Annotated in this window: 377 protein-coding genes, 8 tRNA genes, 3 rRNA genes, 1 other RNA gene, 4 pseudogenes and 2 riboswitches (2 of these 395 cut by a window edge); of the genes and pseudogenes, 233 read left to right on the top strand and 160 right to left on the bottom strand. The window is 72.5% G+C overall.

Annotated elements, in window-relative coordinates:
• From glp to ACFZP7_RS15050, 6 genes are all read left to right on the top strand, one after another.
• Positions 1-952, top strand: partial view of a gephyrin-like molybdotransferase Glp gene (gene glp, locus ACFZP7_RS15075; RefSeq protein WP_385634600.1) — the 3' portion only. 398 nt of this gene lie to the left of the window's left edge; 952 of the gene's 1,350 nt are visible here — the last part of the coding sequence; its start codon lies off the left edge, out of view; its stop codon occupies positions 950-952.
• 86 nt (positions 953-1,038) lie between these two features.
• Positions 1,039-1,578 (top strand): cyclic pyranopterin monophosphate synthase MoaC, encoded by a 540-nt coding sequence (moaC, locus tag ACFZP7_RS15070; RefSeq protein WP_030970969.1) that lies wholly within the window; start codon positions 1,039-1,041, stop codon positions 1,576-1,578.
• Entirely contained in the window at positions 1,575-2,114 is a 540-nt protein-coding gene (locus ACFZP7_RS15065) for a molybdenum cofactor biosynthesis protein B (protein ID WP_385634599.1), read from the top strand. The genes moaC and ACFZP7_RS15065 overlap by 4 nt, the downstream gene beginning before the upstream one ends.
• 26 nt (positions 2,115-2,140) lie before the next feature.
• A complete protein-coding gene (locus ACFZP7_RS15060; RefSeq protein ID WP_223781271.1) occupies positions 2,141-2,791 on the top strand; it encodes a GNAT family N-acetyltransferase in 651 nt (216 codons plus the stop codon).
• A 169-nt stretch (positions 2,792-2,960) separates the two neighbouring features.
• On the top strand, positions 2,961-4,142 hold the full coding sequence (gene glpR / locus ACFZP7_RS15055) for a gephyrin-like molybdotransferase receptor GlpR (protein WP_019326482.1): 1,182 nt from the start codon (positions 2,961-2,963) through the stop codon (positions 4,140-4,142).
• Positions 4,143-4,228: 86 nt separating this feature from the next.
• Positions 4,229-4,302, top strand: a tRNA-Ala gene (locus ACFZP7_RS15050).
• Between the two features lie 116 nt (positions 4,303-4,418).
• Here the strand turns inward: ACFZP7_RS15050 and ACFZP7_RS15045 are convergent.
• A complete protein-coding gene (locus tag ACFZP7_RS15045; protein WP_019326481.1) occupies positions 4,419-4,904 on the bottom strand; it encodes a GNAT family N-acetyltransferase in 486 nt (161 codons plus the stop codon).
• Positions 4,905-4,973: 69 nt separating this feature from the next.
• On the opposite strand from ACFZP7_RS15045, the gene ACFZP7_RS15040 reads away from it, so the two are divergent.
• Positions 4,974-5,777 (top strand): exodeoxyribonuclease III, encoded by an 804-nt coding sequence (locus ACFZP7_RS15040; protein ID WP_046249248.1) that lies wholly within the window; start codon positions 4,974-4,976, stop codon positions 5,775-5,777.
• On the opposite strand, the gene ACFZP7_RS15035 is transcribed toward ACFZP7_RS15040, so the two are convergent.
• The gene (locus ACFZP7_RS15035; protein WP_385634598.1) at positions 5,774-6,475 is read right to left on the bottom strand and encodes a MerR family transcriptional regulator; all 702 of its coding nucleotides are present in this window, start codon (positions 6,473-6,475) and stop codon (positions 5,774-5,776) included. The two genes, ACFZP7_RS15040 and ACFZP7_RS15035, sit on opposite strands and share 4 nt — an antisense overlap.
• A 133-nt stretch (positions 6,476-6,608) precedes the next feature.
• Between ACFZP7_RS15035 and ACFZP7_RS15030 the strand changes: the two genes are divergently transcribed.
• The 4 genes from ACFZP7_RS15030 (at position 6,609) to ACFZP7_RS15015 (ending at position 10,324) form a co-directional block, all read left to right on the top strand.
• Positions 6,609-8,165, top strand: a complete 1,557-nt coding sequence (locus ACFZP7_RS15030; RefSeq protein WP_385634597.1) for a flavin-containing monooxygenase — start codon at positions 6,609-6,611, stop codon at positions 8,163-8,165.
• Entirely contained in the window at positions 8,162-9,151 is a 990-nt protein-coding gene (locus tag ACFZP7_RS15025; RefSeq protein ID WP_385634596.1) for an alpha/beta fold hydrolase, read from the top strand. The genes ACFZP7_RS15030 and ACFZP7_RS15025 overlap by 4 nt, the downstream gene beginning before the upstream one ends.
• The gene (locus ACFZP7_RS15020; protein ID WP_031016040.1) at positions 9,148-10,041 is read left to right on the top strand and encodes an SDR family oxidoreductase; all 894 of its coding nucleotides are present in this window, start codon (positions 9,148-9,150) and stop codon (positions 10,039-10,041) included. The genes ACFZP7_RS15025 and ACFZP7_RS15020 overlap by 4 nt, the downstream gene beginning before the upstream one ends.
• 88 nt (positions 10,042-10,129) lie before the next feature.
• The gene (locus ACFZP7_RS15015) at positions 10,130-10,324 is read left to right on the top strand and encodes a hypothetical protein (protein WP_019326475.1); all 195 of its coding nucleotides are present in this window, start codon (positions 10,130-10,132) and stop codon (positions 10,322-10,324) included.
• Positions 10,325-10,394: 70 nt separating this feature from the next.
• Here ACFZP7_RS15015 and ACFZP7_RS15010 read toward each other — a convergent pair whose 3' ends face one another.
• Positions 10,395-13,745 carry a S41 family peptidase gene (locus ACFZP7_RS15010; RefSeq protein WP_385634595.1) on the bottom strand — a complete coding sequence of 1,117 codons (3,351 nt, stop codon included), beginning with the start codon at positions 13,743-13,745 and terminating at the stop codon, positions 10,395-10,397.
• A gap of 177 nt (positions 13,746-13,922) precedes the next feature.
• Between ACFZP7_RS15010 and ACFZP7_RS15005 the strand changes: the two genes are divergently transcribed.
• The 4 genes from ACFZP7_RS15005 to ACFZP7_RS14990 all read left to right on the top strand — a co-directional run bounded on the left by ACFZP7_RS15005 (position 13,923) and on the right by ACFZP7_RS14990 (position 17,948).
• Entirely contained in the window at positions 13,923-14,525 is a 603-nt protein-coding gene (locus ACFZP7_RS15005) for a TetR/AcrR family transcriptional regulator (protein WP_385638447.1), read from the top strand.
• 109 nt (positions 14,526-14,634) lie between these two features.
• Positions 14,635-16,869 (top strand): MMPL family transporter, encoded by a 2,235-nt coding sequence (locus ACFZP7_RS15000; protein WP_385634594.1) that lies wholly within the window; start codon positions 14,635-14,637, stop codon positions 16,867-16,869.
• Positions 16,870-17,059: 190 nt separating this feature from the next.
• Positions 17,060-17,572 (top strand): YbaK/EbsC family protein, encoded by a 513-nt coding sequence (locus tag ACFZP7_RS14995; RefSeq protein WP_385634593.1) that lies wholly within the window; start codon positions 17,060-17,062, stop codon positions 17,570-17,572.
• 100 nt (positions 17,573-17,672) lie between these two features.
• Positions 17,673-17,948: a DUF1876 domain-containing protein gene (locus ACFZP7_RS14990; RefSeq protein ID WP_030970987.1), complete on the top strand. Its 276-nt coding sequence runs from the start codon at positions 17,673-17,675 to the stop codon at positions 17,946-17,948.
• 33 nt (positions 17,949-17,981) lie between these two features.
• Here the strand turns inward: ACFZP7_RS14990 and ACFZP7_RS14985 are convergent, their stop codons facing one another.
• The 4 genes from ACFZP7_RS14985 to ACFZP7_RS14970 all read right to left on the bottom strand — a co-directional run bounded on the left by ACFZP7_RS14985 (position 17,982) and on the right by ACFZP7_RS14970 (position 21,836).
• On the bottom strand, positions 17,982-19,169 hold the full coding sequence (locus ACFZP7_RS14985; protein WP_385638445.1) for a serine hydrolase domain-containing protein: 1,188 nt from the start codon (positions 19,167-19,169) through the stop codon (positions 17,982-17,984).
• Positions 19,170-19,248: 79 nt separating this feature from the next.
• Entirely contained in the window at positions 19,249-20,019 is a 771-nt protein-coding gene (locus ACFZP7_RS14980) for an energy-coupling factor ABC transporter ATP-binding protein (protein ID WP_109204439.1), read from the bottom strand.
• The gene (cbiQ, locus tag ACFZP7_RS14975; protein WP_031016035.1) at positions 20,007-20,768 is read right to left on the bottom strand and encodes a cobalt ECF transporter T component CbiQ; all 762 of its coding nucleotides are present in this window, start codon (positions 20,766-20,768) and stop codon (positions 20,007-20,009) included. Before cbiQ ends, ACFZP7_RS14980 begins: the two co-directional genes overlap by 13 nt.
• Complete coding sequence (locus tag ACFZP7_RS14970; RefSeq protein WP_385634592.1) at positions 20,769-21,836, bottom strand: energy-coupling factor ABC transporter permease; 1,068 nt, start codon at positions 21,834-21,836, stop codon at positions 20,769-20,771. It abuts the gene before it with no gap.
• Positions 21,837-22,001: 165 nt separating this feature from the next.
• Here ACFZP7_RS14970 and ACFZP7_RS14965 point away from each other — a divergent pair, with 165 nt between their 5' ends.
• The gene (locus tag ACFZP7_RS14965) at positions 22,002-22,379 is read left to right on the top strand and encodes an SsgA family sporulation/cell division regulator (RefSeq protein ID WP_019326465.1); all 378 of its coding nucleotides are present in this window, start codon (positions 22,002-22,004) and stop codon (positions 22,377-22,379) included.
• Positions 22,380-22,407: 28 nt separating this feature from the next.
• Here ACFZP7_RS14965 and ACFZP7_RS14960 read toward each other — a convergent pair whose 3' ends face one another.
• From ACFZP7_RS14960 to ACFZP7_RS14950, 3 genes and pseudogenes are all read right to left on the bottom strand, one after another.
• Positions 22,408-24,069 (bottom strand): penicillin-binding transpeptidase domain-containing protein, encoded by a 1,662-nt coding sequence (locus ACFZP7_RS14960; protein WP_185912083.1) that lies wholly within the window; start codon positions 24,067-24,069, stop codon positions 22,408-22,410.
• Positions 24,070-24,203: 134 nt separating this feature from the next.
• Positions 24,204-25,835: a penicillin-binding transpeptidase domain-containing protein gene (locus ACFZP7_RS14955; protein WP_385634591.1), complete on the bottom strand. Its 1,632-nt coding sequence runs from the start codon at positions 25,833-25,835 to the stop codon at positions 24,204-24,206.
• A gap of 142 nt (positions 25,836-25,977) precedes the next feature.
• Positions 25,978-27,722, bottom strand: a pseudogene (locus ACFZP7_RS14950) (dolichyl-phosphate-mannose--protein mannosyltransferase).
• An 82-nt stretch (positions 27,723-27,804) separates the two neighbouring features.
• On the opposite strand from ACFZP7_RS14950, the gene rsmI reads away from it, so the two are divergent.
• The 10 genes from rsmI (at position 27,805) to ACFZP7_RS14900 (ending at position 40,291) form a co-directional block, all read left to right on the top strand.
• On the top strand, positions 27,805-28,650 hold the full coding sequence (gene rsmI / locus ACFZP7_RS14945; protein ID WP_029393570.1) for a 16S rRNA (cytidine(1402)-2'-O)-methyltransferase: 846 nt from the start codon (positions 27,805-27,807) through the stop codon (positions 28,648-28,650).
• A gap of 173 nt (positions 28,651-28,823) precedes the next feature.
• Positions 28,824-29,375, top strand: a complete 552-nt coding sequence (locus ACFZP7_RS14940; RefSeq protein ID WP_385634590.1) for a hypothetical protein — start codon at positions 28,824-28,826, stop codon at positions 29,373-29,375.
• A 41-nt stretch (positions 29,376-29,416) separates the two neighbouring features.
• Entirely contained in the window at positions 29,417-30,307 is an 891-nt protein-coding gene (locus ACFZP7_RS14935; RefSeq protein ID WP_175463003.1) for a TatD family hydrolase, read from the top strand.
• Positions 30,308-30,423: 116 nt separating this feature from the next.
• Entirely contained in the window at positions 30,424-31,704 is a 1,281-nt protein-coding gene (locus tag ACFZP7_RS14930) for a ubiquitin-like domain-containing protein (protein ID WP_385634589.1), read from the top strand.
• 45 nt (positions 31,705-31,749) lie between these two features.
• Positions 31,750-32,625, top strand: a complete 876-nt coding sequence (rsmA, locus tag ACFZP7_RS14925) for a 16S rRNA (adenine(1518)-N(6)/adenine(1519)-N(6))-dimethyltransferase RsmA (protein ID WP_385634588.1) — start codon at positions 31,750-31,752, stop codon at positions 32,623-32,625.
• A 7-nt stretch (positions 32,626-32,632) separates the two neighbouring features.
• Complete coding sequence (locus tag ACFZP7_RS14920) at positions 32,633-33,532, top strand: 4-(cytidine 5'-diphospho)-2-C-methyl-D-erythritol kinase (protein WP_385634587.1); 900 nt, start codon at positions 32,633-32,635, stop codon at positions 33,530-33,532.
• Between the two features lie 56 nt (positions 33,533-33,588).
• On the top strand, positions 33,589-35,403 hold the full coding sequence (locus ACFZP7_RS14915) for an ABC-F family ATP-binding cassette domain-containing protein (protein WP_019326454.1): 1,815 nt from the start codon (positions 33,589-33,591) through the stop codon (positions 35,401-35,403).
• Positions 35,404-35,641: 238 nt separating this feature from the next.
• Positions 35,642-37,456, top strand: coding sequence for a PQQ-binding-like beta-propeller repeat protein (locus ACFZP7_RS14910; protein WP_031016022.1), 1,815 nt, complete (start codon positions 35,642-35,644; stop codon positions 37,454-37,456).
• Positions 37,457-37,523: 67 nt separating this feature from the next.
• Positions 37,524-39,440, top strand: a complete 1,917-nt coding sequence (locus ACFZP7_RS14905) for a PQQ-binding-like beta-propeller repeat protein (RefSeq protein ID WP_385634586.1) — start codon at positions 37,524-37,526, stop codon at positions 39,438-39,440.
• A 173-nt stretch (positions 39,441-39,613) separates the two neighbouring features.
• A complete protein-coding gene (locus tag ACFZP7_RS14900; RefSeq protein WP_019326451.1) occupies positions 39,614-40,291 on the top strand; it encodes a response regulator transcription factor in 678 nt (225 codons plus the stop codon).
• Positions 40,292-40,857: 566 nt separating this feature from the next.
• Here ACFZP7_RS14900 and ACFZP7_RS14895 read toward each other — a convergent pair.
• Both ACFZP7_RS14895 and ACFZP7_RS14890 read right to left on the bottom strand, forming a co-directional pair.
• Positions 40,858-41,163 carry a hypothetical protein gene (locus ACFZP7_RS14895; protein WP_385634585.1) on the bottom strand — a complete coding sequence of 102 codons (306 nt, stop codon included), beginning with the start codon at positions 41,161-41,163 and terminating at the stop codon, positions 40,858-40,860.
• Between the two features lie 21 nt (positions 41,164-41,184).
• Positions 41,185-42,864 (bottom strand): sodium:solute symporter family protein, encoded by a 1,680-nt coding sequence (locus ACFZP7_RS14890; RefSeq protein ID WP_220672024.1) that lies wholly within the window; start codon positions 42,862-42,864, stop codon positions 41,185-41,187.
• A 178-nt stretch (positions 42,865-43,042) separates the two neighbouring features.
• Here ACFZP7_RS14890 and galT point away from each other — a divergent pair, with 178 nt between their 5' ends.
• The 3 genes from galT to galK are packed head-to-tail and all read left to right on the top strand — an operon-like array spanning position 43,043 to position 46,253.
• Positions 43,043-44,104 (top strand): galactose-1-phosphate uridylyltransferase, encoded by a 1,062-nt coding sequence (gene galT, locus ACFZP7_RS14885; protein ID WP_031022325.1) that lies wholly within the window; start codon positions 43,043-43,045, stop codon positions 44,102-44,104.
• Complete coding sequence (galE, locus tag ACFZP7_RS14880) at positions 44,101-45,069, top strand: UDP-glucose 4-epimerase GalE (RefSeq protein WP_019329901.1); 969 nt, start codon at positions 44,101-44,103, stop codon at positions 45,067-45,069. Before galT ends, galE (ACFZP7_RS14880) begins: the two co-directional genes overlap by 4 nt.
• Positions 45,070-45,089: 20 nt before the next feature.
• Positions 45,090-46,253 carry a galactokinase gene (gene galK, locus ACFZP7_RS14875; protein ID WP_385634584.1) on the top strand — a complete coding sequence of 388 codons (1,164 nt, stop codon included), beginning with the start codon at positions 45,090-45,092 and terminating at the stop codon, positions 46,251-46,253.
• 4 nt (positions 46,254-46,257) lie between these two features.
• On the opposite strand, the gene ACFZP7_RS14870 is transcribed toward galK, so the two are convergent.
• Complete coding sequence (locus ACFZP7_RS14870; RefSeq protein ID WP_385634583.1) at positions 46,258-46,713, bottom strand: GNAT family N-acetyltransferase; 456 nt, start codon at positions 46,711-46,713, stop codon at positions 46,258-46,260.
• A 312-nt stretch (positions 46,714-47,025) separates the two neighbouring features.
• Between ACFZP7_RS14870 and ACFZP7_RS14865 the strand changes: the two genes are divergently transcribed.
• Complete coding sequence (locus ACFZP7_RS14865) at positions 47,026-47,799, top strand: response regulator transcription factor (protein ID WP_030973727.1); 774 nt, start codon at positions 47,026-47,028, stop codon at positions 47,797-47,799.
• Between the two features lie 69 nt (positions 47,800-47,868).
• Here ACFZP7_RS14865 and tamR read toward each other — a convergent pair whose 3' ends face one another.
• A complete protein-coding gene (gene tamR, locus ACFZP7_RS14860) occupies positions 47,869-48,366 on the bottom strand; it encodes a MarR family transcriptional regulator TamR (protein ID WP_019329905.1) in 498 nt (165 codons plus the stop codon).
• Positions 48,367-48,485: 119 nt separating this feature from the next.
• On the opposite strand from tamR, the gene ACFZP7_RS14855 reads away from it, so the two are divergent.
• Positions 48,486-49,307 carry a trans-aconitate 2-methyltransferase gene (locus tag ACFZP7_RS14855; protein ID WP_385634582.1) on the top strand — a complete coding sequence of 274 codons (822 nt, stop codon included), beginning with the start codon at positions 48,486-48,488 and terminating at the stop codon, positions 49,305-49,307.
• A 26-nt stretch (positions 49,308-49,333) separates the two neighbouring features.
• Here the strand turns inward: ACFZP7_RS14855 and ACFZP7_RS14850 are convergent, their stop codons facing one another.
• Genes ACFZP7_RS14850 through ACFZP7_RS14840 form a run of 3 tightly spaced genes read right to left on the bottom strand, consistent with a single transcriptional unit; the run spans position 49,334 to position 52,218 of the window.
• Positions 49,334-50,509, bottom strand: a complete 1,176-nt coding sequence (locus tag ACFZP7_RS14850) for a CaiB/BaiF CoA-transferase family protein (protein ID WP_019329907.1) — start codon at positions 50,507-50,509, stop codon at positions 49,334-49,336.
• Positions 50,510-50,533: 24 nt separating this feature from the next.
• Positions 50,534-51,211 carry a TetR/AcrR family transcriptional regulator gene (locus ACFZP7_RS14845; protein WP_019329908.1) on the bottom strand — a complete coding sequence of 226 codons (678 nt, stop codon included), beginning with the start codon at positions 51,209-51,211 and terminating at the stop codon, positions 50,534-50,536.
• A complete protein-coding gene (locus tag ACFZP7_RS14840; RefSeq protein ID WP_385634581.1) occupies positions 51,208-52,218 on the bottom strand; it encodes an acyl-CoA desaturase in 1,011 nt (336 codons plus the stop codon). Before ACFZP7_RS14840 ends, ACFZP7_RS14845 begins: the two co-directional genes overlap by 4 nt.
• A gap of 292 nt (positions 52,219-52,510) precedes the next feature.
• On the opposite strand from ACFZP7_RS14840, the gene ppc reads away from it, so the two are divergent.
• On the top strand, positions 52,511-55,246 hold the full coding sequence (ppc, locus tag ACFZP7_RS14835) for a phosphoenolpyruvate carboxylase (RefSeq protein ID WP_019329910.1): 2,736 nt from the start codon (positions 52,511-52,513) through the stop codon (positions 55,244-55,246).
• Between the two features lie 66 nt (positions 55,247-55,312).
• On the opposite strand, the gene ACFZP7_RS14830 is transcribed toward ppc, so the two are convergent.
• The 5 genes from ACFZP7_RS14830 to glmU all read right to left on the bottom strand — a co-directional run bounded on the left by ACFZP7_RS14830 (position 55,313) and on the right by glmU (position 59,934).
• A complete protein-coding gene (locus ACFZP7_RS14830) occupies positions 55,313-55,828 on the bottom strand; it encodes a hypothetical protein (RefSeq protein WP_031022314.1) in 516 nt (171 codons plus the stop codon).
• A 52-nt stretch (positions 55,829-55,880) separates the two neighbouring features.
• Positions 55,881-56,477, bottom strand: a complete 597-nt coding sequence (pth, locus tag ACFZP7_RS14825; protein ID WP_210902760.1) for an aminoacyl-tRNA hydrolase — start codon at positions 56,475-56,477, stop codon at positions 55,881-55,883.
• A 96-nt stretch (positions 56,478-56,573) separates the two neighbouring features.
• Complete coding sequence (locus ACFZP7_RS14820; RefSeq protein ID WP_062139710.1) at positions 56,574-57,173, bottom strand: 50S ribosomal protein L25/general stress protein Ctc; 600 nt, start codon at positions 57,171-57,173, stop codon at positions 56,574-56,576.
• A gap of 206 nt (positions 57,174-57,379) precedes the next feature.
• Positions 57,380-58,354 carry a ribose-phosphate diphosphokinase gene (locus tag ACFZP7_RS14815; RefSeq protein WP_019329914.1) on the bottom strand — a complete coding sequence of 325 codons (975 nt, stop codon included), beginning with the start codon at positions 58,352-58,354 and terminating at the stop codon, positions 57,380-57,382.
• 131 nt (positions 58,355-58,485) lie between these two features.
• Positions 58,486-59,934, bottom strand: coding sequence for a bifunctional UDP-N-acetylglucosamine diphosphorylase/glucosamine-1-phosphate N-acetyltransferase GlmU (glmU, locus tag ACFZP7_RS14810; protein ID WP_031022313.1), 1,449 nt, complete (start codon positions 59,932-59,934; stop codon positions 58,486-58,488).
• A 425-nt stretch (positions 59,935-60,359) separates the two neighbouring features.
• On the opposite strand from glmU, the gene ACFZP7_RS14805 reads away from it, so the two are divergent.
• A complete protein-coding gene (locus tag ACFZP7_RS14805) occupies positions 60,360-61,685 on the top strand; it encodes a sensor histidine kinase (RefSeq protein WP_199578194.1) in 1,326 nt (441 codons plus the stop codon).
• Between the two features lie 10 nt (positions 61,686-61,695).
• On the opposite strand, the gene ACFZP7_RS14800 is transcribed toward ACFZP7_RS14805, so the two are convergent.
• On the bottom strand, positions 61,696-62,190 hold the full coding sequence (locus ACFZP7_RS14800; protein WP_031022311.1) for an SUKH-3 domain-containing protein: 495 nt from the start codon (positions 62,188-62,190) through the stop codon (positions 61,696-61,698).
• Positions 62,191-62,278: 88 nt separating this feature from the next.
• Positions 62,279-62,809 (bottom strand): YwqJ-related putative deaminase, encoded by a 531-nt coding sequence (locus ACFZP7_RS14795; protein WP_029394349.1) that lies wholly within the window; start codon positions 62,807-62,809, stop codon positions 62,279-62,281.
• A gap of 287 nt (positions 62,810-63,096) precedes the next feature.
• Between ACFZP7_RS14795 and ACFZP7_RS14790 the strand changes: the two genes are divergently transcribed.
• The 3 genes from ACFZP7_RS14790 (at position 63,097) to ACFZP7_RS14780 (ending at position 68,035) form a co-directional block, all read left to right on the top strand.
• Complete coding sequence (locus tag ACFZP7_RS14790; RefSeq protein WP_078495163.1) at positions 63,097-64,089, top strand: SMI1/KNR4 family protein; 993 nt, start codon at positions 63,097-63,099, stop codon at positions 64,087-64,089.
• Between the two features lie 7 nt (positions 64,090-64,096).
• Positions 64,097-66,883: an SUKH-4 family immunity protein gene (locus ACFZP7_RS14785; RefSeq protein WP_385634580.1), complete on the top strand. Its 2,787-nt coding sequence runs from the start codon at positions 64,097-64,099 to the stop codon at positions 66,881-66,883.
• Positions 66,884-67,144: 261 nt separating this feature from the next.
• Positions 67,145-68,035, top strand: a complete 891-nt coding sequence (locus tag ACFZP7_RS14780; RefSeq protein ID WP_385634579.1) for a cellulose-binding protein — start codon at positions 67,145-67,147, stop codon at positions 68,033-68,035.
• A 19-nt stretch (positions 68,036-68,054) separates the two neighbouring features.
• On the opposite strand, the gene ACFZP7_RS14775 is transcribed toward ACFZP7_RS14780, so the two are convergent.
• The 3 genes from ACFZP7_RS14775 to ACFZP7_RS14765 form a co-directional block, all read right to left on the bottom strand.
• Positions 68,055-69,665, bottom strand: coding sequence for a cation acetate symporter (locus tag ACFZP7_RS14775; RefSeq protein WP_031022303.1), 1,611 nt, complete (start codon positions 69,663-69,665; stop codon positions 68,055-68,057).
• Entirely contained in the window at positions 69,662-70,099 is a 438-nt protein-coding gene (locus ACFZP7_RS14770) for a DUF485 domain-containing protein (protein ID WP_385634578.1), read from the bottom strand. The genes ACFZP7_RS14775 and ACFZP7_RS14770 overlap by 4 nt, the downstream gene beginning before the upstream one ends.
• A gap of 298 nt (positions 70,100-70,397) precedes the next feature.
• Positions 70,398-71,906, bottom strand: a complete 1,509-nt coding sequence (locus tag ACFZP7_RS14765) for an MFS transporter (RefSeq protein ID WP_385638442.1) — start codon at positions 71,904-71,906, stop codon at positions 70,398-70,400.
• A gap of 506 nt (positions 71,907-72,412) precedes the next feature.
• Here ACFZP7_RS14765 and ACFZP7_RS14760 point away from each other — a divergent pair.
• The 3 genes from ACFZP7_RS14760 (at position 72,413) to mfd (ending at position 79,613) form a co-directional block, all read left to right on the top strand.
• Positions 72,413-73,201, top strand: a complete 789-nt coding sequence (locus ACFZP7_RS14760) for an ABC transporter ATP-binding protein (protein WP_029394354.1) — start codon at positions 72,413-72,415, stop codon at positions 73,199-73,201.
• Entirely contained in the window at positions 73,198-75,765 is a 2,568-nt protein-coding gene (locus tag ACFZP7_RS14755) for an ABC transporter permease (RefSeq protein WP_385634577.1), read from the top strand. The genes ACFZP7_RS14760 and ACFZP7_RS14755 overlap by 4 nt, the downstream gene beginning before the upstream one ends.
• A gap of 314 nt (positions 75,766-76,079) precedes the next feature.
• The gene (gene mfd / locus ACFZP7_RS14750; RefSeq protein WP_031021350.1) at positions 76,080-79,613 is read left to right on the top strand and encodes a transcription-repair coupling factor; all 3,534 of its coding nucleotides are present in this window, start codon (positions 76,080-76,082) and stop codon (positions 79,611-79,613) included.
• 162 nt (positions 79,614-79,775) lie between these two features.
• Here mfd and ACFZP7_RS14745 read toward each other — a convergent pair whose 3' ends face one another.
• Positions 79,776-79,976 (bottom strand): antitoxin, encoded by a 201-nt coding sequence (locus ACFZP7_RS14745; RefSeq protein ID WP_019329929.1) that lies wholly within the window; start codon positions 79,974-79,976, stop codon positions 79,776-79,778.
• Positions 79,977-80,112: 136 nt separating this feature from the next.
• Here ACFZP7_RS14745 and ACFZP7_RS14740 point away from each other — a divergent pair, with 136 nt between their 5' ends.
• Positions 80,113-80,898 carry an HNH endonuclease family protein gene (locus tag ACFZP7_RS14740; RefSeq protein ID WP_385634576.1) on the top strand — a complete coding sequence of 262 codons (786 nt, stop codon included), beginning with the start codon at positions 80,113-80,115 and terminating at the stop codon, positions 80,896-80,898.
• Between the two features lie 111 nt (positions 80,899-81,009).
• Positions 81,010-81,753, top strand: coding sequence for an N-acetyltransferase (locus tag ACFZP7_RS14735; protein ID WP_385634575.1), 744 nt, complete (start codon positions 81,010-81,012; stop codon positions 81,751-81,753).
• A 62-nt stretch (positions 81,754-81,815) separates the two neighbouring features.
• On the opposite strand, the gene ACFZP7_RS14730 is transcribed toward ACFZP7_RS14735, so the two are convergent.
• Positions 81,816-82,751: a hypothetical protein gene (locus ACFZP7_RS14730; RefSeq protein WP_385634574.1), complete on the bottom strand. Its 936-nt coding sequence runs from the start codon at positions 82,749-82,751 to the stop codon at positions 81,816-81,818.
• A gap of 226 nt (positions 82,752-82,977) precedes the next feature.
• A complete protein-coding gene (locus ACFZP7_RS14725) occupies positions 82,978-83,493 on the bottom strand; it encodes a hypothetical protein (protein ID WP_031021355.1) in 516 nt (171 codons plus the stop codon).
• Positions 83,494-83,684: 191 nt separating this feature from the next.
• Between ACFZP7_RS14725 and ACFZP7_RS14720 the strand changes: the two genes are divergently transcribed.
• The 14 genes from ACFZP7_RS14720 (at position 83,685) to ACFZP7_RS14655 (ending at position 100,965) form a co-directional block, all read left to right on the top strand.
• Positions 83,685-85,868: an N-6 DNA methylase gene (locus ACFZP7_RS14720; RefSeq protein WP_385634573.1), complete on the top strand. Its 2,184-nt coding sequence runs from the start codon at positions 83,685-83,687 to the stop codon at positions 85,866-85,868.
• Between the two features lie 132 nt (positions 85,869-86,000).
• Positions 86,001-86,690, top strand: coding sequence for a hypothetical protein (locus ACFZP7_RS14715; protein WP_031021360.1), 690 nt, complete (start codon positions 86,001-86,003; stop codon positions 86,688-86,690).
• A gap of 38 nt (positions 86,691-86,728) precedes the next feature.
• Positions 86,729-88,219, top strand: a complete 1,491-nt coding sequence (pkaE, locus tag ACFZP7_RS14710) for a serine/threonine protein kinase PkaE (RefSeq protein WP_225619896.1) — start codon at positions 86,729-86,731, stop codon at positions 88,217-88,219.
• A gap of 150 nt (positions 88,220-88,369) precedes the next feature.
• On the top strand, positions 88,370-89,017 hold the full coding sequence (locus ACFZP7_RS14705) for a SurA N-terminal domain-containing protein (protein ID WP_019329937.1): 648 nt from the start codon (positions 88,370-88,372) through the stop codon (positions 89,015-89,017).
• Between the two features lie 227 nt (positions 89,018-89,244).
• Entirely contained in the window at positions 89,245-90,231 is a 987-nt protein-coding gene (locus ACFZP7_RS14700) for a nucleoside triphosphate pyrophosphohydrolase (protein ID WP_125538016.1), read from the top strand.
• The gene (locus tag ACFZP7_RS14695; RefSeq protein ID WP_385634572.1) at positions 90,228-91,541 is read left to right on the top strand and encodes a cytochrome P450; all 1,314 of its coding nucleotides are present in this window, start codon (positions 90,228-90,230) and stop codon (positions 91,539-91,541) included. Before ACFZP7_RS14700 ends, ACFZP7_RS14695 begins: the two co-directional genes overlap by 4 nt.
• A gap of 147 nt (positions 91,542-91,688) precedes the next feature.
• A complete protein-coding gene (locus ACFZP7_RS14690; protein WP_385634571.1) occupies positions 91,689-92,753 on the top strand; it encodes a transglycosylase family protein in 1,065 nt (354 codons plus the stop codon).
• Between the two features lie 183 nt (positions 92,754-92,936).
• A riboswitch (cyclic di-AMP (ydaO/yuaA leader) is annotated at positions 92,937-93,102 on the top strand.
• 3 nt (positions 93,103-93,105) lie between these two features.
• Entirely contained in the window at positions 93,106-93,849 is a 744-nt protein-coding gene (locus ACFZP7_RS14685) for a transglycosylase family protein (RefSeq protein ID WP_125773566.1), read from the top strand.
• A 272-nt stretch (positions 93,850-94,121) separates the two neighbouring features.
• Positions 94,122-95,402 carry a phosphopyruvate hydratase gene (eno, locus tag ACFZP7_RS14680; RefSeq protein ID WP_030973781.1) on the top strand — a complete coding sequence of 427 codons (1,281 nt, stop codon included), beginning with the start codon at positions 94,122-94,124 and terminating at the stop codon, positions 95,400-95,402.
• A gap of 99 nt (positions 95,403-95,501) precedes the next feature.
• Complete coding sequence (locus ACFZP7_RS14675) at positions 95,502-95,984, top strand: septum formation initiator family protein (protein WP_031021373.1); 483 nt, start codon at positions 95,502-95,504, stop codon at positions 95,982-95,984.
• A gap of 69 nt (positions 95,985-96,053) precedes the next feature.
• Complete coding sequence (locus tag ACFZP7_RS14670) at positions 96,054-96,593, top strand: DUF501 domain-containing protein (RefSeq protein WP_030973785.1); 540 nt, start codon at positions 96,054-96,056, stop codon at positions 96,591-96,593.
• Positions 96,590-97,585, top strand: coding sequence for an exopolyphosphatase (locus tag ACFZP7_RS14665; protein ID WP_385634570.1), 996 nt, complete (start codon positions 96,590-96,592; stop codon positions 97,583-97,585). Before ACFZP7_RS14670 ends, ACFZP7_RS14665 begins: the two co-directional genes overlap by 4 nt.
• Positions 97,586-98,026: 441 nt before the next feature.
• Positions 98,027-99,436 (top strand): NAD(P)/FAD-dependent oxidoreductase, encoded by a 1,410-nt coding sequence (locus ACFZP7_RS14660; protein WP_078855401.1) that lies wholly within the window; start codon positions 98,027-98,029, stop codon positions 99,434-99,436.
• Positions 99,437-99,663: 227 nt separating this feature from the next.
• Entirely contained in the window at positions 99,664-100,965 is a 1,302-nt protein-coding gene (locus tag ACFZP7_RS14655; protein WP_385634569.1) for a class I SAM-dependent methyltransferase, read from the top strand.
• Between the two features lie 72 nt (positions 100,966-101,037).
• Here ACFZP7_RS14655 and ACFZP7_RS14650 read toward each other — a convergent pair whose 3' ends face one another.
• Positions 101,038-103,566, bottom strand: a complete 2,529-nt coding sequence (locus ACFZP7_RS14650) for an ABC transporter permease (protein WP_270883614.1) — start codon at positions 103,564-103,566, stop codon at positions 101,038-101,040.
• A 52-nt stretch (positions 103,567-103,618) separates the two neighbouring features.
• Positions 103,619-104,338 (bottom strand): ABC transporter ATP-binding protein, encoded by a 720-nt coding sequence (locus ACFZP7_RS14645; protein WP_107277922.1) that lies wholly within the window; start codon positions 104,336-104,338, stop codon positions 103,619-103,621.
• 483 nt (positions 104,339-104,821) lie between these two features.
• Between ACFZP7_RS14645 and ACFZP7_RS14640 the strand changes: the two genes are divergently transcribed.
• The 3 genes from ACFZP7_RS14640 to ACFZP7_RS14630 all read left to right on the top strand — a co-directional run bounded on the left by ACFZP7_RS14640 (position 104,822) and on the right by ACFZP7_RS14630 (position 107,513).
• Positions 104,822-104,905, top strand: a tRNA-Leu gene (locus ACFZP7_RS14640).
• Between the two features lie 352 nt (positions 104,906-105,257).
• Positions 105,258-106,433, top strand: coding sequence for a 4-hydroxybenzoate 3-monooxygenase (locus tag ACFZP7_RS14635; RefSeq protein WP_030973795.1), 1,176 nt, complete (start codon positions 105,258-105,260; stop codon positions 106,431-106,433).
• A gap of 168 nt (positions 106,434-106,601) precedes the next feature.
• Positions 106,602-107,513 (top strand): Bax inhibitor-1/YccA family protein, encoded by a 912-nt coding sequence (locus ACFZP7_RS14630; protein ID WP_019329952.1) that lies wholly within the window; start codon positions 106,602-106,604, stop codon positions 107,511-107,513.
• A 97-nt stretch (positions 107,514-107,610) separates the two neighbouring features.
• On the opposite strand, the gene ACFZP7_RS14625 is transcribed toward ACFZP7_RS14630, so the two are convergent.
• Positions 107,611-107,841 carry a DUF4287 domain-containing protein gene (locus ACFZP7_RS14625; protein WP_019329953.1) on the bottom strand — a complete coding sequence of 77 codons (231 nt, stop codon included), beginning with the start codon at positions 107,839-107,841 and terminating at the stop codon, positions 107,611-107,613.
• Positions 107,842-107,944: 103 nt separating this feature from the next.
• On the opposite strand from ACFZP7_RS14625, the gene ACFZP7_RS14620 reads away from it, so the two are divergent.
• Positions 107,945-108,256: a hypothetical protein gene (locus tag ACFZP7_RS14620; protein ID WP_175438010.1), complete on the top strand. Its 312-nt coding sequence runs from the start codon at positions 107,945-107,947 to the stop codon at positions 108,254-108,256.
• A 30-nt stretch (positions 108,257-108,286) separates the two neighbouring features.
• On the opposite strand, the gene ACFZP7_RS14615 is transcribed toward ACFZP7_RS14620, so the two are convergent.
• The 3 genes from ACFZP7_RS14615 to ACFZP7_RS14605 all read right to left on the bottom strand — a co-directional run bounded on the left by ACFZP7_RS14615 (position 108,287) and on the right by ACFZP7_RS14605 (position 111,915).
• A complete protein-coding gene (locus tag ACFZP7_RS14615; RefSeq protein ID WP_031021384.1) occupies positions 108,287-109,087 on the bottom strand; it encodes a hypothetical protein in 801 nt (266 codons plus the stop codon).
• Between the two features lie 284 nt (positions 109,088-109,371).
• On the bottom strand, positions 109,372-110,592 hold the full coding sequence (locus tag ACFZP7_RS14610; protein ID WP_019329956.1) for an acetyl-CoA C-acetyltransferase: 1,221 nt from the start codon (positions 110,590-110,592) through the stop codon (positions 109,372-109,374).
• A gap of 300 nt (positions 110,593-110,892) precedes the next feature.
• Positions 110,893-111,915: an SGNH/GDSL hydrolase family protein gene (locus tag ACFZP7_RS14605; RefSeq protein WP_385634568.1), complete on the bottom strand. Its 1,023-nt coding sequence runs from the start codon at positions 111,913-111,915 to the stop codon at positions 110,893-110,895.
• Between the two features lie 168 nt (positions 111,916-112,083).
• Here ACFZP7_RS14605 and ACFZP7_RS14600 point away from each other — a divergent pair, with 168 nt between their 5' ends.
• On the top strand, positions 112,084-113,469 hold the full coding sequence (locus tag ACFZP7_RS14600) for a cystathionine beta-synthase (RefSeq protein WP_385634567.1): 1,386 nt from the start codon (positions 112,084-112,086) through the stop codon (positions 113,467-113,469).
• A gap of 333 nt (positions 113,470-113,802) precedes the next feature.
• Here the strand turns inward: ACFZP7_RS14600 and ACFZP7_RS14595 are convergent, their stop codons facing one another.
• A complete protein-coding gene (locus ACFZP7_RS14595) occupies positions 113,803-114,228 on the bottom strand; it encodes a hypothetical protein (protein ID WP_162602220.1) in 426 nt (141 codons plus the stop codon).
• A 188-nt stretch (positions 114,229-114,416) separates the two neighbouring features.
• On the opposite strand from ACFZP7_RS14595, the gene ACFZP7_RS14590 reads away from it, so the two are divergent.
• Together ACFZP7_RS14590 and ACFZP7_RS14585 are read left to right on the top strand one after the other, a co-directional pair.
• The gene (locus ACFZP7_RS14590; RefSeq protein WP_385634566.1) at positions 114,417-115,283 is read left to right on the top strand and encodes a MurR/RpiR family transcriptional regulator; all 867 of its coding nucleotides are present in this window, start codon (positions 114,417-114,419) and stop codon (positions 115,281-115,283) included.
• Positions 115,284-115,421: 138 nt separating this feature from the next.
• Complete coding sequence (locus ACFZP7_RS14585) at positions 115,422-116,006, top strand: hypothetical protein (RefSeq protein ID WP_175462875.1); 585 nt, start codon at positions 115,422-115,424, stop codon at positions 116,004-116,006.
• Positions 116,007-116,238: 232 nt separating this feature from the next.
• Here the strand turns inward: ACFZP7_RS14585 and ACFZP7_RS14580 are convergent, their stop codons facing one another.
• On the bottom strand, positions 116,239-117,621 hold the full coding sequence (locus tag ACFZP7_RS14580; protein WP_358898177.1) for a diaminopimelate decarboxylase: 1,383 nt from the start codon (positions 117,619-117,621) through the stop codon (positions 116,239-116,241).
• 167 nt (positions 117,622-117,788) lie between these two features.
• Between ACFZP7_RS14580 and hutU the strand changes: the two genes are divergently transcribed.
• Genes hutU through hutI form a run of 4 tightly spaced genes read left to right on the top strand, consistent with a single transcriptional unit; the run spans position 117,789 to position 123,263 of the window.
• A complete protein-coding gene (gene hutU / locus ACFZP7_RS14575) occupies positions 117,789-119,471 on the top strand; it encodes a urocanate hydratase (RefSeq protein WP_031021396.1) in 1,683 nt (560 codons plus the stop codon).
• A complete protein-coding gene (locus tag ACFZP7_RS14570; protein WP_385634565.1) occupies positions 119,468-120,685 on the top strand; it encodes an allantoate amidohydrolase in 1,218 nt (405 codons plus the stop codon). Before hutU ends, ACFZP7_RS14570 begins: the two co-directional genes overlap by 4 nt.
• Positions 120,682-122,034: a formimidoylglutamate deiminase gene (locus ACFZP7_RS14565; protein ID WP_125538004.1), complete on the top strand. Its 1,353-nt coding sequence runs from the start codon at positions 120,682-120,684 to the stop codon at positions 122,032-122,034. The genes ACFZP7_RS14570 and ACFZP7_RS14565 overlap by 4 nt, the downstream gene beginning before the upstream one ends.
• A gap of 53 nt (positions 122,035-122,087) precedes the next feature.
• The gene (gene hutI, locus ACFZP7_RS14560; protein WP_385634564.1) at positions 122,088-123,263 is read left to right on the top strand and encodes an imidazolonepropionase; all 1,176 of its coding nucleotides are present in this window, start codon (positions 122,088-122,090) and stop codon (positions 123,261-123,263) included.
• A gap of 13 nt (positions 123,264-123,276) precedes the next feature.
• Here hutI and ACFZP7_RS14555 read toward each other — a convergent pair whose 3' ends face one another.
• Complete coding sequence (locus ACFZP7_RS14555; RefSeq protein WP_385634563.1) at positions 123,277-124,845, bottom strand: RICIN domain-containing protein; 1,569 nt, start codon at positions 124,843-124,845, stop codon at positions 123,277-123,279.
• Positions 124,846-125,067: 222 nt separating this feature from the next.
• Complete coding sequence (locus ACFZP7_RS14550) at positions 125,068-125,994, bottom strand: RNA polymerase sigma factor SigF (protein WP_193449257.1); 927 nt, start codon at positions 125,992-125,994, stop codon at positions 125,068-125,070.
• Positions 125,995-126,234: 240 nt separating this feature from the next.
• Between ACFZP7_RS14550 and ACFZP7_RS14545 the strand changes: the two genes are divergently transcribed.
• Entirely contained in the window at positions 126,235-126,612 is a 378-nt protein-coding gene (locus tag ACFZP7_RS14545) for an STAS domain-containing protein (RefSeq protein ID WP_019329970.1), read from the top strand.
• A 189-nt stretch (positions 126,613-126,801) separates the two neighbouring features.
• Entirely contained in the window at positions 126,802-127,461 is a 660-nt protein-coding gene (locus ACFZP7_RS14540) for an ATP-binding protein (RefSeq protein ID WP_385634562.1), read from the top strand.
• 474 nt (positions 127,462-127,935) lie between these two features.
• On the opposite strand, the gene ACFZP7_RS14535 is transcribed toward ACFZP7_RS14540, so the two are convergent.
• A complete protein-coding gene (locus ACFZP7_RS14535) occupies positions 127,936-129,432 on the bottom strand; it encodes an oligopeptide:H+ symporter (RefSeq protein ID WP_046250362.1) in 1,497 nt (498 codons plus the stop codon).
• A gap of 539 nt (positions 129,433-129,971) precedes the next feature.
• Here ACFZP7_RS14535 and ACFZP7_RS14530 point away from each other — a divergent pair.
• Together ACFZP7_RS14530 and ACFZP7_RS14525 are read left to right on the top strand one after the other, a co-directional pair.
• Positions 129,972-130,649 (top strand): response regulator transcription factor, encoded by a 678-nt coding sequence (locus ACFZP7_RS14530; protein ID WP_019329973.1) that lies wholly within the window; start codon positions 129,972-129,974, stop codon positions 130,647-130,649.
• Positions 130,650-130,701: 52 nt separating this feature from the next.
• Complete coding sequence (locus tag ACFZP7_RS14525; RefSeq protein WP_019329974.1) at positions 130,702-131,973, top strand: ATP-binding protein; 1,272 nt, start codon at positions 130,702-130,704, stop codon at positions 131,971-131,973.
• 40 nt (positions 131,974-132,013) lie between these two features.
• On the opposite strand, the gene ACFZP7_RS14520 is transcribed toward ACFZP7_RS14525, so the two are convergent.
• Complete coding sequence (locus tag ACFZP7_RS14520; RefSeq protein ID WP_030973838.1) at positions 132,014-132,586, bottom strand: GtrA family protein; 573 nt, start codon at positions 132,584-132,586, stop codon at positions 132,014-132,016.
• A gap of 166 nt (positions 132,587-132,752) precedes the next feature.
• Between ACFZP7_RS14520 and ACFZP7_RS14515 the strand changes: the two genes are divergently transcribed.
• The 3 genes from ACFZP7_RS14515 to ACFZP7_RS14505 are packed head-to-tail and all read left to right on the top strand — an operon-like array spanning position 132,753 to position 135,615.
• On the top strand, positions 132,753-133,892 hold the full coding sequence (locus tag ACFZP7_RS14515) for a 5-(carboxyamino)imidazole ribonucleotide synthase (protein WP_030973847.1): 1,140 nt from the start codon (positions 132,753-132,755) through the stop codon (positions 133,890-133,892).
• Positions 133,889-134,431 carry a 5-(carboxyamino)imidazole ribonucleotide mutase gene (purE, locus tag ACFZP7_RS14510; protein ID WP_029394366.1) on the top strand — a complete coding sequence of 181 codons (543 nt, stop codon included), beginning with the start codon at positions 133,889-133,891 and terminating at the stop codon, positions 134,429-134,431. Before ACFZP7_RS14515 ends, purE begins: the two co-directional genes overlap by 4 nt.
• 5 nt (positions 134,432-134,436) lie before the next feature.
• Entirely contained in the window at positions 134,437-135,615 is a 1,179-nt protein-coding gene (locus ACFZP7_RS14505) for a dipeptidase (RefSeq protein ID WP_019329978.1), read from the top strand.
• Positions 135,616-135,664: 49 nt separating this feature from the next.
• On the opposite strand, the gene ACFZP7_RS14500 is transcribed toward ACFZP7_RS14505, so the two are convergent.
• On the bottom strand, positions 135,665-136,975 hold the full coding sequence (locus ACFZP7_RS14500) for a PQQ-binding-like beta-propeller repeat protein (RefSeq protein ID WP_385634561.1): 1,311 nt from the start codon (positions 136,973-136,975) through the stop codon (positions 135,665-135,667).
• Positions 136,976-137,154: 179 nt separating this feature from the next.
• On the opposite strand from ACFZP7_RS14500, the gene ACFZP7_RS14495 reads away from it, so the two are divergent.
• Positions 137,155-138,285 (top strand): dipeptidase, encoded by a 1,131-nt coding sequence (locus ACFZP7_RS14495; protein WP_031021403.1) that lies wholly within the window; start codon positions 137,155-137,157, stop codon positions 138,283-138,285.
• A 13-nt stretch (positions 138,286-138,298) separates the two neighbouring features.
• Here the strand turns inward: ACFZP7_RS14495 and ACFZP7_RS14490 are convergent, their stop codons facing one another.
• Together ACFZP7_RS14490 and ACFZP7_RS14485 are read right to left on the bottom strand one after the other, a co-directional pair.
• Entirely contained in the window at positions 138,299-138,691 is a 393-nt protein-coding gene (locus ACFZP7_RS14490) for a VOC family protein (RefSeq protein WP_046250358.1), read from the bottom strand.
• 32 nt (positions 138,692-138,723) lie between these two features.
• Positions 138,724-139,095 (bottom strand): VOC family protein, encoded by a 372-nt coding sequence (locus ACFZP7_RS14485; RefSeq protein WP_019329981.1) that lies wholly within the window; start codon positions 139,093-139,095, stop codon positions 138,724-138,726.
• A gap of 109 nt (positions 139,096-139,204) precedes the next feature.
• Between ACFZP7_RS14485 and ACFZP7_RS14480 the strand changes: the two genes are divergently transcribed.
• Positions 139,205-139,711: a CGNR zinc finger domain-containing protein gene (locus ACFZP7_RS14480; RefSeq protein ID WP_385634560.1), complete on the top strand. Its 507-nt coding sequence runs from the start codon at positions 139,205-139,207 to the stop codon at positions 139,709-139,711.
• Positions 139,712-139,852: 141 nt separating this feature from the next.
• On the opposite strand, the gene ACFZP7_RS14475 is transcribed toward ACFZP7_RS14480, so the two are convergent.
• On the bottom strand, positions 139,853-141,196 hold the full coding sequence (locus tag ACFZP7_RS14475; protein WP_019329983.1) for a UDP-glucose/GDP-mannose dehydrogenase family protein: 1,344 nt from the start codon (positions 141,194-141,196) through the stop codon (positions 139,853-139,855).
• Between the two features lie 179 nt (positions 141,197-141,375).
• Between ACFZP7_RS14475 and ACFZP7_RS14470 the strand changes: the two genes are divergently transcribed.
• On the top strand, positions 141,376-142,533 hold the full coding sequence (locus tag ACFZP7_RS14470; RefSeq protein WP_019329984.1) for an acyl-CoA dehydrogenase: 1,158 nt from the start codon (positions 141,376-141,378) through the stop codon (positions 142,531-142,533).
• A gap of 34 nt (positions 142,534-142,567) precedes the next feature.
• Here ACFZP7_RS14470 and ACFZP7_RS14465 read toward each other — a convergent pair whose 3' ends face one another.
• Positions 142,568-143,134: an acyl-CoA thioesterase gene (locus tag ACFZP7_RS14465; RefSeq protein ID WP_019329985.1), complete on the bottom strand. Its 567-nt coding sequence runs from the start codon at positions 143,132-143,134 to the stop codon at positions 142,568-142,570.
• Positions 143,135-143,253: 119 nt separating this feature from the next.
• On the opposite strand from ACFZP7_RS14465, the gene ACFZP7_RS14460 reads away from it, so the two are divergent.
• The gene (locus ACFZP7_RS14460) at positions 143,254-144,531 is read left to right on the top strand and encodes an LCP family protein (protein WP_203613565.1); all 1,278 of its coding nucleotides are present in this window, start codon (positions 143,254-143,256) and stop codon (positions 144,529-144,531) included.
• 12 nt (positions 144,532-144,543) lie between these two features.
• Here the strand turns inward: ACFZP7_RS14460 and ACFZP7_RS14455 are convergent, their stop codons facing one another.
• Positions 144,544-146,046 carry an LCP family protein gene (locus ACFZP7_RS14455; RefSeq protein ID WP_246605181.1) on the bottom strand — a complete coding sequence of 501 codons (1,503 nt, stop codon included), beginning with the start codon at positions 146,044-146,046 and terminating at the stop codon, positions 144,544-144,546.
• Positions 146,047-146,184: 138 nt separating this feature from the next.
• Here ACFZP7_RS14455 and ACFZP7_RS14450 point away from each other — a divergent pair, with 138 nt between their 5' ends.
• A complete protein-coding gene (locus ACFZP7_RS14450; RefSeq protein ID WP_019329988.1) occupies positions 146,185-147,231 on the top strand; it encodes a glycosyltransferase family 2 protein in 1,047 nt (348 codons plus the stop codon).
• Between the two features lie 6 nt (positions 147,232-147,237).
• On the opposite strand, the gene ACFZP7_RS14445 is transcribed toward ACFZP7_RS14450, so the two are convergent.
• From ACFZP7_RS14445 to ACFZP7_RS14420, 6 genes are all read right to left on the bottom strand, one after another.
• Positions 147,238-148,908, bottom strand: coding sequence for an LCP family protein (locus ACFZP7_RS14445; RefSeq protein WP_385634559.1), 1,671 nt, complete (start codon positions 148,906-148,908; stop codon positions 147,238-147,240).
• Between the two features lie 77 nt (positions 148,909-148,985).
• On the bottom strand, positions 148,986-150,737 hold the full coding sequence (locus ACFZP7_RS14440) for an LCP family protein (protein WP_127440443.1): 1,752 nt from the start codon (positions 150,735-150,737) through the stop codon (positions 148,986-148,988).
• Positions 150,738-150,943: 206 nt separating this feature from the next.
• Positions 150,944-152,614, bottom strand: coding sequence for an LCP family protein (locus tag ACFZP7_RS14435; RefSeq protein ID WP_385634558.1), 1,671 nt, complete (start codon positions 152,612-152,614; stop codon positions 150,944-150,946).
• A gap of 223 nt (positions 152,615-152,837) precedes the next feature.
• Positions 152,838-154,592, bottom strand: a complete 1,755-nt coding sequence (locus ACFZP7_RS14430; RefSeq protein ID WP_282392436.1) for an LCP family protein — start codon at positions 154,590-154,592, stop codon at positions 152,838-152,840.
• 261 nt (positions 154,593-154,853) lie between these two features.
• The gene (locus tag ACFZP7_RS14425) at positions 154,854-156,083 is read right to left on the bottom strand and encodes an LCP family protein (protein ID WP_385634557.1); all 1,230 of its coding nucleotides are present in this window, start codon (positions 156,081-156,083) and stop codon (positions 154,854-154,856) included.
• 249 nt (positions 156,084-156,332) lie between these two features.
• Complete coding sequence (locus tag ACFZP7_RS14420; RefSeq protein WP_046251097.1) at positions 156,333-157,097, bottom strand: TIGR03089 family protein; 765 nt, start codon at positions 157,095-157,097, stop codon at positions 156,333-156,335.
• A gap of 139 nt (positions 157,098-157,236) precedes the next feature.
• Between ACFZP7_RS14420 and ACFZP7_RS14415 the strand changes: the two genes are divergently transcribed.
• A complete protein-coding gene (locus ACFZP7_RS14415) occupies positions 157,237-158,640 on the top strand; it encodes a peptidoglycan recognition protein (protein ID WP_385634556.1) in 1,404 nt (467 codons plus the stop codon).
• Between the two features lie 103 nt (positions 158,641-158,743).
• Positions 158,744-159,826 (top strand): NDP-sugar synthase, encoded by a 1,083-nt coding sequence (locus tag ACFZP7_RS14410; protein ID WP_019329996.1) that lies wholly within the window; start codon positions 158,744-158,746, stop codon positions 159,824-159,826.
• A 452-nt stretch (positions 159,827-160,278) separates the two neighbouring features.
• Here ACFZP7_RS14410 and ACFZP7_RS14405 read toward each other — a convergent pair whose 3' ends face one another.
• From ACFZP7_RS14405 to ACFZP7_RS14390, 4 genes are all read right to left on the bottom strand, one after another.
• A complete protein-coding gene (locus ACFZP7_RS14405) occupies positions 160,279-161,268 on the bottom strand; it encodes a DNA-3-methyladenine glycosylase family protein (protein WP_385634555.1) in 990 nt (329 codons plus the stop codon).
• Positions 161,269-161,333: 65 nt separating this feature from the next.
• Positions 161,334-162,641 carry a coenzyme F420-0:L-glutamate ligase gene (locus ACFZP7_RS14400; RefSeq protein WP_385634554.1) on the bottom strand — a complete coding sequence of 436 codons (1,308 nt, stop codon included), beginning with the start codon at positions 162,639-162,641 and terminating at the stop codon, positions 161,334-161,336.
• Entirely contained in the window at positions 162,638-163,597 is a 960-nt protein-coding gene (gene cofD, locus ACFZP7_RS14395) for a 2-phospho-L-lactate transferase (protein WP_019331067.1), read from the bottom strand. Before cofD ends, ACFZP7_RS14400 begins: the two co-directional genes overlap by 4 nt.
• 33 nt (positions 163,598-163,630) lie before the next feature.
• Positions 163,631-164,149 (bottom strand): cysteine dioxygenase, encoded by a 519-nt coding sequence (locus ACFZP7_RS14390; RefSeq protein WP_385634553.1) that lies wholly within the window; start codon positions 164,147-164,149, stop codon positions 163,631-163,633.
• A gap of 715 nt (positions 164,150-164,864) precedes the next feature.
• Between ACFZP7_RS14390 and ACFZP7_RS14385 the strand changes: the two genes are divergently transcribed.
• The 3 genes from ACFZP7_RS14385 to ACFZP7_RS14375 all read left to right on the top strand — a co-directional run bounded on the left by ACFZP7_RS14385 (position 164,865) and on the right by ACFZP7_RS14375 (position 170,669).
• Complete coding sequence (locus ACFZP7_RS14385) at positions 164,865-165,128, top strand: WhiB family transcriptional regulator (protein ID WP_003975777.1); 264 nt, start codon at positions 164,865-164,867, stop codon at positions 165,126-165,128.
• Between the two features lie 214 nt (positions 165,129-165,342).
• On the top strand, positions 165,343-169,113 hold the full coding sequence (locus ACFZP7_RS14380; RefSeq protein ID WP_385634552.1) for a glycosyltransferase: 3,771 nt from the start codon (positions 165,343-165,345) through the stop codon (positions 169,111-169,113).
• Positions 169,110-170,669, top strand: coding sequence for a DUF5719 family protein (locus tag ACFZP7_RS14375; RefSeq protein ID WP_385634551.1), 1,560 nt, complete (start codon positions 169,110-169,112; stop codon positions 170,667-170,669). The genes ACFZP7_RS14380 and ACFZP7_RS14375 overlap by 4 nt, the downstream gene beginning before the upstream one ends.
• Positions 170,670-170,713: 44 nt before the next feature.
• Here the strand turns inward: ACFZP7_RS14375 and ACFZP7_RS14370 are convergent, their stop codons facing one another.
• Positions 170,714-171,166, bottom strand: a complete 453-nt coding sequence (locus ACFZP7_RS14370) for a metallopeptidase family protein (RefSeq protein WP_086878325.1) — start codon at positions 171,164-171,166, stop codon at positions 170,714-170,716.
• A 328-nt stretch (positions 171,167-171,494) separates the two neighbouring features.
• Here ACFZP7_RS14370 and ACFZP7_RS14365 point away from each other — a divergent pair, with 328 nt between their 5' ends.
• The 9 genes from ACFZP7_RS14365 to ACFZP7_RS14325 all read left to right on the top strand — a co-directional run bounded on the left by ACFZP7_RS14365 (position 171,495) and on the right by ACFZP7_RS14325 (position 181,683).
• Positions 171,495-171,917, top strand: a complete 423-nt coding sequence (locus ACFZP7_RS14365; protein WP_019331074.1) for a DUF3499 domain-containing protein — start codon at positions 171,495-171,497, stop codon at positions 171,915-171,917.
• A 141-nt stretch (positions 171,918-172,058) separates the two neighbouring features.
• Complete coding sequence (locus tag ACFZP7_RS14360; protein WP_385638438.1) at positions 172,059-173,675, top strand: L-lactate permease; 1,617 nt, start codon at positions 172,059-172,061, stop codon at positions 173,673-173,675.
• A 79-nt stretch (positions 173,676-173,754) separates the two neighbouring features.
• A complete protein-coding gene (locus ACFZP7_RS14355; protein ID WP_385634550.1) occupies positions 173,755-175,119 on the top strand; it encodes a phosphomannomutase/phosphoglucomutase in 1,365 nt (454 codons plus the stop codon).
• A gap of 206 nt (positions 175,120-175,325) precedes the next feature.
• Positions 175,326-175,496, top strand: coding sequence for a Trm112 family protein (locus ACFZP7_RS14350; protein ID WP_019331077.1), 171 nt, complete (start codon positions 175,326-175,328; stop codon positions 175,494-175,496).
• A gap of 65 nt (positions 175,497-175,561) precedes the next feature.
• Positions 175,562-176,689: an SIS domain-containing protein gene (locus ACFZP7_RS14345; protein ID WP_125537992.1), complete on the top strand. Its 1,128-nt coding sequence runs from the start codon at positions 175,562-175,564 to the stop codon at positions 176,687-176,689.
• A 62-nt stretch (positions 176,690-176,751) separates the two neighbouring features.
• Positions 176,752-177,903 carry a mannose-6-phosphate isomerase, class I gene (gene manA / locus ACFZP7_RS14340; RefSeq protein ID WP_385634549.1) on the top strand — a complete coding sequence of 384 codons (1,152 nt, stop codon included), beginning with the start codon at positions 176,752-176,754 and terminating at the stop codon, positions 177,901-177,903.
• Positions 177,904-178,107: 204 nt separating this feature from the next.
• Entirely contained in the window at positions 178,108-179,088 is a 981-nt protein-coding gene (locus tag ACFZP7_RS14335) for a cation diffusion facilitator family transporter (protein WP_127437492.1), read from the top strand.
• A 418-nt stretch (positions 179,089-179,506) separates the two neighbouring features.
• Positions 179,507-180,964: an adenosylhomocysteinase gene (gene ahcY / locus ACFZP7_RS14330; protein ID WP_031021445.1), complete on the top strand. Its 1,458-nt coding sequence runs from the start codon at positions 179,507-179,509 to the stop codon at positions 180,962-180,964.
• A 104-nt stretch (positions 180,965-181,068) separates the two neighbouring features.
• Positions 181,069-181,683 carry a hypothetical protein gene (locus ACFZP7_RS14325; protein ID WP_019331082.1) on the top strand — a complete coding sequence of 205 codons (615 nt, stop codon included), beginning with the start codon at positions 181,069-181,071 and terminating at the stop codon, positions 181,681-181,683.
• Between the two features lie 52 nt (positions 181,684-181,735).
• Here the strand turns inward: ACFZP7_RS14325 and ACFZP7_RS14320 are convergent, their stop codons facing one another.
• Positions 181,736-182,707 carry an RDD family protein gene (locus ACFZP7_RS14320; RefSeq protein ID WP_385634548.1) on the bottom strand — a complete coding sequence of 324 codons (972 nt, stop codon included), beginning with the start codon at positions 182,705-182,707 and terminating at the stop codon, positions 181,736-181,738.
• Positions 182,708-182,833: 126 nt separating this feature from the next.
• Here ACFZP7_RS14320 and ACFZP7_RS14315 point away from each other — a divergent pair, with 126 nt between their 5' ends.
• The 4 genes from ACFZP7_RS14315 (at position 182,834) to rrf (ending at position 189,562) form a co-directional block, all read left to right on the top strand.
• Complete coding sequence (locus tag ACFZP7_RS14315; protein ID WP_019331084.1) at positions 182,834-183,841, top strand: stage II sporulation protein M; 1,008 nt, start codon at positions 182,834-182,836, stop codon at positions 183,839-183,841.
• A 555-nt stretch (positions 183,842-184,396) separates the two neighbouring features.
• Positions 184,397-185,922, top strand: a 16S ribosomal RNA gene (locus ACFZP7_RS14310).
• A 312-nt stretch (positions 185,923-186,234) separates the two neighbouring features.
• Positions 186,235-189,358 (top strand): 23S ribosomal RNA (locus ACFZP7_RS14305).
• A gap of 87 nt (positions 189,359-189,445) precedes the next feature.
• Positions 189,446-189,562: ribosomal RNA gene (rrf, locus tag ACFZP7_RS14300) — 5S ribosomal RNA — on the top strand.
• Together the 16S, 23S and 5S rRNA genes form the textbook arrangement of a ribosomal RNA operon.
• A 99-nt stretch (positions 189,563-189,661) precedes the next feature.
• Here rrf and ACFZP7_RS14295 read toward each other — a convergent pair.
• The 5 genes from ACFZP7_RS14295 to ACFZP7_RS14275 are packed head-to-tail and all read right to left on the bottom strand — an operon-like array spanning position 189,662 to position 195,320.
• Positions 189,662-190,972 carry a DUF58 domain-containing protein gene (locus ACFZP7_RS14295; protein WP_109202848.1) on the bottom strand — a complete coding sequence of 437 codons (1,311 nt, stop codon included), beginning with the start codon at positions 190,970-190,972 and terminating at the stop codon, positions 189,662-189,664.
• Entirely contained in the window at positions 190,972-191,961 is a 990-nt protein-coding gene (locus tag ACFZP7_RS14290) for a MoxR family ATPase (protein WP_031019614.1), read from the bottom strand. The genes ACFZP7_RS14295 and ACFZP7_RS14290 overlap by 1 nt, the downstream gene beginning before the upstream one ends.
• Positions 191,961-193,181, bottom strand: coding sequence for a DUF4350 domain-containing protein (locus tag ACFZP7_RS14285; protein WP_385634547.1), 1,221 nt, complete (start codon positions 193,179-193,181; stop codon positions 191,961-191,963). Before ACFZP7_RS14285 ends, ACFZP7_RS14290 begins: the two co-directional genes overlap by 1 nt.
• Positions 193,178-193,948, bottom strand: a complete 771-nt coding sequence (locus ACFZP7_RS14280) for a DUF4129 domain-containing protein (protein ID WP_385634546.1) — start codon at positions 193,946-193,948, stop codon at positions 193,178-193,180. Before ACFZP7_RS14280 ends, ACFZP7_RS14285 begins: the two co-directional genes overlap by 4 nt.
• 1 nt (position 193,949) lies before the next feature.
• Positions 193,950-195,320 (bottom strand): glycerophosphoryl diester phosphodiesterase membrane domain-containing protein, encoded by a 1,371-nt coding sequence (locus ACFZP7_RS14275; RefSeq protein ID WP_385634545.1) that lies wholly within the window; start codon positions 195,318-195,320, stop codon positions 193,950-193,952.
• Positions 195,321-195,460: 140 nt separating this feature from the next.
• On the opposite strand from ACFZP7_RS14275, the gene mtnA reads away from it, so the two are divergent.
• From mtnA to ACFZP7_RS14240, 7 genes are all read left to right on the top strand, one after another.
• On the top strand, positions 195,461-196,603 hold the full coding sequence (gene mtnA / locus ACFZP7_RS14270; protein WP_385634544.1) for an S-methyl-5-thioribose-1-phosphate isomerase: 1,143 nt from the start codon (positions 195,461-195,463) through the stop codon (positions 196,601-196,603).
• A gap of 4 nt (positions 196,604-196,607) precedes the next feature.
• Complete coding sequence (mtrA, locus tag ACFZP7_RS14265; RefSeq protein WP_191862447.1) at positions 196,608-197,297, top strand: two-component system response regulator MtrA; 690 nt, start codon at positions 196,608-196,610, stop codon at positions 197,295-197,297.
• Position 197,298: 1 nt separating this feature from the next.
• The gene (gene mtrB / locus ACFZP7_RS14260) at positions 197,299-199,374 is read left to right on the top strand and encodes an MtrAB system histidine kinase MtrB (protein ID WP_385634543.1); all 2,076 of its coding nucleotides are present in this window, start codon (positions 197,299-197,301) and stop codon (positions 199,372-199,374) included.
• Positions 199,364-201,202 (top strand): LpqB family beta-propeller domain-containing protein, encoded by a 1,839-nt coding sequence (locus tag ACFZP7_RS14255; protein WP_127445700.1) that lies wholly within the window; start codon positions 199,364-199,366, stop codon positions 201,200-201,202. Before mtrB ends, ACFZP7_RS14255 begins: the two co-directional genes overlap by 11 nt.
• A 54-nt stretch (positions 201,203-201,256) precedes the next feature.
• Positions 201,257-202,225, top strand: coding sequence for a ComF family protein (locus tag ACFZP7_RS14250; RefSeq protein ID WP_385634542.1), 969 nt, complete (start codon positions 201,257-201,259; stop codon positions 202,223-202,225).
• A 312-nt stretch (positions 202,226-202,537) separates the two neighbouring features.
• Positions 202,538-203,230 (top strand): ribosome hibernation-promoting factor, HPF/YfiA family, encoded by a 693-nt coding sequence (gene hpf, locus ACFZP7_RS14245; protein WP_019325737.1) that lies wholly within the window; start codon positions 202,538-202,540, stop codon positions 203,228-203,230.
• A 225-nt stretch (positions 203,231-203,455) separates the two neighbouring features.
• Positions 203,456-204,214: a response regulator transcription factor gene (locus tag ACFZP7_RS14240; protein WP_019325736.1), complete on the top strand. Its 759-nt coding sequence runs from the start codon at positions 203,456-203,458 to the stop codon at positions 204,212-204,214.
• 13 nt (positions 204,215-204,227) lie between these two features.
• On the opposite strand, the gene ACFZP7_RS14235 is transcribed toward ACFZP7_RS14240, so the two are convergent.
• A complete protein-coding gene (locus ACFZP7_RS14235; RefSeq protein ID WP_385634541.1) occupies positions 204,228-205,403 on the bottom strand; it encodes a winged helix-turn-helix domain-containing protein in 1,176 nt (391 codons plus the stop codon).
• A 116-nt stretch (positions 205,404-205,519) separates the two neighbouring features.
• On the bottom strand, positions 205,520-206,089 hold the full coding sequence (locus tag ACFZP7_RS14230) for a GNAT family N-acetyltransferase (RefSeq protein ID WP_019325734.1): 570 nt from the start codon (positions 206,087-206,089) through the stop codon (positions 205,520-205,522).
• A 277-nt stretch (positions 206,090-206,366) separates the two neighbouring features.
• Here ACFZP7_RS14230 and secA point away from each other — a divergent pair, with 277 nt between their 5' ends.
• The gene (secA, locus tag ACFZP7_RS14225) at positions 206,367-209,213 is read left to right on the top strand and encodes a preprotein translocase subunit SecA (protein WP_385634540.1); all 2,847 of its coding nucleotides are present in this window, start codon (positions 206,367-206,369) and stop codon (positions 209,211-209,213) included.
• Between the two features lie 111 nt (positions 209,214-209,324).
• On the opposite strand, the gene ACFZP7_RS14220 is transcribed toward secA, so the two are convergent.
• On the bottom strand, positions 209,325-210,056 hold the full coding sequence (locus ACFZP7_RS14220; protein ID WP_385634539.1) for an Rv3235 family protein: 732 nt from the start codon (positions 210,054-210,056) through the stop codon (positions 209,325-209,327).
• A gap of 317 nt (positions 210,057-210,373) precedes the next feature.
• On the opposite strand from ACFZP7_RS14220, the gene ACFZP7_RS14215 reads away from it, so the two are divergent.
• The 3 genes from ACFZP7_RS14215 (at position 210,374) to ACFZP7_RS14205 (ending at position 217,267) form a co-directional block, all read left to right on the top strand.
• Positions 210,374-210,889 carry a DUF6912 family protein gene (locus ACFZP7_RS14215; protein WP_385634538.1) on the top strand — a complete coding sequence of 172 codons (516 nt, stop codon included), beginning with the start codon at positions 210,374-210,376 and terminating at the stop codon, positions 210,887-210,889.
• A gap of 151 nt (positions 210,890-211,040) precedes the next feature.
• Positions 211,041-211,715, top strand: coding sequence for an HAD family hydrolase (locus ACFZP7_RS14210; protein WP_019325730.1), 675 nt, complete (start codon positions 211,041-211,043; stop codon positions 211,713-211,715).
• Positions 211,716-212,308: 593 nt separating this feature from the next.
• A complete protein-coding gene (locus ACFZP7_RS14205) occupies positions 212,309-217,267 on the top strand; it encodes an NAD-glutamate dehydrogenase (RefSeq protein ID WP_385634537.1) in 4,959 nt (1,652 codons plus the stop codon).
• A gap of 113 nt (positions 217,268-217,380) precedes the next feature.
• On the opposite strand, the gene ACFZP7_RS14200 is transcribed toward ACFZP7_RS14205, so the two are convergent.
• Positions 217,381-218,244 carry an ABC transporter ATP-binding protein gene (locus ACFZP7_RS14200; protein ID WP_031019595.1) on the bottom strand — a complete coding sequence of 288 codons (864 nt, stop codon included), beginning with the start codon at positions 218,242-218,244 and terminating at the stop codon, positions 217,381-217,383.
• Positions 218,237-219,163 carry an ABC transporter permease gene (locus ACFZP7_RS14195; RefSeq protein ID WP_385634536.1) on the bottom strand — a complete coding sequence of 309 codons (927 nt, stop codon included), beginning with the start codon at positions 219,161-219,163 and terminating at the stop codon, positions 218,237-218,239. Before ACFZP7_RS14195 ends, ACFZP7_RS14200 begins: the two co-directional genes overlap by 8 nt.
• A 168-nt stretch (positions 219,164-219,331) precedes the next feature.
• Here ACFZP7_RS14195 and ACFZP7_RS14190 point away from each other — a divergent pair, with 168 nt between their 5' ends.
• Complete coding sequence (locus tag ACFZP7_RS14190) at positions 219,332-219,964, top strand: TetR/AcrR family transcriptional regulator (protein ID WP_019325726.1); 633 nt, start codon at positions 219,332-219,334, stop codon at positions 219,962-219,964.
• Between the two features lie 115 nt (positions 219,965-220,079).
• Complete coding sequence (locus ACFZP7_RS14185) at positions 220,080-220,967, top strand: sigma-70 family RNA polymerase sigma factor (RefSeq protein WP_385634535.1); 888 nt, start codon at positions 220,080-220,082, stop codon at positions 220,965-220,967.
• 88 nt (positions 220,968-221,055) lie between these two features.
• Here ACFZP7_RS14185 and galE (ACFZP7_RS14180) read toward each other — a convergent pair whose 3' ends face one another.
• Both galE (ACFZP7_RS14180) and ACFZP7_RS14175 read right to left on the bottom strand, forming a co-directional pair.
• Positions 221,056-222,036, bottom strand: a complete 981-nt coding sequence (galE, locus tag ACFZP7_RS14180) for a UDP-glucose 4-epimerase GalE (protein WP_220671646.1) — start codon at positions 222,034-222,036, stop codon at positions 221,056-221,058.
• Between the two features lie 76 nt (positions 222,037-222,112).
• Entirely contained in the window at positions 222,113-222,583 is a 471-nt protein-coding gene (locus ACFZP7_RS14175) for a MarR family winged helix-turn-helix transcriptional regulator (protein ID WP_030975338.1), read from the bottom strand.
• Positions 222,584-222,712: 129 nt separating this feature from the next.
• On the opposite strand from ACFZP7_RS14175, the gene ACFZP7_RS14170 reads away from it, so the two are divergent.
• Entirely contained in the window at positions 222,713-223,126 is a 414-nt protein-coding gene (locus ACFZP7_RS14170; protein WP_019325722.1) for an organic hydroperoxide resistance protein, read from the top strand.
• Between the two features lie 24 nt (positions 223,127-223,150).
• On the opposite strand, the gene ACFZP7_RS14165 is transcribed toward ACFZP7_RS14170, so the two are convergent.
• From ACFZP7_RS14165 to ACFZP7_RS14125, 9 genes are all read right to left on the bottom strand, one after another.
• Entirely contained in the window at positions 223,151-224,713 is a 1,563-nt protein-coding gene (locus tag ACFZP7_RS14165) for a hypothetical protein (protein WP_193449007.1), read from the bottom strand.
• Positions 224,714-224,836: 123 nt separating this feature from the next.
• Entirely contained in the window at positions 224,837-226,117 is a 1,281-nt protein-coding gene (locus ACFZP7_RS14160; RefSeq protein WP_193449006.1) for a hypothetical protein, read from the bottom strand.
• A complete protein-coding gene (locus ACFZP7_RS14155) occupies positions 226,114-228,336 on the bottom strand; it encodes a CDP-glycerol glycerophosphotransferase family protein (RefSeq protein WP_385634534.1) in 2,223 nt (740 codons plus the stop codon). The genes ACFZP7_RS14160 and ACFZP7_RS14155 overlap by 4 nt, the downstream gene beginning before the upstream one ends.
• A gap of 7 nt (positions 228,337-228,343) precedes the next feature.
• Positions 228,344-230,554 (bottom strand): CDP-glycerol glycerophosphotransferase family protein, encoded by a 2,211-nt coding sequence (locus ACFZP7_RS14150; RefSeq protein ID WP_216881837.1) that lies wholly within the window; start codon positions 230,552-230,554, stop codon positions 228,344-228,346.
• Positions 230,555-230,705: 151 nt separating this feature from the next.
• Positions 230,706-232,967: a CDP-glycerol glycerophosphotransferase family protein gene (locus ACFZP7_RS14145; RefSeq protein ID WP_385634533.1), complete on the bottom strand. Its 2,262-nt coding sequence runs from the start codon at positions 232,965-232,967 to the stop codon at positions 230,706-230,708.
• Between the two features lie 163 nt (positions 232,968-233,130).
• A complete protein-coding gene (locus ACFZP7_RS14140; RefSeq protein ID WP_046250135.1) occupies positions 233,131-234,051 on the bottom strand; it encodes a carbohydrate ABC transporter permease in 921 nt (306 codons plus the stop codon).
• A complete protein-coding gene (locus ACFZP7_RS14135; protein ID WP_185906867.1) occupies positions 234,048-235,403 on the bottom strand; it encodes a carbohydrate ABC transporter permease in 1,356 nt (451 codons plus the stop codon). Before ACFZP7_RS14135 ends, ACFZP7_RS14140 begins: the two co-directional genes overlap by 4 nt.
• 4 nt (positions 235,404-235,407) lie before the next feature.
• Positions 235,408-236,826 carry an ABC transporter substrate-binding protein gene (locus tag ACFZP7_RS14130; protein ID WP_046250133.1) on the bottom strand — a complete coding sequence of 473 codons (1,419 nt, stop codon included), beginning with the start codon at positions 236,824-236,826 and terminating at the stop codon, positions 235,408-235,410.
• Positions 236,827-236,965: 139 nt separating this feature from the next.
• Entirely contained in the window at positions 236,966-240,856 is a 3,891-nt protein-coding gene (locus tag ACFZP7_RS14125; RefSeq protein ID WP_385634532.1) for an FHA domain-containing protein, read from the bottom strand.
• A 442-nt stretch (positions 240,857-241,298) separates the two neighbouring features.
• Between ACFZP7_RS14125 and ACFZP7_RS14120 the strand changes: the two genes are divergently transcribed.
• From ACFZP7_RS14120 to ACFZP7_RS14105, 4 genes are all read left to right on the top strand, one after another.
• The gene (locus ACFZP7_RS14120; protein ID WP_019325710.1) at positions 241,299-243,011 is read left to right on the top strand and encodes a serine/threonine-protein kinase; all 1,713 of its coding nucleotides are present in this window, start codon (positions 241,299-241,301) and stop codon (positions 243,009-243,011) included.
• A gap of 156 nt (positions 243,012-243,167) precedes the next feature.
• Complete coding sequence (locus ACFZP7_RS14115; RefSeq protein ID WP_385634531.1) at positions 243,168-244,421, top strand: serine/threonine-protein kinase; 1,254 nt, start codon at positions 243,168-243,170, stop codon at positions 244,419-244,421.
• 82 nt (positions 244,422-244,503) lie between these two features.
• A complete protein-coding gene (prfB, locus tag ACFZP7_RS14110) occupies positions 244,504-245,610 on the top strand; it encodes a peptide chain release factor 2 (RefSeq protein ID WP_029393340.1) in 1,107 nt (368 codons plus the stop codon).
• A 310-nt stretch (positions 245,611-245,920) separates the two neighbouring features.
• A complete protein-coding gene (locus ACFZP7_RS14105; protein WP_385634530.1) occupies positions 245,921-246,832 on the top strand; it encodes a hypothetical protein in 912 nt (303 codons plus the stop codon).
• A 125-nt stretch (positions 246,833-246,957) separates the two neighbouring features.
• Here the strand turns inward: ACFZP7_RS14105 and ACFZP7_RS14100 are convergent, their stop codons facing one another.
• Complete coding sequence (locus tag ACFZP7_RS14100) at positions 246,958-247,149, bottom strand: hypothetical protein (RefSeq protein ID WP_019325706.1); 192 nt, start codon at positions 247,147-247,149, stop codon at positions 246,958-246,960.
• 224 nt (positions 247,150-247,373) lie between these two features.
• Here ACFZP7_RS14100 and ftsE point away from each other — a divergent pair, with 224 nt between their 5' ends.
• The 5 genes from ftsE (at position 247,374) to ssrA (ending at position 251,306) form a co-directional block, all read left to right on the top strand.
• Positions 247,374-248,063 (top strand): cell division ATP-binding protein FtsE, encoded by a 690-nt coding sequence (gene ftsE, locus ACFZP7_RS14095; protein WP_019325705.1) that lies wholly within the window; start codon positions 247,374-247,376, stop codon positions 248,061-248,063.
• Between the two features lie 35 nt (positions 248,064-248,098).
• Positions 248,099-249,016 carry a permease-like cell division protein FtsX gene (gene ftsX, locus ACFZP7_RS14090; protein ID WP_019325704.1) on the top strand — a complete coding sequence of 306 codons (918 nt, stop codon included), beginning with the start codon at positions 248,099-248,101 and terminating at the stop codon, positions 249,014-249,016.
• 68 nt (positions 249,017-249,084) lie between these two features.
• Positions 249,085-250,263 (top strand): S41 family peptidase, encoded by a 1,179-nt coding sequence (locus tag ACFZP7_RS14085; protein ID WP_031019573.1) that lies wholly within the window; start codon positions 249,085-249,087, stop codon positions 250,261-250,263.
• Positions 250,264-250,309: 46 nt separating this feature from the next.
• A complete protein-coding gene (gene smpB / locus ACFZP7_RS14080; RefSeq protein ID WP_019325702.1) occupies positions 250,310-250,789 on the top strand; it encodes an SsrA-binding protein SmpB in 480 nt (159 codons plus the stop codon).
• A gap of 117 nt (positions 250,790-250,906) precedes the next feature.
• Positions 250,907-251,306, top strand: a transfer-messenger RNA (tmRNA) gene (ssrA, locus tag ACFZP7_RS14075).
• A 96-nt stretch (positions 251,307-251,402) separates the two neighbouring features.
• Here ssrA and ACFZP7_RS14070 read toward each other — a convergent pair.
• Positions 251,403-252,692 (bottom strand): MFS transporter, encoded by a 1,290-nt coding sequence (locus ACFZP7_RS14070; RefSeq protein WP_385634529.1) that lies wholly within the window; start codon positions 252,690-252,692, stop codon positions 251,403-251,405.
• An 83-nt stretch (positions 252,693-252,775) separates the two neighbouring features.
• Between ACFZP7_RS14070 and ACFZP7_RS14065 the strand changes: the two genes are divergently transcribed.
• The 12 genes from ACFZP7_RS14065 (at position 252,776) to ACFZP7_RS14010 (ending at position 269,355) form a co-directional block, all read left to right on the top strand.
• Entirely contained in the window at positions 252,776-253,747 is a 972-nt protein-coding gene (locus tag ACFZP7_RS14065) for a LysR family transcriptional regulator (protein WP_385634528.1), read from the top strand.
• 211 nt (positions 253,748-253,958) lie between these two features.
• Complete coding sequence (locus ACFZP7_RS14060) at positions 253,959-255,791, top strand: hypothetical protein (RefSeq protein WP_385634527.1); 1,833 nt, start codon at positions 253,959-253,961, stop codon at positions 255,789-255,791.
• A complete protein-coding gene (locus ACFZP7_RS14055) occupies positions 255,791-257,989 on the top strand; it encodes a polysaccharide deacetylase family protein (RefSeq protein ID WP_046251887.1) in 2,199 nt (732 codons plus the stop codon). The genes ACFZP7_RS14060 and ACFZP7_RS14055 overlap by 1 nt, the downstream gene beginning before the upstream one ends.
• Positions 257,986-259,335, top strand: coding sequence for an acyltransferase (locus ACFZP7_RS14050; RefSeq protein WP_385634526.1), 1,350 nt, complete (start codon positions 257,986-257,988; stop codon positions 259,333-259,335). Before ACFZP7_RS14055 ends, ACFZP7_RS14050 begins: the two co-directional genes overlap by 4 nt.
• A gap of 212 nt (positions 259,336-259,547) precedes the next feature.
• Positions 259,548-260,909: a NarK/NasA family nitrate transporter gene (locus ACFZP7_RS14045; protein WP_019325696.1), complete on the top strand. Its 1,362-nt coding sequence runs from the start codon at positions 259,548-259,550 to the stop codon at positions 260,907-260,909.
• Between the two features lie 95 nt (positions 260,910-261,004).
• Positions 261,005-262,156, top strand: a complete 1,152-nt coding sequence (locus ACFZP7_RS14040) for a uroporphyrinogen-III synthase (RefSeq protein WP_019325695.1) — start codon at positions 261,005-261,007, stop codon at positions 262,154-262,156.
• Positions 262,157-262,306: 150 nt separating this feature from the next.
• Positions 262,307-262,897, top strand: coding sequence for an ABATE domain-containing protein (locus ACFZP7_RS14035; protein ID WP_031019568.1), 591 nt, complete (start codon positions 262,307-262,309; stop codon positions 262,895-262,897).
• Positions 262,898-263,082: 185 nt separating this feature from the next.
• Positions 263,083-263,607, top strand: a complete 525-nt coding sequence (locus ACFZP7_RS14030; protein ID WP_007450155.1) for a sigma-70 family RNA polymerase sigma factor — start codon at positions 263,083-263,085, stop codon at positions 263,605-263,607.
• Between the two features lie 71 nt (positions 263,608-263,678).
• Positions 263,679-264,455: a zf-HC2 domain-containing protein gene (locus ACFZP7_RS14025; protein WP_046250793.1), complete on the top strand. Its 777-nt coding sequence runs from the start codon at positions 263,679-263,681 to the stop codon at positions 264,453-264,455.
• A 117-nt stretch (positions 264,456-264,572) separates the two neighbouring features.
• Positions 264,573-266,885: a UvrD-helicase domain-containing protein gene (locus tag ACFZP7_RS14020; RefSeq protein WP_175461343.1), complete on the top strand. Its 2,313-nt coding sequence runs from the start codon at positions 264,573-264,575 to the stop codon at positions 266,883-266,885.
• 417 nt (positions 266,886-267,302) lie between these two features.
• On the top strand, positions 267,303-268,718 hold the full coding sequence (locus ACFZP7_RS14015) for an NAD-dependent malic enzyme (protein ID WP_385634525.1): 1,416 nt from the start codon (positions 267,303-267,305) through the stop codon (positions 268,716-268,718).
• A gap of 355 nt (positions 268,719-269,073) precedes the next feature.
• Positions 269,074-269,355 (top strand): HU family DNA-binding protein, encoded by a 282-nt coding sequence (locus tag ACFZP7_RS14010; protein ID WP_003990598.1) that lies wholly within the window; start codon positions 269,074-269,076, stop codon positions 269,353-269,355.
• A gap of 185 nt (positions 269,356-269,540) precedes the next feature.
• Here ACFZP7_RS14010 and murA read toward each other — a convergent pair whose 3' ends face one another.
• Positions 269,541-270,887, bottom strand: a complete 1,347-nt coding sequence (gene murA / locus ACFZP7_RS14005) for a UDP-N-acetylglucosamine 1-carboxyvinyltransferase (protein ID WP_019325690.1) — start codon at positions 270,885-270,887, stop codon at positions 269,541-269,543.
• A gap of 235 nt (positions 270,888-271,122) precedes the next feature.
• Between murA and ACFZP7_RS14000 the strand changes: the two genes are divergently transcribed.
• From ACFZP7_RS14000 to ACFZP7_RS13955, 10 genes are all read left to right on the top strand, one after another.
• The gene (locus ACFZP7_RS14000; RefSeq protein WP_019325689.1) at positions 271,123-271,695 is read left to right on the top strand and encodes a YqgE/AlgH family protein; all 573 of its coding nucleotides are present in this window, start codon (positions 271,123-271,125) and stop codon (positions 271,693-271,695) included.
• Between the two features lie 30 nt (positions 271,696-271,725).
• Positions 271,726-272,010: a DUF3039 domain-containing protein gene (locus ACFZP7_RS13995; RefSeq protein WP_071528725.1), complete on the top strand. Its 285-nt coding sequence runs from the start codon at positions 271,726-271,728 to the stop codon at positions 272,008-272,010.
• A 199-nt stretch (positions 272,011-272,209) separates the two neighbouring features.
• Positions 272,210-273,508, top strand: coding sequence for an extracellular solute-binding protein (locus ACFZP7_RS13990; protein WP_282549792.1), 1,299 nt, complete (start codon positions 272,210-272,212; stop codon positions 273,506-273,508).
• Positions 273,505-274,470, top strand: coding sequence for a carbohydrate ABC transporter permease (locus tag ACFZP7_RS13985; protein WP_030975279.1), 966 nt, complete (start codon positions 273,505-273,507; stop codon positions 274,468-274,470). The genes ACFZP7_RS13990 and ACFZP7_RS13985 overlap by 4 nt, the downstream gene beginning before the upstream one ends.
• Positions 274,467-275,324, top strand: coding sequence for a carbohydrate ABC transporter permease (locus tag ACFZP7_RS13980; RefSeq protein ID WP_031019556.1), 858 nt, complete (start codon positions 274,467-274,469; stop codon positions 275,322-275,324). Before ACFZP7_RS13985 ends, ACFZP7_RS13980 begins: the two co-directional genes overlap by 4 nt.
• Position 275,325: 1 nt before the next feature.
• Positions 275,326-276,948, top strand: a complete 1,623-nt coding sequence (locus ACFZP7_RS13975; protein WP_385634524.1) for a beta-N-acetylhexosaminidase — start codon at positions 275,326-275,328, stop codon at positions 276,946-276,948.
• A gap of 224 nt (positions 276,949-277,172) precedes the next feature.
• Positions 277,173-278,066, top strand: coding sequence for a xanthine dehydrogenase family protein subunit M (locus ACFZP7_RS13970; RefSeq protein ID WP_019325683.1), 894 nt, complete (start codon positions 277,173-277,175; stop codon positions 278,064-278,066).
• On the top strand, positions 278,063-280,540 hold the full coding sequence (locus ACFZP7_RS13965; protein WP_385634523.1) for a 2Fe-2S iron-sulfur cluster-binding protein: 2,478 nt from the start codon (positions 278,063-278,065) through the stop codon (positions 280,538-280,540). Before ACFZP7_RS13970 ends, ACFZP7_RS13965 begins: the two co-directional genes overlap by 4 nt.
• Positions 280,537-282,855: a xanthine dehydrogenase family protein molybdopterin-binding subunit gene (locus tag ACFZP7_RS13960; RefSeq protein WP_125773682.1), complete on the top strand. Its 2,319-nt coding sequence runs from the start codon at positions 280,537-280,539 to the stop codon at positions 282,853-282,855. The genes ACFZP7_RS13965 and ACFZP7_RS13960 overlap by 4 nt, the downstream gene beginning before the upstream one ends.
• A 173-nt stretch (positions 282,856-283,028) precedes the next feature.
• Complete coding sequence (locus ACFZP7_RS13955; protein ID WP_385634522.1) at positions 283,029-283,589, top strand: SUKH-4 family immunity protein; 561 nt, start codon at positions 283,029-283,031, stop codon at positions 283,587-283,589.
• Here ACFZP7_RS13955 and ACFZP7_RS13950 read toward each other — a convergent pair.
• Positions 283,558-283,632 (bottom strand) — tRNA-Cys (locus ACFZP7_RS13950). The two genes, ACFZP7_RS13955 and ACFZP7_RS13950, sit on opposite strands and share 32 nt — an antisense overlap.
• A 203-nt stretch (positions 283,633-283,835) precedes the next feature.
• On the opposite strand from ACFZP7_RS13950, the gene ACFZP7_RS13945 reads away from it, so the two are divergent.
• The 4 genes from ACFZP7_RS13945 to ACFZP7_RS13930 all read left to right on the top strand — a co-directional run bounded on the left by ACFZP7_RS13945 (position 283,836) and on the right by ACFZP7_RS13930 (position 289,067).
• Positions 283,836-285,287, top strand: a complete 1,452-nt coding sequence (locus tag ACFZP7_RS13945) for an MFS transporter (protein ID WP_031019545.1) — start codon at positions 283,836-283,838, stop codon at positions 285,285-285,287.
• A gap of 153 nt (positions 285,288-285,440) precedes the next feature.
• Positions 285,441-287,237, top strand: a complete 1,797-nt coding sequence (locus ACFZP7_RS13940; protein WP_019325679.1) for a DEAD/DEAH box helicase — start codon at positions 285,441-285,443, stop codon at positions 287,235-287,237.
• A gap of 300 nt (positions 287,238-287,537) precedes the next feature.
• On the top strand, positions 287,538-288,197 hold the full coding sequence (locus tag ACFZP7_RS13935) for an IclR family transcriptional regulator (protein ID WP_019325678.1): 660 nt from the start codon (positions 287,538-287,540) through the stop codon (positions 288,195-288,197).
• Positions 288,198-288,275: 78 nt separating this feature from the next.
• Positions 288,276-289,067, top strand: a complete 792-nt coding sequence (locus ACFZP7_RS13930) for a PDZ domain-containing protein (RefSeq protein WP_031019543.1) — start codon at positions 288,276-288,278, stop codon at positions 289,065-289,067.
• 21 nt (positions 289,068-289,088) lie between these two features.
• On the opposite strand, the gene ACFZP7_RS13925 is transcribed toward ACFZP7_RS13930, so the two are convergent.
• From ACFZP7_RS13925 to ACFZP7_RS13905, 5 genes are read right to left on the bottom strand one after another with little or no spacing between them, the layout of a single operon-like run.
• Positions 289,089-290,081 (bottom strand): glycine betaine ABC transporter substrate-binding protein, encoded by a 993-nt coding sequence (locus ACFZP7_RS13925; RefSeq protein WP_031019542.1) that lies wholly within the window; start codon positions 290,079-290,081, stop codon positions 289,089-289,091.
• Positions 290,078-290,923 carry an ABC transporter permease gene (locus ACFZP7_RS13920; RefSeq protein ID WP_031019540.1) on the bottom strand — a complete coding sequence of 282 codons (846 nt, stop codon included), beginning with the start codon at positions 290,921-290,923 and terminating at the stop codon, positions 290,078-290,080. The genes ACFZP7_RS13925 and ACFZP7_RS13920 overlap by 4 nt, the downstream gene beginning before the upstream one ends.
• Positions 290,920-292,221 (bottom strand): betaine/proline/choline family ABC transporter ATP-binding protein, encoded by a 1,302-nt coding sequence (locus ACFZP7_RS13915; RefSeq protein ID WP_046250832.1) that lies wholly within the window; start codon positions 292,219-292,221, stop codon positions 290,920-290,922. The genes ACFZP7_RS13920 and ACFZP7_RS13915 overlap by 4 nt, the downstream gene beginning before the upstream one ends.
• Positions 292,214-292,861: an ABC transporter permease gene (locus ACFZP7_RS13910; protein ID WP_031019538.1), complete on the bottom strand. Its 648-nt coding sequence runs from the start codon at positions 292,859-292,861 to the stop codon at positions 292,214-292,216. Before ACFZP7_RS13910 ends, ACFZP7_RS13915 begins: the two co-directional genes overlap by 8 nt.
• A gap of 32 nt (positions 292,862-292,893) precedes the next feature.
• The gene (locus tag ACFZP7_RS13905) at positions 292,894-293,376 is read right to left on the bottom strand and encodes an Lrp/AsnC family transcriptional regulator (protein ID WP_019325672.1); all 483 of its coding nucleotides are present in this window, start codon (positions 293,374-293,376) and stop codon (positions 292,894-292,896) included.
• Positions 293,377-293,501: 125 nt separating this feature from the next.
• On the opposite strand from ACFZP7_RS13905, the gene hppD reads away from it, so the two are divergent.
• Positions 293,502-294,647, top strand: a complete 1,146-nt coding sequence (gene hppD / locus ACFZP7_RS13900; RefSeq protein ID WP_019325671.1) for a 4-hydroxyphenylpyruvate dioxygenase — start codon at positions 293,502-293,504, stop codon at positions 294,645-294,647.
• 10 nt (positions 294,648-294,657) lie between these two features.
• Here hppD and ACFZP7_RS13895 read toward each other — a convergent pair whose 3' ends face one another.
• Complete coding sequence (locus ACFZP7_RS13895; protein WP_385634521.1) at positions 294,658-296,055, bottom strand: tetratricopeptide repeat protein; 1,398 nt, start codon at positions 296,053-296,055, stop codon at positions 294,658-294,660.
• Positions 296,056-296,146: 91 nt separating this feature from the next.
• On the opposite strand from ACFZP7_RS13895, the gene ACFZP7_RS13890 reads away from it, so the two are divergent.
• Complete coding sequence (locus ACFZP7_RS13890) at positions 296,147-297,589, top strand: FAD-binding oxidoreductase (protein ID WP_385634520.1); 1,443 nt, start codon at positions 296,147-296,149, stop codon at positions 297,587-297,589.
• Between the two features lie 10 nt (positions 297,590-297,599).
• On the opposite strand, the gene ACFZP7_RS13885 is transcribed toward ACFZP7_RS13890, so the two are convergent.
• The gene (locus ACFZP7_RS13885; RefSeq protein WP_019325668.1) at positions 297,600-298,022 is read right to left on the bottom strand and encodes an SsgA family sporulation/cell division regulator; all 423 of its coding nucleotides are present in this window, start codon (positions 298,020-298,022) and stop codon (positions 297,600-297,602) included.
• Between the two features lie 259 nt (positions 298,023-298,281).
• Between ACFZP7_RS13885 and ACFZP7_RS13880 the strand changes: the two genes are divergently transcribed.
• Together ACFZP7_RS13880 and ACFZP7_RS13875 are read left to right on the top strand one after the other, a co-directional pair.
• Positions 298,282-299,982, top strand: a complete 1,701-nt coding sequence (locus ACFZP7_RS13880) for an RDD family protein (RefSeq protein WP_385634519.1) — start codon at positions 298,282-298,284, stop codon at positions 299,980-299,982.
• Between the two features lie 104 nt (positions 299,983-300,086).
• Positions 300,087-300,854, top strand: a complete 768-nt coding sequence (locus ACFZP7_RS13875; protein ID WP_125538529.1) for an RDD family protein — start codon at positions 300,087-300,089, stop codon at positions 300,852-300,854.
• Between the two features lie 36 nt (positions 300,855-300,890).
• Here the strand turns inward: ACFZP7_RS13875 and ACFZP7_RS13870 are convergent, their stop codons facing one another.
• Positions 300,891-301,178, bottom strand: coding sequence for a hypothetical protein (locus ACFZP7_RS13870; RefSeq protein WP_355514566.1), 288 nt, complete (start codon positions 301,176-301,178; stop codon positions 300,891-300,893).
• 416 nt (positions 301,179-301,594) lie between these two features.
• Here ACFZP7_RS13870 and ACFZP7_RS13865 point away from each other — a divergent pair, with 416 nt between their 5' ends.
• The 3 genes from ACFZP7_RS13865 (at position 301,595) to ACFZP7_RS13855 (ending at position 306,462) form a co-directional block, all read left to right on the top strand.
• The gene (locus ACFZP7_RS13865; protein ID WP_385634518.1) at positions 301,595-303,946 is read left to right on the top strand and encodes an immune inhibitor A domain-containing protein; all 2,352 of its coding nucleotides are present in this window, start codon (positions 301,595-301,597) and stop codon (positions 303,944-303,946) included.
• Between the two features lie 146 nt (positions 303,947-304,092).
• Positions 304,093-304,434 (top strand): hypothetical protein, encoded by a 342-nt coding sequence (locus ACFZP7_RS13860; protein ID WP_019325664.1) that lies wholly within the window; start codon positions 304,093-304,095, stop codon positions 304,432-304,434.
• Positions 304,435-304,653: 219 nt separating this feature from the next.
• Positions 304,654-306,462: a bifunctional metallophosphatase/5'-nucleotidase gene (locus tag ACFZP7_RS13855; RefSeq protein WP_385634517.1), complete on the top strand. Its 1,809-nt coding sequence runs from the start codon at positions 304,654-304,656 to the stop codon at positions 306,460-306,462.
• 54 nt (positions 306,463-306,516) lie between these two features.
• On the opposite strand, the gene ACFZP7_RS13850 is transcribed toward ACFZP7_RS13855, so the two are convergent.
• Complete coding sequence (locus tag ACFZP7_RS13850) at positions 306,517-307,104, bottom strand: nicotinamidase (protein WP_019325662.1); 588 nt, start codon at positions 307,102-307,104, stop codon at positions 306,517-306,519.
• A 126-nt stretch (positions 307,105-307,230) separates the two neighbouring features.
• Positions 307,231-308,577: a nicotinate phosphoribosyltransferase gene (locus ACFZP7_RS13845; protein WP_127434659.1), complete on the bottom strand. Its 1,347-nt coding sequence runs from the start codon at positions 308,575-308,577 to the stop codon at positions 307,231-307,233.
• Positions 308,578-308,675: 98 nt separating this feature from the next.
• On the opposite strand from ACFZP7_RS13845, the gene clpS reads away from it, so the two are divergent.
• The 7 genes from clpS (at position 308,676) to ACFZP7_RS13810 (ending at position 313,571) form a co-directional block, all read left to right on the top strand.
• Entirely contained in the window at positions 308,676-308,993 is a 318-nt protein-coding gene (clpS, locus tag ACFZP7_RS13840) for an ATP-dependent Clp protease adapter ClpS (RefSeq protein WP_029393317.1), read from the top strand.
• 41 nt (positions 308,994-309,034) lie between these two features.
• A complete protein-coding gene (locus ACFZP7_RS13835) occupies positions 309,035-309,643 on the top strand; it encodes a DUF2017 domain-containing protein (RefSeq protein WP_019325659.1) in 609 nt (202 codons plus the stop codon).
• Positions 309,644-310,045: 402 nt separating this feature from the next.
• On the top strand, positions 310,046-311,482 hold the full coding sequence (locus ACFZP7_RS13830) for an amino acid permease (RefSeq protein ID WP_019325658.1): 1,437 nt from the start codon (positions 310,046-310,048) through the stop codon (positions 311,480-311,482).
• Between the two features lie 145 nt (positions 311,483-311,627).
• Positions 311,628-312,050 (top strand): Mov34/MPN/PAD-1 family protein, encoded by a 423-nt coding sequence (locus ACFZP7_RS13825; protein WP_019325657.1) that lies wholly within the window; start codon positions 311,628-311,630, stop codon positions 312,048-312,050.
• Between the two features lie 90 nt (positions 312,051-312,140).
• Positions 312,141-312,236, top strand: a complete 96-nt coding sequence (locus ACFZP7_RS13820; RefSeq protein WP_019065921.1) for a putative leader peptide — start codon at positions 312,141-312,143, stop codon at positions 312,234-312,236.
• 100 nt (positions 312,237-312,336) lie between these two features.
• Positions 312,337-312,615 carry a MoaD/ThiS family protein gene (locus ACFZP7_RS13815; RefSeq protein WP_367836320.1) on the top strand — a complete coding sequence of 93 codons (279 nt, stop codon included), beginning with the start codon at positions 312,337-312,339 and terminating at the stop codon, positions 312,613-312,615.
• Between the two features lie 5 nt (positions 312,616-312,620).
• Positions 312,621-313,571: a PLP-dependent cysteine synthase family protein gene (locus ACFZP7_RS13810; protein WP_030975232.1), complete on the top strand. Its 951-nt coding sequence runs from the start codon at positions 312,621-312,623 to the stop codon at positions 313,569-313,571.
• Positions 313,572-313,578: 7 nt separating this feature from the next.
• On the opposite strand, the gene ACFZP7_RS13805 is transcribed toward ACFZP7_RS13810, so the two are convergent.
• Positions 313,579-314,043 carry a type II toxin-antitoxin system PemK/MazF family toxin gene (locus tag ACFZP7_RS13805; protein WP_031019526.1) on the bottom strand — a complete coding sequence of 155 codons (465 nt, stop codon included), beginning with the start codon at positions 314,041-314,043 and terminating at the stop codon, positions 313,579-313,581.
• 204 nt (positions 314,044-314,247) lie between these two features.
• Here ACFZP7_RS13805 and ACFZP7_RS13800 point away from each other — a divergent pair, with 204 nt between their 5' ends.
• Entirely contained in the window at positions 314,248-315,000 is a 753-nt protein-coding gene (locus ACFZP7_RS13800) for an MBL fold metallo-hydrolase (RefSeq protein ID WP_031019523.1), read from the top strand.
• 124 nt (positions 315,001-315,124) lie between these two features.
• Here ACFZP7_RS13800 and ACFZP7_RS13795 read toward each other — a convergent pair whose 3' ends face one another.
• The gene (locus ACFZP7_RS13795; RefSeq protein ID WP_019325652.1) at positions 315,125-316,375 is read right to left on the bottom strand and encodes a PTS transporter subunit EIIC; all 1,251 of its coding nucleotides are present in this window, start codon (positions 316,373-316,375) and stop codon (positions 315,125-315,127) included.
• Positions 316,376-316,601: 226 nt separating this feature from the next.
• Positions 316,602-317,897 (bottom strand): PTS transporter subunit EIIC, encoded by a 1,296-nt coding sequence (locus ACFZP7_RS13790; RefSeq protein WP_385634516.1) that lies wholly within the window; start codon positions 317,895-317,897, stop codon positions 316,602-316,604.
• On the opposite strand from ACFZP7_RS13790, the gene ACFZP7_RS13785 reads away from it, so the two are divergent.
• The 4 genes from ACFZP7_RS13785 to rdgB all read left to right on the top strand — a co-directional run bounded on the left by ACFZP7_RS13785 (position 317,779) and on the right by rdgB (position 320,419).
• Complete coding sequence (locus ACFZP7_RS13785; RefSeq protein WP_306426165.1) at positions 317,779-318,288, top strand: PTS glucose/sucrose transporter subunit IIB; 510 nt, start codon at positions 317,779-317,781, stop codon at positions 318,286-318,288. The genes ACFZP7_RS13790 and ACFZP7_RS13785 overlap by 119 nt on opposite strands.
• 141 nt (positions 318,289-318,429) lie before the next feature.
• Positions 318,430-319,170: a ribonuclease PH gene (gene rph, locus ACFZP7_RS13780; RefSeq protein WP_019325650.1), complete on the top strand. Its 741-nt coding sequence runs from the start codon at positions 318,430-318,432 to the stop codon at positions 319,168-319,170.
• Between the two features lie 191 nt (positions 319,171-319,361).
• On the top strand, positions 319,362-319,769 hold the full coding sequence (locus ACFZP7_RS13775) for a hypothetical protein (RefSeq protein ID WP_019325649.1): 408 nt from the start codon (positions 319,362-319,364) through the stop codon (positions 319,767-319,769).
• A gap of 47 nt (positions 319,770-319,816) precedes the next feature.
• Positions 319,817-320,419: an RdgB/HAM1 family non-canonical purine NTP pyrophosphatase gene (gene rdgB / locus ACFZP7_RS13770; RefSeq protein ID WP_031019518.1), complete on the top strand. Its 603-nt coding sequence runs from the start codon at positions 319,817-319,819 to the stop codon at positions 320,417-320,419.
• A 16-nt stretch (positions 320,420-320,435) separates the two neighbouring features.
• Here rdgB and ACFZP7_RS13765 read toward each other — a convergent pair.
• A tRNA-Leu gene (locus ACFZP7_RS13765) sits at positions 320,436-320,522 on the bottom strand.
• A 42-nt stretch (positions 320,523-320,564) separates the two neighbouring features.
• Complete coding sequence (bcp, locus tag ACFZP7_RS13760) at positions 320,565-321,032, bottom strand: thioredoxin-dependent thiol peroxidase (protein WP_019325646.1); 468 nt, start codon at positions 321,030-321,032, stop codon at positions 320,565-320,567.
• Positions 321,033-321,124: 92 nt separating this feature from the next.
• Here bcp and ACFZP7_RS13755 point away from each other — a divergent pair.
• The 3 genes and pseudogenes from ACFZP7_RS13755 to ACFZP7_RS13745 all read left to right on the top strand — a co-directional run bounded on the left by ACFZP7_RS13755 (position 321,125) and on the right by ACFZP7_RS13745 (position 322,313).
• Positions 321,125-321,455, top strand: a pseudogene (locus ACFZP7_RS13755) (DUF3618 domain-containing protein).
• 75 nt (positions 321,456-321,530) lie between these two features.
• A complete protein-coding gene (locus ACFZP7_RS13750) occupies positions 321,531-321,833 on the top strand; it encodes a co-chaperone GroES (protein WP_167307483.1) in 303 nt (100 codons plus the stop codon).
• Between the two features lie 60 nt (positions 321,834-321,893).
• Positions 321,894-321,961: riboswitch (guanidine-III (ykkC-III) riboswitch) on the top strand.
• 31 nt (positions 321,962-321,992) lie between these two features.
• Positions 321,993-322,313, top strand: coding sequence for a multidrug efflux SMR transporter (locus ACFZP7_RS13745; protein ID WP_019325643.1), 321 nt, complete (start codon positions 321,993-321,995; stop codon positions 322,311-322,313).
• 31 nt (positions 322,314-322,344) lie between these two features.
• Here ACFZP7_RS13745 and ACFZP7_RS13740 read toward each other — a convergent pair whose 3' ends face one another.
• Positions 322,345-324,768, bottom strand: coding sequence for a transglycosylase domain-containing protein (locus tag ACFZP7_RS13740; protein ID WP_385634515.1), 2,424 nt, complete (start codon positions 324,766-324,768; stop codon positions 322,345-322,347).
• Between the two features lie 271 nt (positions 324,769-325,039).
• On the opposite strand from ACFZP7_RS13740, the gene ACFZP7_RS13735 reads away from it, so the two are divergent.
• The 4 genes from ACFZP7_RS13735 to ACFZP7_RS13720 are packed head-to-tail and all read left to right on the top strand — an operon-like array spanning position 325,040 to position 328,597.
• Positions 325,040-325,846 (top strand): ABC transporter permease, encoded by an 807-nt coding sequence (locus tag ACFZP7_RS13735; RefSeq protein WP_385634514.1) that lies wholly within the window; start codon positions 325,040-325,042, stop codon positions 325,844-325,846.
• Positions 325,839-326,699 carry an ABC transporter permease gene (locus ACFZP7_RS13730; RefSeq protein WP_176603968.1) on the top strand — a complete coding sequence of 287 codons (861 nt, stop codon included), beginning with the start codon at positions 325,839-325,841 and terminating at the stop codon, positions 326,697-326,699. Before ACFZP7_RS13735 ends, ACFZP7_RS13730 begins: the two co-directional genes overlap by 8 nt.
• Before the next feature lie 14 nt (positions 326,700-326,713).
• The gene (locus ACFZP7_RS13725) at positions 326,714-327,727 is read left to right on the top strand and encodes an ATP-binding cassette domain-containing protein (RefSeq protein ID WP_031019514.1); all 1,014 of its coding nucleotides are present in this window, start codon (positions 326,714-326,716) and stop codon (positions 327,725-327,727) included.
• Positions 327,728-327,760: 33 nt separating this feature from the next.
• Entirely contained in the window at positions 327,761-328,597 is an 837-nt protein-coding gene (locus ACFZP7_RS13720; RefSeq protein ID WP_385634513.1) for a DUF1707 domain-containing protein, read from the top strand.
• A gap of 67 nt (positions 328,598-328,664) precedes the next feature.
• Here ACFZP7_RS13720 and ACFZP7_RS13715 read toward each other — a convergent pair whose 3' ends face one another.
• Positions 328,665-330,029 carry an SGNH/GDSL hydrolase family protein gene (locus tag ACFZP7_RS13715; RefSeq protein WP_046248138.1) on the bottom strand — a complete coding sequence of 455 codons (1,365 nt, stop codon included), beginning with the start codon at positions 330,027-330,029 and terminating at the stop codon, positions 328,665-328,667.
• Positions 330,030-330,226: 197 nt separating this feature from the next.
• On the opposite strand from ACFZP7_RS13715, the gene ACFZP7_RS13710 reads away from it, so the two are divergent.
• The 3 genes from ACFZP7_RS13710 to ACFZP7_RS13700 all read left to right on the top strand — a co-directional run bounded on the left by ACFZP7_RS13710 (position 330,227) and on the right by ACFZP7_RS13700 (position 333,620).
• Positions 330,227-331,594, top strand: a complete 1,368-nt coding sequence (locus tag ACFZP7_RS13710) for a DUF445 domain-containing protein (protein WP_193515842.1) — start codon at positions 330,227-330,229, stop codon at positions 331,592-331,594.
• 96 nt (positions 331,595-331,690) lie between these two features.
• A complete protein-coding gene (locus ACFZP7_RS13705) occupies positions 331,691-333,214 on the top strand; it encodes an MFS transporter (RefSeq protein WP_019325635.1) in 1,524 nt (507 codons plus the stop codon).
• A 43-nt stretch (positions 333,215-333,257) separates the two neighbouring features.
• A complete protein-coding gene (locus tag ACFZP7_RS13700) occupies positions 333,258-333,620 on the top strand; it encodes a VOC family protein (RefSeq protein ID WP_086877218.1) in 363 nt (120 codons plus the stop codon).
• 12 nt (positions 333,621-333,632) lie between these two features.
• Here the strand turns inward: ACFZP7_RS13700 and ACFZP7_RS13695 are convergent, their stop codons facing one another.
• Positions 333,633-333,935 carry a hypothetical protein gene (locus ACFZP7_RS13695; RefSeq protein ID WP_385634512.1) on the bottom strand — a complete coding sequence of 101 codons (303 nt, stop codon included), beginning with the start codon at positions 333,933-333,935 and terminating at the stop codon, positions 333,633-333,635.
• A 201-nt stretch (positions 333,936-334,136) separates the two neighbouring features.
• On the opposite strand from ACFZP7_RS13695, the gene ACFZP7_RS13690 reads away from it, so the two are divergent.
• Together ACFZP7_RS13690 and ACFZP7_RS13685 are read left to right on the top strand one after the other, a co-directional pair.
• On the top strand, positions 334,137-335,021 hold the full coding sequence (locus ACFZP7_RS13690; protein ID WP_125768588.1) for an alpha/beta fold hydrolase: 885 nt from the start codon (positions 334,137-334,139) through the stop codon (positions 335,019-335,021).
• Positions 335,022-335,041: 20 nt separating this feature from the next.
• Positions 335,042-335,512, top strand: coding sequence for a carboxymuconolactone decarboxylase family protein (locus ACFZP7_RS13685; protein WP_385634511.1), 471 nt, complete (start codon positions 335,042-335,044; stop codon positions 335,510-335,512).
• A gap of 231 nt (positions 335,513-335,743) precedes the next feature.
• Here the strand turns inward: ACFZP7_RS13685 and ACFZP7_RS13680 are convergent, their stop codons facing one another.
• The 3 genes from ACFZP7_RS13680 to ACFZP7_RS13670 all read right to left on the bottom strand — a co-directional run bounded on the left by ACFZP7_RS13680 (position 335,744) and on the right by ACFZP7_RS13670 (position 340,028).
• Positions 335,744-336,970: a cytochrome P450 gene (locus ACFZP7_RS13680; protein WP_385634510.1), complete on the bottom strand. Its 1,227-nt coding sequence runs from the start codon at positions 336,968-336,970 to the stop codon at positions 335,744-335,746.
• Positions 336,971-337,109: 139 nt separating this feature from the next.
• A complete protein-coding gene (locus ACFZP7_RS13675; protein WP_385634509.1) occupies positions 337,110-338,702 on the bottom strand; it encodes a hypothetical protein in 1,593 nt (530 codons plus the stop codon).
• A gap of 339 nt (positions 338,703-339,041) precedes the next feature.
• Positions 339,042-340,028 carry a helix-turn-helix domain-containing protein gene (locus ACFZP7_RS13670; protein WP_385634508.1) on the bottom strand — a complete coding sequence of 329 codons (987 nt, stop codon included), beginning with the start codon at positions 340,026-340,028 and terminating at the stop codon, positions 339,042-339,044.
• Positions 340,029-340,383: 355 nt separating this feature from the next.
• Between ACFZP7_RS13670 and ACFZP7_RS13665 the strand changes: the two genes are divergently transcribed.
• The 4 genes from ACFZP7_RS13665 to ACFZP7_RS13650 are packed head-to-tail and all read left to right on the top strand — an operon-like array spanning position 340,384 to position 344,805.
• Complete coding sequence (locus tag ACFZP7_RS13665) at positions 340,384-341,040, top strand: hypothetical protein (protein ID WP_223780062.1); 657 nt, start codon at positions 340,384-340,386, stop codon at positions 341,038-341,040.
• 17 nt (positions 341,041-341,057) lie between these two features.
• Positions 341,058-342,479 (top strand): hypothetical protein, encoded by a 1,422-nt coding sequence (locus tag ACFZP7_RS13660; protein ID WP_385634507.1) that lies wholly within the window; start codon positions 341,058-341,060, stop codon positions 342,477-342,479.
• Positions 342,476-344,293, top strand: coding sequence for a DEAD/DEAH box helicase (locus ACFZP7_RS13655; protein ID WP_385634506.1), 1,818 nt, complete (start codon positions 342,476-342,478; stop codon positions 344,291-344,293). The genes ACFZP7_RS13660 and ACFZP7_RS13655 overlap by 4 nt, the downstream gene beginning before the upstream one ends.
• Positions 344,294-344,337: 44 nt before the next feature.
• On the top strand, positions 344,338-344,805 hold the full coding sequence (locus tag ACFZP7_RS13650) for a very short patch repair endonuclease (RefSeq protein WP_127438006.1): 468 nt from the start codon (positions 344,338-344,340) through the stop codon (positions 344,803-344,805).
• Here the strand turns inward: ACFZP7_RS13650 and ACFZP7_RS13645 are convergent.
• The 3 genes and pseudogenes from ACFZP7_RS13645 to ACFZP7_RS13635 all read right to left on the bottom strand — a co-directional run bounded on the left by ACFZP7_RS13645 (position 344,731) and on the right by ACFZP7_RS13635 (position 347,813).
• Positions 344,731-346,080 carry a DNA cytosine methyltransferase gene (locus ACFZP7_RS13645; RefSeq protein ID WP_109202881.1) on the bottom strand — a complete coding sequence of 450 codons (1,350 nt, stop codon included), beginning with the start codon at positions 346,078-346,080 and terminating at the stop codon, positions 344,731-344,733. The genes ACFZP7_RS13650 and ACFZP7_RS13645 overlap by 75 nt on opposite strands.
• Before the next feature lie 176 nt (positions 346,081-346,256).
• Positions 346,257-346,711, bottom strand: a pseudogene (locus ACFZP7_RS13640) (SRPBCC domain-containing protein).
• A gap of 70 nt (positions 346,712-346,781) precedes the next feature.
• Positions 346,782-347,813 carry a hypothetical protein gene (locus tag ACFZP7_RS13635; protein ID WP_385634505.1) on the bottom strand — a complete coding sequence of 344 codons (1,032 nt, stop codon included), beginning with the start codon at positions 347,811-347,813 and terminating at the stop codon, positions 346,782-346,784.
• Between the two features lie 163 nt (positions 347,814-347,976).
• On the opposite strand from ACFZP7_RS13635, the gene ACFZP7_RS13630 reads away from it, so the two are divergent.
• The 3 genes from ACFZP7_RS13630 to ACFZP7_RS13620 all read left to right on the top strand — a co-directional run bounded on the left by ACFZP7_RS13630 (position 347,977) and on the right by ACFZP7_RS13620 (position 350,147).
• Entirely contained in the window at positions 347,977-348,297 is a 321-nt protein-coding gene (locus ACFZP7_RS13630) for a DUF6412 domain-containing protein (protein ID WP_030975183.1), read from the top strand.
• A 109-nt stretch (positions 348,298-348,406) separates the two neighbouring features.
• Entirely contained in the window at positions 348,407-349,120 is a 714-nt protein-coding gene (locus ACFZP7_RS13625; protein ID WP_125538538.1) for a YidC/Oxa1 family membrane protein insertase, read from the top strand.
• 169 nt (positions 349,121-349,289) lie between these two features.
• Entirely contained in the window at positions 349,290-350,147 is an 858-nt protein-coding gene (locus ACFZP7_RS13620; RefSeq protein ID WP_210952136.1) for a fumarylacetoacetate hydrolase family protein, read from the top strand.
• 172 nt (positions 350,148-350,319) lie between these two features.
• Here the strand turns inward: ACFZP7_RS13620 and ACFZP7_RS13615 are convergent, their stop codons facing one another.
• The 3 genes from ACFZP7_RS13615 to ACFZP7_RS13605 form a co-directional block, all read right to left on the bottom strand.
• Entirely contained in the window at positions 350,320-351,192 is an 873-nt protein-coding gene (locus tag ACFZP7_RS13615; RefSeq protein WP_127440696.1) for an LLM class F420-dependent oxidoreductase, read from the bottom strand.
• A 119-nt stretch (positions 351,193-351,311) separates the two neighbouring features.
• Entirely contained in the window at positions 351,312-351,794 is a 483-nt protein-coding gene (locus ACFZP7_RS13610) for a heme-degrading domain-containing protein (RefSeq protein ID WP_030975177.1), read from the bottom strand.
• Positions 351,791-352,870: a Gfo/Idh/MocA family oxidoreductase gene (locus ACFZP7_RS13605; protein WP_127440695.1), complete on the bottom strand. Its 1,080-nt coding sequence runs from the start codon at positions 352,868-352,870 to the stop codon at positions 351,791-351,793. The genes ACFZP7_RS13610 and ACFZP7_RS13605 overlap by 4 nt, the downstream gene beginning before the upstream one ends.
• Positions 352,871-353,106: 236 nt before the next feature.
• On the opposite strand from ACFZP7_RS13605, the gene ACFZP7_RS13600 reads away from it, so the two are divergent.
• On the top strand, positions 353,107-354,258 hold the full coding sequence (locus ACFZP7_RS13600; protein WP_385638435.1) for an ROK family protein: 1,152 nt from the start codon (positions 353,107-353,109) through the stop codon (positions 354,256-354,258).
• A 119-nt stretch (positions 354,259-354,377) separates the two neighbouring features.
• Here ACFZP7_RS13600 and ACFZP7_RS13595 read toward each other — a convergent pair whose 3' ends face one another.
• The gene (locus ACFZP7_RS13595; protein ID WP_385634504.1) at positions 354,378-355,919 is read right to left on the bottom strand and encodes a PQQ-dependent sugar dehydrogenase; all 1,542 of its coding nucleotides are present in this window, start codon (positions 355,917-355,919) and stop codon (positions 354,378-354,380) included.
• Between the two features lie 285 nt (positions 355,920-356,204).
• Between ACFZP7_RS13595 and ACFZP7_RS13590 the strand changes: the two genes are divergently transcribed.
• From ACFZP7_RS13590 to ACFZP7_RS13535, 12 genes are all read left to right on the top strand, one after another.
• On the top strand, positions 356,205-357,056 hold the full coding sequence (locus tag ACFZP7_RS13590; RefSeq protein ID WP_385634503.1) for a hypothetical protein: 852 nt from the start codon (positions 356,205-356,207) through the stop codon (positions 357,054-357,056).
• Positions 357,057-357,344: 288 nt separating this feature from the next.
• Positions 357,345-358,100, top strand: coding sequence for a GntR family transcriptional regulator (locus ACFZP7_RS13585; RefSeq protein WP_030979299.1), 756 nt, complete (start codon positions 357,345-357,347; stop codon positions 358,098-358,100).
• Positions 358,101-358,220: 120 nt separating this feature from the next.
• Entirely contained in the window at positions 358,221-359,366 is a 1,146-nt protein-coding gene (locus tag ACFZP7_RS13580) for a TIGR03364 family FAD-dependent oxidoreductase (RefSeq protein ID WP_385634502.1), read from the top strand.
• Positions 359,367-359,382: 16 nt separating this feature from the next.
• Positions 359,383-360,099, top strand: a complete 717-nt coding sequence (locus tag ACFZP7_RS13575; protein ID WP_385638432.1) for an HAD family hydrolase — start codon at positions 359,383-359,385, stop codon at positions 360,097-360,099.
• On the top strand, positions 360,096-361,157 hold the full coding sequence (locus ACFZP7_RS13570; protein WP_031014206.1) for an ABC transporter ATP-binding protein: 1,062 nt from the start codon (positions 360,096-360,098) through the stop codon (positions 361,155-361,157). The genes ACFZP7_RS13575 and ACFZP7_RS13570 overlap by 4 nt, the downstream gene beginning before the upstream one ends.
• 91 nt (positions 361,158-361,248) lie before the next feature.
• The gene (locus ACFZP7_RS13565) at positions 361,249-362,055 is read left to right on the top strand and encodes a 2-aminoethylphosphonate ABC transporter permease subunit (RefSeq protein ID WP_234310833.1); all 807 of its coding nucleotides are present in this window, start codon (positions 361,249-361,251) and stop codon (positions 362,053-362,055) included.
• On the top strand, positions 362,042-362,839 hold the full coding sequence (locus ACFZP7_RS13560) for an ABC transporter permease (protein WP_185908245.1): 798 nt from the start codon (positions 362,042-362,044) through the stop codon (positions 362,837-362,839). The genes ACFZP7_RS13565 and ACFZP7_RS13560 overlap by 14 nt, the downstream gene beginning before the upstream one ends.
• 42 nt (positions 362,840-362,881) lie before the next feature.
• Complete coding sequence (locus ACFZP7_RS13555) at positions 362,882-363,943, top strand: 2-aminoethylphosphonate ABC transporter substrate-binding protein (protein WP_125768570.1); 1,062 nt, start codon at positions 362,882-362,884, stop codon at positions 363,941-363,943.
• 115 nt (positions 363,944-364,058) lie between these two features.
• A complete protein-coding gene (locus tag ACFZP7_RS13550; RefSeq protein WP_019325606.1) occupies positions 364,059-364,838 on the top strand; it encodes an HAD-IIA family hydrolase in 780 nt (259 codons plus the stop codon).
• A gap of 144 nt (positions 364,839-364,982) precedes the next feature.
• On the top strand, positions 364,983-365,564 hold the full coding sequence (locus tag ACFZP7_RS13545) for a hypothetical protein (RefSeq protein ID WP_385634501.1): 582 nt from the start codon (positions 364,983-364,985) through the stop codon (positions 365,562-365,564).
• 2 nt (positions 365,565-365,566) lie between these two features.
• On the top strand, positions 365,567-366,262 hold the full coding sequence (locus ACFZP7_RS13540; RefSeq protein WP_019325604.1) for a class F sortase: 696 nt from the start codon (positions 365,567-365,569) through the stop codon (positions 366,260-366,262).
• Positions 366,263-366,340: 78 nt separating this feature from the next.
• Positions 366,341-367,366: a glycoside hydrolase family 6 protein gene (locus ACFZP7_RS13535; RefSeq protein WP_030979313.1), complete on the top strand. Its 1,026-nt coding sequence runs from the start codon at positions 366,341-366,343 to the stop codon at positions 367,364-367,366.
• Positions 367,367-367,438: 72 nt separating this feature from the next.
• Here the strand turns inward: ACFZP7_RS13535 and ACFZP7_RS13530 are convergent, their stop codons facing one another.
• From ACFZP7_RS13530 to ACFZP7_RS13520, 3 genes are all read right to left on the bottom strand, one after another.
• On the bottom strand, positions 367,439-369,376 hold the full coding sequence (locus tag ACFZP7_RS13530) for a kelch motif-containing protein (RefSeq protein ID WP_359419910.1): 1,938 nt from the start codon (positions 369,374-369,376) through the stop codon (positions 367,439-367,441).
• On the bottom strand, positions 369,373-371,388 hold the full coding sequence (locus tag ACFZP7_RS13525; RefSeq protein WP_031014220.1) for a glycosyltransferase family 2 protein: 2,016 nt from the start codon (positions 371,386-371,388) through the stop codon (positions 369,373-369,375). The genes ACFZP7_RS13530 and ACFZP7_RS13525 overlap by 4 nt, the downstream gene beginning before the upstream one ends.
• Positions 371,389-371,679: 291 nt before the next feature.
• Positions 371,680-371,753, bottom strand: a tRNA-Lys gene (locus tag ACFZP7_RS13520).
• 195 nt (positions 371,754-371,948) lie between these two features.
• On the opposite strand from ACFZP7_RS13520, the gene ACFZP7_RS13515 reads away from it, so the two are divergent.
• The 3 genes from ACFZP7_RS13515 to ACFZP7_RS13505 all read left to right on the top strand — a co-directional run bounded on the left by ACFZP7_RS13515 (position 371,949) and on the right by ACFZP7_RS13505 (position 374,937).
• The gene (locus ACFZP7_RS13515; RefSeq protein WP_031014222.1) at positions 371,949-372,992 is read left to right on the top strand and encodes a peptidoglycan-binding protein; all 1,044 of its coding nucleotides are present in this window, start codon (positions 371,949-371,951) and stop codon (positions 372,990-372,992) included.
• A 58-nt stretch (positions 372,993-373,050) separates the two neighbouring features.
• Positions 373,051-374,205: an SPFH domain-containing protein gene (locus ACFZP7_RS13510; protein ID WP_385634500.1), complete on the top strand. Its 1,155-nt coding sequence runs from the start codon at positions 373,051-373,053 to the stop codon at positions 374,203-374,205.
• A 126-nt stretch (positions 374,206-374,331) separates the two neighbouring features.
• Positions 374,332-374,937 carry a lytic polysaccharide monooxygenase gene (locus tag ACFZP7_RS13505; RefSeq protein WP_019325598.1) on the top strand — a complete coding sequence of 202 codons (606 nt, stop codon included), beginning with the start codon at positions 374,332-374,334 and terminating at the stop codon, positions 374,935-374,937.
• Between the two features lie 59 nt (positions 374,938-374,996).
• On the opposite strand, the gene ACFZP7_RS13500 is transcribed toward ACFZP7_RS13505, so the two are convergent.
• From ACFZP7_RS13500 to ACFZP7_RS13465, 8 genes are all read right to left on the bottom strand, one after another.
• Positions 374,997-375,070 (bottom strand) — tRNA-Lys (locus ACFZP7_RS13500).
• Between the two features lie 123 nt (positions 375,071-375,193).
• On the bottom strand, positions 375,194-375,952 hold the full coding sequence (locus tag ACFZP7_RS13495; protein WP_019325597.1) for an IclR family transcriptional regulator: 759 nt from the start codon (positions 375,950-375,952) through the stop codon (positions 375,194-375,196).
• A gap of 229 nt (positions 375,953-376,181) precedes the next feature.
• Entirely contained in the window at positions 376,182-376,967 is a 786-nt protein-coding gene (ehuA, locus tag ACFZP7_RS13490; RefSeq protein WP_385634499.1) for an ectoine/hydroxyectoine ABC transporter ATP-binding protein EhuA, read from the bottom strand.
• A complete protein-coding gene (gene ehuD / locus ACFZP7_RS13485; RefSeq protein WP_019325595.1) occupies positions 376,957-377,607 on the bottom strand; it encodes an ectoine/hydroxyectoine ABC transporter permease subunit EhuD in 651 nt (216 codons plus the stop codon). Before ehuD ends, ehuA begins: the two co-directional genes overlap by 11 nt.
• A complete protein-coding gene (gene ehuC / locus ACFZP7_RS13480; protein WP_127440939.1) occupies positions 377,604-378,308 on the bottom strand; it encodes an ectoine/hydroxyectoine ABC transporter permease subunit EhuC in 705 nt (234 codons plus the stop codon). Before ehuC ends, ehuD begins: the two co-directional genes overlap by 4 nt.
• Positions 378,305-379,234, bottom strand: coding sequence for an ectoine/hydroxyectoine ABC transporter substrate-binding protein EhuB (gene ehuB, locus ACFZP7_RS13475; protein ID WP_228898455.1), 930 nt, complete (start codon positions 379,232-379,234; stop codon positions 378,305-378,307). Before ehuB ends, ehuC begins: the two co-directional genes overlap by 4 nt.
• Before the next feature lie 233 nt (positions 379,235-379,467).
• Positions 379,468-380,871, bottom strand: a complete 1,404-nt coding sequence (locus ACFZP7_RS13470) for an amidase (RefSeq protein WP_385634498.1) — start codon at positions 380,869-380,871, stop codon at positions 379,468-379,470.
• A gap of 24 nt (positions 380,872-380,895) precedes the next feature.
• The gene (locus ACFZP7_RS13465) at positions 380,896-381,864 is read right to left on the bottom strand and encodes a D-2-hydroxyacid dehydrogenase (protein ID WP_030969672.1); all 969 of its coding nucleotides are present in this window, start codon (positions 381,862-381,864) and stop codon (positions 380,896-380,898) included.
• A gap of 209 nt (positions 381,865-382,073) precedes the next feature.
• Here ACFZP7_RS13465 and ACFZP7_RS13460 point away from each other — a divergent pair.
• From ACFZP7_RS13460 to ACFZP7_RS13435, 6 genes and pseudogenes are all read left to right on the top strand, one after another.
• Positions 382,074-382,322: pseudogene (locus ACFZP7_RS13460) on the top strand (decarboxylase); the annotation flags it as partial.
• On the top strand, positions 382,319-383,050 hold the full coding sequence (locus ACFZP7_RS13455; RefSeq protein WP_127440936.1) for an aspartate/glutamate racemase family protein: 732 nt from the start codon (positions 382,319-382,321) through the stop codon (positions 383,048-383,050). The pseudogene ACFZP7_RS13460 and the gene ACFZP7_RS13455, both read left to right, overlap by 4 nt.
• 425 nt (positions 383,051-383,475) lie before the next feature.
• Entirely contained in the window at positions 383,476-385,035 is a 1,560-nt protein-coding gene (locus ACFZP7_RS13450) for a polysaccharide lyase family 1 protein (RefSeq protein WP_127440935.1), read from the top strand.
• 160 nt (positions 385,036-385,195) lie between these two features.
• On the top strand, positions 385,196-385,546 hold the full coding sequence (locus ACFZP7_RS13445; RefSeq protein WP_019325587.1) for a hypothetical protein: 351 nt from the start codon (positions 385,196-385,198) through the stop codon (positions 385,544-385,546).
• A gap of 160 nt (positions 385,547-385,706) precedes the next feature.
• Positions 385,707-386,318 (top strand): bifunctional DNA primase/polymerase, encoded by a 612-nt coding sequence (locus ACFZP7_RS13440; RefSeq protein ID WP_086875669.1) that lies wholly within the window; start codon positions 385,707-385,709, stop codon positions 386,316-386,318.
• Positions 386,309-386,382, top strand: a tRNA-Lys gene (locus tag ACFZP7_RS13435). Before ACFZP7_RS13440 ends, ACFZP7_RS13435 begins: the two co-directional genes overlap by 10 nt.
• A 93-nt stretch (positions 386,383-386,475) precedes the next feature.
• Here ACFZP7_RS13435 and ACFZP7_RS13430 read toward each other — a convergent pair.
• A complete protein-coding gene (locus ACFZP7_RS13430) occupies positions 386,476-387,681 on the bottom strand; it encodes a M6 family metalloprotease domain-containing protein (RefSeq protein WP_385634497.1) in 1,206 nt (401 codons plus the stop codon).
• 456 nt (positions 387,682-388,137) lie between these two features.
• Between ACFZP7_RS13430 and ACFZP7_RS13425 the strand changes: the two genes are divergently transcribed.
• Positions 388,138-390,039 (top strand): putative bifunctional diguanylate cyclase/phosphodiesterase, encoded by a 1,902-nt coding sequence (locus ACFZP7_RS13425; protein ID WP_385634496.1) that lies wholly within the window; start codon positions 388,138-388,140, stop codon positions 390,037-390,039.
• Here ACFZP7_RS13425 and ACFZP7_RS13420 read toward each other — a convergent pair.
• Both ACFZP7_RS13420 and ACFZP7_RS13415 read right to left on the bottom strand, forming a co-directional pair.
• Positions 390,015-391,124, bottom strand: a complete 1,110-nt coding sequence (locus ACFZP7_RS13420; RefSeq protein ID WP_019325584.1) for an LLM class flavin-dependent oxidoreductase — start codon at positions 391,122-391,124, stop codon at positions 390,015-390,017. The genes ACFZP7_RS13425 and ACFZP7_RS13420 overlap by 25 nt on opposite strands.
• Before the next feature lie 274 nt (positions 391,125-391,398).
• On the bottom strand, positions 391,399-391,764 hold the full coding sequence (locus ACFZP7_RS13415; protein WP_031014245.1) for a VOC family protein: 366 nt from the start codon (positions 391,762-391,764) through the stop codon (positions 391,399-391,401).
• Between the two features lie 99 nt (positions 391,765-391,863).
• Here ACFZP7_RS13415 and ACFZP7_RS13410 point away from each other — a divergent pair, with 99 nt between their 5' ends.
• Positions 391,864-392,853 (top strand): helix-turn-helix transcriptional regulator, encoded by a 990-nt coding sequence (locus ACFZP7_RS13410; protein WP_385634495.1) that lies wholly within the window; start codon positions 391,864-391,866, stop codon positions 392,851-392,853.
• Between the two features lie 61 nt (positions 392,854-392,914).
• Here the strand turns inward: ACFZP7_RS13410 and ACFZP7_RS13405 are convergent, their stop codons facing one another.
• Positions 392,915-394,315, bottom strand: coding sequence for an MFS transporter (locus tag ACFZP7_RS13405; RefSeq protein WP_192340764.1), 1,401 nt, complete (start codon positions 394,313-394,315; stop codon positions 392,915-392,917).
• A gap of 340 nt (positions 394,316-394,655) precedes the next feature.
• Between ACFZP7_RS13405 and ACFZP7_RS13400 the strand changes: the two genes are divergently transcribed.
• From ACFZP7_RS13400 to ACFZP7_RS13350, 11 genes are read left to right on the top strand one after another with little or no spacing between them, the layout of a single operon-like run.
• A complete protein-coding gene (locus ACFZP7_RS13400; RefSeq protein ID WP_175461366.1) occupies positions 394,656-396,143 on the top strand; it encodes an aldehyde dehydrogenase family protein in 1,488 nt (495 codons plus the stop codon).
• A 23-nt stretch (positions 396,144-396,166) separates the two neighbouring features.
• Positions 396,167-397,138: a VOC family protein gene (locus ACFZP7_RS13395; RefSeq protein ID WP_030969650.1), complete on the top strand. Its 972-nt coding sequence runs from the start codon at positions 396,167-396,169 to the stop codon at positions 397,136-397,138.
• Positions 397,135-397,947, top strand: coding sequence for an aspartate dehydrogenase domain-containing protein (locus ACFZP7_RS13390; protein ID WP_385634494.1), 813 nt, complete (start codon positions 397,135-397,137; stop codon positions 397,945-397,947). Before ACFZP7_RS13395 ends, ACFZP7_RS13390 begins: the two co-directional genes overlap by 4 nt.
• Complete coding sequence (locus ACFZP7_RS13385) at positions 397,944-398,747, top strand: alpha/beta fold hydrolase (protein ID WP_385634493.1); 804 nt, start codon at positions 397,944-397,946, stop codon at positions 398,745-398,747. Before ACFZP7_RS13390 ends, ACFZP7_RS13385 begins: the two co-directional genes overlap by 4 nt.
• A 5-nt stretch (positions 398,748-398,752) precedes the next feature.
• Entirely contained in the window at positions 398,753-399,274 is a 522-nt protein-coding gene (locus ACFZP7_RS13380) for a cupin domain-containing protein (protein ID WP_109202898.1), read from the top strand.
• Complete coding sequence (locus ACFZP7_RS13375; protein WP_385634492.1) at positions 399,267-400,019, top strand: SDR family oxidoreductase; 753 nt, start codon at positions 399,267-399,269, stop codon at positions 400,017-400,019. Before ACFZP7_RS13380 ends, ACFZP7_RS13375 begins: the two co-directional genes overlap by 8 nt.
• Positions 400,020-400,048: 29 nt before the next feature.
• Positions 400,049-400,840 carry an SDR family oxidoreductase gene (locus ACFZP7_RS13370; RefSeq protein WP_019325574.1) on the top strand — a complete coding sequence of 264 codons (792 nt, stop codon included), beginning with the start codon at positions 400,049-400,051 and terminating at the stop codon, positions 400,838-400,840.
• Positions 400,841-400,849: 9 nt separating this feature from the next.
• Complete coding sequence (locus ACFZP7_RS13365; RefSeq protein ID WP_385634491.1) at positions 400,850-402,481, top strand: thiamine pyrophosphate-binding protein; 1,632 nt, start codon at positions 400,850-400,852, stop codon at positions 402,479-402,481.
• A gap of 14 nt (positions 402,482-402,495) precedes the next feature.
• On the top strand, positions 402,496-403,446 hold the full coding sequence (locus tag ACFZP7_RS13360) for a PDR/VanB family oxidoreductase (RefSeq protein ID WP_385634490.1): 951 nt from the start codon (positions 402,496-402,498) through the stop codon (positions 403,444-403,446).
• Between the two features lie 18 nt (positions 403,447-403,464).
• Entirely contained in the window at positions 403,465-403,692 is a 228-nt protein-coding gene (locus ACFZP7_RS13355; RefSeq protein WP_261699021.1) for a recombinase-like helix-turn-helix domain-containing protein, read from the top strand.
• A 1-nt stretch (position 403,693) separates the two neighbouring features.
• Positions 403,694-404,722, top strand: coding sequence for an aromatic ring-hydroxylating dioxygenase subunit alpha (locus ACFZP7_RS13350; RefSeq protein WP_030969638.1), 1,029 nt, complete (start codon positions 403,694-403,696; stop codon positions 404,720-404,722).
• Here the strand turns inward: ACFZP7_RS13350 and ACFZP7_RS13345 are convergent.
• From ACFZP7_RS13345 to ACFZP7_RS13325, 5 genes are all read right to left on the bottom strand, one after another.
• On the bottom strand, positions 404,701-405,249 hold the full coding sequence (locus tag ACFZP7_RS13345) for a MarR family winged helix-turn-helix transcriptional regulator (RefSeq protein WP_019325569.1): 549 nt from the start codon (positions 405,247-405,249) through the stop codon (positions 404,701-404,703). The two genes, ACFZP7_RS13350 and ACFZP7_RS13345, sit on opposite strands and share 22 nt — an antisense overlap.
• Positions 405,250-405,328: 79 nt before the next feature.
• On the bottom strand, positions 405,329-406,690 hold the full coding sequence (locus ACFZP7_RS13340; protein ID WP_046250194.1) for an AAA family ATPase: 1,362 nt from the start codon (positions 406,688-406,690) through the stop codon (positions 405,329-405,331).
• Positions 406,687-408,285 carry a hypothetical protein gene (locus ACFZP7_RS13335; RefSeq protein ID WP_031014265.1) on the bottom strand — a complete coding sequence of 533 codons (1,599 nt, stop codon included), beginning with the start codon at positions 408,283-408,285 and terminating at the stop codon, positions 406,687-406,689. The genes ACFZP7_RS13340 and ACFZP7_RS13335 overlap by 4 nt, the downstream gene beginning before the upstream one ends.
• A complete protein-coding gene (locus ACFZP7_RS13330) occupies positions 408,276-409,502 on the bottom strand; it encodes a hypothetical protein (protein WP_371321359.1) in 1,227 nt (408 codons plus the stop codon). The genes ACFZP7_RS13335 and ACFZP7_RS13330 overlap by 10 nt, the downstream gene beginning before the upstream one ends.
• Complete coding sequence (locus ACFZP7_RS13325) at positions 409,399-410,409, bottom strand: phosphatase PAP2 family protein (RefSeq protein ID WP_385638430.1); 1,011 nt, start codon at positions 410,407-410,409, stop codon at positions 409,399-409,401. Before ACFZP7_RS13325 ends, ACFZP7_RS13330 begins: the two co-directional genes overlap by 104 nt.
• A 197-nt stretch (positions 410,410-410,606) precedes the next feature.
• Here ACFZP7_RS13325 and ACFZP7_RS13320 point away from each other — a divergent pair, with 197 nt between their 5' ends.
• Positions 410,607-411,203, top strand: a complete 597-nt coding sequence (locus ACFZP7_RS13320; RefSeq protein ID WP_019325564.1) for a histidine phosphatase family protein — start codon at positions 410,607-410,609, stop codon at positions 411,201-411,203.
• Between the two features lie 89 nt (positions 411,204-411,292).
• Here the strand turns inward: ACFZP7_RS13320 and ACFZP7_RS13315 are convergent, their stop codons facing one another.
• On the bottom strand, positions 411,293-412,795 hold the full coding sequence (locus tag ACFZP7_RS13315; RefSeq protein WP_385634489.1) for a hypothetical protein: 1,503 nt from the start codon (positions 412,793-412,795) through the stop codon (positions 411,293-411,295).
• A 296-nt stretch (positions 412,796-413,091) separates the two neighbouring features.
• Here ACFZP7_RS13315 and ACFZP7_RS13310 point away from each other — a divergent pair, with 296 nt between their 5' ends.
• Together ACFZP7_RS13310 and ACFZP7_RS13305 are read left to right on the top strand one after the other, a co-directional pair.
• Complete coding sequence (locus ACFZP7_RS13310; protein WP_046250440.1) at positions 413,092-413,475, top strand: hypothetical protein; 384 nt, start codon at positions 413,092-413,094, stop codon at positions 413,473-413,475.
• Positions 413,476-413,677: 202 nt separating this feature from the next.
• The gene (locus tag ACFZP7_RS13305; RefSeq protein ID WP_062139507.1) at positions 413,678-414,547 is read left to right on the top strand and encodes a spermidine synthase; all 870 of its coding nucleotides are present in this window, start codon (positions 413,678-413,680) and stop codon (positions 414,545-414,547) included.
• Between the two features lie 166 nt (positions 414,548-414,713).
• Here the strand turns inward: ACFZP7_RS13305 and ACFZP7_RS13300 are convergent, their stop codons facing one another.
• Entirely contained in the window at positions 414,714-415,301 is a 588-nt protein-coding gene (locus ACFZP7_RS13300) for a hypothetical protein (RefSeq protein ID WP_385634488.1), read from the bottom strand.
• A gap of 120 nt (positions 415,302-415,421) precedes the next feature.
• On the opposite strand from ACFZP7_RS13300, the gene ACFZP7_RS13295 reads away from it, so the two are divergent.
• Both ACFZP7_RS13295 and ACFZP7_RS13290 read left to right on the top strand, forming a co-directional pair.
• The gene (locus ACFZP7_RS13295; RefSeq protein WP_031014276.1) at positions 415,422-416,141 is read left to right on the top strand and encodes a response regulator transcription factor; all 720 of its coding nucleotides are present in this window, start codon (positions 415,422-415,424) and stop codon (positions 416,139-416,141) included.
• Positions 416,138-417,541, top strand: coding sequence for a sensor histidine kinase (locus tag ACFZP7_RS13290; RefSeq protein WP_385634487.1), 1,404 nt, complete (start codon positions 416,138-416,140; stop codon positions 417,539-417,541). Before ACFZP7_RS13295 ends, ACFZP7_RS13290 begins: the two co-directional genes overlap by 4 nt.
• 173 nt (positions 417,542-417,714) lie before the next feature.
• Here ACFZP7_RS13290 and ACFZP7_RS13285 read toward each other — a convergent pair whose 3' ends face one another.
• The 4 genes from ACFZP7_RS13285 to ACFZP7_RS13270 all read right to left on the bottom strand — a co-directional run bounded on the left by ACFZP7_RS13285 (position 417,715) and on the right by ACFZP7_RS13270 (position 422,553).
• On the bottom strand, positions 417,715-419,154 hold the full coding sequence (locus ACFZP7_RS13285; RefSeq protein WP_029393290.1) for a GH1 family beta-glucosidase: 1,440 nt from the start codon (positions 419,152-419,154) through the stop codon (positions 417,715-417,717).
• 133 nt (positions 419,155-419,287) lie between these two features.
• Positions 419,288-420,199 carry a carbohydrate ABC transporter permease gene (locus tag ACFZP7_RS13280; protein WP_019325556.1) on the bottom strand — a complete coding sequence of 304 codons (912 nt, stop codon included), beginning with the start codon at positions 420,197-420,199 and terminating at the stop codon, positions 419,288-419,290.
• Between the two features lie 12 nt (positions 420,200-420,211).
• Complete coding sequence (locus ACFZP7_RS13275) at positions 420,212-421,222, bottom strand: carbohydrate ABC transporter permease (protein ID WP_019325555.1); 1,011 nt, start codon at positions 421,220-421,222, stop codon at positions 420,212-420,214.
• A gap of 5 nt (positions 421,223-421,227) precedes the next feature.
• Positions 421,228-422,553 (bottom strand): extracellular solute-binding protein, encoded by a 1,326-nt coding sequence (locus ACFZP7_RS13270; RefSeq protein WP_030969620.1) that lies wholly within the window; start codon positions 422,551-422,553, stop codon positions 421,228-421,230.
• 364 nt (positions 422,554-422,917) lie between these two features.
• Here ACFZP7_RS13270 and ACFZP7_RS13265 point away from each other — a divergent pair, with 364 nt between their 5' ends.
• Positions 422,918-423,973: a LacI family DNA-binding transcriptional regulator gene (locus tag ACFZP7_RS13265; protein ID WP_210901873.1), complete on the top strand. Its 1,056-nt coding sequence runs from the start codon at positions 422,918-422,920 to the stop codon at positions 423,971-423,973.
• A gap of 239 nt (positions 423,974-424,212) precedes the next feature.
• On the opposite strand, the gene ACFZP7_RS13260 is transcribed toward ACFZP7_RS13265, so the two are convergent.
• The 4 genes from ACFZP7_RS13260 to ACFZP7_RS13245 form a co-directional block, all read right to left on the bottom strand.
• A tRNA-His gene (locus tag ACFZP7_RS13260) sits at positions 424,213-424,285 on the bottom strand.
• Positions 424,286-424,426: 141 nt separating this feature from the next.
• On the bottom strand, positions 424,427-425,029 hold the full coding sequence (gene orn / locus ACFZP7_RS13255; RefSeq protein ID WP_031014282.1) for an oligoribonuclease: 603 nt from the start codon (positions 425,027-425,029) through the stop codon (positions 424,427-424,429).
• A 197-nt stretch (positions 425,030-425,226) separates the two neighbouring features.
• Entirely contained in the window at positions 425,227-426,414 is a 1,188-nt protein-coding gene (locus ACFZP7_RS13250; RefSeq protein ID WP_019325550.1) for a helix-turn-helix domain-containing protein, read from the bottom strand.
• A gap of 387 nt (positions 426,415-426,801) precedes the next feature.
• The gene (locus ACFZP7_RS13245) at positions 426,802-427,152 is read right to left on the bottom strand and encodes a hypothetical protein (RefSeq protein ID WP_078855302.1); all 351 of its coding nucleotides are present in this window, start codon (positions 427,150-427,152) and stop codon (positions 426,802-426,804) included.
• Positions 427,153-427,454: 302 nt separating this feature from the next.
• On the opposite strand from ACFZP7_RS13245, the gene ACFZP7_RS13240 reads away from it, so the two are divergent.
• Positions 427,455-427,982: a universal stress protein gene (locus tag ACFZP7_RS13240; RefSeq protein ID WP_019325548.1), complete on the top strand. Its 528-nt coding sequence runs from the start codon at positions 427,455-427,457 to the stop codon at positions 427,980-427,982.
• 73 nt (positions 427,983-428,055) lie between these two features.
• Here ACFZP7_RS13240 and glmS read toward each other — a convergent pair whose 3' ends face one another.
• From glmS to ACFZP7_RS13225, 3 genes are all read right to left on the bottom strand, one after another.
• The gene (glmS, locus tag ACFZP7_RS13235; RefSeq protein WP_030969611.1) at positions 428,056-429,873 is read right to left on the bottom strand and encodes a glutamine--fructose-6-phosphate transaminase (isomerizing); all 1,818 of its coding nucleotides are present in this window, start codon (positions 429,871-429,873) and stop codon (positions 428,056-428,058) included.
• A 33-nt stretch (positions 429,874-429,906) separates the two neighbouring features.
• Positions 429,907-430,164 carry a hypothetical protein gene (locus ACFZP7_RS13230; protein ID WP_029393286.1) on the bottom strand — a complete coding sequence of 86 codons (258 nt, stop codon included), beginning with the start codon at positions 430,162-430,164 and terminating at the stop codon, positions 429,907-429,909.
• A gap of 76 nt (positions 430,165-430,240) precedes the next feature.
• Positions 430,241-431,122: a DUF4429 domain-containing protein gene (locus ACFZP7_RS13225; RefSeq protein WP_046249533.1), complete on the bottom strand. Its 882-nt coding sequence runs from the start codon at positions 431,120-431,122 to the stop codon at positions 430,241-430,243.
• Positions 431,123-431,199: 77 nt separating this feature from the next.
• Between ACFZP7_RS13225 and ACFZP7_RS13220 the strand changes: the two genes are divergently transcribed.
• Positions 431,200-432,804, top strand: coding sequence for a beta-N-acetylhexosaminidase (locus ACFZP7_RS13220; RefSeq protein ID WP_385634486.1), 1,605 nt, complete (start codon positions 431,200-431,202; stop codon positions 432,802-432,804).
• A 103-nt stretch (positions 432,805-432,907) separates the two neighbouring features.
• Here the strand turns inward: ACFZP7_RS13220 and ACFZP7_RS13215 are convergent, their stop codons facing one another.
• The 10 genes from ACFZP7_RS13215 to ACFZP7_RS13170 all read right to left on the bottom strand — a co-directional run bounded on the left by ACFZP7_RS13215 (position 432,908) and on the right by ACFZP7_RS13170 (position 445,885).
• On the bottom strand, positions 432,908-434,680 hold the full coding sequence (locus ACFZP7_RS13215; RefSeq protein WP_125772897.1) for an IucA/IucC family siderophore biosynthesis protein: 1,773 nt from the start codon (positions 434,678-434,680) through the stop codon (positions 432,908-432,910).
• Positions 434,677-435,234, bottom strand: coding sequence for a GNAT family N-acetyltransferase (locus ACFZP7_RS13210; RefSeq protein WP_046249535.1), 558 nt, complete (start codon positions 435,232-435,234; stop codon positions 434,677-434,679). The genes ACFZP7_RS13215 and ACFZP7_RS13210 overlap by 4 nt, the downstream gene beginning before the upstream one ends.
• Complete coding sequence (locus ACFZP7_RS13205; protein WP_046249536.1) at positions 435,231-436,511, bottom strand: lysine N(6)-hydroxylase/L-ornithine N(5)-oxygenase family protein; 1,281 nt, start codon at positions 436,509-436,511, stop codon at positions 435,231-435,233. Before ACFZP7_RS13205 ends, ACFZP7_RS13210 begins: the two co-directional genes overlap by 4 nt.
• Positions 436,495-437,937: a lysine decarboxylase DesA gene (desA, locus tag ACFZP7_RS13200; protein WP_385634485.1), complete on the bottom strand. Its 1,443-nt coding sequence runs from the start codon at positions 437,935-437,937 to the stop codon at positions 436,495-436,497. The genes ACFZP7_RS13205 and desA overlap by 17 nt, the downstream gene beginning before the upstream one ends.
• A gap of 183 nt (positions 437,938-438,120) precedes the next feature.
• Positions 438,121-438,981, bottom strand: a complete 861-nt coding sequence (locus ACFZP7_RS13195) for a siderophore-interacting protein (RefSeq protein WP_046249537.1) — start codon at positions 438,979-438,981, stop codon at positions 438,121-438,123.
• Positions 438,982-439,007: 26 nt separating this feature from the next.
• The gene (locus ACFZP7_RS13190; protein ID WP_385634484.1) at positions 439,008-440,054 is read right to left on the bottom strand and encodes an ABC transporter substrate-binding protein; all 1,047 of its coding nucleotides are present in this window, start codon (positions 440,052-440,054) and stop codon (positions 439,008-439,010) included.
• 123 nt (positions 440,055-440,177) lie between these two features.
• A complete protein-coding gene (locus ACFZP7_RS13185; protein WP_385634483.1) occupies positions 440,178-441,338 on the bottom strand; it encodes an acyl-CoA dehydrogenase family protein in 1,161 nt (386 codons plus the stop codon).
• 5 nt (positions 441,339-441,343) lie between these two features.
• Positions 441,344-442,309 (bottom strand): hydroxymethylglutaryl-CoA lyase, encoded by a 966-nt coding sequence (locus ACFZP7_RS13180; protein WP_031014299.1) that lies wholly within the window; start codon positions 442,307-442,309, stop codon positions 441,344-441,346.
• On the bottom strand, positions 442,306-444,243 hold the full coding sequence (locus tag ACFZP7_RS13175; RefSeq protein ID WP_385638428.1) for an acetyl-CoA carboxylase biotin carboxylase subunit: 1,938 nt from the start codon (positions 444,241-444,243) through the stop codon (positions 442,306-442,308). Before ACFZP7_RS13175 ends, ACFZP7_RS13180 begins: the two co-directional genes overlap by 4 nt.
• A gap of 25 nt (positions 444,244-444,268) precedes the next feature.
• Positions 444,269-445,885, bottom strand: coding sequence for a carboxyl transferase domain-containing protein (locus tag ACFZP7_RS13170; RefSeq protein ID WP_031014305.1), 1,617 nt, complete (start codon positions 445,883-445,885; stop codon positions 444,269-444,271).
• 106 nt (positions 445,886-445,991) lie between these two features.
• Here ACFZP7_RS13170 and ACFZP7_RS13165 point away from each other — a divergent pair, with 106 nt between their 5' ends.
• The 4 genes from ACFZP7_RS13165 (at position 445,992) to ACFZP7_RS13150 (ending at position 449,747) form a co-directional block, all read left to right on the top strand.
• Positions 445,992-446,603 carry a TetR/AcrR family transcriptional regulator gene (locus ACFZP7_RS13165; RefSeq protein WP_030969577.1) on the top strand — a complete coding sequence of 204 codons (612 nt, stop codon included), beginning with the start codon at positions 445,992-445,994 and terminating at the stop codon, positions 446,601-446,603.
• Between the two features lie 125 nt (positions 446,604-446,728).
• Positions 446,729-447,886 carry an acyl-CoA dehydrogenase family protein gene (locus ACFZP7_RS13160; RefSeq protein ID WP_029393278.1) on the top strand — a complete coding sequence of 386 codons (1,158 nt, stop codon included), beginning with the start codon at positions 446,729-446,731 and terminating at the stop codon, positions 447,884-447,886.
• A 9-nt stretch (positions 447,887-447,895) separates the two neighbouring features.
• Entirely contained in the window at positions 447,896-448,768 is an 873-nt protein-coding gene (locus tag ACFZP7_RS13155) for an acyl-CoA thioesterase II (RefSeq protein WP_019325531.1), read from the top strand.
• A 4-nt stretch (positions 448,769-448,772) separates the two neighbouring features.
• Positions 448,773-449,747, top strand: coding sequence for a cation diffusion facilitator family transporter (locus ACFZP7_RS13150; protein WP_019325530.1), 975 nt, complete (start codon positions 448,773-448,775; stop codon positions 449,745-449,747).
• Positions 449,748-449,758: 11 nt separating this feature from the next.
• Here the strand turns inward: ACFZP7_RS13150 and ACFZP7_RS13145 are convergent, their stop codons facing one another.
• Together ACFZP7_RS13145 and ACFZP7_RS13140 are read right to left on the bottom strand one after the other, a co-directional pair.
• A complete protein-coding gene (locus tag ACFZP7_RS13145; RefSeq protein ID WP_019325529.1) occupies positions 449,759-450,553 on the bottom strand; it encodes a phosphatase in 795 nt (264 codons plus the stop codon).
• Positions 450,554-450,614: 61 nt separating this feature from the next.
• On the bottom strand, positions 450,615-452,285 hold the full coding sequence (locus tag ACFZP7_RS13140; RefSeq protein ID WP_385634482.1) for a helix-turn-helix domain-containing protein: 1,671 nt from the start codon (positions 452,283-452,285) through the stop codon (positions 450,615-450,617).
• Positions 452,286-452,481: 196 nt separating this feature from the next.
• On the opposite strand from ACFZP7_RS13140, the gene ACFZP7_RS13135 reads away from it, so the two are divergent.
• Genes ACFZP7_RS13135 through ACFZP7_RS13125 form a run of 3 tightly spaced genes read left to right on the top strand, consistent with a single transcriptional unit; the run spans position 452,482 to position 456,663 of the window.
• Positions 452,482-453,957 carry a sodium:solute symporter gene (locus tag ACFZP7_RS13135; protein ID WP_031014314.1) on the top strand — a complete coding sequence of 492 codons (1,476 nt, stop codon included), beginning with the start codon at positions 452,482-452,484 and terminating at the stop codon, positions 453,955-453,957.
• Positions 453,958-454,009: 52 nt separating this feature from the next.
• Entirely contained in the window at positions 454,010-454,981 is a 972-nt protein-coding gene (gene speB, locus ACFZP7_RS13130; protein WP_030969566.1) for an agmatinase, read from the top strand.
• Positions 454,978-456,663: a thiamine pyrophosphate-binding protein gene (locus tag ACFZP7_RS13125; RefSeq protein WP_385634481.1), complete on the top strand. Its 1,686-nt coding sequence runs from the start codon at positions 454,978-454,980 to the stop codon at positions 456,661-456,663. The genes speB and ACFZP7_RS13125 overlap by 4 nt, the downstream gene beginning before the upstream one ends.
• An 11-nt stretch (positions 456,664-456,674) precedes the next feature.
• On the opposite strand, the gene ACFZP7_RS13120 is transcribed toward ACFZP7_RS13125, so the two are convergent.
• Positions 456,675-457,499 (bottom strand): endonuclease I family protein, encoded by an 825-nt coding sequence (locus ACFZP7_RS13120; RefSeq protein ID WP_385634480.1) that lies wholly within the window; start codon positions 457,497-457,499, stop codon positions 456,675-456,677.
• A gap of 148 nt (positions 457,500-457,647) precedes the next feature.
• Positions 457,648-458,092: the 3' end of an ArnT family glycosyltransferase gene (locus ACFZP7_RS13115; RefSeq protein ID WP_385634479.1), read on the bottom strand. 1,709 nt of this gene lie beyond the right edge of the window; the window shows 445 of its 2,154 coding nt (coding positions 1,710-2,154); the start codon falls outside the window, past its right edge — the gene reads right to left on this strand; its stop codon occupies positions 457,648-457,650.

Here is a 458,092-nt window from a genome sequence, read left to right as displayed (position 1 = left end):
AGTGGAGTGGACCGACGGAGGACTCGGCGAAGGCGCGGTGGCCGGCATGCGCGCCCGCAGCCTGGCCCCGGAGGGCGCCGAGGGCCAGGTGCACGTGTACCGGCCGGCCGGGGCCCGCGCGCACGTCCGCGCCGAGGGCAGTGACGTGAAGGCCGGTGACCGGGCCCTGGAGGCCGGTACCGTCCTCGACCCGCCGCAGATCGCCCTGCTCGCCGCGATCGGCCGCGGCAGGGTCCGGGTGCGCCCCCGCCCGCGCGTGGTGGTGCTCTCCACCGGCAGCGAACTGGTCCAGCCCGACGAGGAGCTGGCCCCCGGTCAGATCTACGACTCCAACAGCTTCGCCCTCACCGCCGCCGCCCGGGACGCCGGTGCCATCGCCTACCGCGTGGGCGCCGTCGCCGACGACGCCGAGACCCTGCGGTCCACCATCGAGGACCAGCTGGTCCGCGCCGACCTGATGGTCACCACCGGCGGTGTGAGCGTCGGGGCGTACGACGTGGTCAAGGAGGCGCTGGCGCACGTCGCCGACGAGGACGAGCCGGGCGGCGGCGTGGAGTTCCGCAAGCTCGCCATGCAGCCCGGCAAGCCCCAGGGCTTCGGCTCCATCGGCCCCGACCACACCCCGCTGCTCGCCCTGCCGGGCAACCCGGTGTCGTCGTACGTCTCCTTCGAGCTGTTCGTCCGCCCCGTGATCCGCACCCTCATGGGGCTCGCCGACCTGCACCGCCCCACGACCACCGCGACCCTGGCCGCAGACAAGGCGCTGACCTCGCCGAAGGGCCGCCGACAGTTCCTGCGGGGGATCCACACCGACGGCACGGTCACCCCGGTCGGCGGCTCGGGCTCCCACCTGGTGGCCGCCCTCGCGCGCGCCGACGCGCTGATCGTCGTCCCCGAGGACACCGAGTCGGTGGAGCCCGGCGCCGAGGTCGAGGTGGTCCTGCTCGGCTGATCCCGGCCCGTTGGCGGTAGCGTGTCGCGCACAGCAGGCCCGCGCGCCGCACCGCGCCGGGCCCGGACCGGGAGCGCCAGACGAGCATGAGTACGCAGGACCGACCCCCGCACGACGGCCGGCACCCGCAGGACGGCCGGGACGCGCGGGGCCCGCAGGACCGGCTGACGCACATCGACGAGGCGGGCGCCGCCCGCATGGTCGACGTGTCGGCCAAGGACGTGACCGCGCGCACCGCCCGCGCCAGTGGACGCGTCCTCGTCGCGCCCCGCGTGATCGAGCTGCTGCGCGGCGAGGGAGTCCCCAAGGGCGACGCCCTCGCCACCGCCCGCATCGCGGGCATCATGGGCGCCAAACGCACGCCGGACCTGATCCCGCTGTGCCACCCGCTGTCGGTCTCCGGTGTGAAACTGGACCTGTCGGTCGCGGACGACGCCGTGGAGATCACCGCCACGGTGAGGACGACGGATCGCACGGGCGTCGAGATGGAGGCGCTCACCGCGGTCAGTGTCGCCGCGCTCACCGTGGTCGACATGGTGAAGGCGGTCGACAAGGGAGCGGTCATCACGGACGTGCGGGTCGAGGAGAAGACGGGCGGCAAGTCGGGCGACTGGAGCCGCACATGACACCGGACGCGTCGGCCGGCGGCGCCCTCCGCGCCCCGTACAGCGCCCTGGTGGTCACGGCCTCCAACCGGGCCGCCGCCGGGGTCTACGAGGACAGGGGCGGCCCGCTGATCGCCGAGGGCCTGCGCCGCTTCGGCTTCGCCGCGGACGGCCCCCGGGTCGTCCCGGACGGCGATCCGGTGGAGGCGGCCCTGCGCGCGGGCGCCGAGGCGGGCTACGACGTGATCGTCACCACCGGCGGCACCGGGATCTCGCCCACCGACCGCACCCCCGAGGCGACCCGGGCGGTGATCGACTACGAGGTCCCGGGCATCGCGGAGGCGGTCCGGGCATACGGCCGGGACAAGGTGCCGACCGCGGTGCTCTCCCGGGGCCTGGCCGGCGTGGCGGGCGGCACGCTGATCGTCAACCTGCCGGGCTCCTCCGGCGGGGTGAAGGACGGCCTCGCGGTCCTCGAACCGCTGCTGATCCACGCCGTGGACCAGCTCCGCGGCGGCGACCACCCCGGACCCGCCAGCGGTGGGGGTGCGAGCTGAACAGCCCATCCTGGCCCGTGGAGCTGGTGGACGGAGACATCGTCCTCAGGCCGATAAGGCTGCGCGACCAGCGGGCCTGGCGCGAGGTCAACCGGCGCAACCGCGACTGGCTGCGGCCCTGGGAGGCGACCATCCCGCCGCCCACGCCCGCCGGTCCGCTCACGCACCGGCCGACCTACCGTCAGATGGTGCGGCACCTGCGTTCCGAGGCCAACGCGGGCCGGATGATGCCGTTCGTCATCGAGTACCAGGGGCGACTGGTCGGGCAGCTGACGGTGGCCGGCATCACCTGGGGCTCGATGTGCTCCGGACACGTGGGTTACTGGGTGGACGAGGCGGTGGCCGGGCGCGGGGTGATGCCGACGGCCGTGGCGATGGTGGTGGACCACTGTTTCCGCACCGTCGGTCTGCATCGCGTCGAGGTCTGTATTCGCCCCGAGAACGCGCCCAGCCGCCGGGTCGTGGAGAAACTCGGATTCCGCGAGGAGGGCCTGCGACCGCGTTATCTCCACATCGACGGGGCATGGCGCGACCACCTCGTCTTCGCGCTCACCGCGGAAGAGGTCCCGGACGGCCTGCTGCGACGCTGGCACCGGTCACGGGACCGGAGTACCGGGAGCACCGGGAGCACGGGGAGTACCGGGAGTACGGGGAGTACACGGCACACCGGTAATTGAATAAACGTTCGAAATTGATCGGGTCGCGACCGTACCGAAATAAAAGCGCGACCCGGGCAGTCTGCTGATCGCATCGATCACAAGAAAAGTTCGAAATATCAGCCAGATCGTGCGACACACCGGCCCAATTGGCGGATGGCCCCACGCAAACCCCTCTACCGTGTGAGGCGTGAGCAGCAGCGGCCTCATCTACGCAGTCATTGTCGGGGCCTGGGCCGCCTACTTGGTGCCGATGTGGCTCCGTAGGCAGGACGAGCTGAACGAGGCCCGTCCGACGGAACGCTTCAGCACCGCCATCCGGCTGCTTTCCGGACGGGCGGGCATGGAGCGCCGGTACGCCAAGGACCTGCGGTCGCGCTCCGCCGACGAGGCGGGGCCCGACGCCGACGCCCCGGACGCCGTCACCGACTCGGTGGACGTCCGGGCCTTCGCCGTGTCCCGGACCCGGCGGCACACCCGCCCGGTCGCCGACGGACACGCCCCCGCGCCCAGACGCGGACAGGCCGAGGAGGCCGGTCCGTCCCCCGACGCCGCGCGCGTGCCCCAGGCCCGGCGCGCCCCCGTCACGCCCAGCGCCGCGGCCCGTGCCCGGCGCAGCAAGGTGCTCGCGCGCCGCCGGCGCACGACGGTGCTCCTCTTCCTGGCCTTCACGCTCGGTTCGGTCGTCGCGGCGGTCGGCGGACTCGCCTTCCTGTGGGCCCCCGGAGTCCCCGCGGTGCTGCTCAGCGCCTACATCGTCTACCTGCGCGCGCAGGAACGCCGCCGGTTCGCCTTCCAGATGGACCGCCGTCAGGCCGAGGCCGCCGCGCAGCGGCTGCGGGACCGCGACCGCCGTCCGCGCCGCCGCGCGCCCGCCGACGCCGCCGGCCCCCTCGGCGACACCGACGCCGAGGAGCCGGACGAAGGGCCCGAGGCGGAGCCCGACCCCGGTCTCTCTGCGCTCGCCGCCGACCGCCGCGCCCTGGTCGAGCAGACCGACCACGCCGAGTGGGTCGACCAGCAGCGCGAGCGCCGGCGCGGGCCGCAGGGGGACAGCTGGGACCCGGTGCCGGTGCCCCTGCCGACCTACGTGACCGCGCCCGTCGCCCCCCGCGCCACCTCCGACGTGGACCTCGGCTCGCCGGACACCTGGAGCTCGGCCCGCTCCAGCGCCGTCGAGCCCGGCCGCGAGGACACCGCGCCCGACCCGGCGCCGGACCGCCCGGCCGACCGCGCCGAGGAGCGCCCCGAGGCCCCGGCCCGCAGCGACGCCCGCCGCGCCGCCTCCGCCCGCCGCGCCCGCGAACGCGGCCGGACGCCGCTCTTCGACCAGTACGAGGACGGCGACCGCCCCCGCGCGGCCAACGAGTAGACCCCCGCAGCGACCGGCCCGCCCGGGTGCCGCGGAAGCGATTTTTGAGCAGGCCGGTCGGGGTGCTAAAGTTTCACTCGTTGCAAGGGCCTGTGGCGCAGTCCGGTAGCGCACCTCGTTCGCATCGAGGGGGCCAGGGGTTCAAATCCCCTCAGGTCCACGCACATTGACGAAGGTCCCGTTCGATCATCTCGATCGAACGGGACCTTCGTCGTTTCCGGGAGGGGCGGGACCTCCGCCGCCGCGCCATCGCCGCGGCGGCCGGTTGGCCCGCGTCTACGGAGTCCGGAGGGGCTTCGCGTAGCAGAGGCTCTCCTCGTGGAAGCGGTAGTAGCCGAACTTCTCGCACGGTGTGTAGCCGCTGGACGTGTACAGGGCCACGGCCTCGGGCTGCTTGGTCCCGGTCTCCAGCACCATGCGGGTCCGGCCCGCCGCGCGGGCGTCCTCCTCCAGGGCCGCCAGGATGCGGCGGGCCAGCCCGCGCCCGCGCATCTGCTCTATGACGAACATCCGCTTCAGTTCGGCGTCCCCGTCGGCGTTGCCCTCGCCGTTGGCGTCCTGGCTGCGCCAGCCGCCGGAGGCGACGGGGACGTCGTTCTCGTCGTACGCGATCAGGTACAGGCCGTTCGGCGGCGCGAAGTCCGACGCGGCCAGCTCGGTGGCGTCGCCGCCGTCGCCGTAGCGGACGTCGTACTCGGCCTGAACCTCGTCGTTGAGCTTCACGGCGTCGGGGTGGTCGAAGGGGACCCGGCGAATGTTCATGCTACCTACCGTATATCGATGCGGGATCCGGGATCGGGGCACCGTCCAGTGTGCCGGTATCGTGCCCTGGTGCTCACCGTGACCAGTGTCAACGTAAACGGACTGCGGGCCGCCGCGAAGAAGGGCTTCGTGGAATGGCTCGCGGCCACCTCCGCCGACGTGCTGTGCCTCCAGGAGGTGCGGGCCGAGCCCCAGCAGCTGCCCGAGCACGTCCGCACGCCCGACGGCTGGCACGTCACGCACGCCCCCGCCGCCGCCAAGGGCCGTGCCGGCGTCTCCCTCTACACCCGCCGCGAGCCCGACCGCGTCCGGGTGGGCTTCGGCTCGTCGGAGTTCGACACCAGCGGCCGCTACGTCGAGGCCGACCTGCCCGGTGTGACGGTCGCCTCCCTCTACCTCCCCTCCGGCGAGGTCGGCACCGAGCGCCAGGACGAGAAGATCCGCTTCATGGGCGAGTTCCTGGCCTACCTGAAGGAACTGCGCGAGCGTGCCGCCGCCGACGGCCGCGAGGTCGTGGTCTGCGGCGACTGGAACATCGCCCACCGCGAGGCCGATCTGAAGAACTGGCGGGCCAACAAGAAGAACTCCGGCTTCCTGCCGGAGGAGCGGGAGTGGCTGAGCCGGGTCCTGGACCCGGCCGAGGGCGGGTACGTGGACGTCGTGCGCGCCCTGCACCCGGACGCCGAGGGTCCGTACTCGTGGTGGTCGTACCGGGGGCGGGCCTTCGACAACGACGCGGGATGGCGGATCGACTACCACCTGGCCACCGAGGGACTGGCGGCCAAGGCGGTCAAGGGGTACGTCGAACGGGCCGCCACGCACGCCGAGCGGTGGTCGGACCACGCGCCGGTGACGGTCGTCTACGACCGCTAGCCCCCGCCCGTACCCGGGCCGTCGTTCCGCCGGTCCCCGGGGGGCCGCTCCTCCCCGGTCTGCTTCCGCATCCGCCGGTCCAGCGCGAGGGACAGTTCCGCCTCCACGACGCTGCGGGCCAGCGGGCGCAGGCGGGCGAGGTCCTGTTCGGGGGCGTGGCGCAGGACGAGGTCGGCGAAGAGGTCGGCGAGGGCGTCGGCGTGTTCGCGGACCCGGGCGCCGGCCCGCATGACCTCGCCGAGCGGGATGCCCTCGCGGACCAGGGCGGAGGAGACCTCCAGCAGGCGGTGGCTGATGTGGACGATCTCGTCGCCGTCGGTGCCGACGTAGCCGAGGTCCATGGCGGCGGCCAGGTTCTCCGGGGTGACCTCGCCGTCGAAGCGGGCGGCGAGCTCCTCGGGGGTGAGGCGGACCGGGGTCTCCTCGGTGGGCTCGCCGTAGCCGAGCAGGTCGCCGACGTCGCGGCCGTGGTCGAAGGCGTCGGCGAGTTCCGCGATGCCGCTGAGGGTGTGGCCGCGGTCCAGCAGGGCGGCGATGGTGCGCAGGCGGGCCAGGTGGTGGTCGTCGTACCAGGCGATGCGGCCCTCGCGGCGGGGCGGCGGGATCAGCTTGCGTTCTCGGTAGAAGCGCAGGGTGCGCACCGTGATGCCGGCCAGCCGGGCCAGTTCCTCCATGCGGTATTCGCGCTTCTCGGTCACGTCCCCGACCCTACGGCGTACCGTCGGTAACTTTCCTCGCGCGCCCCCTACCCATCAGTACGGCGCTGTTCTACCCTCCCCATTGCGCCAGTGTTCACTGGCAGAGTTCTAGGCGATGCGTGGAGGCTTCGGGATGGCCGAGCACGAGCAGGTTCAAGAACACGTGCGGGTGGCGGTGATCGGGTCCGGTTTCGGCGGGCTGGGGGCCGCCGTGCGGCTGCGGCGCGAGGGGATCACCGACTTCGTCGTCCTGGAGCGGGCGGGGAGCGTCGGCGGGACCTGGCGGGACAACAGTTACCCCGGGTGCGCCTGTGACGTGCCGTCCCACCTCTACTCGTTCTCCTTCGCGCCCAATCCCGACTGGCCGCGCACCTTCTCCGGGCAGGAGCACATCCGGGCCTACCTGGAGCACGTGACCGACACCTTCGGGCTGCGCCCCCACATCCGCTTCGACTCGGAGGTGAAGCGGATGGCGTGGGACGGCGAGCAGCTGCGGTGGGAGATCGAGACGGCGAGCGGGAACCTCACCGCCGACGTCGTGGTGTCCGCGAGCGGCCCGCTGTCCGATCCGAAGGTTCCCGACATCCCGGGCCTGGACTCCTTCCCCGGCAAGGTCTTCCACTCCGCCCGCTGGGACCACGAGTACGACCTCACCGGCAAGCGCGTCGCCATGATCGGCACCGGCGCCTCCGCCATCCAGATCGTGCCGTCCATCCAGCCGAAGGCCGGTCACCTCACCCTCTTCCAGCGCACCCCGGCCTGGGTGATGCCCCGCATGGACCGGGCGATCAGCGGCGCCGAGCGCGCCCTGCACCGGGCGCTGCCCGTCACCACCAAGCTGCGGCGCGGGCTGCTGTGGGGCATCCGGGAACTCCAGGTGCAGGCGTTCACCAAGCACCCCAACGAACTGGGCTTCGTCGAGCAGATCGCCAAGCGCAACATGGCCTCCGCCATCAAGGACCCGGCCCTGCGCGCCAAGCTGACCCCGGACTACCGCATCGGCTGCAAGCGCATCCTGCTGTCGAGCACGTACTATCCGGCGCTCGCCCAGCCGAACGTGGACGTGGTCGCCGGCGGGCTGAGCGAGGTGCGCGGCTCCACCCTCGTCGCCGCCGACGGCACCGAGACCGAGGCCGACGTGATCATCTTCGGTACGGGGTTCCACGTCACCGACATGCCCATCGCGGAGCGGGTCGTGGGCGCGGACGGGCGGACCCTCGCCGAGACCTGGAAGGGCGGCATGGAGGCCCTGCGCGGCGCCTCGGCGGCCGGTTTCCCCAACTGGATGACGATCATCGGGCCCAACACCGGCCTGGGGAACTCCTCGATGATCCTGATGATCGAGTCGCAGCTCAACTACATGGCGGACTACCTGCGTCAGCTGAACGTGCTCGGCGGCCGGGTCGCCCTCGACGCCCGCCCCGCCGCCGTGCGGAACTGGAACCACCGGGTGCAGGAGCGCATGAAGCGCACGGTGTGGAACACCGGCGGCTGCACCAGCTGGTACCTGGACGCGAGCGGCCGCAACACCACCGTGTGGCCCGGCACCACCGCCGAGTTCCGGCGGTTGACCCGGCGGGTGGACCTGGCGGAGTACGCGGTGCTGCGCCCGGCCGTGTCCGGCGCGGGCGCAGGCGCGGGCGCCGAGGCCGACGCGGGTGCGGACGCGGACGCGGAGGTGAACGCGTGAGCCGCCTGACGCATGTCGCCGCCGGACCCTACGCCCCGCCCGTCGCCGCCCGTGAACTGACCGTCACCGCCGCCGACGGCGCCCGTGTCCACGTCGAGGTGCACGGCCCCGAGGACGCGCCGGCGGTCGTCCTCGCCCACGGCTGGTGCTGCTCGACCGCCTTCTGGGCGGCGCAGATCCGCGCACTGGCCGCCGACCACCGGGTCATCGCCTACGACCAGCGCGGCCACGGCCGCAGCCCGGCCAACCCGGCCTGCGGCACCGAGCCGCTCGCCGACGACCTCGAAGCCGTCCTGGAGGCCACGCTCGCGCCGGGTGAACGGGCCGTGATCGCCGGGCACTCCATGGGCGGCATGACGGTGATGGCCGCGGCGACCCGGACCAAGGTGCGCGAGCACGCGGCGGCGGTCCTGCTGTGCAGCACGGGCAGTTCGCGGCTGGTGGAGTCCTCGACCGTGCTGCCGCTGCGGGCGGGCCGGGCGCGGACCTGGCTGACCCGGCGCGTCCTCGGCTCCCGGGCCCCGCTCGGACCGGTCACTCCGCTGGCCCGCCGCATCCTCAAATACGGGACGATGGGCCCCGGTTCGTCGCCGGACATGGTCGAGGCGTGCGCCCGGATCGTGCACGCCTGCCCGAGCCGGGTGCGGCACGCCTGGTCGGAGGTGCTGGACATGCTCGACCTGGACCACGGGGTGCGGGAGTTGAGGATGCCGGTGGAGATAGTCGTCGGCACCGCCGACCGGCTGACCCCGCCCGTGCACGCCCGCGCGCTGGCCGCCGCGCTGCCGAACTGCGCCGGGCTGACGGAACTCCCGGGCCTCGGCCACATGACGCCGGTGGAGGCGCCCGACCTGGTCACCGGGAAGATACGCGCCCTGGCCGCCGCCCACATACCCGCCGGCCACATACCCGCTGCCCACATACCCGCCGGCCGGACATCCGCCGACCGCACCGAACCCGCCGTACACGCCGAGGAGATCGCATGAGCAGGGTGAGTCTGGAAGGGCGCGTGGCCGTCGTCACCGGGGCCGCGCGGGGCGTCGGGGAGCTGCTGGCCCGCAAGCTGTCGGCGCGCGGGGTGAAGGTGGCGCTGGTCGGCCTGGAGCCGGACGCGCTCAAGCAGGTCTCCGCCCGGCTGCACAGCGAGAGCGACCACTGGCACGCCGACGTCACCGACCACGAGGCGATGGCCGAGGTGGCGGAGCGGGTGAAGGAACGGTTCGGCCGGATCGACATCGTCGTCGCCAACGCCGGTGTCGCCACCGGCGGTCCGTTCGTCGAGTCCGACCCGGAGTCCTGGCGGCGGGTGATCGAGGTCAATCTGATCGGCTCCGCGGTCACCGCCCGCGCCTTCCTGCCGGCGCTGCTGGAGAGCCGCGGCTACCTGCTCCAGATCGCGTCCCTGGCCGCCCTCACGCCCGCGCCGATGATGTCGGCCTACTGCGCCTCCAAGTCCGGTGTGGAGGCGTACGCGCACAGTCTGCGCGGGGAGGTCGGGCACCGGGGCGTGAAGGTCGGCGTCGGCTATCTGTCGTGGACCGACACGGACATGGTGCGCGGCGCCGACCAGGACGACGTGATGCGCGAGCTGCGGCAGCGGCTGCCCTGGCCGTCGAACAAGACCTACCCGCTGGGTCCGGCGGTGGACCGGCTGGTGGAGGGCATCGAGCGCCGTTCGGCCCACGTCTACGGGCAGTGGTGGCTGCGGGGCATGCAGGGCGTGCGCGGCTACCTGCCGGCCCTCATCGGCACCGTCGGACAGCGCGAGATGCGGCGCTTCGGGGACCGGCTGGACGGCCTGCGGGTGGGGCTGGTCGGCGCGGGCGGCGCCGCCGACGAGGAGCAGCGATCGGGGGCCGCTACGGTCCGTAAGTGATCGACATGCGCACGGTCACGGCCCATGTGAATCTGATCGAGCGCCCGGCCGAACCGGTCGGGCCCGAACACCACAGGAGTGAACCCACATGGGTATCAAGGACCAGTTCCAGGACAAGGCCGAGCGCATGCAGCAGCAGGGCAAGCAGCGGGCCGACCAGGCCAGGGAGCAGATGCCGAACCGCGACAACCGCGACCGTCGCCGCGACGAGGACGAGATGGACCCGTCCTCGCGCCGCGGCCGGGACGAGGACGAGCGCTTCGAGAGCAGCTACGACGCCTGACGCGCTGCCGCTGAGCTGAAGGGGCGCCCCCCTGCCGGGAGGGTGCCCCTTTCGCGTGGCTCTCGGCGCCTCAGGTCCTGGGCGGCAGCGGCGGACGGGACCGGTCGGGCACGGCGTCGTAACCGGGCGGCGTGGCGGGCGGGTTGGTCTCCAGCAGCTCCAGCGCCAGCCGGACCGCCTCGGTCAGCACCGGGTAGCGGCCCTCGGCCCAGTCCAGCGGGGTGCGCAGCGCCTCGACGTCGGGGTCGACGCCGTAGTTCTCCACGGACCAGCCGTAGGCGTCGAACCAGGCCGCGTTCATCGGCACCGTGATCACCGTGTCGTCGCCGAGGCGGTGCCGGCCGGTCATGCCGACGACGCCGCCCCAGGTGCGCTGCCCGACCACCGGGCCGAGCCGCAGCAGCTTGAACGCGGCCGTGATCATGTCGCCGTCGGAGGACGTCGCCTCGTCCGCGACCGCCACGACCGGCCCGCGCGGGGCGTTGGAGGTGTACGACACGGGCTGGGCGTCCCGCGTCAGGTCCCAGCCCAGGATGGTGCGGGTCAGCTTCTCGATGACCAACTCGCTGATGTGCCCGCCCGCGTTGCCGCGCACGTCCACGATGAGCGCGGGGCGGGACACCTCCATGCGCAGATCGCGGTTGAACTGCGCCCAGCCGGAACCGCCCATGTCGGGGATGTGCAGGTAGCCGCACCGCCCGCCGCTCAACTCGCGTACCACCTCGCGCCGTTTGGCCACCCAGTCCTGGTAGCGCAGGGGCCGCTCGTCGACCAGCGGGACGACGGCGACCCGCCGGGACGGGGCGGGGACGCCCTCGGCCGGTGTGAAGGTCAGTTCCACGGTGGTGGCGCCCGCGCCCGCCAGCAGCGGGTACGGGCCCGTCACCGGGTCGACCGGCCGGCCGTCCACATGGGTCAGCACCGCGCCCTCGCGGATGCCGGTGCCGGCCAGCGGGGAGCGGGCCCTGGAGTCGGAGGAGTCGCCGGGCAGGATGCGCTTGACCACCCACTGCCCGTCCCGGCACACGAAGTTGGCGCCGAGCAGGCCCTGCCGGCGCTGGTAGTGCGGCGGGCCCTCGTTGCGGCGGGCGGCGGCGACGTAGGCGTGCGAGGTGCCCAGCTCGCCGAGGACCTCGCGCAGCAGGTCGGCGAACTCGTCGGGGGAGGCGACCCGTTCGAGCAGCGGACGGTACTGGTCCAGCACCGCGTCCCAGTCGATGCCGCACATGCCGGGGTCCCAGAAGTAGGCGCGGATCAGCCGGCCGGCCTCGTCGTACGCCTGGCGCCACTCGGCGGCCGGGTCGACCTCGTGCAGGATGCGGCGCAGGTCGATCCAGGTGGTCGAGTCGCCGTCGCCCGCCTCGGTGGCCGGTACGGCGCGCAGGTCGCCCTCGTCGAGCACGACCAGGCGGGTGCCGTCGCCGCTGACCCGGAACCAGTCCAGGTGGTCGACCAGTTCGGACTTCTTCGCCTTGGCGAGGTTGAAGTGCTCCAGGGTGGGCCGCTCGCTCGGGTCGGCGGGGTTGGCGAAGGTCTCGCCGAGCGCGCCCGAGATCGGCCAGCGCAGCCAGACCAGGCCGCCGCCGGCGACCGGCTCCAGCGCCGAGTACTTGGAGGCGGTGACCGGGAACGGCGTCACCCGCGACTCCAGCCCTTCGACCTCGACGGTGACCGCGCCGCCCTCGCCGGGCTCGTCCTCCAAGGGGTCCAGGCCCCCGGCCGCGGGGCGGCCCTCCGGGTTCAGCGCGAAGGGGGAGGGGGTGGCCGACGACAGCGGTACGAGGTAGGGGCGGCAGCCCAGCGGGAAGGACAGGTCACCGGTGTGCACGTCGTACACCGGGTCGAAGCCGCGCCAGGAGAGGAAGGCGAGGTAGCGGCCGTCCCGGGTGAACACCGGGTTCTCGTCCTCGAAGCGCCCGTCGGTGACGTCGACGACGAGCGGGCCGCCGTCCTCCCCGTCCCGCTGGTCGATGCGGGCCATCTTGATCTGCCGCAGGGAGCGGCCGATGCCGGGGTGGGACCAGGTGAGCCAGCTCCCGTCCGGGGAGAAGGCGAGGTCGCGGACGGGGCCGTTGACGGAGCGGACCAGCTCGGTCACCCCGCCTCCGCGGCCGGCGGGCGCCCCGGTCTCCGTGTCCGGCGGCTCCTCCCGCGCGCCCGCGAGCGCCCCGGCGACCTCCGCGTCCTCCTCCGGCACGTCGAGGAGCAGCAGCCGTCCGTCGTGCGAGGCGATGGCCAGCCGCTCGCCCGCCGGGTCCGAGACCAGCTCCAGCACCCGGCCCAGCTCCCCGGAGGCCAGCCGCCGCAGCGCGCGGGTGCCGGTCGCCCGGGGCAGATGGCCGATCTCGACGGCGTCCTCGCCCTCCGCGTCCGTCACGTAGGCGATCCGGCCGCCGGCGCCGAGCATCTCCGGCAGCCGCACCCGTACGCCCGGGGTGTCGGCGAGGGTGCGGGCCGGGCCGTCGCGGTGGGTCAGCCAGTACAGGCTCCCGCGTACGACGACGGCGCTCGCGCGGCCCGTCTCGTCGACCGAGACGCCGCCGACGTGCTGGGCGGTGGGCACCTGGTACGTGCGCCGTCCGGCGCGCGGGCCGCTCAGCCGGACGTCGAGCCGGCGCGGCCCGGACCCCGGTGACAGGTCCTCGACGATCCACAGGTCGCCCGCGCACTGGTACACCACACGGGTGCCGTCGCTCGCCGCGTGCCGGGCGTAGAAGGCGTCGTGGTCGGTGTGGCGGCGCAGGTCGGAGCCGTCCCGGGCGACGGAGTAGAGGTTGCCGACGCCTTCGTGGTCGGAGAGGAACGCGATCCGGCCGCCGACGAACATGGGGGAGTGCAGATGCCCGCCCAGGTCGGGCAGCAGCCGCTCGCCGTGCAGCCAGAGCCTGCCCGTGGCGCCGCCCCGGTAGCGCTTCCAGGAGGCGGGCTCGTGCGGCGGGGTGCCGGTGAGCAGGAGCGTCCTGCGCTCGCCGTCGAGGTCGGCGGCCTGGATGTCGGTGACCGGGCCCCAGGGCAGCTTGCGGCCGGGATCGCCGTCGGGGGTGATCTTGTAGGCCCAGGTGAGGTGCGAGAAGGGCTCGCCGTGCGAGGCGACGGCGAGGATCGCGGTGGCGCCGTCGGCGTCCGGGGGCGACCAGCCGCAGACCCGGGTGTCCAGGCCGCCCCAGTGGGTCAGCTGCCGCCCGGGACCGCCGTCCACCGGCACGAGGTGGACCTCGGGCGCCGGACTCCGCCAGCTGGTGTACGCGATGTGGCGGCCGTCGGGGGAGAAGCGGGGATGACCGGTCTTGGCGCGGTCGACGGTGAGCCGCCAGGCGCGGCCGGGACCGTCCAGGGAAGCGAGCCAGAGGTCGTCCTCGGCCACGAAGCACAGCTGGTCGCCGCTGAGGTGGGGAAGGCGCAGATAACTCACCCACCCCATGCTTTGCCGCCGACCGTGGCCCGGCAACTTCTGGGTGACCGCTTACGGGGAGCCGACAACCGTGACCCAGACCACGTACGAAACCGTTTCGTTTCGCTAGGGGTGGGGGTACATTGGTCATGTACGAAACGGTGTCGTTCCTGAGTGGAACGATCGGAGGAGGAAGAAGTGAGCGAGATGACGGAGGTCGCCACCGCGCGCCGCAGTCGGATCACTCCCGAGCGCGAGGCCGAGCTGTACGGGGCCGTGCTCGACCTGCTCCGGGAAGTCGGCTACGACGCCCTCACCATGGACGCCGTGGCCGCCCGCACCCGGTCCAGCAAGGCGACGCTCTACCGCCAGTGGGGCGGCAAGCCCGAGCTGGTCGTCAAGGCCATCCGGCACGGCAAGCCCGGCGAGATCGGCGACGTCGACACCGGATCGCTCCGCGGTGACCTGCACGCCCTGATGGCCCGCGAGGACGACTGCACCATGGCGCAGAACTCCGCGCTGATGCGCGGTGTGGCCATGGCGCTGCACCAGAACCCCGACCTGCGCCAGGCGTTCCGGGACCAGCTCATCGATCCCGAGATGGCGGAGTTCCGGCGCGTCCTGCAACGGGCGGTCGACCGGGGCGAGATCAGACCGGACTGCCCGGCGCTGGACTTCCTCGTGCACATGATGGTCGGGGGCTTCGCCACCCGCACGCTGCTGGACGACCAGCCGCCGACCCGGGCCTTCCTCGCCTCGTACATCGACGCCGTGATCCTCCCCGCCCTCGGCGTCGACACCACGTCCTGACCCGATCCCCGTCTCGACCCATCTGAGCCCCACCTGACGTCACCGCTCACGTCGTCGGGCTGATCACCCCTGCCCTGAAGACCCACGACCTGACCGGGAGAACGCCCCCGTGGCCACGTTCCTCTACAAACTCGGCCGGCTCGCCTTCCGCCGACGGCATTTCGTCGCCCTGATCTGGGTGGCCCTGCTGACGCTCGCGGGCGTCGGCGCGGCCAGCGCCCCGCCCGCCGGCACCACCTCCTTCTCCATCCCCGGCACCGAGGCCCAGAAGGCCTTCGACCTGCTGGAGGAACGCTTCCCCGGCGCCGCCGCCGACGGAGCGACCGCACGCGTCGTCTTCAAGGCGCCGGACGGCGAGAAGATGACGGACCCCGACAACAAGGCGGCCGTCGAGAAGACCGTCGCCGACCTGGCCGACGGCTCCGAGGTCGCCTCGGTCGCCGACCCCTACCGGGGGAACGCGGTCAGCCAGGACGGGACGATCGCCTACGCCTCGGTGAAGTACGACGTCTCCGGCATGGAGCTGGAGGACTCCACCAAGGACGCCCTGGAGGACGCCGCCCAGCAGGCGCGCGACGCCGGGCTGACCGTGGAGATCGGCGGTGACGCGCTGCAGGCCGTCCCGCACACCGGTGCCACGGAGGTCATCGGCATCGCGGTCGCCGCCGTCGTCCTGGTCATCACCTTCGGCTCGCTGGTCGCCGCCGGACTGCCGCTGCTGACCGCCCTGATCGGCGTCGGTATCGGCGTCTCCTCGATCACCGCCCTGGCCAGCGCCCTGGAACTGGGCTCCACCACCTCCATCCTGGCGATGATGATCGGCCTCGCGGTCGGCATCGACTACGCCCTGTTCATCGTCTCCCGCTACCGCGCGGAACTCGCCGAGGGCCGGGAGCGCGAGGAGGCCGCCGGCCGGGCGGTCGGCACCGCGGGCTCGGCGGTGGTCTTCGCCGGCCTCACCGTCGTCATCGCCCTGGTCGGCCTCGCGGTCGTCAACATCCCGATGCTCACCAAGATGGGCATCGCGGCCGCCGGCACCGTCGCCATCGCGGTCGTGATCGCCCTGACGATGGTCCCCGCGCTGCTCGGCTACGCCGGCCGCCGGGTCAAGCCGGCCGGTGCGAAGGGCAGGCTCCTGGGCCGCGGCCGCAAGAGCGCCGACCAGGCCACGGAGCGGACCGAGGGCGCTCAGCCCAAGGCCAACCTCGGCACCCGCTGGGCGCGCTTCGTCGTCCGCCGCCCGGTCGCCGTGCTCCTGCTGGGCGTCGTCGGCCTCGGCGCGGCGGCCGTCCCCGCGGCCTCCCTGGAGCTGGGCCTGCCCGACGACGGCTCCCAGCCGACGTCCACGACCCAGCGCCGGGCCTACGACCTGCTCTCGGAGGGCTTCGGCCCCGGCTTCAACGGCCCGCTGATGGTCGTCGTGGACGCCCAGGGCAGCGACGCCCCGCAGCAGGTGTTCACCGACGTCTCCGACGAGATCAAGGGCCTCGACGACGTCATGGCGGTCACCCCGCCTCAGCCCAACAAGGGCGGCGACACCGCGACGATCACCGTCGTCCCGGACTCCAAGCCGTCCTCCGTCGCGACCGAGGACCTGGTGCACGCCATCCGCGACGCGGGCGGCGACATCCGGGCGGACACCGGCGCCGAGACCCTGGTCACCGGCTCGACGGCGATGAACATCGACGTCAGCCAGAAGCTCAACGACGCGCTGCTGCCGTATCTGGTCCTCGTCGTCGGCCTGGCCTTCCTCCTGCTGATCGTGGTCTTCCGCTCGATCCTGGTCCCGCTGAAGGCGGCCCTCGGCTTCCTGCTCTCCGTCATGGCGGCGCTCGGCGCGGTCGTCGCGGTCTTCCAGTGGGGCTGGCTGTCCGGACTGATGGGCGTCGAGGAGACCGGCCCGGTCATGTCGATGATGCCGATCTTCATGGTCGGCGTGGTCTTCGGCCTGGCGATGGACTACGAGGTCTTCCTGGTCACCCGCATGCGGGAGGCGTACGTCCACGGCGAGAAGCCCGAGGAGGCCGTCGTCACCGGTTTCAAGCACGGCGCCCGGGTCGTCACGGCCGCGGCGGTCATCATGATGGCGGTCTTCGCCGGCTTCATCGGCTCCAGCGAGTCGATGGTCAAGATGATCGGCTTCGGCCTCGCGATCGCCGTCTTCTTCGACGCGTTCGTCGTCCGCATGGCCATCGTCCCGGCGGTCCTCGCCCTGCTCGGCAAGAGGGCCTGGTGGCTGCCGAAGTGGCTGGACCGCGCACTGCCCAACGTGGACGTCGAGGGCGAGGGCCTGCGCTCCCTCGGCGACGACAAGGACGAGGACCGGGAACTGGTCCGCACCTGACGCGTCACCTGCGAACGCCCTCCGGACGCGTGCGGCCGGAGGGCGACCGACCAGCCGGTGAGGGCTCCGTGGGGACGGGGCTGCCCTCACCGGCTTCCTCGTTCCCGGGGGAGGGGGCGGGCCGCGATCCCCCCCCGGGGGGCCCGATACCCGTTCGCCCCGGCCGCCCCGCGCTCGCTAACGTGCCGCCATGACGACCACCGACGACACCTCCGGCGCGTCCGCCGCCCACCCCCGCTTCGCCGAGGCCCTGCGCGCGCTCGGCCTCGGGGAGCTGGCCGACGAGGTCCGGCGCTTCCCGGAGGCCACCCGCACCGCCACCGAGGCCGCCGCCGCGATCGGCTGCGAGCTGAGCCAGATCTGCAAGTCGCTGATCTTCGCCGCCGACGGCGTGCCCGTGCTGGTCCTCATGGACGGTGCCTCCCGCGTCGACGTGGAGCGGGTCCGCGAGGAACTGGGCGCCGGGAAGGTGACGCGGGCCAAGGCCGACGTCGTGCGCGAGACGACCGGGTACGCCATCGGCGGCGTGCCCCCCTTCGGGCACCGGGAGCGGACCCGGGTGCTCGCGGACCGCTCGCTGCTCGCCCACGACGTCGTCTGGGCCGCCGCCGGAACCCCGTACGCCGTCTTCCCGATGGAACCCAAGGACCTCGTCGCCACCGCCGGCGCCACCCTCGTGGACGTGCGCGAGCGCACCGGGTGACCCGGCCGGCCCCGGCGGTGTCCGGCCCGCCCGGCGGGCACTGATGCGCACGACGCCCGTGAGGGGCACCCTGGAAGGAGGTGTTCCGGAGGTGATCGTCATGATGCACACCGCAGTGGGATGGCATGTCGAGCTGGAGTTCATGGAGGACGACCAGCACACGCGGGCGGTCGCGATGGTGCGGCTCCCCGACGGCACCGAGGTCCGCGCGCACGGCCACGCCAGCCGGCACCGGGTGGACGCCCAGCAGCCGAGGGTCGGCGAAGAGGTCGCCGGCGCACGCGCGTTGAACGAGCTGGCGATGCGACTGCTCACCAAGGCGCACGACGAGATCGACGCCGCGTCGGGGAGGACGTCCCACCCGATCCACGTATGAACCGTGCGGCCCGGGCGGGGACGGGCCGGGCCGTCAGCCGGCCGTGCCGAGCGACGCCCGTACCGCCCGGACCAGTGCCTGCGCCCGCGGGTCCGCCGTCACGGTCTTGCGGAAGCCGTTGGTGACGTAGCCGAAGGCGACGCCGGCCTCCGGGTCGGCGAAGCCGAGGGCGCCGCCGCGGCCCGGGTGGCCGAAGGAACCGGGGGACAGGAACGGCGACGCGCTGCCGTGCAGCATGTGGCCGAGGCCGAAACGGGTGTTCACGACCAGGACCCGGTCGGGGCCGGACGACTCCTCGGTGCCGGCCAGCCGGGTCGTCGCCGGGTCGAACAGCCGCACCCGCCGGGTCACCCCGTCGACCTCGCCGATCAGCGCCGCGTAGAAGCGGGCCAGTCCCTCCGCCGTCGCGACGCCGTTGGTCGCCGGGAGGGCCGCCGCACGGTATGCGGGGTCGTTCTGGTCGGGGAACGGGGTGATCGCGGCGAAGGCACGGCGGGTGAGGGAGTCCGGGTCGGCGTACGCCTCGGTGACGGCCCGCTTGGGGCGCAGGCGCGGTCCGCCGCCCGACGGCTCGCTCTCCTCCAGGCGTCCGGCCCGGCCCGCCCGGCCCGCCGCCTCCTCCGCGGCCGGCAGCCCGATCCACAGGTCCAGACCCAGAGGCCCGGCGATCTCGTCCGCGAGCCAGGCGCCGGTGCCGCGTCCCGTCACCCTGCGGACCAGCTCGTCGAGGAGCCAGCCGTAGGTGAGCGCGTGGTAGCCGTGGTCGGTGCCCGGCTCCCAGACCGGTGCCTGCGCGGCCACCGCCGCGGGGCCCCGCAGCGGGTCCAGGGCCTCCCCGGGGGTGAGCGGACGGTCCAGGACCGGCAGCCCGGCCCGGTGGTTCAGCACGTGCCGGACCAGCACCCGCTCCTTGCCGTGCGCCTTGAACTCGGGCCAGTACTCGCCCACCGGCGCGTCCAGGTCCAACTCGCCGCGCTGGTGCAGCAGCAGCGCCACGGCCGCCGCGACGCCCTTCGTCGCCGAGCGCACCACCTGCGCGGTGCCCCGGCGCCACGGCTCGGTGCCGTCGACGTCCTTGGTGCCGCCCCACAGGTCGACGACCTTGCGCCCGTCCCGGTACACGGCGACCGCCGCGCCCCGGTCGCCGAGGGCGGTGAAGTTCCGGACGAACGCGTCCCTGACCGGCTCGAACCCCTCGGCCACCGTGCCGTACACGTCCACGTCCGCGCTCACCGCTCCACCCGTCCCTTCGGATCACCTGCGACAGTGGGTGCAACCGTCGCCGGGCGCCTGCGATTCCTCACCCGCTCGCCGGTACCGAGCGCGGGTCGAAGCCGAAGGGCAGTTCCAGACGGTGGGCCCGCATCAGCGCGTCGTCCGCCAGCAGCCCGGCCGTCGGGCCGTCCGCCGCGATCACGCCGTCGCTGAGGATCAGGGCGCGGGGGCACAGCTCCAGGGCGTAGGGCAGGTCGTGGGTGACCATCAGCACCGTGACGTCCAGGGAGCGCAGGATGTCGGCCAGCTCGCGGCGGGAGGCCGGGTCCAGGTTGGACGACGGCTCGTCCAGGACCAGGATCTCCGGCTCCATGGCGAGCACGGTCGCCACCGCCACCCGGCGCCGCTGGCCGAAGGAGAGGTGGTGCGGGGGCCGCTCCTTGAACTCGCCCATGCCGACCAGCGCGAGCGCCCGGTCCACCCGCGCCTCCAGCTCCGCGCCCTTCAGCCCGGCCGCCGCCGGCCCGAACGCCACGTCCTCGCGCACGGTCGGCATGAAGAGCTGGTCGTCGGGGTCCTGGAAGACGATGCCGACCCGGCGCCGGACCTCCGCCATGTTCCGCTTGTCCACCGGCAGCCCGGCGACCGTGACCGTGCCGGTGCCGCCGGTCAGGATGCCGTTGAGGTGGAGCACCAGGGTCGTCTTGCCCGCGCCGTTGGGCCCGAGCAGCGCGACCCGCTCGCCGCGGGCGACGGAGAAGTCCACGCCGAAGAGGGCCTGGTGCCCGTCGGGGTAGGCGAAGGCGAGGCCGGAGACCTCCAGGGAGGCCGGGGAGTCAGCAGTCACAGGGACCATCCCAGCAGACAGACGACCAGGGCCGCACCGGGGAGGGCCAGCGCGTACGACCACTGCGCCCGGGACGCGGTCACCTCGTCGATGACCGGCATGGAACCGGCGTACCCGCGGCTGACCATGGCCAGGTGGACCCGCTCGCCACGCTCGTAGGAGCGGATGAAGAGGGCGCCGGCGGACTTGGCGAGGACGCCCCAGTGCCGGACGCCGCGGGCCTCGAAGCCGCGTGACTCCCGGGCGATCCGCATCCGCCGCATCTCGTCCGTGATCACGTCCCCGTACCGGATCATGAAGGAGGCGATCTGCACCAGCAGCGGCGGCAGCCTCAGCCGCTGGAGGCCGAGCAGCAGCTCGCGCAGCTCGGTGGTGGAGGCGAGCAGCACGGAGGCGGCGACGCCCAGGGTGCCCTTGGCCAGCACGTTCCAGGCCCCCCACAGGCCGCTGACGCTCAGGGACAGGCCGAGCACGTCGATCCGTTCGCCCTCGGCCACGAACGGCATCAGCACCGCGAACGCCACGAACGGGACCTCGATCAGCAGCCGCTTGAGCAGGAAGCCGGGTGGCACCCGGGCCGCGTACGCCACCGTCGCCAGCAGCAGCGCGTAGACGCCGAAGGCCCACATCGCCTCGCGCGGCGTCGAGACGACGACGACCACGAAGGCGAAGCCGGCGGCGAGCTTGGTGTGCGGCGGCAGACCGTGCACGGGGGAGTGCCCGTGCCGGTAGAGCCGGTGCGCGTGGCCGGCGCCCATCTAGGCGGACACGTCCGTGTCGGCCGGCGAGGTGTCGTCCGTACGCCGCCTGCGCACCGCCCAGAACACGGCACTGCCCGCGACGACCGTGACGCCGACCCCGATGACGCCCGCGAGGCCGCCGGAGAGCCGGGCGTCGGTGATGTCCTCGACCCCGTAGTCGGCGAGCGGGGAGTCCGCGCTCGCGTGCTCCTCGGTCTTCCGGTCGATGCCCTGGTCGGCGGCGACCTTCTCCAGGCCGTCCGGGTCGGCGGAGGCGTAGAAGCTGACGAAGCCGGCGAGGACGAGGGAGGTGACCAGGCCCGTGATCCACAGCCCGCGGCGGGCGCGGGCGGCGGCGGGCGCGGGGACCGCCGGCTCGGAGTCGGACGTGTCGGGGGCGTCGACCAGTTCGCCGTCGACCCGCAGCTTGAGCCGCTGCCTCAGCCCCCGGGCGCCGTGCACCAGGTCCGGGCGCACGGCGATGACGGCACCGACGGTCAGCGCGGTGATCGCGGCCTCGCCGATGCCGATGAGCACGTGCACGCCGATCATCGCGGTGGCGACCTTGCCGATGGCGACGTCGGTGGTGCCGCCGATCCAGTACAGGAAGGTGAAGGCGAGGGCGGCGGCCGGGACGGAGACCAGGGCGGCGACGAAGGAGGCGACGGTGACCGAACGCCGGGTGCGCGGCAGGACCTTCACCAGCCCCCGGAAGAGGGCGTAGGCGACGACGGTGGTGACGATCGCCATGTCGGTGATGTTGACGCCGAGCGCGGTGAGGCCGCCGTCGGCGAAGAGGATGCCCTGCATCAGCAGGACGACCGACACGCACAGCACACCCGTGTACGGCCCGACGAGGATCGCGGCGAGGGCGCCGCCCAGCAGGTGCCCGCTGGTGCCGGCCGCGACCGGGAAGTTGAGCATCTGCACCGCGAAGATGAACGCCGCGACCAGCCCCGCCAGCGGCGCCGTCCGTTCGTCGAGTTCCCGGCGCGCACCACGCAGGGAGACCGCGACGGCGCCCGCGGCGACGACTCCGGCGACGGCGGAGGTCGGGGCGTCGATGAATCCGTCAGGTACGTGCACGGTCCGATGATAGGGACCAATTGCAAGACGTTTGCAAGAGCGAGGTAAAGGCTGATCTCACATGTGATATTCGGCTCGAAGGGCGTGAGCCGGGAAATGTGGGACATTGGAGTGGGGGTGGACGCACAGCTTTCGCAAAGGTCACAGAGTGCAAGGGGCGATCCGATGTCCGTGGTCGAACAGCACGCACGAGCCCACATCCTGACCGACGCGGACCTCCCGGACTGGGACGACGGCGGAGCGATACCCGTCCTCCTGCGCTACGACCCCGACCGCGACCCGCGGGCGGTGTGCGTGGCACTGCCCGCCCGCGGGCGTGCTCCCGCCTCCCGCGAATGGACCTTCCCCCGCGCCCTGCTGGAACAGGGGCTGCGCGCGCCCGCCGGGACCGGCGAGGTGCGGGTGTGGCCGTGCGGGCGGGTGCAGGCCGTCGTCGAGTTCCACTCCCCGCAGGGCTGCTCGGTGGTCCAGTTCGAGACCAAGGCCCTCATGCGGTTCCTGCGCCGCACCTACACGGCGGTGGCCCAGCCGGTGGCCCACTGAGCCACCGGCCGGCCGCCGACGGGGCCGGTCAGCCGGCCTTCGCGAGGAGCGCCGCGACGATCGGGCCCGCGCTCTCGCTGCCGTGACCGCCCTGCTGGACCACGCCCGCCGCCGCCACGTCGCCCTTGTACGCCGTGAACCAGCCGTTCGGCTTCTCCTGGCCGTCGACCTCCGCCGACCCGGTCTTGGCCCCGGAGTCGCCGCCGACCCCGGCCATCGCCTCCGCCGCGGTGCCGGCCGCCGCCGTGTAGGACATCAGCTCGCGCAGCTGCGCCAGCGTGGACGCCGACATCGTCCGCGACGCCGTGGCCAGCTCGCGCCCGTCCACCGACGGGGCGACCAGATACGGCTGGTGGAAGGCGCCCGACTTCACGGTCGCCGCCACGGACGCCATGTTCAGCGGGTTCATCCGCACCCCGCCCTGGCCGATGAGGGAGGCGGCCATCGGGGCGGCGCTCTGCACCGGCACCGCGCCGTCGAAGGTGGGCACCCCGACCGACCAGTTGTTCATGGACAGGCCGAACACCTCCTTCGCCTGCTTGGTCAGGTCGTCGTTCTCCAGCTCGGGCGCCTGGCTGATGAAGGCGGTGTTGCAGGAGCGGGCGAAGCTCGCCTTGAACGTGCCGTCCTTGATCTCGAACTCGTCGTCGTTCTGGAACTTCCAGCCGCCGTAGCTGAAGTACTTCGGGCACGGGTGCTTCTTGTCCGCCGACGCCAGGTTCTTCTCGATCAGCATCGAGGCGGTGACGACCTTCATCGTGGAGCCGGGCGCCAGGGACCCCTGGAAGGCGGTGTTGAAGCCGTGGCCGCCGTTGGCGACGGCGAGGATCTCGCCGGTGGAGGCGCGCAGCAGCACCACCGACGCCCGCGGCTTGCCGGAGACCTGCTGCTCGGCGGCGGCCTGCAGGGCCGGGTCCAGGGTGGTCCGCACGGTGCCGGGCGTGCCCTCGCTCAGCTCCAGCAGCGTCTTGTCGGAGACCTTCGCCGCCCGGGACTCCTTGCCGCGCACCACGCGCAGCTCGACGCCCGGGGTGCCCCCGGCCTTCTTGCCGTACTTCTCGCGCAGGCCGTCCAGGACGGTGCCGAGGGAGGGGTACTTCGCCGCGGTGATCTCCGCACCGTTCCGGTCCAGCGCCTTGACCGGCGGGTCCCCGGCCTCACCGGTGACCAGCCGGTCGCCGTCCTTCAGCTCCGGGTGGACGACGGCGGCGTGCCAGGAGACGCGGGGTTCGCCGTCGCCGGCCCGGCGGACGACGGTCAGCGCGCTGTCGTACGTGAACGGCTTGCCGGTCCCCCCGTGGGCGACGGTGGCCTTCACGGAGAACGGGACCTTCTCCCCGGCCGGGGTGCCCGGGACGAGGGTGACGTCCTTGACCCGGGCGTCCTTGGCGTAGCCGGTGAGCAGGGCCTTCGCGGCCTCGGCGTCGTCGGTGGCCGCGGCGGCCCCGGCGATGTCGCCCCGCTGCCAGGAGGTCAGGAACCGCTGGGCCGTCGAGGTGACCTCGGCCGCCGTCAGCGGGCCGGACTTGGCCTTCTCCCCGGCCGCCGCCGTGGTCCGGTCGCCGTCCTCGCCGCCCCCGTACATCGCGAAGGCGCCGAATCCGGCGCCGGCCACGACCACGGCGGCGACACTGCCGATCACGGCGGGTCTCGTCCTGCGCCGCCCGGCGGCGGCCCTTCTGCTGCCCACTGCGTCCCGTTCCTTCGCGCTGACCGTCGCTGTCCCCGTCGCCGCTGCCGCGCAGCGCGCCCGCGACGACGGCGACCACCCTAGGCCCTGGCGTCACACTCCCGTCTGCCTCGCCCTGTCGCCACCGGCCCGGTTCAGCCGCCGGCGCGCAGCACGTCCGCCACGATCGGGCCGGCCGCGTCTCCGCCGTGGCCGCCCTCCTCGGTCATGGCCGCCGCCGCCAGGTCGTCGCGGAAACCGGTGAACCAGCTGTTGGAGGTGGTCTGCCCGTCGACCTCCGCCGACCCGGTCTTGGCACCGATGTCGCCGCCGAGCCCGGACATGGCCGCGGCGCCGGTGCCCTGCGTGGCGGTGAGCCGCATCATCTGCCTGAGCTGGTCGGCGGTGCTCCGCGGCAGGCCCTCGGCGGTGGCCAGCCGCCGCCCGTCCAGGTCGGGGGAGACCAGATAGGGCTGGCGGAACTCGCCGGTGATCGCGGTCGCCGTCACCGACGCCATGTTCAGCGGGTTCATCTGCACCTGGCCCTGGCCGATGGCGTTGGCCGCGCGGTCCGGGCCGCTCACGGCGGGGACGCTGCCGTCGAAGGAGACGACGCCGGTCTGCCAGTCGTCCCGGCCCAGACCGAAGCGCTCCTCGGCCTCCGCCGTCAGCGAGGAGTCCGTGAGCGGGTCCTCGTCGATGAGCTTGATGAAGCCCGTGTTGCAGGAGCGCATGAAGGTGTTGGCGAGCGTGGCGCCCTCGTTGGGCTCCATGTCGGTGAGGTTCTTGAAGGTCTGGCTCTGCCACGTGGCCGTGTCCGGGCACGGTGCCGGGCCGTTCATCGAGGTCACGCCGTTGTCGATGAGCATCGCCGCGGTGATGATCTTCATGGTGGAGCCGGGGGCGACCCGTCCCTGGAAGGCCGCGTTGAAGCCGTCCGCCCGGTTGTTGGCCACGGCCAGCACCTCGCCGGTGCTCGGCTTGACCGCGACCACGGAGGACTCGCCGTACCGCTGCACGGCCTTCTCGGCCGCCGCCTGCACCGTCGCGCTCAGCGTCGTGCGCAGCTTGCCGGGCTCACCCTCGGACAGGGTCAGCAGCGGGGTGTCGGGGGCGTCGGCGGCGGTGTGCCGGACCATCAGCTCGACACCGGGGGTGCCGCCCGCCTTGTCGCCGTACTTCTCCCGGAGGGTGGCGAGGACCGGGCCGAGCGAGGGGTACTTCTCCTTCGTCAGCACGGTGCCGTTGCGGCCGACCGCCTGGATCTGCGGGGTCTGCGACTCCTCGGTGACCAGGGTGTCGCCGTCCTTCAGCCGCGGATGGACGACGGACGGCCGCCAGTCGACCAGCGCCCGCCCGGTGGTCTCACCGCGCACCACCGTCAGCTCGCTCTTGTACGTCAGCGGCTTGGTCGCGCCCTCGTACGAGACCTTCGCCTCCACCGTGAACGGCACGCGCGTGCCGGTCGCGGCGGACGGCGTGATCTTCACGCCGGTGATGTGCGCCGCCTCGCCGTAGGCCGTGAGCAGCGTCCCGGCCACCGAGGCGTTGTTCGTGTACGACGCCGCGGTGGCCGCGTCGCCCTTCTCCCAGGCCGTGAAGAACTTCTCGGTCGTCTCGGCGACCTCGTCCCCGTCCGGCGGCCCGCTTTTCTTCGCCGTACCGGCGCTCCCCGAGCCGCCCCCGCCGTCCAGCGCCGACACGATGTTGTAGGCGCCGTACCCGGCCCCGCCCACCATCACGGCGAACACGCCGCCTATGACGGCGACCTTCACCCCCCTGCCCATCGGCAGTCCCCTCCCCGTCGGACCTTCCGCACGCCTTCTTGAACGCGTTCGAAAGCAGTTGTGGTTGCACTCTAGGTGCAGGGAGTGACCGGCGGTACGGATGTTTCCGTTCAGTGGCCCAAAGGAGACCCGTGGAACCGTGTCAGACCCACGTATCCAGCCACATCCGCGACCGCCAGTCCTCCATCGGGATCGCCGTGCCGGTGTAGAGGGGCCAGAAGTAGATGAAGTTCCAGGCGATCAGCAGGACCAGCACGCCCGCGCCCGTCGCCCCCGCGACCCGCCGGGCGTCACCGCAGCCCGGCCGGCCGATGAGCGCCCCCAGCAGCATCGCCACCGCCAGGCACAGGAAGGGCAGGAAGACGACCGCGTAGAAGAGGAAGATCGTGCGCTCCTGGTACAGGAACCAGGGGAGGTAGCCGGCCGCGAGGCCGCAGGCGATGGCGCCCGCCCGCCAGTCCCGGCGGAAGGCCCAGCGCCACAGCACGTACAGCAGCGCGAAGCAGCCCACCCACCACAGCAGCGGTGTGCCCAGGGCCAGCACCTCGCGGGCGCACTTCTCGCCCGCGTCGGCCGGACAGCCGTCCGCGCCCGGCGCGGGCGACTCGTAGAAGTAGGAGACCGGGCGGCCCAGCACGATCCAGCTCCACGGATTGGACTGGTACGTGTGCGGTGACGTCAGGTGCGTGTGGAAGTCCAGCACCTGGGTCTCGTAGTGCCACAGGCTGCGCCACCAGTCGGGGAACAGCCAGGACCAGGAGCTGTCCTTGCCGTCGGTCGCCGCCCAGTCGCGGTAGTAGCCGCCGGTGCCGTCGGCGGGGGAGAGGATCCAGCCCAGCCAGGACAGCAGGTAGGTGCCGAGCGCCACCGGCACCGTCGACAGGAACGCCCAGCCCAGGTCGTACCTCAGCACCGACAGGTACGGCCGGTGCGCGCCCGCGACCGGCGGGTGCCGACGTCCCACAGCACGGCCATCACGCAGAACGCCGCCATGACGTACAGGCCGTTCCACTTGGTCGCCGCGGCCAGGCCCAGCATCAGCCCCGCCGCCAGCCGCCAGGGCCGCCACCCGAAGCGGAACGTCTCCGCGAGGTCCGCGTCCGGCCGGACCCGGCCGTCGGCGTCCACGGGCAGCGCGGCGGCGAGTCTGCCCCGGGCCCAGTCGCGGTCGGCGACCAGGCAGCCGAAGGCCGCCAGCACGAAGAACATCAGCACGCCGTCCAGCAGCGCGGTGCGGCTCATCACGAAGTGCAGCCCGTCCACCGCCATCAGGGCGCCCGCCAGGCACCCGAGGAAGGTCGAGCGGAACAGGCGCCGCCCGATCCGGCACAGCAGCAGCACCGACAGCGTGCCGAGCAGCGCCGTCATGAACCGCCAGCCGAACGGGTCGAAGCCGAACAGCAGCTCGCCCAGCCCGATGACGTACTTGCCGACCGGCGGGTGCACGACGTACGCCGCGTCCGTCGGGATCGGGACGTCGCCGCCGGAGTTCAGGATCAGGTCGTTGGCGTTCTTGTCCCAGTTGACCTCGAAACCCCGGTGGATCAGCGCCCACGCGTCCTTGGCGTAGTACGTCTCGTCGAATATCACCGCCTTGGGGCTGCCCAGGTTCCAGAACCGCAGCACGCCCGCCAGCAGCGCCACCAGCAGCGGGCCGCCCCACGCCGACCAGCGCATCAGCCGGTCGGCGCGCGCCTTCGACAGGCCGAGGAAGACCCACAGGCGCTCACCGGGGCGCGTGTACGGGGGCACCAGCCGGTCGCGGACGTCGTCGGCCGCGGACGGCGCCGCGTAGCCGAAGCGGCGCAGCCGCTGCTGCCACGTGGTCCGCTGCTCGTGCGGGGCCTGGTCCTGCCGGGTGTCCGTGGAGGACGCGGTACTGGTCACCGCGCCATCGTAGGGAACCGCGCTGTGTGCGTCCCGCGCATGCCCCGGACCGGTCGTCGCGCGTCCCTGGGAGGATGGGGAGGTGACTGGAACCCTTGTACTGGCGGGCACCCCCATCGGCGACGTGCGCGACGCGCCGCCCCGGCTCGCCGAGGAACTGGCCGGTGCCGACGTCGTCGCCGCCGAGGACACCCGTCGGCTGCGCCGGCTCACCCAGGCGCTCGGCGTCACCCCGCGCGGGCGTGTCGTGTCCTACTTCGAGGGCAACGAGTCCGCCCGCACCCCCGAGCTGGTCGAGGAGCTGGCGGGCGGCGCCCGCGTGCTGCTGGTGACCGACGCCGGGATGCCCTCCGTCTCCGACCCCGGCTACCGGCTGGTCGCCGCCGCCGTCGAACGGGACGTGCGGGTGACCGCCGTGCCCGGCCCGTCGGCGGTGCTCACCGCGCTCGCCCTGTCGGGGCTGCCCGTCGACCGGTTCTGCTTCGAGGGCTTCCTGCCCCGCAAGGCCGGCGAACGGCGCGCGCGGCTGCGCGAGGCGGCCGCCGAGCGCCGGACCCTCGTGTACTTCGAGGCGCCGCACCGGCTGGACGACACCCTCGCCGACATGGCCGAGGCGTTCGGCGCCGAGCGGCGGGCCGCCGTCTGCCGGGAGCTGACCAAGACTTACGAGGAGGTCAGGCGCGGCGGGCTGGGCGAGCTGGCCGCGTGGGCCGCCGAGGGTGTGCGCGGCGAGATCACCGTCGTCGTCGAGGGCGCCCCGGACCACGGTCCCGAGGAGGTCGACGCGGCGGAGCTGGTGCGCCGGGTGCGGGTGCGCGAGGAGGCGGGGGAGCGGCGCAAGGAGGCCATCGCGGCCGTCGCCGCGCAGGCCGGCCTGCCCAAGCGCGAGGTGTTCGACGCGGTGGTGGCGGCGAAGAACGCGGGGTGAGGCGGGGCGGCCCGATCCGGCCGCGCTTGACCCGTTCCTGACGAACCGGTGCCCTGCGCCAAGGGCGGCCCAAATCGGCTCAAACACTCGGCAGATCCCGTGCCTTCGCGGTGGTGGAGGAGTCCACTGGAGGAAGCGGGAGCGAGCCCGCCGAGCGGAGCGGAGGAGCCGGAATGGGCATCGGTGAAGGCACGGCAGGCACGGCGGCCGCGGCAGGCACGACGGGCGCGGCGGGCAGGGCGGGCACGACGGGCGCGGCGGGCAGGGCGCATCCGGCGCGGACCCGGCCGCACGCCGGGGCCATCGAGGTCGTCCACGAGTCGTACTCCTTCGCCTGCATGCGCTGCGGGCACGGCTGGGAGCAGTCGTTCGAGATCGAGCACCACCGGGACGCCGACGGCCGCGCGTTCGTGCGCTACGTCACCGACGGCCGCGTCGTGCCCTCCCCGCTGACCCGGCCGACCTGCGCCACCTGCGACGGTCACCTCGTGCGGATCATGCGGCCGGGGCGGGTCGCCTCGGCCCGCGGCCCGGCCCACGGCACGCACCGGGTGCCGCCCGCGGGGCCGCTGGAGGTGCCGCCGGTGCCCGCGGGCCGCCAGCTGGTGCCCGAGGCGCCGGGACCGGGCGCGCCGGGCCTGACCGCCGGACCCGGGCACCGGCACCTGAGCGACCTGCTGCGCTCGCTCCACCTCCCTCTCCACCTCCACCGCCGGGCGGGCTGACCCCGTCGGGGCCGGCCGGGGGCTTCCGTAGGATCGGGAGCATGCCTTCGAACGCCTCCGGCCGCCCCGACGACCACGACGCGCCGCCGCTGCCCGCCCCCCTGCGGGTGCCGGTCGCCGACTCCCACACCCACCTCGACATGCAGTCGGGCACGGTGGCGGAGGGCCTCGCCAAGGCCGCGTCGGTCGGTGTCACCACGGTCGTCCAGGTCGGCTGCGACCTCGCCGGCTCCCGCTGGGCGGCCGAGACGGCGGCGGCCCACGACGCCGTCCACGCCACCGTCGCCCTGCACCCCAACGAGGCCCCGCGCATCGTCCACGGCGACCCCGACGGCTGGTCCCGGCAGGGGGCGCGCGAGCCCGGCGGGGACGCGGCGCTCGACGAGGCGCTGGCCGAGATCGACCGCCTCGCGGCGCTTCCGCAGGTCAAGGGCGTCGGCGAGACGGGACTGGACTACTTCCGCACCGGTCCCGAGGGCAAGGACGCCCAGGAGAGGTCCTTCCGCGCCCACATCGAGATCGCCAAGCGGCACGGCAAGACCCTGGTCATCCACGACCGCGACGCCCACGCCGACGTCCTGCGCGTCCTCAAGGAGGAGGGCGCCCCCGAGCGCACCGTCTTCCACTGCTACTCCGGCGACGCCGAGATGGCCGAGGTCTGCGCGAGCGCCGGCTACTACATGTCCTTCGCCGGGAACGTCACGTTCAAGAACGCCCAGAACCTCCGCGACGCCCTCGCGGTCGCCCCGGCGGAACTGGTCCTGGTGGAGACCGACGCGCCGTTCCTGACGCCGGTGCCCTACCGGGGCCGCCCCAACGCCCCCTATCTGATCCCGGTCACGGTCCGCGCCATGGCCGCCGTGCGGGGCGTCGACGAGGACACGCTGGCGACCGCGCTGGCCGCGAACACCGCACGCGCCTTCGGGTACTGACGCGGCACCGGGGCGATCCGCCCGTTCGCCACGCTGAGTGGTCGCGCGGCTTGGGAGAGTGACGGACGCTCCGCTAGGTTCTGGGGGCCCGATCCGGACCCCTGGAGCGTGTCGGCGTGAGCGGAACACAGTTCGATACCTACGAGACCCAGGCGCCGTACGACGTCCACAGCGCGCCGACCCTGCCCTACGGCGACACCTGTCGCCCCGCGCTGCCCCGGCAGGGCGCCACGGACGCCCCCGCTCCGGGCCCGCGGCGCCGCCGCTCCGCGCACCGGCACCGGGAACACCTCCCCGGGAGCGAGGACACCTCGCTGCGCCGCCTGGTGCCGCGCGCCCTGGTCGTGGCGTTCCTCGCGGGCGGCACCACCGCCTTCGTCGCCGAGGACAAGGCGGTCGAGCTGACCGTCGACGGCACCCCGCGCACGCTGCACACCTTCGCCGACGACGTCACCGAACTGCTCGCCGAGGAAGGCGTCCAGGTCGGCGCCCACGACGTGATCACACCCGCGCCCGGCACCGCCCTGACCAGCGGCGAGGAGATCACCGTCAGCCACGGACGCCCCGTCCTGCTCACCCTCGACGGCCACCGCCGCCAGGTGTGGACGACCGCCGACACGGTCGAGGGGGCGCTGCGCGAACTCGGCGTGCGCACCCAGGGCGCGTATCTGTCGGCCCCGCTCTCCCGGCGCATCGGACGGGAGGGACTCGCGCTGGACGTGCGCACCGAACGCGTGGTCACCGTCATGGCCGACGGCCGGGCCCGCACCGTCCGCACCAACGCGGCGACGGTGCGCCGGGCGGTGGAGGAGGCCGGGGTCACCCTGCGCGGGCAGGACACGACCTCCGTGCCCGGGACCGCCTTCCCCCGCGACGGGCAGACCGTCACCGTGCTGCGGATCACCGACGGCCGGGAGGTCCGCGAGGACCCGATCCCGTTCACCGAACAGCGGACCGAGGACCCCACCCTCTACCGGGGCACCGAGGTCGTCCGGCAGGCGGGACAGCCCGGCCTCCGGCGCACCACCTACGCCCTGCGCACCGTCAACGGCGTCCGGCAGAGACCGCGCGAGCTGCGCACCGAGGTCGTGCGCGAACCCCGCCCGCAGATCGTCCGGGTCGGCACCCGCCCCCGCCCCACCTCCGTGCGGGGCGCCGACCACCTCGACTGGCAGGCCCTCGCCGCCTGCGAGTCGGGCGGCCGGCCGCACGCCGTCGACCCCTCCGGCACCTACGGGGGCCTCTACCAGTTCGACGCCGCCACCTGGCACAGCCTCGGCGGCGAAGGACGCCCCGAGGACGCGACGCCCGCCGAGCAGACGTACCGGGCCAAGAAGCTCTACGTGCGCAGCGGCACCAGCCCGTGGCCGCACTGCGGGGCCCGGCTCCAGGGCTGACCGGCACCGGCGGGCCCCGCGCCCGCCCCCGGCTACCCTTGCGGGGTGAGCAGCCCCACCCCCGACGCCCTCCTGGGTCCCGTCGACGTCCGCGAACTCGCGGCGGCCCTCGGCGTGCGCCCCACCAAGCAGCGCGGCCAGAACTTCGTCATCGACGCCAACACGGTCCGCCGTATCGTCCGCACCGCCGAGGTACGCCCCGACGACGTGGTGGTCGAGGTGGGACCGGGTCTCGGCTCGCTCACCCTGGCCCTGCTGGAGGCGGCCGACCGGGTCACCGCCGTCGAGATCGACGACGTCCTCGCCGCCGCCCTGCCCGCCACCGTCGCCGCCCGCATGCCGGAGCGCGCCGACCGGTTCGCGCTGGTCCACTCCGACGCGATGCACGTGACCGAGCTGCCGGGCCCCGCCCCGACCGCGCTGGTCGCGAACCTCCCGTACAACGTCGCCGTGCCCGTCCTGCTCCACATGCTCGACACCTTCCCGAGCATCGAGCGGACCCTCGTCATGGTCCAGGCCGAGGTCGCCGACCGCCTCGCCGCCGGGCCCGGCAACAAGGTGTACGGCGTCCCGTCCGTGAAGGCCAACTGGTACGCCGAGGTCAAGCGGGCCGGCTCCATCGGCCGCAACGTCTTCTGGCCCGCGCCCAACGTCGACAGCGGGCTCGTGTCCCTCGTCCGGCGCAGCGAACCGCTGAAGACCACCGCGTCCAAGGCGGAGGTCTTCGCCGTCGTCGACGCCGCGTTCGCCCAGCGCCGCAAGACCCTGCGGGCCGCCCTCGCGGGGTGGGCCGGGTCCGCCGCCGCCGCGGAGGCCGCGCTCGTCGCCGCGGGCGTGTCGCCGCAGGCGCGCGGAGAGGCGCTGACCGTGGAAGAGTTCGCGCGTATCGCCGAGCGTCGTAACGCCGAACACGAGGAGTGACGAGCAAGTGAGCGTGACGGTCCGCGTCCCCGCCAAGGTCAACGTCCAGCTCGCGGTGGGCGCCGCCCGCCCCGACGGCTTCCACGACCTGGCCAACGTCTTCCTCGCGGTCTCCCTGCACGACGAGGTCACCGCCACCCCCGCCGGTGAACTCCGCGTCACCTGCGAGGGCCCGGACGCCGACCAGGTCCCCCTGGACCGCACCAACCTCGCGGCCCGCGCGGCACTCGCCCTCGCCGAGCGGCACGGCCGCGCCCCCGACGTCCACCTGCACATCGCCAAGGACATCCCCGTCGCCGGCGGCATGGCGGGCGGCAGCGCGGACTGCGCCGGCGCGCTGGTCGCCTGCGACGCCCTGTGGGGCACCGGCGCCTCGCGCGAGGAGCTGCTGGAGATCTGCGCCGAGCTGGGCAGCGACGTGCCGTTCAGCCTGGTCGGCGGGGCGGCGCTCGGCACGGGGAGGGGCGAGCGGCTGACGGAGCTGGAGGTCGGCGGCGACTTCCACTGGGTGTTCGCGCTGGCCTCGCGGGGGCTGTCGACCCCGGCCGTCTTCCGCGAGTTCGACCGGCTCGGCCAGGGGCTGGACATTCCGGAGCCGGTCGCCGACCAGGCGGTCCTCGACGCCCTCGCCAAGGGCGACCCCGCCGCGCTCGCGGTGACCGTCTCCAACGACCTCCAGCCGGCCGCGCTCTCCCTCTTCCCCGAGCTGGGCGACACCCTCGCGGCGGGCCGGGCGGCCGGAGCGCTGGCGGCGCTGGTCTCCGGCTCGGGACCGACGACGGCCTTCCTGGCGACCGACGCCAAGTCGGCGTCCGACATCGCCGGGGTACTGCGGGCCTCCGGGACCTGCCGCGACGTGCGTACGGCCTCGGGGCCGGCGGCGGGGGCGACGGTGCTCGGATCGTAGGCACCCGGCGGCCGGGACTACCCTGGAGGGTCGATCGTCCCCCAGGCAGGAGAGAAATGGCCGTCAACCTGGTCAATGTCGAGAACGTCAGCAAGGTGTACGGCACCCGTGCACTCCTGGACGGCGTCTCCCTCGGCGTCTCCGAAGGGGACCGCATCGGCGTCGTCGGCCGCAACGGCGACGGCAAGACGACCATGATCCGGATGCTGGCCAGGCTGGAGGAGCCCGACACCGGGCGGGTCACCCACTCCGGCGGGCTGCGGCTCGGGGTGCTCACCCAGCACGACTCCCTCGACCCGCGGGCCACCGTCCGCCACGAGGTCATCGGCGACCTGGCCGACCACGAGTGGGCGGGCAACGCCAAGATCCGGGACGTGCTGACCGGGCTCTTCGGCGGGCTGGACATGCCGGGCTTCCCGCAGGGGCTGGACACCGTGATCGGTCCGCTCTCCGGCGGCGAGCGGCGCCGGATCGCGCTCGCCAAGCTGCTCATCGAGGAGCAGGACCTGATCGTCCTCGACGAGCCCACCAACCACCTCGACGTCGAGGGCATCGCCTGGCTCGCCCAGCACCTGCGCGAGCGGCGCTCGGCGCTCGTCTGCGTCACCCACGACCGCTGGTTCCTCGACCAGGTCTGCACCCGCATGTGGGACGTGCAGCGCGGCGACGTCTACGAGTACGAGGGCGGCTACTCCGACTACGTCTTCGCCCGCGCCGAGCGCGAGCGCATCGCCGCCACCGAGGAGACCAAGCGGCAGAACCTCGTCCGCAAGGAGCTGGCCTGGCTGCGGCGCGGGGCGCCCGCCCGCACCTCCAAGCCGCGCTTCCGCGTCGAGGCCGCCAACGAGCTGATCGCCGACGTGCCGCCGCCCCGGGACAGCAGCGAGCTGATGAAGTTCGCCTCCTCGCGGCTCGGCAAGACCGTGTTCGACCTGGAGGACGTGACCGTCCAGGCCGGGCCCAAGGTGCTCCTCAAGCACGTCACCTGGCAGCTCGGCCCCGGCGACCGCATCGGCCTGGTCGGCGTCAACGGCGCCGGCAAGACCTCCCTGCTGCGCGCCCTCGCCGAGGCGGCGCGCAGCGAGGGCGAGGTCCAGCCGGCCGGCGGACACGTGCGCGTCGGCAGGACCGTCAAGCTGGCGTACCTCTCCCAGGAGGTCGCCGAGCTGGACCCCAACTGGCGGGTCCTGGAGGCCGTGCAGCGCGTGCGCGAGCGCGTCGACCTCGGCAAGGGCCGGGAGATGACCGCCGGGCAGCTGTGCGAGACCTTCGGCTTCGGCAAGGAGAAGCAGTGGACGCCGGTCGGCGACCTCTCCGGCGGTGAGCGGCGGCGGCTGCAACTGCTGCGGCTGCTGATGGACGAGCCCAACGTCCTCTTCCTCGACGAGCCCACCAACGACCTCGACATCGAGACCCTGACCCAGCTGGAGGACCTCCTCGACGGCTGGCCCGGGTCGATGATCGTCATCTCCCACGACCGCTTCTTCGTCGAGCGGACCACCGACCGGGTCTTCGCCCTGCTCGGCGACGGGGCCCTGCGGATGCTGCCGCGCGGCATCGACGAGTACCTGGAGCGCCGCAAGCGCATGGAGGAGGCCGCCGCGGCCAGTGCCCCGGCGGCAGCGGCGAAGCCCGCCGCGGCCGTGCCCGAGAAGAGCGCCGCCGACGTGCGCGCCGCCAAGAAGGAACTCCAGAAGATCGAGCGGCAGCTGGACAAGGTCTCCGAGAAGGAGACCAAGCTCCACGCGCAGATCGCCGAGAACGCCACGGACTTCGCGAAGGTGGCCGAACTGGACGCGGAGCTGCGGGAGCTGGCCGGTCAGCGCGAGGAGCTGGAAATGCGCTGGCTGGAACTGGCCGAAGACGCCTGACGCCCCGCGCGCGGGGAGCGCGCGCGGCGTGAAGGGCGCGTGAAGGCGCGTAACAGAGGCATCACGGGCCGGTCCTCCCTTGGGAACAGGGGTGGACGCGGCCCGGTGTGCGCTTCGGCCCGGGTGATAGAAAGGCCGTCTGAGAACTGTCTGAACGACTGCCGTGAAACGACTCCGAGGCCAGCGCGTACCTCGGGACGTGGCTAAAAATCAGTGAGTCATAAGGGGGAACGCGCTGATGAGCCAGCCGCCCAACCAGCCGCCGCAGGGTGGCTTCGGAGCACCGCAGGACCCGCCGCCGGGAGGATTCGGGGCACCGACCCCGCCGCCCCCGCAGGGGCAGCCGCAGACGCCGCCGCCCCCGCAGGGCGCGCCGTCCGGTCCGCCGCCGCAGCCGGGGTACGGCTATCCGCAGCAGCCCCAGCAGCCGGGTCCGTACGGGCAGCCCGGCCAGCCGGGTCCCTACGGGCAGCCCGGACCGTACAACTCCGGCCCGTACGGCCAGCCGCAGCAGCCCGGCCCCTACGGACAGCCCGGACAGCCCGGTTACGGCTATCCGCAGGCGCAGTTCCCGGGCGCGCCCGGCACCCCGCCGCCCGGCGGACCGGGCTCCCGCAACCCGTTCAAGGGGAAGCCGGCCCTCGCGATCGGCGCGGCGGTCGCCGCGCTGCTCGTCATCGGCGGCGGCGTGTGGGCGGTCACCGCGAGCGGCGGCGACGACAAGGACAAGAAGCCCGTCGCCGGCAAGAGCGACGACCCCAAGCCCTCCGGCTCCGGCGGCGCACCGGTCAACCCCGGTGACGGCAGCGGCGACGGCGGCGAGGACCCCGAGAACCTCAACGAGGGCCGGCAGGCGGGCGAGTCCAAGGTCCTCTGGTACAAGGAGGCGCCCGACGCCCCCGGTTCCGGCGCCGACGCCGACGGCATGTGGATCACCGACAAGGCGGCGGTGAAGGCGGCCTACAAGCAGGTCTTCGCCTACAACGTCGGCGACGGCAAGCCCAGCTGGGAGCCGATCGCCTTCCCGGAGAAGATCTGCGCGGTCACCCCGGAGAAGACGGCCGACGACAAGATCGTCGTTGCCTACATGAGCGGTTCCAGCGACCGCGCCAAGTGCAACAAGCTCCAGGAGATCGACCTCGCCACCGGCCAGAAGGGCTGGTCGGAGGAGGTCGCGGACGGCGAGCTGTTCGACTCCACCCTCTCCGTGGAGCTGACCGTCAGCGGCAACACCCTGATGGTCGGCCGCTCCCAGTCCGGCACCGCGTACGACGTCACCACCGGCAAGAAGCTGTACGACAAGAAGCGGTACGGCGACGCCTGCTTCCCCGCCGGGTTCGCGGGCAGCGCGACCAAGCTCGTCCAGGTCGCCTCCTGCGGCGCCGGCGGCGACAACGCGCACGACGAGCTGCAGGGGCTCGACCCGAAGACCGGCAAGGTCCTGTGGACCTACAAGTACGAGAAGGGCTGGCGGGTCGCCCGCGCCTACTCCGTCGACCCGCTGGTCGTCTACGCCACCAACGAGGACAAGAAGGTCTGGAACATCTCCACCTTCACCTCCGGCGGCAAGGTGCAGGAACAGGTCGGCGTCGACGAGGACTTCGCCCCCGAGTGCGGCTGGGCGATCCTCGAACGCGACCTCCAGGGCTGTGCGGGCGTCGCCGTCGGCGGCGGCGCCCTCTACCTGCCGACCGAGGCCACCACCGGCGCCAACGAGATCGTCGCGATCGATCTCGCCACGGGCAAGGAGAAGTGGCGGACCAAGTCCCCCGCGGACGAGTCGATGATGCCGATGAAGGTCGAGGGCGACCAGCTCATCGCGTACGTCCAGCCCTCGTACGACGCGGGCGGCCGGGTCGTGTCCATCCCGACCGGAGGCAGCGACCACAAGCCGGTCGAGCTGCTGAAGAACCCGCAGGCCGTCGCGGACATCGAGAACAGCTTCTACTCCAAGGACATCGACTGGGTCGACGGGCGGTTCTACATCTCCAGCACCCGCCTGACCGGGAACGACGAAGCGAAGGAGAAGTTGATGCTCGCCTTCGGCAAGTGACCTTCTTCCCTCCGCCCGTTCCGTCTCCCGTGCTCTCCGTCGTCCCCGCTCACGAGGTACTCACGCCATGACCCAGCCGCCGCCCCCGCCGCCCAACCAGCCCCCGCAGGGGGGCGGTTTCGGCCCCCCGCAGAACCAGCCGCCGCAGCAGCCGCCCACCCCGCCGGCCGGTGGGGGCCCCGACTTCGGCAAGGCGCCGCAGCCGGGGTACGGCTACCCGCAGACGCCGCCTGCCGCCCCGCAGACGCCCCCGCAGGCGCCCCCGGCAGCCCCGCCGTCCGGGCCGACGCCGCAGCCGGGGTACGGGTACCCGCAGACGCCGCCGCAGCAGCCGCAGCCCGGGTACGGCTACCCGGGCCAGCCGGCGCAGCCGGGTCAGCCCGGCGCGTACGGGCATCCGACGCCTGCGTACGGGCAGCCGGGTCCCGGCCAGCCGGGGCAGCCGGGGCAGCCCGGTCAGTACGGGTACGGCTACCAGCCGCCGACCGTGCCGATGCAGCCGCAGGCCGGTGGGTCCGGCGGCGGGGGGAAGATCAACGCTCAGCTGGCGATCATCGTGTCGGCGGTCGTCGCGATCGCGCTGATCATCGGTGGCGGCGTCTGGTACGCCAACTCCTCCGGTGACGGCGACGGCAAGGACGACACCGCCAGTTCGGGCGGCACGGACGGCGGCACGGACCAGAAGGGCGGCTCCGGCGGCAAGTCCTCCGGCGGCGAGGAGAAGGTGCCCTCGGACCCGGCGTCGAAGGTGCTCTTCCAGGTCCCCATGCCCGCGGTGAGCAAGGACGACAGCACCATCGTCGTCTCCGGTTCCTGGCTCACCGACAAGGTGTACGCCAAGAGCGGCATCGCGGAGGTCGTCGGCTACGACCGCGACAAGGGCACCAAGTCCTGGACGATCGACCTGCCCGGACCGGTGTGCGAGGCCAGCCACCGCGTCACCGAGGACGGCAAGACGGCGATCATCCACAAGCCGGCCATGCCGACCAAGGCCGAGCCGCAGTCCTGCACGGAGGTCGCCGTGCTCGACCTGGCGGCGGGCAAGACCGCGTGGTCCAAGTCCGTCGAGTCGGGCGGCCGTCCGATGTCCCTGAACAACGTGACGCTCAGCGGCGGCACCGTCGCCGCGGGCAGCACCAGCGGCGGCATCGCGTGGGACATCGCCACCGGTGACGAACTCTGGTCCCCCAAGCCCACCGACACCTGCTACGACGCCGGTTACGGCGGCGGCGAGAAGCTGGTCGCGGTGCGCAAGTGCGGCACGTACGACGCACGGCAGCTCAACATCCAGACCATCGACCCGAAGAGCGGGAAGGTGATCTCGGAGTACAAGATGGCCAAGGGCATCGAGTACGCCGCCGTCGTCTCCACCGAGCCGCTCGTCGTGGCCGCCGACGTCGGTGACTCCGCCGGGGACGGAAGCGGGATCTCCGACTTCTTCTCCATCGACAACAAGACCGGCAAGCTCCTGAACCGCATCTCCGCGCCGGGTGACGAGTTCGGCGCCAGCTGCGAGTCGATCACCGAGATCGAGAACTGCCGCGGTCTCGCGGTCGGCAACAACCGGCTGTACATCGCCACCGAGGAGCACGAGGGCGGCGGCGAGTCCTACAGCCGCACCAACGAGGTCGTCGCCTTCGACCTGACCACCGGCAAGCAGACCGGCGAGCGCGCCGACGCCGGTGACGGCTACACGATCACCCCGCTGCGCATGGACGGCGGCAACGTGATCGCGTACAAGCGCCCTCCGTACGACAAGGGCGGCCAGGTCGTGAGCATCGACGGCGGGACGTTCAAGCAGACCACGCTGATGGAGAACCCGGCGACCGAGGCGGTGCGCGACGTGGAGTCCCGGATGTCGCCGGACTACTCCGAGATCCGCTACTCGCAGGGGCACCTGTACATGTCGCAGGTGTTCGCGAGCGAGCCGAGCAGCGCGGACGACAAGGAGTACCTGGCGATCGCCTTCGGCACGAGCGGCTGAGCCTCGCGGCTCCGTCGCCCCGGCCCGGTACGGCCCCGTCCCCTTCCCGGGGGCGGGGCCGTGTTGCATGGATTTTCGGTGCTCCGGGGCGGTTCTTGCCGGTAGGGGCAGCGCGCGGTGGCCCCAGCGTGTAGCTTCCGGGGGACCGGGGAGGGTGACTGGGGGGTTGCTCGATGGGCGTACGGCTCATGGTGGTCGACGATCACCGATTGCTCGCCGAGGCGTTGGCCTCGGCGTTGAAGTTGCGGGGGCATCGGGTGCTGGCCGCGGCGGCGCCGTCGGCGGGGGCGGCGGAGCTGGTGATCAGCAGGGCGCCGGAGGTGTGCCTGCTGGGGACGGCGACGCCGGCCGAGCCGGGGATCTTCGATCCCGTGGTGCGGATCAAGCGGGAGCGTCCGCAGGTGGCGGTGCTGGTCCTGGGGCCGGTGCCGAGTCCGCGCGGGATCGCGGCGGCGTTCGCGGCCGGGGCGTCGGGGTACGTGCGGCACGACGAGCGGATAGAGGGCGTCGAGCGGGCGATCATGAAGGCGCGGGCCGGGGAGGCGGCGGTGGCGCCGGCGCTGTTGCAGGGGGCGTTCGGAGAGCTGCTGAACCCCGCGGCCCAGCCGGACGACGAGGGGCAGCGGCTGCTGCGGATGCTCACGCCGAGGGAGGTCGAGGTGCTGGTCCGGGTCGCGGACGGGGAGGACACGCGGCTGATCGCGGCGGGGATGGGCATCGCGCCTTCCACGGCCCGGACGCATGTGCAGCGGGTGCTGATGAAGCTCGGGGTGGGCTCCCGACTGGAGGCGGCGGCCCTGGCCGCCCGAACGGGACTACTGGACCGCGCGACCCCGGCCTCCGGCGGTTGAACGGGGTGCCTCCGGCGGTTGGCGGGGGTACCTGCGGCGGCCTGTGCGGGTGTGTGGGTGGGGTGCCTGCGGCGGCCTGTGCGGGTTGTGGGTGGGGTGCCTGCGGCGGCCTGTGCGGGTGTGTGGTGGGGGTGCCTGCGGCGCCGGTGCGGCTTCGGTGGGGGTGCGCGTAGCGCGATCGGTTCGTGGTGGGTCGGGGCCGCGCCGGGGGGTGTCCGTCCTCGGAACGGCGCGGAATCGGTCGGCCACAGATCTGGACGGCGCGGACGCGCCAACCGCTGCGGGCGGACACCCCCCGACACGTCCCCTCCCCGCCGTACGCGGCTACCCGCCCGCGCGGGGCGCGCACGGCGCGCGGTGGCCGCCGTCCTGCCGCGCCACCCCGCCGCAGCAGCCGCGGGCAGTCATCCCACCCAGCTGCGGGCAGTCGTGCCGCTGGGGCGGCACGGGTGGGCGCAGCGGCACCCCGCTACGCCGGGCCGCGACACCCACCCCCGCGCCCACACCCACGCCGGGTGCGGAGGGAGACGCCGGTCAGCGCACCCGTGCCGGTCACGGCACCCGCGTCACTCCGGCCCCGCCCCCTCGGCAGAGGGCGGCGGCGCCGTGGGCCGCAGCTTCAGCCACGCCAGGAAGAACAGCCCCAGCACCAGCATCCCCAGCCCGGTCCACAGGTTGATGTTCACCCCCTGCGCCTTGTCGATCTCGTCGTCGGACGCCACCAGGCCCGCGATCGTCACGATGACGCCGTAGACCACGAACAGCCCGCCGATGATCCGCCGGATGTCGAAGAGCCGCGCGGCCGTGACGGACTTGGTCTCCAGCTCGGAGACCTCGTCCTGGACGTTCTTGTCGGAGTAGGAATCGGACATGCTCTCTCAATCCTCCCGCGATCAGAACGAGAACGGGATGTAGCAGGCGGCGGCCAGCACGACCGCCCCCCAGCCCAGCAGCGCCGGCTTGCGGTACCACGCGTCGTCCCCCTTGGCGGGCGCCTCGGACATGCCGGGGGAGACGGTGCCGTAGACCAGGCCCTGCAGTTCCGAGACCGGCTTCGGCGCGGTGAACAGGGACACGGCGACCATGACCACCGCGCCGGCCACGAACCCCGCGATCGCGGAGACGAAGTTGGCACCCTGGTCGGAGGGGATGTCGATGATGCCCTGCTTGTAGATGACGAAGTAGTTCACCATCGCGGCGGTCGTGCCCGCGATCAGGCCCCAGAAGCCGGACTTCATGGACGCCCGCTTCCAGAACATGCCGATGATGAAGACCACGAACATCGGCACGTTGAAGAAGGAGAAGAGCGTCTGGAGGTAGCTCATGATGTTCGAGAAGGAGGAGGCCAGGAACGCCGTGCCGATCGAGGCGAGCACGCCGATCACCGTGATCAGGCGGCCGAAGCGGACGTAGTAGTCGTCCTCCCGGTCCTTCACGACGTACCGGGCCCAGATGTCGGTGGTGAAGACCGTGTTGAAGGAGGACACGTTGGCCGCCATGCCGGCCATGAACGCGGCCAGCAGGCCGGTGACCGCGATGCCGAGGACGCCGTTGGGCAGCAGTTGCTGCATCAGGTACGGGATGGCGTCGTTGTACTGGAGGTCCGAGCCGGGGGTGCCGATCTTCGGGACCAGGACGGCCGCGACCAGGCCCGGGATCATCACGACGAAGACGATGAAGATCTTCGGGAAGGCGGCGATGAGCGGGGTGCGCTGGGCCGCCGAGAGGTTCTTCGCGGACAGCGCGCGCTGCACCTCGGCGAAGTTCGTCGTCCAGTAGCCGAAGGAGAGCACGAAGCCGAGGCCGAGGACGATGGTCAGCCAGTTGGCGCCCAGCGGGTTGTCGCTGCCGATGCCCGTGCCGCCCCAGGCGGTCATGAAGTCGCCGCCGCGGGTCTGGGTGAGGGAGTCGGACAGACCGTCCCAGCCGCCGACCTTCTTCAGGCCCAGCACCGTGATCGGGATGAGGCCGGCCAGGATCACGAAGAACTGGAGGACCTCGTTGTAGATCGCCGAGGAGAGACCGCCGAGGGTGATGTAGGCGAGGACGAAGAAGCCGGCGACCACGATGGCCACCCACTGCGGCCAGCCGAGCAGGGCCTCGACCACGATCGCGAGGGCGTAGAGGTTCACGCCGGCGATCAGGATGGCCGCGACGGCGAACAGGACCGAACTCAGGAGGTGGGAGGACCTGTCGAAGCGCAGGAGCAGGAACTCCGGTACCGAGCGGACCTTGGAGCCGTAGTAGAACGGCATCATCACCAGGCCCAGGAAGACCATCGCCGGAATGGCGCCGATCCAGTACCAGTGGGTCGTGTAGACGCCGTACTGGGCGCTGTTGGCGGCCATGCCGAGGATCTCGGTGGCGCCCAGGTTGGCCGCGACGAAGGCGAGGCCGGTGACCCAGGCGGGCAGCGAGCGGCCGGACAGGAAGAAGTCCAGGCTGGTCTTGACGGAGCGGCGGGCTGCGAAGCCGATGCCGAGGACGACGACGAAGTAGATCCCGAGGATCGAATAGTCGAGCCAGTTGGTGGGGAGTCGAAGCTCCGCGGCTAGATGTGTGGGGGTATGCATACGAACTCGCTTCGTTGCGCGAACTGATCCGCAGCGGAACCTACGCCTCCGCGTTCAGTAATTGAACACTTCTGGTGATGTTCTTTGTTTGATTGTGATGATCGGCAGGCTGGTGAGTTGTGATGTGTTATGTTTGATTGTGTTGAGTGATTGGGTGTGGGTGCAGAGGAGAGCGGCTGTGAAGAAGACGTCGACCCGGCTGGCCGACGGTCGCGAGCTCGTCTACTACGACCTGCACGACGACGCCGTGCGCGACGCCGTGGACCGGCGTCCGCTGGAGCGGACCGTCACCACCTCCGAGGTCCGCCGCGATCCGCTGCGCGGCGACTCGGTCGCCATCGCCTCGCACCGCCAGGGCCGCACCTATCACCCGCCCGCCGACCAGTGCCCGCTGTGCCCGTCGCAGGGGGAGCGGCTGAGCGAGATCCCGGACTCCTCGTACGACGTGGTGGTCTTCGAGAACCGTTTCCCCTCGCTGGCCGGCGACTCCGGCCGCTGCGAGGTCGTCTGCTTCACCTCCGACCACCACGCCTCCTTCGCCGACCTGGACGTGGAGCAGGCCCGGCTCGTGCTCGACGCCTGGACCGACCGCACGTCGGAGCTGTCGCATCTGGCCTCCGTGGAGCAGGTCTTCTGCTTCGAGAACAGGGGTGCCGAGATCGGGGTGACGCTGGGTCACCCGCACGGGCAGATCTACGCCTACCCCTTCACCACGCCCCGCACCGCCGAGATGCTCCGTTCGCTCGCCGCCCACAAGGACGCGACCGGCGGCGAGAACCTCTTCGACGCCGTGCTGGAGGAGGAGCTGGCCGGGGAGCGGGTCGTCCTGGAGGGTGAGCACTGGGCGGCCTTCGTGCCGTACGCCGCGCACTGGCCGTACGAGGTGCACCTGTACCCCAAGCGGCGGGTGCCGGACCTGCTCGGCCTCGACGAGGCGGCCCGCACAGAGTTCCCCCAGGTCTATCTGGAACTCTTGAGGCGCTTCGACCGGATCTTCGGGGAGGGCGAGCCTCCGACGCCGTACATCGCGGCCTGGCACCAGGCCCCGTTCGGGCAGCTGGAGGACTTCGAGGGTGTGACGCGGGACGACTTCGCGCTCCACCTGGAACTTTTCACGATCCGCCGTACGTCCGGCAAGCTGAAGTTCCTCGCGGGCTCCGAGTCCGGCATGGACGTGTTCATCAACGACGTGCCCCCGGAGCGCGCGGCCGAGCGACTGCGAGAGGTAGCGAGTTCATGAGCGGGAAGTACCTGGTGACGGGCGGGGCCGGCTATGTCGGCAGCGTGGTCGCCCAGCATCTGCTGGAGGCGGGCCACGAGGTCGTCGTCCTCGACAACCTGTCGACGGGCTTCCGGGAGGGCGTCCCGGCGGGCGCCACGTTCATCGAGGGGGACATCCGCGACGCCGCGAAGTGGCTGGACGCCTCGTACGACGGCGTGCTGCACTTCGCCGCCTTCTCGCAGGTCGGCGAGTCCGTCGTGAAGCCCGAGAAGTACTGGGACAACAACGTCGGCGGCACCATGGCCCTGCTGGACGCGATGCGCTCGGCGGGCGTGCGGCGGCTGGTCTTCTCCTCCACGGCCGCGACGTACGGCGAGCCGGAGCAGGTCCCGATCGTCGAGACCGCGCCCACCAGGCCCACGAATCCGTACGGCGCCTCGAAGCTCGCCGTCGACCACATGATCAGCGGTGAGGCGGCGGCCCACGGCCTGGGCGCGGTGTCCCTGCGCTACTTCAACGTCGCGGGCGCCTACGGCGAGTACGGCGAGCGCCACGACCCCGAGTCGCACCTCATCCCCCTGGTCCTCCAGGTGGCGCAGGGCCGCCGCGACGCCATCTCCGTCTTCGGCGACGACTACCCGACGCCGGACGGCACCTGTGTGCGCGACTACATCCACGTCGCCGACCTGGCCGAGGCGCACCTGCTGGCGGTGAAGGCCGCCGTCCCCGGCGAACACCTCATCTGCAACCTGGGCAACGGCAACGGCTTCTCGGTCCGCGAGGTCGTCGAGACGGTCCGCCGGGTGACGGGCCACCCGATCCCGGAGGTCGTGGCCCCGCGCCGGGGCGGCGACCCGGCGGTCCTGGTCGCGTCGGCGGACACCGCCCGCGAGAAACTGGGCTGGAACCCGTCGCGCGCGGACCTCGCGGGGATCGTGACGGACGCGTGGGAGTTCGCGCGGCGGCGCGCGGGCCAGGACTGAGGAAGAGCGAGGGGCAGGGCATGGGCGAGGCTGTGGCGGAGGCCGTCGGCGAGCGGTTCCGGGAGCTGTACGGCGCGGAGCCGGAGGGGGTGTGGGCGGCGCCCGGCCGGGTCAACCTCATCGGCGAGCACACCGACTACAACGACGGCTTCGTCATGCCGTTCGCCCTGCCGCACACCGCGGTCGCGGCCGTCTCCCGCCGGGACGACGGCCTCCTGCGCCTGCACTCGGCCGACATCGACGCCGGCGTGGTCGAGCTGCGCGTCGCCGACCTGACCCCCGGGTCGGACCGGTCCTGGACCGCGTACCCCTCCGGCGTGGTCTGGGCGCTGCGCGAGGCCGGCCACGAGCTGACCGGCGCCGACATCCATCTGGCCTCGACGGTCCCCTCCGGCGCGGGCCTGTCCTCCTCGGCGGCCCTGGAAGTCGTGGTCGCCCTGGCCCTGAACGACCTGTACTCCCTCGGGCTGCGCGGCTGGCAGCTGGCCCGCCTGTGCCAGCGCGCGGAGAACGTCTACGTCGGCGCCCCGGTCGGCATCATGGACCAGACCGCGTCGGCGTGCTGCGAGGCGGGCCACGCCCTCTTCCTCGACACCCGCGACCTGTCCCAGCGTCAGATCCCCTTCGATCTCGCGGCCGAGGGCATGCGCCTGCTCGTCGTCGACACGCAGGTCAAGCACTCCCACAGCGAGGGCGAGTACGGCAAGCGCCGCGCCGGCTGCGAGAAGGGCGCCGCCCTGCTGGGCGTCGACGCCCTGCGGGACGTGCCGTACGCCGAACTCGACGCGGCGCTGGAGCGCCTGGCCGACGACGAGGAGGTCGGCCGCCTGGTCCGGCACGTGGTCACCGAGGACGAGCGCGTCGAACGGGTCGTGTCGCTCCTGGAGGCCGGCGACACCCGCGCGATCGGCCCCGTCCTGGTCGAGGGCCACGCCTCGCTGCGCGACGACTTCCGCATCTCCTGCCCGGAGCTGGACCTCGTCGTCGACACGGCCCTGGCCTCCGGCGCCCTCGGCGCCCGCATGACGGGCGGGGGCTTCGGCGGCTCGGCGATCGTCCTGGCGGACGTGTCCGAGGTCGACACCATCACCAAGGCGGTGAAGGAGGCCTTCGCGGCGGCCGGCTTCACCGCGCCGCGGGTCTTCGAGGCGATTCCCTCGGCGGGCGCGCGGCGGTTGGTCTGAGCGCTCAGACCAACCGCTTCACCAGCGTGTACTCCGTGATCCCCGGCGGGTAGTCGGGGATCACGCACACCACCTCGTAGCCCTGCATGCGGTAGAAGTCCGGGGCCTGGAAGTCCCAGGTCTCCACGCGGGACGCGGCGCAGGACCGTTCGGTGCGGGCCGTTCGCTCCGTCTCGGTGAGCAGGGCGGAGCCCAGGCCGAGGCCGCGGTGGCGGTCGTCCACCCACAGATAGGTCACGTGCAGCCAGGTCGCCCAGGTGTGGCCGACGAGGCCGCCGGCCAGGTCGCCGGACTCGTCGAGGGCCCAGACGTGCAGGGGGGATTCGCGTTCGTGAGGGGTTTGGCGCAGGGACCGCAGGACGGAGGAGGCGGCCGTGTTCGTGTCCCGCAGGCGGGTGCGCAGCAAGTCGCGCCGAGTCCTGTCCACTTCTGTCACGAGACGAAACATGCGGCTCACCATAAACGTGCCGGGCTGTCAGTTCTGCAAATAACCTTCCGCTCCCGGCGCCCGCCCGTACTCTGATGAACAGCACCGGTGGGGGCCGGTGCCGTTCAGGGGGCGAGACAGCAGGGTACGGCGCCCGGGGCGGGGGTAGCGGTTACTGCGCGGCGGCGGCCGTGCGGCCGCGGCGCCCCGTCCCGGAGTACCGAACGCACAGGTGGATACGGGGCTTCGGGCGCCGTACCCGTGCCGTGTCGTCTTCCGTGTTCCCTGGGTGGACAGACGATGGGTGGCCCTTCGCTCCGCCAGGAGCCTGGGGGAGGGGGTTTCGTGGTGCGTGTCCGAGTCCTGGTCGTCGACGACCATCGCATCTTCGCCGAGTCGCTCGCCGCCGCCCTGGCGGCCGAGCCCGACGTGGAGGTCTCCGCGGCCGGCAGCGGTCCGGCCGCGCTGCGCTGTCTGGAGCGGGCCGCTTCCGAGGGGCGGCGGTACGACGTGCTGCTCGTCGACGCCGACCTCGGCGGGCACGTGCCCGGCGCGCGGCCCGCCGTCCCGGTGCGGGAGGGCGACGAGGACGGGCTCGTCGACGGCATCTCCCTGGTCGCGGGGGTGCGGACGGCGCAGCCGGGGGTGCGGGTCGTGGTCCTCGCCGAGAAGGACGATCCCCGGCGGGCGGCCCTCGCGCTCGGGGCCGGGGCCTGCGGCTGGGTGGCGAAGGACTGCTCGCTGTCGCGGCTGCTCAGCGTGATCCGGGGGGTCCTGCGGGACGAGACGCATCTGCCGCCCGCGCTGCTGACCGGCGTGCTGCGCGAACTGACCGCCGCCCGCAAGCACCGCACCGAGAGCGAGCGGCTGGTGGAGTCGCTGACCCCGCGGGAGCGCGAGGTGCTGCGCTGCATGGTGGCCGGCCTCGGGCGCAAGGCCGTCGCCGAGCGGCTGTACCTGTCCCCGCACACCGTGCGCACGCACATGCAGAACGTACTGGGGAAGCTGGGCGTGCACTCCACCCTCGCCGCCGTCGCGCTGGCGCGCAGGGCCGGGGTGGGGCCGGCCGACCTGGGGCCGCCCGGACGGATCGGGCCGCAGCAGAGCAACAGCGCCTGAGCGACGCCGGGGGGCGGGGCCGAGGTGGGTGCCGGGCCCGTGTCCGAGGCGCGGCGCCCCCGGCGGTCCTCAGCCGGGGATGTTGTCGAACGGGGCGGTCAGCCGGCGCAGCAGCGCCGCCAGGTCGCCGCGCTGGGCGCGGGACAGCTCGGCCAGGATCGCGCGCTCCTGCGCCAGCAGGCCGGCCAGCGACTGGTCGGCCCGGTCCCGGCCCTCGTCCGTGAGGCGGACCAGCACGCCCCGCCGGTCGCTGGGGTCGGGCAGGCGCTCCACCAGGCCCTTCTTGGCGAGGCGGTCGATGCGGTTGGTCATCGTGCCGGAGGTGACCAGGGTCTGGGTGAGGAGCTGCCCCGGGGAGAGCTGGTACGGGGTGCCCGCGCGGCGCAGCGCCGTCAGGACGTCGAATTCCCAGGGCTCCAGATTGTGCTCGGAGAAGGCGAGGCGGCGTGCGCGGTCCAGGTGCCGGGCCAGCCTGCTGACCCGGCTCAGGACCTCGAGCGGTTCCACGTCGAGGTCCGGGCGCTCCCGGCGCCACGCTGCGACCAGCCGATCGACCTCGTCCTCCATGACGATCAGTGTAGTGGTTGTGTCGACATGAAGTCTCTTGATGTCGATTCTCTTGACGTCGAGATAGTGGTGGGGTGACGCTGGGTACCCGGCCCGGACAGCCCATCCCTGGAGGCTCCATGCCCGCCACCGCCCCCACCTGGGACCCCGCCCAGTACCTGCGCCACGCCGACCACCGCGCCCGCCCCTTCGCGGACCTCCTGGCCCGGGTACCCGACCTCCCCGCGCGGGCACCCCGCATCGCCGACCTCGGCTGCGGCCCCGGCAACGTCACCGCCCTGCTCGCCGAGCGCTGGCCCACCGCCCGCATCACCGGCTACGACAACTCGCCCCGGATGCTCGAGCAGGCCGACCGGTACGCCGGCCCCACCCCCGGCGGCGGCCACCTCGACTTCGCCGCCGCCGACGCCCGCACCTGGACCCCCGCCGAGCCCCACGACCTCGTCATCAGCAACGCCACCCTCCAGTGGGTCCCCGACCACACCGAGCGCTTCCCCGACTGGATCGCCGGCCTCGCCCCCGGCGGCACCCTCGCCTTCCAGGTCCCCGGCAACTTCGCCGCCCCGAGCCACCGCCTGATGCGCGAACTCGCCGACTCCCCGCGCTGGCGCGGCCGCCTCGCCGGCACCCTCCGCCACGACGACGCCGTCCTCGGCCCCGAGGACTACCTCGCCCACCTGACCGCCGCGGGCTGCGCCGCCGACGTGTGGGAGACCACCTACATACACCTGCTGGCCGGCGAGGACGCCGTACTGGACTGGGTGAAGGGCACCGGACTGCGACCCGTGCTCACCGCGCTCGACGACGACCCCGAGGCCCGCGACGCCTTCGTCGAGGAGTACCGCACCGTCCTGCGCGCCGCCTACCCGGCGGGTCCGCACGGCACGCCCTTCCCCTTCCGCCGGATCTTCGCCGTCGCCCGGAAGAGGACCGGCGCCTAGTCCGGCCGGACCGCGGCGGACGGGGCTCACGCCACCCCGGCCGCCACCAGCGCGTCGATCTCCTCCCCGGACAGCCCCAGCTCGCCGAGCACGGCCCGGGTGTGCTCGCCCAGCGCCGGCACCGCCTCCATGCGGGGAGCCGCCCCCGTCGGACCCGGCGGCGCGAACGCCGGGACCGGGCCGGCCGGCGTGGGCACCTCGTGCCGGCGTCCGCGCGCGGCCAGCTGCGGGTGGTCCCACACCTCGGCGAGCGTGCTCACCCGCGCGTTGGCGACCGGCACCGCGCCGAGCAGTTCGAGCGCCTGGTCCCCGGTCAGCTCCGCGAACCGGGCCGCGATCAGCGCGCCCAGCTCCTCCCGGTGCGCGTTGCGGTCCGCGTTGGTGGCGTAGTGGGGGTGCGCGGCCAGCTCCGGGCGCTCCAGGAACCGCGCGCAGAAGCCCCGCCACTCACGCTCGTTCTGGATCGCCATCATGACCACCTTCCCGTCCCCGGCCGTGTAGGGGCCGTACGGGTGGATCGTCGCGTGCGCCGCCCCGGCACGCGGTGGCGGCTCCGCGCCGTCGAAGGCGTAGTACAGGGGGAAGCCCATCCACTCCACGGTGGACTCCAGCATCGACACGTCCAGGTGCGCGCCCCGCCCGGTGCGCCCGCGCTCCAGCAGCGCGGCGAGGACCGAGCTGTACGCGTACATCCCGGCGGCGATGTCCGACACCGAGACACCCACCTTCGCCATCTCCTCGGGCGTGCCCGTCACGGACAGCAGCCCGGCCTCGGCCTGCACCATCAGGTCGTACGCCTTGCGTCCCTCGTAGGGGCCGGGAGAGCCGTAGCCGGAGATCTCGCACACGATCAGCGCGGGATGGCGCCGCAGCAGCTCCTCGGCGCCGAGCCCCGCGCGGGCCGCCGCCCCCGGCGCCAGGTTCTGCAGGAACACGTCGGCACCCGCGATCAGGCGGCGCAGCACTTCCCTGCCGCGCGGGTCCTTGAAGTCGAGGGTGACGGACTCCTTGTTGCGGTTGACCCACACGAAGTGCGAGCTGAGACCCCGCACCCGGGAGTCGTAGGCGCGGGCGAAGTCGCCCGTCCCCGGGCGCTCCACCTTGATCACCCGGGCGCCGAGGTCGGCGAGCTGCCGGCTGGCGTAGGGGGCGGCGACCGCCTGTTCGAGCGAGACGACGGTGATTCCGCGCAGCGGCTGCATGAAGAAGCGACTCCCGGTACGGCGCTAGCTCTTGCGGTGCCCTATCAGGCGGGGCTTCGGCTCCAGGCCGTCCAGGCCGTGCCACGCCAGGTTCACCAGGTGCGCCGCCACCTCCGCCTTCTTCGGCTTGCGCACGTCCAGCCACCACTGACCGGTCAGCGCCACCATGCCGACCAGCGCCTGCGCGTACAGCGGGGCCAGCTTGGCGTCGAAGCCGCGGCTCTTGAACTCGCGGCCCAGGATGTCCTCCACCTGGGTGGCGATGTCCGAGATCAGCGAGGCGAAGGAACCCGTCGACTGGGGGATGGGGGAGTCGCGGACCAGGATGCGGAAGCCGTCCGTGTACTCCTCGATGTAGTCCAGGAGGGCGAAGGCGGCCTGCTCGCACAGCTCACGCGGATGGCCGGCGGTCAGGGAGCTGGTCACCATGTCCAGCAGCCGCCGCATCTCGCGGTCCACCACCACCGCGTACAGCCCCTCCTTGCCGCCGAAATGCTCGTACACCACCGGCTTGGAGACCCCGGCTCTCGCCGCGATCTCCTCCACCGACGTGCCCTCGAAACCCTTCGCCGCGAAGAGGGTGCGACCGATCTCCAGCAGCTGCTGGCGGCGCTCGGCACCGGTCATCCGGGTGCGGCGTGCGCGCCGGGGCTTCTCATTGCTCGGGGTGCTGCTGGAGTCGGTCGCCACAGCGACCATCATGCCGCCTCGACGGTTTCCTTCCGGCGCCGGGAGGAACCTTGGTCCGTGTTCCGGCGGGAATCGATACGCGAGCGTGACGGCCAGCGCACGTCGTACGCCCACCCCAGCTGCTCGAACCAGCGGATCAGCCGGGCCGAGGAGTCCAGCTGGCCGCGCATCACCCCGTGCCGCGCCGACGTCGGGTCGGCGTGGTGCAGGTTGTGCCAGGACTCACCGCAGGACAGGATCGCCAGCCACCACACGTTGCCCGAACGGTCCCGCGACTTGAACGGGCGCTTGCCGACCGCGTGGCAGATCGAGTTGATCGACCACGTCACGTGGTGCAGTAGAGCCACCCGGACGAGTGAACCCCAGAAGAAGCCGGTGAACGCCCCCCACCACGACATCGTGACCAGCCCGCCGATCAGGGCCGGAAGGGCCAGGGACACCACGGTCCACAGCACGAACTGGCGGGAGATCGCGCGCAGCGTCGGGTCCTTGATCAGATCCGGGGCGTACTTGTCCTGCGGCGTCTGCTCCTCGTCGAACATCCATGCGATGTGCGCCCACCACAGGCCCTTGATCAGCGCCGGCACCGTCTCGCCGTACCGCCACGGCGAGTGCGGGTCGCCCTCGTCGTCGGAGAACTTGTGGTGCTTGCGGTGGTCCGCCACCCAGCGCACCAGCGGGCCTTCCACGGCCATCGACCCGGCGATCGCCAGCGCGATCTTCAACGGTCGCTTCGCCTTGAAGGAGCCGTGGGTGAAGTGCCGGTGGAAGCCGATGGTGATGCCGTGGCAGCCCAGGAAGTAGAAGAAGACCAGCAGGCCCAGGTCCAGCCAGCTCACGCCCCATCCCCACGCCAGCGGCACCGCCGCCACCAGCGCCAGGAACGGAACGGTGATGAACAGCAACAGCGTGATCTGCTCGATGGACCGCTTCTGCTCACCCCCCAGCGTCGCGGAAGGGGCGGAGCCGTCGTCGGGGGGCTTCGGGGAACCTGCGATCACGTCGGAACTCGTGGTCATGCGCGTCCTCTGGGGGTCGAGGGTCCTGTCAGTTGCCGAGCGGTGCGGGAACCGCGCCACACTTCCTACGGTTCCGTAACCTACGGCGACGTAAGTATTGCAGCGCGTCGCCCCGCGGCAAGAGCCCGCGAGCCTGCGCGTCCTCGCCGACACCTATCCTGGGAGTCGGTCGGACAGCGCGGTCCGCTCGGAATACTTCCCGGACGTCCGGCCCCGTAAGCGGCGCCCGCCGCGCGAGACGCCGTCCGGGTTCCCTCCCAGACGAGCTTCAACACTGCAAGGAGCCGCACCTGTGAGCAGTGCCGACGACCAGACCACCACGACGACCAGCACCGAGCTGCGTGCCGACATCCGCCGGCTGGGCGACCTCCTCGGAGAGACCCTCGTGCGGCAGGAAGGCCCCGAGCTGCTGGAACTCGTCGAAAAGGTTCGCCGCCTCACCCGAGAGGACGGCGAGGCCGCCGCCGAGCTGCTGCGCGGCACCGAACTGGAGACCGCAGCCAAGCTGGTGCGCGCCTTCTCCACCTACTTCCACCTCGCCAACGTCACCGAGCAGGTCCACCGCGGCCGCGAACTGGGCGCCAAGCGCGCCGCCGAGGGCGGCCTGCTCGCCCGGACGGCCGACCGCCTCAAGGACGCCGACCCCGAGCACCTGCGCGAGACGGTCCGCAACCTCAACGTGCGCCCCGTCTTCACCGCGCACCCCACCGAGGCCGCCCGCCGCTCCGTCCTCAACAAGCTGCGCCGCATCGCGGCCCTCCTCGACACCCCGGTCAACGAGTCCGACCGCCGCCGCCTCGACACCCGCCTGGCCGAGAACATCGACCTGGTGTGGCAGACGGACGAACTGCGCGTGGTCCGCCCCGAGCCGGCCGACGAGGCCCGCAACGCCATCTACTACCTGGACGAACTGCACCTGGGCGCCGTCGGCGACGTCCTGGAGGACCTGACGGCGGAGCTGGAGCGGGCCGGCGTCAAGCTCCCCGACGACACCCGCCCGCTCACCTTCGGCACCTGGATCGGCGGCGACCGCGACGGCAACCCCAACGTCACCCCCCAGGTCACCTGGGACGTCCTCATCCTCCAGCACGAACACGGCATCAACGACGCCCTGGAGATGATCGACGAGCTGCGCGGCTTCCTCTCCAACTCCATCCGCTACACGGGCGCCACCGAAGAACTCCTCACCTCCCTCCAGACCGACCTGGAGCGGCTGCCCGAGATCAGCCCCCGCTACAAGCGCCTCAACGCCGAGGAGCCCTACCGGCTCAAGGCCACCTGCATCCGGCAGAAGCTGGAGAACACCAAGCAGCGCCTCGCCAAGGGCACCCCCCACGAGGACGGCCACGACTACCTCGGCACCGCCGAACTCCTCGCCGACCTGCGCATCGTCCAGACCTCGCTGCGCGAGCACCGCGGCGGCCTGTTCGCCGACGGCCGCCTGGCCCGCACCATCCGCACCCTGGCCGCCTTCGGCCTCCAGCTCGCCACCATGGACGTCCGCGAACACGCCGACGCCCACCACCACGCCCTCGGCCAGCTCTTCGACCGGCTCGGCGAGGAGTCCTGGCGCTACGCGGACATGCCCCGCGAGTACCGCGCCAAGCTGCTCGCGAAGGAGCTGCGGTCCCGGCGTCCGCTGGCGCCCACCCCGGCACCCGTGGACGCGGCCGGCGAGAAGACCCTCGGCGTCTTCCAGACCGTCAAGCGGGCCCTGGAGGTCTTCGGACCCGAGGTCATCGAGTCCTACATCATCTCCATGTGCCAGGGCGCCGACGACGTCTTCGCCGCCGCCGTCCTCGCCCGCGAGGCCGGCCTCATCGACCTGCACGCCGGCTGGGCCAAGATCGGCATCGTCCCGCTGCTGGAGACCACGGACGAGCTGAAGGCCGCCGACACCATCCTCGAGGACCTCCTCGCCGACCCCTCCTACCGGCGCCTGGTCGCCCTGCGCGGCGACGTGCAGGAGGTCATGCTCGGCTACTCCGACTCCTCCAAGTTCGGCGGCATCACCACCAGCCAGTGGGAGATCCACCGCGCCCAGCGCCGCCTGCGCGACGTCGCCCACCGCTACGGGGTGCGCCTGCGCCTCTTCCACGGCCGCGGCGGCACCGTCGGCCGGGGCGGCGGCCCCACCCACGACGCGATCCTCGCCCAGCCCTGGGGCACCCTGGAGGGCGAGATCAAGGTCACCGAGCAGGGTGAGGTCATCTCCGACAAGTACCTCATCCCGACCCTCGCCCGGGAGAACCTCGAACTGACCGTCGCGGCCACCCTGCAGGCATCCGCCCTGCACACCGCGCCCCGCCAGTCCGACGAGGCACTGGCCCGCTGGGACGCCGCCATGGACGTCGTCTCCGACGCCGCCCACTCGGCCTACCGCAGGCTGGTCGAGGACCCCGACCTGCCCGCCTACTTCTTCGCCTCCACCCCCGTCGACCTGCTCGGCAGCCTCCACCTCGGCTCCCGGCCCTCCCGCCGTCCCGACTCCAACGCCGGACTCGACGGCCTGCGCGCCATCCCGTGGGTGTTCGGCTGGACCCAGTCACGGCAGATCGTCCCCGGCTGGTTCGGCGTCGGCTCCGGCCTCAAGGCCCTGCGCGAGACCGGTCTGGACACGGTCCTCGACGAGATGCACCAGCAGTGGCACTTCTTCCGCAACTTCATCTCCAACGTCGAGATGACCCTCGCCAAGACCGACCTGCGCATCGCCCAGCACTACGTCGACACCCTCGTCCCCGACGAGCTGAAGCACGTCTTCGACACCATCAAGGCCGAGCACGAACTCACCGTCGCCGAGGTCCTGCGCGTCACCGGCGAGAGCGAACTGCTCGACGCCGACCCCGTCCTCAAGCAGACGTTCACCATCCGCGACGCCTACCTGGACCCCATCTCCTACCTCCAGGTCGCCCTCCTCGGCCGCCAGCGCGAGGCCGCCGCAGCGGGCCAGGAACCCGACCCGCTGCTCGACCGCGCCCTGCTCCTCACCGTCAACGGAGTCGCCGCCGGCCTGCGCAACACCGGCTGACCCCCGACGCGCACATGACGGTGCCCCCGTGCTCACCAGGAGCACGGGGGCACCGCCACGAGCACGTCACACGGCCAGGAACACCGCCGTCAGCAGCGCCACCCCGGACCCGGCCATCACCCACGCCACCCGGGTCCGCCGCAACCCCCCGGCCACCACCACCGACGCCAGCAGCAACGCCCCGCCCAACGGCACCCAGGCATACAGCACCCCGGCCGGACCCGACCGCACCACGTCGTCGCTGCCCGGCTTCACCACCACCGAGTACGTGCGGCCCTCGGACACCGCCACGGAATCCTCGATCCGGACGCTGTCCCGTGCCCGCGACCCCGCCGACACCGGCGCGTACGGGCCGGCGCACACGCCGCCGCCGCACCGCGTCACCTCGACCGTCCCCCGCTCCCGCCCCTTGGTCAGCATCACGTGCTGCGCCGTGCCCCACGAAGCCCACACCCCGGCGATCAGGATCAGCGCCGTGACCGTCCCCATCGCCGCGACTCTGCCGAAGGTCACCAGAGCGGAGGACGCGGACGAGGCCTGACGGGGACGAGCGGCGGCGGAGGCAGGCATGGCCGGGATCATTGGCCATGCCTGTGCGGTCGGTCAACTCACCCGGGCGCCATCCCCGGACAAGTCAGGAGTTGTACGTGCTCTGCGCCCGCTCCAGCCCCTCGATCACCAGGGCCTCCACCGCGTCCGCCGCCCGGTCCACGAAGTAGTCCAGCTCCTTGCGTTCCGCCGACGAGAAGTCCTTCAGCACGAAGTCCGCCACCGGCATCCGCCCCGGCGGCCGGCCGATCCCGAACCGCACCCGGTGATAGTCGGAACCCAGCGACTTCGTGATCGACTTCAGCCCGTTGTGCCCGTTGTCGCCGCCGCCCAGCTTCAGCCGCAGCACCCCGTAGTCGATGTCCAGCTCGTCGTGGACCGCCACGATGTTGCCGACCGGCACCTTGTAGAAGTCCCGCAGCACCGTCACCGGACCGCCCGACACGTTCATGAACGACATCGGCTTCGCCAGGATCACCCGCCGATTGGCCGGCCCGGGCGGACCGATCCGCCCCTCCACCACCTGCGCCTGCGCCTTGCCGTGCCGCTTGAACCGCGCCCCGATCCGCTCCGCCAGCAGATCCACCACCATGAAACCGACGTTGTGCCGGTTCGCGGCGTACTCGGGGCCCGGGTTGCCGAGACCGGCCACCAGCCAGGGCGCACCCGCGTCCGTCGTCACGTCCCTGTCTCCTTCGCGTCCGTCCACACATACGCGTCGGCCGCTGCCCCCGCGCGGGAACAGCGGCCGACCACACCTTGACCGTAAGGGAGAGGATCAGGCCTCGGCGGCCTCTTCGCCCTCACCCGCGGTCTCGGCCGCGGGCTCCTCGGCCTGCGCGGCCAGGACCTGCAGCACCACGGCGTCGTCCTCGACGGCCAGCTTCACGCCGGACGGCAGCGTGATGTCCTTGGCCAGGACCGAGGCGCCGGCCTCCAGGCCCTCCACCGACACGGTGACCTGCTCGGGGATGTGGGTGGCCTCGGCCTCGACCGGCAGCGCGTCCAGCACGTGCTCGAGCAGGTAGCCGCCCGGGGCCAGCTCGCCCTCGGCCTGCACCGGGATCTCGACGGTCACGGTCTCGCCGCGCTTCACCAGCTGCAGGTCGACGTGCTCGAGGAAGCCCTTGATCGGGTCACGCTGCACCGACTTCGGGATGGCCAGCTCGTTGGTCTTGCCACCGTCGATGTCCAGCGCGATCAGGACGTTCGGCGTACGCAGGGCCAGCAGCAGGTCGTGACCCGGCAGGGTCAGGTGCAGCGGGTCGGAACCGTGGCCGTACAGGACACCGGGAACCTTGTCGTCACGACGGATACGGCGGGCGGCACCCTTGCCGAACTCGGTGCGCGTCTCGGCGGCGATCTTCACCTCGGACATGATCACTCCTCGTAGAGATAGGAACGGACGTGGTCACCCGGCCACGAACGGCCTGCTACGAAGAGCGCGTCGATAACGGACAGCCACCCGCGGAAAACGGGCACGGCCTCCCTCGCCGAGCAACTTCAGCAGTCTACTCGGAGAGGGAGGCCGCACCCAAAACGATCTCAGCGCACCGGCTGTGCAGAACGGTTACTGCACAACCCTCACTGCTCGTCGAACAGGCTCGTCACCGAACCGTCCTCGAACACCTCGCGCACCGCACGCGCGATCGTCGGCGCGATCGACAGCACCGTGATCTTGTCCAGCTCCAGCTCGTTCGGCGTCGGCAGCGTGTTGGTGAACACGAACTCGCTCACCTTGGAGTTCTTCAGCCGGTCCGCCGCCGGACCCGACAGCACACCGTGCGTCGCCGTCACGATGACGTCCTCCGCACCGTGCGCGAACAGCGCGTCCGCCGCGGCGCAGATCGTGCCACCCGTGTCGATCATGTCGTCCACCAGGACGCAGATCCGGCCCTTCACGTCACCGACGACCTCGTGCACCGTGACCTGGTTCGCCACGTCCTTGTCGCGACGCTTGTGGACGATCGCCAGCGGCGCGCCCAGACGGTCGCACCAACGGTCCGCCACCCGCACCCGGCCCGCGTCCGGCGAGACCACCGTCAGCTTCGAACGGTCGACCTTCGCACCCACGTAGTCCGCCAGCAGCGGCAGCGCGAACAGGTGGTCCACCGGCCCGTCGAAGAAGCCCTGGATCTGGTCCGTGTGCAGATCCACCGCCAGGATCCGGTCGGCACCCGCGGTCTTCATCAGGTCCGCGATCAGACGCGCCGAGATCGGTTCACGTCCCCGGTGCTTCTTGTCCTGCCGCGCGTAACCGTAGAACGGCACGATGACGGTGATGGAGCGGGCCGACGCGCGCTTCAACGCGTCGATCATGATCAGCTGCTCCATGACCCACTTGTTGATCGGAGCGGTGTGGCTCTGGATCAGGAAACAGTCCGCACCTCGCGCCGACTCCTGATAGCGCACGTAGATCTCGCCATTGGCGAAGTCGAAGGCCTTCGTCGGGACGACCCCGACACCCAGCTGCTGGGCGACCTCCTCGGCAAGCTCGGGGTGGGCGCGGCCGGAGAAGAACATCAGCTTCTTCTCGCCGGTCGTCTTGATCCCGGTCACAGCACTTTCTCCTCAGAGGTTCGCAGCTGAGCGTCATGGGCGCTCTCCCGCTGGCCGCGGGGGCGTCTCAGCTGGTGGGGTGCGGATGTGCACTTATCACGGTACGCCCAGTTCGACGCACCGGTTTCCGGTCAGCCTTCGCCACCGGCCTCCGGAGCCACCGCCTCGGCCGCCTTCGCCGCCGCGCTGCCCGGACGCTTACGGGCCACCCAACCCTCGATATTCCGCTGCTGGCCACGGGCCACGGCCAGCGAACCGGGCGGCACATCCTTCGTGATCACCGAGCCGGCGGCGGTGTAGGCACCGTCCCCGACCGTGACAGGAGCCACAAACATGTTGTCCGAACCGGTACGGCAGTGGGACCCGATGGTCGTGTGGTGCTTGTCCTGCCCGTCGTAGTTCACGAACACGCTCGCCGCACCGATGTTGGTGTGCTCGCCGATCGTCGCGTCACCCACGTAGGAGAGGTGCGGGACCTTCGTGCCCTCGCCGATCGAGGCGTTCTTCGTCTCGACGTACGTGCCGACCTTCGACTTCGGGCCGAGACGCGTGCCGGGACGCAGATACGCGTACGGGCCCACGGTCGCCTCGGGGCCGACCACGGCACCGAGGGAGACGGTGTTGTCCACACGGGCGCCCGCGCCCACGCGCGTGTCGGTGAGCCGGGAGTTCGGCCCCACCTCGCACCCCTCGGCCAGGTGCGTGGCGCCGTGCAGCTGCGTGCCCGGGTGCACCACGACGTCCTGCTCGAACGTCACCGTCACGTCCACCCAGGTCGTCGCCGGGTCGACCACCGTCACGCCGGCCAGCATCGCCCGCGTCAGCAGCCGGTCGTTCAGGATCCGGCGGGCCTCGGCCAGCTGCACCCGGTTGTTGATCCCGGCGATCTCCCGGTGGTCGCCCGCGACGGACGCGCCGACCCGGTGACCGGCCTCGCGCAGGATGCCGAGCACGTCCGTGAGGTACTCCTCACCCTGGCTGTTGTCCGTCCGCACCTTGCCCAGCGCCTCGGCGAGCAGCCGGCCGTCGAACGCGAACACACCCGAGTTGATCTCCCGGATCGCCCGCTGCGACTCCGACGCGTCCTTGTGCTCCACGATCGCCGTCACGGCACCGGAGGCCCCGTCCCGCACGATCCGGCCGTACCCCGTCGCGTCCGGCACCTCCGCCGTCAGCACGGTCACGGCGTTGCCGTCCGCGGAGTGCGTGGCCGCCAGGGCCCGCAGCGTCTCGCCGGTGAGCAGCGGGGTGTCACCGCAGACGACCACGACCGTGCCGTCCACGGCACCGCCCAGCGCCTCCAGCCCCATCCTGACCGCGTGCCCGGTGCCGTTCTGCTGCTCCTGGACGGCGGTACGGACGTCGGGGGCGACCTCGGCGAGGTGCGCCGTGACCTTCTCGCGGGCGTGCCCGACGACGGCGACCAGGTTCTCGGGGTCCAGCTCACCGGCGGCGGCGAGCACGTGCCCGACGAGGGAACGGCCGCACAGCTCGTGGAGGACCTTGGGGGTGGCCGACTTCATACGGGTGCCCTCACCCGCTGCGAGAACGACGACGGCTGCCGGGCGAATGGCGCTCACGGAATGCCCTTCGGCTTTGAGGGGGTGGGGGTGGACATCCGCAGGATACCGGGGTGGTTTGCAGGGGGCATGAGTGCGGGCCCCGACGGTGGCGTCGGGGCCCGGCCAGAAGCTCCCCCATCAGGATTCGAACCTGAACTTAAGGGACCAAAACCCTCAGTGCTGCCTGGTTACACCATGGGGGATGGAGTTCGGCTGAACCGGACATTCCGTCAGGTCGCCGAGTGGGCACCCAACACTATGCCGTACCAAGAGCCTTCGACGCGACGGTACAGGTCGGCGCTCTCGGGGACTTCGCCCGCGAAGGCCGTCGAGGGGTCCGGGGGCGCCGATCGGCGGGGGTGCGCCGGGTCGAGGGATATCGCGTCCTATCGTTTGTCGAAAGTCACCGGAAATGGGGCGCCCGGCGCCCGTAGGCTGGAGGCATGACCACGACGGGGGAAGACCACGCACCGGCCCGGGGCGGGCCTTGGTGGTGGGACAGGCGGCGCGGTGCGGTGCTCGACGCGAGCCTCGGTGCCGTGTCCGCGCTGGAGTGCGCGGTGGAGGGGATTCCGTTCGCGCGGGACGCGGGGATCCCGATGGCGGCGGGGGTCGTCTTCGGGGTGCTGGCCGGTTCGGTGCTGGTGGTGCGGCGGCGGTATCCGATCGCGGTGGTGCTGGTGGCGATCGCCATCACGCCGGCGCAGATGGGGATGCTGATGGGCATCGTCGGTCTGTACACGCTGGCGGCGTCGGAGCTGCCGCGGCGGATCATCGGTGCGCTGGCCGGGATGTCGTTGCTGGGGACGTTGATCGTGACGTTCGTGCGGCTGGGGCAGGACGCGACGAAGGAGGAGTTGCAGTTCGGGGACTGGTTCCTGCCGTTCGCGTCGATCACGATGTCGCTGGGGGCGACCGCGCCGCCGTTGCTGCTGGGCCTGTACGTGGGGCAGCGGCGGCGGCTGATGGAGAGCCTGCGGGAGCGGGCGGACAGTCTGGAGCGGGAGCTGCAGCTGCTCGCGGAGCGGGCGGAGGAGCGTGCTCAGTGGGCGCGCAACGAGGAGCGGACGCGGATCGCCCGGGAGATGCACGACGTGGTGGCGCACCGGGTGAGTCTGATGGTGGTGCACGCGGCGGCGTTGCAGGCGGTGGCGCGCAAGGACCCGGAGAAGGCGGTGAAGAACGCCGCGCTGGTGGGGGACATGGGGCGGCAGGCGCTGACCGAGTTGCGGGAGATGCTCGGGGTGCTGCGCAGCGGCGGGGAGGGCGCGCGGGCCGAGCGGGCGGCGGTGCCGTTGGCGGCGGTGGGCGTGGCCGCGGCGGCGGCGGCCTCGCGGGCGGCGGACGACGGGGAGCGGCCGGGTGAGGGGCCGTGCCTGTCGGAGCTGGACGAGCTGATCGGGCAGTCGGAGGCGGCCGGGATGGTCGTGGACCTGTCGGTGGAGGGGGAGCGGCGTTCGTACGCGCCCGTGGTGGAGTCGACGGCGTTCCGGGTGGTGCAGGAGGCGCTGACGAACGTGCACAAGCACGCGGCGGGTGCGAAGACGTACGTGCGGCTGGCGCATCGGGCGTCGGAGATCGCCATGCAGGTGGAGAACGAGCCGCCGCCGGCGGTGTCGGCCGGGGAGCCGGGGGCCCGGTTGCCGTCGGGCGGCAACGGGCTGGTCGGGATGAAGGAGCGGGTGGCCGCTCTGGGGGGCGTGTTCGTGTCCGGGCCGACGGACGCGGGGGGTTTCCGGGTGTCGGCGGTGATCCCGGCGTCCTCGTAGGGACGGGCGGTCAGCCCGTGGTGAGGCGGGCGGGCTGGGTGCCGGCGACGAGGGCGGCGAGGGCCTGGTCGATGTCGGGGCCGAGGTACCAGTCGCCGGTGTGGTCGAGGGCGTAGACGCGGCCTTCGGCGTCGATGGCGAGGAGGGCCTGGCTGTCGGTCTCGGTGCCGAGGGGGCAGGTCTGGGTGTCGAGGGCGCGCCCGAGGTCGCCGAGGGTGCGGGCCATGTGGAGGCCGTGGAGGGGGTCCAGGTGGAGCGTGGCGGGGGCGATCTGCCGGCCGGGACCCGTGGGGCTGATGTGGAGGCCGCCGAATTCGGCCCAGGCTTCGACGGCCGCGGGGAAGACGGTGTGGCGGTGCCCCGCGGGTGAGGTGTGTCCGCGCAGGGTGTCGGCCCAGATCTCGGCCTGTTTGATGTCCCAGCGTCCGGGTTGCCAGCCGGCGTCGCGGAGGGCGGCGTCGACGGGGACGGGGAAGCGGGTGGTGGAGGTGCGGTCGGCTTGCATCTGCCCTTGGTTCGTTTCGGGTGGGTGGTGCGGCGCGGGGCCGGTCGTTCGGTCGTCCCGGTCGTTCGGTCGTCCCGGTCGTGCCGGGTCAGGCGTCGTGGGCGGTGGGGTCGACGATGCGGACGCCGAAGTGGGCGCTGAGGGCGGTGCAGGCGCGGCAGGGGGTGGCGAAGCTGCCGTGCAGGGGGTCACCGTCCTCGCGGATGCGGCGGGTGGTGAGTTTGGCGTGTTTGAGTGCTTTGCGGGCTTCGCCGTTGGTCATGGGCCGGCGCGCCGCGCGTTTGCTGCGGGCGGCGTCGGCGGTGGCGAGGTGGCGTGAGATGAGGATGGTCTCCGCGCAGCGGCCGGTGTAACGGTCGCGTTGACCGCTGGTGAGGGTGTCGAGGAAGTCCTGTACGAGGTGGTGCAGGGCCGGGGGCGTGTCGGCGCGGGTGGCGGTGCCGGTGAGGGTGGTGCCCCGGACGGAGAGGGCGGCGGCGACGGTGGGGAGTATGCCGTCGCGGCGGTGCAGGAGGGTGGGTGTGTGGCGGGTGTCCGCGCTGCTCCAGCCGATGCGGGGGTCGCCGCTTCGGGGGTCGTCGGATCGCCCGGTGTGGGGCCCGGTCTGCGTCGCACTCATGATCATTTTCCCCTCCTGAGCATCCCCCCGAAGGTCACAGAGTGCCAAATCCCGCGGCTGCTGGGGAAGCTGGGGCGTGGTGACACGCCCGGTTATGGGCGTTCCGTCACGGCAGGGTGACGGCTGGTCACGGAAGCGGAGGAGCACTCGCCGGTGGCGGGTCCGGTGCCCGGTGACCCCTCTCGTCGTACCGCATAGGCTGTCGGCACCGCGTTCGCGTGCGGTGACGAGACAGTGCAGACAGACAGATCAGGCAGATCAGACAGACGCCGCAGGGGGCAACCGCCATGACGACAGGTCGGCTCGGGCAAGCGGCCGCGCCGCCGAACGCGGCCTATGCCGGGCAGGTCGTGCATTTCCCGGATCCGGTGCGGGCGGCCCGTCACCCGAGAGGGGTACGGGTGGACGAGGGTGGTTACCCGGTCTTCTCGCCGTACGCCCGCGCGGTGGCGGAGATCGCCGATCCGCCGGAGGGTTTCGGGGTCGACGAACTGCGGTTGACGGACTATGTCTCGGCGAACGCGGCGTTGTCGGCGTCGGGCCACGAGCTGTGGGACACGGTGCCGGCGGTGGCGACGCCGCACGGCTGGACGTGGCACCACGTGGCGGGGTCGCGGCGGATGGAGCTGGTCCCGGTCGAGGTGAAGGCGCTGCTGCGCCATCACGGCGGTATCGCGACGGCGGCGGTGGACCAGGCCAAGCGCGGTACGCGGCCGTTGCAGGAGACGCGTCCGGCGCACTTCGGGCTGCCGAAGTCGGGTGTGGCGGTGACCGAGCAGCAGGTGCTGGGGGTCGAGGAGGACCTCGGCTACCGGCTGCCGGGTGCGTACCGGTCGTTCCTGAAGGCCGCGGGCGGGTGCGCGCCGGTGGGCACGGCGCTCGACGCGGAGCTGGGGCTGCTGGTGGACCAGCCGTTCTTCACGGTGCGTGAGGAGGCGGCGGTCAACGACCTGGTCTACGTGAACAAGTGTCTGCGGGACCATCTGACCAAGGACTACCTGGGCGTCGCGTTCGTCCAGGGCGGGCTGCTCGCGGTGAAGGTGAAGGGCGAGCGGATCGGCTCGGTGTGGTTCTGCGCGTACGACGACGTACGGGACGTGGACCCGTCGTTGGCGCCGGCGGAGCGGGTGGAGCGGTTGCTGCTGCCGTGCGGTGAGGACTTCGACGCGTTCCTGTCGCGGCTGGCGGGCTCGCCGCCGGAGCTGGAGACGGTGGCGAACCTGATGGTCGACGGCGGTTTCGCGCGTGCGGTGCCCGCGTCGGCGTCGGTAGGGGAGTGAGCTGGCCATGGTGACGTTCGCGCAGGCGCAGGAGCGCGCCGAGGAGTGGATCAACGGCGAGCTGCCGGCGTACCAGCACCGTGAGGTGCGGGTGCGGGAGTTCGACCTCGGGTTCGTGGTGTGGGCCGAGGACCGTGCGGAGGGGCCGCGTTCGGACGGCGGCGCGCAGCGGCTGGTGATCGCGCGGGACAGCGGTGAGGCGACGCTGTGGCCCGCGCTTCCGGTGGGCGAGGTGATCCGCCGGTACGAGGAGGAGTACGGCCGTCCGGAGGAGGCGCCGGAGCCGGCGCCGGCGCCCGCGGCGCGGGTGGATCTGAATCAGACGTCGTTCTTGTTGAGTCCGCCGGAGTGGTTGCAGGAGGCGGCGGACAAGCTGGGGATTCCGGATCGGCGCGGGGAGCGGGACACCGCCGGGCCGGGTGCCGGTGACGGTACGGGTGCCGGCGCGGACACGGGTGCGGACACCGGCGTGGCCGCGGCCGGGTCCGGGGCGTTGCCGCGGACGCAGGCCGGGGTTCCCTCGGCGCCTGCCGCTCCCTCGGCGCCTGCCGCTCCCGCCGCATCGGCCGGCGCGTCGGGCGGCGGGGCGGGTTGGCCGGCCGCCGGGGCGAGTGGTGCCGGGGGTCCCGGCGCGGGTGAGGGCGGGTCCGGTGCGCCTGCCGGGGCGACGCCCTGGGCGGGGACGGACACCAACGCCGATGCCGGCGAGGACCGTTCCGTACCGCTGCCCGAGACGGTGTTCGCGCCGCCGCTGAGCGGTGCCGACGGGGCCACCCCGCCGCCCTCGGTGACGCCGGACGCCAAGACGGCGCTGATGTCGGGCGGCAGTCAGCTTCCGCCGACGGCGCTGGCACCGGCGATCGAGGACCCGAACACCCCGCCCCCGTCCGCCGGGACGGGGACGCCGCCGCCGGTGCCGCCGGGGCAGCCGGGGCAGCCCGGTCCGGGGGCGTCCGCCACGCCCGCCCGGCCGCCCGCGCCGGACGCCGGGGACATCGCGGACGCCGCGACCAGCAAGGCGACGCCCCCGCCGCGCCGTGGCGGTGGGGCGACGCCGCCGCCTCCGCCGGGCGCCCCGGGTGTGCCGGGAGCCCGTCCGGGTGCCCCGGGTGTGCCGTCGGCGCCCGCCGGTCCGGGCGGGCCGGCCACACCGGCCGGTGGCTATGTGCCGACCCAGCTGGTGTCGTCGCTCGGTCCCGAGGGCCCCGGTGGCGGTCCGGGCACGCCGCCCCCGCCGAGCGCGCCGCAGCCGCCGGCCGGTCCGGGGGCGCCCGCCGCTCCCGGTACGCCGCCCCCGCCGAGCGCCCCCGGGGGGACGCCGCCGGGCGGAGTGCATCATGCCGCCACGATGCTGGCCGACCCGGGCCGCACGGGTGGCGGGGCGCCCCAGCCGCCGGGCCCGCCCACGCCCCCCGGTCCTCCGGGTGCGCCGGGCACGCCCGCCGGTCCGAGCACGCCGCCGCCTCCCGCGGCTCCGGGCGCGCCGGGCGGCCCGGGTACGCCGCCGCCTCCCGCCGCCCCGGGCGTCCCCGGTGGTTCCTCGGGCGGGCCGGGCGGTGCCGTGCACCACGCGCAGACGGTGCTGGCCGCGCCGCCGGCCGGCGGTCCCGGCACGCCCCCGCCGCCTCCGGGCGCCCCGGGGATGCCGGGCGTTCCCGGCGCGCCGGGCGCCGCACAGCCCATGCCGCCGGGGGCCATGCCCCCGCCGGGTGCCGTGCCTCCGCCGGGTGCGATGCCTCCGCCGGGTGCGATGCCGCCGCCCGGCGGTCCCGTGCCCGGTGCCCCGCCGGCGTACGGCTATCCGCAGCCGCCCGCCGGTATGCCGACCGTCGGTCCCGGCTACCAGGCCGTGCTGCGCTACCGCGCCCAGGACGGCTCCGAGCAGCAGCTGATCCGGCGTTCCGCGCCGGGCACGCCGCACCCGGAGTGGCAGATCTTCCACGAGCTGCGGGCCATGAACGTGCCGCCGGACCAGGTGCTGGAGCTGCACACCGAGCTGGAGTCGTGCGAACTCCCGGGCGCCTACTGCGCGCGGATGATCCGGGAGCAGTGGCCGCAGGCGCGGATCACCTCCATCGCGCCGTACGGCACGGACCACGCGAGCCGGCAGCAGGGCATGCAGCAGTTGCTGGCGCACCAGGGCGAGTTGCACCAGGTGGCGGACGGGCCCGCCCGTCCGGCTCCGGTGCGGGCGCCGCTGCCGCCGGTGCAGCCGGTGCCGCCGGTCCCGCCGGAGGCGATCGGGCAGGAGCTGGCCGGGGCCTTCGGTCCGGGTGTGTTCCGGTTCGAGCAGGCCGCGGTGTCCCGGCAGGGTGTGCCGCCGGTGGTGGCGCACACGCTGGTGGCGGCGGGGCTGCCGATGGACATGGGCCCGTTCTTCTGGGCGCAGGCCCAGCCGGGGCGGCCGGTGCCGACGCTGGCGGAGCTGGCGGCGGAGCGCGGGGTGCAGCCGGCCCCGGACGCCGGGTCCTACCTCGTCGTGGGCAGTGACTTCGGCCGGGCGATCTGTGTGCAGTACGGCACGGCGAACATCGTGGCCGTGCCGGTGGAGGCGGGGCCGGGCGGTGCGCCGGTGCCGCCGCAGTTCGTGAACACGGGGCTGCCCGAGTTCGCGCGCTGCCTGGCGCTGCTGGGCCGGATGTGGCGGCTCAGGTTCGGTCTGAACCAGGAGCAGGCGGGCCGCTGGACGGTGGACTTCCAGGCGCAGCTGGCCGCGCTCGACCCGGCGGCGCTCGGGTCGCCGGAGAGCTGGTGGTCGGTGCTGCTGGAGCAGATGTGGGACGGGCTGCTCTGAGGCGGCGCGACTGACGCGGACACACGACGGGCGGGGCCCGGTCGGCCGGTGGGCCGACCGGGCCCCGCTGCGTGTGCCGTCGTCGGGCCCCGCTCCGTGTGCTGCCGTTGGGCCGCTCTGTGTGCCGCCGTCCGCGCGGGACGGTCGCGTCGCGCATGAGGCAGTGAATTGTGCGGTGTGTCGCATTATGAGGGCTAGATCACATCCATAAAGTCGGTTAAGTCCATTTACTGCGGCAGTTTCCCCACAGGGGTGATGAGCATGAGCGGCGCGTCGGCGTCCCCCCACGGCTTCGTGACCGTACGCGGGCGTGAGCGCGGTTACCGTCCGGAACAGGTGGAGGAGGTGACCGCGGCCCTCTGCCGGGAGCGGGACGCGGCATGGGAGCGGGCGGCCCGGCTCACCGTGCTCGCCCGCCGGATGGGCACGGAGCTGGAGCGGCTGCGGGAGACGGTGGCGCAGCTCGCGCCGCAGGGGTACGAGGCGCTCGGGGAGCGCGCGCGGACCCTGTTCCGGCTCGGGGTGGAGGAGGCGGAGGCCGTGCGCGACGGGGCGCGGGCCGAGGCGGACGGTCTGCTGGCCGAGGCGCGGGCGTACGCGGACGGGGTGCGGGAGGCCGCGCGGGCGCACGCCGAGGACGTACGCGCGCAGGCCGACGAGCGGGCCCGGCAGCGGCTGCTGGCGGCGCGGGCGGAGGCCGACGACGTGCGGATCGGCGCGCGGCGCGAGGTGCGAACCGCCCGTGGGGAGGCGCTGGCCGCGCTGCGGGAGACACGGAGGCGGACCGCCGCGATGCTCGCCGAGCAACGCGCGGAGCACGCCGAGCGGTGGGCGGCACAGGAGCGGGCGGAGGAAGCGGCGGCGCGGGACCTGGACGCGCACCACGCGGAGCTGACGGCGCGCGCCGAGCGCGAGCTGGACGAGGCCCGGCGGGCACGGGCCGAGGCGGAGGAGGCGGCCGTCCGGTGGCAGGAGGAGGCCCGGACCCGGGCGTCCGAGCTGATCGCCGGGGCCCGGGACCGTCGGGAGCGGATCGCGCGCGAGACGGAACTGGTCCTGCACGAGCACGGGGAACGGTGGGACGAACTCCAGGCCCACGTGGACTCCGTGCGCAGCAACCTCAGGTCGCTGACCGGCCGGGCGGCGGAGTGACGCCGCACGGCCGGCGCCGTCACCCCCCTCGCCGTACCGCCCCCGCCAGGATCGAGCCCTCCACGGCCTCGTAGTGCCGGCGCTGCTCCTCCGCCGTGCGCCGGCCGGAGAGCACGGTTCCCAGCCAGCCGCAGGCGAAGCCCAGGGGGATGGAGACCAGCCCGGTCGTGGTGAACGGGAACCAGTTGAAGTCGGCCTCGGGGAAGGCCGAGACCGGTGAGCCGGAGACCAGATTGGTGCCCGGCATCAGCAGCAGGACGGCCAGCGAGCCGCCGATCAGGGTGCTGAGCAGCCCGGTGCGGGTGTAGCGGCGCCAGAAGAGGCCGTAGACCAGGGCGGGGGCGATGGCCGAGGCGCCCAGGCAGAAAGACAGGGTGACCAGGGGCTGGAGGCTGCGGTGCTGGACGAGGGTGGCCAGCACGATCGCGGGGACGCCGACGGCCAGGGCGGACAGCCGGGCCAGGGTCATCTCGCGGCGCGGTGACAGCTCCTGCACGCGGGTGGCGAAGACGTCGTGGGCCAGGGAGTTGGCGCAGGCGAGGATCATTCCGCCGACGGAGGCGAGCAGGGTGAGGAAGACGGCCGTGGTGACCGTCGTGAACAGGAAGGTCTCCGCCGTGGAGACCCGCTCGCCGAACGCGGCCTGCGAGCCGAGCAGATAGGCCGTGTTGCCCTGCGGGTCGATCCCGGCGATCACCGACCGCCCCACCAGCGCCGTCGCGCCGAAGCCGACGACCGTGATGACCAGCACGAACAGCGCCACACTGGAGACCGCCCAGGACATCGAGCGGCGCACCTGGCGGGCGGAGGAGGCGGTGTACATGCGCATGGTGACGTGCGGGAGGCAGGCGCCGCCGAGGACGACCGTCAGCTGCGAGGTGATCATGTCGGCCTCGGGGTGGGGCCCGCCCGCGAACTGCAGCCCCGAGTTCAGGAACGCCGGTCCCACGCCGCTGTTGTCGGCCGCCGCGTCGAACAGCGCGCCCGGGTCCCAGTCGAAGCGGTGGAGGATCAGCACGGCGATCACGACGCCGGAGCCGAGCAGCATCACCATCTTGAGGATCTGGATGAGGGCGGTGCCCTTCATGCCGCCGATCGCCGCGTAGCTGATCATCAGCGCGCCCAGCCCGACGATGCAGCCGGTCTCCAGCGACTCGCCGGAGAAGCCCAGGACGAAGGCGAGCAGTTGGCCGGTGCCCGCGAGCTGCACCAGCATCAGCGGCAGCAGCGCGGCGAGGGTCACCGCGCAGGCCACGACGCGGACGCTGCGTCCGGGCATCCGGCGGGCGAGCGCGTCGCCCATGGTGAACCGGCCCGCGTTGCGCAGGGGTTCGGCCAGCAGGAACATCAGCAGCATCAGCGACAGGGCGGTGCTGAGCGCCAGTACGACCCCGTCGTGACCGAAGAGCGCGATGACGCCGCCCGTGCCGAGGACGGTCGCCGCGGAGATGTAGTCGCCGGCGATCGCCAGGCCGTTGCGCATGGGGGACAGGGAACCGTAGCCGGTGTAGAACTCGTCGAGGTCGTCCCGGTCCGGGCCGGTCATCACGCACAGCAGGAGGGTGACGGTGGCGACGGCGGTGAAGCCGACCAGGGCCATCGTCTGGGCGTTGCCGCTGAACTCCGTCATCGCCCCGCCCCCCGCCTGGCGTCCAGTGCGGCCTCCTTGCGGATGCGGTCCGCGAGCGGGTCGACGTGCCGACGGGCGGTGTGCTCGTACAGCGCGATCGCCAGCCAGGTGACGGGGAGCTGGAGCAGGGCGAGCAGCAGCCCGGTGGGCAGGCCCCCGGCGAGGGAGGTGTCGGTCATGACACCGGGCGCGTACGCGGACAGGAACAGGAACAGGGTGAAGTAGCCGAGTGCGGTGAGTGTGGCGGTGCGCCGCTGCCAGCGGTAGGCGGTGCGCAGCACGCGCAGGTCGCTGTGGTGCCCGAGGGCGGTCCGGTGGGGTGCGGGCGGGGAGGGCCGGTGCGGGGGTCGGTGCGGGGGCCGGGGCGGCCAGGGGGGTCGGTACGGGGGTGGTGGCGGCCGGTGCGGGTACGACGGGGACGGGTCGTAGGACATCCCGGTTCTCCTTGCGCGGCTCGGGTCCGGTGCGGCGGACCGCAGGGAGGTGGGGGGTGGGGGTCACGCACGCTACTCGCCGGTCACGTGAGGCGCTGCGTTTTGGCCGAACTGATCGGTCGGTATGCGCTTGCCATGCCGCTTCCGGGGTGTTACCCGCGTTAACCAGGGGCTTTGCCGGACCCGACGGCGCCCGGCTCGGGTCCGGTTCGGTCCGGCGGACAGGCCGGTGGGGTTCGGTCCGGCGGACCGTCCGGCGGGCAGTCAGGCGGACCGTCCGGCGGTTCGGTCCGGCGGTTCAGTCCGGGAGGACCGGGAACCGGCGCGGTGCCACCAGCAGCAGCACCAGGAACGCCAGCGCCGCCGCACCCGCCGCGCCCAGGTAGACCGCGTGCACGGCGTCGGCGACCGCCCGGCGCACGGGCTCCCCGGCCGTGCCCGGGTCCAGCGCCCGGGTCACGGAGTCGAGGTCGCCGGCGGCCGTCCCGCCCGTCCCGCCGAGCCGTGCGGCCAGCACCCCGTTGGCGATCGCGCCGAAGGCCGCCGCGCCGACGGTCTGCCCGGTCTGCCGGCAGAAGAGCACCGACGCGGTCGCCGTGCCCCGCTCCGACCAGCCGACCGTGGACTGCACGCCGACGATGAGCGGAAGCTGGAAGAGGCCGAGCGCGCCGCCGAGCAGCAGCATCAGCAGCGCCGGCTGCCACGCCTGGCCGGGGTAGGGGAGGAACGGGAAGGCGAACAGGAGCAGGGCCGCGGTGCCGATGCCGAGCATCGCCGTGTCGCGGAAGCCGATCCTGCGGTACACGTGCTGGCTCAGGGCCGCCGACACCGGCCAGCTCAGCGTCCACACCGACAGCACGAAACCGGCGGCCACGGGCGCCAGGCCCAGCACCGACTGGGCGTACGTGGGCAGGAAGACGGTCGGCGCCACCATGAGCACGCCCAGCGCGCCGAGCGCCAGGTTCACCGCGGCGATCGTGCGGCGGCGCCACACCCAGCCGGGGATGATCGGCTCCGCGGCGCGGCGCTCGATCACCACCACGGCCGCCAGCAGGACGAGGCCGGCGGCGAACAGGGCGAGCGAGGGCGCCGACAGCCACGGCCAGGCCACCCCGCCCTGCACCAGGGCGGTGAGCAGCACGCCGCCGCAGGCGAACACCGCCAGCGCGCCCGCCCAGTCGACGCGCGGACGCGTCCCGCCCGTCCCCCGCGGGGACTTCTCCCCCGGCGGCTCGTGCAGGTGACGGACGATCAGCCACAGGGCGAGCGCGCCGACCGGCAGGTTGATGAGGAAGATCCAGCGCCAGTCGGCGTAGGCGGCCAGCACCCCGCCGAGACCGGGGCCCGCGATGGCGGACACCGCCCACACCGTGGACAGCCGGGCCTGGATCCGGGGCCGTTCCTCGAGCGGATACAGGTCGGCGGCGAGTGTCTGCACCGTGCCCTGCAGGGCGCCGCCGCCCAGTCCCTGGAGGACGCGGAAGGCGATGAGGGCGGCCATGTTCCAGGCCAGCGCGCACAGAAGGGAGCCGAGGAGGAACAGCGCGGCCCCCACCACCAGGACCGGCTTGCGGCCGAAGGTGTCGGACAGCTTGCCGTAGACGGGCAGCGTGACGGTGACGGCCAGCAGGTAGCCGGAGAAGAGCCAGGAGAAGAGGGAGAAGCCGCCGAGGTCGCCGACGATCTGCGGTACGGCGGTGGAGACGATGGTGGCGTCCAGCGCCGCCAGTGCCATCGCGAGCATCAGGGCGGCGACGACGGCGCCGCGCCGGTCGGGGCCGGGGCCGGGTGCGGCCTCGTCCACCACGGATCTGGTGCCGTCCGCGCCGTCCGCGCTGCCCACGCCTCCCACCCGAACGCTCCCTCCTTCTGCGTTCCCCCTGCATCCATCTGCCGGGTTCAGCTTCCCACTTGACCCTGACGTCGCGGGAGGGTGGATGCTCGGTGCGTCTTGAGGGGGAGGGTCACCCCGAGTCCGGCTCCACCGAAGGGTGGACTGCCCCTAGGGGTACCTCCGTACTACGGGTCGGGGAGGGTTCGTACCGACGGAGGACGAGACGGGACCGACGGCTCCTTAATCTGGCTTTACGCCGCTGGGGGGCGGTGAACCGGACCAGTGGGGGTGGGGTTTTCCCCAGCAGAAGAGTGCGCTGTTCCTCAGCGCGCTCGACACCCGGTTCGGGACAGACTCTTCCACGTAGCAGCGACACGTTCCCGCGCACGACCACGAGCACGAGCACGACCACGCGCGCCGTCCGCGCGCACGCCGCAGGCACCGGCGGCTCTGGTGATGACCGACATAGGAGACTTGACATGACATCGGCCGTAAGTATTCCCGCACACGGGAGCACCGGAGGGCGTACGGCCGTTGCCGCGCGGGCGCGGCAGGTCGTGAAGGCGTACGGGTCGGGGGAGACCCGGGTGGTCGCCCTGGACCACGTGGACGTGGACATCGCCCGCGGACAGTTCACCGCGATCATGGGGCCGTCGGGCTCGGGGAAGTCCACGCTGATGCACTGCCTGGCCGGCCTGGACACCGTCACCGGCGGGCAGATCTACCTCGACGAGACCGAGATAACGGGCCTGAAGGACAAGAAGCTCACGCAGCTGCGCCGGGACCGGATCGGCTTCATCTTCCAGGCGTTCAACCTGCTCCCGACGCTGAACGCGATCGAGAACATCACGCTGCCCATGGACATCGCCGGCCGCAAGTACGACCGGGCGTGGCTGGACCGCGTCGTGGAGACCGTCGGGCTCGCCGGGCGGCTCAAGCACCGGCCGACCCAGCTCTCCGGCGGCCAGCAGCAGCGGGTGGCGGTGGCGCGGGCGCTGGCCGCCCGGCCCGAGATCATCTTCGGTGACGAGCCGACCGGCAACCTCGACTCGCGCGCCGGCGCCGAGGTGCTGGGCTTCCTGCGGCGTTCGGTGGACGAGCTGGGCCAGACCATCGTCATGGTCACCCACGACCCGGTGGCCGCCAGTTACGCGGACCGGGTGCTGTACCTCGCCGACGGCCGGATCGTCGACGAGATGTACAAGCCGACCGCGGAAGCCGTCCTCGACCGCATGAAGGACTTCGACGCCCGGGGGCGCACGTCATGACCGTCGTGAAGACCTCCCTGCGCAACTTCTTCGCGCACAAGGGCCGCATGGCGCTGTCGGCGGTGGCGGTGCTGCTGTCGGTGGCGTTCGTCTGCGGCACCCTGGTGTTCACGGACACCATGAACACCACCTTCGACAAGCTCTTCGCGGTCAGCTCGGCCGACGTCACGGTCTCCCCGAAGGACGCCGAGGCCGAGGACGACCCGCAGAACGGCGTGCCCGAGTCGCTGCCCGCGTCGACGCTGGAGACGATCCGGTCGGCCGAGGGCGTGGAGTCGGCCGAGGGCGCGGTCGTCTCGATGAACGTGACCGTCGTCGACGCCGACAACGACAACGTGGGAGCCACCAGCGGCGCCCCGACCCTCGCCGGGAACTGGACCAAGAACGACCTGCGGTCGATGGAGATCACCTCGGGGCACGCGCCGCGCGGCCCGACCGAGGCGATGGTCGACTCCGACACCGCCGACAAGCACGACCTGAAGATCGGCGACGAGCTGCGCACCATCGCGCAGACCGGCGACTTCAAGGCGAAGATCGTCGGCATCGCCTCCTTCACCGTCACCAACCCCGGGGCCGCGGTCGTCTACTTCGACACCCCCACCGCCCAGCGCCAACTGCTCGGCGGAGCGGACCGGTTCAGCCAGTTCAACGTCACCGCCGCCTCCGGCGTCACCGACGCGCAGCTCAAGCAGAACGTCACCGCGGCCCTGGACGGCGGCTCCTACAAGGTCCAGACGGCCAAGGAGACCTCCGACGAAGGGCGCGAGGACGTCGGCGAGTTCATGAACGTCATCAAGTACGCCATGCTCGGCTTCGCCGGGATCGCGTTCCTGGTCGGCATCTTCCTCATCATCAACACCTTCTCCATGCTGGTCGCCCAGCGCACCCGGGAGATCGGCCTGATGCGGGCCATCGGCTCCTCCCGCCGGCAGGTCAACCGCTCGGTGCTGGTCGAGGCCCTGTTCCTCGGCATCGTCGGCTCGGTCCTCGGTGTCGCGGCCGGTGTCGGCATCGCCGTCGGCCTGATGAAGCTGATGTCGGCGGCGGGCATGAACCTGTCCACCGACGACCTGACCATCAAGACGGCGACCCCGGTGGTCGGCCTGGTCCTCGGCATCGTGGTCACCGTCCTGGCCGCCTACCTGCCGGCCCGCCGCGCCGGCAAGATCTCCCCGATGGCCGCCCTGCGCGACGCCGGGACGCCGGCCGACGGCAAGGCCGGCTGGATACGCGGGCTGATCGGCCTGGTGCTCACCGGTGCCGGTGCCGCCGCCCTGTTCACGGCCGGCGCCGCCGACAAGGCGAGCGAGGGTTCGATGATGCTCGGCGCGGGCATCGTGCTGACCCTCATCGGCTTCGTCGTCATCGGCCCGCTGCTGGCCAGCTTCGTGGTCCGGGTGATCAGCGCGGTGCTGCTGCGGGCCTTCGGCCCGGTGGGCCGGCTGGCCGAGCGCAACGCCCTGCGCAACCCGCGCCGCACCGGCGCCACGGGCGCCGCCCTCATGATCGGTCTGGCGCTGGTGGCCTGTCTGTCCGTCGTCGGCTCCTCCATGGTCGCCTCGGCCACCAGCGAGCTGGACAAGACGGTCGGCGCGGACTTCATCGTCCAGGGCAACCAGCGGATCGTGCCGCAGGCCGAGAAGGCGATGCAGGACACGCCCGGACTGGAGCACGTCACCCGCTACAAGGTCCTCGACGCCACCCTGACCTCGCCCGACGGCAAGACCGACGACGACGGGGTCACGGCCGCCGACCCGACCTACGCCGAGGACGTGCGCCGCGTGACGACGGCGGGCGAGCTCTCCGCCGCCTACGGCACCGACGCCATGTCGGTCGGCTCGGACTACGCCGAGAAGCACGGTGTGCAGGTCGGTGACACGATCTCCGTCGCCTTCAAGGGCGGCGAGACCGCGAAGCTCAAGGTCGCCGCGATCACGAGCGACGACGTCGCCATCGACCAGGGCGCGCGGTACATCAGCATCGAGACGATGCGGAAGTACCTGCCGGCCGAGAACGTCCCGCCGAACATGATCATGTTCGCCAAGGCCGAGGAAGGCCAGGCCGACCAGGCGTACGCGGCGCTGAAGAAGTCCCTGGACGCCTACCCGCAGTACCAGGTCGCCGACCAGACCGACTACAAGCAGGAGCTGAAGGACCAGGTCGGCCAGCTGCTGAACATGGTCTACGGCCTGCTCGCCCTGGCGATCATCGTCGCCGTCCTCGGCGTGGTGAACACGCTGGCGCTGTCGGTGGTCGAGCGGACCCGGGAGATCGGCCTGATGCGGGCGATCGGCCTCTCCCGCCGCCAGCTGCGCCGGATGATCCGCATGGAGTCCGTCGTCATCGCCCTCTTCGGTGCCCTGCTGGGTCTGGGGCTGGGCATGGGCTGGGGCGCCACGGCACAGAAGCTGCTCGCCCTGGAGGGACTGAACGTCCTCGACATCCCCTGGCCGACGATCATCGGCGTCTTCATCGGCTCGGCCTTCGTGGGTCTGTTCGCGGCCCTGGTCCCGGCCTTCCGCGCCGGCCGGATGAACGTCCTGAACGCCATCGCGACGGAGTAGCACCCGACCCGACAGCCACCGCACACGGGGGTTGCGGGGGAAGGGCCCGGCGCCGACGTCCCAGCAGGGCGGAGGCGCCGGGCCTCTTTCGGGTCACTTCCCGGCCTACCGAGTCGGGTGGTGGGCGGGCACAGGCCCGGGGGTCCAGGGGCGGAGCCCCCCGGTACGTCCACGGCGGCACCGGCCACCACTCGGCCGACCTCGTCCACAGCCCCCGACGCGCCCGAGCGGAGAGACGTACGCTGGAGACACCCCGGCCCGCAGCGCGCGTCGGGCCCGTCGTGTTGTACACCCCCGCACGGAAAGCGCCCCGAATGAGCCTGCACGGTCTGCTCGACGCCGTCGTCAAGGACACCGCCCTCGCGGAAGCGATCACGGCGGCCGCAGACGGCAACCGCATGCACGTCGACCTGGTCGGCCCGCCCGCCGCACGGCCCTTCGCGATCGCCGCCCTGGCCCGCGAGACGGGCCGCCCGGTGCTGGCGGTGACCGCGACGGGGCGCGAGGCGGAGGACCTGGCGGCGGCCCTGCGTTCCCTGCTGCCGCCCGAGGGCGTCGTCGAGTACCCGTCCTGGGAGACCCTGCCGCACGAGCGGCTCAGCCCCCGCAGCGACACCGTCGGCCGCCGCCTCGCCGTACTGCGCCGCCTGGCGCACCCCCGCCCCGACGACCCCGAGACCGGCCCGGTCTCCGTCGTCGTCGCGCCCGTGCGCTCCGTGCTCCAGCCGCAGGTCAAGGGCCTCGGCGACCTGGAGCCGGTCGCCCTGCGCACCGGCTCCACCGCCGACCTGAACGAGGTCGTCGAGGCCCTGGCGGCCGCCGCGTACGCGCGCGTGGAGCTGGTGGAGAAGCGCGGCGAGTTCGCCGTGCGCGGCGGCATCCTGGACGTGTTCCCGCCGACCGAGGAACACCCCCTGCGCGTCGAGTTCTGGGGCGACGACGTCGAGGAGATCCGCTACTTCAAGGTCGCCGACCAGCGCTCCCTGGAGGTCGCCGACCACGGCCTGTGGGCCCCGCCCTGCCGCGAGCTGCTGCTCACCGAGGACGTCCGCGAGCGGGCCGCCGCCCTGGCCGAGGACCACCCCGAGCTGGGCGAACTGCTCGGCAAGATCGCCGAGGGCATCGCGGTCGAGGGCATGGAGTCCCTGGCCCCCGTCCTCGTGGACGACATGGAGCTGCTGCTGGACGTGCTGCCCAAGGGCTCCATGGCGGTGGTCTGCGACCCGGAGCGGGTCCGCACCCGCGCCGCTGACCTGGTCGCCACCTCGCAGGAGTTCCTCCAGGCGTCCTGGGCGGCCACGGCGGGCGGGGGCGAGGCGCCGATCGACGTGGACGCGGCCTCCCTGTGGTCCATCGCGGACGTCCGGGACCGGGCCCGCGAGCTGGACATGATGTGGTGGTCGGTCTCCCCCTTCGCCGCCGACGACGCGCTGGAGGAGGCCGACACCCTCAAGCTCGGCATGCACGCCCCCGAGACCTACCGCGGCGACACCGCCAAGGCGCTGGCCGACACCAAGGGCTGGCTCGCCGACGGCTGGCGCGCGGTCTACCTCACCGAGGGCCACGGCCCGGCCGCCCGCACCGTCGAGGTCCTCGGCGGCGAGGGCATCGCGGCCCGCCTCGACAACGACCTGGACACCCTCAGCCCCTCCGTCGTCCACGTCTCCTGCGGCTCGATCGAGCACGGTTTCGTCGACCGGGCGCTCAAGCTCGCCGTCCTCACCGAGACCGACCTGACCGGGCAGAAGGCCGCCGGCCGCGAGGGCGCCCGGATGCCCGCCCGGCGCCGCAAGACCATCGACCCGCTCACCCTGGAGTCGGGCGACTACATCGTCCACGAGCAGCACGGCGTGGGCCGCTACATCGAGATGGTGCAGCGCACCGTGCAGGGCGCCACCCGCGAGTACCTGGTCGTGGAGTACGCCCCCGCCAAGCGCGGCCAGCCCGGCGACCGGCTCTACATCCCCACCGACCAGCTGGAGCAGATCACCAAGTACGTCGGCGGCGAGGCCCCCACCCTGCACCGCCTGGGCGGCGCGGACTGGACCAAGACCAAGGCCCGCGCCAAGAAGGCGGTCAAGGAGATCGCCGCGGACCTGATCAAGCTCTACAGCGCGCGGATGGCGGCGCCCGGTCACGCCTTCGGCGCCGACACCCCCTGGCAGCGCGAGCTGGAGGACGCCTTCCCCTACGCCGAGACCCCGGACCAGCTCACCACCATCGCCGAGGTCAAGGAGGACATGGAGAAGACGGTCCCCATGGACCGTCTGATCTGCGGCGACGTGGGCTACGGCAAGACGGAGATCGCGGTCCGCGCCGCCTTCAAGGCCGTCCAGGACGGCAAGCAGGTCGCCGTGCTGGTCCCCACGACCCTGCTGGTGCAGCAGCACTTCGGGACCTTCAGCGAGCGGTACGCGCAGTTCCCGGTGAACGTGAAGGCGCTCTCCCGCTTCCAGACCGACACCGAGGCGAAGGCGACCCTGGAGGGCCTGCGCGACGGCTCGGTGGACATCGTCATCGGCACCCACCGCCTGTTCTCCTCGGAGACCAAGTTCAAGGACCTGGGCCTGGTCATCGTCGACGAGGAGCAGCGCTTCGGCGTCGAGCACAAGGAGCAGCTGAAGAAGCTCCGCGCCAACGTCGACGTGCTGACCATGTCCGCCACCCCCATCCCCAGGACCCTGGAGATGGCGGTCACCGGCATCCGCGAGATGTCCACGATCACCACCCCGCCGGAGGAGCGCCACCCGGTGCTGACCTTCGTCGGCCCCTACGAGCACAAGCAGATCGGCGCCGCGATCCGCCGCGAGCTGCTGCGCGAGGGCCAGGTCTTCTACATCCACAACCGCGTCGAGTCCATCGACCGGGCGGCCGCCAAGCTGCGCGAGATCGTCCCCGAGGCGCGGATCGCCACCGCCCACGGCCAGATGTCCGAGCAGGCCCTGGAGCAGGTCGTCGTCGACTTCTGGGAGAAGAAGTTCGACGTGCTGGTCTCCACCACCATCGTCGAGTCCGGCATCGACATCTCCAACGCCAACACCCTCATCGTCGAGCGCGGCGACAACTTCGGCCTCAGCCAGCTCCACCAGCTGCGCGGCCGCGTCGGCCGTGGCCGTGAGCGCGGCTACGCCTACTTCCTCTACCCGCCGGAGAAGCCGCTGACGGAGACCGCCCACGAGCGTCTGGCGACCATCGCTCAGCACACCGAGATGGGCGCGGGCATGTACGTGGCGATGAAGGACCTGGAGATCCGCGGCGCGGGCAACCTGCTGGGCGGCGAGCAGTCCGGCCACATCGCCGGTGTCGGCTTCGACCTGTACGTACGCATGGTGGGCGAGGCGGTCGCCGACTACCGGGCCTCCCTGGAGGGCGGGGTCGAGGAGGAGCCGCCGCTCGAGGTCAAGATCGAGCTGCCCGTCGACGCGCACGTCCCGCACGACTACGCCCCCGGCGAGCGGCTGCGGCTCCAGGCGTACCGGTCCATCGCCTCCGCCAACAGCGAGGAGGACATCAAGGCCGTACGCGAGGAACTCGTCGACCGGTACGGCAAGCTGCCGGAGCCGGTGGAGAACCTGCTGCTGGTCGCGGGCCTGCGCATGCTCGCGCGGGCGTGCGCCGTCGGCGAGATCGTGCTTCAGGGCAACAACATCCGCTTCGCGCCGGTGGAGTTGCGGGAGTCGCAGGAGCTGCGCCTGAAGCGGCTCTACCCCGGGTCCGTCATCAAGGCGGGCTCGCACCAGGTCCTCGTACCGCGTCCGAAGACCGCGAAGGTGGGCGGCAAGCCGCTGGTCGGACGCGAACTGCTCGGCTGGGTCGGCGAGTTCCTGACCTCGATCCTGGGGTCCTGAGACCCTGGGGTCCTGAGACCCTGGGGTCCTGAGGTCCTGATCCTGGGGTCCTGAGCCGCGGCGCGCCGCCGAGCCGCCGCCGAGCGGGCACCGAGCGGGCACCGAAGAAGCCGTCCACGGGGACAGGTCCCGTGGACGGCTTCCCTGTGTCGGGGGAGCGTGTTACTGCTGGTCCGGCCGGTTGCCGCCGCCCTCGCGTCCGAAGCCGAGCCTGTCCTCGGCCTGCTGCTGCGCGGTGTCGACGTGCTTCTCGTACTTGCCGCCGGTGCGCTGGTTGACCTGGCGTTCGGCGGCGTCGGACATCTTCCGTGACCTGTCCTTGTCCTTGCCGGCCATGCTCTTCATCTTGTCGAGGATGCCCATGCAGAGCTCCTTCCGAGACGTGACTCACTGTCGACCGTACGACAGATTTGTCCCGCATGCCCAATAAAGCCCACTTATGGTCTGAACCTCTCCGTCGCTACCGTGGTACCGGCGAACAGCAAGGGGAGGGACGCGCATGCGGCGGTACGGCAGGACGCGCATCGGCGGGAGGCGCATCGGTGGGGCGGCGTGCGCGGTCCTCGCGCTGGCGCTGGTCACCGGGTGCGAGGGCGCCGACGGGGGCGGACCCGCGACGACGGACGAGGGCGCCGGCGCTCCGGCCGCGGGCCGGGCCGTCAGCCCGCTGCGCAACCCGGACGGGACCGGCCCCGGCCTCGCTCCCATCATGGGCGACGCCGACCGGGCGAAGGCCCGCGAGCTGATCGACGGCCTGACGACCAAGGGGCGCGGGCCGAGGACGGGGTACGACCGCGACGAGTTCGGCTACGCCTGGATGGACACGGCCGACGGCGTACCGTACGCCCGCAACGGCTGCGACACCCGTAACGACCTGCTCCGGCGCGACGGGCAGGAACTGCGCTTCCGCTCCGGTTCGAACTGCGTGGTCGTCGCCATGACGCTGGACGACCCGTACACCGGCACCACCATCGAGTGGCGCAAGCAGAAGGCGAGCGAGGTCCAGATCGACCACGTCGTGCCGCTGTCCTACAGCTGGCAGATGGGCTCCTCGCGGTGGAGCGAGGGCAAGCGCGAGCAGTTGGCGAACGACCCGCTCAACCTCATCCCGGTGCAGGGCCGCGCCAACTCAGCCAAGAGCGACTCCGGGCCCGCCTCCTGGCTCCCGCCCGACAAGTCGGTCCGCTGCGCCTACGCGGTCCGCTTCGCGCAGGTCGCCGCCAAGTACGAACTGGCGGTCACGGCACCGGACAAGCGGATGATGTCCCGCCAGTGCGGCGGCTGACCGGGCCGGCGGCCGGGTGACCGGCGGCCGGTGACTGGGGGCGGGGGCCGGTGACCGGCGGCCGGTGAAAACCGCTGTCCGGCCGCGCGCACCCCTGGCTACGGTGACCGGATGGAGCTGAAGATATCGAGCCTCGCCGAGCGCCCGGAGATGCTGGACCGGGTCCGGGAGATGGCCGACAGCTGGCCCGCGTTCGCCGTCGAGGACCTCTCGGGCAACGCCCACTACCCGCGTATCGCCGTCGAGTTGCCCCAGTACGTGCAGTTCGCCGAGGACGAGCACGGCGAGGTCGTCGCCCACGGCCACAGCGTCCCGTTCGCCCTGCACACCGAGTGGCGCGGCGCGCTGCCCGCGCGCGGCTGGGCCGAAGTGCTCGTGTGGGCCTTCAGCGACCTGCGCCGCGGGGTGCGCCCCGACACCGTCAGCGCCATCTCCGTCACGGTCGCCCCGCACGCCCAGGGGCTCGGCCTGTCCGGCAGGATGCTCGCCGCGATGCGCGACAACGCCCGCGCCCTCGGTTTCCGCGAGGTCGTCGCCCCGGTTCGCCCCAGCGCCAAGCATCTCGAACCCCACGCCCCCATCGAGGAGTACGTCCGCCGGCTGCGCCCGGACGGCCTGCCCCACGACCCCTGGCTGCGCGTCCACGCGCGGGCCGGCGCCACCGTCGACTCGGTGGCCCCGGCCTCCATGACCGTCTCCGGCTCGCTGGAACAGTGGCGGGCCTGGACGGGCCTGCCCTTCGACACCGCCGGGGACGTCGAGGTGCCCGGCGCCCTGGTGCCGGTGCGCTGCGAACCGGAGCGGGGCTACGCGGTGTACGTGGAGCCCAACGTGTGGATGCGGCACCCGCTCTGACCGTCCCGCCCCGCCCGGGCCAGGACCGGGCCGGGGCGGTCGCGGCGGGTGCCGTACGCCGCTCAGGCGGTGCGCTGGTTCATCGCGTCCAGGTCGAGGACGTCACCGGTGGGCGCGTCGGTGGGGACCGGCTCGTCGTAGTCGCTGAAGAGCAGGGTGCCGGAGTCACCGGCGGAGCCGGACGCGTGGTCGAAGCGCAGGAGGTAGGGCTTGCCCTCGGCGGCGATGTAGAGCGTGCTGCGGTCCTGGCCGTCCGTCTCGAGCAGGGTGAAGGCCGGTGCGCCGTCGACGGTGGTGGCCCGGCCGCGGGTCACCTGCGTGTCGCCGTCCCCGTCGCTGCCGTCGCCCTCGCCGGAGCCGTCGGCACCGTCCAGCATCGTGTCCAGGTCGCAGAAGCTCGTCATGTCCTTGGCGTCCGGGCCGGTCGCGGACATCTTGGTCCACCGGCCGGCCAGCAGGGACACGAGCGCCTCGGTGTCCGCCTGCGGCTCGCCCTCGCTCTGCGCCCGCAGGAACTGCTCGTCGTACTTCAGGTAGACCGTGTCGCCGGTCTTGATGAGTTCGGCCTCACCCTGGCCGTCCATGCTCATGGTCCCCGCGCACTCGCCCTCGCGGTCCAGGGCGAGGTCGATCCGTATCATGCCGCCGCTCTCCTCGTCCGGGACGTCGCCCGTCATGCGCAGCGAACGGGCTCCGGTGGTGGCCTCGAGGGCGCGGTCGGATATCTCGGTGGCGCTCAGCCCGGCGAACGGCCCCTCGGACGCGGAGGCCGAAGCGGACGGTGCCGCCGCGGCCTCCGCTCCGCCGGAAGCGGGCCGGGAGGCGGACGCCGAACCGTCCGGCTTCCCGGAGGCGGCGGACCCGGCGGGAGCGGTGGCCCCCGTGCCGTCGGTGCCGCCGGTGTCGCTCGGACCGGACTGGCATCCGGTGAGACTCGCGGTGGCCGCCGCGGCGAGAAGGAGAGCGGTGAACGTGGAGCGGCGTACGTGCCGGCGCATGGCGGAGTCCCCCCAGGAATCCCAGCAAGGCGTTGAACGGTGAGCAGTGAGCAGTGAGCGGTGAAGCGGTGAGCGGTGAAGCGGTGCGTGGTGAAGGTGGAGCGGTGACGGCAAGGGCGAGCAGGGTGAGGCGTGGTGCGACGCGCGGCCTGTCACGGGCCGCGCGTGGCGGGCCGCGACGACGAGCCGTGCACCGTGGAACCGTGCGGCAGGCGTGGGCCGGCGCTCAGAAGTTGCCGTTGCCGAGCAGCTCGCCGTCGGCATCGTAGACGGTCACGAGGCCGTTCTCACTCTGCTTCCAGTCGGCGAACGCGGAGGCGATGAGCTTCGCGGGGCCCATGCCCTCGCCCATGATGCCGCCGGTGAAGTCGGTGTAGACGTCGGCGGTGTCGAGGATGTCGTTCTGCTCCTCGGCGCCCTGCACCTTGGTGACGTGGGCGACCGCCTCCTTCTCCGCGGGGGTGCCGTTCTTCTCCACGAACTCCTTGAACAGGTCGGCCTGGGAGGACTTCTCGGCGGCCTTGTCCTCGGCCTTCTCCTGATCCTTGCCGCCGGCCTCGTCCCCGGCGGTCTTCGCGTCGGACCCGCCGCCCCCGGTGCCGCCCGGCTTCTCCTCCGCGCCGGCGGAGGTCCGGTTGTCCGCCTTGCCCTCGCCGCCCCCGTCACCGGAGTTCGCCGACATCGCGCCGATGACGGCGATCCCCACCACGGCACCCAGCGCGATCTTGGTCTTCATGCCCATGACTCTGTCCCCTCCCGATGCGGCGACCGCCATCTGCCCGGCGGTTGCTCGTTGGCGAGGTCAATAAGACCAGAGTCCGTGAACCGAGTCAACCAAGTTCACGGAGATGACTGTGTACACGAGCGTGAACCCATCCTTACCGGTCCGTCGGTATGCTCGGCGACACACATGTGACGAGGGGAGCCGTGCGGGTGCAGGACAACGCGACAGAAGTGACCGCCGCCGGGATCGCACGGCTCGCCGGCGTCGGCCGCGCGGCCGTGAGCAACTGGCGGCGTCGGCACCCCGACTTCCCCCAGCCGGTCGGCGGCACCGAGACCAGCCCCTCCTTCGCCCTCGCCGAGGTGGAGGGCTGGCTGCGTACCCACGGCAAACTCGCCGAAGTCCCCCTGCGGGAGCGGGTCTGGCAGCAGGTCGTCGGCCACCCCGAGGGACCGGTCACCGCGCTCACCCACGCCGGCTGCGTCCTGCTGCTCATCCACGAGCGCCCCACCGTCTGGCTGGAGCTGAGCGCCGGCTCCGACGAACGCCTCGCCGCGATGCTCCCCGAGGCGCTGGAGCAGGTGCTGACGCCGCGCTTCGGCGCGGTGGGGCCGCGGCGCCGCGAGCACGGGGCACGGACGGCCGCGGTTCCCCCTTCTGCCCCGGGAGCCCCCGCCCCGGCGGCCCCCACCCCCACGCCCCCGCCCGCCCCCGCCCTCCAGAACCTCACCGGCCCCGCCGCCCTCGCCTCCGCGCCCCTCCTGCGCGGCACCGCGGAACTCGCCGCCGAGCTGGGCGCCCGGCAGGCCTTCGAGTTCCTCCTCGGCCGCCACCTCGACGCCAACCCCCGCCAGTTCACCCTCACCCCCGCGGACCTGGCCGGGCTCATGGCCGACCTCGCCGGCCCCGCCCGTACCGTCCTCGACCCGGCCTGCGGCACCGGCGCCCTCCTGCGCGCCGCCGCACCCGACGGCCCCGCCCCGCGCCCCGAACACGACGGCCTGCGACTGCACGCCCAGGACGGCGCCCCCGACCTCGCCGCCCTCACCGCGCTCCGCCTCGCCCTGCACACCCGGGCCACCGTCCGCGCCGCCGCCGGCGACTCCCTGCGCGCCGACGCCTTCCCCGACCTGCGCGCGGACGCGGTCCTGTGCCACCCGCCGTTCAACGAACGCAACTGGGGCCACGACGAACTCGCCTACGACGCCCGCTGGGAGTACGGCTTCCCGGCCCGCACCGAGTCCGAGCTGGCCTGGGTGCAGCACGCCCTCGCCCGCCTGCGCGACGGCGGCACCGCCGTCCTCCTCATGCCGCCCGCCGCCGCCTCCCGCCGCTCCGGCCGCCGCATCCGCGCCGACCTGCTGCGCCGGGGCGCGCTGCGGGCCGTGATCGCGCTGCCGGCCGGCGCGGCACCGCCGTACAGCATCCCGCTCCACCTGTGGGTGCTGCGCCGCCCCGGGACGGCGCCCGCGCAGCCCGAGGTGCTGCTCGCCGACGTGGGGCAGTTCACCGGAGAGGGGCGCGGCGGGCCGGACTGGCGGGCCGTCGGGGAGACCGTGCTCGGCGCCTGGCGGGACTTCGAGCGCGCCGGCCGCCTCGACGAACGGCCCGGCCTGGCCCGTTCCCTGCCCGTCATCGAACTCCTCGACGACGACGTCGACCTGGCCCCCGCCCGCCACCTCCCGCCGCCCGCCGCCGACGGCGCCGGCCACCTCGCGGAGGTGCGCGAACGCCTCGCCGAGACCCTGCGCCTGACCACCGACCTCACCCCCGCGCCCGCCGGCACCGAGCAGCCCGGCACCGCCCCGTCCGGCACCGCACGCTCCACGGCCCGCTGGCCGCTCACCACCGTCGGCGAACTCGCCCGCGGCGGAGCCCTGCTGCTGCGCACCGGCACCAACGGCGGCCGCACCCGCGTGCCCGTCCTCACCGACCACGACGTACTCGCCGGCACCGCCCCCTCCGGCACCCTCCCGGAGAGCGACGAGGAACCCGTGCTGACCGAACCGGGGGACGTCGTCGTCCCGGTCCTCGGCGGCGGCTCCGTCGCACGCGTCGTCGACGACGCCACCGCGGGCGCGGCGCTGGGGCGCAACCTCGCGCTCCTGCGCCCCGACCCCGCCGCACTGGACCCCTGGTTCCTCGCCGGCTTCCTGCGCGGCACCGCCAACAACCGCCAGGCCAGCAGCTACGCCTCCACCGCCACCCGCCTCGACGTCCGCCGCCTCCAGCTGCCCCGGCTCCCGCTCGACGCCCAGCACCGCTACGGCGAACGGTTCCGCGCCCTCGACGAGTTCGAGCGCGCGCTCCGGCTCGCCGGCCGCCTCGGCGAACAGCTCGTACGGGGCATGTACGACGGGCTGACGGACGGCTCGGTGGCACCCGGGACATGACCCGCTCGTGATCGGTACGGCAACGGTTCGGTACAACCGGGGACCACTGTCGGCCCCGGCCTATACGCTCGGACTCTCACGACGGACGATCCGTTCGTCCGTTCGACACGGCATCAGGGTCCAGGAGCAGTCATGTACGGCAACGGCGCAGCCGGGCCGCCGCCCCCGCGCGGCGCGACCACTGTCATTACCCTGCGCGTGCTGTTCGCCGCCGCCGGCTTCCTCACCTGCGGGCTGCTCTCCTGCATCCCCCTGTTCCGGGTCGCCGTGCTGCGCGGCGGCCGGCTCGACTGGACCCTGGCCTGGCTGAGTCTCCCGGTGTCCATCGGCTGCCTCGCCGTGGTCGGCTCGCTGCCCGAGACCGACGGGCGCACGGACGCCGCGATGGCCGCCCTGCTGCTGATCGGGGCGGCGGCCGCCGCGCACTTCCTCGTGGTCGACCTACGTCTGCACGCCGCGCGGCCGCCGTTCCCCGGGTACCAGCCGTACCCGGCGCCCGGACCGCACTACGCCCAGACACAGCCCGCCGTCGGTCCCTACGGGCCCGCGCTCGCGCCGCAGACCCCGCCGCCCCACGGCCCGGGGCCCGCCCCCGCCGGATACCGGACGCCCCCGCAGACACCCCCGCCCCGCCCGGCCGCACCCCGGCCGCCGGTGGCCGGTACACCGGTGCCCCAGCCGCCCGGCCCCGCCCGCATGCCCCAGCCGCCCGCCCCGGCCCGCATCGACCAGGTCCGCGCCGAACTCGACGAGCTGAGCGACTACCTGCGCCGGCACGACGGCGGCGGCAGCGCGAACGGCAGGGGCGAGGGCGGAAGGTGACCGTGGCGGCAGGACGCGTCGTCGCCGGCCGGTACGAGCTGTCCACGCTCATCGGACAGGGCGGCATGGGACAGGTCTGGACGGCCTACGACGGACGGCTCGACCGGCGCGTGGCGGTGAAGCTGCTGCGCCCCGACAAGGTGGCGGGCCAGGAGGCCGACGAACTGCGCCGCCGCTTCGTGCGCGAGTGCCGGGTGACCGCACAGGTCGACCACCCCGGGCTGGTCACCGTGCACGACGCGGGCAGCGAGGGCGAGGAGCTGTTCCTCGTCATGCAGTACGTCGACGGCGCCGACCTCTCCGACCACCTCGCCGAGAACGACCCCTACCCCTGGCAGTGGGCGGTCGCCGTGGCCGCCCAGCTGTGCGCCGTACTGAGCGCCGTGCACGCGGTGCCGATCGTCCACCGCGACCTCAAGCCGCGCAACGTGATGGTGAAGCAGGACGGCACCGTCACCGTCCTCGACCTCGGTGTCGCCTCGGTCATGGACGCCGACACCACCCGCCTCACCCACACCGGCACCCCCATCGGCTCACCCGCCTACATGGCCCCCGAGCAGGCGATGGGCGGCGCGGTCGGTCCGTACACCGACCTGTACGCACTCGGCGTACTGCTGCACGAACTGCTCAGCGGGGACGTGCCGTTCGCGGGATCGACCGCCCTGGGCGTCCTCCACCGGCACCTGTACGAGCCGCCGCTGCCCGTGCGCCGTATCCGCCCCGAGGTCCCGGAAGCCCTCGAAGCCCTCGTCCTGCGCCTGCTCGCCAAGGACCCGCAGCACCGCCCCGCCTCCGCCCAGGAGGTGTACGAACAGCTGGCGCTGCTGCTGCCCGCGCGCGGCATGCCCACCGGCGGCCCCCTCGACCCCACCCGCCCCTTCGTGCGCCCGCACGCCCCCTGGCCCGACCGCGCCCGCACCCCGGCGCCCCAGCCCGCCCCGGCCACGCCGGTCCCCGAGGCCGGCAAGCCGGACGTCGCCCGCGCCGTCGAGGACGTCAAGCGCCTCCTCGGGGAGGGCCGCATCACCCAGGCCGTCGACATCCTCGGCGCGATCCTGCCCGCCGCCGCCGAACAGCACGGCGAGCGTTCCCCGGTCGTGCGCACCCTGCGCAAGCAGTACGCGGCCACCCTCATGGACGACGGCCAGTACCGGCGCGCCCTGCCCGAACTGCGCCGCCTCGCCGACGAGCGCGCCGCCGAGGCCGGCCGGGCCGACCCCCAGTCCCTGCGCCACCGCTACGACGCGGCCCAGTGTCTGGAACAGCTCGGCGAGCCGGCCGCCGCCCTCGCCGAGTACCGCGCGCTGCTGCCGTACTACGAGAACCAGTACGTCGATCCCGACCCGGACCTCGCCCACGACGTCCGCCGCCGCATCGGCCACCTGCTCCTCGCCCTCGGCGACCGCGCCGCCGCCCACGAGACGCTCGCCCGGCTCCTGCACGACGTGGAGCGCCTGCACGGCCCCGGCCATCCCCTCGCGGGCGAGGTCCGGCGCACCCTGCAGTGGCTCGGCCAGGTGCGCGGCTGACCCACCGCCACTGCCCGGGGGACGGCGCGGCGGTGCCCGAAGCGTCGGTGAATCGTTGGTCGAATGGGTTGGCCAGAGCCGGGCCACTGCCTACCATCGATCATCGCAAGACCTTGTGCACCGTCGCACAATCTCCAACGGGAGGTTCCCTTGCACCGCCGCCGTCGCACCGCGCTCCTGTTCACCGCCGCGATCGCCGCCGCGGCACCCCTGCTCACCGCGTGCGGCAACGACGCGCACCCGGGAGCCGCGGCCGTCGTCGGCGACCAGCGGATCACCGTCGCCCAGCTGGAGGACCGCGTCGACGAGGTGCGCGCGGCGCAGCGGGCCGCCGTCCCCGATGACGCCCAGTACCAGCAGGTCCTCGCCCGGACCGGCAGCCTCACCCGCGACACCCTGCACGGCATGGTCCTCGACCGGGTGCTGCACCGCGCCGCCCGGGACGCGGGCGTGACCGTCAGCCGCGCCGAGATCCAGGACATGCGGGCCGGCCTGGAGGAGCAGGCGGGCGGCCCCGAGCAGCTGGAGACGGTCTGGCTGCAGCAGTACGGCGTGGCCCCCGACCGCCTGGACGACAACCTCCGCGTCCAGCTGGAGGCCCAGAAGCTGGCCGAGAGCCTCGGCACCGACACCAGCCGGCCCGAGTTCTGGCAGGCCCTCTCCAAGGCGTCCGACCAGCTCGACATCGACCTGAACCCGCGCTACGGCGACTGGGACGTCCAGAAGAGCAGCCGCGTCGACACCAAGACCCCGTGGGTCCGGGAGATCACGACGGCACAGACCCAGCAGACGGCGTAACGGTCCTGCCGGGGGCCCTGGGGCCAACCGGTCCGGGGCCCTGGCGACCACCGGGTCCGGGGCCCTCGCGACCACCGATCCGGGGCCCTGGCGACCACCGGCCCGGGGCCCTGGCGACCACCGGCCCCGGACCCTGGCGACCACCGATCCGGGTCCTTGTGGACAACCGGTCCGTGCCCCCTGTGGACAACTCGGGGGCCGTCGGCCAGGTGCGTTACGTTCTGAAGGTGAACGCAACCAGCGCCGACACCCACCCCGGCACCACCCCCGACCCCGGCCGCATCGTCCTGCTCACCACGAGCCACCGCGTCGCCCCCGGCCTGCTCTCCTGGCCCGCCTGGCAGGCCCTGCGCACCGCCGACCGCGTGCTGTGCGCCGACGGCGCGCATCCGCAGCTGCCGTACCTGCGCGAGGCCGGCATACGGGTCGACGAGGCGGCCCCGGCCGCCGAGGAGCTGGTCGCCGCCTGCGCCGGCGGACACACGGTGGTCGTCGTCGCCACCGGGGAGGGGGACCCCGGCCTCACCGACGGACTGGCCCGCCTCGCCGGCTCGGGCCGGGTCGCCATGCCGGAGCTGGAGCTGCTCCCCGCCTCCTACGACCTGCCCGGGGCCCGCCTCCTCGACCTCGTCCAGGTCATGGACCGCATCCGCGTCGAATGCCCCTGGTCCTCCCGGCGCACCCACAAGGGCCTGGCCAAGTACGCCATCGAGGAGGCGTACGAGCTGGTCGAGGCGATCGAGGACGGCGACCGCGACGAGCTGCGCGAGGAACTGGGCGACGTACTCCTCCAGGTCGTCTTCCACGCCCGGATCGCCGAGGAGGACCCCGACGCCCCGTTCTCCGTCGACGACGTGGCCGCCACCATCGTCGCCAAGCTCATCCACCGCCACCCGCACGTCTTCGGCGACGAGACGGCGACCACCCCCGAGGAGGTCAGGGAGCACTGGCTGCGCACCAAGGCGGCCGAGAAGCAGCGCGCCTCGGTCACCGACGGGGTTCCCCTCGGCCAGCCCGGACTGGCCCTCGCCGCCAAGCTCGCCTCCCGGGTCCGCACCGCCGGCCTGCCCGTGCCCCTGCCCTCCGGCGAGGGCATCGGCTACGAACTGCTCGCCCTCGCCGCCCGCGCCGAAGCCGAGGGCACGGACCCGGAGGCGGCCCTGAGAGCGGCGGCCCGCGCCTACCGGGACGCGATCAGGGAGGTCGAGGCATGACCGGGTCGGACTCCCTCCCCGCCCCCGGCTCCCCGCCGGCACCCGAGCTGTTCACCTGGGAGTTCGCCGCCGACCCGTACCCGGCCTATGCCTGGCTGCGCGAGCACGCCCCCGTGCACCGCACCCGGCTGCCCAGCGGGGTCGAGGCATGGCTGGTCACCCGGTACGCGGACGCCCGGCAGGCGCTCGCCGACCCGCGGCTGTCCAAGAACCCGGCCCACCACGACGAGCCCGCGCACGCCAAGGGCAAGACCGGCATTCCGGGGGAGCGGAAGGCCGAGTTGATGACCCACCTGCTCAACATCGACCCGCCCGACCACACCCGGCTGCGTCGACTCGTCAGCAAGGCGTTCACGCCCCGCCGGGTCGCCGAGTTCGCGCCCCGGGTGCAGGAGCTGGCCGACGACCTCATCGACCGGTTCGCGCAGACCGGGAGCGCCGACCTGATCCACGAGTTCGCCTTCCCGCTGCCCATCTACGCCATCTGCGACCTGCTCGGCGTCCCCCGCGAGGACCAGGACGACTTCCGGGACTGGGCGGGCATGATGATCCGTCACGGGAAGGGCCCGCGGGGCGGGGTCGCCCGGTCGGTGAAGAAGATGCGCGGCTATCTCGCCGACCTCATCCACCGCAAGCGCGCCGCGCTGCCGCCCGAGCCCGGCCCCGGCGAGGACCTCATCTCCGGCCTCATCCGCGCCTCCGACCACGGCGAGCACCTCACCGAGAACGAGGCCGCGGCGATGGCCTTCATCCTGCTGTTCGCGGGGTTCGAGACCACGGTCAACCTGATCGGCAACGGCACGTACGCCCTGCTCACCCACCCCGAGCAGCGGGACCGTCTGCAGACGTCCCTCGCGGCCGGGGAGCGGTCCCTGCTGGAGACCGGCGTCGAGGAACTGCTGCGCTACGACGGGCCGGTGGAGATGGCCACCTGGCGCTTCGCCACCGAGCCGCTCTCCATCGGCGGCCGAGCCGTCGCGGCCGGCGACCCCGTCCTGGTCGTCCTGGCCGCCGCCGACCGCGACCCGGAGCGCTTCACGGACCCGGACACCCTGGACCTCGCCCGCCGCGACAGCCAGCACCTCGGGTACGGGCACGGCATCCACTACTGCCTCGGCGCCCCGCTCGCCCGGCTGGAGGGGCAGACCGCGCTCGCCACGCTCCTGACCCGCCTGCCGGACCTGCGCCTCGCCGCGGCGCCGGACGAACTGCGGTGGCGCGGCGGCCTCATCATGCGAGGTCTGCGCACGCTGCCCGTGTCCTTCACCCCCGTCGCGCGATCGGCCGACCACGGTCCGTCCCCGAAGTAAAAGTGACACGCGCTCAACTTTGTGATCTTCACGTGATCTGCGCGGCATGAACTTGTGACAAGCGATCATCTGCCTATACGTTCACGGATCAGCGTGGCCCGAGTATCACCGCCGCGCGGTCCCCGTCGTCTCGTGAAAGGTCGTCGCATGCTCTCCGGGAACGGTCGTCACCGCCGCCCCCGCCAGGCTCCCGCCCTGGTCGTCGCCGCCGGAGTGACCGGCTCCGCCATCGCGATCCCCCTCCTCGGCGCCACCGGCGCCCACGCGGCCGACGGCGCGAACTGGGACCGGGTCGCCGAGTGCGAGACCGGTGGCGCCTGGAGCCAGAACAGCGGCAACGGGTACTACGGCGGCCTGCAGCTGTCCCAGGAGGCGTGGGAGCAGTACGGCGGCCTGGAGTACGCGCCGAGCGCCGACGAGGCCAGCCGCTCCCAGCAGATAAGAATCGCCGAGAAGATACACGCGGACCAGGGCATCGCCGCCTGGCCCACCTGCGGTCTGCTCGCGGGACTGGGCAACGACTCGGGCGCCCTGGGCGGCGACGGCGCGGGTTCCGCCGGTGACGGGTCGTCGGAGGGCGGGGACGCCTCTCAGGCGCCCACCGCTCCGCGGACGGGTGACCCGTCCGGCTCGACCGGCACCGCGGACTCGTCGGAGCCGGCGGACCCGACCGGTACGACGGACCCGGCCGGTTCGGGCGAGGCTTCCGGATCGTCGCCTTCGGCTTCCCCGTCGGGGACTCCTGACGCCACGTCGACCGGCAAGGGCGAAACGTCCAAGTCGGACACTTCGGCCGAATCCGATGCTTCCGCGAGTGCCGGCTCGCAGGAATCCGGCAGTCCGTCCACAGGCACCACCAAGAACGATGAAACGGACAAGGTGGGGCAGAGCGACGGCACTTCGGCTGCCGGTGCCGAGTCCGGAGCGGGGCGGCACCGCGGCGACAGCGCCGACGAGGGCGCCGAGAGCGGCCGCACGGACGCCTCTTCGGGCCGGCACGCCTCGCGCGGCGACGGCGATGCGCGGGAGGCCGTGGAGGGCTCGTACACCGTCCGTTCCGGCGACAGTCTCTGGGGGATCGCCGACTCCCTCGACCTCGACGGCGGGTGGCGTTCGCTCTACGCCGGCAACAAGGAGGTCGTCGGAGCCGACCCGGACCACATCCTGCCCGGTCAGACGCTCACGGTCACGGGCGAATCGGGCGAAAAGTAGGGGGAGTTCGCGTCACGGTTAGAGGCTGTATGTCCGTTTTGGATCTCGTGAGAGATAGGTCTCAGAAGCCGTGATCGTCTTTGAAAAACCGCGGAGCGCGTGTCTACGGTCATGACCGCTCGCCACCGCGGGCCCCGACAGCCGCAACGCCGAATCCTGCCAGCGGCCGTACGGGAACAGTCGTCGCTTCGAGCGCCGCAGGCAGGAGCGGGGGAACCAAGGTAAGCGCCGTGCCGGGCAGTTGAGCCGGGCGGCTAGGGGTGAAGCCGAGTTCCGCGAGGAACCCGGCCGGGCAACTCAACCGGCCCGAACCCGACAGCTCACCTCGCAGGCGTCGGTGAGGGGATCAACCATGCTGTTTTCCGGCAAGGGCAAGCACCGCCGTCCGTCCAAGGCCACCCGCATCGTCGCCGTCGCCGGCGTCACCGGTGCCGCCGTCGCCGCCCCGCTGATGGCGGCCGGCAACGCCTCCGCCGCCACCGCGTCCGAGTGGGAGACCGTCGCCCAGTGCGAGTCCGGCGGCAACTGGTCCATCAACACCGGCAACGGCTACTACGGCGGTCTGCAGTTCTCCGCCTCCACCTGGGCCGCGTACGGCGGCACCCAGTACGCCTCGACCGCCGACCAGGCGACCAAGGCGCAGCAGATCGAGATCGCCGAGAAGGTGCTCGCGGGCCAGGGCAAGGGTGCCTGGCCGGTCTGCGGCACCGGCCTGTCGAGCGCCGCGTACACCGGCGGCGGCTCCGAGAGCCAGGACAGCGGTTCCTCGCAGTCCTCGCAGTCCTCCGGCAGCTCCGAGAGCGCCGACAGCTCGCAGAGCCAGAGCAGCGGCTCCACCGCCGACCGCTCCACCGAGCAGAAGGCCTCCCGCTCCGACGAGCGCCCGGCCGCCAAGAAGGAGACCGTCACCACCCCGACCGGCAAGAAGGTCGAGAAGGGCGACGGCGAATACAAGGTCGTCAAGGGCGACACCCTCAGCTCGATCGCCGAGGAGCACGACGTCAAGGGCGGCTGGGCGAAGCTGTTCAAGCTGAACGACGACATCGTCGACGACGCCGACCTGATCTACCCGGGCCAGCAGCTGCACCTCAAGTAAGAGGCGGCGGCCCCCGCGACTCCCGCCCCGGTGCGTGTTCCCCCGTACGCACCGGGGCGGGTTTTTCACGCCCCGGAACCACTCGCGATTCCGAACGGGTTTTCGGAAACGTCTTTGTTCCGTTCGGAAACAATTTACTCTCGGTTCTGTCCAGCGGGTGGGCGATCGGCTGGCCGATCGCCCGGAGCCGGTTAGGCTCGGACCCGCAGAGCCGCCGCGGTCCTCGGACCCGCGCGTCACACCGAAGCGTCACATTGAAGAAGGAGATGCTCGTGCCGTCCATCGACGTCGTCGTAGCCCGGGAAATCCTGGACTCCCGAGGCAACCCCACGGTCGAGGTCGAGGTCGGCCTCGACGACGGCAGCACGGGTCGTGCCGCCGTTCCCTCCGGTGCCTCCACCGGCGCCTTCGAGGCCATCGAACTCCGTGACGGCGATGCGGGCCGTTACCTCGGCAAGGGCGTCGAGAAGGCCGTCCTCGCCGTCATCGAGCAGATCGGCCCGGAGCTGGTCGGCTACGACGCCACCGAGCAGCGCCTGATCGACCAGGCCATGTTCGACCTGGACGCCACCGACAACAAGGGCTCGCTGGGCGCCAACGCCATCCTCGGCGTCTCCCTCGCCGTCGCCCACGCCGCCTCCGAGGCGTCCGACCTGCCGCTCTTCCGCTACCTGGGCGGCCCCAACGCGCACCTGCTGCCGGTGCCGATGATGAACATCCTGAACGGCGGCTCGCACGCCGACTCCAACGTGGACATCCAGGAGTTCATGATCGCGCCGATCGGCGCCGAGTCCTTCTCCGAGGCCCTGCGCTGGGGCGCCGAGGTCTACCACACCCTCAAGAAGGTCCTGAAGAGCAAGGGCCTGGCCACCGGCCTCGGCGACGAGGGCGGCTTCGCCCCGAACCTCGGCTCCAACCGCGAGGCCCTCGACCTCATCCTCGAGGCGATCAAGGAAGCCGGCTACACCCCCGGCGAGCAGATCGCCCTCGCCCTCGACGTGGCCGCCTCCGAGTTCTACAAGGACGGCGTCTACACCTTCGAGGGCAAGGAGCGCTCGGCGGCCGAGATGACCGAGTACTACGCCGAGCTGGTCGACGCGTACCCGCTGGTCTCCATCGAGGACCCGCTCTTCGAGGACGACTGGGAGGGCTGGAAGACCATCACCGACAAGCTGGGCGACAAGGTCCAGCTCGTCGGTGACGACCTCTTCGTCACCAACCCGGAGCGCCTGGCCCGCGGCATTGAGGAGGGCGCCGCCAACGCGCTCCTGGTCAAGGTGAACCAGATCGGCTCGCTGACCGAGACCCTGGACGCCGTGGAGCTGGCCCAGCGCAACGGCTTCAAGTGCATGATGTCCCACCGCTCCGGCGAGACCGAGGACGTCACCATCGCCGACCTGGCCGTCGCCACCAACTGCGGCCAGATCAAGACCGGCGCCCCGGCCCGCTCCGAGCGCGTCGCCAAGTACAACCAGCTGCTGCGCATCGAGGAGATCCTCGACGACGCCGCGGTGTACGCCGGCCGCAGCGCCTTCCCGCGCTTCAAGGGCTGACCCGCACCCCGGTAGGCAGCGTCGTACGTACGTCCCCGTACTCGGTCCCGTACCGTGTGCGGGGACGTACGCACGTGTGGACTGGAGGCGGGGACAGACATGGCGGTGAAGGACCGGGACCGTTTCTCCACCGCGACCAGGATCCGGATCATCGGGGAACAGACCGCGGCCCGGGTCTACCGCTCGCAGACCAAGCGCCAGGCCCGCCGCTCCCGCCTGACCGGCCGGGCCGCGCTGCTGGCGATGGTGCTCTGCTCGCTCGTCGTGGCCCTCGCCTACCCGATACGGCAGTACGTCGCCCAGCGCGCCGAGATCGCCGACCTCCGGCGGGAGCAGCAGGAGACCCGGGACCGGGTCGAGGAGCTGCGCGACCTCAAGGCACGCTGGCAGGACGACGCCTACGCCGAACAGCAGATCCGGCTGCGGCTGCACTACGTGATGCCGGGGGAGACGGGCTTCATCGTCGTCGACCCGGACGCGGCCCGTCAGGCCCGCGCCGAGGCGGGTGCCGCCGACCGTCCCTGGTACCGGAACGTCTGGGACGGGATCGACAAGGCCGACGCCGCCGCGGACCGGCCGTGAACCGGCGGCGACGGCCGTGAACCGACCGCCCCGGCAGTGACTCAACAGGAAGACCAGCAGAAGACAGTCATGCAGACTCCCCCGCCGACCACCGCGCGCACCGAACCCACCGACGCGGACGTCGAGGCATTCAAGCAGCAGCTCGGGCGTCCCCCGCGCGGCCTGCGCGCCATCGCCCACCGCTGCCCCTGCGGGCAGCCGGACGTCGTGGAGACGGCCCCGCGGCTGCCGGACGGCACCCCGTTCCCCACGCTGTACTACCTGACGTGCCCGAGGGCGGCCTCCGCGATCGGCACGCTGGAGGCCAACGGCGTGATGAAGGAGATGACCGAGCGCCTCGCCGCAGACCCGGAGCTGGCCGCCGCCTACCGCGCCGCGCACGAGGACTACATCCGGCGCCGCGACGAGATCGAGGAGCTGACCGGCTTCCCCAGCGCGGGCGGCATGCCCGACCGCGTGAAGTGCCTGCACGTGCTGGTCGCCCACTCGCTGGCGGCCGGTCCGGGCGTCAACCCGCTGGGCGACGAGGCGATCGCGATGCTGCCCGAGTGGTGGCGCAAGGGGCCGTGCGTGACGGCCGCCGGGACGGCCGAGGAGGACGCCAAGTGACCCGGGTGGCCGCCATCGACTGCGGTACGAACTCCATCCGGCTGCTGGTCGCCGACGCGGACCCGGCGACGGGCGAGCTGGCCGACCTGGACCGCCGCATGACCGTCGTGCGGCTCGGCCAGGGCGTCGACCGCACGGGACGGCTGGCGCCCGAGGCGCTGGAGCGGACCTTCGCCGCCTGCCGCGAGTACGCCGCGATCATCAAGGAGCACGGCGCCGAGCGGCTGCGCTTCGTGGCCACCTCCGCCTCCCGGGACGCGGAGAACCGGGACGTGTTCGTGCGCGGGGTGCTGGACATCCTCGGCGTGGAGCCGGAGGTGATCTCCGGTGACCAGGAGGCGGAGTTCTCCTTCACCGGGGCCACCAAGGAGCTGGCGGGGCAGATCCAAGGGGGCGCGAAGCGCCCTTCGATTGAGGGTGGTGGTGGGCGACGGGCGGGCCACCTCGACAAGCCCTATCTGGTCGTCGACATCGGCGGCGGCTCGACGGAGTTCGTGGTCGGCGACGACCACGTGCGCGCCGCCCGTTCCGTGGACGTCGGCTGCGTGCGGATGACCGAGCGGCACCTGCTGCACGACGGCGCGGTGACCGACCCGCCCACCGGGGCGCAGGTCGCGGCGATGCGGGCGGACATCGAGGCGGCCCTGGACCTCGCCGAGGAGACGGTGCCGCTGCGGGAGGCGCGCACGCTGGTGGGCCTGGCCGGTTCGGTGACGACCGTCTCCGCGATCGCGCAGGAGCTGCCGGAGTACGACTCGGCCGCCATCCATCACTCCCGCGTCTCGCTGGAGCGCGTGCGGGAGATCAGCGACTGGCTGCTGCGCTCCACGCACGCCGAGCGCGCGGCCGTGCCCTCCATGCACCCCGGGCGCGTCGACGTGATCGGCGCGGGGGCGCTCGTACTGCTGTCGATCATGGAGCGGACGGGCGCGCGGGAGGTCGTGGTGAGCGAGCACGACATCCTCGACGGCATCGCCTGGTCGATGGCGTAGGGGTCCGGCGGCCCCCGGAGCGGGATTTCGCGGTCGCGGTCTGAGCAGGGCGGACGACGATTGAGCGCGCGCCGGGGGCCCTTCGGGGGCCCTCGGTGACGTTCCGTCGGGAAAGTTCGTGAAGTTCTTCACAAGGAAATGGGCCCCGTAGGACGACGAAAGTGCGCCGGTTGACCCTTTTGGTGGTTCAACTGCCCTTTGAACGTGTTCAGGACGGTGTCGGGACGGGGGTCCTCGGAGGGGTCCCGGAGGGCTGGTCCACCGTCCCCGGGGATACGGAGGAGCAGCTCACGCGGCATTGACAACGGGGTCCCGCGGGCGGTGGTTCCCTTCCTCACCATGATCTGGATCACGTGGGCGGCGGATGGTAACACAGCCCCGACTCGAGCTTGTGAAGGGGCGCACGAACGACCCCCCTGAGGCGGGTGGATACTCGATGGCATGAGCACCACGGAGCGTCCCAGGATCCTCGTAGTAGGCGGTGGGTACGTAGGCCTGTACGCAGCTCGACGCATCCAGAAGAAGATGCGTTACGGCGAGGCGACCGTCACCGTCGTCGACCCGCGGTCGTACATGACCTACCAGCCCTTCCTCCCCGAAGCCGCCGCCGGCAACATCTCCCCTCGGCACGTCGTCGTCCCCCTGCGGCGCGTGCTTCCCAAGGCGGAGGTCCTCACCGGCCGGGTCACCACCATCGATCAGGACCGCAAGGTCGCCACGATCGCCCCGCTGGTCGGCGAGGCGTACGAGCTGCCCTTCGACTACCTGGTCATCGCCATGGGCGCGGTCTCCCGCACCTTCCCGATCCCCGGCCTCGCCGAGCAGGGCATCGGCATGAAGGGCATCGAGGAGTCCATCGGCCTGCGCAACCACGTGCTGGAGCAGCTGGACAAGGCCGACTCCACCACCGACGAGGAGATCCGCCGCAAGGCGCTCACCTTCGTCTTCATCGGCGGCGGCTTCGCCGGCGCGGAGACCATCGGTGAGGTCGAGGACATGGCCCGCGACGCGGCCAAGTACTACCGCAACGTGTCCCGCGAGGACATGCGCTTCATCCTCGTCGACGCCGCCGACAAGATCCTCCCCGAGGTCGGCCCCAAGCTCGGCCAGTACGGCAAGGAGCACCTCGAGGGCCGCGGTGTCGAGGTCTACCTGTCCACCTCCATGGACTCCTGCGTCGACGGCCACGTGGTGCTGAAGAACGGCCTCGAGGTCGACTCCAACACGATCGTGTGGACGGCCGGCGTCAAGCCGAACCCGGCCCTGTCCCGCTTCGGCCTCCCGCTGGGCCCCCGCGGTCACGTCGACTGCGAGCCGACCCTCCAGGTCAAGGGCACCGACTACATCTGGGCCGCGGGCGACAACGCCCAGGTCCCCGACCTCGTCGGCCGCAAGGCGGGCAACGAGAACGCCTGGTGCCCGCCGAACGCCCAGCACGCGCTGCGCCAGGCCAAGGTCCTCGGCGACAACGTCGTCTCCGGCATGCGGGGCTTCCCGCAGAAGGAGTACAGCCACGCCAACAAGGGCGCGGTGGCGGGCCTCGGCCTGCACAAGGGCGTCGCGATGATCGTCATGGGCAAGATGAAGATCAAGCTCAAGGGCCGTCTCGCCTGGTACATGCACCGCGGCTACCACGGCATGGCGATGCCGACCTGGAACCGCAAGATCCGCGTCTTCGCGGACTGGACGCTGGGCATGTTCCTCAAGCGCGAGGTCGTCTCCCTCGGCGCGATGGAGACCCCGCGCGAGGAGTTCTACGAGGCCGCCAAGCCCGCCCCGGCCGCCGCGCCGAAGGCCGCCGACGGCGCCGACAAGGGTGCCGACAAGGGCGAGAAGGCCAAGGCATCCTGACCTCCGGCCGCCCGCGCCCGTAGGACCCGCGGTACTCCCGAAGGGGCCGCCCGCCATCCGTGGTGCGGGCGGCCCCTTCGCGTGCCCGGCGCGCCTGCGCCCGCACAATCCGTGGTGTGTACAAGCATTTTGCCGAGTCGTAACGCGCGCCGGGGACTGTGCGGCGGGCCCCCAGGTGTTTACGTGGTATCGGACATTCCGGGGATAGCCCGTCACGGAGGTACGCCATGGCTGGTGCCGCGCTGCGGCTGCAGAACCTCTTCGAACAGTTGCTGGGAGCGCCCCTCCCGGTGCGCATCCGCGCCTGGGACGGTTCGCAGGACGGTCCGCCGGGCGCCCCCACCCTCGTCGTCCGCAACCGCCGCGCCCTGCGCCGCCTGCTCTTCAAGCCCGGCGAACTGGGCCTGGCCCGCGCCTGGGTGGCCGGCGACCTGGACGTCGACGGGGACCTCTACACCGCCCTCGACCTGATGGCCGGGCTCGTCTGGGAGCGCGGCGAGGACGCCCGCACGCTCGCCGGGGCGCTGCGCGACCCCGAGGTGCGGGCAGCCGTGCGCGGCCTGGTGAAGCTCGCCGGCCCGCCGCTGCCGCCCGCCCCGCCGCCCGAGGAGGTCCGTCGCGGCCGCGGCCACCTGCACACCAAGCGCAGCGACCGGCGGGCCATCAGCCACCACTACGACGTCGGCAACGACTTCTACGAGCTGGTCCTCGGCTCCTCCATGGTCTACTCCTGCGCCTACTGGCAGGCCCCCGAGTCCGAGGGCGGCACCCTGGAGGACGCCCAGCGCGACAAGCTCGAACTGGTCAGCCGCAAGCTCGGCCTGAGCCCCGGTCAGCGGCTGCTGGACGTGGGCTGCGGCTGGGGCTCCATGGCCATCCACGCGGCCCGGGAGCACGGTGTGAGCGTCGTCGGCGTCACCCTCTCCCAGGAGCAGGCCGCCTACGCCCGCAAGCGCGTCGCCGACGAGGGCCTGACCGACCGGGTGGAGATCCGCGTCCAGGACTACCGGGACGTCGCCGACGGGCCCTACGACGCCATCTCCTCGATCGGCATGGCCGAGCACGTGGGCGCCGAGCGCTACCTGGAGTACGCCACCGACCTGTACCGGCTCCTCGGGCCCGGCGGGCGGCTGCTGAACCACCAGATCGCGCGGCGCCCCCGGCGGGACGAGTCCGCCTACAGCGTGGACGAGTTCATCGACGCCTATGTCTTCCCCGACGGTGAACTCGCCCCGATCGGCACCACCGTGACCCAGCTGGAGCGCGCCGGCTTCGAGGTGCGCGACGTGGAGTCGATCCGCGAGCACTACGCGCTCACCCTGCGCCGCTGGGTCGCCAACCTGGAGTCCGACTGGGCGACGGCAGTGCGGCTCGTCAGTCCCGGCCGGGCGCGGGTGTGGCGGCTGTACATGGCCGCCTCCGCGCTCGCCTTCGAACGCAACCGCATCGGCGTCAACCAGGTCCTGGCGGTGAAGACCACGGAGTCGGGCGGCTCCGGGCTGCCGCTGCGCACCCGCACCTGGAACTGACCTCCGCGCGCGAGGAGGGCCCCGCTCCTGACGGAACGGGGCCCTCCTCGCGCGTACCGGCCGGTGCGCCCGCTACTCCGCCTTGATGGCCTGGAGCATGTTCAGCCGGGCCGCCCTCCGGGCCGGCCACAGCGCCGCCAGGACGCCCACGACGGCGGCCAGCAGCAGGAACACGCCCATCCGCCCCCAGGGCAGGACCAGCTCGTACGTCGCGATCGTCGAGCCCATCAGCTCGCCGGCGGCCCAGCCGAAGAACACGCCCAGCCCGATGCCGAGCACCCCGCCGAACAGGGAGATCACCAGGGACTCCAGGCGGACCATCCGCTTGATGCCCTTGCGGTCCAGGCCGATGGCCCGCAGCATCCCGATCTCCTGGGAGCGTTCGAAGACCGACATCGCCAGGGTGTTGATGACACCGAGGACGGCCACGATCACCGCCATGGCCAGCAGGCCGTAGAGCATGTTCAGCATCAGCGTGAACATCTTGGCGATCTCGTTGGAGATGTCCTTCTTGTCCTGGATCTTGATCGCCGGGTTGGTGTCGAGCGCCTGCTGCAGGCTGTCCTTGGCGGCCGAGGACGCCCCGTCGGACATCTTGACCATCACCTGCATGTCGACCGGGTCGGTCAGGTGCGGGGTGAGGACGGCGTTGTCGACCATGATGCCGCGCAGCATGTCGTTGCCCTCGTAGACCCCCGCGACGGTGAGCCGCTGCTTCTCGCCGTCCTCGTAGGCGACGGTGAAGGCCGAGCCGGCCTTCCAGCCGTTCTCCTTCGCGGTGTCGCCGTCCACGACGACCTCGGTGCCGCCGACCTCGAAGGCGCCCTGCTCGACCTTCAGGTCGGTCAGCTCGCCGATGGTGGAGCCGTTGACGCCGGTGAGGTACTCCGTGTCGCCGCCGATGCGGGCGGGGGAGTTGCGCAGCGGGCTTACGGCGGTGACACCGTCGGCCCCGGCCAGCTTCTCGCTCACGTCCGGGGAGAGCCAGTTGCCGTTGGCCATGGAGACCACGTAGTCCGCCTCGATCGCCGCCGACGCCATCTTGTCGATCGACTTCTGCAGGCTGCCGGCCATCACCGTCATGCCGGTGATCAGCGTCAGACCGATCATCAGCGCGGAGGCGGTGGCGGCGGTGCGGCGCGGGTTGCGCACCGAGTTCTGCCGGGCGAGCTTGCCGGAGACGCCGAACAGGCGCAGTACCGGAGCCGCGGCGGCGATCAGCGGGCGGGAGAGCAGCGGCGTCAGGATGAACACGCCGATGATCAGCAGCACCGCGCCCAGACCCATCGGGGCCTGCCCGTCCGAGCCGCCCATGGTCGTCGCCGCGAGGACGACCGCGATGCCGGCGGCCGAGACCAGCGCGCCCAGGGTGTTGCGCAGTACCAGCGACTTGGTCGTGGCCTGGGCGTGCACGCTGCTCATCGCCGCGACCGGCGGGATCTTCGCCGCCCGTCGGCCGGGCAGCCAGGCGGCCAGCATGGTGACCAGGACGCCGACCGCGAGGGCCGCGACGACCGTGCCGGCCGAGACGACCAGCGGGCCGTCGGGCACGACCTCGCCCATCGAGCTCATCAGGGCGCGCATCCCGGCGCCGATGCCGATGCCCGCGAGCAGACCGGTCACCGCGGCGACCACGCCGACCACGAACGCCTCGATCAGCACCGACCGCGTCACCTGCCGGCGGGAGGCGCCGACCGCCCGCATCAGGGCGAGTTCCTTGGTGCGCTGGGCGACCAGCATGGTGAAGGTGTTGGCGATGATGAAGGTGCCGACGAAGAGCGCGATGCCGGCGAAGACCAGCAGCCCCTGCTTCATGCCGCTCATCGAGGAGGCGATGGCCTCCGCCTGGTCGTCGGCCAGCTTCTCGGCGGTGGTCGTCTCGACCAGGTCCTTCGGCAGCGCCTTGTCCAGCTCCGCCTTCAGCGCGGCCTGGGTGACCCCGTCCTTCGCCTTGACGTCGATCTCGTCGTACGTGCCCGCCTTGCCGAAGAGCTTCTGCGCGGTCGCCGTGTCGAACAGGGTCAGGCTGCCGCCGGCCGCGACAGAGCCGTCGTCGGTGGTGAAGACGCCGACGACCTTCGGGGTGATGACCGGGCCGTCGACGGACATCCGCACGGTGTCCCCGACGCCGTAGCCGGTGCGCCCGGCGGTCTTGGAGTCGATGAGGATCTCGCCCTCGCCCTTGGGCGCACGGCCGTCGGTCAGCGGGTACCGGGGGTCCTTCTCGCCCCAGTAGTTGCCGCCCTTGGTGCTCCAGCCGTCGCCGATCAGGTCGCCGTCCTTGTCGGCGACGGCCGTGAAACCGGAGACCACGCCGATGGCGGAGGCGGCGCCCGGCACCGAGGCGCTGTCCTCGACGAGGGCCTGCGTCAGCTCGGGCTGCTCGCCGACCTTGTCGCCCTCGGCCTCCTGGAACTCGGGGGTGACGGCCACGTCGACGTGGTCGAAGCCCTTGGCGGAGCTGTTCTGCAGAGCTCCGGAGATGGTGTTGGTGAAGACCAGGGTGCCCGACACGAACGCCACGCCGAGCATCACGGCGAGCACAGTCATCAACAGCCTGGCCTTGTGCGCGAGAACGTTGCGCAAGGCGGTACGGAACATGGGTCTTCTCTGTCCGGAGGTACGTGCGAGAGGGGGGCGGGGGCGGGTCGGCTCAGCTGGTGCGGCCCTTGGCGTCGAACCGCTTCATGCGGTCCAGCACCGAGTCGGCCGTCGGCCCGTACAGCTCGTCGACGATGCGTCCGTCGGCCAGGAAGACCACCCGGTCCGCGTAGGCCGCGGCCACCGGGTCGTGGGTCACCATGACGACCGTCTGCCCCAGCTCGCGCACCGAGTTCCGCAGGAAGCCCAGCACCTCGGCGCCCGAGCGCGAGTCGAGGTTTCCGGTCGGCTCGTCACCGAAGATGATCTCGGGCTTGGAGGCCAGTGCCCGGGCCACGGCCACGCGCTGCTGCTGACCGCCGGAGAGCTGGGAGGGCCGGTGACCGAGGCGGCCGGAGAGACCCACCATCTGGATCACGGAGTCCAGCCACTGCTTGTCCGCCTTGCGGCCCGCGATGTCCATCGGGAGGGTGATGTTCTCCAGCGCGGTGAGCGTCGGCAGCAGGTTGAACGCCTGGAAGATGAAGCCGATCTTGTCCCGGCGCAGCTTGGTCAGCTGCTTGTCCTTGAGGGAGCCCAGCTCGGTCTCGCCGATGCGCACCGAGCCCGAGGTGAAGGTGTCCAGCCCGGCGACGCAGTGCATCAACGTGGACTTGCCGGAGCCGGAGGGGCCCATGATCGCGGTGAACTCGGCCTGCCGGAAGTCGACGGAGACACGGTCCAGGGCGACCACCTGGGTCTCACCCTGGCCGTAGATCTTGGACAGCTCCATGGCGCGCGCGGCCACGGCGGTGGACCGGTCGGCTGGGGATCCCCCCGGGTGGAGCCCGGGAGAGGGTGCGGTGGTCACGGGAAGGGTGCTCCTGTCGGTACGGCGTGTGTGCGGGGACGTTCTCCATCCTTCCGGCGGCGCGGCGCCGTGTAGTCAGCCGCTGTTCCGGTTCCGGGGGGCGACTTCGGTCGGACGGCGAGGGCGCGTGTACTACCTGAGGATGACGGGCGACCCTGACCCGGGGAGCGACGCGGCCGGGCCGCCGTAACGGGGCGGGCACCCTTGTAGAGACGGTGAAATTCCGTCATTCCGCATGCGCGGCCGGCCGTCGCGAGAAAGGCTGTTGGCAAGTGAGGATGGGTCGGCCCCGGAGCTGATGCTCCCTCAGGCGCCAATAAAATAAGACAACATCGGTCCGCCCGACCCCTGTGCGAGGGGCGTGCCCCGATAGGCTCAAGGGGCTCTACGCGAGGCCCATGGCCTGCCCGGATGGTGGAATGCAGACACGGCGAGCTTAAACCTCGCTGCCCCTTCGCGGGCGTGCCGGTTCAAGTCCGGCTCCGGGCACTCTTCCGCACCGCGCCCCGGTCGGCGTGTCGACCCCGGAGGACCCGGTCCGCGTTCCCCTGCCGCCGCCCCGCGCTCCCTCGCCGTCCCCGCCGAAGACCGGCGTGATCGCCGACGGCCGCGCACTCGGCCGCCCGTCCGGCCCCGCGCTCGCGGCGCGGACTGAGCCCTCCCTCCGCCCGTTCTCCGCCCCGTACGGCACCGACGCCCGTCGGTCCGCGGGCTCGCGGTGACTTCGCCGTGGACCGTTGACATCGACGCCGGTCCGGTCGGAGACTCAGCCGAGCGCTCAGTGAAGGAAATTTCACCACGCGAACACCTCGGCAACGACGCCAATCGAAGGGAACGACCGATGCGCACCACCGTCGGGATCATCGGGGCCGGCCCCGCCGGACTCCTCCTCGCCCGTCTGCTCCACAACGCGGGCGTCGACTCGGTCGTCCTGGAGAGCCGCGACCGCGCCTACGTCGAGCGGCGCCAGCGCGCCGGAATCCTGGAGCAGGGCACCGTGGACGTCCTGCGCGCGGCCGGGGCGGGGGAGCGGATGGACCGCGAGGGGCTGCGCCACGACGGCATCGAGCTGCGGTTCGACCGGCGCCGCCACCGCGTCGACTTCCCCGCGCTCACCGGCGGCAAGTCGGTCATGGTCTACGCGCAGACCGAGGTGTGCAAGGACCTCATCGCCCTCCAGCTCGAGGACGGTGGCCCGCTCCTCTTCGAGGCCGAGGCGCTGGCCGTGGAGGGCGCCGAGACCGACCGGCCGCGCGTCCGCTTCCGCCACGAGGGCGTCGAGGACGTCCTGGAGTGCGACTACGTCGTCGGCTGCGACGGCTTCTGGGGCGTGGCGCGCAAGGCGGTCCCGGCCGGCCTGAGCCAGACCTTCGAACGGACGTACCCCTTCGGCTGGCTCGGCATCCTCGCCGACGTCGCGCCCTCGCACGACGAGCTGGTCTACGCCCGCCACGACCGGGGCTTCGCCCTGCTCTCCATGCGCTCCCCGTCCGTCTCCCGCCTCTACCTCCAGGTCCCCGCCGACACCGACGCGGAGAGCTGGAGCGACGAGGAGATCTGGGCCGAACTGGAGCGCCGCTTCGAGACGGACGACGACTGGGTGCTCCACCGGGGCCCGATCACCCAGAAGTCGGTCACCCCCATGCGCTCCTACGTCCACGAGCCCATGCGGCACGGCCGCCTCTTCCTGGCCGGTGACGCCGCGCACATCGTGCCGCCCACCGGCGCCAAGGGGCTCAACCTCGCCGTCGGGGACGTCGTCACCTTCGCGCGGGCGCTGGCCCACCGGCGGGAGACCGGCTCCGACGACCTCCTCGACGCCTACTCCGCCACCTGCCTGCGCCGGGTCTGGCAGGCCGAGCGGTTCTCGTACGACATGACCACCCTCCTGCACCGCGCTCCCGACGCCACCCCCTTCGAGGACCGGCTCCAGATCGCCCGGCTGGACCGGATCGCCTCCTCCCGCGCCGCCGAGACCGACCTCGCCGGGGCCTACACCGGATTCCCGATCGGGTGAGCGGCGCGGCGCCGTCCGCCCGACCCCGGCCGTGAGGGGAATCACTGATCCGCGTAGCGTGTTGACCGGCAGGAGCAGGGAAAGATCCTCCCCAAGCAGTAGGGTCATTCCTTTGCCGTTCCATTACTCTTGAGCCAAGGCTGCGCAGTGTGGCCATGGAGGAGTGAAATGAGGAGCAGAAACCCGGTCTTCTCGCGACGGGGGTTCAGCCGCGACAACGGCTACGCGGGCTTCAACACCGCGCCGCAGGCCGGGGGCCCCGCTGTCGCCACCCAGGGCAACCCTTACGCCCAGCCCGCGGGCGCGAACCCGTACGCGCAGAACCCGTACGCGACGAACCCGTACGCGCAGCAGGACCTGCAGCACGGCGCGCCGCCGCAGGCGCCGGCCGGCGCCGGCCGGATGACGATGGACGACGTCGTCATCCGCACCGCGAGCACGCTGGGCACGCTCATCGTGACGGCCGCGCTCGCCTGGGCGCTGCTGCCCGTGGACGACGCCAACATCGGCCGTTCCTACGGCATCGGTATCGGCGCCGCGCTGATCGGCATGGTCCTGGCGCTCGTCCAGTCCTTCAAGCGCAAGGCCTCGCCCGCGCTGATCCTGGCGTACGCGGCGTTCGAGGGTGTGTTCCTCGGCGTCGTCTCCAGCGTCGTGGACAACCGCATCGCCGACGGCGCCGCCATGCAGGCCGTGATCGGCACGATGGCGGTCTTCGCCGGTGTGCTCATCGCGTACAAGGCCGGCTGGATCCGCGTCAACCGCCGCTTCTACGGCTTCGTGATGGCCGCCGCGCTCGGCTTCGTCTTCCTGATGATGGTGAACCTGCTGTTCGCCGTCTTCGGCGGCGGTGACGGCCTCGGCTTCCGCAGCGGCGCGCTCGGTGTCGTCTTCGGCATCGTCGGCATCATCCTCGGCGCCTGCTTCCTGGCCATGGACTTCAAGCAGGTCGAGGACGGCCTGGCCTACGGCGCCCCGCGCGAGGAGGCCTGGCTCGCCGCCTTCGGTCTCACGCTGACGCTGGTCTGGCTGTACCTGGAGTTCCTGCGCCTGATCGCGATCCTGAACAGCAACGACTAGCAACGACTGGCGACGGTCCGCGACGGCCGCCGGTCGACAGTGAAGGGCCCCGGGCTTGACGCCCGGGGCCCTTCGTCGTCGTGGTGGCGGCGCGCGCTCAGCCGAGCCTGCGCGCGGCCCTTCTCAGGTCGTACTCGTGGATGATCGCCTTCGCGTGGCCGTACGCGAGGCCGTGTTCGTGGCGGAGCCAGCTGACCTTCTCCTCGAAGCGGAAGAGGGCCGGGCCGTCCTCGACGGCGCGCAGCCAGTCGGAGATCTCACGACCGGTGCAGTGGGGGATGCGGGCGAGCATGTTGCGATGGGTCTCCTCGGAGAAGACTTGGGACATCGGCGCCTCCGGGCGAAAGGGGATGTAAGCCGGTCCTTCAGGTCACCGTGCCTGAGCGTTCGCCCGTTGGCAACAGTCCCGCAGGGGCGCGTACGCTCGCGCCGTGGTTGATACGACGCCTCTGACCCGTGCCGTGGACGACTTCGCCGACCGCTTGCGCGCCGCCCCGCAGAGCAGGCTCCAACGCGGGGCCGCCGCCGAGGCGCTGGAGCTGGCCAGGGAGATGGCCCGGCGTGCCCAGCTCGTGGAGGAGCCGGGGACCGAGCCGAGACAGATGCCGGACGCGGGGATGTTCGCCGCCGCCGACCAGATCGCCGTCGCGGCACACGACTTGGCCCTCGTGCTGAGCGACGAGGGCCAGGTGGACGAGGCGGTGCGGCTGGTGGAGGAGGCCCGCAAGCGGGCCGGGGTCTGACGCCCCGGGCGAGCCCCGCGGTGGTCCGGGTCAGAGGGACGCGATGACCCGGTCCGCCAGGATGTAGACGTTCTCCTCGCCGCAGGCGAAGGTCAGCGTGTAGGCGCCGGAGATCCCCGAGCCGCCCAGCAGGTACGGCGTCTTGCCCGCGCCCAGCGCGGCGGCCAGGCGTTCCGCGGTCTCACGGTGGCCCGGTGTCATGCACAGCGTCGTCCCGTCGGCGAAGACGTACACGTCCAGGGTGCCCAGCGGGCCCGGGCGGACGTCGGCCAGCGCCACGCTCGACTCGGCCAGCTCCTCCAGGGTGGCGACGGTGCGCTCGTGGTCGCCCACGGACGGTGCCGGGTTCGGTACGAAGTCCGGGTGCGAGGGGTGGCGGCGGCGGGCGGCGGCCAGTTCGGCGGACTCCCTCGGGCCCGCGTCCTGCCCGGTCGCCTCGTCGGCGTCCGCGCCCGGTTCGGCCACCGGCTCCAGGCCCGCGAAGTCGGCCTGGCGGGGCAGGAACAGCTCGCTGTCGGCCAGCCCGAGCAGCAGCGGCGCGTCGGAGGCGTCGCGGGACTCCTGGGCGGCCCAGAAGGCCCGGGCCTCGGCGAGTTCCCGCTCCCGCTCCTCGGCCAGCGCCTCGGCGACGGCGGCGCGTATCTCCTCGGCGTCCGCGGTGGTGCGGGCGGCCGGTACACGGCCCCGCGGGGCGGCCGCGCGGCTCTCGGCCAGCTCGGTGCGCAGGGCCGTCACCTGCCGGCGCAGCACCACGATGCCGCGCAGGACGGCGACGCCCACGGCGCCGGTGGCGGCCGTGGTGAGCAGCAGGGCGATGGGCATGGCGCTCACTGACGTACTCCCGGTTCAAAGTCGACCCCCGACTTCCTACATCAGCTTGAACGGAGGACTATCCGTCTGTCAGTGCGTAACGTCACGAAACGGACAGGACTTTGGGCCCGGAAGGCAAGGGTGTGACTGGTCTGACCTGCGTAAATCATGGGGGCGGGAGAGGTAGGTCACATCCTGGGGGAGTTTGGGTCACAAAACGGCCCAGAACCCTGGGGGGAACGGGTCCTGGGCCGCGGTGTCACGCTCGGTCCGCGAGGCGCTACTGACGGTCCCTCAGCGGCGGGTCAGCTCAGGCGCTCGATGACCATGGCCATGCCCTGGCCGCCGCCGACGCACATGGTCTCCAGGCCGAACTGCTTGTCGTGCCACTGGAGGGAGTTGATCAGCGTGCCGGTGATGCGGGCGCCGGTCATGCCGAAGGGGTGGCCGACGGCGATCGCGCCGCCGTTGACGTTGAGCTTCTCCAGCGGGATGCCCAGGTCGCGGTAGGAGGGGATGACCTGCGCGGCGAACGCCTCGTTGATCTCTACCAGGTCGATGTCGTCGATGGTCAGCCCGGCGCGGGACAGCGCCTGCTTGCTCGCCTCGACCGGGCCCAGGCCCATGATCTCGGGGGAGAGGCCGGACACGCCGGTGGAGACGATGCGGGCCAGCGGGGTCAGGCCCAGCTCGCGGGCCTTGGTGTCGCTCATGATCACGAGGGCGGCGGCGCCGTCGTTGAGCGGGCAGCAGTTGCCGGCGGTGACCAGGCCGTCGGGGCGGAAGACGGGCTTGAGGCCCTGGACGCCTTCCAGGGTGACGCCGGCGCGCGGGCCGTCGTCCTTGGAGACGACCGTACCGTCGGGCAGCGTGACCGGGGTGATCTCGCGCTCCCAGAAGCCGTTCTTGATGGCTTCCTCGGCGAGGTTCTGCGAGCGGACGCCGAACTCGTCCATGTCCTGCCGGGTGATGCCCTTGGCGCGCGCCAGGTTCTCGGCGGTCTGGCCCATCGCGATGTACGGGTCGGGGACCAGGCCGTCCTCGCGCGGGTCGTGCCAGGTGGTGCCCTCCTGCTGGGCGACGGCCGCGGTGCGGGCCTCCGCCTCGGCGAAGATCGGGTTGTGCGTGTCCGGCAGGCTGTCGGAGTTGCCCTTGGCGAACCGGGAGACCATCTCGACGCCGGCCGAGATGAAGACGTCGCCCTCGCCGGCCTTGATGGCGTGCAGGGCCATGCGGGAGGTCTGCAGGGACGAGGAGCAGTACCGGGTGATGGTGCAGCCGGGCAGGTGGTCCATGCCCATCTCGACGGCGACGATCCGGCCGAGGTTGTTGCCCTGCTCGCCGCCGGGCAGACCGCAGCCGAGCATCAGGTCGTCGATGTCCCGGGGGTCCAGCTCGGGGACCTTGGCGAGGGCGGCCTGGATGATCGTGGCGGCGAGGTCGTCGGGGCGCAGGTCCTTGAGGGAGCCCTTGAAGGCGCGGCCGATGGGGGAGCGGGCGGCAGAGACGATCACGGCTTCGGGCATCACGGCTCCAGTGGCGTCGCGGGGATGAGGCGGCTGGTTGGGAAGTTACCCGGCCGTATGGCGCCGGTCACGGGTATGGACGTGTGACATGTACCGCAACTTTCTAAGCGCTTGCTTTTGCCTCCGCCGGCTGGGCGGTGCCCGCCGGGCCGACCGGTGCGGCGGGCGGGCCCGGGACGCGCCCCCGGACGCCCGACGATGCGAACGGCCTCGTGACCGGTGCCGTGACCGGGCTCGTGACCGGTGGGGTGATCGGCCTCGCGAACGGCCTCGTGACCGGCCTCTCGGTCGGCCCCCTCCTCACACGCCGGACGGGCTGGTCGGCTCCGCCTCCGCCAGCCGACGGCGCCTGCGCCGCTTCAGCAGCGCCCACGGCCCCCGCGGCCCCGACGGCAACGCGGCCGCGACCTCGGTGCCGGCCTCGGACGCCGCCTCCACCGCCGCCCGCGCCACCGGCAGGAAGCCCTCGCGGCGCAGCGCGTCCGGCCGCTCCTCCTCGGCCGGCCACAGGCCGAGCGCGGCGCACACCGACGGCAGTACCGCCATGGCGGCGGTGGCGTACCCCTCGGCGGAGGGGTGGTAGTAGTCCGGCCCGAACAGCTCCCGCGGGTTCTCCGCGAACTCCGGGCCCAGCAGGTCGCCCAGCGACACCGTGCGTCCGCCCTGCTCGACGACCCCGATCGTCTGCGCCGCCGCCAGCTGCCGCGAGGCCCGCCGGGCCAGCCAGCGCAGCGGCTGCCGCACCCGCTCGATGGTGCCCAGGTCGGGGCAGGTGCCGACCACCACCTCCGCGCCGGCCGTGCGCAGCCGCCGGACCGCGCCCGCCAGATGACGGACCGAGCGGGTGGCCGGCATCCGGTGGGTGACGTCGTTCGCCCCGATCATGATCACGCAGACGTCGGGGACCGCGCCCGGATCGGACAGCACCAGGGCCACCTGCCGGTCCAGGTCGTCCGAACAGGCCCCCGGCAGCGCGACCGAGTCCAGCTCCACCGGCCGCTCCGCCACCGCCGCGAGCCCCGAGGCCAGCAGCGCCCCCGGGGTCTGCCCGGCCCGGTGCACGCCCTGCCCGGCGGCCGTGGAGTCGCCCAGCATCGTCAGCCGAAGGGGCGGCTCACCGGCCGTGGGCAGGGTGCCGCCGTACAGTCCCCGCGCGTTCGGCACCCGGCCCGGTCCGCCGATGCCCACCCGGCGCCTGGCCAGCTGCACCTCCGCCAGCAGCAGACCGACCGTGGCCGCGCCGGCCAGTCCGATCCCGCCGCCGCCGTACGCCGCGCCGGCCGCGATCCGCCGGGCCACCCGCGCCCTCGACATGCTCGTCATACGTCGCCGCCACCTCCTCGAACCCGTACACCCACTCCTTGCCCCGTACGGACGGTCGCCCAATCTCAACGGTGAGTGAACGACCGCCACGGGGCACCGGCGGGCCCGCAGGCCATAGGCTGGCCGGACCGACAATCGACCACACCTTTGCAGCATCCGGAGACCACGGTGCATTTCCACGACTCGATGATCAGCCTCGTCGGCAACACCCCGCTGGTGCGGCTCAACAGCGTGACCAAGGGCATCAGGGCCACCGTCCTGGCCAAGGTGGAGTACTTCAACCCGGGCGGCTCGGTGAAGGACCGCATCGCCCTGCGCATGATCGAGGCCGCGGAGAAGAGCGGCGAGCTGAAGCCCGGCGGCACGATCGTGGAGCCCACCAGCGGCAACACGGGCGTGGGCCTGGCGATCGTGGCCCAGCAGAAGGGCTACAAGTGCATCTTCGTCTGCCCGGACAAGGTGTCCACCGACAAGATCAACGTCCTGCGCGCGTACGGCGCCGAGGTCGTCGTCTGCCCCACGGCGGTCGACCCCGAGCACCCGGACTCCTACTACAACGTCTCCGACCGGCTGGTCCGCGAGACGCCGGGCGCCTGGAAGCCGGACCAGTACTCCAACCCGAACAACCCGCTCTCCCACTACCACTCGACCGGCCCGGAGCTGTGGGAGCAGACGGAGGGGGAGATCACCCACTTCGTCGCCGGCGTCGGCACCGGCGGCACCATCTCCGGCACCGGGCGGTACCTGAAGGAGGCCAGCGGCGGCGCGGTCAAGGTGATCGGCGCCGACCCCGAGGGCTCGGTGTACTCCGGCGGCTCCGGGCGCCCGTACCTCGTCGAGGGCGTCGGTGAGGACTTCTGGCCGACGGCGTACGACCGTGAGATCGCGGACGAGATCGTCGCCGTCTCCGACAAGGACTCCTTCCAGATGACCCGCCGTCTCGCCAAGGAGGAGGGCCTGCTGGTGGGCGGCTCCTGCGGCATGGCGGTCGTGGCGGCGCTGGAGGTGGCCGAGCGGCTCGGCGAGGACGACGTGGTCGTCGTGCTCCTCCCGGACAGCGGGCGCGGCTACCTCAGCAAGATCTTCAACGACGAGTGGATGGCCGACTACGGCTTCCTGGAGGACGCCGGCCCGAGCGCCCGCGTCGCCGACGTCCTGAACGACAAGGAGGGCGGCCACATCCCCTCCCTCGTCCACATGCACCCGGACGAGACGGTCGGCCAGGCCATCGAGGTGCTGCGCGAGTACGGCGTCTCGCAGATGCCGATCGTCAAGCCCGGCGCCGGACACCCGGACGTGATGGCCGCCGAGGTCGTCGGGTCGGTCGTGGAACGCGAACTGCTGGACGCCCTGTTCGCCAAGCGGGCCTCGCTGGAGGACCCGCTGGAGAAGCACATGTCCTCCCCGCTGCCGCAGGTCGGCTCCGGTGAGCCCGTCGCCGACCTGATGTCGGTGCTCGGCGGGGCCGACGCGGCGATCGTCCTCGTCGAGGGCAAGCCGACCGGGGTGGTGAGCCGCCAGGATCTGCTGTCCTTCCTGGCCAAGGGCAAGTAGTGGTCTTCGCGGAAGTGGTACGTGCGCGTCATGTGCGCGCAGCAGTGGCTTAACACGGGACCGGCAGAGTGAGGGCGTCGGCAGGGATCGGGAGCGGCTCCCCGGTCCCACCGGCGCCGTACGGCGTCACGGATCTTCCGGAGCGGCTCCCGGACCTCCAAGGACGCCACGGACGCGCCGCCCGGCCGTGAGGCCCGGCACCGCGCGCGTCCACCGCGGGGACCGCCGTCGTCCCGCCCCCCGTTCACGGGGGTGCGGCGGTCCCCGCGTGAACTCTCCTCGGCCGCCGCTTTCTCGGCCGCCGCGTGACCTCTTCCCGGCCCCGCGCGCCCCTCACTCGTCCCAGGCGTCGTCCTTGTCGGCCCGGCGGCGCCCTGTGAACAGTCCCGGGTTGGTCCGCGCGGCCTGGACGACGTTGACGCCGACGATGCCGGCCCAGGCGACCAGGAGTCCCGGGAGCTGGGCGACGCCGCCGCCGATCGCGGACAGCGGGACCGCGAGCACCAGCGAGACGATGCCGAAGCCGAAACGCTCCCCGAAGGAGTCCGTGGGCTTCGGCGACCGGCTGTCCCGGGCCGCCGTCAGCTGCTGCTCGGCCACCTGCCGCCGCACCCGGCGTTCGACCGCCGCGTCGATGCGCTGGTCGACCTTCTCCAGGAACGAGTCGATCAGCGCGGACTCGTACTCCTCCCCGAGCTCCCTGCGGGTCTGCAGGGTGGCGTCGAGTTCCTTCTTGAGGTCGGTGTCCCGCCCGTCCATTCCGGTCATGACACCCAAGGTAGGCACCCGGGGCACCGGCGGCACTGGGGTTAGCCCCCGTTTCCGGCGGGGGCGGACGGGAGGGCGGCGGCCGTCGTGCGGGGCGCCGTGCCGCCGGCTGGCTGTATAACGGTATGCAGGAATCGGGGAACCTGAATACGGACGAGTAGGGCGAGGGGGAGCTCCTCATGAGCGCGACCGACGGCACCGGTGGCGGCGGCACCGACAGCCCCGCCGGGCGGTTGCAGACGCTGTTCGAGGGGCATCGGCTGACGCCGACCCAGCGGCGCATCGCGCACAGCATGGTGCGCCGCGCCTCCGAGGTCCCGTTCCTGTCCAGCGTGGAGCTGGCCGAGCTGGCCGGGGTCAGCCAGCCGTCCGTGACCCGCTTCGCCGTCGCCCTCGGCTTCGACGGCTATCCGGCCCTGCGCCGCCATCTGCGCGAGGTCGCCCCGGCCGAACCGGTGGCGGACACCGGCTCCTGCAACGAGTACCAGCAGGCCGTCGAGGCCGAGATCGAGAACCTGCGCCATCTGGCGGAGGCGCTGGCCGACCCGGCCCCGGTGCGGGAGGCGGGCCGCGCCCTCGCCGCCAGCAGGCCCCTGCCGGTGCTCGGGCTGCGGGCGGCGGCGGCCCAGGCGCACGGCTTCGCCTACTTCGCCGCCAAGGTCCACGCGGACGTGCGGCTGCTCGACGAGGGCGGCACGATGCTCCACGACCGCATCGACGCCGCCGTCCGGGCCGGGGCGAGCGCCCTGCTCTGCTTCGCCCTGCCCCGTCATCCGCGTGAGGTCGTCGACGCGCTCGCCCATGCCAAGGGGGCGGGTCTGACGGTGGTGACCGTCGCCGACTCGGCCTTCGCGCCGGTCGCCAAGGTGTCCGACCTGCTGCTGCCCGCCGCCGTCGGCACCGGACTCGCCTTCGACACCGCCTGCGCGCCCATGCTGCTGGGCCGGGTGCTGCTGGAGGCCATGTGCGACGACCTGCCGGACGCCCAGGCGCGGCTGGAGGAGTTCGACACCAAGGCGGCGGCGCGGGGGCTGTTCGTCGACTGAGCCGTACGGGCGGCGGGCGGCGTGGACGCGCCGGTGCCGCCGTTCTCAGATTCGTCTCAGCTTCTCCCGTTAATCTGCGTCGCCGCACACCCTTCACACGCATCGCAGGCGGAGCAACAACGGGACAGGAGGCCGGACGTGGCGCGCGGAGGACAGGGGCTGGCTCGGGTCGCCGTCGTCGTACGGGCGGGGGCGGCGCCACTGTGGTGGCTGGGCGTGTTCGCGGCGGGCGTCGGAGTGCTGGTGCCGGGGCTGACCGGGCGCCGGATCGGCGTCCTGGCGGGCGCGGCCCTGTTCGTCGTCGCGACGGCCCTCGTCGCCACCGTGCGCCGTAAGCGGTACACCGCTCTGGCCGCCGCGGCCGTCCGCGCGGGCAAGCACGACGTGCTCCAGGACCGCGCGGTGACCGTGCGCAACTGGCGCCGGGGTCACCGCTGGTGGCTGGTCCTCGCCTTCCTCGCCGCCGTGGGCAGCGCCTTCGCCGTCCCCGCCGCCGCCGGCCTGCTGATGGCCGGCTGCGGCGCGGGCCTGTGGCTGAAGTCGGCCTGGATCGGGCGCCGTGAGGAGGCCGGGGACGCCCTCCTGTGGGTCCGCGTCGACTGGCTCGGCCGGGGCGGCGGCCGTCCGGCGGGCAAGGCGGTCAGGACCTACCGCAGCACGGGCATCGCCGCCGGGGACGCGGCCCCCGGCGGGGCGCGGCGGAAGGCGGCGGCGCTGGTGTGACGCGGTGCCGGTGCCGGTGCCGGCGCCGGTGCCTGATCGGCAGCGCTGCTTCGGTGGCGCGGGCCCGCCGAGCGGGCGCGAGTGCGTCGTGGCCGGTCGCACGGCCCCCCGGCCCCCGTCCCCTCGGGCGTCGCCTCGACCGCCCCGTGACTCCGGGCGTCGCCTCGGCCGCCCCGTGACTCCGGGCGTCGCCTCGGCCGCGCCCTGACTCCAGGGCGTCACCCCGCCCGTGTCAGGAACCGGGCGGGGACGTCAGCGCGTCCCGGTGCGCCCCGCCCGCCTCCGACACGATCTCCGCCACCGACTGGGCCTCCCGCACGGTCGCGAAGGCGACGCCCCCGGAGCCGTCCGCCCCGAACCCGTACACCCCGGGACGGGCCAGCGAGTTGTACGCGTAGTGGTGGGCGAAGTAGTACGCCCCCGTGTCCAGCGCCGCCGCGTAGTCCCCCTGCTCCAGCAGCGGCAGCGCGCGCCCCGTCGCCAGCAGGTCGCCCGCGAAGCACGCCGGGCCCGCCACGTCCTGCACCACGTCCGGCCCCGCCTTCGGCAGCCCCTTGGCGTCGTACGCGGCGATCCGCAGCGGCCACGCCCCCGGCGCGTACACCGTCCGCGTGGCGACCTGCACCCCCGCGTGCGTCACCGCGACCGGCCGGCCCCCGGCGCTCTTGGCGTACTCGACGCGCGCCACGACCGTGCCGTGCTTGGCCAGCAGAGACCGCCCGAACTCCGTGACCAGCCCGTACCGCCCGTCGAACAGGCCCGGCACCGCCTCGCGCAGCACGCGCGCGTACTCGGCGTACGTCGGGGTCGTCTCGTCGGAGGCGAAGTTCACCGGCAGTCCGCCGCCGATGTCGAGCGTGTCGACCTGCCGGCGCCCGGCCCGCTCGTTGATCTCCTCGGCGAGCGCGTACGTCTCCGCCACGCCCTCGGCCATCAGCGTCAGCGGGATGCCCTGGGAGCCGGTGTGCGCGTGGAGCCGGGTCAGCCACGGCCGGTCCAGATACGCCCGCACCACCCACTCGCGGGCGCCCTCGTCGCGCAGCGCCACCCCGAACTTCGAGGTCGCCGTCGCCGTCGACAGCGCCTCGATGGAGCCCCCGCCGACCTGCGGGTTGACCCGGACGCCGAGCGGGGAGCGGCTCGTCCCGCCGGCCACCAGGGCGTCGATGCGCGCCAGCTCCTGCGGATTGTCCGCGTTGACCGCGATGCCCAGCGCCAGCGCCTCCCGCAGCTCCTCCGGCGTCTTGGCGGGCGAGTCCAGCACCGTCCGCTCCGGCGGCACCCCCGCCGCCCGGGCCAGGGCCAGCTCCCCCGGGCTCGCCACCTCGGCGCCGATGCCCTCCTCGTGCAGCAGCCGCACCACCGGGACCAGCGGGGTCGCCTTCACCGCGAAGGCGTGCAGCACCGGCGTCCCGGGAGCCGTCACCGCGTCGAACGCCGCCCGCAGCGCCGCCGCCGACTCCCGTATCCCGGCGACGTCCAGCAGCCCGACGAGGGGCGTGCCGGGCCCGAGCAGCCCCTGCTCCACGGCCGCCCGCACCGCCTCGTCCCGCCGCGCCGCCCGCCCGGCGCCGGTGCCGCCGACGTCCGCGCCCGTCTCCGTGCCGTCGCTCACGCGATCCTCCGTCCCTCGTCTGCCTGCGAACCGTCCGCATGTCCAGCCAAACATCCGCGACGCGCCCGCGCCGGGACACGGACGTATTGACTAGTTCTATTCACGAGGCGAGTATGTGAATATCCGCAGTAACAATCCGCCGGGAGCAAGCCACCAGGAGGCACACCATGTCCGGACCCCGCCCTGTCCGCGCGCCACGCGGCACCACGCCGAGCGCCCTGGGCTGGCAGCAGGAGGCCGCCCTGCGGATGCTCCAGAACAACCTGGACCCGGAGGTCGCCGAACACCCGGACAAGCTCGTCGTCTACGGCGGCACGGGGAAGGCGGCCCGCGACTGGCGCTCCTTCGACGCGATGGTGCGGACGCTGGAGACCCTCAAGCAGGACGAGACGATGCTCGTCCAGTCCGGCCGCCCGGTCGGCGTCATGCAGACCCACGAGTGGGCCCCGCGCGTCCTCATCGCCAACTCCAACCTGGTCGGCGACTGGGCCAACTGGGAGGAGTTCCGCCGCCTGGAGGCCCTCGGCCTGACCATGTACGGGCAGATGACGGCCGGCTCCTGGATCTACATCGGCACCCAGGGCATCCTCCAGGGCACCTACGAGACCTTCGCCGCCGTCGCCGCGAAGAAGTTCGGCGGCACCCTCGCCGGGACCATCACCCTCACCGCCGGCCTCGGCGGGATGGGCGGCGCCCAGCCGCTCGCCGTCACGATGAACGACGGCGTCGCGATCTGCGTCGACTGCGACCCGCGCGCCATCGACCGCCGCATCGAGCACCGCTACCTCGACGTCAGGGCCGACAACCTCGACCACGCCCTCCAGCTCGCCACCGAGGCCCGGGACCGGCGCGAGCCGCTGTCCATCGGCGTCCTCGGCAACGCCGCCGAGCTGGTCCCGCAGCTGCTCGCCATGGGCGCCCCGATCGACATCGTCACCGACCAGACCTCGGCCCACGACCCGCTGGCCTACCTGCCCACCGGGATCGCCTTCGAGGACATGGCCGACGCCGCCGCCAAGGACCCGGCCGGCTTCACCACCCGGGCCCGCGAGTCCATGGCCCGGCACGTCGAGGCCATGGTCGGCTTCCAGGACGCCGGAGCCGAGGTCTTCGACTACGGCAACTCCATCCGCGGCGAGGCCCAGCTCGCCGGATACGACCGCGCCTTCGCCTTCCCCGGCTTCGTACCGGCGTACATCCGCCCCCTGTTCTGCGAGGGCAAGGGACCCTTCCGCTGGGCCGCCCTGTCCGGCGACCCCGCCGACATCGCCAAGACCGACAAGGCGATCCTCGACCTCTTCCCGGAGAACGAGTCCCTGGCCCGCTGGATCAAGATGGCCGGTGAGCGCGTCCACTTCCAGGGACTGCCCGCCCGCATCTGCTGGCTCGGCTACGGCGAGCGCGACAAGGCCGGTGAGCGGTTCAACGACATGGTCGCGAGCGGCGAGCTGGCCGCGCCGATCGTCATCGGCCGCGACCACCTCGACTGCGGCTCCGTCGCCTCCCCGTACCGCGAGACCGAGGCGATGCTCGACGGCTCCGACGCCATCGCCGACTGGCCGCTGCTCAACGCCATGGTCAACGTCGCCTCCGGCGCCTCCTGGGTCTCCCTGCACCACGGCGGCGGCGTCGGCATGGGCCGCTCGATCCACGCCGGGCAAGTCACCGTCGCCGACGGCACCGCGCTCGCGGGCGAGAAGATCCGCCGGGTCCTCACCAACGACCCCGGCATGGGCGTCATCCGGCACGTCGACGCCGGGTACGACATCGCCGAGTCGGTCGCCGGGGAGCGGGGCGTGCGGGTGCCGATGCGCGAGGGCGACGCGGCGCACGAGGGTGGCGACGCGTGAGTTTCCACAGCATGTGGGCGGAGCTGCTGCCGGTCGGCCGCAGCTCCGCCTCCGGCGGCTACCGGCGCTACGCCTGGACCGGGGCCGACGCCGACTGCCGGGCCTGGTTCCGGCAGCAGGCCGAGGCGCGCGGGCTGGCCCACGAGGTGGACCGCAACGGCAACCAGTGGGCCTGGCTCGGCGACCCGGCCGAAGGGGACGCGGTCGTCACCGGCTCCCACCTGGACTCCGTGCCCGACGGCGGTGCCTTCGACGGCCCCCTCGGCGTGGTGTCGGCCTTCGCGGCCCTGGACGAGCTGCGCGGCAGGGGAGCGCGGCTCACCAGGCCGCTGGGCATCGTCAACTTCGGCGACGAGGAGGGCGCCCGCTTCGGCCTCGCCTGCGTCGGCTCCCGGCTCACCGCCGGCGCGCTCACCGTCGAACAGGCCCACCGCCTGACCGACGGCGACGGCATCACGCTGCCGCAGGCCATGGAGGCCGCCGGGTACGACCCGGACGCCATCGGCCCCGACCCCGAACGGCTGGGCCGCATCGGCGCCTTCGTCGAACTCCACGTCGAACAGGGCCGTGCCCTCGACCTGTCCGGCGACCGGATCGGCATCGCCTCCGCCATCTGGCCGCACGGACGCTGGCGCTTCGACTTCCGGGGCGAGGCCAACCACGCCGGCACCACCCGCCTCGCCGACCGCCGCGACCCCATGCTGTCCTACGCCGAGACCGTCCTCGCCGCCCGCCGGGAGGCCGAACTCGCGGGCGCCGTCGCCACCTTCGGCAAGATCGGCGTCGAACCCAACGGCGTCAACGCCATCCCCTCCCTGGTGCGCGGCTGGCTCGACTCCCGCGCCGCCGACCAGGCGACCCTGGACACCGTGGTCACCGGCATCGAGAAGGCCGCCCGCGAGTACGCCGCCGCCCACGGCGTCGACCTCGGCGTCGAGCGGGAGTCCTTCACCCCCGTCGTCGAGTTCGACCACGCCCTGCGCGACGAACTCGCCCGCATCCTGGGCACCGACACGGAACTGAGGGTCCCCGTCCTCGGCACGGGCGCCGGACACGACGCCGGAATCCTCTCCGGACGCGTCCCGACCGCCATGCTGTTCGTGCGCAACCCCACCGGCGTCTCGCACTCCCCGGCCGAGTACGCCGCCGAGGACGACTGCGTGGCCGGGGTGAGCGCACTCGCCGACGTACTGGAAGGACTGGCCTGCACGTGACGACCACCGAGCGGACCCGGACCTACTGGCTGGAGCACGCCTGGCTCGGCACCCACGTCGAGCCGGGCGTCGCCGTGGACGTGGGCGACGACGGCCGCATCGCCGCCGTCCGCACCGACGTCCCCGCCCCGCCCCCGGGCGCGGAGATCCTGCGCGGCCTGACCCTGCCGGGACTGGCGAACGCCCACTCGCACGCCTTCCACCGCGCCCTGCGCGGCACCGTCCAGGTCGGCTCGGGCACCTTCTGGACCTGGCGCGAGGTCATGTACTCCGTCGCCGACCGGCTGACCCCCGAGACCTACCTCGACCTCGCCCGCGCGGTGTACGCCGAGATGGCCCTGGCCGGCATCACCACCGTCGGCGAGTTCCACTACGTCCACCACGCCCCCGGCGGCACCGCCTACGCCGACCCCAACGCGATGGGCGAGGCCCTGATCCAGGCCGCCGCCGACGCCGGTGTCCGCATCACCCTCCTCGACACCTGCTATCTGTCCTCCGGCTTCGGACAGCCGCCCGACACCCACCAGCTCCGCTTCTCCGACGGGACCGCGGACGCCTGGGCCCAGCGCTGTTCCCTTCTCGAGGAACGGGATCACGCGCGGATCGGAGCCGCGGTCCACTCGGTGCGGGCCGTGCCCGCCGACCAGTTGGCGACCGTGGCGCGGTGGGCCGAGGAACGGCGGGCGCCGCTGCATGTGCACCTGTCCGAGCAGACCGCCGAGAACGACGCCTGCCACGCGGCCCACGGGTGCACCCCGACCCGGCTCCTCGCCGACCACGGTGTGCTCGGACCCCGCACCACCGGCGTCCACAACACCCACCTCACCGACGAGGACATCGCCCTGCTCGGCGGCAGCCGCACCGGCACCTGCATGTGCCCGACCACCGAACGGGACCTCGCCGACGGCATCGGCCCCGCGGTCGCCCTCCAGCAGGCGGGCTCCCCGCTCTCCCTGGGCTCCGACAGCCACGCCGTCGTCGACCTGCTGGAGGAGGCGCGCGCCATGGAGCTGAACGAGCGCCTGCGCACCCGCACCCGAGGCCACTGGACCGCCGCCGCCCTGCTGCGCGCCGCGAGCGCCGACGGGCACGCCGCCCTCGGCTGGGACGACGCCGGCACCATCGAGCCCGGCGCCCGCGCCGACCTCGCGACCGTCGCCCTCGACTCGGTCAGGACGGCCGGGCCGCTGCCCAGGCTGGGCGCCGAGACGGCCGTGTTCGCGGCGACCGCGGCGGACGTGCGACACACGGTCGTGGGCGGACGGCACGTCGTACGCGACGGGGCCCACACCCTCGTACCCGATGTGCCGCGGGCCCTCGCGCGGGCCGTGGCAGCCCTGCGCGCCTAGCGACGACCACCGCCGGCCCCCACTCCCGCCCCCACGAGGACACCACGGACCCCATGAGCAGCAGCACCGTCATCACCAACATCGCCGCACTCGTCACCAACGACCCCTCCCTCGGCGACGGCTCCCCCCTCGGACTGGTCCGGGACGCGGCCGTCGTCATCGAAGGCGACCGCGTCGCGTGGACCGGTGAGTCGAGCAAAGCACCCGCCACCGACAACCGGGTCGACGCCGGCGGCCGGGCCGTCCTGCCCGGCTTCGTCGACTCCCACTCCCACCTCCTCTTCGGCGGCGACCGCACCGAGGAGTTCAACGCCCGCATGTCCGGCCGCCCCTACAGCGCCGGCGGCATCCGCACCACCGTCGCCGCCACCCGTGCCGCGACCGACGCCGAACTGGAGGCGGGCCTCACCCGCTACCTCGCCGAGGCCCTGCGCCAGGGCACCACGACCTTCGAGACCAAGTCCGGCTACGGACTGACCACCGCCGACGAGTCCCGCGCCCTGCGCGTCGCCGCCCGCCACACCGACGAGGTGACGTTCCTCGGCGCCCACATCGTCGCCCCCGAGCTGGCCGACGACCCCGCCGCCTACGTCGCGCTCGTCACCGGCGAGATGCTCGACGCCTGCGCCCCCCACGCCCGCTGGATCGACGTCTTCTGCGAGAAGGGCGCCTTCGACGGCGACCAGGCCCGCGCCATCCTCACCGCGGGCAAGGCGAAGGGCCTGCACCCCCGCATCCACGCCAACCAGCTCTCCTACGGCCCCGGAGTGCAGCTCGCCGTCGAACTCGACGCCGCCAGCGCCGACCACTGCACCCACCTCACCGGCGCCGACGTGGACGCCCTGGCGAACAGCCGCACCGTCGCCACCCTGCTGCCCGGCGCCGAGTTCTCCACCCGTGCCCAGTGGCCCGACGCCCGCCGCCTGCTCGACGCCGGAGCCACGGTCGCGCTGTCCACCGACTGCAACCCGGGCTCCTCCTTCACCTCCTCGGTGCCCTTCTGCATCGCGCTGGCCGTACGCGACATGGGGATGACGCCGGACGAGGCGGTCTGGTCGGCCACCGCGGGCGGCGCCGCGGCCCTGCGCCGCGACGACATCGGCCGTCTGACCCCCGGTGCCTACGCCGATCTGGCCGTCCTCGACGCCCCGAGCCACGTCCACCTGGCCTACCGGCCGGGCGTCCCGCTGGTCCGCGAGGTCTGGCGCCGGGGCGTACGGGCGGTGTGACGCCGGACCGGTCTCAGTACGCCGCTCCGGCCCGCCACCGCTGGTCGGAGCGCGCGGAGTCCGCCCCGACGAGGACGACCGAGACGCCCCCGCCCGGTGTCACCGCCCGGTCGGGCGCGATGCCGGGGCGGACGACCCCGCGCGCGTCCACGACGAACCGCAGGTTCCGCCCGTTGCGTCCGTCGACCGAGTCGCACTCCCAGATCCCGACGCCCCTGTCGACGGAGCCGCGGCTGTCCAGGCAGTAGTCGTCGTCGGCGTACGACTGGACTACACCGCGTCCGGCGTCGACCCGCCACAACTGGGTGGGGGACGCGTCGCAGGGCGCCGTCACGACGTCCGTGCCCTTCTCCAGGCCGCCGTCGATGTCGAGGCACCGGCCCGAGGCGACGTTCACCACCTGGGCGTACGTGCCGTCCGGCGCCCGGTACGACGGTGCCGACGGCGTGCGCGTCGGCGCCGGTGACGGCCGCGCGGTGTGCGACGCAGACCGGCTCGGCGCGGCGGACGGGGACGTGGCCGGCGCCGAGGGCGAGCGCGTGGGGGAGGAGGACGCCGACGCGGAGACGGTGGCCGTCACCGTCACCGGGGGCGGCCCGGCAGGCGGGCGGGAGGACGCGTGCGCCGCCGGACGGGACGGGGCGTCGCCCGGCGGCAGCAGCAGGAGGAGCAGCGGCGCCAGGGCCACGCCCAGGGCGGCCGACGCCAGGGCGAACCGGCGTGAGGGCGGCCAGGCCCCGGGCAGCGCGAGCGGGGCGCCTGTTGCCGGCTCCTCCGGCTCCCGCCCGGCGTAGGCCGTGCCCGCCCACGGCAGCAGCCCCTCGGCCAGTGCCGTGCGCGGGGCGTCCCGCAGCGTGCACTGCTCCTCGTACGCCTCCGCGCAGTGCGGACAGCGTGCCATGTGCGCGTGCAGGTCGGGACTGTCCCTGGGGCTGTCCGGCCGGATCGACTCCTCGATCAGGCGACGGAAGTCCAGGCAGCGGGGATCGCCGGAGGCGGCCAGCCGGGTCCGCAGGCAGGACCGCGCCAGTGTCCGGAGCGCGGGCGCCGTGCCGTGGGCGACGTCCTGGGCGCCGATGCCGAGCAGCACGGCGGTGCGGTCGGCGGGCTCCCGCTCCACCACGCCGTACCAGAGCAGGCCCTGGACGCGGGACGGCAGCGAGCGGAAGGCCGCCAGCAGGGGCGGGACCGGGCAGCCCGAGCCGCCCGTGTTGAGGACGAGGAGCAGGCCGGGGTCGAGTCCGGCGGAGCGCTCGTCGGCCGCCCATTCGGCCGTGACCTCGCCGGTGAGCAGCAGCAGCCGGTGCCGCCAAGGGCCGCCCGGGTCGGTGCCGCGGGCCGCCTGGCGGGCCGCCAGCGTGAAGGCACGCGCGGCCAGTTGGCGCGCCGCCGACTCCCCGGCCGCGCAGAGGCGGGCGTAGGCGAGCACCGACGGCCGGTGGCGGGCGCGCAGTTCACACAGCGCCGGGTAGGCGGTGGGCGTGTCCGCGTGCAGCAGCTCCGTCAGCCGCGCGTCGGAGGCACCGGCGTGCACGTCCTCCCCGGTCGGGCCGCCGCCGTCGGTCCAGTCGCCCCGCGCCATCCGTCCGCCTCCTCGTACCCGCCGCACCACCGGCCGGTCCTGACGTACCGGCCAGTTTGGAGGGTGCTCATAGTGGTGGAACGAGGCGTGGGAGGAAAGAGGTGTCCGCGGGTAACAGGCGGCCGTTCCGTCTCGGCGCCCCGCGTCGGCGCCGGGCGACCCGAAGGGGGGCGGCCCGACTTCGGACCGCCCCCCTGGAGGACAAGCGTCACCCGGTGAGGATCACTCCTCGACCGTGAGCCCCTTGCGCAGCTTCACGAGGGTTCGCGACAGCAGGCGCGAGACGTGCATCTGGGAGATGCCCAGTTCCTCGCCGATCTCGGACTGGGTCATCCCGGCGACGAAGCGGAGGGAGAGGATCTTCCGGTCCCGGGAGGGGAGTTCGGCGATCAGCGGCTTCAGCGACTCGACGTACTCGATGCCCTCGAGGCCGTGGTCCTCGTAACCGATCCGGTCGGCCAGCGCGCCCTCGGCGTCGTCCTCCTCCGGCTGGGCGTCCAGGGAGGAGGCGGTGTAGGCGTTGGACGCCGCCATGCCCTCGACCACCTCGTCCCTGGACAGGCCGAGGTGCTCGGCCAGTTCGGAGACCGTGGGGGCGCGGTCGAGGCGCTGGGCCAGCTCGTCACCGGCCTTGGCCAGGTCGAGGCGCAGCTCCTGGAGGCGGCGCGGGACGCGCACGGACCACGAGGTGTCCCGGAAGAAGCGCTTGATCTCGCCGATGATGGTCGGCATCGCGAAGGTGGGGAACTCGACGCCGCGCGACAGCTCGAAGCGGTCGATCGCCTTGATCAGGCCGATCGTGCCGACCTGGATGATGTCCTCCATCGGCTCGCTGCGCGAGCGGAAACGGGAGGCGGCGAACTTCACCAGCGCGAGGTTGAGCTCGACGAGCGTGTTGCGTACGTACGCGAACTCGTGGGTGCCTTCCTCCAGCGACTCCAGTCGCTCGAAGAGGGTCTTGGACAGGGCCCGGGCGTCCGCCGGAGCGACCTCGTCGTACGCGGGGATGTCCGGAAGCCCGGCGAGCGCGTCGTCGGGGTCGACGACCGCTTCGCGGTGCTCGATGGGATCCAGATGTTCCGGAGGGAGTGTCGACGTCGCTTCCTGGGTACGCGATCCGTCGAGCCGGGGTGACATGATGTCCTCCATCGTTCTCGGCATACGGCTGCCGAAGCCAAATACGTGCACTGCGGTGTGCGGCGCCTCCAAAGCCGGCCGTGTCGGTTTACGTGTCCTACTAGCCCTACCGGGTTTACCGAGCCCACCGCAAGTGTGTTCTGTGTGGGTATGTCCGTTTGTGTGCGGTTGTTCGGGTGTCGGAGTGCGCGGGGAAGGCGTAGTGTTCGAGGGCGTCAGCAAGCAGTCACGACCTCGGGAGAGAGAAACGGCATGGACCGCGGGACGGTCGGCAGTGCCCAGTCGGGCCGGCTTCTGGTGGAGGTACGGGAAGAGGGCCCCAGTGCCGTCGTGACCCCGGCGGGTGAGTTGGACCACCACACCGCCGATCTGTTGCGCGAGCCGCTGGAGGACTGCCTCGCCAAGGGATTCAACCGGCTCGTCGTCGACTGCTCGCGCCTGGAGTTCTGCGACTCCACGGGACTCAACGTCCTGCTCGGCGCGCGGCTGAAGGCGGAGGCCGCGGGGGGCGGGGTGCATCTGGTGGCCATGCAGCCGGTGGTGGCGCGCGTGTTCGAGATCACGGGGGCCGAAGCGGTCTTCACCCTCCATGACACGCTGGACGCCGCGCTGGCCGGCCAGTCCGACTGAGCTGCTCCTTGTCCGGCCGGTGGCGGGTTCCGTGCGCTCCCTGGGGCGGGCGTTTCCACACCGTCACGAGTTCCGTGCCGAATACAGGGGTGTTCGGACGGTCCGGTCGGGCAGGAGAGTCCCTGAACTGACTGTGTACGACGTACGACTTCGAAACGTGAACTGGTGAATCGGTGAGGTGAAGCGCTGATGAGCACCACCCGGCCCTACTCGCCGGGCGACCGCGGTCCGGAGCCCAGCGGCGCTTCCGGGGCGTCCGAGGGGGGCCTGCCCGGGTCCGGGGAGTCCGAGGAGGGCGGTGTGTCCGCGGGGCACGCCGCCGTGATCGGTGCGTCCGGGGCGGCCTCGTCGTCCCCGCCCGCCTCGGTGTCCGCGCCCGCGGGCGCGGGCCCGGACGCTCCCGAGGGCACCCCCGGGGGAGCCGCCGCGGGCGGCGGCGGGCGGCAGGTACGCCGGCTGAGCTTCGACGACCAGAGCGGGGTGGTCCCGCTCGCCCGTGACTTCACCCGCCAGGCGCTGTACGCCTGGGGCTGGCTGCCCTCCGCCACGGCGGACCAGCGGGCGGCCGCCGAGGACGTCCTGCTCGTCGTCTCCGAGCTGGTCACCAACGCGTGTCTGCACGCGGAGGGGCCGGAGGAGCTGTCGATCACCTGCGAGAAGAAGGTGATCCGGCTGGAGGTCTCCGACCGCGGCACCGGTCAGCCGGCACCGCGTACCCCCCATCGCGCCGGGCGTCCCGGCGGGCACGGCATGTTCATCGTGCAGCGGCTGTGCCTGGACTGGGGCGTCGTACGGACGCCGGGGGTCCCGGGGAAGCGCGTCTGGGCGGAACTCGGGGCGCCGGGGTAGCCGACGGGCTCCGGCGTCCCACACGCCTGACCGCCTGACCGCCCTGTGCGCCTGCCCGCCTGCACGCCTGTCCGCCTGTCCTGATCGGCCCGGCCCGGCCGCGTGGCGACCGCGGCGGGCGTCGTTCGTCCCGCGTCCCGCACCTACGGAGCTTCCCACCGCCCCACTCGGCTCGGCCCGCCGAGCGATGACCGTCGGGTTCCGTCCCGTAGTCCGGGCGTGCACCCGTGTCCCGAACCGGCGTCTGTCCCGGAGGGGCGTCCCCGACCGCCCGGAGGGCTCCGCCCAGGACCGGGCTCCCCGTGACCTCCCCCGGGGCCGTTCGGCCCCACCCCGCGCCCCGGCTCCTCCGGGCGCACCAGCCGTTCACTCCCGCCCCCGGCACGCCCCCGAAACGCCCGAAGGGCCACCGCACCCACGTGGGATGCGGTGGCCCTTCCGGAGACCAGAGCCGTACAGCCGGGTCGGCAGACCTCAGCGGACGTCGCCCATGAGTTCCTTGACGCGCTTGCGGTACATCCAGATCGCGACACCGGCGAGGACGGCCAGGGCGGCCTCCGCGGCCACGATGCCCGTCTTGTTGAGGTCGACGCCGGCGATGGAGAGCAGACCCGTCGTGGCGTCACCGGCGGTGACGGCCAGGAACCAGACGCCCATCATCTGGGACGCGTACTTCACCGGCGCCATCTTCGTGGTGACCGACAGGCCGACCGGGGAGAGCATCAGCTCACCGCAGGTCTGGACGAAGTAGATCGCCACCAGCCACAGCGCGGCCGCCTTGTGACCGCCGTCCGCGATGGCCAGCGGGGCCAGGAAGAGGAAGAAGGACGCGCCGACCAGGACCAGGCCGAACGAGAACTTCACGATCGTGCTCGGCTCCTTGCCGCGGCGGGCCAGCGCCAGCCACAGCGTGGCGAAGACCGGGGCCAGGGCCATGATGATGACCGGGTTCACCGACTGGAACCAGGAGACCGGGAAGTCCCACCCGAGAACGCTGGTGTTCGTCGAGGAGTCGGCGAAGATCGCCAGGGTCGAACCGCCCTGGTCGTAGATCATCCAGAAGACGGCCGCGGCGACGAAGAACCAGATGTACGCCGACATCTTGGACTGCTCGGCGCGGTCCAGCGACCTGTCGCGCTTGATGCGGGTCAGCACCAGCACCGGGATGATCACGCCGAGCAGGGTCAGCGGGACCAGGATCCAGTTCAGGGTGTAGACACCGGAGAAGCCGACGATCGCGTAGAAGACGACGGCGAGCGCGGCCCAGAACGCGGCCTTGCGCAGCGTCGAGGTCTTCTCCTCGGCCGACAGCGGCTTCGGGACGACGCTGGAGTGCGGGGCCAGGTGGCGGCTGCCGATCAGGAACTGGATGACGCCCAGACCCATGCCGACCGCGGCGAGCGCGAAGCCGAGGTGCCAGTTGACGTTCTCACCGATGGTGCCGATGATCAGCGGCGCCGCGAAGGCACCGAGGTTGATGCCCATGTAGAAGACGGTGAAGCCACCGTCGCGGCGCGGGTCGTCGGGACCGCTGTAGAGCTGGCCGACCATCGTGGAGATGTTGGCCTTCAGTAGACCCGAGCCGATGGCGACCAGGCCGAGCCCCGCGAAGAACGTGCCGGAGGACGGCAGCGCCAGCGTGAGGTGGCCGAGCATGATCACGCCACCGGCCACGGCGACGGTCTTGCGGGGACCCCAGACGCGGTCACCGAACCAGCCGCCCGGCATCGTGAGCAGGTACACCAGGGAGAGGTACACCGAGTAGATCGCGGTGGCGGTGCCGGCGTTCATGCCGAGACCACCGGGGGCCACCAGGTACAGCGGGAGCAGAGCCCTCATGCCGTAGTAGGAGAAACGCTCCCACATCTCGGTCATGAAGAGAGTGGCCAGTCCGCGGGGGTGGCCGAAGAAGGTCTTCTCGGATCCGGGGGTGCCCGGGGTGACCGAGTCCTTCGTCAGGCTGGACGCCATGGTCGATCCTTGCTGGTCGGGACGCGCTCATGAGGCGATGCGCGCCCGGTGGGGGGCGGCCGGCACCGGCGGCCTCGCCCGCCCGTCCCACGCCTGAGGGATTCCGCTCCGGATTGCGAAGCGGTGGGCGGCGGCCACCGGGATCCACGCCTCGCGTACGTCACTGCACGCGGTGAGGCCCGGCCACAGGTCATTCCTTTCGAGGCCGGCCGTGGGGGCCGGCCCGCACACAAAAGAGACCTTCAGCGTCGAACAGTCGCCAAAGGTCCTCTGGGTGCTACAGGCGCTGATTCACCATACGGCAGGACACCGCCCGGTATGGAAGGACTTGAGACACGGATCACAGGTGAAACCGGAACCGCGAACGATCTTTCGAAGGTCCCTCACAGGATGACATCCCACAGCCGCAAGTCCGTACCGGGGGGTCGGTCGGGCGGGCCGGCGGGCGCGTGTCCGGCTCGTCCGCATGTGGGGCCGGGCGGGACGGCCTCCTGGCGATCACGCCCCGGGCCCCGCTCCGGGCGGACTACCATCAGCTCATGACCCGTGTACTGCTCGCCGAGGACGACGCGTCCATTTCGGAGCCGCTGGCCCGCGCACTGCGCCGGGAAGGGTACGAGGTCGAGGTCCGTGAGGACGGACCGACCGCACTCGACGCCGGGCTGCAGGGCGGCATCGACCTGGTCGTGCTCGACCTGGGCCTGCCGGACATGGACGGACTGGAGGTCGCCCGCAGGCTGCGGTCCGAGGGGCACGCCGTACCGATCCTGATCCTGACCGCGCGCGCCGACGAGGTGGACACCGTCGTCGGACTCGACGCGGGCGCCGACGACTACGTCACCAAGCCCTTCCGCCTCGCCGAGCTGCTCGCCCGGGTCCGCGCCCTGCTGCGGCGCGGCGCCGTCGAGCCGCCGCAGCCGCCCGCCACGCACGGCGTGCGCATCGACGTCGAGTCGCACCGGGCCTGGATGGGCGAGGAGGAGCTCCAGCTCACCGCCAAGGAGTTCGACCTGCTGCGGGTGCTGGTGCGCGACGCCGGCCGGGTCGTCACCCGCGACCAGCTGATGCGCGAGGTCTGGGACACCACCTGGTGGTCCTCGACCAAGACCCTCGACATGCACATCTCCTGGCTGCGCAAGAAGCTGGGTGACGACGCGGCGAACCCGCGCTACATCGCCACCGTGCGCGGCGTGGGCTTCCGCTTCGAGAAGAACTGAGCAGCGACATCACCCGCCGACCACGGCGCCAGGACCGCCCGGGTAAGAGGACATGCGCCGTCGACTGATCCAGTCCACGCTCGCCGTGGTGCTCGTCGTGATCGCCGTCTTCGGCGTCTCGCTCGTCATCGTCGAGACCCGCACCATCAGCAGCACCGCCCAGGAGCGGGTCGACCTGGAGGCCGTGCGGCTGGCCAGCATCGTGGACAGCCGGCTGCTCGGCGCCGGGTCGGTCGACGCCAAGTTCCTGCGCGAGCAGATCCGGGACGCCCGGTACGCCGAGATCCGCATCCCCGGCGAGCCGGTCATCGAGGTCGGCAGCCGCCCGACCGGCGAGGTCATCCGGGGCACGGCCACCGGCGAGGAGGGGGAGACGGTCCTCGTCGAGGAGCCCAGCTCCTCGGTGACCCGCGAGGTCGGCCGGACCCTGCTGATCATCGGGCTGGTGGCGCTGCTCGCGGTGGTCGCGGCGGTGCTGCTGGCGATCCGGCAGGCCAACCGCCTCGCCTCCCCGCTCACCGACCTCGCCGAGACCGCCGAACGTCTCGGCTCCGGCGATCCGCGCCCCCGCCACAAGCGCTACGGCGTCCCCGAGCTGGACCGGGTCGCGGACGTGCTGGACTCCTCCGCCGAGCGCATCGCCCGGATGCTCACCGCCGAACGCAGGCTGGCCGCCGACGCCTCCCACCAGCTGCGCACGCCGCTGACCGCGCTGTCGATGCGGCTGGAGGAGATCACCCTCACCGACGACCCGGAGACGGTGAAGGAGGAGGCGACGATCGCGTTGTCGCAGGTGGAGCGGTTGACGGACGTCGTGGACCGGCTGCTGACCAACAGCCGCGACCCGCGCAGCGGCTCGGCCGTCACCTTCGAGCTGGACGACGTCATCCAGCAGCAGATCGACGAGTGGCGTCCCGCCTACCGCAGCGAGGGGCGGGCGATCGTCAGCTCCGGCAAGCGGCACCTGACGGCCGTGGGCACCCCGGGCGCGGTCGCCCAGGTGCTGGCCGCGCTGATCGAGAACTCCCTGATGCACGGCGGGGGCACGGTGGCCCTGCGGACCCGGGTGACCGGCAACCAGGCGGTGGTCGAGGTCACCGACGAGGGGGCCGGCGTGCCGGGCGAGCTGGGGGCGCGGATCTTCGAGCGGGCGATCAGCGGGCGCAACTCCACGGGCATCGGCCTGGCCGTCGCCCGCGACCTCGCCGAGGCCGACGGCGGCCGGCTGGAACTCCTCCAGGGCCGGCCCCCGGTGTTCGGTCTGTTCCTCTCCCGCACCCAGCCGCCGAAGACGTCCGGGGACTCGGGGGAGACGGTGCGCTAGCGGGCCGCGCCGCTCCGGGCGGCCCGTCGGCCGCGAAGGCTCAGCGGTGGACCGCCGGGGTCCCGTCCGTGGCCGGCACCGCCGTCGGCTGCTCGTGCTCCAGGAAGGTCTCCGCACGCGTCACCGGCTCCGGGGCCGGCAGCGTGCGGAAGACCCAGGTGCGGTACGACCAGAAGCGGAAGAGCGTGCCGATGCCGATGCCGAGGAACTTGAAGATGTTGCTCTGCAGCGGGCTGTCCCAGCCGAAGCCGTACGTCGCCGTGTAGAGCACGCCGTTCTCGATCACCAGACCGACGGCGCTGAACAGCAGGAACAGCGACATCTCGCGGGTGCGGCCGCTCTTGTCGCGGTCCCGGTAGGTGAAGTACCGGAAGCCCAGGTAGTTGAAGACGATCGCGAAGACGGTCGCGATGATGCTGGCCCGCACCACCTGGAGATCGGTGACGTGCCGTACGAAGTTGAAGACCAGGAGGTTCACCAGAACCCCCGCCCCGCCCACCGCGCCGAACTTCACGACCTCGCGGACCAGCCGGTCGACCCGCGCCCGCAGGGTGGCGCGGGGTGCGGGCGCAGCCGGGGGAGCCGGGTGAGCACCCGAGGAACCCTGTCCCATGGTCGTGCAGGCCCCCGTCCGTGGGTAGGCGTCAATCCGTTCATGCTAACCACCCGGACGCGCGATCTTCCTGCGGACGGACCCGGGGCGGCGGCCGGGGGCCGCGGGAAGGGCCGGGAAACGGCCGGTAAACAGGTGGGCCCCGCGCGGCCGATACGCTAGGGGTGTGACGTTCCCGGTAGTCGGCATGGTCGGCGGTGGCCAGCTCGCTCGTATGACACACGAGGCGGGCATCCCGCTCGGCATCAGGTTCAAGCTCCTCAGTGACACTCCCCAGGACTCCGCGGCGCAGGTCGTGAACGAAGTCGTCGTAGGCGACTATCGCGATCTGGACACGTTGCGCGAGTTCGCGCGCGGCTGTGACGTGATCACCTTCGATCACGAGCACGTGCCGACCGAGCACCTCAAGGCCCTGGAGGCGGACGGCATCCCCGTCCGCCCCGGCCCCGAGGCGCTCGTGCACGCCCAGGACAAGGGTGTGATGCGCGCGAAACTCGTGGCGATCGGCGTGCCCTGCCCGCGCCACCGGATCGTGAGCGATCCGGCGGACGTGGCCGCCTTCGCGGCGGAGGGCGACGGTTTCCCCGTCGTCCTCAAGACGGTCCGCGGCGGTTACGACGGCAAGGGCGTGTGGGTCGTGGACTCCGCGGAGGAGGCCGCCGAGCCCTTCCGCGCCGGGGTCCCCGTGCTGGCGGAGGAGAAGGTGGACTTCGTCCGCGAGCTCGCCGCCAACGTGGTCCGCTCCCCGCACGGCCAGGCGGTGGCCTATCCCGTCGTCGAGTCGCAGCAGGTCAAGGGCGTGTGCGACACGGTGATCGCGCCCGCCCCCGACCTCGACGAGGACCTCGCCCTGCGGGCCGAGGAGATGGCGCTGAGCATCGCGAAGGAACTGGACGTCGTCGGCCACCTCGCCGTCGAACTGTTCCAGACCCGCGACGGCCGCATCCTCGTCAACGAGCTGGCGATGCGCCCGCACAACTCCGGCCACTGGTCGATGGACGGCGCGATCACCTCGCAGTTCGCCAACCACGTCCGCGCCGTCCTCGACCTCCCCCTCGGCGACCCCCGCCCGCGCGCCAAGTGGACGGTGATGGTCAACGTCCTCGGCGGCGACTTCCCCGACATGTACTCCGCGTACCTGCACTGCATGGCCCGCGACCCGCAGCTCAAGATCCACATGTACGGCAAGGACGTGAAGCCCGGCCGCAAGGTCGGCCACGTCAACACCTACGGCGACGACCTGGACGACGTGCTGGAGCGCGCCCGTCACGCTGCCGGATACCTGAGAGGGACGATCACCGAATGAGCCAGGCCAGCCCGGTCAGTCCGGTTGTGGGCATCGTCATGGGGTCGGACTCCGACTGGCCCGTCATGGAGGCCGCCGCCAAGGCCCTCGACGAGTTCGAGATCCCCTACGAGGTCGACGTCGTCTCCGCGCACCGCATGCCGCACGAGATGATCGCGTACGGCGAGCAGGCCGCCGGACGCGGACTGAAGGCGGTCATCGCGGGCGCGGGCGGTGCCGCCCACCTGCCCGGCATGCTCGCCTCCGTCACCCCGCTGCCGGTCATCGGCGTGCCGGTGCCGCTGAAGTACCTGGACGGCATGGACAGCCTCCTGTCCATCGTCCAGATGCCCGCCGGTGTGCCGGTCGCGACCGTCTCGGTCGGCGGCGCCCGCAACGCCGGTCTGCTGGCCGCCCGCATCCTCGCCGCCCACGACGAGGAACTGCTGGCCCGGATGCGCGAGTTCCAGCAGGAGCTGAACGACCAGGCCACCGAGAAGGGCAAGCGGCTGCGCAACAAGGTCGCGGGCTCGGCGGCCGGCTTCGGCTTCGGGAAGTGACCCGGATGACCTCGCTCGACCGGGCCCGGGAGCTGCTGCGCGAGTTCCCCGTCGTCGACGGCCACAACGACCTGCCCTGGGCGCTGCGCGAGCAGGTCCGCTACGACCTCGACGCCCGGGACATCGCCGCCGACCAGTCCGCCCACCTGCACACCGACCTGGCCCGGCTGCGGGCCGGCGGTGTCGGCGCGCAGTACTGGTCGGTGTACGTCCGCTCGGACCTGCCCGGCGCGGTGACGGCCACGCTGGAGCAGATCGACTGCGTACGGCGGCTGATCGACCGGCACCCCGGGGAGCTGCGGGCGGCGCTGACCGCCGCCGACATGGAGGCGGCCCGCGCGGAGGGGCGCATCGCGTCCCTCATGGGCGCCGAGGGCGGGCACTCCATCGACAACTCCCTGGCCACCCTGCGCGGGCTGTACGCGCTCGGCGTGCGCTACATGACCCTCACCCACAACGACAACGTGGCGTGGGCGGACTCGGCGACCGACGAGCCCGGCGTCGGCGGTCTGTCGGCCTTCGGCCGCGAGGTGGTGCGGGAGATGAACCGCGAGGGCATGCTGGTCGACCTCTCGCACGTCGCCGCCACGACGATGCGCGACGCGCTGGACACCTCCGCCGCGCCGGTGATCTTCTCGCACTCCTCGTCCCGGGCCGTGTGCGACCACCCGCGCAACATCCCGGACGACGTGCTGGAACGGCTGCCCGCCAACGGCGGTGTGGCGATGGTGACGTTCGTGCCGAAGTTCGTGCTCCAGGCGGCCGTGGACTGGACGGCCGCCGCCGACGAGAACATGCGCGCGCACGGCTTCCACCACCTCGACTCGAGTCCCGAGGCGATGAAGGTGCACGCCGCCTTCGAGGAGCGCGTCCCGCGCCCCGTCGCCACCGTCTCCACGGTCGCCGACCACCTCGACCACATGCGCGAGGTCGCGGGCGTCGACCACCTCGGCATCGGCGGTGACTACGACGGCACGCCGTTCACCCCGGACGGTCTCGACGACGTCTCGGGCTACCCGAACCTCGTCGCCGAACTCCTGGACCGCGGCTGGTCGCGGGCCGACCTGGCCAAACTGACCTGGAAGAACGCCGTCCGGGTGCTGGGCGACGCGGAGGACGTGGCCCGCGGGCTCAGGGCCGCGCGGGGCCCGTCCCACGCGACGATCGAGGAGCTGGACGGCTGATCCGGGTGCGCGCGGGTGCGGCCGCCTGGCCCACCCGCGCGCGGCGGGCTCAGCCCGCGGTCCGGTAGGCCGTCACCGCGTTGTCCTCCTCGGCGAGGGCGATGCCGACGTAACCGTCACTGACGTAGGGCGCGATCCCCGGCCGGGTCTCCACGTCCTCGCCGGTGGCGGCGTCCACGACGACCGGGCCGTTCTCGGCGGTGGTGCCGTACACCAGGCCCTCGCGCACCAGCGTCACCTCGGGGGCGGTGCGGGTGCCGGCCTCGTCGGGCAGCGCCCACCGCTCCCGACCCGTCGCGGCGTCGAAGGCGGCGACCTGATCGGCGTCCGTGCACACGGTGGTGGAGGCGCCGTCGTAACGGCAGGTGCCGCCGGTCGCCGAGTCCCCGGGGAAGCGCCGCACCTCCTTGCCGGAGGCCGCGTCCAGCAGGAGGGCGCCGTCGCCCTCGTCGACCACGTACCCGCTCGCCACCACCGTCTTCGGGCCCGCGGCGGAGAGCCGCTCGGCGGCCACGCCGGGCTCGGACCACCGCTCCTCGCCGGTGGCCGGGTCGAGCCCCACCACCCGCCGGTCGGTGCCGTCCTCGTCCAGGCGCAGCCCCACCACGGTGCCGCCCGCGACGACCGCCCCCTCCTGGAAGTCGCCCGGCGCCGACCAGACCTTGCGGCGGCTGTCGAGATCGACGCCGAAGAGCTGCCCGTGCCCCATGACCACCACGACGCGGCCACTGCGCCCGACGACCTCGCTCTGACCCTCCTCGACGGAGTAGTGGCCCTCGGCGAGCGGGATCTCCACCGACCACGCCTTGGTGCCCTGCGCGGCGTCGGCGGCCATCAGCTCCAGCGCGTCGTGGCCCTTGGTCGTGCCCGCTCCCGGCACCCGACCGACGAGGGCCGCCAGCACCAGCGTCTTCCCGCCGTGCTCCGTGACGAGCGGCCTGCGGGCCGTGTTGCCGCCCACGAAGGGCCCCAGGTCGTCGAGCCTGGCGAGCGGTTCGCGCTCGGGCGTGATCAGGATCGGGTCGCTGGGGACGTACCCGCTGACGATCTCCAGACCGTCGGGCCTGGCGATGTACACGACGCCCTTGTCCAAGGCGATGGGCAGAGGATGCTGTACGCCCGCGATGGCGACGTTGCCCTCCCCGGCCGACTCGGGCAGCGCGACGGCCCGGTCCGTGGAGAACCGCTTCGGCGCCTCGACGTGCCGTATCCGCTCGGAGGGCGTGGCGGACGCCTCGGCGGACGCCGTGCCGCCGGAGTCGGTGCTCTTCGGGTCGTCACCGCCGGATCCCCCGCACGCGCAGAGCGCGAGCGCCGCCACCACACCGACGGCACCCCGTGCGGCCACCCCGTGCTTCATGAAGTTCCCCCTCTGTCGATCAAGACGGAGGTGAGGATAGCCAACCGGGCGGTGCCGCACCGAGCCGCGCCGACGGGCCGGGCGCGTGCGCCGTACCCCCGAACGCCCCGCCCACCAGGAAGCCCTTTCCGCTCCGTGCGACGGTGGCCTCAACGCACGACGACCGTACGGAGCCCGCCATGGCAGACCTCCAGGACGACCTGCACCCCGGCACCGAGGCCGCCGGGCTCGACGACCTGCCCGCGTCGTCCGCCGCCGAGGTCTTCCCGCCGGAGCCCTACGCCCCCGTGTCCGACCCCGGCGACGAGCCCCTGACCCGCGCCCACGCCGTGCTGGCCGCCCACCCGGTCGCCGACGGCTACAACGGCCTGGCCGGTGCGCTCAGGCACCTGCCCTGGTACGACCTGGAGCTGGGCGAGAGCGCCGTCGACACCGATGTGCCGCGGCTGCGCGCGGGACACGTGGGCGCGCTCTTCTGGTCGCTGCACCTGCCCGACGCGGTCGACGCGGACCGGGCGGTCGGCGCGACCCTGGAGCAGCTGGACCTGATCAAGACGGTCGTGCGCGCCCACCCGGAGGGCCTGCGCCTGGCCCACGACGCCGGGGAGGCCATCGACGCCCGCAACTGCGGCCGGGTCGCCGTGCTGCCGGGCCCCGCGGGCGCCACCGCGATCGGCGACTGCCTCGGCATCCTGCGCTCCCTGCACGCCCTCGGCCTGCGCGTGCTCACCCTGACCGGCGCGAGGTGGGCGAGCGAGGCGGGGCTGACCCGGTTCGGCGAGGAGGTGGTCCGCGAGATGAACCGGCTCGGCGTGATCGCCGACCTCTCCGGCGCCTCGGCCGAGACCGTCCGCCGCACCTTCGCCGTCTCCAAGGCGCCCGCGCTGTGCACCCGCTCCGCCGCCCGCGCCCTGCGCCCGCACCCCGCCAACCTCCCCGACGACCTGCTCGTGGAGCTGGGCGCGGCCGGGGGCCTGTGCATGGTGCCGCTGACGGCCGAGCAGACCGGTCCGACCGTCCGGGACGTCGCCGACCACCTCGACCACGTCCGCTCGGTGGCCGGCCCGCTCAGCGTCGGCCTGTCCGGCACCTACGACGCCGGCACCGCGCACCCGCTGGAGCTGGGCGACGCCTCCTGCTACCCGCGGCTCATCGCCGAGCTGCTGCGCCGGGGCTGGGACGAGGCGGACGTCGCCATGCTGACCTGGGGCAACGTCCAGCGGGTGCTGCGCGGCGCGGCCTTCACCGCCCGCGCGGCCCAGCTGCGCCGGCAGCCGTCGACGGCGACGATCGCCGACCTCGACGGCTGAGACGCCCGCGGGCTCAGGCGTGCTCGATCCGGCACAGGCAGAACGGGTGCCCCGCCGGATCGGCGTAGACCATGAACCCCTTCTCCTCCCGGTCCTCCAGGTCGAGGGGCCGGGCGCCGAGCGCGAGCACCCGCTCGTGCGCCGCGTCCATCTCGGCCCAGGTCGCCCCGCCGTCGAAGTCGAGGTGGAACTGCTGGGCGTTGCGGTCGGAGCGGGGCCACTCGGGCGGGGTCAGCCCGGGCGCCCGCTGGAAGGACAGCCGCGGCCCGCCCGGCACTTGGAGCACCACCCAGTCCGGGTCCTGCTCGTCGGGCGTGCCTCCGCCGACCTGCGCGTAGAAGCGGGCCAGTTCGGCCGGCTCGGGGCAGTCGACGACGACGGAACGGAAACGGGCCACGGATGCCACGGGGCCTCCCGAGTTGACGACGGGGTGGGTGTTCAGCAGGCGCAGAGGCAGAACGGGTGCCCGGCCGGGTCCGCGTAAACCCGGAAGGTGCGGGAGCGGTCCTCGGCGTCCAGCGGCTTCGCGCCCAGCTCCAGCACGGCCTTCTCCGCCGCGTCCAGGTCCTTCACGTCGAGGTCGAGGTGGAACTGCTGCGCCCCGTCCGGCCCCGGCCACTTCGGCGGTACGTACTCGGGGGCGCCCTGGAAGGCCAGCGTCTGACCGCCGGGCAGGTTGAGGTCCACCCACTCGTCCTGGCCGTCGCTCTTGTCCTCGACGGTGCCGCCGAGGACGTCGGCGTAGAAGCGGGCCAGGGCGTGGGGGTCGGGACAGTCCAGAACGACGACGCCCAGTTCGGCGATGGCCATGACTTCCTCCTTGGAGTCCGCGGTCCGGTCGACCGCGCGGTTACCTTCAGAGCACGGGTAACCGGTAACGGTTACTGCATGCTCCCCCATGAGGGGTAACGTCGCAAGCATGAGTGACAGATCGCCCGCGCCGGGGGGCCTGGCGCTGGTCGAGGACCTGGTGAACACGATCGACCTCGAGACCGGCGTCGACTCGCTGGACACACCGGAGGGCCGGGGGCGTTTCGGTGTCACGGAGGACGACCTGCCCGGGGTGCGTGAGTTGCGCGAGTCCCTGCGTGCGGTCCTGCTCGCCCACGCCGGCCACCCGCCGCACCGCACGGTGACCCCGCTGGGGGAGCTGCTGGCCGCCGCCCCGCTGGTGGTGACCGTCGACCCGGCCGACGGGGCCGCCGCCCTCGCCCCGGCCCGGGACGGCTCGCTGACCGGCAAGGTCGCGGCCGCCGTCGCCGAGGCGCTGGTCGCCGGCACCTGGGCGAGGCTGAAGGCGTGCGAGGCCGCCGACTGCCACTGGGCGTACTACGACCGCAGCCCGGCCGGTCGCGGCCGCTGGTGCTCGATGCGGGTGTGCGGGGCCCGCGCCAAGATGCGCCGGTACCGGGCCAAGGGGGCCTGAGCCGGGTCTGCCCACGGTGATCCACCGGGGCACCGGCCGGTCGCGGGACCGCCCCGGCGCACCGACGGAACGACGCCGGCCCGGCCGAGTGAGCCTCGGCCGGGCCGGCGTCGTCGTTCTCGCTTCTCGTCGCGTGCCGCCCTAGGCGGTCGGACGGCCCATCGCCCGGTACGTCCACCCGGCCTTGCGCCAGATCTCCGGGTCCAGGGCGTTGCGCCCGTCCAGGATCACCCGGGCCGTCACGGCCTCGCCCAGCGCCTCCGGGTCCAGCTCCCGGAACTCCCGCCACTCGGTGAGGTGCAGGACGACGTCGGCGCCGCGCACCGCCTCCAGCGCGGAGTCGGCGTACCCGAGCGTCGGGAACAGCCGCCGGGCGTTCTCCATGCCCTTCGGGTCGTACACCGTCACCTGCGCGCCCTGGAGGTGCACCTGGCCGGCGACGTTCAGCGCGGGGGAGTCCCGGACGTCGTCCGAGTCGGGCTTGAAGGTGGCGCCGAGCACCGCGACCCGCTTGCCCAGGAACGGGCCGCCGCCCAGCGCCTGCCGGGTCAGCTCCACCATCTGGCCGCGCTGGCGCATGTTGATCGAGTCGATCTCGCGCAGGAAGGTCAGCGCCTGGTCGGCGCCCAGCTCACCGGCGCGCGCCATGAACGCGCGGATGTCCTTCGGCAGACAGCCGCCGCCGAAGCCGATGCCGGCCCGCAGGAACTTCTTCCCGATCCGGTCGTCGTAGCCGATGGCCTCCGCCAGCTTGGCCACGTCGCCGTCGGCCGCCTCGCACACCTCCGCCATCGCGTTGATGAAGGAGATCTTGGTGGCGAGGAAGGAGTTCGCGGAGGTCTTCACCAGCTCGGCGGTCGGGAAGTCGGTGACGACGAAGGGCGAGCCCTCCGCGATGGGCGTCGCGTACACCTCGCGCAGCGTCTTCTCCGCCCGCTCGCTGCGCACGCCGACCACGATCCGGTCCGGGTGCAGGGTGTCCTTGACGGCGAAGCCCTCGCGCAGGAACTCCGGGTTCCAGGCCAGCTCGGCCTCGTCCCCGGCCGGCGCGTGCTCGGCGAGGTAGGCGGCCAGCCGGTCGGCGGATCCCACGGGCACGGTCGACTTGCCGACGACCAGCGCGGGGCCGGTCAGGTGCGGGGCCAGCGAGGCCAGCGCGGAGTCGACGTACGACATGTCACAGGCGTACTCGCCGTGCTTCTGCGGTGTGTTGACGCACAGGAAGTGCACGTCGCCGAAGGCCGCGGCCTCGGCGAAGTCGGTGGTGAAGCGCAGCCGCCCGGTGGACCCCTCGATCCCGGCGACGTGCTTGGCCAGCAGTTCCTCCAGCCCCGGCTCGTACATCGGGACCTCGCCCCGCTGGAGCATCTCGATCTTCTCGGGCACCACGTCCAGGCCCAGCACCTCGAACCCCAGCTCCGCCATGGCCGCCGCGTGGGTCGCGCCGAGATAGCCGGTGCCGATCACGGTGATCTTGAGGGCCATGGGTGCTCCAGAGGTGTACGGCAGGTGCGCGCCCGAGCATATCCGGGACGCGGGAGAACCCCGTCGAGCGGCTGTCGTCAAGCTCACCTATCCACGAACGCGGACGACGCTCTAAAATTTGGGTTACTTAACGGTAGTTAGCGTGCCCAGCATCACAGCGTTTTGGAGCGTGAGAGACCTTGGCCGGATCGGCTGACTTCGACCTGTACCGCCCGTCCGAGGAGCACGACATGCTCCGCGACGCCGTCCGCTCCCTGGCCGAGGCGAAGATCGCGCCGTACGCCGCCGCGGTGGACGAGGAGGCCCGCTTCCCGCAGGAGGCGCTGGACGCGCTGACCGCGAACGACCTGCACGCGGTGCACGTCCCCGAGGAGTACGGCGGCGCGGGCGCCGACGCGCTCGCCACGGTGATCGTCATCGAGGAGGTCGCCCGCGCCTGCGCCAGCTCCTCCCTGATCCCCGCCGTGAACAAGCTCGGCTCGCTGCCGGTGATCCTCTCCGGCTCCGAGGAGCTGAAGAAGAAGTACATGACCCCGCTCGCCAAGGGCGACGGCATGTTCTCCTACTGCCTCTCCGAGCCCGACGCGGGCTCGGACGCGGCCGGCATGAAGACCAAGGCCGTCCGCGACGGCGACTTCTGGGTCCTCAACGGCGTCAAGCGCTGGATCACCAACGCGGGCGTCAGCGAGTACTACACGGTGATGGCCGTCACCGACCCCACCAAGCGCTCCAAGGGCATCTCGGCCTTCGTCGTCGAGAAGTCCGACGAGGGCGTCTCCTTCGGCGCCCCGGAGAAGAAGCTCGGCATCAAGGGCTCCCCGACCCGCGAGGTCTACCTCGACAACGTCCGCATCCCCGCCGACCGGATGATCGGCGCGGAGGGCACCGGCTTCGCGACGGCCATGAAGACGCTGGACCACACCCGCATCACCATCGCCGCCCAGGCCCTCGGCATCGCCCAGGGCGCCCTCGACTACGCCAAGGGCTACGTCCAGGAGCGCAAGCAGTTCGGCAAGCCGATCGCCGACTTCCAGGGCATCCAGTTCATGCTCGCCGACATGGCCATGAAGATCGAGGCCGCCCGCCAGCTGACGTACGCCGCCGCGGCCAAGTCCGAGCGCGGTGACAGCGACCTCACCTTCCAGGGCGCGGCCGCCAAGTGCTTCGCCTCGGACGTGGCCATGGAGGTCACCACGGACGCCGTCCAGCTCCTCGGCGGCTACGGCTACACGCGCGACTACCCGGTGGAGCGCATGATGCGCGACGCCAAGATCACCCAGATCTACGAGGGCACCAACCAGGTCCAGCGCATCGTCATGGCGCGCAACCTGCCGTAACCGGCACGCGCGCGCCCGAGGCGTCCGGGAGGACTCAGTCCTCGTACCCCTCCGCCACCCGCCGCTCCCGCAGCTCCATGATCGCGCGGCGGCGGGCCAGGCGGTGGGTGCGGCGGATCTGGGCCTCCTGGTAGCGGCGCTTGTCCTTCTCGGTCTCGGGGATGACCGGCGGGACCGTGCGGGGCTTGCCGTCGGCGTCCACCGCGGCGAAGACCAGATAGGCCGAGCCGACCTGGGTGGCGGGCGTGGACTCGTTCCAGCGCTCGGCCATGACCCGCACCCCGACCTCCATGGAGCTGCGGCCGGTCCAGTTGACCTGGGCCTTCACATGGACGAGGTCGCCGACGCGGACCGGTTCGAGGAACGCCATCTCGTCCATGGACGCGGTGACGGCGGGGCCGCCGGAGTGCCGTCCGGCCACGGCGCCCGCCGCGTCGTCCACCAGCTTCATGATCACACCGCCGTGCACGGTGCCCAGGAGGTTGGTGTCGCTGTGGGTCATGATGTGGCTCAGGGTGGTGCGGGACGCCGAGGTCGGCTTGCCCGGGATCTCCGGAGTCGCCGACTGCGCGGCCGAGGCCGGTTCTGCCTGGTCTGTCATGGCCTCCACCTTATGCCGGGACGACAGGCGCGTGATTTGTGTCAGCTTCGCAACAGCGCCGCCCCTATTTTCCGACGACCCTTGTATGGCGCTCAGGGCGGACCTGCACACTGGTGCGCATGAATGATTGGCCCGAGGGATGGTCCGGTGACAACCGCGGCGGCGGGTACGGACGCGGCAGCGCGAGCGCGCGGCCGGAGAGCGCCCGTGTGATGCGTCAGGTCCGTCGCGGCGCTCCGCCGCCGTCCGGCCCGGGCCCGTCGGCCCCGCCGCACGGCGCCGGTGTGCCGCAGCAGCCGTCGTACGTCGACGGCCAGGGCCACGGCGGCTACGACAGCGGCTACAACACCGGCCAGGTCTACGGCAGCCCCGGCGGCCGCGGCCCCGCCGGTCCGGGCCCGCGCCAGGGGCGGCCCGCGCCCGACTGGCGGCGACGGATCAAGTGGACCGCGATCACCGTGGTGACCGCGCTGGTCGTGACCACCGTCGGCACCTACTTCTGGGCCGACTCCAAGCTCAACCGCGAGGTCGACCTCTCCAAGGTCATCGAGCGGCCCGAGGCCGGCGAGGGCACCAACTACCTGATCGTCGGCTCCGACAGCCGCGAGGGCATGACCGACGAGCAGAAGAAGGACCTGCACACCGGCTCCGCCGAGGGCAAGCGCACCGACTCGATGATGATCCTGCACACCGGGGACAACGGGGCGACGCTGATCTCCCTGCCCCGCGACTCGGACGTCGAGATCCCGAGCTTCGTCGGCTCCGAGTCCGGCAAGAAGTACGAGGGCACCGGCCGGCACGTGAAGCTGAACGCCGCGTACGCGGAGGACGGCCCCGAGCTGCTGGTGCGCACCGTCGAGCACAACACCGGGCTGCGCCTGGACCACTACGTCGAGATCGGCTTCGCCGGCTTCGCGAACATCGTGGACGCGGTCGGCGGCGTCGAGATGGACATCCCGCAGGACATCAAGGACCCGAAGTCCGGCGCCGACTTCAAGAAGGGCAAGCAGACCCTGAACGGCGAGGACGCCCTCGCCTTCGTCCGCACCCGGTACGCGCTGGCCGGCTCCGACCTGGACCGCACCAAGAACCAGCAGAAGTTCCTGTCGGCGCTGGCCAACCAGGTGGCCACCCCGTCCACGGTCCTGAACCCGTTCAAGCTGTACCCGACCATGGGCGCCGGACTCGACTCCCTCGTCGTCGACAAGGACATGGGCCTGTTCGACCTGGCGAGCATGTTCTGGGCGATGAAGAGCGTCAGCGGCGGCGACGGCACCTCGATGAACATGCCGATCTCGGGCAGCGTCGGCGGCAACCTGAAGTGGGACGACGCCAAGGTGAAGAAGCTGGTCGAGCAGTTGAAGAACGACGAGAAGGTCACCGTGACGGGCAACTGAGCCCGTCACCGGTCACTGCTTGCCGCAGACCACCTCGTCGCCCCGCACCACGGTGCCCGACTCCTGCGGCGGGTCCGCCGGCCTCACCCGCGCGACCTTCTCGAAGCCGGCGCCCGCGATCACCTTCAGCGTCGGGCCCTGGCCCTTGACCGGGCGCAGCTCGCTGCCGGGCAGCGCGGCGGCCAGCGACTTCGCCGAGCGGTCCCAGCGGGGGTCGAAGGCGACCACGGTCCGCTCGACCGCGCGGTCGGTGGCGTTCCTGGGCACCTTGGTGGTGCGGAAGCCGGTCGCGGCCAGCGCGTCGTCCACCCGCTTGCCGAGACCCGGCGTGCGCGTGCCGTTCTCCACCTGGACCCGGATCTGCTTCGGGTCCACCGGGACCCGGACCGGCGCCGGGCCCTTCGGCTTCGGTCTGGGCCGGGCCAGCGGCTCGTCCTCGCGCAGGGCGTCGAAGATCCGCTCGGACTCGGCGGGGTCCCACTTCAGGGTCGAGCCGACGCCCTTGACGGCGTAGCCCATCTGTCCGATCGGCACGGTGGTGAACTCGGAGGACGAGGGCGAGAAGTTCCGCATCGCCCGCCCGAGCGCCAGCATCTCGTCGGTGCCGAACCCCTTGTCGGCCCGTACCGAGCCCAGCACCGCCTGGGTGACGTCCCGGAACTTCAGCGGGTTCAGCAGCAGCCCCGAGGACGTCGCACGGTCGATCAGGGCGGCCAGGAAGCGCTGCTGGCGCTTCATCCGGCTCAGGTCGGAGGCGCCGTCGAGGTGGCGGGCGCGGACGTACTGCAGCGCCTGCCCGCCCATCAGCGTGTGCGTGCCGGCCGGCAGGTCGAGCCCGGTGTGGCTGTCCTTGAGGGGCTCCGCGGTGCAGACCTCTACGCCGCCGAGGACGTCCACGGTCCTCATGAAGCTGGTGAAGTCGACCTCCAGGTAGTGGTCGATCTTCACCCGGGTCATCTTCTCGACCGTGCGGATGGTCAGCTGCGGGCCGCCCTCGGCGTAGGCCGCGTTCAGCTTCACCGGGTGGCCCTTGTGCTGCTCGCCGGTGGTGCGGTCGGTGTGGTCGGGCGTCTCGGCGTACGAGTCGCGCGGCAGGCTGACCACGCTGGCGCGCTCCCGGTCCTCCGAGAGGTGCACGATCATGATCGTGTCGGTGCAGTGGCAGGGTGCGCCGCCCAGCCGGTACTTCCGGCGCTCCTCCTCGCTGATCCGGTCGCGGCCGTCGGTGCCGACCAGCAGCACGTTCATGCCGTCGCCCGCGCGGGGCCGGTTCTTCATGTCCTTGAAGGCGTCGACCCGCGTGATGTCCGAGCCCAGGCCGGAGAGCACCGCGTGCCCGATCCCGGCGGAGGCGAGCACCACCACCGACAGGGCGGTCACCGCCCGCACGGCCCAGCGCGGGCGCTTGCGCCGTACGGGGGGCCGGGGCGGACGCCCGGAGGCCCCGCGCTGCGGCGGAGGGACGCCCCGGGACGTGGCGGCCGGGACCCGGGGGGAGCGGGGCGGCGTGGGCAAGGTGACACCTCCGCGGGGACGGGCCGTGCGGCCGGACGTGCGATCCGTGAGCACCGTAGGCCCATACGATCTGCGGCCCGGGGCTGTGACCCCCGCGGCGCGCACCCGTGTCCCCCGTTCGCGGTAACGTGAGCACCGATGAACGCCAAGTCCGACGTGCGGCTGCCCGCCGTTTCCGTGATCATGCCCGTCCTCAACGAGGAGCGGCATCTGCGCGGCGCCGTCCGCGCCATCCTCGCCCAGGAGTACGCCGGCGAGATGGAGGTCGTGATCGCCCTCGGTCCCTCGACGGACCGCACGGACGAGATCGCCGCCGAACTCGTCGCCGAGGATGCCCGCGTCCACACCGTGCCGAACCCCACCGGCCGCACGCCCGCCGCGCTGAACGCCGCCATCAAGGCGTCCCGGCACCCGGTCGTCGTGCGCGTCGACGGCCACGGCATGCTGTCGCCGAACTACATCGCCACGGCCGTACGGCTCCTGGAGGAGACCGGCGCGCAGAACGTGGGCGGCATCATGCACGCCGAGGGCGAGAACGCCTGGGAGGACGCCGTCGCCGCCGCGATGACGTCGAAGATCGGCGTGGGCAACGCCGCCTTCCACACCGGTGGCCAGGCGGGTCCCGCCGAGACGGTCTACCTCGGTGTCTTCCGGCGCGAGGCGCTGGAGCGGCAGGGCGGGTACAACGAGGAGTTCATCCGCGCCCAGGACTGGGAGCTGAACTTCCGCATCCGCGAGGCCGGCGGGCTGATCTGGTTCTCGCCCGAGCTGCGGGTCTCCTACCGGCCCCGGCCGTCCGTGCGGGCGCTGGCCAAGCAGTACAAGGACTACGGCCGTTGGCGGCACGTCGTCGCCCGCTACCACGCCGGCTCCATCAACCTGCGCTACCTCGCCCCGCCGACCGCCGTGTGCGCGATCGCCGCCGGCGTCGTCGTGGGCGTGGCGCTGACCCCGTGGGGCTTCGTCGTCCCCGGCGGCTACCTCGCCGCGATCGTCGCCGGGTCCCTGCCGGCCGGCAAGGGCCTCGGGCTCAAGGCACGGGCGCAGATCCCGGTGGCGCTGGCGACCATGCACATGTCCTGGGGCTGGGGCTTTCTGACCAGCCCGCGCTCGCTGGCCAGGCGGGTCATCGCCTCCCGGCGCCCGGCGGTCCAGCCGGACGCCGACGCCGCCGGCGCCAGGTGAGGTCCGTCAGGACCAGGTGAACGCCGGGTTCACGTGCATGCAGGCGCCCTCGTCCGCGCCGTTGAGGGCCTCGGCCGACTCGGGCGTGGTGTCGTCGGCCTGGGGCGCCCGGTACGCCGTGCCCTCGCGCCAGTCGGCGCCCACGACGACGGTGACGCCCGAGACGTCGGTCGAGCGCCGCACCGAACTCGCCGGGACGCCCAGGGACTCGGCGACCCGCCGCGCGTCGCCCTCGAGGTCGGCGCTCGGGTAGCGGACGACGGTGCGCTCCTCGCTCGGCAGCACCGAGGGGTCGGCGAGGGCCCGGTCGAAGCCCCGCTCCACGAGCAGCCCGGCGACCGTGTCGGCCCGTCCGCGGGCCGCCCCCAGGCTGTCGGTGCGGGTGCCGTTGCGCACCTGGACCGCGATCTCCCCGTCCGGGGCGGCGGGGTCGGCCGGCGCCTCGGGCTCCTGGGAGGGCTCCTTCTTCTCCGCGTCCTTGCCGTCCAGCGCGATGTCCTCGCGCACCAGCCGGAACAACTGCTCCGCGTCCTCGGTCGGCTCCACGCGGGCGCCCACGTACCGGTTGGGCATCGTCGTCATGGTGATGCGCTCCGGCTTCACCTGGCGCAGCTCATTGCTCAGGTCGTACAGCTTCTTGACGGTGTCCAGGCCCGGGTCGACGGTGAGCGCCCGGGTGGCCTCCTCGGCGAGCCGGCGCAGCTTGTTCGGGTTGCTCAGCGTGGCGTTCTCGCGCAGTGTGCGCACCAGCGAGTTCAGGTACATGTGCTGGGCCTTGGCCCGCGCGAGGTCGCTGCCGTCCTCGAAGCCGTAACGGGTGCGCAGCCACTGCAGGGCCTGCTCGCCCTTGATCGGGTGGGTGCCCTTCGCCAATTTGAGGCCCGAGCCGTGGCCCTGGGCGTCGCGGGAGTGGATGTTGGCGTCCACGCAGACCGGTACCCCGCCGACGGCGTCCGCCATCGACACCACGCCCGCGAAGTCGACCATGACGAAGTGGTCGATGTGGATGCCGGTCAGCTCCTGCCAGGTGGCGACCGTGCAGCCGGGGCCGCCGTGGCCGAGGCTCTGATTGGTCATCACCCGGCCCTCGCTCGCCGGGTAGACCTTCCCGTCGTCCGGGTCGGTGCACTTGGGGATGTGCACCAGGGTGTCGCGGGGCATGCTGACCACCGACATGTTGCTGCGGTCGGCGGAGAGGTGCACCAGCATCTGCACGTCCGCCAGCGGCGTCGAGCCGAACGTCTCGCGGGCGCCGCCCAGTTGCTGGTTCTCCTCGCTGTCCCGGGCGTCGGAGCCGATCACCAGGATGTTCAGCGGGGTCTGCCCGGCCGCGTTCGGCGTCGGCGCGGCGACCTTGCTGTCGCCCAGGTTCAGCGGGTCCTTCTCGATGTTGCTGTTGAGGTGCTCGTAGTAGAGGTAACCGGCGCCCGCCGTGCCCACTATGAGCACGGCGAGCGTCAACGCCGTCCAGCGCAGCACCCGGCGGGCCCGACGGCCCCGGCCCGGGCGGCGTCCGACGGCCGCGACGCCGCCTCTGCCTCCGCCCCCGTCCGCGTCACCGGCCCCGTCGAGGGCGGCCTCGGCCCCCTCGGCCCGCTCGGCCCCCTCGGGGCCGTCCGGTGCGCCCTGCCGGGCGTCCTCCCCCTGCGTGCTCCCCCGCACACTGCTCCGCGTCATCTCCGCGTCCCTCCCCACCCCCGCGCCGCGGCGCGGGCCCGTCGCCGCCCTGTGAGACGTACGGCGGGCCCGTCAGGTCAACTGGCGCACAACTTCTGGTCGGCCGTCGTCTTGTCCACGTCCGGCGTCTCCACGGACGTGGCGTCGAGCTTGACCCCGGGGCCCTTGAAGTCCTTGCCGAGGGTGAGGGTCATGGTGGGCAGGCCCTGGGCGTTGGTGACGCTCTCGCCGGGCTTCATGGCGGCGCCGGACAGGCCGAGGATCTCGGCGAGGGCGCGGGCCTGGTCGGCCTGGTCGGGGGCGTACTCCAGGGTGGTCTTGGCGGCCTCGGCCTGCGCGTTGCCCGCGTTCTCGGACTTGGTGACGCCGGCCGTGGTCTGGAGGTAGTTGAGTTCCTGCTGGGCGCTGCCCGCCGGGGCGCCGCCGTTGAGGATGCGGACGCGGACCTCGGAGGGGTCGGACTTCTCGCCCTCCAGGCGGGCGGCGACGGCGGCGGCCTCCTTCTTCTTCGCCGCCTTCTCCTTCTTCTCGACCTCGGTGAAGGAGATGTCGTTGCGGATCGTGCTGAAGACCTGCTCGGCGGTGCCCGGCTTGAGGACGACCGTCACCGGCTTCGGCTCGGCCGGGTTGTCGATCACCGGCACCGTCATGAAGGTGATGTTCTTCGTCGGCACCTTCTTCAGCTCCAGGGCGATGTCCTTGAGCGTGCCCACGTTGCCGATGGGCTTGTCCACGGTCAGCGCCTTGGTGGCGGCCTCGGCCAGCTTCACCAGCTTGGTGGGGCTGGTGAGGGTGTCGCCGGAGGCCATCTTCCGCATCAGCGAGCCCAGGAACTGCTGCTGCACCTTGATGCGGTCCAGGTCGCCCTCGTTGCCGAAGGCGTGCCGGGTGCGGACGAAGGCGAGGGCCTGCTCGCCCTCGACCTTGGACTCACCGGCGGGCAGCTTGAGATGGGACTTCGGGTCGTCCACGGCCTTCTCCACGCAGACGTCGACGCCGTCGACGGCGGTGGTGAGCGTCTTGACCGCGTTGAAGTCGGCCATCATGAAGTGGTCGGGCTTGATGCCCGTCGCCTCCGCCACCGTGCGCATGGTGCAGCCCGCGTCCCGGCCGTCCTCGCCGAGGCTCCGGTTGAAGCGGACGTCCTGCTCCCCGGGGACGATCTCAGTCGAACCGTCCTCCTGCGTGGTCTCGCAGTCGGGGATGTCGACGATCAGGTCGCGGGGGATGCTGAGCGCGGTGGCGTTGGAGCGGTCCTCGGCGACGTGCAGCAGGATCGTGGTGTCGGCGTGGCCGACGCTGCCCTTGTCGCCGTAGCCCTCGTTGCCCGCGCCGGTGCGCTTGTCGGTGCCGATGATGAGGATGTTGAAGGCTTCGTCCTTCTTGAAGCTGCTGCTTCCGGCGCTGCCGACGTCCGTCGTGGTGACGTTGCCCTCGAGGTGCTTGAGGTACAGGTATCCGCCGACACCGGCCACCAGGACGACGAAGGCCGTGCTTCCGCCGGCCCACAGCAGGGCCTTCTTCCCCTTCGACTTCTTCGCCGGGCGGCGTCCGCGCCGCCCGGGGGCCGGCTCCTCGGGTGCCGTACGGCGCCTGCGCTGGGGCGGCACCTCCCGGCCGGGCGCGGCCGTACGGCGGGTGCCGCTCGCGGCGCCGTCGGCGGGGGAGGAGGCGCCGCCGGTGCGGGGGGCGGGCCTGCGGGGACCGGGCACGGGCGACTGCGGTGCGGAAGGGGGCAGTCGCAGTTCGTATTCACCGGTGCGCGGGTTCAGTACCCACTGGTCTGCGGGGTCGACGTCGTCTGCCCGCCCACGTCCTTGCGCGTCCACGGTCTCCCAATCCTCCGTAGGGGCCACGCGGCACCTTCTGCCTGAAGGCGCACGATAAAGGGTCAACATGTGCACGACGCCAGGGCGGACCTCGCGGCGGGGGCACCGGAGCGCTCACACTATCCGCCCGGTTCGGCGTCGAACGACTTCGGTGGCACGCCGTGCGCCCCTACAACCGGGCAAATCCCTCCTATTTTCCCGAGTTCCTACCATCGGTAGGGCTTGTACACGTCCATGCACGTGCCGGAGTCCGACCCGTTGAGGGCGTCGCTGCCCTCCGGCAGGTCCCCGGCCTCGGGTTTGCTCTGCTCCGGGTACGACGTTCCCGAGCGCCAGTCCGCTCCCACCACCAGCGTGATCCCGGACACGTCCGCGGACTTGCGCACCGAACTCGCCGGAATGCCCAGGGCCTCCGCCACCCGCCGGGCGTCCCCCGCCGTCTCCGCGCTCGGGTAGCGCACCACGGTCCTCTCCTCGGCGACGGCGGCCGAGGTGTCCGTGGCCGCCTTGACGAATCCCTGGCGCGTCAGAGCCCGGGCGACCTCCGTCGCGCGGCCGCCGACCGGTCCGAGGGTCGCGGAGCGGGTGGCGTTGCGGACCAGGACGCCGATCTCGGCGTCGGGGGCGGCCCGGTCCTGCCGCCCCTCCCGCGCGGCTGCCGAGCCCTCACCGCCGCCACCTTCGGAACCGCTGCCCTGTCCGGTGTCCTCGCCGCCCCTGTCGCCCTTGTTGCCCTTGCCGCCCTTGTCGTCGTAGGACACGTCGTCGCGGAGCATCGCCCACATCCGCTCCGCGTCCTCACCGGCCGGGAGCAGGTGGTTCCCGTCCTGGGGGTCCTCGACGGTGGGCATCGTCGTCATGGTGATGCGGTCCGTCGGCACCGTCTTCAGCTGCATGCCCAGGTCGTAGAGCTTCTTCACCGTGCCGATCTCCTCGGAGACCGTCAGGGACTCGGTGGCCGCCTCGGCCAGACCCATCAGCCGGCCGGTGTCGGTGAAGACGTTCTGGCTCTTCAGCGTGCGGATCATCGAGTTCATGTACATGTGCTGCGCCCGCGCGCGCAGCAGGTCGCTGCCCCAGGCGTGCCGGGTGCGCAGCCACTGGAGCGCCTGCTCGCCCTCGACCTTGTGCCGCCCGGCGGTCATCTTCAGCCCGGAGCCGCCCGGCACGGCGGGCAGCGGGCGGTCCCACACGTTCTGGTTGACGCACACCTCGACGCCGCCGACGGCGTCCGCCATCGACACGACACCGGCGAAGTCGATGGTCATCCAGTGGTCGATGTAGACGCCGGTCAGCTTCTCCCAGGTGGCCAGGGTGCAGCCGGCGCCGCCCCGGCCCAGCGACTCGTTGATGATCGCGTTGGTCGCCGGGTACGTCTCACCGGTCTTCGGGTCCGTGCACGCGGGGATGTCCACCCTGGTGTCCCGCGGGATACTCACCACGGAGGCGCTCTTGCGGTCCGCGGCCAGGTGGATGAGCATCTGCACGTCGCCCAGCGGCGGGTTGTCGCGGTGGTTCCTGCCGCCGCCCAGGGCCACGTTGGCGTCGGAGGCGCGGCTGTCGGAGCCGACCAGCAGGATGTTGAGGGGCGTCTGCCCGGCCGCGTTCGGCTCGGGCCTGTCCGCCTTGGAGTCGCCGCTGCTGCGCTCGCCCTTCTCGATGTTGCCGTTCAGGTGCTCGTAGTAGAGGTATCCGGCGCCGGCCGTGCCGAGTATCAGCACCGCGAGGACCGTCGCCGACCAGCGCAGCGCGCGGTGCCCGCGTCCGGCGCGCCGCGTGCCGGTCCGGCTGCCGCCGCCCCCGGGGCCCCCGCCGCCCCGGGGGCGCCGGACGGCGTCCGGTCGCGTCCCCTCCTCGTGCACCCTGCTCTGCGTCATGTCCCTCTTCCCGCCCTCGGGCCCGCGAACATGCCGTCGCGCGCCACCCGTTCGCACTGTTGGACGTACGGGGCCCCTGGTTGGCTGTACGGCGTCGCCCGCGGATTGCTCCGGTCACGCGGAGCGACGTCCTTCTCGGGAAGGCGCTCCGGCCCCGGCCGTCCGCCGCCGCCGCGCCGATGGACCGTTGTCGCCCTGTCAGACGCGATCGGGGCCCGTCAGGTCACTTCGCGCACTCCACCTTGTCGGCCGTGGACTTGCGGGCCTCTTCGGGCGCTTCCGCCGAGGCGGCGTCGAGCTTGACCCCGGCGCCCTTGAAGTCCTTGCCGAGGGTGAGGGTCATGGTGGGCAGGCCCTGGGCGTTGGTGACGCTCTCGCCGGGCTTCATGGCGGCGCCGGACAGGCCGAGGATCTCGGCGAGGGCGCGGGCCTGGTCGGCCTGGTCGGGGGCGTACTCCAGGGTGGTCCTGGCGACCTCGGCGTCGGCGTCGCCCGCGTTCTCGGACTTGGTGACGCCGGCCTCGTTCTGCAGGTACAGCAGCTCGCGCTGGGCGCTGCCGTCGGGGGCGCCGCCGTTGAGGACGCGGACGCGCACCTCGGAGGGGTCGGACTTCTCGCCCTCCAGGCGGGCGGCGACGGCGGCCTTCTCCTTCTTCTCCTTCTCCGACTCCTTCTTCTTGACCTCGGTGAAGGAGACGTCCTCCTTGATCATGTCGAAGACCTGCCGGGCGGGCTCCTCCTGGAGGACGACCGTCGCCTTGACCTTCTCGGCGGGGTTGTCGCGCACCGGCACCGTGACGAAGGAGAGGTTCTTGGTGTTGAGCTTGCCCAGTTCGAGCCCGAGGTCCTTCAGCTTGCCGATGTCGTCCAGCGTGGAGTCGACGGTCAGGGCCTTGGTCCCCGCCTCCGCCAGCTTCACCATCTTCGAGGGGCTGGTGAGCGTGTCGTTGGACTTGAGCTTGCGCATGAGCGAGCTGAGGAACTGCTGCTGGATCTCGATGCGGCTCAGGTCGCCGCCGAAGCCGACGGAGTGCCGGGTGCGGACGAAGGCGAGGGCGTCCTCGCCCTCGATGGTGTGCTTGCCCGCCGGCAGGTTCAGGTGCGAGTCGGGGTCGTTGATGTCCTTGGCGAGGCAGACCTCGACGCCGCCGACCGCCGAGGTCAGCGTCTTGACCGCGTTGAAGTCGGCCACCATGAAGTTGTCGGGCCTCACCCCCGTCAGCTCGGTGACGGTCCGCATGGTGCAGCTGGGGGTACGGCCGCTCTGGCCGAGGCTCTGGTTGAAGCGGACGCCGGTGGAGCCGGGGATGACCTTCGTGGAGCCGTCCTCCTGCGTGGTCGGGCAGTCGGGGATGTCGACGATCAGGTCGCGGGGGATGCTGAGCGCGGTGGCGTTGGAGCGGTCCTTGGAGACGTGCAGCAGGATCGTGGTGTCGGCGTGGCCCGCGCTGCCGTTGTCGCCGTAGCCCTCGTTGCCGGAGCCGGTGCGCTTGTCGGTGCCGATCAGCAGGATGTTGATCGCCTGGTCCTTCTGGAAGCCGCCGGTGCCCGCGCCGTCGTCCGGGAGGGACTCGATGTTGTCGTTGAGGTGCTGCAGGTACAGGTAACCGGCCGTACCGGCGGCGAGGACGACGAGCGCCATGGTCCCGCCGGTCCACAGCAGGATCTTCTTGCCCTTCGACTTCTTCGCCGGCCGCCGCCGTCCCCGCCGCCCGGGTGGCGGCTCCTCGGGGGCCGTGCGGCGTCTGCGCGGCGGGGGGACCTCACGCTCCGGTGCGGGGGCGGAGGTGGAGGCGGACGCCGGTGCGCCGCGGCGGCGTGACGCGCGGCCGGTGCCGGCGGCGCCGCGCTGGCCCGGCACCCGCGACTGCGGTGCGGAAGGGGCCAGTCGCAGTTCGTATTCGCCGGTTTCCGGATTGAGTACCCACTGGTCTGCGGGGTCGATGTCCTCCACCCGCCCACGGCCTTGCGCGTCCACGGTCGTCCGAATCCTCCGTCGGGGCCACGCGGCGCCCTCCCCTCGAGGCGCCAGGTCTGGCTCACTGAGTGCGCGGCCAGGGCGGAGCCCGGTGGCCGGGCACACCGGCCCGCTCACATTAGCCGCACCGTTCCTCACCGGGCGACGTCCGGTGGCACATTCCACGAACCTTACAACTGGGCAATCCGGCGCATTTATTGGACAACTGTCCGCACTTCCCCGCCCGTTCCGTGTGCGGTCCGGCCCGTTTTGGAATGCGCTTTACTCGCAGATGTCCTCGGCCGCGGTGTTGCCGCTGAACGTCGGTTCGGGGGAATCACCGCTTCCGGTGGGCTTTCCCGCATCGTCCGGCGCCTGCGAGCCGGTTCCCGCCGCGACCGCCACGGGTTCGTCCGTCCGGAGGCGGGTGAACAACTTCTCCGCGTCCGGCTCCACGAGTTGGTCACGATTGGGGTCTCCCGCGTACGACTCCCGCGGCACGGTCAGGAATTGCACGCGTTCGGTGGGAATGTCGCGCAGCCCTCGTACGAGGTCGTACAAACCGCGCAGACTCGCCAGATCCGGGTCCGTCGTGAGAGAAGACGTGGCCGCGTCCAGAACGGGATACAGCTTCACCGGATTCAGCAGTACGTCATTGCTCTGCACCTTGTTGACGAGAGCCCCGAGAAAGTGCTGCTGCCGTTCCATTCGGTCGGTGTCGCTGCCGTCACCGAGCGATTTGCGGGCCCGGACGTAGCCGAGGGCCTGCTCCCCGTCGAGCGTCACCCGGCCCGCGGGCAGTTCCAGCCGGGCGGCCTCGTCGTCCACCGGCTCGCGCAGGCACACCTCGACGCCGTCGAGCGCGTCGACCATCTTCTTGAAACCCTGGAAGTCGACGACCACGTGGTGGTCGACGCGGATGCCGGTCAGCTTCTCGACCGTACGGACCGAACACGCGGAACCGCCCACCTCGTAGGCGTAGTTGAACTGGGCGAACACGGGCTGCGAGCGCTGCCCGTCCGGGCGCCGGCAGCCGGGCACGTCCACCATCAGGTCGCGGGGGAGGGAGACGGCGGTGGCGCTGTCGCGGCCCGCGGACAGGTGCAGCAGGATCGTGGTGTCCGACCGCTCGGTCCCGTCGTCGCGCCCGTAACGGGCGTTGGCGTCGCCGGAGCGGGTGTCCGACCCGATCACCAGGACGTTCTGCGCGCCGCGGACCAGTGCGGTGGGCCGCTCCTTCTCGTACCGGGCGAGTTCGGCCGCCGCCGCCTCGTCGGCGGTGATGTTCCCGTTCAGCTTGGAGTAGACCGCCCACCCGGCCCCCACCGCGGCGACGGCCAGCGCCGCGACGCCCACCCCGGTCCAGCCGAGCCGCCGCCTGCGACGCCGCCGCCGCAGCCCGTCCCCGCTCGCGGACGCCCCGGCCCCGGGCTCGTGGCGCCCGGGGGGCGTGCCCGCGTCGTCGTCGCTCACGTCTCCCTCCGTCCCGCACACGTGCGCTCCTACGATCATGGACCGAAGGGGCGCCGGAAGCGGACCGCAACTGACCCGAACGGGTCACGCGGACCGGGTGGCGGCAGCACCGCCACGCCGGGCCGGCCCTGCGGCGGGGAAGGCTCGTCGCGCCTCGTACGGCGTCTCGCCGCGCCTGGGCCGGCATCAGCCGTGCTTCGACCGGCGTCTCACCGTGCTCCGGTCGGCGGCTCGCTGTGATGTGATCGGCGGCTCGCCGCGCCTTGGCCGGCCTCTCGCCGTGGCGCCTTACAACGCCGTGGCGGAAACCCGCTCCGTCTCGATCCGCTGGTCCAGCACTCCGTCCCCGGCCCGCTCCAGATGCCGGCACAGCACCACCGAACCCCCGCTCGCCAAGGGCCCGTACAGCCCGGCGCTCAATCCCTCCCACGTGTCGTACGGCAGCCCGGACAGGATGCGCGCCCCCGGCCCCGTGAGCCCCAGCCCCTGCGCCTCCGCCCGAGCCCGTTCCACGACCTCCGCGCCGCTGAACTCCCGTCCCGCCACGATCAGCGCGGGTCCCTCCGGGTCCACCGGCACGTACGGCACGAAGCGGTCGCCCTGCCCCGGCACCTCCACGGCGTAGTCGGCGAAGCCCTCCGGCGCGGACGGCACGAACCGCCCGCCGAGCGGCCGCAGCGCCAGCGCGATCCGAGGTCCCGAGCACGCCCGTGCCGCCTCCAGCGACTCCGGGTCCGGACCGCTCACCACCACGTCCGCCGCCGCCGGATCGCCGGCCACGTCGGCGACGACGCCGACCGACGCGCACGCCAGCAGCCACACCGCCGTCTGCCAGTGCGCGGGCAGCAGCAGCGCGACCCGGTCGCCGGGTTCGACGGACAGTTCGTCCTGGAGCAGATTCGCGGTCTTGGCCACCCAATTGGCGAAGGTGGCCACGGAGAGTTCGACGCGTTCGCCGGTGGCGTCGTCGTAGAAGGTCACCAGGGGGCGTCCCGGGTCCGCGGCGAGCGCGGAACTCAGCAGGTCGGCAGGGGTGCGATCGGTCGCGTTCATCCGCGCAAGGGTACGCGGGCGACCCCGCCGGCACCGAGCGTACGGCGTACGGCACCGCCACCGGATCGGAGGAAAACTCCCGACGAACCGTCAGTTCACCATTGGACAGATTTGTCCGGTGATGTCCACGATCCATGGCATGCGTGGATTCCTTGCTTCCTCGATCGGTGTCACGTGTGCGGCGGCCCTGGCCCTCCCGCTCGCCCCGCCCGCGTCGGCGGCAACCACCACCGGCTCCGCGACCTCGTCAGCCTCCTCGACCGCGGCCCGGGGAACGGACCCGGCTTCGGCCCGGGGAGCGGCCCCGGCCGAGGCGTCCGTCCCCGGCAGCACCCAGTCGCTGCCCCTCGCCCCGCTCGGCCGGGACCGCGCCCCCGGTGCCGCCCAACAGGGCGTCACCCCCCGGGACGTACGGCCCTTCTCCCTGGTCGGCGTCGTCTGGGACGACCCGGCCGCCGAACTGCACGGCCAGGTCCAGGTCCGCACCCGCGCCACCGCCACCGGCTCCTGGTCCGACTGGCAGGAACTGGAAACCCACAACGCCGACCACGCCGCCGACCCCGGCACCCCCGAGAGCACCTCGGGCCGTGTCCGCGGCGCCACCGCACCGCTGTGGGTGGGCGAGTCCGACGGCGTGGAGGTCCGGGTGCGGGCCGAGAGCGCGCCGGGAGCCGCCCGCACCGCCCCGGAGGCGACCGGCTCCGCCCGGCACACGGCCTTCCCGCTGCCCGGCGGCATGCGCCTCGAACTCGTCGACCCCGGCGACGGCGCCCCGCCCGAGGGCGCCGGGTCGGCACCCGGGGACGGCAGCCGCACCGGCGCCCTGGCCCCCCAGGCCGCCGGGTCGGCGGAAGCGGCCGCGGCCTGGGCCGCCAACGCGGACCTCGCCCCGTTCGGCGCCGCCGAGATCCCGGCGGAGCGGCAGCGGGCGAAGCCGTACACCGGCCCCCGCCCGAGCATCACCACGCGCCGCGGCTGGGGCGCCGACGAGAAACTGCGCGAGAAGAAGTTCGTGTACACGAAGAAGGTGAAGGCGGCCTTCGTGCACCACTCGGCCACCGGCAACAACTACCGCTGCTCGCAGGCCCCGTCAGTCATTCGCAGTATCTACCGCTACCACGTCAACAGCATGGGCTGGCGTGACCTCGGCTACAACTTCCTCATCGACAAGTGCGGAAAGATCTACGAGGGCCGGGCCGGGGGAGTGAGCAAGGCCGTCCTGGGCGCGCACACCTATGGCTTCAACTCCAACAGCATGGGCATCGCCGTACTCGGCACCTACACCTCCAAGAAGCCCTCGTCGGCGGCGGTGAAGGCGATCGCCCGGCTCACCGCGTGGAAGCTCGGTCTGTACGGCATGAATCCGCGCGGCAAGACATATCTCAAGTCGGGGGGTGGCAATCTCCACCGAAAAGGTAAGAACGTACGACTGAACGTCATCTCCGGGCATCGTGACGGCTTCGCCACGAGCTGCCCCGGCAAGAAGCTCTACGGCAAGCTCGGCACGGCTCGCTCCACGGCGGCGAAGTACCAGGGCCGCTGAGGGCGGCACACCGCACGACCACCGAGGGCGCCGGGGAACGGTCTGCATACACTGGCCGGCCGAAAGACAGTTCGGCCGGTCCCGGCAGGAAGCAGAGACGACGGTGACAGAAGCGATCCTCCTGGTCGGCGGCAAGGGCACGCGGCTGCGGCCGCTGACGGTGCACACGCCGAAGCCCATGGTCAGGGCGGCGGGGGTGCCGTTCCTCACGCATCAGCTGGCGCGGGCCAAGGCCGCGGGCGTCGAGCACATCGTGCTCGCGACGAGCTATCTGGCCGAGGTCTTCGAGCCGTACTTCGGCGACGGCTCGGCCCTCGGGCTCCACCTGGAGTACGTCACCGAGGAGGAGCCGCTCGGCACCGGCGGCGCGATCCGCAACGTGGCGTCGCGGCTGCACTCCGGTCCCGAGGACCCGGTCCTGATCTTCAACGGCGACATCCTCACCGGCCTGGACATCGGGGCGCTGGTCCGCACCCACGAGACGACGGGCGCGGACGTCTCCCTGCACCTGACGAAGGTCACCGACCCGAGGGCGTACGGGCTGGTCCCCACCGACGACACGGGCCGGGTCCTCGCCTTCCTGGAGAAGCCCCAGACCCCGGAGGAGATCGTCACCGACCAGATCAACGCGGGCGCGTACGTCTTCCGCCGCTCGGTCATCGACACGATCCCGGCGGGCCGGCCCGTCTCGGTCGAACGCGAGACCTTCCCGGAACTCCTCGCCACCGGAGCGCACCTCCAGGGCATGGTCGACTCCACGTACTGGCTGGACCTGGGCACGCCGGCGGCCTTCGTACGGGGCTCAGCGGACCTGGTCCTGGGCCGTGCCCCGTCCCCGGCCATACCGGGCCGCTGCGGCGACCGCCTGGTCCTGCCCACGGCACGCGTCGCGCCCGACGCCAAGCTGGCCGGCGGCACGGTGGTCGGCGAGGGCGCGTTCGTGGCGGAGGGGGCGCGGGTCTTCGGCAGCACGATCCTTCCGGGGGCGGTCATCGAGCCCGGGGCGGTCATCACCGACTCCCTCATCGGCACCCGGGCCCGGGTCGGGACCCGCTCCGTCCTCACGGACACGGTCATCGGCGACGGGGCGGTCGTCGGCGCCGACAACGAACTCCGCTCCGGGGCCCGCATCTGGTGCGACGCCCACATCCCACCCGCGGCGCTGCGCTTCTCCTCCGACGCGTAGACCTCCGGCGGTTGGGCGGGGGGTGCCTGCGGCGGCCTGTGCGGGTGCGTGGGTGGCGTGCCTGCGGCGGCCTGCGCGGCTCGGTGGGTGGGGTGCCTGCGGCGCCACTGCGGCCTTGGTGGGGGTGCGCGTAGCGCGGTTCGTGGTCTGTGGGTCGGGGCCGCGCCGGGGGGTGTCCGTCCTCGGAACGGCGCGAAATCGGTCGGCTACGGGGGTGAACGGCGCGGACGCGCCAACCGCTGCGGGCGGACACCCCCCGACACGTCCCCTCCCGCCGTACGCGGCTACCCCGCCGTGCAGCTTGAGCTGGCTATCCACGCTGAGCTGCGGGCAGTCGTGCCGCTGGGGCGGCACGGGTGGGCGCAGCGGCACCCCGTCGGCGCCGGGCTGCGCACCCACCCCCGTGCTCACACACGCCGGGTGCCGAGGAAACCCCGGCCCGCCCCGCTCCCTCACAACCGCTCGATACCCCGCGGAGCCATCCGCGGCGCCCGCCGCTCCGGCACCCGCCCACTCAACAGCACCAACCGAGCCGCCCGATGCCGCTGCCCGGCATACGGCTCCAGCAGCCGCAGCATGACGGAGTCGTCCGCGTACCGGTCCCCGCCCAGCGCGAACCCCACGATGCCGGGCAGATGCAGATCCCCCACCGTCACCGCGTCCGCCGCCCCATGACTGCGCTGCACGGTCTCCGCTGACGTCCACGGCCCGATGCCCGGCACGAGCTCCAGCCGCTCCTGCGCCGCCGCCGGCTCCATCCCCACCGCCTCCTCCAGCCGCGCGGCGACCCGCACCGCCCGCAGGATCGTCGACGCCCGCTTGTCGTCGACGCCGGCCAGATGCCACTCCCAGGACGGGATCAGCGCCCACGTCCGTGCCGCCGGCATGACGGACATCCGCGCGGGCGCGGGCCCCGGCGCCGGCTCGCCGTACTTGCGTACGAGCAGCCGCCACGCCTGGTACGCCTCCAGCGTCGTGACCTTCTGCTCCAGGATCGACGGGATCAGCGACTCCAGCACCAGCCCGGTGCGCGTCAGCCGCAGCCCCGGACGCCGGTGAGCGGTGTGGGCCAGCAGCCGGTGCCGCGGCACGAACGCGGACGGGTCGTCGTCGGCGCCCAGCAGCCGCGGCAACTGCTCCAGCAGCCACTCGGCGCCCGGCCCCCACGCCTCGCCCCGCACCTCGCCGCCGCGCGCGGTGACCCGCAGCGTGCCCGGGCCGGCGGGCGTCCGGCTGGCCCGCCACACCGACCCGTCCGGCGTGGTCCGGAACGTCGGGTCGCCCGGTCCGCGCCGCAGCGGGCCGAGGACCAGTCCCAGCTCCAGCGGCCCGTCCGGCACCCAGACCCGTACCCTGCCCGGCGCGGGGGCCTGCCGGGGCACGGCGGCCTCCCCGGCGCGCACCGGGGTGCGCGGGGGGCGGGGAGCGAAACGTCCGGCCACGGGAGAGGTCCTTGGGGCGAGAGGAAGCAAAGGCTCCTACGAGGGTAGAGGCTCGCCCGGACGGCTCACCGGACCTCGAGGAACGCCGCGGCGTCCCGCTCCGGCCGGGGGCGGGGGTCCTCCGCCGGGTGGCCGACCGCGACCGCGCCCATCGGGTCCCAGTCGTCCGGCAGGTCCAGGACCTCCCGGACGACGTCCCGGCAGAACATCGTCGAGGAGACCCACGCCGAGCCCAGGCGTTCCCCGGCGAGCGCGACGAGCAGGTTCTGCACGCCCGCGCCGGTGGCGACCACGAACATCTCCCGCTCGGCCCCGTCGCGCCGCGCGTCCCCGTAGGTGTGCGAGCCGTCCATGACGAGGCAGGGGACGACGAGGTAGGGCGCGTTGCGCAGGACGTCCCCGCGCCGCACGCGCTTGGCGATGGACTCCTCGCTCTTGCCGTCGCGCCGCAGGTCCGCGATCCAGGCGTCCCGCATCGCGTCCAGCAGGCGGGTGCGGGACTCCTCGGACTCCAGCAGTACGAAACGCCACGGCGTCGTGTGGTGCGGGGCCGGCGCGGTCACGGCCGCCGCGACCGCGCGGCGCACGGCGCCCGGGTCGACCGGCTGGTCGGTGAAGGCCCGTACGGTGCGGCGCTGGGTGACCGCCTGCCGGACCGCCTCGGAGGTGCCCAGTCGGAACATGTCGTCGCGTGCGCCGCGGACCAGGGCGCGGGCGCCCTCGCCCTCGTCGTCGCGGACCACGTGCGGGAGGCCGCGCACCACGGCGACCGGCAGGCCTGTGGCCTTGCCCTTGACCAGGTCGCCCGCGGCGGCGAGTTCGTCGGCGGTGGCGACGACGGTGGCGCTCAGCGCGTTGCCGTACGCGTCGGTGCCGCCGCGCAGGTCGTCGAGGACGCGTACGCCGGCGGCGCCGATCGCCACGTCCGTGAGCCCGGCCCGCCAGGGGCGGCCGAAGGTGTCCGTGACGATCACGCCGACGTCGACGCCGAGCGCGGTGCGCAGTCCCTCGCGGATGGCGCGGGCGGAGGCGTCCGGGTCCTCGGGGAGCAGCAGCACGGTGCCGGCGGGCGTGTTGGAGGCGTCGACCCCGGCCGCGGCCATGACCAGGCCCTGACGGTTCTCCACGATGCGCAGCGTGCCGCGCCGGGCCACCACCCGCACCGTCTCCGCGTCGATCGCGGCTTCCCGGTCGGCGGCCTGGACGACCCGGCCCTCGGCCTTGGAGACGATCTTGGAGGTGACGAGGAGCACGTCCCCGTCGGCGAGCGCCGGCTCGGCCGCCGCGATCAGCTTGGCCAGGTCGTCGCCGGGTGCCACCTCGGGCAGGCCGGGGACGGCCCACACCCGGTAGCCGGGAGCGTCGGCGCTCATGCCTGGCGCACCTCCTCCGCCAGCGTCAGCGCCTCGCGGGCCATCTGCGCCGTGGCGTCGAGGTCGGTCATCATCAGCGGGACGGCGCGGCAGAGGATGCCGGCCGCCCTGACGCGGGTGACGGACTCCGCGTCGACGGTGTCGACCAGCCAGCCGTCGAGCAGTCCCGAGCCGTAGTGCTCGGCGACCGCCGCGGCCGTGGACTCCACGCCGACCGCCGCGAGGACCTTGTCGGCCATCCCGCGCACGGGCGCGTCCCCGACGATCGGGGAGAGGCCCACCACCGGCACCCCGGCGTCGGCGATCGCCTCCCGGATGCCGGGCACGGCGAGGATCGTGCCGACGGAGACGACCGGGTTGGACGGCGGGAAGAGGATGACGTCCGCCTCCGCGATGGCCTCCAGTACGCCGGGGGCCGGCTTCGCCTGCTCGGCGCCGACCGGGACGACCGCCTCGGCGGGGACCGAGGCCCGCAGCCGGACCCAGTACTCCTGGAAGTGGACCGCCTTGCGCTCGCCGTCCAGCTCGACCGCCACGTGGGTCTCCACGCGGTCGTCGGTCATCGGGATCAGGCGCACGCCGGGCTTCCAGCGGTCGCACAGGGCCTCGGTCACCGCGCTCAGCGGGTACCCGGCCGTGATCATCTGCGTCCGCACGATGTGTGTGGCGAAGTCCCGGTCGCCGAGGCCGAACCACTCGGGCCCGACGCCGTACGCCGCGAGTTCCTCCTTGAGGTGGAAGGTCTCGTCGGCCCGTCCCCAGCCCTGCTCCTCGTTGATGCCGCCGCCGAGCGTGTACATCACCGTGTCGAGGTCCGGGCAGACCTTCAGCCCGAAGAGGTGGATGTCGTCCCCGGTGTTGCCGATGACCGTGATGTCCGCGTCCGGCGCGGCCTGCTTCAGACCACGCAGGAACCGGGCACCGCCGATGCCGCCTGCCAGAACCACAATGCGCATGGACCCAGTCTCGCAGGCGGGTGCGACAGTGCGTCAGGCAGTCGTCACCGTGCCCGCGTCCGTGTTCCGCGCGGCGGTGGCCGAGCACCGCGCGGAGTGCATGGGCATCTCGGTCAGGCCCGGGAAGTAGACGTGCAGGCTGACCGCCGGCTCCAGCGCGTCGTTGACCACCTCGTGCGCGTACCCCGGGGCGAAGACCCGCTGTGTCCCCGGCCGCAGCGCGCGCGTGCCGCGCTCCGTGCGCTCGGTGAGGGCGCCCTCCAGGACGGTCCACACGCCGGAAGAGGGTCCGTGGTCGTGGCGCCCGCTGCCCTGACCGGGCAGCCAGGACAGCAGCCAGACCTCGTAACCGGGGCCGGTGCGCAGCCGTTGGTACCAGCGCGTGGTCGCGTCGTACCGGACGAGGTCCTGCCAGGCGGACCGATCGGCGGCCAGGGCGCGGAGCAGGCCGGCGAACTCGGCGACGGTGGCCGGGTGCTCGCGCGGTGCCTGCAGGAGGTGGGGGACTTCGAGGATGTCGCCGGCGATCTGGAGGTCGCTGTCGCTGTTCATGGGTGGGGTGGGTCCTCGGAGGGTGAGTCAGGAGGAGAGGAAGGAGGGGGGAGGAAAAAGGGGGCGGTACGGCTGAGCGCGCCCTGGTGGGGCGGCGGGGAGGGGACGACCGGGTCGCGTGGACCAGGTCGACGGCCGGAGCGCGGTGGGGCTCAACAGCCGGAACAGCAACAACAGCTACGGCGAACGTGGGCAGCACCGTGGGACCCGGCGGTGCGGGTCGAGGTGAGTGCCAAGTTCGCGAGCATGCCCCCAAGGACAGCGGTTCACACCGGCACTGTCAACTCGATGCCCGTTATGTGGGACATGTTTCACCTCATCCGGTTCATCTGGAAGGTGAAAGGTTTGCTCAGGCGGCTTCCGGGACACATGGCGCACAAGCCGGGCGCACAACCCCCGTTGCAATCCCGTGATCCGAATGTGATCAAGTTTGCTTCGGCGTGTGTATCGGAACGGGATCGAACGCCCGGGCGTCCTTCCTGGTGTGGCCACCGCGCAGGGCGGACGCCTCGGCGGGGCTCGTTGGGATGTCAAGGTTTATGCCGATTTGAACACTTTCCGCAATGCCTTGGTTCCGCAGAGTGAATAAGGGGCCCAATAGCAGATCCCGGCTTGACTCGCCCGGAGCAGCACACTTGTAATTTCACTCGTGTCGTTCAGCCGGAATCCATAACGGCTGGATCACGGGGACGCGAAAGACAGACGAGGGGCGCACATGACCGAGCTGGTGCAGCAACTGCTGGTCGACGACGCGGACGAGGAGCTCGGCTGGCAGGAGCGCGCACTGTGCGCCCAGACCGACCCCGAGTCCTTCTTCCCCGAGAAGGGCGGCTCCACCCGAGAGGCCAAGAAGGTCTGCCTCGCCTGCGAGGTCCGCTCCGAGTGCCTCGAGTACGCCCTGGCCAACGACGAACGCTTCGGCATCTGGGGCGGACTGTCCGAGCGGGAGCGCCGCCGGCTGAAGAAGGCCGCCGTCTGACGCGACGGCGGACAAGCGGCGACTACGGCAGGCGAGCGGTGACTGCGGCGGACAAGCGACGACGGCGATAACGGCCCTTCGCAGGTGGGTTGTCCACAGGCGGCGGGCCGTCCTTCTGCCCAGCCGATAGTGTGGGCGCTCGTCCGAGACGCCCCGCCACCCCCAACAGGCACGGGCGTCCACCGCAGTCCACCGAACCGGGGCCCGTACCTCGATGTCCGTGCACAGCCACACGGCAGCCCAGCAAGACCTCGCTGCCGCACCTGAGTTCCCGCGTCACGTCGTGACCGCGGTCCTCGTCACCCACGACGGAGCCCGCTGGCTGCCCGACGCACTCGCCGGGCTGCTCGGCCAGGAGCGCCCCGTCCAGTACGCCGTCGCCGCCGACACCGGCAGCGCCGACGACTCCGCCCGGCTGGTCACCGACGCCCTCGGTGACGACCACGTGCTCCACCTCGCCCGCCGCACCGGCTTCGGCCAGGCCGTCGAGGAGGCCACCCGCATCGCGCCCGTCCTCACCCCCGAGGACCTGCCCTACCTGAAGCGGCCCAGCGGCTGGGACCCCGTGACGCGCACCTGGCGCGACGACGCCTACGACCTGCCGGATCTTCCCCACGGAGACCCGGTGCAGTGGCTGTGGCTGCTGCACGACGACTGCGCCCCCGAACCCGACGCCCTGGCCCAACTGCTGCGCGTCGTGGACAACGAGTACGAACTCGGCCGCGACGACGTCGCCGTCGTCGGCCCCAAGCTCCGCGGCTGGTACGACCGCAGGCAGCTGCTGGAGGTCGGCGTCTCCATCGCCAACTCCGGCCGCCGCTGGACCGGTCTGGACCGCCGCGAGCAGGACCAGGGCCAGCACGACCACGTGCGGTCCGTCCTGTCCGTCTCCTCCGCGGGCATGCTGATCCGGCGTGATGTCTTCGAACGGCTGGGCGGGTTCGACCGCCGACTGCCCCTGATGCGCGACGACGTCGACCTGTGCTGGCGCGCCAACGCCGCCGGACTGCGGGTCCTGGTCGCCCCCGAGGCGGTCGTGCGCCACGCCGAGGCAGCCTCCCGCGAGCGCCGCACCGTCGACTGCGCCGGCCGCACCACCGCCTCCCCGCACAAGGTGGACAAGGCGGGCGCCGTCCACACCCTCCTCGTCAACACCCGCACCGCCGCCCTGCCGTGGGTCCTGCTGCGCCTCGTCCTCGGCACCCTCCTGAGGACGCTGGCGTACCTCGTCGGCAAGGCCCCCGGCCAGGCCCTGGACGAGATCCGCGGGCTGCTGGGCGTCCTGCTGCGCCCCGAGCGCATCCTCGCCGGACGACGCGAACGCGGCCGGCCGCAGATCGAGAAGGACGAACTGCGCTCGCTCTTCCCGCCGCCCGGCGCGACCATCCGCGTCACCGTCGAACAGGTGGCCGGCAATCTGGTCGGCGCCTCCGACGCCGAGGCGGCCCCCGGCGCCGGACGGCACGGCGGCGCCATCGAGTCCGGCCCCGGCGGCGACGACGCCGACTTCCTCGAGGTCGAGCAGTTCGCCCGGCTCAAGCGCGTCGCCCGCAAGCCCGGGCCGGTGCTCTTCCTGCTGCTGCTCTTCGTCTCGCTGGTCGCCTGCCGCGCCCTGTTCGGCGGCGGCGCGCTGGCCGGCGGGGCCCTGCTGCCCGCCCCGGCCGGCGCCGGTGACCTGTGGGCGCGGTACGCGGACGCCTGGCACACCGTCGGCACCGGCGGCACCGCCTCGGCGCCGCCCTACCTGGCGATCGTCGCCACGGTCGCCACCCTGCTGCTCGGCTCCACCGGACTCGCGGTCACCCTGCTGCTGGTCTGCTCGGTGCCCCTGGCGGGCGCCACCGCGTACTTCGCCTCCCGCCCGCTGGTCCCCTCCCGGCTGCTGCGCGCGTGGGCGGCCGTCGCTTACGCCTTCCTGCCCGCCGCCACCGGCGCCCTGGCCGGCGGCCGTATCGGCACCGCCCTCCTCGCCGTGCTCCTGCCGCTCCTCGCCCGGGCGGGCGCCGCCGCGGCGGGCCTGACGAATTCCTCCGGCACCCGCGGCAGCTGGCGCGCCACCTGGGCGTACGCCCTGCTGCTGACGATCACCACCGCCTTCACGCCCGTCGTGTGGCCCCTCGCGCTGCTCCTCGGAGCCGGCGTCCTGGTGCTGCGCCGCGCCGACATCACGGCGTACGGGCTGCGCTTCCTCGCGCAGCTCGGCACGCCCCTGCTGCTCCTGGCCCCCTGGTCGCTGACGCTGCTCCCGTTCGGCTTCTTCGACGAGGCGGGCCTCGAGTACGGCGCCTCGGCCGCCTCCGCCCTCGATCTGCTCGGCGCGAGCCCCGGCGGCCCCGGCACGGTCGGCGGGCTCCTGCTCATCGGCATCGTGCTGGCGGCCCTGGCCGCCCTGCTGCGCTCCGAGCGGCAGCTGGGCATCCGCACGGCCTGGGCCGTCGCCCTGGTCGCCCTGGTCTTCGCGGCCCTGTCCAACCGCTCCGCCTGGGCCGGCCCCGCCACCCTCGTCTACGGCCTCGCCCTCCTGGCCGCCGCGACCCTCGGCGCCGACGGGGCGCGCTCGCGCGTGGCCGAGCAGAGCTTCGGCTGGCGCCAGCCGGTCGCCGCGCTGATCGCCCTCGCCTCGGCCGTCGGCCCGCTGATCGCCGCCGTCGGCTGGATGATCGGGGGCGCCGACGGGCCCCTGGAGCGACGCGACCCCACCCAGGTGCCGGCGTTCGTGGCCGAGGAGAGCCGCACCCGCGACCAGGCCCGCACCCTCGTCCTCGACAGCGACTCCGCGGCCCATGTGAGCTACATGCTGGTCCGCGGCTCCGGCGCCCGCCTCGGCGACGGGGAGGTGGCCGCCGGCGACGGCGGGAACAGCCACCTCGACAAGACCGTCGCCAATCTGGTGGCCGGCTCCGGCGCCGACCAGGCCGACCAGCTCGGCGGCTTCGCCGTGCGCTACGTCCTCGTGCACAAGGGCGCGCCCCGCGAGGTCACCCGGGTCCTCGACGCCACGCCCGGCCTGAGCCGGCTCAGCCAGCAGGACGGCAGCGGGCTGTGGCGGGTGGACCAGGAGGTCGCGCGGGCGACCATCGTCTCCGGCGAGGGTTCCGGCGCCGGTGAGCCGCAGCCCGTCGCCGCCGGACCCGTGGAGATCCACACCGAGGTCCCGTCCGGTTCCGAAGGGCGTGTGCTGCGCCTCGCCGACACGGCCGCCGAGGGCTGGACGGCCACCCTGGACGGCAAGCCGCTCACCCGCACCACCGTCGACGGCTGGGCCCAGGGCTTCGAACTCCCCGCCTCCGGCGGCAAGCTGGACGTCACCTACGACACCCCGTTCACCCACACCGCCTGGCTGTGGGCCCAGGGTCTCCTCGGCGTCTTCCTGGTCGTCCTCGCCCTGCCCGGCCGGCGCCGTGACGTCGACGACGACCTGCCCGAGGAGCCGATCGTCCCGGCCCAGGCCGTCGAGGGCGAAGGGCGCCGGGCCCGGCGGCTGCGGGCCCAGGCCGAGGCCGAGGCGGCCGCCGCCCCCGGCGCGACGGCCGAGGCCGTGGACGCCGACGCGCCCCCGCCGCCCGCGGACGCCCCGGCCCCCGTGCCCCACCAGCAGAACTACGGCGACTGGGACCAGGCGGCGTACGCCCCCGCCGAGTACGGCTCCTACGGCACGTACGGCGGCGAGCAGCAGCAGGACACCCGGCAGCCGTACGACGCCGGTGCCTACGGGCAGCAGCCCTACCCGGGGGACCCGTACCAGGCCGACGCCTATCCGGGCGGCCACGGCGGCCAGGCTGCCCAGAGCGGTCAGCCCGTCCAGAGCGGCCAGTACGACCCGTACGGCTACGGCGATCCGTCCGGCCCGCCCCAGGCCGGCGGTTACGACCCCGCCTACGGCCAGGCGTACGACCAGAGCGGGTACGGCACGCCGTACGACCCCTCCCAGCCGCACCACCCCCACGGCACCGGCAGTGAGCGTCCCGACGGGAGCCAGCAGTGAAGCGCACCACCCTGTCCCTGTTCGCGGGAGCCGCGGCGCTCGCCGCCGTCACCGGGTTCGCGGCGGTCTCCGCGCCGGGGGACACCGGCGCGGAGACCGCCGAACCGGCCGCCAGGCTGCCCGTGGAGCGCACCAGCCTGCTGTGCCCGGCACCCAGCGCCTCCGACCTCGCCGAGACGACGTACACCTCCTTCACGCCCGTCACCGAGGGCGCCGAGGAGAAGGGGACGGCGACGCTCACGGCGGCGGCCGACGGGGCGGGAGCGGAGGCCGACAAGGGCGGCGAGGACGCCGAGAGCGGGAAGGACGGCGAAGACGCCAAGGACGGCGAAGACGCCAAGGACGGCAAGGACGGCGAGCCCGTCCTGCGGCCCGGGGCGCCCGGCACGCCGGTCACCGGGACGGCTTCGGGCGCCGACGCACCCGCGCTGACCGGCACCGCGGAGGGAAGCCACGCCCCCGGCTGGACCGTGCAGCAGACCACCGAGGTCGCCGCCGGCACGGGCCGGGGACTGCTGGGCCTCAACTGCACGGCTCCGGACACCGAGTTCTGGTTCCCGGGTGCCAGCACGGCGAGCGGCCGCACGGACTACGTGCACCTGACGAACCCGGACGACTCCGCCGCCGTCGTCGACATCGAGCTGTACGGCAAGGACGGCGTCCTCAAGTCCACGGTGGGGGAGGGCGTCACGGTCCCGCCGGGCGGCGGCGAGTCCCTCCTGCTGTCCACGCTCACCGACGTGGAGCAGACCGACGTCACCGTGCACGTCAACGTGCGCAGCGGCCGGCTCGGGGCGGCGGTGCAGGCCCTGGACGACAAGACCGGCGGCGACTGGCTGACCGCCGCCGCGGACCCGGCCGGTGAGCTGGTGGTGCCGGGCATCCCCGCCGACGCCACCTCCGTACGCCTGATGTTGTTCACGCCCGGTGGCAGCGACGCCGACCTGAAGGTGCGGCTCGCCTCGCCGTCCGGGGCGATCACGCCGGCGGGCCACGAGACCGTGCACGTCAAGGCGGGCATGACGACCGGCGTCGACCTGGGCGAGGTCACGCGCGGCGAGGCCGGTTCGCTGGTGCTGACGCCGACGAGCGGTTCCGTGCCGGTCGTGGCGGCGGTCCGGGTCGTACGGGGCGAGGGCGGTGAGCAGGAGTCGGCGTTCATCCCGGCCTCCGACCCGGTCGGAGCCCGGGCGACGGCCGCGGAGAACCGGGCCAAGGGCACGACCCTGTCCGTCACCGCGCCGGACCGGACCGCGAAGGTCGAGGTCACGGCGTCGGCGGGCACCGAGGGCGGGACGACCGCGACCAAGACGTTCACGATCGAGGGCGGTACCACCCAGAACGTCGAGGTGCCGGTCCCGGCCGGCCTCAAGGGCACCTACGCGCTGACGGTCGAGACGGTCTCGGGCGGCCCCGTGTACGCCGCCCGCACCCTGACCGGCGAGGACGAGGACGTGGCCTCCTTCACCGTCCAGCCCCTGCCCGACGACCGGGGCACGGTGTCCGTGCCGAAGGCCGAGCAGAACCTGTCGGTGCTGCAGCAGCCGCCCGCGTAGCCGCCGGCAGCCGTACGGGGCCCCGCGCAGCCCGCGGGGCCCGTTCAGTCCTCCCCGTACCGCGGATCCACCGTCTCCGGCGTCAACCCGAGCAACTCCGCCACCTGCTCCACGACGACCTCGTGCACGAGCGCCGCCCGCTCGTCCCGCCCCTTCGTCCGGATCTCGACCGGCCGCCGGTACACGACCACCCGCCCCCGCCGCCCGTCCCGCGAGGGCACCGTCCCGCCGAGCGGCACGGCCTCGTCACTCCACGCGTCCCCGCCGCCGTCCAGCCGCGGCACCTCCAGGACGAGGAAGTCGATGTCGGCGAGCTGCGGCCACCGCCGCTCCAGGCGTTCCACGGAGTCCTGCACCAGGTCCGCGAACACCTCGCCGCGGCTCGCGGCGAGCGGTACCTGCGGTGGCGCGATCGGGCCGCGCATGCCCCGGCCGTGGCGATCACGACGGCGGGGCCCTGGGCGGCCTGCATCACGGGGCGTCACGGGGTTGTCCATCACTGGTGAAGGGTAGTCCCCGCCGGTCCGGCGCGCCGGACCGCACACGCACACCGGGCCGCCCCGCGCCCCACCGCCGGGCCGGCCCGCGCCCCGCCGCCGGACCGTGCGCGCGCATGCCAACTGATGTCCGTTCCAGCCAATCACGGGCACGATTCGGTATCTCTCTGTGACCGCCGAACTCGGGTCACATGTCATTGTTCGTATCGTTTTATGACCGCTCACGGGCTCGTCCGGACTGCCGCACAAGGCCGTCCGCGCAGGTCAGGGAGGGGCGCTCGCACCGCCGTGTGTGCCGTTTCACACCACGACACGGTGGTGTGACCTGGTGGAGAGTCGTCGCGGCCCGCTCAAGAGTGCGGTACCGTCCAACATCGTGAGCCCTGTACGTCGCTGTTCGCGCACCGCCTGCGGCCGTCCCGCCGTCGCGACGCTGACGTACGTCTACGCCGACTCGACCGCGGTCCTCGGCCCTCTCGCCACCTACGCCGAACCCCACTGCTACGACCTGTGCGCCGAGCACTCCGAGCGCCTCACCGCCCCGCGCGGCTGGGAGGTCGTCCGCCTGCTCGACGGTTCGGCCCCGGCCCGCCCCAGCGGTGACGATCTGGAAGCGCTCGCCAACGCGGTCCGCGAGGCGGCCCGTCCCCAGGAGCGGGCGGCGGAGGCCGGCGGCGGTGCGCGCTCGGCCGATCCGATGGAGGTCGCGCGCCGCGGCCACCTGCGCGTACTGCGCTCGCCCGACAACTGACGCCACCGCCGCCCCTTCCGCGCGGAACCGTTGCTGCAGATCCGTTTACCGCACACCCATTGACGCCACCTTGTCGCGGACACGACCATTCCGGGAGTCGCGAGAAACCGCTTTCGCATGGCGGAATCCGGGGAGGCGCCCGTGTACGTCCAGGAACTGGAACCCGTCGCCGGATCGCTCGGCCTGTCCGCGCTGGTGGCGGCCCTGCCCCTGGTGATCGTCCTCGTCCTGCTGGGCGGCGTCCGCATGAAGGCGCACCTGGCGGGCCTCACCGGCCTCCTGACGGCCGTACTGGTCGCCTGGCTCGCGTACGGCATGCCCCTGGACCAGACGGCCTCCAGCGCCGCCCAGGGCGCCGTGTTCGGACTCTTCCCCATCCTGTGGATCGTCGTGAACGCCCTGTGGGTGTACCGCATGACCGTCCGCACCCGGCACTTCGACATCCTCCGCCGTTCCTTCGGACGGCTCTCCGACGACCCGCGCATCCAGGCCCTGGTCGTCGCCTTCTGCTTCGGCGCGCTGCTGGAGGCCCTCGCCGGCTTCGGGGCACCGGTCGCCATCTGCTCGGTCATGCTGGTCGCGCTCGGCTTCGACCCCGTGCGCGCCGCCGTCGTCTCCCTGGTCGCCAACACCGCGCCGGTCGCCTTCGGCGCGATGGGCACCCCCGTGGTGACGCTGGCCCAGGTGACCGGGCTGCCGCTGGACGACGTCGCCTCCGTGGTGGGCCGCCAGACACCCCTGCTGGCCCTCGTCGTGCCGCTGCTGCTGGTCGCCCTGGTGGACGGGCGACGCGGGCTGCGCGAGACCTGGGTGCCCGCGCTGGCCTGCGGTGTCGCCTTCGCCGTCGCCCAGTTCGCCGCCGCCAACTACGTCTCCGCCCAGCTCGCCGACATCGGCGCCGCGCTCCTGGGCGCGGGCGCCCTGGTCGCCGTGCCGCACTCCCGCCGTCCCGCCGCGGAGCCCGTGCGCGCGGCGGTCCTGACCGGCGTACGCAGCGAGGAACTGGACGAGGAGGACTCCGGCCGGGAGGTGGTCCGGGCCTACGCGCCCTACGCCCTGATCGTCGCCGTCTTCTCCGTCGCCCAGATCCCGGCGGTCAAGGACTGGCTGGCCAAGGCGACCCAGACGTACGACTGGCCGTTCCTGGACGTCGTCGACCCGGAGGGGAACCCCGCCGGCGGCAACGTCTTCTCCCTGCCCGTCGTCTCCACCGGCGGCACGCTCGTGCTGTTCGCCGGGGTGGCCACGGCCGTCGTCCTCGGCGTCCACGCGCGCGTGGCGGTGAAGGAGTGGCTGGCGACCGTGCACGAACTCCGGTTCGCGATCCTCACCGTGACGTCCGTGCTCGCCCTCGCCTACGTCATGAACCTGTCCGGACAGGCCGCCACCATCGGCCACTTCGTCGCGGCGGCCGGTGCCGGGCTCGCCTTCCTCTCGCCGGTGCTGGGCTGGTTCGGCGTCGCCGTCTCCGGCTCCGACACGTCCGCCAACGCGCTCTTCGGCGCCCTCCAGGTGACCGCCGCCCGGGAGTCCGGCCTGTCGCCCGAACTGCTGGCCGCCGCGAACAGCTCGGGCGGCGTGCTCGGCAAGATGATCTCCCCGCAGAACCTCACCATCGCCTGCGCGGCCGTCGGCCTCGCGGGCCGCGAGGGAGACCTGTTGCGCAAGGTGCTGCCCTGGAGCCTCGGCCTGCTCCTCGTCATGTGCCTGATCGTGGTCGGCCAGTCCACCCCGGTCCTGGGCTGGATGCTGCCCTGACCTTCGGGAACCGCCCGACGGCCGGTCGGCGGTTGCGGGTAGTTTGTGGGCTCCGACAGGACTTTCAGGAAGGTTGGCCGTGGCTGCTGATCTGTCGCAGATCGTGAAGGCGTACGACGTACGCGGTGTGGTCCCGGACCAGTGGGACGAGTCGCTGGCCGAGCTGTTCGGTGCGGCCTTCGTCGAGCTGACCGGCGCGAGCGCCGTCGTGGTCGGCCACGACATGCGGCCCTCCTCGCCCGGCCTGTCCGGCGCCTTCGCGCGCGGGGCGGCGGCCCGCGGCGCCGACGTCACCGAGATCGGCCTGTGCTCCACGGACCAGCTCTATTACGCGTCCGGTGCGCTGGACCTGCCGGGCGCCATGTTCACGGCCTCGCACAACCCGGCGCGGTACAACGGCATCAAGCTCTGCCGCGCCGGCGCCGCCCCCGTCGGCCAGGACACCGGCCTCGCCGAGATCCGCGCGCTCGTGGAGCGCTGGAGCGAGACCGGCGCACCCGAGCCGACCGCCCGCCCCGGCACGGTCACCCGCCGCGACACCCTCGCCGACTACGCCGCCCACCTGCGCTCCCTCGTCGACCTCACCGCCGTCCGTCCCCTCAAGGTGGTCGTCGACGCGGGCAACGGCATGGGCGGCCACACCGTCCCCTCGGTCTTCGCGGGCCTGCCCCTCGACCTCGTGCCGATGTACTTCGAACTGGACGGCACCTTCCCCAACCACGAGGCCAACCCGCTCGACCCCGCCAACCTCGTCGACCTCCAGCAGCGCGTCCGCGAGGAGGGCGCCGACCTCGGCCTCGCCTTCGACGGCGACGCCGACCGCTGCTTCGTCGTCGACCAGAACGGCGACCCGGTCTCCCCGTCCGCCGTCACCGCCCTGGTGGCCGCCCGCGAACTGGCCCGCAACGGCGGCGCCGGCACCGTCATCCACAACCTGATCACCTCCCGGTCCGTCCCGGAGGTCGTCCGGGAGAACGGCGGCACCCCCGCCCGCACCCGCGTCGGCCACTCCTTCATCAAGGCCGAGATGGCCAGGACCGGCGCCATCTTCGGCGGCGAGCACTCCGCGCACTACTACTTCCGCGACTTCTGGAACGCCGACACGGGCATGCTGGCCGCCCTCCACGTCCTCGCCGCCCTCGGCGGCCAGCCGGGCACCCTGTCCGCCCTGGTCGCCCAGTACGACCGCTACGCGGGCTCCGGCGAGATCAACTCCACCGTCGCCGACCAGGCCGACCGCATCGCCGCGATCAGGGCCGCCTACGAGGGGCGCGAGGACGTCACCCTCGACGACCTCGACGGCCTCACCGTGTCCTCGGCCGACTGGTGGTTCAACGTACGCCCCTCCAACACGGAACCGCTGCTCCGCCTGAACGCGGAGGCCCGCGACGAGGCGACGATGACCAAGATCCGCGACGAGGCCCTGACCATCATCCGAGCCTGACGCCCGCTGCGCCGACAGCTGCGGGCAGTCGTGCCGCCCGCACCGACGCCGGGCAACCGGCCCGCGCAGGGCCTCGCACCCACCTCCCACGCCCACACCCACGTCGGGCTCTCCCACCCCGCCCCGTACCCACGCACCCGCCCCCACACCGGCGGTACCCTGACCAGCACATCCACACAAGCCCACCCACCCCCGGAGGGACCCCCATGCCGCTCGAAGCCGGCCTCCTGGAGATCCTCGCCTGCCCCGCCTGCCACGCCCCCCTCAAGGAGCAGGAGGCGGAGTTGATCTGCACCGGCCAGAACTGCGGCCTGGCCTACCCGGTGCGCGACGGCATCCCCGTCCTCCTCGTCGACGAGGCCCGCCGCCCCGAGTGACCGACGGCCGGCCGCCACCCGCCGCGCACCCCGACGAACGCTCCCGGCGATCGGAGACAGCCGCCATGCTCGACGAAACGCTCCTCGACTCCCCGGAGCGCCTCACGGACGCCGACCGCCGCGGCCTCCTGCGCGGCGCCGCCGAGGCCGGTGCCCGCGTACGCACCGCCGCCCGGCACGCCGCCGAGGCGGGCGTCGGCGACCTCAAGCCCGACGGCCGCCCCCGCGCCGTACTGATCGCCGGCCCCGGCGCCGCCGCCACCCACGCCGCCGACCTCCTCGGCACCCTCGCGGGCGCCGGCAGCCCCGTCACCCGCCTCGCCCCCACCGGCGTCGCCCCCGCCGCGGGCGCCCTGCGCTGGGAACTGCCCGGCTGGACCGGCTCCGTCGACCTGCTGCTCATCACCACCCCCGACGGCACCGAGCCCGGCCTCGCCCTGCTCGCCGAACAGGCCTACCGCCGGGGCTGCACGGTCGTCGCCGTCGCCCCCGCCGGCTCCCCGCTCAGCGAGTCGGTGAACGGCTCGCACGGCCTGTTCATCCCCATGGCCACCGCGCCCTACGACCACGACGAACCCCTCGCCGGCGCCGCCCCCGGCGTGCTCTGGGCGCTGCTCACCCCGCTCCTCGCGCTTCTCGACCGCGCCGGCCTGCTGGAAGCGCCGCCCGCCGCCGTCGAGAAGGTCGCCGACCGCCTCGACCGCATCGCCGAGCGCTGCGGGCCCGCCATCGTGACGTACAGCAACCCCGCCAAGACCCTGGCGGCCGAGCTCGCCGACTCCCTCCCGCTCATCTGGACCGAGGGCACCTCCGCCGGACCGGCCGGCCGCCGCTTCGCCGCCGCGCTCGCCGAACTCTCCGGCACCCCGGCCGTCGTCGCCGAACTCCCCGAGGCCCTGGACGCGCACGGCACCCTGCTCGCCGGCCGGCTCGCCGCCGGCGCCGACCCCGACGACTTCTTCCGCGACCGCGTCGAGGAGGCCCCGGCCCTGCACGCGCGCGTGGTGCTCCTGCGCGACCGCCCCCTCGGCGGCCTCACCGCCGCCCCCGCCGCCCGCGACCTGGCCCTCGGCCACGACACGCCGATCAGCGAGCTGGAACCCGAAGCGGGCGGCGAACTGGAGACCCTCGCCGAACTGATCGCCATCACGGATTTCGCCGCCGTTTACCTGGCGCTCGCCTCGGGCGCCTGATCTCGTACGCACCACCGCGTACACCTCCGTACGCCCAGGACACGCACCGGCAGAGAGAGCCCATGGACCGCCTCGACAACACCGTCCGCCCCTACGCCTGGGGATCCCCCACCGCGATCCCGGCCCTGCTGGGGACCGAGCCGACCGGCGAACCGCAGGCGGAGATGTGGATGGGCGCCCACCCCGGCGCCCCCTCCCGCACCGGCCGGGGCACCCTCGCCGACGTCATCGACGCCGACCCCGAGCGCGAACTCGGCCCCGCCTCCGTGGCCCGGTTCGGCCCCCGGCTGCCCTTCCTCCTCAAGCTCCTCGCCGCCGGCGCCCCGCTCTCCCTCCAGGTCCACCCCGACCTCGCCCAGGCCAGGGCCGGTCACGAGGACGAGGAGCGCCGCGGCGTCCCCCTCGACGCCCCGCACCGCAACTACAAGGACGCCAACCACAAGCCCGAACTGATCTGCGCCCTCACCGAGTTCGACGGCCTGTGCGGCTTCCGCCCGCCCGCCGAGACCGCCGACCTCCTCGACGGGCTCGGCGTCGCCTCCCTCAAGCCCTACGTCGACCTGCTGCGCGCCCACCCCGAGGACGCCGCCCTGCGCGAGGTCCTCACCGCGATCCTCACCGCCGACCCCGAGGAGATGTCCCGCACCGTCGCCGAGACCGCGGCCGCCTGCGACCGCCTCGGCGGCCCCTACGCGCCCTACGCCGGCATCGCCCACCACTACCCGGGCGACCCCGGCGTCCTCGCCGCCCTGCTCCTCAACCACGTCCGGCTCCAGCCCGGCGAGGCCCTCTACCTCGGCGCCGGCATCCCGCACGCCTACCTCGACGGCCTCGGCGTCGAGATCATGGCCAACTCCGACAACGTCCTGCGCTGCGGCCTCACCCCCAAGCACGTCGACGTCCCCGAACTCCTGCGCATCGTCCGCTTCGAGGCCGGCGACCCCGGCGTCCTGCGCCCGGAGGCATCCCCGGACGGCGAGGAGGTCTACGCCACCCCGATCGACGAGTTCCGCCTGTCCCGGTACGTGCTCCCCGAGGGCGCCGCCGCACACGACCTCACCCTGCCGACCCCGCAGATCCTGCTCTGCACGGCGGGCACCGTGCGGGCGGGCGACCACGAACTGTCCCCCGGCCGCTCCGTCTTCGTCCCGGCCGGCGAGAAGGCCGAAGTCTCCGGAACCGGCATGCTCTTCCGCGCCACCGTGCGCGTCTGACGGCGACCGGCGCCGGGGCCGAAGGGCACCCGACACCGGACTGAGAGGCCCCCGGCGGGGCATCCGGCACGTCGGGGCCCGCGAGGGCTGCAACAATGGCGCACCGCGCAGGAGGGGGCGAGGCCGGTCAACGGCCGCGCCCTACCGGCGTGGACGCAGAACGAAGCAGACCAGGCAGCTGAAGGCGAAGGGACAACGCGACACATGAGCGCGTCAGGCGGAACCAAGGCGATCGTGGCGGCACTGCTCGCCAACCTCTCGATCGCGGTAGCGAAATTCGTGGCGTTCCTCTTCAGCGGATCGTCCTCGATGCTCGCCGAATCCGTGCACTCCCTCGCCGACTCCGGCAACCAGGGACTCCTGCTCCTCGGCGGCAAGCGCGCCCAGCGCGCGGCCACCCCGCAACACCCCTTCGGCTACGGCCGCGAGCGCTACATCTACGCGTTCCTCGTCTCCATCGTGCTCTTCTCGGTCGGCGGCATGTTCGCCCTCTACGAGGGCTACGAGAAGATCAAGCACCCGCACGAGATCGAGCACTGGTACTGGCCGGTGGGCGTCCTGGTCTTCGCGATCATCGCCGAGACGTTCTCCTTCCGCACGGCCATCAAGGAGTCCAACGCCCTGCGCGGGAAGAAGTCCTGGAAGGAGTTCGTCCGCCACGCCAAGGCACCCGAGCTGCCGGTCGTCCTCCTGGAGGACCTCGGCGCCCTCGTCGGCCTGATCCTCGCCCTCGGCGGCGTCGGCCTCGCCCTGCTCACCGGCGACGGCGTCTGGGACGGCGTCGGCACCCTGTGCATCGGCGTGCTGCTCATCCTCATCGCGCTGGTCCTGGCCGCCGAGACCAAGTCCCTGCTGCTCGGCGAGTCCGCCGGCACCGAGACGGTCCAGCAGATCGAGGCCGCCGCCGTCGCCGGCGACACCGTCACCGGTGTCATCCACATGCGCACGCTCCACCTCGGCCCCGAGGAACTGCTCGTCGCCGCCAAGATCGCCGTCCGCCACGACGGCACGGCCACCGAGATCGCCTCCGCCATCGACGCCGCCGAGGCCCGGATCCGCGAGGCCGTCCCGATCGCCCGCGTCATCTACCTCGAACCGGACATCTACAGCGAGGCGGAGGCCGCCAAGGGCCCGGACCGCGAGGCCACTCCCGGCGGGCCGAGCACACCGCCCGCCGCCCACTGACCCCGCGCCTCACCGCCCCCGGGCCCGCCGATCCCCTCGGCGGGCCCGTCGGTTTCCGCCCCCCGGACCACACCGGACCACCCCCGGACCACCCCCGACGAGCCCGGCGCCACCCCGCGCCGCCCCACCGGCCGACCACCCCTCCGCCCATCCCGGTCACGCTTCGTGAACGGCCGGAAGTCTTCGGAGGCGGACTGGGGACGGCGGGCGCCACCGGTGTAGCTTGGGACGGAGCCAGACGTCGCTGCTGATGGCGGTCGGGCGGTCCGGACACGGACCGGCCGAGGGAGAGAGGGCCTCCGACGGACTGCGCTGCGCGTACGCGGGCATGCCTGTGTCCTCTTCTGGGCACCCCTGTGTCCGCCGCCGCGCAGGTCAGCCGTACCCACCCTCGACCCAACACGAGGAGCAGCTCGCAATGACGACTGTCGACAACCGACAGGACTTCAAGGTCGCCGACCTCTCCCTGGCCGCCTTCGGCCGCAAGGAGATCACCCTCGCCGAGCACGAGATGCCCGGCCTCATGGCGATCCGTAAGGAGTACGCCGAGGCCCAGCCCCTCGCCGGCGCCCGCATCACCGGCTCCCTGCACATGACGGTGCAGACCGCCGTGCTCATCGAGACCCTGGTCGCCCTCGGCGCCGAGGTCCGCTGGGCGTCCTGCAACATCTTCTCCACCCAGGACCACGCCGCGGCCGCCATCGCCGTCGGCCCGAACGGCACGCCCGACGACCCGCAGGGCGTCCCGGTCTTCGCCTGGAAGGGCGAGACCCTGGAGGAGTACTGGTGGTGCACGGAGCAGGCCCTGACCTGGCCGAACACCCCCACCGGCGGCCCCAACATGATCCTGGACGACGGCGGTGACGCCACCCTCCTCGTCCACAAGGGCGTCGAGTACGAGAAGGACGGCAAGGTCCCCTCGCCCGACACCGCCGAGTCCGACGAGCACCGCGTCATCCTCGAACTCCTCACCCGCACGGTGAGCGAGAGCCCGCAGAAGTGGACCCAGCTGGCGTCCGAGATCCGCGGCGTGACCGAGGAGACCACGACGGGCGTCCACCGCCTGTACGAGATGCACCGCGACGGCACCCTCCTGTTCCCGGCGATCAACGTCAACGACGCGGTCACCAAGTCGAAGTTCGACAACAAGTACGGCTGCCGCCACTCCCTGATCGACGGCATCAACCGCGCCACGGACGTCCTCATCGGCGGCAAGACCGCGGTCGTCTGCGGCTACGGCGACGTCGGCAAGGGCTGCGCGGAGTCCCTGCGCGGCCAGGGCGCCCGGGTCATCGTCACCGAGATCGACCCGATCTGCGCCCTCCAGGCGGCGATGGACGGCTACCAGGTCACGACGCTGGACGAGGTCGTCGACAAGGCCGACATCTTCGTCACCACGACCGGCAACAAGGACATCATCATGGCCTCGGACATGGCCAAGATGAAGCACCAGGCCATCGTGGGCAACATCGGCCACTTCGACAACGAGATCGACATGGCCGGCCTCGCGCGGATCCCCGGCATCGTCAAGGACGAGGTCAAGCCGCAGGTCCACACCTGGACCTTCCCCGACGGCAAGGTCATCATCGTCCTGTCCGAGGGCCGCCTGCTGAACCTGGGCAACGCGACCGGCCACCCGTCGTTCGTGATGTCCAACTCGTTCGCGGACCAGACCCTGGCCCAGATCGAGCTGTTCACCAAGCCCGACGAGTACCCGACCGACGTCTACGTGCTGCCCAAGCACCTGGACGAGAAGGTCGCCCGTCTCCACCTCGACGCCCTCGGCGTCAAGCTGACCACGCTCCGCCCGGAGCAGGCCGAGTACATCGGCGTCAAGGTCGAGGGCCCGTACAAGGCGGACCACTACCGCTACTGAGCAGCCGACCGCTCCGAGGCAGGCCCCCGCACCCCCGTGTCGGGGGCCTGCCCCGTCGGCGCCTCAGCGGCCGGACCAGCAGCCCGTCACCACCCAGGACCCCGATGCCCCGCGGCCGTTATTCGCTCCACGATCCGCACGATCACACCCCCCTCGCCGAAGAGCACTTCCAGTGCGCCCCCGGCCCCTCCGGCTGGCGCTACGTGTCCCGGCTGACCACACCCGCCGGCGACCACCACGGCTCCGTCGACCTCGCCCTCGACGAACTCGGCCGCCCCATCCGCCTCGAACTCCACGCCGCGAGCTGGCAGGTCCGCGCCGCCGCCATCGACGGCGTCACCTGGGTCCGTACCGACCCGACCGGAGTCCACGCCACCGAAGGCAATGCGCGCGCCCACGCCTTCACCGGCACCTCCCCGGCCTTCCTCGTGGCGATCACCCGTCTCCTGCGCCTCACCCCCTCCGCCGCGGCCACCCGCGTACGCCTCGTCGCCTTCACCGATCCGGTCCTCGCCCCCCGCACCGTGGACCACTCCTGGGCCCTGGTGAAAAGCGAAGCACACGGCACTGACAACGGCCCCCTCGTCGTGGACGAATACCAGGTCACAGCCCTGGACACAGGCGAGCAGCACACCGTGCACATCGCCGGGGACGTCGTCCTCGCGGCACCCGGAATCGAGCTGGAGGACCTGGAGTCACCCCCGTCCGTCTTCCCGTGAGCCCCTCGGCCACCGACCCGGGCCCGACCGGCCCGTACGCGGTCGGTCCCGCTCACGCGGGAGGCACGAACCCCGTACCGGGACGGCCGCCCTCGGACGCGTCCCGAGACACGTCCGACCCTGCAGACGGCGACGGCGCCGCCGGCCGCGGAGCGGGGGCGGGCCCGGAGAACGGACCGGCCGGGCCCGCGTGGGGCGCCGCCGGTGGAGCCGGAGGGTAGGCCGACGGGGGAGGAGCCGAGGCCCCCGCCGCCCCGGGCCCACCGAACGCGGGCGAGGCCCCGAACGCCCGACGCGCCTCCCGGGCCTGCCGCTCGTGCAGCACCGCCGCCAGATACGCCGCCGGCGGAACCTCCCGCGGAGCCGGAGCTCCCGTACGGGCCGCCACGTCCGCGGCGAGCCGCTCTCCCATCGCCCAGCCGACCTGGGCGTCCAGCTGCCCCATGCGCGTCAGGTACTGCCGCACGGCCAGCCAGAGATCGTCCGGCACCGCGGACAGGTCGAGCCCCGAGAACCGCCCGGCCAGCCAGGGCGGGGGCGGCGGCAGGAACCCCGCCGCCGGAGCCGGCACCCGCTCCCGCACGACCAGCGTCCCCGCGAAGACGTCACCGAGCCGCCGCCCCCGCGCCGACACCAGCGAAGCGATACAGGCCACGACACCGAACGTCATCAGGATCTCGATCACCCCGATCAGACCCCGCACCAGCGAGTGCCGGAACCGGATCGGCCCCCCGTCGTCCCGCACCACCCGCAGACCGCACGCCATCTTGCCCAGCGACCGCCCGTGACTCAGCGTCTCCACCGCGATCGGCCCGCCCACCAGGATCAGGAGGAAGGCGGCGAGCGACAGCGCGGTCTGGGCCGCCATGTCCAGGGAAGCGGTGGACGCCACCAGGACGATGGTCACCGCCACATACACGGCCACCGCCACGGCGAGGTCGAGCAGGACGGCCAGCGCCCTGCTGGGCAGCTTCGCGGGGCGCAGCTCCAGCGCCACCGCCTCGCCCGTCACCAGCTCGCTCACGCCCGTCACCCTTCCCCTGCCTGCCCCCGTCCCCGCCAGTCTGCCAAGCTGAGGACGCACCGCGCCGCAGTACGACAAGCTGATCCACGACGAGCCGCCGACGATAGCCGAGGAGCAGGCACACCGATGGACCTCGACGTCTTCGTCTCCGCCCACCGCGCGGAATGGGACCGCCTCGACGCCCTGCTCCGACGCCGTCGTCGGCTGACCGGCGCCGAGACCGACGAACTCGTCACCCTCTACCAGCGCACGGCCACCCATCTCTCCCTGATCCGGTCCAGCGCTCCCGACCCGCAGCTGACCGGCCGGCTCAGCCAGTTGGTGGCCCGCGCGCGCAGTGCCGTGACCGGCACCCGCCGGGCCTCCTGGCGCGACGTCACCCGCTTCCTCACCGAGCAGTTCCCGGCCGCCGTCTACCGGGCCCGTCACTGGTGGGTCCCCACCGCCCTCCTGTCGACCGCCGTCGCGGCACTCCTGGGCTGGTGGATCGGTACGCATCCGGAAGTCCAGGCCACCATCGCCGCACCCGCCGAACTGCGCGAGCTGACCCGCCCCGGCGGCCAGTACGAGACGTACTACTCGAGCCATCCCGCGGCCTCCTTCGCCGCACAGGTCTGGACGAACAACGCCTGGGCCGCCGCGCTCTGCCTGATCCTGGGCGTCTTCCTGGGCCTGCCGGTCATCTGGATCCTGTTCCAGAACATGCTCAACCTCGGCGTCGGCTTCGGTCTGATGTCGTCGGCCGGCCGCCTCGACACCTTCCTGGGGCTCGTACTGCCGCACGGCCTGCTCGAACTGACCGCGGTCTTCGTGGCAGCGGGCACCGGCCTCCGCCTCGGCTGGACCCTCATCGACCCCGGCCCGCGCACCCGTCGCGTAGCCCTCGCGGAAGAAGGCCGGGCGGCCATCGGCATGGCGATCGGCCTCGCCCTCGTCCTGTTCGTCTCCGGCGCCATCGAAGGCTTCGTCACCCCGTCCGGCCTGCCCACCTGGGCCCGCATCACCATCGGAGTCGTCGCCGAGCTGGCCTTCCTCGCCTACGTCTACGTCGTGGGCGGACGCGCCGCACGGGCCGGCGACACGGGCGACGTCGAGGCGCACGAGCGCAGCGCCACCGTCCCCACGGCCGCCTGATGTGCGTCGGCCCCCGTGGAGCTGCTACTGTCCTCTTCGTTCCCGCAAGAGCCGTTGACACGGAGCGCGCGGGGAGGTAGATTCGAACAGTTGCCTGGAGAGGGTTTCCCCCTCGGAGGCACGGTGAAAATCTATCGGCTTCCTCCGGATCGTAGAATTCGGCGAAGCACTCTCCCGATGAATCGGAAATGAACGGCCGGTCAGACCGGCTCAGAACTTCTGATAAAGTCGGAACCGCCGGAAAGGGAAACGCGAAAGCGGGAACCTGGAAAGCGCCGAGGAAATCGGATCGGAAAGATCTGATAGAGTCGGAAACGCAAGACCGAAGGGAAGCGCCCGGAGGAAAGCCCGAGAGGGTGAGTACAAAGGAAGCGTCCGTTCCTTGAGAACTCAACAGCGTGCCAAAAGTCAACGCCAGATATGTTGATACCCCGTTACCAGCCATCAGGCTGGAACGAGGTTCCTTTGAAAAAACACAGCGAGGACGCTGTGAACGTCGGGACTATTCCTCCCGGCGTTCCGCTCTCGTGGTGTCAACCGGATTACCGGTAAACATTCACGGAGAGTTTGATCCTGGCTCAGGACGAACGCTGGCGGCGTGCTTAACACATGCAAGTCGAACGATGAACCACTTCGGTGGGGATTAGTGGCGAACGGGTGAGTAACACGTGGGCAATCTGCCCTGCACTCTGGGACAAGCCCTGGAAACGGGGTCTAATACCGGATACTGATCCTCGCAGGCATCTGCGAGGTTCGAAAGCTCCGGCGGTGCAGGATGAGCCCGCGGCCTATCAGCTAGTTGGTGAGGTAACGGCTCACCAAGGCGACGACGGGTAGCCGGCCTGAGAGGGCGACCGGCCACACTGGGACTGAGACACGGCCCAGACTCCTACGGGAGGCAGCAGTGGGGAATATTGCACAATGGGCGAAAGCCTGATGCAGCGACGCCGCGTGAGGGATGACGGCCTTCGGGTTGTAAACCTCTTTCAGCAGGGAAGAAGCGAAAGTGACGGTACCTGCAGAAGAAGCGCCGGCTAACTACGTGCCAGCAGCCGCGGTAATACGTAGGGCGCAAGCGTTGTCCGGAATTATTGGGCGTAAAGAGCTCGTAGGCGGCTTGTCACGTCGGTTGTGAAAGCCCGGGGCTTAACCCCGGGTCTGCAGTCGATACGGGCAGGCTAGAGTTCGGTAGGGGAGATCGGAATTCCTGGTGTAGCGGTGAAATGCGCAGATATCAGGAGGAACACCGGTGGCGAAGGCGGATCTCTGGGCCGATACTGACGCTGAGGAGCGAAAGCGTGGGGAGCGAACAGGATTAGATACCCTGGTAGTCCACGCCGTAAACGGTGGGCACTAGGTGTGGGCAACATTCCACGTTGTCCGTGCCGCAGCTAACGCATTAAGTGCCCCGCCTGGGGAGTACGGCCGCAAGGCTAAAACTCAAAGGAATTGACGGGGGCCCGCACAAGCGGCGGAGCATGTGGCTTAATTCGACGCAACGCGAAGAACCTTACCAAGGCTTGACATACACCGGAAAACCCTGGAGACAGGGTCCCCCTTGTGGTCGGTGTACAGGTGGTGCATGGCTGTCGTCAGCTCGTGTCGTGAGATGTTGGGTTAAGTCCCGCAACGAGCGCAACCCTTGTCCCGTGTTGCCAGCAGGCCCTTGTGGTGCTGGGGACTCACGGGAGACCGCCGGGGTCAACTCGGAGGAAGGTGGGGACGACGTCAAGTCATCATGCCCCTTATGTCTTGGGCTGCACACGTGCTACAATGGCCGGTACAATGAGCTGCGATACCGCGAGGTGGAGCGAATCTCAAAAAGCCGGTCTCAGTTCGGATTGGGGTCTGCAACTCGACCCCATGAAGTCGGAGTCGCTAGTAATCGCAGATCAGCATTGCTGCGGTGAATACGTTCCCGGGCCTTGTACACACCGCCCGTCACGTCACGAAAGTCGGTAACACCCGAAGCCGGTGGCCCAACCCCTTGTGGGAGGGAGCTGTCGAAGGTGGGACTGGCGATTGGGACGAAGTCGTAACAAGGTAGCCGTACCGGAAGGTGCGGCTGGATCACCTCCTTTCTAAGGAGCACTTCTAAGCCAAGCTTGCTTGGTTCAGAGGCCAGCATGCGAGCGAACGTCTCGCACTGGTTGCTCATGGGTGGAACGTTGACTACTCGGTTCAGACCACGGGTCGGTGGCTGCTAGTACTGCTCTTCGGAGCGTGGAACGCATGATCACCGGACGGGACTGGGCCGGGCACGCTGTTGGGTGTCTGAAGGTACGGCCGCGAGGTCGCCTTCAGTGCCGGCCCCAGTGCACTCGGGATGTTGTCCCGGGGTGATGGGTGGTTGGTCGTTGTTTGAGAACTGCACAGTGGACGCGAGCATCTGTGGCCAAGTTTTTAAGGGCGCACGGTGGATGCCTTGGCACCAGGAACCGATGAAGGACGTGGGAGGCCACGATAGGCCCCGGGGAGTCGTCAACCAGGCTTTGATCCGGGGGTGTCCGAATGGGGAAACCCGGCAGTCGTCATGGGCTGTCACCCGCTGCTGAACACATAGGCAGTGTGGAGGGAACGCGGGGAAGTGAAACATCTCAGTACCCGCAGGAAGAGAAAACAACCGTGATTCCGGGAGTAGTGGCGAGCGAAACTGGATGAGGCCAAACCGTATACGTGTGAGACCCGGCAGGGGTTGCGTGTGCGGGGTTGTGGGATCTCTCTTCCACGGTCTGCCGGCCGTGGGGCGAGTCAGAAACCGTTGATGTAGGCGAAGGACATGCGAAAGGTCCGGCGTAGAGGGTAAGACCCCCGTAGTCGAAACGTCAGCGGCTTGCTTGAGAGACACCCAAGTAGCACGGGGCCCGAGAAATCCCGTGTGAATCTGGCGGGACCACCCGCTAAGCCTAAATATTCCCTGGTGACCGATAGCGGATAGTACCGTGAGGGAATGGTGAAAAGTACCGCGGGAGCGGAGTGAAATAGTACCTGAAACCGTGTGCCTACAAGCCGTGGGAGCGTCGGAGCAAGGCTTGCCTTGCTCTCGTGACTGCGTGCCTTTTGAAGAATGAGCCTGCGAGTTTGCGGTGTGTTGCGAGGTTAACCCGGGTGGGGTAGCCGTAGCGAAAGCGAGTCCGAACAGGGCGATTCAGTAGCACGCTCAAGACCCGAAGCGGAGTGATCTAGCCATGGGCAGGTTGAAGCGGAGGTAAGACTTCGTGGAGGACCGAACCCACCAGGGTTGAAAACCTGGGGGATGACCTGTGGTTAGGGGTGAAAGGCCAATCAAACTCCGTGATAGCTGGTTCTCCCCGAAATGCATTTAGGTGCAGCGTCGTGTGTTTCTTGCCGGAGGTAGAGCACTGGATAGGCGATGGGCCCTACCGGGTTACTGACCTTAGCCAAACTCCGAATGCCGGTAAGTGAGAGCGCGGCAGTGAGACTGTGGGGGATAAGCTCCATGGTCGAGAGGGAAACAGCCCAGAGCATCGACTAAGGCCCCTAAGCGTACGCTAAGTGGGAAAGGATGTGGAGTCGCACAGACAACCAGGAGGTTGGCTTAGAAGCAGCCACCCTTGAAAGAGTGCGTAATAGCTCACTGGTCTAGTGATTCCGCGCCGACAATGTAGCGGGGCTCAAGCGTACCGCCGAAGTCGTGTCATTGCGATATATACCCCCAACGGGGATCGTGATGGGTAGGGGAGCGTCGTGTGCCGGGTGAAGCAGCCGCGTAAGCGAGTTGTGGACGGTTCACGAGTGAGAATGCAGGCATGAGTAGCGATACAAACGTGAGAAACGTTTGCGCCGATTGACTAAGGGTTCCTGGGTCAAGCTGATCTGCCCAGGGTAAGTCGGGACCTAAGGCGAGGCCGACAGGCGTAGTCGATGGATAACCGGTTGATATTCCGGTACCCGCTGTGAAGCGTCAAACATCGAGCATCGTGATGCTAAGGCCGTGAAACCGCCCGCTGCCGGCTTTGCCGTCAGTGGGAGTGGTGGAGCCGCTGAACCAAGCGGTTAGTAGGTGAGTGATGGGGTGACGCAGGAAGGTAGTCCATCCCGGGCGGTGGTTGTCCCGGGGTAAGGGTGTAGGACGTCAGGTAGGTAAATCCGCCTGGCAATAGTCTGAGACCTGATGCCGAGCCGATTGTGGTGAAGTGGATGATCCTATGCTGTCGAGAAAAGCCTCTAGCGAGTTTCATGGCGGCCCGTACCCTAAACCGACTCAGGTGGTCAGGTAGAGAATACCGAGGCGTTCGGGTGAACTATGGTTAAGGAACTCGGCAAAATGCCCCCGTAACTTCGGGAGAAGGGGGGCCATTCTTGGTGATCGGATTTACTCCGTGAGCTGGGGGTGGCCGCAGAGACCAGCGAGAAGCGACTGTTTACTAAAAACACAGGTCCGTGCGAAGCCGTAAGGCGATGTATACGGACTGACGCCTGCCCGGTGCTGGAACGTTAAGGGGACCGGTTAGCTCCATTTCGGTGGGGCGAAGCTGAGAACTTAAGCGCCAGTAAACGGCGGTGGTAACTATAACCATCCTAAGGTAGCGAAATTCCTTGTCGGGTAAGTTCCGACCTGCACGAATGGCGTAACGACTTCTCGACTGTCTCAACCATAGGCCCGGTGAAATTGCACTACGAGTAAAGATGCTCGTTTCGCGCAGCAGGACGGAAAGACCCCGGGACCTTTACTACAGTTTGATATTGGTGTTCGGTTCGGCTTGTGTAGGATAGCTGGGAGACTTTGAAGCTCGCACGCCAGTGTGGGTGGAGTCGTCGTTGAAATACCAGTCTGGTCGTGCTGGATGTCTAACCTGGGTCCGTGATCCGGATCAGGGACAGTGTCTGATGGGTAGTTTAACTGGGGCGGTTGCCTCCTAAAGGGTAACGGAGGCGCCCAAAGGTTCCCTCAGCCTGGTTGGCAATCAGGTGTTGAGTGTAAGTGCACAAGGGAGCTTGACTGTGAGACCGACGGGTCGAGCAGGGACGAAAGTCGGGACTAGTGATCCGGCGGTGGCTTGTGGAAGCGCCGTCGCTCAACGGATAAAAGGTACCCCGGGGATAACAGGCTGATCTTCCCCAAGAGTCCATATCGACGGGATGGTTTGGCACCTCGATGTCGGCTCGTCGCATCCTGGGGCTGGAGTCGGTCCCAAGGGTTGGGCTGTTCGCCCATTAAAGCGGTACGCGAGCTGGGTTTAGAACGTCGTGAGACAGTTCGGTCCCTATCCGCTGTGCGCGTAGGAGTCTTGAGAAGGGCTGTCCCTAGTACGAGAGGACCGGGACGGACGAACCTCTGGTGTGCCAGTTGTTCTGCCAAGGGCATGGCTGGTTGGCTACGTTCGGGAGGGATAACCGCTGAAAGCATCTAAGCGGGAAGCCTGCTTCGAGATGAGGACTCCCACCTCCTAGAGAGGGTAAGGCTCCCAGTAGACGACTGGGTTGATAGGCCAGATATGGAAGCCGGGTAACCGGTGGAGTTGACTGGTACTAATAGGCCGAGGGCTTGTCCTCAGTTGCTCGCGTCCACTGTGTTGGTTCTGAAACCACGAACAACCCCGTCCATGGTCACGGACGGTGCGGTTGTCAGTTTCATAGTGTTTCGGTGGTCATAGCGTAGGGGAAACGCCCGGTTACATTCCGAACCCGGAAGCTAAGCCTTACAGCGCCGATGGTACTGCAGGGGGGACCCTGTGGGAGAGTAGGACGCCGCCGAACAATTTTTACGAGAATGCCCCGCACCGGGAACGGTGCGGGGCATTCTGCGTTTCAGGGTCTTTTGCAGGCGACGCCGACGGGGCGAAATGCCCCGTCGGTTCAGAGGCGGCCTGCGGCCTTGAGTTCCAGATAGGCGTCGGCCAGTGCCGGAGCGAGTTCGTCAGGTGTCGCGTCGACCACGGTGACGCCGTGCCGGCGGAGCTGCCCCGCGGTGCGGTCCCGTTCGGCCTGCGCCTGGGCGGCCGCCGCGGCCTCGTAGACGGCGTCCGTGTTCCCCCGGGCCTTCGCCATGCGCGAGATGTGAGGGTCGGCCACCGACGCGACCAGGACGGTGTGGCGCTGGGTGAGCTGCGGCAGGAGGGGGAGAAGGCCCTCCTCGATCGGGGCCGCGTCGAGTGCCGTCAGCAGGACGATCAGGGAGCGGCGGGGAGCTGAACGGAGGGCCGTGGCGGTGAGACCGCGCGCGTCGGTCTCCACCAGCTCCGGCTCCAGGTTCGCCATCGTGTTGACCACGGCGGGCAGTACGTCGCCCGCCGTGCGGCCCTGGACGAGGGCGCGTACCCGACGGTCGTAAGCGAGGAGGTCGACGCGGTCGCCGGCGCGGGAGGCCAGGGCGGCCAGGAGCAGTGCGGCGTCCATGGACGCGTCCAGGCGCGGGGCGTCGCCGACGCGGCCGGCGGAGGTGCGGCCGGTGTCGAGGACGAGCAGAAGGTGCCGGTCGCGCTCGGGGCGCCAGGTGCGTACGGCGACCGCGGACTGGCGGGCCGTGGCGCGCCAGTCGATGGAGCGGGTGTCGTCTCCCGGAACGTACTCGCGCAGGCTGTCGAACTCCGTGCCCTCGCCACGGGTGAGGACGCTGGTGCGGCCGTCGAGTTCCCGGAGACGGGAGAGCTTGGAGGGGAGGTGCTTGCGGCTGGTGAACGGAGGAAGGACGCGCACCGTCCAGGGGACCCGGTGAGAGCCCTGGCGGGTGAAGAGGCCCAGGGGGCCGTAGGAGCGGATCGTGACCCGGTCGGCCTGGCGGTCGCCGCGGCGGGTGGGGCGCAGACGCGTGGTGACGCGTCGGCGTTCCCCGGCCGGCACCGTCACGCTGTGGCGGGACGCCGCCGACTCCGTGCCCTGCTGCCAGCTGCTGGGCGGCCAGGCGTCGCGCAGGTGGGCACGGAGCGGCCGGTTGGACGGGTTGGTCACCGTCAGGGTGACGTCGGCGGTGTCACCCAGGCGGGCCGAGGTGTCGCCGGAGCGGGTCAGGCCCAGGCGGCGGACCGGGGCGGCCAGGGCGAAGTCGCAGGCGCAGGCCACGGCCAGCGGGCCGTTGACGGCGAGGATGCCGGTCCAGCTCGGGTCCCAGATGCCTACGGGGAGCGAGCCCAGGGCCGCGAGGAGCGCTGCGCGTCCGGTGAGCGCCATCAGCGGGGGACAGGGACGTGGGCCAGGATCGCGTTGATCACGGAGTCCGTGGTCACGCCTTCCATCTCGGCCTCCGGACGGAGCTGCACACGATGGCGGAGTGTGGGAAGGGCCAGGGCCTTCACGTCGTCCGGGGTGACGTAGTCGCGGCCCGTGAGCCACGCCCAGGCGCGGGCCGTGGAGAGCAGCGCTGTGGCGCCGCGCGGGGAGACGCCGAGGGTGAGGGAGGGCGACTCGCGGGTGGCGCGGCAGAGGTCGACGACGTAGGCCGTGATCTCCGGGGTGACGGTCGTCTTGGCGACCTCGGCGCGGGCGGCTTCCAGGTCGGCGGCGCTCGCGACGGGGCGTACGCCGGCGGCGCGCAGGTCGCGCGGGTTGAAGCCGGCGGCGTGGCGGGTGAGGACGTCGATCTCGTCCTGGCGGGAGGGGAGGGGGACGGTGAGCTTGAGGAGGAAGCGGTCCAGCTGAGCTTCCGGGAGGGGATAGGTGCCCTCGTACTCGACCGGGTTCTGGGTCGCCGCGACCAGGAACGGCTCGGGGAGCGGACGGGGGGTGCCGTCGACGGTGACCTGGCGTTCCTCCATGGCTTCGAGGAGGGACGACTGGGTCTTCGGGGGCGTGCGGTTGATCTCGTCGGCGAGGAGCAGGTTGGTGAAGGCCGGGCCCGGCTGGAAGGAGAACTCGGCGGTCCGGGCGTCGTAGACCAGGGAGCCGGTCACGTCGCTCGGCATCAGGTCCGGGGTGAACTGGACGCGTTTGGTGTCGAGTTCCGTCGCGGCGGCCAGGGCGCGGACGAGGAGGGTCTTGGCGACGCCCGGGACGCCTTCGAGCAGGACGTGGCCGCGGCACAGGAGCGCCACGACGAGACCGGTGACGGCGGCGTCCTGGCCGACCACGGCCTTGGCGATCTCGGCGCGCAGGGCCTCCAGGGCGGCGCGGGCGTTGCCCGGGTCCCCGGTCTGCCCGGCGTTGTCAGTGGTCGGGTCCATCATGGACGACGTACCTGCCTTTCGAGGGCGTCGAGTTGGTCGGCGAGGGCGATGAGGGCCGCGTCGTCGCCGGGCGGCGGGCCGAAGAGGAGGGTGTGCAGGGACCGTCCGTCGCCGTGTGCGTCGTGGAGGTGGGCGGACAGGGCGGGGAGCAGGGCCTCGGGCGTGTGCGCCTGGGCGACGGGGGTGCCTACGAGGGGGGCGAGGCGGGTGCGGGTGGCGGAGCGAAGAGCGGTGGCCGCGCGGTCGCGGGCGTTCGCCTTGCGGTAGAGGCGGGCGCGGCCTTCGGCGGTCTCGGAGGCGCGGATCGCGACGGGGAGTTTCTCGGGGACCAGGGGGCCGAGCCGGCGTGCCCGCCACAGGGCCGCGAGGGCCGCGGCGATGAAGAGTTGCAGGGTGCCCCAGAGCCAGCCGGAGGGGAGCAGGTCGAAGAAGCTGCGTTCGTCGTCCGGGGCCGTGGTGTCGGAGACCGAGGGGAGGTACCAGACCAGGTGATCGCGGGAGCCGAGCAGTTGCAGGGCGAGCGAGGCGTTGCCGTGCTCGTCGAGATGGTTGTTGTAGAGGATGTCGGGTGCGCCGAGGACGACGGTGTCGCCCGGGGTGCCCTCCCCGGCCGCCGCTCCCGAGGGGTCGGGGATGCGGAGCAGGGTGGCGAGGCGCCGGCTGGGGTAGCAGGCGTCGGCCTCGACGTGGCCGCTGCTGTAGCGGATGCCGCCCGTGTCCGCGGTGCCGGCGCGGCGGGCGGCGGGCAGGTCGCAGGCGGGGGCCAGGGTCGAGTCGACGCTGAGGGCGGGGTCGGCGGTCACGCCGGGGGCGAGGCGTTCGACGGCGGGGCCGCCGGGGGCCACGAGGACGGTGCGGCCGCCGGAGCCCTCGGTGGCGGAGTGCAGCCGGGTCTGCTGGCGTTCGGTCAGGAGGTCGGGGACGGCGACCAGCAGGGTGGTGTCGGGGCCGGCGGCGGCGCGGGCGTCGTCGAGGGTGGTGACCACGCGGGTGGACACGCCCCGGTCGGCGAGGAGTTCGGCGACGGCCCGGCTGCCGTAGGGGTCGGCGGAGCGCGGGTCGAGTTCGCCGTGCCGGGCGTCCGAGCGGACGACGGCGATGGCGACGGCGGCGGCGAGCAGGACGACGAGCGCGAGGACGACGCCTCGGGCGCGGGTCCACACCTGGCGGGCGCCGGGCGAGGTCGATGTGGAGGGGAGCGTGGCCTCGGTGGTCATCCGGCGCCTCCCGGGCGGGTGCCCCGGCCCGCGTCGTCGGCCGTGCCGGTGACCAGTCGGGGCTTGCCGCGTTCCAGGTCCCGGTCGAGGTCGGCGAGGCGCCGGTACGACTGCTCGGTGCCCGGGCGTCCTCCGTACGTGACGTCGTCGAAGTCCCGGGCGGCGGCGCGCAGCCGGTCGCCGTGGTCGGGCAGGGCGCGGCCGGCCTCGGTGGCGGCCTCGTCGGCGGTGCGGCCGGGACGGACGTCGAGCAGGGCGCGTTCCTCCAGGGCGCGGACGACGGCCCGCATGCGTTCCTGGACGGCCTGGTTCCAGTGGCCCTGGGCGGCGTGCGCCTCGGCCGCGGCCCGGTGGTCGGCGGCGCTGCGGGGACGGTCGTCGAACAGGGCGGGGGCGGAGACCGGGCCGCGACGCGGGGTGCCCAGGCGCCACCAGAGGGCGCCGATGACGGCCAGGACGGCCACGATCACCACGACCAGGCCGAGCGTCCCCCCGGGCGTCGCGGAGGCCGCGCTGCTGAACAGGTCGTCGATCCAGTCCCAGAAGGTGTTCAGGGCGCGCTGGAACCAGCCGGGGTCGTTCTCGTGGTACATCCGCTTGGACAGCTCGCGCCGCGCCGCCTCCCGCGCGGGGTCGCGCGGGACGGTCACCGGCGGTTCGTCGCCGGAGCGCGCCGACGACAGCACGGAGCGGTCGCCGACCTGTGCCGCCATCCGTGCCGCGGTGCCCGACAGCACCTCCGTGAGCACTCCCCCCGCCCGGCTCACCTCATCGGCTCCCCGGGGCGGAGCCGGGGGCGGCGGGGCCCTGGACTCCGGCGGCGCGGGCCAGTTCCAGGTCGAGGGCCTCGCGGCGGATGCGCTGGTCGATGTAGAGGAGCACGGTGACGCCCGCCGTGATCGGGAAAGTGATCATGGAGCCGATCACCGAGCCGATGCCGCTGACGATCAGGAAGGTCCAGCCGAGGTCGCCGGTGCCTTCGAGGAAGCCGCCGACTCCGCCGCCGCTGAGGGCCGCGGCGAGGAAGGCGAAGGGGATCACGATGATCGACGCGACGACGTTCGCGATGACCGCCGCCAGCAGCTGGATGCCGAAGACGCGCCACCAGGAGCCGCGCACCAGCTTCGTGGAACGGCCCATGGCCTTCTTGATGCCCTGCTTCTCCAGCATCAGGGCCGGGGAGGCCAGCGAGAAGCGGACCATGAGCCACACCGCGACGACGGCGCTCGCCAGCAGGCCGAGGACGGTCAGGGCCACGCCGGCCCCGCCGCCGCCCGCGACCGCGACGATCAGACCGGGCGCCATACCGACCGTGACGAGGCCGGCCACGATCAGCAGGAGCATCAGGATCAGGCCGAACAGCTTCGCCACCTGCGGTCGGGCGTCGCGCCAGGCTTCGCCTATGGTCACCTTCCTGCCGAGTACGGCGCGGCTGGTGACGGTGGTCAGCAGCGCGGTGGCCAGGACCGTGCCGATCAGGGAGACCAGGAGGACGACGCCCGAGTTGATCGTGGTGTCGGCCATGGCGTCGCCGAGTTCGCTCAGCGTGGCGTCGGGGTCGTTCAGGGCCTCGGAGGTGGCGTCGTCCAGGACGAGGCCCTGGAGCAGCACGACGACGATCTCCGTGAGGACCGCGACGGTCAGCGAGATGCCGAGGACCGTACGCCAGTAGGTGCGCATGGTGGAGACGGCGCCGTCGAGGATCTCGCCGACGCCCAGCGGACGGAGGGGGATGACGCCGGGCTTGGCCGCGGGCGGCGGGCCTCCCCAGCCCCCGCCCCAGCCGCCGCCGTAGCCGCCGGGCGGGCCGTAACCGCCGTAGCCGCCGCCGGGGCCGCCGTAACCGCCGGGTGCGCCGCCCTGGCCGCCGGGGGGCGGGGTGCCCCATCCCGGGTTGGGCGGGGGAGGCGGCGGTGCCTGGCCGGGGCCGGACGGGGCGGACCACTGGCCGGGAGGCGGCTGCTCCGTGGACCACTTCGTGCCGGGGCCCGTCGGTTCCGTGCCCGGCCGGTCCGCGGGCTGCGCGGGCCGGTCGGGACCGCCGGGGCGGTCGGCGGGCTCGGCGGGGCCGGACGCGCCGGGCTCCCGCCCGTCGGACGGGGAGGATCCGGGCGAGGCCCAGCCCGGAGTGTCGTTCATCGTCGCTCCTTCACGGTGCCCGTCCGCGGTCGCGGCGGCAGGTTGGCAGCCATCGTGCCATGGGGTGCTCGGCGGCGGACCGGGCGCGGTAGGGGCTGCGCACCTTCAATTGTCCGCCGGACAGGGGGCAGACTGACCGCATGGCTGATGAGGACGCGCACAACGGCGAGGACAAGCGGCCGACCGAGATCCCGGCACTGCGCTGGGAAGAACCACCCGAGGGCCCGGTGCTGGTCCTGCTGGACCAGACCAGGCTGCCGGCCGAGGAGGTGGAGCTGGTCTGCACGGACGCGTCCGCGCTGGTCGAGGCGATCCGTTCGCTCGCCGTCCGTGGCGCGCCGCTGCTCGGCATCGCCGGTGCCTACGGCGTCGCGCTCGCCGCCGTCCGGGGCTTCGAGGTGGCGGAGGCGGCGGACGCGCTGGCCGGAGCCCGACCCACCGCGGTGAACCTGGCCGTCGGCGTACGGCGGGCGCGGGCCGCGCACCAGGAAGCGCTGGCCAGGACCGGGGACCCCCGGCAGGCCGCCGCCGCGGCACTGGCCGCCGCGCGGGCGCTGCACCGGGAGGACGCCGAGGCCAGCGCGCGGATGGCAGCGCACGGGCTGGCGCTGCTGGACGAACTGCTGCCCGCGGGCGGGCACCGCGTCCTGACGCACTGCAACACCGGTTCGCTGGTGTCGGGAGGTGAGGGCACGGCCTTCGCGGTGGCGCTCGCCGCGCACCGGGCGGGCCGGCTGCGGCGCCTGTGGGTGGACGAAACGCGCCCGTTGCTGCAAGGTGCTCGCCTGACGGCCTACGAGGCGGCGCGCAACGACATGCCGTACACCTTGCTCACCGACAACGCGGCGGGTTCCCTGTTCGCGGCGGGTGAGGTGGACGCGGTGCTGATCGGCGCCGACCGCATCGCGGCCGACGGATCGGTGGCGAACAAGGTGGGGAGCTATCCGCTCGCCGTGCTCGCGCGGTACCACCACGTGCCGTTCATCGTGGTGGCGCCGGTCACGACGGTGGACGAGGGCACGCCGGACGGGGCGTCCATCGAAGTGGAACAACGCCCCGGATATGAAGTGACCGAGGTCACAGCACCCCAGGTGCCGGTGACGGGAGCGGGAGGCGGGATTCCGGTGGCACCCCTGGGGACTCAGGCGTACAACCCGGCGTTCGACGTGACTCCGCCCGAGCTGGTGACGGCGATCGTCACCGAGGAGGGCGCGGTCTCGCCCGTGACCACCGAGGCCCTCGCCGAGCTGTGTGCCAGGTCACGCCAGGTCACGATTAGCTAATGGGATGATGGCGTTTATGAAGGGACGAGTCCTTGTCGTCGACGACGACACCGCACTGGCCGAGATGCTCGGCATTGTGCTGCGTGGTGAGGGTTTTGAGCCATCGTTCGTAGCCGACGGCGACAAGGCGCTGGCCGCCTTCCGGGAGACCAAGCCCGATCTGGTGCTGCTCGACCTGATGCTGCCCGGCCGGGACGGCATCGAGGTGTGCCGCCTGATCAGGGCCGAGTCGGGTGTGCCGATCGTGATGCTGACGGCGAAGAGCGACACCGTCGACGTCGTGGTCGGTCTCGAGTCGGGCGCCGACGACTACATCGTGAAGCCGTTCAAGCCGAAGGAGCTGGTGGCCCGCATCCGGGCCCGGCTGCGCAGGTCCGAGGAGCCGGCGCCGGAGCAGCTCGCCATAGGCGACCTGGTCATCGACGTGGCCGGTCACTCCGTGAAGCGGGACGGGCAGTCGATCGCGCTGACGCCGCTGGAGTTCGACCTGCTGGTGGCGCTGGCCCGCAAGCCGTGGCAGGTGTTCACCCGCGAGGTGCTCCTCGAACAGGTCTGGGGCTACCGGCACGCCGCCGACACCCGCCTGGTCAACGTGCACGTCCAGCGGCTGCGCTCCAAGGTCGAGAAGGACCCGGAGAAGCCGGAGATCGTGGTGACCGTCCGTGGTGTCGGTTACAAGGCCGGGCCGAGCTGACATGAGCAGGGACAGTGCCGCTTCGGCGCCCGGCCGTTCCGGGGCCCGCGCCGGACGGCCTGTCGGCCCCCCGCCCGCCGGTTCCCGCTGGAGCCGGCTGCTCGAGGGCGGGCTGCTGCACGGCGGGGTGCAGGGCAGCCCGGTGCTCCGCCTCTTCATGCGCTGGGTGCGGCGGCCGTTGCTGCCCGTGATGCGGCTGTGGCGCCGCAACATCCAGCTCAAGATCGTCGTCACCACACTGCTGATGTCGCTCGGCGTGGTGCTGCTGCTCGGTTTCGTCGTGATCGGCCAGGTGCGCAACGGGTTGCTGGACGCCAAGGTGAAGGCGTCCCAGAGCCAGGCCACCGGCGGGTTCGCGGTGGCCAAGCAGAAGGCCGAGGAGGCGGCGAGCGTCACCGGCGACGACGGAGTGTCCGCCGGGGACGGCCGTCCCTCGCAGAACGTCATCCAGTGGATGAGCGAGCTGGTGAAGTCGCTGTCCAGCGGTGGCCAGGGCGCCTTCGACGTCGTCACCCTCCCCATGGGCGGGGACAGCGGCAGCGGACGCGGCCCGCGCGCCTCCGGCGTGGTCAGCTGGTCCGCCAGCGTGCCCGAGGAGCTGCGGGAGCGGATCGACGGCAGCACGGCGGCGGCGCAGAGCTACACCCGCATCGTCTACGACTCCGACGAGCCGTCCCAGCCCGGCCTGGTCATCGGCAAGCAGGTCAACGACCCGAACGGCGAGCCGTACCAGCTCTACTACCTGTTCCCGCTGACGCAGGAGGAGAAGTCCCTCAGCCTGGTCAGGGGCACCCTGGCGACGGCCGGGCTCTTCGTCGTCGTACTGCTGGGGGCGATCGCCTGGCTCGTGGTGCGGCAGGTCGTCACGCCGGTGCGGATGGCGGCCGGCGTCGCCGAGCGGCTGTCCGCCGGGCGGCTGCAGGAACGGATGAAGGTCACCGGCGAGGACGACATCGCGCGGCTCGGCGAGGCCTTCAACAAGATGGCGCAGAACCTCCAGCTGAAGATCAGCCAGCTGGAGGACCTGTCGCGGATGCAGCGGCGGTTCGTCTCCGACGTGTCGCACGAGCTGCGGACGCCGCTGACGACCGTGCGGATGGCCGCCGACGTCATCCACGACGCGCGGGTGGACTTCGACCCGGTGACCGCGCGGTCGGCCGAACTCCTCGCCGACCAGCTGGACCGGTTCGAGACGCTGCTCGCGGACCTGCTGGAGATCAGCCGCTTCGACGCCGGCGCCGCGGCCCTGGAGGCCGAGGCGATAGACCTCCGGGAGGTCGTGCGGCGGGTCGTCAGCGGGGCCGAGCCGCTCGCCGAGCGCAAGGGCACGCTGATACGCGTCGTCGGCGACCAGCAGCCCGTGGTGGCCGAGGCCGACGCCCGGCGCGTGGAGCGCGTGCTGCGCAACCTCGTCGTCAACGCCGTCGAGCACGGCGAGGGCAACGACGTGGTGGTCAAGCTCGCCGCGGCCGGCGGCGCGGTCGCCGTCGCGGTGCGCGACTACGGCGTCGGGCTCAAGCCGGGGGAGGCCACCCGGGTCTTCAGCCGCTTCTGGCGGGCCGACCCGGCACGCGCGCGCACCACCGGCGGCACGGGGCTCGGTCTGTCCATCGCCCTGGAGGACGCGCGGCTGCACGGCGGCTGGCTGCAGGCCTGGGGCGAGCCCGGCGGCGGTTCGCAGTTCCGGCTGACGCTGCCCAGGACCGCGGACGAGCCGCTGCGGGGCTCGCCGATACCGCTGGAGCCGACGGACTCCCGGCGCAACCGGGGGCTGGGCGACGCCGGTCCGGGCGACGCCGCGACGTGGGACGCGGGGAGCGCGGCCACCGTCCCGACGCAGACGTCGGCCGCCCAGGCGTCCTCGGTGTCCGCGCGGGGCCCGATCCCACCGCGGTCGGCGACGGTGGCACCCACCGCCGACCCGACGGCCCTGCCCGGCAACGGTGCGCGCGTGGTGCCGCGGCCCCCGTCGGGCGCCCGGAAGCAGGACGGCGGTCCCGCGCCGGAGGTGGCGAGCCGCCCGGACGCCGGACCCGAGAACAGCAGCAGGCAAGGGGAGGCAACTCGTGGGCGCTGACCGCGAGGGGAGCGGCCGGCGACCGGCGCGCGCGGTGACGTACGCGGTCTGTGGCGTCGTCCTGCTGGCGGGGTGTGCGTCCATGCCGGACAGCGGGGACCTGCGCGGGGTGGACTCCACGCCGCGACAGGACCCCCAGGTGCGGGTGTTCGCGATGCCGCCGCGGGAGGACGCCCCGCCCACGGAGATCGTCCAGGGCTTCCTCGAGGCGCTGACCAGCAACGATCCGCAGTACGAGACGGCGCGCAAGTACCTGACGGGCGAGGCGGCCGAGACCTGGCGGCCGGAGCGGTCGACGACGGTGCTGGCGGGCGGTCCGGGGACGGAGACCGACCACTCGGGCAACCGGGAGGAGGCCAACGACTACTCGGTCACCCTGACCGGCACCCGGGTCGCCACGGTGGACGCGCAGCAGTCCTACACGCCGGCGGAGGGCGAGTACCGGGAGGCGGTCCACCTCACCCGGGACGGCAAGAACCGGCAGTGGCGCATCGACGTGCTGCCGCAGGGCGTCATCATGGGCAAGTCGGACTTCCAGCGCACCTACATGTCCGTCAACAAGTACTTCTTCGCCTCGAACACCTCCCCCACCACGCAGGCCGGCACCGGTCGGCAGCCGGCCGCCGTCGCCGATCCGGTGTACGTGCGCCGGCTCGTGGACCCGATGACCCAGGTGGTGAGGTCCCTGTTCAGCGGGCCGACACGGCTGCTGGGCCCCGTGGTCAGGTCGAGCTTCCCCACCGGCACGGCGCTGGCGAAGAACTCCGACCCGCTCACCCCCGACGACCACAACAAACTGACGGTGCCGCTGAACGACCGGGCGGCCGGTGTCGGCAGGGACACGTGCGACGAGATGGCGGCGCAGCTGCTGTTCACCGTGCAGAGCCTCACCCCGGTGGTGGACGAGGTCGAACTGCGCGCGGGCGGCAGGCAGGTGTGCTCGCTCACCGAGGACCGGGCCGAGACGGTCGCCACGCGCGGTTCGGCCCACCGGCCCGACTACCTGTACTTCGTCGACGACCGGGATCGTCTGGTGCGCATCGCCGCCGGCAGCAAGGGGACGCGGGCCGAGCCCGTTCCCGGGGCGCTGGGCGAGGGAGCGGTGGGCCTGCGGTCGGTCGCGGTCTCCCGCGACGAGCACAGCGCGGCCGCCATCGGCCTCGACAACAAGTCGCTGTACGTCGGCTCCCTGGTGACGGGCGGTTCGCTCGGCGAGCCCGTGCTGGTCAGCAAGGGCAAGACGGAGCCGGACCGGCTGACGCCGCCGAGCTGGGACTCCCAGGGGGACCTCTGGATCGCCGACCGCGACCCGGCCGACCCCCGGTTGCTGCTGCTGAGGGAGGGCGCGGGCGAGCCGGTCGAGGTGCGGACGCCGGGGCTGGACGGGCGGGTCCAGGCGGTGCGGGTGGCCGCCGACGGCGTACGGATCGCGCTCATCGTGGAGAAGGACGGCAAGCGTTCGCTGCTCATCGGGCGGATCGAGCGGGACGGGAAGGCGGGTGAGCAGTCCGCCGTCACCGTCCTCGAACTGCGCTCCGCCACCCCCGAGCTGGAGGAGGTCACGGCCATGTCCTGGGCCGGTGACAGCCGGCTCGTGGTGGTCGGCCGGGAGCGCGGCGGCGTCCAGCAGATCGGGTACGTCCAGGTGGACGGCTCCACGCCGGAGGCCTCGGTGCCCGCCGCGCTGACCGGGGTGAAGGAGATCGCCGCGACGGAGGACGAGACGCTGCCGCTGGTGGCGTACTCGGAGGACCTGATCGTGCGGCTGCCGTCCGGGCTGCAGTGGCAGAAGGTGACGGAGGGGACGGCGCCGGTCTACCCGGGCTGACCCGCCCCGCGCGGCTTCCGCGGTTTTCCACAGGGCTGGTGGCGAGGCGCGGGCGTGGGCACAGTGGTGGCCGTGCGGGAATGGTGGCGGGACCTCACGGACCTGGTGCTGCCGGCCGAGTGCGGAGGCTGCGGCAGGGCCCGGTCGGTGCTGTGCGCCGGCTGCCGTACGGCGCTCAGCGGCGCACCGCCGCGCCGGGTGCGGCCGGCGCCGGAGCCGCCCGGGCTGCCGCCGGTGCACGCCGCCGCCCCCTACGCCGACGCGGTGCGGGCCGCGCTGCTGGCCCACAAGGAGCGAGGTGTGCTCGCCCTCACGGCACCGCTCGGCGCGGCGCTGGCCGGCGCCGTGCGGGCCGGGCTGCGGGAGGCGGGGGCAACGACGGCGGAACCGGCGGCGCGGGCGGGTGGCCGGGAGGACACGGCGGAGGGGACCGGCGTCCCGGAGCCGGCCGCGGGGGACGTGCGGGGGCCCGTGCTGCTCGTGCCCGTGCCGTCGGCGCGCCGGGCGGTGCGAGCGCGCGGGCACGATCCGGTGCGGCGCCTCGCGCTCGCCGCCGCGGCGGAGCTGAGGCGGACGGGCACGTCGGTCCGGGTGCGGGCGGTGCTGCGGCAGCGGCACGCCGTGGCCGACCAGTCGGACCTCGACGCCCGGCAGCGCTCGGAGAACCTGGCCGGTGCGCTGGCCGTGGTGCCGGGCGGTGGCCGGCTGCTGTGCGCCGGTGGGCCGGTCGTCCTCGTCGACGACCTGATGACGACCGGCGCGTCGCTGGCGGAGGCGGCGCGGGCCGTGCGCGCGGCGACGGCCGGGAAAGGGCCCCGCGCCTCTGAGCGGACGACGGGTCCGGGGACGTACATGACGGCGAAATCGGCTGTGTATTCGTCGGCGGCAGGGGAAGGCAGAGAGGAACGGAAGGCCGGGCCCCGAATGTCGGGCCCGAACGGAGGCGATGGCGTGGTCCGGGAAACGATCCGCGCGGCGGTGGTCGCGGCATCACCAGATTCCTTCGAAATAAACCGGAACTGACTGAGAACTTATGTCGTTGCAGATGATGAGAGCATCAAATCACCGGAACGGAGGTACCCCGCGGTAGAGGGTGACGACATCCGTCCGGGCGAGATATGTTCGGTTGTGAGGAAAGCCGCAGGCCACACCCTCTTGAATCCGAATGCCCGGTGCGGGTTCCACCCTCATCACCCGCGCCGGTGGAGTGGAGACACCGCCCACGGGGGAGGAGGTGGACGTCACCGAGTCCGAGGTTCCGGAATGGCCCGGGACCTGGTGCGAAAGGGAGATGCTCCGCCGTCGAAGCGGAGCGATCCGGGAACGGAGTTCTGCGTGGACATCGTCGTCAAGGGCCGCAAGACCGAGGTGCCCGAGCGGTTCCGGAAGCACGTGGCCGAGAAGCTGAAGCTGGAGAAGATCCAGAAGCTCGATGGCAAGGTGATCAGCCTCGACGTCGAGGTGTCCAAGGAGCCGAACCCCAGGCAGGCCGACCGCTGTGACCGAGTGGAGATCACGCTCCGCTCCCGCGGTCCGGTCATCCGGGCGGAGGCGGCGGCGAGCGACCCCTACGCGGCGCTCGACCTGGCGGCGGAGAAGCTCGGCGCCCGGCTGCGCAAGCAGCACGACAAGCGCTTCTCGCGCCGAGGCGCGCGCCGGATCACGGCGGCGGAGGTCGCCGACCACGTCCCCGGCGCGGCGACGCTCAACGGGAACGGCGAGGTCGTCCCCGAGGAGCAGCAGGACGCGGTGCCCACCAAGAAGATCGGCTCGCTCGAGGTCCAGGGCGACGGCCCGCTCGTCGTCCGCGAGAAGACCCACGTGGCCGCGCCGATGAGCCTCGACCAGGCGCTCTACGAGATGGAGCTGGTCGGGCACGACTTCTACCTGTTCGTCGACTCCGAGACGAAGGAACCCAGCGTCGTCTACCGGCGGCACGCCTACGACTACGGCGTGATCCACCTGACCACGGACACGATGGTCACCCAGGCGAACGCCCCCGAGGCGGGCGATGCGCTCGGCGGCTGACGCGGCCGGATGACAGCGGAACCGGGTGCCCCTGGAGCGCGTGCGCGCCCCCAGGGGCACCGGTGTGCGACGGTGCGCGAGGGTGTGCGACCTCTTCGTGGCCCGCACGTCACCCCGGTCCCGGCCGGGCATGGAATCATGGCGGCAACGGCTCAACCGGTGGGACGTTGCTCTGGGTTGGCGATGGCTCAGGACTGCAGGCCACTGCCTTCAGGGGGAGGATCGATGGCGGAGACTTTCGGACCGATGCGGGGCGAGGGCGTCGACCACGGGATCGACGACGGCGCTGCCGGCATGGGCCCGGACGCGGCCTCTGCGCGCGAGGAACCGATCAGGGTCCTGGTCGTGGACGACCACGCCCTCTTCCGCCGCGGTCTGGAGATCGTCCTCGCCGCGGAGGAGGACATCCAGGTGGTCGGCGAGGCCGGTGACGGCGCCGAGGCCGTGGAGAAGGCCGCCGACCTGCTGCCGGACATCGTCCTGATGGACGTGCGGATGCCCAAGCGGGGCGGGATCGAAGCCTGCACCTCCATCAAGGAGGTGGCCCCCAGCGCCAAGATCATCATGCTGACGATCAGCGACGAGGAGGCCGACCTCTACGACGCGATCAAGGCGGGGGCGACGGGCTATCTCCTCAAGGAGATCTCGACCGACGAGGTCGCCACCGCCATTCGCGCGGTGGCCGACGGACAGTCGCAGATCAGTCCCTCCATGGCGTCGAAACTCCTCACCGAGTTCAAGTCGATGATCCAGCGGACCGACGAACGCCGGCTGGTGCCCGCGCCGCGGCTCACGGACCGCGAACTGGAAGTCCTCAAGCTCGTCGCCACGGGCATGAACAACCGCGACATCGCCAAGGAACTCTTCATTTCCGAGAACACCGTGAAGAACCACGTGCGCAACATCCTGGAGAAACTGCAACTGCACTCCAGGATGGAGGCCGTCGTCTACGCGATGCGGGAGAAGATCCTCGAGATCCGGTGACCCCCGGCGCGGATCAGCCGAGGAGCCGCGCCAGCTCCCGGGTGAGAGGCTCGCGCAGCTCCGGTGCCTCGACCCTTTCCACCCGTACGTCCGTGCAGTCCACCCAGCCGGCCGCCTCGACCAGGGCCTGGGCCACCGGGGCGGCGGCCTTGACGCCGTCCAGGGTGACCTGCTTGGCGACCAGGGTGCGCCCCTCGCGCCCCGGGTCCACGCGGCCGACGAGCCGGCCCCCGGCCAGCACCGGCATCGCGAAGTAGCCGTGCACCCGCTTCTGCCTGGGCACGTACGCCTCCAGGCGGTGGGTGAAGCCGAAGATCCGCTCCGTGCGCGCACGCTCCCAGATCAGGGAGTCGAAGGGCGAGAGCAGCGTCGTGCGGTGCCGCCCGCGCGGCGGTGTCGCCAGTGCCTCGGGGTCCGCCCAGGCCGGCTTGCCCCAGCCCGCCACCGTGACCGGGACCAGCCCCGAGTCCGCGATCACGGCGTCGACGTGCTCGGCCTTGAGACGGTGGTAGTCCGCGATGTCCGCGCGGGTGCCGACGCCCAGGGACCGGCCGGCCAGGCGGACCAGGCGGCGCAGGCACTCGGTGTCGTCCAGGTCGTCGTGGAGCAGCGCGGCCGGGACCGCGCGCTCGGCCAGGTCGTACACCCGCTTCCAGCCGCGGCGCTCGACGCAGACCACCTCGCCGTACATGAGCGCGCGCTCGACGGCGACCTTGGTGCCCGACCAGTCCCACCAGTCGTTGGTCTTCTTGGCGCCGCCCAGCTCCGTCGCGGTGAGGGGGCCCTCGGTGCGCAGCTGCTTGACGACCTGGTCGTAGGCGCCGTCGGGGAGCTGGTGGTTCCAGTGCGGGCGGTTGCGGTAGGCGCGGCGGCGGAAGGCGAAGTGGGGCCACTCCTCGATGGGGAGGACGCACGCGGCGTGCGACCAGTACTCGAAGGCGTGGGTGTCCGTCCAGTACGCGGACTCGACGGTCTTGCGGCCCACCGCGCCCAGGCGGGCGTACGGGACGAGCTCGTGGGAGCGGGCGAGGACCGAGATGGTGTCGAGCTGCACCGCGCCCAGGTGACGGAGGACGCCGCGGACGCCTGCGCGGCGGTCGGGGGCGCCGAGGAAGCCCTGGGCGCGCAGGGCGATGCGGCGGGCGTCGTCTGCGGAGAGTTCCGTGGTGGGGGGCGGGAGGGTCGTCATACGTCGGCACGATAGGGGGTGGGTCTGACAGTGGGGGCGGGTTCCTGCGGGGACCCCGGCACCCACCCCCGTCGCTCCGGCGGCACGACGTGCCCGCAGCTGTGGGGAGGGGGAGGTCACGGCCTGGGCGGCAGGTAGGGGGCCGTCGAGGGGAGGGCCAGGTCCGAGGGGAGGAGGGAGCCGATCCAGGCGTCGCGGCGGGTGCCCTTGTTGTTGATCGCGGAGCGCAGCGTGCCCTCCACGGTGAAGCCCGCGCGCCGGGCCACCGCGCGGGAGGCCGTGTTGCCGACCTCGGCGCGCCACTCCAGGCGGTCGATCGCCCGGTCGGTGAAGGCCCAGCGGGCGACGGCGACGGCGGCCTCGGTGACGTAGCCGTGGCCGCGGTGCTCCTCGGCGCACCAGAAACCGATCTCGCCGACGCCCAGGGAGATCATCGTGACGCCCAGCATGCCCACCAGGTCACCGGCCGGGAGGAAGAGGCCGAAGGTGGCCATCGAGTCGTCGGCCCAGCCGGCCGGGACCATCTGCTCGGTGAAGCCCCGGGCGTGCTCGCGGAGGTAGGGGGAGGGGATCGTCGTCCAGCGCTGGATGTCGGGGTCCTGGCAGGCGGCGTACACGGCGTCGGTGTCCTGCGGGCCGACCGTGCGCAGGACCAGGCGGCCGGTGGTGAGCGTGACGGGTTCCATCGGCCGATTCTGCGGGGTGCCCGACGGCGGGCGCCATCCCTCCGCCCGGCGTGGACGGCCGGTCACTTTTCGAGGGATTCGCCGACGGGCGCGGCACCATACGGGGTGCGCGGACGTTGAACCCGTAGACAGCAGACCGGAAGCTGGATGAAGGAGCACACGGTCCCCGTCACAGCGGGCTCCCGGGGCGGCGGGGTCCTCGCATACGATGGCCGTTGCTCAGTACGTCACAGGAAATCGACCGTCCCAGGCCCGACCGGCAAGGAGACCAACCCCCGTGTCCGTCCTCTCGAAGATCATGCGTGCAGGCGAAGGCAAGATCCTGCGCAAGCTGCACCGCATCGCGGACCAGGTCAACTCCATCGAAGAGGACTTCGTCGACCTCTCCGACGCCGAGCTGAGGGCCCTCACCGATGAGTACAAGCAGCGGTACGCCGACGGTGAGAGCCTGGACGACCTGCTGCCCGAAGCCTTCGCCACCGTCCGGGAAGCCGCCAAGCGCGTCCTCGGCCAGCGGCACTACGACGTGCAGATCATGGGCGGCGCCGCCCTGCACATGGGCTATGTCGCCGAGATGAAGACCGGTGAGGGCAAGACCCTCGTCGGCACCCTGCCCGCCTACCTCAACGCCCTGTCCGGCGAGGGCGTGCACATCGTCACGGTCAACGACTACCTGGCCGAGCGCGACTCCGAGATGATGGGCCGCGTCCACAAGTTCCTCGGTCTGACCGTGGGCTGCATCCTGGCCAACCAGACGCCGGCCCAGCGCCGCGAGATGTACGCCTGCGACATCACCTACGGCACGAACAACGAGTTCGGCTTCGACTACCTGCGCGACAACATGGCCTGGTCCAAGGACGAGCTCGTCCAGCGCGGCCACAACTTCGCCATCGTCGACGAGGTCGACTCCATCCTGGTCGACGAGGCCCGTACGCCGCTGATCATCTCCGGCCCGGCCGACCAGGCCACCAAGTGGTACGGCGACTTCGCCAAGCTGGTCACCCGCCTGAAGAAGGGCGAGGCGGGCAACACCCTCAAGGGCATCGAGGAGACCGGCGACTACGAGGTCGACGAGAAGAAGCGCACCGTCGCCATCCACGAGTCCGGCGTCGCCAAGGTCGAGGACTGGCTGGGCATCGACAACCTCTACGAGTCGGTGAACACCCCGCTGGTCGGCTACCTGAACAACGCCATCAAGGCCAAGGAACTCTTCAAGAAGGACAAGGACTACGTCGTCATCGACGGCGAAGTCATGATCGTCGACGAGCACACCGGCCGTATCCTCGCCGGCCGCCGCTACAACGAGGGCATGCACCAGGCGATCGAGGCGAAGGAAGGGGTGGACATCAAGGACGAGAACCAGACGCTCGCCACGATCACCCTGCAGAACTTCTTCCGCCTCTACAAGCGCCACGACCACAGCGGCAAGGAACTGCCCGGCCTGTCCGGCATGACCGGTACGGCCATGACCGAGGCCGCCGAGTTCCACCAGATCTACAAGCTCGGCGTGGTGCCCATCCCGACCAACCGGCCGATGATCCGCAAGGACCAGTCGGACCTGATCTACCGCACCGAGGTCGCGAAGTTCGAGGCGGTCGTCGACGACATCGAGGAGAAGCACCGCAAGGGCCAGCCGATCCTGGTCGGCACCACCTCGGTCGAGAAGTCCGAGTACCTCTCGCAGCAGCTCAGCAAGCGCGGCGTCCAGCACGAGGTGCTCAACGCCAAGCAGCACGACCGGGAGGCGACGATCGTCGCCCAGGCCGGCCGCAAGGGCTCGGTCACGGTGGCCACCAACATGGCCGGCCGCGGTACCGACATCAAGCTCGGCGGCAACCCCGAGGACCTCGCCGAGGCGGAGCTGCGCCAGCGCGGTCTCGACCCCGAGGAGCACATCGAGGAGTGGGCCGCGGCCCTGCCCGCCGCCCTGGAGCGCGCCGAGCTGGCGGTCAAGGCCGAGAAGGAAGAGGTCGAGAAGCTCGGCGGCCTCTACGTCCTGGGCACCGAGCGGCACGAGTCGCGCCGCATCGACAACCAGCTGCGCGGTCGTTCCGGCCGCCAGGGCGACCCCGGCGAGTCCCGCTTCTACCTGTCCCTGGGCGACGACCTGATGCGGCTGTTCAAGGCCCAGATGGTCGAGCGCGTGATGTCGATGGCCAACGTCCCCGACGACGTGCCGATCGAGAACAAGATGGTCACCCGCGCGATCGCCTCCGCCCAGTCCCAGGTCGAGACCCAGAACTTCGAGACCCGCAAGAACGTCCTGAAGTACGACGAGGTCCTCAACCGGCAGCGCGAGGTCATCTACGGCGAGCGGCGCCGCGTCCTGGAGGGCGAGGACCTGCAGGAGCAGATCCAGCACTTCATGAACGACACGATCGAGGCGTACGTCCGCGCCGAGACCGCCGAGGGCTTCCCCGAGGACTGGGACCTCGACCGGCTGTGGGGCGCCTTCAAGCAGCTCTACCCGGTGAAGATCACCGTCGAGGAGCTGGAGGAGGCGGCCGGCGACCGGGCCGGACTGACCGCCGACTACATCGAGGAGTCCATCAAGGACGACATCCTCGAGCAGTACGAGGCGCGCGAGAAGCAGCTCGGCTCCGAGATCATGCGTGAGCTGGAGCGCCGGGTGGTGCTCTCGGTCCTGGACCGCAAGTGGCGCGAGCACCTCTACGAGATGGACTACCTCCAGGAGGGCATCGGCCTGCGCGCGATGGCCCAGAAGGACCCGCTGGTCGAGTACCAGCGCGAGGGCTTCGACATGTTCCAGGCCATGATGGACGGCATCAAGGAGGAGTCCGTCGGCTACCTGTTCAACCTGGAGGTCCAGGTCGAGCAGCAGGTCGAGGAGGTCCCGGTCGAGGACGCGGCGCCGTCGCTGGAGAAGGGCGCGCAGGACGCCGTGCCGGCCCAGGCGGGCGCGCGGCCGGAGATCCGCGCCAAGGGGCTCGACGCCCCGCAGCGCCGGAACATGCACTTCTCCGCGCCGACCGTGGACGGCGAGGGCGGGGTCGTCGAGGGCGACTTCACCACCGACGAGGAGCCCGCGCGTTCCTCGTCCGACGGCCTCACGCGCGCGGAGCGCCGCAAGCAGGCCAAGGGCGGACGCCGCCGCAAGAAGTGACCGTGCGGTGCCCCCGCGGCACCGTGGAAGGCCGAAGGGCCGGACGCCTGCGCGCGTCCGGCCCTTCGGCCTTTCCGGGCTGTGCGGGGCCGGGCCGGTCCGGTGAAGGGCTCAGTCCTCGTCGGCGCGGCGCCCGCGCGGGCCGCCGAGTTCCACCGCCGTGCAGCGCCAGCGCAGGTCCCGGCCCTGCTCCAGGCGGAAGGCCATCGCACGCAGCTGGTCACCCGCGCCGATGCGGGCGAAGACCTCCAGGGCGCCCGGCCGGGGCTCGAAGTAGCCGATGTCACGGACCACGGGGGCGGTGCCGCGGGTGCGCAGGGGGCCGCGTTCGGCGAGGTGGGCCAGTTCGTCGTAGGCGCGCCCGACGGTGTGGCGGAGCATCGAGTGGACGGGGCGCCTGCCGCTGAGCACGTGGAGCAGCAGCTCGGCGAAGTGGTCGGTCGGGCGGAGCTGCGGTACGGGGCGGCGGGGGGTCTGGGCGGGCACGACCGGCTCTGCCACGGGCGGGCCCTGGCGGGGAACGGCCGGGACGACGGACCCCGGCACGGTGGCGCCCGAGGGCGTGCGCGGCCCCGTCCTCGCGGTGCGCCCGGGGCCCGTCGTGGGCGGGCGCGTGTCCGCCGGCCGCGTACGGGCCCGCGTCGACCTGCCCGGCGAGCCCGGTGGGCGGCCGCCGGACGCCGTGGACCGTACGGCGCCACCGCCCGGCCGGCGCGGCGGCACGGCGCCGGGCACGCGCGACGCGTCGTCGGCCGGGGTGAGCGGTGCGGGAGTCGGCGCGACGGCGGCGGCCGGTGCGAGGCGGAGCGGGCGGGACTGCGTCCTGGTCATGACCTTGCGCATGGGGCTCCCCGTTTCGGCGGCCCGGCGGATACCGGGCGGTAACTTGCGGTCGGGGATCTTGTACGGGGCGGCGGGACGGCGCGGCAAGGAGCAGCGCGGCCGGGTCGAGGGTCGGGAAGGTTCACCTATCCGGGTGGTCCAAGGCGCCGGAAGGCTCGGTGTGGAGCGGCGGTACCGGGTGAATCCGGGGACGGAGGTGGACGCGTCGGGCGTCCCGGGTGGGGACTCGAAAGGGGACACCCGCACGTATCCTGAAGGCTCTTCCCGGGCCATCCCGGGCACCCGGTGGAGTCCCCGACCACGAAAGCGGCAGCCCCATGCGCGTCTACGTACCCCTGACCCTCCCCGGTCTCGCCGAGGCGCACAGGACGGGGCAGCTGGGCCAGGGGCCGCTCGTCGCCCACGCCGTCACCCCGGCGCTGCGCGAGTGGTACCTCTCGGACGACATCGAGGAGCTGGAGTACGCCGCGCTGAACCGGGCCGCGCTGGCCTCCCTGCGTCTGCTCGCCGCCGACGCCGGGGCGCCGCGGCGCCGGGTCGTGGTCGCCGCCGACGTGCCCGACGGGGCGGTCGGCACCGACCCGGGCCGCGGGCCCGACCCGACCGCGCTGGGCGAGGTGCGGGTGGCGGGGCCCCTGCGGCTGGCCGACGCGGCCTCGGTCCACGTCGACTCCACCGACGCGGAGGCGGACGTCACCGCCGCGGCCGAGGCGCTCGCGGCGGCGGACGGCGGGGACGACGACGCCCGGTTCGTGGTGGACGGGGCGGAGGACCACGAGCTGCTCTGGTACGCCACGCAGGAGATCCCGGGTCTGGTCGGGGCCGGCGACTGACGCGCCGGAGGCACCGACATCGGCCGGCGGGTGCGGCCGCCGGGTGCGGCCGCCGGGTGCGGCCGCCGGGTGCGGCCGCCGGGTCAGGCTCCCGGCGTCCGCCGTCGGGGGGCCTTCATGACTGTCGGTGGCGGCGGGTACGTTTTCGGGCATGGGGATGCAGACAGGGGCGCACATCGTCTGGGACTGGAACGGGACGCTGTTCCACGACAACGACGCGATCATCGGGGCGACGAACGCGGCCTTCGCCGAGCTGGGGCTGTCGCCGATCACGCTGGAGCAGTACCGGGCGCTGTACTGCGTGCCGGTGCCGAAGTTCTACGAGCGGCTGATGGGGCGGCTGCCCACCGACGCCGAGTGGGAGGTCATGGACGCCACCTTCCACCGCCACTACACCGAGCACCGGGTGCGGTGCGGGCTCACGGAGGGCGTCGCGGAGCTGCTGGCCGACTGGCGTGCTGCGGGGCGCAGCCAGTCGATCCTGAGCATGTACGGGCACGAGGAGCTGGTGCCGCTGGTCAAGGGCTTCGGGATCGAGTCGCACTTCGTACGGGTCGACGGGCGGACCGGGCCCTCCGGGGGCAGCAAGGCCGAGCACATGGTGCGGCACCTCGCGGAGCTGGCCGGCTCGGCGGGGGTCGATCCCACGCGCACGGTGGTGATCGGGGACGCCGCGGACGACGCGGTGGCCGCGGGGCGGGTGGGGGCGCGGGCGGTGCTCTACACCGGGGGGTCGCACAGTCGGGCGAGTCTCGAGGGGGCCGGGGTGCCGGTGGTGGACACGCTGGCGGAGGCGGTCGTGGAGGCGGCGCGGCTGGCGGCGTGACGTCCGGGCCGCGCCGGGTACGGGTGACCTCCGGGTCGTGCCGGGTACGGGTGACCTCCGGGCCGTGCCGGGTACGGGTGCCGGTGCGTGTGCCGGCCGGGCGGTGACCGGGGCCGGTGTGGGCGCGGGGGCGCGGTGGGCGGCCCGGCGCTGACGGGGCGCTGTCTCTGTGCAGAACGTCAAAGTTCGGGTCCCGGTTTTGTACACATACGGGTCGTGACGGGATCCCGGCGGAGGGCGATAGCCTTGTGGCGTGATCAGCGCGATAGCTCGCGGGGGCACCGTTGCCTCCGCCCTGCGCCCGGTGAGCACGGACGACATCCGTGTCCGGGCGGCGGTCGCTGGTCTTCGCGGGCGGGACGGGGCATCGACGGCCCCCGGTAGGACGCCGCGCACTCCCCGGACCGTGACGCCGAGAGCGACGTCACACCTGGTGAACGTGGCGACATTGGCTGATATGCCCCCGCTCCTCTCACCTTGCGGCATAGCGTCTGAAGGGTCCGGACACCCCGTGTCCCGACGACGTGCCGGAAGGCAGGAGACCGTACTTCCTTCAACGTCACGCAACGGCGCGCGACAGGAGCCAGAGGACAATGCAGACCAAGCTGGACGAAGCCAAGGCCGAGCTGCTCGAAAGGGCTGCGCGGGTAGCTGAGAACAGCCCGGTCGGGGGGCACCTACCGACTGGGACGACGGACGAGGGCACGCCGGGCACCCCGGGCACCCCGGGCACCCCGGACCAGGCATCCGTGTTCGCGTTCCTCCGGCGCTACTACCGGCACACCGCCCCGGAGGACCTGACCGACCGTGACCCGGTCGACGTCTTCGGAGCCGCCGTCTCGCACTACCGGCTGGCCGAGAACCGCCCGCAGGGCACGGCGAACGTGCGGGTGCACACCCCGACCGTCGAGGAGAACGGCTGGACGTGCAGCCACTCCGTCGTCGAGGTGGTCACCGACGACATGCCCTTCCTCGTCGACTCCGTCACCAACGAGCTGACCCGGCAGGGCCGCGGCATCCACGTCGTGGTCCACCCGCAGATCGTGGTGCGGCGCGACCTCACCGGCAAGCTCGTCGAGGTGCTCACCGGCGGCCCCTCCGCCGACCTGCCGCACGACGCGCACGTCGAGTCCTGGATCCACGTCGAGATCGACCGCGAGACCGACCGCGGCGACCTGAAGCAGATCACCGCCGACCTGCTGCGCGTCCTCAACGACGTCCGCGAGACCGTCGAGGACTGGGGCAAGATGCGCGACGCGGCCGTCCGCATCGCCGAGCAGCTGCCGGACGAGCCGACCCCCGCCGACCTGCCGCCGCGGGAGCTGGAGGAGGCCCGCGAGCTGCTGCGCTGGCTGGCCGACGACCACTTCACCTTCCTCGGCTACCGCGAGTACGAGCTGCGCGAGGACGACTCCCTCGCCGCCGTCGCCGGCACCGGGCTGGGCATCCTGCGCTCCGACCCGCATCACGCGACCGACGAGAGCCACCCGGTCAGCCCCTCGTTCGAGCGGCTCCCGGCCGACGCCCGGGCCAAGGCCCGCGAGCACCGGCTGCTGGTGCTGACCAAGGCCAACAGCCGGGCGACCGTGCACCGGCCGTCGTACCTGGACTACATCGGCGTCAAGAAGTTCGACGCGGACGGCAACGTCGTCGGCGAGCGCCGCTTCCTCGGCCTCTTCTCCTCCGCCGCGTACACCGAGTCCGTCCGCCGGGTGCCGGTGATCCGGCGCAAGGTGGAGGAGGTGCTGGAGCGGGCCGGGTTCTCGCCCAACAGCCACGACGGCCGGGACCTGCTCCAGATCCTGGAGACCTACCCGCGCGACGAGCTGTTCCAGACGCCGCCCGACGAGCTGCAGTCCATCGTCACCTCCGTGCTCTACCTCCAGGAGCGGCGCCGCCTGCGCCTCTACCTGCGCCAGGACGAGTACGGGCGCTACTACTCGGCGCTCGTCTACCTCCCCCGCGACCGCTACACCACCGGCGTCCGGCTGCGGATCATCGACATCCTCAAGGAGGAGCTCGGCGGCACCAGCGTCGACTTCACGGCCTGGAACACCGAGTCGATCCTGTCCCGGCTGCACTTCGTGGTCCGCGTCCCGCAGGGCACCGAGCTGCCGCACCTGTCCGACGCCGACAAGGAGCGCGTCGAGGCCCGCCTGGTCGAGGCCGCCCGCTCCTGGGCCGACGGGTTCGCCGAGGCGCTGACCGCCGAGTTCGGCGAGGAGCACGCGGCGGAGCTGCTGCGCCGCTACGGCAGCGCCTTCCCGGAGGGCTACAAGGCCGACCACGGCCCGCGCTCCGCGGTCGCCGACCTCGGTCACCTGGAGCGGCTCGACGAGGACCGCACCTTCGCGCTGAGCCTGTACGAGCCGGTCGGCGCCGCGCCCGAGGAGCGCCGCTTCAAGATCTACCAGAAGGGCGGCACCGTCTCCCTGTCCGCCGTGCTGCCGGTGCTCAGCCGGCTCGGCGTCGAGGTCACCGACGAGCGGCCGTACGACCTGCGCTGCGCGGACCGCACCACCGCCTGGATCTACGACTTCGGACTGCGCATGCCGAAGTCGGTGGCGGGCGGCGCCGACTACCTCGGCGACGACGCCCGCGAGCGCTTCCAGGAGGCCTTCGCCGCCACCTGGAACGGCCAGGCGGAGAACGACGGCTTCAACGCCCTGGTCCTCAGCGCCGGACTGACCTGGCGGCAGGCCATGGTGCTGCGCGCCTACGCCAAGTACCTGCGGCAGGCCGGCTCGACGTTCAGCCAGGACTACATGGAGGACACCCTCCGCAACAACGTCCACACCACGCGCCTGCTGGTCTCCCTCTTCGAGGCGCGGATGGCCCCGGAGCGCCAGCGCGCCGGACGCGAGATCGTCGACGCCCTGCTCGAAGAGGTCGACGCGGCCCTCGACCAGGTCGCCAGCCTCGACGAGGACCGCATCCTGCGCTCCTTCCTCACCGTCATCAAGGCGACGCTGCGGACGAACTTCTTCCAGAAGACGAGCGACGGCAAGCCGCACGACTACGTCTCCATGAAGTTCGACCCGCAGGCCATCCCCGACCTGCCCGCGCCGCGTCCGGCGTTCGAGATCTGGGTGTACTCCCCGCGCGTCGAGGGCGTCCACCTGCGCTTCGGCAAGGTCGCCCGCGGCGGTCTGCGCTGGTCCGACCGCCGGGAGGACTTCCGCACCGAGATCCTCGGCCTGGTCAAGGCGCAGATGGTGAAGAACACCGTCATCGTGCCGGTCGGCGCCAAGGGCGGCTTCGTCGCCAAGCAGCTGCCCGATCCGAACGTGGACCGGGACGCCTGGATGGCCGAGGGCATCGCCAGCTACCGGACCTTCATCTCGGCGCTGCTCGACATCACCGACAACATGGTCGCCGGCGAGGTCGTGCCCCCGGCCGACGTCGTCCGGCACGACGAGGACGACACGTACCTCGTCGTCGCCGCCGACAAGGGCACGGCGAAGTTCTCGGACATCGCCAACGAGGTCGCCGAGTCCTACAACTTCTGGCTCGGCGACGCCTTCGCCTCCGGCGGCTCGGCGGGCTACGACCACAAGGGCATGGGCATCACCGCCCGCGGCGCCTGGGAGTCCGTCAAGCGGCACTTCCGGGAGCTGGGCGTGGACACCCAGACCCAGGACTTCACCGTCGTCGGCATCGGCGACATGTCCGGCGACGTGTTCGGCAACGGCATGCTGCTGTCCGAGCACATCCGCCTGGTCGCCGCCTTCGACCACCGGCACATCTTCATCGACCCGAACCCGGACTCGGCCACCTCGTACGCGGAGCGCCGCCGGCTGTTCGAGCTGCCGCGCTCCTCCTGGGAGGACTACGACAGCGCGCTGATCTCGGCGGGCGGCGGCGTCTTCCCGCGCACCGCCAAGTCGATCCCGGTCAACGCCCACATCCGCGAGGCCCTCGGCATCGAGGCCGGCGTCACCAAGATGACCCCGGCCGACCTGATGAAGGCGATCCTCTCCGCGCCGGTGGACCTGCTGTGGAACGGCGGCATCGGCACGTACGTCAAGGCCTCCACCGAGTCCAACGGCGACGTCGGCGACAAGGGCAACGACGCCATCCGCGTCGACGGCAAGGACCTGCGTGTCCAGGTCGTCGGCGAGGGCGGCAACCTGGGCCTGACCCAGCTGGGCCGGATCGAGTTCGCCCGCAACGGCGGCAAGATCAACACGGACGCCATCGACAACAGCGCGGGCGTGGACACCTCCGACCACGAGGTGAACATCAAGATCCTGCTCAACGGTCTCGTCAAGGACGGCGACATGACCGTCAAGCAGCGCAACAAGCTGCTCGCCGAGATGACCGACGAGGTCGGCGCGCTGGTCCTGCGCAACAACTACGCGCAGAACACGGCGATCGCCAACGCGCTCGCCCAGTCCAAGGACATGCTCCACGCCCAGCAGCGCTTCATGCGCCACCTGGTCCGCGAGGGCCACCTCGACCGGGCGCTGGAGTTCCTGCCCACCGACCGCCAGATCCGCGAGCGCCTGGGCGCCGGGCACGGCCTGACCGGCCCGGAGACGGCCGTGCTGCTGGCCTACACGAAGATCACGGTCGCCGAGGAGCTGCTGCACACCTCGCTGCCCGACGACCCCTACCTCAAGGGCCTGCTGCACGCCTACTTCCCGACGGCGCTGCGCGAGCAGTTCCTGGACCAGATCGACAGCCACCCGCTGCGCCGCGAGATCACCACGACCGTCCTGGTCAACGACACGGTCAACACGGGCGGTACGACGTATCTGCACCGGATGCGCGAGGAGACCGGCGCGTCGCTGGAGGAGATCGTGCGGGCGCAGACCGCGGCCCGGGCGATCTTCCGGTCCTCCCCGGTGTGGGACGCGGTGGAGGCCCTGGACACCAAGGTCGAGGCCGCCGTCCAGACCCGTATCCGGCTGCACTCGCGGCGTCTGGTCGAGCGCGGCACGCGCTGGCTGCTCAACAACCGGCCGCAGCCGCTGGAGCTGGCCGAGACGGTGGACTTCTTCGCCGAGCGTGTCGAGCGGGTCTGGGCGGAGCTGCCGAAGCTGCTGCGCGGCGCGGACGCGGAGTGGTACCAGCACATCTACGACGAGCTGACCGCCGCCGGGGTGCCGGACGAGCCGGCCACGCGGGTCGCCGGGTTTTCCTCGGCCTTCCCGACGCTGGACATCGTGTCGGTGGCCGACCGCATGGGCAAGGAGCCGCTGGACGTCGCCGAGGTCTACTACGACCTCGCCGACCGGCTCGGCGTCACCCAGCTGATGGACCGCATCAGCGACCTGCCCCGCACCGACCGCTGGCAGTCGATGGCCCGCGCCGCGATCCGCGAGGACCTGTACGCGGCCCACGCGGCGCTCACCGCCGACGTGCTGGCGGCCGGCAACGGCACGTCGACGCCGGAGCAGCGGTTCAAGGCGTGGGAGCAGAAGAACGCGGCGATCCTCGGCCGGGCCCGCAGCACGCTGGAGGAGATCCAGGGTTCGGAGACGTTCGACCTGTCCAACCTGTCCGTGGCCATGAGGACGATGCGGACGCTGCTGCGCACGCATGCGTGACGGCGCGGCCGTGTGAGGAGCCCCGGGTCGAGACGACCCGGGGCTCTTCCGTGCGGTGCCGGACTGCGGACTCTGGCCCGTCGGTGCCGGACTCTGGCCCGTCCGTGCCGGACTCAGGCGGCTGTCTTGGCCTTCGGCGCGGGCTTGGCGGCCGGCTTGGCCTTGACCGCCCGGTCCGGGCCGCCGGTGAACTTCTCGTACTCCTTCAGGACCTCCTCCGTCGGCCCGTCCATGCGCAGCTCGCCCCGCTCCAGCCACAGCACCCGGTCGCAGGTGTCGCGGATGGACTTGTTGCTGTGGCTGACCAGGAACACGGTGCCCGCGTGCTTGCGCAGCTCCCGGATGCGCTCCTCGGACCGCTTCTGGAAGGAGCGGTCGCCGGTGGCCAGCGCCTCGTCGACGAGGAGGACGTCGTGGTCCTTGGCGGCGGCGATGGAGAAGCGCAGCCGGGCCGCCATGCCGGAGGAGTACGTGCGCATCGGCAGCGTGATGAAGTCGCCCTTGTCGTTGATCCCGGAGAAGTCGACGATCTCCTGGTACCGCTCCTTGATCTGGGCGCGGGACATGCCCATCGCCAGGCCGCCGAGGTGCACGTTGCGCTCGCCGGTGAGGTCGTTCATCAGGGCCGCGTTGACGCCGAGGAGGGAGGGCTGGCCGTCGGTGTAGATGTGGCCGTTCTCGACGGGGAGCAGACCGGCGACGGCCTTCAGCAGCGTCGACTTGCCGGAACCGTTGGTGCCGATCAGGCCGATGGCCTCGCCCCGGTACGCCACGAAGGACACGTTCTTCACGGCGTGCACCCGGCGTACGCCGGCCGCCTTCTCGGCCTTCTTCCGGCGCACGATGCGGTTGAGGGCGGCGGTCGCCGAACCCCGGCCGGCGCCGGTGCCGTTGACCCGGTAGACGATGTCGACACCGTCGGCGACGACGGTGGGTACGCGCTCGGCGGGGTTCTTGTCAGCGGGTGTGTCAGCCACGACCGTACGTCTCCTCGGCCTTCCAGAAGTAGATGAATCCGCCGATGCCGGCGAGCAGGGCCCAGCCCAGCGCGAGCGCCCACACATGGGGCGGCAGGTGGCTCGCGTCGAAGGTGTCGATCAGGGCGAAGCGCATCAGGTCGATGTAGACGACGGCGGGGTTGAGCTGGAGCACGGTGCCCACCCAGGACGGCAGGCCGCTGTCCGGGCCGGTCATGTGGTCGATGCTGAACATGACGCCGGATGCGTACATCCAGGTGCGCAGCACGAACGGCATCAGCTGGGCCGCGTCGGGGATCTTGGAGCCCACCCGTGCCATGAACAGCGCCACGCCCGCGTTGAACAGGAACTGCAGCACCAGCGCCGGCACCGCCAGCACCCAGGACGGCGCGGGCGGCACGCCGAAGGCCAGCAGGATGACGACGAGGGCGGCCATCGAGAACAGCAGCTGCTGGAGCTGCTGGAGGCAGAAGGAGACCGGCAGCGCGGCCCGCGGGAAGTGCAGGGCGCGCACCAGGCCCAGGTTGCCCGAGATGGCCCGGGTGCCCGCCATGATCGAGCTCTGGGTGAACGTCCAGACGAACACGCCGGTCACCAGGAAGGGGACGAAGTCCTCCACGCCCCGGCTGGTGTTCATCAGCATGCCGAAGATGAAGTAGTACACCGCCGCGTTGAGCAGGGGCGTCATCACCTGCCAGACCTGGCCCAGCTTCGCCTGGCTGTACTGGGCGGTGAGCTTGGCGGTGGCGAAGGCGGTGATGAAGTGCCGGCGCGCCCACAGCTGGCGGACGTACTGGGGCAGGGAGGGGCGGGCGCCGCTCACCGACAGACCGTGGCGGGCGGCGAGGGCCGCGAGGTCGTGTTCGTCGGCGGCGGCCGGGGCGGGGGCCGGAGGCGGTGTGTGGAGGACCTGGCTCACATCCGCTGCTTTCGCTCGGGGGAGGGGGTGGCGGCGCCGGGCGTTCACCTGGGTGCCGCAGCGCGTTCACTTACGTCGGGACGGGACCGTATCGTCGTAACGTGAGAGTAGGGCGTGGCCGCGTCGGAACGCAACCGTTTCGTCGTGACGCCCCTATGCTTGGCTCGCATGACGACCAACGCCGACGAGCCGCAGCCGCAGCCGCGTCCGCGCCGCCGGGCACCCGCCGGGGCGGCGGTGCTCCGCGAGGACGTGACGGAGGCCATCCGGGCGGCGGTCTTCGAGGAGCTGGCGGCGGTCGGCTACGCGCGGATGTCCATCGAGGGCATCGCGCGTCGCGCGGGCGTCGGCAAGACGGCCGTCTACCGGCGCTGGCGCTCCAAGCTGCACCTGGTGCTCGACATCGTCTCCGCCCTCGCCGTGCAGGGGCTGCCCGCGCCCGACACCGGGTCCCTGGAGGGCGACCTGCGGTTGCTGTACGAGGTGACGTCCCGGGCCCTGCGCCACCCGGTGGCCTCGCAGATCATCCCGGACCTCCAGGCGGAGGCGGCCCGCAATCCCGACATCGCCGAGGCGATGCAGAAGGCCCTGCGGGAGGGGCAGGACGGCGTCGCCAGCAGAATCCTGGCGGCGGCGGCGGAGCGCGGCGAGCTGAGCGCGGCCGTCGACACCGACCTCGCCCTCGACCTGATCTCGGGCCCGCTGTACTGGCGCTCGGTGGTGATCCGCAGTCCGAAGCTCCCCAAGGGGTATCTGGGGGCGCTGGCGCGGGCGACGGCGGAGGGGCTCAAGGCGCTCTGAGCACGGTCCGGTCCGTCGGTGGTCCCCGCCCGTGACGGAGCCGGTGGAAGCGGTGCGGTCACCTTCGGGGGGCGGCGGTCACGGCGGGGACGTCAACTGCGGAAGGGCTGCGCTCGTGAATCCACCTGAGAACCTGGCCGAGCGGTTCGAGGAGCACCGACCTCGTCTCAAGGCGGTCGCGTACCGCATGCTCGGTTCGCTGACCGAGGCGGAGGACGCGGTCCAGGAGGCGTGGCTGCGGTTGTCCGGCTCGGACGGTCAGCGGATCGACAACCTCGGAGGCTGGCTGACCACGGTGGTCGGCCGGGTCTGTCTGGACCTGCTCCGGACCCGCAAGCGGCGGGGCGAGGAGCCCCTGGAGGACCGGCTGCCCGATCCGGTGATCGGCCGGGAGGACCGCGCCGACCCCGAGCATCAGGCGCTGGTGGCCGACTCGGTCGGGCTGGCGCTGCTGGTGGTGCTGGACTCGCTCAACCCGGCGGAGCGGCTGGCGTTCGTGCTGCACGACATGTTCGGGCTGTCGTTCGAGGAGATCGCGCCGATCGTCGACCGCACGCCCCAGGCGGCCAGGAAGCTGGCCAGCCGGGCGCGGCTGAGGGTCCGCGGCGCGACGCCGCCGCCGGACCCGGACCGCTCGGGCCAGCGCCGGGTGGTGGACGCCTTCCTGGCCGCCGCGCGCGGCGGCGACTTCGACGGGCTGGTGGCCCTCCTCGACCCGGAGGTGACGCTGCGCGCGGACGGCGGTGCGCTCACCGGGGGTCTGCGGACGATCCGCGGTGCCGCCGCCGTGGCCGGGCAGCTGGACACCTTCCGGCGGATGGCCACCGCCGCCGCCACGCACCCGGCGCTGGTCAACGGCGCGGCCGGGCTGGTCAACACCATGGACGGGCGGCCGTTCTCCGTCATGGGCTTCACCGTGTCCGGGGGCCGGATCGCCGCCATCGACATCCTCTCCGACCCCGCACGCCTGGCCGGGCTGGACCTGGCCTCCCTGGAGGGCTGAACCGGCGGCTGCCGGGCCGCACGGAAGCGGCGGCCCGGCCCGAGTCCCGCGCCGCCCCCGGGGTGCAGCCGTACCCGGCCCGCCGGCCCTAGTCCCGTGCCGCCCCCGGGTGCAGTCGTACCCAGCCCGCCCAGGCGGACGTGATCATGTCTTCCACGTCGTACTTGGCCTTCCAGCCCAGTTCGGCGGCGGCGCGGTCGGCCGAGGCGACCACGCGGGCCGGGTCGCCGGGGCGGCGCGGGGTGACCGTCGGGGGGTGGTCGTGGCCGGTGAGGGCGTTGATGCGGTCGATCATCTCGCGGACGGAGACGCCCTCGCCCCGGCCGATGTTGAGGGTGAGCGAGCGGCCCGGGGACGCCTGGAGGGTGCGGGCCGCGGCGACGTGGGCCTCGGCCAGGTCGACCACGTGGATGTAGTCGCGCACACAGGTGCCGTCCGGCGTCGCGTAGTCGTCGCCGAAGATCCGGGGGGCCGCGGACTCCGTGAGCTTCTCGAAGACCATCGGGACGAGGTTGTAGACGCCGGTGTCGGCCAGCTCGGGGGCGGCCGCGCCCGCCACGTTGAAGTAGCGCAGGCAGGCCGTGGACAGACCGGTGGCCCGGCCGGTCGCGCGCACCAGCCACTCGCCGGCCAGCTTGGTCTCGCCGTACGGCGACATGGGCAGGCACGGGGTCTCCTCCGTCACCAGGTCCACGTCGGGCATGCCGTAGACGGCCGCGGAGGAGGAGAAGACGAAGGACGGGACACCGGCCGCGGTGACCGCCTCCAGCAGGACGCGCAGGCCCTCGACGTTCTCCCGGTAGTAGTGCAGCGGCAGCTCCACCGACTCGCCGACCTGCTTCTTCGCGGCGAGGTGCACCACGCCGGTGACGGAGTGGTCGCCGAGGGCGCGGGCGACCCGCTCGCCGTCCAGCACCGAGCCGACCACCAGCGGGACGCCGTCGGGCACCCGCTCGGCGATGCCGGTGGACAGGTCGTCGTAGACGACCGTCCGCTCGCCCGCCTCGGTCATCGCGCGTACGACGTGCGCCCCGATGTATCCGGCGCCGCCGGTGATCAGCCAGGTCATGTGCGGCCGTCCCCTCGTCAGTGGTCCTCGGTGGTCATGATCCGTCATCCCGGCGCCCGGCGGGCACCGTCACCTGTCAGGACGGCGCACCGGCCGCGTCGGTGCCGTAGCCGTCCAGGGCGGCGGTGAGCCGGTCGAGGCGGGTGCGCAGGTCCTGCACCTCCGCCAGGTCGAGGCCGGTGGCCGCCGCGATGCGGCGCGGCACCTCGGTGGCCCGCTCGCGCAGCGCCAGGCCCTCCCCGGTGGGCCGCACCCGGACCGACCGCTCGTCGCTCGCGCTGCGCTCCCGCCGGACCAGGCCGGCCGCCTCCAGCCGCTTAAGCAGCGGCGAGAGCGTGCCGGAGTCCAGCCGCAGGTGCTCGCCGAGCTTCTTCACCGGCAGCTCCCCGTGCTCCCAGAGCACCAGCATCACCAGGTACTGCGGGTAGGTGAGCCCGAGGTCCTTGAGGACCACGCGGTAGACGCCGTTGAAGGCGCGCGAGGCCGCGTTCAGGGAGAAGCAGATCTGCTGGTCCAGGCGGAGCCAGTCCGTTGCGGGCGTGGTCATGCCCTCCAGGGTATCCGAACGGTTCTCGCGCGCTATTGAGTTGTGCACAACTTAATTGCGTGCTCTACTTGTGGGTGTCAGGCGTCGCCACGACGCTCCGTACAGCCTTCACAGAGGGACGGTTCTCCCATGGACGCGCTCTACACCGCCGCCGCCACCGCCACCCACGGCCGCGACGGCCGCACCGTCAGCTCCGACGGCAAGCTCGACCTCGCGCTCGGCGTTCCCGTGGAGATGGGCGGCAACGGGCAGGGCACCAACCCGGAGCAGCTCTTCGCCGCCGGGTACGCGGCCTGCTTCGGCAGCGCCCTCGGTCTGGTCGGCCGGCAGGCCAAGGTCGACGTCAGCGACGCCGCGGTGACCGCCGAGGTCGGCATCGGCAAGCAGGGCGAGGGCTTCGCGCTCGCCGTCACCCTCCGGGTGGAGCTGCCGGAGGGGCTGGACGAGGAGACCGGCCGCAAGCTGGTCGAGCAGGCCCACCAGGTCTGCCCCTACTCCAACGCCACCCGGGGCAACATCCCGGTCGACCTCGTCATCGAGTAGCCGGCGCCCGGCGGACCCCGCCGGTCAGCCCCCGGCCCCCACCCGCGCCAGCACTTCGCCCGTCCGCTCGCTCCACGCCACCACCACCGCCTCCTCGGGCACCGGCTGCCAGCGTGTGAGCAGCAGCCAGCGGACGTCGTAGCGCCGCACGATCGCGGCGCGCTCGGCGCGGGTCGAGCCGGGGGCGAGGTAGGTCTCGACGTCGGCCACCCGCCGCCCGCGCTCCCGCTCGTCCAGCGAGGGGTCCGGCCAGGCGGGCGCCGCGAGGTTCGGCCCGTACCCGGCGATGGCGTGCCCGGCGTAGTAGCCGTCGGTGATCACGACCTCGCCGGGACCGATGTGCCGCGCCGCCCACGCGTACGTCGGCCAGTGCGGCGGCTGCTCGAAGCCGACCGGGTCCAGGGTGCGCGGCACCACCGCCCCCGCCTGGACCGTGAGGAAGCCCAGCAGCGCCCCCGCCGCCGCCACCGAGCCCAGCGCCCTGCGCCACCACCCCCAGGGCCGGGGCGCCGCCAGCTCCACCGCCAGCGCGAACTGCAACGGCACCAGCGTCAGCCCGAGGATGCGGCCGTAGGTGTAGTGGCCGCTGAACCAGCCGTACGCCACCACCGCGCAGTCCAGCGCGAACATCAGCACCAGCGGATCGCGCGCCGACGCCCGCCCGCGCAGCCACAGCGCCGGCAGCCCGAGCAGCGCCAGCCAGAACTCCCCGGGCAGCTCCAGGTAGAGCACGCGGTGCATCCCGTCCACGCTGCCGTCCCCGGCCAGCGCGAACACGTCGAAGTACGGCCACAGCGCCGCCGACGCCACCGCCACCGCGCCCGTCAGCGCCCACCGCCCGACGACCGGGCCGCGCCAGCCGCGCTGCCACCCGGCCACCAGCGCCGCCGCGCCCAGTGCCGCCGCCACCGCCGTGATCGGGTGGACGAGGAGGATCAGGGCGTAGAGGAGGCCGAGGCCGGCGTAACCGGGCAGGCCGCGCAGGCCGCTCGGGCCCACGTACCGCACCCGGCGTTCGTCCCGGGCCCGCGCGCCCGTCAGCGCCCACGCCCAGAAGGTGAGCCCGATCGCGAAGGCCGACGGGTAGCCGAGGTTGCCCGTCATCGACATCAGTCCGAGGTAGCCGCTCCACCAGGCCCGCTCGGTGCCCCACAGCAGCGTCATCGCGCCCAGCGCCAGCACCGGCGCCCACGGCCGCGGGCTCAGCACCCGCACGAAACGGCCGAGGCCGGTCAGCAGCACCAGGAGGTTCAGCGGCCCGGCGAGCCGCACCACCTCCCAGCCGCCCAGCCCGGTCAGCCGGGCGAACAGGCCCTGTGCCACGGCGTACGGCGAGTAGTAGGCGCTGCCCTCGCCCGGCAGGTCGGCCATCGGGTGGCGGGGGTGGAGCAGGTCCGCCTTCAGGCGCTCGACGACGGCCGCGTGCTGGCCGGCGTCGCAGCACAGCGGCACCGCCCAGTACGCGAGCGTCATCACCAGGAAGAACAGGAAACCGGTGGCCTGGTACGGGGTGGGACGCCACGGCCGGCGCCCACGCAGCGCCGTGGCGCCGCGTACGGGCCGCCGGACGAGGACACCGGCGCTCACGGAGCGTGCGAAGGGTGGGACATTCGGGACATTTGCCGTATGTTCCCGGTGGCCGTGCCGAGGTCAACGACACGGGCTCATGTCACCGAAACGAGTGACCGTCGATCGGCGGCGCGCGCCCGTTCAGCCCGCGGCGCGCGCCCGTTCGGCCTGCCCCTGCGCCGGCAGCGCCACCCGGCCGCCTCGCACCACCGGCTCCAGCAGCAGCGGGAGCCCCACCACCGGGAGCAGCCAGGCCAGCACGATCAGGCGCTCTCCCCAGATGTTGATGTCCGGGTGGGCCGCCTGGGTCAGGACGCCGGTGAACGCCGCCGCGACCAGGAAGACCCCGACCGCGCCGGCGCGCCGCAGCGCGCCCCACGCCCCGGCGGCCAGCGCCGCCGCGAACAGCGGCTCCCACGCCTGCCGCCGCAGCCACTCCACCCAGAAATTGCCCTGCAACTGCCAGAACTCCGGCCACGGGTCCGCGCGGTCCGGCCGGGCGAAGTGCCCGGTCAGCAGGTCCTGGAGGCTGTCGGACACCGTCGGGTAGTGCAGCAGCCGCGACAGGACCAGGGTGCCGGCCGCGCCCGCCAGGCCGATGGCCGCCAGCACGAGCGTCTCCCGCCCCGGCGCCCGTCCCCGGCGGCGTCGCCGCAGCGCCAGCAGCGCGCCCGCCACCGCCAGGCACACCCCGAGGAACAGCGCCTGCGAGTGCTTCACGGTGAACAGCGCGAGCAGCGACCCGCCGACCAGCGCGTACCCGGCCCGCGCCCGCCCCGCGCGCAGCACCAGCGCGCACCCCCACACCGCCGCCAGGGTCAGCGCCATCAGCAGGCCCTCGGCCATCGGGCGCATGGCCGTGGTCCCGCACGGCAGCACGTAGTACAGCGCCTGCCCGGTCAGCGCGAGCGGCAGCGGGACGGACAGGGTGCGCAGGATCAGGAAGACCAGGACGCCGCCCGCGCAGGCGATGACGACACCGGCCGCCCACAGCCCCCACGTCGCGCCGAGGAGCGCGACGAAGGGCACCAGGAACAGCGGGTAGCCGGGGCGCGCCTCGAAGATCCGCATGAAGCGTTCCGTCATGTACGGCACGGTGTGCCCGTCGGTCTGGCCGGCCGCCAGCCTCGGCTCCACCTGCCGCCACTCCCGCTCCCGGCACGCGTCCCTCACCCGGTCGGCGGGGTCGGGCCGGTGGAAGTGGACCACGTGCACGCTCTGGTCGCGGCGGGCCGTCGACGCCTGGCTCGCGCACACGTAGTCGATGGTGTCCGCCGCCACCCCGCGCTTGCTCCCACCGGCCAGGCTCAGCGCGTACGACAGGTAGTTCTTGGTGTCGGGGGTGTCCCGGCCGGTGACGTTCGCGAGCTGGAGCAGGGCGAACACCGCGGCCAGGACCAGCACCCAGGTGCGCGCCCTCATGACGAGGTGAGCAGGTCGCGGCCGGAGACGGCCGGGACCGGCCGGGCGGCGGGCACGCCGACGGGCTCCGGCATCGGCTCGCCCAGCAGCAGTGTCCGCACCACCCGCTCGGCGGCCCGGCCGTCCTCGTACTCGCAGAACCGGTCCCGGAACGCGGACCTGAGCCGCGCCGCCTCCTCGTCCCGCCACGCCCCCGAGGCCAGCAGCCACGCCAGCTCCCGGTAGGAGCGCGACACATGGCCCGGCGCCTCGGCCGTGACGTCGAAGTAGGTGCCCCGGCTCGCGGTGTAGGCGGCCCAGTCGTCGGCGTGGATCAGGACCGGCCGGTCCAGGAGGACGTAGTCGAACATCAGGGCCGAGTAGTCGGTGATCAGCAGGTCGGAGGCGAGCATCAGGTCCTCGACGTGCGGCTCGTCCGTCGCGTCGATCAGCACGCCCCGCCGGTGCAGCTCCGCCAGCCCCAGGCCGCGCGCCGGGCCGGCGGCCAGGGACGGGTGCAGCCGCACCACCAGCGTGTGGCCCTCGCCGAGATCGGCGGCGAGCCGGGCCGGGTCGATCCGCTCCACGTACCCGCCGCGCCGGTACTCGCGGCGGGTCGGCGCGTACAGCACCACGGTGTGCCCGTCCGGGACGCCGAGCCGCTCACGGACCCGGCGGCCGTCCTGCGGCCCCGCGTTCACCAGCACGTCGTTGCGCGGGCTGCCGGTGCGCGCGGAGGAGAAGTGACAGGGGTACGCCCGCTCCCACACCCGTTCCGCGTACCGGCCGGCGACCAGGCTGTGGTCCCAGCGGTCCGCCCGGCGCAGCATCTGCGGCACGTCCAGACCGTGCCGGGCGCCGGGCCGGCCCAGCAGGTCGGCGCCCATGTACTTGAGCGGGGTGCCCTGGTGGGTGTGGATGTGGACGCTGCCGGGCCGCTTGGGCACGGCCCAGGGCCAGTTGACGTTGTTGACGAGGAACGCGGCCCGTTCGACCGCCCGGCGGTACTGCGCGCTGCCGAGGAGCACGTGCTCGGTGTCCGGCGGCAGTGCCGCCGCCTCCTCCTCGCCGCGCACCACCCACACACCGCGCAGGTGCGGGGCGATCTCGCGGGCCTTGCGGTGGATCGCCCCCGGGTCGCCCAGCACACCGCGGTGCGAGAAGGCCGAGTAGACGACGAGGTCCGGATCGAGCGGCCGGCGCACGTTCACCGCGGTCCGCACCCGCCCCAGGCGTCCGGCGGCCGCCCCCCGCGCCTGCCGCGCCCGGCGCCCCAGCTCCCGGCCCGCCCGGCCGGACCCGCGGCGCAGCCGGTAGGCCGCGTACCCGTGCTCCAGGACGCGCAGTTCGGCCGGGGTCTCGGCGCCCTCGGGGCGGTACCTCCGGAACATCTCGGCGGTGCGGCGGAAGAACTCCGCCTTGTCCGACGGCGGCAGCCGGTCCGGCTTGGACAGGATGTCCAGGCAGTGCTCACCCATCTTGGCGTGCAGGAAGGGCCGCCAGCGGGCCAGCTCCGGTCGGGCGTCGAGGAAGGCGAAGACCCGCTCGTACTGTGCGTGCACGTCGAAGTGCCTGCGGCTGGTGGTGGACAGGATGTTGCCCTGGCGGCGCTGGCGGTAGTTGAGGCAGATGCGGTCCAGGGTGGCGATCCGCTCGGCGGCGAACATGACCGGGAAGGTCCAGGGCGTGTCCTCGTAGTAGCCCGGGGGGAAGGTGAAGCCCTCCCGTTCGACGAAGTCCCGCCGGTAGACCTTGTTCCACACCACCATCAGCAGGTCGAGGATCTCGGGCCGCTCGGCGGCGGTGAAGGTCCGGTCGGTCTCGGCGAGCACCTGGGCGAGGACGTTGCGCCGGGTGCCGCCCCACCAGTACGTGCGGGCGTAGTCGAAGACCAGGACGTCCGGGTCCTCCGCCTCCGCGAGCCGGTCGGCCATGGCGCGCAGGGCGCCGGGGGTGAGGGTGTCGTCGCTGTCGAGGAAGAAGAGGTAGTCGCCGGTGGCCAGCGGCAGCCCGGCGTTGCGGGCCCGGCCGAGGCCCACGTTCTCCTCCAGGTGCAGCACGCGCACCCGCTCGTCCAGGGCGGCGTACTCGTCGAGGATCGCGCCGCAGCCGTCCGGGGAGCAGTCGTCCACGGCGACGACCTCGATGTCCCGGAAGGACTGGTCCAGCACGGAGTCCAGGCACTCGCGCAGGAAACCCTGCACCTTGAAGCACGGGACGATGACGCTGAAGCGGGGCACGGCGGGATCAGCTCCTCACGAGGGTGGCGGCGGCGGGGGCCGGGACGCGCTCGGCGAGCGGGACCACGGGCGGCAGCGTCTCGGGCGGCTCGCCGAGCAGCACCCTGCGCACCACGCGCTCGGCGGCCCGGCCGTCGTCGAACTCGCAGAACCGCTCCCGGAAGGCGGCCCGCAGCGCCGTCGACTCCCGGCCCGCCCAGGAGCCGTCGCGGAAGATCCGGGCCAGTTCCTCCGGGGTCCGCGCCACCGGGCCGGGCGGTGCGGCCATCAGGTCGAAGTAGACGCCGCGGGTCTCCCGGTAGACCTCCCAGTCGTCGGCGTACACGACGATCGGGCGGTCCAGATTGGCGTAGTCGAACATGATCGACGAGTAGTCGGTGACCAGCGCGTCGGCGGCCAGGCACACGTCCTCGGCCGAGCGGTGCGCGGTCACGTCGATGACCCGCCCGGAGGGCGCGGACCTGCCGCCCCGGTCGTAGAAGTAGTGGGCGCGCAGCAGCACCACCACGTCCTCGCCGGCCGCCTCGCAGAACGCCTCCAGGTCCAGGGCGCCCGCGCCGAACCCGGCCTCCCAGTCGCGGTGGGTGGGCGCGTACAGGACGGCCGTACTCCCCTCCGGGACGCCGAGCGCGCGCCGCACACGGGCGACGTCCTCGGCGGTCGCCGTGCAGTAGACGTCGTTGCGCGGGTAGCCGTACTCCAGCTGCTCGTAGGAGCCCGGGTAGGCGCGTTCCCACATCCGGGTGGAGTGGCGGTTGGCGGAGAGGTTGTAGTCCCAGCGGTCCACGCGCCCCAGCAGCTTGGTGAAGCTGCCGCTGGCCGCCGCCACCACCGGATACGTCGACTGGTCGACGCCCATGGTCTTCAGCGGGGTGCCGTGCTGGGTCTGGAGGTGCACGCTGCCGGGGCGCTTGACCACGCCCTCCGCGAAGTTGGCGTTGTTGACCAGGTACGTGGCGCGGGCCAGCACCTCCCAGTACCGCCGGCTGCCGATGACGGCGTGGTCGACGTCCTTCGGCACGGTGTGCGCCTGGTCCGCCTCGACCAGGAAGACCGAACGCAGATGCGGGGCGAGTTCCCGCGCCTTGGCGTGGATCGCCGCCGGGTTGCAGGTGTAGCCGCGGCCCCAGTACGCGCAGTACACGACCAGGCCGGGGTCGAGCGGGCGGCGCAGGTGCCGCCGGTAGAGCAGGCGGGTGCGCAGGCCCTGGGGGCGCGGCAGGCGCCGCAGGAGTCCGCCGGCGGTCCGGTTGGCGGCGCGCAGGGCGCGGAAGCCGGTGTAGGAACCGGCCGCCAGCAGCCGGTGCTGCACGCCGATCCGGCCGCCCGGCGTCCGGAAACCGGCCGGGCGGTGACGGCGGTAGAGGCGGCTCGCCCGGCGGAAGAACGTCCGGCGTTCCCGGGCGGTCAGACGGCGCGGATGGGTGGCCGTCTTCAGGATCGCGGCGAACAACTGCTCGAACAGCGGTCCGCGCCGCTCGTCCGGCAGCCCCCGTTCGGCGGCGTGCGCCAGCGCCAGCTCCGCCTGGTCGAGGAGTTCCGCGTGGTGCGGGCCGGGCAGGTTCAGCCGGTTGCCCTGCCGGCGCACCAGATGCCGTACGACGACCGAGCGCAGCACCGTCACCCGCTCGGCGCGCCCCGCGACCCGGGCGCCGAAGCCGACGTCGGTGAAGTGCCCGTCGGTGAAGTCGAGCCCGCGTTCGGTGAGGAAGGTACGGCGGTAGACCGCGCTCCACGCGGGCAGGTGGACGCCGGTCAGGTGCGGGGCGCGGTCGGGGGCGAAGGCGCCGTCCGGGGCCTTCGCCAGCAGCGGCGCGGCCGGATTGGCCGGCTCCCCCTCCCACCAGGGCACCCGCTCGTGCTCGAAGTACAGGACGTCCACCCCGCCGGTGTCCGCCAGCCGTGCGTCCAGCGCCCCCAGCGCGCCCGGCACCAGGGCGTCGTCGCCGTCGAGGAACAGCAGGTACGCGCCGGTCGCGGCGCGCATCCCGGCGTTGCGCGCCCCCGCCAGGCCGGCCGACGGCGGCGAGTGCACCGGCGCCACCCGGGAGTCCCGCTCGACGCGGTCCCCGACGACGTCCGCCGCGGCGAGGTCCGCGCCGTCGCCGACCGGGATCAGCTCGAAGTCGCCGAAGGACTGGGCGAGGACCGAGTCCAGCGCCTGGGCGAGCCGCCCCGCGACCCCATGGGACGGGACGATGATGCTGAAGCGGGGCATGCTGCTCTTTCTCTCGTTGTCCTGGTCCGACGGGAGCCGCCGCACGTCGCCCGCCGGGCCGGCCGTCCCGCGGGCCGCCGGACGGGGGGCCGGGACGGGGTGGGCCGCGACGAACCGCGGGGCATGCGAACTCCCAGTGGACAAACGGCGGTCAGAGGCTCTCGGTGACGGTGCGGGGCCCCGCCGGTTGCGGCACGGTCGCCAGCGGGGCGCGGGCGAGGCCGGCCACGGCGGACGGAGCCGGGCGGCGCTCCTCGAGCGGCACGACCGGGGGCAGGTCCGTCTGGCCGAGCACCACGCGGCGTACCACGCGCTCGGCCGAGCGGCCGTCGTCGTGCGGGCAGAACCGCTCCCGGAAGGCGGCCCTGAGCTGCGCGGACCGGGAGCCGCGCCAGTGGCCGCCGGCGAAGATGTCGATCAGTTCGTCCTCGTCCCGGGCGATCGCGCCCGGCGGCAGGTCGCGCAGGTCGAAGTAGGTGCCGCGGGCCGCTTCGAACGCCTCCGGCTCGTCGGCGTGGATCACGATCGGCCGGTCCAGACCCGCGTAGTCGAACATCAGTGCCGAGTAGTCGGTGACGAGGGCGTCCGAGGCCAGGCAGAGCGACTCGACGTGCGGGTGGTCGCTGACGTCGAGGACCCGGCCCGCGGACTCGGCGAGCGGGCCGCCGTGGCGGGGGTGGGCGCGGGCCAGCACCATGAAGCGCGGGCCGAGCCGGGTGACGACGCGCTCCAGGTCCAGGGTGATGCGCTGGGTGCGCCGGTAGTCGCGGTGGGTGGGCGCGTACAGGATCGCGACGGTGCCCTCGGGGATGCCGAGGGTCTCGCGCAGCCGGGCCACGTCGGCGGGCGTGGCCCGCTGGAGGACGTCGGTGCGGGGCTGGCCGTACTCCAGCGTGGTGTAGCGGCCGGGGTGGACCCGTTCCCAGGTCAGGGTGGAGTGGCGGTTGGCGGAGAGGAGGTAGTCCCAGGAACCGGCCTCGCGCAGCAGTCGGGCGGTGTCGCCGCCGCCCGCGACGGCCGGGCGTTCCCGCAGGTCCAGGCCCATGTGCTTGAGGGGTGTCCCGGCCCGCGTCTGGATCAGGACCTGTCCCTCGCGCCGGACCAGGCCCGCGTCGAAGGCGGCGTTGTGCACCAGGTAGCGCGAGCGGGCCAGCGCCGTCCAGTAGGCGGCCGTGCCGGGGGTCAGGCGGCGGGTGCCGGTCGGGATCGTGTGGTGGTGGGCGGGGGCGGCGGCCCACGCCGTGCGGACGTGCGGGGCCAGCTCCCGGAACGCCTCCTCCAGCGCGCCCGGGTTGCAGCCGTGCCCGAGGTCCCCGTCGACGGCGAAGACGGCACGGTCGGCGCGCAGCGGCAGGCAGCGCTGGAGGCGGTAGTGGCCGCGCAGGGCGACGGACCGTACGGCGCGCAGCAGGCGGGCGGTGACCCGCACCGTCCGGCGGCGCAGCGCCGACGCCAGCCGCAGGGTCCGCCAGGTGCGGCGCAGACCCAGCCGGAGCAGGGCGTGGCGCAGCCGCACGGGGCGCGGGACGGGGGCGCCGGGGACCCGGTAGCGGCGGCAGTGGACGCGGGCCCGGCGCAGGAACTCGGCACGCAGGGAGCGCGGGAGGCGGTCGGGGCGGGTGAACACCGTCACCAGGTGGTCCGCCATGCGGCGGTAGAGCACCGGCCGCCAGCGGGCCAGCTCCGGGCGCGACTCCAGGAACGCGAAGAGCCGGTCGTACTGCGCGAAGACGTCCAGGTGCCGCTCGCTCGGCGTGCCCAGGATGCTGCCCTGGCGGCGCTGGCGGTAGTGGACGCAGACCCGGTCCAGGGTGGCGATGGTGTCGGCGGTCATCAGGACCGGGTAGGTCCAGGGGGTGTCCTCGTAGTAGCCGGGCGGGAAGGTGAAGCCCTCGCGCTCGGCGAACTCGCGCCGCACCGTCTTGTTCCAGGCGACCATCAGCAGTTTCAGCAGTCCGGGCCGGTCGGTGAGCCGGAAGGGCGCCGGGCCCCGCTCGGTGAGGTGTGCGGCGGCCTGGTTGCGGACCGTCTCGCCCGTGCAGTGGGCGCGCGCGTAGTCGTAGACCAGGACGTCCGGTTCCCCGGTCTCCTTGATCCGGTCGGCGATCGCCCGCAGGGCGTGCGGGGTGAGGGTGTCGTCGCCGTCGAGGAAGACCAGGTAGTCGCCGACGGCCCGCTCCATGCCGGCGTTGCGGGCGGGGCCGAGGCCCGTGTTCCGCGGCAGGTGCACGGCGCGCACCCGGGCGTCGCGGGCCGCGAACTCGTCGGCGATCGTGCCGCAGGCGTCCGGCGAGCAGTCGTCGACCACGATCAGTTCGAGGTCCGGGTACGACTGGGACAGCACCGATTCCAGGCAGGCGGGCAGATACGCCTGCACCTGGTGCGCGGGGACGATGACACTGAACCTGGGCACGGGGACATCCATGGGTCGGCGGGATCGGCGCGGGCGTTTGGCCCGGGAACGGCCGGTGGAGTGACTTGGTTACGGCCCCTGCGGCATTCGGGGGACCCCGCGCAGGCCACGGAGGGGGTGGGCCGGTCACCGGCCCACCCCCTCAAGAGTGGTTTCCCGTCGCCTACTTGACCGCGCCCGCCATCACGCCGGAGACGAACTGCCGCTGGAACGCGAAGAACACGGCGAGCGGGACCACCATGGAGATGAACGCGCCCGGCGCCAGGATGTCGATGTTGTTGCCGAACTGCCGTACCTGCGTCTGCAGGGCGACCGTGATCGGCTGGCTCCCGGAGTCCGAGAAGATCAGCGCGACCAGCATGTCGTTCCACACCCACAGGAACTGGAAGATGCCGAGGCTCGCGATCGCGGGCCCGCCCAGCGGCATCACGACCCGCAGGAACAGCCGCAGTTCGCCCGCGCCGTCCAGCCGGGCCGCCTCCAGCAGTTCCCTCGGGATCTCCGCGAAGAAGTTCCGCAGCAGGAAGACCGCGAAGGGCAGGCCGAAGCCGACGTGGAAGAGGATCACGCCGACGATCGAGCCGAACAGGCCGATCTTGCCGAAGAGTTCGGCGATCGGGATCAGCGCCACCTGGACGGGGACGACGAGCAGCCCGACCACGGCCAGGAACCACCAGTCGCGGCCCGGGAAGTCCATCCAGGCGAAGGCGTACCCCGCGAGCGCGCCGATGACCACCACCAGGACCGTCGCCGGGACCGTGATCAGCGCGGTGTTGAGCAGGGAGGAGGTGATGTCGCCGTTCTTCAGCAGCTCCTCGTAGCTCTGGAAGGTGAGCCGGGACGGCTCGGTGAGGACCTGCCACCAGCCGCCCTCCGCCATGTCCTGCGGGGTGCGCAGCGAGGACAGCAGCAGGCCGATCGTCGGGACCAGCCAGAACAGGCCCACCACGATCAGGAACACCTGGACCAGCCCGCCGCTGACCCGCTCGGCGAGCCGGGCGCCCAGGGACCGCCTCGCCCGGGCGGCGGTGCCGCCGGACGGTGCCGGTGCCGCCTTCGTGAGGGAACCCGCCTCCGCGGTCATCGCCGCACCTCCCGCCGCAGCCGCCGTACGTTGAACCACATCACCGGGATGACCAGGAGCAGCAGGAACACCGCGATGGCGCTGGCGATGCCCGGCTGGTCCGAGGCGAACCCCTTGCGGTACAGCTCCAGGGCGAGGACGTTCGCGTCGTCCTGGGAGGAGCCCGGGGCGATGATGAAGACCAGGTCGAAGACCTTCAGCACATTGATCATCAGGGTGACGACGACGACCGCGAGGACCGGTGCCAGCAGCGGCACCGTGACGCGTCTGAAGACCTGCCACTCGTTGGCGCCGTCGACGCGGGCGGCTTCCAGCAGTTCCCGGGGGACGCCCGCCAGCCCGGCCGCGATCAGCACCATCGCGAAGCCGGCCCACATCCACACGTACGACCCGATGATGGCCGGGGTGACCAGGGAGGGGCCGAGCCAGCTCAGGCCGTTGTACGGCTCCGCGAAATTGTCCGCGGGGAGCCTGAGCAGCGCTCCGTCGGCCGCCGCGGGGAGGCTGAAGGTGCCGTCGCCGGACGCCTTGGTGGAGGCGACGACCTCGCCGTCCTTCACCGCCTCGATCTTCATCCCGGCGTACCCCAGTTCGGCGGCGTCGACGCCGTTGAGCTGCCCGACGCCCTTGCCGCGGGTGAAGTCCTGCCAGGTGGTGCCGGTGATCTTCCCGTCCTCGGGCCGGGCGGCCGCGGCCTTCTCGGCGCCGTCCGGCATCAGGTCGGGCGCGACGCCGACCAGGGGCAGGACGACGGTCTGCCCCGCGCTCACCGGCTCCTTGGTGATGAACGCGCCGCCGCCGGCCGGCTCCAGCGGCGACTCGCGGCCCGGGTGCGCCTTCGGGAACGCCGACGACTCGGCGAACGTGTCGTGCACCCCGACCCACACCGCGTTGGCGACGCCCTTGTCCGGGTCCTGGTCGTACACCAGCCGGAAGATGATCCCGGCGGCCAGCATCGAGATCGCCATCGGCATGAAGACGACCAGCTTGAACGCCGTGCCCCAGCGCACCCGTTCGGTCAGCACCGCGAAGATCAGGCCGAGGGCGGTGGCGACCGTCGGCGCGAACACCACCCAGATGACGTTGTTCTTCAGGGCGGTGCGGATGCCGTCGTCGGTGAAGAGCGCCTGGTAGTTGTCGAATCCGGCGAAGGAGTCGCCGGACTGGTCGTAGAAGCTGCGGATCAGCGAGTACCCGATCGGGTAGACCACGAGCGCGCCGAGCAGCACCAGGGCCGGCAGCAGGAACAGGGCCGCCACGGCCTTGCGGGTGCCGGTCACGCTCCTGCGCGACTTGGGTGCCTGGGGAGCGGCGGGGCCCGGTGAGGACCCCGCCGCCGTGGCCGACGCCATCGCGTCAGTTCCCGTAGGCGGCGGCCGCGTCCGCCTCCAGCCGCTGCTGTGCGCCCGCGACGTCCTTCGGGTTCTTCAGGAAGTCCTGGAGCGCCTTCCACTCGCCCTTGCCGGGCGTGCCGCCGAAGGCCTGCGGGGCCTGGTCCGACATGTCGAAGCGGAAGTCGTCGCCGGCCGCGACCAGCGCTTCGGCGATCTTCCTCTGCACGTCGTTCGGGTACGCCGACGCGTCCAGGTTCTTGTTCGGCGAGAGGTAGCCGCCGAGCTTCGCGTGGATCGCCGCCGCGTCCGGGGAGGCCAGCCAGGTGGCGAGCGCCTGCGCCGCCTCGGAGTCCTGAAGGATCACGGCCGCGTCGCCGCCGGAGACCACCGGTGCCGCGTCGCCGACCGCCGGGAACGGGAACACCTTCGCGTCGGTGCCGACCTTCGCCTCCGTCTCACCGATGTTGACCTGCGCGAAGTCGCCTTCGTAGACCATGCCGGCCTTGGGCTGGTCGCCGCCGGTGAAGGTCTGCGTCACCGAGGCCGGGAAGTCGGTCTGCAGCGCGCCCGACGCGCCGCCCGCCACGTAGTCCTTCTTGCCCCAGATCTCGGCGAGGGTGGTCAGGGCCTCCTTCACGGACGGGTCGGTCCACTTGATCTCGTGCCTGGCGAGCTGGTCGTACTTCTCCGGTCCGGCCTGGGAGAGGTAGACGTTCTCGAACCAGTCGGTGAGGGTCCAGCCCTCCGCGCCGCCCACCGAGAAGGGCGTGACGCCCGAGTCGTAGACCGTCTGGGCGGTGGTGAGCAACTCGTCCCAGGTCTTGGGCTCGCTCGCGCCGGCGTTCTCGAAGACCTGGGCGTTGTACCAGATCAGCGACTTGTTGGCGGCCTTGTAGTAGACCCCGTACTGCTTGCCGTCGACCTTGCCGATGTCCTGCCAGCCCTGGGTGTAGTTCTCCGCCAGCTCCTTGGTGGCCTCGGCGCCCAGCGGCTTGGCCCAGCCCTTCTCGACGGCCTGCTTGATGGCGCCGGGCTGGGGGAGCATCGCCACGTCCGGCGGGGCTCCGCCCGCGACCTTCGAACCGAGGAAGTTGATGATCGGGTCCTGGGCGGGCACGAAGGTCACCTGCGCGCCGGTGCGCTTCTCGAACTCGTCGAGGACCTTCTCGAAGTTCTTCTGCTCGGCGCCGGTCCAGACGGCGGCGACCTCCAGGCTCTCGCCGTCCAGCTGGGGAAGGGTGACGGTGGCGGCCGTCTCCTTGCCGCCGTCCCCCTGCCCCTTCTTGTCGCCGCCGCCGTCGTCGTCTCCGCCGCACGCGGTGAGCGAGAGGGCGAGGGCGCCCGCGGCGAGGAAGGCGGCGGCCCTGGTGGTCTTCCTCGCGGTGCCGTTCCCGGCCTTGTTGACGGTTCTGCCTGTCCGGATGGTGCTGCTCGTGCGCATCACTGCCCCGTTCTTCGTCCTCGTCGAACGTTCGGCGCTGTCCCGTGCGCTCTGGTGTACGCCAGGGGGGTGAGGGCGGCAAGAGCGCGTCCGGCGCCGAGCGGGGATTCGTGACCGCGTCGTGACCGGGCGGCCGGCGTCAGAGCAGGGACGGCACCCGGGCCGCCGACACCTCCCGGGCCGCCCGCTCCAACGCGCTGGCGAGCAGCGCCAGATCGGTCGGCCCGTTGCCCAGCTCGCGCACCGGACGCCGGGTGGGCGGGTCGCCCATGCGGTGCCACTCCAGCGGGACCACGGTGGGCCGCAGGGTCGCCGTCCGCGGGATGCGGCCCGTGACCCGGCCGCCCTGGAACTCCACGGTCTGTCCGTCGGGGCGGGTCAACCGGCCGCGGCCCGGCGCCGGTTCGTCCGGGCCCGGCACCGGCGCGTCGAGGACGACCCGCAGGGTGGCGCGCAGGGAGGGCTCCGTCTGGGCCGTGCGGCCCCCGGGGGCGGTGGCGGCCACCAGGTGCACGCCGAGGCGCTCGCCCTCGCGCGCGACGGCCTCCAGCGCCCGCATCACCGACCCGGCGGCGGGCCGGCCGGGCGAGCCGAGCGGCGGCGTGACCAGGGCGTCCAGGTCGTCCACGACCACGACGAGGCGGGGGAGCGGCACGACGGCGGCGGCGCGGCGCCGGGCGGCACCGGGGCGCAGGCGCAGCGTGGAGCTGGGCGGGGACTCCACGTCCCCGCTCTCCGCCGTCGCGCCGGCCGCGGCGTGGCCCGCGTGGGTGCGCTGGGCGACCAGCCGGCCCGACACCTCGCGTCCCGTGTGCCACTCGGCGAAGTCCGAACGGCCCAGCAGCTCGGCGCGCCGTTTCAGCTCCGCGCTCAGGGACTGCGCGAACTCCCGCATGCGGACCGGGTCGTTGGCGGTGAGGTGGGTGGTGACGTGCGGTACGTCCGTGCAGACGCGCAGGCCATCGCCCTGCCCGCCGCCCGCGCTCACGCCGTCCCGGCCGTCCACCAGGACGATCCCGAGCCGGTCGGGGCGCTCGGCGGAGGCGAGGGAGGCGACGAGCGCCCGCAGCAGCTCGGTGCGTCCGCTGCCGGGCGGGCCCTCGATCAGCAGGTGCGGGCCCTCGGCGGGGAGGTCGACGGTGACCGGGCCGCGCGGTCCGGCACCCAGCACGCCCTGCGCGCGTCCGCCCAGGGCCCGGGTGTCGTCGGCCGCGTCCGCCCAGCGGGCCATCAGGGACGCCGGGGTGGCCCGCGCCAGGCCCAGCTCGTCCAGGAGCCGGGCGGCCCGGGGCAGCGGTGCGGACACGCGCGCGTGCCGCTCGCCGCCGGGCTGGTCGGTGCGCAGCGGGGCCAGGGCGCGCGCGAACCGCTCCGCCCAGGCGAGGGAGACCGCGTCCACCGTGCCGAGCGTGCCGTGGCCGACGGGGCCGCCGCGGCCGTTCGCGGCGGTCTCGGTGCGGGCCACGCGCAGCAGCCGCAGGGCCGTCGCCACGTCGCCGCTGAGCAGCGCCACCGCGCCGCACTCCCGGAAAACCGGGGAGACCGCGCAGGCCGCCTCGTACGTCTGGGTCACCGGGGACGTCGGGGAGGCGGCGGCCGTCTCGGCGAGGCACACGACGTGGACGCCGGCCCGCGGTCCCTCCACGGCCAGCCGCGCCACCGCCTCGCGCACGTCGGCACCGCCGGGGTCACCGTCCACCACGACCACCGTGTACGGCCCCGGGAAGCCGCCGGCCGGGTCGGACCCGTCGTCGGCCCGCGCCCAGGAGGGCCGCCGGGAGCTGCCCGTGCCGATGCCCGTGCCGGGGCCGGTGTCCCGCGTGTCGTGCCCGGGGCGCGTGGGCTGGGCGGGGATGGCGGCCGGCGCCGGGGCGGGCGGCCGCGCGCCGCCGTCGCGGGCGTCCGAGAGGTGGTCCTCCAGGCGGCGCAGCAGTTCGTGGGCGCGGGCCGTGGCCTGCTCGCGGTCGTAGGCGAGGAGCAGGCGGCAGTCCTGGCCGTGGGCCGGGCGCGACTGCGGCAGCCAGCCGAGCCAGGACCACTCCGCGGTCCGCTCCTCCAGCGGACGGGAGCGGTCCGCGCTGATCAGGACGATCTCCAGGACGTCCGCGGAGTGCAGGGCGGCGAGCTGGGCCACCACCGAGCGGGCCAGCCCGGCCAGCCGCGCGCGGGGGCCGGCCAGTCCGAGCGCCCCGACCTCGCGCAGCCCGGCGGTCACCGGCACCGCGGGCAGCGGCGTGTCACCGCCGGGCGCCACCCGGTCGGCCGTGCCGAGCCGCACCGTGAGCGCCTCCGGGTGGCCCGGCCCGCGCTCCCACAGCCGGGGCCCCGGTCCGAGCGCCGTCAGCAGCAGGGACGCGGGGTCCGGCCAGGTCTCGGGCGCGCTCGGCGCGCCGGTGGCCGGGGCCGACGGCGTGACGGGCACCGCGCCGCTCTCGTCCGGGTGCGCGGCGAAGACCTCGGTGTCCTGGGCCCCGCCGCGCCCGGAGGCCAGCCGCCGTGCCCACGCGCCGAGCCCGCCCCGCCTGCGCACGCCCTGGGGAACGTCGGTGCCGCGCAGCGGCGTGCCCTTGCGTCCCGCACCGCCGTCCGGGCGGCCGGCGGGCCGCGCCTCGGGGAGGGCGGCGCCGGGAGCGTCCGGGGCGAGGGCGCCCGCGCCGGGGGTGTCCGCTGTGGGGAGGCCGGTGCCGGGTGCGCTCAAGCCACCGGGGGCGGCGGCGGTCGCCTCCGCGCCGAACGTGCCCGTTCCGTACGCCGGAGTGCCGGGCGCGTCGGTGCCGGGTGCGCCCGGTCCGAACCCGCCACCGTGCGTCCCGCCCGCCGGGAAGGCCGGCCGGGGGCCGCCCGCCACGGGGCCGGTGCCGTGGCTCTCGATGCGCGGTGCGCCGCCCTGGCCGGGCACCTGTGCGGGGCCGTCCGGGACCGCGCCGGCCCCGGGTCCCGCCGCGCCGTGGGCGTGGTGGGTCGACCCGGCGGGAGCCTCGCGCCCGTCGGGGCCGGTCCGGCGGGCGGGGCCGTCCGCCGCGCCGGGCGTGCGCGGGTGGCCGGTCGCCCCGGCGGGGCCGTCCGGGGTGCCGGTGCCGGTGCGGGTGCGGTGTACCGAGCCGCCCGTCGCGTCCGCGTCCGCCGGGTGCCCCGGGTGGGCGCTCCACGCCCCCGTCGTGTGCCCGGTGCCGCCCGCGGCGGGGGACGGGTGCGGCCCGGCGGGTGCGGCGCCGTCGTGGCCGGTCGCGCGGTCGCCCGCGCCCCCGGGGAGGCCGCCCTCGGGGGTGCCGCCGGGCGCCGCGCCGGCCCGGTGCCCGGGACCGCCCGGCGCTCCGCCCGCGGGCGCGGGCTCGACACCGCCCCCGTGCCAGGAGGAGGGCGGACCCGCCAGCCGGACGTGCCCCTCGCCGTCCGCCGTCGTGGCCAGCCGCCCCTCGGCCGTGGGGCGGGCCGGCGCCAGGCGCAGCGCCGACTCGCCGATCCGCAGCAGCGCGCCCGGCGTCAGGCGGACCGGGCGGTCGCCCACGCGGGCGCCGTCCAGCGTCGTGCCGTTGGTGGAGCCGAGGTCGGCGACCGAGACGCGGCCGTCGGGGTCGACGGTGACCGCGCAGTGCATCCGGGAGACGTCCGGGTCGTCGAGCGCGATGTCGGCGTCGGCGGAGCGGCCGAGCCGGATCTGCCCGCCGTGCAGCAGGTGGACGCCGCCCGCGTCGGGGCCGGCGACCACGTGCAGCTGGGCCGGGGCGTCGGCCGGGTCGGTGTGCGGGTCGGGCTCGCCGGGGGCGCCCAGACAGAGCACGGCGCCGTCGATCAGCGGCGGCTCGCCCAGGGTGCTGCGCTGGGCGTCGAGCCGTTGCGCGCCGGCGTAGAGCACCACCTGGCCGGTGCCCGGGCCTTCGCCGCCGGGGAGCGCCGCGGCCAGCGCGGAGGCGACCGCGGCCAGGGCCGTGCCGGCCGGTGCGGTGACCAGCACGTCGCAGCTCGCGGCGCGGTCCCCCTCCGGAGCAGGCGGGCCCAGCGGGTCTACGACGGTCAGCCGGATCTGCATCGCCGTCAGCGGTCCCTTCGCGCGGGCGCCCGCACGCCGGGGACAGAAGCCGTCCACCACGGTCCCCCACCGCGGACTTCCCCCACCGCCACACGAGCACGTCGGCCAGTACTGCACGCATCCTCGCACCTGCCACCGACAACGTGCCCGCCGCCCGCCGCCAAATGATCTTGATTGGTCGGCTGTGCCCGCAAAAGTGCCTGACAGTTGCCGCCCCGGTGACCGAACGGCGTCCGCTTGAGATCGGTCACGTCCGGGCCCGGCAACCAAGGGACCGGGTCGAGCGTCTTTCCTTCGAACATGCACCTGAACGGGTGCCGGATGCGGAACGTAAGACGTACCTGCGGACCAATGGGAAGCCACGGAGCGACGACAGCCCCGTGCCGCGGGCACGGCACTACAGTGGGTCGGAACAGCCAGCAAGCAACAGGGAGCGCATGACGTGCGGCCGGTAGGCAGCAAGTACCTCCTCGAGGAGCCCCTCGGCCGCGGCGCCACGGGCACCGTCTGGCGTGCCCGCCAGCGCGAGACGGCGGGCGCCGAGGCCGCCGTGGCGGGACAGCCCGGCGAGACGGTCGCGATCAAGGTCCTCAAGGAGGAGCTCGCGAGCGACCCCGACATCGTGATGCGCTTCCTGCGGGAGCGCTCCGTCCTGCTGCGGCTGACCCACCCCAACATCGTCCGGGTCCGCGACCTGGTCGTCGAGGGTGAGCTGCTGGCGCTGGTCATGGACCTCGTCGAGGGCCCCGACCTGCACCGCTACCTGCGCGAGAACGGGCCCTTCACCCCGGTCGCCGCCGCCCTGCTCACCGCCCAGATCGCCGACGCCCTCGCCGCCAGCCACGCCGACGGCGTGGTCCACCGCGACCTGAAGCCGGCCAACGTGCTGCTCCGGCAGGACGGCGGCGAGATGCACCCGATGCTCACCGACTTCGGCATCGCCCGCCTCGCCGACTCGCCCGGCCTCACCCGCACCCACGAGTTCGTCGGCACGCCCGCCTATGTGGCGCCGGAGTCCGCCGAGGGCCGCCCGCAGACCTCCGCCGTCGACATCTACGGCGCCGGCATCCTGATGTACGAGCTGGTCACCGGACGGCCCCCGTTCGGCGGCGGCTCCGCCCTGGAGGTGCTGCACCAGCACCTCAGCGCCGAGCCGCGCCGCCCCTCCACCGTTCCCGACCCGCTGTGGACGGTCATCGAGCGCTGCCTGCGCAAGAACCCGGACGAACGCCCCAGCGCCGAGAACCTCGCCCGCGGCCTGCGCGTCGTCGCCGAGGGCATCGGCGTGCACGCGACCAGCGCGCAGATCGGCGCCGCCGAGAACGTCGGCGCGCTCCTCGTCCCCGACCCGGCGCCCGCGCAGGTCCCGGGCGCCCCCGGCGCCGCCGACCCCACGCAGGTGCTCCCGCACAACGCGCAGAACGCCCAGAACCCGAACGGCGCCTACGACCCCGACGGCGCCACCAGCGTCCTGCCGCAGACCGGCAACCGGGCCGACGCCGCCGACCCCACCGCCGTACTCCCGAACCGCGGCGCGGCCGACCCGACCGCCGTCATGCCGCCGGTGCCGCCGGGACAGCCGGGCGGGGCCGGGCAGGGCGGACCCGAGGACCCGCACCCCTGGCAGAACCAGCTCCGCGCCGCCCGCGACCGCAACGAGCAGACCCAGGTCCAGTACCTCGACCCGAACCAGGACCCGCTGCGCCGCCGCCCCCAGCGGCAGGTCTCCCGTCCGCAGCAGCCGCCCCGCCAGGCCCCCCAGGCACCGCCGCCCGGCTACGGCTACCCGCAGCAGCAACAGCCGCAGCGGTACGCCACCCCGCAGCCGCAGCAGCCCCAGCAGGCGCCCCGGCCCCAGCCGCAGCGCTACGCCCCGCCGCCCACGCCCGAGCCGCAGCCGCCCCGGCGCGAGCCCCGGCCGCCCCGGCAGCGCAGCGCCAACCCGATGCGCATCCCCGGCCTCGGCTGCCTCAAGGGCTGCCTGTTCACGCTCGTCATCCTCTTCGTGGCCGGCTGGCTGATCTGGGAGCTGAGCCCGCTGCAGGAGTGGATCGGCACGGGCAAGGGGTACTGGGAGCAGCTCACCGACTGGTTCACCACCGTGACCGACTGGATCGGCGACCTCGGCGGCGGCAGCGGCTCGACCGGCGCCTGACCCACCGACGCGCTCCCCGTCACTCCCGGGGGCGGGTCCGCCCGGCGACGAGTCTGGGGATTTGTCGACATCCGACGGGTGATTTCCGCCTCCCCGGTGAAGGCCGCCTCCGCGGACGCGTACTTTTAGGCGCAACACGCGTCGGTAGGAGCAGTCTTGGCACGGAAGATCGGCAGCCGGTACACCGCCCACCAGATCCTCGGGCGGGGGAGCGCCGGGACGGTGTGGCTGGGCGAGGGGCCCGAGGGGCCCGTCGCGATCAAGCTGCTGCGCGAGGACCTGGCGTCCGACCAGGAGCTGGTCTCCCGCTTCGTGCAGGAGCGCACCGCCCTGCTCGGCCTGGAGCACCCGCACGTCGTCTCCGTGCGCGACCTCGTGGTCGACGGCAACGACCTCGCGCTGGTCATGGACCTCGTCCGCGGCACCGACCTGCGCACCCGCCTGGACCGGGAGCGGCGCCTGGCACCCGAGGCGGCGGTGGCCGTCGTCGCCGACGTCGCCGACGGCCTGGCCGCCGCGCACGCCGCCGGGGTGGTGCACCGCGACGTCAAGCCCGAGAACGTGCTCCTCGACATGCAGGGCCCCCTGGGCCCCGGCGGATCCCACCCGGCCCTGCTGACCGACTTCGGCGTGGCCAAGCTCATCGACACCCCGCGCCGCACCCGCGCCACGAAGATCATCGGCACGCCCGACTACCTGGCCCCGGAGATCGTCGAGGGCCTGCCCCCGCGCGCTTCGGTCGACATCTACGCCCTGGCCACGGTGCTCTACGAGCTGCTCGCGGGCTTCACCCCGTTCGGCGGCGGCCACCCCGGGGCCGTACTGCGCCGCCATGTCACCGAGACGGTCGTCCCCCTGCCCGGCATCCCGGACGAGCTGTGGCAGCTGCTGGTGCAGTGCCTGGCCAAGGCGCCGGCGTCCCGGCTGCGCGCCTCCGAGCTGGGCGCCCGGCTGCGCGAGCTGCTGCCCCTGCTGGCCGGCATGGGGCCGCTGGACGTGGACGAGCCCGACGCCGAGCAGGAGCCGGACGCCTCCGAGGAGGCCGCCACGTCCGCGGGGCCCGCCGCGCCCGCCGGGGAGCCGGTGCGGCGCCGGGGAGCGGTCCCGCTGGTCCCGGGAGCGAAACCGGCCGACTCCAACCGCGACACGCACACCTCCATGCGCGTGCCGGCCCCCGACGAGCTGGCGGGCGGCGCCCGCGGCACCGCCCGCGCCCCGCGCGCCGCCGGAGCCCCGCGCCCCGGCTCGGCCCGCAACCGGGCCGCCGCGCGGCGCCGCCGGCTGGCCCTGGGCGCGGGCGCGGTCGCCCTGGTGGCGGCGGTGGGCGTCGGCACCTGGCTGGCCACGGGCGGCGACGAGGGCGACACGGGCCCCCAGGACACCAGGAACTCGGCACCGGCCACCCCCTGAGGCCGGGCCCGCCGCGGGCGGCCGCGGCGCCTGCCGTGGCGACCCGGCGAAGAGCGGTGGACGGAACCGTTACGCTGGATGCGTGGCAGTCGTCGATGTATCCGAAGAGCTGAAGTCCCTCTCCTCGACCATGGAGTCGATCGAGGCCGTCCTGGACCTCGACAGGATGAGGGCAGACATCGCCGTGCTCGAGGAGCAGGCGGCCGCGCCGTCCCTGTGGGACAACCCGGACGAGGCGCAGAAGATCACGAGCCGGCTCTCCCACCTCCAGGCGGAGGTGCGCAAGGCCGAGGCCCTGCGCGGCCGGATCGACGATCTCGCCGTGCTCTTCGAGATGGCCGAGGAGGAGGACGACCCGGACACCCGCGCCGAGGCCGAGGCCGAGCTGACGGCCGTGAAGAAGGCGCTGGACGAGATGGAAGTCCGCACCCTCCTGTCGGGCGAGTACGACTCCCGTGAGGCGCTGGTCAACATCCGCGCCGAGGCCGGTGGTGTGGACGCCGCCGACTTCGCCGAGAAGCTCCAGCGGATGTACCTGCGCTGGGCCGAGCAGCACGGCTACAAGACCGAGGTCTACGAGACGTCGTACGCGGAGGAGGCCGGCATCAAGTCGACCACCTTCGCCGTGCAGTCGCCGTACGCCTACGGCACCCTCTCCGTCGAGCAGGGCACGCACCGCCTGGTGCGCATCTCGCCCTTCGACAACCAGGGGCGCCGCCAGACCTCCTTCGCCGGTGTCGAGATCCTCCCCGTGGTCGAGCAGACCGACCACATCGAGATCGACGAGTCCGAGCTGCGGGTGGACGTGTACCGCTCCTCCGGCCCCGGCGGCCAGGGCGTGAACACCACCGACTCCGCGGTGCGGCTCACCCACCTCCCCACCGGCATCGTGGTCTCCTGCCAGAACGAGCGCTCGCAGATCCAGAACAAGGCCACCGCCATGAACGTCCTCCAGGCCAAGCTGCTGGAGCGGCGCCGCCAGGAGGAGCAGGCCAAGATGGACGCCCTCAAGGGCGACGGCGGCAACTCCTGGGGCAACCAGATGCGTTCGTACGTCCTGCACCCGTACCAGATGGTCAAGGACCTGCGCACCGAGCACGAAGTGGGCAACCCGGAGGCCGTGTTCAACGGCGAGATCGACGGGTTCCTGGAGGCCGGTATTCGCTGGCGCAAGCAGCAGGAGAAGTAACGCGAAGCGCGAACGGCGCTTTGTCGACAAGGCAACTGCCCCCGCAGAGGGGGCGGTTGCCTTTTTTCTGACGGTGATGCCCGGCTTTTACATCACACTCACACCCTTTGTGTCCGGCATACGCCCCTTACCTGGACATCGCGTACGCAACGGCCTTGACGTTGCATTGAACATTCGTAAGGGTGAGGCGCGGCATGCGTATTTCTGGGGCGCATGTGAACCGGGGGACTTCAGCAGGCAGCCACCCCCGTCGATCACGGCCCCCGAGTGCGGCCTCACTGACTCATCGGCTACTGGGGGTAGCAACTACATGACGAAGAAGACGCGGATTCGTGTCGCGCGGATAGCGGCCGGCGCGGTGATCGCGGCCGGCGCGTCGCTGACCGCCGCGGGTGCCGCTTCGGCGCTCGACATCGGCATCGGCGCGGGCGTCGGCGAAGAGGGTGTCAACCTCGGGGTGAGCGTCCAGGGCGGCGAGGACGAGGGCGACCCGTGTGACATCGTCGTCGACCCGTCCTGCGAGCCGGGTGGCTCGGACGGCGGCACCGGCACCGACGGCGGTACGGGCACGGACGGTGGCACCGGCACGGACGGTGGCACGGGTACCGACGGCGGTACCGGCACTGATGGCGGTACGGGCACGGACGGTGGCACGGGCACCGACGGTGGCACGGGCACCGATGGTGGTACCGGCACCGACGGCGGTACGGGCACGGACGGTGGCACGGGCACCGACGGCGGTACCGGTACGGACGGCGGTACCGGCACCGACGGTGGCACGGGCACGGACGGTGGCTCCGGCAACACCGGTGGTTCCGGCAACACCGGTGGCAACGGCGGTTCGACCGGCGGCAACGGTGGCACCACCGGCGGCAACGGCGGCTCCACCGGCGGCAACGGCGGCGGCTCCACCGGTGGCGACACCGGCGGCTCCGCGACCGGTGGCAGCACCGGCGGTGGCGACACCACCGGCGGCACCACCCCCGACGGCGGCAGCAACGACAACGTCACCCAGGACGAGGGTTCCTCGGCCCTGACCGACACCGGCGAGGAGGCCCCGGCCTCCTCCGACACCGCCGCCCAGGGCAGCGGTGACGAGCTGGCCGAGACCGGCGCCGCCGAGACCACGTTCCTGCTGGTCGGCGCCGCCACGATGATCGCCGGCGGCATCGGCTTCCGCATGCTGCCGCGTCTGATGAACGGCCGCGGCGCCGCTGCCTGACGGTAGTCGCCCGCGTACGCGTCGCGCACGCACGCGAAGGGGCCCGGAGCGCATACGCTCCGGGCCCCTTCTCCGTCCTGGTCGCCCTGCCCGCCCCGGAGTCCCGGCGGGGCCCCGCGCGGGTGTCAGACGGTCTGGTGGGCCAAGAGGGCCACCGCCGCGATCAGCACCGCCAGCAGCGCGATCAGCGTCGTCGGGTTCAGGCCCGCGAAGATGTTCCCCTGCTGCAGTCGCTCGCGGTTCGCCCGGCACACCGGGCACCGGCCCTCGCTCACGGGCGCCGCGCAGTTCGCGCACACCAACCGGTCGTACGTCATGCGCTCGCCCTCCTTGCCACCGGCTCTGTCGGAACAACGCCCGCACCGCCGCGAACGTTCCCCTTCCACTGTGCCAGGTTCCGAAGGGCCCCGCGCGCCCTCCGCTCAGCGGTGGGCGGGGACAAAACGCGCAACTGATGCGCAACCCAGACCGGTGACTGCGGTCCGCTCCCCGGTTCGCGTATGGTCACGCACATCTACCCCCGGCTACCCGTGGTGCATCCGTGATCCGATTCGACAACGTCTCCAAGGTCTACCCCAAACAGAGCCACCCAGCCCTCAGGGACGTCTCCCTGGAGGTCGAGAAGGGCGAGTTCGTCTTCCTCGTGGGGTCCTCCGGCTCCGGAAAGTCCACCTTCCTGCGGCTGATCCTCCGCGAGGAGCGGTGCAGCCACGGACAGGTGCACGTCCTGGGCAAGGACCTCTCCCGCCTGTCCAACTGGAAGGTGCCGCAGATGCGGCGCCAGCTGGGGACGGTGTTCCAGGACTTCCGCCTGCTGCCGAACAAGACGGTCGGCGAGAACGTCGCCTTCGCCCAGGAGGTCATCGGCAAGTCCCGCGGCGAGATCCGCAAGTCCGTGCCGCAGGTGCTCGACCTCGTCGGTCTGGGCGGCAAGGAGGACCGCAGGCCCGGCGAGCTGTCCGGCGGTGAGCAGCAGCGCGTGGCCATCGCGCGCGCCTTCGTCAACCGGCCCAAGCTGCTGATCGCCGACGAGCCCACCGGCAACCTGGACCCGCAGACCTCCGTCGGCATCATGAAGCTGCTCGACCGCATCAACCGGACGGGCACCACCGTGGTGATGGCCACCCACGACCAGAACATCGTGGACCAGATGCGCAAGCGCGTCATCGAGCTGGAGAAGGGCCGTCTCGTCCGCGACCAGGCACGCGGCGTCTACGGCTACCAGCACTGACGAGGTCGAGGAACGGAAAGGCTTAACGAGACGCCATGCGCGCCCAGTTCGTGCTCTCGGAGATCGGTGTCGGTCTTCGCCGCAACCTGACGATGACGTTCGCCGTCATCGTCTCCGTCGCCCTGTCCCTGGCCCTGTTCGGCGGCTCGCTGCTGATGAGCGACCAGGTCAACAACATGAAGGGCTACTGGTACGACAAGGTCAACGTCTCGGTCTTCCTCTGCAACAAGAGCGACGCCGAGTCCGACCCCAACTGCGCCAAGGGCGCGGTCACCGAGGACCAGAAGAAGCAGATCAAGTCCGACCTCGACGAGATGGCCGTCGTCGACACGGTGACGTACGAGTCGCAGGACGAGGCGTACAAGCACTACAAGGAGCAGTTCGGCGACTCCCCGCTGGCCAGTTCCCTCACGCCGGACCAGATGCAGGAGTCGTACCGGATCAAGCTGAAGGACCCGGAGAAGTACCAGGTCATCGCCACCGCCTTCGACGGCCGGGACGGCGTGCAGTCCGTGCAGGACCAGAAGGGCCTCCTGGACAACCTCTTCGAACTCCTCAACGGCATGAACTGGGCGGCCCGCGCGGTGATGGCGCTGATGCTGGTCGTCGCGCTGATGCTGATCGTCAACACGGTGCGCGTCTCGGCGTTCAGCCGGCGCCGCGAGACCGGCATCATGCGGCTGGTCGGCGCCAGCGGCTTCTACATCCAGGCGCCGTTCATCATGGAGGCGGCCGTCGCCGGTCTCATCGGCGGTGGTGTCGCCTGCGCGTTCCTGGTGACCGCCCGGTACTTCATCATCGACCACGGACTCGCCCTGTCCGAGAAGTTGAACCTGATCAACTTCATCGGCTGGGACGCCGTACTGACGAAGCTGCCGCTCATCCTGGCCACCAGTCTGCTGATGCCGGCCTTGGCGGCGTTCTTCGCGCTGCGCAAGTACCTGAAGGTGTGACACGTGCCAAGAGGGCCGCACGGGCGAGCGACCGTGCGGCCCTCTCGCGTTGTCCTAGACTCACCGGCATGTCAGGTCGTGACCTGTTCTGTCAGCCCCGCCGCCCACGCCGCGGGGCCGCCCTGGCCTTCGTGTTCACGGGCGTGCTCGTCGCGGGCGCGGCCACCGGATCGTTCCCCGGATCCGACCGGAAACCGGCCTCGGACACGGCCCGTTCGGCCCCCTCGGCCGGACGGCAGGAGGAGGTCGCCCGCGCGGCGGCCGAGGCGATGGAGGACGGCAAGTCCCCCGTGGAGGCCGCCGAACGCGCCGTCAGCCGCAGCGGGGACCGCTGGGGCGCCGTCTACTCCAGCGGTGAGTACGAGGAGTTGGAGGACGCCCTCGACGGCCGGTACACCGGCGTAGGGCTCTCCGCGCGCCGCGAGCGCGACGGCCGTATCGAGGTCACCGGGGTGCGCGACGGCTCGCCGGCCGCCGAGGCCGGCATCCGCGAGGGCGACCGGCTGCGCTCCGTGGACGGCGAGCGGGTCGACGGGCGTCCGGTCCCCGAGGTCGTCTCCCTGCTGCGCGGCGACGGCGAGAAGGACCCGGCCGGCACCGCCGTGCGCCTCGGACTGGAACGCGGCGCGCGCGCGTGGACCGAGACCGTGCGGCGGGCCCGGCTGTCGACCGACTCCGTGACGGTGCGCACACCGGCCGACGGCCCGGCCGTCGTCCGGGTCACCTCCTTCACCAAGGGCGTCGGCGAGCAGGTGCGCTCCGCCGTGGCCGGGCTGCCGTCCGGGGCCGGGGTCGTCCTCGACCTGCGCGGGAACTCCGGGGGCCTGGTCGGCGAGGCCGTCACCGCGGCCTCCGCCTTCCTCGACGGCGGCCTGGTCGCCACGTACGACGTCGACGGCGATCAGCGGGCGCTGCACGCCGAGGCGGGCGGCGACACCACCAGACCCCTGGTCGCGCTCGTCGACGGCGGCACGATGAGCGCGGCCGAACTCCTCACCGGGGCCCTCCAGGACCGCGGACGGGCGGTCGTCCTGGGCTCGCGCACCTTCGGCAAGGGCTCGGTGCAGATGCCGAGCCGGCTGCCCGGCGGCTCGGTGGCCGAGCTGACCGTCGGGCACTACCGCACCCCCCTGGGCCGGGGCGTCGACGGGACCGGCATCACGCCGGACCTGGAGGTCGACCCGGAGGACCCGGCCGCCCTGGAGCGGGCGCGGACGGTACTGAGCGGACTGGGGCCGACCGCGTAATCTGCTTTCCGCCGCCCCCCTCCGTAGTGCCAAAATGGACCGCACTATGGCTAAGGAAAAAGGGCGCAAGCTGATCGCGCAGAACAAGAAGGCGCGGCACGACTACCAGATCCTCGACACCTACGAGGCGGGACTGGTCCTGTCCGGGACCGAGGTGAAGTCACTGCGCCAGGGGCGGGCATCGCTGGTCGACGGCTTCGTGCAGCTGGACGGGCACGAGGCGTGGCTGCACAACGTGCACGTGCCCGAGTACAGCCAGGGCACCTGGACCAACCACAGCGCCCGCCGCAAGCGGAAGCTGCTGCTGCACCGCGTGGAGATCGACAAGCTGGAGTCGAAGTCCCAGGAGACCGGTCACACCATCGTGCCGCTCTCGCTGTACTTCAAGGACGGCCGGGCCAAGGTCGAGATCGCGCTGGCGCGCGGCAAGAAGGAGTACGACAAGCGGCAGACCCTGCGCGAGAAGCAGGACCGGCGCGAGGCGGAGCGGACGATCTCGGCGATCCGGCGCAAGCAGCGGGCCTGAGCGCCGGGAATAGGCTGGCACGGGTGCGCGTTGTTCCCGTACGATGGCACCTGCACCTCACAGCGGGTGCGCGTCCTCCTCGGAGGGACCTCTTCGGAGGGTTTGAAAAATCAACATGGGGATGATCGGTTTCGACAGCGGCTGTCGAAGCAGGGGAAGCGTGTCGAGGAAGCGGCCATGATCTCGTAAACCACAGGCCGAAAAAAATAATCGCCAACACCAAGCGCGATTCCTCCCAGCAGGCCTTCGCCCTCGCTGCCTGATCTCAGGTAGCAGAGCGAGCCTCCTACTAAGGGAGTGTCAGCCCGGGGCTGTTCCCGACCCGGATCCTGGCATCAGCTAGGGGACTAAACCTTGATCCCGGTCACGGGGTGAAGAGGGAAACCAAACAGTGACTGAGCCCGTCGGAGACTTGTCCGCGTGATCTCCGGGGCCGAGAAAATCGAAGCGGACTGCACACGGAGAAGCCCTGGTTCCGCACCGTTGGACGCGGGTTCGATTCCCGCCATCTCCACGAGAGTCGAGGGCGACACGTGCCCGCGTGAAAGCGCGGACCGTGTCGCCCTCGTCGTTTTCGCGCGGGGGCTTCTCCTTCGCGCGGGCGCTCCCCCGTTCACACCGTCCGGCGGGACGGCAGCAGGGTGAGGAGCAGGGCCGTCGCCGCCGCCGTGACCGGGATGCCGTAGGCGGCCGCGGGGGAGGCGTGCTCGACCATCCAGCCGCCGGTGGCACTGCCGCAGGCGATGCCGCCGAGCAGCCCGGTCACCGCGAGGGTCATGCCCTCGTTGAGGCGGCCCTCCGGCGTGCGGTGCTGGACCAGCGTCATGGTCGTGACCATCGTCGGGGCCGTCGCCATCCCCGCCACCAGCAGGGTCAGCGCCAGCAGCGGCAGGGAGCCGGTGAGGGAGGCGGCGAGCAGGGGCAGGGTCAGCAGGACCGTCATCGCGGCCACGCACCACGGCAGGCGGTGCTCGGCGGGACCGGCCGGCTTGAGCGCGCCGTACAGCAGGCCCGCCGCGCAGGAACCGGCCGCCTGCAGGGCCAGGACGACCCCGGCCGCCGCTCGGTGTCCCTGTGCGTCCGCGAACGCGATCGTGACGACCTCCATCGCACCGAACACCCCGCCCGTGGCCAGGCACACGGCCAGCAGCGGCGGAACGCCCGGCGCGCGCAAGGGGGCCTTCGCCGTCGGGCGAGGACGGGCCGGCGGCTCGGTCGAGCGCTGGGCGGTGAACAGCAGCATGCCGCCGACCAGCAGCGTCACGCCCACGAGCGTGCCCGCCTCCGGGAACCACGCCGTGCACAGGAGCGCCGCCAGGACCGGCCCGAGCATGTAGCACAGCTCGTCCGCCGCCTGCTCGAAGGAGTTCGCGGTGTGCAGGGCGGCGGAGTCGCCGCCGAGCAGATGGGCCCAGCGGGCGCGGGCCATGCCGCCGGTGTTGGGCGTCGTCGCGGTGGCCGCGTAGGCGGCGAAGAGGGTCCAGGCCGGGGCGTCGTACCGGACGCACAGCACCAGGGCGAGCGAGCCCAGGGCGGCGAGCAGCGTGGCGGGCACCGCCACCCGCGCCTGGCCGTGCCGGTCCACGAGCCGCGCGATCCACGGGGCGACGAGCGCCGTCGCCGCCAGTCCCGTCGCGGTGACGGCGCCGGCCAGCGCGTAGGAGCCGCGCGTGCCGGCGATCATGACGACCGCGCTGACGCTGAACATCCCCATCGGCATCCGGGCCAGGAGGTTCCCGACCGTGAACGCCCGGGCGCCGGGTGTGGACAGGAGCCGCCGGTACGGCCCGGGCGGCCGGCTCCGCGCCCGCGGGCGGAAGTCGGCGGCGACCAGGCAGTCGCCGGTGACGGTGAGGAGGGCGGGCTGCTGCGAGGGCGGGCGCGCGGACGTCGGATGCGGCATGCACTCACCGTCGCCCCCGGACGATCACGCGGTCCAACACCTTCTCCGTACCCATTCACGCGCCCGCGTTGTAAATTCGCCCGATGCCCCCGCACGCCCCGCTCGACCCCCGCCTCCTGCGCGCGTTCGTCACCGTCGCCGAGGAACTGCACTTCACCCGCGCCGCCGCCCGCCTGTACGTCGCCCAGCAGGCGCTCAGCAGGGACGTACGGCGTCTGGAGCGGGAGTTGGGCGCCGAGCTGTTCGTCCGCACCACCCGGCAGGTGACCCTGACCGCCGACGGCGAGCGGCTGCTGCCGCACGCACGCCGGGTCCTCCAGGCGCAGGACGACCTGCTGGCCGCCTTCGGCCAGGCCCGTCCGCTGCTGGTCGACCTCAACTCCCCGGGGCTGGTCACCGGACGGCTGGTCCTGGAGCGGGCCCGCGAGCTGGCTCCCGGGCACGAGCTGATGGCGCGGTACGAGAGCGGTCTGACGTACGCGGCGGGCGAACTGCTCGCCGGACGCGTCGACGCCTCCTTCGGCCGGTTCGCGGGACTCGCCCCGGCGCTGCGCACCGGACTCGACCACCAGCCCGTCCGCTACGAGCCCATGGCGGTCGTCCTCCCCGAGCACCACCCGCTGGCACCGCTGCCCGAGGTACCGCTGGCCGCGCTCGCCGGCGAGACCGTGTACGCGGGCGCCGGGAATCCGCGGACACCGGAGTGGACCGACCTCGCACACCGCCTGTTCGAGGGACGGGGCATCGAAGTGGCTTCACCCGTTCCGCTGGCCGTCGGGGAGGAGGAGTTCCGGCGGATCATGGACAAGGCGGGACATCCGGTGCTCGCCGTGGTGAGTTTTCCGGCCATGGCGTCGACCGTGGTGCGCCCGCTCGTCGACCCGGTGCCGCTGTCGCCGGTCTCACTGGTCTGGCGAAAGGGGCTGGTGCACCCCGCCTTCGACGCGCTGCGCCGGGCGGCGTCCCAGGTCGCGGCCGAGAACGGGTGGCTCCGCCGGCCCGCGGGAGGGTGGATTCCGGACGCCGACGCCGCTGTGATGTGCGTCCGTAACTGACACGCGGCAACCACACATCCTCCGCGTGCGCTACATTCTTGGCCTGAGCACGGTGTGGTACAGGGGGCGCGCGAACCTGGTGGGGGCCGGTTCGGCCGACGAGTGCTCGGAGTCGTATGCGCACCCGGAACTGTCCCGTGGGGGGAAGTGCGTGCGCGTGAAGAATTGGCAAAAAGACGCCCAACCGGAGGGGACCGAGACTGTGTCCGGGATGCGTGACCTCCCGGAGGCGGGTCAGGACGCCGACGCCACCGAGGTGCTTCCGGCGACCCACCCCTTCCCGGTGACCGACGAGAACCCGACGACCGCAGCGGCGTCCGCCGGGTCCGGCGCGGGATGGTTCGGCGGCGCCGGTGACGCCGGGCGTCGTGGCGCGGGCCCCGCCTGGGCGGACGCGCGGACCGGCTCCCGGCCGTCGCCGGAGGTCGCCGGGACCCGGTTCCCCGAACAGCGCGGGAACGCCGACGCCGACCGTACGGACATACCCGGCCGGCGGGCGGGCCTGGAGCGGACGGGCCAGGACCGCGACCCGCTGGTCCGAGGGCGCATCACCTGGGGCACCCGGCCCTCGGCCACCGCTCCGGGCGGGGCCGGCACGGGCGGGGCGGCCCCCGCCGGTTCCGCGTCGGGCGGCGTGCACCCGGCACCGTCGGCCCCGAGCCGCGTGAGCGGCGGCCCGCGCCAGGCGTACGCGGCGTCTGCGAGCGCGAACGGCCCGCACCCGGCCGGCGCGCGCGGTGAGGGCGCCCACTCCGCCCCTCCGGGGCCGGTGCCCGCACAGCGCGACGGCGTCCGCCCGAGCCCCGCCGGCCCGTCCGGCCCCACCCCCAGGCACGCGGCCCCCCGGCCCGCCGGCATCCCGGCCGCCGACCGGACCGAGGTGCTGCCGCCGGTCACAGGCCGGAGTGACGTGGTGCCTTCGGTCGCCGATCGGACCGAGGTGCTGCCTCCGGTCGCCGATCGCACCGAGGTGCTGCCGCCGGTCACAGGCCGGACTGAGGTGGTGCCTCCGGTCGCTGACCGGACCGAGGTGCTGCCGCCGGTCACAGGCCGGACTGACGTGGTGCCTCCGGTCGCTGACCGGACCGAGGTGCTGCCTCCGGTCGCCGATCGCACCGAGATACTTCCCCCGGCGTCCCGGACCCGCGCGTTCCCCGCGTCCGCGTCCGCGTCGGTCCCGCCGGCGGCGTCCGTGCCGGGCCCCGCCACCGCCTCGCTGCGCGACCCGTGGCAGGACGCCCCGGACAGCCTGGACGCCCCGGCCGGTGAGGCCGCCGACCACACCCACGACCCGCACGAGGTGACGGTCCAGCTCGACGCCGTCCAGCTCGGTGACGGCGTGCTCCGCCGGGCCGACGGCCCGCGGCACGCCACGAAGGGCCCCGAGGGCTCGGACGGGCCGGTCTTCGTCGACGCGTCCGGCCGCCGCAGCCGCCTCTACCGCCGCCTCGGCATAGCCGTCGGCGTCGCCTGCGCGGTCTACGCCGTCGTCATCGTGTCCACGCTGCTGTCCGGCAACTCCAACGCGCCCTGGCTCCCCGTGGACGGCCAGCAGGAGGGCAAGCCGGCCGGCCAGGTCGACACCACCCCGCTGCCCTCCCAGTCGGTGCTGCCCTCCGAGACCGGCGGCGCCGCCCCGGGGACCAGCCCCTCCGCCGGCACCGGCGTGACCACCGCCCCGGGCACCGACGCCACCGCGCCCGGCACCTCCGGCGACGCCCGGCAGCCCGGCACCAGCGCCGACCCGGACCCGTCCCGGTCCCCGGCCGGCACCCGGCCGGGCGGCGACGGCGCCGCGACCGCCCCGGGGCCCTCGCAGTCCAGCCAGGCACCGCCTCCCGCCTCCCCCGACCCATCGGTCCCGACAGGTGACGGCGAACCCACGGGAGAGCCGACCGGCCCCACCACCGAGCCCACCACGGGCACCGACCCGGGCGTCGACACGAACGCCGACGGCGCGAGCGACCCCGTCCTCGCCGCCGGACCGGACGGCCCCGACACCACCCGCACGCCCGCACCCCTGTCCCCGGAGAACACCCTCTGATGGCATCCCGCACCCGCCGTCACGGGGCCGCGCGCAGCGCCCGTGAGGGCGTCCGGCGCCGCCGCCTGCCGCTGCGCCTGCTGCTTCCGCTGCTCGTCCTGGTCGCCCTCGCGGCCATGCTCATGCTGCGGGGATACGTGCACAGCGAGATCCTCGCCGACCACCGCGTCCAGCCGCCCGCCGCCACCGACCGAGTCCCGGAGAAGATCCTGGAGGGCGGCCCGGTCATCGACGCCCGCGGCGGCCGCACCGAGAGCCTGAGCGTGCCGGACCACCGGCTGGTCCTCACCTTCGACGACGGCCCGGACCCGACCTGGACGCCCAGGGTGCTGGACGTGCTGAAGAAGCACGACGCGCACGCCGTCTTCTTCGTCACCGGCACCATGGCCTCCCGCTACCCGGACCTGGTGCAGCGCATGGTCGACGAGGGCCACGAGGTGGGCCTGCACACCTTCAACCACCCCGACCTCTCCTTCCAGTCCAAGAAGCGCATCGACTGGGAGCTGTCGCAGAACCAGCTGGCGATCACCGGGGCGGCCGGCGTCCGCACCTCGCTGTTCCGCCCGCCGTACTCGTCCTTCGCCGACGCCATGGACAACAAGTCCTGGCCCGTCACCGAGTACATCGGCAGCCGCGGCTACATCACCGTCGTCAACAACACCGACAGCGAGGACTGGCAGCGACCCGGCGTCGACGAGATCATCCGCCGCGCCACGCCGAAGAACGGCGACGGCGCCATCGTCCTGATGCACGACTCGGGCGGCGACCGCAGCCAGACCGTCGCGGCGCTGGACCGCTTCCTGCCCGATCTGCAGAAGAAGGGCTACGAGTTCGACAACCTCACCGAGGCCCTGGACGCGCCCAGCGCCATGACCCCGGTGACCGGCGCCGAACTGTGGAAGGGCAGGGCCTGGGTCTTCCTGGTCCAGGCGTCGGAGAAGATCACCGACGGCCTGGTGGCGGGCCTGGCGGTCATCGGCACCCTGGTCATCGGCCGGTTCGTGCTGATGCTGCTGCTCTCCGGCATCCACGCCCGCCGGGTGCGCCGCAAGGGCTTCCGCTGGGGCCCGCCGGTGACCGAACCGGTGACGGTGCTGGTCCCGGCGTACAACGAGGCCAAGTGCATCGAGAACACCGTCAACTCGCTGATGGCCAGCGACCATCCGGTCGAGGTCATCGTCGTCGACGACGGCTCGACCGACGGCACGGCCCGCATCGTCGAGGCGATGGGCCTGCCCAACGTGCGGGTGATCCGCCAGCTCAACGCGGGCAAGCCCGCCGCCCTCAACCGGGGTCTGGCGAACGCCCGGTACGACATCGTCGTCATGATGGACGGCGACACGGTCTTCGAACCGTCCACCGTCCGCGAACTCGTCCAGCCCTTCGGCGACCCCAAGGTCGGCGCCGTGGCCGGCAACGCGAAGGTCGGCAACAAGGACAGCCTCATCGGCGCCTGGCAGCACATCGAGTACGTGATGGGCTTCAACCTGGACCGCCGGATGTACGACGTGCTGCGTTGCATGCCGACCATCCCCGGCGCCGTGGGCGCCTTCCGCCGCTCCGCCCTCGAACCCATCGGCGGCATGAGCGACGACACCCTCGCCGAGGACACCGACGTCACCATGGCGCTGCACCGCGCCGGCTGGCGCGTGGTCTACGCCGAGAACGCCCGCGCCTGGACCGAGGCCCCGGAGACCGTGCAGCAGCTGTGGTCCCAGCGCTACCGCTGGTCCTACGGCACCATGCAGGCCATCTGGAAGCACCGCCGCGCGGTGATCGAGAAGGGCCCCTCGGGCCGTTTCGGCCGCGTGGGCCTGCCCTTCGTCTCGCTGTTCATGGTCCTGGCCCCGCTGCTGGCGCCGCTGATCGACGTCTTCCTGCTCTACGGCCTCGTCTTCGGCCCGACCGAGAAGACGATCATGGCGTGGCTGGGCGTCCTGGCCATCCAGGCCGTCTGCGCGGCGTACGCCTTCCGCCTCGACCGCGAACGCATGACCCACCTGATCTCGCTGCCGCTGCAGCAGATCCTCTACCGCCAGCTCATGTACGTCGTGCTGCTCCAGTCCTGGATCACCGCGCTCACCGGCGGCCGCCTGCGCTGGCAGAAGCTCCGGCGCACCGGCGTCGTCGGCGCGCCCGGCGGCTCCGTGCCGCGGCAGCGCTCGCAGAGCGGCGACGATCGGAGGCCCGTGGCATGACCCACGGATACACGACCGGTACGGGCCCGGAGCCGGCCGGAGCACCGTACGGCACCTCGTACGGCACGCCGTACGCCGCTGACCCGAGCGCGGCGGGGACGCCGTACGCGGTCCCGCAGCAGCGCACCACGGAGCCCCCGGCCGGGCCCGCGGCGGGCGCGGCTCCCGCCGCCCCCGCCCGGAAGCCGGGCCGCGACCGCTACCTCGACCTGCTGCGTTCCATCGCCCTGGTCCGGGTCGTCGTCTACCACCTGTTCGGCTGGGCCTGGCTGACGGTCCTCTTCCCGTCGATGGGCGTGATGTTCGCGCTGGCGGGTTCGCTGATGGCCCGGTCTCTGAAGCGTCCGGCGCTGAGCGTGATCCGCGGGCGGGTGCGCCGGCTGCTGCCGCCGATGTGGGCGTTCGCGGTGGTCGTGCTGGCGATGATGTTCGCGAACGGCTGGAACCCGACCGAGGACCCGGACCACGGCGACACCTGGGGCCTGATCGGGCTGTTCAACTACCTCGTCCCGATCGGCGCCCCGCCCTACCCCTGGCACGTCGGCTCCCAGTCCGGCCTGCTGGAGGACACGTGGGCGGTGCAGGCCGCGGGCCCGCTGTGGTACCTGCGCGCCTACCTGTGGTTCGTCATCGCCTCCCCGCTGCTCCTGTGGCTGTTCCGCAAGGCCCCCTGGCCGACCCTGCTCGCCCCGCTGGGGCTGACCGCGATCGTCGGCACCGGCCTGGTGAAGATCCCCGGCGAGACCGGCAACGCGGTCACCGACTTCGCGGTCTACGGCGGCTGCTGGGTGCTGGGCTTCGCCCACCACGAGGGCCTGCTGAAGCAGATCCCGCGGTACGTCTCCGTGTCCTGCGCGGCCCTGGTGATGGCCTTCGGCCTGTGGTGGGCCTCGAACCACCTGGGACCCGACGGCTGGGACCTCAACGACATCCCGCTGGCCCAGGCCACCTGGTCGTTCGGCTTCGTGGTGATCCTGCTCCAGTACTCCCCGTCCTGGCAGGAACTCCCCGGCCGCCTGGCCAGGTGGGACAAGCTGGTGACCCTCTCCAACAACCGCGCGGTCACCATCTACCTCTGGCACAACCTGCTGATCATGGCGACGGTCCCGATCATCGACCTCGCCTACAAGCTCCCCTTCATGCAGAGCGAACGCGCGGTCGGCGCCCTCGACGGCGCGTACACGATCTGGATGTTCGCCCTGGTCTGGCCGCTCATCGGCCTGATGGTCCTCGCGGTCGGCTGGGTCGAGGACCTGGCCGCCAAGCGCAGGCCGCGGCTGTGGCCGAACGGGACCGAGCGCGCCGCGGGCGGGCGGACCGGGGCCAGGGCCGCCCACCGGGGCTGACCGGCCGGAGGGGCCGGGCCCGCCCAGCCCCTCCGGCGGGCCGGGCCCGCCCTGCCCCTCCGGCGGTCCCGCCCACCCGGCGACGGCCTCTCACCCGGCCCGGGCGCCGGGTGAGAGCAACGTTCCCTTCCGGTCATCCACAGCCCCACAGGCACGAAACGCGCCCTGCCTAGGTTCGGTGCAACCGAGCTGTGGAGCACCGTGGAGGCGTCATGACAGTCCCTGGCCGCCGCTGGATCCAGCACTGGGATCCGGAGGACGAGACGTTCTGGAGGGAGACGGGGGAGAAGGTCGCCCGGCGGAACCTGTACTTCTCCGTCCTCTCCGAGCACATCGGGTTCTCGGTCTGGACGCTGTGGTCCGTGCTGGTCCTCTTCATGGGGCCGGAGTACGGGCTGACCCCGGCCGACAAGTTCCTGCTGACCTCCGTGGTGACGCTGGTCGGGGCGGTCGTCCGGGTCCCCTACACGTTCGCGGTCGCGATCTTCGGCGGGCGGAACTGGACGATCATCTCCGCCGGGCTGCTGCTCGTGCCGACCGTGGCGGCGTTCACGGTGATGGAACCGGGCACGTCCTTCTCGACGTTCCTGCTGGTCGGCATGGTGGCCGGCATCGGCGGCGGCAACTTCGCCTCCTCCATGACCAACATCAACGCCTTCTTCCCGCTCAGGAAGAAGGGCTGGGCTCTCGGCCTCAACGCGGGGGGCGGGAACATCGGCGTGCCGGTGATCCAGCTGGCCGCGCTCGCGATCATCGGGGCGAGCGGCGGGCCGCGGGTGCTGCTCGGCATCTACATCCCGCTGATCGTGGTGGCCGCCGTCCTCGCCGCCTGCTACATGGACAACCTCGCCTCCGTGAAGAACGACACCGGGGCCGCCAAGGACGCCGTCCGGGAGGGGCACACCTGGATCATGGCCCTGCTGTACATCGGCACGTTCGGGTCGTTCATCGGCTACAGCTTCGCCTTCGGGCAGGTGCTCCAGACCCAGTTCGGGCGGACCCCGCTCCAGGCGGCGTACCTGACCTTCATCGGCCCGCTGCTCGGTTCCCTGATCCGGCCGCTGGGCGGCAGGCTCGCCGACCGGTACGGCGGCGCCAGGATCACGCTGTGGAACTTCGTCGCCATGGCCGCCGCCACCGCCGCACTCGTCGCGGCCAGCATGGCGGAGTCGCTCGGTCTGTTCGTCGCCGTGTTCGTGGTGCTGTTCGTGCTCAGCGGCCTCGGCAACGGTTCGACGTTCAAGATGATCCCCGGCATCTTCCAGAACAAGGCGCTCGCCGAGGGGCTGACGGGGGAGGAGGCCGTGGCGTACGGGCGGCGGCTCTCCGGCGCCTCCATGGGGCTGATCGGCGCGGTCGGCGCGCTCGGCGGCGTCGCCATCAACCTCGCCTTCCGCCAGTCGTTCCTGTCCGTCGGCTCGGGCACCGGAGCCTTCGTGGCCTTCCTCGCCTACTACGCCGTCTGTTTCGCCGTCACCTGGGCGGTATACCTTCGCCGCCCGGCCGTACGGACGCCGGACGGCCCGGCGGACCCGGCGCGGGTCGGGGAGCGGCCCAGCTACGCCGAGGTGTGACGTAACACTGGTGACATGAGGCGGAACCGAGCCTGTCACGCACGGTTGACAGGCTCGGTCGCCGTGCAGGCAGGACGACGACCGGGACGAGTGTGATGGACGACGAAAAGCAGCCCTCCGGGAACGGCCCCCTCGCCGGATTCACCGTGGGCGTGACCGCCGCCCGCCGGGCCGACGAGCTGGGCGCGCTGCTCCAGCGGCGCGGTGCCGCCGTCCTGCACGCCCCGGCGCTCAGGATCGTGCCGCTCGCCGACGACAGCGAACTGCTGGCCGCGACCAAGCAGATCACCGACCAGGCCCCGGACGTCGTCGTGGCCACCACCGCCATCGGCTTCCGGGGATGGGTGGAGGCCGCCGACGGGTGGGGGCTCGGCGACGTCCTGCTGGAGCGGCTGCGCGCCGTGGAGCTGCTGGCGCGCGGCCCCAAGGTCAAGGGCGCGATCCGGGCCGCCGGGCTGACCGAGGAGTGGTCGCCCGCCTCCGAGTCCATGGCCGAGGTGCTGGACCGGCTCCTGGAGCAGGGCGTGGAGGGCCGCCGGATCGCCGTACAGCTGCACGGCGAACCGCTGCCCGGGTTCGTGGAGGCGCTGCGGGCGGGCGGCGCCGAGGTCGTGGGCGTGCCCGTGTACCGGTGGCTGCCGCCGGAGGACCTGGGCCCCGTGGACCGGCTGCTGGACGCCGCCGTCTCGCGGGGCGTGGACGCGGTGACCTTCACCAGCGCGCCCGCCGCCGCCTCCCTCCTGGCCCGCGCCGAGGAGCGCGGCATGCTGCCCGAACTGCTCGCCGCGCTCGGCCACGACGTGCTGCCGGCCTGCGTCGGCCCGGTCACCGCGGTCCCGCTCCAGGCGCACGGCGTCGACACGGTCCAGCCCGAACGCTTCCGGCTCGGTCCCCTGGTCCAACTGCTCTGCCAGGAGCTGCCGGCCCGCGCCCGGGTGCTGCCGGTCGCCGGGCACCGGCTGGAGATCCGGGGTCACGCGGCGCTGGTCGACGGGGAGTTGCGGCCCGTTCCGCCGGCCGGCATGTCGCTGCTGCGGGCCCTGTCCCGGCGGCCGGGCTGGGTCGTCGCCCGCGCCGAGCTGCTGCGCGCCCTGCCGGGCACCGGCCGCGACGAACACGCCGTGGAGACGGCGATGGCCCGCCTGCGCACGTCCCTGGGCGCCCCCAAGCTGATCCAGACGGTGGTGAAGCGCGGCTACCGCCTCGCCCTGGACCCGGCGACCGACGCCAAGTACACGGACGGGTGAGGGCCCGTTCCGCCCTTGGGGAGCGGACGGCCGCCCGGGGGCGGTAGGAGGGGTTCCGGGCGGCGGAACGGGCAGGCACTGTAGAGGGAGCGGTTCCCCCGCTCCCCTCTCCGGCCCGCCCGCCGGGCCACCCAAGGCGGTGACAGGAACATGGCACTGGGGACGGCCACCGGTCCGTACGAGCTGCGGTTCGACACCGGGCGGATCTGCCTGGACCTCGTCGCCACCACCCATCCCGTGGAACGCCTCGTCTCCGTCGAGGTGCTGCGCGCCTGGATCACCGGTTCCGGACTCGTCCCGGCCGGCACCCCGCTGACCCACGCCGACGCCTCCTGGCTGGCCCGCTTCCTCGAACTGCGGGGCCACACGGCCAGGTTGGTCCGCGCCCTGCCGGGCGCCGACACCCTCGCGCACGACCGCGCGCTGACCCGCGTCAACGCCCTCGCCGCGACCGCGCCCCCCGCCCCCCGCGCGGTGCGCGGCGAGGACGGCGCGCTGGTACGGGAGTTGACCGGGCCCCCGGAGTGCGCGGCGCTGCTCGGCTCCCTCGCCCGGGACGCCGTGGAACTGCTCACCGACCCCGTCGCACGGGCGGGTCTGCGGCAGTGCGAGGGCGACAACTGCCCGATCGTGTACGTCGACACCTCCCGCGGGCGCCGCCGCCGCTGGTGCTCCAGCGAGGTCTGCGGCAACCGGGAGCGCGTCGCCCGGCACCGCAGGAGGGCCGCGCTCGCCCGCTAAGTACGGCTACGCCCCCTTCGGCCCACCGTCCCCGGGAAAACTGTCTCCCCGCTTTGAACACCGCGCGCTCCGCGTCCGTACCGGATGGGCGAGCGACCGACTGGGGGAACCCCCGGACATCGGAGGTGGGCGTGCGCAAGGATTCCGTCGTGGCCGGTGAACGTGGTGCGAGGGCCCGACATCGCATGTCCCAGTCGTCCTCGGAACCCGACGAGGAGCTGATGCGCGCCCTCTACCGGGAGCACGCGGGCCCCTTGCTGGCGTATGTGCTGAGGCTGGTCGCGGGGGACCGCCAGCGCGCCGAGGACGTCGTCCAGGAGACGCTCATCCGTGCCTGGAAGAACGCCGGTCAGCTCAACCGTGCGACCGGATCGGTACGCCCCTGGCTGGTGACGGTCGCCCGGCGCATCGTCATCGACGGCCACCGCAGCCGGCAGGCCCGGCCGCAGGAGGTCGATCCGTCGCCGCTGGAGGTCATCCCCGCGGAGGACGAGATCGACAAGGCGCTGTGGCTGATGACGCTGTCGGACGCGCTCGACGACCTGACCCCGGCCCACCGGGAGGTCCTCGTCGAGACGTACTTCAAGGGGCGTACCGTCAATGAGGCGGCGCAGACACTGGGCATACCCAGCGGCACCGTGCGCTCCCGGGTGTTCTACGCCCTGCGTTCGATGAAGCTGGCTCTGGAGGAGCGGGGGGTGACGGCGTGATGAGCGGGTACGGGGGAGTTCAGGGATTCGGCGGGGGATTCGGCCCGGGCGATACGGGTAATTCTGTCCCCATGCAGGGATCACCGGCGCCGAACGAGCACGAGACCGTCGGCGCCTACGCCCTCGGCATCCTCGACGACGCGGAGGCCACCGCCTTCGAGGCCCACCTCGCCGGCTGCGAGTGGTGCGCCCAGCAACTGGACGAACTGGCGGGGATGGAGCCCATGCTGGCCGCCCTCGCGGACCTGCCGGGCACCGGCACGCCCGCGATCGCCGAGTCGCTGACGGCGAAGCCCAGCCCGCGGCTGGCGGAGAAGCTGGTCGACGAGGTCGCCGAGCGCCGCGCGGGCAAGCGGCGCCGCAACTTCTACCTGGTGGGCACCGCCGCCGCGCTGATCATCGGCGGCCCGTTCGCCGCCGTGGCGACCACGGACGGCGGCGGTGACGACGGCGGCAAGAAGACCGAGGCGACCCGGCAGGCCGGCAGCCCCGCCGAGTCCGCCTTCGCCGAGATGCCGGACCGGGTCTCCGCCACCGACCCCGCCACCCGGGTCAGCGCGACCGTGGCCCTGGAGAAGAAGGCCTGGGGCACCGAGGCGGTCCTGGAGCTGAAGAACGTCAAGGGCCCCCAGAAGTGCTCCCTGATCGCCGTCGGCAAGAACGGCGAGCGCGAGACGCTCAGCTCCTGGACCGTCCCGGACTGGGGCTACGGCATCCCGGACGCCACCACCGAGAAGGCCAAGAAGCCCCTCTACGTGCACGGCGGCGCCGCCTTCGAGCCCAACCAGATCGACCACTTCGAGGTCATGACCTTCGACGGCGAGCGCCTGGTGGAGGTGGACGCCTGAAACGCGCCCGGGGCCCGTCCGGCGGAGGGCTCCGGGACCGTCCCCGGCCGCGCCGTGGCTTCCGGCGCCCCCTTCGCGTACCTTTGACGGCTGCCCAGCACGTCAGAAGGGGGCCCGGTGGCCGCACAGGCGCAACAGGACTCAGCGGTCGACTCGGTGCACGACCCCGCACGGGAGGACTCCGTACGGGACCGAGAGATCAGCGTGGAACAGGCACACCTGGACCGGGTGTACCGCCGCCTCGAGGAGAAGATCCACGAGGCCGAGTTCCTCATGAACGACGCCGCGCAGCGCGGCCAGGTCGGCACGCCCGGCGCCCTGGCCGAGCGCGACGCCCAGGTCTTCCGGGCCGGCGTCCACCTCAGCCGCCTGAACAACGAGTTCGAGGACTTCCTCTTCGGCCGTATCGACCTGCTCCTCGGCAAGGACGGCAAGAAGGGCCCCGACGGCGCCTACACGGCCGTGGAGCCCGCCGAGGGCGCCCTGCGGCCCGACAACACCGCCGACATCGCCGAGACCCTGCACATCGGCCGCATCGGCGTCCTCGACGAGGACTACGCCCCGCTGGTCATCGACTGGCGGGCGCCCGCCGCCGCGCCCTTCTACCGCTCCACGCCGGTCGATCCGGGCCGCGTCGTGCGGCGCCGGGTGATCCGCTCCAAGGGGCGGCGCGTCCTGGGCGTCGAGGACGACCTGATGCGGCCCGAGATCAAGGCGAGCCTGGACGGGGAGGAGCTGGCCGTCGTCGGCGACGGCGCCCTGATGGCCGCCCTCGGCCAGGCCCGTACGCACTCCATGCGGGACATCGTGGCCTCCATCCAGGCCGAGCAGGACCTGGTCATCCGCGCCCCCGCCGCCTCCGTGACCTACGTCGAGGGCGGCCCCGGCACCGGCAAGACCGCCGTCGCCCTGCACCGCGCCGCCTACCTGCTCTACCAGGACCGGCGCCGGTACGCGGGCGGCATCCTCATCGTCTCGCCGACCCCGCTGCTGGTGGCGTACACCGAGGGCGTGCTGCCCTCCCTGGGCGAGGAGGGCCAGGTGGCGATCCGCGCCATCGGCTCCCTGGTCGACGGCGCCGAGGCCACCCTCTACGACTCGCCGGCCACCGCCCGCGCCAAGGGCTCCTCCCGCATGCTGAAGGTGCTGCGCCGGGCCGCGCGCGGCGCGCTGGAGCCCGAGGGGACGCCGACCCTGCTGAGGGTCGTCGCCTTCGGCCGCCGCCTCGAACTGGAGGCCGAGGAGCTGGCCGGCATCCGCCGCACCGTGCTGGGCGGCACCGCGCCGGTGAACCTGCTGCGGCCCCGTGCCCGCAGGCTGCTCCTGGACGCCCTGTGGGCCAGGTCCGGCGCCGCCGGCCGGCACTCCGACCCGGAGCTGGCCGCCGAGCTGCGTTCCTCCTTCGACGAGGACGTCAGTTCCGAGGACTCCTTCCTCGCCTTCCTCGACGCCTGGTGGCCCGAGCTGACCCCGGCCGCCGTACTGACGGCCATGGCGGACGAGCGGAAGCTGGGCCGCTGGTCGCGGCGGGTGCTGAACCCGGGAGAGGTCCGCAAGGTGGCCCGCTCGCTGCGGCGCGAGGGCTACTCCGTGCACGACATCGCCCTGCTCGACGAGCTCCAGGCGGTCCTCGGCGCCCCGGCCCGTCCCCGCAAGCGGCGCGAGCTGGACCCGCTGGACCAGCTCACCGGCCTGGAGGAGCTGATGCCGCAGCGCGAGGAGACCCAGCGGGAGCGCGCCGAGCGCCTCGCGCAGGAACGCACCGAGTACGCGCACGTCATCGTGGACGAGGCCCAGGACCTCACGCCCATGCAGTGGCGCATGGTCGGCCGCCGGGGCCGGCACGCCACCTGGACGGTGGTCGGCGACCCGGCCCAGTCCTCCTGGTCCGACCCCGACGAGGCCGCGGCGGCCCGCGACGAGGCCCTGGGGACGCGCCCGCGCCGCCGATTCGAGCTGACGGTGAACTACCGCAACCCGGCCGAGATCGCCGAGCTGGCGGCGAAGGTGCTGGCCCTGGCCATGCCGGGCTCCCCGTCCCCGACGGCGGTGCGGTCCACCGGCGTGGAGCCGCGCTTCGCGGTCGTGGGGGCCTCCCTGGAGGAGACGGTCCGCGCGGAGGCGGCCCGGCTGCTGGAGCTGGTGGACGGCACCGTGGGCGTCGTCGTCGCCATGAACCGCCGCGAGGAGGCCCGGCGCTGGCTGGCCGGGCTCGGCGACCGCGTGGTGGCGCTCGGGAGCCTGGAGGCCAAGGGCCTGGAGTACGACGCCACGGTCGTGGTCTCCCCGGCCGAGATCGCCGACGAGTCGCCCGCCGGGCTGCGCGTGCTGTACGTCGCGCTGACCCGGGCCACCCAGCAGCTGACGGTCGTCTCCGGGGAGCGGGACGAGCCGGACGCCGCGGGGGTGCCGGACCTGCTGAGGGACTGAGTCACCGGGAACACGCGAGAGGCCCGCGCCGTCGGACGGCGCGGGCCTCTCGTCTTCGTCTGAGTGGCACCGACCCGCCATGCTCGCCTCGCGGCAAGTGGTCGCTCGTAGCGACGAAGGTTGGGCCCGGGGGCTTGGATCGAGCCGGTGCCACGTCCAAGGTAACAAACGATCCCCGCAAGACAATTCCCGTCCCGCAGGTTCCTTCGCCCGCCTCCCCTCCGGTTGCGGCCGCCTCTTCCCCCGACGGGCTCTTTCTCGTATGGTGGAAGTCGTTTTCCGAAAGTGACGGTCTCCGGCGTGGACGGTGCGCGAACATAAAGTTCGCAATCCGGGGCGGCTACCACGTACTCGGTGGTAGGTGCGACGATCGGACGGCACAACCCAGTTTCACGGTGAAAGCAGAGGAAGTCGGCCATGGCAACGGCGCCCAGCGTCTCCTACTCGATGACGGTCAGGCTGGAGGTGCCCGCCGGCGGAAGCGCGGTCTCTCAGCTCACCACCGCGGTGGAGTCCTCCGGTGGCTCCGTCACCGGCCTCGACGTCACGGCGTCCGGCCACGACAAGCTCCGGATCGACGTCACCATCGCCGCCGGCTCGACCTCGCACGCCGACGAGATCGTCGAGCGGCTGCGCGGCATCGAGGGCGTCAGCCTGGGCAAGGTCTCCGACCGTACCTTCCTGATGCACCTCGGCGGCAAGATCGAGATGGCGTCCAAGCACCCCATCCGCAACCGCGACGACCTCTCCATGGTCTACACGCCGGGCGTGGCCCGCGTCTGCATGGCGATCGCCGAGAACCCCGAGGACGCCCGCCGCCTCACCATCAAGCGCAACTCCGTTGCGGTCGTGACGGACGGCTCCGCCGTGCTGGGCCTGGGCAACATCGGCCCGAAGGCCGCGCTGCCGGTGATGGAGGGCAAGGCGGCCCTCTTCAAGCGCTTCGCCGGCATCGACGCCTGGCCGCTCTGCCTGGACACCCAGGACACCGACGCGATCGTCGAGATCGTCAAGGCCATCGCCCCGGGCTTCGCCGGCATCAACCTGGAGGACATCTCCGCGCCGCGCTGCTTCGAGATCGAGGCCCGGCTGCGCGAGGCCCTGGACATCCCGGTCTTCCACGACGACCAGCACGGCACCGCCATCGTCGTGCTCGCCGCCCTCACCAACGCCCTGCGCGTGGTGGACAAGCCGATCGAGAACGTACGGGTCGTCATGTCCGGTGCCGGCGCCGCCGGTACGGCCATCCTCAAGCTGCTGCTCGCCGCCGGCGTCAAGAACGCCGTCGTCGCCGACATCCACGGCGTGGTGCACGGCGGGCGCGCCGATCTGGTCGACGCCGCCCCGGAGTCGGCGCTGCGCTGGATCGCCGACAACACCAACCCCGAGGGCCTCACCGGCACCCTCAAGGAGGCCGTGCACGGCGCGGACGTCTTCATCGGCGTCTCCGCCCCGAACGTCCTGGACGGGGACGACGTGGCCGCTATGACGGACGGTGCGATCGTGTTCGCGCTCGCGAACCCGGACCCCGAGGTCGACCCGGCGGTCGCCCGGCAGACGGCGGCCGTGGTGGCCACCGGCCGGTCCGACTTCCCGAACCAGATCAACAACGTGCTGGTCTTCCCGGGCGTCTTCCGCGGCCTGCTGGACGCCCAGTCCCGCACGGTGAACACCGAGATGATGCTGGCCGCCGCGCACGCCCTGGCGGACGTGGTGACCGAGGACGAGCTGAACCCGAACTACATCATCCCGAGCGTCTTCAACGACAAGGTCGCCGGGGCCGTCGCGGGCGCCGTGCGGGAGGCCGCCAAGGCGGCCGGAGCGGTGGCGTAGGTTTTCACCGGCACAGCGAGGCGGTCCGTGCCGCGGTGGTGAGGATCACCTCGGCGGGCCGCCCCACCGGCGCGTCGCTTGATGGCGGGCCTCGGATCGCCCTCTAGGGTGGCGCAAAGGCTCAGGCCCTCTCCATCGTGTGACTCCCAAGGGTGTTCTCACGACTCCTGGGGGTGCCGGATTGGCTTTACCGCCGCAGGTGGAGGCAGGATGCCTCCCTGGGCGCGAGGGTCTGACGACCGACCCGGGTCCGGGGAGTGTCCGAGGCCCCTGGCAGCATCGGCATCGCTGTGCCCATCATGCGGCTCCGCCGCGTGGCACGCCTCAACGGCAAGAAGAACACGGGAGTAACAACATGAACCGCAGTGAGCTGGTGGCCGCGCTGGCCGACCGCGCCGAGGTGACCCGCAAGGACGCCGACGCCGTGCTGGCCGCGTTCGCCGACGTCGTCGGCGACATCGTCTCCAAGGGCGACGAGAAGGTCACCATCCCCGGCTTCCTGACCTTCGAGCGCACCCACCGTGCCGCTCGCACCGCCCGCAACCCGCAGACCGGCGAGCCGATCCAGATCCCGGCCGGCTACAGCGTCAAGGTCTCCGCGGGCTCCAAGCTCAAGGAAGCCGCCAAGGGCAAGTAAGCGCTCCGCTCGGAGTGCCGGGGACTGCGCGGACCGTCCGTTCGCGTCGCGGCCGTGCGCGGCCGCGGGTCGTTCGTGACTGGTCGCGCAGTTCCCCGCGCCCCTTTCAGGGGCGCTTCACCGACGCCGATGGGGCGGTCACCCGAGTCCGGGTGACCGCCCCATCGGCGTCGGTGCGGTCGGCGTCAGCCGAGTGCCTTGCCCGGCAGCTCGACCTTCGCGCCCAGCTCCACGAGCTTCTCCATGAAGTTCTCGTAGCCGCGGTTGATCAGGTCGATGCCGTGGACCCGGGAGGTGCCCTGGGCCGCGAGGGCGGCGATCAGGTACGAGAAGCCGCCGCGCAGGTCGGGGATGACCAGGTCGGCGCCCTCCAGCTTGGTCGGGCCCGAGACGACGGCCGAGTGCAGGAAGTTGCGCTGGCCGAAGCGGCAGTCGGAGCCGCCCAGGCACTCGCGGTAGAGCTGGATGTGGGCGCCCATCTGGTTGAGCGCCGAGGTGAAGCCGAGACGGGACTCGTAGACCGTCTCGTGGACGATGGACAGGCCCGTGGCCTGCGTCAGGGCGACCACCAGGGGCTGCTGCCAGTCCGTCTGGAAGCCGGGGTGCACGTCCGTCTCCAGGGCGATGGACTTGAGCCGGCCCCCCGGGTGCCAGAAGCGGATGCCCTCGTCGTCGATCTCGAAGGCGCCGCCCACCTTCCGGAAGGTGTTCAGGAACGTCATCATCGAGCGCTGCTGGGCGCCCCGGACGTAGACGTTGCCCTCGGTCGCCAGCGCCGCCGAGGCCCAGGAGGCGGCCTCCAGGCGGTCCGAGAGGGCGCGGTGGGTGTAACCGCCCAGCTCGTCCACGCCCGTGATGCGGATGGTGCGGTCGGTGTCCATGGCGATGATCGCGCCCATTTTCTGCAGGACGCAGATCAGGTCCTCGATCTCCGGCTCCACGGCCGCGTTGGACAGCTCCGTGACGCCCTCGGCCAGCACCGCCGTCAGCAGCACCTGCTCGGTCGCGCCGACGGACGGGTACGGCAGCCTGATCTTGGTGCCGCGCAGCCGCTGCGGGGCCTCCAGGTACTGGCCGTCCGCCCGCTTCTCGATCTTGGCGCCGAACTGGCGCAGCACCTCGAAGTGGAAGTCGATGGGACGGCCGCCGATGTCGCAGCCGCCCAGACCCGGGATGAAGGCGTGCCCGAGGCGGTGCAGCAGCGGGCCGCAGAACAGGATCGGGATGCGCGACGAGCCCGCGTGGGCATCGATGTCGGCGACGTTCGCGCTCTCCACGTGGGAGGGGTCGAGCACCAGCTCGCCGGGCTCCTCACCCGGGCGGACGGTCACCCCGTGCAGTTGCAGCAGTCCGCGTACGACCCGCACGTCGCGGATGTCCGGCACATTGCGCAGCCGGCTCGGCGCACTGCCCAGCAGGGCGGCCACCATGGCCTTCGGCACGAGGTTCTTCGCACCGCGGACCCGGATCTCGCCCTCCAGCGGGGTTCCGCCGTGGACAAGCAGTACGTCATCAGCGCCGTTGACGGTCATGAATCTCGCGTTCCGTGGGGTTCGGGCAGGGGCCAGAAGGGAAAGGGTAATCGCCTTGTACCCCCGTCGAGTAAGCCTGCGCAGGGTCCGGCAACGTCATGGATTTGTCACAACACGTGGCGTTCACCGGCGCGCACGGGGGGTCACGACCGCAGAGCGTGCGCGGGGTGCGTGTTCACCCTCGTGCCCCCGATTGCCTCCCCATGACGGGGGAACATGCGGGATCATGTCAGGCATGACCGAGGTGTCCTCGCTCACGGGGCGGCTGCTCGTGGCAACGCCCGCCCTGGCGGACCCGAACTTCGAGCGTGCGGTGGTGCTCCTCCTCGACCACGACGAGGAGGGCTCCCTCGGTGTCGTCCTCAACCGTCCCACGCCGGTCGACGTGGGCGACATCCTGGAGGGCTGGGCGGACCTGGCCGGCGAACCCGGCGTCGTCTTCCAGGGCGGCCCCGTCTCCCTCGACTCGGCGCTCGGCGTCGCCGTCGTCCCCGGCGGGGCGTCCGGTGACGGGGCGCCGCTGGGATGGCGGCGAGTGCACGGCGCGATCGGCCTGGTGGACCTGGAGGCGCCGCCGGAGCTGCTGGCACCGGCCGTGGGCGCCCTGCGGATCTTCGCCGGGTACGCCGGCTGGGGCCCCGGCCAGCTGGAGGACGAGCTGGGGGAGGGGGCCTGGTACGTGGTCGAGTCCGAGCCCGGCGACGTGTCCTGCCCGGCCCCGGAGAGACTCTGGCGCGAGGTGCTGCGCCGCCAGCGGGGCGACCTGGCGATGGTGGCGACCTACCCGGACGACCCGTCGCTCAACTGAAGCGTGTGAGCTTCAGTACCCTTGGCGGTTATGAGCACTCTCGAGCCCGAGCGCGGGACTGGTACGGGGACCCTCGTAGAGCCGACGCCACAGGTGTCCCACGGTGACGGCGACCACGAGCGCTTCGCCCATTACGTCCAGAAGGACAAGATCATGGCGAGCGCCCTCGACGGCACCCCCGTCGTGGCGCTGTGCGGCAAGGTATGGGTTCCGGGCCGCGACCCGAAGAAGTACCCGGTCTGCCCCATGTGCAAGGAGATCTACGAGTCCATGAGCGGCGGCGGGGACGAGGGCAAGGACGGCGGCAAGAAGTAGCCGCCCCGCCCCGTCGGACCCCTCGAAGACTTCCCGAAGGCCCCCGGAGTGTGCCCGCGCGCACTCCGGGGGCCTTCGCATGTCACGAAGTGGTCGAGACCTCTTGTGGACATGTTCATGTACTCCATAACCTCCTGTGTGTTGTGCAGAGCGAAACCGTCATTGCGTATGTTGCAACGCACGTCCGGAGGATCACTCCATGAAGCTCGCCCCACGCCTGGCCCTTCTGCTGGCCGCCGCCGTCGTCACCGCGACCGCCTGCGCCCCCCAGACCTCCGACGACTCCTCCTCCGGCAAGGACGAGAAGAGCGGCACGCTGCGGGTCTGGCTCTTCCAGGAGGTCAACAACAAGCCCAAGGAGAAGGTCGTCGACGCGGTCCTCGCCGGCTTCGAGAAGGCCCACGAGGACACCGAGGTCACCGTCGAGTACATCCCCGTCGAGACCCGCGCCCAGCGCATCAAGGCGGCCTTCAACGACCCCGCGAGCGCCCCCGACGTCATCGAGTACGGCAACACCGACACCGCCGGCTATGTGAAGGACGGCGGACTCCTGGACGTCACGGAGGAGTTCGCGGCCTGGGACGAGGCGAAGGACACCGACGCCACCGCCCGCCAGTCGGTCACCGTCGACGGCAAGGTCTACGGCGCCCCCTACTTCGTCGGCGTCCGGGCCCTCTACTACCGCACCGACGTCTTCGACGAACTCGGCCTGAAGCCGCCGAAGTCGATGGACGAGCTGGCGGCCACCGCGAAGCGGATCCGCGCCGAGAAGCCCGACCTGTACGGCATCGCCGTCGGCGGCGCCTACACCTACGGCGCGATGCCCTTCATCTGGGCCAACGGCGGGGAACTCGCCACCGGCAAGGGCGGCTCGTACGCCTCCGCCATCGACAGCGCCGCCGCCCGCGAGGGCATCGAGGCGTACACGTCCCTGTTCGGCGACGACAACTGCCCGGCCGCCAAGTGCGCGGGCATGGGCGGCAACGACACCGTCACCGCGTTCGCCTCCGGCAAGGCGGCCATGGCGATCGGCGGCGACTTCAGCCACCAGGCCGTGGAGGCCGGCGAGGTGAAGGGCGAGTACGCGGTCGTGCCGCTGCCGGGCGTGGAACCCGGGTCGATCGCCCCCGCCTTCGCGGGCGGCAACAACATCGGCGTGCTCAGGTCCACCTCGCACCGCACCCTGGCCGTGGACCTGATGAAGCGGCTCGCGTCGAAGGAGGCGCAGGGCGACCTCTTCGGCGCGATGGGCTTCCTGCCGACCTTCACGGACGTACGGCAGCGGGTGGCGGCCGAGGAGCCGTTCGTGAAGCCGTTCGTCGACACGCTCGCCGCGGGCACGAAGTTCGTGCCGGCCTCGGCGGCGTGGGCGACGATCGACTCGTCGCAGGTGCTGCCGACGATGTTCCAGGAGGTGGTCAGCGGCAAGAAGGACGTGGGCGCCGCCGCCGGGGACGCCGCGAAGAAGATGGACGACGCGTTCGGCTCCGCCGGATGAGTGCGGCGCCCAGTAGCTCGGGGGGCGTCGTCCGTGGGCGGGTGCGGGATCGTCGCGGCTTGTCGCGCAGCTCCCCGCGCCCCTTGCGGGGCGCCTCCGGCACCCCTTGGTTGTATCTCGCCCCCGCTCTCGTCGTCCTCGGCGGGTTGCTGGTCTACCCCGTCTACCAGCTCGGGCTGATCTCGTTCCTGGAGTACACGCAGGCGCAGGTCTCCGGTGGGGAACCGACCACCTTCCAGGGGTTCGGGAACTACGCCGAGCTGTTCGGGGACGCGCAGTTCTGGCGGGTGCTGGTGGCCACCGTCGTGTTCGCGGCGGCCTGTGTGGTGTCGACGCTGGCCGTCGGGTGCGCGCTCGCGGTGCTGCTCACGCGGGTGCGGGCCCTGCCCCGGCTGGTGCTGATGCTCGCCGCGCTGGGCGCCTGGGCGACCCCGGCGGTCACCGGGTCGACGGTCTGGCTGCTCCTGTTCGACCCGGACTTCGGGCCGGTCAACCGGATGCTCGGGCTCGGCGACCACTCCTGGACGTACGGACGCTACAGCGCCTTCGCGCTCGTCCTGCTCGAAGTGGTGTGGTGCTCGTTCCCGTTCGTCATGGTCACCGTCTACGCCGGCATCCGGGCGGTGCCGGCCGAGGTGCTGGAGGCCGCCGCGCTCGACGGCGCCTCGCAGTGGCGGATCTGGCGGTCGGTGCTCGCGCCGATGCTCCGGCCCATCCTGGTGGTCGTCACCATCCAGTCGGTCATCTGGGACTTCAAGGTCTTCACCCAGATCTACGTCATGACCAACGGCGGCGGCATCGCCGGCCAGAACCTCGTCCTCAACGTCTACGCCTACCAGAAGGCGTTCGCCTCCTCGCAGTACAGCCTCGGCTCGGCGATCGGCGTGGTGATGCTGCTGATCCTGCTCGCCGTGACCCTGGTGTACCTGAGGTTGCTGCGCCGCCAGGGGGAGGAACTGTGAATCTTCCGCTGCGCCTGCCGCGCGTGCGGGTGCGCCGGCCGTGGCGGCTGGCGGCCGAGGCGTCGGCGCTGCTCGTCGCCGTCGTGGTGGCCTTCCCGCTGTACTGGATGGTGCTGAGCGCCTTCAAACCGGCCGGGGAGATCGAGTCGAGCCGGCCGCGGCCGTGGACGCTGACGCCCACGCTGGATTCCTTCCACCGGGTCTTCGGGCAGCAGGAATTCGGCCGCTACTTTCTCAACAGTCTGCTCGTGGCGGGCACCGTCGTGGTCGCCTCGGCGCTGATCGCGTTCCTCGCGGCGACCGCCGTGACGCGTTTCCGGTTCCGATTCCGGACCACCCTGCTGATCATGTTCCTGGTGGCCCAGATGGTGCCCGTCGAAGCCCTCACCATCCCGTTGTTCTTCCTCATGCGGGACTTCGGCCAGCTGAACACGCTGGGTTCACTGATCCTGCCCCACATCGCCTTCTCGCTGCCCTTCGCCATCTGGATGCTGCGGGGCTTCGTGAAAGCGGTGCCCGAGGCCCTGGAGGAGGCCGCCTACATCGACGGGGCGAGCCGGACGAGATTCCTCTGGCAGATCCTTTTCCCGCTGGTCTTCCCGGGACTGGTGGCCACCAGTGTCTTCTCCTTCATCTCCACCTGGAACGACTTCCTGTTCGCCAAGTCGTTCATCATCAGCGACACCTCCCAGTCGACGCTGCCCATGGCGCTGCTGGTCTTCTACAAGCCGGACGATCCCGACTGGGGCGGCGTGATGGCGGCCTCGACGGTGATGACGATTCCGGTGCTGGTCTTCTTCGTACTCGTGCAACGACGACTCGTCTCCGGCCTCGGCGGAGCGGTGAAGGACTGACGTGAGCGACCTGAGCGATGTGATCCCCCAGCCCCGGCGGACGACCTCCGGCGCGGGCGGCTTCTTCGAACTGGGACCGGCCACCGAGGTGGTGGCGGGCGACGGCACGGAGCGGACGGCGCGCTGGCTGCGCGCCGAGGTGGGTGCGGCCACCGGCCTGCCGCTCGCGCCCGGCACCGGGCCCGGCGACGCCGTCACCCTGTCCCTGGACGGCGCACTGGGCCCCGAGGGCTACCGCCTCGACGTCGAGCCCACGGGGGTGCGCCTCGCGGGCGGCGACCCGGCCGGCCTCTTCTGGGGCGCCCAGACGCTGCGGCAGCTGCTCGGCCCGGACGCCTTCCGGCGCGCCCCGCTGCCCGGCCGCCGCTGGCGGCTGCCGGCGATCCGGATCGAGGACGCCCCCCGTTTCGGCTGGCGCGGGCTGATGCTGGACGTCGCCCGGCACTTCATGCCCAAGGAAGGCGTCCTGCGGTACCTGGACCTGATGGCCGCCCACAAACTGAACGTCCTGCACTTCCATCTGACGGACGACCAGGGCTGGCGGATCGAGATCAAGCGCCACCCCAGGCTCACCGAGGTCGGCTCCTGGCGCTCGCGCACCAAATTCGGTCACCGCGCCTCGCCGTTGTGGGAGGACAAACCCCACGGCGGTCACTACACCCAGGACGACATCCGGGAGATCGTCGCCTACGCCGCCGAACGCCACATCACCGTCGTCCCCGAAATCGACGTACCCGGACACTCCCAGGCCGCCATCGCCGCCTATCCGGAACTCGGCAACACCGACGTCGTCGACACCGGCGCCCTCTCCGTCTGGGACACCTGGGGCGTCTCCCCGAACGTCCTCGCCCCCACCGACCACACCCTGCGCTTCTACGAGGGCGTCTTCGAGGAAGTCCTCGAGCTTTTCCCCTCGGAGTTCATCCACATCGGGGGCGACGAATGCCCCAAGGAACAGTGGCGGCGCTCGGCCACCGCGCAGGCCCGTATCGAGGAACTCGCACTCGCCGGCGAGGACGAACTCCAGTCCTGGTTCATCCAGCACTTCGACACCTGGCTCGCCGAGCGCGGGCGCCGCCTCATCGGCTGGGACGAGATCCTGGAGGGCGGGCTCGCCAAGGGCGCGGCCGTGTCCTCCTGGCGCGGGTACGCGGGCGGGATCGCCGCCGCGCGCGCCGGACACGACGTGGTCATGTGCCCCGAGCAGCAGGTGTACCTCGACCACCGTCAGCACGCCGGCGAGGACGAGCCCGTGCCGATCGGTTTCGTGCGCACCCTGGAGGACGTCTACCGGTTCGAACCGGTTCCCGCGGAGCTGACGAGTCACGAGGCCGAACACGTCATCGGCACCCAGGCGAACGTGTGGACCGAGGTGATGGAGAACCAGCAGCGGGTGGACTACCAGACGTTCCCCCGGCTCGCCGCGTTCGCGGAGGTCTCCTGGAGCACCCTGCCCGCTCCGGGCGAGCGGGACTTCGACGCCTTCGAGCGGCGGATGGCCGCCCACTACCGGCGACTTGACGCCCTGGGCGTCGCCTACCGCCCGCCCGGCGGACCGCTGCCCTGGCAGCGGCGGCCCGGCGTCCTCGGCCGGCCGATCGACGGACCGCCGCCGAACAAGTAGGGCGCTACGTCCCCGACTCCGCCCACCTCCGGTACGTGCCCGATGTGCGTAGAAGATGGATCAAATCGGGTCATCTCGCCTATGAGGTGGGCGAATGCCTCCTAGCGGACCCCCGCGTTCGGCCCCTGCGAAGATGTGCCAGAGTTGCCACGTCCGCCCTGTGAGGTCGTACGGTACGGCCACATGGGCGGGACCAGGTGGGACAGCGGGAAGGGGCAGTCGGTTTGACCACGCACGCACCGCAGGCGGCGCAGGCCGTCACGCTGCCCACGACTTTGGACGAGGCCGTGGCGGCGCTGGCCGCCATGCCCGCCGCCGTGCCGGTCGCGGGCGGCACCGATCTGATGACCGCCGTCAACTCCGGGCAGCTCAGGCCCGCCGCGCTGGTGGGCCTCGGGCGGATCAGCGAGATCCGCGGCTGGCAGTACCAGGACGGACACGCCCTGCTCGGCGCGGGACTCACCCACGCCCGCATGGGCCGCCCCGACTTCGCGGCGCTCATCCCGGCGCTCGCCGCCGCGGCGCGCGCCGCCGGACCGCCGCAGATCCGCAACGCGGGCACCCTCGGCGGCAACATCGCCTCCGCCGCCCCGACGGGCGACGCGCTGCCGGTGCTGGCCGCCCTGGAGGCGACCCTGATCATCGCGGGCCCGGGCGGCGCCCGCCGCGAGATGCCGGTCTCCCACCTGCTGGCCGGCATGGAGATGCTCCGCGCGGGTGAGCTGATCGGCTATGTGCGCGTGCCGCTGCTGCACGCCCCGCAGGTCTTCCTGAAGGCGACCGGCCGCACCGGCCCGGGCCGCGCCACGGCCTCCGTGGCGCTGGTCCTGGACCCCGCCCGGCGCGGGGTGCGCTGTGCCGTCGGCGCCATCGCGCCGATGCCGCTGCGGCCCCTGGAGGCCGAGCAGTGGGTGGCCTCCCTCATCGACTGGGACAACGGCCGGGCGATCGTCCCGGAGGCGCTGCACGCCTTCGGCGAGTACGTCGCCGCCGCCTGCATCCCCGAGGCGGCCCCGGCGGAGGACGGCTCCGTACCGCAGCTGCCGCCCGCCGTACTGCACCTGCGGCGCACCGTCGCCGCACTGGCCCGACGAGCACTGGGGAGGGCGCTGTCGTGACCGACGACCAGCACGACGACCGGCACGGACAGGGCACGCCCCCCAGCGGCGGACGCTGGGACCCGCTGCCCCAGGGCGACTACGACGACGGTGCCACCGCCTTCGTGAAGCTCCCGGAGGGCGGTGTGGACGCGCTCCTGGCCTCCGCGGACAGCCCGCTCGCCGCGCCCGGCCACGGTTATGTGCCGCCGCAGATCACGGTGGCGCCCGCCACGACCGCCGGCACCGATCCGGCGGCCACCGGCAGCTGGGCCATGCCGACCGCGCCGGTGGACGGCGCCCAGTGGCACGACCCGGACGCCGGCCAGGGGACCGCCGCCCCGCACCAGCAGGGGCAGGGGTACGCCGAGTACCCGCAGCAGGACCCCTACGGCGGGGCGGCGCCGTACGGCGCGCACGCCGGGCACGACGACCGGTTCGCCTACCGGCCCGCGCCCACCGGCCAGTGGGACTTCTCCGGGGCCGCCGCCGAGGCGGCGGAGGGCCCGGCCCCCGAGGCCGGGGCGGCTCCCGGCCAGGACGTGACCGGGCAGTGGTCCATCCCCGTCGCCGGCGGCGACCTGCCGGACGAGTCGGGCGAGTTCACCCAGTCGTCCCTGGCCGAGCAGTGGGGCGGCACCGCACCGGCCACCCTGCCCGGCGGGGCCCCCGCGCCCTGGGCGACCCAGTCGGCCGGGCAGCCGTGGGGCGACCGCACGGCCGCGCCCACCGCCGACCCGTACGCGGGGGCGCCCGCGGCGCCCGCTCCGGAGGGCGATCACCGGGAACCGGCGGCCCACGGACCCCTGCACGACGCGACGCCGCACGACCCGGCGGCGACCGGCGCGTACCCGGATCCCGGGTTCCGGGAGGCCGAGGGCTTCCAGGAGTCCGGGGACGTGCGGGAGCCCGGTGACTTCCAGGAGCCGGACGGCTTCCACGGGTCCGGCGGCTTCCACGAGCCCGCGGACTCCCGAGGGCCTGACGCCTTCTCCGGGCACGGCGGCCTCCGGGAGGCCGACGCCTCCGAGGAGGCGGGCGGGACTCCTGGGGGCGAAGTCCCTCAGGTGGCCGACGGGGCCGCTGTGGGGCCCGCAGGCCGTTCGGCGGGCGGCGCCGACGGTTCCGGCCCGGAAGCGGTGCGAGAGGCCGCGGAAGGGCCGCTGACGGGCTCCGCCTCCGCCGGTTCCGCGCAGGAGCCGCACCCCGGGCACGGCGCGGAAGCCGGCCGGGGCGCCGACCCCGCTCGGGACCCGGAAGCGGCCGGGACGCCGGACGCCGCCGGACCGGGCGAAGGCACCGGGGAGCCGGACACCGCCGAGGTGCCGGAAGCGGCCGACGTACAGGAGACCGCCGAGCTGCCGGGAACGGGCGGCACGCCCGAGGCGGGTTCCTCGGACGTCCCGCAGGCGGCGGACGTCCCGCGGTCCGGGCCGCCGACCGCCGGACCCGACGCCGCCCGGGAGGCGCCGGCCGGCGACGGCGGCGGCTCCGTATCGGCCGAGGCGGCCGCCGGGCCGACCGCCGAGGCCGCCGAGGCCGCCGCGACCGTCGAGGCCGGCGACGCCGGTGAGGGCGCTCCGGCCGTGGAGGCGGTCGAGGCCGCTCCGACCGCTTCGGACCACGCGGCCGACGCGGGCGAGCAGGCTTCCGACGAGCAGGCCCCCGACGAGCAGCCGGGCGGGCCCGGCCCCTCCGGTTCACCCGACTTGGCCGACTCCGCCGAGGCCGTCGGCCCCGTCGGCGCGCAGGAGGAACACCCCCTCGCGTCGTACGTCCTGCGTGTCAACGGTGCCGACCGGCCCGTCACCGACGCCTGGATCGGCGAGTCGCTGCTGTACGTGCTGCGTGAGCGGCTCGGCCTCGCGGGCGCCAAGGACGGCTGCTCGCAGGGCGAGTGCGGCGCCTGCAACGTGCAGGTCGACGGACGGCTCGTCGCCTCCTGCCTGGTACCGGCCGTGACCGCGGCCGGCAGCGAGGTGCGCACCGTCGAGGGCCTGGCCGCCGACGGGCAGCCCTCCGACGTGCAGCGGGCGCTCGCCCGGCGCGGGGCGGTGCAGTGCGGCTTCTGCGTGCCCGGCATGGCGATGACCGTGCACAACCTCCTGGAGGGCAACCCGGCGCCGACCGAGCTGGAGACCCGGCAGGCGCTCTGCGGCAACCTGTGCCGCTGCTCCGGCTACCGGGGCGTCCTGGAGGCGGTCAAGGAGGTCGTCGCCGAACGCGAGGCGCACGCCGCCGAGTCGCCCGAGACGGACACCGAGGAGCCCCGCATCCCGCACCAGGCGGGCCCGGGTTCGGGCGGTGTCCACGCCTCCGCCTTCGAACCCGCCGACCCGCCGGGAGCGCCGGACACACCCGCACCCGGAGCCTGGGGCCCGCCCGACCGGCCCTACGGCGACCAGCCCCACGGGGGTCAGCCCCACGGGGATCAGTTCCACGGGGATCAGCCCCACGGGGACCAGTCCCACGGCCAGGACGGAGGCCACGCGTGAGCAACGACGCCGCGACTGCGGAGGCCGCGGGAACCACCGAGGCGGCCCCCGCCCCCGAGCCGATCCCGCACGGCCTCGGCGCGTCCCTGCCGCCCGCCGACGCCCGCGCCAAGACGGAGGGCACCTTCCCGTACGCCGCGGACCTGTGGGCCGAGGGCCTGCTCTGGGCGGCCGTGCTGCGCTCCCCGCACGCGCACGCGCGCATCGTCTCCATCGACACCAGCCACGCGCGCGAGATGCCGGGCGTACGGGCGGTCGTCACGCACGAGGACGTGCCCGGCACCCCGCTGCACGGGCGCGGCTCCCGGGCCGACCGCCCGGTGTTCGCCTCCGAGGTCGTGCGCCACCACGGCGAGCCCATCGCGGCCGTCGCCGCCGACCACCCGGACACCGCGCGGATGGCCGCCGCCGCCGTCATCGTCGAGTACGAGGTGCTCGAACCGGTCACCGACCCGGAGCAGGCCTTCGAGGCCGAGCCGCTGCACCCGGACGGCAACCTGGTCCGGCACATCCCGCTGCGGCACGGCGACCCGGAGGCGGCCGGCGAGGTCGTCGTGGAGGGCCTGTACCGCATCGGCCGCCAGGACCCGGCGCCCATAGGGGCCGAGGCCGGCCTGGCCGTACCGCGTCCGGACGGCGGCGTGGAGCTGTACCTGGCCTCCACCGACCCGCACGGCGACCGCGACACGGCCGCCGCCTGCTACGGCCTGTCGCCCGAACAGGTGAAGGTCGTCGTGACCGGGGTGCCCGGCGCCACCGCCGACCGCGAGGACCAGGGCTTCCAGCTGCCGCTGGGCCTGCTGGCCCTGAAGACCGGCTGCCCGGTGAAGCTGACCGCCACGCGCGAGGAGTCCTTCCTCGGCCACGTGCACCGCCACCCCACCCTGCTGCGCTACCGCCACCACGCGGACGCCGAGGGCCGTGTGGTGAAGGTCGAGGCGCAGATCCTGCTCGACGCGGGCGCCTACGCCGACACCTCCTCCGACGCCCTGGCCGCCGCCGTCGCCTTCGCCTGCGGTCCGTACGTGGTCCCCAACGCCTTCATCGAGGGCTGGGCGGTCCGCACCAACAACCCGCCCTCCGGCCATGTGCGCGGCGAGGGCGCCATGCAGGTGTGCGCCGCCTACGAGGCGCAGATGGACAAGATCGCCAAGAAGCTCGGTCTGGACCCGGCCGAGGTGCGGCTGCGCAACGTGCTGGCCACCGGCGACGTGCTCCCCACCGGCCAGACGGTCACCTGCCCGGCGCCGGTCGCCGAACTCCTCCAGGCGGTCCGGGACTTCCCGCTGCCCGCACTGCCCAAGGACACCCCCGAGGACGAGTGGCTGCTGCCCGGTGGTCCCGAGGGCGCGGGCGAACCGGGCGCCGTGCGCCGGGGCGTCGGCTACGGCATCGGCATGGTGCACATGCTCGGCGCGGAGGGCGCGGACGAGGTCTCCACGGCCACCGTGAAGGTCCAGGACGGGGTGGCGACGGTGCTGTGCGCGGCCGTCGAGACCGGCCAGGGCTTCACCACGCTCGCCCGGCAGATCGTGCAGGAGACGCTGGGCGTGGACGAGGTGCACGTGGCGCCCGTGGACACCGACCAGCCCCCGGCCGGCCCGGGCTGCCGCGGACGCCACACCTGGGTGTCGGGCGGTGCGGTGGAGCGGGCGGCCAAGATGGTCCGCACCCAGCTCCTCCAGCCCCTGGCCCACCAGTTCGGGATGTCCACGGAGCTGCTCCAGATCGCCGACGGCAAGATCACCTCGTACGACGGGGTGCTGTCGACCACCGTCGCCGAGGCGCTGGAGGGCAAGGAGCTGTGGGCCACCGCCCAGTGCCGCCCGCACCCGACCGAGCCGCTGGACGAGTCCGGCCAGGGCGACGCCTTCGTCGGCATGTCCTTCTGCGCGATCCGCGCGGTGGTCGACGTCGACATCGAGATCGGCTCGGTACGGGTCGTGGAACTGGCCGTCGCCCAGGACGTCGGCCGGGTGCTGAACCCGGCCCAGCTGACCGCTCGGATCGAGGCGGGCGTCACCCAGGGCGTCGGCATCGCGCTGACGGAGAATCTGCGCACCCCGCGGGGCCTGATCCGCCACCCCGACCTGACCGGTTACGCCCTGCCGACCGCGCTGGACGCCCCGGACATCCGCATCGTGAAGCTCGTCGAGGAGCGCGACGTGGTCGCCCCCTTCGGCGCGAAGGCGGTCAGCGCGGTACCGGTGGTGGCCTCCCCGGCGGCGGTCGCCTCGGCGGTGCGCGCGGCCACCGGACGCCCGGTCAACCGCCTCCCGGTCCGGCCGCAGGCCGCGGTGGTGACGGGAAACTGAGGCGCCCGCGCGCGTGAGGCAACGCGCGAGGTGCGGGACGCGTCTGTACAGGGGGAAGGGCGCGTCCGGTGCGCCGGGCCGTTGTCAGTGGTGCCCCATAGGCTGCGAGGCAGTGGGGGACGGCTGACGCTCCCCCCGCACGGAGCGCGCCCACGCACACTCGGGGGAGACAGATGCACGAGGCCACCACAGACACGGCGGACACGGCGACGCGGACACCCGCGCGCGTGCCGCTGTTCTGGACGTCGGCGGCGGTGATCGGCTGCCTGCTGGTGTCCGCGGGTCGGCGTACGGTCTCCGGCCTCGCCCTGGACCTGTCCTACCGGGCGCTGACCGGCGAGTTCGGCCGGGGCCGCGTGGCCCGCTACGAGGACATCGACTTCCCGCCGGCCCTCACCCACGAGCCCACCCGCCGCTTCCTGAGCGAGACGGGCCTGCCGGACGACGCGTTCCCGCTCGCGGCGGACGACGACGGGATACCGCTGCCGACCCTGGCGGAGCACTACGGCGACGGGGCCCTCGGCGAGGCGGCCGGCCACCTCGTCCGGCTGGGCCGGCTGCCCGACGGCAGCGACGTGGTCGTGGACGGGGCGACGGGCACGGTCCTGACCTGGCACCCGTGCGAGGCGCGCCTGCGCCCGCTCACCCCGGACGTGTCGACCCTCGTCTTCACGCTGTGGCTGCTGCGGCGCGCGGCGGCGATGGAGACCGTGGTGGGAATCGAACCCACGTAGCAGGCTTTGCAGGCCGGCCCCTGAACCACTCGGGTACACGGTCGAGTGCGAACTCGGTGACCCGACCGTACGCGGGGCGGCAGAAGAGGCTCAAGGCATCCGGAGCCCCCGCAACACGACTGCCACACGCCGTTCATGAAGGCGCCCGGGCGGTGGCGGGCGGCGCCGGTCGTACGACCAAGGTCCCGGTCCCGTACCGCCTCCCGACAGGGGTCAAAGCGCGCTTCGGCCCTTACTCTGGCGACCATGACCGTCCCTGAGCCCCGCGACACCGAGGTCGCCGTCCCCGCCCCGGCCCCCGTCGGCCCGACCCCGCCCGCCGAGACCGTGCTGAGCCGCGCCTACCGCGCCCTGAGCATCGGCATCGTCTCCGTCGTCGTGCTGATCGCCTTCGAGGCGACCGCGGTGGGGACCGCGATGCCGGTGGCCGCGCGGGAGCTGGACGGGGTGTCGCTGTACGCGTTCGCGTTCTCGGGCTACTTCACCACCAGCCTGTTCGGGATGGTGCTCTCCGGGCAGTGGTCGGACCGGCGGGGACCGCTGGCGCCGCTGACGGGCGGGATCGCGGCCTTCGCGGCGGGTCTGGTGCTGTCCGGGACGGCCGGGGCGATGTGGCTGTTCATCCTCGGCCGGGCCGTGCAGGGCCTCGGCGGCGGCCTGGTCATCGTCGCCCTGTACGTGGTCGTGGGACGCGCCTACCCCGAGCGGCTGCGGCCCGCGATCATGGCGGCGTTCGCGGCGGGCTGGGTCGTCCCCTCGATCGTCGGGCCGCTCGCCTCCGGCGCGGTGACCGAGCACCTGGGCTGGCGCTGGGTGTTCGTCGGCATCCCGGTGCTGGTCGTGATCCCGCTGGCCCTCGCGCTGCCGCAGATACGCAGCCGCGCCTCCGGCCCCGTGGGCGGTGCGGAGGCGCCGGCCTCCTTCGACCGCCGCCGCATCCGCCTCGCCCTCGCCATCTCCCTGGGCGCCGGACTGCTCCAGTACGCCGCCCAGGACCTGCGCCCGCTCTCCCTGCTGCCCGGCGCGGCGGGCGTGGCGCTGCTCGTCCCGGCCGTCCTCGGACTGCTGCCGCGCGGCACCTACCGGGCGGTGCGCGGACTGCCCTCCGTCGTCCTGCTGCGCGGCGTCGCCGCCGGCTCCTTCATCGCCGCCGAGTCCTTCGTCCCGCTGATGCTGGTCACCCAGCGCGGCCTCAGCCCCACCCTCGCCGGGCTCTCCCTGGCCGCGGGCGGCGCGACCTGGGCCGCCGGTTCCTGGATCCAGTCCCGGCCGCGCCTCGAACCCCACCGCGAGCGCCTGATGGCCCTCGGCATGGCCCTGGTGGCGGCGGCCATCGCGACCGCGCCCAGCGTGCTGATCGACGCCGTACCCGCCTGGACGGTGGCCGTCGCCTGGGGCTTCGGCTGCTTCGGCATGGGCCTGGTGATCTCCTCCACCAGCGTCCTGCTGCTCAAGCTCTCCGCCCCCGAGGAGGCCGGCACCAACTCCGCCGCCCTCCAGATCTCCGACGGCCTCTCCAACGTCGTCCTGCTGTCGGCCACGGGCGCGGCCTTCGCGGCCCTCGGCGGCGGCACGGTGAGCCACGCGGCCACCGAGGCGACCGGCTCCCACCCGGCGGCCTTCGCGGCGGTGTTCCTGCCGATGGCGGGGGTGGCGCTGGCGGGAGCGTGGGTGGCGACCCGGGTGCGGGAGCGGTGAGCCCCCGCCGGGCCGTGGGGCGCACGGGGAGGCTGTGACGTCCGTCCCACCCGGGGGTGACCCGCCCCGCCGCGGACGCCGGTCGCCTCCGGGCGCCGGTAGGGTGGCCCGGTTGTCATACGTGGCCGAGCCGTTCTACCCCCTTCGGAGACCGTGACTACCACCGCCAGCTCCAGCACCTCGCACCACCTCTCCCCGGCCTTTCCCGGCCGCGCCCCGTGGGGCACCGCCAGCAAGCTGCGGGCCTGGCAGCAGGGGGCGATGGAGAAGTACCTCCAGGAGCAGCCCCGGGACTTCCTCGCGGTCGCCACGCCCGGCGCCGGCAAGACCACCTTCGCCCTGACCCTGGCGTCCTGGCTGCTGCACCACCACGTCGTGCAGCAGGTGACCGTCGTCGCGCCCACCGAGCACCTGAAGAAGCAGTGGGCCGAGGCCGCGGCCCGCATAGGGATCAAGCTCGACCCGGAGTACAGCGCGGGCCCGCTCAGCCGCGAGTACCACGGCATCGCCGTCACCTACGCCGGCGTCGGCGTGCGCCCGATGCTGCACCGCAACCGCTCCGAGCAGCGCAAGACCCTGGTGATCCTGGACGAGATCCACCACGCCGGCGACTCCAAGTCCTGGGGCGAGGCATGCCTGGAGGCCTTCGAGCCGGCCACCCGCCGCCTCGCGCTCACCGGCACGCCGTTCCGTTCCGACACCAACCCCATCCCCTTCGTCACGTACGAGGAGGGCAACGACGGCATCCGCCGCTCCGCCGCCGACTACACCTACGGCTACGGCTCCGCGCTCGCCGACGGGGTCGTCCGCCCCGTCATCTTCATGAGCTACAGCGGCAACATGCGCTGGCGCACCAAGGCCGGCGACGAGATCGCCGCCCGGCTCGGCGAGCCCATGACCAAGGACGCCGTCAGCCAGGCCTGGCGCACCGCGCTCGACCCGCGCGGCGAGTGGATGCCGGCCGTGCTGCGCGCCGCCGACCAGCGGCTGACCGAGGTGCGCAAGGCCATCCCGGACGCCGGCGCCCTCGTCATCGCCGCCGACCAGGACTCCGCCCGCGCCTACGCCAAGCTGATCCGCGAGATCACCGGCAGCAAGGCCACCGTCGTCCTCTCCGACGACGTCGGCGCGTCCAAGAACATCGACACCTTCAGCCAGGGCACCGACCGCTGGATGGTCGCCGTCCGCATGGTGTCCGAGGGCGTCGACGTGCCGCGCCTGGCGGTCGGGGTGTACGCCACCACCATCTCCACCCCCCTCTTCTTCGCCCAGGCCGTGGGCCGCTTCGTACGGTCCAGGCGCCGCGGCGAGACGGCCTCCGTCTTCCTGCCCACCGTGCCCGACCTGCTCACCTTCGCCAACGAGATGGAGCGCGAGCGCGACCACGTCCTCGACAAGCCCAAGAAGGAGGGCGAGGAGGACCCCTACGCCGAGTCCGAGAAGGAGATGGACGAGGCGAACCGGGAGCAGGACGAGGACACCGGCGAGCAGGAGCAGTTCGCCTTCGAGGCCCTGGAGTCCGAGGCGACCTTCGACCGGGTCATGTACAACGGCGCCGAGTTCGGCATGCAGGCCCACCCGGGCAGCGAGGAGGAGCAGGACTACCTCGGCATCCCGGGGCTGCTGGAGCCCGATCAGGTGCAGCTGCTGCTCCAGAAGCGGCAGGCCCGGCAGATCGCGCACAGCCGCAAGAAGCCCGACGGCGAGGCCGACCTGCTCGAACTGCCCGCCGAGCGGCGGCCGGTCGTCTCGCACAAGGAGCTGATGGAGCTGCGCAAGCAGCTCAACACCATGGTCGGCGCCTACGTCCACCAGAGCGGCAAGCCGCACGGCGTGATCCACACCGAGCTGCGCCGGCTGTGCGGCGGTCCGCCCAGCGCCGAGGCCACCGCCGGGCAGCTGCGCCAGCGCATCGCCAAGGTGCAGGAGTGGGCCACCCGCATGAAGTGACGGGCGGGGTACGGCGGTCTGCGCGGGCCGTGTACGTACCGGGACAAACACCGCCGGTCGGCGCCGGTATCCGCCCGGATTCTGGACGGAGCCTTCCGCTGAGCGAACCTGGTCGCTACTGTCCCGCTACGCACACGCCCCGTGGCAGCGCCGCCGCGGAGCGCAGCCGTGAAGCGACTGGGCCCGGGCACAAGGCCGGGCCGTCAGCCGATCGGCGGCCTCTGAAGCGCGTCACTGACGGGACTCGGTGACGCATCCGCCGCGAGGGGGCCGCCGCCTCACCACTAAGGAGTGGGCGTCGTGACCGCGGAGACCTCTCAGACGCTCGACCGGGGACTGCGGGTCCTCAAACTGCTGGCCGATACGGACCACGGGCTGACCGTCACCGAGCTTTCCCACAAACTGGGCGTGAACCGGACCGTCGTGTACCGGTTGCTGGCCACGCTGGAGCAGCACGCACTCGTACGCCGTGACCTGGGCGGACGCGCCCGGGTCGGGCTGGGGGTGCTGGGGCTCGGCCGCCAGGTGCACCCGCTGGTGCGCGAGGCGGCGATGCCGGCGCTGCGTTCGCTGGCCGAGGACATCGGGGCGACGGCCCATCTGACGCTGGTGGACGGCGCGGAGGCGCTGGCCGTGGCCGTCGTCGAGCCGACCTGGACGGACTACCACGTGGCCTACCGGGCCGGGTTCCGGCACCCGCTGGAGCGGGGGGCCGCGGGCAAGGCGATCCTCTCCGCCCGGCAGCAGGTGCCGCCCGCCGAGGAGGACGGGGAGTGGCCCGGCTACGCCCTGACCCACGGCGAGCTGGAGGCCGGCGCCTGCGGGGCGGCCGCGCCGCTGCTCGGGGTGACGGGGGTGGAGGGCAGCGTGGGTGTGGTGATGCTGGCCGAGGTCGTGCCCGAGCGGGTGGGGGAGCGGGTGATGGACGCGGCGCGGGAGGTGGCCGAGGCGTTGCGGTGACGCCCCTGGGCCGGAGAGCCGCGTGGGGCCGGCCGCCCGCCGCCCTGCGCGGCAGCGGCCTCGCGTTAGATTGACCCCGTGCTCTCTCGTCTCACGCGTCCCCAGGCCCTCGCCGTCTGCGCCGCCCCCGTGGTGGCGCTGCTCGCCACCGCCGCGTTCGCGCCGCTGCCGTTCGCGGTGGCGCAGCCGGGGTCGACGGCCGATGTGCTCACGGAGTACCAGGGCGACGAGGTGATCAGGATCTCGGGCGCGCCGACCCGGGACACCGAGGGGCAGCTGCGGATGACGACGATCGTGGCGACCGGCCCCGACGCGCACGTCTCGCTCGGTGACGTGCTCGGCAACTGGTTCGACACCGACCGGGCGGTCATGCCGCGGGACGCCGTGTACCCCGAGGGCGGCGACGTCGAGGAGATCGAGAAGTACAACCTGGACCAGATGCGGGAGTCGCAGGACACGGCGACGACGGCCGCGCTGAACTACCTGGACCTCGACGACTCCGACATCCGCGTCCGGCTGGACCTGGGCGACGTGGGGGGCCCCAGCGCCGGTCTGCTGCTCTCCCTCGGGATCATCGACAAGCTGGACGGCGACGGCTCCGGCGGCGATCTGACCGGCGGCCGCGTCATCGCCGGAACCGGCACGATCACCGCCGACGGAAAGGTGGGCGCCGTCGGCGGCGTACCGCTGAAGACGCAGGCGGCCCGGCGGGACGGGGCCACGGTCTTCCTGGTGCCGAAGGCGGAGTGCTCGGACGCTGAGGCCGAGCTGCCCGAGGGGTTGCGGCTGGTCCCGGTCACCACCCTGAAGGGCGCGGTCGACGCGCTGCGGGCCCTCGGCTCGGGCAAGGGCGAGGTCCCCGCCTGCTGAGCGGCTTCGGCCGGGCGGCGCTCAGCCCTCCTTCACGAAGCCCTTGTCGACCATCCAGTCCAGCGCCACCTGGTGCGGGTCCTCCCCGTCCACGTCGACCTTCGCGTTCAGGTCCCGTGCGACGTCGTTGGTGAGCGCCTCGGTGACCGGTGCGAGCACGGACGCGATCGCCGGCCACTTCTTCAGGGTGTCGGTGCGGATCATCGGGGCGGCGTTGTAGTTCGGGAAGAACTTCTTGTCGTCCTCCATCACCACCAGGTTCATCGACTTGATCCGCCCGTCGGTGGTGTACACCTCGCCGTAAGTGCAGGCGCCGTCGGCGGTCTGGGTGTAGATGATCCCGGTGTCCATCTCGGTGATGTTCCGGGCCGGGACGTCCATCCCGTACGCCTTCTCCATGCCCGGCAGCCCGTCGGCGCGGTTGGCGAACTCGACCTCCACGCACAGCGTCACCGCACCGGGGTCGGTCTTCGACAACTCGGCCACCTCGGACAGCGTCTTCGTGCGGTACTTCTTGTAGTTGGCCTGGTTCATGGCCAGCGCGTAGGTGTTGTTCAGCTCGGCCGGCGGCAGCCAGGTCAGCCCCTTCCCCAGGTCCTCCTCGCGCACCGCCTCCCACTGCTCGTGCGGGTCCGGGATGGGCTCGCTGTGCCCGAGGTAGGTGATCCACGCGGTGCCCGTGTACTCGTACGTGGCGTCCGCGTCGCCGTTCTCCACCGCCGCCCGGGTGCCCACCGACCCCTGGATGCCGGTGCGGTCGAGCACCTCCGCGCCCGCCGCCTGGAAGGCGATGCCCATGATCGCGCCGAGCACCAGCTGCTCGGTGAACTGCTTGGACACCACGGTCAGATCGGCGCCCTCCAGCGGCCGACCCTTCCCGATCGTGCCGGGCTCCACGTCGTCGACCATCGGGGAACCGCTGGTGAGCCCGCAGCCGGAGGCCGCCACCAGCAGCGCCGCCGTCAGCAGCCACGTACGGCGCCGCCCGCCTCCGGTACCGGGTCGCGCGCTCATGTCCGCACCTCCAGGCCCCGGGGCCGCAGCATCAGTTCGGCGAGCGAGGCCAGCCAGTCCACCAGCAGCGCCAGGGCCACGGTGAGGATCGAGCCGAGCACCAGGACCGGCATCCGCTGACTGGTGATGCCGGTGGTGATCAGCACGCCCAGCCCGCCTCCCCCGCCGAAGACGGCCAGCGTCGCCGTGCCGACGTTGAGGACGAGGGCGGTGCGCACCCCGGCCAGGATCAGCGGGACGGCCAGCGGCAGCTCCACCCGCGTGAGCACCCCCAGCGGCGACATGCCGATGCCGCGGGCCGCCTCCAGCAGCGTCGGGTCGTTCGCCTTCAGACCCGCGATGGTGTTGGAGAGCACCGGCAGGACGGCGTAGACGATGATGCCGATCAGGGCGGCGCGGCGGCCGATGCCCAGCCAGATCACCAGCAGCGCCAGCAGACCGATCGCCGGGGTCGCCTGGCCCATGTTGGCGAAGGCCATCGCCACCGGGGTCGCCTTCCGGAACATCCGGCGGGTGAGCAGGATGCCCAGCGGGATCGCGATGATCAGCACGAAGAAGGTCGAGATCACCGTCAGCTGCACGTGCTGCCACAGGGCCTTGGTGACCTGGCCGTCGGAGAGCGCGTTGCGGCTGAGCGCGTCCAGGTCGGCCTGCCGGAACCACAGCCAGGTCGCCAGCAGCACGGCCACCAGGAGCGCGGGCAGGAAGGTCAGCTTCCGCCAGCCGACCCGCCGCCGGGTCGCCGCCGGGGACGGGGGAGCGGGCTCGTGCTCGAACTCGTCCCGGTCCGCGTCCTCGTAGGCCGGTTCGTCGGTCCCGGGCCCTCGGCCGGACGTACTCACGCCTTCGCCTCCCCTCCGATGCCTCCCGTGCCTCCTGTGCCTCCCATGCCTCCTGTGCCTCCGGCGCCCCCGAAGCCCTCCTGCTCCGCGTGGGTCTGCTCGGCCCGCGCCTCCTCCAGGTCGTGCTGGTGCTCCAGCGCGTCCAGCCGGTCGGCCTCCAGCAGCTCGTGCACGGAGTTCAGCAGCGTCTCCATGTCGACGACGCCCTCGTACGCGCCGCGCCGCCCGGTGACCGCGACCCGCCCCGTGTTGTCGGTGAGCACCGCCTCCAGCGCGTCCCGCAGGGTCGCGTCCCGGGTCACCGTGTCGTGGACCAGCGTCCCGGCCCGCGCCAGCGAGCCCTTGGCCCGCATCAGGTCGCCGCGCCTGAGCCACTTGTAGGGCCGGCCGCGCCGGTCCAGGAGCAGGATCTCGTTGGTGCCGGCCGCCCGGAGCCGGTCGAAGATGTGCTGGAGCGGGTCCTCGACGGTCACCGTCGGGTAGTCGGTGATACCGACGTCCCGCACCCGCGTCAGGTTCAGCCGCTTCAGCGCCGCCCCCGCGCCCACGAAACCGGAGACGAAGTCGTCCGCGGGGTTGGTGAGGATGGCCTCCGGGGTGTCGAACTGCGCGATGTGGGAGCGTTCGCGCAGCACGGCGATCCGGTCGCCCAGCTTGATCGCCTCGTCGAAGTCGTGGGTGACGAAGACGATCGTCTTGTGCAGCTCGTGCTGGAGGCGGATCAGCTCGTCCTGGAGGTGGTCCCGGGTGATCGGGTCGACCGCGCCGAACGGCTCGTCCATCAGCAGCACGGGGGGATCGGCGGCCAGCGCCCGTGCCACGCCCACCCGCTGCTGCTGCCCGCCGGAGAGCTGGCGCGGATAGCGGCCGTGGAACTCCCCGGCGTCCAGGCCGACCAGATCCAGCATCTCCTCCACCCGGGAGCGGATGCGGGACTTCGACCAGCCGATCATCTTCGGGACCAGCGCGATGTTCTGGGCGACGGTCATGTGCGGGAAGAGGCCGGAGGACTGGATGGCGTAACCGACCTTGCGGCGCAGCTTCACCGGGTCGATGTCGGTGACGTCCTCGCCGTTGATGCGGATGCGTCCGCCGCTGGGCTCGATCAGCCGGTTGATCATCTTCAGGGTGGTGGACTTCCCGCAGCCCGAGGGCCCGACGAAGATCACCGTCTCGCCCGCCCGGATCTGCATCGACACGTTCTCGACGGCCGGCTGCGGATTGCCGGGGTAGCGCTTGGTCAGCGACTCCAGCTCGATGGTGGCCCCGGTGGTGTCGGCGTTGCCGTTCTCAGACACGGATCCCCCTCGGGATGGTCAGCCGTCCCAGCAGGACGTACGCGGCGTCGAACAGCAGCGCCAGGACGATGATCCCGAGCGTGCCCGCGAGCACCAGATTGAGGGCGTTCTTGCTGCCCAGCGAGGCGATCCCGCGGAAGATCTCGTTGCCGAGCCCCGGTCCGGAGGCGTAGGCGGCGATGGCGGCGATGCCCATCAGCATCTGCGTGGAGACGCGGATGCCGGTGAGGATCGGCGGCCAGGCCAGCGGCAGCTCCACCTTGAGCAGCCGGGCCGCCCGGGACATGCCGATGCCCTTGGCCGCGTCCACCAGCGCCGGGTCGACCCCGCGCAGGCCGACGATCGAGTTCCGCACGATCGGCAGCAGCCCGTACAGCGTCAGCGCGGTCACCGTCGGCGGCACGCCGAGGCCCACGATCGGGATGAGCAGACCGATCATGGCCAGCGACGGGATGGTCAGGATGGTCGAGGTGCCCAGCGTCGCCAGGTTCCCCGCCCACTCGCTGCGGTACGTGAGGACGCCGATCAGCACGCCGAGCAGCGTCGCCACGACCATGCACTGGAAGACGGCGCTGGCGTGCTGGTAGGCGTCGGCGAGCAGTTGCTGGTGGCGGCTGCCCAGGAACTCCCAGAAGTTCACGCCCGCTCACCTCCGGGAACGTCGCACCGGTCTCAGTCGCGTCTGCCGCTGTCCTGGGCCGCCTGCTCCACCAGCGGGATGATCCGCAGCGGAACGGGGTTCTCCATGACGATCGCCGTGGCGGCCCGGACGATGCCATCAAAACCGACAACCCGGTCGATCACCCGCTGGAGATCGGCGTTCGAGCGGGCCACCAGCCGGCACAGCATGTCCCCGGTGCCGGTCGTGGTGTGCAGCTCCAGCACCTCGGGCACGGTCGCCAAGTGCGCCCGTACATCGGCCCCTTGGCCCTGTCTGATCTCCAGCGTCGCGAACGCGGTCACCGGGTAGCCGAGCGCCGCCGGGTCCACCTCCGGGCCGAATCCGCGGATGACTCCGTTCGACTGAAGCCGGTCCAGGCGCGCCTGCACGGTGCCGCGCGCCACCCCGAGCCGCCGGGACATCTCCAGCACCCCGATCCGCGGCTCCCGGGCCAGCAGCCCGATGATCCGTCCGTCCAGCCGGTCTATGCCCATTCCGCACCCCTCCAGGCTGGTCATCCTGTACAGATCGCCCGCCAGGACCGCCGTATCACTGGGCAGGTTGCCCAGTGAACGCGCAAACTATTGCGCACCTTGCAGACGCGGGAGACCCTGCGGCTATGACGCAGACCACACACCACACTCCCGACACCGCCCGGCAGGCCGACCCCTTCCCGGTCAAGGGAATGGACGCGGTCGTCTTCGCCGTGGGCAACGCCAAGCAGGCAGCGCACTACTACTCCACCGCCTTCGGCATGAAGCTGGTCGCCTACTCCGGACCGGAGAACGGCAGCCGCGAGACCGCCAGCTACGTCCTGGAGAACGGCTCCGCCCGCTTCGTCCTCACCTCGGTGATCAAGCCGTCCACCGAGTGGGGCGAGTTCCTCACCCGGCACGTGGCCGAGCACGGCGACGGCGTCGTCGACCTCGCCATCGAGGTCCCGGACGCGCGCGCCGCCCACGCCTACGCCGTCGAGCACGGCGCCCGCTCCGTCGCGGAGCCGTACGAGGTCAAGGACGAGCACGGCACCGTCGTCCTCGCCGCCATCGCCACCTACGGCGAGACCCGCCACACCCTGGTCGAGCGCACCGGCTACGACGGCCCCTACCTGCCCGGCTACGTCGCCGCCGCCCCCATCGTCGAGCCCCCCGCCCACCGCACCTTCCAGGCCGTGGACCACTGCGTCGGCAACGTCGAACTGGGCCGGATGAACGAGTGGGTCGGCTTCTACAACAAGGTCATGGGCTTCACGAACATGAAGGAGTTCGTGGGCGACGACATCGCCACCGAGTACAGCGCGCTGATGTCGAAGGTCGTGGCCGACGGCACCCTCAAGGTGAAGTTCCCGATCAACGAGCCCGCCGTCGCCAAGAAGAAGTCCCAGATCGACGAGTACCTGGAGTTCTACGGCGGCGCCGGCGTCCAGCACATCGCGCTGAACACCAACGACATCGTGCAGACCGTGCGCACGATGAAGGCGAACGGCGTCCAGTTCCTGGACACGCCCGACTCGTACTACGACACCCTCGGCGAGTGGGCCGGCGAGACCCGGGTCCCCGTCGAGACGCTGCGCGAGCTGAAGATCCTCGTCGACCGCGACGAGGACGGCTACCTGCTGCAGATCTTCACCAAGCCGGTCCAGGACCGCCCGACCGTCTTCTTCGAGATGATCGAGCGCCACGGCTCCATGGGCTTCGGCAAGGGCAACTTCAAGGCCCTGTTCGAGGCGATCGAGCGCGAGCAGGCCAAGCGCGGCAACCTCTGACGGACGCCGGCTACGCGGGCGGGTCCTCCACGGAGGGCTCGCCCAGCTCGTCCAGCGCCCGCCTCGCCTCGGGCGCCCGCAGCGGCGAGAAGTACGGGTTGATCATCAGCGCCTCCCGCAGATGCCGTCGCGCGGGCCCGTACCGCTCCAGCTCCCGCTCGATCACCCCCCGGTGGAACACGTACAGCGCGCTGCGCACCCCGCCGCCCTTGTCGCCGTCGGTCGCGATGGTCGCGAACTCCAGCGCCTCCTCGTGCTCGCCGGTGCGGTGCAGGGCCCAGCCCAGCGCGTCGGCCACCGCGATCCCCGGCTGCCGCCCCCACTCCTCACGCAGCAGCCGCACCGCCCGGGCCGGGTCCCCGTGGTCCGCCTCGAACCGGCCGAGCAGCAGCCGCTCGTCCGCCCCGGCCGCCTCCGCGTCCCGCACCCGCTCCCGCAGCAGGTCGTACTGCACCCGCGCGGCCTGCCCGAGCCCCAGCGACTCGTACAGCTCACCCAGCTCCAGCGCGTACTCCGCGTCCGGCCGCTTGGCCAGCGCCGCCTGGTACGCCGACAGCGCGTCCGTCGTCCGGCCCAGCGCCGCCAGCGTCCGCGCCTGCCCGGCCTGCGCCGCCCGCTGGTCCGGGTCGGTGCGCAGCGACTCCTGGAAGAACCGCAGCGCCTCCTCCCGCTCCCCGCGCTCGAACGCCAGCCGCCCCGCCTGCTCCAGGTACGCCGCCCGCTCGGCCGGTGCCTCGGCCGCCGCCGCCGCGTCCGAGATCCGGGCCTGCGCGTCCTCCCGCCAGCCCCGGTCGCGGTAGACGGCCGCCGCCCGCGCCCCCGTCGCCGGCGCGTCCGGCCGCAGCTCCATGATCTTCTCCAGCGCCCGCCCCACGCCCTTGTCGTCGCCGAGCCCGGTGTAGGCGTCGATCAGCACGGCGTGCGCCGTCCACCGCTTCGGCGCCGCCCGCACCGCGCTCTCGCCCCACTTCTTCGCCGCCGGGAAGTCCCGCCGCGCCACCGCCAGCGCCGCCAGCCCCTCCAGCGCCTGCGGATTGCGCTCCGCCCCGACCTTCAGGGACGTGTGCAGCGCCTTCTCGGCCTTCGCCCACATCGCCACGTCCGCCGTGCGCCGCCCCTGCTCGACGTAGGCCGCGCCCAGCACCGCCCACGACGGCCCGTCCAGCGGCTGCGCCCGCAGGTGCCGCTCCCGCTCGCCGATCAGCACCGCCAGGTCCGGCAGCGCGGCAGGCACCCCCGTGGTCACCGCACCGCGCGCCAGCGCCGCCGGCCCCGGGGCGGGCGGGGAGGCGTCGCCCCCGTCCCACGGCAGCAGCACCAGCACTCCGCCGAGCACGGCGGCCCCGGCGACGGAGGCGATCAGCACCCGGTTCCGGCGGCGGGAGCGCCGCCCGCGTTCGATCTCCATGGCGCCTACTGTGCGCCCGTACGACAAGCACACCGCGGCTTGCGCCGGGTGCCGCCACGGGGTTCACACCGATGGCCCCGGGTGCCACCCTGTGATCATGAGCCGTATCGAAGCGCCTCGCGACGAAGACGACGCAGCCCGCGAGTCCGGCGCGGCCCCGGCGGCCGACAGCCCCCTCGTCGACCGGCTGCTCGCCGGCCTCCCCGCCGACTCCGTCCTCACCGACCCCGACATCACGGCCTCCTACGCCCACGACATGGCGAGCTTCTGCCCGGCAGGCGCCCCGGCCGTGGTCGTCCTGGCGCGCACCGTGGAGGACGTCCAGCACGTCATGCGCACCGCCACCGAGCTGCGCGTCCCGGTCGTCCCGCAGGGCGCCCGCACCGGCCTGTCCGGCGGCGCCAACGCCACCGACGGCTGCGTGGTCCTCTCCCTGACCAAGATGGACCGCATCCTGGAGATCAACCCGGTCGACCGCGTCGCCGTCGTCGAACCGGGCGTCGTCAACGCCACGCTCTCCCGCGCGGTGAACGAACACGGCCTGTACTACCCGCCGGACCCCTCCAGCTGGGAGATGTGCACCATCGGCGGCAACATCGGCACCGCCTCAGGCGGCCTGTGCTGCGTCAAGTACGGGGTGACCGCCGAGTACGTCCTCGGCCTCGACGTCGTCCTCGCCGACGGCCGCCTGATGTCCACCGGCCGCCGCACCGCCAAGGGCGTCGCCGGGTACGACCTCACCCGCCTCTTCGTCGGCTCCGAGGGCTCCCTCGGCATCGTCGTACGGGCGGTCCTCGCGCTGCGCCCCAAGCCGCCCGAGCAGCTGGTGCTGGCCGCCGAGTTCGCCTCCGCGTCCGCCGCCTGCGACGCGATCTGCCGGATCATGGAGGGCGGACACGTCCCGTCCCTCCTCGAACTGATGGACCGGACGACCGTCAAGGCGGTCAACGACCTCGCCCACATGGGCCTGCCGGAGACCACCGAGGCCCTGCTCCTCGCGGCCTTCGACACCACCGACCCGGCCGCCGACCTCGCCGCCGTCGGTGCGCTGTGCGAGGCGGCCGGCGCCACGCAGGTGGTCCCCGCCGACGACGCCGCCGAGTCCGAACTCCTCCTCCAGGCCCGCCGCCTGTCCCTGACCGCCCTCGAAGCGGTCAAGGGCACCACGATGATCGACGACGTGTGCGTGCCCCGCTCCCGGCTGGGCGACATGCTGGAGGGCATCGAGCGCATCGCCGCCAAGTACGACCTGACCATCGGCGTCTGCGCCCACGCGGGCGACGGCAACACCCACCCCACGGTCTGCTTCGACGCCCGGGACCCCGACGAGTCCCGGCGGGCCCGCGAGTCCTTCGACGAGATCATGGGCCTGGGCCTGGAACTCGGCGGCACCATCACGGGCGAGCACGGCGTGGGCGTACTGAAGAAGGAGTGGCTGGCGCGCGAGATCGGCCCGGTGGGGCTGGAGATGCAGCGGGCCGTCAAGCAGGTCTTCGACCCGCTGGGCATCCTCAATCCCGGCAAGCTCTTCTGACCCCCGCCGCTCACCGGGCCAGCAGCTCGGCCAGCCCGTCGTCGAGGCCGAGCTGCCCGGCCTCGGTACCCGGCGGCACCGCCCGCAGCGTCCGCTCCAGCCACGCCGACACCTGCGCCGACGGCGCCTCCAGCAGGGCGTCCCCGTCGGGGCTGCTCAGCGCCATCAGCACCACGCTGCGGCCGTCCGCCTTCGACGGCCACACCCGCACGTCCCCGTGCCCGCACGGCCGGAAGACACCCTCGACCAGCAGGTCCCGGGCGAACGTCCAGTGCACCGGGCAGCCGGAGTTGATGTGGAAGGTGACGTGCACGGCGTACGGGTCGTCGGAGTGGTAGGAGAGCCGTGCGGGCACCGGGACGGCGTGCTCGGGCGACAGGATGAGCCTCAGTTCCAGCTCGCGCTCCACGACGACGGGGTGGTTGGGCTGCATGGCGGTGGGTCCTCTCTCGTATCTCGTACGGTCCGCACGGGCCGCCTGGAACGGGCCCGCACGAGTGAGAGCGACGAGGGCCGTGAGCGTTACGCGGGTTCGCGGAACTTTTTTCCTCCCCTCTGTCCCGGGTGTGAAGGTCCATGCACGAGGTTGCCCGGAAAGGAGTGGGTCCGGCGGGACCGGCGGTGCGGATTGCGCCCGTCTGATAGATGTTGAGCCCCCGAACCAACCCCCGAGCAGATACGGGACGACGGACATGAGCGCCCCAACCCCGGCCCCCGGCGACGACAGGCCCCGCGAAGGGTATTACCCGGACCCCTCCATTCCTGGATATGTCCGGTACTGGAACGGTGCCTCCTGGGTGCCGGGCACCAGTCGGCCCGCCCCCAAGGACGGCGAACCGCTCGCGCCGCCGCCCGGTGCGCGGCCCTCCGTGGAGGAGACCGGCCCGCACTTCTTCGACGAGGACCCGGTCGAGGAGCCGCCGTCCGCCGCCGCGTCCCAGCACGGCAGCCGCCCGGAGCCGGCGGCGTCCTGGGGCGCCGACCGCTCCGCGGCCGCGGGCGCGCAGGGCTCGTCCGTCGCCTGGCCGGGCCCGGCCCAGGCCACGGACCCGAGGCTCCCGCGCGTCCGGGACGCGGGGCCGGCCGGGGGAGCGGTGCCGGGCGCCGGCGCCGCCGGTGCGACCGCGGGAGCCACGGGTGACCCCCGGACCGGGGGAGCCGGTGACGCCTCCGGCCGTCCGGGGGCCGGCTCCGGTGCGCGGGCGGGTTCCGGTGCCGCTTCCGGCCCGGGCTCGGACCACGACGCGGCCGGGCGCGCCTCCGACGGGCCCGCCGGTGCCGTCGGCGCGAGCGGCACCGGGGACGCGGCCGGCGCGGGCGGTGGCCGGGCCGGGCGCGGCGACGACGCCGGGTCCGCGCGTGCGGCCGGCGCGACGGGGGCGGCGTCCGGGACCGGCGGGTCCGAGGCCGAGTCGGGCAACACCTTCGTCTTCCGGCGCCCGACGGCCGGTCCCGCGGCCCGCGCAGCCCAGCCCTCGGACGGCGCCCGCGACGAGGGCACGATGACCTTCCGCGCGGTCTCCCCGCGCACCGGCGCGGCGGGTGCCGCGGGCGCCGCCGGTGCCGCGGGCGGCCCGGGCTTCGCCGCGGGCAAGGCCGCCGCCGCCCGGACCACCGCGCCCACGGCCCCCGCCGGCCCGCAGCGGGCGACCGGCCCGGCCGTCCCGCACCAGGCCGCCGCCGCGCCCCACCAGCCCGCCGCCCCGCTCCCGCAGGCCGCCGCCCCGCTCCCGCAGCCGGCCGCCCCGCAGCAGCCCGCCGCCCCCGTCGCGGCCGGTCCCGGCGGCGGCCAGACCTCCTGGGCGCAGCAGGTGCACCGCCTCGCCGGGACCGGCGAGGGCGAGCCGCCCGTCGCGCCGTGGAAGCCCCCGGTGGAGGACGTGTTCCAGGCCGCCGCCCGGCGTCAGGCGGCCGCCCGTCCCGCCGGGCTCGGCAAGCGACTGGCCGCCCGGCTGATCGACACCGTCGTCCTGGGTGCCGTCACCGCCGTGGCCGCCGTACCGCTCGGCCTCAAGGCGGTCGACCACGTCAACGGGAAGATCGACGAGGCCAAGCTCTCCGGCGAGACGGTCACGGTCTGGCTGCTCGACGGCACGACCTCCGCGTACCTGGGCATCGTGCTGGCCGTGCTGCTCCTCTTCGGCGTCGTCTACGAGGCGCTGCCCACCGCCAAGTGGGGCCGCACCCTGGGCAAGAAGCTGCTCGGCCTGGAGGTTCGGGACATCGAGGCCCACGAGCCCCCGGCCTTCGGCGCCGCCCTGCGCCGCTGGCTGGTCTACAGCGTCCCCGGCCTCCTGGCCGTCGGCCTGGTCGGCGTCGTGTGGTGCCTGTTCGACCGGCCGTGGCACCAGTGCTGGCACGACAAGGCGGCGAACACGTTCGTCGCGGGCTGACTGGGCCGGGGCGTCGTGCCCGGGTTCCGGTGTCTCGTGCGCCCGCTACTCCGGACGGCCGCTCGCCGGATGCGAGGCAACAGACTCCGGGTTCGACTCGGGACATGAGCAGCGAACCGCCCCCCGGCCCCGGCGGGCAGCCGCCGGAAGACGACCCGTTCAGGAAGCGTCCCCCGTCCGACGGAACGGGCTCGCCCTACGACAGCCCGCCCCCGCACGGCAGTACCGGCGAGCCCCCGCCGTACGGCGGCAGCGCACCCCCGCCCCCGGGCGGTGGCGGTCCCTACGGCGCTCCGCCCCCGGGTGGCGGCGGTCCTCACGGCGCTCCGCCCCCGGGTGGCGGCGGTCCTTACGGGGGCCCGCCTCCGGGCGGCGGCGGTGACCCCTACGGCGGCGGCAACTACCCCACCGATCCGCTCGCCGGCATGCCCCCGCTCGCCGACAGCGGCCGACGCACCCTCGCGAGGATCATCGACATGATCCTGGTCGGCATCGTGGTGTGGCTGCTCAGCTGGGCCTTCAACGTCCAGGAGTACCAGGTGGACGGCGAGGACATCTCGGTCGGCAAGTCCTTCGGCCAGTCCTTGATCGCCGCGGTGCTCTACATCGCCTACGACACCTACATGACCGCGAAGACGGGTCAGACGCTCGGCAAGAAGTGGCTCGGCATGCGCGTGGGCAACCTGGACAACGGGGCCACGCCCTCCGTGCAGACCTCGCTCATCCGGGCGCTGGTGCTGTGGATCCCGTTCGCCTTCTGCTGCGCCTGCGTCTGGACGATCATCGCGGGCGGCTGGAGCTTCTTCGACCGGCCCTACAAGCAGGGCCTGCACGACAAGGCGGCCAAGACGGTGGTGGTCAGCACCCGTTGACGACCCGGTCGCCGACCATCCCGTCGGGGAGCGGAGTCAGGCGGCGCGGTCGCGGGCCGCCTCGCCCGCCGCCGCGGACACCCGGGCCGTCCGCACGGGCCGGCGGTCGGCGGCACGCGACGAGGCGGGCACGGCGGTCACCGTGCGCGTCGTCCCGGGCCGGTGGACCGTCACGGCGACCAGCAGCCCGAGGGCGAGGGAGGCGACGGCGATGACGGCGACTCCGGGACCCGAACTCGTCTGTGACAGCAGCAGCATGGCGAGCGTCGACAAGATCACGGTGCACGTACCGTAGGCGAACTGTGCGGCAGTCGGACGGGGCATGGCCATCGTGTCCTCGGAAGACAATCTGGGGGCATAACCGGCTGTCGGCCCGGCTTTCCGCCGGCTTCCGGGCGTTCCGCCAAGCGACTCTAACCCGCTGTGTGCCCGGGGGGAAACAGTGGTAAGCCCGCCCTAACCGACGGGGCCGATGCACGGGGGGCGCACGGATTCATGGTGCGCCGGTAGCGGACGGCGCCGCGCGCCCGCGGGATGTCCCGCCCGGCCCCGCACCGCGTCCGCAAAGCGAACGCCGACTCCGCATAGTGCACTTGTCCTGCTCAAGTCAAGGTCTGTCTTTTCTGGTGAACCTCTAGTCAAATGTCGTCACTTGACTACACGCGTTGATCACGTGTGCGCGGACTTCGCTCTGTACTTGTCCCCCCATCCGCGCGCGTGCACGCGGGGGAGGAACTCAAGTGACCAGCAGATCCTGGACGTTCAGAGCGGCGGCGACCACCGTCGCCCTCGCCGCGGCCACCGCCACACTCTCCGCGGCGGGTGTCGCGCAGGCCGACTCGCCCGCCAAACCGGAGGCCGTGGACCACCACGACCCGCACCCCGCGAAGGACATGCACGCGCATGACCTCAAGGGCCCCCTGAGCGACACTCAGGCGGCCCAGCGGGAGGAGGCCCTCAAGCAGGTCATCTCCGGCAAGGCCTCGGTGAAGAAGAAGGACGGCTCCAACGTCGTCCAGCTCAAGAGCAAGAAGGGCGACGCCAAGTACGTCGAGCTGGGCCGCGAGAAGACCGACAAGATCTTCACCATCCTGGTCGAGTTCGGCGACAAGATCGACAGCCGCTACGGCGGCGAGGCGGGCCCGCTGCACAACCAGATAGCCAAGCCCGACCGGAAGACCGACAACTCCACGGCCTGGAAGGAGGACTACGACCAGCAGCACTTCCAGGACCTGTACTTCGGCTCCGGCAAGGGCGTCGACTCGGTCAAGACGTACTACGAGAAGCAGTCCTCCGGCCGCTACTCGGTCGAGGGCGAGGTCTCCGACTGGGTCAAGGTCCCGTACAACGAGGCCCGCTACGGCAACAACGCCTGCGGCGACACCAACTGCCCGAGCGTGTGGAACGTCGTCAGCGACGGCCTGAACGCCTGGGTCGAGCAACAGAAGGCGGCCGGCCGCACCGACGCCCAGATCAAGGCCGACGTGGCCCGCTTCGACGAGTGGGACCGCTACGACTTCGACGGCGACGGCGACTTCAACGAGCCCGACGGCTACATCGACCACTTCCAGATCGTGCACGCCGGTGAGGACGAGTCCGCGGGCGGCGGCGCCCAGGGCACCGACGCGATCTGGGCCCACCGCTGGTACGCCTTCGGCACCGACGCCGGCGCCACCGGCCCGGGCGACAACAAGCTCGGCGGCGCGCAGATCGGCTCCACCGGCGTCTGGGTCGGCGACTACACCATCCAGCCGGAGAACGGCGGACTCGGCGTCTACGCCCACGAGTACGGCCACGACCTCGGTCTGCCGGACCACTACGACACCGCCGGCGGCGAGAACTCCACCGGCTTCTGGACGCTGATGTCGTCCGGCTCCTGGCTCGGCACCGGCCGCAACGAGATCGGCGACCTGCCCGGCGACATGACCGCCTGGGACAAGCTCCAGCTGGGCTGGCTGAACTACGACACCGCCAAGGCGGGCGTGAACTCCTGGCACAAGCTGGGCGTCGCCGAGTACAACACCAAGCACAAGCAGGCGCTCGTCGTCGAACTGCCCAAGAAGGCGGTCACCACCGAGATCGTCACCCCCGCCGAGGGCAAGACCCAGTGGTGGAGCGGCAGCGGCGACAACCTCAAGAACACGCTGAGCCGTTCGGTCGACCTGACCGGCAAGGCGAAGGCCGAGCTGACCTTCGACGGCTGGTACGACATCGAGGCCAACTACGACTACCTCTACACCGAGGTCTCCACCGACGGCGGCGCCAACTGGACCGCGGTCGACGGCACGGTGGACGGTCAGCCGATCCCGCGCGACGCCGCCGACAAGCCGGCCCTGCACGGCACGCTCGACGGTCACCAGAAGTTCGCGTACTCCCTCGACGCGTACGCGGGCAAGAAGGTCGACGTCCGCTTCCGCTACCAGACCGACGGCGGCGTGGCCCAGAAGGGCTTCACGGCCGACGCGATCACGGTCACCGCGGACGGCCAGGCGCTGTTCACCGACAACGCCGAGACGGCGGACGCCGCCTGGACGGCCACCGGCTTCTCCCGCGTCGGCGCGTCCTTCACCGAGGACTACGCCCAGTACTACATCGCCGAGAACCGGCAGTACGTGTCGTACGACAAGACGCTGAAGACCGGCCCGTACAACTTCGGCTTCACGGAGCGCCCGAACTGGGTGGAGCACTACGCGTACCAGAACGGCCTGCTGATCTGGAAGTGGGACACCTCCCAGGCGGACAACAACACCAGCCAGCACCCGGGCACCGGCCTGGTCCTGCCGATCGACTCGCACCCGACGGCGATGAAGTGGAAGGACGGCACCCTGCTGCGCAACCGCGTCCAGGCGTACGACTCGCCGTTCAGCCTCTACCGCACGGACGCCCTCACGCTGCACAAGGCGGACGTCGCGAAGTACTTCCCGGGCTCGAAGGGCGTCTCGGTCTTCAACGACCGCACGAGCGACTACTACGACGAGTCGAACCCGACCGGCGGCGTCAAGATCACTGACACCAACACGAAGATCAAGATCCTGAAGGAGGCCAAGAACGGCTCGACGATCGAGCTGGAGGTCGGCCCCGCGGGTAGGTAAGTAGCATCTTCGCAGGTCAGAGCATGATCGGCGGTGACCCCCTGGCGGGTCGCCGCCGATCCGTGTTTAGGTGCGTCCTGTGGTTCTCTTATTGACACCTGGTCCGAGAAGCGGACCGGTACCGGCTGACACGGGGGTATGACCGCATGGCCGCAGGAGGCTTCAGCAAGCTGCCGAACGGCACGGTGGTGGTGGCTCTCAACCTGCCCAGCCCCGCCACGCCGGGTGGCAGCGTGCGCGTACTCGTCCACGCCCACAACCGGGCGCGCGCCCTGACCAGGCTGCGCAATCTGGGGCTGCGGGCGGTCTACCTGCGGGGCAACGCCGCCCCGCCGACGCCGGACGAGATCACCGCGGTCCTGCACCACCCCGACGGCCTCATATGGCGCACCGCCCCGGTGGCCGGGGTCACGGGCGGCCCGGAACTCGTCCAGGAGCTGTGGCACCCGATCCGCGCGCTCCTCAGACGCCCGGCACCCCAGAGCTGACGCCCGGCAGCCCGGAGCTGACGCCCGGCGGCCCCGGGCCGACGGCCGGCCGCGCGGACCCGACGCGCGGCCGGACCGGGCCGGCCGCCGATCGGAATGCGACGGCCGAAACCCACTCTCTGTTCACCCGCCCAGTGCCGACTGCTCACTCCCGAGGCGTTGCCTGCTCGTCGACGGGCCCGATCATCATCGGACCCCAACGGCGGCAGGAGGATGCACATGCAGTCCCTCGGGTCCGACAGACGTACCGTCCACCGGGTGCTCTGGCGCCTGCTGGCACTCATCGCGGGCGTCGTGATGGCCGGCACGGCGGCCGTCACCCCGGCGGCGGCGGACGAACGGCACGACCCCGTCGACGTCCAACTGGTCTCCCTCACCGACTTCCACGGCTATCTCGGCGAGTACGGCGCGACCATCGTCGGCTCGCACCGGGGCGACCCGGCCGTGCGGGTCGGCGGAGGCTCCTACCTGGCCACGCACGTCAAACGGCTGCGGGAGGGGCGGGACAACTCGCTTCTCTTCTCCGTGGGTGACGACTTCTCGGGCTGGCCGGACGAGACGGAGTGGTTCTGGAACGAGCCGACCATCGAGTACCTCAACGCGCTCGGGCTCCAGTTCTCCACCGTCGGCAACCACGAGATGGACCGCGGCTTCGCCTTCCTGCGGCACATGCGCGAGGGCACGTGCGAGGGCCGCCCCGACCGCGATCTCTGTTTCCGCGACTCCAGCGGCCAGCGGTTCGCGGGCGCGGACTACGAGTACTATTCGGCCAATTTCCTCGACCGTTCCACCGGTCGCCCTGCCCTGAAGCCGTACCACGTGCAACAGGTCGACGACGGCCGCGGCGGCACCCTGCCCGTCGGCTTCGTCCACGCGACGACCGCGCTGACCAGCGGCGAGCCCATGTCGTACACCCCCAGCGGCTACTCCTACGGCGACGAGGTCAAGGCGATCAACCGCTCCGTCGAGCGGCTGCGCGCCCGGGGCGTCCGGGCGATCGTCGCGGTCGTCCACGAAGGCTTCTCACAGCAGAACGGCAACGGCCACAACGACTGCGTCGACCCCTTCGGCCCCGTCGTCGACTACAACCGGGCCATCTCGCCGGCCGTCGACGCGATCGTCACCGGCCACTGGCACGCCACCGTCAACTGCATGCTCCCCGACCCCGCCGGCAACCCGCGGCCGGTCGTGGAGGCCGGCAACCACGGCCATCTGGTCAACGAGATCAACCTCAAGCTCGACCCGCGCACCGGCGAGGTGCTGCGCCAGCACACCACCTCGGTCAACCACGCCGTCACCCAGGACGTCCCCCGCGACGCCGAGGCCGACCGGATCGCCGCCTACTGGCGGGGGAAGCTCGGCGAGCGCGCGGCCAAGCCCATCGGCTCCATCACCGGCGACATCACCCGCGCCCGCGACGCCGAGGGCGAGTCGGCCCTGTACGACGTGGCCGCCGACGCCTACCGCTGGGCGGCCGACCGCGACGGCCGCGCCGACCTGGGCCTGGCGATGCCCGACACCCTGCGCCGCGACCTGACCTACGCCCCCGCGCCCGGCAACAGCGCCGACGCCCCCGGCCGGGTGCTCTTCCCCGAGGCCGCGGTCGGCACGGTGGCGGACTCCGGGATCGGCGTCGGCGTCGTGCGCGGCACCCTGACCGGACGGGAACTGGTGGCGCTGCTGGAGTCCCAGTGGCAGAGCGCGCCCGACGGGTCGGTCACCTTCCGCCCGGTGGCGGTCTCCGGCAACGTCTCGTACCGCTTCGACGCGGACGGGCCCGTCGGCGAGCGGATCGAACGGGGCAGCGTGCGGATCGACGGACGGCGCGTCGCGGACGGACGGAAGTACCGCGTCGCGACGCTGGCCACCGCCTTCATGGAGCAGCGCGCGCTGCCCGGCTTCGAGGAACTGGTCGGCGCCCGCGACCAGGACCGCAGCGCCTACATGGGCGGCGACGCCCTGTGGCACTACCTGTCCGCCCACCCGCGGCTGGCGCCGCCCGCCCTGGACCGCGCCCGGGCGAGCTGACGGGAGCGGAGGCGGGCGGGGAGCCCGGCCGGTGCGCCCGTCGAGGGACGGGCGCTACTGGACGACGGGCTTGCCGGACAGCTCCACGCCCGCCTCGCGCAGCTCCTCCACCGCCCGCTCGGTGGTCTCGGGGGCGACTCCGGCGGTCAGGTCGAGCAGCACCTGCGTGCGGAAGCCCTCGCGGGCCGCGTCCAGGGCGGTGGCCCGCACGCAGTGGTCGGTGGCGATGCCGACCACGTCGACCTCGTCGACCTCGCGGGCCCGCAGCCAGTCGGCGAGCGTGGTGCCGTTCTCGTCGGTGCCCTCGAAGCCGCTGTAGGCCGCCGAGTACGCCCCCTTGTCGAAGACGGCGTCTATCGCGCCGGAGGCGACGGCCGGGGCGAAGTTCGGGTGGAAGCCGACCCCTTCCGTGCCGGCCACGCAGTGCGCCGGCCAGGAGTGGACGTAGTCGGGGTTGTCGGCGAAGTGGCCGCCCGGCGCGATGTGGTGGTCGCGGGTGGCCACGACATGGCGGTAGCCGGCGGGCGCCTGCCCGATCAGCTCGGTGATGGCGGCGGCCACGTCGGCACCGCCGGTCACCGCAAGGCTGCCTCCCTCGCAGAAGTCGTTCTGCACGTCTACGACGATCAGGGCGCGGCGCATGGTCGGTGTCCTTCGGCTGGATCGGCTGGGGGGTCGAGGGGGCGGAGGAGGGCGTCGGGTGGGGGCGAAGGGGCCGGACGGGCGGGTGGTGCGGGGCCGGTGCGGACCGGTCGGACCGCACCAGCTTTAGCTACCCGAGCCCCCGTGCAGGTACTCCGTCGGAATGACGGGTTCCCCTCGGGAGAGCTGGGTCGCGGACAGCGGGAGGTTGGCGCGGGCGGCCGCGTGCCGGTCCCGGGCGGCGTCCAGCGGCTCGCGGGCGACCACCTCGCCGCCCTTGACCAGCTCGACCAGGAGCTGCCGGTCGGCGAGAGCGTCGGGCACCGGCCCGGTGCCGACCACCTCGGCCTCGGCGTACCCGTAGGAGTCCAGCCGACGGGCGGCCCACTTGCGGCCCCCGATCGAGGTCTTGCCGCCGCTGGACTTCTTCGCCACCGGCACCAGCGGCGCCCCCTCGGCACCGGACTCCGCGCGGGCGACCAGCTTGTAGACCATGGAGGCCGTCGGGTGCCCGGAACCGGTCACCAGCTGGGTGCCGACGCCGTACGCGTCCACGGGCGCCGCCGCGAGCGAGGCGATGGCGTACTCGTCCAGGTCCGAGGTCACGACGATCTTCGTGTCCGTGGCGCCCAGCTCGTCGAGCTGCTGGCGCACCCGGTGGGCGACCAGCAGCAGGTCGCCGGAGTCGATGCGCACGGCGCCCAGTTCGGGCCCGGCGATCTCCACGGCGGTGCGGACGGCCTCGGCGACGTCGTAGGTGTCCACGAGCAGCGTGGTGTCCCGGCCCAGCGCGTTCACCTGGGCCTGGAAGGCGTCCCGCTCGTTGTCGTGGAGCAGGGTGAAGGCGTGGGCCGAGGTGCCGACGGTGGGGATGTTGTAGCGGAAGCCGGCGGCCAGGTCGGAGGTGGTCGCGAAGCCGCCGACGTAGGCGGAGCGGGCGGCGGCGACGGCGGCCAGCTCGTGGGTGCGCCGGGCACCCATCTCGATCAGCGGGCGGTCCCCGGCGGCCGAGGCCATCCGGGAGGCGGCGGCGGCGATCGCCGAGTCGTGGTTGAGGATGGAGAGGATCACCGTCTCCAGCAGCACGCACTCGCCGAAGGTCCCCTCGACCCGCATGATCGGCGAGCCCGGGAAGTACACCTCGCCCTCGGGGTAGCCCCAGATGTCGCCGCTGAAGCGGTACCCGGCGAGCCAGTCCAGGGTCTCCTCGTCGACGATGTCCCGCTCGCGCAGGAAGCGCAGGACGCCCGCGTCGAAGCGGAAGTTCTCCACCGCGTCCAGCACCCGGCCGGTGCCCGCCACGACGCCGTAGCGCCGGCCGTCGGGCAGCCGCCGCGTGAAGACCTCGAACACGCTGCGCCGCTCGGCCGTGCCCGCCTTCAGGGCGGCCCGCAGCATCGTCAGCTCGTACTGGTCCGTGAAGAGCGCCGTCGACGGGACGTCCACCGGCAGCCCAAGGTCCGCTGTGTTCATGCCGAGGATGCTACCCCCATTTCGTCACTCTGACGATTTATGGTCGCGTGGCGCCCGCCACAGGCCCGTTTGTGCGGGTGCCCCCCTGTGGTGGCAGCATGGGCCATGTGACGGCAGCCGCACCCATGGAGATCGAGAAGACCGAGTCGGCGGAGGAGGTCTTCGCCGTACCCGAGCCCGACGTGCCCTGGGTGACGATCGTGCACAACGACCCCGTCAACCTCATGAGCTACGTGACCTACGTCTTCCAGTCCTACTTCGGCTACTCGAAGGACAAGGCGACCAAGCTCATGCTCGACGTCCACCACAAGGGCCGGGCGGTGGTCTCCAGCGGCACGCGCGAGGAGATGGAGCGGGACGTCCAGGCCATGCACGGCTACGGTCTGTGGGCCACCCTCCAGCAGGACCGGAAATGACCCACGCCCGCCCGCAGGACGGAAGTAGCTGAATCACCTCCATGCCAGGACAGTTCGAACCGCTCCCCGGCGGCGGCGCGGCCGTCGCCCTCGACGACGTCGAGATCTCCATCATCCGGTCCCTGGCCGTGCAGCTCCTGGAGCTGATCGGCCCCGGGCCCGCCGAGGACGCCTCCGACGACCCGCTCGCCGAACTCTTCGCCGAGGGCCCGAGCGAACCGCCCTCCGACCCCGTGCTGCGGCGCCTGTTCCCGGACGCCTACGGCGACCCCGGCTCCGCCCCGCAGGCCGCCGAGGCCGAGGAGCAGCGGGCGTACTCCGCCGAGTTCCGCCGCTACACCGAGAACGACCTGCGGGCCGGCAAGCGGGAGAACGCGCTCGCGGTGATCCGCACCCTGGACGCCCTCTCCTCGGCGTCGGCGGGCGAGGACGGAGCGGTGCTGAAGCTGTCGCCCGGGGAGTCCCAGCAGTGGCTGCGGGCCCTGAACGACCTGCGGCTGGCGATCGGCTCCCGGCTGGAGATCACCGACGAGGACGACACCGACCTGCTCTACCGGCTCCCGGACGAGGACCCGCGCAAGCCGATGGTCATGGCGTACCTGTGGCTCGGCGGGCTCCAGGAGTCGCTGGTCGCGACGCTCCTGCCCTGAACCGGGCGCCCCGGGACCGGACGTCCGCGAGCCGGGCGTCCATCCCCTGAACCAGCCATTCCGGTTACTCTCCGTGTCCGCTCAGCGGAGCCTCAAATCCGGATAACGATCCCGTCAAACCGGCGCCCCTGTTTGCCACTCAAGGGCGTCTTTTGTCCGCTTCTGCCTGTGCGACACATCACAGGGCGCCTCTGTGATCAGCGTCGCGGTCGTGGTAAATCTTCACGACCGCCCGGCGAACACCACCCGAATGTTCGGCCGGGTGCGCCACCGAGCCGGCGGACCGCCGGCCAGGCACAGAGCGGGGCGTGAGGCCCGCTCGGCTCCATCATCCGGGGGGATCGAGACCCGATCCGAGGCCGACGAAAGGCCCGGGTCGGCATGGAGAAAGGCGCACCACACATGACCTCTGCGCAGGTCGACACGGAGAAAGCACCTGAAGAGGGCTACGAGCGCGGGCTCAACAGCCGTCAGGTCCAGATGATCGCGATCGGCGGCGCCATCGGCGTCGGTCTCTTCCTGGGCGCCGGGGCCAACATCGCCAAGGCCGGGCCCAGCATCATTCTCATGTACGCCCTCGCGGGCGTGATCATCTTCTTCATCATGCGGGCGCTCGGCGAGCTGCTCCTCTACCGTCCCGTCTCCGGCTCCTTCGCCGAGTACTCGCGCGAGTTCCTCGGCCCCTTCTTCGGTTACTTCACCGGCTGGACCTACTGGCTGATGTGGGTGGTCACCGGCATGGCGGAACTCACCGCCGCCGCCATCTACATCCACTACTGGTTCCCGGACATCCCGCAATGGGTCTCGGCCCTGGTCTTCCTGCTCCTCCTCTTCGTCGCCAACCTGATCTCGGTGAAGCTCTTCGGCGAGATCGAGTTCTGGTTCTCCATGGTCAAGGTCACCGCCATCATCGGCATGATCGTGATCGGTATCGGCGTCCTCACCCTGGGCTTCAGCCAGGCCGGCGACACCGCCAGCGTCTCCAACCTGTGGGAGTTCGACGGCTTCTTCCCCAAGGGCATCGGCTCGTCCCTGATGACCCTCCAGGGCGTCATGTTCGCCTACCTCGCCGTCGAGCTGGTCGGCGTGACCGCCGGTGAGTCGGAGAACCCGGAGAAGACCCTCCCCAAGGCGATCAACACCCTGCCCTGGCGCATCGCCCTCTTCTACGTCGGCGCCCTCACCGTCATCCTGGCGGTGGTCAAGTGGACCGAGTTCGCCGAGGGCGTCAGCCCCTTCGTGGAGGCCTTCGCGGTCATCGGCATCCCGGCCGGCGCCGGCATCGTCAACTTCGTGGTGCTCACCGCCGCGCTGTCCTCCTGCAACTCCGGCATGTACTCCACGGGCCGCATGCTGCGCACCCTCGCGGACAACGGCGAGGCCCCCGGCGTCTTCAAGCGGCTGTCGTCCACCAAGACCCCGGCCATCGGCATCGGCGTCTCCGTGATCTTCATGGGCATCGGCGTGGTCCTCAACTACACCGTCCCGGAGAAGGCGTTCGGCTACGTCACCTCCGTCGCCACCGCCGCGGGCATCTGGACCTGGCTGATGATCCTGGTCAGCCACGTCATGTACCGGCGCAAGGTCGTCGCGGGCCGTCTGCCCGCCTCCTCCTTCCCGGCGCCGGGCGGCTCGGTGTGCTCGTACATCGCGATCGCCTTCCTCCTCTTCGTCACCTGCCTGATCGCCTACGACGCCGACGCCCGCGTCTGCCTGTACGTGATGGCCGGCTGGGCCGTCGCCCTCGGCATCGGCTGGGCCGTGCTCAAGAGCCGCAACCCCGAGGTCACCGAGCGCCGCGGCGAGCCGGACGCGGACGAGCTCGAGAAGATCGTCTGACCTGCGCGTTCGCGCGCATCCGGGACGTCCGGTCACCGGGGATGCTCGTGGCATCCCCACCGGCCGCCGCTCAGGGCGTCCAGCATGCGGGCCGCTCCGTACCACTCCTCGGTACGGGGCGGCCCGTCTGCTTATCCTGGGCCGCATGCTGACCATCACCCAGGCCCTGTACGACCAGATCGTCGCCCACGCACGCGCCGACCACCCCGACGAGGCGTGCGGCGTGGTGGCCGGACCCGTGGGCGAGGGCCGCCCCGAGCGGTTCATCCCGATGCTCAACGCCGCCCGCTCGCCCACGTTCTACGAGTTCGACTCGCAGGACCTGCTCAAGCTCTACCGCGAGATGGACGACCGCGACGAGGAGCCCGTGGTCATCTACCACTCCCACACGGCCACCGAGGCCTACCCCTCCCGCACCGACATCACCTACGCCAACGAGCCGGGCGCCCACTACGTCCTGGTCTCCACCGCCGACACCGACGGGGCCGGGGACTTCCAGTTCCGCTCGTTCCGCATTCTGGACGGAGAGGTGACGGAGGAGGAGGTCAAGGTGGTCGACGCGTACTGAGCCACCGCCCGTATCGCATCGCGGATGAGAGACGTCCAGCAGGTGAGATCACACTCCGGAATCCGGACCGGGAATCGATACGATGAGCCCATGGTTCTTCTCGACGTGAGCGACAAGGCGCCGGGCACGCTGCTCGTGGCGCGGCTGCACGTCGACCTGTGCAGGCTGAACAGCGCCATCTGTTGATCTTCGGCTGCCGCCGTACGGCCGTCGGCCGCGGCGGGCTGCCGCGTGCCACCGCGCGCCTCACCGAACCCACGACACCTTCCGACAGGAGCCCTCAGCCATGGCCATCGAGGTCCGCATCCCGACCATCCTCCGCCAGTACACCGACGGTCAGAAGGCGGTGGAGGGCTCCGGGGAGACCCTCGCCCAGCTCTTCGCCGACCTCGAGACCCGGCACGCGGGCATCCAGGCCCGGATCGTGGACGGGGACCAGCTGCGCCGCTTCGTCAACGTCTACCTGAACGACGAGGACGTCCGCTTCCTCGACGGCATCGACACCAAGCTGTCCGACGGCGACAGCATCACGATCCTGCCGGCCGTCGCCGGCGGTATGGCCTGATCGGGATGCGGTACGACTCCCCGCTGGCCGCGGTGGGCAACACCCCCCTGGTGCGCCTGCCGCGGCTCTCGCCGTCCGACGACGTCCGCATCTGGGCCAAGCTGGAGGACCGCAACCCGACCGGCTCGATCAAGGACCGCCCCGCGCTCCACATGATCGAACAGGCCGAGAAGGACGGCCGGCTCACCCCGGGCTGCACCATCCTGGAGCCGACCAGCGGCAACACCGGCATCTCGCTGGCCATGGCCGCCAGGCTCAAGGGCTACCGCATCGTCTGCGTGATGCCGGAGAACACCTCCCAGGAGCGCCGCGACCTGCTCGCCATGTGGGGCGCGGAGATCATCTCCTCCCCGGCCGCGGGCGGCTCCAACACCGCCGTGCGGGTCGCCAAGGAACTCTCCGCCGAGCACCCCGACTGGGTGATGCTCTACCAGTACGGCAACCCGGACAACGCCGGCGCCCACTACGCCACGACGGGCCCGGAGATCCTGGCCGACCTGCCCTCGATCACCCACTTCGTGGCGGGCCTCGGCACCACCGGCACCCTGATGGGCGTCGGCCGCTACCTGCGCGAGCACAAGCCCGAGGTGAAGATCGTCGCCGCCGAACCGCGCTACGACGACCTGGTCTACGGCCTGCGCAACCTCGACGAGGGCTTCGTGCCCGAGCTGTACGACGCCTCCGTCCTCACCACCCGCTTCTCGGTCGGCTCGGCGGACGCCGTGACCCGCACCCGGGAACTCCTCCAGCAGGAGGGCATCTTCGCGGGCGTCTCCACCGGTGCCGCCCTGCACGCCGCGATCGGCGTCGGCAAGAAGGCGGTGAAGGCCGGCGAGAGCGCCGACATCGTGTTCGTCGTCGCCGACGGCGGCTGGAAGTACCTCTCCACCGGCGTCTACACGGCGGCCACCACCGAAGAGGCCATCGACACCCTCCAGGGCCAGCTCTGGGCCTGAACGCCGCTCACCGGGCGAGGTGACGCACCTGGTCCCACAGGGCCGGGTCCACCTCGCCCACCCGGCGCCGGAAGTCCCGCACCGGCACCTGCCGCAGCTCGTCCGTCTCCAGGAAGCTCGTCCGGCCCCGCGCGTCCCCCACCGAGCCCGGCGGCAGCGTGATCACCCCGGCCCGCTCCTCCCGGTACCGGCTGGTGATCTTCGCGACCAGCGCCCGGCGCCCGCGCACCGCGATCACCAGGCACGGCCGGTCCTTCGCGCCGTCCGTGTCCTCGTACGGGACGTTCGCCCACCAGATCTCCGCCGGCCGCGGCCGGGCCGCCCTGCCCCGCGGACCCGTGGGCCGTCCCGGCGGACGGGTGCGGCCACCCGGCCGCGGCGGCCGCCGCCCGCGCCCCCAGCCGTCGACGACCACGGCGACGAGCGCGAGCAGCACCAGCGCCGCGAAGGCGAGCCACCAGGACGTGTCCATACCGACGACGGTACCGGCGCACACGCCCACCGCGCGCCCCCTCACTGGCCCCGTACGCCCCTGGTCCAGCCGAACCGGTGACACCACAGGTGAGTTCGCCCACAACGGCCCCTGGCGGAGGAGCGACCAAAGGTTTTGCGCCTTACGCTCGACAAACCGCACGACCCCCGTCTCTCCACACGCGCCAGCGGAGGTTTCTGCTTCATGAAGCTCACCGTCGTCGGCTGCTCGGGGTCGTTCCCGTCCGCGGAATCGGCCTGCTCGAGCTACCTCGTCGAGGCCGACGGCTTCCGGCTGCTCCTCGACATGGGCAACGGCGCCCTGGGCGAGCTGCAGCGCCACTGCGGTCTCTACGACCTCGACGCGATCTTCCTCAGCCACCTGCACGCCGACCACTGCATCGACATGTGCGCCTACTTCGTGGCGCGCTACTACCGGCACGACGGCGGCCGCTGCTCCCCCCTCCCGGTCTACGGACCCGAGGGCACCGAGCACCGGCTCACCACCGCCTACGCCGACACCCCCTCGGCCTCCTCCATGAGCGAGGTCTTCGACTTCCACACGGTCAAACCGGGCACCTTCGAGATCGGCCCGTTCACCGTGCACACCGACCGCGTCGCCCATCCCGTCGAGGCGTACGGCATCCGCGTCGAGCACGGCGGCCGGTCGCTGACCTACTCCGGGGACACGGGCGTCACCGCCGCGCTGGACGAACTCGCCCGCGACGCCGACCTGTTCCTGTGCGAGGCCGCGTTCACGCACGGCAAGGAGAACATCCCCGACCTGCACCTCAACGGCCGCGAGGCGGGCCAGACGGCCGCCCGCGCCGGCGCCCGGCGCCTGGTCCTCACCCACATCCCGCCGTGGACCGACCCCCGGGTCAACCTCGCCGACGCGCGCGAGGTCTACGACGGGCCGGTGGAGGTGGCGACGGCCGGGACGGTGTACGAGGTCTGAGCCCGGCACGGGGCATCCGCGCCCGGCACGGCATCCACGCCGGGCACGGCATCCGCGCCCGGCACGGCGAAGGCCCCGGAACCTGGACGGTTCCGGGGCCTTCGTCATGCCGTACGGGGAGGGCTCACGCCTTCGTGAGGTCCTCGACCTCCTCCTCGGGCTCGCGGCCCGGGGTCTTCAGGTCGAACTTGATGATCGCGAAGCGGAACGTGACGTAGTAGATCACCGCGAAGACCAGACCGATCGGGATGATCAGCCATGGCTTGGTGGCCAGGTGCCAGTTCAGCGCGTAGTCGATGAAGCCGGCCGAGAAGTTGAAGCCCGCGTGCACGCCCAGGCCCCAGGTGACCGCCATCGAGACGGCGGTGAGCACCGCGTGCAGGACGTACAGGACCGGCGCGATGAACATGAACGAGAACTCGATCGGCTCGGTCACACCGGTCACGAACGAGGTCGCGGCCAGCGAGACCATCATGCCGAGGACGGCCTTGCGGCGCTCCGGGCGGGCGCAGTGCGCGATGGCGATCGCGGCGGCCGGCAGACCGAACATCATGATCGGGAAGAAGCCGGACTGGAAGATGCCGGCGTTCGGGTCACCGGCCAGGAAGCGGGTGATGTCACCGTGCACGACCTCACCGGCGGAGTTGGTGAAGTCACCGAGCTGGAACCAGGCCACCGTGTTCACGAACTGGTGCATGCCGACCGGGATCAGCGCGCGGTTCACACCGCCGAAGAGGGCCGCACCGCCGGCGCCCAGGCCGGTCATCCACTCACCGAAGTTGGAGATGCCCTCACCGATGGGCTCCCAGACCAGACCGAAGAAGACGCCCACGACGATGCCGACGAAGGCCATGATGATCGGCACCAGTCGGCGGCCGTTGAAGAAGCCGAGCCAGTCCACCAGCTTCTTGCGGTGGTACCGCTGCCACAGCACGGCGGCGAGCAGACCCATGATGATGCCGCCGAGCACCCCGGGGTCGTTGTAGGTCGCGGCCACGTCCTCGCCGTTCTTGACCACCGCCTCGGTGACCGGGAACGCCTCCAGGACCTTGCTGTAGACGAGGAAGCCGACCACCGCGGCCAGCGCGGTCGAACCGTCCGCCTTCTTGGCGAAGCCGATGGCCACGCCTATGCAGAACAGGATCGGCAGCGAGCCGGTGAGGGCACCGCCCGCGTTGTTGAAGACGGCGGCGACCTTGTCCCAGCCGAGGCCGTCCTTGCCGAAGATGTCGTCCTGGCCGAGCCGGACCATGATGCCCGCCGCCGGCAGCACGGCGATCGGGAGCTGCAGGCTGCGGCCGACCTTCTGCAGACCCTGGAAAAGACCAGATCCCCGCTTCTTTGCGGGGGCCGCCTTGTCGGTGGCGGTGCTCATACTTCCTCCATCGGGTGGTGGTCTACACCACTCAGTGGTGTAGACCTGTTGTAGCACGATGAAGGCGGCGTAAGGAACCCGTAATTCCGCTACCGGAGCGCTACGCGCAGTGCCCGTCCGGACGCCCAGGTCACGGGTCCGCGAAGGCGCGCCGAAGGCCCCCGGACCAAGGGTCCGAGGGCCTTCGCGAGACCACCCCCAAAGGGTACGTGAGGGTGCGTGAGGTCTACACCTTGGTGACGTCCTCCACCTCGTCCTCCGGCTCCCGACCCGGCGTCTTCAGGTCGAACTTCGTGATCGCGAAGCGGAAGACCGCGTAGTAGACGACCGCGAAGACCAGACCGATCGGAATGATCAGCCACGGCTTGGTCGCCAGGTTCCAGTTGATGACGTAGTCGATCAGCCCCGCCGAGAAGCTGAACCCGTCCTTCACGCCCAGCCCCCACGTCACCGCCATCGACACACCCGTCAGTACCGCGTGCACCGCGTACAGCGCCGGAGCGATGAAGAGGAACGAGTACTCCAGCGGCTCCGTGATCCCCGTCACGAACGACGTCAGCCCCACCGACAGCATCAGGCCGCCCACCTCCTTGCGGCGGTGCGGCTTCGCGCAGTGCGTGATCGCCAGCGCCGCCGCCGGCAGCGCGAACATCATGATCGGGAAGAAGCCCGTGGTGAACTGCCCGGCGTTCGGGTCGCCCGCCAGGAACATGTTGATGTCACCGTGCACCACCGTGCCGTCCGGCTTGGTGTACGAACCGAACTGGAACCACATCGGCACGTTCAGGAACTGATGCAGGCCGATCACCAGCAACGCCCGGTTCGCCAGCCCGAACACACCCGCGCCCCACGCGCCCAGCCCCGTCAGCCAGTCGCTGAAGCTCTCCAGCGCGTCACCGATCGGCGGCCACACCCACAGGCACAGCGCCGCGAACGCGATCGCCACGAAGGCCATGATGATCGGCACCAGCCGGCGGCCGTTGAAGAAGCCGAGCCAGTCCACCAGCTTCGTGCGGTGGAAGCGCTGCCAGAAGTACGCCGCCAGCAGCCCCATCACGATGCCGCCGAAGACCCCCGGATTCTGGTAGGTGAACGCCGTCACCGTCCCCGAACCGTCCGTCAGCTGACAGCCGATCTGCGGAACCGCCCGTGAACCCTCCGGACAGTCCTCCGGGAACTGCCGCAGCACGTTCCAGTAGACGAGGAACCCCGCCACCGCCGCCAGCGCCGTCGAGCCGTCCGCCTTCTTCGCCATCCCGATGGCCACGCCCACGCAGAACAGCAGCGGCAGCCCCAGCGAACCGTCCAGCAGCGCGCCGCCCGCGCCGGTCATCACCTTCGAGACGTTCGTCCACCCCAGACCGTCCTCCCCGAAGACGTCCGGCTGCCCCAGGCGGTTGAGAATGCCGGCGGCTGGCAGGACCGCGATGGGCAGCTGCAGGCTGCGGCCCATCTTCTGCAGGCCCTGGAACGCCTTGTTCCAGCGGGCACGAGCGGGACTGACCGTGCGGTCGGCACTCATCCGGTCTCCATCCGGTCGCCGGTACACTGGTGTAGACCAGTTGACAGACGGCTCCGCCGCCGTGACGCCATCATTCGGCACCAGCCCCCCGATGGCTCGCGAAGATGGGCCAACTGTGGGTTACTGCGACAAAGCGGTCCGGATCAGGGAGAAGAACATGGCCAGCAAGGCTGAGAAGATCGTCGCCGGCCTCGGCGGCATCGACAACATCGACGAGATCGAAGGCTGCATCACCCGCCTCCGCACCGAGGTCAACGACCCCGAGCTGGTCAACGAAGCCGCCCTGAAGGCCGCCGGCGCCCACGGCGTCGTCAAGATGGGCACCGCCATCCAGGTCGTCATCGGCACCGACGCCGACCCGATCGCCGCGGAGATCGAAGACATGATGTAAGCGCCCGGAGCACACCGAGCGCGCCGGCTGCCGAAACCGGAGCGCACCGGGCGCACCGGTTGCCGAAAAGCGACCCCAGGGGCCCCTCCCGCCACCGACCACGGGAAGGGCCCCTCCGCATGCCCCGCTAGGCTCACCCGCATGTCACGCATCGACGGCCGCACCCCCCAGCAGCTCCGCCCCGTCACCATCGAACGCGGCTGGAGCAAGCACGCCGAAGGCTCCGTCCTCGTCTCCTTCGGCGACACCAAGGTCCTCTGCAACGCCTCCGTCACCGAAGGCGTCCCCCGCTGGCGCAAGGGCAGCGGCGAAGGCTGGGTCACCGCCGAATACGCCATGCTTCCCCGCGCCACCAACACCCGCGGCGACCGCGAGTCCGTCAAGGGCCGCATCGGCGGCCGCACCCACGAGATCAGCCGCCTCATCGGCCGCTCGCTGCGCGCCGTCATCGACTACAAGGCGCTCGGCGAGAACACCATCGTCCTGGACTGCGACGTCCTCCAGGCCGACGGCGGCACCCGCACCGCCGCCATCACCGGCGCCTACGTCGCCCTCGCCGACGCCATCGGCTGGGCCCAGCACACCAAGAAGCTGATCAAGCCCAGCCGCAAGCCGCTGACCGGCACCGTCTCCGCCGTCTCCGTCGGCATCGTCGCCGGCACCCCCCTGCTCGACCTCTGCTACGAGGAGGACGTCCGCGCCGACACCGACATGAACGTCGTCTGCACCGGCGACGGACGCTTCGTGGAGGTGCAGGGCACCGCCGAGGCCGAGCCCTTCGCCCGCGACGAACTCAACGCCCTCCTCGACCTCGCCGCCGCCGGCTGCACGGAATTGGCCGAGCTCCAGCGTAAGGCGCTTGATACGGTCCTCGGAAAGTAAAGGGCAAGCCAAGAGCGCGCCAAGGAAGACGGCCGGGAGACGCAACTCGGCCGCCCGCCACGGCGTCACTAGCAGGAGAAGCGGCAGCACAGCAGTTCTACGGGCGTACAGCCGAGGCCGGTTGTACGCCCGCCGCCGCACCGACCGCAGACGGGCCGCCCGGCCCTGTCCCAAGGGGAGGACCGAGACCCATGGCCGCGAGCCGCCACCGCCGCCTTCGCCGCACCACCGTCACCGCCGCAGCCGTGGCGACCTTCGCCCTGACGGCCGGCCTGACCACCGCATGCGACGCCGTCGACAAGGCACTCGACTGCGTCCAGACCGCCGACGCCATCGCCGACAGCGTCACCGCCTTGCAGCAGGCCGTGGAGAACGCGTCCAACGACCCGACGCAGCTCGAGGAATCCCTCAACTCCATAGACAAGAACCTCGACAAGATCGGCGACCAGACCGACAACGCCGACGTCGACAAGGCCGTCGACGACCTCGGCAAGGCCGTCGACAACGTCCGCACCTCCGTCGAGAACGGCGACAACACCCCCGACCTCAGCCCCGTCACCGACGCGGCCGGCGAGCTGACCAAGGTCTGCACGCCGTAGGGACGGCCGGGCGGGGACGGGCTCAGGGGTCCGGAATACTGGACCCCATGACCCGCCTGATCCTCGCCACCCGCAACGCCGGAAAGATCACCGAACTCAGGGCCATCCTCGCCGACGCGGGCCTGCCCCACGAACTCGTCGGCGCGGACGCCTTCCCGGAGATCCCCGACGTCAAGGAGACCGGCGTCACCTTCGCCGAGAACGCCCTCCTGAAGGCCCACGCCCTCGCCCGGGCCACCGGCCTGCCCGCCGTCGCCGACGACTCCGGCCTCTGCGTCGACGTCCTGAACGGCGCCCCGGGCATCTTCTCCGCCCGCTGGGCCGGCCGCCACGGCGACGACAAGGCCAACCTCGACCTCCTCCTCGCCCAGATCGGCGACATCGCCGACGAACACCGGGGCGCCCACTTCGCCTGCGCGGCCGCCCTGGCCCTGCCCGACGGCACGGAACGGGTCGTCGAGGGCCGGCTCCGGGGCACCCTCCGCCACACCCCCGCCGGCACGGGCGGCTTCGGCTACGACCCGATCCTCCAGCCGGACGGCGAGACGAGGACGTGCGCCGAACTGACGGCGGACGAGAAGAACGCGATCAGCCACCGCGGCAAGGCCTTCCGAGCCCTGGTACCGGCGATCCGAGAACTGCTCGGCTGAACAGCCGGAGACGTACTGGTGCGGCCGGAGGGACTCGAACCCTCACGGGAGTTACCCCACTGGGACCTAAACCCAGCGTGACTGCCAATTCCACCACGGCCGCCCGGCGATGCTGCCCGGCCATGCTACTGGCCGGGCGGCGCCGTCAGATCCCCAAGTCCTTGATGATCTTGGCCACGTGGCCCGTCGCGCGGACGTTGTAGAGGGCTCGTTCGACCTTGCCCTCCTCGTCCACCACGATCGTGGAGCGGATGACGCCCATGTAGGTCTTGCCGTAGTTCTTCTTCTCGCCGAAGGCGCCGTAGGCGTCGAGGACCTTCTTGTCCGGGTCGGCGAGGAGGGTGACCTTCAGGGACTCCGTGTCGCGGAACTTGGCCAGCTTCTCCGGCTTGTCCGGCGAGATGCCGATCACGTCGTACCCGGCGCCGGCCAGCAGCTCCAGGTTGTCCGTGAAGTCGCACGCCTGCTTGGTGCAGCCGGGGGTAAGCGCGGCAGGGTAGAAATAGACGATGACCTTGCGGCCCTTGTGGTCCGACAGGGACACCTCGTTGCCGTCGGCGTCCGGGAGGGTGAAGGCGGGGGCAGGGTCCCCGGGCTGGAGTCGCTCGCTCATCGATCCAGCGTAACGGGGGGTCCTGACAGTGCGGAGAAGCGAGTAGCTGACAGACTGTCCGGGACAGTGTCGGAAGACTTCGGAGGCGTACGGTGGCGGACACGTCGGACAGCAGAACCCCGGCGCAGATCGAGGCGGACATCAAGCGCCGTCGCGAGGTGCTGGCCGAGACGCTCGACGAGATCGGTATGCGGGTCCACCCGAAGACGATCATGGACGACGCGAAGGCCAAGGTCGCCTCGAGCGTCGACCACCCTCGGACGGGCGTACGTCGGGGTGAATCGTGTGGTCAGCGACGTGAAGTCGCAGTTCGTGGACGCGGACGGCGCGCCGCGGATGGAGCGGATCGTGCCCGTCGCCCTGGTGGTGGTCGGGGTCGTGGGGCTGCTCGCGGTGGGCGGTACCCGGCGGCGTGGGCGCTGAGCGGCGGCAGGTAGGTTGCAGGGCGTGAGCGCCAAGAGAAACGAGCACCCGCAGGACGACAAGCTGCCCATCCGGATGCTGCACGACCGCGTCCTCGTGCGGCAGGACACCGGTGAGGGCGAGCGCCGTTCCGGGGGCGGCATCCTGATCCCCGCCACGGCCGCCGTCGGCAAGCGGCTGGCCTGGGCCGAGGTCGTCGCGGTGGGGCAGAACGTGCGGACCGTGGAGCCGGGCGACCGGGTGCTGTACGACCCGGAGGACCGGGCGGAGGTCGAGGTCCGGGGCGTGGGGTACGTGCTCATGCGCGAGCGCGACCTGCACGCCGTGGCCGCGGACCGGTTCGAGGGGTCGGAGGACTCCACCGGGCTGTATCTCTGAATCGGGGGCCGCTACGGCCGGAAGGGGCTGGTGATCAAGGTCACCGGCCCCTTTCTCCTGTCTTTGCTACCTTGGGAAGCACCCCGACGAGACGCGCCGTACCGGGTTGAAGGAAAAGACGACGCACCACCGTTCAGTTCGTTCACGGAGGTGCCTGTCATGGCGTGGGTTCTGCTCGTCGTCGCCGGTCTGCTCGAGGTCGGCTGGTCGATCGGGATGAAGTACACCGACGGTTTCACGCGGCTGTGGCCGAGTGTGTTCACCGGCGCGGGGATCGTCGCCAGCATGATGCTGCTGTCCTACGCGGCGCGGACGCTGCCCATCGGGACCGCCTACGGCGTGTGGGTGGGCATCGGCGCGGCCGGTGCGGCGGTGCTCGGCATGGTGGTGCTGGGGGAGCCGGCGACCGCCGCCCGGATCTTCTTCATCTGTCTGCTGCTGGTGGCCGTGGTGGGGCTGAAGGCGACCTCGGGTCACTGACGCCCGCCGGCCCTCCGGTCACCGGCCCCGCTCACTGTCTCTCGCGCCCCGGGCCGGTGGGGAGTCCGGCGATCGTCCCGGTCTCGGGGTCCCCGCCGCCCGCGCCGGTGGTGTCGCCGCCGTCGTCGCCCTCGGAGGTGCCGCCGTTCGCGGAGTCGTCCCCGCCGTCCGCGCCGCCCGTGGGGCCGGGTTCGGTGCTGGCGCCGCCCGTGGTGGGGCCGCCGGTGGACGTGCCGCCGTCCTGGCCGGTGTCGTCCGACGGGGTGCCGGCGGACCCGCCCGGGGTCTCGGTGCCGCTGTCCTCGTCGCCGGACTCGTCCTCCGGGGCGCCGGTGCCGCTCTCGTCGCCGCTGCCCGGTTCGTCGGAGGAGCCGGCGGACGGAGGGGCGGTCACGTCGGCGCCGGTCTGAAGCTGGAGGTCGAAGTCGGTGACGGGTTCGCCCTCGAGGGCGTCGCGGGTGTACTGGCCCCAGATCTCGGCGGGTGCGCCGCCGCCGTTGATGCGGGGCAGGCCCATCGCGCCGTAGAGGGACTTGTGGGCGGCGGTCTCGGGGTCCTGGCCCATGACCGCGACGACGGTGGCCAGCTCCGGGGTGTAGCCGGCGAACCAGGCGGCGGTGTCCTCCTCGGCGGTGCCGGTCTTGCCGGCGGCGGGGCGGCCCGCGGCCTGGGCGGCGGTGGCGGTGCCGTTCTGGACGACGCTGCGCAGTACCGAGGTGGTGGTGTCGGCGGCTTCGCGGCTCACGGCCTGGCGCTCGCGCCGCTCGGGCAGGTCGACCTCGTGCTTGCCGTCCTTCATGACCTTCTCGACCAGGGTGTACGTGCCGTGCCTGCCGTGGTTGGCGAGGGTGGCGTACGCCTCGGCCATGTCGAGGGGGCTGGCGGTGGCCACGCCGAGGGCGATGGAGGGCGAGGGGGTCAGCTCGGGGGTGTTCTTGGACAGGCCGAGGTCGATCGCGGTCTGCATGACCTTGTCGGAGCCGACGTCCACGGCCATCTGGGCGTACACGGCGTTCACCGACTTGTCGGTGGCCTCGCGCACGGTGATGTCGCCGTAGTCGTGGTGGTCCTCGTTCTCGGGGGCGTAGCGGCCGCCGCTCCAGCCCTGGACGGGGCGTTCGCTGGTGCCGTCGTAGATCGTGTTCGGGTTGATCACGCGGCCGTCCTGCGTCTCGGAGTGGTTCTCGACGGCGGAGGTGAACACGAAGGGCTTGAAGGTGGAGCCGACCTGGAAGTCGCGGCGGGTCGCGTTGGGCGTGTACTGCTTGACGTAGTCGATGCCGTTGTACATCGCGACGACCTTGCCGGTCTCGGGGTCGACGGAGGCGCCGCCGGCCCGGACGTAGGTGTCGACCTTGCGTTCCTTCTTGTCCAGCTGGGACATGAGCTTGTCGTCGACGGCCTTCACGAAGGCGTCCTGCTTGTCCTTCTGGAGGGTCGTGGTGATGCGGTAGCCGCCGCGGTCGAGTTCCTCCTCGTCGACGATCTCGTTGCTGATCAGGTAGTCCTTGACGATGTTGACGATGTAGCCGCGCTGTCCGGACATGCCGGTGGAGACCGTGGACTCCCGGGGCGCGGGGAACTTCTGGGCGGCGCGTTCGGACTGGGTGAGCCAGCCCTTCTTGACCATGCCGTCGAGGACGTAGTTCCAGCGGGCCTCGGCGGCGGGCCGGTTCTCGGGGTGGGCGACGACGTCGTACTGGCTGGGCGCGTTGAGCAGCGAGGCGAGGTAGGCGCCCTGGCCGGCGGTGAGGTCCTTGGCGTCGATGCCGTAGTAGGCCTGGGCGGCGGCCTGGATGCCGTAGGCGCCGCGGCCGAAGAAGCTGGTGTTGAGGTAGCCCTCGAGGATCTCGTTCTTGCTCTTCTCGCGGTCGAGCTTGATCGAGATGAAGAACTCCTTCACCTTGCGGGTGACGGTCTGTTCCTGGGCCAGGTAGTAGTTCTTGACGTACTGCTGGGTGATGGTGGAGCCGGACTGCTTGCCCTTGCCGGTGGCGGTGTTCCAGCCGGCCCGGACCATGGCCATGGGGTCGATGGCGGACTCGGTGTAGAAGTCGCGGTCCTCGGCGGCCAGGACGGCGTGCTGGGCGTCCTTGGAGATGCGGGCCAGGCCGACGCTCTCGCGGTTGACCTCGCCGTCGCGGGCGATGACGCTGCCGTCGGCGTACAGGTAGACGTTGGCCTGCTTGGTGGCGAGGGCGTTGGCGGCGGGGATCTGGACCAGGGAGTAGCCGAGGAAGAAGCCGCCGACCAGCAGCAGGACGCCGACGAGGAAGGCGCCGAGCACCATGCGCCAGGTCGGGATCAGCCGGCCCCAGCCGGTCCGCTTGGGCCGCTTGGGCTTCTTCTGCTTGCCCGAGCCCTCCGGCCCCGCGGCCTGAGCGGCGCCGGCCGCCAGTGACTCTCTCGATGCCCAGCCCGGGGTCGGCTGCTGCGGCTGCGGCTCGTCACTCATCTCGTGCACGGACTCCTGTTTCACGTCGTACGGTTTTCGCATCGTACGTTTTTCGCGTGGTCGTGGTCTTCGCGTCGTACGGTCTGGTCTCGTACGCCCTTGTGCGTCTTCGCGCCCTCTGGGGCCTCTGCGTCGCCCGAGGTCCTCTGAAGAAGACTCTCGCACCGCCCGTTCCGTTCCCGCTCGACGGACACCCGTGAAATTCCGTGGCACGGGCTCCCGCCGTCGCACTAGGCTCCTGCGCTTCGGTGCCGGTCGGAGCGGGAGGGCTGTGGGCGTGGGCTCGGGGCGGTTGTACGCCGCCGTCGCGGCGGGCGGATTCCGACGTTACGCGACGTATCGGGCGGCCACCGCCGCCGGGGTGTTCACCAACACGGTCTTCGGGCTGATCCTCGTGTACACCTACCTGGCGCTGTGGGACGAGAAGCCGCAGCTCGGGGGCTACGACCAGGCGCAGGCCGTGACGTTCGTGTGGCTGGGGCAGGCGCTGCTGGCGGCGCTCGCGATCGGCGGCGGCGGGTTCGAGGACGAGCTGATGGACCGCATCCGAACGGGTGACATCGCGGTGGATCTGTACCGGCCGGCCGATCTGCAGCTGTGGTGGCTGGCGGCGGACGCGGGGCGGGCGGTGTTCCAGTTGCTGGGGCGCGGGGTGGTGCCGTTCGCGTTCGGGTCGCTGTTCTTCCCGGTGGCGCTGCCGCGGGAGGTGTCCACGTGGGCGGCCTTCCTGGTGGCGGTGGGGCTGGGGGCGCTGGTGAGCTTCGCGCTGCGCTATCTGGTGGCGCTGTCGGCGTTCTGGCTGATGGACGGCACGGGGGTGCTGCACATGGCGTGGATCGCGGGGCTGTTCTGCTCGGGGATGCTGCTGCCGCTGAACGTGTTCCCCGGTGCGCTGGGCGAAGTCGTACGGGCGCTGCCGTGGTCGTCGCTGCTGCAGGCGCCGGCGGACGTGCTGCTGGGGGAGGCGGCGCCGCTGGGCATCTTCGTCTTCCAGGCGGCATGGGCGGTGGCGCTGCTGGCGCTGGGGCGGCTGGTGCAGTCGGCGGCGACGCGACGGGTGGTGGTGCAGGGTGGCTGAGACGGTCGGGACGAGGGGCGCGGCCGTCAGGACGGAGCCGCGCGGGCGGGTCGTCGAGGGGCTGCGGACGTACCGGCTGATCGCGGCGATGTGGATCAGGTCGACGATGGCGTACCGGACGTCGTTCGCGCTGACGACGTTCGGGAACTTCGCCATGACCGCGCTGGACTTCGTGGCGATCCTGCTGATGTTCTCCCGGGTCGACGCGCTGGGCGGCTGGTCGCTGGGCGAGGTGGCGTTGCTGTACGGGCTGTCCGGGGTCTCCTTCGGGCTGGCCGACCTGGCGATCGGGTCGATGGACCGGCTGGGGCGCCGGGTGCGGGACGGCACGCTGGACACGCTGCTGGTGCGTCCGGCGCCGGTGCTGGCGCAGGTGGCGGCGGACCGGTTCGCGCTGCGGCGGCTGGGGCGGGTGGTGCAGGGGCTGCTGGTGCTGGGGTACGCGCTGGTGGTCCTGGACGTCGACTGGACGGCGGCGAAGCTGCTGCTGATGCCGGTGATGTTGCTCGGCGGGGCGGGGATCTTCGCGGCGGTGTTCGTGGCGGCGGGGGCGTTCCAGTTCGTGGCGCAGGACGCGTCGGAGGTGGCGAACGCCTTCACCTACGGCGGTACGACGATGCTCCAGTACCCGCCGACGGTGTTCGCGCTGGACCTCGTGCGGGGGGTGACCTTCCTGGTGCCGCTGGCCTTCGTCAACTGGCTGCCGGCGTCCTTCGTGCTGGACCGGCCGTACCCGCTGGACCTGCCCGGCTGGACGGCGTTCACGACACCGCTGGTGGCCGTGGCCTGCGGGGCGTTGGCGGGGCTGGCGTGGCGGGCGGGACTTCGTTCGTACCGGAGCACAGGGAGCTGAGGGAGCTGAGGGAGATGGGCGGGACGGGGACGGCGGCCGGGGCGGACACCGCGGGGGCCGGTGCGGGGGCCTTCATCGAGCTGGACGGCGTCGAGAAGGTCTTCGACGTGCGTAAGAAGACCGGGTTCCTGAAGCGGGAGCGGCGCCGGGTGCGGGCGGTGGACGGGCTGTCGTTCACCGTGGCGCGCGGCGAGATGGTCGGCTACATCGGGCCGAACGGCGCCGGGAAGTCGACGACGATCAAGATGCTGACCGGCATCCTGACGCCGAGCGGCGGCCGGCTGCGGGTCGCGGGCATCGACCCCTCCCGGGAGCGGACCCGGCTGGCGCACCGCATCGGGGTCGTCTTCGGGCAGCGGACGACGCTGTGGTGGGACCTGCCGCTGATCGACTCCTACCGGCTGATGCACCGCATGTACCGCATCCCGGACGCCCGTTACCGGGAGAACCTGGACCGCTGCGTGGAACTGCTCCGGCTGGGCGAGCTGCTGGACGTGCCGGTGCGGCAGCTCTCGCTGGGCCAGCGGATGCGCGGCGACATCGCGGCGGCGCTGCTGCACGACCCGGACGTGCTGTACCTGGACGAGCCGACGATCGGCCTCGACGTGGTGTCGAAGGCCAAGGTGCGCGGCTTCCTGCGGGACTTGAACGCGGAGCGCGGCACCACCGTGCTGCTGACCACGCACGACCTCCAGGACATCGAGCAGCTGTGCTCGCGGGTGATGGTCATCGACCACGGGCGGCTGATGTACGACGGTCCGCTCGCCGGGCTGCACGAGGCGGGGGAGAGCGAACGGACCCTGGTGGTGGACCTGGAGCGGGAGTTGCCGCCGATCGAGGCGCCGGCGCCCGCGCGGGTGGTGCGGGTGGAGGGGCCGCGTCAGTGGCTCGCGTTCCCGGCGTCGGCGTCGGCGGCGGGGCTGGTGGCGGCGGTCGCGGCCCGGTACCCGTTGGTGGACCTGTCGGTGCGGGAGCCGGACATCGAGTCGGTGATCGCGAAGATGTACGCGGAACGCTCGAGCGCGTAGTCTCCGGCGCGCCGACCTCGTAGGCTGCTGTACATGACCGACGACGCCCCGGAGCTGCGCGCATCCGACGCCGACCGTGAACGAGTCGCCGAGGTCCTGCGGGACGCCCTCGCGGAGGGACGCCTGGACATGACCGAGTTCGAGGAGCGGCTGGACGCCACGTACAGCGCGCGGACCTACGGGGAGCTGGCGCCGATCACCCGGGACCTGCCGGTCGGCACGGTGGCGGAGGCGCCGAGGGTGTCGATGACCAAGGAGCCGGCGGCGTCCGGTGACTGGGCGGGGCGGATCACCGGCGGCGAGGGCTCGTCGACGTGGGCGGTGGCCGTGATGTCCGGGTTCCAGCGCAAGGGCCGCTGGACCGTGCCGCGCCGCTTCAACTCCTTCGCGTTCTGGGGCGGCGGGGAGATCGACCTGCGCGAGGCGGACTTCGCGGACGGCGAGGTCGTGATCAACTGTGTGGCGATCATGGGCGGCATCGACGTGATCGTGCCGCCGGGCATCGAGGTGGTGGTGCGCGGCGTCGGCGTCATGGGCGACTTCGACCACCGGGAGTCCGGTGTGCCCGGCGAGCGGGGCGCCCCGCGGGTGATCGTGACCGGCTTCGCCTTCTGGGGCGGCGTCGGTGTCCGGCGCAAGCTGACGCGGGCGGAGAAGCTGCGGATCAGGGAGGAGCGCCGGCAGGAGAAGCTGGAGCGCCGGGCCGCCCGGCAGGAGCTGGGCTCCTCGGTCCGCGAGGACGTGAGGGACGCCCACCGCCGGATGCTGGACGGGCACCGGGACATGATCCGCGAGCACCGCGACGAACGCCGCGAGCAGCGGGAGCTGCTCCGCGAGGAACGCGACCGCCGCAGGCGCGGCGAGGACTGAACGGGCGGGCGGCGGCGCGCCGGACCCTTCCGGTGCGCCGCCGCCCGTCCCGGTTCCCCGGCGCGGGTCACAGCTGGACCGGTGCCGCGCCCTTCAGGTCGTCCAGGTCCAGGTACCGGCCCATGCGCTCGTACCCCTTGTCGCTGGGGTGCAGGTGGTCGCCGCTGTCGTACTCGGCGCGCAGCCGGCGCGGGTCGTAGGGGTCGCGCAGCGCCGCGTCGAAGTCGACGACCGCGTCGAACACGCGGCCGGAGCGGATCTCCTCGTTGATCTGCTGCCGCATCTCCTCGCGGGCCTGCGTGTGGCGGCCGTACCCGCCGAACGGCATGATCGTCGAGCCGATCACCTTCAGTCCCCGGCCGTGCGCCCGGTCGACCAGGGTGCGCAGGCCGTCGAGGATGCCCTCGCGGTCGGCCAGCTCGGGGCTGTGCAGGATGTCGTTGACGCCGAGGACGATGATCACGGCCTTCACGTTGGTGCGCTCCAGCACGTCCCGCTCGAACCGGCTGAGCGCGCTGGGGTTGTCGGCGGGCCGGCCCGACCGGCCGGTCAGGATGCGGTTGCCGCTGATGCCCTGGTTGACCACGCTGTAGCGGGGCGTGTCCCGCCCGTCCGCGGCCGCCTCGTGCAGCCGCTCGGCGAGGACGTCGGTCCAGCGGTTGTTGGCGCCCGTGTCCGAGCCGAAGCCGTCGGTGATCGAGTCGCCGAGGGCGACGACGGTGCCGTCGGCCTCGTGGCTCAGCACGTCCAGCGCGGTCAGGTACCGCCAGTACGGCGTCTCGGTCGTGTACGCCACGGCGGTGACGTCCGCCGTGTGCTCACCGTCGGCGAGGTAGCTGGTCTGCTGCGCCCGCGGGTGGTGGGTGACCGGTCCGGACGGCACGGGCGAGTACGTGGTGACCAGGACGTCGGCGCCGTAGGGGACGGCGAGGCGGGCGACGTCGCTCATCACCTGCCCGCCGGGCGGGACGACGACCCGCGGGCTGCCGCCGAAGGTGAGCCGGCGCATGCTGTCGGCGAGCGCGGCGGCGGTGTCGGGCCCGGCGGACAGGGCGATGGTGGCGTGCGTGATGGTCAGCGGGGACTGCCCGTAGAGGTTGGACAGGGTGATCCGCGCGCTGGTGCCGCTGACACCCGCGTGCACCACGTTGCGCACCGAGACGCCCGCCATGCCGGTCGTCTCGGTGCCCGGCTCGGCCGCCGCCGGGGAGGCGGACCAGGCGCCGACCCAGGTACCGGTCGAGGCGGGAGCGGCCTTGCCGCGCGGGGCGGGTCCGCCGGCGAGTGAGGTGTGGTCCCTGGCGCCGCCGTCGGCGGAGACCGAGGCGTATATGGCCGCCGAGATCGTCACTATCAGGGCGACGATCGCGGCGAGCAGGGCGCGGTGTTTGGCGGGAGGCGCCCCCGCACCTCCGTCATGACCCACGGTCATGTTGTGCTGTTCTCCTCGGGCGAGGGGAGCCCGAGGCTCCGGTCCGATATACCCATGATGCGGCATGGGCCGGGGAAAGGCCGTACGACCCCCGTGCGTTCCCCCTCCCGGACAGACGCCGGGAACTTGTGTTCCGTTCCGGGAGTCGGTCAGGAAGGGACAATGGGGCGGGGACGGATCGGCGAACGGTGGAGTGGATGGAACGCACGAGAGCGCAACGCCCGGAAGGCCCGGGCGGTACGGGGGAGGACACCGGGGCCCGCGCGGCGGACACCGCCCCGGGGGCCGTCCGCGACCGCGCGATGACCTCCTTCAGCCCGGCGGACGAGGAGAAGCGGCGCGGGGTGCGCCGGATGAAGCTCACCGCCACCGGCCTGCTGCTGTTCGTCGCCCTGGTCTACGTCCTCGCCGAGTGGGCCTCCCACCGGGGCGCGGGCGCCTGGGCGGGCTATGTCTCGGCCGCCGCCGAGGCCGGCATGGTCGGCGCGCTCGCCGACTGGTTCGCGGTCACCGCGCTCTTCCGCCACCCCCTCGGCATCCCCATCCCGCACACCGCGATCATCCCGAAGAAGAAGGACCAGCTGGGCGTCTCGCTGGGCGAGTTCGTCGGCGAGAACTTCCTCTCCGAGGACGTCGTACGGCAGCGGCTGCGCGCCGTCGGCATCGGCAGCCGGCTCGGTGCCTGGCTCGCCGTGCCCGAGCACGCCGACCGGGTGACGGCCGAGCTGGCCGCCGCCCTGCGCGGCGCCCTGACCGTGCTGCGCGACTCCGACGTGCAGGCGGTGGTCGGCGAGGCCATCACCCGCCGGGCCGACGCCCAGGAGATCGCCCCCGGCATCGGCAAGATGCTGGACCGGATCGTCGCCGACGGCGGCCACAGGCGCGCCGTCGACCTGATCGTCTCCCGCGCCCACGACTGGCTGATCCTGCACGGCGACTCCGTGATGGACGCCGTGCAGGGCGGGGCACCCGGATGGACGCCCCGCTTCGTGGACCGGAAGGTCGGCGAGCGCGTCTACAAGGAGCTGCTGCGCTTCGTCACCGAGATGCGCGACATGCCCGCCCACCCGGCGCGCGGCGCCCTCGACCGCTTCCTCACCGACTTCGCCTCCGACCTCCAGTCCGACACGGAGACCCGGGCGCGCGTGGAGCGGCTGAAGACCGAGGTGCTGGGGCGCGGCGAGGTCCAGGACCTGATCGCGTCCGCCTGGACGGCCGTACGGTCCATGATCGTCTCGGCGGCGGAGGACGAGCGCAGCGAGCTGCGCCTCAGGGTGCGGGCCTCGCTGCTGTCGCTGGGTGCCCGGATGGCCTCCGACGCCAGGGTGCAGAACAAGGTCGACACCTGGGTGGAGAGCGCCGCGGTGTACGTGGTGACCACCTACCGCAAGGAGATCACCTCCCTGATCACCGACACGGTGGCGAGCTGGGACGCCGAGCACACCACCAAGAAGATCGAGGCGAACATCGGCCGCGACCTCCAGTTCATCCGCATCAACGGCACGGTGGTCGGCTCGCTCGCCGGGCTGCTGATCTACACGGTCTCCCGCATCCTGGGGGCGTAGGGCCGCCCCGGGCGGCCCTGCGGCCTCGCGGCGCGGCGGGCGTGTTCCTCCGGGCGCGGGGCACACGGGAGGCGTTCGCTCGACGGAGAGGGAGCCATGACAGCAGCATCGTCGTCGCCGGGCCCGGCGCCCGCCCCCACCGGCACCGTCACCACGGCCGTCCCCGCACGCCTGGACCGGCTGCCCTGGTCACGGTGGCACTGGATGATCGTGATCGGCCTGGGCACCGTCTGGATCCTGGACGGCCTGGAGGTCACGATCGTCGGCAACGTCGCCGGCCGCATCGCCGAGGAGGGCAGCGGTCTCGACATCAGCGCCGCGCAGATCACCGGCCTCGCCGCCGCCCTGTACGTGGCGGGAGCCTGCTCCGGCGCCCTGTTCTTCGGCTGGCTGACCGACCGCTACGGCCGCAAGAAGCTGTTCATGGCGACGCTGGTGGTCTATCTCGCGGCGACCGCGCTGACCGCGCTCTCCTTCGAGTCCTGGTGGTTCTTCCTCTTCCGCTTCCTCACCGGCTTCGGCATCGGCGGCGAGTACGCGGCCATCAACTCGGCGATCGACGAGCTGATCCCGTCCCAGTACCGCGGCCGGGTCGACCTCATCATCAACGGCAGCTACTGGCTCGGCGCGATCGGCGGCTCGCTGCTGTCCATCGTGATGCTGGACACCGACATCTTCCCCAAGGACCTCGGCTGGCGGCTCAGCTTCGCCCTGGGCGTCGTCCTCGGCCTGGTCATCCTGCTGGTCCGGCGGCACGTGCCGGAGAGCCCGCGCTGGCAGTTCATCCACGGCCAAGGGGAGAAGGCCGACGCGCTCGTCACCTCCGTCGAACGGGAGATCGAACAGGAGAAGGGCGAGAAGCTGCCGCCGCCGGCCGGTGAGATCACCATCCACCAGCGCAAGAGCATCGGGTTCGGCCTGATCGCCAAGACCGTCTTCCGCCGCTACCCGCGCCGCGCGGTCCTCGGCCTCTCCCTCTTCATCGGCCAGGCGTTCCTCTACAACGCCATCACCTTCGGCTTCGGCACCATCCTCATCACCTTCTTCGACGTGCCGACCGGCTCCACCGGCTACTACTTCGCCGTCATCGCCGCCGGCAACTTCTGCGGTCCGCTGCTGCTGGGCCACCTCTTCGACACGGTCGGCCGCCGGATCATGATCTCGGGCACCTACCTGCTCTCGGGCATCCTGCTCTTCGGCACCGCATGGCTCTTCGACCGGGGCTCGCTCACGGCCACGACGATGACGGCCTGCTGGTGCGTGGTGCTGTTCTTCGCCTCCGCGGGCGCCTCCAGCGCCTATCTGACGGTCTCCGAGATCTTCCCCATGGAGACCCGCGCCATGGCCATCGCCTTCTTCTACGCCCTCGGCACCGCCGCCGGCGGCATCAGCGGCCCGCTGCTCTTCGCCGACCTCACCGAGTCCGGGGTGGTCGCCGACACCGTCCTGGCCTTCCAGATCGGCGCCGGGCTGATGTGCGCGGCCGGCCTGGTCGCGGCCTTCCTGGCCGTGAAGGCGGAGCGGCGTTCCCTGGAGGACATCGCGGAGCCCCTGTCGTCGGTGGGGGCGGGCAGCGCGGAACCGGCGGGAACGCCGGGCTCCGGCACGGCGGGCGCGTAGCGTCGGTCCGTACCGTCGCACGTCTGCCGGGAGGAGCCGCCCGATGACCATCCGCAGGATCATGCCCGACATCCAGGTCGAGGACGAGGAACAGCTGCACACCAGCCGGGACTTCTACGGCCTGCTGGGCTTCGAGGAGGTCATGGACATGGGCTGGGTGACGACCCTGGCCTCCCCGTCCAACCCCACGGCCCAGATCAGCCTGTTCACCGAGGAACGCACCGCGCCCCTCGTCCCCGACCTCAGCGTGGAGGTCGAGGACGTGGACGCGGTGTACGCGCGGGTGACCGCCTCGGGGGCGGAGATCGTACGGGAGCTGAAGGACGAGGAGTGGGGCGTACGCCGCTTCTTCGTCCGTGACCCGACCGGCCGGGTGGTCAACGTACTGACCCACCACCGGAACTGAGCCCGCGGGCGCTCAGGCCCTCCGGTCGGCGACCGCCCAGGAGGCCAGCGCCACGGCCCCGGCGACACCGAGGACCGACGGCCAGGCGCCCACCTTCTTGGCCAGCGGGTGCGACCCGGCGAACCCGGCGACGTACGCCGCCGTCAGCGCACCCGCGGCCGGCCCGCCCGCCCGCGCCCGCCACTGCCGCGCGGCGGCGGCACCCGCGACGGCCAGCACGGCCCCGCCCAGCTCCCGCCGCTTCGTCCACCGGGCCACGCCGTACCCGCCGACCAGACCACTCGCGGCGACCACCGCGCTGGGAACCCTCGCCATCTCCGCCTCCTGCCGCACCGACTGCTCCGGCCGAGGCTAATCGCCACCGGGCCGACCGCACGCGCCGGGGTGAGCCCCGAGCCGCCGGCTGCGACCGCGCGCCCCACCAACGGCCCATTCCGATGAACCGACCGCGACCCAACGGGTAGACGCATCGTTAGGGGCGGTGACGGACGGTGATCGGCGAAGGGGTGGAGCGCGATGAGCAGGCAGAGTCCGGGCACGGACCACCAGCCGCGCACCCGGCAGATCGCGGTGGACGGCGCCCGCGTCGCCTGCTGGGAATCAGGACCCCCCGACGCCGAACCCGTCCTCCTCCTGCACGGCTACCCCGCCGACCACCACTGCTGGCGCCACCAGGTCCCGCCCCTGTCGCGCGGTCACCGGGTCATCACCCCCGACCTCCTCGGCTGGGGGCGGTCCGAGCGCCCGCTGCACCTGTCCTTCGACTACGACACCGAGGTCGCGCGGCTCGGCCGGCTGCTGGACGCGCTGGAGCTGGACTCGGTGAACCTGGCCGGCCACGACTACGGCGGCTTCCTCGCCCTGGGCTTCGCCCAGCGCCACCCCGGGCGCGTGCGCCGGCTGGCCGTCCTCAACAGCCGCGCCCACGCCACGTTCACCCGCCCCTGGTACGCCGTCTTCACCCTGACCGGCCTCGTCGCCCGGACGCCCGCACTGCGCCCGGCGGCGCTGCGCCTGCCGTACGCCGCCCTCCACCGCCGCACCTTCGAGCCCCTGGTCCGCGCGGGCCACCTCACCCCGGACCTGCTGCACCACTACCTCGACTGGATGGACACACCGGAGGGCCGCCGCTGGCTGCTCCACTACTTCGCCGACTACCGCACCCCGCCCCGCGCCGACCTGCGCCGGGGCCTGGCCGCCGTCACCTGCCCGACCGCGGTCGTCTGGGGCCGCTCGGACCCGTATCTGAGCCCGTCGATCGCCACCGAACTGGCCGAGACCGTCCCGGCCGCCGAACTGACCCTGCTGCCCGGCACCGGCCACTGGGTGATGGAGGAACGCCCCGCCGAGGTGACGGCGGCACTGCGCCGACTGCTGAGCCGACCCCCCGCCCACATCTGAGCCCACCTGAGAGGAACCCCGTGGAAGCCCGTCTCGACCTGTTCAACGACCCCCTCGCCGGCAAGTTCATCCGCCACATCAACTCGGCCGGCAAGATCGTCACCGACTCGTCCCTGCCGGCCGTGACGCAGGAGCTGGTGAAGATCCGCGCCAGCCAGATCAACGGGTGCGGATTCTGCCTCGACATGCACACCAAGGACGCCGAGAAGGCGGGGGAGACCACGCTGCGCCTCAACCTGATCGCGGCCTGGCGGGAGGCGAAGGTCTTCACCGACGCCGAGCGCGCCGCCCTGGAACTGACCGAGCAGGGCACCCGCCTCGCCGACGGCGGCGGCATCACCGACGAGGCGTGGGCCCGTGCGGCCGAGCACTACGACGAGGAGCAGCTGACCGCCCTGGTCGGACTGATCGCCCTCATCAACGTCTACAACCGACTGAACGTCATCACCCGGCAGCCGGCCGGGGACTACGAGCCGGGGATGTTCGGCTGACGCCATCGGCCGACGAATGCCGGCCGACGCCATCGGCTGACGCCACCGGTCGGCGGGCGCCGGCTGACGCCACCGGTCGACGCCATGGGCTGACGCCACCGGTCGACGAGCGCCGACCCGAAGTCCCGGCCGGTGAGCGCCGGCCCGAAGTCCCGGTCGGCGAGCGCCCGTCCGAACTCCCGGCCGGCGAGGGCCCGCCCGGGGCGGCCCCGGGCCCGCCGCGTGCGCCGCTCAGCCGGCGTGCAGCAGGACCGGGAGCCGCTGGTGACCGTTGCTGATCAGCGACGGCACCGGCGGCGGCTCCTCGGCCGGGTCGGCGAGCCGGATGCCCGGGAAGCGGCCGAAGAGGCCCTCCAGCGCGAGGGCCACCTCCATGCGGGCCAGCGGCGCGCCCAGACAGAAGTGGACGCCGTGGCCGAACGCCAGGTGCTCCTTGACCGGGCGGGCCGCGTCGAAGGTGTCGGCGTCCTCGTGCCAGTCCGGGTGCCGGTTGGCGGCGGCGTAGGAGGCGAGGATGGCCTCCCCGCGGGCGATGGTCCGGCCGTCCGGCAGGGGGATGTCGGCGACGGCGTACCGGAGCGGCAGGTGCTTGACCGCCGGCTCGTGACGCAGCGTCTCCTCCACCACGTCCGCCCACGTGACGGTGCCCGCGCGGACCAGTGCCAGCTGGTCGGGGCGGGTCAGCAAGGTGTACACGGCCTGGTCGACGACGTTGACGGTGGTCTCGTACCCGGCGCTGATCATCAGCAGCAGGGTGTCGCGCAGCTCCTGCGAGGACATCCGGGCGCCGTCCCCCTCGTCGTCGCGCGCGGCGATGAGCAGGGACGTCATGTCGTCGCCCGGGGCGGCGCGCTTGTCCGCGACGAGCCGATCCAGGACCTCGTACAGACGGGCGGTGTTGGCCTGCGCCTCGGCCTGGTCGAGAGTGGTGTCGAAGACACCGTCCACGAGGGCGCGGAAGCCCCTCCGCCGGTCCTCCGGCACACCCATGAGGTGACCGATCACCGCGATGGGCAGCGGATACGCCAACTCCTGCCGCAGATCGACCGGTTCCCCGGCGGGCAGTGCCGCCAGCCGGTCGACGAGCCCGGTCACCATCGCCTCGACGGCCGGACGCATCGCCTCGACGCGCCGGGCGCTGAAAGCGGGCGCCACCAGCCGGCGCAGCTTGCGGTGGTCGGAGCCGTACGCGGTGAACATGTTCTCCACCGCCACCCACAGGGCGAGCGGCCAGGTGCCGACCACCTCACCGAAGGCCGGCCAGTGCGCGCGGGCGTCCTTGGAGACGTCGGGACTGGTGAGGAGCCGCTTGAGGAGCGCGGGGTCGCTGACCGACCAGGCGCGGACCCCGAGGACGTCCACCTGCGTGGCCGGACCCCGGTCACGCAGGGCGCGGTGCTCGGCGTGGCGGCCGGAGCCGGTCGGGTCGAGGACGAGGGCGGGCTGCTGGGTCGTCATGGCCTGGTTCCTCGGTCCGTTGGGCAAGGGTTCATACCGCTTCTTCCCCTGCCCCGGGCACGGACCGTGCCGGCCTCGTGACCATGGCCGATACCGGCGGGAATCTGACGTGAAAGACGGCCACCGCCGACCGGCCGCCTCACCCGGAGGCCAGCTGCTCCGCGATCTCCTTGATCCAGGCCTCGGTCTTCGCCGGGTCGTCGAGGCTCGCCACCCAGGCGTCCTCGTCCAGCTTGTGGTCGGCGGGGCCCGCCTTGAGCGCGATGAGCAGGGCCATGCCGGACTGCCGCATCTCCTGCGTCGTACCGCCGCTCCCGGGGATGTGGGGGCCCGCGGCCAGGGCGTAGATCTCCCGTGCCATGGCCTGGCGCTCGCCCTTCGAGACCTTCTTCCAGAACTTCAGGGCGTGCTTCAGCGATTCCGACCGGGACGCGGCCTCCGCCGGGGTCTCCCCCTGCGGCGCCCAGACCTCGGGCCGGCGGACCTCCTCGTAGCGCTTCGTGGCGGCGCGGAGCGCCTTGTAGAGGGTGACGCCGAGGACGAGTCCGGCGCCGGCCCCGGCGAGGCCCCATCCGACCGGGTTGCTCGCCAGCCCCGCCGTCCCCGCCGCGACCGCCGTCACGACACCGGCCGCCGCCTTGGTCGACTCGCCCAGCGCGCCGCCGACCGTCTCCTTGCCGATCTTGGTGAGCTGCTTCTTCTTCGCGTACCCCTGCACCGTGTTCAGCTTCTCCACGTCGCGCTCGGCGCGCTGGAGGGTCTCCGCGGCGTCACGGGCCTCGCCCATCGCCTCCCAGGCGGCGTCGACGGCTTCGCCGATGAGTTCCAGCCGCCCTTCGCCGTCCTGCTTCCAGTACGCGTCCAGCGCGACGAAGGCCTCGGCGGCGGCCCAGTTCGCGTGCTCCCGGGACTCGTTCAGCCGGGCCAGCGACTCCGCGTGGACGAGGTGGGGATCGCCCAGCTCCTTCACCTTCCGGTACTTGCGGGCCGCGCCCCCGACGCGGAACACCGACCGGACGCTCTTGAGCGCGGCGACGGAAGCGCTGGCGATACCGCTCGCCTCGGACGCCACCGCGGCGTCCGCCGCCTTCTGGATCTTGGTCACCTCCTTGGCGATGGCGGCGCTGTAGGCGCCCGAGCCGGCGGCGCCGATGACCGCGTCGGTCCCCTTCACCTTGGCCTTCTTGCCCGCCGTGTGATGACCGGCCCCGGTCTCGTGCTTCCGGGCGTCCTTCATGTTCTTGTAGGCGTCCATGCCGCTGACCACGGTGCCGGTGGCCTCGGTGAGCAGGTTCCCCGACGCGGCGGAGGTCCCCGAGGCGGCGGCGGAGTGCTTGAGCCCCTCGTTGGCCGCGGCGGCGGCCTGCTGGGTGAAACCGGCGTTGGCGGGGGTCTGGACGCCCTTGATGAAGGTGTCGATGGGGTCGAGGTTCTTCTTGAACCTGTCGAGGAGACCGGCGATCCGGTCGCGGTAGTTCTTCTTCTGAGCACCGGCGGGGGCGGTGCTGTTCTGCGGGGCGCTCCCCTGCCCGCCCGCCTGCTCGCCCGCCCTGGCGCGCTGCACGGCGGCGGTCGCGGCGCGGTTGCCGGCGCCGGCCTGGATACCGAGCAGTGCGTGCTCCACCGGGTTGCGGTACGGGCCCCCGGTCCGGCTCCCCTCCCGGCGCTGCCGGGCCGACGCGAGCACGGCTGCGGGCCGCCGTGTCGGGGTGAGGTGGACAGGGGTGCTCATGGACGTACCTCTCCTGCTGCCGGGCGGGGCGAGGCGAAGGTAGTCGGCTGGGGCGAACGGGAGGGGTGCGGCGGGGAAACACCCCGGGGACGGGGCGAGGCGGGTGGTGCGAGGTAGGCATGTCCGGTCCGCCCGGCGTCGAACAGCCCGGGGCTCTGAGCTGCGGCCCTGCGGCCTATGGGCCGCGGCCAGCCGGCCACGGCCTTGACCCCGTACTGTTCCCTCGTCTTCGGAGCCTCGGCGGGACCTCATGCGCGAGTACGGGGCTGCGGCGCACCAACGTGGCGAAGTGGTCGCAGCCCAGTCCCTTGCCGCTGTGGTCGTCCACCGCAGTCACACTCACCCGGGCGGCCCGGATCCCGCTGTCCGGGAGAGAGCCGAGCCCGGGTAGGCGGCGGCCGTGCGCAACAGTGCCTCCGCGTCGGCGACGGCCTGCCGCTCGTGCAATAGCAGTGCCGTCCGTACCACGTCGTGGTCGTGCCGGTCGCGTGCATAGATGTGCACGAGGTTGTCGGCCAAGGCGCCTTGTTCCTGGGAGCGCAACAGCGCTACGAGCAAAGCCACTTCGGTGGGCGCGTAGGCCTCCGCTGTGTGCCGGATGAGTGCGAGCGTGCTGTCCGGCCGGCCGCTGCGGAGCAGCTCTTCGGCGCGGCGGCCGACATGCGAAGCCGCCACGGTCGCGTTTGCGCTCTGTTGCCGGTCCCCCTCCTGGCGGGGGACCGGCAACAGAGTTGCGGCACCTGCCGCCTCCTGGAACTTTTGCGGGCCGGCCTCACCAACCGGCGTCGGCTGAACGGCCCGGATCCGTTGCGTCTCCCGCTTGAGTGCGGTGACGTGCTGGCGGAGCTCCCTGATTTCCTGCTCCCGTTTCGCCATCGACCGTTCGAGCTGCCCATGGGCTTCCTGCAAAGCCCGCAGCTTCTGTCCAGCGGTACGGACCGCTTCTCTGTGGCGCGAGCAGTTGCCGCATCGTTCCTGTTCGGCTCTCGCGTGCAGCTCCCGCAGCTCTTCCCACTTGATGCCGACGTTCTGGTCGCTTCCCGCGTCACGGCAGGCGGTGTCGAAGATGAGGGACAGCGTCTGGCCGGGCGGTATGCGCTGACCCTGGAGGTACCGCGTCAGCGTCGTATCGCTGACGTGCAGGTATGCGGCGGCCTGAGCTTGCGTCGGATGGGCGAGGACGGATCCGTCTTCGGCCGTGACAGTCAGGTGGCGGCAGATTTCTTGCAGCGCCGCAGCGAGTTTCCGCCGGTCAGGCGGGACATTCTCGTCGAATGTCTTCTCAGCCCAGGCGAACGGACGGCGACTGCTGCTGCGCGCTGGCATGGCGACGAACCTCCGCGTATGTGGCCGAACTGGCCAATTTCGTGCCGCCAGGCGGCGACTTGCTCGCCATTGTGCCGGAGGTCAACAGCCTGCCGCCTGGCGGTTTTTGATTCTTCTCTTGCCAGTTAGTGCGCAAGTTTCATCGGGGCGGTTCAAAGTGATTTCGATGTGCCACGCTTTAGGAGTCAGCCGCAGCGATGGCGGATGTGACGTGAGTTCTGCCTTTATGGCGCGTTCATGTCATTTCGGTTGGTTGTGGCAGGCATCCGATTCGTGTGCGTTTTCGTGGGAGGGGACCGTCATGACGATGCCGTCTTGGCAGGAGACCAATGCCGGAGGCCACAAGCTGGGGAGCATGGCACGCGCTGCCCTCTGGCTGGTCCAGGTGGTGGGGGAGGGGAAGATCTTCACCGTGGCCCAGCTGCGTGAGGCCTTCCCGGACGTGGCTCAGATCGACCGGCGCATGCGCGGGCTGCGGGACTACGGGTGGGAGATCGCGACCGCCCGCGAGGACCCTGAGCTGCTCTCGCAGGAGCGGCGCTTCGTCACGCGTGGCAAGGACGTGTGGGTGCCGGGCCAGGCGAAGAGCCCGAGTCACAAGGCGAGCATCACCAACGCTCAGCGGGCGAGGGTGATGCAGGGCGACGGGTACATGTGCCGCACCTGTGGCATCGCGGCCGGCGAGGCGTACGAGGACGGCGTCACGCAGGCGGTGCTCAACGTCGCCCGGCGCCAGGTGACGCTGGCGGGCGGCGAGGTCACGCACGAGCTGGTCACCGAGTGCCAGCGGTGTGGGCGGGGCAACGTGGACCGGACCGTGCACCTGCCGGAAGTGCTCGCCCGGATCGAGGCGCTCGCGCCCCTGGAGCGCAGTGTGCTCAGCGGCTGGGTGAAGGCCGACCAGCGCACCTACAGCTCGCTGGAGTTCCTGTGGGGCTTGTACCGGACGTTGCCGGAGGAGTCCCGTAAGGCCGTGGCCGACGCTCTCGACCTTGACGACACCGACAACTGAGGAAGGACGGACACACGATGATGCGCGAGCTTCCGGCCCCGCCGCGGGCAGATGAGTTCGGTGAGCTGATCAGCAAGCGGGTCGAGGAGGTCAGGGAGGCCGGCGGCACGCGGGAGACCGTTTCGGTCGAGCTGAACGGCCAGCCGCTCCATGTCGAGGTGATCGACCTGCCCCTCAGCCGCCTCTACTACAACCCCAGCACCCACCGGATCCGTGCCCAGCGCAGCCACGACCCCGAGCGGGACGCGGCGCTGGACAAGGACCCGTGGAACGGGGAGAGCCAGGATTACCTGCACTTTCTGCTCCAGGCTTCGCCGGCGAACCCGGATCTGAGGGACAAGGACTTCGACACCCTCAGGGACAGCCTCAAGGAATACGGCCAGAACGATCCCGGACTGGTGACCCGGCACGGCGTGCTCGTCAACGGCAACACCAGGGCCGCCGCGCTGCGCGAGCTCGGTGAGCAGTCGATGCGGGTCGGCGTGCTGCCTGAGTCCTTCACCTGGGCCGACATCAACGCCGTCGAGCTCGCGCTGCAGCTCCGTAAGGACCACCGGCGGGACTACTCCTACATCAACCGGCTCCTCGCCATGGAGGAGCAGGCATCGCTGGGGCGCACTCCGGAGCAGATCGCCAAGGACTTCCGGATCCAGACCCGCACGTACCACCAGGAGCGGTGGATCCTGAGCACGATCCGTGAGCTCAACGAGCGCAGCCGCACCGGCGGCGGCAGCGGGCTGCGCCTGGTGGACTGGGAAGGCGCCCAGGAACGCCTCAAGGAGCTGCACCGTCTGTACGTGAAGCTGGAGAGTGTGGACCGTGACCAGGCCGAGGTGCTCAAGGAGCTGCGTCTGGCCGCCATCCTCCTCAACTTCTCCAAGACGGACGTACGCCACATCGACGAGGACTTCCTGAAGGGCGGATTCCGGGACCAGCTGCCCAAGGCGAGTGGTGCCGCGGCTCAGCCGCAGTCCGTGTCCGTTCCCGGGCTTGGACTCGAGGTCCCCGCGGCCTCCTCCGTCGTGGCCGAGACGCGCGCGATGAACGACGAGATCCTGCGTGCCGCTGCCGTGGTGCGGAACGACGTGCCTGCCCTCGGCGATGAGCAGAAGGCCTCCGCGCAGGAGGTCTGTGACCGCGCGCAGCAGGCCTTCGACAAGGCGATCGAGGCAGCCGGGCGCAGCGCGCGGCTGCGCAAGCGCAAGCAGCTTGCTCCCGCCCGGCTGGCCGACGCGTGCGCCAGCATCGACCAGTGTGTGAGTGACCTGGTGCAGGCGCGTACGTCCCGCAGCCTGGATGAGGAGCAGTTCGACGAAGCCGTGGTCAAGCTGCGGGACAGCCTGCTCAAGCTCGCCCAGCAGGCTGGCCGGGGGTTGCCGCAACCCGGCGAAGGCGTTTCCTGGCTGCTGGACGCCGTCTCGTCGGAGGGGTCGCGTTGACCGGCACCAGCCACGGAAAGTCCCTGCGTCTCGGGTTCGACGAGACCCGGACCCGTGTCGTCCTGAGGACGACCGACGCCTTCCAGCAGGAGCTTGTCCAGCTGGCCGCCCGGTTCCGTACCGGGGGCCAGCTGGGCCCCGAAAGCGCCTCCGTCTCCCTGGACGAGCTGCTCGCCGACCTGGGAGCGCTCAGTTCCTGGCCCGACCCGGCTGGCGTTGAGTGGGCGGATGACCTGCGCGACCTGGTGTCCGGCGTCGTCCGGGACGCCCACACCGTGCAGGAGCGTCTCGCGGGACGGGAGACGCCTGGCGAAGTCACCCCCGACGAGGTGCCCGTACTGCTCGGCGACACCTGGAAGGGGGAACTCAGCGAGTTCCAGCGCCGGGACATCGCGAAGCTCCTGTCACTGCAGCACGGCGCCAACTTCAGCGTCCCCGGCGCGGGGAAGACGCGCGTCGCGCTCGCCGTGTACGCGGCGCAGAAGGCGGCCGGCCGTGTGAGCCGCCTTCTGGTGGTCTGTCCCAAGTCGGCCTACGAGTCGTGGCGTTACGAGACCGCGGAATGCCTGATCCACCCCCTGCGCATCAACGTCCTGGACGGCTCGATGGACCAGTGGGCCGAGGTACTCGTGGTCAACTACGAGCGTCTGGACCGGTCGCTGTCCATGCTCGCGGGATGGCTCAAGACGGCCCCCTCCATGATCATCTTGGATGAGGCGCACCGCATGAAGCTGGGAGCGAGGGGTACGTATGGGGCGGCCTGCATGGCGTTGGGGCCGCTGGCCACGCGTCGGCTGATCCTGACCGGTACGCCTGCCCCCAACGGCTCCCGGGACCTGGAGAACCTCCTGGGCTTCGTCTGGCCGGGACATGGCCAGCGCACCGTGGTGCAGGCGGTGGCCGGAGGGGACCTCGCGCACGCCAGCACCGTTCTCCGGCCGCTGTTCACCCGTACCACGAAGCATGAACTCGGGCTTCCTCCGGTGCGGTTGGGTCTGCGCTACGTCGACATGCCGCCTCTGCACGACGAGATCTACACGGCGATCGTGGGAGGCGAGAGGAGCGGTGCCGCGCGAGAGGATCTGAGTTCGCTCGGGAGGACGGCGCTGCGACTCCTCATGGCGGCGACGAGCCCTGCCCTGCTCCTCGAAGGAGGCAGCCGGTACGAACCGCTCGCGTACCAGCTGCCGCCGATGGAGATCCCCGAGGGCAGCTCGCTGTACTCGCTCATGCAGAACCTCCCCGACTACGAGCTTTCGCCGAAGTACCAGGAAGCCGTGGCGATCATCGCGGAGAACGCGGCCCGGGGCCGTAAGACGCTGGTCTGGACGACGTTCGTCAGGAGCCTGACGACGCTGGAGCGCATGCTGGAAAAGTACAGCCCGGCTGTCGTCTACGGCGGAACCCCGGACCGGGAGGAACAGCTTCGACGGTTCCGGGAGGACCCGGCGTGCATGGTCCTGATCTCGAATCCCGCCACCCTGGGTGAGGGGATCAGTCTCCATCATGTCTGCCATGACGCGGTCTATGTGGACCGTGACTTCATGGCGGGCCGGTTCCTTCAGAGCCTGGACCGGATCCACCGCCTGGGCCTGGCCCCCGATACGGAGACCAGGGTCACGGTCCTGGCGGTGCGGAACTCGATCGATGAGGTGGTGGCGGTCAGCCTGGAGCGGAAGCTGGAGTTCATGGGGCGCATCCTGGACGATCCCACCGTGCAGCAGCTCGCCGACCTCGAAGAGGAGCCGGCCGTTGCCGCGGGCCTGGCCGCGAGTGATGTCGAGGCCCTGCTGAGCCACATGGGAGGCAGCTAGGACTGGCTACGTGCTTGGGGCAGCGCGGGACTACCCTCTGCGGTGTGTCCCCCGAAGCCGAATGGGAGGCCCCGGAAGGATCCTGGGCTTCCTCCGCAGCACGTCGCCGCAACATGCAGGCGATCCGCAGCCGTGACACCAAGCCGGAAATCCTGATCCGGCGGCTGGTGCATGCCGCGGGGCTGCGGTACCGGGTGGCCGCCAGGCCGCTCCCGGACCTTCGCCGGACGGCCGACATGGTCTTCCGTTCGGCGAAGGTCGCCGTGTTCATTGACGGCTGCTACTGGCACGGTTGCCCGGAACACTATGTCCCCCCGAAGACCAATTCCGGTTACTGGTCGGAAAAAGTCGTTCGCAATGTCGAGAGGGACCGGGATACCGATGAACGCCTGCGGGAGGCTGGCTGGCTGGTGCTCCGCTTCTGGGAGCACGAGCCATCAGGTGCCTGTGCCGACAAAATCGCCTTGACGGTCCTGGCTCGGCGCCAGGGAGACGCGACCCGTGGGGACTGAGATTTCAAGCTGATGCGGACTGTCCTCGACGGGGCTTGAGCCTGCTGGCTCCATCTCGTAATCCCTGGTGAGGTCATCACCGTACTGGGGCAGCAGGACCGCGGCGATAGCGCGTCCTACGGCCTCGGCCACGGGCGGCGGGAAGGCGTTTCCCACCTGACGGTAACGGGCCGTCTTCCGTCCCTGGAACTTCCACTCTGCGGGGAAACCCTGGATGGCTGCCGCCTGGGCGACAGTGAGCATGGGCCCGGCGGGACGGAACAGGTCGCGTTCCGGGTCGCAGCTCTCCGGGTCATTGGCGATACCCATCCCGTCGACCCCGAGTTCCGCCCATGCGCGCTTGGCGCGGGTGGGGCCCAGATCGGCGCCACCGTGCTTCCTGGAACCGCCTACGAGGGTCGGCGCAACGGTCTTGCCAGCCACTGACGCCTGCGTGATCCGCCTCTTCCAGTCCTCGAACACCGTCTTCCCGCAGCGCTCGCCGGGGCGGGCGGGTTCACCGTCCACGTTCTTGTCCCAGAAGGGTTTGCAGCGGGCGAGCATGCTCTGCTCAAGCTTTTCGAAGACGGTTACTTCGCCGCCCTTTATGCCGGTCGGCCACCGGAAACCGGGGCTTCCCGGGCTCACCGCGCTGCTGTGGATCGCCACCAGGATTGCGCGGGGGCGGAGTTGAGGAACCCCGAAGTGTCGCGCGTCGAGTCGGCGCCAGACCTTTCGCATGGCTACATCTTGCGCACTTGCTGACTGGTTCTGGTCAATGTGAGGAACTAGGTAACCGAGGTCGCGCAGGGTGTCAAGAATCGAGTTCCTGTAGTCGAGGAAAACTTCCGGAGGCTCAAGGATGCCTCTGACATTCTCAATCATCACCGCTTTTGGCAGCAGAGCCTCGATGATGTCAAGCGCTGCGGGGAAAAGGTCACGCTCGTCGTCCGGGCCAAGGCGGTGCCCAGCCAGGGAGAACGGCGGGCAGGGAACGCCGCCGGCGAGCAAGTCGAGTTCTCCGGGCGCAAGGCGGAGGTTCTTCCTCACCTCGGATTTGAGGAAATCCTTGACGTCCATGGGGCGGATTTCGTCAGCCTGGCGCTGATCCCAGCCGGGCCAGCCGCCTACGTTGGCTCGCAAGGTGGACACGGCATGCGAGTCCCACTCAACGAGGGCGCGGTGATCAAAGCCTGCGTTGTGCAGTCCGACGGCTTGCCCCCCGGCGCCCGCGCAGATCTCGATCGAGGTCAATGGCGAGGCGAACCGCGGTCGCGTCTGGCCGCTGCGGGGCATGCCGCTCCTCCTGAAGTGGTCGTTCGGGGAGAGGCGATGGTCACGTGCGAGCCTCTCGACATCAAGAGTCTCGCACTTTTGCTGAGCCACTGAAGCATCACGTGTGAGGTGGGGTGAGGGGAGGGCGAAGTCCGCAGCTCGCGATGATCGCCTGAGTTGGGGCAGCAGGGAAGCACTCAGCCCCGCCCCCCGTCCGCCAGGAACCCCTCCAACCCGTCCAGCAGCATTCCGCTGCCCTGTTCCGCCATGTCGCGTTCCTCCTGCGTGTCGCAGGTCTGGGTGAGGACGATCACGGTGTTGCGGGGGCCCTGTTCGGTGAGTTCCAGGGCCATCAGGGCGGGTCGGGGCGGCCGGGGACGTCCATGCCGAGGACCAGGCGGCTGTGTTCGGCCACCTCCACGTACGAGCCGGTCAGGGGGAACTCCGCGCCGTCGGGGGTCTGCATCGTGGCCTTCCAGGCGCCGCCCGGGCGGACGTCCAGCTCCACGGAGCCGGGGACGGCGTGGGCCCACTGGGCGTACTGGTCGGGGGCGGTCCAGGCCTGCCAGACCCGGGCCACCGGGGCGTCCAGGGTGCGGGTCAGGGTGTAGGAGTAGCCGTCGGCCGGGGCGGAGGTCTGGTCGGTGGTCATGGTGTCCGTCTCCTCAGGGTGTGGTCCGCGTTCGGTCACGCACCTGTTAGACGTCCGGCGGCGCCGGTTCTCATCGGTCCGTCGGGGTGTCCGTCCCGTGGCATCCCGCGTACGGCCGGTCCGAGCCGCACCAGCACGCCGCGCCCCGCTGCGGCGGCCAGGCCACGGCGCGGCCCCGGGCCGCCAGCGTCGTCGCGTACTGGGGGAGGAGGGCCGGGTCGGCCGGGGAGGTGCCCTCGGAGGCGGCGAAGGCCTCGAAGGAGGGGACGGTGCCGCGGACCACGCCCAGGTTGGGGGTGCCGGAGGAGGCGAGTTCGCGCAGGGCCGCCTCCGTCGTCGCCAGGTGCTCCTCGTAGGAGGGGTACTCGGCGGAGAGCGACGGGTACGCGTCGAGGAGTTCCGTCAGTTCGTCGGCCGGCCAGTGGAGCATGGCGACCGGGAAGGGGCGGGAGAGGGCTTCGCGGTAGGCGCCCAGCTCGGCGCGCAGGCGGGAGATCTCCGCCTCCAGGTCGGCCGGGTTGTCCGAGCCCAGGGACCAGACGCGCTTCGGGTCGTGCAGCTCGTCCAGGGAGACCGGCATGGTGTGGAGGGTGTCGGCCAGGGCGTCCCACTCGTCGTGGGCCAGGCCCAGCATCCTGCGGACGCGGTGGCGGCCGTAGAGGAGGGGGTGGGTGGAGTACGGGGGCTCCGGGGCGTCCGTCAGGAGCAGGCGGGCGCCCTCCGTGAACGTCTCGTGCGCCGCCTCCAGTTCGTCGTGGGCCTCCAGGGCCTCCGCCGCGATCACCCAGGGCGCGGGGTCGCGCGGGGACGCCGTGCGGACGCCGTCGATGATCGCCCTGGCCTCCGCCTCGTGGCCGTACTCCCACAGGTTCGACGCCTTCAGGGCGCGGACCAGCGACGGGTTCTCCAACGGGGCGGGGCCGGAGGAGAGCAGGCGGTCGTAGAGCTTGGTCGCGGCCGGACGGTCGCCGGACAGTTCCAGGTGGGCCGCGGCGCGCAGGAGCAGGGTCTCGGCGTCCTCGGGATAGAGGCCGGCGGTCCGTTCCAGGCGGGCCGCCTCGGCGGCGTGGTCGACGTTTTCGGCGGGCGTGTCGGGGCGCATGGATGACACGGTACTGCGGCGAGGTGACGAGGGTGAGGGCCCCGGGGGCCGGCGGCCGGGGCCGCGGGAGCCGGGGCGCGGGGCGATACCGGCGCCCGTGCGGCTCCTGTATAACTGGGGCAAACGTGTGTGCGGGACGGGTGGAGGAGAGGGGGGAACCGCGGTGATCCGGAGCCGGAACGTCCTGCGGGTGCCCCGCGCCCTGTTCGTCCTGCTGCTGGTGGTCCTTCCCGTCGCCCTCGTCGACGTCGGCAGCCTCTCCGCCACCGTCGCGCTCGCCGCGACCGCCGCGGTCGGTTCCGCGCTCGCCGTCTGCGCCGTCATCGCCGCGCGCTGTGTGCCCGCCGTACCGCGCACCCGGGTCCGTACGGCCATCAGGGACCGGGACCTGCGCACGGCCTTCCTGCCCCAACGCGACCCCGACGCCCCCGGGCGCCGCCGGCCCCGAGCGCCCGGACTCGCCCTCCCGGCGACCGCCGCGTAGGGCACCCACCCCTCAGCCAGACCGAGGTACGCCCCGCGCGGGTCGTGTCGTCATGCCGCCGTTTCGCCTCACCCCGGCACGACGAGACCCCCGGAGGGCTCACCCACCCATGTCCGTTTTCGCCAGCCTGGTCGAGCGCCTCGCCGACCTGCTCCAGCCGCTGTTCGGCGCGTCCGCCGCGGCCGCCGCCATCGTCCTGTTCACCGCCCTCGTACGACTCCTCGTCCACCCCCTGTCCCGGGCCGCCGCGCGCGGGCAGAAGGCGCGGGCCGAACTGCAGCCGAGGATCGCCGAGCTGCGCCGCAAGCACGCGAAGAACCCGGAGCGGCTCCAGCGGGCCGTGCTCGAACTGCACGCCGAGGAGAAGGTGTCGCCGCTGTCGGGCTGCCTGCCGAGCCTGTGCCAGCTGCCGGCCTTCTTCCTGCTCTACCACCTCTTCTCCAGCTCCACGATCGGCGGCGAGGCCAACGAACTGCTCTCGCACCGGCTCCTCGCCGCCCCGCTCGGCGGGCGGTGGTCCGACGCGCTCGGCGACGGCGGGCTGCTCGGCGGTGCCGGGGTCGTGTACGTGACGCTCTTCGCGGTCGTCGCGGGCGTCGCCGCCTTCAGCTACCGGCTCACCAAGCGGTCGATGGCCGAGCGGCCGGTGCTGCCGGCCGGGGACGGGGAGGCCGTGCCGGGGATGGGCGCGATCACCAAGGTCATGCCGTTCATGTCCTTCTTCACCCTCGTCACCGTGGCCGTCGTACCGCTGGCCGCCGCGCTGTACGTGGTCACCAGCACGACGTGGAGCGCCGTCGAGCGGGCCGTGCTCCACCGCTGAGCGCCCGGGCCGGTGCGGCGCCCTGGCTACGGTCCAGTACGTGAACGGGGTATTGCGGAGTGGAACCGGACCTTGGAGGATCGAACAGTCCTCCGATGGTCGTCGCGTTACTGCCGCACCCAGATCGCACGCATCGGGCGGGCCGGCCCGCGATCGAGGAGTTGGGTACATGAAGCTGTTGCGAGTCGGTACGGCGGGGTCGGAGCGGCCCGCGCTGCTCGACGCCGACGGAACCCTGCGAGACCTGTCGGGCGTGGTGACGGACGTGGACGGGGCACTGCTCGCCGACGATGCCGCGATGGAGCGGGTACGGTCCGCCGCCGCGGCCGGTGAGCTGCCCGTCCTGGACGCCACCGGGCTGCGCGTCGGTCCGCCCGTGGGGCGGATCGGGAAGATCGTGTGCATCGGGCTCAACTACCACGACCACGCCCGCGAGACCGGGGCCGAGCCGCCCGCCGAGCCGGTCGTCTTCTTCAAGGCGCCGGACACCGTGGTCGGGCCGGACGACACCGTGCTCGTGCCGCGCGGCTCCGTGAAGACCGACTGGGAGGTGGAGCTGGCGGTCGTGATCGGGCGTACGGCCCGCTACCTGGAGTCGGCGGAGGAAGGGCTGGCGTGCGTCGCCGGGTACGCGGTCGCGCACGACGTGTCCGAGCGGGAGTTCCAGATCGAGCGGGGCGGGACCTGGGACAAGGGCAAGAACTGCGAGACGTTCAACCCGCTGGGCCCGTGGCTGGTGACCGCCGACGAGGTGCCCGACCCGCAGCGGCTGTCCCTGCGCCTGTGGGTCAACGGGGAGCTGAAGCAGGACGGGTCGACGGCGGACCAGATCTTCCCGGTGGGCGAGGTCGTGCGGTACGTCAGCCAGTTCATGGTGCTGCGTCCCGGTGACGTCATCAACACCGGGACGCCGGCGGGGGTGGCGATGGGGCAGCCCGAGCCGAAGCCGTATCTGCGGGCGGGGGACGTCGTGGAGCTGGAGGTCGAGGGGCTGGGGCGGCAGCGGCAGGAGCTGAAGAGCGCGTAGGCGCTCCGCTGGGGGAGGGAGGGGCGCCGGGGAGCGCGGTTCGACGACGACCTCGGGCCGGTCGCGGCTGGTCCCGGCTGGTCGCAGCTGGTCTCGGCTGGTCGCGCGGTTCCCCGCGCCCCTCCGGGCCGCGTTCTCCCCCGTCAGCCCGTCAGCTTCTTACGTCAGCCTCCTACGCCAGCAGGGAGGCCAGCCTGCGCCAGCCCTCCCTCGGGAGGGCGGTCATGTCGTCCTCCACCAGCTGGAGGGCGACGTGGTCCGCGCCCGCGTCGTGGAACGCGTCGATCCGGGCCCGGATCGTGGACTCGTCGCCCCAGGCGAAGACGGCGTCGATGAGGCGGTCGCTGCCGCCGCCGGTGACGTCGGCGTCGGTGAAGCCGAGGCCGAGGAAGTTCTTCGTGTAGTTCGGGAGTTCCAGGTAGCGGCCGAGGTAGGCACGGGCGGTCGCGCGGGCGCGGGACGGGTCGGAGTCGAGGACCACCTTGAACTCCGGGGCCAGCAGCGGGCCCGCGCCCAGCCGCTCGCGGGCCTGCGCCGTGTGCTCGGGGGTGACCAGGTACGGGATCGCGCCCGCCGCCCGGTCCCGGGACAGCTCCAGCATCTTCGGGCCGAGCGCCGCCAGGACGCGGTGGCCCGCCCGCATGCCCGCCCGGTCCAGGTCGTCGAGGTAGCCGACCATCGTCGAGTACGGGCGGCTGTAGCCCTGCACGCGGGGGCCGTGGCTCACGCCGAGGCCGAGCAGGAAGCGGCCGGGACGGGCCACCTCCAGCTCGGCGAAGCGGGCCGCGGTCTCGGAGGCCGGGTGCTCCCAGATGCTCTGGATGCTGGTGCCGACGACGATGCGCTCACTCGCCTCGATCAGCGGGGCCGCGTCCTGGGCGGAGGTGTTGCCGCCCAGCCACACGGCGCCGAACCCGAGCCGTTCCAGCTCGGCGACGGCCTCGGCGCGCTCCGCGGCGCGGCCCGGGTCGTCGGCGCGCAGGGCCGCGCTCCACACGCCGTACCGTCCGACCGATTCCTTCAGGGGAGCCGTCTCGTCGCTCATCGGTTGTGATCCCTCCGGTGGGCACCGTGATCATCGTGCGTACCTGCCTGCCAACCACGGGTACCCACCGCTGATTCCCCGAGCGGGCCGTCCGGGGGACCAGCGGGTCGGGAGGGGCCCTACTCGCCCAGGAAGCGCTCCAGCGCCTCCACCACGAGGCGGTGGTCCTCCACCTGCGGGAGCCCGGACACCGTCACCGCGCCGACCACTCCGACGCCGGCCACGGTGAGGGGGAAGGAGCCGCCGTGCGCCGCGTAGGTGTCGGGGTCGAGGCGCGAGGACTCCTCGAAGGTCGTGCCCTTGGCCCGGAAACGGGAGCCGACCAGGTACGAAGCGGAGCCGTACCGTTCCACGACGCGGCGCTTGCGGGCGATCCAGGCGTCGTTGTCGGGGGTCGACCCGGGCAGGGCGGCGTGGAAGAGCTGCTGGCCGGCGCGGTGGATGTCGATGGCCACCGGTGCCTGGCGCTCCCGCGCCAGCTCGACCAGGAGCGAGCCGAGCGCCCACGCGTCGTCGTGGGTGAAGCGGCGGAAGACCAGGCGGCGTTCCTGCGCCTCCAGTTCCTCCACGGTCGGGACGGCGGTGTCGGGGGAGGGGCTCACAGGGTCACCACCCGACCGTCGCGGGCGGACTCGCGGGCCGCCTCCAGTACGTCCAGGGCGGCCGCCGCCTCACGTGCCTCGACCGGGTTCGGTCCGCCCTCGCGCAGGGCCTTCGCCACCGCCGCGTAGTACGCCGGGTAGTCGCCCGGAAGGGTCGCCTCCACGCGTCCGCCGCCGGTCACCGGGGACTCCCCGGCGCCCACGCGGCCCCACAGCGACTCGTCCTCCTCGCCCCAGCCGGGGCCGGGCCGCTTGCCCTCGCGCAGCGCCGCCTCCTGCGGGTCCAGGCCGTGCTTGACGTACCCGGCCTCCGAGCCCAGGACCCGGAAGCGCGGGCCGAGCTGGGCGGCGGTGGAGGAGACGTAGAGGTGGGAGCGGACGCCGTTCGCGTGGGTGATCGCGATGAAGGTGTCGTCGTCCGCCTCCGCGCCGGTCCGTCGCACGACGGACTCGGCGTACACCTGGGTGGCCGGGCCGAACAGGACCAGGGCCTGGTCGACGACATGGCTGCCGAGGTCGTACAGGAGCCCCCCGATCTCCGCCGGGTCGCCGGACTCGCGCCAGCCGCCCTTCGGCTTGGGCCGCCAGCGCTCGAAGCGGGACTCGAAGCGCCATACGTCGCCCAGGGCGCCCTCGGCGAGCAGCTTGCGGAGGGTGAGGAAGTCGTTGTCCCAGCGGCGGTTCTGGAAGACGGAGAGCAGCAGGCCGCGCTCCTCGGCCAGCGCCGCCAGCTCGCGCGCCTCGGCCGCCGTGCCCGCGAGCGGCTTGTCCACCACGACCGGCAGCCCGGCCTCCAGCGCCCGCTTCGCGAGCGGTACGTGCGTCTTGTTCGGGGACGCGATGACGACGAGGTCCAGCTCGGCGGCCCGGTCGAACAGCTCGTCGGGTCCGGCGACGGTCCGTACGTCCGGGAACTCGGCGCGGGCCTGCCGCTGCCGGTCGGGGTTCGAGGTGACCACCGTGTCCAGGGCCAGACCCTCGGTGGCGGCGATCAGCGGGGCGTGGAAGACGGAGCCCGCGAGTCCGTAGCCGACGAGGCCGACGCGCAGAGGGCTGCCGGGGGGAGTACCAGTCATGCTCCCCACTTTCGCAACGGTGTTGCCAAAGTGCAAGCGCCGGAGACAATGGGGGCGTGAAGAGGAGTGACGGCGGAGGTACGGGGGCGGGTGCCTCGGGTGGTCCTACCGGTACCTCGGGTGCCTCGGGTGGTCCTACCGGTACTGCGGGTGCGGGTGCGGGTACGGGTGCGCGGGTGTCGGGCGTGGCGGCGGGGCGCGGTCCGGGCGCGGTCCCCGCGGTGGCCGGCGGCGGGATGCGCGGCGCGGCCGGCGGGGCCAATCTGCTCGCCCTGCGCAGCCACAACACCGCCCTGGTGCTCGACCTGCTGCGCACCGCCGGCGCCGGGGGCATCAGCCGGCTGGAACTCGCCGAGCGGACCGGGCTGACCCCGCAGGCGGTCAGCAAGATCACCGCCCGGCTCCGGCAGGACGGTCTCGCCGCCGAGGCCGGACGCCGCGCCTCCACGGGCGGCAAGCCCCGTACGGTACTGCGCCTGGTCCCGGAGGCGGGCCACGCGCTCGGCGTGCACCTGGACCGGGACGAGCTGCGGGCGGTGCTGGTGGACCTCGACGGTGCCGTGGTGGGGGAGCGGCGTGACCCCCTGCACCTCGGAGCGGGGGCGGAGGCCGTGGTGGAGGGGGTGGCGCGGGCGGCCCGTGAACTGGTCGCGGAGGCGTCCCTGCTCCCGGAGGGCGCCGCGCGACCGCCGGGCGGCGCCCTCGGTGTCGTCCCCGGTCTCCTCGGCCTCGGAGTCGCCCTGCCGGGGCCGCTCGACCACGTCCGCGGTGTGCTGCACCGCGTCACCGGCTTCCCGGAGTGGGACGGGTTCCCGCTGCGGGACGCGCTGGTGCGGCGGCTCGGCGTGCCGGTCGTCGTCGACAAGGACACCAACGCGGCGGCGCTCGGCCTCGCGGTCGGCGGCGAGGGCGGCGACGGCGGCTCCTTCGCCTACCTGCACCTCGGTACGGGGCTCGGCGCCGGTCTGGTGATCGGCGGGGGCGTGCACCGGGGCGCGCGGACCGGCGCGGGCGAGTTCGGGCACCAGGTCGTCCAGCTGGACGGTCCGCCCTGCACCTGCGGAGCCCGCGGCTGCACCGAGGCGCTGTGCCTGGCGGCCGTCGCCCGCGGCGACCTCGCGGAGGCGGCCAGGGTGCTGGGCACCGGTGCCGCGAACCTCGCCGGGCTGCTGGACATCGACCTGGTCCTGCTCGGCGGCCGTACCGTCGCCGCCGCGCCCGAGGCCTTCGTCCGCGGCGTCGGCGCGGTCCTCGACGCCCGGGCGCGGCGCGAGGGCGGGGACGACGGTGCCGTGCCGGTGCGGATCGCGCCGGGCGGGACACGCGGGGTGGCGGAGGGCGCGGCCCAGTTGCTGCTGGCGCCGCTCTTCGGGCGGGGCGACGCCTGACGGGGCAAGGGCCGGCGCACCCGGCGCCGAGCCCCGTGCCCCGAGGGTCGGCGCCGGTCCGGACCGATGCCCGGCGGTCAGCGGTCAGCGGTCACTGGTCGCTAGTCACAGGTCAGTGGTCACCGGCCCACTGCGCACGCGTCCCCGTTGAGCGTGAACCGCGGTGGCGGCGAGGCGTCACCGGTGTGCTCCGCCAGATAGCCCAGCGTGACGCTCGCGCCCGGCGCGATCGTGGCGTTGTGCGGGGCGTTGGCCGCCGAGACCGCGTTGCCGCCCTGGAACAGCTCCGTGTTCCAGTCGGAGACGACGGTCTGCCCGAGGGACAGCGGGAACGCGAGCGTCCAGCCGCTCACCGGCGTATCGCCCGTGTTGGTGACGGTGAGGTCGACCGTCGCGCCGGTGCCCCAGGCGGTCACCGTCCGGTCCACCCGGCAGGTCGGCTCCTCCTGCGCGAACGACACGCGGTGCAGGCCGCCCGGCAGGTCGTTCACCACGTAGAACTCCCCGTCGACGGTGGTGCCGACCGACGTCACCTGGGTGGGCATCTCCCCGATCTCGGCCTGCTCGTAGCCGCCCCGCCCGGCGGGGCGCAGCGCCCAGACGGTGGACGAGCAGTAGTCGGTGGCGATGTACACGCCGCCCACCAGGCCGGCGTACTCCCGACCCCGGTAGACGTGGCCGCCGATGACCGAACAGCCGCCGGTGTACGGGGAGTAGGTGAAGACCGGCTCGGTGTGCTGGGCGCCGGGCGCGCAGTCGCCGCCCTCGAACTTCTCCAGGCCCTCGTAGCAGGACCAGCCCAGGTTCAGCCCGCCCCGCCCGGCGGGGAGGTGGTCGATCTCCTCCCAGCGGCCCTGGCCGACGTCACCGATCCACATCGAGCCGTCGGCGCGGTCGAAGGAGAAGCGCCAGGGATTGCGGAGCCCGTAGAGCCAGATCTCCGGGCGGGCGCCGGGGGTGTCGACGAAGGGGTTGTCGCCGGGGACGCAGTACGCGAGCGGAGCGCAGGCGCGGCTCACGTCCACGCGCATGATCTTGCCCAGCAGGGTGTCCAGGCGCTGCCCGGACCGGAAGGGGTCGCCGGAACCGCCGCCGTCGCCGATGCTCCAGTACAACTTGCCGTCGGGGCCGAAGGCGAGCTGGCCGCCGTTGTGGTTGCTGTACTCGGCGTGCGGCTGGGCGAGCAGGGGTTCCAGTCGGGACTCGTCCAGCCGGTACCGGGCGAGGGTGACCGCGCCGTCGGGCAGTGCCGTGTACGCCAGGTACAGGTCCTGGCTGTCGGCGAAGTCGGGCGGGAGGGCGATGCCGAGCAGGCCGCGTTCGTTGCCCGACTCGTCCACGGACGAGGTGATGTCGAGGAGCGGGGCGGAGGCCAGGCCGGTGTCCGGGTGGTAGACGCGGAGCCGGCCGGACTTCTCGGTGATGAACAGCCGGTCCGTGCCGTCGTCCGGGGCGGCGAGGGCGGTGGGCCGTCTCAGCCCGGAGGCGACCTGGGTGGTGGTGGCGCTGATCGAGGGGAGGGGGACGGGCGACGGGTCCGCCGCCGCTGCGGGCGAGGGGGCGAGGGCCGTCAGCAGGAGGGCCGCGACGGCCAGGAGGAGGGTGCTGAGGAGGAACGCCGGACGGCGTCTCGGGGCGACGATCGAACGATGGTCATGCATATGACAAGAAGATGCGGACATGAGGGGTCCCTTCGCGGTATGGGAGCGCTCCCGTCCCTCAGGCTGGGGCGCGTGAGGCGGACCGGCAACACGCGATCGCGCCACTTTCGCACCGGCTGGCTCAAACGGACACCGTCCGGTGCGGAGGCCGTTCGGGGCCGTTCGGCATGCGGCCCCCGCGCACGCGACGGTGCCGCCGATCGAGCGGTGTCGGTGCTCCGTCCGGGCGGCGTGGCCCGAACGGCGGTGCCCGCGAGCGTGACCCACCGGCACGCTCATGTGTTTATGCGACTGTTCACGCCCGTGTCCCCCCGCCTGGTGGCGGCAGCCGCCCTCCTCGCCGCCTCCGCGTCCGTCGCCCCGGCCCACGCGGACCCGCGGGCCCCCGCCCCGCTGCGCGCCTGCACGGCCCCGGACGACCACACCTTCCCCCTCACCACCCGCATCCACGGCGGTCCCGCCGAGTACGAGGCCGGCGGCGGCTTCGGCACCTGGTACCTGGACCTCACCAACACCACGTCCCGCACCTGCGAGGGCATCCACCCCGTGGTCGTCCTCGTCGACGGGAAGCGGGCGCTGGAGCCGTCGCAGCCCCGCCTGGAGTTCTACGACGACGGCCGGCCGCACTCCGTCGCCTTCGAGGAGACCGACCGGGACGAGCTGATCGGCGCGTTCGGCGAGGGCCCCGCCGAGGACGGTGAGGAGTCCTTCCCCGGCTTCACCGTCGGGCCCGGCGAGACGCTCACCGTCAGGATGAGGCTCGCCGTCACCTCGGACGCCGAGGCCGGCGAGGTCACCGCCAACGCCGCGGTCGTCCAGCGCCGAGGGGGCGACGGCGAGTGGATCGGCCAGTCGAACGACTACCGCTTCCGCGTCCGCGACGGCGCCTCGGCCGGCCCGTCGGCCACGGAACCGGACGGCGCGTCGTCCACCGGGCGGGACACCGCCCCCGCCACCCCCTCAGCCCCCGCCTCCCCCTCCGTCGCCGCCACCCCGGACGGCCGGGACACCGCCCTCCCCTTCGCCGACGAACTCGCCGGCACCGGACGGGGCCGGGTGGACGCGGCCCTGGGCGTCACCGCCCTGCTCCTCGCCGCCGGCGGCACGGCCGTACTGCTGGCCCGCCGACGCCGCTGACCCGCACGCCACCCCGCGCACGCCCCCGGCACGCCCTCCCCGCACGCTTGCCCCACCCGCCGAGCCCCGGCGGCAACGCCCGCCCGAAAAGGCCCCCGACGCCCCCGACGCCCGCCGACCCGCCAAGCCCCGCAGCGACACCCCCGACACCCCCGATGCCCGCCGACCCGCCAAGCCCGCATCGACGCCCTCGACGCCCGCCCTCCCCCGGCCAAGCCCGCAGCGGCGCCCCCCAACCCCGAGCACCCGCGCACACCCCCCGTAACCCCCGTCTGCGAACATCCCTGCGTGGACTACCCGAACGACCAGGCCCCGGGCGCCCCCGTCCGCTCCGGGATCCCGGAGCACGGCCGCGTGCCGAAGTACTACGCCGTCAAGGCGCGGATCGACCGTCTGGTCGGCGAACTGGGGGAAGGCAGCGCCATCCCCACCGAGCGGGACCTCTCCGAGCGGTACGAGGTCGCCCGCGAGACCGTCCGGCAGGCCCTGCGCGAGCTGGTCCTGGAGGGCAAGCTGCGCCGGCAGGGGCGCGGCACCGTGGTGGCCGGTCCCAAGCTGGAGCAGCCGCTGTCCCTGGCCAGCTACACCGAGGGCGTCCGGCGCCAGGGCCGTACCCCCGGCCGCGCGCTCGTCACCCTGGACCGCTTCCCCTGCCCCGACGCGCTCGCCGCCGAGACCGGTCTCACGCGCGGGGAGCCGGTCTGGCACCTGGAGCGGGTGCTGCTCGCCGACGACGAACGGGTCGGCCTGGAGAGCACCTACGTCTCCGTGGCCCGCGTCCCCGACCTGGACGCCGCCTTCGACCCCGACTCGTCCTTCTACGGCTTCCTCGCCGGGCAGGGCATCGCCTTCGGTGACGCCGACGAACGCATCGAGACCGTGCTCGCCACCCCGCGCGAGGCGCTGCTCATCGGCACCCCGCCGGCCCTTCCGATGCTGCTCATCCACCGCGTCTCCCGGGACGCCGAGGGCCGCCCGCTGGAGCGGGTGCGCACCCTGTTCCGCGGCGATCGCTTCTCCTTCACCACCCGTCTGCGCGGCTGACGGCGGCCGAAAAGCGCCCCCGCTGATCCCCCACGTCGATAACGAAAAGATAACGGGTCTAGCCCAAACGTGACGACCAGTTCACGCTCTCGTAGTCAGCCGGATTCCTCCGGTTCCCCGATGGCAAGGAGCGTGGCGGTTGTGAGAGTGATAGTCGTCGGAGCCGGCGTGGTGGGAACCATGCACGCCTGGCACGCAGTGAACCGCGGCCACGAGGTCGTACAGATCGACCGCGAGACCGAGGCCCGCGGCGCCTCACTGCGCAATTTCGGCCAGATCTGGGTCAGTGGCCGCGCGGGCGGCGAGGAGCTGGAGACCGCGCTGCGGGCCCGGGAGCTGTGGGAGGAGATCGGCGCCCGCGTCCCGGCGCTCGGCTTCCGCCCGAACGGCTCCCTGACCCCCGTACGCGGCGACCTGGAGCGGGCCGTCGCCGAGGCGGCCGTGGCCCGCCCGGACGCCGCCGCCCGCGGCTACAAGCTGCTCACCCCGGGCGAGGCCCGCGCGATCAACCCCGCCCTGCGCGGCGATTTCGACGCGGCCCTGTACTGCGAGCGCGACGCCGCCGTCGAACCCCGCACCGCCCAGCTCGCCCTCCGCGCCGAGCTGCTGCGATCCCCGGGCTACACCTTCCTGCCCGGCCGCGAGGTCCGCGAGGTCGTCGGCGAGAGGGCCGTCCGCGACGACCACGGCGAGGTGCACACCGGCGACGCCGTCGTCCTCGCCACCGGCGCCTGGCTCGGCGGCCTGGTCCGCGAGCTGGCCGGGCCCGACCTGCCCGTGCGCCGGGTCCGCCTGCAGATGATGCAGACCGACCCCCTCGGCGAACCGCTGACCACCTCGGTCGCCGACGCCGACAGCTTCCGCTACTACCCGGCGTACGCCTCGCCCGCCCTGGACGAGCTGAACGCCCGGCAACCGCAGCCGGCCACGGCCGCGGAGCACGCCATGCAGCTGCTGATGGTGCAGCGCGCCGACGGCGGCCTGACCATCGGCGACACCCACGAGTACGAGCACCCCTTCGCCTTCGACACCGTCGAGGACCCCTACGACCACCTCACCGGTGTCGTCGAGTCCCTCCTCGGCCGCCCGCTGCCGAAGATCCGGCGCCGCTGGGCCGGCGTGTACGCGCAGTGCACCGACACGAGCCGGGTCGTGCACCGGCAGCGGGTGCGCGACGGCGTGTGGCTGGTCACCGGGCCCGGCGGGCGCGGCATGACCTGCTCACCCGCGATAGCCGAGACCACCGCGAACGAACTGGGCTGGTGACACCCCCATGACCCCCATGACCCCCATGATCTCCGTGAACCCGACCGACATCCGCCTCGTCGTCCTCGACATGGCCGGCACCACCGTCGCCGACGGCGGCCTCGTCGAGCGCGCCTTCGACGCCGCCGCCCGCGAACTGGGCGTCGAACCCGGCACCGACGACCACGCCGCCAAGCTGGCCCATGTCCGCGCCACCATGGGCGAGTCCAAGATCTCCGTCTTCCGGCACCTGTTCGGCGACGAGGACCGCGCGCGGCAGGCCAACGCCGCCTTCGAGAAGGCGTACGGCGAACTCGTCGGCGACGGCCTCGTCGCCCCCGTCCCCGGCGCCCGCGAGGCGGTCGAGGAACTGGCCGCCGACGGCCGCACCGTCGTCCTCACCACCGGCTTCGCCCGCGTCACCCAGGACGCGATCCTCGACGCGCTCGGCTGGCGGGACCTGGTGCCGCTCACCCTGTGCCCCGCCGACGCGGGCGGGCGCGGACGGCCCTACCCGGACATGGTGCTGGAGGCGTTCCTGCGCACCAAGGCCGCCGACGCCGTCCACCAGGTGGCCGTCGTCGGCGACACCTCGTACGACGTGCTCAGCGGCGTACGGGCCGGCGCCGGACTGGTCGCCGGGGTGCGCACCGGAGCCCACGGTGACGACGCCTTCCGCGAGGCGGGCGCCGGCCACGTGCTGGACTCCGTCGCCGACCTGCCCGCCCTCCTGCGGGGAGCAGCCGGCCGATGAGCACCACAAGCAGCGGCATCCGCTTCGACTCGGTCACCGTCGCCTACGACGGCAACGTCGTCCTGGACGCCCTCGACCTCACCGTCGGACCGGGCGAGGTCATGGCGCTGCTCGGGCCGTCCGGATCCGGCAAGACCACCGCGCTGCGGGCGGTCGCCGGGTTCGTACGGCCCGCCTCCGGGCGGGTCTTCCTCGGCGACCGCGACGTCACCGATCTGCCCCCGCACCGGCGCGGCATCGGCATGGTCGTCCAGCAGTACGCCCTGTTCCCGCACATGCGGGTGGAGGACAACGTCGCCTTCGGCCTCAAGGCCCGCAAGGTCGCCAAGGCCGAGATCCGCACCCGCGTCCTCGAGGCGCTGGAGATGACCGGCATGGGCGCCTACGCCCGCCGCCACCCGCGTGAGCTGTCCGGCGGCCAGCAGCAGCGCGTCGCCATCGCCCGCGCCCTCGCCATCCGCCCGGACGTCCTGCTCCTCGACGAGCCGCTGTCCGCCCTCGACGCCCAGCTCCGCTCCGGCATGCTCGCCGAACTGGCCCGCCTGCACCGCGAACTGCCCGACGTGTCGATCCTCTACGTCACCCACGACCAGGTCGAGGCCCTCACCCTCGCCGACCGGATCGCCGTGATGGACAGGGCGAAGCTGCGCGCGTGCGGGACGCCGAGGGAGTTGTACCGGGCGCCGGCCGACGCGTTCACGGCGTCCTTCGTGGGCGGCGCGAACCTGCTGCCGGTGACCGTCGGGGACCGGGGAGTGTCCTTCGAGGACGCGGAGATCGAGGTCGACACGGGGGGTGTCGCGCGGGGCGCGTCGGCCACCCTGTGCGTACGGCCGCACCTCGTCGGGCTCGGTGACGGGCCCAACCGGCTCACCGGCACGGTGGGGGAGATCCAGTGGCGGGGCGCCACACACCGGCTGTACGTCGACGTCGCCGGGCACCGCGTGATGGCGGACCTGCGCGAGCTGAAGGCTCCGCCGGCGCACGGGGAGTCGGTGAGCCTGCACTTCGCGCCCGAGGACGCGGTGCTGCTGCCCGCGGGGGTGGGAGGTGGCTGAGATCGCGCACAAGGTGCGGGTTGTTCGTGGCCGGTCGCGCCCAGGCGGCGGTGGCCGCCGATCGAGCACGGCCCCGCGCCCCTTCGGGGCGCTGCTCTGGGCCCTGCCCCCGGTGGCCCTGCTCGCCCTCGTCTTCCTCTATCCCCTCGCCCTCGTCGTCCAGCAGTCCTTCCAGCCCGACACCGGCGGCACCTCGGTCCAGCCCTACGCCGACGTCCTCGCCTCGCCCGCCTTCCGCGAGGCGTTGTGGACCACCGTGTGGCTGGCGGTGGCCGCCACCGTCGGCTGCCTGGTGCTCGGGTTCGTGCTCGCGCTGATCATCGCCTTCGTGCCGTTCCCGGGATCGAAGGCGGTGGCCCGCTTCATCGACGTCTTCCTGTCCTTCCCGTCCTTCCTGATCACGCTCGCCCTGCTGTTCGTCTACGGCACGGTCGGCATGGCCAACGGGGCGTGGACGGACGTGACGGGGGCCGCCGAGGGTCCGTTCCAGTTCCTCACCACGCCCTGGGGCGTGCTGCTCGCGGAGATCACGTACTTCACGCCGTTCGTGATGCGCCCGCTGCTCGCCGCCTTCTCCCAGCTGGACACCGGGCAACTGGAGGCCGCCAGTTCGCTGGGCGCCCGCGCGCCCCGCATCGTGCGGCGGGTCATCCTGCCCGAGGCGCTGCCCGCCCTCGCGGCCGGCGGCAGCCTGGTCCTGGTCCTGTGCCTGAACGAGTTCGGCATCGTGCTCTTCACCGGCGCCAAGGGCGTCACGACCCTGCCGACCCTCGTCTACGGCAAGGCCATCCTGGAGTCCGACTACCCGGGCGCCTGCGTCGTCGCCGTCGTCAACGTCCTGATCTCCGTGGGCCTCTACGGCCTCTACCGGGTGGTGAGCCGCCGTGCTGGTGCATAGCCGCGGGGCGAGGTGGGCCGTGTGGACGGTCTTCTTCCTCCTCTTCGTCCCCCTGTTCGCCCTGCCCCTCCTCGTCGTCCTCGGCGCCTCCTTCGCCACCCACTGGTCCAGCGTCCTGCCCTCCGGCTTCACCACCGGCCACTACGAGGCGGCGACCCGCGGCGAGGCCCTCCAGGCACTCACCACCAGCCTGGTCACCGCCGTCAGCGCCAGCCTCGTCGCCCTCGCGGCCGGCACCTGGGCCGCGCTCGCCGCGGCGGCCCTCGGGAAGCGGTACCGCAAGGTGCTCGACGCCCTGTTCGTGCTGCCCGTCGCCGTGCCCTCGGTCGTCGTCGGCCTCGCCACCCTGGTCGCCTTCTCCCAGCCGCCGATGCTGCTCAACGGCACCCGCTGGATCGTGATCATCGCCCACGCGGTCCTGGTCACCGCCTTCGCCTACCAGTCGGTGTCCGCGGCGATCACCCGCCTCGACCCGGCCTACGCACAGGCCGCCGCGTCCCTCGGCGCCTCCCCGGCGTACGTCCTGTGGCGGGTGCGGCTGCCGCTGCTGCTGCCGTCCCTGACGGCCGCCGCCGGACTCTGCTTCGCCCTGTCCATGGGCGAGCTGAGCGCCACGATGATGCTCTACCCGCCGGACTGGACCCCGCTGCCGGTCCTGATCTACGCCGCCACCGACCGCGGCGCCCTGTTCACCGGCTCCGCCATCGCCGTCGTCCTGATGGCGGCGACCCTGCTGGTGCTGCTCGCCGTCTCCCGGATCCGCACCCGAGCCTCCTACCGGTAACCACCCCTCTCCGCCCCTGACACGCAAGGAGTCCACCTCGCCATGCCCGAGAACGCCCCCAGGCCGCTCGCCGCCCTCGCCGCGCTCGCGGCCCTCACCGTCCCGCTGACCGCCTGCTCCGGCACCTCCGCCGCCTCCGACGAGAACGTCGTCACCGTCTACAGCGCCGACGGCCTCAAGGGCGAGAACGGCGACGGCTGGTACGACCGGGTCTTCGAGGACTTCGAGAAGGAGACCGGCATCGAGGTCGAGTACGTCGAGGGCGGCTCCGGCGAGATGGTGCAGCGCACCGTCCGCGAGAAGCGCAACCCGCAGGCCGACGTCCTCGTCACCCTGCCGCCCTTCATCCAGCAGGCCGACACCAAGGGCCTGCTGCAGAAGTACTCCCCGAAGGGCGTCGACCAGGTCAGCGGCGCCGACAAGGCCGCGAACGGCACCTGGACCGCCGTCGTCAACAACTACTTCGGCTTCGTCCACAACAAGAAGGAGCTGAAGCGGCCCCCGGCCACCTGGGAGGACCTGCTCGACGACAGGTACGAGAACAAGCTCCAGTACTCCACCCCCGGCGTCGCCGGCGACGGCACCGCCGTCCTCATCAAGGCCATGCACGACTTCGGCGGCGAGCAGCCCGCCATGGAGTACCTGAAGAAGCTCCAGGCCAACAACGTCGGCCCGTCCGCCTCCACCGGCAAGCTCGCCCCCAAGGTCGACAAGGGCGAACTCCTCGTCGCCAACGGCGACGTGCAGATGAACTACGCCCAGTCCAAGTCCATGCCGAACCTCGGCATCTGGTTCCCGGCCCGCGAGGGCGGCAGGCCCACCACCTTCGCCCTGCCCTACGCGGCCGGCCTGGTCACCGACGCCCCGCACACCGAGAACGGCAGGAAGCTCCTCGACTACATGCTGAGCCGGAAGGCGCAGCAGCAGGTCAGCGAGATCGGCGGCGGCTTCGCGGCCCGCCAGGACATCGAGGCCACCGACGCCGACGCGGTCGCCCTGGCCGAGCTGATGGACGGCGTCGAGGTCTTCGAGCCCGACTGGGACGACATCGAGAAGAACCTCACCTCCTACATCGACGCCTGGAAGTCGGCCACCGGCAGCTGAGCCGTGATCGGCGGGGTCCGTCCGGCGCGGTCCTGATTAGGCTGTGGGGCGTCGGTACGCCGTGGTTCCGGCGCCCCCGCCCATGCCCCACCGCACGCCAGGGAGTTCGTTGCACATGGCAGACCGCAAGCCCATCGAGTCGTGGCTCACCGACATGGACGGCGTCCTCATCCACGAGGGCGTGCCGATCCCCGGCGCCGACGCCTTCCTCAAGAGGCTCCGCGAGTCCGGCAGGCCCTTCCTGGTCCTCACCAACAACTCCATGTACACCCCGCGCGACCTGCACGCCCGGCTGCGCCGCATGGGCCTGGAGGTGCCGATCGAGTCGATCTGGACCTCCGCGCTGGCCACCGCCCAGTTCCTGGACGACCAGCGGCCCGGCGGCTCGGCGTACGTCATCGGCGAGGCGGGACTGACCACCGCCCTGCACGACATCGGCTACATCCTCACCGACCACGACCCCGACTACGTGGTCCTCGGCGAGACCCGCACCTACTCCTTCGAGGCCATGACGAAGGCGGTCCGGCTGATCAACGCCGGCGCCCGGTTCATCTGCACCAACCCCGACGAGACCGGCCCCTCCACCGAGGGCCCGCTCCCGGCGACCGGCGCGGTGGCCGCCCTGATCACCAAGGCGACCGGCAAGCAGCCCTACTTCGCGGGCAAGCCCAACCCGCTGATGATGCGCACCGGGCTCAACGCGATCGGCGCCCACTCCGAGACCAGCGCGATGATCGGCGACCGCATGGACACCGATGTGCTGGCCGGCATGGAGGCCGGGATGCAGACCTTCCTGGTCCTCACCGGGCTGACCCGGCCGGAGCAGGTGGAGGACTTCCCGTACCGGCCGTCCCAGGTGGTCGACTCGATCGCGGACCTCGTCGAACGGATCTGACCCCCTGATCCGTCCCCCGCTCCGGCCCCCTCGCGCCTCCTAAACGCGCCGCCCCCGGGAGTAACCCGTTCGGCGCAGCCGGGCCCCGCGCAGGATGCGGGCGCCCGGCCCGCGGGGCAGCCTCCAGGTAACTGGAGGTACACGATGGGCTCACTGAAAGTCACTCTCCGTGCCGGAGTCGTGGCGGCCGCGGTGCTCGCACCGATCGCACCGATCACGTCGCTCGCGCCCGCCGCCCACGCCGCGGACGGCACGGGCGTCTCCGTGTCACCGTCCTCCCCCGCACCCGGCGGCGACGTCCGGCTCCGCGTGGCGGACTGCACCGAGAAGACCGCCGTCGCGGTGTCCGCCGCCTTCGTCTCGGACGTGAAGCTGTCCCTGTCGGGCTCCGACGGCGTCCTGGTCGGAGCCGGCACGGTCCGCTCCACGACGGAGGTGGGCGCCTACGCCGTGCGGGTCACGTGCGGCGACCGGGCCCGTGAGGGCACCGTCACCGTCGCCGGGCGCGAGCGCCCCACCGCTCCCGCCGCTCCCGCCTCGCCCGTCGCCCCCGTCGACGCGGGCGGTGGCGGCACCGCACGGCTCGCCGCCTCCGACGCCCGCGACGAGGCCCGCCCCGAGCCGCCCGGCACGGCGCACACCGTCACCGGCCTGGTCCTCGCGGGCATCGCGGCCGTCGCCGTCGCCCTGCGCGGGGTCCGCAGCCGGAGCCGTGGGACGGACTGACCATGTCCCGGACCGAGGAAACCGGCGAACGGGACGGGCAGCGCCCCGCCGTCCCGGGCGGCCGGCTGACGACCGGCATCGCCTGGACCGTGCTGCTGCTCGGGCTGTGGCTGTGGGGCCGCGAGGCCACCGACGTGCGCGAGGGCATATCCGTGCCGGCCACCGGCGACATGGCGGCGGCCGGCCGGCCCCCCGACGTACCGCTGCCGCCCGCCCACGAGCCCCTCGGCGACGCCCCGCCGCGCCGCCTGGACATCCCCGGACTCGACATCAGCGCCCCCGTGCTGGCCAGCGGCCTCGACACCAAGGGCGCCATCGAGGCACCGCCCTTCGACCGCGCCGGCTCCGTCGGCTGGTACGCGGACGGCGTGACGCCGGGAGCGGCCGGGACCGCGCTGATGGTCGGCCACGTCGACACCGAGACCAGGCCCGCCGTCTTCTACGAGGTGAGCACCCTGGAGCCCGGCGAGACGATCCGTGTGCTCCGCGAGGACGCCGAGGTCGCCGAGTTCACCGTCGACGACGTCCAGGTCCTCACCCGCGACGGCTTCGACGCCCGGCAGGCGTACGGCCCGCGCGCCACCGGCCGCGCCGAACTGCGCCTCATCACCTGCGGCGGCACCTTCGACCGCACCACGAACAGCTACACCGCCAACGTGGTGGTGTCGGCGTACCTCACCGGGACGGACGACGTCTAGCGGGGGTCCGGGACCCTCGTGGGTGCCGGAGGCGTATGTCAGGATTGAGCCTCGGAACAGTGCACCCAGGGGGGTCGGATGTACGGCAGCAGGGGGGCCGGAGCGATGTCCGCGAGGCGGGCGTCGGCAGTGGCGCTGGGGGCGGCGCTGCTGCTCGCGGGCTGCTCCTCGTCGGGGGACGGGGACGGCAAGGACGAGAAGGCGGGGGCCCGGATCACGCAGCAGCCGAAGGAGGCGGACCCCTTCTGGGTCAACCCGGACGGCAACGCGGCCCGGCAGGTGGCGGCCCTGGAGGAGTCCGGCGAGAAGGACCGGGCCGAGCAGATCCGCAAGATCGCCCAGCAGCCGACCGGCGAGTGGATCAGCCCGGAGAACCCCGAGGAGCAGGCCCGCGGCTTCACCGAGGCAGCCGACGAGGCCGGCCGCACCGCCCTCCTCGTCCTCTACAACATCCCGCACCGCGACTGCGGCCAGTACTCGGGCGGCGGCGCCGCGGACGGCGACGCCTACCGGGACTTCATCGACGCGGTGGCCAAGGGCATCGGCGACCGCTCGGCGACGGTCGTCCTGGAGCCGGACGCCGTGCTCCACCTGGTGGACGGCTGCACCCCGGAGCAGTTCCACGAGGAGCGCTACGACCTCCTCAAGGGTGCCGTCGCCAAGCTCTCCGCGCTGAAGAACACCAAGGTCTACCTGGACGCGGGCAACGCCGGCTGGGGCAACCCCGACCAGATCTTCGAGCCGCTGAAGTGGGCGGGCATCGACCAGGCCGACGGCTTCTCGGTCAACGTCTCGAACTTCTACACCACCGAGGACTCCATCGCCTACGGCAAGGAGCTGTCCGCCAAGGTCGGCGGCAAGCACTTCGTCATAGACACCAGCCGCAACGGCAACGGCCCCTACACCGAGGGCGACCCGGGCGAACGCTGGTGCAACCCGCCGGGCCGGGCCCTCGGCGAGACCCCGACCACGAAGACCGCCGACCCCCTGGTCGACGCCTACCTGTGGGTCAAGCGCCCCGGGGAGTCGGACGGCGAGTGCAAGGGCGGCCCCAAGGCGGGGGAGTGGTGGCCGGAGTACGCCCTGAAGCTGGCGCAGGGGTAGAGAAACCAGGGGCGCGGGGACCGCGCGGCGAGCCGCGCGGTCCCCGCGCCCCTGGTACCACCTGCGGGAGCGCTACGGCACGTGCACCCACTCCGCCTTGGACGGCGTGCCCTCCCCGTCCGTCACGAACATCATGTACCAGCCCGACTGGACGAGGTTCTTGTTGTCCGGGACCGTCACCGTCAGCCGGTCCCCGTCCGCCTTGAAGTCCAGCGCGATCGACCGCTGATCCACGTCCGTGACGTGGGTCGACGCGCTCGGCCGGATCAGCCGCACCTTCTCGACCGACCCCGCCGCCCGGGACGTGAACGTCCCCGACTCACCACGCTCGATGGTCTGCGGCCCCCCGGAGAGGTCCGGCCGGGAGTCCCGGTAGAGGTACGGCGGCGTGTAGATCTCGATGCGCTGCTCGAACTTGCCCGGCTTGGTGTTCGCCTTGTCGGCGTAGAGCGAGTCCGACCCGAAGAACATCAGCCGCCCGTCGGGCAGCAGGATCGAGCCGGAGTGGTAGTTGCGGCCCACCAGCGGATCGGCGACCCGCTCGAACTCGTTCGTCTCCGGGTGGTAGAGCCGGGCCTGGAGGATGTTCGAGTCGCTGCGGCCCCGGTAGTCCTCCGAGCCGCCGGAGACCAGCACGCTGTCGTCGGGCAGGACCGAGGCCTGCGGATAGCGGGTGCCCTTCTCCATCGACGGCCCGTCCACGAACTTCGGGTCGTCGGCCTTGAGGTCCGCGATCCGGGTCTTCTCGCTGGACAGCTTGGACTCGCCGACCCCGCCGCCGCCGATCACCATGTACTTCTCGTCCTGCGCCGGCGGCAGCAGCACGGTGTTGGCGGTCTCCAGCATGTCGGCGTCGCTCATGCCGGGGACCTCGGTGAACTTGTTGGTCTCCACGTCCCAGATGCCCGGGTCGCGGCCCACGTCGTCCGGGCCGTAGCCGGCGTTGGCACCCGAGTAGAAGATCTTCCCGTTCTGCATCAGGAAGAGCGCCGGGTACGTCGGGAACTGGCGCTCCTGCTCGGTGTAGGTCCACTCCTTGGTCTTCGGGTCGTAGATCTCGTTCTTGCCCGGCACGATCTGGCCGATGTCGTCGAGGCCGGAGACGCTGAGGATCTTGCCGTCGCTCAGGGTGGTGAGCGTCGGGTACCAGCGGGCCTCGTGCATCGGGTCGACCTTGATGTACTTCTCGGCGACCGGGTCGAACTCGAAGGTGTCCCGGATGCCCTGGAAGTCCTTCTTGTCGAGGGCGAGCTTCTCGGCGATGCCGTAGGTGTTGCGGGCGTCGGCGCCCGACAGGCCCTGGACGGTGTAGTTGTCCTGGGTGCCGGTCGCGTACTTCTGGCCGCTCTTCTCCGCCTCGACGTAGATCCGGCCCAGGCCCGGGTCGTTGCGCAGGAACTTCCCGGTCGCCTTGTCGAAGACCTTCTCGGCGCGCGGCACCAGCACCGGGTCCTTGGAGACGAAGGTCTTGCCGTTCTCCTTGCCGGTGAACCGGGTGCCCGCCGGCAGGGTGATCGGCTTGTCCGGGTTCTCGTTGTGGACGACCATCAGGCCGCCGGCCTTGGTGACGTCGCCCTTGAGCTTCTCGTACCGCTTGGTGCCGCCCGCGATCAGCAGGTTGCCGTTGGCGAGCTGGGTGTGGCCGGTGCAGAACAGGTCGGTCGGCGTCGGCACCTTCTTGATGGTCCCCTTGACCGGGTCCCAGATCCGGGTGTCGTACTGCTTGGCGTCGAAGTTGTCCTGGTTGTTGCCCGACCCCGCGACCAGCAGCACCTTGCCGGTGCGCAGCAGCGCCGCGTGGATGGTGTTCTGCCGGTACTCCTCGGGAAACTCGACGATCTCCCACTTGCCGTTGGCGGCCTTGTACTCCGGCTGATTGATCTTGTACTGGTGGTATTTCTCGGTTCCGAAGCGGTAGAGCCACGGCCCGTTCATCCCGGCCAGCGCGACTACCACCGCCGTGCCTATCGCGAAGCGACGGGCCCGGCGGCGGCCGGCACGGTCCTTCATTCCTTACGTCCCCCAAGTCCACCAAGGGCGATCTGCATGGTCTGGTCGTTGCCCCCGTCGGAGGAGGCGGCCCAGCTGGGCTTCTGCTGCGGCGCGTGCGCGGCATGCGGGGCGTGCGGCGCGTGCGCGCCGTACGCCTGCGCGCCGTACGCCTGCTCGGGCGCCGGCTGCTGCGACGGAACCCGGGGCTCGGGCTCCGCCGCCACGACCGGCGGTTGCTTCTTCGCCTTCCGCAGTTCGTGACGCCACGCGAACATCGGCGAGGCGGTGATCAGCAGCGCGAACGTGGCCCAGATGATCATCGCGGGGTGCGAGTGGCCGAGGACGAGACCGGCGGCGATCGAGGCGCCGAAGATGACGATGAAGTACCAGTGGTACCGGAAGGTGCCGAACCAGGTGTCCGGGCTGGCCGAGTCGCCCTTCGGCGTCACCACGAACTTGCTTTTGCGGCGCAGCACGGAGTCGATGAGCGCCTTGGCGTACAGCGGCGCCGACAGCGCGGACATCACCATGCCGGCCACACCGCCGGAGCCCTCCGGCTCGTGCGGCGAGACGTTGTGCCGGCGGTTCCAGACGTACAGGCCGATCTGCAGGGCGGAGGCGTTGCCGTAGAGCATCAGCCAGACCGTCGGGTCGATGTTGACGCCCGAGGCGCCGGCGCCCAGGAACAGCGCGCAGCTCAGCGCGGCCAGGATCCAGTTCAGGGCCGACATCGGGTAGAAGATGATCATCATCGTGTAATTGAAGAGCTTGCTCGGCGGGAGCGAGTACCAGCCCTTCCAGTACTGCTTGAGGATCGTCTCGTACGTCCCTCGCGACCAGCGCATCTGCTGGGTGAAGAAGTCCGTCCAGGCGTTCGGGCCCTCCCCGACCGCGAGCACGTCCGGGGTGTAGACCGAGCGCCACTTGCGACCGGTGGCCGGGTTCTTGTGGCGGTGGATCTCGAAGCCGGTCGCCATGTCCTCGGTGATCGAGTCGTACAGACCGCCGATCTGCTTGAGCGCCTTGATGCGCACCGCGTTCGAGGTGCCCACGAACATGGGGGAGCCGTAGCGGTTGCCGGCCCGCTGGATCAGGGCGTGGAAGAGGAACTGCTGGGACTCGGCGGCCTTGGTGATCGGGTTGTCGTAGTTGCCGTAGACCTGCGGGCCGATGACGAAGCCGACGTCCGGGTCGCGGAAGAAGCCCAGCATCCGCTCCAGGTAGTTCGGCAGCGGCACGTGGTCGGTGTCGACGGAGGCGAAGAAGTCGTAGTCGTCGCCGTGCGCGTCCAGCCAGGCGTTGTAGTTGCCGTGCTTGGTCTTGGCGCGATGCGGGCCCTTGGGCATGTTCCACTTGGCGACGCCCTTGCGGGAGAAGTGGTGCACGCCCAGGCGCGCGCAGACCGCCTTCACCTCGGGGTCGTCGCCCTCGTCGAGGAGCCAGACGTGCATCAGACCGCGGTGGCGGATCTTGACGGCCGCCTCCAGGGTCTTGGTCACCATCTCCAGCGGCTCCTTGCCGGGCACGAAGGAGGTGAGGAAGGCGACCCGGGTGCCGGTCTCGGGCACCACCGGGATCGGGTCCCGGGCGACCAGGGTCGCGTGCGCGTTCGACAGCACGTTCAGACAGCGGAACAGCTCGATCAGACCGATCGACACGAGCATCACGATGTCGAGCGCGGGCAGCCAGTCGAAGGCCGGGTAGTCGCGCTCGGTCCAGTGCGTGGGCTGGAGCAGCCACACCAGCAGCACCACCGACAGCAGGGGAGCGGCGGCCAGCATCAGGGCGACCCGGATGCGGTGCGGCTCCTGCGAGATCAGTGAGCGGTACTGGACCTTGTACGGCTTGTGCGGGTCGGGCTGGGTGAGGGGGCCCGCGAGCCGGCTGTAGTGCTCGTAGTCGTACCTCGGCAGGGTCTTCTTGATCCGGCGGAACGAGCCGGTGTTCCAGTTCCGATGCGCCGGCACCCTGAGCTGGGTGGTCTGGGACGGGTCGTGGTCCTGCCCGGCGCCCGTCGGCGTCGACGTCATGAGTCATCCCCCCACACGCGCGTCACGCGTGTTTCGTCGCTTCCATCGTCCGCTCGGGTCCCCCTCGACCTTCACGGACGTCACAGTGGTGGGTCGCGGTCACCACGGCATCCACACCTTATAGACATGGAACAGCGACCCCCGGTTGCATGATGCCCCCCGCGGCATCCCCTCGGCACCCGGCCCCCCAACCGGACCAGGGTTCTACGGCGTTCGCCATGATCGCAAGATGCCCGGAGGCCGGGTACACCGAAGGCCCCCCGTGTGCTACGGGGGGCCTTCGGCCGTCGGTGCGCCGCCAGGGACTCGAACCCCGGACCCGCTGATTAAGAGTCAGCTGCTCTAACCAACTGAGCTAGCGGCGCCTGCTGACCTGCACAACTCTACCCGATGCCGACCGGTGCTCCCGACCACCCCGCGGGCGGCGGCGGGGCACCCCGGGGCCGTGTACATCATTCGGACCGTCAGCATGCGCGTGAGCAAGACAGTTGAGAAACTGTCCGGCATGTACCGAAGTGTTCCTTCGCGGGCATGCTCGCCGGGAGTGTGAGGGGAATCGCATGGAAGCTCCCGTGTTCGAGGAGATCGACCCCGCGGGCGACTGCGACTGCGCCGGCTGCCGTCACTGGCGCCAGGTCCTGCCGCACTCCCGGACCGGCCGGGCCGGCGCCCATCCGGCGGCCCGACGGGCCCTGATCATGGCCACCGCCGCGGCCTCCGCCCTGGGCGTGGGCGTCACGGCGGCGGTCCCGGCCGCCGCCCACGCGGCGCACCGCCCCGGCGTCCCGGCGGACGACGTGCCGGACACCCCGCAGGGGCCGCGGGCGCCGCTGCACGGGCCGGCCGGCCTGCCCGCGGCGCCCCCGGCGGGGACGTCGCTGGCCACCGTCACCCGCGCGGAGATCATCGAGCGGGCGCAGACCTGGGTCACCGCGAAGGTGCCCTACAGCATGACCTCCTACTGGTCCGACGGTTACCGGCAGGACTGCTCGGGCTATGTGTCGATGGCCTGGAAGCTGCCCACCAACGAGTGGACCGGCAGCCTCGGCACCTTCGCCGACCGCATCACCAAGGAGGAGCTCCAGCCGGGCGACATCCTGCTCTTCCACAACGCGGCCGACCCCCAGAAGGGCTCCCACGTGGTGATCTTCGGCGGCTGGACGGACGGCACGCTCACCTCGTACCTCGCCTACGAGCAGACCCCGCCGCACACCCGGAAGCAGTCCACGCCCTACGCCTACTGGAGCGACTCGGCCAAGTACCTGCCGTACCGCTACAAGGGGGTCACCGCGACCGCCGCCGCGCCCGGGGCCGAGGCGGCGGCCCCCGCTCCCGGCGCCGCCGCGGCCCCCGCCTCGCACGGGGTGCCCGGCTACCCCGGACGGGCGATGTTCCGGCCGGGCGCGGAGAACCCGTACGTCACCCGGCTGGGCAGGCGGCTGGTGGAGAAGGGGTACGGCACCCACTACACGACCGGACCGGGACCGCGCTGGGGCGAGGCGGACCGGCGGGCCGTCGAGGCATTCCAGCGTGCCCAGGGCTGGCGCGGCGGCGCGGCGGACGGCTACCCGGGCCCGGAGACCTGGCGGCGGCTCTTCTCCTGACCGCCCGCCGCGGTGATCACCCGTTCATGACGCATCTGGCGCGGAGGCTGGAGCACGCATGAGTACGACCTCTTCCACGAACCCCGACACCATGCCGCCGGCGACCGAGGCGCCCCCGAAGCCGGCCGGGCCGGCGGAGGCCGGTCACCGGTCCGCCCGGCTCATCCACAACGAGGCCACCACCGAGATCCCCGTCCATCTGCTCTTCCGCGACGACCCCGATCCGGTCCCGGTGCCGCTGCGGCCCGCGGCCGTCGGCCGCCCGCAGGGCACGGGGGAGCGGCCCCGGGCGCGGCGCCCGGTCACCGCGCGCACGGTGCCGGCGGTGCGGATCGACCCGGAGCTGACGGAGCGCGCGGCGCGGGTGCTGCCGGGTGCGGCGGGCGTGGCCGCCGGGGTGTGCGCGGCGGCGGGCTGCGCGGTCACCTCCTGGTGGGCGGGGCTCGTACCGCCCCTCGCGGCCGAGGCGCTGGGGCTGCCGGCGTATGCGGGAGTCGGGCTCGGGCCCGGGCAGTGGGCGGCGTACGCGGCCGCCGGCGCGCTGGGGCTGTTCGGCTTCGGCGGGCTGGCCCGGGGGCGGACCGGGCGGGCCTGGGTGCTCGGGCTCTTCGGCCGCTACCGGGGGACGGTGCGGCGCACCGGCCTGATGTGGGTCAACCCGCTGCTGCTGCGCCGCCGGGTCGACGTGCGGCTGCGGCACTGGCGCAGCGAGCCGATGCCCGCGGCCGACGGCAACGGGGTGGCGCTCAGGGCGGTGACGCTGGTGGTGTGGCGGGTGCGGGACACGGCCAAGGCCACGCTGGGGGTCGAGGACCACGAGGCGTATCTGCGCGCGTGCGTCGAGGCGGCGCTGGCCCGGGTCCCGGTGGAGCCGCTGGGCACGGTCCGCAGCTCGGCCGACGTGGTGGGCGAGACGCTGACCCGGCTGGTGGCGGCGGACGCGGCGCCGGTGGGTCTGGAGGTGTTCTCGGTGCGGCCGGTCCGGGTGGAGTACGCCCCCGAGGTCGCCGCCGCGATGCACCGGCGCCGGATCGCGGCGCTGGACGCGGCCCAGCGGGCCAGCGTGCTCACCTCGGTCGTGGACTCGGTGGAGGACACGGTGACCCGCCTGACCATGCGGGGCCTGGTCGAGCTGGACGACTACGAGCGCAAGGTGCTGGTGAAGGACCTGACGGTGGCGTTCTGCGCGGGGCGGGGGGAGACGGGGGCCTGACCCGGGGACGGACCGCTACCGGGTTCTGCGATTGGTATGGACATGTTCAACTCGCGGCAATAATCTGAGACTTGGTCTAGACCTGCACGGCTCACTGAACCTCCCCCACGTCACAGGAGCAGCAGCATGCGCACAAGGACCAAGCTGTACGCCGCCGCGGTGGGCATGGCGACCACCGGAGCCCTCGTGCTCTCGTCCGGCGGCGCCACCGGCCACGGCTACACCGACCTGCCGGTCAGCCGGCAGAAGCTCTGCCAGAACGGCGGCGTCAGCAACTGCGGCGCCATCCAGTGGGAGCCGCAGAGCGTCGAGGGCCCCAAGGGCTTCCCGGCGGCAGGACCGGCCGACGGCCGGATCTGTTCCGCGGGCAACACCGGGTTCGCCCAGCTCGACAGCCCGAAGACGCCGAACGGACAGGCCTGGCCCACCACGAAGGTGAACGGCGGGCAGAGCTACACCTTCCGCTGGCAGTTCACCGCCCGGCACGCCACGACCGACTTCCGGTACTACGTCACCAAGCCGGGCTGGAACCAGAGCCACAACCTGGCCCGGTCCGACCTCAACCTCACCCCGTTCTTCACCGTGCCCTACGGCGGCAAGCAGCCTCCGGCCACCCTCTCCCACACCGGCACGCTGCCGTCCGGGCTGAGCGGGCACCACGTGATCCTCGCGGTGTGGACGGTCGCCGACACGGGCAACGCGTTCTACGCGTGCTCGGACGTGACCTTCTGACCGGGCCGGTCCGGCAACGCGTGAAGGGCCCCTCGCCTGGACGAGGGGCCCTTCTGCTGTGCGCCGCCAGGGACTCGAACCCCGGACCCGCTGATTAAGAGTCAGCTGCTCTAACCAACTGAGCTAGCGGCGCATGACTCCCGCCGTCCGCTTCCCGCGGTCGGCGACGACGAAAATACTACCCGGTCCGCGGGGGTGCTCGTGACCACCGGTGCGCGGGCCCCGGTGCGGCCCCTGGGCAGTGTGACGGCAGGACCTAGATCGCCAGCGACAGCAGGACCGGCGCCGCGTTCCGGTTCAGCTCGTCCGCCGCCCGGCGCAGCCGGTGGGCGTGCTCGACCGGCAGGGACAGGGCCAGGCAGCCCACGGCGGAGCCGGCCGTGATCGGGACGGCCGCGCAGACCGTGCCCACCGCGTACTCCTGGAGGTCGAGCACCGGCACGCTGGGCGGCTGGGACTCCAGCCGGGACAGCAGCAGCCGGTCGCTGGTGATGGTGCGCGAGGTCAGGCGGGCCATCTTGTGCCGGGCGAGATGGTCGCGGCGGCCCGCGTGGTCCAGCTGGGTCAGCAGGCTCTTGCCGACCGCGGTGGCGTGCGCCGAGACGCGGAAGTCCACCCACTCGTTCACCTTGGGCGTGGCCGGGCTGTCGGCGTACTGGGTGACGCTGACCTCGCCGTCCACGTACCGGCTGATGTAGACGGCCGCGCCCACCGAGTCGCGCAGCCGGTCCAGGGTGCGCTGGAGCTTGTCGCGCAGGGCCTCCTCGCGGCCGTGGGCCGAGCCCAGCCGGGCCAGGGCGTCCCCCGTGACGTACGCGCCGTCGGCGGTCTGCTCGACGTAGCCCTCGCGGCGCAGCATGCGCAGCAGCGGGGACAGCCGTTCCCGGTCCAGGCCGGTCTGCCGGGCGATCTCCGAGTCGGTGATTCCGGAGCTGTGCCGCGCCACGGCCTCCAGGGCGCGCAGGGCGTCCTGGGCGGAGTGGTGCGGCGCGGACGGCTTGTGCTGCAGCGCCACGGTGGTCTCCCCCTGCGCTTCGCTGGTAGGCCCCTGCCCCTGTCCCTGCCTGTGCCCCCGACCGGACAGCGGATCCCCTTCACGATAACCGCCAAAAGGCTTCGTGTGACGGGGTGTTGGCGAAGTTCCGGAGCCCTGGACTGGGCCGCTGGCCCGCTGGCATATGTCAGCGGCGTGCCCCAGCGTCCCGACCTCGGACGTTGGGGCACGCCGCGGTGCCCTCAGGGCGTCACAGGACCGCGCTCAGGAATTCCCGCGTCCGGTCGTGCTCCGGCTCGCTGAAGATCTTCTCCGGCGAACCCGCCTCGATGACCCGGCCGGAGTCGAACATCAGGACCTGGTCCGAGATGTCCCGGGCGAAGTTCATCTCGTGGGTCACGCACAGCATGGTGATGTCCGTGCTGCGGGCGATGTCCCGCAGCAGGTCGAGGACGCCCGCGACCAGCTCGGGGTCGAGCGCCGAGGTCACCTCGTCGAGGAGGAGCACCTTCGGGCGCATCGCCAGCGCCCGGGCGATCGCCACGCGCTGCTGCTGGCCGCCCGAGAGCTGGGCCGGACGGGCGTCGCACTTGTCGGCCAGGCCCACCATGTCGAGCAGCCCCTTGGCCCGCTCGACCGCCTCGTCCTTGGACATCCCGAGCACCGTGACCGGCGCCTCGGTGATGTTGCGCAGCACGCTCATGTTCGGGAACAGGTTGAACTGCTGGAACACCATCCCGATCTGCTTGCGGACCTCGCGCCGCTCCTTCTCGGTCGCCGGGAAGAGCTTCTGCCCGTCCACGGTGATCGTGCCCTCGTCGGGCTTGAGGAGCGTCATCAGCAGCCTGAGGATCGTCGTCTTGCCCGACCCGGACGGGCCGATCAGGGTGACGTGCTTGCCGGCGTCGACGGAGAAGTCCAGGTGGTCGAGGACGGTGTTGTTACCGAACCGCTTGGTGACCTGCTCCAGGCGTATCAGCTCGCCGGAGCTGCGCTCGGGGCTCTTCTCGGGATTGGGGAGAGTGTCAGTGGGCAAGGCGTCGCTCCAGGGCTCGCAGGGCAAGGGAGGCCAGGTAGGAGATGACGATGAAGGCCACGCCGATCACCGTCAGGGGCTCGGTGAACTGGAAGTTCTGCTGCGAGAACAGCCGTGCCTCGCCCAGCATCTCCAGCACCGTGATCGCCATCAGCAGCGGCGTGTCCTTCAGCATGGAGATCACGTAGTTGCCGAGGGCGGGCACCACACGGCGGATGGCCTGCGGCAGGATCACGGCCGTCCAGGTCCGCCCCACCGGCAGGTTCAGCGCCGTCGCGGCCTCCCACTGGCCGACCGGCACCGCCTCGATGCCGGCCCGGTAGACCTGCATCGTGTACGTCGAGTAGTGCAGCCCGATGGCGAGCACACCGGTGGTGAGCGCCGAGGCCGTCACCCCCCACTCGGGCAGCACGTAGAAGAGGAAGAACAGCTGCACCAGCAGCGGGGTGTTGCGCACGAACTCGGTGACCGCCCCCACGGGCCAGGTCACGAAGCGGGAGGGCACCCGCATCAGCAGCGCCCACACCAGACCGAGGACGAAGGAGACCAGCGACCCCAGGGCCAGGATCTGCAGGGTGACCAGCAGCCCGTCCCAGAAGTGCGGCATGAAGTCGGAGACCGCGCTCCAGTCCCACTTCATCGGACACCCCCGATCCCGGCCGGCTCAGGAGTGACGGCCTTGCTCTTCGCCGCCGCCTTCCCCACGCCCGCCTTCAGCTTCTTCTCCAGACCGCGCATCACCCGGGTGAGCAGGAACGCGATCACGAAGTAGATGAGCAGGATGTACGTGTAGATCTCCGCGCTCTCCTGCAGCGCCAGGCGCACCAGGTTGCCGCTGAACGCCAGGTCGCCCATGCCCATGATCGACACCAGGGCGGTGCCCTTGAGCAGTTCGATCAGCAGGTTGGAGAAGGGCGGGATCATCTCCGGCACCGCCTGCGGCAGCAGGATCAGCTTCATCCGCTGCCAGGGCGTGAAGCTGAGGGCGATGCCGCCCTCCTTCTGCGCCGGGTCGACCGCGGCGAGCGCCCCGCGCACGATCTCGGAGCCGTACGCCCCGTAGGTCAGACCGAGTGCCAGCGTGCCCGCCCACATCGGCACCAGCTGCCAGCCGAAGGCCGGGGGCAGCACGAAGAACACCCAGAAGATCATCACCAGCGCCGAGGTGCCGCGGAACACCTCGGTGTAGAAGCCCGCCAGGAAGCGGACGATCCACAGCCGGTGGGTGCGGCCGACGCCGATCACGAAGGAGACGGCGGTGGCCAGCAGCGCGCTGAAGAAGAGCAGCTGCACGGTGACCCACACGCCCTGGAGTACGAGTTCCCACAGTCCCGAGGTCATCCGCCGCACAGCTCCTTCGCGGTCAGATCGGTCATCTCGTTCTCGGTGAAACCGAAGGGCTTGAGGATGCGCAGCAGTTCGCCGCTCTTCTTGAGCTTCTGCAGCTCGACGTTGAAGGCGTCCCGCAGATTGGTCTCGTCGGGCCGGAAGGCGAAACCACCGCCGTCGACGTGCGGCTCACCGTCGACGATCGGCGCGAACGCCTCGGTCACCTCGGCCTTGTGGGACTTCTTCACCACCTCACGGGTGGTCAGGGCGGTGCCCGCGAAGACGTCCACGCGCCCGGACTCGACGGCGTTGAGTCCGGCCACCTGGTCGGGGACGATCAGGATGTCGTCCTCCTTGTACCCGTGCTCCACCGCGTAGGCGATCTCGGCGTAGCCGGTGCCGGTCGCGAACTTGGCCTTCTTCTCGACGACGTCCTCGTAGTTGTGCAGCCCCATCGGGTTGCCCTTGCGCACGATGAACGCGTCGAGCATCTGGTAGTCGGGGTCGGAGAAGATGACCTGTTGGCAGCGGTCGGGGTTGATGTACATCCCGGCCGCCACCACGTCGAACTGCTGCGACGCCAGACCCGGGATCAGGGAGCCGAACTCCGTCGGCACCGGCTGCACCCGGTCCACCCCGAGCCGCTTGAAGATGACCTTCGCCAGCTCCGGCGCCTCGCCGGTCAGCTCACCGTTCTTGTCGATGTACCCGAAGGGGATCTCACCCGCGATGCCGAGCCGGGCCACGCCCTGCGCCTTGAGCCGGTCGAGCAGGTCACCGCCCTTCACGTCCGAGGCCGTGGCCACCCGCGAGCATCCGGCCGCCCCCAGTGCGCCGAGCGCCGCGACCCCCGCGAGCAGCGACCGGCGAGTGGGCCCGGCTGTCCTGGTCCTTTGGTGGGATATGCCCCATGGAGGGGTTCTGTGTGGTGGAGCCATGGGCGCGCAGCTACCCGAAGCCGGTCGGGTTATGCCGATCTTTTTCAGTCCGAGACCTCGGCCCGGCGCCCTTGACCGCGGCGTTTCGGGGCACTGCCGTGGGGACTTGGCTGATCGCTCCATCGAAGTCTCGCTGGTCACGCGCGGAATCACGTGCAGGGCCCGGCTGCTGGACGACGGGATGGCCGCGGCCTGCAACGGCCTGTGGCGCACGGGAGCGGCGGGGGAGACGCTCAGCTTCCGGCGGGCGTGGGAGAGACGGGCACGCCCGCCTCGTACAGCGCGTGCGCGGCCCGCAGGACCAGGTCGTCCCGGTGACGGGCCGCCACCAGGTGCAGGCCGATCGGCAACCCGTCCCCGTCGGTGCCGACCGGGACGGTCGCCGCCGGCTGCTGGGTCAGGTTGAACGGGTAGGTGAACGGCGTCCACCCCGTCCACCGCCGCAGCCCCGACCCCTTGGGCACCTCGGCGCCCGCCTCGAACGCCGTGATCGGCAGCGTCGGCGTGACCAGCAGGTCGTACGCCTCGTGGAAGCGGCCCATCCGCCGGCCCAGCTCCATCCGGACGTCGACCGCGGCCAGATACTCCAGCGCCGAGTACCGCGCCCCCGTGCCGACGACGTCCCGCAACCCCGGGTCCAGCAGCTCCCGCTGCCCCGCCCTCAGCTGCTGCGCCGCACGGGCCGCCCCGCTGAACCACAGGGTGTGGAAGGCGTCCACCGGGTCGGTGAAGTCCGGGTCGGTCTCCGTCACGTACGCGCCCAGCTCCGCCAGCCGCTCCACACCGCGCCGCACCGCCGACGCCACCGCCGGACACACCGCCACCTGCCCGCCGAGCGAGGGCGAGTACGCCACCCGCAGCCCCCGCACCCCCTCGGCGAGGGCGTCCGTGTACGACCCCGGCGCCGGGCCCAGCGCCGACCAGTCCCGGGCGTCGGGCGTGCCGATGACGTCCAGCATCAGTGCCGCGTCCGCCGCGTCCCGGGTCATCGGGCCGACGTGCGCGAGGGTGCCGAAGGCGCTCGCCGGGTAGAGCGGCACCCGGCCGTACGTCGGTTTCAGGCCGAAGATCCCGCAGAAGGAGGCGGGGATGCGCACGCTGCCCCCGCCGTCCGTACCGAGCGCCAGCGGACCCGCCCCGCGCGCGACGGCGGCCCCCGCGCCCCCGCTGGAGCCGCCCGCGGTGCGGCTCGGGTCGTGCGGGTTGCGGGTCACGCCGGACAGCGGAGAGTCCGTGACGCCCTTCCAGCCGTACTCGGGCGTCGTCGTCTTGCCGAGGAACACCGCGCCGTGCTCGCGCAGCCGGGCGACGGAGGGCGCGTCCTCGTCCCAGGGGCCGTCCGGCGACACCGCGCGTGAGCCGCGCAGGGTCGGGTGACCCCGCATCAGCAGGATGTCCTTCACGGTGACCGGCACCCCGTCCAGCCGTCCGCCCGGTTCCCCGCGCCGCCACCGCTCCTCGGACCGCCGGGCCCGGTCGAGCGCCTCCTCGCCGGTCAGCCGGACGAACGCGTTCAGCTCCGGCTGGATCCGTTCGGCGCGATCCAGGGCCGCCCGGGTCACCTCGACGGGGCTGAAATCCCCCTTGCGGTAGCCGTCGACGAGCCGCACCGCGGTCAGCTCCGTGAGGTCGGTCATGCACCCTCCCGATCCAAGGGGTCGTCAGTGCCCGGGCACGTATCCACGCTTCTTGTCGACCACGTTCGCCAGGGGTCCGCCGGCCGCCCAGCTCTCGAACAACTCCACGAACTGCGCCCCGAGTTCGTCCCGCCAGCCGACCGTGTCCCCGCTCATGTGCGGCGAGACGATCAGGTCGGGGACCGTCCACAGCGGACTGTCGGGCGCGAGCGGCTCGTGGACCAGCACGTCCAGCGCGGCACCCGCGATCCAGCGCCTGGTCAGGGCCTCGGCGAGATCGTCCTCCACGACCAGCTGACCGCGCCCCACGTTCACGAACCGCGCCGAGGGCTGCATCATCCCGAACCGCCGGGCGTCGAACATGCCGCGCGTGTCGTCGGTCAGCGGCGCCGCCGCCACCACCCAGTCGGCGCGGGCCAGCAGCCGGTCCAGCTCGCCCGGCCCGTGGACACCGGGGCGGGCGGTGCGGCCGACCAGCGCGACCGTGATGCCCAGCGCCTTCAGCGTCTGCGCGATCGCCCGCCCGATCGGCCCGGAACCGACCACGCAGGCGCGGGTCCCGGCCACCCGCAGGGACTCGCGGTGCCGCCAGGTCCGCTCGCCCTGCAACCGCAGGGTGGTGGGCAGGTCCTTGGCCATCGCCAGGACGAGCGCGGCGACGTACTCGGCGATCGGCCGGTCGAAGACACCGCGGGCGTTGGTCACCACCGTGTCCGACCCGGCCAGCTCCGGACACATCAGATGGTCGACGCCGGCGCTCGCGGTGTGCACCCAGCGCGGGCGCGGTCCGTCGCCCGGCCACGCCTCGCGTACCGCGTGCGAGGTGAAGTCCCACACCAGCAGCACGTCGGCGTGGGGCAGCCGCTCGGCGAGCGTCGACGCGTCGGCGTGCTCGATCCGCGCCCGGCCGGTGAGCCGGCCCAGACGGGGAAGCGGCTCGGCGTCGAGCACGAGGACGGTGGGCGTCGTCGGCGGGGACGGGGGCGTGGTCATCGCGGTCTGTCTCCGGGGGTCGCGCGGAAGGACGCACGGGCGCGTCGCACGGCGGTCGCGGCAGCGCGTCGCACGGTGCTCGGAACGGGTTGACGGGGGACGGAACCGGCTGTCGACCTGGGAAGGACGCGGGCGGATCGACCACGCTCGCACCAGAACCCACCTTCGTCAACACGGCCTCCGTGACCACCTCCGGCGCGCTCCCGGACGCGCCGGCCGAGCTGCGCATACCGGTGATCTCGGCCAACCCAGTGACGATGTGGGCGGCGCTGTGCCGACTGGGTACCCGTGCCGTGGGGCCGTACCAGGCGCTGACCGACCCGTCGGCGCGCACCGGTCCCGTGGTGCCGGGGCCGGCCGGCCCCGCGGTGGCGGGCCCGGTCGGTCCGGCGGTGGCGGACATGCCGGGCGTCTCGGACGGCCCGGACACGGAACAGCAGCAGGAAGGGCGGACATGACAGCACTGGGATTCCTGTACCCGGGCCACTCCGGCGAGGACGACTATCCACGCATCGAGCAGCTCCTGGGCAGCGACATCCGGGTGGACCTGGTGCACACGGACACCGGCGAGGACGCGCACCGCGTGGACGCGCTCCTGGAGATGGGCTCACCGCGGCGGCTGGCGGCCGGCGTGGAGGAGCTGCGGCTGTCCGGCGCCGACGCGGTGGTCTGGGCCTGCACCAGCGGCAGCTTCGTGCACGGCTGGGAGGGCGCCCAGGAACAGGTGCGCGCGCTGGCCCGGTCGGCGGGCCTCCCGGCCTCCTCGACCTCCTTCGCCTTCGTGCACGCGGCGAAGGAGATCGGGGCCCGGCGGGTGGCCGTCGGCGCGACCTACCCGGACGACGTGGCCCGTCTGTTCGCGGACTTCCTCGGCGCCGCCGGCGTCGAGGTGACCGGCGTCGTCAGCTCCGGGATCGTCACGGCGGCGGAGGTCGGCACCTGGACCGAGGCGGAGGTGCTGGCCCTGGCCCGTTCCGCCGACCGCCCGGACGCCGAGGCCGTCCTGCTCCCGGGCACGGCCCTGCACACGGTGGCCCACATCCCCGCCCTGGAGAAGGAGCTGGGCAAGCCGGTCCTCACGGCCAATCAGGTGACCGTCTGGGAGGGGCTGCGCCTGGCCGACCGCCGGGTCAACGCGCCGGAGCTGGGCGCGCTGTTCACGCGGGAGCCGGTGGTGCAGGTCTGAGGCGACCGAGAGGGGGCCTCACGTGAGAAGCCCGGTCCCGCTGCTGCGGGACCGGGCTTCCTCATGGAGCGCTGGGCAGGCCTTGCACCTGCATTTCCCCACGGGAAGTGGGGCGTCTTTCCTTGGACCACCAACGCATCGCCGCTCGCGGGGAGTTGATCTCCTTGATCGGCAAGATGATCGTACCGCAGGACCGGCCGGAGTGCACATCGGCCGGGCGGGCGGGTGGCCACGCCGGCCGCCGACCGCAGCGGCTGTTCATGTATGTGTGCACCGTTCTTCATTCTGGACTTACCTGAAGTCTTGTCAGCCCTCGAAGCGGCCCCTATTCTCACGCCGAGAAAGCGCTTTCCCTCCTGGTCGTATTGACATGATCAGGACAACACGTTCGTTCCGGCATGTGAAGACGAATGGGGAGACCGACGATGAGACGACCAGTCGCGCTGCGACTCCACGCCGCGCTGGCCACGTTGGCCGTCGCGGCCGCGACCGGTGTGGTGCTGACGATGCCCGAGGCGGCGGCAGCGGCCAGTGGCGCCACCGGCTACGCGACCCAGAACGGCGGCACGACCGGGGGCGCGGGCGGCCAGACGGTCCGGGCCACCACCGGCACCCAGATCCACCAGGCCCTGTGCGGCCGCGCCGGCAGCAGCACCCCGATCACCATCCAGGTCGAGGGCACCATCAACCACGGCAACACCACCAAGGTGTCCGGCGACAGCTGCAGCACCGCGGCCGACAGGATCGAGCTGAAGCAGATCAGCAACGTCACGATCGTCGGGGTCGGCGGCGGTGCCGTCTTCGACCAACTGGGCATCCACATCCGGGAGTCCAGCAACATCATCATCCAGAACGTGACGGTCCGGAACGTCAAGAAGTCGGGCTCGCCCACCTCCAACGGCGGCGACGCCATCGGCATGGAGAGCGGCGTGCGCAACGTCTGGGTCGACCACACCACCCTGGAGGCCTCGGGCGGGGAGTCGGAGGGCTACGACGGCCTCTTCGACATGAAGGACGACACCCAGTACGTGACCCTGTCCTACAGCACCCTGCGCAACTCCGGCCGCGGCGGCCTGATCGGCTCCAGCGAGAGCGACCGCTCCAACGGCTACGTCACCTTCCACCACAACCTGTACGAGAACATCGACTCCCGCGCCCCCCTCCTGCGCGGCGGGATCGCCCACATGTACAACAACCACTACAAGAGCCTGAACGAGTCCGGCATCAACTCCCGGGCCGGCGCCAAGGCCAAGGTGGACAACAACTACTTCGAGGACTCCAAGGACGTCCTCGGCACCTTCTACACCGACCAGGCCGGCACCTGGCAGGTCAGCGGCAATATCTACGACAACGTCACCTGGTCCGAGCGCGAGGGCGACAACAACCCGGCCGGCCCGAACCCGACGTCCAACACCTCCGTCAGCATCCCGTACTCCTACGACCTGGACGCGGCCGACTGCGTACCGAGCGTCGTGAGCCAGACGGCGGGCGCCAACAAGGGGCTGAAGGTGTCGGACGGCAGCTGCACGCCGCAGAGCCCGGCCCCGACCACCCCGCCCACCTCACCGACCCCCACGGACCCGGGCCCGACCGACCCCGGCCCCACCACGCCACCCACGGGCACCAACCTCAGCCTCTCGGCGGGCGCCGACGGCTCCTCCAAGGCCTCCGGCACCAGCTACGGCAACGTCCGGGACGGCAACGCGAGCACCTACTGGTCCCCGGCCGGTGCCACCGGCTCCGTCTCGGTGAAGTGGGGCTCGGCCACCACCGTCTCCAAGGTCAACATCCGTGAGGCGGCCGGCTCGGCGGGCGCCATCCGGGCCTGGCGCATCATCAACCACGACACGGGTGCCGTCCTGGCCTCCGGCAGCACGGCGGGCGTCAGCAGCTTCGCCGCCACCTCGCTGAAGAAGATCACCCTGGAGATCACCGCCTCCAGCGGCTCGCCCCGGGTCGCCGAGTTCGAGACCTACGCCGGCTAGCGCACGGACCACCCCGGCAATGTTCCACCCCGCGTCCGGTCCGGCATCCCCGGGCCGGACGCCCACTTGCGCGGGCGCGGGACAATGGACGGTGGCCCACTCCACCGGGGTGCCCCGCCCGCGCGGGGAGGGCCGTCGTGACGTACGAGGAGGAGAAGACATGGCGGAGCCCACGCCGCGTCGGAACGAACCGCGGCTACGCCCCGCGCCCCTGCTCTTCGAGCCGGCGGAGGCGTCGGCCGACCCGGAGCACTTCTTCGACCTCGAGTCGATCGACGACCCCCGGGCCCTCCTAGACCGCGCGACCGAGCTGACCCAGGCGTTCCGGGCGGCGGCCGACCGGGCGATGGAGTTCCAGGCGGTCGCGGCGGCCCAGCTGGCCGATCCGCGCCGCTTCGACCGGCTGACGACCGCCGACATCGCCGAGCGGGCCGAGTGGACCGAGGACTACGCCAAGAAGATGGTGGAGTTCGGGCGGGACCTGATGCGCGGCGGCGATCACACCGACTAGCGCGACGGGCGCCGGCCGGTCTCCCACGGCTCCGACCGGCCCCGACTAGCACGAACGCATATGCCGAGCGGGTGGGCAAGATACTCCTGCCCCGGCCTTCCTGTCCCGGATTCCGGCAACCCAGCGGAGCCGTTCCTCACGCCGGGTAGATGTATGGGTCATGAGCAGCAGCACGCGCAACGTCACCCCGCACGTCGCACCCCACGCCTCGGAGGTCACCACCGACGGCGCCGCCTGGCTGGCCTCGGCGGGCGCGCACCCGCGCACCACGCTCGCGTTCTGGGAGGAGCGGCCCGAGGCCCCGGTCGTCCTGCCCTGCGGCTCCGCCTTCGACGTGGTGAGCGCGCCCGCGATCTTCGGGCGCCGGATGCTGGACCGGATGTGGGACGAGGGCCCGGGCTCGGGTCCCGTGGCCGAGTTCCGGGGCCGGATGCTCCTGTTCGCCGCGCCCGGCACGGCCCAGCGGCTGCCGTCGCTGCTGGAGTGGGAGGAGTGGAGCGCGCGGGGCCGGGACGGCGGCCGTACGGGCGAGGTGCCGCCGCTGCTGTGCCACGGCGCCGGGGACGCGGTGACGGTGCCGGCCCCCGTCGGCGGGTCCGCCCGCTCGGGCTCGCGCTGGCTGGTGGCACCGGACACGCGTCTGCCCTGGCTGCCGGGTCCGGAGATGCTGCTGTGGGCGGCCGTGCGCGCCGCCCGCGCGGCCGTGCGGATTTCGATTTTTCCTCCCGCCGACCAGGATGCTAATGTCTACGACGTCAGCAGGCGCCGCTAGCTCAGTTGGTTAGAGCAGCTGACTCTTAATCAGCGGGTCCGGGGTTCGAGTCCCTGGCGGCGCACGTTGTGTCGATGGCGGGGCTGGTTCGCGGTAGCGCGAACCAGCCCCGCCATCGTTGTTTCCCGCGGCGGAGGCGCGCGGAGGCGCGCGCGGCTCACCCCGGCGTGATCTGCACCGTCCAGGCCCCCGAGGCCGTCCGCCCCTCCACCGTCACCCGCACGTCCTCGCCCGGCACCGTGAAGCTCTCGCCGAGGGCGACCGGGGCGTCGGCGAGGGGCGGGTAGACCGAGTCCTCCCAGCACGCCTCGGTCTTCGGGTGGGCGTCGACCACCTGGATCGGCCCGTCCCCGGACCGGGCCCCGCTGTGCACCCGGTACACCAGCACCCCCGCCCGGCAGGCCGTGGCGTCGTTGCCGACCGGTCCCCGGGCCTCGAAGGCCAGCACGGTGTCCGGCCCGGTGCGGACCACCGCCAGTTTCGTGCCGTGTCCCAGGCCGAAGGCGGGCGCCCCGGCCGCGCCGGCCACCGCCACGCCCGGGCCCGCCCCCAGCGGCTCCAGCGTCAGGCGCACCGTCTCGCCGCCGCGCACACACGCCACCTGTCGGGGCTCCAGCCAGCCCAGCTTCCACTTGTGCCAGCCGAAGAGGTCCGGAGCGAGTCCGAACTGGCTGCCCATCAGGTCCCAGTCGCCGACGTGGGTGTCCCAGTCGCCCTCGTCGTCGGCGGGCCGGTGGTACAGATCGGGCAGGTCGAAGACGTGCCCCGTCTCGTGGGCCAGGACCAGCCGGTCCGGCGGGTGGTTCTCGAAGACGGTGACCACCCGCCGGATGTCGGTGCCGTCGGCCCGCAGCGGGGTGTCGAGGTTGACGACCTTCGTGGCGTCGGAGTCCACGCCGGGCGCGTCCGGGTCGGCGACGAAGTACACGATGTCGTAGCGGGAGAAGTCGACGTGCCCGTCGGCGGCCTCCAGCGCGTCGCGCAGGTAGGCGGCCCGGTGCCGCGGACTCCAGTCACGCCGTATGTCGTACGCCGTCGAGGGGCGCGGCATGGTGATCCAGGCGGGCAGCGGGTGCGGGCGCAGGGTGAAGGCACCGTAGGAGGCGCGCTGGAAGAAGCGGGTGGTGGCGGGGAAGTGGTCGGCGGCCAGCTCGGCCGGTGCCGTCAGCGGCTGGGAGTCGGGGAAGGACAGGAAGACCATCACGGCGTCCAGCGCCCGTGCCGGCTTCGGGTACGCGGTGTTCCAGGTGCTCAGGCCCTCGGAGTGGTGGACCTCAGTCCGCTGCAGGGCGCACGGCTCGGGGGAGAAGGGCTCGGCGGCCGACGGCGCGTTGATCAGGGAGGTCGCGGCGAGCGCCGACATGGTGGTGCACACCGCCGCCGTACTGCGCAGTCGCGTCCGGGACGCTCCCGACGCCCCCCGGTCCGCTCCGAGCCCCTTGAGAACCTCCCGGGGAAGTCGCCTCAGGGGGAGCTGGCGCGGCACATGGACCTCCGGGTGCGGATCGTCGGGACACCGCACCCAGCTTGTGGGTGATTGTCGTACTACGTCCTGTTCGCCTGCACCGGATGGGTGAGCCGTCCGGAATTTCGAGGGACGTCACCGGGTCGACGCCTGTATGTCACTTACGCAACGTCACAACTGGTCGGGGGCGTGAAGGACTCGTCCAGGTGTGAGCAGAAACGATCAGGCGCGGGGGTCACCCGGTCGGGAACCCGGGGCGGCGGCTGGAAGGGGTTCGTGCCAGCCTCTATGATCGGCACACTTTCCTGCACGAACAGAGCACGAACAGAGATCGAGGCACTGCGGGAGCGAGCGGTGAACGGAACCTCCGAAGGGCCGGCGCCCGCGGCAGACCTCGCCCGGTCCGCCGTCACGGACAGTGACAAGAGCCTGGCTCCTCGTGCGCCGTGCGCGGGGTCCGCGGCCTACCGCTCGGCGTTCACGGCCGCCCCTCTCGCCATGGCCGTCGTCGACGCCGAGGGCCTGGTCGTCAGCGCCAACGACACGCTGGGCACCCTGCTCGGCACCGACCCGGACGCGCTGGCCGGCCGTGCCGCCGCCGACCTCGTCGACCTCGCCTCCGACACCGGCACCTGGCAGGCGTACCGCGAGGTGCTGTCCGGCCGCCGGGCCCGGCTGCGCTGCACCCGGCGGCTGAAGGGGGCCGACGGGCACTCCCTGTGGGCGCAGGTGACGGTCGAGCCGCTGGCCGAGGCCGAGGGCGCGCCGGGGCTGCTGCTGTCGGTCGCCGACATCAGCGCCCGGCGCGAGCTCCAGGCCCGGCTGCGCCACCTCCAGATGCACGACCCGGTCACCAGGCTGCCCAACCGCGCCCTGTTCTTCGAGCGGCTGACGGCGGCGCTGGAGGCGGACTCCTACGAGCACGGCGGCACCGGCCGGATCGGCGTCTGCTACCTGGACCTGGACGGCTTCAAGGCCGTCAACGACACCCTCGGTCACCGCGTCGGCGACCGGCTGCTGGCCGCCGTCGCCGAACGCCTCACGCGCTGCGCCGAGGAGGCCGCGCACGCCCGGTCCGGCGCACCGCTGGTGGCCCGGCTCGGCGGCGACGAGTTCGCCCTGCTCGTCGAGGACTCCACGGGCACCGATCAACTCGCCGACCTGGCCGAATCGGTACTGGCGGCCCTGGAGGCGCCCTTCGAGGTCGCCGACCGACGCCTCTCGGTCACCGCCTCGGTCGGCGTCGTCGAACGCCACACCGCCGGCACCACGCCGACCGCCCTGATGCAGGCGGCGGACACCACCCTGTACTGGGCCAAGGCCGACGGCAGGGCCCGCTGGACCCTGTTCGACCCGGAGCGCAACGCCACCCGCATGACCCGCCAGGCGCTGGCCGCCACCCTCCGCCCCGCCATCGACCGCGGGGAGTTCGCCCTGGAGTACCAGCCGCTGGTCGGCATGGAGGACGGCCGGGTGCGGGGCGTCGAGGCGCTCATCCGCTGGAATCATCCTCAGTTCGGCGTACTGGCGCCGAATCGGTTCATCGCACTGGCGGAGGAGGACGGTTCGATCGTTCCCCTGGGCCGCTGGATCCTGCGCACCGCCTGCCGGCAGGCCCGCAGCTGGCAGCTGGCCCACCCGGACGAGCCCCCGATCTTCGTCAGCGTCAACGTCGCGGTCCGCCAGGTGTGGGACTCCGACCTGGTGGCGGACGTGGCGGCGACCCTGGAGGAGACCGGGCTGGCGCCGGAGCTGCTGCAACTGGAGCTGACGGAGTCGGCGGTCATGGGCTCGGCGGGCCGCCCGCTGCAGGCGCTCAAGGCGCTCAGCGACATGGGCGTCCACATCGCCATCGACGACTTCGGCACCGGCTACTCCAACCTGGCCTACCTCAGCCGGCTGCCGGTCTCGGTGCTGAAGCTGGACGGCGCCTTCGTGCGCGGCTTCCAGTACGACGGCGGCGGCGCCCCGGTGGGGGGCGCCGGAACGGCCGCGGGCGCCGACGGACCGGCGACCAGCCCCGCCGACGAGGTCATCGTCGAGGCGATGGTCCAGCTCGCCCACCGCCTCGGTCTCACCGTCACCGCCGAGTGCGTGGAGACGTCGGACCAGGCGAGCCGCCTGCGCCGCATCGGCTGCGACACCGGCCAGGGCTGGCTCTACTCCCGGCCGGTGGCGCCGGACCGCATCTCCGCCCTGCTGGGCTCCGCCGGGCCCGGCGCGGCCGGGGTTCAGGCGGGCGTCGGCAAGCCGTAGGCGTCGGCGATCAGCTCGTAGGAGCGCAGGCGCACGTCGCCGCCGTGGGCGTTGGCGGTGAGCATCAGCTCGTCGGCGCCGGTGCGCTTGTGGAGGTCGTCGAGGCCGGCGCGCACCTCGTCGGCGGTGCCGTGGATGACGTTGGAGTTCCAGGACTGGACGAACTCCTGCTCCATCGGGCTGAAGTCGTACGCCTCCGCCTCCTCCGGCGTCGGCACGAGCCCGGGGCGACCGGTGCGCAGCCGGACCATGTTCAGCGCGGCGGCCAGCACCTGGCGGCGGGCCTCCTTCTCGTCGTCGGTGGCGAGCGCCGAGACGCCGATCAGGGCGTAGGGCGCGTCCAGGACCGCGGACGGGCGGAACGACTCGCGGTACAGGTCCAGCGCGGGGATCGTGTTCTGCGCGGAAAAGTGGTGCGCGAAGGCGAAGGGCAGACCGAGGGTGCCGGCCAGCCGGGCGCTGAACCCGGAGGAACCGAGCAGCCACACCGGCGGCCGGTGGGCCGACTGCACGCCTCCGGGGGAGGTGGCCTGCACGGGGCCGGGGACGGCGTGGATGCGCCGGTAGGGGTGCCCGTCGGGGAAGTCGTCGTCCAGGAACCGGATCAGCTCGGCGAGCTGCTGCGGGAAGTCGTCGGCGCCCTCGTTCAGCCGGTCGGTGCGGCGCAGGGCGGCGGCGGTGGCGCCGTCGGTGCCGGGGGCGCGGCCGAGACCGAGGTCGACACGGCCGGGGGCCATCGCCTCCAGGGTGCCGAACTGCTCCGCGATGACGAGCGGGGCGTGGTTCGGGAGCATGACGCCGCCCGAGCCGAGCCGGATGCGGTCGGTGTGCGCGGCCAGGTGGGCCAGGATCACCGCGGGGGAGGAGGAGGCGACCCCGGGCATCGAGTGGTGCTCGGCGACCCAGTACCGGTGGAAGCCGCGGCTCTCCGCGAGGCGGGCGATGTCCACGCTGGTGCGCAGGGCGTCGGTGGCGGTGCGGCCGGCGCCCACGGTCACCAGGTCCAGCACGGAGAGGGGGACGGGAGCGGTGCCGTGGGCGGCGCCCCGGATCTCCTCGGCGGTGCCTGCGGCGTCTGGGGCCATGGTGGGGTGCCTCCCGGGTGTCACGTTCGGTGTCGTTCGCTGCGCGTCGTAACAGGAGGGTGTCTCCGGTTATTCCCGGCGTGTTGTTCCCGGCGTGCGGGTGCGCCGGGAACCCCTGCGGTCCCGCAGGGGTTCCCGGGGTCGCGTGCGGTGGGGTCCGGGCTGGGGGCCGTCGCGTTCGCCGCCGGGCTCGGCCGCCGCCTCGCGGAGGCGGTGCTGCGGCGGCCGGCTCGGTCGGGGGCCCGGCGCGCGGGACTCTCGGAGGTGGTGTCGGTCAGTCGACCGGTGCCACCCGGATCAGGTTGCCGTCGGGGTCCGCGACGACGAAGGTGCGGCCGAAGACCTCGTCGTGCGGAGGCTCGACCTCGGTGGCGCCCTTGGCGGTCCACACGGCGTGGAGCTCGTCGACGGCGGACGCCGGGCCCGGGAGCATCAGGCCGATCTCCGAGGTGCGCGGCGTCTGCCGGCCGAGCCGGTCCGACTGGCCGCTCCAGAGCGCGAACACCACTCCGGGCGCGACCTCGAAGGGGATGTAGCGCGGGGTGACCATCATCGGCTTCATGTCGAACAGGTCCGAGTAGAAGGCGGTCGAGCGCTCGGCGTCGGTGACGTAGACGAGGAAGAGGTTGGGCGCGGACATGGGTGGCTGACTCCTTCCGGGCCGGAGGTTCCGGCCGTCGGTGTCAGCCTCGCGTGGGAACATGACAGGGTCTGTCCTGTTCAAGGGGGAAGGCGTGGCATGGGGCGACCGCAGCGGTTGATCGAGCTTCTGGCGGCGTTGCAGGCGCACCCGCGGACCACCGCCGAGGCGCTGGCCGGGGAGCTGGGGGTCTCGACGCGGACGGTGCTCCGCGATGTGCGGGCGCTGGTCGACGCGGGCATCCCCGTCTTCACCGAGCGGGGCAAGTACGGCGGGATCAGTCTGCTCCCCGGTGACCAGGCCGACCTGTCCAAGCTGACGACCGGAGAGGCGGATCTGCTGCGGGCCGTCGGGCTCGATCCCGACCGGGCCCGCCGGGTGGGCGGCGAGGCGGCGGCCCGGTCGGCGCTGCGCAAGCTCACGCCGCGCCGCTCGCCACCGCCCACCCGGGACGACCTGCCGCTGTCGCTGACGGACGTGATCGCCATCGACAACCGCCCCTGGTTCGGGGAGGCGGCCCCCCTGCCCGACGTCGCGGCGCTGGTGCGGGACGTGCGCACGGGGAGGCGGCTGCGCATCGGGTACCGGCCCAGCGGCGCGGCGTCCGCCGAGGAGTACGTGGTCGATCCCTACGGGCTGGTGGAGCGGGCCGGCCGGTGGTATCTCGTCGGCGACCGTGACGGGCGGCCCCGCATGTTCGCGCTCACCCGCCTGCGGGACTGGACGGTGCTGGACACCGCCCGGCGGCTCAGGCCCGGGGCCGACCTCGCCGCGACGGCACGGGAGTTGGGCCAGGCGCTGGAGAGCAGGGAGGAGGTCGTCGTCACGGCACGTCTCGACGGTGCGAGCGTCGACCTGGCCCGCCGCATTCTGGGTGCCCGCCTCCGGACGGTGGGCGACCGGCAGGACGGCGACGGCCGGGTCGAGATCACCGTGGCGTACGGCGCACTGGACGGAGTGCGGCAACTGCTCCAGTTCAGCGACCACATCGAGGTCGTCGCCCCGGAGCCGGCCCGTCGGCTGATCCACCGGCTCGCGGCCCGCACCGCTCGCACTCACCGGCCCCCGACCGCCGACACCTCCCCTTGAGTTGCCGGCCCACCTCTTCTTCGAGCGGCCCGAGGGCAGGACGCGGTGAGGTGAGCGCGGGTCAGGGCGCGACGTCCTCCAGCGTCCGGCCGCTCGTCTCCTCCGCGCCGGCCGCCGCCGACAGCGAACCGACGAGGGCGACGGCCGCCAGGGTGACGAACACCGTGCCGATGGCGCCCCCCGCGTAGATGGCACCCACCACGATCGGGCCGAGGATGACGCCCAGGCGGTTCATCGCGCCGCCCACGCTGGAGCCCAGGGCCCTGATCCGGGTGGGGAACAGCTCCGGCGTGTAGAGGTAGAGGCAGATGTTGGAGCCGAAGAGGAAGACGGCGGCCAGGGACGTCCAGGCGAGGACGCCCGTCGCCGAGTCGCCGCCCGTCAGGCCGAGCAGGAGCAGGCAGAGCGCGGCCGCCGCCATGCACCAGATCACCGTGTTGCGGCGGCCGACCCGGTCGACGGTGAGGGCGACGATCAGACAGCCGGCCAGACCCGCGCAGCTCGTCACGGTGGAGTAGAGGAGCGCCGTGGACAGGCCGAGGTCGAAGTGGTCCTCGTAGATGGTCGGCAGCCAGGACGTGATGCCGTAGTTGGCGAAGTAGCCCGTGAACCACAGCAGACCGATGACGAGGGTGCGTTTGCCGTACCTTCCGGTCAGCAGTTCGCGCAGGCCGCTCTTGCCCGGGGCGGGCGGGGCGGGGCGCGCCGGGGCGGGGGCGGGCAGCGGGGCGCCGGTGATCCGCTCGACCTTCTCCTCGATCGACGCCATCGTCGCCAGGGCCTCGTCGTGCCGGCCGTGGTCGGCGAGCCAGCGCGGCGACTCGGGCACCCAGCGGGCGAGGGCGAGGCAGAGCAGGCCGGGGACCGCGGCCAGGCCGAAGACCCAGCGCCAGCCGAGCACCGGCACCAGCCAGGCGGCCAGGAGGGCGCCCGCGGTGAGGCCGGCCGGGAAGACCAGCTCGTACAGGAGGACGAAGCGGCCCCGCTGGTGGGCGCGGGTGATCTCGGCGATGAAGGTGGCCGCGATGGGCACCTCGCCGCCGATGGCCATGCCCTGCACGAAGCGGATCGCCATGAAGGGCTCGGGGGAGGTGCACAGGATCAGGGCGAGGTTGCAGACACCGGACAGCGCGATGCAGCCGGCGATCACCTTCACCCGGCCGATGCGGTCCGCGAGTCTGCCCGAGGCCAGCGCGCCGATGAGCATGCCGATCGAGCCGACCGTCATCAGGGCGGTGACCTGCGAGGTGCCGAGGTGCCACTCGTCGCGCAGGTCGGGGAGGGCGTACGCGATCAGGAGCTGGTCGAAGGCCTCGAAGAAGGTGACGGCGCCGACGACGAGCCGGACCATCACCTGCCAGCGGCACAGCGGCAGGCGTTCGAAGCGGGCGCCGATGGCGGCCGCGAGCGCGGCGGAGTCGCCTTGTGGGCCCGGGGTGGCGCGGGCTGCGTCGATCGTCATGGGTGTGTTCTCCGGTTCGGGACGCACGGCACGGCGGAGCAACCGCGTACCGGGCGGCGATGAGGGCTGGAGAGGTGCGGCGAGGACGAGACGGGCGGGCCGCGCGGGCGGTGCCGCCGACCCACTTATGTAGGCGCTGAATGTCTCAGGGCTTAAGTTCTACCGGTAGTCGGTCGAGGTTAGGCAAGCCTTACTCCTGACGTCGCGACAAATTCATCGCGCCCGGTCCCTTGCGGGCCAATTAGTTAAGCCCTTAGATTTCTAGCGCCTAGACAAGCGGTTCGGGCAACGCCCCCGCCGTGTCCGCGAGTTCCCGCACCGTCCCTTCCCGGAGGCCCCCATGCCGCGCATCCCCGCCGACGAGATCCTCATCGCCGGACACTGGCGGCGCGGCTCCGGGCTGCCCATCCACACCACGGACCCCTCCGACGGCAGCCTCCTCACCACCGTCCACGCCGCCTCGCCGGACGACGTGGACGAGGCCGCGCGGGCCGCCGCCGAGGCCGCCGCCGCACCCGGGTGGCGGGACCTCCCGCCCCACCGCAGGGCCCGCGTCCTGTACCGGATCGGCGACCTGATCGAGGAGCAGGCCGACGCGCTGTCCGCCCTCCAGACCGCCGACACCGGCAAGACCCTCGGCGAGACCCGCGCGCTCGCCCTCAGCGCCGCTGGCACCTTCCGGTACACGGCCGCCGCCCTGGAGACGGCCGAGGACGCGCTCACCCCCTCGCGCGGCCCCTACGTCACGATGAGCACCTACGAACCGATCGGCGTCGTAGGGGCGATCAACCCCTGGAACTCGCCGATCGCCTCCGACGCGCAGAAGATCGCCCCGGCGCTGGCCGGCGGCAACGCGGTCCTGCTCAAACCCGCCGAATGGACCCCGCTGGTCTCCCTCGCCCTCGGGCGCCTCGTCCACCGGGTGCTGGGCGAGGAACGGCTGCCCACCGCGCTGCTCTCGGTGCTGCCGGGCAAGGGCCGCGTCGTGGGCGACGCGATCGTCCGGCACCCGCTGGTCGGCCGGATCGGCTTCACGGGCGGCACCACCACCGGGCGCGCCATCGCCCGCGCCGCCGCCGACAAACTCGTCCCCGCCTCGCTCGAACTCGGCGGCAAGTCGCCGACGATCGTCCGCGAGGACGCCGACACCGAACAGGCCCTCGCCGGCGTGATGTACGGGATCTTCTCCTCCAGCGGGCAGTCCTGCGTCGCCGGTTCGCGGCTGTTCGTCCACGCCTCGCGCTACGACTCCTTCGTCGGCGAACTCGTCGAGCGGGTGCGCAAGCTGCGCGTCGGACCCGGCACGTCCCCCGACACCCAGGTCGCCCCGCTCGTCCACCACGCGCACCGCGACGCCGTCGCCGCCGCCGTCGACCTCGCCCGCGCGGAGGGCGGCCGGGTGCTGTGCGGCGGGGCCGCGCCCGAGGGCGAGCGGTACGCCGACGGCGCCTACTACCTGCCGACCGTCATCGACTCCCTGCCCGACTCGGCCCGCGTCTGCCGGGAGGAGATCTTCGGTCCCGTCCTCGTCGCGCTGTCCTACGACGACGAGGACGAACTCGTCGCCCGGGCCAACGACTCCGTCTACGGCCTCGCCTGCGGCATCTGGACCCGCGACGCGCGCGCCGCCTGGCGGCTCGGCCGGCGGATCGAGGCCGGGACCGTCTGGATCAACACCTACAAGCAGTTCTCCATCTCCACCCCCTTCGGCGGGATGAAGGACTCCGGGCTCGGCATCGAGAAGGGCCGCGACCTGATCCGCGCCTACCAGCGGCAGAAGTCCCTGTACTGGGGCACCGACGCCACGCCCCTGCCCTGGGCCAACTGACCCACCCCTCGGGAGATTCCGCCATGACCCACCCCCCGACCGCCACGACCCACCCCCCGATCGGCCGGCTGCGCGCCCTGCGCTCGGTCGAACTGCTCACCCCGAACTTCGCCGACGCCGTCGACTTCTACGAGGAGGTCTGGGGCCTCCAGGTCGTCGAGTCCGAGCACAGCGCGAGCTGGCTGCGCGGCACCGGCGACGAGCACCACGCCCTGCGCCTGACCCGCTCGGAGACGATCGGCCTGGGCCGCCTGGTCTTCGCCCTCGGCACCCCCGCCGAGATCGACGAGGCCGCCCGCCGCCTCCGGGCCCGGGGCATCGCCCTCGTCACCGAACCCGGCCCCCTCGACCAGGTCGGCGGCGGCTACGGACTGCGCTTCCACGACCTCGACGGACGGCTCGTCGAACTCTCCGCCGACACCTGGGCGGTCACCGCGCGCAGCCGGGACGCGGCCCTGCCGGTCGGCGTCACCCACGCCGTCCTCAACACCCCCGACATCGACGCCTCGGTCGCCTTCTACCGGGACGTGCTCGGCATGCGCGTCTCGGACTGGTCCGAGCACCAGATGGCCTTCCTGCGCTGCGGGACCGACCACCACTGCGTCGCCTTCAACCAGGCACCCTGGGTCTCCCTCAACCACGTGGCGTACGAGATGACCTCGATCGACCACTTCATGCGCGGCCTCGGCCGGCTCCGGCACCACGGGATCACCCCCGAGTGGGGCCCGGGACGTCACGGCCCCGGCAACAACACCTTCTCCTACTTCACCGACCCCACTGGCCTGGTGTGCGAGTACACCACCGAGGTCGCCCAGGTCGTCGAGGACACCTGGATCTGCAAGGTGTGGCGGCGCACTCCCGAGCTGTCCGACCTGTGGGGGACGGCCGGCCCGCCGTCGCAGCGGATCCGCGCCCACATGACCGGCACGCCCGACGGCAGCCCGGTCGTCGCCCCCGTGGACGCCGTCACCGGCCCGGAAGGAGCGGCGGCATGAGCGGCGCCACCGAAGCCCGCACCCGCAAGGTCGCCCTCATCGGCTGGGGCGCCATCGGCCGGACCGTCGGCGGCGCCCTCGCCGCGGGCGAGGTGCCCGGCGCCGAACTGGCGGGCATCGTCGACAACCGGCCGCTCGGCGACGCCGTCCCCGCCCCGCAGCTCACCGTGGAGCAGGCCCTCGCCGCCTGCGACCTGATCGTCGAGGCCGCGGGCCAGGGCGTCGTACGGGAATGGGGCGAGACGATCCTCGCCTCCGGCACCGACCTGCTCGTGGCGTCCACCGGAGCACTGACCGACGAGGAACTGTCCAAGCGGCTCCTGGCAGCCGGGCCCGGCCGGGTGTACTTCACCGGCGGCGCGGTCGGCGGACTCGACCTGCTCCAGGCCGTACGCGCCATGGGCCCGCTCGGCGAGGTCACGCTGACCACCACCAAGCTGCCGTCCACCCTCGAACAGCCCTGGATGGACGAGGCGACCCTGGCCCGGCTGCGGTCCACGACCACGCCGGTGGAGGTCATGTCCGGCACCGCCCGCGACGTACCGGTCAAGTTCCCCAAGTCCACGAACGTCGCCGCCTCGGTGGCGCTCGCGGTCGGCGACCTCGAGGCCGTACGGGTCCGGGTCGTCGCCGACCCGGCGGCCGCGCACACCTCCCACGTGATCGAGGCGAGCGGCCCGCAGGGCGCGTACCGCTTCGAGGTGCGGCACGTCCCCGACGCCGCCAACCCGGCCACCAGCAGGGTCGTGCCGTACGCCGTGCTGCGCTCGCTCGCCGCCCTCACCGGACGCCGGGGGCAGATCCTGTGACCGCCTACGACCCCGCCGGGCTGCACCTGGAGGAGAACGGCGACGCCGGCCCGCTGGTGCTCTGCCTGCACGGCATCGGCTCCTCGTCCGCCGCCTTCGCCCCGCAGACCGGGGCACTCGCCGCCGGTCACCGGATGGTCGCCTGGGACGCCCCCGGCTACGCGAAGTCCGCCGACCCGGACCACGACCTCACCCTCGACGACTACGCCGACACCGCCGCCGAGGTCATCCGCGCCCGCGGCACCGACGCCCACGTGGTCGGCGTCTCCTGGGGCGGAGTGATCGCGCTCCGGCTCGCCACCCGGCACCCGGACCTCGTCGCCTCCCTCACCGTCGCCGACTCCACCCCCGGCTCCGGTACGAGCCCGGAGAAGGCCGCCGCGATGCGCGCCCGGATCCCGGAGCTGGAGAGCCTCGGCGCGCGTGCCTTCGCGGAGAAGCGCGGCCCCCGGCTGCTGTCCGAGGGGGCGCCGCCCGAGCTGGTGCGGCGGGTCGTCGACACCATGGCCGACTCGGTCCGGCCGCCCGGCTACCGGCCGGCCGCCGAGTCGATGGCCCGCACCGACCTGCGCGGCGAACTCCACCGGGTCGCCGCGCCCACCCTCGTCCTGTGCGGGGAGAAGGACCGGATCACCGGCCCCGAAGCCTCACAGGTCCTGGCCGGCGGTCTGCACCGGACCGCCTACGTGATCGTCAAGGACGCCGGTCACCTGGCCAACCAGGAACAGCCCGAGCGCTTCAACGCCTGGCTGCTCTCCCACCTGCACATCGTCACCGACCCCCGCACCACGAAGGGCTGATCACCATGCCGCTGACCACCACCGCGTACGACAACGGCGGGGACCTCGCCAAGTACACCGACTCCCTGATCGCCACCAAGGACTCCCGCGAACCGGACTGGGGCACCCTCTCCTTCCAGGAGAAGGCTGGCCCGCAGTACAAGCGGGCGCAGATCCGCTACGTCGGCTCCGGCGCCACCGGCAACCACGAGGACGACGGCCGCATCCTCCCCTCGGGCGGCTTCACCTTCTCCAACATGCTGCTGCCGCCCGGCGCCGAGGGCCCGGCCCACACCCACCACGACGTCGAGGAAGCCTTCTTCGTCCTGGAGGGCCAGGTCCGCGTCGGCATCCACCGCGGCCCCGACGAGACCGAGTACCGCACCCTCGGCTACCGCGACATGATCGTCGTGCCGGCCGGCGTGACCCGCTCGCTGAAGAACGAGGGCGACACCGACGCCCTGTTCTGCGTGATCATCGGCACGCAGAAGCCGCAGGTGCCGACGTACCCCGAGTACTCCCCGCTGTACGGCGTCACCCGTGACTGACCCGGCGACCGGGCGCCGCACGGTCGTCGTGACCGGCGCGGGCCGTGGCCTGGGGGAGGCCATGGCCCGCCGGGCGGCGGACGACGGGTACCGGGTCGTCGTCGCCGAGCTGAACGAGGAGTGGGGCTCCCGCACGGCGGCGGCGATCCGCGAGGCGGGCGGTGCCGCGCAGTTCGTGCCCCTGGACGTCGCCGACCCGGACTCCGTCGAGGCGCTGGCCGCCCGCGTCGCCGCCGCCGGCCCGGTGTACGCGCTGGTCAACAACGCGGCCCTCGCCAACGGCGTGGGCGGCCGGGAGTTCCAGGACATCGACGTCGAGACCTGGGACCGGCTGATGACCGTCAACGCGCGCGGCCCCTGGCTCGTCGCCAAGCATCTGCTGCCCCTGATGCCCGGCCCCGGACGGATCGTCAACATCGCCTCCGACGCGGCCCTCTACGGCTCCCCGCGCCTCGCCCACTACATCGCCTCCAAGGGCGCCGTCATCGCCCTGACCCGGGCCATGGCCCGCGAGCTGGGGGAGCGCGGCATCACCGTCAACGCGGTGGCGCCGGGCCTCACCGAGGTCGAGGCGACCGCGACCGTACCGGCCGAACGGCACGCCCTGTACGCGGCGAACCGCGCGGTCTCCCGGCCGCAGCGCCCCGACGACCTGGTGGGGCTCGTCTCCTACCTGCTGGGCGAGGAGTCCCGCTACCTGACCGGACAGGTGATCGCCGTCAACGGCGGCTTCACGATGCACTGAACCACCCTCCCCACCGTCTAGGAGTACCCATGGATCTCGGCCTCGCCGACCGCACCGTCCTGGTCACCGGCGGCAGCTCCGGCGTCGGCCTGGCCACGGTCCGCGCCCTGCTCGCGGAAGGCGCCCGGGTCGCGACCTGCGGGCGCGACGCCGACCGGCTCGCCGAGGCCGCGGCCGGCCTCGGCGCCGGTACCGACCGGCTGTACACGGGCGTCTGCGACGTCCGGGACGCCGACGCCGTACGGGAGTTCACCGAGCGCGCCGCCGACCGTCTCGGAGGACGCCTGGACGGGCTCGTCAACAACGCGGGCCAGTCGCGGATGAAGTCCCTGGACGAGACGGTCGAGGAGGACTGGCGCGACGAGCTGGAACTGAAGTTCGCGGGCGTCCTCCACCCCCTGGCCGCCGCCCGCGCCCGCCTCCGCGCCTCCGACGCCGCCGCGGTCGTCAACGTCAACGCCGTCCTGGCCAAGCAGCCGGAGACCCGGCTGATCACGACGAGCGCCGCCCGCGCCGGCATCCTCAACCTCTCCACCTCCCTGGCCCGCGAACTCGCCCCCGAGGGCATCCGCGTCAACTCCGTCTGCCTCGGCCTGGTCGACACCGGCCAGTGGACCCGCCGCCACGCGGCGGCGGACAGCGGGCTCACCTACGAGGAGTGGCAGGCGGAGATCGCCGCCGACCGGGGCATCGCGCTGGGGCGGCTCGGCCGCGCCGAGGAGGTCGCCTACGCGATCGTCTCGCTGCTCTCCCCGCGCGCCTCGTACATCACCGGAACCAGCATCGACGTCTGCGGCGGAGTCGGCCGCGGCATCCTCTGAGGAGTACGCATGCGTCATGACAACGGTGGCGGACTCCTCGCCGCCCACCTCAAGTCCCTCGGCGTGGACACCGTCTTCGGCATCGTGTCCGTGCACAACCTGCCGCTGGTGGAGGCCGTCGAGGCCGACCCGGAGCTGCGGTTCGTGCCGGTGCGGCACGAGGCGAGCGCCGTCAACGCCGCCGACGCCCACGGCCGGGCCCGCGGCTCCATCGGCTGCGCCCTCACCTCGACCGGCACCGGCGCGGGCAACGCGGCCGGTTCCCTGATCGAGGCCCTGTCGTCCGGGACGGCGGTGCTGCACATCACCGGGCAGGTCGAGTCGGCCCACCTCGGCAGCGGACGCGGCTTCATCCACGAGACCAAGGACCAGCTCGGCATGCTCGCCGCGGTCTCCACGTACGCCGCGACCGTCACCTCCGCCCGGGACGCCGGCCGCGTCCTGCGCGAGGCGTCCGCCGCCGCGCTCGCCGCGCCGGGCGGACCCGCGAGCGTGGAGTGGCCGATCGACCTCCAGTACGCGGTCCAGGAGGACGACGGCGAGAGCGCGCCCGCCTCCGGGGCCCCGGTGCCGGACGCCTCCGCGCTGGCCGGCGCACGCGACCTGCTCGCCTCCGCCCGACGCCCGCTGATCTGGGCCGGCGGCGGCGCCACCACCGCCCGCGACCAGCTCCTCGCCCTGCTGGAGGCGACCGGCGCCGGGCTGCTCACCTCCAACTCCGGCCGGGGCTCCGTCCCCGAGGACCACGAGCAGGTCGTCGGCAACTTCGCCACCACCCCCGCCGCCCGCGCCCTGCTCGCCGACGCGGACGTCCTCGTCACCGTCGGCACCCACTTCCGCTCCAACGAGACCGCCGACTACGGGCTGAGGCTCCCCGAGGCGCACATCCAGATCGACGTCGACGCCGCCGCCCTCGGCCGGGTCTACCCGGCCCGGCACGCCCTCCACGGCGACGCGGGGGCGGTCCTGCCACCGCTCACCGAGACCGCCGTACGGGCCGACGCGGACTGGACCGACCGGGTCCGGCGGGTGCGCGAGGAGGTGCGGGCCGCGCTGCACGACGGCATCGGCCCCCAGGCGGCGATCTGCGACGCCCTCGCCGCCGCCCTGCCGCGCGGCGCCGTCGTCGCCCGGGACGTCACCATCCCCTCGTCCGCCTGGGGCAACCGCCTGCTGCCGATCCACGACCCGCGGGCCAACGTCTTCCCCCGCGGCGGCGGCATCGGCCAGGGCCTCGCCATGGGCATCGGCGCCGCCCTCGCCCGCCCCGACGAGCCCACCGTGGTCATCGCCGGGGACGGCGGACTCGCCGTCCACCTCGGCGAACTGCTCACCCTCGCCCAGGAACGGCCCCGCCTGACGCTGATCGTCTTCAACGACGGCGGCTACGGAGTGCTCCGCAACATGCAGGCCACCTACACCGAACGCCGCTCCGGCGTCGACCTGTTCACCCCCGACTTCGCCCGGCTCGCCGCCGCCTGCTCCCTGCCGTACGCGCGGATCGGCGACGCGAGCGAGGCCGCGAAGGTGATCGACGCGGCCGTCGCCTCCGACGGGCCGACCCTCGTCGAGGTCGACCTGGCCGCGCTCGGCCCGATGAGGAACCCGTTCACCCCGCCCGTCAAGATCCCCACCCGGTAGGGAGGCCCGCAGCCATGAGCACCACCGAAGAGCAGGAACTGGACCTCCTCGTCCACCGCACCACCTGGGAGGCCGACGGCGTCCTCTCCGTCGAACTGGTCCACCCGGACGGCAAGCCCCTGCCCGCCTGGACCCCGGGCGCCCACCTGGACCTGCACGCGGGCGGCCACATCCGCCAGTACAGCCTGTGCGGCGACCCGGAGGAGACGGGCGTCTACCGGCTCGGCATCCTCAACGAGCCCGCGTCACGCGGCGGTTCCCGCCACGTGCACACCAAGGTGCGGCCCGGACAGACGGTGCGGGTGGCCGGGCCGCGCAACCACTTCGCCCTCGAACCGGCCGCCTCCTACCTCTTCATCGCCGGCGGCATCGGCATCACGCCGATCCTGGCCATGGCCCGCCGCGCCGCACGGGACGGCATCCCGTACCGGCTGGTCCACGGCGGCCGTACGCGCGCCTCGATGGCCTTCGGCGGCGAACTCGCCGCGCTCGGCGGGGGCGAGGTGACCCTGGTCCCGCAGGACGAGCGGGGGCACATCGACGTGGCCGGCGTCCTCGCGGACCTGCCGGACGACGCGCTGGTCTACTGCTGCGGCCCGGAGCCGCTGCTGAAGGCCGTCGAGGCGGTGGCACCGGAAGGACGGCTGCGCACCGAGCGGTTCGCCGCTCCGGCCGTGGCGCGCGACGACGGCGACGACGGCGCCTTCGAGGTCGAGTGCCGCGCGTCCGGCGTCACCCTGAACGTCGGCCCCGGCACCTCCATCCTGGAGGCCGCCGAGAACGCGGGCCTCGCCGTCACCTCCTCCTGCCGCGACGGCATCTGCGGCTCCTGCGAGACCCGCGTCCTGGCCGGCACCCCCGACCACCGCGACTTCCTGCTCAGCGACGCCGAACGCGCCACCGGCGAGACGATGATGATCTGCGTCTCGCGCTGCGCCTCGGACCGCCTCGTCCTGAACCTCTGACCACCTACGGAGAACGCCGTGCCCGAGACCGCCTGGCCCTACCTGGACCCCCACCAGACCCGCGACCACGAGCCCACCCCGTACGAGACCAAGCTCGCGCGCACCCTCGAGGACATCTTCACCAAGGACGGTCACGAGCTGTCCGACGTGATCGACGGCCTCAACTCCCGCCAGTTGCGCACGCCCACGGGCGAACCCTGGACCGAGGAGTCCTTCCGCGCCGAGATGCACCGCCTGGGAGCCTGACATGACCCTCTCCACCCGCGACAGCGCCGACCACATCTACGCCCACGGCCTGCGCAACCAGTGGCACCCCGTCGTGCCCTCCCGGTTCGTCGAGCCCGGCGGCATGCGCAGGGTGACCGCCCTCGGCGAGAACTGGCTGCTCTTCCGCAAGTCCGACGGCGCCCTGTCCATGCTCGCCGACCGCTGCCCCCACCGCGGGGCGCCCCTGTCCCTCGGCAAGCACCTGGGCGACCGGGTGGCCTGCTGGTACCACGGGGTCGAGGTCGACGGCGCCGGCACGGTCACCTCCGTCCCGGGCCTGCCGGGCTGCAACCTGGAGGGCAAGACCCTCGTCACCTCGCTGCCCGTGCGCGAGGTCGGCGGCGCGATCCTCGCCTACTTCGGCGACGAGGAGCACCCGGAGCCGGTGGAGCTGACCCTCCCCGAACCGCTGGCCGACGAGGAGATCTCCGCCTTCCTCTGCTACGCCGAGTGGGACGTGCCGTGGCGGTTCGCCATGGAGAACCTGCTCGACCCGATGCACGGCGCCTTCCTGCACTCCGAGTCGCACACCATGTTCGCCGGTGACACGTCCGCCAAGTTCCGCATCCGGGAGACCGAGCGGGGCTACTTCTTCGAGAAGACCGACCAGCGGGGCGTCAACTTCGACTGGGTGGAGCTGTGCCACACCGGTGTGGACTGGGTGGACCTGTCCATCCCCTACCCGCCGTCGGCGGGCCCCGGCGGCCCCTTCGGCATCGTCGGCATGGCCTGCCCGGTGGACGCGGGCCGCACCGGCGTCTTCTTCTGGCGCTACCGCAAGGTGAGCGACTGGCAGCGCGACACCTGGCGGTTCCTGTACAAGACCCTCATCGAGGCCCGCCACTGGGAGGTGCTGGAGCAGGACCGCGTCGTCCTGGAGAGCATGCCCGCCGACGCCGACCAGCGGGAGAACCTCTACCAGCACGACCTGGGCGTGGTCCGCCTGCGCCGCCTCTACCAGGCGCAGGCGGGACGGCAGTCGAAGGCTCAGCCGGTCTCGGCGCGCTGAGCGGGGATGTCGTCGGAGTCCACGATGGAACGCTCCAGCTTCGACAGCAGCCGGCCCAGCTGACGGCGCTCGGCGGGGGAGAGCCCGCCGAGCATCCGCCGTTCGTTCTCCAGGTGCTCGGCGAACACCTCGTCCACCTTCGCCAGTCCGGCCTCGGTGAGCCGCGAGTACACCACGCGCCGGTCGGCGGCGTCGCGCTCGCGCACCAGCAGGCCGTCCTTCTCCAGCCGGTCCAGACGCAGGGTCACCCCGGCGGAGGAGACCAGCCCGGAGTCCGCGAGCTGCCCGGCGGTCAGCCGGTACGGGGCGCCGGCCCGGCGCAGCGCGGTGAGCACGTCGAACCCGGCGACGGACAGTCCGTGCTCGTCCAGCCCCGAGGTCATCCGCGACTGGTACTGCAGGTACGACCGGTGCAGCCGGGCCAGCACCTCCAACGGCGACGTGTCCAGCTCGGGCCGCTCCCGGGCCCAGTCCTCGACGATCCCCGCCACGGCGTCCGGCCGCTTCGCCGCCCTGCCCTGAGCCATGTCTTCCCCTCGCGGCATGTGTTCGGTGGTGAAATCTTAGCCCTGAGGGATCCGGCGAACAGGCCCCGGAGCGACGGCCTCAGGGCCGCCAGGGGACCCGGTGTTCCGCGAGGTGCGCCAGCACCGCGTGGTTCGCCTCCCAGCCGTCCGGGAACTTCACCGGCGTCCCCAGCTGGACCGGCTCCGTGGACGGGTAGTCGTCCAGCAGCTCGTCGACCCCCGCCCGGCAGACCACGACGCAGGCGTGCCGGTGACGGGAGGCCAGGACGCACAGGCGGCCCGTCTCCAGGTGGAAGGCGGTGGCGTCGGGGCGGCCCGACAACGGGTGCAGGACGACGGTGACGTCGTACTCGCGGCCCTGGAGCCGGTTCGCCGTGTCCACGGTGACCTCCGTGACCCCGACGTCGGCCAGCGCCGCCCGGACGGCCGCCGCCTGGTCGCGGTGGGCCGTGCCGACGGCGACGCGGTCGGCGGTCAGGGGCACGGGGTCCGGCGCGCGCTCGGACGTCGCCGCGCCCCGCCGGTCCAGGAGCCGCCGCACCACCGACGCCACCGCCCGCACCGCCTCCGGGTCGGTGCGCGGCGTGTGCCGCGGGGGCAGCTCCAGCAGCCCCCACCCCGAGCGGGCGGCCTCGTCGATCACCTGGTCCGGGCCCGAGCCGTCCGAGGGGACGGAGAAGGCCAGCCGACGGTCGCCGTGACCGGTGCCGCTGCGGAACGGCGTGTACGGGTAGAAGGCGTCCGAGACGAGGGGGGCCGCCGACGCCGGCAGCCGCCAGGACACCGGCAGCCGGTGCTGGGGCAGGGTCGGGTTGTGGGCCAGCAGCGTCGTCACGGCCGACGCGGACGGATCGTGCGACAGGCCCGCCCACTGCTCGCTGCCCACCGTCGCGAACGGGTCCAGCTGACCCGGGTCGCCCACGAACAGCGCCCGCTCGAACAGCCCGGCCACCGCCAGCAGCGAGTCGGACCGCATCTGGTACGCCTCGTCCACGATCGCGTGCCGCCACGGCTCGTCCACCTTGACGTGCGCCCACTTCGCCGCCGTCGACAGCACGACGGCCTGCCCGGCGAGATCGGCGGCCTTCGCCGACGTGCGTACGTTCTCCAGGCCGTCGAGCGCCTTGTCGTACGGGTCGGCGTCGCTGCTGTGCAGGCGGCCCACCGGCAGGTCCGGGTTCTTCTCGGCGAGGCGCAGGACGAGGTCGTCGACCTGGGCGTTGGTCTGCGCGACGACCATCAGGGGCCGGCCCGCCTCGGCCAGCTCCAGCGCCGCCCGCACCACCAGCGTGGACTTGCCGGCGCCGGGCGGGGAGTCGACGACGACACCGCGCTCGGTGCCGTGCAGGGTGTCGTGGAGGATCGCGGCGGTGGCGCGGGCCGCCTCGGCACCCGGGTCCAGGACCGGGGCGGCGGGGGCCGCGGTGGTCTCGGCGGTCACAGCACGTCCTCCTCCGTCTGGGCGTCGGCCGCCTCCGGCACGGCCGCCGTCTCGCCGGGCGGCCCGCCGTGCGTCCACGGGGTCCCCTCCGGGTCGGGCAGCTTCGCGCCGCCCCGCTGCTCGTGCTCGAAGAGGGTGAAGCAGACCCGGTCGCCCTTCTCCGGCACCGACCCGGCCTCGGGCTCCTTGCCCCGGCCCATCCGGTCCACGATCCGCAGCACGAGGACGCCCTCGTCCTCCTGTGCGACGAACTCGGCCGCCTGCGGCCTGCCGCCCAGCGACCGGTGGACCTTCACCCGCTCGCCCAGGTGCGGCCGGTCGTCCGTGCGGACCGTGACCAGCGGACGCGGACTCGGCCGCTTGCTCTCGCTGTACGCCATCACCACGTCGATGACCTCCCCGGCGAACGCCTCCCCGGCCAGCCGCCGCCCCGCCATCACCAGCGGGTCGTCCAAAGCTTCCTGCGCCTCCAGCCGGGCCTGCTCCCGCTCCCGTGTGGCGAGCTTGTTGGCGGCCGTCACCGCGTCGTCGCGGCGCGGCTGCGGGGGCTCGCCCGCGAGGACGCGGTCGCGGTGGGACGTGAACGACCAGCGGTCCCGGGTCCACCGGTCCTCGACGTGCGCCCCGGCGGGCAGCTCCCGCAGCAGGTCCAGGCCCCGCCACACCGCGTCCCAGGTCGGCCGCGTGCGGCTCTCGACCAGTGCGCGGACCTCCCGCTCGGCGGCGGTGACGGCGCCCAGCCGGTCGTCGGCCTCCACACCGTCCTCGGCGGCGGCGAGCGCGGTGCGCGCCCGGTCGTAGCGCTCGATGGCGGGGGCCAGCAGCTTGTTGTCGAAGGCCGGGTCGGTGGCCGGGCCCGCGGGCGGGCACAGCAGCTGCCCGTCGGCGTCGCGGGCCAGCTCGGCCCGGCGGGCCGCCTCCGCGCCCGTCGGACCCTCGTCGCCCGGGGCGATCCAGGCGAGCAGCGCGCCCAGGTGCTGGTCCTCCAGCGTGGACTGTCCGGTCGCCCAGTGCCGGCCCAGCAGATCGGTCATGGCGAGCAGCAGCGAGGAACCGGGCACCCGGGCCCGCTCGCCGTAGTGGGTCAGCCACCGGCCGAGCAGCGGCACCCTCGGCGGCGCGGGGTGCGGTGTCTCCGGGTCCTGCTCCGCCGTACGCCGGAACCGCATCGACCGGCCCAGCAGCCGGACGAAGTCGACACCCGCGCGGGAGGGCACGATCAGCTGCGCGGCGTCCGCGCACAGGTCGACCTCGACCTTGACCCGCTTGCCCGTCTCCGGGTCGGTCTCGGTGCGCTCGGCGGGCTCGACGCTGTCCGCGTACGCCTCGATGTGCGGCAGCACGACGCCAGCCAGCTCGGCGAGGAAGGCGAAGCGCAGGTCGCGGTCGCGGGGCTGCGGGACGACCAGCAGACGCGGCGCGTCCCGGTCGGTGCCGACCAGGGCGCCGAGCGGGGCGCCGGCCTCACCGGCGGTGATCAGCGGCACGAAGACCAGCGGACGGTCGGACAGATGGCGGTGCCGGACGGTGGCGGCGGGCTGGGCGCGGCCGGTGCGCACGGCCTCCAGCCGGGCCAGCGTGGTGATCAGGGACACACGGCCGCCTCTCGCGCCCCGGCGCCGGCCGCCGCGAGGGCCTCCGCGCGCAGCCGCGCCGCCCTGCGCAGCGCCGCCACCGCCGGGTCGTCCGGGTCGCCGGCCTCGCCGCGGGCCGCCGCCAGCACCTCCTCGACCGTCGACATACCGCCCAGCTCGGCCCGCACCGGGCGGCCCAGCGCGGTCACCGCACCGGCCTCGCGGGACCGGGCACGGCAGTGGAAGGCCAGCTCGCAGGCGGACAGGCACTCGGGCGCGTACGTCGCCGGGACCGCCTCGACCGCGGCCGTCAGCTCCTCGGCCGGCAGCTCGGGGGAGAAGCAGACGCCGTCGGGGAGCGCGTCCGCGATGTCCTCGATGCGGGTCAGCCGGGCCAGCTGGCGGCCGGTGACCGCGCGCTGCCTGCGCACGTCGACCGCGGACGCGGTGGGCAGGTTGGAGAAGTCCTTCGGGCACACGAGGAGCACCCGGTCGCGCACGCGCGGGGCGGGGTCCAGCCGGGCGGCCACCCGCTCCAGGGCCAGTACGTACACCGCGGCCTGCCGGGCGGCGGCGCCCACCTTCGCCGGGTCGGCGGAGCCGTCCAGCATGGGGAAGGACTTGATCTCCACCACCGTCCAGCTGCCGTCCGGGTGCACCACCACGGCGTCCGGCTCGAGGAAGGCGGGGGACCCGGCGACGTCCAGGGCGAGCATCGGGTGGTCGAGCAGCGTCCAGGCGCCGGGACCGCCGGGCGTACCGGCGGAGCCGGTGGTGGCCTCGCGCAGCGCCAGCGCCGTGCGGGCCGCGCGGCCCTCGGGGCCGGTCGCGGACAGGTCGGGCACATGCGCGCCGGCGGCGGGCGGCTCGGCGCCCCGGTCCAGCCTCTCGTGCACCAGCCGCAGCAGCTCAGCGCCGCCGTCCGCCTTGACCCGCGCCTCGAACGCGTTGCCCCGGGTGAGCGCGAACTGCGACTGCCCGAAGACCGACGGCGAGCCCAGCGCGCTCGCCAGCGACGCCTTGTCCACCCCGGCACCGTCGAGGATCGCGCGCCGCCGGCAGCCCGGATTGGCGGCGAGGGCGGCCAGCGCCCGGGCGTCCAACGCCTTGGCCGGCACGTCGGGGCCGCGCAGCTCAGCGAGCCGGTGCCGGAGTCTCGTCCCCCGCGTCCGAGGGGGAGGGGTCCGGCTCGGCTCCCGCTTCCAGCCGCTGCTCACGCTGCCGTGGAAATCGCTCACCCGCGGAAGTCTGGCATCCACCACTGACAATCGGGGAATGCGCGGCGCCGGAGGCCGGTGCGGCGGGTGTGTCCGCCGGGCCGGCGGCGCGCTCGGCACCGGACGCCTCCGCGGCGGTGCCCGTCGTGAACCGGGCCGGCAGCAGGGCCCGCGCCCGGTTCGAGGCCCGCATCACGAACGGCGTCAGCAGCAGCCCCGCCCCCATCACGGCCGCGCCCGCGACCGCGTCGAGGAAGTAGTGGTTGGCGGTGCCCATCACCACGATCGTGGTCACCAGCGGGTAGACGACCCCGGCCGCCTTGGCCGCCCGCGTGCCGCCGTGGCGCCACAGCATCACGCCGCACCACAGGGACCAGCCCACGTGCAGGCTCGGCATGGCCGCGTACTGGTTGGTCATCCCGCCCAGGCCGCGCGGCGCGCTCGCCTCGCCGCCCCACCAGCCGTACGAGCTGTACTGGGCCATCGTGTCGACGAACCCGTGGCTCGCGTCCAGCAGCCGGGGCGGGCAGGTGGGCAGCAGGGTGAAGCCGATGAGGCCGATGAACGTGGACGTCATCAGCCAGGTGCGGGCGGCCCGGTAGCGCACCGTGCGCGAGCGGAAGAGCCAGATCAGGATCACCGGGGTGACCAGATAATGCAGCGACGCGTACCAGAAGTCCGCCGGTATGCCGATCCAGGGCTCGCGGGTGAACAGGCGGTTGAGCGGGTGCTCCGCGTTGAGGAAGAGCGCCTTCTCGATGTCCAGGATGGCCAGGCCGTGGTCGACCGCGTCGGAGACGTCGCCCCGGACGAGGAGACGTCCCGCGGAGTAGCAGGCGTAGACGAGGAGGATGAGCGGCAGCTCGGTCCACCAGCGCAGCCGGGTCCTCGGGGTCGCCTCGGTGCCCGGTGCCTCGGTGTGCGGCAATCCGATCACCCTCCCCCTTCTCGTTCTCGCTCGCGCCCAGTCGACATGGACGTGCCACTCTACGGCCTGTCCGCACCCGGTTCACGGGGCGCCCTCGGCCCTGATAGACGCCGGGATCGCCCCCCGGGTTGCCCGGATAGGGCGTACGCGATGATGGAGGGGTCGGCCCTGACATTTCTCCCGGAAAGGCCCCCTTCATGGCACCGCGCATCCTGCTGGCCCGGCACGGACAGACCGAGTGGTCGCTGTCCGGCAAGCACACCGGCAGGACCGATGTGCCGTTGCTCGAAGAGGGCCGCCGCGGCGCGAAACTGCTCGGCGAGCGGCTGCACCGGTCGCCGCTCGACGGGCTGCCCGGCGTCGAGGTGCGCACCAGCCCGCTCTCCCGCGCGCGGGAGACCTGCGAACTCGCCGGCTTCGGGGAGCGCGCCCGCCCGTGGGACACGCTGATGGAGTGGGACTACGGGGCGTACGAGGGGATGACGCCGGCCGAGATCCAGGCGGTCCGGCCCGGCTGGCTGATCTGGCGGGACGGGGTCCCGGAGGGCGAGAGCCTGGCGGACGTCACCGCGCGCGCGGACGAGGTCGTGGCGTGGGCGCGGGAGGCGGACCGCGACGTGCTGGTCTTCGCCCACGGGCACATCCTGCGGTCGATCGGTGCGCGGTGGCTGGGGCTGCCGCTGGACTTCGCGGCCCGGATACGGCTGAACCCGACGTCGCTGTCGGTGCTGGGGTGGGCGTACGGGGAGCCGGCGCTGGAGAGCTGGAACGACATGGGGCACCTGGCGGGCTGAGCCGACGGGGCGGGGCCGCGTCCCGAAGGGCGCCCGAGCCCCACCGCCGCCGCGGTCCGGGGTGCCGTGGCCACGGGCCGCGCAGGGCGTCACGCCGTCCGGGGGAGCGAGGCGTGGCGGTCCAGGAAGGCCGAGACGCCCGACGCCCGCCGGTGCGGCAGCAGCACGCGGGCCGTGCCCGCCAGCATGGTGTGGATCCGGGAGGACTGGACCTCGCCGAGCAGGTCCAGGACCCGCATGCCCGCCCCGGCCGCCTCGTCGGGCCGCCCGCCGCGGGCCAGGTCGTCGGCGAGTTCCGCCGAGTACAGCGCGAGGTTCCTGGTGAAGTGCGGGTCCTGCAGCGCGGCCGCCCGCCGTGCGTGCCGGGCCGCCCGGGGCCAGTCGCCCAGGGTGGACCAGCACTGGGCCTCCAGCCCCTCCAACTCCGCCTCGCCGTAGAACGTCATCCACTCCGGGTCGGCGTCCGAGGGCCCCTGCCCGAACAGGGCCTGCGCCCGGGTCAGCGCCTGCTCGCAGCCGACCCGGTCGGCGAGCCCCGCCCAGCCCCCCGCCTCGCGCAGGGCGAGCAGGGACAGCAGCCGGGCCGAGCCCAGCGACCGGGCGGCGCGCTGTGCGGCCTGGGCGGCCCGCACCGCCTCGCGGGGCCGCCCGGCGTCCCGGGCCAGGAACGCCATGTTGCAGAAGGCGTGCGCCTCCAGGGCGGGGTCGCCGGTCATGCGGGAGGTGGCGAGGGCCTCGGCGTAGTGGGAGCGGGCGTCGTCGAAACGCCCGGAGTCGTGCGCCAGCCAGCCCACGGAGATCGCGAGTTCCCCGGCGCCCGCGTACAGCCGGTCCGCCGTCGCCTGCCGGGTCGCGCCGGCGTCCAGCAGCGCGTAGGCGGTCCGCAGCGGGGCCGCCGCGCGCCGGTACAGGCCGTCCGCGCCGTGCCGGTCGTCGAGCAGCCTGATCCGGCGGACGGCTTCCTCCAGGGCGCCCGCGTGGCCCGCCCCGGCCCGGCGCGGGGGCCGCCCGGCCGCCACCGCGTCGTGGGCGAGCGCCAGGGGGCCCAGTGAAGCGGCGGCCACCGTGGCACCGCTCATCATGAATGCGCGACGCAGCACGTCGCTCTCCTCGTTGTCGTCATGCGGGTCATGCGGGTCATGCGGGTCATGCGGGTCGTACGGGCGGTGCGTGTCGTACGGGTGGTGCGGGTACTGCGTGTCCGGCGTGTCGTACGGCTCGCGCGCCCTCCGCGTCTCACTCGCGGTGCCCGGCGCGCGGTCCGCGTGCGCCCCGGTCGCCTCCTCGTCGGCGCGCGCCCGGCGCCCCCGCACCGACGAGCGGGGCGCGAAGCCCAGGTCGGTGAGCGTGCGGCCGGGGAACATGTGCAGGAACACCCGCTCGTACGCGTAGTTGGGGCAACGGATCTCGCCCGCCTCGACCCGGCCGATGTAACGCGCGTCGCAGCTGACCCGCTCGCCGATCTCGCGTGCGGCCCGGCGCACCGCCGCCGCGAACTCGGCCGGCGAGCGCTTGCCGCGCAACCGCCGGAAGGCGAGGTTGGGCCGCGGCGGCCGGTCGGGCCGGGGGGAGGTCACCGTTGACGAGGTCATGGCCGGGTCCTCTCGTGCGAACCGTCGAACCAGGCCGGGAAAGGGTGGCGCGCGGGGTTCCTCCGTTTGTCATCCCTGTGTCCGGCGAGCAAGAACGTACCGGCTGTGACGAAGCGATCACGCGGTGTTTGGCTACAAACCGGATATCTCATCCACGATCTGCCATGAAGTGCCATCCTTTGCGGCTGATTCGTGCCGTAGCCGTTGACGCCCTGCCGCGTTGAACCCGGTGGACCGGGAGGCCCCCCGACTCCCGACCCGCTCGTCCGAGGAGGAGTTCCGTGGTGGAGGCCGGGATGGATACCAGACCGATCAGCGAAGCCCCCTGTGACGCCTGCGACGTCGTCACCGTCCCGACCCGGCAGGGCCTGGAGGCGGTCGACATCCTCAGGCGGGGCGCCGGTGACGGGGTGGGCCCGGTGATCCACGACGACGGCTGCGACACCCTCGGTTTCCTCGTGCCCTCGGGCACGGCCGCCGCCTGGGACGTGCCCGGAAGCACCTGCACGGAGACGGACGGCCGCGGACTGCGCGTCGCCACCGAACCGGAGCCGCCGGTCGCGGGGGCGGACTGGCTGCTGCCGCCCGGAGAGGCGGACCTGGCCACCGACCCCGCCGTCCTGCGGGCCGCGCTGGGCGAGGCGGCCCGGCTGATCGAGGCCGCGGACAGCTGCCGCTGAGCCGGCCGCCGGCCGCACCGCCGGGGCGCGCTCCGGTACGGGGCCGCTCCGGTACGGGGCCGCTCCGGTTCGGCCCGCCTCCGGTACAGCCCGCTCCCGTCCGGTCCGCTCCGGCCCCCGCACGACGGCCGCGCGACGGCCGCACGACAGCGCACGACGACCGGAGGACGGCCCGGCCCCGGCGTCGTCCGATAATGGGCCGATGGGAAGGTCCAGGAACACCCGCCGCGGACGAGCGGCCGCCGCAGCCGTCGTCGAGGACGTCGACGGCGGGCGCGCCGAGCTGGTACCCGACCGGGAGCGCCCGCGGGCCTGGACGCTGCTGATCGACGGGGCCCCGCAGTCGCACGTCGACCTCGACGACCCGGCGTACCTGTCCTTCGAGTACCAGCGCCGGATCGGCCACGTCATCGACCTGGCCGCTCCGCCCGGCAGGCCCGTGCGCGCCGTTCACCTCGGCGGCGGCGCCTTCACCCTCGCCCGGTACGTGGCCGCCACCCGCCCCCGCTCCACCCAGCAGGTCGTCGAGCGGGACGCCGGACTGGTCGAGCTGGTCCGGCGCGAACTGCCCCTGGACCCCGGCGCCCGGATCCGGGTGCGCTCCACCGACGCCCGCGCCGGGCTGGCGAAGGTGCCCGACGGCTGGGCCGACCTGGTCGTCGCGGACGTGTTCAGCGGGGCCCGGACACCGGCCCACCTGACGTCCACCGAGTTCCTGGACGAGGTCCGCCGCGCGCTGGCGCCCGGCGGGGTCTACGTCGCCAACCTCGCCGACGGCCCGCCGCTCGCGCACCTGCGCGGCCAGATCGCCACCGCCGCCGCCCGGTTCCCGGAACTGGCGCTCGTCGCCGACCCGGCCGTACTGCGCGGCAGGCGCTTCGGCAACGCGGTCCTGGTCGCCGGCGACCACCCGCTGCCGGTCGCCGAACTCACCCGGCGCGCGGCCTCCGACCCGCACACCGCGCGCGTCGAACACGGCCGCGCGCTGCGGGACTTCACGGGCGGCGCCGCACCCGTGACGGACGCGGCGGCGGTGGACTCGCCCGCGCCGCCGGACTCCGTGTTCACGTGACCGTCCCGGCGAACCGTCCCGCGGACCGCCGACCGGACCCCGCAGCCCGCGCAGCCCGCGCAGCCCTCGCGGACCCCGCAGCCCGCGCGGGCCTCGCTGTCCGCACGGGCCTCGCTGCCCTCCCGGGTCTCGCGGGCCTCCGAGACAGCCGGGCCCCGCGGGCGGCTCAGTAGCTGCCGATCTCCACCCTCGGCGGCCCGTCGTGCCAGGTGCAGAACACCGACACCCGGTCCGCGCCCGAGGTGAACTCCACCCGGATCCACGACTCCGTCTTCCACACCTGCATCGACCAGCCCGAACCCGGCGTCGCCGACACCAGGGACGCGGACGAGGGACCGAGGTCGAAGACGGCGCGGCCCCCGTCGGTGTCGTAACTCCTGACCCGGCCGGACGTCGCGGGCGGCGGGCCGGCCGACTCTCGGGGCGGCGTGGTGGACGGAGCGGTCCGCGACGGGGCGGCACCGGGCTCGCGGGGCGTCCCGCTCGGCGTCGGCGACGCGCTGCCCGACGGCGAGGGCGACGGCCGGCTGGTGGACGACGCCAGGGACTCCCCGCCGTCGTCCTTCCCGCCGGGGCCCTTCCCGTCGTCGTCCGCCCCGTCCCGGACGCTCGCGTCGGCGGCCGTGATGGGCAGCGCCCGGGGGGCGTCGTAGGCCGTGCCCGCCATCACCGTGTGGACGCCCCACCACGACAGGGTGACCGCCGCGCCGGTGGCGAGCAGCCAGGCGATCACGTGGATGAGTCCTCTGCGCATCGCGGCCATACTGCCTCACCCGCCCCACGCGTGTCGCGCGAACGGGCGCCGCCGTGAGCCCCGGACGGAGTTGTCCACAGGCTCGGACCGGGTCGGTCCGCATGGCGTACGGTGCCGCCCATGGCAAGTGTGCTCGTGGTCGAGGACGACCAGTTCGTACGCTCGGCGCTCATCCGGCACCTGACCGACGCCTCGCACACCGTGCGCAGCGTCGGTACGGCACTGGAGGCGCTGCGCGAGGTCGCCCATTTCCGCTTCGACGTGGTGATCCTGGACCTCGGACTGCCCGACCTGGACGGTTCCGAGGCGCTGAAGATGCTGCGCGGCATCACCGACGTGCCCGTGATCGTCGCCACCGCCCGGGACGACGAGGCGGAGGTGGTACGGCTGTTGAACGCGGGGGCGGACGACTACCTGACCAAGCCCTTCTCGGTGGAGCACCTGTCGGCCCGGATGGCGGCCGTGCTGCGCCGGGCCCGCTCCGGTCCCGCGGAGGCGGCGCCGGAGACCGTCATCCGCGTCGGCGGCCTCACCGTCGACCCCCTGCGCCGCCAGGCCGAGTTGGACGGCCGGCGGCTCGACCTGACCCGCCGGGAGTTCGACCTGCTCGCCTTCCTGGCCGGCCGGCCGGGCGTCGTCGTGGCCCGCAAGGAGCTGCTCGCCGAGGTCTGGCAGCAGTCCTACGGGGACGACCAGACCATCGACGTCCATCTGTCCTGGCTGCGGCGCAAGCTGGGCGAGACCGCGGCCCGGCCCCGCTATCTGCACACCCTGCGCGGTGTCGGCGTGAAGCTGGAGCCGCCCGCCGTCCCGTCCCCCGGCGCGGAGCCGCCGCGATGAGATGGGCCCTGGTCAAGGTGTCGCTGGCGGTCACCGCGATGGTGGTGGTCGCCTTCGCGGTGCCGCTCGGACTGGTGATCCGCGAGATGGCCCGGGACCGCGCCTTCTCCAACGCCGAGCGCGAGGCCGCCGCCGTCGCCCCCGCGTTGTCCATCACCACCGACCGGGACCAGCTGGAACGCGTCGTCGCCTCCGCGGGCTCGGACGCCGGGATCTCCGTCCACCTGCCCGCCGGCGGGAACGGCGGTGCCGACATCGGTCGGCGGCGCGCCACCGACGAGGACATCGCCGCCGTGCGCGCGATGGGCCGCGCCTCCACCACCGAGGTCGAGGGCGGGTCCACCCTGCTCCAGCCGGTCGCGCTCAGCTCCGGGGAGATCGCCGTCGTCGAGGTGTACGTCCCCGAGTCCGAGGTCACCAACGGCGTCGGCACGGCCTGGGCGGTGCTCGCCGCCGTCGGCGCCGCCCTGATCGTCGGCTCGGTCGCGGTCGCCGACCGGCTGGGCGTACGGATGGTGCAGCCCGCGCAGCGCCTGGCCGAGGGCGCGCACGAACTGGGGGAGGGCAAGCTCGGCGCACGGGTGCCGGAGGAGGGGCCGAAGGAACTGCGCCTCGCCGCGGTCGCCTTCAACTCCATGGCCGACCAGGTGGTCCAGCTGCTGGCCAACGAACGGGAGCTGGCCGCCGACCTCTCCCACCGTCTGCGCACCCCGCTGACCGTGCTGCGGCTCAACGCGGCCTCGCTCGGCGACGGGCCGGCCGCCGACCAGACCCGGTCCGCCGTCGAGCAGTTGGAGCGCGAGGTCGACACGATCATCCGCACCGCCCGGGACGCCAGACCGCGGACCGCCGCGGCCGGACCCGGCGCCGGGTGCGACGCGGCCGAAGTGGTCCGGGAACGGATGGGGTTCTGGTCCGCGCTCGCCGAGGACGAGGGCCGCAAGTGGCGGGTGGCCGGCGCCGACCGCCCGGTGCGCATCCCCGTGGCCCGCGCCGACCTGGCGGCCGCCCTGGACGCCCTGCTGGGCAACGTGTTCCGGCACACCGCCGAGGGCACGGCCTTCGCGGTCGACCTGCACAACGGCGAGGACGCGGTGATCGTCCTCGTGTCGGACGCGGGCCCCGGCATCCCCGACCCGGAGGCCGCGATGGCCCGCGGCCGGGGCTCGGGCAGCGACGGGTCGACCGGACTCGGCCTGGACATCGTGCGCCGGCTGGCGGAGTCCACCGGCGGTGACGTGCGGATCGGCTCCTCCGTGCTGGGCGGCACCGAGGTGCGGATCTGGATCCAGCTGGACGGGCGGGCGCCGGAGCGGCGACGCGGACACCGGGGGAGCGTCCGGCGCCGCCGCGGCCCCCGGCTGATCTCCTCCGTCAATCGGCCCCGGTCCCTCCCTTGAGCGCACCCTGAGAGCGTCGACTCCCGCCCGGATCAGGCACTTCGCCCGTTGCGCGCTCGCCGGCGTGCTGCCGTACCCCGCCGCCCACCACCGGCCCGGCGCACACGCACGAGCGGGGCGCGGCATCCCCCCGTGGAATGCCGCGCCCCGTCTCCGTCCCCGAGGGCGGTGGCCTACTCGGCCGACTCCACCGCCGGCAGCGTCCCCGTGCGGGCCGCCCGCCCGTACCACAGGGCGCTCGACTTGGGCGTGCGCTGCTGGGAGGCGTAGTCGACGTACACGGCGCCGAACCGCTTCTCGTAGCCGTAGGCCCACTCGAAGTTGTCCAGCAGGGACCACAGGTAGTAGCCGCGCACGTCGGCGCCGTCCGCGATGGCCCGGCGGACCGCCCTGAGGTGACCGTCCAGGTAGGCGACCCGCTCCGGGTCGTGCACCGTGCCGTCGGCGCCCGGCTTGTCGTCGTAGGCGGCGCCGTTCTCGCTGATGTACAGCGGCACGCCCGGTGCCTCCCGGTGGTAGCGCATGATCAGCTCGTGCAGGCCGGTCGGGTCCACGCTCCAGCCCATCTCCGTACGCTCGCCCGGCGGCTGGTGGAAGGCCACGTCGTCCGCGGCGGGCCAGGGGGAGTGGGCGCTCTCGCCGTGCCCGTCGGCGCGCGGGGCGCGCGAGTCGGCGTCGGCGGCCGAGACCACGGTGGGCGTGTAGTAGTTGAGGCAGATCGCGTCGATCGGCTGGCGGATCTGCCCCAGGTCGCCGTCCTGGACGTACGACCAGTCGGTGACGGACGCCGTCGCCTCCAGCAGGGTCTGCGGGTAGGCGCCGTGCAGGATCGGGCCGTGGAAGATGCCGCCGGACAGGTCGTCGATCTTCCGTGCGGCGGCCAGGTCCGCCGGGGTCTGCGACAGCGGCCGCACGACGGAGGTGTTGAGGCTGATCGCCACCGAGTTGCGGGCCGGCATCACCGAACGCAGGGCCACCGTGCCCAGGCCGTGGGCCAGGTTGAGGTGGTGCGCGGCGCGCAGCGCGGCGGCCGGGTCGGTGCGGCCGGGGGCGTGCACGCCGGAGGCGTAGCCGAGGAAGGCCGCGCACCACGGCTCGTTGAGCGTGATCCACTGCTCCACGCGGTCGCCGAGCGCCTCGCCGACGATCTGCGCGTACTCGGCGAAGCGGTACGCCGTCTCCCGCTCCGGCCAGCCGCCCGCGTCCTCCAGCTCCTGCGGCAGGTCCCAGTGGTAGAGGGTGACGGCCGGCTTGATCCCGGCGGCCAGCAGCTCGTCCACCAGACGCCGGTAGAAGTCCAGGCCGCGCTGGACCGCGGGCCCCCGGCCGGTGGGCTGCACCCGGGGCCAGGAGACGGAGAAGCGGTAGGCGCCCAGCCCCAGCTCCTTCATCAGCGCCACGTCGTCGCGGTAGCGGTGGTAGTGGTCGACGGCGATGTCACCGGTGTCGCCGCCGGCCGTCTTCCCCGGGGTGTGGCTGAAGGTGTCCCAGATCGAGGGGGTGCGGCCGTCCTCCCGCACCGCGCCCTCGATCTGGTACGCCGAGGTGGCGGCGCCCCAGAGGAAGGCGGGGGGGAAGGTCACCGGGGTCACCGGCGTTGCGGACTCAAGCATGGAAGCGCTCCCATAAGGGGTCAGGCGGGGCGTCGGGCCGGAAGACCGACGCGTGGAAGTACGAGGGGGGAAGGCGGGGCCGGGACGGCGGTGGCCCGGCCCCCGGGGCGGTGCCGGCTCTCGGCGGCCGGCGTCAGCCCTTGACGGCGCCCTGCATGATGCCGCCCACGATCTGCTTGCCGAAGATCGCGAAGACCAGCAGCAGGGGGAGGGTGCCGAGCAGCGCGCCGCCCATGATCAGGGCCTGGTCCGGGGTGAAGCCGCGGCCGAGGCCCGCCACCGCCACCTGCACGGTCGGGTTGCCGTTCTGCGTCAGCACCAGGAACGGCCACAGGAAGTCGTTCCACACCTGCACGAAGATCAGCATGCCGAGGACGGCCATCGCGGGCCGGGCCGCCGGGAACACCACGTGCCACACCACGCGCCAACTGCTGGCCCCGTCCACGCGGGCGGCCTCGATGATCTCGTCGGGCAGCGCCTGGAGCAGGTACTGGCGCATGAAGAACACGCCGAACGCGCTGACCAGCGACGGGAAGATCACCGCCTGGAGCTGGTCGGTCCAGTCCAGCTTGGCCACCATCATGTACAGCGGGATGATGCTGAGCTGCGGCGGGATCATCATCGTGCCGACCACGATCAGCATCAGCGCGTTGCGGCCCCGGAACTTCAGCTTGGCGAAGGCGAAGCCGGCGATCGTCGACAGGAAGACGACGGTGACCGCCGAGATCCCCGCCACGATCGTGGTGTTGAGGATCGCCTCGCCCATGTTGGCGTCGGTCCAGGCGATCTCGATCTTGTCGAAGAGGTTCCCGCCGAACCAGAACGGCGGCGGCGTCTGCGCCAGGCGCTGGTTGTCGCGGGAGGCGGCGATCGCCGTCCACACCAGCGGGAAGAGCGAGCCGACGGTGAACAGGGCGAGGATGATGTACGCGACGGGGCCGGCGTGCATCTGCCCGCCGGCACGGGCCGACTTGGGCCCGCGGCGGCCCCGCCGGGGCGGCTCGGGCACCGGCTCGGCCGGGGGTTTGGTCAGGGTCGTCGTCACGGCCGGTTCTCCTTAACTACTGGCGCGCAGCCGGCGCGAGATGACGTAGTTGATGATCCCGATCACGATGAGGATGAGGAACATCGTCCAGGCGATCGCCGAGGCGCGGCCCAGGTGCTGGTTGACCCAGCCCTGCTCGTACAGATACAGGCCGAGCGTCTGGAACTGGTGCTGGGAGCCGCCGGAGGCGCCCTTGTTGGCGTCGAACAGCAGCGGCTCGCCGAACAGCTGCGAGGCGCCGATGGTCGACACGACGACCGTGAAGAGGATCGTGGGCCGCAGCTGGGGCAGCGTGACGTGGATGAACTGCCGCCACCGGCTGGCACCGTCCAGCGCCGCCGACTCGTAGAGGTCCTGCGGGATCGCCTGCATCGCCGCCAGGTAGATCAGCGCGTTGTAGCCGGTCCAGCGCCAGATGACGATCGACGAGACGGCTATCTGGGACGGCCACTTGTCGCTCTGCCAGTCGATCTTGTCCAGACCGATCAGGTCGAGGAACCAGTTGATCATGCCGTAGTCGCGGCCGAAGAGCAGCACGAAGACCAGCGAGGCGGCGGCGATCGAGGTGGCGTACGGCGCGAGCATCACGACGCGGTAGAACGTGGAGCCGCGCAGCTTGTAGTTGAGGATGTGCGCGAGGCCCATCGCCATCAGCAGCTGCGGGACCGTGGAGATGATGCCGATGGTCAGCGTGTTCTTCGCCGCGTTCCAGAAGAACTCGTCGTCGAAGATCCTGGTGAAGTTGTCCAGGCCCGCCCACTCCATGTCGGTGGGCGCCGTCAGCTCCACCGTGTGCAGCGAGGCCCAGCCGGTGTAGAGGAGCGGGAACAGGCCGAAGGCGGCGAACAGCAGGAAGAACGGGGAGACGAACGCGTACGGGCTCCAGCGCAGATCCCGCTGCCAGCGGCGGGAGAGCCGGGCCCGCTTCTTCGCCGTCTCGGGGGAGACCGCGTCACCGGGCCCTCGGCCCGGGGCCGCGCCCCCCTTCGAGGGGGGCGCGGCGGTGTCGTGCCGGGTGGTCATTCCGGTCACTTCTCCAGGTTGTTGTCGATGGTCTTGGTGGCGTTCTCCCAGGCCTCCTCGGGCGACTTGCCCTGGGTGACGAGGATGACGCCGTTGTCGGTCAGACCCTGCTGGATGATCTGGTCCTTCGGGCCGATCACCTGGGCCGGGATGGTCTCGGCGGCCTTGGCGAAGATCTCACCGATCGGCGAGTCACCGGTCATCTCGTTCTTGGCGCCCGTCACCTGCGGCAGCTTGTACGCGGCCGGCGCGCTCGGGAAGCTGCCCTGCACGGCGAAGAGCTTGGCCTGCTGCTCCGGCGCGGTCAGCCAGGCGACGAACTTCTGCGCCTCCTCGACGTTCTTGCCGCTCTTGGGCACGCCCAGGAAGGAACCGCCCCAGTTGCCGGACTTCGGCGCCGCGGCCACGTCCCACTTGCCGGCCGCGTCCGGCTGGGACTTGCCCTTGATGGTGCCCAGCATCCACGGCGGGCAGGCCACGGTGGCGAAGAGGTTGTTGGAGATGGTCTGCTCCCAGGACGGCTGGAACTGGGTCTGCGCCTGGACCAGGTCCTTCTCGGCCGCCTCGGCCGTCAGGTCGAACGCCTTCTTGACGGCGGGGTTGGTCTTGTAGACGACCTTGCCGGAGGCGTCGTAGAACTTCTCCTCCTCACTGCTGAGGATGGCGTTGATCAGGCCGCCGGGCGAGTCCATGAAGTAGGTGTCCTTGCCGGCACCCTTCTTGTACTTCTCGCCGGCCTCGATGAACTTGTTCCAGTCGCCCGCCCACAGCGCGCTGACCTCGTCGCGGTCGGTCGGCAGACCGGCCTTCTCGAAGAGGTCCTTGCGGTAGCAGATGGCCATCGGGCCGATGTCGGTGCCGAGGCCGACCGCCTTGCCGTCCTTGGTGACGCCCTGCTTCCACTTCCAGTCCAGCCAGTTGCCGGCCTGCACCCCCTCGACCTTGGACAGGTCCACGAACTTGTCGGCCTGGGTCTCGACGACCTCGGCGATGTTGCCGACTTCGATGGCCTGGACGTCCTGGAGGCCGCTCTCGGTGGTGAGGTGGTTGACCAGAGCGGGGTAGTAGTTCTCGTTCCGCTCGGTGACCGTCTCCTCGATGTTGATGTCGGGGTTGAGCTTCTCGTACTCCTCGTAGAGCCCGGCCTCCTTGAAGCCCATGGTGCCGAACAGGCCGAGGGTGAGGGTGGTCTTGCCGCTGCTGTCGCCCGACGACGAGCTGTCCTCGTCCTTGCCGTCGTCGGCACAGCCGGCCAGCAGCCCGGCGCCCAGCGACGCGATGGCCGCCACGACCACCGCCTTGCGGGCCGATCCTCTGCGTGCTGCTCGCATTGCGTCCTCCTGTTGCCCTGACGTGCCGACCCCCCGGCCAACTGCATGGTTGGACCCGCTGCTTCATGTCGTTCGTTCGTCGCTGCGGCTCGGGCGGGGAACGTGCGGGATGTGTAAGTGCCAGGTAGTGTGGGAGCGCTCCCACAAGTGATGTCTTGAAGAGTCGCGGCTCCGGGCGGGGGTGTCAAGGGAACGGACGCGACGAACCGCGTTCAGTTATCTGCCTGTTAACTGGGCGTTGCGAACGGCGCGGGAAGCCCTCCGTTGGGCGGGCGGCGACCCGGAGCCGGTCATTACACCCGACCGGCCTGTTAAATTCCAGGCCAGCCGCAGAGTGCGGGGGTGTCGACGGGAGGCGGAGCCGATGGCAGGCCACGGAGCGCGTGGGCGGAGCGGTGGCCGGCCCACCCTCGAAGAGGTGGCGGCGCGGGCGGGTGTCGGTCGCGGCACGGTGTCCCGGGTGATCAACGGCTCGCCCCGGGTCAGCGACGCGACCCGGGCGGCGGTCGAGGCGGCGGTCGCCGAACTCGGCTACGTCCCGAACACGGCGGCCCGCGCCCTGGCCGCCAACCGCACGGACGCGATCGCGCTGGTCGTGCCCGAGCCGGAGACCCGCTTCTTCGCGGAGCCGTACTTCTCGGACATGCTCAAGGGTGTCGGCGCGGAACTGTCCGAGACCGAGATGCAGCTGCTGCTGATCTTCGCGGGCAGCGACCGTGAACGGCGCCGGCTCGCCCAGTACCTGGCCGCGCACCGCGTGGACGGTGTCCTGCTGGTCTCCGTGCACGCCGATGACCCGCTGCCCGACATGCTGTCCCAACTGGAGATCCCGGCGGTGATCAGTGGTCCGCGCTCGGCCGCGGAGACGCTGGCGTCGGTGGACTCGGACAACTTCGGCGGCGCCCGCTCGGCCGTCGAGCACCTGCTCTCCCGCGGGCGGCGCAGCATCGCGCACATCACCGGACGCCTCGACGTCTACGGTGCCCAGCGCCGTGTGGACGGCTACCGGGCGGCCCTGCGCGACGCCGGTCACGAGGCGGACGAGCAGCTGATCGAGGCGGGCGACTTCACCGAGGAGGGCGGGCGCCGGGCCATGGCGGAACTGCTGCGCCGCCGCCCCGACCTGGACGCGGTCTTCGCGGGCTCGGACGTCACCGCGGCCGGCGCCCGCCAGGTGCTGCGCGAGGCGGGCCGGCGCATCCCGGACGACGTGGCGCTGGTCGGCTACGACGACTCGGCCATCGCCCGCCACATGGAGCCGCCGCTGACCAGCGTGCGCCAGCCCATCGAGGAGATGGGCCGGGCGATGATAGACCTCCTGCTGAACGAGATCGCGGACCGCCGGCCGGCGGCCTCCCGGGGCCTGGACCGGCACCAGGTGGTGCTGGCGACGGAGCTGGTGGAGCGGGCGTCGTCCTGACCGGACAGGTCGGTACCGGACGGGCCTGGACGGGACCGGACGAGTCGGAGCGTGCCGGGCCGGGCGGGGCGGAACGTGACGGGCGGGGCCGCCTCCCCGGGTGGACACCCGCGCGGCCTCCCGGGCGTCGGCCGGGCGCGCTGCCGCAGACCGGCGCGGTCGCCGTGTGGGTCGGCGGGCGGGCCCGGAACGCCGTCAGCCGGTGACCCTCTCGCGAGGATCACCGGCTGACGTGTCAGGGTGAGTGACGGGACTTGAACCCGCGGCCACCTGGACCACAACCAGGTGCTCTACCAACTGAGCTACACCCACCAAGGCCGGTGCTGGAATCCCGCGAGGCGGGTTTTCCCGACCGGCTGAGAAAAAGTGTACAGGGTCCGAAGGGGTGCTCGCGCACGCCTTTTCCGAGGCCGCGTCCCGCCGGGCCTGCGCCCCTGTCGGCGGGCCCGCTCCCTATCCGGCGGGCAGGACGTGCTTGGCGGCGATCGCCTTCGCGGTCTCGGAGTCGGGGCCGGGCTGCGGTACGAAGACGGCCTCCCGGTAGTAGCGCAGTTCGGCGATGGACTCGCGGATGTCGGCGAGCGCGCGGTGGTTGCCGTTCTTCTCGGGGCTGTTGAAGTACGCCCGCGGGTACCAGCGGCGGGCCAGCTCCTTGATGGAGGACACGTCGACGATGCGGTAGTGGAGGTAGTCCTCCAGCGTGGGCATGTCCCGCAGCAGGAAGCCGCGGTCGGTGCCGACGGAGTTGCCGCACAGCGGGGCCTTGCCGGGCTCCTTCACGTGCTCCCGCACATACGCCATGACCTGCGCCTCGGCGTCCGCGAGCGTCGTGCCGCCGTCCAGCTCGGCCAGCAGACCGGACGCGGTGTGCATCTGACGCACCACTTCCGGCATCGTCTCCAGGGCCCGCTCCGGGGGACGGATGACGATGTCGACGCCCTCGCCGAGGACGTTCAGCTCGGAGTCGGTGACGAGGGCGGCAACCTCGATGAGCGCGTCGTCGGACAGCGAGAGGCCGGTCATCTCGCAGTCGATCCACACCATGCGATCGTTCATGTGGCCCACCCTACGGCCGGCGTCCGCCGTCCGGTCCCCCGGCGTCGGTGCGGGCGTCACGGGGCTGACGCACCGGACCCCCGGCTCCGGCCCGGACGGCGTCGTCGCCGAACGCCTCAGGGGCCGGCCGGGTCCGCCCGGCCGGCGTCCGGGGCGGTGGCCGGACGGGCCGAGCCGCCCGTCCGGCGTTCACGCGGTCACGGTGCGCTGCGCTGCCCCGGCAGGCTCCCGGCCGTCGCCGGCATCGGTGACGCGGTGCGGCGGGTCTGGAAGGGGACCCCGTTCTCCGGTGAGAGGGGGGCCGGCTCCGGCGGCGCCCCGGCCCGTGGGCCACCGGACGGCTCCGGGTCCACCGCGCGGTCGCCCTGGGGGCGGCGGGCGCGGTACGCCGCCCGGTACGCGGCCGGCGAGGAGCCCAGCTGGCGGCGGAAGTGCCCGCGCAGCGCCACCGGCGAACGGAAGCCGCAGCGGCCGGCGACCTCGTCCACCGAGTAGTCGGACGTCTCCAGGAGGCGCTGCGCCTGGAGGACCCGCTGGGTGATCAGCCACTGGAGCGGGGCGCTGCCCGTCAGCGAGCGGAACCGGCGGTCGAAGGTGCGCCGGCTCATGTACGCGCGGGCCGCCAGCGTCTCCACGTCGAACTGCTCGTGCAGGTGCTCCAGCGCCCAGGCGACGACCTCGGCGAGCGGGTCGGCGCCGATCTCCTCCGGTAAAGACCTGTCGAGGTAGCGCTCCTGGCCGCCCGAGCGGCGCGGCGGTACCACCAGGCGCCGGGCCAGCGCGCCGGCCGCCTCGTTGCCGTGGTCCGTGCGCACGATGTGCAGGCACAGGTCGATGCCGGCCGCGGTGCCCGCCGACGTCAGGACGTCGCCGTCGTCCACGAACAGCTCGCGCGGATCGACGTGCACCGACGGATAGCGCTTGGCCAGCGTCGGCGCGTACATCCAGTGCGTGGTCGCGGGGCGGCCGTCGAGCAGGCCCGCCGCCGCCAGTACGAAGGCGCCGGTGCAGAGCCCGACGATGCGGGCGCCTTCCTCGTGCGCCCGGCGCAGCGCGTCGAGCGCCTCCTCCGGCGGCGGTGAGGTGATCGACCGCCAGGCGGGCACGACGACCGTGCCCGCGCGCGCGATCGCCTCCAGGCCCTGCGGCGCGGTGAGTTCCAGGCCCCCCGTGGTCCGCAGCGGGCCGTCCTCGCCGGCGCACACCAGCAGGCGGTAGCGCGGCACGCCGGCGTCCTGGCGGTCGATCCCGAACACCGACAGCGGTATGGAACTCTCGAAGATGGGGCCGCCGCTGAACAGCAGCACCGCGACGATCTCCTTGCGGCGTCGCCCGGAGAGTTTCCGGGTCGCGGTTTCCGGCGCGGCGGCGGAGTCGTGGCTCATAACCGCTAAGCCCCCCTCGGTGGTCGCGGCGCCCTGATCCTTTCGGGTCTGTCGCTCCAACACGTTTCCCCTCGGTCCTGCACGAGTCCCCCGCCGTAGACAGTCAAGATCGAATCTACTGCGTCCCACAGCGCCGGAGTGGCCGGTTCGGCACTTGGGACATTGTCGACATGGCAACTTGGCGTGAAGCAGTCGATCACGAAGCGTTGCACTCCGGGGCGCCCCAGGGAAGTGCGCCTTGTCGCAGTGGCCAATCCACGTAGGGTGCGCGAGGCCCCCGAGACCCTTTCCGTGCAGGTGGAACGGGCAATCGGGGGTGGTGAGGGCAGGGGTGAGACCCCCCGGGGAAGTTGGCTGAAAAGATGCGGACGCGTGCGCGGAAACCGGTCAGTCGACCGGTGTGTTTTCCCCGGGGCGCCGTCCGGGCCGGTGAACGGGCGCTCCGGCCCGGTGCCGGGGCCCTCCGGGCGCCCGGTGTTCCGGGCCCGCCGCCCGGCCCGCGACCTGTTCGGAGCGGCGCATCAGCAGGCGGCAGGCGCAGGTGACGGCGGCCAGCCCGAGGGCGGTGCCGGCGGTGCCGGCGAAGGAAGTGCCGTAGTACAGGAGGACGACCGGGACCAGGACGACGCTGAAGGCCGCCCAGCGGACGAGATCGGTGACGCCGTCCCGGCAGGGCACGGCCGGCCCGCCGCCGGGCACGGCGGACGGCGGCTCGGCGTGCTGGTGCGGTCCGGACATCGGCGCTCCCGTGCTCCCTGGGGGCTGGTGGCGAGAAGATCAACGTCCGGGCGGCGCGTCGGTCACGATGGATCACGGACAGTTGAATCCCGCGCAAACCGCCTGTACAGCGCAGCAACCATTGCGTTACGGGCGCCCCCTCGTGCATGCTCCGGTGAACCCCGCGGCGGACCTACGCGGGATCTGGGCGAAGGAGGCGTGCCGCCGTACCCTTGGGGGTATGGGGTTGGGAAGACCATTCCCGGACACAGCTCCGCCGCACACTGTTGTCCCCCATAGAGGATAAAAACGCCGAGACAGCCATGGCCGGTCACGAATTCTTCGAACCCGCGGACCGCAAGCGGCCCGTCGCCGAACCTACGGCGGCCGAGCCCCTGGCGGCCGAAGAGCCACGCCAGTCGTGCGACCCAGCCTTCAAGCACGGTGTCGTCGTCGGCTTCGACGGCTCCACCTCCAGCGAACGCGCGCTCGCGTACGCGATCGGCATGGCACGCCGGCTCGGCTCGGGCCTGGTCATCGTGCACGTCGCCAACCGCCTGCCGACCACGGTGTGGGCGGGCTGCGAGCCCCCCGTCTTCGTGGACGTGCCGGACCACCGCACCGAGGTGCTGGGTCTGGAGCTGGCGTGCGCGGACTACCTCGCCGAGGTTCCCTGGATCCTGGTCGAGCGCGGCGGCGACATCTGCCACGAGCTGGAGGAGGTGGGCCGCGAGTACGAGGCGGACGCCATCGTCGTCGGCTCCAGCCACGGCCTGGTGGGCCGGCTCTTCGGCTCGGTGGCCGGCCGGCTCGCCAAGCGGGCGCAGCGGCCCGTGGTGGTCATCCCCTGACGTCGGACACGGGACGGCCCCCGCGCGTCGATGACGCGCGGGGGCCGTCCCGTTCCGCCTGTCGAAGGCCCTTCTACTCCACCGTCACCGACTTGGCGAGGTTGCGGGGCTTGTCGATGTCGCGGCCCAGGGCCAGGGCCGTGTGGTAGGCGAGGAGCTGGAGCGGGATGCCCATGAGGATCGGGTCCAGCTCGTCCTCGTTCTTCGGGACGACGATGGTGTGGTCGGCCTTCTCCTGCACCTGGTGGGCGACGGCGAGGATCTGGCCGCTGCGGGCCTTGATCTCCTCCATCGCGGCGCGGTTCTTCTCCAGCAGGTCGTCGTCGGGGACGATCGCGACCGTGGGCAGGGCGGGCTCGATCAGCGCGAGCGGGCCGTGCTTCAGCTCGGAGGCCGGGTACGCCTCGGCGTGGATGTAGGAGACCTCCTTGAGCTTCAGGGATGCCTCGCGGGCGACCGGGTAGCCCCGCACGCGGCCGATGAAGAGCATCGAGCGGGCGTCGGCGTACTGCGCGGCCAGCTTCTTGACGTCCTCCTCCTGCTTCAGCATCTCCTCGATCTGCGCGGGCAGCTTCCGCAGGCCCTCGATGATCCGCTTGCCGTCGCGCACGGAGAGGTCACGGGTGCGGCCCAGGTGCAGGGCGAGCAGCGCGAAGGCGACGCAGGTGTTGGTGAAGCACTTGGTGGAGACCACGCACACCTCGGGACCGGCGTGCACGTACATGCCGCCGTCGGCCTCGCGGGCGATCGCCGAGCCGACCACGTTGACGATGCCGAGGACGCGGGCGCCCTTGCGCTTCAGCTCCTGCACGGCGGCCAGCACGTCGTACGTCTCACCGGACTGGGAGACGGCGATGTACAGGGTGTCGGGGTCGACGACCGCGTTGCGGTAGCGGAACTCGGAAGCCGGCTCGGCGTCCGCGGGGATGCGGGCCAGTTCCTCGATCATCTGGGCGCCGATCTGGCCCGCGTGGTACGAGGTGCCGCAACCGAGGATCTTCACGCGGCGCACGGCGCGCGCGTCGCGGGCGTCCAGGTTGAGGCCGCCGAGGTGCACGGTGGAGAAGCGGTCGTCGATCCGGCCGCGCAGCACGCGGTCGACCGCCTCGGCCTGCTCGTGGATCTCCTTGTGCATGTAGGTGTCGTGGCCGCCCATGTCGTAGGAGGCGGCCTCCCACTCCACGGTGGTGGGCTCGGCGGTGGTGCGGGTGCCCTCGGTGGTGTAGGTGCGGAAGTCATCGGCCTTGAGGGTGGCCATCTCGCCGTCGTCGAGGGTGACTATCTGCCGGGTGTGGGCGACCAGCGCGGCGATGTCCGAGGCGACGAACATCTCCTTCTCGCCGATGCCGAGGACGACCGGCGAGCCGTTGCGGGCGACGACGATCCGCTCGGGGAAGTCGGCGTGCATCACGGCGATGCCGTACGTGCCCTCGATCACCCGCAGGGTCTCGCGGACCTTGTCCTCCAGCTTCTCGGCCTCGGAACGGGCGATGAGGTGGACCAGGACCTCGGTGTCGGTCTCGGAGAGGAACTCGACACCGTCCGCCTCCAGCTTGCGGCGCAGGTCGGCGGCGTTGTCGATGATGCCGTTGTGGACCACGGCGACCTTGTTGTCGGCCGACATGTGCGGGTGGGCGTTCACGTCGGAGGGGGCGCCGTGGGTGGCCCAGCGGGTGTGGGCGATGCCGGTGGTGCCCTTGAAGCGCGCCGGGACCTTGGCCTCCAGGTCGCGGACCCGGCCCTTGGCCTTGACCATCTTCAGGCCGGCCGCCTTCGGGGACGTGACGACGATGCCCGCCGAGTCGTAGCCGCGGTACTCCAGGCGCTGGAGGCCCTCCAGGAGGAGGGGCGCCACGTCACGCTTGCCGATGTATCCGACGATTCCGCACATGTATCCGTAGACCTCGTGTCTCTCTCCGGCTTCTCAGCCGTAGACGATGCGGCGCAGCTGACGGAGCGACAGCTCCGGCGGGGCCACCGCGCGGTACTTCAGTTCCGCCTCGATCCGCTCGAAGATCGTCGCGTTCACCAGGCCCTGGGCCTGGAGCTCGCGGTGGCGGCGACGGACGAACTCCTCGGTCGTCTCGTCGAAGTAGGCGAGCACGTCCTGGATCACGCGCAGCGCCTCGCCCCGGTTGAGGGGGGTGGACCGCGTCAGATGATCAACGAGTTCGTCGTGCACCCGGTAGATCCTGAGGTACGGGACGCACTTGTGCAAGAATCCTGCCCGATTTCGGGCAGGCCGCGTGAGGGCGGTCCTACATCCGCTTCAGTACCGCCTGCTTGGCGAGGGCGAACTCCTCGTCCGTCAGCACCCCCGAGCGGTGCAGCTCGCCCAGCTCCCGCAGGCGCCGCAGCAGCGCGTCGTGGTCGTCCTCGGCGGCGGGGGCCGGGGCGGGCGCCTGCTCGGCGGGCCGGGCCTCCTCCACGGCGGCGGGCGCGGACGGGTGCGGGAGCCTGGCCTGGACGGCCGCGGCCACCAGCGCCATCAAGGGGTCCCGCTTGAAGCCCCACAGCTCCACCGCGTTCGGGTCGTACTTGGGCGGCACCTTGCTCGGCGCGGCCCGCACGGTGAAGCGCAGATGGCCGTTGTCCAGGCCGACCGTCGGCTGCCACTCCACCGCGACGATGTCCGCCAGGGGGAGGGTGCGCGGGCCCGCCGCCGACTTGGCGTCCTCCGCCTGCCACTTCCACTCCAGGCGCACCCGCTCGCCGTCGAAGCTCGCGACGCCGTCCCCGGCGGACACCGACAGCGGGACGGAGGGGCCCGGCAGCAGATACGCGTCCACCGGGCCGGAGGGGACCTGATCCAGCAGCAGGGCGTTGCGCACCTCGTCCACGAAGTACTCGGCGACGCCGTACCGGTCGGACTCCACGGTCAGCTGGTACGGATCGTGCGGCTCGGTGAGCCGGCCGCCGGTCGCCTGCAGCAACGGGTCGGCGCCGTCCCGCAGGCGCAGCCGCAGCCGCCCCTGCTTCTTGCCCTGCTCGAAGGATATGCCCGCCAACGCGCCCAGCGGGACGAGCAGTTCACCCAGTTCCCTGCGCAGCAGGCTGACGTTCTTGTCCCGGCCGGGTGTCAGCCGCAGGGTGTCGCCGTCGAAGACCCACGTTCCGTCCTTCTGGATGATTTCCGCCATGCGGAGATTGTTCCATCGCTTCTGCGCGGGGCGGCGGTACGGGAGAGTGGTCTGGACCCATCGTGAAGGGAGCGCACGTGAGACCTCACCGACGGCACCACAGCACGACTCCCCGACTGACCCGGCTGCTGGGCACCCTGCTGCTGGTGACGGCGGCCGGCGCCTTCACCACCAGCGCCTCGTCCGCCCCGCGGGCCGCGCCGACCCCCCTGGACCGGGTGATCCCGGCCCCCGCCTCCGTCGAGCCCGGCGGCGCCCCGTACCGCGTCACCCGCGGCACGCACATCCGCGTGGACGGCTCGCCCGACGCCCGGCGGGTCGGCGACTACCTCGCGGAGCTGCTGCGCCCCTCCACCGGCTACCCGCTGCCCGTCACCGACCGGGGCGCGGGCGGCATACGGCTGCGCCTGGCCGAGGGCCCGTACGGCGCGGAGGGGTACCGCCTCGACAGCGGCCGGGACGGGGTCACCATCACCGCGGGCGAGGCCGCCGGACTCTTCCACGGGGTCCAGACCCTGCGTCAGCTGCTGCCCGCCGCCGTGGAGAAGGACTCCGTGCAGCCCGGCCCCTGGCTGGTCGCGGGCGGCACCATCGAGGACCGCCCGCGCTACGGCTGGCGCGGCGCGATGCTGGACGTCTCCCGCCACTTCTTCACCGTCGACGAGGTCAAGCGTTACATCGACCGCGTCGCCCTCTACAAGTACAACAAGCTCCACCTGCACCTCAGCGACGACCAGGGCTGGCGCATCGCCATCGACTCCTGGCCGCGCCTGGCGACGTACGGCGGCTCCACCGAGGCCGGCGGCGGCCCCGGCGGCCACTACACCAAGGACGACTACCGGGAGATCGTCCGCTACGCCGCCTCCCGCCACCTGGAGGTCGTCCCCGAGATCGACATGCCCGGCCACACCAACGCGGCCCTGGCCTCCTACGCCGAGCTGAACTGCGACGGCGTGGCACCCCCGCTGTACACCGGCATCGAGGTCGGCTTCAGCACGCTGTGCGTGGACAAGGAGGTCACGTACGACTTCGTGGACGACGTGGTGCGCGAGCTGGCCGCGCTCACCCCGGGCCGCTACTTCCACATCGGCGGCGACGAGGCGCACTCCACGCCGCACGAGGACTTCGTGAGGTTCATGGACCGCGTGCAGCCGATCGTCGCCGAGCACGGCAAGACGGTCATCGGCTGGCACCAGCTGGCCGGCGCGAACCCGGCCGAGGGCGCCCTCGTCCAGTACTGGGGTCTGGACCGCACCGACGACGCGGAGAAGGCGCAGGTCGCCGAGGCCGCGCGGAACGGCACCGGGCTGATCCTCTCCCCGGCCGACCGGACGTACCTGGACATGAAGTACGACGAGGACACCCCGCTGGGACTCGACTGGGCGGGCCACGTGGAGGTGCGGCGGTCCTACGACTGGGACCCGGCCGCCTATCTGCCGGGCGTGCCGGAGACCGCGGTGCGCGGCGTCGAGGCGCCGATGTGGACGGAGACCCTTGAGACCCCGGACCAGCTGGACTTCATGGCCTTCCCGAGGCTGCCGGGGGTGGCCGAGCTGGGCTGGTCGCCGGCGGCCGCGCACGACTGGGACACCTACCGGGTGCGGCTCGCCGCTCAGGCCCCGCGCTGGGAGGCGCTGGGCATCGACTACTACCGGTCGCCCCAGGTGCCCTGGACCGACTGACCGACTGACCGACTGACCGGCTCACCGGCCAGGAGGGGGGAAAACCCGACGGGCACCCCGGAGGACCGTCTCCGGGGTGCCCGCCCGTCCGTGCGGGGCCGCTTCAGAGGCCCGCGATGGGGTTCTTCAGGGTGCCGATGAGCTGGAGCGCGCCGGACGGGTCCGCGAGGTCCACCATCTGCCGGTTGTCGCGCAGCTGGAGCCGGTTGAGGCAGGACAGCGCGAACTCGGGCGCGAACATGTCGTACCGGTCGAACTTCTCGGCCAGCTCCGGCACCGACTCCTGGTACTCCCGGGTGACCTCCGCGACCGTCCGCCAGAAGGCGTCCTCCTCGAGGATCCCCTCCTCGGCGAGGTTGGCGGCGAGGAAGCGGAAGAAGCAGTCGAAGACGTCCGTGAAGATGGACAGGAGCTTCTTGTCCTCCGGGACCTCCACGGCGATCCGGGAGACCTCCGGCGGCAGCACCGCGTCCGGGTCCATCACCGCGATCTCCTCGGCGATGTCCTTGTAGACCGCGCGCCGCACCACCCCGTCCTCCAGGACCAGGATCACGTTCTCGCCGTGCGGCATGTACACCAGGTCGTAGGCGTAGAAGCTGTGCAGCAGCGGGACGAAGTAGGCCCGCAGGTAGTGCCGCAGCCACTCGGTGGGCGCGAGCCCGGACCGCTCGATCAGCGCGCCCGCGAAGGAGGCGCCCTCGTGGTCGACGTGGACCAGGGAGGCCATGGTGGCGAGGGTCTCGCCGTCCTGGAGGGACGGGACGGGGCTCTCCCGCCACAGCGCCGCCAGCATCTTGCGGTAGGGCGAGTAGCGGTCGGTGGCCTGCTCGTACTCCAGGTGCCGGTAGCCGACGGCCGCGCGCTCCCGGATGATCGACAGGCCCGTCGACTTCAGCACCGGGTCCGACTCGATGAGCTGGGCGAGCCAGTCGTTGATGGCCGGCGTCGCCTCCATGTACGCGGCCGACAGACCGCGCATGAAGCCCATGTTGAGGACGGACAGGGCCGTCTTCACATAGTGCTTCTCGGGGTGCGAGGTGTTGAAGAAGGTGCGGATGGACTGCTGGGCCAGGTACTCGTCGTCGCCCTCGCCGAGGCAGACCAGATGCCCGCGGGCGACCTCGGCGGCGAAGGTGACGGTGAGCTTGTTCCACCACTGCCAGGGGTGGACCGGGATGAAGAGGTAGTCGGCCGGGTCCAGGCCGCGCTCGCGCAGCACGCCGTGGAACCGGTCGACGGTCGCCTCGCCCAGTTCGTCGCGGACGAAGGACTCGTACTCGATGCCGACGCCGGCGGTGAACGCCGCCCGCGAGCGGTGCGCGGCCAGCCACACCAGCCGGACGGGGCTCGCGGTCTCCGGGGCGTACGACAGGTACTCGTGGATGCCGAAGCCGAGCCGCCCGTTGTTGGCGACGAAGCAGGGGTGGCCCTCGGTCATGCCGGTCTCGACGGCCTGGAAGCCGCTCTGTGCCAGCTCGGCCGAGGTGAGCTTCGGCTTGGTGAGCTTGTAGCAGGTGCCGGAGAGGGTGGAGGAGATCTCCTCCAGGTAGACCGGCAGGATCTCGTCGCTCAGGCCCAGCGACTCCTTCAGCTCGATGAAGAAGTCCAGCGCCGCGAGCGGCAGCTCGGAGCCGTCGCGGTGGCGGGTGATCGAGGCGGCGTCCACCTGCCAGTGGTCCAGGGCGCGGACGGTGGCGGTGAAGCGGTACTCGGTCGTGCCGTCGTCGGAGCGGACGACGTACGCGTCGCCCGCGGACCGCTCCGGCGTGATCAGCCGCTCGTGGGTGAACTCGGCCAGGGCCTTGCGGATCAGCAGCCGGTTGGCCTGCTCCCAGCGTTCGGGGGTCAGGTGGGCCACGGCGTCGGCGAGGCTCATGCGGACACCGCCTTCTCGAACTGCTCGCGGGTGCAGAAGCTCAGCAACGCCTTCTTCTCCGGCTTCTGGATCTCGCGCTCGGGCACGAATCCGACGGCCGCGTTCAGGGCGTGGACGGCCTTGTTGTCCACGTCCGGCTCGACGACGACGCGGGCGGTCGCCGGGTCGGCGAACAGCTCGGTCATCACGGCGGTGATCACGGCGCGGGTGAAGCCGTGCAGGGGCCGGTCGGTGGGGGCGACCAGGAAGTGCATGCCGACGTCGCCCGGCTCGGGCTCGTACAGGCCGACCAGCTCGCGGTGGGCGGGGTCGTACTTCTCCATCAGGAAGGCGGGGACGCCGTCGTGCAGGCCGACGTAGGCGTGGTGGTGCTCGTCGGCGGCTATCTCCATGTAGGCCCGCTCGACGTCCACCAGGCTCGCGTCCTGCATCATCCAGAACGCCGACTTCGGGTGCGTGACCCAGCTGTGCAGCAGCACGGCGTCCTTCAGCGGGTCGAGGGGACGGAGGGTGAGCGCGCCGATGCCGGCGGCCGTGGGGGTGGTGGTGCTCATGCGCTGAACTCCTGGAACGCGATCGTCTTCTCGACCGGGTAGTACTCGGTGCCGAGCAGCTCTCGGATGATGTAGCTGTTGCGGTAGGCACCCATGCCCAGATCGGGGCTGGTGATGCTGTGCGTGTGGACACCCGCGTTCTGCAGGAACACCCCGCCGCCGGTGACGTCGACGGCGTAGTTGCGGGCGACGTCCAGGTTGCCCCGGGAGTCGTAGCGCAGCCGGTCGCGGACGGGCTTGAGGAACTCCGGCTCGGTGTACCGGTAGCCGGTGGCCAGGATCAGGCCCTCGGTCTCGATCTCGAAGTCGGTGCCCTGCTCCTCCTGGCGGAAGCCGAGCGTGTACGTGCCGTCCGCGTACCGGGCGTCGGTCAGCGCCGAGTTGGTGAGCAGGCGGGTGGGGACCGGGCCGCCGAGCTTCTTCTGGTAGAGCAGGTCGAAGATCTCGTTGATCAGGTCGCCGTCGATGCCCTTGAACAGGCCCTTCTGCTCGGCGGTGAGGCGGTAGCGGGTGTCCTCCGGAAGGGCGTGGTAGTAGTCCACGTACTCCGGGGAGGTCATCTCCAGGGTGAGCTTGGTGTATTCGAGGGGGAAGAAGCGCGGGGAGCGGGTCACCCAGTTCAGCCGGTAGCCGTGGACGTCGATCTCGCCGAGCAGGTCGTGGTAGATCTCGGCGGCGGACTGGCCGCTGCCGACCAGCGTGATCGACTTCTTCTTCACCAGCTCCGCCCGGTGCTGCACATAGCGGGAGTTGTGGATGAAGTCGCCGGCCAGGCCCCGGCAGGCGTCGGGGATGTGCGGCGGGGTGCCGGTGCCGAGGACCAGGCGGCGGGCGCGGTAGGTGTCGCCGGAGGTGGTGGCGACGACGTACAGCTCGTCCGTCTCGTCGTACGTCACCTCGGTGACGGTCGTGGAGAAGCGGACGCTGCTCAGTCTGTTCGCGGCCCAGCGGCAGTAGTCGTCGTACTCGACGCGCAGCGGGTAGAAGTTCTCCCGGATGTAGAACGAGTAGAGCCGGCCCTTCTCCTTCAGGTAGTTGAGGAAGGAGTACGGGGACGTCGGGTCGGCCAGGGTGACCAGGTCCGACATGAACGGGGTCTGGAGATGGGCGCCGTCCAGGAACATCCCGGCGTGCCACTCGAAGTCCGGCTTGGACTCCAGGAAGACGCCGTTCAGCTCGGCGATGGGCTCGGTCAGACAGGCCAGACCGAGGTTGAAGGGGCCGAGGCCGATCCCCACGAAGTCGTACGGGGCACTGGCTTCAGGAAGCGCGGTCAAGGGACTCTCCCAGGTACTGCTCGGCGTGGCCGGCGATCAGATCGAGGACGGCGGCGATGTCGGCCGTGGTCGTCTCGGGGTTGAGCAGGGTGAACTTCAGGTAGTGGCGCCCGGCCACCTTGGTGCCCGCGACCACGGCGTCGCCGGAGGCGAACAGGGCCTTGCGGGCGTACAGGTTGGCGCGGTCGATCTCGGCGGGGTCGGTGACGGCCGCCGGTATGTAGCGGAAGACCAGGGTGGACAGGGACGGCTGGACCACGACGTCGTAGCGCGGGTCGGCGGCGAGCAGCTTCCAGCCCTCGGCGGCCAGGTCGCAGACCTCGTCGAAGAGTTCGCCGATGCCGTCGGCGCCCATCACGCGCAGCGTCATCCACAGCTTGAGCGCGTCGAAGCGGCGGGTGGTCTGGAGGGACTTGTCCACCTGGTTGGGGATACGTTCCTGCACCATGCGGCGCGGGTTGAGGTACTCCGCGTGGTAGGTGGCGTGGCGCAGGGTGGCCGCGTCCCGGACCAGCACGGCAGAGGAACTCACAGGCTGGAAGAAGGACTTGTGGTAGTCCACGGTGACCGAGTCGGCGCGCTCGATGCCGGCGATGCGGTCCCGGTACTTCAGGGAGGCGAGCAGCCCGCAGCCGTAGGCCGCGTCCACGTGCATCCACACGCCGTACTGCTCGCACAGTCCGGCGATCTCCGGGAGCGGGTCGATGGAGCCGAAGTCGGTGGTGCCGCCGGTGGCGACGACGGCCATGGGGACCAGGCCGTCCTTCGCGCAGCGCTCCAGCTCACGGGCGAGGGCGACGGTCTGCATGCGCTTGTCGTGGTCGACGGGGACCGACACGACGGCGTCGGGGCCGAGGCCGAGCAGTTTCGCGGACTTCTTCACGCTGAAGTGGCTGACCTCGGAGGTGAAGATCCGCAGTTTCGCGAGGGAGTCGGTCTTGGCCTCCTCGCGGGCCAGCAGCAGGGCCTGGAGGTTGGACTGGGTGCCGCCGGAGGTGAACACGCCGTCGGCCGCCGGGCCGAGGCCGATGCGGGCGCAGGTCCAGTCGATCAGTTTCCGCTCGATCAGCGTGCCGCCGGCCGACTGGTCCCAGGTGTCCAGGGAGGAGTTGACCGCGGAGAGGACCGCCTCGCCGAGCACCGCCGGGATCACGACCGGGCAGTTGAGGTGGGCGAGGTAGCGGGGGTGGTGGAAGTAGACGGCGTCGCGGAGGTAGACGTCCTCCAGCTCGTCGAGGACCGCGGCCGTGTCGTGCAGCGGCTTGTCGAGGTCGATCTCGTCGATGCGGGGGGAGAGGGCGTCGACCGTGACGCCGGTGAACGGACGGTCGGTGGCGGCGAGTTTGGCGGCCACCCGCTCGACTCCTTCGGTCACCGAGCGGCGGTACTGCTCCGCGGTGGCGTCGTTGAGCAGGTGCGAGCGCATGTGGGGGTCCTCCGGTGGGGACGGTCCGAGAGGGACGGGAGAGGGCGGAGCCCTGACTTCGACTTAGGTTAGCCTAACCTAATTTTGATCGATCACACGCATGCCGCTACGTGACTGCCGTCACTCACGCCCCATCGGTACGTCACGGAGGGTGAGTTGGGGCGTCGGCGGGAGCGCGGAGCGTCAGCCCTGCTCGCGGAGCTGTTCCTCCGTCAGGCCCTGACGCCAGTAGCCGACGAAGGTGACGCGGCGGCGGTCGATGCCGCGTTCGCCGACGAAGTGCCGGCGCAGCAGCTTGACGCAGCCGGACTCGCCGGCGATCCAGACGTAGGGGTGCCCGGCGGGCGGCAGTTCGGCCGCGCGGAGGGTGGCGAGGGTGGCCTCGGGTCCGCCGGCCGCGTCCTTGACCAGCCAGGTGACCTCGGCGTCCGCCGCGGTCTTCAGCTCCTGTACGTCCTCGGCGTGCGGCACCTCCAGCCAGACCCGGGCGCGGGTGCCGGCCGGCAGGGACTCGACGATGGCGCAGGCGGCCGGAACGGCGGTCTCGTCGCCCCAGATCACCACCAGGTCGGTGTCCTCGGGCGGGCGGAACCGGATCGCCCGGTTGTCCGCGACCGCCGGGCCGAGCAGGACGACGCGGTCGCCGGGGGCGGCGTCGGCAGCCCAGCGGGCGGCGGGGCCCGCCTGGACCGGCGAGTCCGGTTCGACGCCGTGGAGCACGAAGTCGATGTCGATCTCCGCGGTGTGCCCGTCGGCGTCCCGGCGCAGCGCCCGGAGCGTGTACGAGCGCATCACCGCCCGTACGTCGTCGGGCAGTTCACGCCAGCCCTGCCACCAGCCGTCCCCCAGTTCGACGGGGACGGCGGGCTCCGCCTGCCCCGGGTGCGGCAGGAACAGCGACAGGGACTGGTCCTGTCCGTCGGAGTGGAAGGCGTGCAGGTCGGGGCCCGCGAAGGTGACCCGGGCCAGGGACGGGCCGAGCCGCCTCGTCCGTACGACCTGGAGGGAGAAGAAACGGAACGGGGCGGCCACGGCCGTCGTCATGGAGGGCTCCGGGGGAGAGGGGAGGGTCAGCCGACCTTCTTGGCGTTCTCGATCGCCTCGGCCAGGTTGTCGAGGAGCGGCGTGCACTTGTCGTAGGACAGGATCGGCTCGGGGGAGCGGGCGATGACCTGGCCGGCCTTGACCGGGGGGAGCTGCTTCCAGGTGCCCTCGGTGATGTCCGCGGGCTGGATGGTGGAGGCGCGGTCGTCCATGATGATGACGTCGGCCGGGTACTTGTCGACGTTCTCCCAGCTCAGGGACTCGAACCAGCCGCCGGTCGCCTTCTTGGCCTCCTCCGAGGGCTCGACGAAGTTCACGCCGAGGGCCTTGAAGTACTCCAGGTCGACCGAGAGGTTGGTGCCGGAGACGTAGAACAGCTCGGCGCTGGCCGAACCGGCCAGCACCCTGATCTCGGGCTTGGCCTTCGCGGCGGCGCGCAGCCGGGCCGCGGCCTTCTCGAAGGCCGCCTTGGCGTCGGTGACCTTCTTCGCCTTCATGTCGGCGCCGAGCGACTCGGCCAGCTCCCACATGCGCTGGAGCGGCTGGGTGAGCTGGCGGTCGAAGACGGAGATCGCGACGCTGGGAGCCAGCTTGGCGATCTTGTCCTTGGACTCCTCGGGGACGGACCACAGGGTGCCCGCCGTGTCGAACGTCGTGGTGACGAGCAGTTCGGGGGCGAGGGCGGCGTACTTCTCGACGTTGAGCTTGCCCCACTCGTTGCCGAGCACGGTGACCTTGTCGACGTCGATGTCGCCGGCCTGGACGTCGGGCTTGCCGTCCTTGGTGGTGGTCGGACCGAAGACGCCCTTGACCTGGACGCCGTAGTCCCAAAGGGCGGCGGCGACGCCGGTGAAGGCGACGATGTTCGCCGGCACCTTGTCCAGCTCCACGGTCTTGCCGCGGTCGTCCTTGAAGGACCAGGGGCCGGACTTGGCGGCGGCCGTCCCGTCGCCGGAGCCACCGCTTTTCGCGTCGTCGTCACCGCAGGCCGTGAGCACGGCGCCGAGGCCGAGTGCGCCGCCCGCGGCGAGGATTCCGCGGCGGGTGAGGTGGGTAGCGCTGGCGTTGGGCATGGTGTGGCTGCTTTCGAACGGTGCGGAGCCTCCGCTGGACAAGTTCGAAGGTAGGTTAGCCTAACCTCAGATCATGTCCAGAGGGCGGGGCTGTGACCTGCCCCGCCCCGCCCCCCCCCGGACCTAGCCGGCCAGGCCCAACTCCCGTGCGATCAGCATCCGCTGGACCTCGCTGGTGCCCTCGCCGATCTCCAGGATCTTCGAGTCCCGCCACATGCGCGCCACCGGGTACTCGTTCATGAAGCCGTATCCGCCGTGGATCTGCGTCGCGTCCCGGGCGTTGTCCACCGCCACCGTCGACGAGTACAGCTTCGCCAGCGCCGCCTCCTTCTTGAACGGCTCGCCCGCCACCAGCCGGGAGGCCGCGTCGCGCCAGGCGAGACGGGAGGTGTGGGCCTTCATCTCCATGTCGGCGATCTTGAACTGGATGGCCTGGTTGGCGCCGATGGGCCGGCCGAAGGCGTGCCGCTCCTTCGCGTACTTCACCGACTCGTCCACGCAGCCCTGCGCCAGGCCCGTGCCCAGCGCGGCGATGGCGATCCGGCCCTCGTCGAGGATGCGCAGGAACTGCGCGTACCCGCGGCCCTCCTCGCCCAGCAGGTTCGCCGCCGGGACCCGGACGTCGGCGAAGGACAGCTCACGGGTGTCCGACGCGTTCCAGCCGACCTTCGAGTACGGGGCGGCCACCGTGAAGCCCGGGGTGCCGGACGGCACGATGATCGACGAGATCAGGGGACGGCCGTCGGGCTTGCGTCCGGTGACCGCCGTGACCGTCACCAGACCGGTGATGTCGGTGCCCGAGTTGGTGATGAAGCACTTGGTGCCGTTGATCACCCACTCGCCGGTCGTCTCGTCCAGGCGGGCCGTCGTCCGCGTCGCGCCCGCGTCCGAGCCGCCGTCCGGCTCGGTCAGGCCGAAGGCGCCCAGGATCTCCCCGGAGCAGAGCCGGGGCAGCCACTCGCGCTTCTGCTCCTCGGTGCCGAACAGGTGGACCGGCATCGCGCCCAGCGAGACGCCCGCCTCCAGCGTGATGGCCACCGACGAGTCGACGCGGGCCAGCTCCTCCAGGGCGATGCCGAGCGCGAGGTAGTCGCCGCCCATGCCGCCGTACTCCTCCGGGAAGGGCAGGCCGAACAGGCCCATGCGGCCCATCTCCCGGACGATCTCGTACGGGAACTCGTGCCGCTCGTAGAAGTCGCCGATCTTGGGTGCCACGACGTCGTGGGCGAACTCCTCCACCGTGCGGCGGAGTTCCTCGAGTTCGGGGGAGAGCTTGTGGTCCATGGATGTCACTTCTCCTGGTCGGAGTCGTCGCCCGGGCCCGCGAGGGCCCGGACGGTGCGGGACGGGCTGGGTCGGCCCAGGTGGGCGGCCATCCAGACGCTGGTGGCGACGAGAGAGCCGAGGTCGACCCCGGTGTCGATGCCGAGGCCGCGCAGCATCCACACGAGGTCTTCGGTGGCGAGGTTCCCGGTGGCGGACTTCGCGTAGGGGCAGCCGCCCAGTCCGCCCGCGGAGGCGTCGACGGTCGTCACGCCGTGGCGCAGGGCCTCGTACGTGTTGGCGAGGGCCTGGCCGTACGTGTCGTGGAAGTGCACGCCGAGCGTCTCCACGGGAACGCCGGCGTCGGTCAGCGCGGTGAGCAGGGCGCTGACGTGCCCCGGGGTCGCCACCCCGATGGTGTCGCCGAGGCTCAGCTCGTCGCAGCCCATCTCCCGCAGGGCCCGGCACACCTTCACCACCTGCTCGACGGGGACCGGACCCTCCCACGGGTCGCCGAAGCACATCGAGAGGTAGCCCCGGACGTGCACGTCCGCGTCCTTCGCCCGCGCCACCACCGGCTCGAACATGGCCAGCGCCTCGTCCACCGTGCGGTTCAGGTTGGCCTTGGCGAAGGACTCCGTGGCGCTGGCGAAGACCGCGACGCGGCGGGCGCCGAGCGCGAGCGCCCGGTCCAGGCCGCGCTCGTTCGGCACCAGGACGGGCAGCTCGACCGGCAGGTCGGCGACGGCGGGGAACAGCTCCTCCGCGTCCGCCAGCTGCGGCACCCACTTGGGGTGCACGAAGCTCGTCGCCTCGATGGTGGTCAGGCCCGTGCCGGCCAGGCGGCGGACGAACTCCGCCTTCACCTCCACCGGCACGGTCGCCTTCTCGTTCTGGAGGCCGTCGCGCGCGCCCACCTCGTGGATGCGGACGCGGGCGGGCAGTCCTTCGGCCGGTACGGCCATGGGCAGGCCCAGCTCGGGGGCGTTCACGACGTCTCCTCCTCCACCGGGGCGATGACCGCGAGCACCTGGTCCATGGCGACGGTCGTGCCCGGCGCCACGTCCAGCTCGGCGACCGTGCCCGCGTGCGGGGCGGAGATGACGTGCTCCATCTTCATCGCCTCCACCACCAGCAGGCTCTGCCCGGCGCTCACCTCGTCGCCGACGGCCACCTTGACCACCGTCACCGTGCCCGGCATCGGCGCGGTCAGCGAGTCGGCGCCCGCGTGGGCGGCGCCGGTGAGGGAGGCGGCGACCGGGTCGTGGTCGCGCACCTGCCAGGCGTCGCCGTCGCGGCCCAGCCAGTCGGCGCCGCGGTGGAAGGTGTGCCGGACGCCGTCCAGCGTCACCGACACGCGGTCCTCGGTGACGGTGTGGGTGCCGCGCGGGGTGTGAGTGACGGGCTCGTGTCCCGTCGCCCGCAGGTGGAAGGCGACCGGCTTCGGCTCGCCGCCCATGCGCCAGCCGTTCGGCACCGAGAACGGGTCCGTCCAGCCGTCCCCGCGCGGACGCAGCGCGTCCAGCCGTACGGCCGCCGCCGCCTCGTAGACCTCCTCCGGTACGTCGAGGGAGACCAGGCCGTCGACCTCGCGCTCCACCAGCCCGGTGTCCAGCTCGCCGGCCACCACCGCCGGGTGCGCGAGCAGCCGGCGCAGGAACCCGGCGTTGGTCTGCACGCCCAGCGTCACCGTCCGGGCCAGGGCCGCCCGGAGCTTGCGCAGGGCGGTGGCGCGGTCGGGGCCGTAGGCGATCACCTTGGACAGCATCGGGTCGTAGAGGCTGCCGACCTCGGTGCCCTCGCTGAGCCCGGAGTCGGTGCGCACGCCGTCGCCCTCGGGCTCGTGCAGGCGCAGCACCGTGCCGCCGGAGGGGAGGAAGCCGCGCGCCGGGTCCTCGGCGCACAGGCGGGCCTCGATCGCGTGCCCGGTCAGCCGTACGTCCCGCTGCGCGAAGCCCAGCTGCTCGCCCGCCGCCACCCGCAGCTGCCACTCCACCAGGTCCAGGCCCGTGACCAGTTCGGTCACCGGGTGCTCCACCTGGAGGCGGGTGTTCATCTCCATGAAGTAGTACGAAGACGGGTCGTTGCCCGGCACGATGAACTCCACCGTGCCCGCGCCCCGGTAGCCGCAGGAGCGGGCCGCCTGCACGGCCGCCTCGCCCATCGCGGCCCGGGTCGCCTCGTCGAGCAGGACGCTCGGCGCCTCCTCGATGACCTTCTGGTGGCGCCGTTGGAGCGAGCACTCGCGCTCGCCCAGGTGGACCACGTTGCCGTGGCCGTCGGCCAGGACCTGGATCTCGATGTGCCGGGGCCGGTCGATCCACCGCTCCACCAGCAGCGTGTCGTCGCCGAAGGAGGCGCGGGCCTCGCGGCGGGCGGCGGCGATCTCGTCGGCGAGCACGGCCGCGTCCCGCACCAGCCGCATGCCCTTGCCGCCCCCGCCGGCCGACGGCTTGAGCAGCACCGGCGTCCCGATCTCGCGGGCGGCGTCCACGAGCTGCGCGTCCGTCAGACCGCTGCCGCTGGAGCCCGGCACCACCGGCACCCCGGCCGCCTTCACCGTCTCCTTGGCGCGGATCTTGTCGCCCATCAGGGCGATGGCGTCGGCGGGCGGCCCGATGAAGACCAGCCCCGCCTCCTCGCAGGCCCGCGCGAAGCCGGCGTTCTCGGCGAGGAAGCCGTACCCCGGGTGGACGGCCTGCGCGCCGGTGCGGGCGGCGGCCTCCAGCAGCCGCTCGACCGACAGATAGCTCTCCGCCGCCGGCGCCGGGCCGATCCGTACCGCCTCGTCGGCCTCCCGCACGTGCCGGGCGTCCGCGTCGGCGTCGGAGAAGACCGCCACCGAGCGCACGCCCATCGAGCGCAGGGTCCGGACGACCCGCACCGCGATCTCACCGCGGTTGGCCACCAGCACCGTGTCGAACATCAGGCTCCCCACCGAAGTCCCCTCCTCACATCCGGAAGACGCCGAACTGGGGCTCGCCCAGCGGCGCGTTGGCACACGCGGTCAGGGCCAGACCCAGCACCTGCCGGGTGTCGGCGGGCTCGATCACCCCGTCGTCCCACAGGCGGGCGGTCGCGTAGTAGGCGTTCCCCTGGTGCTCGTACTGCGCGCGGATCGGCGCCTTGAAGGACTCCTCCTCCTCGGCCGGCCACTGTTCGCCGCGGGCCTCCAGCTGGTCCCGCTTGACCGTGGCCAGCACGGACGCGGCCTGCTCGCCGCCCATGACGGAGATCTTGGCGTTGGGCCACATCCACAGGAAGCGCGGCGAGTACGCCCGCCCGCACATCGAGTAGTTCCCCGCGCCGTACGACCCGCCGACCACCACCGTCAGCTTCGGCACCCGCGTGCACGCCACCGCCGTCACCATCTTGGCGCCGTGCTTGGCGATGCCGCCCGCCTCGTAGTCCTTGCCGACCATGAAGCCGGAGATGTTCTGCAGGAACACCAGCGGGATGCCGCGCTGGTCGCACAGCTCGATGAAGTGGGCGCCCTTCTGGGCCGACTCGGCGAACAGGATGCCGTTGTTGGCGACGATGCCGACCGGGTGGCCGTGGATGCGGGCGAAGCCGGTGACCAGCGTCTGCCCGTACTCGGACTTGAACTCGGCGAACCGGGAGCCGTCCACCACCCGGGCGATGATCTCGCGGACGTCGTAGGGGGTGCGGGAGTCGACCGGGACCACGCCGGACATCTGCTGCGGGTCGACCTTGGGCTCGACGGCGGGCTCCACGCCCCAGGGGAGCGGGCCGCGCTCGGGCAGGGTGGAGACGATCTGCCGCACGATCCTGAGCGCGTGCGCGTCGTCCTCCGCAAGGTGGTCGGTCACGCCGGACACCCGCGAGTGCACCTCGCCGCCGCCCAGCTCCTCCGCCGTGACCACCTCGCCGGTGGCCGCCTTCACCAGCGGCGGGCCGCCCAGGAAGATCGTGCCCTGATTGCGGACGATCACCGCCTCGTCGCTCATCGCCGGGACGTACGCCCCGCCCGCCGTGCAGGAGCCGAGGACGGCGGCGATCTGCGGGATGCCGGCGCCGGACATCCGGGCCTGGTTGTAGAAGATCCGCCCGAAGTGCTCGCGGTCCGGGAAGACCTCGTCCTGCATCGGCAGGAAGGCACCCCCGGAGTCCACCAGGTACAGGCAGGGCAGCCGGTTCTCCAGCGCCACCTCCTGCGCCCTCAGGTGCTTCTTCACCGTCATGGGGTAGTACGTGCCGCCCTTGACGGTGGCGTCGTTGGCGACGATCACGCACTCCCGGCCGCTCACCCGGCCGATCCCGGCGATCACACCGGCGGCCGGGGCCTGCCCGTCGTAGAGCCCGTCGGCCGCGAGCGGCGCCAGCTCCAGGAACGGCGAGCCCGGGTCGAGCAGTGTGTCCACGCGGTCGCGCGGCAGCAGCTTGCCGCGGGCGGTGTGCCGGGCCCGGGCCCGCTCCCCGCCGCCGAGCCTGGCCGCCGCCAGCTTGGCGCGCAGCTCCTCCACGAGGACGCGGTGCGCCTCCTCGTTGGCCCGAAAGGCCTCGGAGGCGGGATCCGCCGCCGTCGTCAGCTCCGGTGCCTCGTGCATCCTGCGGTCCCCTCACCCGATGGGTCGATCGGTCGATCGGTTAATGAGCGTTAACGCATTTCCCTCAGGTTAACGACCGCTAACCGCCCTGTCTAGAATTGATCCCATGGCCACCAGAACCGACGCCCCCACCCGCCGCGAGCAGATCCTCAAGGAGGCCGCCCGGCTCTTCGCCGAGCGCGGGTTCCACGGTGTCGGCGTCGACGAGATAGGGGCCGCGGTCGGCATCAGCGGCCCCGGCCTCTACCGGCACTTCGCCGGCAAGGACGCGATGCTCGCCGAGCTGCTGGTGGGGATCAGCGACTCGCTGCTGACCGGGGCGAAGCGGCGGCTGGCGGAGGCCGACGGGGTGGCCGGCTCCGACACGGGTCCCGAGGCGGTCCTCGACTCGCTCATCGAGGGTCACATCGACTTCGCGCTCGACGACCGCCCGCTCATCACCCTGCACGACCGCGAGCTGGACCGCCTCCGGGACGCCGACCGCAAGATGGTCCGCCAGCTCCAGCGGCAGTACGTCGAGCTGTGGGTCGGGGTGCTGCGCCAGGTCTACCCGGCGGTCCCGGAACCGAGCGCCCGCTCGGCCGTCCACTCGGTCTTCGGCCTCCTCAACTCCACCCCCCACCTGGGCCGCCCCGGCTCCCTGCCGGGCCGCGCGGTGACGGCGGCGCTGCTGCACCGGATGGCGCGGGGCGCGTTCGCGGCGGTGGCCGCGGAGTAGGGGAGGCGGCGCGGGCGGGGGAGTGACGAGGGTTACCCACGCCCCACTCTGGACGCTGCTCCCTACCCGCCGGTACGGTGAAGTCTGAGCAAGCGCTTAGATATTCGTACCCTGGAGGTGGCGCGGTGCGTCGTACGGTGTTCAACGAGGACCACGAGGCGTTCCGGGAGACCATCCGCGCCTTCATCGAGGCCGAGGTCGTCCCCGTCTACGACGAGTGGTTCGCCGCGGGCCAGGCGCCGCGTGACTTCTACTACAAGCTGGGCGAGCTGGGCATCTTCGGCATCAACGTGCCCGAGGAGTTCGGCGGCGCGGGCATGGACAGCCACAAGTTCGAGGCGGTCCTGTACGAGGAGACCGCCCGGGCCGGCGTGCAGTTCGGCGGCTCCGGCGTGCACGTGCTGCTCGCCCTGCCCTACATCAAGATGCTGGCCACCGACGAGCAGAAGAAGCGCTACCTGCCGAAGTTCGTCACCGGCGAGGAGATGTGGGCCATCGCGATGACCGAGCCGGGCACCGGCTCCGACCTCGCGGGCATGAAGACCACCGCCAAGCTGAGCGAGGACGGCACCCACTACGTCCTCAACGGCGCCAAGACCTTCATCACCGGCGGTGTCCACGCCGACAAGGTGATCGTCTGCGCCCGCACCTCCGCGCCCACCGCCGAGGACCGCCGCTTCGGTATCTCCCTGTTCGCGGTGGACACCAAGTCCGAGGGCTACTCGGTGGGCCGCAAGCTGGACAAGCTGGGCCTGCGCACCTCCGACACGGCCGAGCTGGCCTTCGTCGACGTCAAGGTCCCCGTCGAGGACCTCCTCGGCGAGGAGAACAAGGGCTTCTCCTACCTCGGCCACAACCTGGCCTCCGAGCGCTGGGGCATCGCCTTCGGCGCCTACGCCCAGGCCAAGGCCGCCGTGCGCTTCGCCAAGCAGTACGTGCAGGAGCGCACCGTCTTCGGCAAGCCGGTCGCCCACTTCCAGAACACCAAGTTCGAGCTGGCCGCCTGCCAGGCCGAGGTGGACGCCGCCGAGGCCGTCGCCGACCGCGCCACCGAGGCCCTGGACGCCGGGGAACTCACCCCCGCCGAGGCCGCCAGCGCCAAGCTGTTCTGCACCGAGGTCGCCCACCGCGTCATCGACCGCTGCCTCCAGCTGCACGGCGGCTACGGCTACATGAACGAGTACCCGATCGCCCGCCTGTACGCGGACAACCGCGTCAACCGCATCTACGGCGGCACCAGCGAGATCATGAAGTCGATCATCGCGAAGAACATGGGCCTGTAGACACGGGACATGAGCGAAGCACTCCAGTCCCTCCTCGATCTGCTCGACCTCGAGCGGATCGAGGAGGACATCTACCGCGGCCGCTCCCGCTCCGCCGTCGTCCCCCGGGTCTTCGGCGGGCAGGTGGCCGCCCAGGCCCTGGTGGCCGCCGGCCGCACGGTCCCCGCCGACCGGCACGCGCACTCGCTGCACGCGTACTTCCTGCGCCCCGGTGACCCGGACGCCCCGATCGTCTACAACGTCGACCGCCTGCGCGACGGCCGCTCCTTCACCACCCGCCGCGTCGTCGCCGTCCAGCACGGCAAGCCGATCTTCGGTCTGTCGGCGTCCTTCCAGACGTACGAGGAGGGCCTGGACCACCAGGCCCCGATGCCGGACGCCCCGGACCCGGCGACCCTCCCGACCGGCGAGGAGCGGCTGCGGAGCTACCCGCACCTGCCCGCCGAGACCGTGGAGCGGTTCCTGGAGGCGCGGGCCGCCGTCGACCTGCGCTACGTCGACGACCCGCCCTTCGGCGACTACGGCACGCCCCGCGAACCCCACTCCCAGGTGTGGTTCCGCACCAACGGCAAGCTCACCGACGACCCGCTGCTGCACGTCGTCCTCGCCACCTACGTCTCCGACATGACCCTCCTCGACTCGGTCCTGCTCGCGCACGGCCGGGGCGGCTGGGCCGTCGGCGACGTCGTCGGGGCCTCGCTGGACCACGCCATGTGGTTCCACCGGCCCTTCCGCGCCGACGAGTGGCTGCTGTACGACCAGCAGTCGCCGTCCGCGTCCGGCGGCCGGGGTCTGGGCCAGGCCCGCATCTACACGCAGGACGGGCGGCTCGCCCTCTCGGTCATCCAGGAAGGCGTGGTGCGCGTCCCTCGGGAACACTGAGGGCATGGCGGAACCTGCGCGAGGGAAGAACGGCGGCGGCGAGAGCACCTTCACGGTGCTGGTCGCCGCCTTCGCCAATCTGGGCATCGCCGTCGCCAAGGCGGTGGCCGGCGTGATCAGCGGCTCCAGCGCGATGCTGTCGGAGGCCGCGCACTCGGTCGCCGACACCGTCACCGAGGTCCTGCTGCTGACCTCCCTGAAACGCAGCGAACGCCCCGCCGACGAGGACCACCCCCTCGGCCACGGGCCCGAGCGCTACATCTGGGCCCTGCTCGCCGCCGTCGCCACCTTCGTCGGCGGCGCGGTCTTCTCCCTCTACGACGGCGTCCACACCCTCACCCACGGGGAGGAACCCGGCGACCCGCTCATCGCCTACCTCGTCCTCGCCGTCGCCTTCCTCCTGGAGGGCTACTCGCTGCGCACCGGCCTCAAGCAGGCGCACGGCGAGGCCCGCCGCTACCGCGTGCCCTTCGGCCGCTATCTGCGCCGCACCCCCGACACCGCCGTCAAGGCCGTCGTGATGGAGGACTCCGCCGCGCTGGCCGGTCTGCTGCTGGCCGCCGGCGGGCTCCTCGGCGGGCAGCTCACCGGCTCCGGCGTCTGGGACGGCGCCGCCTCCCTGTGCATCGGCGCGCTGCTGCTGTACGTCGCCTGGGTGCTGGGCCGCTCCAACGCCGAGTTCCTCATCGGCCGCCCGCTGCCCCGCACCGTGCGCGAGCGCGTCCGCGCGGAGCTGGTGGCCGTCGAGCACATCGAGGCCGTACTGGAGCTGACCACCCTGGTGCAGGGGCCGCGGGAGGCGCTGGTCGCCGCCAAGGTCGATTTCCGGGACGTGGCGACGGCGGCGCAGATCGAGTGGGCGTGCGAGCGGGCCGAGCAGCGGCTGCGCGAGGAGTTCCCGGTGATCCGCCGGGTCTACCTGGACCCGACGCCCGGTTTCGCGCAGCGCCGCTCGGAAGGGCTCAACCCCTGGCCGTGATCGGACGGCCCCTACTGGTCGCCGAGACCCGCCTCGCTCAGCAGGTACGCCGTCATCGGGTCGTAGTAGCGGGGGCTGACCACGTGGTCGTCCAGCGGCACCGCCACCTGGAGGACGCCCTCGGACTCGGCGAGGAAGAGCGCCGGGTCGTTGCAGTCGGCGTAGCCGACGGAGTCGACGCCGTGCTGGGCCGCGTAACCGGCCCAGCCGTGGTCGGCGACCACCAGGTCGGGCAGCGGGCGGCCCTCGCGCTCCAGTCCCGTCAGGATGGCCTTCATCGGCTCACCGGAATGGGTGTGCCACAGCGAGGCGCCGTGCTCCAGCACCGCCACGTCCGCGAACTGCTGGACGTACCCCTCCTCCGTCGTCAGCCCCTCCGGGATCACGACGATCTCGCAGCCCGCCGCCCGCAGGGCGTTCGCGGTGGCCCGGTGCACGTCGAGCAGGCCGCCCGGGTGACCGGTCGCGAACAGCACCCGCTGACCGCCGTCCGCGGCCTTGCGCAGCCGGCCGGCCATCCGCTCCAGCGCGGCCACGGTCAGCTCGGGATCGATGGTGTCCTGGCCGTACCGGTACTCCGGGTCGTCGTTGACGCCGACCCGCTCCGCCATCACCGCGAGCACGTCCTGCTCGTCGCTCCAGCGGTCCCCCAGCTCCAGACCGAGCCAGAAGCCCCGGTCGCCGTTGGCGAGCTTGCGGTAGTGGGAGAGGTTGTTCTCGCGGGGCGTGGCGACGTCGCCCGCGATACGGGTTCTGACGAGGTGTTCGGCGAGTTCGGCGCGGCTGGGTGTCCCGGGTATCGGCATGGCTCCATTGTGTAGCAGCCGCCTGTGGGCGTCTTCGGCATGTCGCGGGCTGGGACGCGGGTCACCCTCGCAGGTGCCGCAGCGCGAACCACAGCTCCATCCGCACGTCCGGATCGTCGAGGTCGGCGCTCAGCAGGGCCGCGCAGCGGGCGATGCGCTGGCGGACGGTGTTGCGGTGCACGGACAGGGCGACGGCGGTCCGGTCCCAGCTGCCGTGCAGGGAGAGCCAGGCCCGCAACGTCTCGGCGAGCGCCGGAACGCCGCCGATCGGCGCGAGCAGCGCCCGCGCGTGCGCCTCGGCCTCGCCGGGCGGCACGAGGTCGGCGAACCCCGGCCGCTCGGCGTGCCGGACCAGCGCGGACCGGGTGGCCCGGGCCCTGGCCAGCGCCCGCGCCGCCTGCGCGTCGGCGGCGGGCCATTCGGCGGGGGCGACGGGCGCGCTGACGCCGAGGGTCCAGCCGGGCTGAGCGGCGGGGCCGGAACCGGCAGGGCCGGAACCGGCGGGACCGGAACCGGCGGGCGGCTTGCGCGGGGCCGCCGCGCCCGCCTCGGGCCGCGCGCCCCCGTCCCCCTCGGACCGCGCGCCCCCGTCCCCTTCGGGCCGTACGCCCCCGCCGCCCTCGGGCCGCGCGCCCCCGTCCCCCTCCGCCTGGGGCGGGGCCGGCACCAGGACCCGTACGACGTCGTCGGCCGCGTCGACCAGCGGGGAGCCGAGGGCCGCGCCCAGGGCGGAGGCGGAGACCGCGTCGGGGGCGCCGGTGTCCGGGCGGGCGTGCACGACGTACCAGCGGGTGACGGCGCCGTCGCCCTCCCCGCCGCCCAGCAGCGGGGCGACCTCCTCGCGCCGGGCGCCCAGCAGCAGCCGTACGAGGGCCGAGGAACGGGCCGCGCCGGTGCCGCTCTGGTGCTCACCGGTGAGCAGGGAGAGCAGCACGGCGGCGACCGAGGCGATGGTGTGGTCCCCGGACTCCCGGTGCGGGGCGGCGACCCCGAGGACGAAACCCCGCCCGGGGCCCAGGGCGTACGCGGCGAGCCGGGTGCCGGCCACCGTGTCCGTGGCCGTGCTGGAGGGATGCCCGGTGACGAACCGGGCCAGCTCCGCCAGCGCCCGCCGCACCTCGTCCCCCGGCTCCCGCCCCGCCGCCGCGATCTCCGCGCCCTCCGGCCCGTACAGCACCGCCCGGCCCTCCAGCCGGCCCGCCAGCCTGCGCAGCACCGACGGCACCGGATCGGGACGGGAGGCCGCCGCGGCCAGGCCCTGCTGGGCCTCGGTGATCCGGCGCAGCTCGGAGAGCCTGGCCCGCGCCATCAGCTGCCACACCGCCCGGGCCACGCCCGAGAACGTCGTCCGCGGCGGTACCTCGACCAGCGGCAGCCCGTGCTCCTCGCAGGCCGCGACCAGTCCCGTCGGCACCGTGTCGTGCACCGGCGCCACCCCGAACCCGAGCGCGGCGCCGCCCGCCGCCACGATCCGGGCGACATAGCCGTCGAAGTCGAAGCTCCCCGGCCGCCCCGCCGCTTCCGGAATGTGCACGCCCGCCGTCAGCAGCAGCTCGCCGCCCAGCAGGTACGGGTAGGGGTCGGACATCTCCGAGGTGTGCGCCCCGTGGATCGTCACCTCCCCCGCCGGGGGGCCGGTGATCTGGCGAAGCCCCAGGTCGTCGCGGGACAGCAGCGCCGCCAGGGAGACCGGGGGAGTGGGCGGCGCGGAGGGGACGGCCGTTTCCTGCACGATGGACGATTCCTCCACTCAGGCGACCCCCGCTGGATGAAACGTACACTTCGCAGCCGCTTGTCGGCCACCTAATGTCAACCCGAACCGGAATCCACACCGGCAGCGCGGGTACGGGCGGATGTCCCCGCGCGGCGCCACCGGAGAAACCCATCGCACGACACGCCACCGAGAGTGCGCGAAGGAGGGCCCCTACATGGCCGTCGACTACATCGTGATCGTCGTCTATCTCGCCGGCATGCTGGCCATGGGCTGGTGGGGCATGCGCCGCGCCAAGTCCAAGAGCGAGTTCCTCGTCGCGGGACGACGCCTCGGCCCCGGCATGTACTCCGGCACCATGGCGGCCATCGTCCTCGGCGGCGCCTCCACCATCGGCGGCGTCGGCCTCGGCTACCAGTACGGGCTCTCCGGCGCCTGGATGGTCGTCACCATCGGCCTCGGCATCCTCGCGCTGTCCGTCTTCTTCTCCGCGCGCATCGCCCGCCTGAAGGTCTACACCGTCTCCGAGATGCTCGACCTGCGCTACGGCGGCCGGGCGGGCGTGATCTCCGGCCTCGTCATGTGGGCGTACACCCTGATGCTGGCCGTCACCTCCACCATCGCCTACGCCACGATCTTCGACGTCCTCTTCGACGTGAACCGCACCCTCGCGATCGTCCTCGGCGGCTCCATCGTCGTCGCCTACTCCACGCTCGGCGGCATGTGGTCCATCACCCTCACCGACATGGTGCAGTTCGTGGTGAAGACCATCGGCGTACTGCTCCTGCTGCTGCCCATCGCGGTCGTCAAGGCCGGCGGCTTCGGCGAGATGAAGGACCAGCTGCCCACCTCGTACTTCGACCCGCTGGGCATCGGCGGCGAGACCATCTTCACCTACGTGCTGATCTACACCTTCGGCATGCTCATCGGGCAGGACATCTGGCAGCGCGTCTTCACCGCGGGCAGTGACCGCACCGCCAAGTGGGGCGGCACCGTCGCCGGCACCTACTGCCTGGTCTACGCCGTCGCCGGCGCCGTCATCGGCACGGCCGCCAAGGTGCTCTACCCCAAGCTCGCCAGCCCCGACGACGCCTTCGCCACCATCGTCAAGGACGAGCTGCCGATGGGCGTGCGCGGACTGGTGCTGGCCGCCGCCCTGGCCGCGGTGATGTCCACCTCCTCCGGCGCCCTCATCGCCTGCGCCACCGTCGCCAACAACGACATCTGGTCCCGGCTGCGCGGCGCGGTCCGGGGGCCGGAGGGCGAGGGCGCGGACGGGCACGACGAGGTGAAGGGCAACCGCGTCTTCATCCTCGCCATGGGCGTCGCGGTGATCCTCATCTCCATCGCCCTCAACGACGTGGTCGAGGCCCTCACCGTCGCCTACAACCTCCTCGTCGGCGGCCTCCTCGTGCCCATCCTCGGCGGCCTGCTGTGGAAGCGCGGCACCGCCCAGGGCGCCCTCGCCTCCGTCGCCGTCGGCGGCCTCGCCGTCGTCGGCCTGATGGCGGCCTACGGCATCCTCGCCAACGAGCCCGTCTACTACGGCCTCCTGGCCTCCCTGGCCGCCTACGTCGTCGTCTCCCTGGCGACCCGCCCCACCGACGAGGCGACCCTCACCGCCTGGCGCGAACGTCTCGCCGGCCGGGCCCCCGAACCTCAGTCCGAACCGGCGGTCACGGCTCACCAGTAGAGTCGGACAGCAGTAGTACATACGCGACGAAGCGTAAGAAGGAAGGCAGTACATGAGCAGCAACGAGACGCCCCGCGGCCCCGTCGACTCCTCCCGCGTGCCGCGCTACGCCGGGCCCGCGACCTTCGCCCGGCTGCCCCGCCTCGACGAGGTCGGCACCGCCGACGTCGCGGTGGTGGGCGTGCCGTTCGACTCGGGCGTCTCCTACCGGCCCGGCGCCCGCTTCGGCGGCAACGCCATCCGGGAGGCGTCCCGCCTGCTGCGCCCCTACAACCCCGCCCAGGACGCCTCCCCCTTCGCCCTCGCCCAGGTCGCCGACGGCGGCGACATAGCCGTCAACCCCTTCAACATCAACGAGGCCGTCGAGACCGTCGAGGCCGCCGCCGACGACCTCCTGGGCACCGGCGCCCGCCTGATGACCCTCGGCGGCGACCACACCATCGCGCTGCCGCTGCTGCGCTCGGTCGCCAAGAAGCACGGCCCGGTCGCTCTGCTCCACTTCGACGCCCACCTGGACACCTGGGACACCTACTTCGGCGCCGAGTACACGCACGGCACCCCCTTCCGCCGCGCGGTCGAGGAGGGCATCCTCGACACCTCCGCCCTCTCCCACGTCGGCACCCGCGGCCCGCTGTACGGCAAGCAGGACCTGACCGACGACGAGAAGATGGGCTTCGGCATCGTCACCTCCGCCGACGTCTACCGCCGCGGCGCCGACGAGGTCGCCGACCAGCTCCGCCAGCGCATCGGCGACCGCCCGCTCTACATCTCCATCGACATCGACTGCCTCGACCCCGCCCACGCCCCCGGCACCGGCACCCCCGAGGCCGGCGGCATGACCTCCCGCGAGCTGCTGGAGATCCTGCGCGGCCTGGCGTCCTGCAATCTGGTGTCGGCCGACGTCGTCGAGGTCGCCCCGGCCTACGACCACGCCGAGATCACCTCGGTCGCGGCCTCCCACACCGCGTACGAACTGACGACGATCATGTCCCGCCAGATCGCCCAGGAGAAGGCAGCGAAGTGACCCACGACCACGACCTGGTACTCCGTCCGACCGCCGCCCAGACGGAGGCCGCGCTGAATCCTCCTCCCGGCCGCAACGGCGGAGACCTGGTCGTGGAGACCCTGGCCGGGCTCGGCGCGACCACCGTCTTCGGCCTGCCCGGCCAGCACGCCCTCGGCATGTTCGACGCCCTGCGCCGCTCCGACCTGCGCTACATCGGCCTGCGGGTGGAGAACAACGCGGGTTTCGCCGCCGACGCCTACGGCCGGATCACCGGCGAGGCCGCCCCGCTGCTCCTGTCGACCGGTCCGGGAGCCCTCACCTCCCTCGCCGCGCTCCAGGAGGCGCGGGCGGCCTCCGCCCCCGTCCTCGCGATCAGCAGCCAGGTCCCGACGGCCGGTCTGGGCGGCGGACGCCACGGCTATCTGCACGAACTCCCCGACCAGGCGGCGTCCTTCCGGGGTGTCGTGAAGTCCGTCCACACCGTCCGCACCCAGTCCCAGATCCCGTCCGCCATCGCCGAGGCGTGGACCTCGGCGCTGACCGTCCCGCACGGTCCCGTGTGGGTGGAGATCCCGCAGGACGTCCTCCTCGCCGAGACGGCGGTCCCGGTCGTCACCGGCGGCGACACCTTCCCCGAGGAGCTGCCCCCGCGCCCCGAACTGACGGCGGTCGCCGCCGATCTGCTGTCCCGCGCGGAGCGACCGGCGATCATCGCGGGCGGCGGAGTCGTCCGGGCCGACGCGTCCAAGAAGCTCCGGCAGCTCGCGGAACGCCTCCAGGCCCCCGTCGTCACGACCTTCGGAGGCAAGGGCGCGTTCCCCTGGACGCACCCGCTCTCCCTCCAGTCCTGGCTGGAGGACCGCCACACCACGGACTTCCTGGAGGACGCCGACGTCCTCCTGGTGGTCGGCTCGGGCCTCGGCGAACTCTCCTCGAACTACCACACCTTCCAGCCGCGCGGCCGGGTGATCCAGATCGAGGCCGACCTCGGCAAGCTGGAGTCCAACCACCCGGCCCTCGGCATCCACGCCGACGCCCGCCTCGCCCTCCAGGCCCTGCTGGAGACGGTGGGGGAGCGCACCGACCCGGGTGCTCCGGAGCGGGTCCGCGCGGTCCTGGACAAGGTGCGCGAGCGCATCGCCTCCCAGGAACTCACCCTGGAGCAGGACGTGCTCACCGCCGTCCGCAGGGCCCTCCCGCCCGGCGCCCCGTCCTTCTGGGACATGACCATCCTGGCCTACTGGGCCTGGTCGGCCTTCGACGCCGAGGCTCCCAACGCCATGCACTCCGCCCAGGGCGCCGGCGGCCTCGGCTACGGCTTCCCGGCGGCCCTCGGAGCGGCGGTCGCCGACCCCACCCACCCGGTGCTGGCGGTCTCCGGCGACGGCGGCGCGCTGTACTCCATCGCCGAACTGGCCACCGCCCGCCAGTACGACCTGAACGTCACCTGGCTGATCGTCGACGACGGCGGCTACGGCATCCTGCGCGAGTACATGACCGACGCCTTCGGGCAGCCCACGGCGACGGAGCTGACCCGTCCCGACTACGTGGCGCTCGCCGAGTCGTTCGGGGTGCCGGGCGTGCGCACGTCACCGAAGACGCTGGAGGCGGACCTCGCGAAGGCCCTGGCCGCGCCGGGGCCCTCGGTGGTCGTCCTCCCCGCCGTCCTGCGCATGTTCGCGCCGACCCACCTGGACTGAGGCGGCCGGACCTACCAGATCGCCTCGACCCACTCCGGGTGGTCGACGAACGGGTTGCGGTTGTGCTGGTAGGTGTCGTAGACGACCTGGTTGCGGCGCTCCTCGAAGGCGTCCGGCGGGTCCTCGTCGTTCCACTGCTTCAGCACGTCGAGCTTGCCGATGTACGGGCTGCTGCCGTTGTCCACGCTGCCGTTGACCTCGAGGTCGGCCCAGCCGTCGCCGCCCTCGTAGCGGACCGCCATGTAGAAGATCATGCGGGCCACGTCGCCCTTGACGGCGTCGCGGGGCTCGAAGGAGTCGGAGTCGGTGAGGCTGCCGCCGCTGTCGGTGAAGCCGCTGCCGCCGTTGTCGAAGTCCTTGTTGCCCCGGACGCTGTTGACCCGGACGTCCTCGGGACGCAGGTGGTGGATGTCCGTGCCGGGCCCGGTCGCAGTGCCGAAGTCGCCGTGGGACTTGGCCCACACGTGCTCGCGGTTCCAGTCGCCGGTGTCCCCGCCGTTCAGCGACTTGCTGCGGGAGATGCCCGAGTACAGCAGGATGACGTTGCCGCTGTCGGCCGGGTCCTGGTCGGTGACCTTCAGGGCGTCCCAGACGGCCGAGTAGGAGAGCTTGGTCTGGTCGCTGATGATGGTGTGCAGGGAGGACTTGAGGCTGTCGCCCGTCTTCCCGATCGCGTCCTTGTAGTACGTCGAGTCGTAGTCCGATGCGGCGGCCGGTGCCGCCGTGGTCGTCGCCGTGGCCGGGGTCGCCGACATCGAGGGGGCGGCGAGGGCGGCGAGGACGGCGGCCGTGGCGAGGGCCACCGCTTTCCGGCGCCGGGTGCGTATCGCGAGCATGTGGGGTGTCCGATCTACGCGTGTGGAGTGGAGCGGTGGTTCGAGCGTGACATGGACATGTGGGAGGTGGGGTGTACGGAGAGTGGCGATTGCGTGACGACGGCCCCCGACCGGGGTGGTCGGGGGCCGTGGCGTTACCGGTGGGGCGTCAGGTCACGTCCGAGGGGTCCAGTCGGTAGAGGCCCGACGCGCTCTCCGTCCCGGAACCGGAACCGGAATCGGCACCGGAACCGACGGTGGAGGAGTCCGACGTGGACGAGGCGCCGTACGCGCTCGCCTCCACGGCGGTGCCGTGCTCCCGCACCCACTGGGTCACCTCGGAGCCGGCCCCGGAGCCGCCGCCCATGCCCCCGCCGACCTGGACGTAGTGCAGTTCGCCCTTCTTCACCAGCTCCTTGAGACGGGTGAGCGTCATCGCGTTGTCGCTGCCCGACCAGCCCCACATGGAGATGACCGGTTCGCCGCCGGCGAGGATGAGCTGGGCGGCGCTCTGCGAACCGGACACGGCCAGCAGCCACTTGGCGCCGTCCTGGTGCTTCTTCAGGTAGGCGACCAGTTCGGTGCTCGCACCGCCACCCGTGCCACCGCCACCC

This window comes from Streptomyces sp. SudanB5_2050 (assembly GCF_964272335.1).
In the GTDB taxonomy this organism is placed as follows: Bacteria; Actinomycetota; Actinomycetes; order Streptomycetales; family Streptomycetaceae; genus Streptomyces; species Streptomyces rochei.
This window is presented reverse-complemented; position numbering and strand designations above follow the sequence as displayed.

Excerpts from the sequence above, each read along its gene's own strand:
- mtnA (WP_385634544.1), top strand. The coding sequence starts at position 195,461 with ATGGCTGATGAGGACGCGCACAACGGCGAGGACAAGCGGCCGACCGAG.
- ACFZP7_RS13625 (WP_125538538.1), top strand. The coding sequence starts at position 348,407 with ATGTCCGTTTTCGCCAGCCTGGTCGAGCGCCTCGCCGACCTGCTCCAG.
- ehuD (WP_019325595.1), bottom strand. The coding sequence starts at position 377,607 with ATGAAGTGGGACTGGAGCGCGGTCTCCGACTTCATGCCGCACTTCTGG.
- ACFZP7_RS13310 (WP_046250440.1), top strand. The coding sequence starts at position 413,092 with ATGGATACCAGACCGATCAGCGAAGCCCCCTGTGACGCCTGCGACGTC.
- ACFZP7_RS13510 (WP_385634500.1), top strand. The coding sequence starts at position 373,051 with ATGAGTACGACCTCTTCCACGAACCCCGACACCATGCCGCCGGCGACC.
- ACFZP7_RS14460 (WP_203613565.1), top strand. The coding sequence starts at position 143,254 with ATGAATGATTGGCCCGAGGGATGGTCCGGTGACAACCGCGGCGGCGGG.
- ACFZP7_RS13530 (WP_359419910.1), bottom strand. The coding sequence starts at position 369,376 with ATGAAGGACCGTGCCGGCCGCCGCCGGGCCCGTCGCTTCGCGATAGGC.
- ACFZP7_RS13535 (WP_030979313.1), top strand. The coding sequence starts at position 366,341 with ATGTACGGCAGCAGGGGGGCCGGAGCGATGTCCGCGAGGCGGGCGTCG.
- ACFZP7_RS13715 (WP_046248138.1), bottom strand. The coding sequence starts at position 330,029 with ATGACCGTGGGTCATGACGGAGGTGCGGGGGCGCCTCCCGCCAAACAC.
- ACFZP7_RS14965 (WP_019326465.1), top strand. The coding sequence starts at position 22,002 with ATGTCCGTGGTCGAACAGCACGCACGAGCCCACATCCTGACCGACGCG.
- ACFZP7_RS14660 (WP_078855401.1), top strand. The coding sequence starts at position 98,027 with ATGAGCACCACGGAGCGTCCCAGGATCCTCGTAGTAGGCGGTGGGTAC.
- ACFZP7_RS14940 (WP_385634590.1), top strand. The coding sequence starts at position 28,824 with ATGGGCATCGGTGAAGGCACGGCAGGCACGGCGGCCGCGGCAGGCACG.
- ACFZP7_RS13670 (WP_385634508.1), bottom strand. The coding sequence starts at position 340,028 with ATGCCAGCGCGCAGCAGCAGTCGCCGTCCGTTCGCCTGGGCTGAGAAG.
- ACFZP7_RS13845 (WP_127434659.1), bottom strand. The coding sequence starts at position 308,577 with ATGAACACAGCGGACCTTGGGCTGCCGGTGGACGTCCCGTCGACGGCG.
- ACFZP7_RS13195 (WP_046249537.1), bottom strand. The coding sequence starts at position 438,981 with ATGACGACGGCCGTGGCCGCCCCGTTCCGTTTCTTCTCCCTCCAGGTC.
- ACFZP7_RS14380 (WP_385634552.1), top strand. The coding sequence starts at position 165,343 with ATGTCCGTGCACAGCCACACGGCAGCCCAGCAAGACCTCGCTGCCGCA.
- ACFZP7_RS13570 (WP_031014206.1), top strand. The coding sequence starts at position 360,096 with ATGAGCACCACAAGCAGCGGCATCCGCTTCGACTCGGTCACCGTCGCC.
- ACFZP7_RS15030 (WP_385634597.1), top strand. The coding sequence starts at position 6,609 with ATGGCCGAGCACGAGCAGGTTCAAGAACACGTGCGGGTGGCGGTGATC.
- ACFZP7_RS14725 (WP_031021355.1), bottom strand. The coding sequence starts at position 83,493 with ATGGGCATGAAGACCAAGATCGCGCTGGGTGCCGTGGTGGGGATCGCC.
- ACFZP7_RS14290 (WP_031019614.1), bottom strand. The coding sequence starts at position 191,961 with ATGGACCCGACCACTGACAACGCCGGGCAGACCGGGGACCCGGGCAAC.
- ACFZP7_RS14915 (WP_019326454.1), top strand. The coding sequence starts at position 33,589 with ATGGCCGTCAACCTGGTCAATGTCGAGAACGTCAGCAAGGTGTACGGC.
- mtrB (WP_385634543.1), top strand. The coding sequence starts at position 197,299 with ATGAGCAGGGACAGTGCCGCTTCGGCGCCCGGCCGTTCCGGGGCCCGC.
- ahcY (WP_031021445.1), top strand. The coding sequence starts at position 179,507 with ATGACGACTGTCGACAACCGACAGGACTTCAAGGTCGCCGACCTCTCC.
- ACFZP7_RS13300 (WP_385634488.1), bottom strand. The coding sequence starts at position 415,301 with ATGCGCAGAGGACTCATCCACGTGATCGCCTGGCTGCTCGCCACCGGC.
- ACFZP7_RS13740 (WP_385634515.1), bottom strand. The coding sequence starts at position 324,768 with ATGAGTGACGAGCCGCAGCCGCAGCAGCCGACCCCGGGCTGGGCATCG.
- ACFZP7_RS13305 (WP_062139507.1), top strand. The coding sequence starts at position 413,678 with ATGGGAAGGTCCAGGAACACCCGCCGCGGACGAGCGGCCGCCGCAGCC.
- ACFZP7_RS13540 (WP_019325604.1), top strand. The coding sequence starts at position 365,567 with ATGTCCCGGACCGAGGAAACCGGCGAACGGGACGGGCAGCGCCCCGCC.
- ACFZP7_RS13410 (WP_385634495.1), top strand. The coding sequence starts at position 391,864 with ATGGGGCGACCGCAGCGGTTGATCGAGCTTCTGGCGGCGTTGCAGGCG.
- ACFZP7_RS13175 (WP_385638428.1), bottom strand. The coding sequence starts at position 444,243 with ATGTTCGACACGGTGCTGGTGGCCAACCGCGGTGAGATCGCGGTGCGG.
- ACFZP7_RS13805 (WP_031019526.1), bottom strand. The coding sequence starts at position 314,043 with ATGGACACGTCCTGGTGGCTCGCCTTCGCGGCGCTGGTGCTGCTCGCG.
- ACFZP7_RS14840 (WP_385634581.1), bottom strand. The coding sequence starts at position 52,218 with ATGACCACGAGTTCCGACGTGATCGCAGGTTCCCCGAAGCCCCCCGAC.
- ACFZP7_RS14780 (WP_385634579.1), top strand. The coding sequence starts at position 67,145 with ATGAGCGGCGCGTCGGCGTCCCCCCACGGCTTCGTGACCGTACGCGGG.
- ACFZP7_RS13615 (WP_127440696.1), bottom strand. The coding sequence starts at position 351,192 with ATGAGCGACGAGACGGCTCCCCTGAAGGAATCGGTCGGACGGTACGGC.
- orn (WP_031014282.1), bottom strand. The coding sequence starts at position 425,029 with ATGAACGATCGCATGGTGTGGATCGACTGCGAGATGACCGGCCTCTCG.
- ACFZP7_RS13745 (WP_019325643.1), top strand. The coding sequence starts at position 321,993 with ATGGCGTGGGTTCTGCTCGTCGTCGCCGGTCTGCTCGAGGTCGGCTGG.
- ACFZP7_RS13885 (WP_019325668.1), bottom strand. The coding sequence starts at position 298,022 with ATGCAGCCCAACCACCCCGTCGTCGTGGAGCGCGAGCTGGAACTGAGG.
- cbiQ (WP_031016035.1), bottom strand. The coding sequence starts at position 20,768 with ATGGGCGCCGGCCACGCGCACCGGCTCTACCGGCACGGGCACTCCCCC.
- ACFZP7_RS13215 (WP_125772897.1), bottom strand. The coding sequence starts at position 434,680 with ATGAGCCTCGCCGACGCCGTGGCCCACCTGACCCCCGAACGCTGGGAG.
- ACFZP7_RS13360 (WP_385634490.1), top strand. The coding sequence starts at position 402,496 with ATGAGCACCACCGAAGAGCAGGAACTGGACCTCCTCGTCCACCGCACC.
- speB (WP_030969566.1), top strand. The coding sequence starts at position 454,010 with ATGAGCAGCAACGAGACGCCCCGCGGCCCCGTCGACTCCTCCCGCGTG.
- ACFZP7_RS14830 (WP_031022314.1), bottom strand. The coding sequence starts at position 55,828 with ATGATCCCGGCCATGCCTGCCTCCGCCGCCGCTCGTCCCCGTCAGGCC.
- ACFZP7_RS13505 (WP_019325598.1), top strand. The coding sequence starts at position 374,332 with ATGCGCACAAGGACCAAGCTGTACGCCGCCGCGGTGGGCATGGCGACC.
- ACFZP7_RS14480 (WP_385634560.1), top strand. The coding sequence starts at position 139,205 with ATGAGTGACAGATCGCCCGCGCCGGGGGGCCTGGCGCTGGTCGAGGAC.
- ACFZP7_RS14695 (WP_385634572.1), top strand. The coding sequence starts at position 90,228 with ATGACCGGGTCGGACTCCCTCCCCGCCCCCGGCTCCCCGCCGGCACCC.
- ACFZP7_RS14610 (WP_019329956.1), bottom strand. The coding sequence starts at position 110,592 with ATGCCCGAAGCCGTGATCGTCTCTGCCGCCCGCTCCCCCATCGGCCGC.
- ACFZP7_RS13825 (WP_019325657.1), top strand. The coding sequence starts at position 311,628 with ATGCTGACCATCACCCAGGCCCTGTACGACCAGATCGTCGCCCACGCA.
- hutI (WP_385634564.1), top strand. The coding sequence starts at position 122,088 with ATGAGCAGCAGCACCGTCATCACCAACATCGCCGCACTCGTCACCAAC.
- ACFZP7_RS14010 (WP_003990598.1), top strand. The coding sequence starts at position 269,074 with ATGAACCGCAGTGAGCTGGTGGCCGCGCTGGCCGACCGCGCCGAGGTG.
- ACFZP7_RS13635 (WP_385634505.1), bottom strand. The coding sequence starts at position 347,813 with ATGCGCCCCGACACGCCCGCCGAAAACGTCGACCACGCCGCCGAGGCG.
- ACFZP7_RS14495 (WP_031021403.1), top strand. The coding sequence starts at position 137,155 with ATGGCAGACCTCCAGGACGACCTGCACCCCGGCACCGAGGCCGCCGGG.
- ACFZP7_RS14140 (WP_046250135.1), bottom strand. The coding sequence starts at position 234,051 with ATGACCGCGGAGGCGGGTTCCCTCACGAAGGCGGCACCGGCACCGTCC.
- ACFZP7_RS14735 (WP_385634575.1), top strand. The coding sequence starts at position 81,010 with ATGGAGCTGAAGATATCGAGCCTCGCCGAGCGCCCGGAGATGCTGGAC.
- ACFZP7_RS13225 (WP_046249533.1), bottom strand. The coding sequence starts at position 431,122 with ATGGCGGAAATCATCCAGAAGGACGGAACGTGGGTCTTCGACGGCGAC.
- ACFZP7_RS14450 (WP_019329988.1), top strand. The coding sequence starts at position 146,185 with ATGAACGCCAAGTCCGACGTGCGGCTGCCCGCCGTTTCCGTGATCATG.
- ACFZP7_RS13990 (WP_282549792.1), top strand. The coding sequence starts at position 272,210 with ATGAAGCTCGCCCCACGCCTGGCCCTTCTGCTGGCCGCCGCCGTCGTC.
- ACFZP7_RS14030 (WP_007450155.1), top strand. The coding sequence starts at position 263,083 with ATGTCCCAGTCGTCCTCGGAACCCGACGAGGAGCTGATGCGCGCCCTC.
- mtrA (WP_191862447.1), top strand. The coding sequence starts at position 196,608 with ATGATGGCGTTTATGAAGGGACGAGTCCTTGTCGTCGACGACGACACC.
- tamR (WP_019329905.1), bottom strand. The coding sequence starts at position 48,366 with ATGGAGGACGAGGTCGATCGGCTGGTCGCAGCGTGGCGCCGGGAGCGC.
- ACFZP7_RS13830 (WP_019325658.1), top strand. The coding sequence starts at position 310,046 with ATGACCTCTGCGCAGGTCGACACGGAGAAAGCACCTGAAGAGGGCTAC.
- ACFZP7_RS13590 (WP_385634503.1), top strand. The coding sequence starts at position 356,205 with ATGCGACTGTTCACGCCCGTGTCCCCCCGCCTGGTGGCGGCAGCCGCC.
- ACFZP7_RS14635 (WP_030973795.1), top strand. The coding sequence starts at position 105,258 with ATGCGCACCACCGTCGGGATCATCGGGGCCGGCCCCGCCGGACTCCTC.
- ACFZP7_RS14230 (WP_019325734.1), bottom strand. The coding sequence starts at position 206,089 with ATGGAACCCGTCACGCTCACCACCGGCCGCCTGGTCCTGCGCACGGTC.
- ACFZP7_RS13690 (WP_125768588.1), top strand. The coding sequence starts at position 334,137 with ATGAGCAGGCAGAGTCCGGGCACGGACCACCAGCCGCGCACCCGGCAG.
- ACFZP7_RS15015 (WP_019326475.1), top strand. The coding sequence starts at position 10,130 with ATGGGTATCAAGGACCAGTTCCAGGACAAGGCCGAGCGCATGCAGCAG.
- ACFZP7_RS14160 (WP_193449006.1), bottom strand. The coding sequence starts at position 226,117 with ATGAGGGCGCGCACCTGGGTGCTGGTCCTGGCCGCGGTGTTCGCCCTG.
- ACFZP7_RS14675 (WP_031021373.1), top strand. The coding sequence starts at position 95,502 with ATGGCGGTGAAGGACCGGGACCGTTTCTCCACCGCGACCAGGATCCGG.
- galE (WP_220671646.1), bottom strand. The coding sequence starts at position 222,036 with ATGACCTGGCTGATCACCGGCGGCGCCGGATACATCGGGGCGCACGTC.
- ACFZP7_RS13700 (WP_086877218.1), top strand. The coding sequence starts at position 333,258 with ATGACCATCCGCAGGATCATGCCCGACATCCAGGTCGAGGACGAGGAA.
- ACFZP7_RS13470 (WP_385634498.1), bottom strand. The coding sequence starts at position 380,871 with ATGACCGACCTCACGGAGCTGACCGCGGTGCGGCTCGTCGACGGCTAC.
- ACFZP7_RS13680 (WP_385634510.1), bottom strand. The coding sequence starts at position 336,970 with ATGACGACCCAGCAGCCCGCCCTCGTCCTCGACCCGACCGGCTCCGGC.
- ACFZP7_RS13835 (WP_019325659.1), top strand. The coding sequence starts at position 309,035 with ATGCCAGGACAGTTCGAACCGCTCCCCGGCGGCGGCGCGGCCGTCGCC.
- ACFZP7_RS13415 (WP_031014245.1), bottom strand. The coding sequence starts at position 391,764 with ATGTCCGCGCCCAACCTCTTCCTCGTCTACGTCACCGACGCCGAGCGC.
- ACFZP7_RS13905 (WP_019325672.1), bottom strand. The coding sequence starts at position 293,376 with ATGGGCATAGACCGGCTGGACGGACGGATCATCGGGCTGCTGGCCCGG.
- ACFZP7_RS14855 (WP_385634582.1), top strand. The coding sequence starts at position 48,486 with ATGCCCGCCACCGCCCCCACCTGGGACCCCGCCCAGTACCTGCGCCAC.
- hppD (WP_019325671.1), top strand. The coding sequence starts at position 293,502 with ATGACGCAGACCACACACCACACTCCCGACACCGCCCGGCAGGCCGAC.
- ACFZP7_RS14045 (WP_019325696.1), top strand. The coding sequence starts at position 259,548 with ATGACAGTCCCTGGCCGCCGCTGGATCCAGCACTGGGATCCGGAGGAC.
- purE (WP_029394366.1), top strand. The coding sequence starts at position 133,889 with ATGAGCCAGGCCAGCCCGGTCAGTCCGGTTGTGGGCATCGTCATGGGG.
- ACFZP7_RS13150 (WP_019325530.1), top strand. The coding sequence starts at position 448,773 with ATGGCGGAACCTGCGCGAGGGAAGAACGGCGGCGGCGAGAGCACCTTC.
- ACFZP7_RS14895 (WP_385634585.1), bottom strand. The coding sequence starts at position 41,163 with ATGTCCGATTCCTACTCCGACAAGAACGTCCAGGACGAGGTCTCCGAG.
- ACFZP7_RS13815 (WP_367836320.1), top strand. The coding sequence starts at position 312,337 with ATGGCCATCGAGGTCCGCATCCCGACCATCCTCCGCCAGTACACCGAC.
- ACFZP7_RS13925 (WP_031019542.1), bottom strand. The coding sequence starts at position 290,081 with ATGAGCGCGCGACCCGGTACCGGAGGCGGGCGGCGCCGTACGTGGCTG.
- ACFZP7_RS13705 (WP_019325635.1), top strand. The coding sequence starts at position 331,691 with ATGACAGCAGCATCGTCGTCGCCGGGCCCGGCGCCCGCCCCCACCGGC.
- ACFZP7_RS14605 (WP_385634568.1), bottom strand. The coding sequence starts at position 111,915 with ATGACGAGCATGTCGAGGGCGCGGGTGGCCCGGCGGATCGCGGCCGGC.
- smpB (WP_019325702.1), top strand. The coding sequence starts at position 250,310 with ATGGCTAAGGAAAAAGGGCGCAAGCTGATCGCGCAGAACAAGAAGGCG.
- ACFZP7_RS13875 (WP_125538529.1), top strand. The coding sequence starts at position 300,087 with ATGAGCAGCGAACCGCCCCCCGGCCCCGGCGGGCAGCCGCCGGAAGAC.
- ACFZP7_RS14890 (WP_220672024.1), bottom strand. The coding sequence starts at position 42,864 with ATGCATACCCCCACACATCTAGCCGCGGAGCTTCGACTCCCCACCAAC.
- glmS (WP_030969611.1), bottom strand. The coding sequence starts at position 429,873 with ATGTGCGGAATCGTCGGATACATCGGCAAGCGTGACGTGGCGCCCCTC.
- ACFZP7_RS13595 (WP_385634504.1), bottom strand. The coding sequence starts at position 355,919 with ATGCATGACCATCGTTCGATCGTCGCCCCGAGACGCCGTCCGGCGTTC.
- ACFZP7_RS13695 (WP_385634512.1), bottom strand. The coding sequence starts at position 333,935 with ATGGCGAGGGTTCCCAGCGCGGTGGTCGCCGCGAGTGGTCTGGTCGGC.
- ACFZP7_RS14035 (WP_031019568.1), top strand. The coding sequence starts at position 262,307 with ATGGCACTGGGGACGGCCACCGGTCCGTACGAGCTGCGGTTCGACACC.
- ACFZP7_RS14390 (WP_385634553.1), bottom strand. The coding sequence starts at position 164,149 with ATGAACAGCGACAGCGACCTCCAGATCGCCGGCGACATCCTCGAAGTC.
- ACFZP7_RS13295 (WP_031014276.1), top strand. The coding sequence starts at position 415,422 with ATGGCAAGTGTGCTCGTGGTCGAGGACGACCAGTTCGTACGCTCGGCG.
- ACFZP7_RS15065 (WP_385634599.1), top strand. The coding sequence starts at position 1,575 with ATGACACCGGACGCGTCGGCCGGCGGCGCCCTCCGCGCCCCGTACAGC.
- ACFZP7_RS14415 (WP_385634556.1), top strand. The coding sequence starts at position 157,237 with ATGCGTGGATTCCTTGCTTCCTCGATCGGTGTCACGTGTGCGGCGGCC.
- ACFZP7_RS14805 (WP_199578194.1), top strand. The coding sequence starts at position 60,360 with ATGACCACGACGGGGGAAGACCACGCACCGGCCCGGGGCGGGCCTTGG.
- ACFZP7_RS14275 (WP_385634545.1), bottom strand. The coding sequence starts at position 195,320 with ATGAACGACACTCCGGGCTGGGCCTCGCCCGGATCCTCCCCGTCCGAC.
- ACFZP7_RS13170 (WP_031014305.1), bottom strand. The coding sequence starts at position 445,885 with ATGCACGAGGCACCGGAGCTGACGACGGCGGCGGATCCCGCCTCCGAG.
- ACFZP7_RS14755 (WP_385634577.1), top strand. The coding sequence starts at position 73,198 with ATGACCGTCGTGAAGACCTCCCTGCGCAACTTCTTCGCGCACAAGGGC.
- ACFZP7_RS13985 (WP_030975279.1), top strand. The coding sequence starts at position 273,505 with ATGAGTGCGGCGCCCAGTAGCTCGGGGGGCGTCGTCCGTGGGCGGGTG.
- ACFZP7_RS14690 (WP_385634571.1), top strand. The coding sequence starts at position 91,689 with ATGCTCTCCGGGAACGGTCGTCACCGCCGCCCCCGCCAGGCTCCCGCC.
- ACFZP7_RS13665 (WP_223780062.1), top strand. The coding sequence starts at position 340,384 with ATGGCACGCGCTGCCCTCTGGCTGGTCCAGGTGGTGGGGGAGGGGAAG.
- ACFZP7_RS14790 (WP_078495163.1), top strand. The coding sequence starts at position 63,097 with ATGACGACAGGTCGGCTCGGGCAAGCGGCCGCGCCGCCGAACGCGGCC.
- ACFZP7_RS15005 (WP_385638447.1), top strand. The coding sequence starts at position 13,923 with ATGACGGAGGTCGCCACCGCGCGCCGCAGTCGGATCACTCCCGAGCGC.
- ACFZP7_RS14730 (WP_385634574.1), bottom strand. The coding sequence starts at position 82,751 with ATGCGCCGGCACGTACGCCGCTCCACGTTCACCGCTCTCCTTCTCGCC.
- ACFZP7_RS13190 (WP_385634484.1), bottom strand. The coding sequence starts at position 440,054 with ATGCCCAACGCCAGCGCTACCCACCTCACCCGCCGCGGAATCCTCGCC.
- ACFZP7_RS13445 (WP_019325587.1), top strand. The coding sequence starts at position 385,196 with ATGGCGGAGCCCACGCCGCGTCGGAACGAACCGCGGCTACGCCCCGCG.
- ACFZP7_RS14545 (WP_019329970.1), top strand. The coding sequence starts at position 126,235 with ATGGACCGCGGGACGGTCGGCAGTGCCCAGTCGGGCCGGCTTCTGGTG.
- ACFZP7_RS13155 (WP_019325531.1), top strand. The coding sequence starts at position 447,896 with ATGAGCGAAGCACTCCAGTCCCTCCTCGATCTGCTCGACCTCGAGCGG.
- ACFZP7_RS13675 (WP_385634509.1), bottom strand. The coding sequence starts at position 338,702 with ATGAGCACCCCTGTCCACCTCACCCCGACACGGCGGCCCGCAGCCGTG.
- ACFZP7_RS14130 (WP_046250133.1), bottom strand. The coding sequence starts at position 236,826 with ATGCGCACGAGCAGCACCATCCGGACAGGCAGAACCGTCAACAAGGCC.
- ACFZP7_RS13710 (WP_193515842.1), top strand. The coding sequence starts at position 330,227 with ATGGAACGCACGAGAGCGCAACGCCCGGAAGGCCCGGGCGGTACGGGG.
- ACFZP7_RS14555 (WP_385634563.1), bottom strand. The coding sequence starts at position 124,845 with ATGGCGCGGGGCGACTGGACCGACGGCGGCGGCCCGACCGGGGAGGAC.
- ACFZP7_RS14215 (WP_385634538.1), top strand. The coding sequence starts at position 210,374 with ATGCGCGTCTACGTACCCCTGACCCTCCCCGGTCTCGCCGAGGCGCAC.
- ACFZP7_RS13750 (WP_167307483.1), top strand. The coding sequence starts at position 321,531 with ATGCTGCACGACCGCGTCCTCGTGCGGCAGGACACCGGTGAGGGCGAG.
- ACFZP7_RS14445 (WP_385634559.1), bottom strand. The coding sequence starts at position 148,908 with ATGACGCGGAGCAGTGTGCGGGGGAGCACGCAGGGGGAGGACGCCCGG.
- ACFZP7_RS14770 (WP_385634578.1), bottom strand. The coding sequence starts at position 70,099 with ATGTCCTACGACCCGTCCCCGTCGTACCCGCACCGGCCGCCACCACCC.
- ACFZP7_RS14845 (WP_019329908.1), bottom strand. The coding sequence starts at position 51,211 with ATGATGGTCGCTGTGGCGACCGACTCCAGCAGCACCCCGAGCAATGAG.
- ACFZP7_RS14905 (WP_385634586.1), top strand. The coding sequence starts at position 37,524 with ATGACCCAGCCGCCGCCCCCGCCGCCCAACCAGCCCCCGCAGGGGGGC.
- ACFZP7_RS13945 (WP_031019545.1), top strand. The coding sequence starts at position 283,836 with ATGACCGTCCCTGAGCCCCGCGACACCGAGGTCGCCGTCCCCGCCCCG.
- ACFZP7_RS14205 (WP_385634537.1), top strand. The coding sequence starts at position 212,309 with ATGCAGACCAAGCTGGACGAAGCCAAGGCCGAGCTGCTCGAAAGGGCT.
- ehuC (WP_127440939.1), bottom strand. The coding sequence starts at position 378,308 with ATGACCTCGGGACTGTGGGAACTCGTACTCCAGGGCGTGTGGGTCACC.
- ACFZP7_RS14385 (WP_003975777.1), top strand. The coding sequence starts at position 164,865 with ATGACCGAGCTGGTGCAGCAACTGCTGGTCGACGACGCGGACGAGGAG.
- ACFZP7_RS14475 (WP_019329983.1), bottom strand. The coding sequence starts at position 141,196 with ATGGCCCTCAAGATCACCGTGATCGGCACCGGCTATCTCGGCGCGACC.
- ACFZP7_RS14040 (WP_019325695.1), top strand. The coding sequence starts at position 261,005 with ATGGACGACGAAAAGCAGCCCTCCGGGAACGGCCCCCTCGCCGGATTC.
- ACFZP7_RS14315 (WP_019331084.1), top strand. The coding sequence starts at position 182,834 with ATGGACCTCGACGTCTTCGTCTCCGCCCACCGCGCGGAATGGGACCGC.
- ACFZP7_RS14435 (WP_385634558.1), bottom strand. The coding sequence starts at position 152,614 with ATGACGCAGAGCAGGGTGCACGAGGAGGGGACGCGACCGGACGCCGTC.
- ACFZP7_RS13145 (WP_019325529.1), bottom strand. The coding sequence starts at position 450,553 with ATGCCGATACCCGGGACACCCAGCCGCGCCGAACTCGCCGAACACCTC.
- ACFZP7_RS14775 (WP_031022303.1), bottom strand. The coding sequence starts at position 69,665 with ATGACGGAGTTCAGCGGCAACGCCCAGACGATGGCCCTGGTCGGCTTC.
- ehuB (WP_228898455.1), bottom strand. The coding sequence starts at position 379,234 with ATGGCTCCACCACACAGAACCCCTCCATGGGGCATATCCCACCAAAGG.
- ACFZP7_RS14595 (WP_162602220.1), bottom strand. The coding sequence starts at position 114,228 with ATGGACGGGCGGGACACCGACCTCAAGAAGGAACTCGACGCCACCCTG.
- ACFZP7_RS14900 (WP_019326451.1), top strand. The coding sequence starts at position 39,614 with ATGGGCGTACGGCTCATGGTGGTCGACGATCACCGATTGCTCGCCGAG.
- ACFZP7_RS14465 (WP_019329985.1), bottom strand. The coding sequence starts at position 143,134 with ATGACAGACCAGGCAGAACCGGCCTCGGCCGCGCAGTCGGCGACTCCG.
- ACFZP7_RS14655 (WP_385634569.1), top strand. The coding sequence starts at position 99,664 with ATGGCTGGTGCCGCGCTGCGGCTGCAGAACCTCTTCGAACAGTTGCTG.
- ACFZP7_RS14670 (WP_030973785.1), top strand. The coding sequence starts at position 96,054 with ATGCAGACTCCCCCGCCGACCACCGCGCGCACCGAACCCACCGACGCG.
- ACFZP7_RS13850 (WP_019325662.1), bottom strand. The coding sequence starts at position 307,104 with ATGCGCCGCGCCCTGATCGTCGTAGACGTGCAGAACGACTTCTGCGAG.
- ACFZP7_RS13995 (WP_071528725.1), top strand. The coding sequence starts at position 271,726 with ATGAGCACTCTCGAGCCCGAGCGCGGGACTGGTACGGGGACCCTCGTA.
- ACFZP7_RS14715 (WP_031021360.1), top strand. The coding sequence starts at position 86,001 with ATGTACGGCAACGGCGCAGCCGGGCCGCCGCCCCCGCGCGGCGCGACC.
- ACFZP7_RS14800 (WP_031022311.1), bottom strand. The coding sequence starts at position 62,190 with ATGCAAGCCGACCGCACCTCCACCACCCGCTTCCCCGTCCCCGTCGAC.
- ACFZP7_RS13240 (WP_019325548.1), top strand. The coding sequence starts at position 427,455 with ATGGCCGGTCACGAATTCTTCGAACCCGCGGACCGCAAGCGGCCCGTC.
- ACFZP7_RS13275 (WP_019325555.1), bottom strand. The coding sequence starts at position 421,222 with ATGACCACCCGGCACGACACCGCCGCGCCCCCCTCGAAGGGGGGCGCG.
- ACFZP7_RS13580 (WP_385634502.1), top strand. The coding sequence starts at position 358,221 with ATGGCAAGGAGCGTGGCGGTTGTGAGAGTGATAGTCGTCGGAGCCGGC.
- ACFZP7_RS15020 (WP_031016040.1), top strand. The coding sequence starts at position 9,148 with ATGAGCAGGGTGAGTCTGGAAGGGCGCGTGGCCGTCGTCACCGGGGCC.
- manA (WP_385634549.1), top strand. The coding sequence starts at position 176,752 with ATGGACCGCCTCGACAACACCGTCCGCCCCTACGCCTGGGGATCCCCC.
- ACFZP7_RS14910 (WP_031016022.1), top strand. The coding sequence starts at position 35,642 with ATGAGCCAGCCGCCCAACCAGCCGCCGCAGGGTGGCTTCGGAGCACCG.
- ACFZP7_RS14980 (WP_109204439.1), bottom strand. The coding sequence starts at position 20,019 with ATGGTCCCTGTGACTGCTGACTCCCCGGCCTCCCTGGAGGTCTCCGGC.
- ACFZP7_RS14015 (WP_385634525.1), top strand. The coding sequence starts at position 267,303 with ATGGCAACGGCGCCCAGCGTCTCCTACTCGATGACGGTCAGGCTGGAG.
- ACFZP7_RS13135 (WP_031014314.1), top strand. The coding sequence starts at position 452,482 with ATGGCCGTCGACTACATCGTGATCGTCGTCTATCTCGCCGGCATGCTG.
- ACFZP7_RS13800 (WP_031019523.1), top strand. The coding sequence starts at position 314,248 with ATGAAGCTCACCGTCGTCGGCTGCTCGGGGTCGTTCCCGTCCGCGGAA.
- ACFZP7_RS14625 (WP_019329953.1), bottom strand. The coding sequence starts at position 107,841 with ATGTCCCAAGTCTTCTCCGAGGAGACCCATCGCAACATGCTCGCCCGC.
- ACFZP7_RS13290 (WP_385634487.1), top strand. The coding sequence starts at position 416,138 with ATGAGATGGGCCCTGGTCAAGGTGTCGCTGGCGGTCACCGCGATGGTG.
- ACFZP7_RS13515 (WP_031014222.1), top strand. The coding sequence starts at position 371,949 with ATGGAAGCTCCCGTGTTCGAGGAGATCGACCCCGCGGGCGACTGCGAC.
- rph (WP_019325650.1), top strand. The coding sequence starts at position 318,430 with ATGTCACGCATCGACGGCCGCACCCCCCAGCAGCTCCGCCCCGTCACC.
- ACFZP7_RS14170 (WP_019325722.1), top strand. The coding sequence starts at position 222,713 with ATGGACGCGCTCTACACCGCCGCCGCCACCGCCACCCACGGCCGCGAC.
- ACFZP7_RS13430 (WP_385634497.1), bottom strand. The coding sequence starts at position 387,681 with ATGTCGGCGCTCGCCGCGACCTCCCTGATCAACGCGCCGTCGGCCGCC.
- ACFZP7_RS13645 (WP_109202881.1), bottom strand. The coding sequence starts at position 346,080 with ATGCCCCGCAGCGGCCAGACGCGACCGCGGTTCGCCTCGCCATTGACC.
- ACFZP7_RS13270 (WP_030969620.1), bottom strand. The coding sequence starts at position 422,553 with ATGCGAGCAGCACGCAGAGGATCGGCCCGCAAGGCGGTGGTCGTGGCG.
- moaC (WP_030970969.1), top strand. The coding sequence starts at position 1,039 with ATGAGTACGCAGGACCGACCCCCGCACGACGGCCGGCACCCGCAGGAC.
- ACFZP7_RS14650 (WP_270883614.1), bottom strand. The coding sequence starts at position 103,566 with ATGTTCCGTACCGCCTTGCGCAACGTTCTCGCGCACAAGGCCAGGCTG.
- ACFZP7_RS13775 (WP_019325649.1), top strand. The coding sequence starts at position 319,362 with ATGGCCGCGAGCCGCCACCGCCGCCTTCGCCGCACCACCGTCACCGCC.
- ACFZP7_RS14685 (WP_125773566.1), top strand. The coding sequence starts at position 93,106 with ATGCTGTTTTCCGGCAAGGGCAAGCACCGCCGTCCGTCCAAGGCCACC.
- ACFZP7_RS14995 (WP_385634593.1), top strand. The coding sequence starts at position 17,060 with ATGACGACCACCGACGACACCTCCGGCGCGTCCGCCGCCCACCCCCGC.
- ACFZP7_RS13810 (WP_030975232.1), top strand. The coding sequence starts at position 312,621 with ATGCGGTACGACTCCCCGCTGGCCGCGGTGGGCAACACCCCCCTGGTG.
- ACFZP7_RS14285 (WP_385634547.1), bottom strand. The coding sequence starts at position 193,181 with ATGACCACCGAGGCCACGCTCCCCTCCACATCGACCTCGCCCGGCGCC.
- ACFZP7_RS13350 (WP_030969638.1), top strand. The coding sequence starts at position 403,694 with ATGACCCTCTCCACCCGCGACAGCGCCGACCACATCTACGCCCACGGC.
- ACFZP7_RS13265 (WP_210901873.1), top strand. The coding sequence starts at position 422,918 with ATGGCAGGCCACGGAGCGCGTGGGCGGAGCGGTGGCCGGCCCACCCTC.
- ACFZP7_RS14175 (WP_030975338.1), bottom strand. The coding sequence starts at position 222,583 with ATGACCACGCCCGCAACGGACTGGCTCCGCCTGGACCAGCAGATCTGC.
- ACFZP7_RS13575 (WP_385638432.1), top strand. The coding sequence starts at position 359,383 with ATGACCCCCATGATCTCCGTGAACCCGACCGACATCCGCCTCGTCGTC.
- cofD (WP_019331067.1), bottom strand. The coding sequence starts at position 163,597 with ATGCGCATTGTGGTTCTGGCAGGCGGCATCGGCGGTGCCCGGTTCCTG.
- ACFZP7_RS14055 (WP_046251887.1), top strand. The coding sequence starts at position 255,791 with ATGGCATCCCGCACCCGCCGTCACGGGGCCGCGCGCAGCGCCCGTGAG.
- ACFZP7_RS14070 (WP_385634529.1), bottom strand. The coding sequence starts at position 252,692 with ATGCCGCATCCGACGTCCGCGCGCCCGCCCTCGCAGCAGCCCGCCCTC.
- ACFZP7_RS14505 (WP_019329978.1), top strand. The coding sequence starts at position 134,437 with ATGACCTCGCTCGACCGGGCCCGGGAGCTGCTGCGCGAGTTCCCCGTC.
- ACFZP7_RS14345 (WP_125537992.1), top strand. The coding sequence starts at position 175,562 with ATGCTCGACGAAACGCTCCTCGACTCCCCGGAGCGCCTCACGGACGCC.
- ACFZP7_RS14550 (WP_193449257.1), bottom strand. The coding sequence starts at position 125,994 with ATGGAGGACATCATGTCACCCCGGCTCGACGGATCGCGTACCCAGGAA.
- ACFZP7_RS13185 (WP_385634483.1), bottom strand. The coding sequence starts at position 441,338 with ATGGACCACAAGCTCTCCCCCGAACTCGAGGAACTCCGCCGCACGGTG.
- murA (WP_019325690.1), bottom strand. The coding sequence starts at position 270,887 with ATGACCGTCAACGGCGCTGATGACGTACTGCTTGTCCACGGCGGAACC.
- ACFZP7_RS13880 (WP_385634519.1), top strand. The coding sequence starts at position 298,282 with ATGAGCGCCCCAACCCCGGCCCCCGGCGACGACAGGCCCCGCGAAGGG.
- clpS (WP_029393317.1), top strand. The coding sequence starts at position 308,676 with ATGGGCCATGTGACGGCAGCCGCACCCATGGAGATCGAGAAGACCGAG.
- ACFZP7_RS13400 (WP_175461366.1), top strand. The coding sequence starts at position 394,656 with ATGCCGCGCATCCCCGCCGACGAGATCCTCATCGCCGGACACTGGCGG.
- ACFZP7_RS13450 (WP_127440935.1), top strand. The coding sequence starts at position 383,476 with ATGAGACGACCAGTCGCGCTGCGACTCCACGCCGCGCTGGCCACGTTG.
- ACFZP7_RS14645 (WP_107277922.1), bottom strand. The coding sequence starts at position 104,338 with ATGGAGCTGTCCAAGATCTACGGCCAGGGTGAGACCCAGGTGGTCGCC.
- ACFZP7_RS14220 (WP_385634539.1), bottom strand. The coding sequence starts at position 210,056 with ATGCGCAAGGTCATGACCAGGACGCAGTCCCGCCCGCTCCGCCTCGCA.
- ACFZP7_RS13210 (WP_046249535.1), bottom strand. The coding sequence starts at position 435,234 with ATGAGCACCACCACCCCCACGGCCGCCGGCATCGGCGCGCTCACCCTC.
- ACFZP7_RS14990 (WP_030970987.1), top strand. The coding sequence starts at position 17,673 with ATGATGCACACCGCAGTGGGATGGCATGTCGAGCTGGAGTTCATGGAG.
- ACFZP7_RS14525 (WP_019329974.1), top strand. The coding sequence starts at position 130,702 with ATGCGCCGTCGACTGATCCAGTCCACGCTCGCCGTGGTGCTCGTCGTG.
- mfd (WP_031021350.1), top strand. The coding sequence starts at position 76,080 with ATGAGCCTGCACGGTCTGCTCGACGCCGTCGTCAAGGACACCGCCCTC.
- ACFZP7_RS14210 (WP_019325730.1), top strand. The coding sequence starts at position 211,041 with ATGGGGATGCAGACAGGGGCGCACATCGTCTGGGACTGGAACGGGACG.
- ACFZP7_RS14425 (WP_385634557.1), bottom strand. The coding sequence starts at position 156,083 with ATGATCGTAGGAGCGCACGTGTGCGGGACGGAGGGAGACGTGAGCGAC.
- ACFZP7_RS14420 (WP_046251097.1), bottom strand. The coding sequence starts at position 157,097 with ATGAACGCGACCGATCGCACCCCTGCCGACCTGCTGAGTTCCGCGCTC.
- ACFZP7_RS13420 (WP_019325584.1), bottom strand. The coding sequence starts at position 391,124 with ATGGCCCCAGACGCCGCAGGCACCGCCGAGGAGATCCGGGGCGCCGCC.
- ACFZP7_RS13785 (WP_306426165.1), top strand. The coding sequence starts at position 317,779 with ATGCCGGCGGCTGGCAGGACCGCGATGGGCAGCTGCAGGCTGCGGCCC.
- ACFZP7_RS13660 (WP_385634507.1), top strand. The coding sequence starts at position 341,058 with ATGATGCGCGAGCTTCCGGCCCCGCCGCGGGCAGATGAGTTCGGTGAG.
- ACFZP7_RS13820 (WP_019065921.1), top strand. The coding sequence starts at position 312,141 with ATGGTTCTTCTCGACGTGAGCGACAAGGCGCCGGGCACGCTGCTCGTG.
- ACFZP7_RS13725 (WP_031019514.1), top strand. The coding sequence starts at position 326,714 with ATGGGCGGGACGGGGACGGCGGCCGGGGCGGACACCGCGGGGGCCGGT.
- ACFZP7_RS14630 (WP_019329952.1), top strand. The coding sequence starts at position 106,602 with ATGAGGAGCAGAAACCCGGTCTTCTCGCGACGGGGGTTCAGCCGCGAC.
- ACFZP7_RS13600 (WP_385638435.1), top strand. The coding sequence starts at position 353,107 with ATGCGCGGCGCGGCCGGCGGGGCCAATCTGCTCGCCCTGCGCAGCCAC.
- ACFZP7_RS14870 (WP_385634583.1), bottom strand. The coding sequence starts at position 46,713 with ATGGTGAGCCGCATGTTTCGTCTCGTGACAGAAGTGGACAGGACTCGG.
- hutU (WP_031021396.1), top strand. The coding sequence starts at position 117,789 with ATGTCCGGACCCCGCCCTGTCCGCGCGCCACGCGGCACCACGCCGAGC.
- ACFZP7_RS13440 (WP_086875669.1), top strand. The coding sequence starts at position 385,707 with ATGAGCAGCAGCACGCGCAACGTCACCCCGCACGTCGCACCCCACGCC.
- ACFZP7_RS13465 (WP_030969672.1), bottom strand. The coding sequence starts at position 381,864 with ATGACCACGCCCCCGTCCCCGCCGACGACGCCCACCGTCCTCGTGCTC.
- ACFZP7_RS13795 (WP_019325652.1), bottom strand. The coding sequence starts at position 316,375 with ATGAGCACCGCCACCGACAAGGCGGCCCCCGCAAAGAAGCGGGGATCT.
- ACFZP7_RS13250 (WP_019325550.1), bottom strand. The coding sequence starts at position 426,414 with ATGAGCCACGACTCCGCCGCCGCGCCGGAAACCGCGACCCGGAAACTC.
- ACFZP7_RS14760 (WP_029394354.1), top strand. The coding sequence starts at position 72,413 with ATGACATCGGCCGTAAGTATTCCCGCACACGGGAGCACCGGAGGGCGT.
- ACFZP7_RS13955 (WP_385634522.1), top strand. The coding sequence starts at position 283,029 with ATGCACGAGGCCACCACAGACACGGCGGACACGGCGACGCGGACACCC.
- galK (WP_385634584.1), top strand. The coding sequence starts at position 45,090 with ATGGGCGAGGCTGTGGCGGAGGCCGTCGGCGAGCGGTTCCGGGAGCTG.
- ACFZP7_RS14050 (WP_385634526.1), top strand. The coding sequence starts at position 257,986 with ATGACCCACGGATACACGACCGGTACGGGCCCGGAGCCGGCCGGAGCA.
- ACFZP7_RS13895 (WP_385634521.1), bottom strand. The coding sequence starts at position 296,055 with ATGGAGATCGAACGCGGGCGGCGCTCCCGCCGCCGGAACCGGGTGCTG.
- ACFZP7_RS14025 (WP_046250793.1), top strand. The coding sequence starts at position 263,679 with ATGCAGGGATCACCGGCGCCGAACGAGCACGAGACCGTCGGCGCCTAC.
- ACFZP7_RS13455 (WP_127440936.1), top strand. The coding sequence starts at position 382,319 with ATGACAGCACTGGGATTCCTGTACCCGGGCCACTCCGGCGAGGACGAC.
- ACFZP7_RS14235 (WP_385634541.1), bottom strand. The coding sequence starts at position 205,403 with ATGACGACCCTCCCGCCCCCCACCACGGAACTCTCCGCAGACGACGCC.
- ACFZP7_RS14745 (WP_019329929.1), bottom strand. The coding sequence starts at position 79,976 with ATGGGCATCCTCGACAAGATGAAGAGCATGGCCGGCAAGGACAAGGAC.
- ACFZP7_RS13855 (WP_385634517.1), top strand. The coding sequence starts at position 304,654 with ATGCAGTCCCTCGGGTCCGACAGACGTACCGTCCACCGGGTGCTCTGG.
- ACFZP7_RS13120 (WP_385634480.1), bottom strand. The coding sequence starts at position 457,499 with ATGCTCGCGATACGCACCCGGCGCCGGAAAGCGGTGGCCCTCGCCACG.
- ACFZP7_RS13720 (WP_385634513.1), top strand. The coding sequence starts at position 327,761 with ATGACCGACGACGCCCCGGAGCTGCGCGCATCCGACGCCGACCGTGAA.
- ACFZP7_RS14370 (WP_086878325.1), bottom strand. The coding sequence starts at position 171,166 with ATGGACAACCCCGTGACGCCCCGTGATGCAGGCCGCCCAGGGCCCCGC.
- ACFZP7_RS13525 (WP_031014220.1), bottom strand. The coding sequence starts at position 371,388 with ATGACGTCGACGCCGACGGGCGCCGGGCAGGACCACGACCCGTCCCAG.
- ACFZP7_RS15010 (WP_385634595.1), bottom strand. The coding sequence starts at position 13,745 with ATGGGGTGGGTGAGTTATCTGCGCCTTCCCCACCTCAGCGGCGACCAG.
- ACFZP7_RS14820 (WP_062139710.1), bottom strand. The coding sequence starts at position 57,173 with ATGTCCGAGGTGAAGATCGCCGCCGAGACGCGCACCGAGTTCGGCAAG.
- ACFZP7_RS14520 (WP_030973838.1), bottom strand. The coding sequence starts at position 132,586 with ATGGGACAGGGTTCCTCGGGTGCTCACCCGGCTCCCCCGGCTGCGCCC.
- ACFZP7_RS14350 (WP_019331077.1), top strand. The coding sequence starts at position 175,326 with ATGCCGCTCGAAGCCGGCCTCCTGGAGATCCTCGCCTGCCCCGCCTGC.
- ACFZP7_RS14335 (WP_127437492.1), top strand. The coding sequence starts at position 178,108 with ATGAGCGCGTCAGGCGGAACCAAGGCGATCGTGGCGGCACTGCTCGCC.
- ACFZP7_RS13380 (WP_109202898.1), top strand. The coding sequence starts at position 398,753 with ATGCCGCTGACCACCACCGCGTACGACAACGGCGGGGACCTCGCCAAG.
- ACFZP7_RS13345 (WP_019325569.1), bottom strand. The coding sequence starts at position 405,249 with ATGGCTCAGGGCAGGGCGGCGAAGCGGCCGGACGCCGTGGCGGGGATC.
- ACFZP7_RS14955 (WP_385634591.1), bottom strand. The coding sequence starts at position 25,835 with ATGGGCAGGGGGGTGAAGGTCGCCGTCATAGGCGGCGTGTTCGCCGTG.
- ACFZP7_RS13860 (WP_019325664.1), top strand. The coding sequence starts at position 304,093 with ATGGCCGCAGGAGGCTTCAGCAAGCTGCCGAACGGCACGGTGGTGGTG.
- galE (WP_019329901.1), top strand. The coding sequence starts at position 44,101 with ATGAGCGGGAAGTACCTGGTGACGGGCGGGGCCGGCTATGTCGGCAGC.
- ACFZP7_RS14540 (WP_385634562.1), top strand. The coding sequence starts at position 126,802 with ATGAGCACCACCCGGCCCTACTCGCCGGGCGACCGCGGTCCGGAGCCC.
- ACFZP7_RS14295 (WP_109202848.1), bottom strand. The coding sequence starts at position 190,972 with ATGGCGCTCACCGGACGCGCAGCGCTCCTCGCGGCCCTGGGCTCGCTC.
- ACFZP7_RS13365 (WP_385634491.1), top strand. The coding sequence starts at position 400,850 with ATGCGTCATGACAACGGTGGCGGACTCCTCGCCGCCCACCTCAAGTCC.
- ACFZP7_RS13620 (WP_210952136.1), top strand. The coding sequence starts at position 349,290 with ATGAAGCTGTTGCGAGTCGGTACGGCGGGGTCGGAGCGGCCCGCGCTG.
- ACFZP7_RS13320 (WP_019325564.1), top strand. The coding sequence starts at position 410,607 with ATGGCACCGCGCATCCTGCTGGCCCGGCACGGACAGACCGAGTGGTCG.
- ACFZP7_RS14100 (WP_019325706.1), bottom strand. The coding sequence starts at position 247,149 with ATGACGTACGACCGGTTGGTGTGCGCGAACTGCGCGGCGCCCGTGAGC.
- ACFZP7_RS13370 (WP_019325574.1), top strand. The coding sequence starts at position 400,049 with ATGGATCTCGGCCTCGCCGACCGCACCGTCCTGGTCACCGGCGGCAGC.
- bcp (WP_019325646.1), bottom strand. The coding sequence starts at position 321,032 with ATGAGCGAGCGACTCCAGCCCGGGGACCCTGCCCCCGCCTTCACCCTC.
- ACFZP7_RS13405 (WP_192340764.1), bottom strand. The coding sequence starts at position 394,315 with ATGACGATCGACGCAGCCCGCGCCACCCCGGGCCCACAAGGCGACTCC.
- ACFZP7_RS14740 (WP_385634576.1), top strand. The coding sequence starts at position 80,113 with ATGCGGCGGTACGGCAGGACGCGCATCGGCGGGAGGCGCATCGGTGGG.
- ACFZP7_RS14590 (WP_385634566.1), top strand. The coding sequence starts at position 114,417 with ATGAGCGCGACCGACGGCACCGGTGGCGGCGGCACCGACAGCCCCGCC.
- ftsX (WP_019325704.1), top strand. The coding sequence starts at position 248,099 with ATGCGCGCCCAGTTCGTGCTCTCGGAGATCGGTGTCGGTCTTCGCCGC.
- ACFZP7_RS14485 (WP_019329981.1), bottom strand. The coding sequence starts at position 139,095 with ATGGCCATCGCCGAACTGGGCGTCGTCGTTCTGGACTGTCCCGACCCC.
- ACFZP7_RS13550 (WP_019325606.1), top strand. The coding sequence starts at position 364,059 with ATGGCAGACCGCAAGCCCATCGAGTCGTGGCTCACCGACATGGACGGC.
- ACFZP7_RS14085 (WP_031019573.1), top strand. The coding sequence starts at position 249,085 with ATGTCAGGTCGTGACCTGTTCTGTCAGCCCCGCCGCCCACGCCGCGGG.
- ACFZP7_RS14240 (WP_019325736.1), top strand. The coding sequence starts at position 203,456 with ATGGCGGAGACTTTCGGACCGATGCGGGGCGAGGGCGTCGACCACGGG.
- ACFZP7_RS13165 (WP_030969577.1), top strand. The coding sequence starts at position 445,992 with ATGGCCACCAGAACCGACGCCCCCACCCGCCGCGAGCAGATCCTCAAG.
- ACFZP7_RS13395 (WP_030969650.1), top strand. The coding sequence starts at position 396,167 with ATGACCCACCCCCCGACCGCCACGACCCACCCCCCGATCGGCCGGCTG.
- ACFZP7_RS14000 (WP_019325689.1), top strand. The coding sequence starts at position 271,123 with ATGACCGAGGTGTCCTCGCTCACGGGGCGGCTGCTCGTGGCAACGCCC.
- rdgB (WP_031019518.1), top strand. The coding sequence starts at position 319,817 with ATGACCCGCCTGATCCTCGCCACCCGCAACGCCGGAAAGATCACCGAA.
- ACFZP7_RS14795 (WP_029394349.1), bottom strand. The coding sequence starts at position 62,809 with ATGAGTGCGACGCAGACCGGGCCCCACACCGGGCGATCCGACGACCCC.
- ACFZP7_RS14935 (WP_175463003.1), top strand. The coding sequence starts at position 29,417 with ATGCCTTCGAACGCCTCCGGCCGCCCCGACGACCACGACGCGCCGCCG.
- ACFZP7_RS13790 (WP_385634516.1), bottom strand. The coding sequence starts at position 317,897 with ATGAGTGCCGACCGCACGGTCAGTCCCGCTCGTGCCCGCTGGAACAAG.
- ACFZP7_RS13285 (WP_029393290.1), bottom strand. The coding sequence starts at position 419,154 with ATGCTTGAGTCCGCAACGCCGGTGACCCCGGTGACCTTCCCCCCCGCC.
- ACFZP7_RS14535 (WP_046250362.1), bottom strand. The coding sequence starts at position 129,432 with ATGGCGTCCAGCCTGACGAAGGACTCGGTCACCCCGGGCACCCCCGGA.
- ACFZP7_RS14530 (WP_019329973.1), top strand. The coding sequence starts at position 129,972 with ATGACCCGTGTACTGCTCGCCGAGGACGACGCGTCCATTTCGGAGCCG.
- ACFZP7_RS15045 (WP_019326481.1), bottom strand. The coding sequence starts at position 4,904 with ATGAACATTCGCCGGGTCCCCTTCGACCACCCCGACGCCGTGAAGCTC.
- ACFZP7_RS13605 (WP_127440695.1), bottom strand. The coding sequence starts at position 352,870 with ATGACTGGTACTCCCCCCGGCAGCCCTCTGCGCGTCGGCCTCGTCGGC.
- ACFZP7_RS14060 (WP_385634527.1), top strand. The coding sequence starts at position 253,959 with ATGCGTGACCTCCCGGAGGCGGGTCAGGACGCCGACGCCACCGAGGTG.
- ACFZP7_RS14105 (WP_385634530.1), top strand. The coding sequence starts at position 245,921 with ATGACGAAGAAGACGCGGATTCGTGTCGCGCGGATAGCGGCCGGCGCG.
- ACFZP7_RS14065 (WP_385634528.1), top strand. The coding sequence starts at position 252,776 with ATGCCCCCGCACGCCCCGCTCGACCCCCGCCTCCTGCGCGCGTTCGTC.
- ACFZP7_RS14190 (WP_019325726.1), top strand. The coding sequence starts at position 219,332 with ATGACGACCAACGCCGACGAGCCGCAGCCGCAGCCGCGTCCGCGCCGC.
- ACFZP7_RS14150 (WP_216881837.1), bottom strand. The coding sequence starts at position 230,554 with ATGCCCCGCTTCAGCATCATCGTCCCGTCCCATGGGGTCGCGGGGCGG.
- ACFZP7_RS14850 (WP_019329907.1), bottom strand. The coding sequence starts at position 50,509 with ATGCAGCCGCTGCGCGGAATCACCGTCGTCTCGCTCGAACAGGCGGTC.
- desA (WP_385634485.1), bottom strand. The coding sequence starts at position 437,937 with ATGCGCTCGCACCTGCTCAACGACGCCACCGCGGAGCAGTACCGCCGC.
- ACFZP7_RS14135 (WP_185906867.1), bottom strand. The coding sequence starts at position 235,403 with ATGGCGTCGGCCACGGCGGCGGGGTCCTCACCGGGCCCCGCCGCTCCC.
- ACFZP7_RS13245 (WP_078855302.1), bottom strand. The coding sequence starts at position 427,152 with ATGTCCGGACCGCACCAGCACGCCGAGCCGCCGTCCGCCGTGCCCGGC.
- ACFZP7_RS13315 (WP_385634489.1), bottom strand. The coding sequence starts at position 412,795 with ATGACCTCGTCAACGGTGACCTCCCCCCGGCCCGACCGGCCGCCGCGG.
- ACFZP7_RS13390 (WP_385634494.1), top strand. The coding sequence starts at position 397,135 with ATGAGCGGCGCCACCGAAGCCCGCACCCGCAAGGTCGCCCTCATCGGC.
- ACFZP7_RS14325 (WP_019331082.1), top strand. The coding sequence starts at position 181,069 with ATGCCCCGCGGCCGTTATTCGCTCCACGATCCGCACGATCACACCCCC.
- ACFZP7_RS13545 (WP_385634501.1), top strand. The coding sequence starts at position 364,983 with ATGGGCTCACTGAAAGTCACTCTCCGTGCCGGAGTCGTGGCGGCCGCG.
- ACFZP7_RS14400 (WP_385634554.1), bottom strand. The coding sequence starts at position 162,641 with ATGAGCGCCGACGCTCCCGGCTACCGGGTGTGGGCCGTCCCCGGCCTG.
- ACFZP7_RS14500 (WP_385634561.1), bottom strand. The coding sequence starts at position 136,975 with ATGAAGCACGGGGTGGCCGCACGGGGTGCCGTCGGTGTGGTGGCGGCG.
- ACFZP7_RS14785 (WP_385634580.1), top strand. The coding sequence starts at position 64,097 with ATGGTGACGTTCGCGCAGGCGCAGGAGCGCGCCGAGGAGTGGATCAAC.
- ACFZP7_RS13555 (WP_125768570.1), top strand. The coding sequence starts at position 362,882 with ATGCCCGAGAACGCCCCCAGGCCGCTCGCCGCCCTCGCCGCGCTCGCG.
- ACFZP7_RS13870 (WP_355514566.1), bottom strand. The coding sequence starts at position 301,178 with ATGCCCCGTCCGACTGCCGCACAGTTCGCCTACGGTACGTGCACCGTG.
- ACFZP7_RS14125 (WP_385634532.1), bottom strand. The coding sequence starts at position 240,856 with ATGCAGATCCGGCTGACCGTCGTAGACCCGCTGGGCCCGCCTGCTCCG.